General features: G+C 39.7%; 323 protein-coding genes, 2 tRNA genes, 1 rRNA gene and 2 pseudogenes. 176 read left to right on the top strand and 152 right to left on the bottom strand.

The window, feature by feature from the left end; genetic code table 11:
- The first annotated feature begins 279 nt into the window (after positions 1–279).
- A 5S ribosomal RNA gene (rrf, locus tag Q4600_RS03970) occupies positions 280–395 on the top strand.
- Positions 396–1,384: 989 nt separating this feature from the next.
- Positions 1,385–3,844 carry an EAL domain-containing protein gene (locus tag Q4600_RS03965; protein WP_303513981.1) on the top strand — a complete coding sequence of 820 codons (2,460 nt, stop codon included), beginning with the start codon at positions 1,385–1,387 and terminating at the stop codon, positions 3,842–3,844.
- 97 nt (positions 3,845–3,941) lie between these two features.
- Here the strand turns inward: Q4600_RS03965 and Q4600_RS03960 are convergent, their stop codons facing one another.
- On the bottom strand, positions 3,942–4,292 hold the full coding sequence (locus Q4600_RS03960; RefSeq protein ID WP_303513982.1) for a hypothetical protein: 351 nt from the start codon (positions 4,290–4,292) through the stop codon (positions 3,942–3,944).
- A gap of 11 nt (positions 4,293–4,303) precedes the next feature.
- Positions 4,304–4,564, bottom strand: coding sequence for a hypothetical protein (locus Q4600_RS03955; protein WP_102529451.1), 261 nt, complete (start codon positions 4,562–4,564; stop codon positions 4,304–4,306).
- Between the two features lie 261 nt (positions 4,565–4,825).
- On the opposite strand from Q4600_RS03955, the gene Q4600_RS03950 reads away from it, so the two are divergent.
- From Q4600_RS03950 to Q4600_RS03935, 4 genes are all read left to right on the top strand, one after another.
- Positions 4,826–6,307, top strand: coding sequence for an ATP-binding protein (locus Q4600_RS03950; RefSeq protein ID WP_303513983.1), 1,482 nt, complete (start codon positions 4,826–4,828; stop codon positions 6,305–6,307).
- Positions 6,308–6,321: 14 nt separating this feature from the next.
- A complete protein-coding gene (locus Q4600_RS03945) occupies positions 6,322–7,017 on the top strand; it encodes a response regulator (protein ID WP_102529464.1) in 696 nt (231 codons plus the stop codon).
- 197 nt (positions 7,018–7,214) lie between these two features.
- Positions 7,215–8,084, top strand: a complete 870-nt coding sequence (locus Q4600_RS03940) for a 6-carboxytetrahydropterin synthase (RefSeq protein WP_303513985.1) — start codon at positions 7,215–7,217, stop codon at positions 8,082–8,084.
- A 325-nt stretch (positions 8,085–8,409) separates the two neighbouring features.
- Positions 8,410–9,225 (top strand): M23 family metallopeptidase, encoded by an 816-nt coding sequence (locus Q4600_RS03935; RefSeq protein WP_303514475.1) that lies wholly within the window; start codon positions 8,410–8,412, stop codon positions 9,223–9,225.
- A 156-nt stretch (positions 9,226–9,381) separates the two neighbouring features.
- Here Q4600_RS03935 and Q4600_RS03930 read toward each other — a convergent pair whose 3' ends face one another.
- Together Q4600_RS03930 and Q4600_RS03925 are read right to left on the bottom strand one after the other, a co-directional pair.
- On the bottom strand, positions 9,382–9,942 hold the full coding sequence (locus Q4600_RS03930; protein WP_303513988.1) for a VOC family protein: 561 nt from the start codon (positions 9,940–9,942) through the stop codon (positions 9,382–9,384).
- Between the two features lie 134 nt (positions 9,943–10,076).
- Positions 10,077–10,583: a murein L,D-transpeptidase family protein gene (locus Q4600_RS03925; RefSeq protein WP_102529456.1), complete on the bottom strand. Its 507-nt coding sequence runs from the start codon at positions 10,581–10,583 to the stop codon at positions 10,077–10,079.
- Positions 10,584–10,777: 194 nt separating this feature from the next.
- On the opposite strand from Q4600_RS03925, the gene Q4600_RS03920 reads away from it, so the two are divergent.
- A complete protein-coding gene (locus Q4600_RS03920) occupies positions 10,778–11,626 on the top strand; it encodes an ion transporter (protein ID WP_229369097.1) in 849 nt (282 codons plus the stop codon).
- Entirely contained in the window at positions 11,623–13,131 is a 1,509-nt protein-coding gene (locus Q4600_RS03915) for an MATE family efflux transporter (RefSeq protein WP_102529458.1), read from the top strand. The genes Q4600_RS03920 and Q4600_RS03915 overlap by 4 nt, the downstream gene beginning before the upstream one ends.
- Before the next feature lie 131 nt (positions 13,132–13,262).
- On the opposite strand, the gene Q4600_RS03910 is transcribed toward Q4600_RS03915, so the two are convergent.
- The 4 genes from Q4600_RS03910 to Q4600_RS03895 all read right to left on the bottom strand — a co-directional run bounded on the left by Q4600_RS03910 (position 13,263) and on the right by Q4600_RS03895 (position 18,219).
- A complete protein-coding gene (locus Q4600_RS03910) occupies positions 13,263–13,484 on the bottom strand; it encodes a DUF2986 domain-containing protein (RefSeq protein ID WP_303513993.1) in 222 nt (73 codons plus the stop codon).
- Between the two features lie 199 nt (positions 13,485–13,683).
- Positions 13,684–14,139 (bottom strand): hypothetical protein, encoded by a 456-nt coding sequence (locus tag Q4600_RS03905; RefSeq protein WP_303513996.1) that lies wholly within the window; start codon positions 14,137–14,139, stop codon positions 13,684–13,686.
- Positions 14,140–14,310: 171 nt separating this feature from the next.
- Positions 14,311–14,667: a glutathione S-transferase N-terminal domain-containing protein gene (locus Q4600_RS03900; protein ID WP_102529460.1), complete on the bottom strand. Its 357-nt coding sequence runs from the start codon at positions 14,665–14,667 to the stop codon at positions 14,311–14,313.
- 234 nt (positions 14,668–14,901) lie between these two features.
- Entirely contained in the window at positions 14,902–18,219 is a 3,318-nt protein-coding gene (locus Q4600_RS03895; protein ID WP_303513999.1) for a DUF748 domain-containing protein, read from the bottom strand.
- 355 nt (positions 18,220–18,574) lie between these two features.
- Here Q4600_RS03895 and Q4600_RS03890 point away from each other — a divergent pair, with 355 nt between their 5' ends.
- The 4 genes from Q4600_RS03890 (at position 18,575) to Q4600_RS03875 (ending at position 20,999) form a co-directional block, all read left to right on the top strand.
- Positions 18,575–19,006, top strand: coding sequence for a GNAT family N-acetyltransferase (locus tag Q4600_RS03890; RefSeq protein ID WP_229369093.1), 432 nt, complete (start codon positions 18,575–18,577; stop codon positions 19,004–19,006).
- 363 nt (positions 19,007–19,369) lie between these two features.
- Complete coding sequence (locus Q4600_RS03885) at positions 19,370–20,071, top strand: DUF445 domain-containing protein (RefSeq protein WP_303514477.1); 702 nt, start codon at positions 19,370–19,372, stop codon at positions 20,069–20,071.
- Positions 20,072–20,455: 384 nt separating this feature from the next.
- Positions 20,456–20,806, top strand: coding sequence for a VOC family protein (locus Q4600_RS03880; RefSeq protein ID WP_303514003.1), 351 nt, complete (start codon positions 20,456–20,458; stop codon positions 20,804–20,806).
- Positions 20,781–20,999: a DUF1289 domain-containing protein gene (locus Q4600_RS03875; protein WP_102528556.1), complete on the top strand. Its 219-nt coding sequence runs from the start codon at positions 20,781–20,783 to the stop codon at positions 20,997–20,999. The genes Q4600_RS03880 and Q4600_RS03875 overlap by 26 nt, the downstream gene beginning before the upstream one ends.
- A gap of 30 nt (positions 21,000–21,029) precedes the next feature.
- Here the strand turns inward: Q4600_RS03875 and Q4600_RS03870 are convergent, their stop codons facing one another.
- The 10 genes from Q4600_RS03870 to Q4600_RS03825 all read right to left on the bottom strand — a co-directional run bounded on the left by Q4600_RS03870 (position 21,030) and on the right by Q4600_RS03825 (position 31,646).
- Positions 21,030–21,524 (bottom strand): GNAT family N-acetyltransferase, encoded by a 495-nt coding sequence (locus Q4600_RS03870; protein WP_303514005.1) that lies wholly within the window; start codon positions 21,522–21,524, stop codon positions 21,030–21,032.
- A 242-nt stretch (positions 21,525–21,766) separates the two neighbouring features.
- Complete coding sequence (locus tag Q4600_RS03865; protein ID WP_303514007.1) at positions 21,767–22,939, bottom strand: hypothetical protein; 1,173 nt, start codon at positions 22,937–22,939, stop codon at positions 21,767–21,769.
- Between the two features lie 244 nt (positions 22,940–23,183).
- Positions 23,184–24,848 carry an asparagine synthase B gene (asnB, locus tag Q4600_RS03860; protein ID WP_229369089.1) on the bottom strand — a complete coding sequence of 555 codons (1,665 nt, stop codon included), beginning with the start codon at positions 24,846–24,848 and terminating at the stop codon, positions 23,184–23,186.
- A 361-nt stretch (positions 24,849–25,209) separates the two neighbouring features.
- A complete protein-coding gene (locus Q4600_RS03855; protein ID WP_303514009.1) occupies positions 25,210–26,883 on the bottom strand; it encodes a M28 family metallopeptidase in 1,674 nt (557 codons plus the stop codon).
- A 373-nt stretch (positions 26,884–27,256) separates the two neighbouring features.
- Entirely contained in the window at positions 27,257–28,003 is a 747-nt protein-coding gene (locus Q4600_RS03850; RefSeq protein ID WP_102528550.1) for an HAD-IIA family hydrolase, read from the bottom strand.
- Between the two features lie 144 nt (positions 28,004–28,147).
- Positions 28,148–28,624 (bottom strand): bifunctional diaminohydroxyphosphoribosylaminopyrimidine deaminase/5-amino-6-(5-phosphoribosylamino)uracil reductase RibD, encoded by a 477-nt coding sequence (locus tag Q4600_RS03845; RefSeq protein WP_241906434.1) that lies wholly within the window; start codon positions 28,622–28,624, stop codon positions 28,148–28,150.
- Positions 28,625–28,679: 55 nt separating this feature from the next.
- Entirely contained in the window at positions 28,680–29,183 is a 504-nt protein-coding gene (locus Q4600_RS03840) for a hypothetical protein (protein WP_303514048.1), read from the bottom strand.
- Positions 29,184–29,311: 128 nt separating this feature from the next.
- On the bottom strand, positions 29,312–29,755 hold the full coding sequence (locus Q4600_RS03835) for a hypothetical protein (protein WP_303514051.1): 444 nt from the start codon (positions 29,753–29,755) through the stop codon (positions 29,312–29,314).
- A gap of 61 nt (positions 29,756–29,816) precedes the next feature.
- Entirely contained in the window at positions 29,817–29,996 is a 180-nt protein-coding gene (locus Q4600_RS03830; protein WP_102528548.1) for a hypothetical protein, read from the bottom strand.
- 273 nt (positions 29,997–30,269) lie between these two features.
- Positions 30,270–31,646 (bottom strand): L-serine ammonia-lyase, encoded by a 1,377-nt coding sequence (locus Q4600_RS03825; protein ID WP_303514053.1) that lies wholly within the window; start codon positions 31,644–31,646, stop codon positions 30,270–30,272.
- A gap of 357 nt (positions 31,647–32,003) precedes the next feature.
- On the opposite strand from Q4600_RS03825, the gene nagZ reads away from it, so the two are divergent.
- On the top strand, positions 32,004–33,014 hold the full coding sequence (gene nagZ, locus Q4600_RS03820; RefSeq protein WP_248955680.1) for a beta-N-acetylhexosaminidase: 1,011 nt from the start codon (positions 32,004–32,006) through the stop codon (positions 33,012–33,014).
- A gap of 316 nt (positions 33,015–33,330) precedes the next feature.
- Here the strand turns inward: nagZ and Q4600_RS03815 are convergent, their stop codons facing one another.
- From Q4600_RS03815 to Q4600_RS03805, 3 genes are all read right to left on the bottom strand, one after another.
- A complete protein-coding gene (locus Q4600_RS03815; protein ID WP_102528545.1) occupies positions 33,331–34,365 on the bottom strand; it encodes a peptidoglycan binding protein CsiV in 1,035 nt (344 codons plus the stop codon).
- Entirely contained in the window at positions 34,365–37,856 is a 3,492-nt protein-coding gene (mfd, locus tag Q4600_RS03810; RefSeq protein WP_303514059.1) for a transcription-repair coupling factor, read from the bottom strand. Before mfd ends, Q4600_RS03815 begins: the two co-directional genes overlap by 1 nt.
- Positions 37,857–38,022: 166 nt before the next feature.
- Positions 38,023–38,616, bottom strand: a complete 594-nt coding sequence (locus Q4600_RS03805; protein WP_303514063.1) for a hypothetical protein — start codon at positions 38,614–38,616, stop codon at positions 38,023–38,025.
- A gap of 164 nt (positions 38,617–38,780) precedes the next feature.
- Between Q4600_RS03805 and Q4600_RS03800 the strand changes: the two genes are divergently transcribed.
- The 4 genes from Q4600_RS03800 to Q4600_RS03785 all read left to right on the top strand — a co-directional run bounded on the left by Q4600_RS03800 (position 38,781) and on the right by Q4600_RS03785 (position 42,525).
- Positions 38,781–40,013, top strand: a complete 1,233-nt coding sequence (locus Q4600_RS03800; protein ID WP_229369078.1) for a lipoprotein-releasing ABC transporter permease subunit — start codon at positions 38,781–38,783, stop codon at positions 40,011–40,013.
- Entirely contained in the window at positions 40,013–40,759 is a 747-nt protein-coding gene (lolD, locus tag Q4600_RS03795) for a lipoprotein-releasing ABC transporter ATP-binding protein LolD (RefSeq protein WP_303514066.1), read from the top strand. Before Q4600_RS03800 ends, lolD begins: the two co-directional genes overlap by 1 nt.
- A complete protein-coding gene (gene lolE, locus Q4600_RS03790) occupies positions 40,759–42,006 on the top strand; it encodes a lipoprotein-releasing ABC transporter permease subunit LolE (protein WP_102528540.1) in 1,248 nt (415 codons plus the stop codon). The genes lolD and lolE overlap by 1 nt, the downstream gene beginning before the upstream one ends.
- Before the next feature lie 183 nt (positions 42,007–42,189).
- The gene (locus Q4600_RS03785; protein WP_102528539.1) at positions 42,190–42,525 is read left to right on the top strand and encodes a hypothetical protein; all 336 of its coding nucleotides are present in this window, start codon (positions 42,190–42,192) and stop codon (positions 42,523–42,525) included.
- A 330-nt stretch (positions 42,526–42,855) separates the two neighbouring features.
- Here the strand turns inward: Q4600_RS03785 and Q4600_RS03780 are convergent, their stop codons facing one another.
- Positions 42,856–43,287, bottom strand: coding sequence for a hypothetical protein (locus tag Q4600_RS03780; RefSeq protein ID WP_303514071.1), 432 nt, complete (start codon positions 43,285–43,287; stop codon positions 42,856–42,858).
- A 97-nt stretch (positions 43,288–43,384) separates the two neighbouring features.
- Between Q4600_RS03780 and Q4600_RS03775 the strand changes: the two genes are divergently transcribed.
- Entirely contained in the window at positions 43,385–43,930 is a 546-nt protein-coding gene (locus Q4600_RS03775; protein WP_303514073.1) for a DUF924 family protein, read from the top strand.
- Positions 43,931–44,040: 110 nt separating this feature from the next.
- Here Q4600_RS03775 and Q4600_RS03770 read toward each other — a convergent pair whose 3' ends face one another.
- Positions 44,041–44,850, bottom strand: a complete 810-nt coding sequence (locus Q4600_RS03770) for a helix-turn-helix transcriptional regulator (RefSeq protein WP_102528536.1) — start codon at positions 44,848–44,850, stop codon at positions 44,041–44,043.
- 141 nt (positions 44,851–44,991) lie between these two features.
- On the opposite strand from Q4600_RS03770, the gene Q4600_RS03765 reads away from it, so the two are divergent.
- Positions 44,992–45,951, top strand: a complete 960-nt coding sequence (locus tag Q4600_RS03765; RefSeq protein WP_102528535.1) for a LysR family transcriptional regulator — start codon at positions 44,992–44,994, stop codon at positions 45,949–45,951.
- Positions 45,952–46,103: 152 nt separating this feature from the next.
- Here the strand turns inward: Q4600_RS03765 and Q4600_RS03760 are convergent, their stop codons facing one another.
- The gene (locus tag Q4600_RS03760; protein ID WP_303514078.1) at positions 46,104–47,102 is read right to left on the bottom strand and encodes an NADP-dependent oxidoreductase; all 999 of its coding nucleotides are present in this window, start codon (positions 47,100–47,102) and stop codon (positions 46,104–46,106) included.
- 127 nt (positions 47,103–47,229) lie between these two features.
- Between Q4600_RS03760 and Q4600_RS03755 the strand changes: the two genes are divergently transcribed.
- From Q4600_RS03755 to Q4600_RS03745, 3 genes are all read left to right on the top strand, one after another.
- The gene (locus Q4600_RS03755) at positions 47,230–48,141 is read left to right on the top strand and encodes a LysR family transcriptional regulator (RefSeq protein ID WP_102528533.1); all 912 of its coding nucleotides are present in this window, start codon (positions 47,230–47,232) and stop codon (positions 48,139–48,141) included.
- A gap of 187 nt (positions 48,142–48,328) precedes the next feature.
- Positions 48,329–48,880 carry a GNAT family N-acetyltransferase gene (locus Q4600_RS03750; RefSeq protein WP_303514081.1) on the top strand — a complete coding sequence of 184 codons (552 nt, stop codon included), beginning with the start codon at positions 48,329–48,331 and terminating at the stop codon, positions 48,878–48,880.
- A complete protein-coding gene (locus tag Q4600_RS03745; protein ID WP_303514084.1) occupies positions 48,881–49,120 on the top strand; it encodes a DUF3624 domain-containing protein in 240 nt (79 codons plus the stop codon).
- A 96-nt stretch (positions 49,121–49,216) separates the two neighbouring features.
- On the opposite strand, the gene Q4600_RS03740 is transcribed toward Q4600_RS03745, so the two are convergent.
- Positions 49,217–49,720: a DUF2062 domain-containing protein gene (locus Q4600_RS03740; protein ID WP_102528530.1), complete on the bottom strand. Its 504-nt coding sequence runs from the start codon at positions 49,718–49,720 to the stop codon at positions 49,217–49,219.
- A 64-nt stretch (positions 49,721–49,784) separates the two neighbouring features.
- Here Q4600_RS03740 and Q4600_RS03735 point away from each other — a divergent pair, with 64 nt between their 5' ends.
- The 5 genes from Q4600_RS03735 to Q4600_RS03715 all read left to right on the top strand — a co-directional run bounded on the left by Q4600_RS03735 (position 49,785) and on the right by Q4600_RS03715 (position 56,512).
- Positions 49,785–52,451 carry a DNA internalization-related competence protein ComEC/Rec2 gene (locus Q4600_RS03735; RefSeq protein WP_303514086.1) on the top strand — a complete coding sequence of 889 codons (2,667 nt, stop codon included), beginning with the start codon at positions 49,785–49,787 and terminating at the stop codon, positions 52,449–52,451.
- Positions 52,452–52,491: 40 nt separating this feature from the next.
- Positions 52,492–54,297: a lipid A export permease/ATP-binding protein MsbA gene (gene msbA / locus Q4600_RS03730; protein ID WP_102528528.1), complete on the top strand. Its 1,806-nt coding sequence runs from the start codon at positions 52,492–52,494 to the stop codon at positions 54,295–54,297.
- Positions 54,298–55,308: a tetraacyldisaccharide 4'-kinase gene (lpxK, locus tag Q4600_RS03725; protein WP_102528527.1), complete on the top strand. Its 1,011-nt coding sequence runs from the start codon at positions 54,298–54,300 to the stop codon at positions 55,306–55,308.
- Positions 55,295–55,468, top strand: coding sequence for a Trm112 family protein (locus Q4600_RS03720; RefSeq protein WP_303514092.1), 174 nt, complete (start codon positions 55,295–55,297; stop codon positions 55,466–55,468). Before lpxK ends, Q4600_RS03720 begins: the two co-directional genes overlap by 14 nt.
- Before the next feature lie 321 nt (positions 55,469–55,789).
- Positions 55,790–56,512: a phosphotransferase gene (locus Q4600_RS03715; RefSeq protein WP_102528525.1), complete on the top strand. Its 723-nt coding sequence runs from the start codon at positions 55,790–55,792 to the stop codon at positions 56,510–56,512.
- 75 nt (positions 56,513–56,587) lie between these two features.
- On the opposite strand, the gene Q4600_RS03710 is transcribed toward Q4600_RS03715, so the two are convergent.
- The 4 genes from Q4600_RS03710 to Q4600_RS03695 all read right to left on the bottom strand — a co-directional run bounded on the left by Q4600_RS03710 (position 56,588) and on the right by Q4600_RS03695 (position 64,995).
- Complete coding sequence (locus tag Q4600_RS03710) at positions 56,588–57,451, bottom strand: MBL fold metallo-hydrolase (protein WP_303514094.1); 864 nt, start codon at positions 57,449–57,451, stop codon at positions 56,588–56,590.
- 68 nt (positions 57,452–57,519) lie between these two features.
- Positions 57,520–60,630 (bottom strand): efflux RND transporter permease subunit, encoded by a 3,111-nt coding sequence (locus Q4600_RS03705; RefSeq protein WP_303514098.1) that lies wholly within the window; start codon positions 60,628–60,630, stop codon positions 57,520–57,522.
- Positions 60,627–63,902, bottom strand: a complete 3,276-nt coding sequence (locus Q4600_RS03700) for an efflux RND transporter permease subunit (RefSeq protein WP_303514101.1) — start codon at positions 63,900–63,902, stop codon at positions 60,627–60,629. Before Q4600_RS03700 ends, Q4600_RS03705 begins: the two co-directional genes overlap by 4 nt.
- Before the next feature lie 10 nt (positions 63,903–63,912).
- Positions 63,913–64,995: an efflux RND transporter periplasmic adaptor subunit gene (locus tag Q4600_RS03695; protein WP_241906435.1), complete on the bottom strand. Its 1,083-nt coding sequence runs from the start codon at positions 64,993–64,995 to the stop codon at positions 63,913–63,915.
- 469 nt (positions 64,996–65,464) lie between these two features.
- Between Q4600_RS03695 and Q4600_RS03690 the strand changes: the two genes are divergently transcribed.
- The gene (locus Q4600_RS03690; protein ID WP_303514102.1) at positions 65,465–65,908 is read left to right on the top strand and encodes an N-acetyltransferase; all 444 of its coding nucleotides are present in this window, start codon (positions 65,465–65,467) and stop codon (positions 65,906–65,908) included.
- Between the two features lie 1,815 nt (positions 65,909–67,723).
- Here Q4600_RS03690 and Q4600_RS03685 read toward each other — a convergent pair.
- Complete coding sequence (locus tag Q4600_RS03685; protein ID WP_102528519.1) at positions 67,724–69,010, bottom strand: citrate synthase; 1,287 nt, start codon at positions 69,008–69,010, stop codon at positions 67,724–67,726.
- Positions 69,011–69,426: 416 nt separating this feature from the next.
- On the opposite strand from Q4600_RS03685, the gene sdhC reads away from it, so the two are divergent.
- The 10 genes from sdhC to Q4600_RS03635 all read left to right on the top strand — a co-directional run bounded on the left by sdhC (position 69,427) and on the right by Q4600_RS03635 (position 80,801).
- A complete protein-coding gene (gene sdhC, locus Q4600_RS03680; RefSeq protein ID WP_102528518.1) occupies positions 69,427–69,822 on the top strand; it encodes a succinate dehydrogenase, cytochrome b556 subunit in 396 nt (131 codons plus the stop codon).
- Positions 69,816–70,163 (top strand): succinate dehydrogenase, hydrophobic membrane anchor protein, encoded by a 348-nt coding sequence (gene sdhD / locus Q4600_RS03675; RefSeq protein WP_303514106.1) that lies wholly within the window; start codon positions 69,816–69,818, stop codon positions 70,161–70,163. The genes sdhC and sdhD overlap by 7 nt, the downstream gene beginning before the upstream one ends.
- The gene (gene sdhA / locus Q4600_RS03670) at positions 70,164–71,930 is read left to right on the top strand and encodes a succinate dehydrogenase flavoprotein subunit (protein ID WP_102528516.1); all 1,767 of its coding nucleotides are present in this window, start codon (positions 70,164–70,166) and stop codon (positions 71,928–71,930) included.
- Positions 71,931–71,941: 11 nt separating this feature from the next.
- Positions 71,942–72,649, top strand: a complete 708-nt coding sequence (locus tag Q4600_RS03665; RefSeq protein ID WP_102528515.1) for a succinate dehydrogenase iron-sulfur subunit — start codon at positions 71,942–71,944, stop codon at positions 72,647–72,649.
- 208 nt (positions 72,650–72,857) lie between these two features.
- Positions 72,858–75,680, top strand: a complete 2,823-nt coding sequence (gene sucA, locus Q4600_RS03660) for a 2-oxoglutarate dehydrogenase E1 component (RefSeq protein ID WP_102528514.1) — start codon at positions 72,858–72,860, stop codon at positions 75,678–75,680.
- Between the two features lie 27 nt (positions 75,681–75,707).
- The gene (odhB, locus tag Q4600_RS03655) at positions 75,708–76,895 is read left to right on the top strand and encodes a 2-oxoglutarate dehydrogenase complex dihydrolipoyllysine-residue succinyltransferase (RefSeq protein ID WP_303514114.1); all 1,188 of its coding nucleotides are present in this window, start codon (positions 75,708–75,710) and stop codon (positions 76,893–76,895) included.
- Positions 76,896–76,973: 78 nt separating this feature from the next.
- Positions 76,974–78,140: an ADP-forming succinate--CoA ligase subunit beta gene (gene sucC / locus Q4600_RS03650; protein WP_102528512.1), complete on the top strand. Its 1,167-nt coding sequence runs from the start codon at positions 76,974–76,976 to the stop codon at positions 78,138–78,140.
- The gene (gene sucD / locus Q4600_RS03645) at positions 78,140–79,012 is read left to right on the top strand and encodes a succinate--CoA ligase subunit alpha (RefSeq protein ID WP_303514118.1); all 873 of its coding nucleotides are present in this window, start codon (positions 78,140–78,142) and stop codon (positions 79,010–79,012) included. Before sucC ends, sucD begins: the two co-directional genes overlap by 1 nt.
- A gap of 258 nt (positions 79,013–79,270) precedes the next feature.
- Positions 79,271–79,771, top strand: a complete 501-nt coding sequence (locus tag Q4600_RS03640; protein ID WP_303514480.1) for a GNAT family N-acetyltransferase — start codon at positions 79,271–79,273, stop codon at positions 79,769–79,771.
- Between the two features lie 163 nt (positions 79,772–79,934).
- Complete coding sequence (locus Q4600_RS03635) at positions 79,935–80,801, top strand: putative porin (RefSeq protein WP_303514121.1); 867 nt, start codon at positions 79,935–79,937, stop codon at positions 80,799–80,801.
- 78 nt (positions 80,802–80,879) lie between these two features.
- Here the strand turns inward: Q4600_RS03635 and fur are convergent, their stop codons facing one another.
- A complete protein-coding gene (fur, locus tag Q4600_RS03630) occupies positions 80,880–81,311 on the bottom strand; it encodes a ferric iron uptake transcriptional regulator (RefSeq protein WP_102528510.1) in 432 nt (143 codons plus the stop codon).
- A 330-nt stretch (positions 81,312–81,641) separates the two neighbouring features.
- On the opposite strand from fur, the gene cobB reads away from it, so the two are divergent.
- Together cobB and Q4600_RS03620 are read left to right on the top strand one after the other, a co-directional pair.
- Positions 81,642–82,400: a Sir2 family NAD+-dependent deacetylase gene (gene cobB / locus Q4600_RS03625; RefSeq protein WP_303514126.1), complete on the top strand. Its 759-nt coding sequence runs from the start codon at positions 81,642–81,644 to the stop codon at positions 82,398–82,400.
- A 74-nt stretch (positions 82,401–82,474) separates the two neighbouring features.
- On the top strand, positions 82,475–82,936 hold the full coding sequence (locus Q4600_RS03620; RefSeq protein WP_303514129.1) for an AAA family ATPase: 462 nt from the start codon (positions 82,475–82,477) through the stop codon (positions 82,934–82,936).
- 124 nt (positions 82,937–83,060) lie between these two features.
- On the opposite strand, the gene Q4600_RS03615 is transcribed toward Q4600_RS03620, so the two are convergent.
- The 6 genes from Q4600_RS03615 to ggt all read right to left on the bottom strand — a co-directional run bounded on the left by Q4600_RS03615 (position 83,061) and on the right by ggt (position 93,700).
- Positions 83,061–85,121: a bifunctional 2',3'-cyclic-nucleotide 2'-phosphodiesterase/3'-nucleotidase gene (locus Q4600_RS03615; RefSeq protein ID WP_303514131.1), complete on the bottom strand. Its 2,061-nt coding sequence runs from the start codon at positions 85,119–85,121 to the stop codon at positions 83,061–83,063.
- Between the two features lie 345 nt (positions 85,122–85,466).
- Positions 85,467–87,650: a M3 family metallopeptidase gene (locus Q4600_RS03610; RefSeq protein WP_229369057.1), complete on the bottom strand. Its 2,184-nt coding sequence runs from the start codon at positions 87,648–87,650 to the stop codon at positions 85,467–85,469.
- Positions 87,651–87,913: 263 nt separating this feature from the next.
- Positions 87,914–88,309 carry a phosphate ABC transporter substrate-binding protein gene (locus Q4600_RS03605; protein ID WP_303514134.1) on the bottom strand — a complete coding sequence of 132 codons (396 nt, stop codon included), beginning with the start codon at positions 88,307–88,309 and terminating at the stop codon, positions 87,914–87,916.
- Positions 88,310–88,320: 11 nt separating this feature from the next.
- Positions 88,321–89,520 carry a hypothetical protein gene (locus Q4600_RS03600; protein WP_303514136.1) on the bottom strand — a complete coding sequence of 400 codons (1,200 nt, stop codon included), beginning with the start codon at positions 89,518–89,520 and terminating at the stop codon, positions 88,321–88,323.
- Between the two features lie 69 nt (positions 89,521–89,589).
- Positions 89,590–91,206, bottom strand: a complete 1,617-nt coding sequence (locus Q4600_RS03595) for a methyl-accepting chemotaxis protein (protein ID WP_303514139.1) — start codon at positions 91,204–91,206, stop codon at positions 89,590–89,592.
- A gap of 739 nt (positions 91,207–91,945) precedes the next feature.
- Positions 91,946–93,700 (bottom strand): gamma-glutamyltransferase, encoded by a 1,755-nt coding sequence (gene ggt, locus Q4600_RS03590; protein ID WP_303514142.1) that lies wholly within the window; start codon positions 93,698–93,700, stop codon positions 91,946–91,948.
- A gap of 89 nt (positions 93,701–93,789) precedes the next feature.
- Between ggt and Q4600_RS03585 the strand changes: the two genes are divergently transcribed.
- A complete protein-coding gene (locus Q4600_RS03585; RefSeq protein ID WP_303514145.1) occupies positions 93,790–94,965 on the top strand; it encodes a GNAT family N-acetyltransferase in 1,176 nt (391 codons plus the stop codon).
- Between the two features lie 332 nt (positions 94,966–95,297).
- Positions 95,298–96,386: a GGDEF domain-containing protein gene (locus tag Q4600_RS03580; RefSeq protein WP_368501600.1), complete on the top strand. Its 1,089-nt coding sequence runs from the start codon at positions 95,298–95,300 to the stop codon at positions 96,384–96,386.
- A gap of 4 nt (positions 96,387–96,390) precedes the next feature.
- Here the strand turns inward: Q4600_RS03580 and Q4600_RS03575 are convergent, their stop codons facing one another.
- From Q4600_RS03575 to sbcB, 4 genes are all read right to left on the bottom strand, one after another.
- Complete coding sequence (locus Q4600_RS03575) at positions 96,391–96,681, bottom strand: putative quinol monooxygenase (protein ID WP_303514151.1); 291 nt, start codon at positions 96,679–96,681, stop codon at positions 96,391–96,393.
- 75 nt (positions 96,682–96,756) lie between these two features.
- Positions 96,757–97,380 (bottom strand): LysE family translocator, encoded by a 624-nt coding sequence (locus tag Q4600_RS03570; protein WP_303514152.1) that lies wholly within the window; start codon positions 97,378–97,380, stop codon positions 96,757–96,759.
- Positions 97,381–97,596: 216 nt separating this feature from the next.
- On the bottom strand, positions 97,597–98,487 hold the full coding sequence (gene cdd, locus Q4600_RS03565) for a cytidine deaminase (protein WP_229369048.1): 891 nt from the start codon (positions 98,485–98,487) through the stop codon (positions 97,597–97,599).
- Between the two features lie 54 nt (positions 98,488–98,541).
- Positions 98,542–99,954, bottom strand: a complete 1,413-nt coding sequence (gene sbcB / locus Q4600_RS03560) for an exodeoxyribonuclease I (RefSeq protein WP_303514159.1) — start codon at positions 99,952–99,954, stop codon at positions 98,542–98,544.
- A gap of 150 nt (positions 99,955–100,104) precedes the next feature.
- On the opposite strand from sbcB, the gene Q4600_RS03555 reads away from it, so the two are divergent.
- From Q4600_RS03555 to Q4600_RS03545, 3 genes are all read left to right on the top strand, one after another.
- Complete coding sequence (locus Q4600_RS03555) at positions 100,105–100,938, top strand: hypothetical protein (RefSeq protein WP_303514162.1); 834 nt, start codon at positions 100,105–100,107, stop codon at positions 100,936–100,938.
- A gap of 100 nt (positions 100,939–101,038) precedes the next feature.
- Positions 101,039–101,881, top strand: a complete 843-nt coding sequence (rlmA, locus tag Q4600_RS03550) for a 23S rRNA (guanine(745)-N(1))-methyltransferase (RefSeq protein ID WP_303514164.1) — start codon at positions 101,039–101,041, stop codon at positions 101,879–101,881.
- Positions 101,882–102,159: 278 nt separating this feature from the next.
- On the top strand, positions 102,160–102,366 hold the full coding sequence (locus Q4600_RS03545; protein ID WP_012155714.1) for a cold-shock protein: 207 nt from the start codon (positions 102,160–102,162) through the stop codon (positions 102,364–102,366).
- A gap of 700 nt (positions 102,367–103,066) precedes the next feature.
- On the opposite strand, the gene Q4600_RS03540 is transcribed toward Q4600_RS03545, so the two are convergent.
- From Q4600_RS03540 to Q4600_RS03525, 4 genes are all read right to left on the bottom strand, one after another.
- Positions 103,067–103,969, bottom strand: a complete 903-nt coding sequence (locus Q4600_RS03540; protein ID WP_102527970.1) for an ABC transporter ATP-binding protein — start codon at positions 103,967–103,969, stop codon at positions 103,067–103,069.
- Positions 103,966–104,799: an ABC transporter permease gene (locus Q4600_RS03535; protein WP_102527969.1), complete on the bottom strand. Its 834-nt coding sequence runs from the start codon at positions 104,797–104,799 to the stop codon at positions 103,966–103,968. Before Q4600_RS03535 ends, Q4600_RS03540 begins: the two co-directional genes overlap by 4 nt.
- A gap of 109 nt (positions 104,800–104,908) precedes the next feature.
- Complete coding sequence (locus tag Q4600_RS03530) at positions 104,909–105,577, bottom strand: YceH family protein (protein ID WP_303514168.1); 669 nt, start codon at positions 105,575–105,577, stop codon at positions 104,909–104,911.
- 78 nt (positions 105,578–105,655) lie between these two features.
- On the bottom strand, positions 105,656–106,489 hold the full coding sequence (locus Q4600_RS03525) for a S1 RNA-binding domain-containing protein (protein ID WP_248955721.1): 834 nt from the start codon (positions 106,487–106,489) through the stop codon (positions 105,656–105,658).
- Positions 106,490–107,041: 552 nt separating this feature from the next.
- Here Q4600_RS03525 and speE point away from each other — a divergent pair.
- The 11 genes from speE to Q4600_RS03470 all read left to right on the top strand — a co-directional run bounded on the left by speE (position 107,042) and on the right by Q4600_RS03470 (position 119,231).
- Positions 107,042–107,920, top strand: coding sequence for a polyamine aminopropyltransferase (gene speE / locus Q4600_RS03520; RefSeq protein WP_229369040.1), 879 nt, complete (start codon positions 107,042–107,044; stop codon positions 107,918–107,920).
- 26 nt (positions 107,921–107,946) lie between these two features.
- Complete coding sequence (gene speA, locus Q4600_RS03515; protein WP_102527965.1) at positions 107,947–109,860, top strand: biosynthetic arginine decarboxylase; 1,914 nt, start codon at positions 107,947–107,949, stop codon at positions 109,858–109,860.
- A 52-nt stretch (positions 109,861–109,912) separates the two neighbouring features.
- A complete protein-coding gene (locus tag Q4600_RS03510) occupies positions 109,913–110,842 on the top strand; it encodes an adenosylmethionine decarboxylase (protein ID WP_303514175.1) in 930 nt (309 codons plus the stop codon).
- Positions 110,843–110,873: 31 nt separating this feature from the next.
- Positions 110,874–111,806, top strand: coding sequence for an agmatinase (gene speB, locus Q4600_RS03505; RefSeq protein WP_102527963.1), 933 nt, complete (start codon positions 110,874–110,876; stop codon positions 111,804–111,806).
- Positions 111,807–111,961: 155 nt separating this feature from the next.
- Complete coding sequence (gene pdxH / locus Q4600_RS03500; protein WP_102527962.1) at positions 111,962–112,600, top strand: pyridoxamine 5'-phosphate oxidase; 639 nt, start codon at positions 111,962–111,964, stop codon at positions 112,598–112,600.
- A gap of 44 nt (positions 112,601–112,644) precedes the next feature.
- Positions 112,645–113,094 carry a YaiI/YqxD family protein gene (locus Q4600_RS03495; RefSeq protein ID WP_102527961.1) on the top strand — a complete coding sequence of 150 codons (450 nt, stop codon included), beginning with the start codon at positions 112,645–112,647 and terminating at the stop codon, positions 113,092–113,094.
- Between the two features lie 135 nt (positions 113,095–113,229).
- The gene (locus Q4600_RS03490) at positions 113,230–113,820 is read left to right on the top strand and encodes a YceI family protein (RefSeq protein ID WP_198589560.1); all 591 of its coding nucleotides are present in this window, start codon (positions 113,230–113,232) and stop codon (positions 113,818–113,820) included.
- A gap of 73 nt (positions 113,821–113,893) precedes the next feature.
- Positions 113,894–114,244, top strand: a complete 351-nt coding sequence (locus tag Q4600_RS03485) for a DUF3802 family protein (RefSeq protein WP_229369038.1) — start codon at positions 113,894–113,896, stop codon at positions 114,242–114,244.
- A 44-nt stretch (positions 114,245–114,288) separates the two neighbouring features.
- Positions 114,289–115,167, top strand: coding sequence for a RimK/LysX family protein (locus Q4600_RS03480; RefSeq protein ID WP_102527958.1), 879 nt, complete (start codon positions 114,289–114,291; stop codon positions 115,165–115,167).
- Between the two features lie 232 nt (positions 115,168–115,399).
- Positions 115,400–118,315: an ExeM/NucH family extracellular endonuclease gene (locus Q4600_RS03475; protein WP_303514182.1), complete on the top strand. Its 2,916-nt coding sequence runs from the start codon at positions 115,400–115,402 to the stop codon at positions 118,313–118,315.
- A 139-nt stretch (positions 118,316–118,454) separates the two neighbouring features.
- Positions 118,455–119,231, top strand: a complete 777-nt coding sequence (locus Q4600_RS03470; protein WP_303514184.1) for an RluA family pseudouridine synthase — start codon at positions 118,455–118,457, stop codon at positions 119,229–119,231.
- Between the two features lie 171 nt (positions 119,232–119,402).
- Here Q4600_RS03470 and hppD read toward each other — a convergent pair whose 3' ends face one another.
- On the bottom strand, positions 119,403–120,443 hold the full coding sequence (gene hppD, locus Q4600_RS03465; RefSeq protein ID WP_102527955.1) for a 4-hydroxyphenylpyruvate dioxygenase: 1,041 nt from the start codon (positions 120,441–120,443) through the stop codon (positions 119,403–119,405).
- Positions 120,444–120,525: 82 nt separating this feature from the next.
- On the bottom strand, positions 120,526–121,686 hold the full coding sequence (locus Q4600_RS03460) for a homogentisate 1,2-dioxygenase (protein ID WP_102527954.1): 1,161 nt from the start codon (positions 121,684–121,686) through the stop codon (positions 120,526–120,528).
- Positions 121,687–121,925: 239 nt separating this feature from the next.
- On the opposite strand from Q4600_RS03460, the gene Q4600_RS03455 reads away from it, so the two are divergent.
- Together Q4600_RS03455 and Q4600_RS03450 are read left to right on the top strand one after the other, a co-directional pair.
- Entirely contained in the window at positions 121,926–122,819 is an 894-nt protein-coding gene (locus Q4600_RS03455; RefSeq protein WP_248955726.1) for a LysR family transcriptional regulator, read from the top strand.
- A gap of 17 nt (positions 122,820–122,836) precedes the next feature.
- The gene (locus Q4600_RS03450; RefSeq protein WP_303514189.1) at positions 122,837–123,295 is read left to right on the top strand and encodes an EVE domain-containing protein; all 459 of its coding nucleotides are present in this window, start codon (positions 122,837–122,839) and stop codon (positions 123,293–123,295) included.
- Between the two features lie 317 nt (positions 123,296–123,612).
- On the opposite strand, the gene Q4600_RS03445 is transcribed toward Q4600_RS03450, so the two are convergent.
- Positions 123,613–124,026, bottom strand: a complete 414-nt coding sequence (locus Q4600_RS03445) for a YccF domain-containing protein (RefSeq protein ID WP_229369031.1) — start codon at positions 124,024–124,026, stop codon at positions 123,613–123,615.
- A 301-nt stretch (positions 124,027–124,327) separates the two neighbouring features.
- On the opposite strand from Q4600_RS03445, the gene Q4600_RS03440 reads away from it, so the two are divergent.
- Positions 124,328–125,275, top strand: a complete 948-nt coding sequence (locus tag Q4600_RS03440; protein WP_303514192.1) for a 1-aminocyclopropane-1-carboxylate deaminase/D-cysteine desulfhydrase — start codon at positions 124,328–124,330, stop codon at positions 125,273–125,275.
- 301 nt (positions 125,276–125,576) lie between these two features.
- Here Q4600_RS03440 and Q4600_RS03435 read toward each other — a convergent pair whose 3' ends face one another.
- From Q4600_RS03435 to Q4600_RS03415, 5 genes are all read right to left on the bottom strand, one after another.
- Positions 125,577–125,750 carry a hypothetical protein gene (locus Q4600_RS03435; protein ID WP_102527949.1) on the bottom strand — a complete coding sequence of 58 codons (174 nt, stop codon included), beginning with the start codon at positions 125,748–125,750 and terminating at the stop codon, positions 125,577–125,579.
- A gap of 586 nt (positions 125,751–126,336) precedes the next feature.
- Positions 126,337–127,047, bottom strand: a complete 711-nt coding sequence (locus Q4600_RS03430) for a ChrR family anti-sigma-E factor (protein WP_102527948.1) — start codon at positions 127,045–127,047, stop codon at positions 126,337–126,339.
- Positions 127,040–127,690, bottom strand: a complete 651-nt coding sequence (locus Q4600_RS03425) for a sigma-70 family RNA polymerase sigma factor (protein ID WP_102527947.1) — start codon at positions 127,688–127,690, stop codon at positions 127,040–127,042. Before Q4600_RS03425 ends, Q4600_RS03430 begins: the two co-directional genes overlap by 8 nt.
- Before the next feature lie 264 nt (positions 127,691–127,954).
- Positions 127,955–128,503 (bottom strand): LON peptidase substrate-binding domain-containing protein, encoded by a 549-nt coding sequence (locus Q4600_RS03420; protein WP_303514201.1) that lies wholly within the window; start codon positions 128,501–128,503, stop codon positions 127,955–127,957.
- 95 nt (positions 128,504–128,598) lie between these two features.
- Positions 128,599–129,141, bottom strand: a complete 543-nt coding sequence (locus tag Q4600_RS03415; protein WP_102527945.1) for a lipocalin family protein — start codon at positions 129,139–129,141, stop codon at positions 128,599–128,601.
- 245 nt (positions 129,142–129,386) lie between these two features.
- On the opposite strand from Q4600_RS03415, the gene Q4600_RS03410 reads away from it, so the two are divergent.
- The 7 genes from Q4600_RS03410 (at position 129,387) to Q4600_RS03380 (ending at position 137,366) form a co-directional block, all read left to right on the top strand.
- On the top strand, positions 129,387–130,331 hold the full coding sequence (locus tag Q4600_RS03410) for a chemotaxis protein CheV (protein WP_303514205.1): 945 nt from the start codon (positions 129,387–129,389) through the stop codon (positions 130,329–130,331).
- A 659-nt stretch (positions 130,332–130,990) separates the two neighbouring features.
- Complete coding sequence (locus Q4600_RS03405; RefSeq protein ID WP_303514206.1) at positions 130,991–133,165, top strand: diguanylate cyclase; 2,175 nt, start codon at positions 130,991–130,993, stop codon at positions 133,163–133,165.
- 398 nt (positions 133,166–133,563) lie between these two features.
- The gene (locus tag Q4600_RS03400) at positions 133,564–134,001 is read left to right on the top strand and encodes a GFA family protein (protein ID WP_303514208.1); all 438 of its coding nucleotides are present in this window, start codon (positions 133,564–133,566) and stop codon (positions 133,999–134,001) included.
- Between the two features lie 117 nt (positions 134,002–134,118).
- Positions 134,119–134,589 (top strand): HAD family hydrolase, encoded by a 471-nt coding sequence (locus tag Q4600_RS03395; RefSeq protein WP_303514210.1) that lies wholly within the window; start codon positions 134,119–134,121, stop codon positions 134,587–134,589.
- Between the two features lie 95 nt (positions 134,590–134,684).
- Entirely contained in the window at positions 134,685–135,551 is an 867-nt protein-coding gene (locus Q4600_RS03390) for a PhzF family phenazine biosynthesis protein (protein WP_303514212.1), read from the top strand.
- 109 nt (positions 135,552–135,660) lie between these two features.
- Positions 135,661–136,029, top strand: a complete 369-nt coding sequence (locus Q4600_RS03385; RefSeq protein WP_303514215.1) for an MmcQ/YjbR family DNA-binding protein — start codon at positions 135,661–135,663, stop codon at positions 136,027–136,029.
- A 341-nt stretch (positions 136,030–136,370) separates the two neighbouring features.
- Complete coding sequence (locus tag Q4600_RS03380; protein WP_303514222.1) at positions 136,371–137,366, top strand: threonine/serine dehydratase; 996 nt, start codon at positions 136,371–136,373, stop codon at positions 137,364–137,366.
- A gap of 133 nt (positions 137,367–137,499) precedes the next feature.
- Here the strand turns inward: Q4600_RS03380 and Q4600_RS03375 are convergent, their stop codons facing one another.
- Together Q4600_RS03375 and Q4600_RS03370 are read right to left on the bottom strand one after the other, a co-directional pair.
- Positions 137,500–138,141, bottom strand: a complete 642-nt coding sequence (locus Q4600_RS03375; protein WP_303514224.1) for a hypothetical protein — start codon at positions 138,139–138,141, stop codon at positions 137,500–137,502.
- 151 nt (positions 138,142–138,292) lie between these two features.
- A complete protein-coding gene (locus Q4600_RS03370; protein WP_102527938.1) occupies positions 138,293–138,652 on the bottom strand; it encodes a DUF2750 domain-containing protein in 360 nt (119 codons plus the stop codon).
- Positions 138,653–138,870: 218 nt separating this feature from the next.
- Between Q4600_RS03370 and Q4600_RS03365 the strand changes: the two genes are divergently transcribed.
- The 3 genes from Q4600_RS03365 (at position 138,871) to Q4600_RS03355 (ending at position 141,083) form a co-directional block, all read left to right on the top strand.
- Entirely contained in the window at positions 138,871–140,085 is a 1,215-nt protein-coding gene (locus Q4600_RS03365) for a lytic murein transglycosylase (protein WP_303514227.1), read from the top strand.
- Positions 140,086–140,255: 170 nt separating this feature from the next.
- Complete coding sequence (locus Q4600_RS03360) at positions 140,256–140,738, top strand: peptidylprolyl isomerase (RefSeq protein WP_248955737.1); 483 nt, start codon at positions 140,256–140,258, stop codon at positions 140,736–140,738.
- A gap of 117 nt (positions 140,739–140,855) precedes the next feature.
- Positions 140,856–141,083, top strand: a complete 228-nt coding sequence (locus Q4600_RS03355) for a DUF3389 family protein (protein ID WP_102527935.1) — start codon at positions 140,856–140,858, stop codon at positions 141,081–141,083.
- Positions 141,084–141,213: 130 nt separating this feature from the next.
- On the opposite strand, the gene Q4600_RS03350 is transcribed toward Q4600_RS03355, so the two are convergent.
- Positions 141,214–142,218: a glutathione S-transferase family protein gene (locus tag Q4600_RS03350; protein ID WP_303514233.1), complete on the bottom strand. Its 1,005-nt coding sequence runs from the start codon at positions 142,216–142,218 to the stop codon at positions 141,214–141,216.
- A gap of 478 nt (positions 142,219–142,696) precedes the next feature.
- Here Q4600_RS03350 and ushA (Q4600_RS03345) point away from each other — a divergent pair, with 478 nt between their 5' ends.
- The 4 genes from ushA (Q4600_RS03345) to Q4600_RS03330 all read left to right on the top strand — a co-directional run bounded on the left by ushA (Q4600_RS03345) (position 142,697) and on the right by Q4600_RS03330 (position 148,045).
- Positions 142,697–144,409, top strand: a complete 1,713-nt coding sequence (ushA, locus tag Q4600_RS03345; RefSeq protein WP_102527933.1) for a bifunctional UDP-sugar hydrolase/5'-nucleotidase UshA — start codon at positions 142,697–142,699, stop codon at positions 144,407–144,409.
- Between the two features lie 143 nt (positions 144,410–144,552).
- Positions 144,553–145,233 carry an alpha/beta hydrolase gene (locus tag Q4600_RS03340; RefSeq protein ID WP_303514236.1) on the top strand — a complete coding sequence of 227 codons (681 nt, stop codon included), beginning with the start codon at positions 144,553–144,555 and terminating at the stop codon, positions 145,231–145,233.
- Positions 145,234–145,566: 333 nt separating this feature from the next.
- Entirely contained in the window at positions 145,567–147,270 is a 1,704-nt protein-coding gene (gene ushA / locus Q4600_RS03335) for a bifunctional UDP-sugar hydrolase/5'-nucleotidase UshA (RefSeq protein WP_102527931.1), read from the top strand.
- 313 nt (positions 147,271–147,583) lie between these two features.
- Positions 147,584–148,045: an Hsp20 family protein gene (locus Q4600_RS03330; RefSeq protein WP_102527971.1), complete on the top strand. Its 462-nt coding sequence runs from the start codon at positions 147,584–147,586 to the stop codon at positions 148,043–148,045.
- Between the two features lie 220 nt (positions 148,046–148,265).
- Here the strand turns inward: Q4600_RS03330 and soxR are convergent, their stop codons facing one another.
- A complete protein-coding gene (gene soxR / locus Q4600_RS03325; RefSeq protein ID WP_283108322.1) occupies positions 148,266–148,721 on the bottom strand; it encodes a redox-sensitive transcriptional activator SoxR in 456 nt (151 codons plus the stop codon).
- A 210-nt stretch (positions 148,722–148,931) separates the two neighbouring features.
- Here soxR and Q4600_RS03320 point away from each other — a divergent pair, with 210 nt between their 5' ends.
- From Q4600_RS03320 to Q4600_RS03310, 3 genes are all read left to right on the top strand, one after another.
- A complete protein-coding gene (locus Q4600_RS03320; RefSeq protein WP_303514242.1) occupies positions 148,932–149,117 on the top strand; it encodes a hypothetical protein in 186 nt (61 codons plus the stop codon).
- A 74-nt stretch (positions 149,118–149,191) separates the two neighbouring features.
- Entirely contained in the window at positions 149,192–149,611 is a 420-nt protein-coding gene (locus Q4600_RS03315) for a VOC family protein (RefSeq protein WP_303514481.1), read from the top strand.
- Positions 149,612–149,637: 26 nt separating this feature from the next.
- Positions 149,638–150,060 (top strand): VOC family protein, encoded by a 423-nt coding sequence (locus tag Q4600_RS03310; protein ID WP_303514244.1) that lies wholly within the window; start codon positions 149,638–149,640, stop codon positions 150,058–150,060.
- A 117-nt stretch (positions 150,061–150,177) separates the two neighbouring features.
- On the opposite strand, the gene Q4600_RS03305 is transcribed toward Q4600_RS03310, so the two are convergent.
- The 4 genes from Q4600_RS03305 to Q4600_RS03290 form a co-directional block, all read right to left on the bottom strand.
- The gene (locus Q4600_RS03305) at positions 150,178–151,602 is read right to left on the bottom strand and encodes a DEAD/DEAH box helicase (RefSeq protein ID WP_303514247.1); all 1,425 of its coding nucleotides are present in this window, start codon (positions 151,600–151,602) and stop codon (positions 150,178–150,180) included.
- Positions 151,603–151,810: 208 nt separating this feature from the next.
- On the bottom strand, positions 151,811–152,305 hold the full coding sequence (gene ilvN / locus Q4600_RS03300; protein ID WP_102528176.1) for an acetolactate synthase small subunit: 495 nt from the start codon (positions 152,303–152,305) through the stop codon (positions 151,811–151,813).
- On the bottom strand, positions 152,305–154,023 hold the full coding sequence (locus tag Q4600_RS03295) for an acetolactate synthase 3 large subunit (RefSeq protein WP_303514250.1): 1,719 nt from the start codon (positions 154,021–154,023) through the stop codon (positions 152,305–152,307). Before Q4600_RS03295 ends, ilvN begins: the two co-directional genes overlap by 1 nt.
- A gap of 480 nt (positions 154,024–154,503) precedes the next feature.
- Complete coding sequence (locus tag Q4600_RS03290) at positions 154,504–155,661, bottom strand: multidrug effflux MFS transporter (protein ID WP_248955863.1); 1,158 nt, start codon at positions 155,659–155,661, stop codon at positions 154,504–154,506.
- A 405-nt stretch (positions 155,662–156,066) separates the two neighbouring features.
- On the opposite strand from Q4600_RS03290, the gene Q4600_RS03285 reads away from it, so the two are divergent.
- The 3 genes from Q4600_RS03285 to Q4600_RS03275 all read left to right on the top strand — a co-directional run bounded on the left by Q4600_RS03285 (position 156,067) and on the right by Q4600_RS03275 (position 159,216).
- Entirely contained in the window at positions 156,067–157,845 is a 1,779-nt protein-coding gene (locus tag Q4600_RS03285; RefSeq protein ID WP_303514487.1) for a choice-of-anchor I family protein, read from the top strand.
- Positions 157,846–158,092: 247 nt separating this feature from the next.
- Positions 158,093–158,731, top strand: a complete 639-nt coding sequence (locus Q4600_RS03280; protein ID WP_303514253.1) for a GNAT family N-acetyltransferase — start codon at positions 158,093–158,095, stop codon at positions 158,729–158,731.
- Between the two features lie 77 nt (positions 158,732–158,808).
- Complete coding sequence (locus tag Q4600_RS03275; RefSeq protein WP_303514255.1) at positions 158,809–159,216, top strand: hypothetical protein; 408 nt, start codon at positions 158,809–158,811, stop codon at positions 159,214–159,216.
- Positions 159,217–159,324: 108 nt separating this feature from the next.
- On the opposite strand, the gene Q4600_RS03270 is transcribed toward Q4600_RS03275, so the two are convergent.
- From Q4600_RS03270 to Q4600_RS03210, 13 genes are all read right to left on the bottom strand, one after another.
- Entirely contained in the window at positions 159,325–160,083 is a 759-nt protein-coding gene (locus Q4600_RS03270) for an ABC transporter substrate-binding protein (protein WP_102528171.1), read from the bottom strand.
- A 385-nt stretch (positions 160,084–160,468) separates the two neighbouring features.
- Positions 160,469–160,789, bottom strand: a complete 321-nt coding sequence (locus Q4600_RS03265) for a YdbL family protein (protein ID WP_102528170.1) — start codon at positions 160,787–160,789, stop codon at positions 160,469–160,471.
- A gap of 19 nt (positions 160,790–160,808) precedes the next feature.
- Positions 160,809–160,952, bottom strand: coding sequence for a YnbE family lipoprotein (locus tag Q4600_RS03260; protein ID WP_303514490.1), 144 nt, complete (start codon positions 160,950–160,952; stop codon positions 160,809–160,811).
- A 66-nt stretch (positions 160,953–161,018) separates the two neighbouring features.
- Entirely contained in the window at positions 161,019–164,270 is a 3,252-nt protein-coding gene (locus Q4600_RS03255) for a YdbH domain-containing protein (protein ID WP_303514259.1), read from the bottom strand.
- Between the two features lie 298 nt (positions 164,271–164,568).
- A complete protein-coding gene (locus Q4600_RS03250; RefSeq protein WP_303514262.1) occupies positions 164,569–165,414 on the bottom strand; it encodes a D-hexose-6-phosphate mutarotase in 846 nt (281 codons plus the stop codon).
- Positions 165,415–165,545: 131 nt separating this feature from the next.
- Positions 165,546–166,166: a DUF938 domain-containing protein gene (locus tag Q4600_RS03245; RefSeq protein ID WP_303514492.1), complete on the bottom strand. Its 621-nt coding sequence runs from the start codon at positions 166,164–166,166 to the stop codon at positions 165,546–165,548.
- Positions 166,160–166,822, bottom strand: coding sequence for a response regulator transcription factor (locus Q4600_RS03240; RefSeq protein ID WP_102528166.1), 663 nt, complete (start codon positions 166,820–166,822; stop codon positions 166,160–166,162). Before Q4600_RS03240 ends, Q4600_RS03245 begins: the two co-directional genes overlap by 7 nt.
- 320 nt (positions 166,823–167,142) lie before the next feature.
- Positions 167,143–167,919: a hypothetical protein gene (locus tag Q4600_RS03235; RefSeq protein WP_303514267.1), complete on the bottom strand. Its 777-nt coding sequence runs from the start codon at positions 167,917–167,919 to the stop codon at positions 167,143–167,145.
- Between the two features lie 140 nt (positions 167,920–168,059).
- Entirely contained in the window at positions 168,060–168,521 is a 462-nt protein-coding gene (locus Q4600_RS03230) for an acyl-CoA thioesterase (protein WP_102528165.1), read from the bottom strand.
- Positions 168,522–168,611: 90 nt separating this feature from the next.
- Positions 168,612–168,899, bottom strand: a complete 288-nt coding sequence (locus Q4600_RS03225; protein WP_303514270.1) for a Rho-binding antiterminator — start codon at positions 168,897–168,899, stop codon at positions 168,612–168,614.
- A 149-nt stretch (positions 168,900–169,048) separates the two neighbouring features.
- A complete protein-coding gene (locus Q4600_RS03220) occupies positions 169,049–169,642 on the bottom strand; it encodes a histidine phosphatase family protein (protein ID WP_102528163.1) in 594 nt (197 codons plus the stop codon).
- Positions 169,643–169,668: 26 nt separating this feature from the next.
- Positions 169,669–170,388, bottom strand: a complete 720-nt coding sequence (locus Q4600_RS03215) for an SIMPL domain-containing protein (RefSeq protein WP_229369005.1) — start codon at positions 170,386–170,388, stop codon at positions 169,669–169,671.
- 284 nt (positions 170,389–170,672) lie between these two features.
- The gene (locus tag Q4600_RS03210; protein WP_303514273.1) at positions 170,673–171,752 is read right to left on the bottom strand and encodes a TonB family protein; all 1,080 of its coding nucleotides are present in this window, start codon (positions 171,750–171,752) and stop codon (positions 170,673–170,675) included.
- A 207-nt stretch (positions 171,753–171,959) separates the two neighbouring features.
- On the opposite strand from Q4600_RS03210, the gene Q4600_RS03205 reads away from it, so the two are divergent.
- Positions 171,960–173,201: an HD-GYP domain-containing protein gene (locus Q4600_RS03205; RefSeq protein ID WP_368501602.1), complete on the top strand. Its 1,242-nt coding sequence runs from the start codon at positions 171,960–171,962 to the stop codon at positions 173,199–173,201.
- A gap of 88 nt (positions 173,202–173,289) precedes the next feature.
- Here Q4600_RS03205 and Q4600_RS03200 read toward each other — a convergent pair whose 3' ends face one another.
- Both Q4600_RS03200 and Q4600_RS03195 read right to left on the bottom strand, forming a co-directional pair.
- On the bottom strand, positions 173,290–174,354 hold the full coding sequence (locus Q4600_RS03200; protein WP_303514277.1) for a 3-deoxy-7-phosphoheptulonate synthase: 1,065 nt from the start codon (positions 174,352–174,354) through the stop codon (positions 173,290–173,292).
- Positions 174,355–174,560: 206 nt separating this feature from the next.
- Positions 174,561–175,379 (bottom strand): pyruvate, water dikinase regulatory protein, encoded by an 819-nt coding sequence (locus tag Q4600_RS03195; protein ID WP_102528158.1) that lies wholly within the window; start codon positions 175,377–175,379, stop codon positions 174,561–174,563.
- Positions 175,380–175,503: 124 nt separating this feature from the next.
- Here Q4600_RS03195 and ppsA point away from each other — a divergent pair, with 124 nt between their 5' ends.
- The 4 genes from ppsA to Q4600_RS03175 all read left to right on the top strand — a co-directional run bounded on the left by ppsA (position 175,504) and on the right by Q4600_RS03175 (position 179,547).
- Positions 175,504–177,873, top strand: a complete 2,370-nt coding sequence (gene ppsA / locus Q4600_RS03190; protein ID WP_229369003.1) for a phosphoenolpyruvate synthase — start codon at positions 175,504–175,506, stop codon at positions 177,871–177,873.
- Between the two features lie 133 nt (positions 177,874–178,006).
- Positions 178,007–178,201: a hypothetical protein gene (locus Q4600_RS03185; RefSeq protein ID WP_248955754.1), complete on the top strand. Its 195-nt coding sequence runs from the start codon at positions 178,007–178,009 to the stop codon at positions 178,199–178,201.
- Positions 178,202–178,435: 234 nt separating this feature from the next.
- Positions 178,436–178,732 (top strand): GNAT family N-acetyltransferase, encoded by a 297-nt coding sequence (locus tag Q4600_RS03180; protein WP_303514284.1) that lies wholly within the window; start codon positions 178,436–178,438, stop codon positions 178,730–178,732.
- 119 nt (positions 178,733–178,851) lie between these two features.
- Positions 178,852–179,547: a DUF4937 domain-containing protein gene (locus tag Q4600_RS03175; RefSeq protein WP_303514287.1), complete on the top strand. Its 696-nt coding sequence runs from the start codon at positions 178,852–178,854 to the stop codon at positions 179,545–179,547.
- A 5-nt stretch (positions 179,548–179,552) separates the two neighbouring features.
- Here Q4600_RS03175 and Q4600_RS03170 read toward each other — a convergent pair whose 3' ends face one another.
- A complete protein-coding gene (locus tag Q4600_RS03170) occupies positions 179,553–180,290 on the bottom strand; it encodes a tRNA (adenine(22)-N(1))-methyltransferase TrmK (protein ID WP_303514289.1) in 738 nt (245 codons plus the stop codon).
- A gap of 444 nt (positions 180,291–180,734) precedes the next feature.
- Here Q4600_RS03170 and Q4600_RS03165 point away from each other — a divergent pair, with 444 nt between their 5' ends.
- The 3 genes from Q4600_RS03165 to Q4600_RS03155 all read left to right on the top strand — a co-directional run bounded on the left by Q4600_RS03165 (position 180,735) and on the right by Q4600_RS03155 (position 185,005).
- Positions 180,735–183,791, top strand: coding sequence for an FAD-binding and (Fe-S)-binding domain-containing protein (locus Q4600_RS03165; protein WP_303514291.1), 3,057 nt, complete (start codon positions 180,735–180,737; stop codon positions 183,789–183,791).
- 150 nt (positions 183,792–183,941) lie between these two features.
- On the top strand, positions 183,942–184,442 hold the full coding sequence (locus tag Q4600_RS03160; RefSeq protein WP_303514294.1) for a DUF1285 domain-containing protein: 501 nt from the start codon (positions 183,942–183,944) through the stop codon (positions 184,440–184,442).
- Between the two features lie 152 nt (positions 184,443–184,594).
- Positions 184,595–185,005: a MarR family winged helix-turn-helix transcriptional regulator gene (locus tag Q4600_RS03155; protein ID WP_229369644.1), complete on the top strand. Its 411-nt coding sequence runs from the start codon at positions 184,595–184,597 to the stop codon at positions 185,003–185,005.
- 173 nt (positions 185,006–185,178) lie between these two features.
- Here Q4600_RS03155 and Q4600_RS03150 read toward each other — a convergent pair whose 3' ends face one another.
- The 5 genes from Q4600_RS03150 to Q4600_RS03130 all read right to left on the bottom strand — a co-directional run bounded on the left by Q4600_RS03150 (position 185,179) and on the right by Q4600_RS03130 (position 192,465).
- Positions 185,179–188,286 carry an efflux RND transporter permease subunit gene (locus tag Q4600_RS03150; RefSeq protein WP_303514295.1) on the bottom strand — a complete coding sequence of 1,036 codons (3,108 nt, stop codon included), beginning with the start codon at positions 188,284–188,286 and terminating at the stop codon, positions 185,179–185,181.
- Positions 188,283–189,647: an efflux RND transporter periplasmic adaptor subunit gene (locus Q4600_RS03145; RefSeq protein WP_303514297.1), complete on the bottom strand. Its 1,365-nt coding sequence runs from the start codon at positions 189,645–189,647 to the stop codon at positions 188,283–188,285. The genes Q4600_RS03150 and Q4600_RS03145 overlap by 4 nt, the downstream gene beginning before the upstream one ends.
- Before the next feature lie 2 nt (positions 189,648–189,649).
- Positions 189,650–190,306: a TetR/AcrR family transcriptional regulator gene (locus Q4600_RS03140; protein WP_102528149.1), complete on the bottom strand. Its 657-nt coding sequence runs from the start codon at positions 190,304–190,306 to the stop codon at positions 189,650–189,652.
- A 274-nt stretch (positions 190,307–190,580) separates the two neighbouring features.
- Positions 190,581–191,738 carry an iron-containing alcohol dehydrogenase gene (locus Q4600_RS03135; RefSeq protein ID WP_102528148.1) on the bottom strand — a complete coding sequence of 386 codons (1,158 nt, stop codon included), beginning with the start codon at positions 191,736–191,738 and terminating at the stop codon, positions 190,581–190,583.
- Positions 191,739–191,769: 31 nt separating this feature from the next.
- Positions 191,770–192,465, bottom strand: a complete 696-nt coding sequence (locus tag Q4600_RS03130) for a type 1 glutamine amidotransferase domain-containing protein (RefSeq protein WP_198589564.1) — start codon at positions 192,463–192,465, stop codon at positions 191,770–191,772.
- Between the two features lie 197 nt (positions 192,466–192,662).
- Here Q4600_RS03130 and Q4600_RS03125 point away from each other — a divergent pair, with 197 nt between their 5' ends.
- The 4 genes from Q4600_RS03125 to Q4600_RS03110 all read left to right on the top strand — a co-directional run bounded on the left by Q4600_RS03125 (position 192,663) and on the right by Q4600_RS03110 (position 197,028).
- A complete protein-coding gene (locus Q4600_RS03125; RefSeq protein ID WP_303514307.1) occupies positions 192,663–193,580 on the top strand; it encodes a LysR family transcriptional regulator in 918 nt (305 codons plus the stop codon).
- A gap of 738 nt (positions 193,581–194,318) precedes the next feature.
- The gene (locus Q4600_RS03120; protein ID WP_102526180.1) at positions 194,319–194,747 is read left to right on the top strand and encodes a DUF2057 family protein; all 429 of its coding nucleotides are present in this window, start codon (positions 194,319–194,321) and stop codon (positions 194,745–194,747) included.
- A 478-nt stretch (positions 194,748–195,225) separates the two neighbouring features.
- Positions 195,226–196,416 carry a class I SAM-dependent rRNA methyltransferase gene (locus Q4600_RS03115; RefSeq protein ID WP_303514310.1) on the top strand — a complete coding sequence of 397 codons (1,191 nt, stop codon included), beginning with the start codon at positions 195,226–195,228 and terminating at the stop codon, positions 196,414–196,416.
- A gap of 210 nt (positions 196,417–196,626) precedes the next feature.
- On the top strand, positions 196,627–197,028 hold the full coding sequence (locus Q4600_RS03110; protein WP_303514312.1) for a PliI family lysozyme inhibitor of I-type lysozyme: 402 nt from the start codon (positions 196,627–196,629) through the stop codon (positions 197,026–197,028).
- 55 nt (positions 197,029–197,083) lie between these two features.
- Here Q4600_RS03110 and Q4600_RS03105 read toward each other — a convergent pair whose 3' ends face one another.
- From Q4600_RS03105 to Q4600_RS03085, 5 genes are all read right to left on the bottom strand, one after another.
- Complete coding sequence (locus tag Q4600_RS03105) at positions 197,084–197,428, bottom strand: hypothetical protein (protein WP_102526268.1); 345 nt, start codon at positions 197,426–197,428, stop codon at positions 197,084–197,086.
- A gap of 227 nt (positions 197,429–197,655) precedes the next feature.
- Positions 197,656–198,093, bottom strand: a complete 438-nt coding sequence (locus Q4600_RS03100; protein ID WP_229369629.1) for a CBS domain-containing protein — start codon at positions 198,091–198,093, stop codon at positions 197,656–197,658.
- A 104-nt stretch (positions 198,094–198,197) separates the two neighbouring features.
- A complete protein-coding gene (locus Q4600_RS03095) occupies positions 198,198–199,934 on the bottom strand; it encodes a GNAT family N-acyltransferase (RefSeq protein WP_303514315.1) in 1,737 nt (578 codons plus the stop codon).
- Between the two features lie 75 nt (positions 199,935–200,009).
- A complete protein-coding gene (locus Q4600_RS03090) occupies positions 200,010–200,912 on the bottom strand; it encodes a UDP-2,3-diacylglucosamine diphosphatase (protein ID WP_303514317.1) in 903 nt (300 codons plus the stop codon).
- A gap of 245 nt (positions 200,913–201,157) precedes the next feature.
- Positions 201,158–202,189, bottom strand: coding sequence for a Glu/Leu/Phe/Val dehydrogenase dimerization domain-containing protein (locus tag Q4600_RS03085; protein ID WP_303514320.1), 1,032 nt, complete (start codon positions 202,187–202,189; stop codon positions 201,158–201,160).
- A 263-nt stretch (positions 202,190–202,452) separates the two neighbouring features.
- Here Q4600_RS03085 and Q4600_RS03080 point away from each other — a divergent pair, with 263 nt between their 5' ends.
- Positions 202,453–202,899, top strand: a complete 447-nt coding sequence (locus Q4600_RS03080) for a DUF4826 family protein (protein ID WP_102526263.1) — start codon at positions 202,453–202,455, stop codon at positions 202,897–202,899.
- A 128-nt stretch (positions 202,900–203,027) separates the two neighbouring features.
- Here Q4600_RS03080 and hisIE read toward each other — a convergent pair whose 3' ends face one another.
- The 8 genes from hisIE to hisG form a co-directional block, all read right to left on the bottom strand.
- Positions 203,028–203,657, bottom strand: coding sequence for a bifunctional phosphoribosyl-AMP cyclohydrolase/phosphoribosyl-ATP diphosphatase HisIE (gene hisIE / locus Q4600_RS03075; RefSeq protein WP_303514324.1), 630 nt, complete (start codon positions 203,655–203,657; stop codon positions 203,028–203,030).
- 65 nt (positions 203,658–203,722) lie between these two features.
- A complete protein-coding gene (hisF, locus tag Q4600_RS03070) occupies positions 203,723–204,496 on the bottom strand; it encodes an imidazole glycerol phosphate synthase subunit HisF (protein WP_248955772.1) in 774 nt (257 codons plus the stop codon).
- Positions 204,478–205,215, bottom strand: coding sequence for a 1-(5-phosphoribosyl)-5-[(5-phosphoribosylamino)methylideneamino]imidazole-4-carboxamide isomerase (gene hisA, locus Q4600_RS03065; RefSeq protein WP_303514327.1), 738 nt, complete (start codon positions 205,213–205,215; stop codon positions 204,478–204,480). Before hisA ends, hisF begins: the two co-directional genes overlap by 19 nt.
- Positions 205,212–205,838, bottom strand: coding sequence for an imidazole glycerol phosphate synthase subunit HisH (gene hisH, locus Q4600_RS03060; protein ID WP_303514495.1), 627 nt, complete (start codon positions 205,836–205,838; stop codon positions 205,212–205,214). Before hisH ends, hisA begins: the two co-directional genes overlap by 4 nt.
- Positions 205,839–205,905: 67 nt before the next feature.
- Entirely contained in the window at positions 205,906–206,973 is a 1,068-nt protein-coding gene (gene hisB, locus Q4600_RS03055) for a bifunctional histidinol-phosphatase/imidazoleglycerol-phosphate dehydratase HisB (RefSeq protein ID WP_303514329.1), read from the bottom strand.
- 147 nt (positions 206,974–207,120) lie between these two features.
- Positions 207,121–208,188, bottom strand: a complete 1,068-nt coding sequence (hisC, locus tag Q4600_RS03050; RefSeq protein ID WP_303514331.1) for a histidinol-phosphate transaminase — start codon at positions 208,186–208,188, stop codon at positions 207,121–207,123.
- A gap of 38 nt (positions 208,189–208,226) precedes the next feature.
- Positions 208,227–209,513: a histidinol dehydrogenase gene (gene hisD / locus Q4600_RS03045; RefSeq protein WP_303514497.1), complete on the bottom strand. Its 1,287-nt coding sequence runs from the start codon at positions 209,511–209,513 to the stop codon at positions 208,227–208,229.
- 82 nt (positions 209,514–209,595) lie between these two features.
- Positions 209,596–210,495 carry an ATP phosphoribosyltransferase gene (gene hisG, locus Q4600_RS03040; protein ID WP_102526256.1) on the bottom strand — a complete coding sequence of 300 codons (900 nt, stop codon included), beginning with the start codon at positions 210,493–210,495 and terminating at the stop codon, positions 209,596–209,598.
- A 600-nt stretch (positions 210,496–211,095) separates the two neighbouring features.
- Between hisG and Q4600_RS03035 the strand changes: the two genes are divergently transcribed.
- From Q4600_RS03035 to rnd, 8 genes are all read left to right on the top strand, one after another.
- Complete coding sequence (locus Q4600_RS03035; protein ID WP_303514335.1) at positions 211,096–213,021, top strand: ATP-dependent DNA helicase; 1,926 nt, start codon at positions 211,096–211,098, stop codon at positions 213,019–213,021.
- A 332-nt stretch (positions 213,022–213,353) separates the two neighbouring features.
- The gene (gene tsaB, locus Q4600_RS03025; RefSeq protein ID WP_102526254.1) at positions 213,354–214,061 is read left to right on the top strand and encodes a tRNA (adenosine(37)-N6)-threonylcarbamoyltransferase complex dimerization subunit type 1 TsaB; all 708 of its coding nucleotides are present in this window, start codon (positions 213,354–213,356) and stop codon (positions 214,059–214,061) included.
- Positions 214,062–214,124: 63 nt separating this feature from the next.
- Positions 214,125–214,571: a hypothetical protein gene (locus Q4600_RS03020; RefSeq protein WP_102526253.1), complete on the top strand. Its 447-nt coding sequence runs from the start codon at positions 214,125–214,127 to the stop codon at positions 214,569–214,571.
- Positions 214,564–215,250 (top strand): M50 family metallopeptidase, encoded by a 687-nt coding sequence (locus Q4600_RS03015; protein ID WP_303514340.1) that lies wholly within the window; start codon positions 214,564–214,566, stop codon positions 215,248–215,250. The genes Q4600_RS03020 and Q4600_RS03015 overlap by 8 nt, the downstream gene beginning before the upstream one ends.
- Before the next feature lie 71 nt (positions 215,251–215,321).
- Entirely contained in the window at positions 215,322–216,191 is an 870-nt protein-coding gene (locus Q4600_RS03010; RefSeq protein ID WP_102526251.1) for a class I SAM-dependent methyltransferase, read from the top strand.
- Between the two features lie 66 nt (positions 216,192–216,257).
- Positions 216,258–217,190, top strand: a complete 933-nt coding sequence (locus tag Q4600_RS03005) for an alpha/beta fold hydrolase (RefSeq protein ID WP_102526250.1) — start codon at positions 216,258–216,260, stop codon at positions 217,188–217,190.
- Positions 217,191–217,424: 234 nt separating this feature from the next.
- Positions 217,425–219,098 (top strand): long-chain-fatty-acid--CoA ligase FadD, encoded by a 1,674-nt coding sequence (gene fadD, locus Q4600_RS03000; RefSeq protein ID WP_102526249.1) that lies wholly within the window; start codon positions 217,425–217,427, stop codon positions 219,096–219,098.
- 79 nt (positions 219,099–219,177) lie between these two features.
- Entirely contained in the window at positions 219,178–220,290 is a 1,113-nt protein-coding gene (gene rnd, locus Q4600_RS02995) for a ribonuclease D (RefSeq protein WP_102526248.1), read from the top strand.
- Between the two features lie 168 nt (positions 220,291–220,458).
- Here rnd and minE read toward each other — a convergent pair whose 3' ends face one another.
- The 3 genes from minE to minC are packed head-to-tail and all read right to left on the bottom strand — an operon-like array spanning position 220,459 to position 222,225.
- Positions 220,459–220,719: a cell division topological specificity factor MinE gene (minE, locus tag Q4600_RS02990; RefSeq protein WP_102526247.1), complete on the bottom strand. Its 261-nt coding sequence runs from the start codon at positions 220,717–220,719 to the stop codon at positions 220,459–220,461.
- A 2-nt stretch (positions 220,720–220,721) separates the two neighbouring features.
- Positions 220,722–221,531, bottom strand: a complete 810-nt coding sequence (minD, locus tag Q4600_RS02985; RefSeq protein ID WP_102526246.1) for a septum site-determining protein MinD — start codon at positions 221,529–221,531, stop codon at positions 220,722–220,724.
- Between the two features lie 28 nt (positions 221,532–221,559).
- Positions 221,560–222,225 carry a septum site-determining protein MinC gene (minC, locus tag Q4600_RS02980; protein ID WP_102526245.1) on the bottom strand — a complete coding sequence of 222 codons (666 nt, stop codon included), beginning with the start codon at positions 222,223–222,225 and terminating at the stop codon, positions 221,560–221,562.
- Positions 222,226–222,345: 120 nt separating this feature from the next.
- Here minC and Q4600_RS02975 point away from each other — a divergent pair, with 120 nt between their 5' ends.
- The 3 genes from Q4600_RS02975 (at position 222,346) to Q4600_RS02965 (ending at position 224,266) form a co-directional block, all read left to right on the top strand.
- Entirely contained in the window at positions 222,346–222,624 is a 279-nt protein-coding gene (locus Q4600_RS02975) for a YcgL domain-containing protein (RefSeq protein ID WP_102526244.1), read from the top strand.
- Between the two features lie 184 nt (positions 222,625–222,808).
- Entirely contained in the window at positions 222,809–223,783 is a 975-nt protein-coding gene (locus Q4600_RS02970; protein ID WP_303514348.1) for a lytic transglycosylase domain-containing protein, read from the top strand.
- A gap of 42 nt (positions 223,784–223,825) precedes the next feature.
- Positions 223,826–224,266: a YcgN family cysteine cluster protein gene (locus Q4600_RS02965; RefSeq protein WP_102526242.1), complete on the top strand. Its 441-nt coding sequence runs from the start codon at positions 223,826–223,828 to the stop codon at positions 224,264–224,266.
- Between the two features lie 111 nt (positions 224,267–224,377).
- Here the strand turns inward: Q4600_RS02965 and dsbB are convergent, their stop codons facing one another.
- Positions 224,378–224,893, bottom strand: coding sequence for a disulfide bond formation protein DsbB (gene dsbB, locus Q4600_RS02960; RefSeq protein ID WP_102526241.1), 516 nt, complete (start codon positions 224,891–224,893; stop codon positions 224,378–224,380).
- 83 nt (positions 224,894–224,976) lie between these two features.
- Positions 224,977–226,563 (bottom strand): sodium/proton antiporter NhaB, encoded by a 1,587-nt coding sequence (gene nhaB / locus Q4600_RS02955; RefSeq protein WP_303514354.1) that lies wholly within the window; start codon positions 226,561–226,563, stop codon positions 224,977–224,979.
- Between the two features lie 446 nt (positions 226,564–227,009).
- Between nhaB and fadR the strand changes: the two genes are divergently transcribed.
- Complete coding sequence (gene fadR / locus Q4600_RS02950; protein ID WP_102526276.1) at positions 227,010–227,741, top strand: fatty acid metabolism transcriptional regulator FadR; 732 nt, start codon at positions 227,010–227,012, stop codon at positions 227,739–227,741.
- Positions 227,742–227,837: 96 nt separating this feature from the next.
- Here fadR and Q4600_RS02945 read toward each other — a convergent pair whose 3' ends face one another.
- The 4 genes from Q4600_RS02945 to sodB all read right to left on the bottom strand — a co-directional run bounded on the left by Q4600_RS02945 (position 227,838) and on the right by sodB (position 233,599).
- Positions 227,838–229,400 carry a SpoVR family protein gene (locus tag Q4600_RS02945; RefSeq protein ID WP_303514357.1) on the bottom strand — a complete coding sequence of 521 codons (1,563 nt, stop codon included), beginning with the start codon at positions 229,398–229,400 and terminating at the stop codon, positions 227,838–227,840.
- Positions 229,401–229,410: 10 nt separating this feature from the next.
- Entirely contained in the window at positions 229,411–230,682 is a 1,272-nt protein-coding gene (locus Q4600_RS02940; RefSeq protein ID WP_102526238.1) for a YeaH/YhbH family protein, read from the bottom strand.
- Between the two features lie 65 nt (positions 230,683–230,747).
- Positions 230,748–232,682, bottom strand: coding sequence for a PrkA family serine protein kinase (locus Q4600_RS02935; RefSeq protein ID WP_102526237.1), 1,935 nt, complete (start codon positions 232,680–232,682; stop codon positions 230,748–230,750).
- 332 nt (positions 232,683–233,014) lie between these two features.
- Positions 233,015–233,599, bottom strand: a complete 585-nt coding sequence (sodB, locus tag Q4600_RS02930; RefSeq protein WP_102526236.1) for a superoxide dismutase [Fe] — start codon at positions 233,597–233,599, stop codon at positions 233,015–233,017.
- A gap of 235 nt (positions 233,600–233,834) precedes the next feature.
- On the opposite strand from sodB, the gene Q4600_RS02925 reads away from it, so the two are divergent.
- Positions 233,835–234,176: a Grx4 family monothiol glutaredoxin gene (locus tag Q4600_RS02925; RefSeq protein WP_102526235.1), complete on the top strand. Its 342-nt coding sequence runs from the start codon at positions 233,835–233,837 to the stop codon at positions 234,174–234,176.
- A 128-nt stretch (positions 234,177–234,304) separates the two neighbouring features.
- Here the strand turns inward: Q4600_RS02925 and Q4600_RS02920 are convergent, their stop codons facing one another.
- Positions 234,305–235,540 (bottom strand): uracil-xanthine permease family protein, encoded by a 1,236-nt coding sequence (locus Q4600_RS02920; RefSeq protein ID WP_303514364.1) that lies wholly within the window; start codon positions 235,538–235,540, stop codon positions 234,305–234,307.
- Between the two features lie 207 nt (positions 235,541–235,747).
- On the opposite strand from Q4600_RS02920, the gene Q4600_RS02915 reads away from it, so the two are divergent.
- Both Q4600_RS02915 and hda read left to right on the top strand, forming a co-directional pair.
- Positions 235,748–236,842, top strand: a complete 1,095-nt coding sequence (locus Q4600_RS02915) for a DUF2066 domain-containing protein (RefSeq protein WP_303514367.1) — start codon at positions 235,748–235,750, stop codon at positions 236,840–236,842.
- A gap of 143 nt (positions 236,843–236,985) precedes the next feature.
- On the top strand, positions 236,986–237,696 hold the full coding sequence (gene hda, locus Q4600_RS02910) for a DnaA inactivator Hda (RefSeq protein WP_102526232.1): 711 nt from the start codon (positions 236,986–236,988) through the stop codon (positions 237,694–237,696).
- Between the two features lie 86 nt (positions 237,697–237,782).
- On the opposite strand, the gene Q4600_RS02905 is transcribed toward hda, so the two are convergent.
- From Q4600_RS02905 to Q4600_RS02890, 4 genes are all read right to left on the bottom strand, one after another.
- Positions 237,783–239,783 (bottom strand): hypothetical protein, encoded by a 2,001-nt coding sequence (locus tag Q4600_RS02905; RefSeq protein WP_303514370.1) that lies wholly within the window; start codon positions 239,781–239,783, stop codon positions 237,783–237,785.
- 180 nt (positions 239,784–239,963) lie between these two features.
- A complete protein-coding gene (locus tag Q4600_RS02900) occupies positions 239,964–240,341 on the bottom strand; it encodes a DUF2069 domain-containing protein (RefSeq protein WP_102526274.1) in 378 nt (125 codons plus the stop codon).
- 8 nt (positions 240,342–240,349) lie between these two features.
- Entirely contained in the window at positions 240,350–240,700 is a 351-nt protein-coding gene (gene arsC, locus Q4600_RS02895; RefSeq protein WP_102526231.1) for an arsenate reductase (glutaredoxin), read from the bottom strand.
- A gap of 107 nt (positions 240,701–240,807) precedes the next feature.
- Entirely contained in the window at positions 240,808–242,277 is a 1,470-nt protein-coding gene (locus tag Q4600_RS02890; protein ID WP_102526230.1) for a M48 family metalloprotease, read from the bottom strand.
- Between the two features lie 128 nt (positions 242,278–242,405).
- Between Q4600_RS02890 and Q4600_RS02885 the strand changes: the two genes are divergently transcribed.
- Positions 242,406–242,633 (top strand): sulfurtransferase TusA family protein, encoded by a 228-nt coding sequence (locus tag Q4600_RS02885; protein WP_102526229.1) that lies wholly within the window; start codon positions 242,406–242,408, stop codon positions 242,631–242,633.
- A gap of 75 nt (positions 242,634–242,708) precedes the next feature.
- Complete coding sequence (locus tag Q4600_RS02880) at positions 242,709–243,803, top strand: AI-2E family transporter (RefSeq protein WP_229369583.1); 1,095 nt, start codon at positions 242,709–242,711, stop codon at positions 243,801–243,803.
- 118 nt (positions 243,804–243,921) lie between these two features.
- Here Q4600_RS02880 and Q4600_RS02875 read toward each other — a convergent pair whose 3' ends face one another.
- From Q4600_RS02875 to Q4600_RS02815, 13 genes are all read right to left on the bottom strand, one after another.
- Positions 243,922–244,128: a DUF2897 family protein gene (locus tag Q4600_RS02875; RefSeq protein WP_229369580.1), complete on the bottom strand. Its 207-nt coding sequence runs from the start codon at positions 244,126–244,128 to the stop codon at positions 243,922–243,924.
- Between the two features lie 27 nt (positions 244,129–244,155).
- Positions 244,156–244,893, bottom strand: a complete 738-nt coding sequence (kdsB, locus tag Q4600_RS02870; protein WP_229369577.1) for an 8-amino-3,8-dideoxy-manno-octulosonate cytidylyltransferase KdsB — start codon at positions 244,891–244,893, stop codon at positions 244,156–244,158.
- Positions 244,894–244,968: 75 nt separating this feature from the next.
- Positions 244,969–246,039, bottom strand: coding sequence for a 3-deoxy-alpha-D-manno-octulosonate 8-oxidase KdnB (gene kdnB / locus Q4600_RS02865; RefSeq protein ID WP_303514375.1), 1,071 nt, complete (start codon positions 246,037–246,039; stop codon positions 244,969–244,971).
- An 84-nt stretch (positions 246,040–246,123) separates the two neighbouring features.
- A complete protein-coding gene (kdnA, locus tag Q4600_RS02860) occupies positions 246,124–247,308 on the bottom strand; it encodes an 8-amino-3,8-dideoxy-alpha-D-manno-octulosonate transaminase KdnA (RefSeq protein ID WP_102526223.1) in 1,185 nt (394 codons plus the stop codon).
- Between the two features lie 289 nt (positions 247,309–247,597).
- Positions 247,598–248,227: a carbonate dehydratase gene (gene can, locus Q4600_RS02855; protein WP_229369572.1), complete on the bottom strand. Its 630-nt coding sequence runs from the start codon at positions 248,225–248,227 to the stop codon at positions 247,598–247,600.
- Between the two features lie 149 nt (positions 248,228–248,376).
- Complete coding sequence (locus Q4600_RS02850) at positions 248,377–249,186, bottom strand: alpha/beta fold hydrolase (protein WP_303514379.1); 810 nt, start codon at positions 249,184–249,186, stop codon at positions 248,377–248,379.
- A 102-nt stretch (positions 249,187–249,288) separates the two neighbouring features.
- Positions 249,289–250,056, bottom strand: coding sequence for a M15 family metallopeptidase (locus tag Q4600_RS02845; RefSeq protein ID WP_303514381.1), 768 nt, complete (start codon positions 250,054–250,056; stop codon positions 249,289–249,291).
- Positions 250,047–251,180, bottom strand: coding sequence for a succinyl-diaminopimelate desuccinylase (dapE, locus tag Q4600_RS02840; RefSeq protein ID WP_102526220.1), 1,134 nt, complete (start codon positions 251,178–251,180; stop codon positions 250,047–250,049). Before dapE ends, Q4600_RS02845 begins: the two co-directional genes overlap by 10 nt.
- Complete coding sequence (locus Q4600_RS02835; protein WP_102526219.1) at positions 251,180–251,530, bottom strand: arsenate reductase; 351 nt, start codon at positions 251,528–251,530, stop codon at positions 251,180–251,182. The genes dapE and Q4600_RS02835 overlap by 1 nt, the downstream gene beginning before the upstream one ends.
- Before the next feature lie 170 nt (positions 251,531–251,700).
- Positions 251,701–252,210: a PTS glucose transporter subunit IIA gene (gene crr, locus Q4600_RS02830; RefSeq protein WP_102526218.1), complete on the bottom strand. Its 510-nt coding sequence runs from the start codon at positions 252,208–252,210 to the stop codon at positions 251,701–251,703.
- 100 nt (positions 252,211–252,310) lie between these two features.
- Positions 252,311–254,005 carry a phosphoenolpyruvate--protein phosphotransferase gene (gene ptsP, locus Q4600_RS02825; protein ID WP_229369563.1) on the bottom strand — a complete coding sequence of 565 codons (1,695 nt, stop codon included), beginning with the start codon at positions 254,003–254,005 and terminating at the stop codon, positions 252,311–252,313.
- Positions 254,006–254,016: 11 nt separating this feature from the next.
- Positions 254,017–254,274 carry an HPr family phosphocarrier protein gene (locus Q4600_RS02820; protein WP_102526216.1) on the bottom strand — a complete coding sequence of 86 codons (258 nt, stop codon included), beginning with the start codon at positions 254,272–254,274 and terminating at the stop codon, positions 254,017–254,019.
- A gap of 175 nt (positions 254,275–254,449) precedes the next feature.
- Positions 254,450–256,087: a methyl-accepting chemotaxis protein gene (locus Q4600_RS02815; protein ID WP_303514385.1), complete on the bottom strand. Its 1,638-nt coding sequence runs from the start codon at positions 256,085–256,087 to the stop codon at positions 254,450–254,452.
- Between the two features lie 293 nt (positions 256,088–256,380).
- Here Q4600_RS02815 and Q4600_RS02810 point away from each other — a divergent pair, with 293 nt between their 5' ends.
- From Q4600_RS02810 to Q4600_RS02795, 4 genes are all read left to right on the top strand, one after another.
- Positions 256,381–257,073 carry a DUF3334 family protein gene (locus Q4600_RS02810; protein WP_102526214.1) on the top strand — a complete coding sequence of 231 codons (693 nt, stop codon included), beginning with the start codon at positions 256,381–256,383 and terminating at the stop codon, positions 257,071–257,073.
- An 84-nt stretch (positions 257,074–257,157) separates the two neighbouring features.
- The gene (locus Q4600_RS02805; protein ID WP_102526213.1) at positions 257,158–258,198 is read left to right on the top strand and encodes a LacI family DNA-binding transcriptional regulator; all 1,041 of its coding nucleotides are present in this window, start codon (positions 257,158–257,160) and stop codon (positions 258,196–258,198) included.
- A gap of 190 nt (positions 258,199–258,388) precedes the next feature.
- Positions 258,389–259,369, top strand: coding sequence for a transporter (locus Q4600_RS02800; RefSeq protein ID WP_303514391.1), 981 nt, complete (start codon positions 258,389–258,391; stop codon positions 259,367–259,369).
- A 58-nt stretch (positions 259,370–259,427) separates the two neighbouring features.
- The gene (locus tag Q4600_RS02795; protein ID WP_303514394.1) at positions 259,428–260,360 is read left to right on the top strand and encodes a DUF808 domain-containing protein; all 933 of its coding nucleotides are present in this window, start codon (positions 259,428–259,430) and stop codon (positions 260,358–260,360) included.
- Between the two features lie 27 nt (positions 260,361–260,387).
- On the opposite strand, the gene Q4600_RS02790 is transcribed toward Q4600_RS02795, so the two are convergent.
- From Q4600_RS02790 to Q4600_RS02770, 5 genes are all read right to left on the bottom strand, one after another.
- On the bottom strand, positions 260,388–261,722 hold the full coding sequence (locus Q4600_RS02790) for a diguanylate cyclase (RefSeq protein ID WP_303514397.1): 1,335 nt from the start codon (positions 261,720–261,722) through the stop codon (positions 260,388–260,390).
- Positions 261,716–262,801, bottom strand: a complete 1,086-nt coding sequence (locus Q4600_RS02785) for an ABC transporter substrate-binding protein (protein ID WP_303514400.1) — start codon at positions 262,799–262,801, stop codon at positions 261,716–261,718. Before Q4600_RS02785 ends, Q4600_RS02790 begins: the two co-directional genes overlap by 7 nt.
- Positions 262,802–263,035: 234 nt before the next feature.
- Positions 263,036–265,528, bottom strand: coding sequence for a glucan 1,4-alpha-glucosidase (locus Q4600_RS02780; RefSeq protein ID WP_303514403.1), 2,493 nt, complete (start codon positions 265,526–265,528; stop codon positions 263,036–263,038).
- Between the two features lie 131 nt (positions 265,529–265,659).
- On the bottom strand, positions 265,660–267,243 hold the full coding sequence (locus tag Q4600_RS02775; RefSeq protein WP_303514406.1) for an MFS transporter: 1,584 nt from the start codon (positions 267,241–267,243) through the stop codon (positions 265,660–265,662).
- A gap of 628 nt (positions 267,244–267,871) precedes the next feature.
- On the bottom strand, positions 267,872–269,965 hold the full coding sequence (locus Q4600_RS02770) for a glycoside hydrolase family 97 protein (protein WP_303514409.1): 2,094 nt from the start codon (positions 269,963–269,965) through the stop codon (positions 267,872–267,874).
- Positions 269,966–270,416: 451 nt separating this feature from the next.
- On the opposite strand from Q4600_RS02770, the gene Q4600_RS02765 reads away from it, so the two are divergent.
- A complete protein-coding gene (locus Q4600_RS02765; protein ID WP_229369534.1) occupies positions 270,417–272,672 on the top strand; it encodes a molybdopterin-dependent oxidoreductase in 2,256 nt (751 codons plus the stop codon).
- Between the two features lie 24 nt (positions 272,673–272,696).
- Entirely contained in the window at positions 272,697–273,239 is a 543-nt protein-coding gene (locus tag Q4600_RS02760) for a 4Fe-4S dicluster domain-containing protein (protein WP_102526205.1), read from the top strand.
- A gap of 194 nt (positions 273,240–273,433) precedes the next feature.
- On the opposite strand, the gene Q4600_RS02755 is transcribed toward Q4600_RS02760, so the two are convergent.
- Positions 273,434–273,877, bottom strand: coding sequence for a hypothetical protein (locus Q4600_RS02755; protein WP_303514419.1), 444 nt, complete (start codon positions 273,875–273,877; stop codon positions 273,434–273,436).
- Positions 273,878–274,059: 182 nt separating this feature from the next.
- Between Q4600_RS02755 and Q4600_RS02750 the strand changes: the two genes are divergently transcribed.
- The gene (locus tag Q4600_RS02750) at positions 274,060–274,740 is read left to right on the top strand and encodes a molecular chaperone (RefSeq protein WP_303514422.1); all 681 of its coding nucleotides are present in this window, start codon (positions 274,060–274,062) and stop codon (positions 274,738–274,740) included.
- A 124-nt stretch (positions 274,741–274,864) separates the two neighbouring features.
- Here the strand turns inward: Q4600_RS02750 and Q4600_RS02745 are convergent, their stop codons facing one another.
- The 4 genes from Q4600_RS02745 to Q4600_RS02730 all read right to left on the bottom strand — a co-directional run bounded on the left by Q4600_RS02745 (position 274,865) and on the right by Q4600_RS02730 (position 283,286).
- Positions 274,865–276,946, bottom strand: a complete 2,082-nt coding sequence (locus Q4600_RS02745; protein ID WP_303514425.1) for an alpha-amylase family protein — start codon at positions 276,944–276,946, stop codon at positions 274,865–274,867.
- A 62-nt stretch (positions 276,947–277,008) separates the two neighbouring features.
- Entirely contained in the window at positions 277,009–278,859 is a 1,851-nt protein-coding gene (locus Q4600_RS02740) for a glycoside hydrolase family 13 protein (RefSeq protein ID WP_368502416.1), read from the bottom strand.
- Positions 278,860–278,974: 115 nt separating this feature from the next.
- Positions 278,975–280,450, bottom strand: a complete 1,476-nt coding sequence (locus tag Q4600_RS02735; protein ID WP_303514428.1) for a tryptophan halogenase family protein — start codon at positions 280,448–280,450, stop codon at positions 278,975–278,977.
- A 97-nt stretch (positions 280,451–280,547) separates the two neighbouring features.
- On the bottom strand, positions 280,548–283,286 hold the full coding sequence (locus tag Q4600_RS02730; protein WP_303514431.1) for a TonB-dependent receptor: 2,739 nt from the start codon (positions 283,284–283,286) through the stop codon (positions 280,548–280,550).
- A gap of 500 nt (positions 283,287–283,786) precedes the next feature.
- On the opposite strand from Q4600_RS02730, the gene Q4600_RS02725 reads away from it, so the two are divergent.
- From Q4600_RS02725 to Q4600_RS02710, 4 genes are all read left to right on the top strand, one after another.
- A complete protein-coding gene (locus Q4600_RS02725; protein ID WP_303514434.1) occupies positions 283,787–285,415 on the top strand; it encodes an alpha-glucosidase family protein in 1,629 nt (542 codons plus the stop codon).
- Positions 285,416–285,527: 112 nt separating this feature from the next.
- A complete protein-coding gene (locus Q4600_RS02720) occupies positions 285,528–286,793 on the top strand; it encodes a sugar MFS transporter (protein WP_102526197.1) in 1,266 nt (421 codons plus the stop codon).
- A gap of 183 nt (positions 286,794–286,976) precedes the next feature.
- Entirely contained in the window at positions 286,977–288,194 is a 1,218-nt protein-coding gene (locus tag Q4600_RS02715) for an RsmB/NOP family class I SAM-dependent RNA methyltransferase (RefSeq protein WP_303514438.1), read from the top strand.
- A gap of 345 nt (positions 288,195–288,539) precedes the next feature.
- Positions 288,540–290,792: an EAL domain-containing protein gene (locus tag Q4600_RS02710; protein WP_303514441.1), complete on the top strand. Its 2,253-nt coding sequence runs from the start codon at positions 288,540–288,542 to the stop codon at positions 290,790–290,792.
- An 8-nt stretch (positions 290,793–290,800) separates the two neighbouring features.
- Here the strand turns inward: Q4600_RS02710 and Q4600_RS02705 are convergent, their stop codons facing one another.
- Together Q4600_RS02705 and ald are read right to left on the bottom strand one after the other, a co-directional pair.
- Positions 290,801–291,220 carry a secondary thiamine-phosphate synthase enzyme YjbQ gene (locus Q4600_RS02705; RefSeq protein ID WP_248955819.1) on the bottom strand — a complete coding sequence of 140 codons (420 nt, stop codon included), beginning with the start codon at positions 291,218–291,220 and terminating at the stop codon, positions 290,801–290,803.
- 451 nt (positions 291,221–291,671) lie between these two features.
- On the bottom strand, positions 291,672–292,787 hold the full coding sequence (ald, locus tag Q4600_RS02700; protein WP_102526193.1) for an alanine dehydrogenase: 1,116 nt from the start codon (positions 292,785–292,787) through the stop codon (positions 291,672–291,674).
- Between the two features lie 179 nt (positions 292,788–292,966).
- Here ald and lrp point away from each other — a divergent pair, with 179 nt between their 5' ends.
- From lrp to Q4600_RS02665, 7 genes are all read left to right on the top strand, one after another.
- Positions 292,967–293,473, top strand: a complete 507-nt coding sequence (gene lrp, locus Q4600_RS02695; protein ID WP_055026025.1) for a leucine-responsive transcriptional regulator Lrp — start codon at positions 292,967–292,969, stop codon at positions 293,471–293,473.
- Positions 293,474–293,726: 253 nt separating this feature from the next.
- On the top strand, positions 293,727–296,597 hold the full coding sequence (locus Q4600_RS02690) for a DNA translocase FtsK (protein ID WP_303514449.1): 2,871 nt from the start codon (positions 293,727–293,729) through the stop codon (positions 296,595–296,597).
- Positions 296,598–296,701: 104 nt separating this feature from the next.
- The gene (lolA, locus tag Q4600_RS02685; RefSeq protein ID WP_229369512.1) at positions 296,702–297,340 is read left to right on the top strand and encodes an outer membrane lipoprotein chaperone LolA; all 639 of its coding nucleotides are present in this window, start codon (positions 296,702–296,704) and stop codon (positions 297,338–297,340) included.
- Positions 297,341–297,348: 8 nt separating this feature from the next.
- Positions 297,349–298,680 carry a replication-associated recombination protein A gene (locus Q4600_RS02680; protein ID WP_248955823.1) on the top strand — a complete coding sequence of 444 codons (1,332 nt, stop codon included), beginning with the start codon at positions 297,349–297,351 and terminating at the stop codon, positions 298,678–298,680.
- Between the two features lies 1 nt (position 298,681).
- Positions 298,682–299,059 carry a fluoride efflux transporter CrcB gene (gene crcB, locus Q4600_RS02675; protein WP_102526271.1) on the top strand — a complete coding sequence of 126 codons (378 nt, stop codon included), beginning with the start codon at positions 298,682–298,684 and terminating at the stop codon, positions 299,057–299,059.
- A gap of 18 nt (positions 299,060–299,077) precedes the next feature.
- Positions 299,078–300,364: a serine--tRNA ligase gene (gene serS, locus Q4600_RS02670; protein WP_102526189.1), complete on the top strand. Its 1,287-nt coding sequence runs from the start codon at positions 299,078–299,080 to the stop codon at positions 300,362–300,364.
- Between the two features lie 147 nt (positions 300,365–300,511).
- Entirely contained in the window at positions 300,512–301,192 is a 681-nt protein-coding gene (locus tag Q4600_RS02665) for a hypothetical protein (protein WP_303514459.1), read from the top strand.
- Positions 301,193–301,384: 192 nt separating this feature from the next.
- Here the strand turns inward: Q4600_RS02665 and Q4600_RS02660 are convergent, their stop codons facing one another.
- The 6 genes from Q4600_RS02660 to punR form a co-directional block, all read right to left on the bottom strand.
- Positions 301,385–301,723 (bottom strand): TusE/DsrC/DsvC family sulfur relay protein, encoded by a 339-nt coding sequence (locus Q4600_RS02660; protein ID WP_102526187.1) that lies wholly within the window; start codon positions 301,721–301,723, stop codon positions 301,385–301,387.
- Positions 301,717–302,007 carry a sulfurtransferase complex subunit TusB gene (gene tusB, locus Q4600_RS02655; protein WP_102526186.1) on the bottom strand — a complete coding sequence of 97 codons (291 nt, stop codon included), beginning with the start codon at positions 302,005–302,007 and terminating at the stop codon, positions 301,717–301,719. Before tusB ends, Q4600_RS02660 begins: the two co-directional genes overlap by 7 nt.
- Positions 302,008–302,009: 2 nt before the next feature.
- A complete protein-coding gene (tusC, locus tag Q4600_RS02650) occupies positions 302,010–302,366 on the bottom strand; it encodes a sulfurtransferase complex subunit TusC (RefSeq protein ID WP_102526185.1) in 357 nt (118 codons plus the stop codon).
- Between the two features lie 37 nt (positions 302,367–302,403).
- Entirely contained in the window at positions 302,404–302,793 is a 390-nt protein-coding gene (tusD, locus tag Q4600_RS02645) for a sulfurtransferase complex subunit TusD (protein WP_102526184.1), read from the bottom strand.
- Between the two features lie 97 nt (positions 302,794–302,890).
- Positions 302,891–303,553 (bottom strand): Bax inhibitor-1 family protein, encoded by a 663-nt coding sequence (locus tag Q4600_RS02640; RefSeq protein ID WP_102526183.1) that lies wholly within the window; start codon positions 303,551–303,553, stop codon positions 302,891–302,893.
- Between the two features lie 355 nt (positions 303,554–303,908).
- Positions 303,909–304,811, bottom strand: a complete 903-nt coding sequence (gene punR / locus Q4600_RS02635) for a DNA-binding transcriptional activator PunR (protein ID WP_102526182.1) — start codon at positions 304,809–304,811, stop codon at positions 303,909–303,911.
- Positions 304,812–304,937: 126 nt separating this feature from the next.
- On the opposite strand from punR, the gene punC reads away from it, so the two are divergent.
- From punC to Q4600_RS02615, 4 genes are all read left to right on the top strand, one after another.
- Entirely contained in the window at positions 304,938–306,215 is a 1,278-nt protein-coding gene (gene punC / locus Q4600_RS02630) for a purine nucleoside transporter PunC (protein ID WP_102526181.1), read from the top strand.
- An 81-nt stretch (positions 306,216–306,296) separates the two neighbouring features.
- A tRNA-Ser gene (locus tag Q4600_RS02625) sits at positions 306,297–306,387 on the top strand.
- A gap of 903 nt (positions 306,388–307,290) precedes the next feature.
- On the top strand, positions 307,291–308,901 hold the full coding sequence (locus Q4600_RS02620; protein ID WP_303514470.1) for a BCCT family transporter: 1,611 nt from the start codon (positions 307,291–307,293) through the stop codon (positions 308,899–308,901).
- Between the two features lie 276 nt (positions 308,902–309,177).
- Positions 309,178–309,268: transfer RNA gene (locus tag Q4600_RS02615), tRNA-Ser, on the top strand.
- 523 nt (positions 309,269–309,791) lie between these two features.
- Here Q4600_RS02615 and Q4600_RS02610 read toward each other — a convergent pair.
- Entirely contained in the window at positions 309,792–310,760 is a 969-nt protein-coding gene (locus Q4600_RS02610) for an integron integrase (RefSeq protein ID WP_303514472.1), read from the bottom strand.
- A 659-nt stretch (positions 310,761–311,419) separates the two neighbouring features.
- Here Q4600_RS02610 and Q4600_RS02605 point away from each other — a divergent pair.
- From Q4600_RS02605 to Q4600_RS02585, 5 genes are all read left to right on the top strand, one after another.
- Entirely contained in the window at positions 311,420–311,929 is a 510-nt protein-coding gene (locus tag Q4600_RS02605; RefSeq protein WP_303518486.1) for a type VI secretion system amidase effector protein Tae4, read from the top strand.
- Between the two features lie 276 nt (positions 311,930–312,205).
- On the top strand, positions 312,206–312,676 hold the full coding sequence (locus Q4600_RS02600; protein ID WP_303518489.1) for a hypothetical protein: 471 nt from the start codon (positions 312,206–312,208) through the stop codon (positions 312,674–312,676).
- Between the two features lie 142 nt (positions 312,677–312,818).
- Positions 312,819–313,817 (top strand): hypothetical protein, encoded by a 999-nt coding sequence (locus Q4600_RS02595; RefSeq protein ID WP_303518491.1) that lies wholly within the window; start codon positions 312,819–312,821, stop codon positions 313,815–313,817.
- Between the two features lie 447 nt (positions 313,818–314,264).
- Positions 314,265–315,119: a diguanylate cyclase gene (locus Q4600_RS02590; RefSeq protein WP_102527186.1), complete on the top strand. Its 855-nt coding sequence runs from the start codon at positions 314,265–314,267 to the stop codon at positions 315,117–315,119.
- Positions 315,120–315,226: 107 nt separating this feature from the next.
- Positions 315,227–315,478 carry a hypothetical protein gene (locus Q4600_RS02585; protein WP_303517706.1) on the top strand — a complete coding sequence of 84 codons (252 nt, stop codon included), beginning with the start codon at positions 315,227–315,229 and terminating at the stop codon, positions 315,476–315,478.
- Positions 315,479–316,050: 572 nt separating this feature from the next.
- On the opposite strand, the pseudogene Q4600_RS02580 reads toward Q4600_RS02585, so the two are convergent.
- Together Q4600_RS02580 and Q4600_RS02575 are read right to left on the bottom strand one after the other, a co-directional pair.
- A pseudogene (locus tag Q4600_RS02580) lies at positions 316,051–317,188 on the bottom strand (IS91 family transposase).
- Positions 317,185–318,075 (bottom strand): annotated as a pseudogene (locus Q4600_RS02575) (tyrosine-type recombinase/integrase). Before Q4600_RS02575 ends, Q4600_RS02580 begins: the two co-directional pseudogenes overlap by 4 nt.
- 555 nt (positions 318,076–318,630) lie before the next feature.
- On the opposite strand from Q4600_RS02575, the gene Q4600_RS02570 reads away from it, so the two are divergent.
- Positions 318,631–318,813: a hypothetical protein gene (locus tag Q4600_RS02570; RefSeq protein WP_303517704.1), complete on the top strand. Its 183-nt coding sequence runs from the start codon at positions 318,631–318,633 to the stop codon at positions 318,811–318,813.
- 213 nt (positions 318,814–319,026) lie between these two features.
- Here Q4600_RS02570 and Q4600_RS02565 read toward each other — a convergent pair whose 3' ends face one another.
- Positions 319,027–321,045, bottom strand: a complete 2,019-nt coding sequence (locus Q4600_RS02565; protein ID WP_303517710.1) for a S9 family peptidase — start codon at positions 321,043–321,045, stop codon at positions 319,027–319,029.
- Positions 321,046–321,467: 422 nt separating this feature from the next.
- Between Q4600_RS02565 and Q4600_RS02560 the strand changes: the two genes are divergently transcribed.
- The 11 genes from Q4600_RS02560 (at position 321,468) to Q4600_RS02510 (ending at position 335,338) form a co-directional block, all read left to right on the top strand.
- Positions 321,468–322,715 (top strand): amidohydrolase family protein, encoded by a 1,248-nt coding sequence (locus Q4600_RS02560; RefSeq protein WP_102527191.1) that lies wholly within the window; start codon positions 321,468–321,470, stop codon positions 322,713–322,715.
- A gap of 177 nt (positions 322,716–322,892) precedes the next feature.
- Positions 322,893–323,294, top strand: coding sequence for a GFA family protein (locus tag Q4600_RS02555; RefSeq protein ID WP_102527192.1), 402 nt, complete (start codon positions 322,893–322,895; stop codon positions 323,292–323,294).
- Positions 323,295–323,337: 43 nt separating this feature from the next.
- Positions 323,338–324,033 (top strand): aspartate/glutamate racemase family protein, encoded by a 696-nt coding sequence (locus tag Q4600_RS02550; protein ID WP_303517701.1) that lies wholly within the window; start codon positions 323,338–323,340, stop codon positions 324,031–324,033.
- Positions 324,034–324,537: 504 nt separating this feature from the next.
- Positions 324,538–326,916: a beta-galactosidase gene (locus Q4600_RS02545; protein ID WP_303517699.1), complete on the top strand. Its 2,379-nt coding sequence runs from the start codon at positions 324,538–324,540 to the stop codon at positions 326,914–326,916.
- A complete protein-coding gene (locus Q4600_RS02540) occupies positions 326,897–328,252 on the top strand; it encodes an SMP-30/gluconolactonase/LRE family protein (RefSeq protein WP_303517696.1) in 1,356 nt (451 codons plus the stop codon). The genes Q4600_RS02545 and Q4600_RS02540 overlap by 20 nt, the downstream gene beginning before the upstream one ends.
- 129 nt (positions 328,253–328,381) lie before the next feature.
- Positions 328,382–330,772, top strand: coding sequence for an agarase (locus Q4600_RS02535; RefSeq protein ID WP_303517694.1), 2,391 nt, complete (start codon positions 328,382–328,384; stop codon positions 330,770–330,772).
- 112 nt (positions 330,773–330,884) lie between these two features.
- A complete protein-coding gene (locus Q4600_RS02530) occupies positions 330,885–331,271 on the top strand; it encodes a VanZ family protein (RefSeq protein ID WP_303517691.1) in 387 nt (128 codons plus the stop codon).
- Between the two features lie 214 nt (positions 331,272–331,485).
- Positions 331,486–331,893, top strand: coding sequence for a hypothetical protein (locus tag Q4600_RS02525; RefSeq protein ID WP_303517687.1), 408 nt, complete (start codon positions 331,486–331,488; stop codon positions 331,891–331,893).
- Entirely contained in the window at positions 331,883–332,662 is a 780-nt protein-coding gene (locus Q4600_RS02520) for a hypothetical protein (protein WP_303517684.1), read from the top strand. The genes Q4600_RS02525 and Q4600_RS02520 overlap by 11 nt, the downstream gene beginning before the upstream one ends.
- A 197-nt stretch (positions 332,663–332,859) precedes the next feature.
- Positions 332,860–334,773, top strand: coding sequence for a prolyl oligopeptidase family serine peptidase (locus Q4600_RS02515; RefSeq protein WP_303517681.1), 1,914 nt, complete (start codon positions 332,860–332,862; stop codon positions 334,771–334,773).
- 148 nt (positions 334,774–334,921) lie between these two features.
- Positions 334,922–335,338 carry a GNAT family N-acetyltransferase gene (locus tag Q4600_RS02510; RefSeq protein WP_102527197.1) on the top strand — a complete coding sequence of 139 codons (417 nt, stop codon included), beginning with the start codon at positions 334,922–334,924 and terminating at the stop codon, positions 335,336–335,338.
- A 109-nt stretch (positions 335,339–335,447) separates the two neighbouring features.
- On the opposite strand, the gene rsgA is transcribed toward Q4600_RS02510, so the two are convergent.
- On the bottom strand, positions 335,448–336,533 hold the full coding sequence (rsgA, locus tag Q4600_RS02505) for a ribosome small subunit-dependent GTPase A (protein ID WP_303517676.1): 1,086 nt from the start codon (positions 336,531–336,533) through the stop codon (positions 335,448–335,450).
- 588 nt (positions 336,534–337,121) lie between these two features.
- Here rsgA and Q4600_RS02500 point away from each other — a divergent pair.
- The 8 genes from Q4600_RS02500 (at position 337,122) to lepB (ending at position 349,699) form a co-directional block, all read left to right on the top strand.
- The gene (locus Q4600_RS02500) at positions 337,122–338,660 is read left to right on the top strand and encodes a family 16 glycosylhydrolase (protein ID WP_198589536.1); all 1,539 of its coding nucleotides are present in this window, start codon (positions 337,122–337,124) and stop codon (positions 338,658–338,660) included.
- Positions 338,661–338,942: 282 nt separating this feature from the next.
- On the top strand, positions 338,943–340,484 hold the full coding sequence (locus Q4600_RS02495) for a sulfatase-like hydrolase/transferase (protein WP_303517674.1): 1,542 nt from the start codon (positions 338,943–338,945) through the stop codon (positions 340,482–340,484).
- 324 nt (positions 340,485–340,808) lie between these two features.
- Complete coding sequence (locus Q4600_RS02490; protein ID WP_102435620.1) at positions 340,809–342,176, top strand: hypothetical protein; 1,368 nt, start codon at positions 340,809–340,811, stop codon at positions 342,174–342,176.
- Between the two features lie 126 nt (positions 342,177–342,302).
- Positions 342,303–343,307, top strand: coding sequence for a HEAT repeat domain-containing protein (locus Q4600_RS02485; protein ID WP_303517671.1), 1,005 nt, complete (start codon positions 342,303–342,305; stop codon positions 343,305–343,307).
- A 537-nt stretch (positions 343,308–343,844) separates the two neighbouring features.
- Positions 343,845–345,296, top strand: a complete 1,452-nt coding sequence (locus tag Q4600_RS02480) for a sulfatase (RefSeq protein WP_241906367.1) — start codon at positions 343,845–343,847, stop codon at positions 345,294–345,296.
- Positions 345,297–345,421: 125 nt separating this feature from the next.
- The gene (locus tag Q4600_RS02475) at positions 345,422–347,326 is read left to right on the top strand and encodes a CRTAC1 family protein (protein ID WP_303517667.1); all 1,905 of its coding nucleotides are present in this window, start codon (positions 345,422–345,424) and stop codon (positions 347,324–347,326) included.
- A gap of 319 nt (positions 347,327–347,645) precedes the next feature.
- Positions 347,646–348,839 (top strand): sodium:proton antiporter, encoded by a 1,194-nt coding sequence (locus Q4600_RS02470; RefSeq protein ID WP_102435612.1) that lies wholly within the window; start codon positions 347,646–347,648, stop codon positions 348,837–348,839.
- A gap of 188 nt (positions 348,840–349,027) precedes the next feature.
- The gene (gene lepB / locus Q4600_RS02465) at positions 349,028–349,699 is read left to right on the top strand and encodes a signal peptidase I (protein WP_303517662.1); all 672 of its coding nucleotides are present in this window, start codon (positions 349,028–349,030) and stop codon (positions 349,697–349,699) included.
- On the opposite strand, the gene Q4600_RS02460 is transcribed toward lepB, so the two are convergent.
- The 4 genes from Q4600_RS02460 to Q4600_RS02445 all read right to left on the bottom strand — a co-directional run bounded on the left by Q4600_RS02460 (position 349,685) and on the right by Q4600_RS02445 (position 355,408).
- Entirely contained in the window at positions 349,685–350,095 is a 411-nt protein-coding gene (locus Q4600_RS02460; protein ID WP_303517708.1) for a DUF3010 family protein, read from the bottom strand. The genes lepB and Q4600_RS02460 overlap by 15 nt on opposite strands.
- Before the next feature lie 326 nt (positions 350,096–350,421).
- Positions 350,422–351,780: a sodium-dependent transporter gene (locus Q4600_RS02455; RefSeq protein ID WP_303517660.1), complete on the bottom strand. Its 1,359-nt coding sequence runs from the start codon at positions 351,778–351,780 to the stop codon at positions 350,422–350,424.
- A 251-nt stretch (positions 351,781–352,031) separates the two neighbouring features.
- Positions 352,032–352,505 carry an Lrp/AsnC family transcriptional regulator gene (locus tag Q4600_RS02450; RefSeq protein ID WP_102527205.1) on the bottom strand — a complete coding sequence of 158 codons (474 nt, stop codon included), beginning with the start codon at positions 352,503–352,505 and terminating at the stop codon, positions 352,032–352,034.
- Positions 352,506–352,858: 353 nt separating this feature from the next.
- On the bottom strand, positions 352,859–355,408 hold the full coding sequence (locus Q4600_RS02445) for a TonB-dependent receptor (RefSeq protein ID WP_102527206.1): 2,550 nt from the start codon (positions 355,406–355,408) through the stop codon (positions 352,859–352,861).
- A gap of 808 nt (positions 355,409–356,216) precedes the next feature.
- On the opposite strand from Q4600_RS02445, the gene Q4600_RS02440 reads away from it, so the two are divergent.
- The 19 genes from Q4600_RS02440 (at position 356,217) to Q4600_RS02350 (ending at position 376,588) form a co-directional block, all read left to right on the top strand.
- Positions 356,217–357,683: a sulfatase gene (locus Q4600_RS02440; protein WP_102527207.1), complete on the top strand. Its 1,467-nt coding sequence runs from the start codon at positions 356,217–356,219 to the stop codon at positions 357,681–357,683.
- A 160-nt stretch (positions 357,684–357,843) separates the two neighbouring features.
- Entirely contained in the window at positions 357,844–359,007 is a 1,164-nt protein-coding gene (locus Q4600_RS02435; protein ID WP_102527208.1) for a mandelate racemase/muconate lactonizing enzyme family protein, read from the top strand.
- Positions 359,008–359,061: 54 nt separating this feature from the next.
- Positions 359,062–359,958, top strand: coding sequence for an SMP-30/gluconolactonase/LRE family protein (locus Q4600_RS02430; protein WP_303517653.1), 897 nt, complete (start codon positions 359,062–359,064; stop codon positions 359,956–359,958).
- A gap of 407 nt (positions 359,959–360,365) precedes the next feature.
- Entirely contained in the window at positions 360,366–360,662 is a 297-nt protein-coding gene (locus Q4600_RS02425) for a hypothetical protein (protein WP_303517651.1), read from the top strand.
- A 609-nt stretch (positions 360,663–361,271) separates the two neighbouring features.
- The gene (locus Q4600_RS02420; protein WP_241903427.1) at positions 361,272–362,891 is read left to right on the top strand and encodes an MFS transporter; all 1,620 of its coding nucleotides are present in this window, start codon (positions 361,272–361,274) and stop codon (positions 362,889–362,891) included.
- A gap of 100 nt (positions 362,892–362,991) precedes the next feature.
- Positions 362,992–363,771 carry a glucose 1-dehydrogenase gene (locus Q4600_RS02415; protein ID WP_102527211.1) on the top strand — a complete coding sequence of 260 codons (780 nt, stop codon included), beginning with the start codon at positions 362,992–362,994 and terminating at the stop codon, positions 363,769–363,771.
- Positions 363,772–363,849: 78 nt separating this feature from the next.
- A complete protein-coding gene (locus tag Q4600_RS02410; RefSeq protein ID WP_303517645.1) occupies positions 363,850–364,857 on the top strand; it encodes a hypothetical protein in 1,008 nt (335 codons plus the stop codon).
- 235 nt (positions 364,858–365,092) lie between these two features.
- Entirely contained in the window at positions 365,093–365,356 is a 264-nt protein-coding gene (locus Q4600_RS02405; RefSeq protein ID WP_102527213.1) for a hypothetical protein, read from the top strand.
- A gap of 443 nt (positions 365,357–365,799) precedes the next feature.
- Entirely contained in the window at positions 365,800–367,224 is a 1,425-nt protein-coding gene (locus Q4600_RS02400; protein WP_102527214.1) for an aldehyde dehydrogenase family protein, read from the top strand.
- A 78-nt stretch (positions 367,225–367,302) separates the two neighbouring features.
- Complete coding sequence (locus tag Q4600_RS02395) at positions 367,303–368,466, top strand: mandelate racemase/muconate lactonizing enzyme family protein (protein ID WP_102527215.1); 1,164 nt, start codon at positions 367,303–367,305, stop codon at positions 368,464–368,466.
- Positions 368,467–368,486: 20 nt separating this feature from the next.
- Positions 368,487–369,509, top strand: coding sequence for a 2-dehydro-3-deoxygalactonokinase (locus Q4600_RS02390; protein WP_102527216.1), 1,023 nt, complete (start codon positions 368,487–368,489; stop codon positions 369,507–369,509).
- Complete coding sequence (locus Q4600_RS02385) at positions 369,509–370,144, top strand: 2-dehydro-3-deoxy-6-phosphogalactonate aldolase (RefSeq protein WP_102435578.1); 636 nt, start codon at positions 369,509–369,511, stop codon at positions 370,142–370,144. Before Q4600_RS02390 ends, Q4600_RS02385 begins: the two co-directional genes overlap by 1 nt.
- A 310-nt stretch (positions 370,145–370,454) precedes the next feature.
- Positions 370,455–371,195, top strand: coding sequence for a FadR/GntR family transcriptional regulator (locus tag Q4600_RS02380; RefSeq protein WP_102527217.1), 741 nt, complete (start codon positions 370,455–370,457; stop codon positions 371,193–371,195).
- Positions 371,196–371,265: 70 nt separating this feature from the next.
- On the top strand, positions 371,266–371,997 hold the full coding sequence (locus Q4600_RS02375) for a FadR/GntR family transcriptional regulator (protein WP_303517641.1): 732 nt from the start codon (positions 371,266–371,268) through the stop codon (positions 371,995–371,997).
- 407 nt (positions 371,998–372,404) lie between these two features.
- Positions 372,405–373,205 (top strand): 2-keto-4-pentenoate hydratase, encoded by an 801-nt coding sequence (locus Q4600_RS02370; protein WP_303517638.1) that lies wholly within the window; start codon positions 372,405–372,407, stop codon positions 373,203–373,205.
- A gap of 226 nt (positions 373,206–373,431) precedes the next feature.
- Positions 373,432–374,811: a Na+/H+ antiporter NhaC family protein gene (locus Q4600_RS02365; protein ID WP_303517635.1), complete on the top strand. Its 1,380-nt coding sequence runs from the start codon at positions 373,432–373,434 to the stop codon at positions 374,809–374,811.
- Between the two features lie 97 nt (positions 374,812–374,908).
- Positions 374,909–375,340, top strand: coding sequence for an NUDIX hydrolase (locus Q4600_RS02360; RefSeq protein ID WP_303517632.1), 432 nt, complete (start codon positions 374,909–374,911; stop codon positions 375,338–375,340).
- Between the two features lie 127 nt (positions 375,341–375,467).
- Positions 375,468–376,088, top strand: coding sequence for an FMN-binding negative transcriptional regulator (locus Q4600_RS02355; protein ID WP_303517630.1), 621 nt, complete (start codon positions 375,468–375,470; stop codon positions 376,086–376,088).
- Positions 376,089–376,114: 26 nt separating this feature from the next.
- The gene (locus Q4600_RS02350) at positions 376,115–376,588 is read left to right on the top strand and encodes a GNAT family N-acetyltransferase (RefSeq protein WP_303517628.1); all 474 of its coding nucleotides are present in this window, start codon (positions 376,115–376,117) and stop codon (positions 376,586–376,588) included.
- A 77-nt stretch (positions 376,589–376,665) separates the two neighbouring features.
- Here Q4600_RS02350 and rrtA read toward each other — a convergent pair whose 3' ends face one another.
- Entirely contained in the window at positions 376,666–377,301 is a 636-nt protein-coding gene (gene rrtA, locus Q4600_RS02345; RefSeq protein ID WP_303517625.1) for a rhombosortase, read from the bottom strand.
- Between the two features lie 101 nt (positions 377,302–377,402).
- On the bottom strand, positions 377,403–378,086 hold the full coding sequence (gene queC / locus Q4600_RS02340; protein WP_303517622.1) for a 7-cyano-7-deazaguanine synthase QueC: 684 nt from the start codon (positions 378,084–378,086) through the stop codon (positions 377,403–377,405).
- Between the two features lie 238 nt (positions 378,087–378,324).
- On the opposite strand from queC, the gene queE reads away from it, so the two are divergent.
- Positions 378,325–378,993 carry a 7-carboxy-7-deazaguanine synthase QueE gene (gene queE / locus Q4600_RS02335; protein WP_248956341.1) on the top strand — a complete coding sequence of 223 codons (669 nt, stop codon included), beginning with the start codon at positions 378,325–378,327 and terminating at the stop codon, positions 378,991–378,993.
- A 160-nt stretch (positions 378,994–379,153) separates the two neighbouring features.
- Here queE and Q4600_RS02330 read toward each other — a convergent pair whose 3' ends face one another.
- Entirely contained in the window at positions 379,154–380,215 is a 1,062-nt protein-coding gene (locus Q4600_RS02330; protein ID WP_303517618.1) for a PLP-dependent cysteine synthase family protein, read from the bottom strand.
- Positions 380,216–380,518: the final 303 nt, after the last annotated feature.

The following is a 380,518-nucleotide window of genomic DNA, read 5'->3' as shown; positions in this document are numbered from 1 at the left end:
GCAGGGTGTGTAAGCGTTGTGAGGCGTTGAGCTAACCTGTACTAATGACTCGTGAGGCTTAACCATACAACCCAGATAAGTTTTACGCTGAGTTGATGGTAACTAGATTTATTACTTACTGTGAAAGGTAAGACTTAGTGAAGAATATAAAGCACTTAATAAAGTATCGTCATAAAATGCTCCTGCATTTATGACATCAAGTACATCCATGTACTTGAAACTCAAAGAAACAGCTTTCCGAATTTAGTTAATCGCTTTTGCGGTTAACAACCCAATTTGCTTGGTGACAATAGCATTGTGGTACCACCTGATCCCATCCCGAACTCAGTAGTGAAACGCAATCGCGCCGATGATAGTGTGGGGTCTCCCCATGTGAAAGTAGGTCATCGCCAAGCGCCTAATACTGAAAAAGCCCTAACACAATGTGTTAGGGCTTTTCTTTGCCTAAAAAAAAGTTCAACCGCGGGTTTAGACACATCAACAGTTGATACTGTGAGCGATATGCCCATATGCCCTTACAAGGGTAGTAAAAAATAGGTCATCGCCAAGTGCCCCATAACTTTAAAATTAGTGCCTCTTAATTGAGAGCAGATAGCCCGTTACTCACGTAGCGGGCTTTTTTGTGTCTGGAATTTGAGTGAATGAGTTAGTTAGTCGCTATAGCTAACAGACAGTGTGGTCTATATGCCCATGTACCCTTACAAAGATAGTCAAATAGGTCATCGCCAAGCACCCCATATCTTTAAAATTAGTGCCTCTTAATTGAGAGCTGTTAGCCCGTTACTCAGGTAACGGGCTTTTTTGTGTTTGGAATTTGAGTCAATGAGTTAGTAGCTAAAGCTAACTGATAGTGTGGTCGATATGCCCATGTGCCCTTACAAGGGTAGTAAAAATAGGTCATTGCCAAACGCTTAATTGAGAGCTGACAGCCAATTAATGATGTAACGGTTTTTTGTCTTCAATTTTGAGTGATTCAGAGCGTGTGTTGACAAAATAATGCTTCAATTAAAATCGATTCACTACCTTGATTTGAATAAGGTTTCGTTTAATCTGTGAATTTTAAGATCTGCAAAATTAAATAGTTAATTGAATTTGATGTTTTTATTTCAATAAATAAGTGTATTGAGTCGCTTTATTCATTTACTAAAACAACAAGAAAAGATTCAAGTTTTATACTGAACGCAGATTTATAGCAAGCCCGTGATGTTACCCTTTGGTTAAGCTTGGTCGGTTGTTGTTAGGTGTTGTTTTGAAAATGTAGCATGTTATTTAATTGTAAATTGATCTAGTCGGCATATACAGTATTTGATTATTCAATTTATCTATTTTGGTTATATAATCTTACATCTGGTTACTGCCTATGCGGTAGGGATAAGCTTTTACAATGCAAAATATGATGAATTTGATATCACAACGTTGGCAATACAACATCGATTTAACTGCTGAAGCGTTAAATACGAATATCTATATCTACTCATTGAATGAAGCTGGTGAGCTTGGATTATCATTAAGTTCTAAAAATCAACAATCGACTCCAGATCCTAATCTTCAAGCGCTTATATTCGATCATGTTAACCAAGCTTATACTTCCCATAAGCAGCTGCTAGTTGTCCAGTTTGTTTATGGGCAGCACGCATATTACTTCCGATTAAAAGTCATTACAGGCTCTCACCATCGTCCTATCGGTTATTTAGTTACTGAGCTTAACTCTGAAACACCAAAAGCTTCTGATGATGCATTTCTATCCTTGTGTGTCGAAAACATATCCCTTGTTTACGCTGAAGAAACAAGTCGAGTTCTCCATGCTCCTGAGTCAATCAACTTACAAAACTTTATCAATTCTTTTCAAGAGCATATTTGGGTTAAGAACTTACAAGGGCAATATGTTATATGTAATGAAAGTGTAGGCCTAGGGTGGAATAAATCACGTTCAGAGATCATTGGCAAAAACGATGAACAATTATTTGATTCTGCAACGGCCAAAAGTTTTAAACAAGGTGACAGCCAAGCTATATCAGCGAAGGAACCCATTGTTGTAGCAGAATGCGAACGTATCGATCAGCATAATAACCGTCATTGGTTAGAAACGATTAAAGCACCGTTAATGGATGGTTGTGATGACTTAGTCGGCGTTATTGGCATTACACGTAATATTGGTCGGCATAAAGAAGCGCAGACACAATTGATGCTAGCTGAAAGCGTATTTGAAAATACTGTTGAAGGTGTACTGGTTACTGATAGAGACGGTAATATCACTGAAGTTAATGCCGCTTTCAGTAAAATAACCGGCTTTAGTCGAGAAGAGGCCATTGGTCAAAATCCACGAATTTTGAACTCAGGCAAACATGATGATTTATTCTTTTCACAAATGTGGAATACCTTATTAGTTAAAGGTAAATGGCATGGCGAGATTTTCAATAAACGCAAGTCAGGAGAAGTGTTCCCTCAGTCAGTGACTATTAACGCTGTATATAGTCAGAAAGATCAAATTAACTTTTTTGTTGCGGTTTTTACTGATATATCTGCGCAAAAACGAAATGAAGAAATGTTGGTCAATTTATCTTATTACGACAGCTTAACTCAACTCCCCAATAGAGTATTATTTCGTTCTAACTTGCAACAACAAGTAGAAAGGGCCTTTAAGCAACAGACGCAACTGGCGGTCGTATTTTTCGATATTGATTTCTTTAAGCATATAAACGACAGCCTTGGTCATGATGTGGGTGATCAATTATTGGTTGAAGTAGGTAAAAGGTTATCTGAGCTTAGCTGTGAACAATGCATTGTTGGTCGATTAAGCAGTGATGAGTTTGTTCTCTTGCTGACAGATATTACCCAAAATGAAATGGTAACGAACCATATCAATAAGATTAAGACCTTGATAGAGCAGCCCTTCAAGTTTGATGATAATCCTTCTATACGAGTAACACTAAGTATGGGGGTTTCGGTCTTTCCTCATGACTCTTTAAACAGTGAACATTTACTGCAAAACACTGATACAGCCTTGCATATGGCTAAGCAAAGTGGCCGTAATAACATCACTTTTTATGACTCAACAATGACGATGAACTCTGCTGAGCATTTCAAAATCCAAAGTGCATTACATGAAGCAATTCAAGACAACCAATTTCATTTGGTCTATCAGCCGAAAATATCATTAGTCACAGGAAAATTAGTGGGGTTAGAGTCTCTTATTCGTTGGCAGCACCCTGAGTATGGTTTAATTTCACCTGCTGAGTTTATTCCAATTGCTGAGAAAACTGGGCTAATTCATGAAATTGGATTACAAGTATTAACTATGGCTTGTAAACAAGGCGTTAATTGGCTTAACGCTGGCTATCGTTTTGGCCATTTAGCGGTGAATGTCGCGAGTTTACAGTTTCAGCGCACAAGTTTTATCGATAATGTTGAACGAATATTATCTGAAACCGGCTTTCCGGCTGATTTACTAGAATTAGAGATGACCGAAAGCTGCATGATGTATGAACCTGATAGAGTCATATCAGATTTAAAACGCTTAGGTAACCTTGGGATTCAATTATCTGTAGATGATTTTGGTACGGGATACTCATCATTAAATTATCTTAAGAAGTTACCGATCAATGTACTTAAAATTGATCAGTCCTTTGTGTCAGATATTCCATTTGACAGTAATAATACTGCCATTGCTAAAGCAATAATTGTACTTGGACATGCGCTAAAGTTAACTGTCATAGCTGAAGGGGTAGAAACAAAAGAACAGGCGGCCTTTTTACTGGAAAATGGCTGTGACCAAGCTCAAGGGTATTATTTTAGCAAACCACAGTCTGCGAAAGCTCTCACTTCGCAATTACCTTTATTATAACGTTGTACTTAACCCTATCTTTTTAAAAGCGGTAATTTATATATTACCGCTTTTTCATGGGTAAAATTTTATTGAACTAACCTACAACAATCCAGCATTAAGCGTAGGTGTCGATTCCTACGCTTTCTTGTTGATCAGATTGAGAACTAATTTGGGCAAGTGTTTCCAAAAATACACTGCCAATATCTTTGGCAGATAAATCCTCAGTCAATGGTTTTAGTTCATCTAATGCATTTTTTAATTCAACTTGTTGCTCTTTCGTCAGAGAACTTAGCATGTCTGAAACTTGCGTTTGTTCATCTTCTGATAATGTTGCTACAGCAGGTTCAAGACCTGGTGGAGTTGAGCCAGGTGGTGGTGGAGGCGGGCCTTTCGGTTTGTCTGCTGCGCTTATATCGAACTGATTCGTAGAGCTTGAGATATTGAGTGAACTCGTATTAATTTGCATGTTAGCCTCTATTATCTTTTTTGACGTTGAGGTGGCTTATGATCCTCTGGGACTGCCACAAGTTGGTCATCCATCATTTGGCATGTCGCTGAAATTTCATCTCCTTTAGGAGTGGTGATGTTTACCACGTCATTTTCTGTTTTATCTTCACAGAGGGTATAAGCTTCTTGAGGCGGTTTTCTCTTTTGCCTTTGTTGTTCTTGAGCCAATAAAGCGCTAGAAAAACCAATGCTGGTAATGAGAACTGAGCTGATAACAAGTAATTTTTTCATGTAAGTTCCTATTTATTGATGAATCTAGGTATTTCTTATTGATGAATCTAGTTTTTGGGTGAGTTTTACCATACCAAGTAAATATGCAGGAAATGTGCAGAAACGAAGGAGATTGTAATTAGCTTGTTTAACGAACTAGTGAGAACAAGAACAGATAGATATACTCAGTTAACATGTAAATTGCGATCCAATATTATCACCATGAGAATAATGGCTTGTTCATAAATTTTATTTTTATATCTAAACCTTGGTAAAACCTGAATGAAAATTTCTCAGAAGTTATTTTTAGCCTTTGTCGGCCTGACGAGTGTGGTGCTTATTGCAACCTTATCTCTTGCTCGATGGGGTTTTGATCAAGGTTTTATAAGCTATACAAACTCCTTACAACAAGAAAGGTTAGAAGAGCTCGCTGTTTCATATTCTGAGCTTTATCAACAATCAGCTTATGATTGGAACAATGTTTCGAAAAAAAAGTTTGCGCAAATTATTCGTCAGTTTACGCCATTACATGGACCGTTTGAGGGGGCTGAACGAAAAGGTCCCCCGCCAAGACCTAAACATAAGCCTCCTCGGTTTGATGGACCTCCACCGCATTTGACTGGTGAAGCTAGAGGTGATCTGCCGCCTCATTTAAGAGACTCAAATCAAACAGTGCCGCCTAAACGACGCAGGCCTGTTACTGCATTGTATTCAATTTCAGGACAGTTATTGGCCGGCGATAAGTTTGATATTCTCGGTTCAACCATTTCTGTTGACGTCACATATAATGACCAAATCATAGCCACGCTATATACAAAGGCGGTTGTCAAAGTAAACAGTATTTCGGCAGAAGCATTTTCTAAGCAACAGCTCTGGACAAGTATTTGGATAGGTTTGTTGTGCTTGATTCTGGCCAGTTTAATTTCTTGGGTGCTAGCACGTTTGCTACTTATTCCCGTTCGTGAAGTCGTTAACGGGATTTCTCATTTATCGAAAGGAAATTATAATGAGCGCTTCAAAGCAGCTAGAGAGGATGAATTAGGGTTGTTAATGAATGATATTGATCATTTAGCCATGACCTTAGATAAAAACCGTACGGCAAAAAATAGATGGTTTGCTGATATCTCCCATGAACTTCGCACCCCACTGAGTATTCTATGTGGTGAAATTGATGCGATAAAAGCCGGCATAAGACCTTTTAATCAGCAACAACTGACTTCACTTGAGCAAGAGGTGATGCGGATTAAGCATTTAGTGGATGATTTATATCAATTATCACTATCCGATGTTGGCGGGCTTAAATATCATTTTGAACCCACCGATATTACACTATGTATTGCAGAAACCTTGAACTCATTAGCTGATAAAGTGTCAGATAAAGGGTTATCGCTTAACTTTATTCATACAAAAACTATCACAATCAATGGCGATAAAATGCGCCTCCAACAACTTTTATACAATGTTATATTAAATTCAGTGGCTTACACCGATAGCCCTGGCTGTATAAATATTGATTTGATTGAAGAGTTAGGTTCACTATCAATATTAATCAATGACACTAAGCCCGGTGTGCCACTCGACGAGTGTGAATTGTTATTTGATGCATTACATCGACAAGACAGTTCAAGAGTCAGACGAAGTAATGGTGCAGGGTTAGGGTTAACCATTTGCCGTAATATTGTAGAAGCCCATAATGGCCACATCACTGCAAGGCCTTCGAACCTAGGCGGTCTTTGTATTGAAATTTCCTTACCCACTTTATAAGAGTCATATTAATGATGAATGTAAGTCATCCAAAGATGAAAGTGTTGATTGTTGAAGATGAACCTAAAATTGCACAGATATTAGTTGATTTCCTGACACTGGAAGGCTTTGATACCCAGGTTTTACACGATGGACTCAACGCAGTTGAAACAATCAAGCAAGGTAACATTGATTTCGTCATACTGGATCTCATGCTGCCATATAAAAATGGACTGACGATTTGTAAAGAAGTGCGACAATTTTCAAGTATTCCACTGCTGATGCTGACTGCAAGAGTTGAAGAAATCGATCGTCTTATTGGTTTAGAAGTAGGGGCAGACGATTACGTATGTAAACCGTTTTCTGCAAGAGAGGTGGTCGCTAGAGTTAAAACCATTTTGCGACGAGTCGATGCAGCGCCTCAAACAAACGAAGATGAAATTGCTTATAAGCATCTGCTAATTAATATTCAACGCTTTAAGTGCAGCGTGTCTAGTATTGAGGTTGATTTAACCCCTGTTGAGTTTAGATTATTGCATACAATGCTTAAACGCCCCGGTGTTGTTCACTCAAGAGATAGCCTGATGCAAGTCTGCTACATTGACGATCGCGTTGTCAGCTCACGCACTATAGACAGCCATATTAAAAATTTACGCTCTAAATTAACGCTAAATAATACCCAAGTAAATTTACTTCAATCTATTTACGGAGTGGGTTATAAATTTGAATAACTTTACTTTATAGGCTTTATTAGGCAGTTATTAAGCCTAACAATATTCAATATTTAGGCTTTTTTTGTAAACTCAGTTTGTTTTCTCGCACCTAGGCTAGCTTTTGTTTAGAATAGCCATGAATTATTACTCCCCTTAGCCATCGCTATTTGGGAAAAGTTAACTGAGGCGGACTGTTTTTCTGCCTAGGAGCCTTAATGCAACTGTTTGTAAAAGATTTAACCGTTATCGATTTTTCTTACTTATGTCCAATTCGTGGCATGGTAGGTGAAAGCTGGATTGTAGATGTACTACTTGATGGCGGCTTAGATGAGCAAAACATGGTTCTTGATTTTTCCAAGGTCAAAAAAACCATCAAAAATACCATTGATGATGTTGCCGATCACCGTTTACTCATTCCTACCGCTTGCGGCGAAGTTCGCTGGCAGCAAAAAGGCGATCGTGTTTGGATGGACTTTTCAAGCAAACTTGGTGATATCCATTTAGCTTGCCCATCCGAAGCATTTGCACTTATCCCAACTGAAGTAATTGACTTTGAAAGTGTTAATTCATTTTTGATTAAAGCATTACGTGAAGCTTTACCTGATAATGTTGAAGGGATTAGCTTAACATTACGTAATGAAGTATTAGACACGCCTTACTATCACTACACTCATGGTTTACGTAAACATGATGGCAATTGTCAACGGATTGCACATGGACATAGAAGCCCGATCACCGTATTTGAAAATGGCATTGCTGCGCCTAAATGGGACCAGTACTGGGCTGATAGATGGCAAGATATTTATTTAGGTAGCGAAGAAGATGTAGTTGATGTCGCGACGCTTGAGTTATCTAAACAAGCGGATGTTAATGACAATAGTCATTATGGATTTCATTACCAAGCCCCACAAGGGGATTTTCAATTAGCGATGCCAAGAGACTGTTGTGACATTATTCCTCATGACACTACGGTAGAACTATTAGCGCAGTTCATTGCTGAAACAATGGCGAACAAAACCCCAAGTTCTGAATTCAAAGTTATTGCATTCGAAGGCATAGGTAAAGGTGCGATAGCGGTAAAATGAATGTGTGAGCAATGAGTGTCATATAGAGACTCATTGCCTTTTCTTTTAAGCTGTTAATCTTCTGAGCAGTAACTCCTTTTTTTTCCTTCTAATTATCCATCATTTGTCTATTAGCATTCTCAACTGTCATTTTTCTTTTGGCATTTATCTTTAGTTATTTATTTTTCGTTATTTACCTGTACTCATTTATCTGTGTTGATACAAATTTGAATAAATTACCACAACCCCTTAGTATTAAAAGATAATTTGAGTGTCTCTAAATTCATGGTTCTTAAGGTACATAATGGCTGCTAAATTTTTAATCCGTGTCGGGGTAACATCGTTGATGGGACTGATATCGTTCGCTTTTACTGCACAAGCTGAAATCAATTTACAAGGTAAATTCGAGCAAGGTGCGTTGGTAAGGGGTCATGTTCCAGCAGGAAGCACGGTCAAACTTAATGGTGAAGATGTTGCTATTACGGCAAAAGGCGAATTTGCCATTGGTTTCGAGCGTGAAGCTAAAGCAGAGCAAATGCTTGAAGTCGTTTACCCAAGCGGGTTAACCGAGCTAAAACCGCTTAATATAGCGACCAAAGAATATAAAATTGATCGGGTTACTGGGATCAGTAAAAAGATAATGAAACCCAATCCCGCTGCACAAGAAAGAGCCGCAAAAGATGCTAAACAAACTCGTGCAGCAAGAAATACCTTTAGTGAGCAAACTGCATTTATGCAAGACTTCATTTGGCCAGTGACCGGTCGGATATCTGGCGTCTACGGCAGCCAGCGTGTGTACAACGGCAAACCTGGTAACCCGCATTATGGCGTCGATGTTGCCCGCCCAACGGGTACAGTAGTGGTTTCACCAGCCGATGGTGTTATCACACTAGCTGAACCTGATATGTTTTATTCTGGCGGCACTGTGATTATTGACCATGGTTATGGGATAAATTCAACTTTTCTTCACTTAAGTAAAATCTATGCAAAAGTTGGTGATGTGGTTAAGCAAGGACAAGAACTCGCTGAAATTGGTGCGACAGGGCGCGTAACTGGACCACATTTAGACTGGCGCTTGAATTGGTATCAAATGCGCTTAGATCCTGTAACCGTCGTTCCACCGATGAAAGAAGTACTTACAGCAGAGAAAGCAGCTCAATAAATTTGATTCGAGATACTGACAAGTAATGTATAAAGACGTTGCTTGGTGTCTGGTTACTACTTATTAAAAAGAATGGGTTCAATTTATTATTGAACCCATTTTTATGTCTAATAGATTATTTCCATGAGCATTGCCATAAGCATTGCCATGAGATGATTAATCTTGCTCACTGGCAATAATGGCTTCAATCGTATGAGTATGGACTTTGACGCAAATCCCATTTGATTTAAAAGCAATAGTTGGATTGGCAAGGCGCTCATTGTCACCTTTGGGAGAGCTTAATTTAACCTTGATATCGGTATTACCAGCGAGGATTTCTGCAAGGTTTGGTGCTTTTTCTAAGAGTTGTTGTTGTAAGTCTTCACAATTTTCCGCATTCGACGGAAATACCAGTTCAACATGTTCCCAGCCTTCTTGTGGATACACTTTATCAGAAGGATATGGCAGCTCGACGCAATAAATTTCTAAGCCATTGAGCATCAGGGGTTTAGTCAAGTTGATGATTAAAATAGGGCGGCCATTAATCATATTATTGGAAATGACTTGACCATATTTTTCAAATTCTTGGCTGAGTTTATTCGCAGCATCATTGCTATTCACACGAAGTGCGCAATGATCGCACTCTAGATTTAAACTATCTAAACCTAAGCGTTGAATAAAGGCGCTGATACGCTGACCAAAATCAGGCCAGCTTTGGGTTAACTGGTCATAGTGCATAATATCCTCTGACACCTAAGGCGTGTTTAAAAATGACTGGCGTTATAGATTTAGAGTTAACTAACATAGGTTAGATCTAAAACAGATTAGAGTTGCAATGGATAATAAATAATACCGAATACAAATGCGATGGGTTAAGGCCAAATCTCAATTGGCGTGCCTTCTTCGATGACTCGCCAAAGTTCATCCATTTCTTTATTTGTTACCGCAATACATCCGTTAGTCCAATTATATTGCTGCGCTTGTTCTGGTGTGAGTGATGAATTCGGGTTTTGACCATGGATCATAATCATTCCACCAGGGCTAACCCCTAAGGCATTGGCACGTAAACGGTCTTCTTCATTCGGGTATGAGATATGAATTGATTTATAAAATGCACTATCAGACTTTTTGTAATCAAGAATATAACGCCCTTGCGGGGTGCGTTGATCGCCTTCTTTCAATTTATGACCTTGTGGCGCATCTCCCATGGCAATTTGGTAGGTTTTAATTTTTTGGCCTTCATGATAAATCGACATGCTGGATTCAGATTTATTCACCACGACTAAATCGACTTTTGAGTTGGCTAATTGGCTGATAGAGGCCTGAGCAAGGGTTGAGCTAAAAATGGCTAGTAAAATAAAGCATTTAACCAAGTACATGAAGTCTCCAAAAAGCTTTTTTATGAATTTGTGGTGTGAGTTTGTATTGTTAATAGTGTTAACATGAGTATCGTTGAATAGGCAATTTATCAGAACAACATATAATTACGATAACAATTTGAAATTGTTTACAGATAATACCGTACTTTTAACATGTATGCGGGATTAAATTTTCAGTCATCTTTGAGTGAACTATGACGTTAGAAGAAAAACAAGATACGCCATTTAAAAAACAAATTAGAACGGTGATATTTGGTACTGAAACCCGTATGGGTCGGTGGTTTGATATTGGCTTAATAATTTGTATATTGCTTAGCGTTTTACTGATTATATTAGACACCATTGACAGCTATCATCAGCAATATGGTCAAGTTATCTATTATGCCGAGTGGGCGTTCACTTGGTTATTTACTATTGAATACTTATTGAGATTGTATGGTTCGGTAAGCCGTTTAGCGTATATGCGAAGTTTTTACGGCATTGTTGATTTACTGTCCATACTTCCGAGCTTTTTAGCGTTAATTTTTCCTGGTGCAAACGTGTCTCTCGCATTCAGAATTTTGCGCTTGTTTAGAGTCTTTAGGGTGCTGAAGTTACTGCGCTATTTAAGCGAAGGTAATTTGTTATTAAAGGCCATGATCCAAGCAAGAAGAAAGGTGTTCATATTTTTCTTCTCTGTAAGCCTGATCATTATGGCGTTAAGTGTCGTAATGTATGTGGTTGAAGGCCCTGCAAATGGTTTTACTTCTATCCCTAAATCAATGTATTGGACTATTGTTACTATCACTACGGTTGGCTACGGTGATATCACGCCTCAAACAAATTTAGGCCAAGCGATTGCGTCGTTAACCATGCTAATTGGTTATTCTATTATTGCGATTCCAACAGGCATTTTAACCGCTGAAATATCTCATGAGATGGTTGTTGAACGTGATTTACGTAAATGTATGAACTGTGGAACCCGCGGTCATAACTTACAAGCATTATATTGTCACCATTGTGGTAGCGAGTTAGAGCAACAAGATTCTGAAGGGAACTCATGACCGAAGCTAAGTTTGTCCAAGGCTCCATTTTACGTCACATATTAGTGATGAGCTCTACAGCGGCTGTAGGTATTTCTGCGTTATTTGTGGTTGATTTACTTGATATCTTTTTCTTAAGTTTATTAGGTGAGCAAGAGCTGGCAGCAGCAGTTGGTTATGCAGGTGCTATTTCATTCTTTACAACCTCTATTGGTATTGGTTTATCGATTGCCCTTGGTGCGCTTGTATCTAGAGCTATAGGCGCTAAAAATATGGTGCTGGCAAAGCGCATGTTACTCAACAGTGCGGTTGTATCTTTGCTTACCAGTGTGGTGGTTGCGGTAACAGTATTTATTTTTATCCCAGAACTTTTGGCGCTAATTGGTGCTAATGGCGAAACAGCAATTCTGGCAGAAAGTTACCTCAGAATATTAGTCCCTTCATTACCATTTATTTGTCTCGCTATGGCATTAGGCGGTGCACTAAGAGCCATTGGTGATGCCAAGTTATCTATGATGTCAACACTGGCAGGTGGCGGAGTCAATTTAGTACTTGATCCGATATTTATCTTCGCTTTAGGTATGGGTATAGAAGGTGCAGCAATTGCATCTGTGTTTGCTCGTATTGCGGTATTTATCATTTCTGCTCGTGGGATTGTGGTTAAGCACAATATGCTGGGGCAGTTTAATCGCCAGCACTTTGTTGAAGACATTCGAACTATTTTCGCGATTGCATTGCCCGCTATGCTAACGAATGTTGCTACGCCAATCGGTAATGCTGTTGTGACAAAAGCCATTGCAGATTTTGGTGATAGTTATGTAGCGGGTTGGGCGGTATTAGGTCGCTTAATCCCTGTGTGTTTCGGGATGATTTTTGCTTTAAGCGGTGCAGTTGGCCCCATTATTGGTCAAAACTATGGTGCACTCGAATTTGAGCGTGTTAAAGAAAGCCTGACTAAAGCGATTCAGTTTTGTGTTGTGTTTGTACTTGGCGTATCGATTTTATTATTTTCATTGAAACATCAAATTGTCTCAGCATTTGATATGCAAGGTGAAGCGGCGGAGTTGATTTTATTCTTCTGCAAATATATCGCAATTTTCTTTATTTTTAACGGCATTTTATTTGTTGCCAATGCATCATTTAATAATTTAGGTAAAGCTAAGTACTCCACTTTCTTTAATGTGGGTAAAGCCACTATTGGTACCATACCTTTTGTGTATTTTGGTGCTCAAATAGGCGGAGTGTATGGCGTGCTCATCGGCCAAGCTCTAGGATCGATTTTATTTGGTTTAGGTGGTGTTTGGGTTGGTTATCGATTGATAGATAAAATTACCGCAACAGAACATTTTAAAGCGGATGAAAAGCCCGTATCTGAGGATGATGAGATTGAACTGGAAATGAGCCCGACATCTTCACCGCAATCATCTTCATACATTCAGTTAGCTCAGCTCAATGAAGAACCTTTATGTGAAGAGATAGTTCGTGATGGCGATTTAGACAATCCGCTGTCTTCAAAGGATAAATGATTGAAGCCTTAGAGTTTACGACTAAGACGAAAAAGCCCTCGTAGTGCTAGCAGCATTATGAGGGCTTTTTTTAAAGCTAATTCGATGACTAAACGGGTATTTTTATTTAGTTCTAGAATTTAGTTTTAGTATTACTTTGCCTCTGAAGTTGGACTTGCTTCTGCTGAAGTGTCAGTGGCTTCACCAGCTTCTGCAGCCAGTTTTTGTTGCTCTTCAAGTTCCATTTGCGCACGTACGGCTTTGGAGATGTAGCCCACTTTAGGATTCTTTTGCGGGTTATCTTTTACAATTTTGTTTTGCTTAGCTTTAGTCCGCTTTGCGGTTTTTTTGATCATCAGCTGTTTTCTGTTCATGGGTCTATCTAACTCGCTTAATTATGCCGTAGGCACTTTAGAACTGTATAAAACATGTAGCCAGTGATTGCCTACATGCTCTTAAAATTGGATTTGGTTAAGTTTAGCTCAAACTGACGGGAGGTTATAGTTAAACCCTTTATTTATCTTGTTGGATGGTCACTTTTAATGGTTTACATGTGATGTTGTGAACCATTGGTTAAAAATTACGACTAAACTTTTTAATATCTTCTTCTGTTGCGCCATCATTACATTCGCCGCGAACTTCGCCTCGGCCTTCACTCACACTGCGGTTAAGCACTATGTATCCATCCTTGCAATAGCCTGTCATATCAATGGTTTTTTGTAGGCCTAAATCCACTTGTTGGCTCCATAGCTCCAATTGTTCTTGGCGGCGTTCTTGCTCAATGGCATAACTGCGGGCATCTTGGCGACGTCGGTTGACTCTTTGCTGGTGGGGCAGAGGATCTTCAATGCCGCGATCTGTCGCTGTAGCGACTTTAGCTTGGTAAGTAAAAAGCTTTATGCCTTCACCTTTAATGGAAGTACTAAATCTATCTTTAAATTGTCCAGCAAAAGCTTCAGGTTCGATGGGTGCAGATGAGCAAGCTGATAACAGCAGAAAACCAACAAATAATACAGAGTACTTTGGCACCAGTAATAATCCTTTATAAAAACTTGGAAGGGAACAATTCATATTAAAACGAAACAGCTTCTAATTGATAGTATTTGAAAGTGATTTAGCAGGATATACAAGATATCAGCATTTGTGTATCGGCTTTACTGTGATAAAGCCAATACACTCAGTGATGTGCCAGTGATTAAATTAAGCGTATTGCTTAGATAAATAAGCAATGATGTCACTGGATTCGTACATCCATTGAGTTTGGCCATCTTTTTCAATTTTTAAACAAGGCACTTTAAGTTGACCACCTTGTTGTACAAGCTCTTGTTTATTGTTTTCTTGTTTTGCATCAACCGTGACGATGTTTAATCCTTGGCTGCGAATTGCACGGCGCACTTTTACGCAAAAAGGGCAGGCAGCATATTGGTATAAAGCTAACGCTTTGGTTTGCTCATCTATCTTTGCTTGCTCTGTAACAGGGCGTTGATATTTTTTACCTGGGAACAAAAAATTTGCTAATAAGATAATACGGCCAAGAATCCAGCGAATGACAAACATACTACTTCCTTTAAATATCGAATTGAACGATTTAGCCATTAGGGCAATCGGTACTGCAACATTCTACTTAATTTGCAGCGACAGTTTACGTGATGTTGTTCACAGATAATAGTCATCTGTGAACGGAATCGGAGTCGACGTCTTTTTAGTGTTTAACAGTCCCTAATAAGCTGTATAAAAAACAACATAAACATAATTGTTGTGTTCTTAAGTTATGCTCCCTTTAAGTGCCCGTTAATTAGCATCTAAGGTCAGTATCGCTTGTGCATCGGTTTGTTCAAAATGCACTCGACTTTCTAAGATAAATACACGACTAGGGTCAATGTTGGCTTGTTCAACTAAATAGGTTTTAATGGTTTTAGCCCTTTGCTGAGCCAGTATACCAAGCTGAGCTTCAGAAACAGCTTGCTGGTTTAAGCTGAAATTATACAGTGCAATATGCCAGCGAGTTTGTAATTCGAGGGCCTCGATTTGCGGGTTTTCCTCAGTAATCTTTTGCTTAATTAATAATGGGTCTAATTGGGTTTCAGTTTGATATAACGCGATTAATGCATCGACTAAAGGACCTTGCTGTGGATACTGGCTTGCAGATAAGTCAGTTGGTAGCGCTGTGACCTCAATGCCTGCTTGATTTGCCAGTTTTTGATGAAGCTGTTCTTGTTGTAATGCTAATTGGTCATTGGCTAAATCAACGCTACCTTTGATATTAAGTATCAATAGTGGTCGATCGTCTAACGCCTTAGCAAGTGAGGTTAATGTTGTTTGTTGCTCTTGGGTAATAGTTGATTGGCCATACTCAAAGCTTACTTTGTCCATGCTGTCTTCATCACCCCCCACTAAACCTGCTAATAAAGAAAATGGCGCTGTAATGGCTTTGGTAATGACATTAGTGATAGCGCTCATAACGATACTGCCAAAACTGAAGCTAGGAGAATCTAAATCGCCATCTACATCGACACCCAAATCGATGACGCCGTGTCTGTCCTGTAATAAGGCAATTGCTAAGGTGATCGGCAGGGAAGTGGCCAGTGAGCTATTGCTTGGTTTACCTAACTCTAACTGATCAATGACTAAATGGTTACTGCCAACTAATTGATTATTCTCTAATTGATAATTGAGCGCTAAAGATAGTTGGCCTTTATCGATGTAATAGCCCGCATAGGTTCCTGAGTATGGATTAATAGAGGTGAGCTCGACTTTATTAAAGGCGAGGTTTAAATCAAGATATGGGTTTGCCAATAAAGGATTAATATCACCTTTTAATGTCACTGGCGCATACTTATCGATTTTCCCTTCTAGATTAACCGATGCGCGTGTTTGCGGGTTGGTAGATATTTGAGTGATTTCACCATTGAGTTGTTCAATACCTGATGCAAAATTAGGTGTTAAAGAATTATCGGCAAAAAAAGCAGAGCTGTCTTTAAAGCCTATTCGCTTTATATCGATAGCAAAGTCTGACTGCTGTGATGTTTGCTGATTTTCAGGTAAACGAGACGAACCTTGATTATCTGAGTCAGCGACTACCGGAGCAGTCGTAGCATTAGTTGCAGTAGTAGGTGTAGTTGATTCGTTATTGTCTTTACCTGCAGGAGTGACTATCAAGTCAGCAATGTTAGTGCTTCTGTCTTCGGCAATAATCAATCGGCTAAATAAGCTGTCAAATAACACCTCATCGATAGTTAGGGACTGACCTAAATTATCAAAGGCCAAATCAGTAATAATCATTGACTCCCAATTAAGCAGGGGCTGTTTTAATAGATTATCTTTGATTTGTAATTGATTAACTGATGCTTGTCCTTGATAAACAAACTTCTGATTTGCATCTGCACTAATGTGACCTTTAGTATTGAACAAACCTGATTCGAGGGTGATATTCATAAAAGGTGCAATATAAGGCTGTAACTTGGTTAAATTAACCTTCTGGTAGTCAATATCCGCTTCTAGACTGATTAACTTCGCGTCAAATACTCCAGTTGAGCTAAATTGGCTTTGATCGTTTATTGAAAGGTCTAGTTGATACTCAATCGGTAATGATAAGTCTGATTTTATGGTTTGGGTGGCGAAATTGATGTTGGATAATTTCCAAAAGTTAGCGGTTTTATTCGCGACGCTTTCAGTCAGTTCAAATTGATAATTTTCAACATTTAATTGGTGTAATGTCACTAACCACTCTGGTTTTGACTCTGTTGTACTGCCGTCTAAATCAGAAGGTTCTTGTACGCTAGCTTGCAAGCTGGCTTGGTCTTCAACACTGTCGTTGTCAGTTGTTTGATTAGTTGATTGATTATTTGATTGATTATTTGATTGATTAGTTGATTGTGTAGCTTTTGTATTAGCTTCTGTATTAGTTTCTAGATTAGCCGCTTTATGGCTAGAGTCTTGTTGTGTGTTAACAAAAATTGGAGTGAATAATTCGACTAAATTAACTTTCTCAGGGGCAACCGTTAGCCAAAAATTAGCATCACTGGTGCGAAATTGTTTTATGTCGATGTTTTGTTCTTGGCTAGATACTGTAATACCCTCTAAGGCCAGCAAATCCACCGTGGTAACTTGTCGCTGATCATCATTGGCAACAATATTGCTCAATGTAATGTCAGTATCAGTAATATTAAAATCAACTATCGGAGAGTCTGTAACTGCTTCAATCGACGTTTCTGTGGCGGCAAAGGAAGATATTAGGTTCAGGTTTGCAGACTGTAATGAGACTTTAAATAGATCCTCAACGAGCGACCAGTATTGAGTTAACTCCATCTGAGTGATAACAAGTTTACCTTTAGCATCTAGCGGAAATAACTGTGCTTGGGTGTCTAGTTTAATCTGACCATTTTTATCATCGCTTATAGTAAGGTTTATTTTATTCGCGTCAGGGCTTTGTGAAAGTAATGCATCAGTTTTCACCATGGTCGCTGAAACATTTATTCTTGGGTAAAGTAATTGGGTCTCAGTTAGCTTATCGTTTATCTGTAAAGCGGCATTATTAAAGTTAAAGCGATTTAGATGAATGGCAATGGGCTGAGTGTCTTGTTCTTTCTCTAAATCAGTCTCTATTTCAGTTTGTTTATTGTCATCTTCTGAAGGATTAGTTTTAGCTAGAGCTTTGGCTCTTTGAGCAAATGTGTTGATGATGTCAGTAAAATTGAATTGATATCCCGATGGCATACTGGTGTCAGTTTGATTAGCCAAAATAGCTAATCGCTCAAGTGACAATGTCGTTCCATCGACAGTTAAATAATCTAAGCTGATATTCAGGTTAAACAGAGACTGCCAGAACATGAAATCTACTTCGGCATTATCAAGATGGAAAAAGGCTTTTTGACTATCTTGTTCATTAACCGTCAGTTGACTCAAGCTCAATTCAAATGTGAATGGGTTAACTTTAATGTTCTCAATTGTGACTTGTCTGCCTAGCATTTCTGATAATGATTTAGGCGCTTGTTTAGTCGCAATGAAAGGGATGAGTAACCCTAACGATAGTACAAAGAGTAAATAAATAAACGAACAGATAATTGCAATTTTCTGGTAACGGGGGCGATGATTAAATCTTTGTTTCATTGTGCTCAACGACGACATCATAGGGACGACTGCTTATAGTAATAGTTAGACAGTATTTGTTAGACATTTTAACGAATTTAAGGTTCAGTTACTCGCTTGTTTAAGATTTTTTTACAATTTTTCTTCATTAGGTGTTTTCAATGGACAAAAGTGGTATTTATCTTTAAGCTAATGTATTAATAAGATTTTTAAGTTTAAATTAGATTGTGTTTACCAAGCTGGCTAAGGTCCCATAAAAGCCTTGTTGATTTATTGTTGTGTAATTCATTTAAAGCTCTCATTGGTTTTAATTTGTATTCAACACTCAGATGATAATTTTGCCGCTGTGTAAATTAATAATTTCAAGGATGAAAGCATGAATATTCGACTAACTTCAGAGTTAGATACCGATGTTTTAGTGAGTTTATTTGACGACTATAGACAAAGTATGGGGTTTAAATCTGAACCTAAAAAATGCCGTCAATTTATTAAAACTCGTTTAATAGAAAATGATTCGATGATCCTAGCGGCTTTTGAAGAGCAAAAGTGCTTAGGTTTTGTTCAGCTTTATCCTTCTTATTCTTCGTTGTTACTTAAACCTGTTTGGTATTTTGACGATGTATTTGTTGATGCGAGTCGTCGAGGCGAAGGCATCGCGACTCTGCTTATCGAAAAAGCAAAAATGTTAGCCCAAGGTACCGATGTCATGTTAGTCAAACGCACAAAGGTGCTTGATAACGGACTAGAAACTAATTTGTCTAATCAAACCGAAGCTGAAGGGATGTATTTGTATCATTCTGGATTGTAGTAAAAGGTTTTAATAGTAAGTTAGGGCGGGTTGAATTGTGGTCGAGATAAAATCCAATCAAGCGCGGCGAGTGAATTGCCGCCAAGTAATCTAAGCACTCTTTGTAAGCAAAAATTCGCTCAACAATGTTGAATCCGTTTTTAGCCCAACCCTTTGGGCAGCGTTTGTTGTCCATTTTTTACCAGCTTATCGGTTTCTTTATCTAGAATGACTACACGATTCAGCCTCTGTCTTGCGCCCTTGATGCATAGAATGGCCAACAACTCGCTGCCAAAACAACTTTAAAAGATCAACACACCCTAGTATCTAACCTTTGGAAATTGATAGAATGCCAAAGGTTTTTTTATGTCTGAGGGTTTTAGATTGAACAAGAGTTTAGTGACTAATGTCATTGCCGCTGCATTAGTGTTGATTGGCTATTTTGCAGAACTAACCATGGTATTTACCATAGGGTTATTTGCGCTATCTGGCGCGGTAACCAACTGGTTAGCAGTCCATATGTTATTTGAAAAAGTCCCAGGCTTGTATGGCTCAGGTGTTATTCCATCACGCTTTGAAGAGTTTAAAGCCGGTATTAAACATCTGATGATGGAGCAGTTTTTTACTCAAGAAAACATTGATCGTTTACTGACTGAAAACAGCGCGAGTGCTATCGATTTAACGCCTGTAATTGATAAAGTGGATCTTGAACCGTCATTTGACGCTTTGGTGACTACGGTTGAAAACTCATCTTTTGGCGGCATGCTATCTATGTTTGGTGGAACAGAAGCATTGATCCCATTAAAAGAGCCTTTTATTGATAAAATGAAACAGTCATTGACTGAGCTAACTCAAAGCGAAGAGTTTAATCAAATTTTGATTAATGAGCTGGAACAGCCTAATGTCATGGCCGATTTACAACAGAAAGTATCGAACATTGTTGATCAACGCCTTGATGAGTTAACCCCAGTGATGGTGAAGGATATTATTCAAGAAATGATCCGCAAGCATCTAGGCTGGTTAGTGGTTTGGGGTGGTGTATTCGGTGGGTTAATTGGCGCTTTAGCAGCTATTATTCAATCTTAATTAGGTGACTAATTAAGTGACTAGTTGCGTGGGTTATATAGGCTATAACACTCGCTATAAAACGTTTTTATGTCAGTTTTTAATAACTGTTTTCTATACTGATTTTGTATTGCAGCAGGTCATTAGTCGAATTTAATCTGCACTCGAAAAAGTGATAAGGGCTTAAATAAGATCTTGTTTAAGATTTGTTTAAGTCCTTGTCTAAACTCTTACCTAAGACCTTGTTTTATTTTCTTATATTAAAGTTTTGTCACTTATTTAATTGTTATCTGAGTTAGGGACTTTTACTGCCAAAGTTCGACATCCCCTAATTATTCCTCTATTTTGAATATAGATACGTGTCATTATAGGCTAACCTATTCAACCTAATTTAAGAGGTTACTTATGTCCCAACATCATAAAATTAATTACTTAGAAATACCTGTTAAAGATTTAGTAAAAACCAAAACGTTTTTTACTGAAGTGTTTGGTTGGCATTTTAAGGATTATGGCCCTGAATACAGCTGCTTTTTGGATGTAGGTATTGATGGCGGATTTTACCAAGCGGAGCAGGGCTTCAATTTGAAAAGTGGCTGCCCGTTGATAGTGTTATACAGCCAATGTCTTGAAACCAGTGAGCGGAAAATATTGGCTGCTGGTGGCGTAATCCTTAAACCTGTGTTCAGTTTCCCTGGTGGTAAACGATTTCATTTTGCAGATATTAATGGGAATGAATATGCAGTCTGGTCCGAATGAACCTCGATCACCCTGTGTGGGGAATTGCTGCCTTGATCAACAAGATATCTGTTTGGGCTGTCATAGAACTCATCAAGAAATTTTAGCTTGGCACAAAATGAGTGTTGATGATAAAAATGCCCACTTAACGGTTCTCGCAATGAGGGCCGCTCAAGCAAAAAAGCGTCGACAATGTCAGGGCGTTACACAGTAGGCCATTTATTTCATTAACTGTCTGTAACAGTTACGCTTCAATTTCTGTCTTGAATAATGAAAACCCTCGAGCTTGGTAATTTTTCAACGCACTAGGGTGATCCAGCGAGCAAGTGTGCACAGAAACACGCTCGGTGTTATCGAGTAACCAAGCTTGTTCTATCGCTTGGCTAAGCAAATATCCACCCATGCCTTTACCAATAAAGCGCACACCAAGTCCAAAATACATAATCTCGACGTTATTATTTTCTTGCTGTTGCAGCTCAAAGTAACCCGCTGGAGAACCGTCAAAATAGGCGACATATAAGTGAAGTTGGCTATCTTCACTGTATTGCTGCCATTGCTTATCAGTCCATCCTAACTTATCTGTCCATTCCCACGCCGAGCCAACAAATTGATATAGAAAACGATTAAATTCGTATTGTGGTACCAGTGCTTTAGTCACTGTTAACCCTTTAGCATCCGTTTTGGCTTGTAGCTGCGTTGGTTGTAACATCTCTAAATGGAATATGGTGACATCTGTCATGGCAAGCCTTTCAATGTAATCAGTATTATGTGGGGTAGACTAAATCAATTAGCGGCAATAAAAAAGCCACCCTGCGGGTGGCTTCAAATTTATTGTTGAGTTAGTTGAAATCTACAACTTAATAAGCACTGTCATGGACGTTTTTAACGGCACGTCCTGATGGGTCGTTAATGCCCTGTAAGCTTCTCTTACAGTAGCATTCAGAGAGGGGAGGAATAAGCAAGTTTCATTTCAGAATATTTTTAAACCTTTATGTTGAGCTTTGGGGAAAATAGAACTCTGCAGGGATAATATTTTTCAGTATTCACTAATTGTTTTAAATCTACTATGAGTTTTTTTTGAGCTTCACTTTCACCTAAAACTTCTTGGTTATTTAGCCAATTTCTGGCGAATTCTTCATCAACTAGCATAATTAAATTTGCATAAGGGGGTAAACTAATAAATTGATCTGATCTGAATTTGTTGATTTGCCTTTGTATTTCTTCTGCTGCTTTTTCGTTGTTTTCATTTTGATATGTGTTTTTGAGTATTGAGTACCCGAAAGCCTGATTCGATAAAGTCGTTGGTCTTTCAACTATGTTTCTTCCAACGGTTAGACAGGCATTTGACGTTTTAACATCATTATTTTCATTGTTACACCAAGTTGCTATAAGTAACAATAAATCAGTGATGGTAGCTGCTTCCACTCCTATAGCTGTAATTAAATTTGAGCCAAAGTGGCCGAATTGGTTATTCTCCATTATTTGTGTAAATAGCTTGATTCGCTTGGCATAGTTGTTAGAAAAAAAAGTACTTTCGTCTAAATTGGTGATAGCTTCATATATTTGAGCATCATTTTTTTGGGATATAAAGTAAGCTGTAGCTGCTAACCAAAAAGCGCCATCTTTTTTAACCGTTTCCGATGTACTGTCGATCAAGTTTTCATTGCATATTGAGTTATTTGAATTAGTTGCACACTCACCGATAAGGCTTATACGAGATACTGGTTCCTCAGGATTATTTAAACTAAATTGATAAAGGTTGTCTAACCTAGAACCTTCCTTAGGGCTTGAAAATAGCGCAAAACCCAATTTATCCTCAGCTAAAGTTGATTTTTCTAGCCCATCTATAACTGATTTCGAGTTACCAAAAGGAGCATTTAATTTTTCTGTATCAACACCGCATTGTGACAATAAATCAATAACCTCTGATTCTGATAGTATTATTTCAGGTTCAGCATTTTTTATGACGTTAGCCTTATCATCCTGCATTGTCACTTTGGTTTCGATCTGTTCGGAGAAGTTTTTCGGAGTGGTAAAGGTTTTTTCTTTTTTGTCATTTACTAGGGGCTCACTTTGTTTGCTAAAGTGATTAAACATTACAATAGTCCCAATAGATATAATGATTACTATCGATACGATACCTTTGTTTTTCATTTTGTAGCGAACTCCCTGTCGACTATATAAATATAATTTTAAATCCTTTATTTTTATTACTTTGTATTAATTCAAAATCAAAATCAAGGTCAAGGCATAGTGACTTTAAGATGATGTAATTGATTAATCTAAGGGAAATGAATTTTAGCTAATGCAGGGTAACGTATTCTTCTTTGGATAATTAAAATATTTAACTAACCACCAAGTCAGGTGGTTAGCTATTTTGGTTTTTTATGTGTAAAACTTAATAAGCACTGTCATGGACGTTTTTAACGGCACGTCCTGATGGGTCGTTAATGCCTTGTAAGCTTTCATCCCAAAGTAGTGCTTCTGGAGTCGAACAAGCCACCGTTTTACCACCAGGTACTGTTTCAGCTGCAGATTCAAGTGGGAAGAATTCTTCAAAGAAACTACGGTAATAATAGGCTTCTTTAGATTCCGGTGTGTTATATGGGAATCTAAATTTAGCATTGGCCAGTTGTAAATCATCTACTTGTTCAGCAGCAATGTCTTTCAAGCCATCAATCCATGAGTAACCAACACCATCACTAAACTGTTCTTTTTGACGCCATACCACTTCATGCGGGAGGGCGTGTTCAAAGGCTTCACGTAAGATGTTTTTCTCAATACGGCCATCTTTAGACATTTTCGCTTCAGGGTTGATGCGCATCGCTACATCCATGAACTCTTTATCTAAGAATGGAACACGGGCTTCAAGTCCCCATGCTGCCATGGCTTTGTTAGCTCGTAGGCAATCAAATAAATGTAATTTATCTAACTTACGGACTAATTCTTCATGGAATGCTTGAGCATTTGGCGCTTTATGGAAATACAAATAACCACCAAATAGTTCGTCAGCGCCTTCGCCTGACAATACCATTTTGATCCCCATAGCTTTAATTTTACGGGCCATTAAATACATCGGTGTGGCAGCACGAATGGTCGTAACATCATAAGTTTCTAAGTGATAAATCACTTCTTTAATCGCATCTAAACCTTCTTGGAAAGTGAAGTGGATTTCATGGTGAATCGTACCAATATCGTCAGCAACTTTTTTCGCTGCAATTAAGTCTGGTGCGCCTTCTAAACCTACGGCAAATGAATGCAGTTGTGGCCACCATGCATCTGTTTCACTGTCATTTTCAATACGACGTTTAGCAAAGGTTTGCGTAATCGCTGAAATAACGGATGAATCTAAACCGCCTGATAATAATACCCCGTACGGCACATCAGACATCAACTGACGTTTTACTGCAGCTTCTAGGGCATCACGTAACTCTTCTTTGCTAGCAGGGTTATCTTTAACTGCATCGTAGTCACGCCAATCACGCTGATAGTATTGAGTTAAATCAGCATCTTTAGAGTAGTGATAATGACCAGGTTTAAATTCTTCAACTGTTTTACATACTGGCATCAGTGCTTTCATTTCAGAGGCAATGTAGTAGTTTCCTAAGCTGTCACGACCAGAGTAAAGGGGAATAATCCCCATGTGATCACGACCAATTAAAAAGGCATCTTTTGTTTTATCGTATAGAACGAAAGCAAAAATACCGTTTAGCTTGTCGAGAAAGTCTACACCGTATTCTTGGTATAAAGCTAAGATGACTTCACAGTCTGAGTTGGTTTTGTATCGGTACTTTTCACCTAACTCTTCTTTAAGTTGTTTATGGTTATAAATTTCACCATTCACTGCTAAAACGATACTGTCATCTTCGCTGATTAATGGTTGAGCTCCGTGATCAACGTCAACAATGGCAAGGCGCTCATGAGCCAGAATCGCTTTATCATCTGCATAAACACCAGACCAATCTGGTCCACGGTGACGTAATAGCTTCGACATTTCTAAAGCCACTTGACGCAATTCTTTAGCGTCTGATTGAATATCTAAAATTGAAAAAATTGAACACATAATGTGGCTCCAGAAATCGTATTTCGAATCGTAATAATCTTTATCTGGGATTCACTTTGACAGCATTTTTCACAATGTTCAACGCTGATTTTTAAATTATTCTCAACAAAAGGCGGTTTTAGGTGTGGTTAATCTTTGTCTTTGTGTTGTCGTTTTGAGGATCGGTTAAACTTGTAACGATATTATTGAGGAATATTGATTTTACTCTCTGAAATCGCCATTTCGATTTGAGAATATTGAATCAGAGAGAGATAAATTCTAAAGATTAAAATATGTATTTATTTGACGTAAATTTAAACAAAAATCCCTTGTGAACATTATCACAAGGGATTTTAGGCTTTAGGGATGAAACTTTCGCAGTTTAATCTTTAGCAGGGCGCAAACTGTTAAATTCGGAGCCTTTGTAATAACCTGGCCAATCCCCATTATTGGCTAATGTTTCAGCAGCTTGATAGTAAACGGCTAAATCTTGTAATGCGCCAGATAAATCCCAGTCAGCTCGGTAATGATCACAAACGTTGTGATAACACCCTTTCATTTGTGCTTGCATCGCTTGTTTATACTGCGCAGTTGCATCATCTAGAGGCACACTACCACCGCCTGCAAACACTGCCGGCACGCCAAGTTTTGCAAAACTGAAATGATCAGAGCGGAAAAAACCACCTGATGCAGGGTTACGCTCACGGGTTGCTGTTCTATTTTGGCCTTTAGCGACATCAATTAAATAGGCTTCAAGCTCCGACTGGCCTTTACCTACAATAGTGTAATCTTGGGTTTTACCATACACATTGGTGCTATCAAGATTAAATACGGCAACTGTTTTATCTATTGGATAAATTGGGTTGGCAGCGTAATAGCGTGAACCTAATAGACCTTGTTCTTCGCCTGTAGTCGCAACAAAGGTCACTGAACGGTTTAACCTATTACCTTGCTGTGCTTGCTTAGCAAACTGGCGAGCGATTTCTAGTATCCCAGCGGTGCCTGATGCATTATCTAATGCACCGTTATAAATATTATCGCCATCTTTGGTCAAATCGATGCCAATATGGTCCCAATGAGCGGTAAATAATATATGTTCAGCAGCGGCGTTTTTACCGGGTAGAGTAGCGACGACATTGTAACTATCGGCGTACTCAGCTTCGCTAGTGAAAGCGATGTCAGCTGTTTGTTTTAAGTCTAGGTTTATAGCACTGTCTGATGCGCGAGCCATGAGGTTTGTTAGTTCAAAACCCGCTGTTTTGAATATGGCGGTCGCACTATCTAACGTCATCCAGCCTTCTACCGCGATACGTTGATCTTGTACTTCTTTACTGAAAACTAAATCTTGTTGAGCGCCAGTCCAGCTATTTTCTACCACCGACCAAGGGTAAGATGCTGGCGCGGTGTCATGAATGATGATTGCGCCTAACGCGCCTTGTCGGCTAGCTTCTTCAAATTTATAGCTCCAGCGACCATAGTAAGTCATCGCTTTGCCATTAAATTTATCTGACTCAGGGTGAGCAAACCCAGGGTCATTGACCATGATCACCGCGATTTTCCCTTTCATGTCTATGTCTTGGTAGTCATTCCATTGATATTCAGGTGCGTTTATGCCGTACCCTACAAAGACTAATGGTGCATTTTTGATGTCTACGCCACCTTTATCATGGCGTGTACCTAGGACAATATCCTTACGGTTTTCCATGGTCATGCCAGCTAAGCTAATTTGTTGTGACTCACTAGCGGTGTAACTCACCATAGGCACAGGTTGTAAGTAACTGTCTTGATAAGTCGTATCTAAGCCCATTTCTTTAAAGGCTGCAGATAAATAATCTAATGTGAGTTTTTCGCCTTTAGTGGTCGGGGCGCGGCCTTCAAACTCATCTGAAGAAAGGGTTTTAATATCTTTTCTAAAACGTGCTTCATCAAAAGTGACTTGGCTTGGGGCAGCTGAAGCACTGTTGATTGTTGAAGGTGCAGAGGTTTGCTCATCAGCACTTTGAGGGCTGCAGGCGCTTAATAACGCTAATGCGCAAAAAGGGAGCAAGTGTTTCATAGGTCATCCTATTGTTATTTTTAAGTATTATTGGAACATTATGGTATTAGAATCACAATGCACTGACTGCATGTTCGTTTCTATAAGCTTATTACTAGAGGTCTATAAACGATAAAATGATTAGTTATGTACACTAAGTATTTTCGGGCAACTAGCCTAATGCTATCAACGCATGATGTATCAAGCTTATGCAGCAAACAAGAGCATAAGCTTGAAATTATGTTACCTAATGTTAACCGAATGAAGATGTAGCAGATTCTACTGATTTAGATGGTTTTTAAAGAGCATCACAACATAAAACCTTACTGACATACTCTTAAAACTCGTTATATTAAATTAGATTTAGTTGCCATGTTCCAGCAAAGTTAATACTTTAGACAACATCAATATCGCCAGCACATTTAAAAACGTGGTTGGGTCTGAAAGGTTCTTTATCAATATCGCCCATTTGGCTGACGCCGCTAGTGACCAGAATTGTTTCAAGTCCAGCTTGGAAACCTGCCAAAATATCAGTGCGCATATTGTCACCAATAATCACGGTATTTTCTGAATGGCCTTTAATATGGTTTAACGCTGAACGTATGATCCACGAGCTTGGTTTGCCAACATAAAATGGCTTTTTACCTGTTATCCGCTCAATCGGAGAACACAATGCGCCGCAAGCTGGGCTGTATGCTGGGCCGTGAGTATCAGGGTTTGTTGCAATAAAACGCGCGCCATTGGCAATAAATCCAGAGGCTTTATGGATCATGTCCCAGTTAAATGAACGAGTTTCACCCACAATAACAAAGTCAGGGTTGATGTCTGTAATGGTAAAGCCCGCATTATAGAGCTCATGGGTTAGGGCACCTTCACCGATAACATAGGCTTTATTACCTTGTTGGTGCTTTAAGAAATCCGCAGTTGCCATTGCAGAGGTATAAAAACAGCTTTCAGGTACATTAATTCCAGCTGCGCCAAGTCGATTTTGCAGATCTTTCCCCGTCTGTACAGGGTAGTTGGTAAGAATAACGAGCGGATTACCTTGTTCTAGTACTCTATGGATAAAAGTATCACTTCCAGGAATGAGTTTGTTGTCATGCAGTAAAACGCCATCAATATCGCAGATAATATTTTTCATTACTAACCCTTTGGCTAAATTATTAACTTAATTAAAAAATCGATTTGCTGTTAATTCATACAAACATACTTTGGCTTAAAAATCATCTTGAGAAGGGCTAAATTGTGAGCGTAAAAAAGCTGGGCGGGTAATGAATATTGGCCTTTATGAAAGCGGGTATGATTTATTTAAATAAGGCGATAAAAAACGGCTTACTTGCTGATGACATAATCCGACTTCAACAGTAATGCCGGCTTTTTCGAGGATACTGATCCCTTTACCGCTATTTCTAGCATCAGGATCTAACATTGCGACTATGACGTGCTTTATTCCTGACTCAATAATGGCATTAGCGCATGCAGGAGTGCGACCAATAAACGCGCAAGGCTCAAGGGTGACATAAGCAATGACATCTGACATAGCGTCTACAATAGAATCAGACATATCGCTAGAGTATGCTTTCAGAGCTTCTATTTCTGCGTGATTATGACCAATCTCCTGCGTGAAACCTTCGGCGACAATCTCATTATTTGTTACTAGTACACAACCAACAGGCGGGTTTGGCTGACATTTTGGCAAAGCCTTATGTGATATTGCTAATGCTCGCAGCATGAACTGTTGTTGCATTGTTGAACTGAACATTATCGAGCTGTGAATGGTTGAGTTGTTATTATTTGGGCTCATTGAATGTATGTACTTATCGGTTATGGTTTATTTCTTTAGACCATGATTTCCACTCTACACTTCTCCCAGGAAATACTATTTTGGTAAACGGCCAGCTATTTTTGAGCCAATGATTAATCGTGTCATAAAGATGGTCTTCTAAATAAACATTATCATCCCTAATCCAGAAATAAACTTCGCAGTGATAATTTGGTGATTGACTTGGATCAATGTACACAGACCCAAGACAGCGAGTATTTGACTTATCAAACACCGAATAGGCAAATGCTGTTCTTGAGTTAAATTCTTGCTGATGGACTTTCAAGCTAGCGGTGTTTTCTTCGAGTGTCATGGTGTTTTGTGGCCAAACGGAACTTGAGCCAAAAAGATACCTTAAACGTTTAATGCTTGACATTACAGCGTCGTAATCTTGTTTAGCCACACTTGGTTCGAGCATTCTAAAGTAGAAATTTCGGGTGATGAATGTTGTTGGTACGTCGAAATCTAAAGCAATAAATTCAGTTGTTTGTATTGGCACTTAACACCTCTTTTAACCATGAGCATTTTATTTAATGGCTAGTATAGAACATAATGATTAAGCAAGATTTACGATAAAGTTAAACACTTCTTTCATATTTAGAGTGTTACTCAGCAGTTGGTATTAACTTAATCAGACACCAAGTTAGCAGAATTAGATAGGCCTTGGTTTATCGTATGTTGCATATAAATAACATGAAAAAATGAGGTAAATATTGGGTCTAACCAAAGTCGGTCGCCTTTGTTCGAAGCTGATAGGCTGTTAATTCTATTACGAACCATAAATATCCATACCATATCAAAAATTGTTGAGATGACATGAATACCAATGGAGCCTTTCAGTATCAGAGGATCATGTAAATTGATAATGGCGTAAATCAGGCTGCTCAATGACATGGTAAATAAAGCTATTGTAATAGCCATAAATGTAGATGATATTTCTAGCTGGGTATTGTTGTTTATCTGAGTTGAGAATTGATAAAGCTTATAAATAAAATATCCCCCAATGGTTAATACACAAAGTAGGAGTGTTTTAACGACTGAGTCAGCTTTGAAAACGTTTTTAAAATCCATTTCAATCAATTCCTGTTAGTAACAACTGAATTTTTTAATTTGTTTTTATTTATAGAATTGATTATTTGGGACTTTTAGCATTAATGACTTTTTTGATAACTGCAGTTGAAGCGATGGCGATAACCAGCACTAAAAAAATGGTAGAACCAATAATATCCTTATCGATGATGTTATAAACTAATCCAAGAAGGGTAATTGCGGTAATCACTAAGTAACTACTTTTGTCTGATAATTTATCCATAAATATTTCCTGAAACTCCTGTTTCAATCATTCAATAAAGTTGACTATTTAGCGTAAAGTATCACTAGTTAGTTGAGAAGCAAAGGTGAAGTAAAAAATATAGGGAATAGAGCTGGAAATGATTCAAGGGCAAATCTGTAAGGCTTGGATTAGAGTTTCTTTCGCTGGGGAAAAAGTGGAAGGAAGATTTAAGCTTTAAAAAAGAGGCTGTTAAGCCTCTTTTATTCATCAAATATTATTCATCAACTATATCAGTGAGAAAATATTATCTCATTAACACTCGACAATATTCACCGCTAAACCGCCTTTGGCAGTTTCTTTGTATTTGCTGCGCATATCTTTGCCGGTATCCATCATGGTTTTAATCACTTTATCTAAACTGACTTTATGATTACCGTCACCACGAAGCGCCATACGTGAAGCATTAATCGCTTTAACCGCACCCATGGCATTACGTTCAATACAAGGCACTTGCACTAGCCCGCCTACAGGATCGCAGGTTAAGCCTAAGTTATGCTCCATGCCTATTTCAGCGGCATTTTCTACATGTTCGACAGTGCCGCCCATAATTTCAGTGAGCGCTGCTGCGGCCATTGAGCATGCCACGCCAACTTCGCCCTGACAGCCAACTTCAGCGCCAGAAATAGATGCGTTTTTCTTATACAAAATACCAATTGCTGCTGCAGTTAATAAGTAACGACAACAAACATCCATATCGACTTCTTGAACAAAGGTATGGTAATAGCAAAGTACGGCAGGAATAATTCCCGCTGCGCCATTGGTTGGTGCGGTAACCACTCTATCACCAGCAGCATTTTGCTCATTGACTGATAAAGCGAATAAATCGACCCAATCCATCGCGGTTAATGGGTCCATATTATTGCGGCCTTCAGCTTGTAAGCGACGATATAACGCTGGAGCACGCCGGCGAAGCTTTAATCCGCCAGGTAGCATGCCTTCTTTTTGATAACCGCGTTCAATACAGTCTTTCATGGTTTGCCAAATTTCCCACAAACCCTGTTTAACATCATCTTCTGAGGCGATACTTAACTCATTTGCCATCATCAGCGATGAAATACTTAACCCATTATCACAGCAAAGATCCAACAATTGACTGGCTGAGTCAAAATCATAAGGCGCAGATTTTATTGGCGTGGCAGGGGATGCATTGGTTTGGGTTATTTCATCTTCATCAAGAATGAAACCACCGCCAACGGAGTAGTAAGTACGTTCATAAATGCATTCGCCTTGGCTATAGGCATATAACGTCATGGCGTTAGCATGTGCAGGAAGACTTTTACGGCGATGATAGGTAATACCATTGTCGCGAGTAAATTTAACTGAGCGACCATCTGTGAGTATCAGTGTTTGATTAGCGGATACTTGTTCAAGAATGTTATCAATAGCATCAGTATCGACGGTATCAGGGTCTTCACCCATAAGACCAAGGATGACCGCTTTACCAGTACCATGACCTTTACCTGTTTGGCCTAATGAGCCAAACAGTTCTGAACGTAATTCATCGGTATTATGTAACAAACCTTGGTTTGCTAAATGCTGCATAAACAGCTTACCCGCTTTCATTGGTCCGACAGTATGGGAACTTGAGGGCCCAATACCGATTTTGAACATATCAAATACGCTAATCATTGTTATCAACCTTAATACTCAGTCGTTTTTATTATAGTCGTTTATTATTTTACCGCGGCGAATATCACAGCTATAAACCAGATTAACAATTCTTGGTAAACTGTATCTCTAGCCACTATTTCTCTGCATAATAGTCAATATTACATACAGATTTTAAAGCAGTATTTGCCTGACGGTTTTCAAATTTCGTCTGTTATTTAATTGAGTATCCCATACTTTTTATTAGATCGTTCATTAGATTTTTTTATGCGATGCACTTCAGATTAGTTGAAGTAATTGTAACCCAGATCACAGTGGCGACTTTTTTGTAATATGGACAATCAAGCCCGTGACGTTAAGGCAATAATAGGAGTTAGCGTGAGTTATTTAATGATGGATTTAGCTGGCCTGAGTGTCAGCGAGGAAGAAGCCGCTTTATTACAGCATCAACAGGTGGGAGGAATTATATTATTTTCCCGCAATTTTTCTAATAAAGCGCAGTTAATTGAGTTAGTAAAATCAGTTCGTGAAATTCGTGCAGATTTATTGATAGCAGTGGATCATGAAGGCGGGCGTGTGCAGCGCTTTAGAGAAGAGTTTACTCTGATACCTGCGATGGGAGATATCTTACCTGCAGCTAAAGGGGATATGGCATTAGCACAGCGCTGGAGTCGAGAGCTTGGCTTTTTAATGGCGATTGAATTGGTCGCTTGCGATATTGATTTAAGTTTTGCGCCAGTTCTGGATGTTAATGGTGTCAGCGATGTTATTGGTAAGCGCAGCTTTAGCGCTAAACCTAAAGAAGTGGGTTTATTGGCTGAATCTTTTATTGAAGGTATGAATCAAGCCGGTATGGCTGCGGTGGGTAAACACTTTCCCGGCCATGGCAGCGTGAAAGCGGATACGCATGTGGCAATGGCTGAAGATAATCGCAGTAAAGATGAAATCTTTAACTTTGATATGCAACCTTTCAAGCAGCTGATGGCGAAAAAACAATTGAATGGTGTGATGCCTGCTCATGTGGTTTATAAACAGGTTGATCCTAATCCTGCTGGCTTTTCGTCTTATTGGCTGCAAGACATATTACGTCAGGAACTCGCCTTTGACGGGGTTATTTTTTCAGATGATTTAGGCATGAAAGGTGCCTCGTTTGCAGGGGATTATTTGGGACGTGCCCAAGCCGCTTTATCGGCTGGCTGCGATATGATTTTGGTATGTAACGATCCTGAAGGTGTTAAAACCTTGCTGTCAGAGTTTTCATGGCCTGAAAAGGGGCCAACGTCGAATGCTCAAGGCTTAAAAGCAGATATGGCGCAAGTGATGATTGGTCTTGGTTCAACTGAACGTTGGGAAAAAGCGCAAATGCTAGCCAAGCAAATCTTAAGCTAGTTTTTTGGAGTAAGCGTGAACTGTGAGAGGACTAATAGGTGATTCTACATCGCTAGTTGGTTAATTGCTAAGCAGTTAACTCCTGATAGTTAGCAAATATGATACGAGTATGTTACAAAATGATACAAGTGAATTTAACATGCGACTTAAATTCACTTATATCAATGTCATATTATGCAAATTTTTGCTTTATACAGCTAATCGAATGATTAGCTGTTTTTTTATGTAAAAAACCGAATGAGATGTATTGTCAATACTACCCATTCGGTTTTAATTTTTGCTAAAGCGGCTTACTAACGTTTAATCAAGACCACTATTAATTAAGCTGGCGTTGAGTTGAATTGATACCAGAAGCCATCGATTCAGTTACAGCTTCAGCATTTAATTCAGTCAGTGAATCATCTTCAAGTACTAACTCTGCTGGCTTTGTCGTAGTAGGTTGTTCCATCTTTCTGATTTGCATAATAATCCCCATATTTGGGTGATCAAAATAATGCACTTCTCCAGATCTTACTCGGCGGTTTTGCACCATAGGTATTGATTGTAAAAATGGACTCATGACTTTTTCATCATTGGCATCAACACTGTATTGATAATAGTCACTTTGATTGGTTTGCTTTTGAATCGGTTTGCGTAAAGCCAACTTAGTTTCAATAAACAAATAATGACTTAAGTAAATATTGATATTACCGTCAAGCTCCCACACCGGCTTTGTTTGAGGTTCATCAACAAAGCTGCCAAATGACGATGTGAAATCAAACGTTGAAAATTCATCATCAACTTCTTCAGCGACTGGGTTACCGGCGTAATCAAATTGCTCTGAAAAATCCTTACCGGCAAAAATACGAATTGGCTTAGCGCGATTACGTGACTGCATATCTTGTTGCCAAGTGATGTGCAGTAAGCTACGAACGTCTTTTTCTCGACGGACTGTGCTGATTATTTCTGCAAATTCACTTTGAGACTCGGCTAACAATAACGGCCCTTCACCTAAATACGCCACTTGCGGCGATTCAGCAGCAATCGAAAACGGCACTTGGCTTGGGAATGTGGTTTTGTTGGCGCTAACTAAAGGGTCTTGGCAATCGACTTCGCTGCTTGTCCAGTCGGTTGAGGTACAACCGGTTAGCCCAAGTGCAACGCCAGTAATATCATTACTGATCATGGGCGTGATTAAATCGATATTTTTGCGATTAGCAGGGGTTGCAGTGTTTTCTTGCCACTGTTCGAGACTGTTTGACTGTCTTTCAAATACGAAGACTTCAACCTCAAACCAAGATTTAGCTTGAGCATTAATCGACGCAGTCATCGCTGTTAAAGCGGCAATGGAAATAGCAAAGTTACGCAGCACTATTTAGTTTCTCCAATACGGTGTTTAGCTAATTGCTCTAGCAGAGTCTTGATTAAGTCTAGACGTTGTTTACTGGTTTCTGCAGGCATAGTGAACTTTAACTTATTTGAGCCTTCCATTCGATAAATTTGTGGCTGACTTTGTAATAAACCAATGATAAACATAGGATCGATTTTATGATCGTCAGTAAATTCAATGCTGCCACCTTTTGCATGCATCTCAATTTTACTGGCGCCTAACGCCGTCGCTTGATGTTTGTATAAGGTTAGCTCCATCAAGTTACGGGTTGGATCTGGCAGTAATCCAAAGCGGTCGATAAACTCAACTTTAAGTTCATCAAGCATTTTTTCGGTTTCACAATTGGCAATGCGTTTATATAAAGATAAACGCATATTAACGTCAGAGACATAGTCATCAGGTAACAATGCTGGGATACGCAAATCAACTTCACACTGTGAATTAAGCATGTAAGCGAGTGAAGGCTCTTTACCTTCTTTTAACGCTTTCACTGCTGATTCAAGCATTTCCATGTATAAGCTAAAACCAATTTTAGAAATATGACCGCTTTGCTCATCACCGAGCAGTTCACCTGCACCGCGAATTTCTAAATCTTGTGTCGCTAACATGAAACCTGCACCTAAATCTTCTAGGGCATCAATTGCAGCAAGGCGTTTACGGGCATCAGCACTCATTAGTTTCGGGTGCGGGGTCATTAAATACGCATAAGCCTGATGGTGTGAGCGGCCCACGCGACCACGTAATTGATGCAGTTGTGCTAAGCCGAACTTATCGGCACGGTCGATGATAATTGTGTTTGCGCTCGGTACATCAATACCGGTTTCAATGATGGTGGTACACACCAATACGTTAAAGCGTTGGTGATAAAACTCTGACATCACTTTTTCAAGCTCACGCTCGCGCATTTGACCATGAGCAGTAACAACACGGGCCTCAGGCAATAAATCACGAATGTCTTGGGCACACTTTTCAATGGTCTCAACATTGTTATGCAGGAAGTAAACCTGACCACCACGCAATATCTCACGCAAGATAGCTTCTCTGACGGTAGCAATATCATACTCACGCACAAAGGTTTTGACTGCGAGACGTTTTGCTGGTGGCGTAGCAATGATTGATAAATCACGCATGCCAGACATGGCCATGTTTAAGGTACGCGGGATTGGGGTCGCGGTTAATGTGAGAATATCGACATTGGCACGTAAGGCTTTAATTTTCTCTTTTTGACGTACACCAAAGCGATGTTCTTCATCAATAACCAATAAGCCTAAATTATCAAAATTAGCTTCAGCTTGAAGTAATTTGTGAGTACCGATGACAATATCGACTTTGCCTTCAGATAGCTGTTGTAATACTTGGTTCTGTTCTTTGGCTGAGCGAAAACGTGACATCACTTCAATGACTACAGGCCAATCGGCAAAGCGGTCTTTGAAGTTTTCGTAATGCTGCTGGGCAAGTAGGGTAGTTGGCACCAGCACAACCACTTGCTTGCCTGCGTTAACGGCAACAAATGCGGCGCGCATGGCGACTTCAGTTTTACCAAAGCCCACATCACCACAGACTAATCTGTCCATTGCCATTGGGGTTTGCATGTCAGTTAACACGGCTTCAATAGCGGTTTCTTGATCGACGGTTTCTTCAAATGGGAAACCTTGGGCAAACTGGGCATATTCCTCAGCTTCGATTTTCATCGCATCGCCAGGTCGAGCTTGTCTGCGGGCATAGACATCTAACAGCTCAGCTGCGACATCTCGAATTTTTTCAATGGCTTTTTTCTTGGCTTTAGCCCAAGTTTCGTTTCCTAGCTTGTTTAAGCTAGGCGTTTCATCAGCGCCAACACTGTAGCGGCTAATGAGATGCAGTGATGAAACAGGTACATAGAGCTTATCGCCGCCAGTATATTCAAGCTGTAAATATTCAGCGACTAAGCCGCCGGTATCAAGGGTTACTAAGCCTTTGTAAAGGGCTACGCCGTGCTCCAAGTGCACAATAGGTTCACCGACTTTGAGTTCAGCGAGGTTTTTAACTAGAACATCAGAGCTGACTTGTTTTTGTTTTTCACGGCGGCGTTGCTGCGAAATACGTTGACCAAATAATTCAGTTTCACAGATGACACTGACTTCGCCTTTAGGCGTGTCATGAATAATACAGCCTCGTGAGAGTGGCGATACAACAAGACCAATCGTGTCTTTAGCGGTTTTAGCGTTAAGGTAATCATCAAGGTGGTCAAACAGTTTCGGTTTAATACCTATCTTGGCTAATAGCTCGATAAGTGCTTCGCGTCGACCTTCTGATTCGGCGCAAAATACCAATTGTTTATGAGTTTCACTGTATTGTTGCAGGTTGATCAGTGGCTGCTTTAATTTATGATTCGCATTGATGTCAGGTAGAGCTGAGACATTGGCAGATTGTGCTTTAGCATTGTCTTCAGTACCTAATGCCAACTGTGAACGTTGGTAGTTTTTAAAATTCGCGAACAGTTCATCAATCAGTAAATACAGCTCTTGGGGGGCAAGTAGCGGTCTTAATGGATCAACGCGTCTGTCTTCATAACGCGCATTGATTTCATTTAAGTGATGTTGGCTTGCCTGCTCAATATCACCCAACGTCATTAGCTGAGTGTCAGCAGGTAAATAGTCAAACAAGTTGGCTGAGTCATCAAAAAACAGTGGCAGATAGTTTTCTATCCCTGCTGGCATCAAGTTGCGGCTGACTAACTGATAAACTGACTCGGCTTCTTTTGAAATGACTTCGAAGCGGCGACGGTAGCGTTGTCTAAAGCCTTCGATACCGGCAGCATCCGTTGGAAACTCTTTAGCGGGTAACATGCGTACTGCATCAACTTCCTGTTTCGAACGTTGGGTATCAACATCGAAATAGCGAATCGACTCGACTTCATCGTCAAACAATTCAATACGCAGTGGCTCATCAGATCCTGTCAGGAAAATGTCCATAATCGAGCCGCGAATGGCAAACTCGCCGTGCTCGTAGACTTGGTCAACTGAGTAGTAGCCAGTATCGGTAAGATGTTGCCTAACTTGCTGCAAGCTATAAGTGTCGCCTTTTTTGAGCAACATCACATTGGCGGTTAAAAACGATTTTGGCGGCAGTTTCACCATTAATGTATTCACCGGCACAATAATGACATTGTGTTGGCTTTGGCTCATTTGCGCTAAGGTTTCTAATCGCTGGGAAATCAAATCCTGATGGGGTGAAAAACTGTCATAAGGCAGGGTTTCTCTATCGGGAAATAAACACACATTCACATCAGACTGAGATAACAAGTAGGCTAGCTCAACTTCAAGTTGTAATGCACTCGGGGTATCACTGGTGACAATTAAACTGGTACCAGGATGTTGAGCAATTAAACTTGCGAGAGTGACGGCTTGAGAGACGCCCCCCAGGGTTGATAATGTCTGAAATTGCTGGCCTTTTTTGACACTAGGCGGTGTTAAAACGTTAAAATTCTTCATTGAATTATTAAGTTGGCTTCTTTAAATGTGTGATTCACCCAGTTTGATGATGTTTGAGTATATTAAAAACCTTCAAACTGGTGTTAATTAAGGTAAGCTTTCCCCGTTACCTTAAATGTCTGGCAGCTATTATATGCGAGCAAAAACGAAGTTGCAGGAAAATTCGTTATTCAACGCTTTGTTGGCGGCTTTGCTTGCGCATCTTTAACATCTTTTGTTGAACATTTAGGCTGGCTTTAACCAGTTGCTCGACATCTGCATCCAGTATTTGACTGAATTCTAGACTGATGTTGTATGTGGCAGTTTGTGACTCGTTTTCAATACGCTGGCATTGGGTTACTTGGCATAAACATAAAATGGCAACTAACTCGCTACTGATATAGATTGAGGTTTTAAAGTAATCACCGACATTTAACGCAGTTTTTGAAGTTAAGCTAATACCACTGCCGCCAAAGTGAGAACCCTGGAACTTGTCACCCGTTTGCACTTCTTTTTCTAACACATGATGTAACACTAAATCGACTTTGCGAGACTGAAGTTTGAGAAAGTCGACAACCGCCTTAGCATCATTGTCTAAGCCTCTCAATTGTAAAAGGCAACTGGCTTCAAGCTCTTTAACTTCAGACAGTAGTTTCAACCCTACAGATTGCATTGAGCGCAAGTCAGCTTCAGTCGGAATACCTTTGGATTCTGGCCAAGATTCTAGGTAGACATTGAATTGATGAGGCACAGTAAAGTATGCATTAGATTCAGTGAACAAGGTTTGCCTCTTTATTTATCAAACTAATACCCCTATTATCATGCCCATCTTTATCATTTAGCAAGTTTTAACCCGCTTGCGTAAATAAACTGCTGTTTTATATTAAACAATATACAAATAATGCCGTTTTATTCGCCTTACAAACTTGGGATGTGCTTTCCTTTATGAATTTTCGGTTTTCACTGTTTATAGGTTACCGCTATTGGCGCACAAGAAAAGCCAATGCTTTTGCATCTTTCATTACTTTTTTTGCTGTTTCGGGTATTTTTTTAGGTGTCGCTGCGCTGATTATTGTTAGCTCAGTGATGAACGGTCTAGAAGGGCAACTCAAAGAGCGAATTTTAGGTGCTGTGCCGCAGTTAACCCTAGTTAATGACGCAGGTTTTAGTGATTGGCAGCAACAGACGCAATCATTAACTGCCCAATCTCAAGTGCATGGGTTAGCACCTACTGTAACCACTCAAGCCATGGTGCAATCCAGTCAGAATATCAGTGCTGTGCAAGTTTATGGCGTATTTCCTGAATATGAACAAAACTTGTCGGCCATAATCGCTAATACCTATTCCAGTGCGTTTGAGCAGCTGACACCGGGTAGTTACAATATTGTACTTGGCAGTGAATTAGCGAGAAAGTTATCCATCAATATCGGTGACAGAGTCAGACTACTTAGTGGTGATGGTGTGGTGTATTCGCCACTCGGTCCAGTGCCAAGCCAGCGAAAATTTACTGTAGCGGGTGTATTTGAGATGGGCTCGCAAGTCGATTCAGCATTAGCTTATATTCATTACACAGACGCAAGACGATTAATGCGCTTAAAGCCAAATGAAATCAATGAGCTTAGAGTGTATTTGGCCGATCCGTTCGCTGCGCCGCAAATGGGTGAAAGTATTGCCGCAGAACTTAAACAGCAGAACATTGATATCACAACCCGAGATTGGCGTGAAAGTTTTGGCCATTTATTCGCTGCGGTCAAAATGGAAAAAAACATGATGTCATTGATGTTATCGCTGATTGTCGCTGTTGCAGCGTTTAACATTGTGTCAGCGTTAGTAATGATGGTTATAGATAAAACCACTGATGTGGCGGTATTAAAAACCCAAGGGTTAACTACTCAGGCAGTGATGAATATCTTTATTGTGCAGGGCTCGCTTAATGCGATTATTGGTCTGGCATTAGGGGCGCTGGCTGGTGTTACCATCACCTTAAATTTAAATATTATTTTGGGCGTATTAGGCATTTCAGTATTGGGAGCAGGGCAAATGTTACCGGTCGAGATCTCGGTTACCCAAATCGCTATTATTGTTGTTGGCACCTTGGCGATGACGCTTATTGCCACGATTTACCCAGCATTAACCGCTGCACGCGTTCAGCCAGCAACCGCATTGAGATATGAATAATGAAAAAAGAAGCTTCAGTGATATTGCAAGTCAGTAACGTAAGCAAACAGTTTCATGATGGTGAAACCACCACCAAAGTGCTGACGAATGTTGATTTGAATGTGTATAAAGGCGAACAACTTGCCATTGTTGGTAGCTCTGGTTCGGGTAAAAGTACCTTATTGCATATCATGGGAACCTTAGATATTCCTACTGCTGGCGAAGTCTTGCTTGATGGTGAAAATCTCTATCAATTAAGCGCCACTCGTCAGGCCGAAATACGTAATCAAGATTTAGGGTTTATTTACCAATTTCATCATTTGTTACCTGAGTTCTCAGCACTTGAAAATGTGGCAATGCCTGCATTTATTCAAGGCCGAGATAAAAAGCAAACCTTGAAAGAAGCGACTGAATTACTCGAAAGAGTCGGCCTTGGGCATAGATTACAGCATATCCCTGCGCAGCTTTCAGGCGGAGAGCGTCAGCGCGTCGCGATTGCTAGAGCGCTTATTAATAAGCCTAAGCTAGTGCTTGCAGATGAGCCAACGGGTAATTTGGATGCTAACAGTGGCGACAGTGTGTATTTGCTTATTCGCGAACTCGCTCAGCAATTAGGGACTGCATTTGTTGTGGTCACTCATGATTATAAGCTGGCTGAAAAGATGGATAGACAGCTAACGATGAAAGACGGTGTATTGCAGTCTTTAACGGGGGTTAATAACCCTCTTGCTGCAAAAGCTGAGTCAACTGCGATGGATAATAGTTAATGAAATCATTACTGCCGCTCACAATAGGTTGGCGTTTTTATCGGGCTAGACAATCTAATGGTTTCATTGGGTTTATTTCATTTGCCTCCACAGCGGGTATCGCACTGGGTGTTGCGGTACTTATTTTGGTGTTATCCGCCATGAACGGTTTTGAGCGAGAGCTTGAACAACGTTTGTTAGGTGTAGTGTCTCATGGCGAGTTGCTCAGTGTGAATGAGCCTTTACATGATTGGCAGTCAATTGCAGAAACAGCTAAAGATATGCCCGAAATCGTCGCCACAGCGCCTTTTATTCGGATGCAAGGACTCGTGCAAAAGCCGGGTGGTTTTCAAGGTATTGAGCTTAACGGTATTGAACCTGAATTTGAGCAAAAAGTATCAACACTCGCAGAGTTTATGCCGGCCGCTGCCTGGAATGCGTTGGCTGAGCCAGTAAACAATATTGTCTTAGGTCGCAGTCTATTAGACAAGCTTGGCTTAAGTGTTGGCGATACATTATCTATGTATACCCCAGACATGAGCCAATCTAATAAATTGTCAGCAGCTAAAAGTCACCGTTTTATCGTGGCAGGAGTTTATGATTTAGGAGGCGAGATTGAATCTACGCAGGCATATGTTTCGATGTCATACCTAGCTAGCGTATTAAAAATCCCCCAAGGTTCAGCAACCGGCCTTAGAATTACCGTTAACAATGTATTCAGTGCGCCAAGAATTACTCGCGATCTTGGCTATGCGCAAAGTCAGTATTTACACTTAAATAACTGGACTCGCTCACAAGGGCATTTATATCAAGATATTCAACTAGTCCGCATGGTGATGTACTTAGTGCTGGCGTTAGTTATTGCAGTGGCTTGTTTTAATATCGTGTCTACCTTAGTGATGGCTGTGAGAGATAAAAGTGCTGAAATTGCAATTTTAATGACCATGGGCTTAAAACGTGGCGCTGTTATGGCGATTTTTATCATGCAAGGCGGCTTGAACGGTTTATTAGGTTGTACCATTGGCGCTGGTATTGGGGTGCTGCTTGCAACCAACTTAAGCGCAACAGCCAGTTTTGTTGAACGAACCTTTGGGATCCAGCTATTAGCTTCTGATATTTATTTTATCGACTTTTTACCGTCTGAATTACAACAACAAGATGTGATATTAGTGGTCACAATGGGACTCGTCATGAGCTTGTTTGCGACCATTTATCCAGCTTATAAAGCCACTAAAATTGCTCCAGCATCAGCACTAGCGGGTCGTTAAGGGCTTATTTCTACGCTGCAAGTTTTCAGAGCAAGCAAGGTTTGTTTGATTCTGTAAGTTGAGTTTGTTGTCTTTATCAATAAGATAGCTAATGTAAGATGACATAAATCAATAACTTAAACGGTCGACTTTGTCAGGCGAGCCGTATAATAAGCTGTTATGTTTCTTTGGGTCGGAGTCGATATGGAGGTTAACTTGGAATTTTCAGATTACATGGCAATTAGTGCCTTTCTGGTTGCTTTACTCTCAGCACTATATGCTAGGTGGACTTGGTCAGAAGCTAAAAAAGCAAATGGTATCTCACGTGTAAATTCACTCCTGACCTTAAAACAGCATTACTCGGATCTATTGCAAAAAGAGCATGATAAATCTAAAGCGTGGCTTGAGGGTAAAGAAAATAAGGTTAGTGATGGTTACACCGAAGCTTGTTTAAATGCAGCAGATTATCAGCAGAAATATAGGCAAGTTAGCTCGCAACTTGAAAAGCTAAAACCTGAAGTGTTAACCAACGAAACATAACAAGAATTTAAAGTGGGACTGCTAACAGTTTGCTCGGTTCCGCTTCGCTGCACATTTAAGCAAACAATTATCTGCCCCTTAAATGGGCGCTGAGGATGTAGAATTAATCTATAGTGGTAAAATATAGATGATTTCAGTGTTTACACCGTCCGTACAATTCACTTTCTAGTGGGATATTCCCTTTGATTTAACGTAGCAACGTCATTAGAGGCTTAATTTTAACGATTCTGAAGCTGGTTTACTGAAATAGAAATTCTACTAGCTCGTTAAATGCCCCCTCAATGTCAGCTCATGGAGTCCAATTCTCCTGTAGAAATCTAACCACCTACCTTAGTCAAAGTAACTTTTAACACTGTCCCAAATCCCTAAAGACGTATCAGGAAATAAGTCGATACCCAGTGCCGATTTTAATAGGTACAACATTAGTAGTCCAAACAGCATACTAATAATGATAAAGCCACTGACACTAGCAAACATCATCAGCATAGATAGGTTCTTTTCTCGACGAGTATAGGCGCGTTTGTTTTTACCTAGTAAAAACACGTAATAAAAACGCCACTTAATGAAAGGAAATTTGAATGTTCCCCGTTTATCTACGAAGTGTCCGCCCCAAGTATTAGGGCCCAATGACATCTTTATGGCATGGAGTTGTTCATCAGTGAAACTTGATGCGACATCGGTTGGTGAGCGTTTGAGCACTTTTTCAATAAGTGGATCTTGCCTTATGGTATCGCTGGTTGTTTTTTGAGTAGGGCTTGTCATCGATACCCCTTGTTTATCATTATTAACGATTAAGTTAAATCTAGCATACAATTATAAAGTTACTGAAATTGAACACAATAGACTATTAAAGGCGCTAATGATGACAGATTTTCAGCAAGTGATTTCATTTTGGTTTGATGACATAGACAAGTCTATGTGGTTTAAAAAAGACAACGAGTTCGATCGGATTATCATGTCTAAATTTGCCACGCTGCACAGTCAAGCCATGGCTGGAGAACTATATGAGTGGCGAAAGCAGCCTCAAGGTCGGTTGGCGGAAATTATTGTATTGGATCAATTCTCCAGAAATATGTACCGAGACACTGCAAAAGCGTTCGCATCAGACACACTTGCGTTGGTATTAGCCCAAGAAGCCGTGGCGCAGGGGCAAGATAGGCTGTTAACTGCAACTGAACGTAGTTTTTTGTACATGCCTTACATGCATAGCGAGTCTGAAGTCATTCATCAGCAGGCACTCGTCTTATTTAATCAAGATGGCTTGGAGTCAAACTATCAGTTTGAAAAAAAGCACTTTGACATCATAAAGCAATATGGCCGCTATCCTCATCGAAACAATATTTTAGGAAGAGAGTCTACTGCCGCAGAAATCGCCTTTCTCACTCAACCTGGGTCATCGTTTTAAGGCCGAATTAATATAATAAGCAGCTCAGTTAAAAACAAAAACGCCTATCAATAACTTGATAGGCGTTAATCTTACGTCACGAATATGCGTTGTTTACACAATAAGCGCGATTAGTCGTAATGTTGCTCGTAACGAAGTAATGCCAAGTCATCGTTACCGTTGAGTACATGTTTAATAAATGGATTATTAAACAAACTCTCACTCTTAGCGCTATGCAAGGTGATTGGGCCGCTTGTTGGCACTTGTTCAAGGTAAATATCATTAAACAAATGGCTATAATAGTTAATGAAGCTTGGTAAAAGCAGTACAAGTTCTGACGATAATGTTTGTATGAATTTGAAAATATTCATACGAATAGTTTTATCAATTGCCACGACACTTGCCAGTTTCAGGTAGCCGTTTTGTGCAACACAAAAGGCAAGGTGCCCGATAAGTGAATTGTTATAGTAAAAACATACAACCTTTAAACGCTTACATCCAATGTGTTCAAGGGTTTCATTAAAGTCGTAACCGCTTTGCACTTTATGCGCTTGGTATATCGACTCTTTGTCATCTTCAGCCATTTCATCAAACCAAAATTCTTTAATTTGATTAATGCTGTAATTGTAAATGTTTGGCATTTGACCATCATGAATACGATTTTTACGAGCTTTTCTGATAACTTTTAATTCATGTTCGTCGTATTGATAACACTGGTTAAAAAAGTTCGCTAAACCTACTCTTCGATTTAAAGATGGCAGAATAGTGCCTTTTTCCCAAAGACTCACCATTGACTGGTTTATGTTTTTGAACAGGCTGTGATTATTCGCTAAATCATCAGCTAAAGTTTGTTGAGATAGACGATACGATTTACGGTATTGTCTTAACACACTCGAAAAACTTTCTTTGTTAAATTCGGTTTCAGTAAACTGATTTGCCACGTGCTTCCCCTGGATACATATGTGAACTAAATGTCGTTGTCATTTAAACGACGCAAATCTTAGTTAACACTTGTGACGTGAGCTACTTATAATAACTATAAGCTATGCTAATATTAGGGCGTATTTATCAAGGATTAACGCATGTACGTAAAGTATTCAGATCAAATAAACCTTAACTATTTACGTGTATTTAATGAATTGTATATAACGCGTAGTACAACTGGTGCAGCGGCAAAATTAGGTATCTCTCAATCAGCTGTAAGCCAGATATTATCTAAGTTACGTGAGGCAACTGGCGATCCATTATTCATCAAGGGTCAAGGTCATTTAGTGCCTACTGTTAGAGCAACAACGATTGGTGAAGGTTTAGCTGCTGAGCTGATGTTATTAGAAAAAAAGTTATATCCTGATGAGTTTTTTAATCAGGCCGATTTTGACGGCGAGATCACATTTGCGATTTCCAGCCCACTGATTGATATCATTTCAAAACCACTCGTAGAGATCAGCTCAAAGATTTTGCCAAAGGCGAGAATTTCGTTTGTTCATTGGAACGATCATACTCTTGATCAAATTATCAATGGCGATGTTCATATTGGTTTTAACCTGTTTCCATTAAATGCACCAAAAGAAATTAGACAAATACCTATTAGAGAATCAAAGCCCATTTTTGTTAGCAGAACGGAAAATAAATGGATTGAAGAGGGAATGGAAAATAGTGGTTTCAAAGACCATGTTTTTGCGGGTGTCATACTCAGTGGGATTAATCGTATTAAGGGGATCCTAGAAAACACTGATTTAATGGAAGGGTTTAGGTTTAAATATCGCTCTGAGTCACAATCGATATTGGCGAATCATTTACTGACCGACAATAGCGTTATTCTGGTCGATGAGTTGTCTAGCCATCATTATGAAGAATATTATTGTTACCAGGCGCCTCAGCGACTTAATAAGTTATTACCGACTTCCTTGAGTTACGCTATTTATTACTTGCAAGCAAATCATCAACATCCAATTTACTCTGATGCAGAAAGGGTTGTTCGTAACATACTGGATGAGCTTCTTGCCAACATTAAGATTATTCCCAACCAAAACCGCTATTAAGTCATCAGACTGCTGTGACATTGATAACGTCGTTGAGTTAACTGAGCATAAAAAAGCGCTACATTTTGGGAATGTAGCGCTAATAAGCGGTTTTTAAAACTCACTGAAATCGATTAGTGCAAAAGTCGACGGAGAGAAACGACTTAACCGACTTACAGTTTCACCATCAACTTACCTTTGTTGCCACCGCTAAAGAATAAATTTAACCCATCAATTGATGATTCAAGGCCTTCTAATACGTGTGCACGATGTTTGATTTTACCCTGCAGCACATAAGGGGTTAACTTCTCTAATAGGCTTGGTACTTCGCCGTAATGATCTGGCATAGTAAAACCTTGCACCGTAATGCGTCGTTTAAGGATATTCATCCAACTCGGTCCTGGGGCAGGTGTCTGTTTACTGTAATCTGCAATCAGTCCACATACCATGACGCGTCCATGTGGATTCATTCTATCGACAATTAGGTTTTGAATCGGGCCTGCGGTATTTTCAAAAAATAAATCAATCCCTTGTGGAGCTAACTTATCCAATTCTGCAGCTAAGTCTGCTTTTTTATAATTTATTGCAGAATCAAAACCAAGCTCGTTCACTATCCAGTCAGCTTTTTCATCACTGCCTACAACGCCAATGACATGTAAGCCATCAGCTTTAGCTAATTGCCCTACAATCGAGCCTACAGAGCCCGCTGCGCCCGTGACAATGATTGTTTCGCCAGCTTTAGGTTTGCCGACATTAAATAAACCTTGAGTTGCGGTTAAACCTGGTAGGGCAAAGACCGATAAAATTGCTTCGTCAGGGAGTGGTGCATCGATTTTGTTTAAGCCTTTACCTTCACTGACAAAGTACTCTTGCCAACCCATCATCCCCATCACGCGATCGCCCGCTTTAAAATCTGGATGATTACTTTCAACGACCTCGCCAACACCACTACTGCGCATTACATCGCCTAAATTAACCGGTGGAATATAGCTATCAGTATCTGGTTGCATCCAACCAAACATAGCCGGATCCAATGACATGTAGTTTTGCTTAACCAGTAATTCACCTGGTTTAACAATAGGCATTGGCTTTTGAACCACTTCAAAAATATCTGAAGTGATTGGGCCACCTTGTGGGCGTTTGACAAGGTTAATGGCGGTATAGGTGCTCATTGAAATATCCTTTTACTCATTGGGTTCGATATATTGTTTGTTGAAGTTATTATTCCTTTTCTTTTTTATAAGATATAGTGGCTAAAAAGCGATTCTTTATTGCTTTTATGACAACAATGGATGATTTATGGATCAATTAAGAGCCCTTAAGTATTTTGTCAAAGTCGTAGAATTAGGCAGCTTTACTCAAGCGGCTAAGACTTTTTCAGTGCCTGCTTCATCATTGTCACGTCGTGTGGCTGATTTAGAGAAAAGTTTAGGGGCAACCTTATTAAAGCGATCTACACGTGCGGTTAGCTTAACTGAGATTGGTACTGAGTATTATCAACAAGTATCTTCGCTGCTCAACCAATTAGAGCAAAGTAATGAAGCCGTTAGAAGTTATCAAACAGAACCAATGGGGACGTTGCGGATCAGTGCGATGGTAGGGATTGGCCGTGAAGTACTTATTCCCTTAATGGATGAGTTTTCTCGTTTATACCCCAAAGTTATTCTTGATATTGAACTCAGCGATGAGCTGTCTTCAGTTGGTCGGGATGATGTTGATATCGCGATCAGGGGCGGATACGCCCCAAATGACAGAGTGGTAGCGATTCGGTTAATGGACAATCAATTTATTCCTGCAGCGACCGAGCAATACTTGCAGCAAATGGGCACTCCTCATCATCCATCTGAATTGTCACAGCATAAAGGGTTATATTATCGCTCGCCTAATGGCAGAGTACCTTGGTTAAGTTTTATCGATGGTCAATGGCAAGATGTGTCAGCTCCTGCAGCTGCCATTAGCAATGCCGGGGAGTGGTTGATTGAAAAAGCCAAACAGGGTGATGGCATTGTCATGATGCCAAGATGGGTGTTATCGCCTTTTTTACACCGAGGCGAACTACAAGAACTTGATTTTGAGCCACCGCTATCAGCCAGCCAAAGCGCTGACTTTGGAGTTTACTTGATATATCAAAAGCAGCGCTATCACGTGCCCAAAGTAAAAGCTGCGGTAGATTTTTTAGTGGCGAGAATTAAACATGCGACATGGGGCTAACTATTATTAGTTTTAAGTATTAGCTTTAAGGAAATATTCATTAGTATGGCTTGGGTGAAGATCGTTTAAAGTTTAGCAAGTAGCAAGTAGCAAGTAGCAAGTAGCAAGTAGCAAGTAGCAAGTAAAAAAGTGACACATAGAAAAGTAACTGCTGGTCAATGATTACAGGGTATATAAGGTTACCAATATGGACTTTAAAATAGTAACTCAGCATTTGAGCATACGTGCCTTTAGGGAAGAGGATTTGACCTTCTTTGCCGAATATAGAGCCGACCCGAAAATCGCCCAATACCAGAGCTGGACTGACTACAATATTGAACAAGCACGTGCGTTTTATGCAGCAATGGATTATCAAACCTTCGGTCAACCAGGTCAGTGGTTCCAATTGGCTATTGCAGATAAACAAACCCAGCAGCTTATGGGCGATGTTGCACTGCATTTTGTTGATGAGCAGCAAATGGAAATCGGCTTTACATTGGCGCAGCAATATCAACAACAAGGCTTTGCCTATGAAGCCGTTACTGCTGTAATTGAGTACTTATTTTTAAAATTGAATAAACACCGTATTGTGGCGACAACTGACGCCAACAATAAAGCTTCAATGGCTTTATTAATCAAGTTAGGTTTTAGAAAAGAAGGTCATTACCATCAAAATATCTTTTTTAAAGGTCATTGGGGTGATGAATGTTTTTTTGCTCTGCTAAAGGATGAGTATATGACCAAGCTTGAGGAAAACTAGATGGCTTGTGATGATTGCCAAGAGTCCATTTTTAAGCAAAAGATTGGACGGTGTAAAGCCTGTATGTGGCAATTAACGGGTTTGTCGCTGGTTGGCTGGCCACTATGGTGGTGGCTTTATGCTGAAGATATGACCTCTGTTGAGTCAATCGCTACGGTATTTTTCTGCAGTGCTTTTAGTGGATTACTGTGTGTGCATTTAATTGTATTGAGTTATCGAAAACTTAATCATCTTGAATGAGCTTGAACTAATAACGCAGGGATAATACCAAATTAGTCGGTAAAATTATAAAAAAAGTCAGCAAACATGCTGACTTTTTATGGTGTTTTTTACAGACTAATTCCTGCTTTTCCATTTGAATAATACTGAGTATTTCCAAAGACTTTTAATCACAAAAAAGCTGATAAAAGCAAAAATAAAGGCGTAAACAATACACCCTAATAGGAAAGGTGGGCCTATGGTGCCAATAGAGCTTTCAACCCATTGCCAACTGGCTTCAAAGTTAAAGTGAGTAGTTTCCATGCCTAATATTTTCGAGCCCAGTAAATAAGCCGCATAAAACATGAATGGCATAGTGATTGGATTTGTTAACCAAACGAGTGCAACTGCCAGTGGAATATTGACGTTAAAAAATATCGCCATGCCAGCAGCAATGACCATTTGAAATGGAAGCGGAAGCCAAGCAACAAATAATCCAATCGCAAATGAGCCAGGAGCTGACTTACGATTTAAGCTCCAAAGGTTAGGTTTATCTAATAATTTGCCGAAAACACGTAAATATTTGTGATTACGTAATGTTTCAGGATTCGGCATAAATTTTTGTAATAATTTTTTTGGCATATACGCGATTACTGTCTTTAATTAATCAATGATAAATCGATTCATTTATGGTTTTTGCGCCAGTATGCTTTTTAGCAATATGTTGCCAAGCTTACTTCCTATATGGATGGCGTCTATCATTCTGATTGTCGCTTTATCTTGCCTCATAAAATGGCCGTTCATCAGCGGAGCATTTAGTGGGCTTTTATTAGTTTCTTTTTGTTTTTATTCATTATTTTATTCACACGAATCTGAAATTCCTGTTCAAAAACAATTCAAGGCAGAGATAGTATCACTAGTTAGCACAAACAGCGACTGGATAAGTTTCGACATTCGTTTGATTTCTGAGCAAAATAGTTTTTATGACACTAACTATAGACTCTCATGGCAACAACCGCCTGAAGTAAAAGTGGGCCAAGTATGGCTGTTTACGGCGCGAATGAAGCCGATAACCAGTCCGATTAATCAAGGCGGATTTAATCAACAAAAGAATTTATTGAGTCGTCATATTGTTGCTAAAGGTCGCGTTAAGCAGGCTGAACTTGTTCATTATGACGTGCCATTAAGACAATCGATCATCAATAAGATGACGCCAATATTACATTCACTATCCCATGGGGCGGTGTTGAATGCGTTATTGTTTGGCGACAAATCTGAACTTACTCAAATGCAATGGCAGCAACTAAGGCAAACAGGTACAGGGCACTTAGTGGCGATATCTGGTTTACATCTGTCAGTCGTGTTTGGCTTGTTTTGGTTTATCTTCCGTCATAGCCTGCAACGCTTCACACCTGTGTTTAGTCGCAGAAACCTGCTACTTGCGATGATGTTTTCATCGTTAACCGTATTGGGATATGGCTATTTAGCTGGTTTTGCTATTGCAACCCAGCGTGCACTCGTCATGTTATTAATGTTGGTGATGCTGTCCATCGTAAATCATCATTCATCCCCATGGCAGCGGCTTACTTGGGCACTGTTTGCTGTATTAGCTATTGATCCTTTTGCGAGTTTAAGTGCTGGTTTTTGGCTGTCTTTCAGTGCGCTGGGGATCATATTGTTTACCCTTGAATACACCGCAACTAAAACAAACACTGAGAATAATGCAGTTGATGAAGCTAATAATTATGGCACTAATAATAACAGTAATTATGAGCATGAGGATCTTGAGGACGAGCTCGATGAAAAGGAAAATGACGAGATTGATGAAGGGCTAAAGACCAAGGAAGTATCAGCAGATAAGCGGTTATTTTATCAAAATTTCAAATCGACTTACCGTCATTATCAACAACAAACCCTGTTATATCTGCAAATATTTTGGGCCATACAGTGGCGATTGGCTGTTGGGTTAGGTTTATTGCAAGCGATACTGTTTGGCACCATTTCCATTAACAGTATTTGGGTCAATTTATTGATGGTGCCTTGGTTTAGTATCGTGGTCATTCCGCTCAGTATTATTGGCTTGGTGGGGAATATAATCCTAATGATATTGCCGCTAACTGAAGGCTTCAGGCAGCTAGTTGGTGCTAAATTGATGGCTTTAGGGGATATTTCTCTTGCGCCTTTTGAGTCTCTTATTAGTCAAAGCGATCAGTGGCCAATGGCGTTAGTGTATTTACCCGATACGATGGTTGTCTGTTTAATGATGTTTGCTTTAGGGTTATTTTTATTAAAGTGGGCAGTGGATGCCCCTTGGCGATGTGTGGTTGGTTTGTTGTGTGTGCCATTTTTTCTACAATTAACAGTGAGTATATTTGAGTCGAAAGCACCGTTACAGCAAGAGCCATTTGGTCAACAACAGACCTGGCACGTACATGTGCTAGATGTCGGTCAAGGTATGGCCGTGCTGGTACAACGAGGTAATAGGGCGATACTTTATGATACTGGCGCAGCTTACGGTCAAAGCTTTAGCTATGCTGATCGCGTCATAGTGCCAACTCTGAGAGCAAAAGGAATTAATCGTCTGGATTATATTATTGTGAGTCATGACGATAATGATCATTCAGGTGGGTTAAAGGTGTTAGCTCAGCATTATCCCAAAGCAGTGATTATCAGTGATACAACAGCGCATCATGATGCAATGACTGCAAATAATGTTAATGACCTTCACCTAAGCTCAGGCTCAGATACCCAAAAAGGCACAAAAAAAGGCACAAAAATTGGCACCCCAAAAGGCATCCAAAAAGACACAGGAATAACAACAGACACAACCACAGAAACAGTCACAGAAATAACAACAGCCACAGACAATGCACTTAACCACTGTGTAAATCGTCGATTCCAATGGGCTGGCTTAACATTGAGTCTTGCTGCAAACCCCACTGCCACCAATGACAATAACCGCTCATGTATTGCATATGTTGATGATGATAAGCACCGGGTACTACTGACTGGCGATATTGAAAAAAGCACTGAACAATATTTAGTAGAACACAAACTGTTATCACCCACTGATATTTTGTTAGCACCACATCATGGTAGTCGCACTTCATCATCTGAGGCGTTTATTGATGCTGTATCGCCAAAGCAGGTTATTTTTACTGCGGGATTTGCAAATCAATATGGATTTCCTAAAAAAGATGTTGTTGAGCGATATAAAACAAGAGGAGTTGAAACACTGATTAGCGGGAACTCTGGTCAAATAACTATCGATTTCAACTCGTCAAGTTATGCGATTCGTCAATATCGTTCAGATATTGCGCCATTTTGGTACAACAAGCTGTTTAGATTTGGTGAGAAAGTTAAAGCAGAGTAGAATATGGCCTTTGTTTGCTATTCAAGTGTTAATGTAATCAATGACAACAACTAATAACGAAATGTCGAGCGTATTTAAACGCCTTCTTACTTATCTCATTCCGATGAAAGGAATGTTCCTATTAGCCATTGCAGGCCTACTTACATATGGCCTTGTTGATGCAGCTTTTATTGCATTCATTAAACCTTTTATTGATGAAGGTTTTGGTCAAGCCCCTGCAGTTGTAGGCGGTGTTGAAGTTGATGTACCTACCCATGGCGGCTTTAACGCCAATAAAGATATTATGCTAATGGCGCCGCTGGTGGTCATTGGTATGTTTACTTTGCGTGGGATTGCCAACTTTGTGTCGACCTACTGCGTCTCTTATATGAGTGCGAAACTGATTATGGATATGCGCCAGCAAGTGTTTGAACACTACTTGCGTTTACCTGTCAGCTACATTGACCGTGAAAATAGCGGTAACTTAATTTCCCGGGTGACCTTTGATACTGAGCAAATCGCTCGAGCATCAGGCAGTGCGTTAATTTCTATTGTCCGTGACTCCATTACTGTCATTGCAATGTTAGCTATCATGTTTTTCTATTCGTGGAAATTATCCCTGTGTATTTTGGTGATAGGCCCATTAATGGGGATTGTGATAAGCGTGGTGAGTAAGCGTTTTCGTAAAGTCTCTAAGCAAATTCAATCAGCAATGGGTGGCGTTACTGCAACTACTGAGCAAATGATTAAAGGCCATAAAAATGTATTGGCTTTTGGCGGTCAGAAAACGGAAGTTAATCGATTCTTTAAAGTGAATGACTCTAACCGTCATCAGAATATGAAACTGGCTGTAGCTCAAGCCATTAGCCAACCTGTTATTATGATTATTGGATCGTTTGCGCTTGCATTTGTGTTGTATGCAGCAACGTTCCCAGGTCTTAAAGAAGAATTAACTGCAGGTACTTTCGCTGCAATTCTTGGCGCAATGATGGCCATGCTTCAACCAATTAAAAACTTAACTCGGGTTAATGCTGAATTCCAGCGCGGTATTGCAGCTTGTACTACGGTGTTTGAATTACTTGATACCGCACCTGAATCAGATGCTGGTGAGTTTGAAACGAAGCGCGTTAAAGGTAACTTGAAGTTCAATAACGTGACGTTTAGTTACCCTGACACTGAAAAACCTGCCTTAACCAATATTGATTTTGAAGTTAAACAAGGTAAAACCATTGCCTTAGTGGGGCGCAGTGGCTCAGGAAAATCAACGATTGCAAGTTTGATGACGCGTTTTTACACTGGTGTATCAGAAGGGGATATCACCCTTGATGACGTTAGTATTTATGACTACAAGCTTAAGTCATTGCGTAATCAAGTGGCGCTTGTTTCGCAGCAAGTGACACTATTCAATGACACTATTGCTAATAACATTGCTTACGCTTACCCAGGTGAAGTAACTCGTGAACAAATTGTCAAAGCGGCTGAACTTGCTTACGCAATGGAGTTTATTGAAACGCTACCGGAAGGGTTAGACACTGAGGTAGGCGAGAATGGCGTGTTGTTATCTGGTGGACAACGTCAACGTATTGCCATTGCACGCGCCATGTTACGTGATGCACCAGTGCTGATTTTAGATGAAGCGACCTCAGCATTAGACACTGAGTCAGAAAAAGCGATTCAACATGGTTTAGACAATTTACGCCATAACCGTACATCTATCGTGATTGCCCATCGCCTTTCAACGATTGAATCAGCAGATGAAATCCTAGTGATTGATCAAGGCTCGGTAGTTGAGCGTGGTACACACACGGATCTTGTTGCCAAAGAAGGTATTTACGCTAACTTGTATCAAATGCAGTTTGGTAACTAAATGCAAGGGTTAGTGAACAAGATTTGGTATCAAGGGCATCCAGCTAAGTGGTTGTTATTGCCACTTAGTGGGCTGTTTGCCCTAGTGTCATACATAAGACGCCTCGGCTTTAAACTGGGAATTAGCCAAGCTGAGACCTTACCTGTTCCTGTCATCATCGTCGGTAATATCACCGCAGGTGGCAGCGGTAAAACCCCCACTGTTATCTATTTGATTAACTTATTGCGCCAACATGGTTATAAGCCTGGGGTGATAAGTCGTGGCTACGGCGTCAATATAGATGGTGTAAAAGCCGTTAATGTTGCAGATAAAGCCACCGAAGTGGGTGACGAGCCAGCAATGATAGTTGCTCGAACGCAGGTTCCTATGGTTGTTGGTGCTAAACGCATTGATGCCGCTAAAGCACTGTTAGCTCAATTTGATGTTGATGTGATCATTAGTGATGATGGCTTGCAGCATTATGCTTTAGCCCGAGATATAGAACTGGCTATTGTCGATGGTCAGCGCCGATATGGTAATCAGTGTTTGATACCCGCAGGGCCTTTACGTGAAGGTTTATGGCGCTTAAAAACGATTGATTGGGCCATTAATAATGGTGGCAACCCGCAAGCAAATGAAATTGCTATGACTCTTGAACCTTCTGATCTTAAAGCGGTAAAACCGTCATCGAATGATGAAAAATGGCAACAGCAAGAAGCGATAGCAATGGCTGGCATCGGAAATCCGCAGCGATTTTTCGATAGCTTAGTGACATTGGGTTATAAAATTAAACAAACAAAAGCATTTGAAGACCATCAAGCCTTTGATGAGAATGAGCTTACGCAGTTGTCTTTGCAGATGCCATTGATTATGACCGAGAAAGATGCGGTTAAATGTCGCGATTTTGCACAACAAAACTGGTGGTATTTGCCAGTTAATGCGAAGCTTAATGAAAGTTTTGATACAGCATTTTTGAATCGACTAAAAGAAGTCGTCAAAGTTAAACAAGGAAACCTCCATGGCGTTCGATAAAAAATTACTTGAGATTGTGGCTTGCCCAGTATGTAAAGGTAAGCTGGAATTTGATAAAGAAGCAGATCAATTGATTTGTAAAGCTGACAAGTTAGCTTACCCAATTACTGAAGGTATTCCTGTTTTACTTGAAAACAGAGCAATACCACTGGAGTGTTAATTGACGACGGAATAAGTTCTCGATTAATTCGTAGCTAATTTAAGAGTTCTGATACAACTCCTTATGACTGGAAAAAGCGCTATTGTTGGCGCTTTTTTTGTGGGGGTCATTCGGGCTGATATTGGTTTTTGTTAAACGGTACATAGATATTCGTTGGTTAAATTTTATGCATATCATGTTATTTGAATGTAAGAGGTGTTTATAGAGTAATTGCACTAATTATTAATTAAGTAAAACTTACTCTGATACTGTTTGCTAAATTTGCTTCGATTGACGATTTGTCCAGATACTGAATATACAAATCAGTTGTGGATACTTGTTATGACTCAAATGCAATCTTTTAAAGACAAAGTCGCCCTAATGTTGGTATTAAACCAAGGGGAGCGGATCAGTCAGTTTGAACATCATGGTAAGCGTTACTGGTTAAAACAAGTTGAGCAGCTAACAGGTGCAATGCGTTTTTTAAAAGCAGATTCTGCTAAAGCCCTAATTAAAGAAACCCAAGTATTAAAGCAGCTAGACGCAGAGGGAGCGCCTGTGCCCAAAGTGGTGGCTAATGGTGAAGGATATTTGGTGATTGAAGATGCTGGGCGCACAGTACGTGATTGGTTAGATAACAATGATATTGCAGCTACAGAGCAGCAAAACATTTTGAATGATTCAAGCCAAGCGTTAGCCGACTTACATCAAATGCAACTAGCTCACGGCCGTCCAGCACTTAGAGATATTAGCTGGCGCAGTGGTGAAGTTAAATTTATTGATTTTGAAGCTAATCAACAAAAGGGACCTGTGGTAGAGCAACAAATCCGTGATTTGTTGGTTTATATTCACAGCTTGTATCGCTATTTAGGCGCAGATAGCGAACGCATTTCGAAAACCATCACAGCTTACCGACAAGCAGGCGGTGAAGCTATTTGGCAAAAATCCAAAGACTTTTTGGCCTCATGGCAATGGTTGTATTACTTCGCGAGTCCGATTAAAAACGTTGGCGGTAAGGATTTAAAGCCGGTTTATTGGGTGTTATGGCATTTTAGAAACAACTAGTGAATCAATCGAAATTAAAAAAGCTTGTGATATTCACAAGCTTTATAGTCATCTAAGCTTTGGTGATTTAATACGTTACTTTTTCAAATCCTGATATAGCGTATTAATCCATTTTTCTTCAGTGATGAAGTTCCAGCTCCAATCTTTCCACTTTGCCGGTACACCTTCAGCTTGGATTTGTTCAAGTGTTTTACCTTGAGTGAGTTTCTTTTTCATCCAGTTAATCGAGTCATCAAGCATGTGCTTAAATTTCATTAAGTCATTTTTGTTGGCGAGTTCACCATGGCCTGGTATCACTTGAGTCTGTTTATCCATCATGGTTAATGCTTTGGCAACATTGTCTCGATAACCAATAACTGAGCCGCCACCGTTTAAATCCACATATGGGAAACGGTCTTTAAAGAATAAATCACCCATATGAACTAAGTTATCGTTTTCCCAGAACACCACACTGTCACCGTCAGTATGGCCAGGTCCCATGTGTTTTAAGGTTAATGTGTCATTGTTAAAACGGATGGAAACATCTTTAGAATAAGTCACAACAGGGAGGGCAGCTTTGGGTGTGCCTTCTTTGGCACTTAGGCGTTTTAATACATTATGGTGGGCAAAGATAATCCCTTGTTCGCCAAAGTGCGCATTTCCGCCAGTATGATCGCCGTGATAATGGGTGTTGATAACGTATTTAGGTTTACCCGCTTGGATTTCATTTAACGTAGCACTTATTTTATCGGCTAAAGGCGCAAATTGGTCATCGATGATTAAGATGCCATCAGTGCCTGCTGATACGCCGATATTGCCACCTGAACCTGTGAACATATAAGCATTTTCGGTGAGTTTCTGGGAGGTGATAGTGACATCTTTAAATCGGTCATCGTCAGCGAGAGTTGAAAAGCTGGTGATGGAGAGTGCAAGTAAGCAACTGAGTGATGTACGGGTCATGATGGGTTCCTGTGCTATGTGGCCAAACTGTCCATTTAATGGAGCAGTTTGGCCTATTTATCCTTTTATTAAGTCCAAGGTAGCAGTTTTTTAGCCCGTTTGTCAGCTAAACCTAATTTAACAGATGATTGATAACGGATTCGGTATAAGGCTTGGTAACACAAAGGCACCAAATACAAACTGGTGACAGTTGAGAAACTTAAACCACCAATAATCGCTATTGCCATTGGTGAGTATGGTGGCCCACCGCCACCAATTTGGGTGTCGCCCATAGCTAATGGAACTAGCCCTAATACCGTAGTTGCTACCGTCATTAACACTGGACGTAAGCGGGTAATACATATTGATTTAATCGTAGCTGACAGGTCAGTTAATTTTGGTGTCATTTGGTTTATTTGATCGACCAACACAATGCCGTTGTTAACTACAATTCCCATCAAGATTAGGATACCAATCATGGCCATCACTGACATTGGTGTGCCTGAAATCCATAATGCCCAAAACACCCCAGTAATCGAAAACAAAATCGAACTGATAATCGCAGTTGGAAGCAACAGTGATTCAAATAGCGCTGCCATTACGATGTAAATCATGGCTAATGCCAAAATCATGTTAACCGCCATAATCGATTGGTCTTCATCTTGACGTTGAAAACCGCCTCGCAGGCTGTAGTCATATCCATAAGGAAAATTAACATTCTGCATGACTTTTTCGATTTGTTCTTGGGCTTCTTCGGTAGTGATTTCGTTAACGTTTGCCCCAATAGATAATGCGGTTTGACGGTTATAATGCCTAATAGTGTCAAAGCGTGGCTGAATGGTTATTTCAGCTAAGTTATCTAAACTGTAGACGCGCTCTCCTTGACGAATAATAGGCAGCTGTTTTAGTTGTTCTAAAGAACGTTGCCAGCTTTTATCGTAAGCTAACTCTATACGTAACTCGCCGTTTGGATCATGTCTAAATGAGCGCAGCGGGGTTCCACGCAATGCCATTGAAATGTGAGAGGCAACTTCGTTGAGTTTTAAATCTAAACGAGCGGCCATTTCTCGATTAATAGTCACAATCACTTCTTGCTGGGCAGCATTCACTTCTGAGCGGACATCCTCTAGACCTTCAATAGCACTTAGTAACGGGACTACTTGCTGGCTTAAGGTAATTAACTCAGAGGTAGAGCGGCCCGTTAAAGTGATCCTTAAACCAGAGTTTTCATTTCCCCAGCCAAACTGTGGCGTAGCTGCGGCGTACTTAGGAAAACCTTCTCGAATGGTTTTCTTTAGTTCTGACATTGGAGTTTCAATGTCTTTTTGCAGCAAAATAGTGGTTTGAATACTGTCAGCTGAATAGTAGCTATACACAGAATCAATCATGAAAGCTTCTTTATTGCCATAAAGGTAGTCTTCCATTTGGTTAATCATCGCTTCAGTGACTTTTAGGTTATGTCGACCTTCTAATTGATAATTGATATATAAACGGTCATTTCCTTCGCCATCAGATTGATCTTGTTTAACTAAATTCAAAGGCAGGGCAGTTGAAACCAGTATCAATACTGCTAATCCCCCTGAGATTTTTGAATGGGCCAATACCCAGGTCAAACTGCGCTGATAATAACGCTGCAGTCTGGATTCTTTTTCTTCGGTTTCAATTTCAAAGTGCAATTTGGTCAGCATTAGTGGTATTAGGGTTTTCGCCACCAATAATGAAGCCGCAAGTGAAATACAAATGGCGATAGCTACGTGCTCAAGGAAGATAGTCAGTTCAACTTTAACGCCAACAATATTCGGTAAAAATACAATAGCTGTAGTTAAAGTGCCGGCAAGTACGGCCAAAGCAACTTTTTCAACGCCTGTGAGAACAGCAGATTCGTTTGCTTTTTGACATTGAGGCTTAGTATCTTCTTGGCCTGTTAAGCCATTGCGTTGTTTTTCCTGCAATACGCTTTCGGTAACCACAACCGCATTATCAATCAGCATACCCACCGCTAATAACAGTCCCATCATTGATAGAATATTTAAGCTGTAACCCAGTAAATACATACCAGCTAGAGTCATACAAATTGAAATGGGTACTGACGATACCACGACCAAGGTCATTTTTAAGTTACGTAAAAACAGGTATAACACGCCAAAAGATAAGAAGGCACCGATTAAGCCCGAGATTAATAAGTCTTGCAGTGAAGACTTAACGCCATAAGCTTGGTCCTCCATCACAAATAGCTTAATGCCTTGGAATTGTTGATCTTGCTTAGTTTGCTCAATTACCTTTAATACACGTTCAGAAACATGGACTAAATTAGCGCCAGATTCTTTAAATACATCTAAACCCACAGCGTATTTTTGATCTAGATGACGACCTTCAAAAGGTTCTGGCAAAGTAAATTTAACCGAAGCAATATCGCCAAGGGTTGTGTTGGTATTGAGTTTAACCGCTTTGATATCTTCTAAAGATAAAAACTCACCTTTAGGCGACACCTGAAATACCTGGTTATTGTTACGAACCGTTCCCGCACTAATAACAAAGTTTTCAAGTTGCAGACGTTGTCTCAGTTCTGATGGGTTAATCCCAGATGCGGCTAACTTATCAGCATCAAGACGAATTTCAATCTGCTTTTGGTCAACGCCATATAAGGTGACCTTCGACACGCCTTCGATTCGCTCAAGGGGTTTACGTAATTGTTTATCCAGCAAATCAAATGCATTGGATAATTCACGCTCACTTGAAATACGAATGGTAAGCACTGGCATATCAGCAGTTGAAAACTGCTGAATAAAGACGCGCTCGACATCTTTAGGCAGTAAATGCCTTACTGAATCAATTTTCTCACGGGCTTCAAGGCTTTTTGTCGCGACATCTTCACCCCATTTCATATTCAGCTGAATGTTGGCGCCATCTTGAGAAGAGTTTGAGCGGACTTCTTCAATTCCGCTCATGGTGGCTAAAGACTCTTCGAGGACGCGAGTGATATCACGCTCCACTTCAGCAGGTGTTGAGCCTTTATATGGCACATTGACCTGTATTTGTGGAATGTCGATACCAGGGAACATTTCCAGTGGCAGCAAGCGACTTGATGCCATTCCAAATAATAAAATAGCAAGAAAGAACATGCTGGTGGTCACAGGTCTTTTAATCGCGAGCCTTGTGATACTGAAACCTTGTTGCTCTGTGTTAGTCTCTTGACTCATGACTGACCCTCCGTAGTAAGTGTAGAGGTCGCATCAGAGTTCGACTGTTCCGAAGCCTTTTGTTGATAATCTTTTTTATCAAAAATGCCATACAGGGCAGGGATAACAAGTAAGGTCAGCATGGTTGACATACTTAAGCCAAATATCACAGTAATTGCCATTGGCGCTCGAATTTCACTACCATCACCGACACCAATTGCCATCGGTAATAAACCGAGTGTGGTGGTTAAGGTCGTCATCATGATTGGACGAAGACGTGATTTGGCAGCTGTGCTAATGGCTTGATCTTTCTCGATGCCTTCTTTACGTAACTGGTTAATTCTATCGACTAATACAATGGCGTTATTGACCACAATACCGGCTAACATAATTAATCCGATAAACACCACCACGCTAATATGGGTGCCAGTGATAAACAAACCAATCACACTTCCGCCAACTGCCATAGGCACTGCCACTAGGATTAATAGTGGATGCAACAAGGATTCAAATTGACTCGCCATCACCAAGTACACGAGGAACACCGCTAAAATAAGGGCGATTTTTAATGACTCAAAAGAGTGTTCCATTTCTTCGTTTTGGCCACCAAAGCGCGCTTGGATAGAAGAGGGGAACTGCTGTTGATTAAGGATTTGCTGCGCTTCCTTTACCGCTTCACTTAAATCACCATAACTTAAGTTTGCCGACACAATAGCCACACGTTGTTGGCTGACACGGTTAATCGCCGATGGACCAACTTGTAGCGATACGTCAGCAACGGCGCTCAGTGGTATAGCATGTTCACTATTGGGGTTGATAATTAATGCATTAACATCCTCAATGTTGTTACGTTCTGCTAATTCGCTGCGCACTAAAATATCCACTTTGCGATCGCGCACAGTATATTGACTGGCAATCGTGCCGCCAACGCGGTGGGCGATACGGCTCGCAACTGTTGGCGCATCTAAATCAAGTGCAGCTAGCCGTGCGTGATCAAAACGGATACTGATCTCAGGTTGACCATCACGAAGTGAAGTATTGATATCGCTAAATCGGTTTGATTGCGACAACGCTGAGACGAGTTGATCGCCACTGTGTTTTAGCTGAGCTAAATCATAACCAGACAGCTCGATTTCTAATGGTGTTTTAAAGCTAAATAACTCAGGGTGCTCAATTTTTGCATCCAATGCCGGAATACGTCTTGCTGTTTCACGTAAAGTGCCAGCGACGCTGTCAAAAGCGTGCGTGTTTTCTAGTACCACTTGAAGACGTCCCCAGTTTTCACCACCGCGGGCAGTATCTGAAGTCATCAAGCCACCACTCCCCGCTTGGCTAAAGGTGTGCTTAACATCTTCGTTGTCACTGATTGAATAGGCGAGTTGCTCTAGTACTGCATCAGTTTTTTGTACTGCTGTGCCTGGTGGTAAAAGGATTTCGACGTAAAACTCACCTTGGTTCATCGGTGGGATAAGCTCAACGCCTAATCTCGGGAATAAACTTCCTGCGCCAAGAGTTAACATAACTGCGATGACGACTGTGACGACTTTATGAGACATGGCATGCTTTAAAACACCATGATAAATTCTTTCAATAAAGCGATAGAAAAAATTAAACCCTGCACTTAATGGACGCATTACCAGACTGAATAACCACGAGAAGAATCGCGTGAAGATAATGACAAAGTTCAGTAGGGCATTAGGTAAATAGCTCAGTAGTACTTTAAAAGGAAAGCCAAGTATCATCGCTGCGTAATAGCCAATCTTACCTTTTGTTGTCGTGGGTTTTGCTTTTGGCGCTTCAGTGACTTCTTCAGGTAATTGAGTAAAGCCTTGGCGTGATGCCAGCATTGGAATGGCGGTTAACGCTACAAACAGTGAAGCTAAAAGAGCAAAAGTTACAGTTAAGGCTTGGTCAGAGAAAAGTGCCCCTGCAATACCGTCTACAAAAACAAGGGGAACAAATACGGCCAGCGTGGTTAACGTTGAGGCAAAAATCGCCCCTGCCACTTCTTTACTGCCTTTTACAGCAGCATCTAGCCTTGCTAAGCCTTGGGCTTTGTAACGGTCAATGTTTTCTAATACCACAATCGCATTATCGACTAATAAGCCAATAGCTAAGGCAATACCACCCAGTGACATAATGTTTAAACTGATTTCAGCAAAATACATCATGTTAAATGTGGCGATGACAGAGAAGGGGATCGAGATTGAAATAATTAAGGTGGCAATAATGTCACGCAAAAATAAATAAATTACCAACATGGCAAGCAAACTACCAAATAATGCTGCTGCGGTAACTTCACTCACCGCGCTTTGAATGAACTCAGATTGGTCATAAATGACTTTTAACTGGTTTTCTTCAGATTCAGCATTGATGTTATTCAGCTCTGCTTGTATTTTCTGCGCCACAGAAACCGTATTGGCATCGCCTTCTTTATAGATAGCCAATTCGATAGATTCTACATCACCAATACGAGTGACATCACTGCGCTCTTTATAGCCATCGACAATGTCTGCCACTTCTCGTAAACGGATCAAGGTTTGGCCGTTACGATAAACTATGACATCTCGTAGTTCTTCAAGAGAGTTAAACTGGTTTAAGGTTCTAACTAGGTATTCTTTATCACCTTGAATCACTTTACCCGCTGATAAATTGATGTTTTCTTCATTAATACGACGTTTGATGTCATCGGCATTAAGATTTAATTGCTGCAGTTTTTGTTGGTTTAACAAAATATGCACTTCTTGTTCTAACCCCCCCGATAACCTGACCGCAGCGACGCCAGAAAGCGCTTCAAGACGACGTTTAAGTTCCTCTTCTGCGAAGGTTCTCATGCTTTTTAACTGGGTTTCGCTTGCATCAGGTACAGACAAAGCTAAACGCATTATCGGATCTAAATTAGGGTTAAAGCGAAGTAGTAATGGTTTATTGATGTCTAATGGCAACTCAATAGTGTCGATTTTTTCGCGCACTTCAAGGCTTGCCATATCCATATTGGTGCCCCATTCAAACTCAAGCACAACATCTGACATGCCTGAGCGTGAAATAGAACTGATTTTACGTAAGCCTTTAACTACACCGACTGCTTCTTCAATCGGTTTCGAGATGAGTTGCTCCACTTCTACAGGCGCTGCGCCATCATAAGCGGTGCGCACTGTGACGCTTGGATAGCTTAAATCAGGTAATAATTTGACTGCTAAGCGTGTAAACCCGACCATGCCAAATAGCATTATGGCGAGCATAAACATCCACACGGTAACTGGACGTTTAACCGAGGTATTAATCAATGACATAATGTCTTCCTTACTTAGCGTTTAGACTGTTTTTGGCATAAGAAAGCGGGGTAATAATTTCAACTAATGATTGATCTTTGAGGTTCTGTTGGCCACGGATAACGATCTGCTCTCCTTGGTTAACCCCTGATATTATTTCGACCTTATCTTTTTCACGATACCCTAGGCGTACTTCGCGGCGGGTTGCTGTGTTATCTTCAATAACATACAAGGCTTGGGTATCATCTTGATTAATAATGGCATTGAAAGGCACTGTTACCACATCTTCATGAGTGTCGTATTTTAGCTCTACGCGAGTGAACATGCCTGCTTTAAGGTTTGCTTTAGTATTATCAATGGCGATAGTGACTTTAAATGTGCCACTTTGTGCATCGACAATCGGGCTAATACGCAGCACATTTGCAATAATTTCATTGGCTGTTGATTGCTTGCCACTGTTTGAATACTGATTGCTGATTTTAGCTTGTTGACCTAAACGCAGGCTGGTTAATTGCTGCTCTGGTAAGTGAACAATGCCGTGAAGTTCGTCTTGATTGACGATATAAAATAGTTCTTCAAACTCTTTAGCCATATTGCCTTTCTTCACATGTCGCATGGCTACGATGCCATCAATGGGTGACACGATTTGGCTTTCTATGACATGTAGCTCTGCTAAATCACGCTGCGCGATAGCCGCTTGTAGGTTGAACTCTAATTTGGCCATTACATCTTGGCTGACAAATTCTTTGTTTTTCATTTGCTTTAAACGATTCAATTCTTGTTCAATGATCTGAACTTCTGCTTGCGAACGTTTGTAATCGTAGTGCTGACGTTTAGCATCTATGGTTGCTAAAGCCTGTCCTTTAGTGACGCGATCACCTTCTTCAACGTTAATTTCTTCAATTAAGCCCGCAATTCGAGTAACGACATGGGCTTCTTCTGGCGCTTCCAGTGTTGCAGTCGTGCTATAAAATGAAGACACATTACCCTGGGTGACTTGTGAAACTTCTACCGGGACGGCGTATTTTTCTTCTTCTTTAGTTTCTTCTTCTTGACCAGTGCAACCACTTAAACCTGAAGTCAGTGCTGCAATACAAAGTAGTGGGATTGTCATTTTTTTCATGCTGATTAACCTATCCATGGGGTACCTGCCAGTTCAATATTTTTGAATTAATGACGCTTGAGAAAGTTAAGTCTGAAAGGTTAACTTGTAAACGTCACGTTATCATTTGTAACTAATGTTTAATTTCAACTAACAAAGCACTAACTGTGCCAGTTTTTATTGTTGTTAAATATCAAGCGCTTAGGTTGTTGCGGTTACTTGTTTAGGCATAGTTAATATTATTATGTAGTGAAAATGTTTAATTTTTGGTGTGAATGACAAATGTAACTCTGATCGAAATTTATTCAGTTTGGGCTGACGTTGTGTAACTTTTCAGGTAAGTTAACTATCTAAAGGAAATCAAACAGATGTTAAGACTTACTGTCATTTGTTTGGCAAAGCTTGAGTCATAGCTTGTGTTAAATCATTAGTGACAATATAAAGCCAACATTAATATGGCTGCAGATATAAGGAGACTGTTTTGAAGATCATTCAAGCAACGATTGAGCAATTAAATTTGGTTACAACCTTATTCGATGAGTATCGTCAATTTTATGGGCAAGCTGCAAACATAGAGCAATGTAAAAAGTTTATTAAAGAACGTTTAATCGAGAGTGACTCAGTGATTTTTATTGCAACTAATGAAGAAGGTGAGGGTTTAGGGTTTGTTCAGCTTTACCCAACGTTTTCATCTGTTGCGATGAAGAGAATGTGGATTTTAAACGACATGTTTGTTGCGACAGCCGCAAGACAACAAGGTGTGGCTAATAAATTACTCAAGCAAGTGGATTTGTTTGCGCAATATACTGATGCTAGTACCGTTAAATTGGCTACTGCTGTAGATAATGATGTGGCTAAGGCTTTATATGAGTCTCTTGGCTACATCAAAACCACCGCTTTTGATCACTATACAAAAGCATTTTAATTGGCGTTATCAGGCTAACGTATATAAATTAGAACTTACGTGCTGAAAATCGTTATTCCGGTTAAGGCAGGCATTAGCTTTGCAATGTTTGGCTTAACGTAATGCTTTATGGGAAGTTAGTTAAATAATCAATGCGATAATAGTAGCGCCAAGCCTGTAAAATCTGCTGTTTACATCAAAGCGAATTAGTAAACTTGAGTTTCGATTAAAAAGTAATCCACTTTTAATCTAATTGTACTTACCAATACTTAATCAGTAATAGTGAATATAACCTGGTCTGCTGATTAATCATTTAAACTAAAACTAATCCGATTTTAAGTAGAAGCCAAGCTGAGTTAAAGACACTCTAATGAGACTTCCGTATTTGGGAGTCTTTGCTTTTTTTGAGCTGGGTTTATAGATAAAATCGCGTTCACGGCTTATTCGGTGAGTTATTTAGTCAGTTTGTTGGTGATTAAATTCACCATCTTACTGGTTAGCTATGGAACTAGTGCTATAACGTATAGAGTTTATTGCTCATTTTTAAAGCAAAATACCAATTTAAAGGCCGTTACAGAAACTATTTTCACTTTTTAAAAAAATAATTGAATTTTTAATCATTTATTTTTGTGCGCTAATACTGAGCGTTCTGCACTTAAATTGCGCAAAAGCCGTTAAAATCTCAACTTAAATTTTTAATCGCTTATTTCAATGACGACATTTTTCTATTTCTAATTAGGTATAAAAAAATGCAGACTTTTAATTTACTGCCATGACTAAGAGCATTTTTATAATTATGATTACATTCTTATAACCAAATAGAATAAACATTACGTTTATAACGTCGTTTTTAAGGCCGAAATTACCAAGATGGTGCAGTTTATGGCTATGATTTTTTATCTTTTTGGTGAATATTCATTCATTATTTAATTTGTTGTTTGTTATAAAGGTTGTGAATTGGTCAGTTAGGTTTTTTGGTTTGGTATGTCCTTTATTAGTATTGGTAATATGGATGTTGGCGTTTGGTGATACATGATTTTGCTATTGGTAATGTGAGTTTTGCTGTCTTTACTTAGCGTATTCATACCGCTCTTAACTAGAGACTCATGATGTGTAGTTATGGGAGTGACCTTAAGAGCAAACCAAGTATTTATCACTTTAGCTATTCGTTAACTCTATTTTTCTAGCTCTTGCTCTAGCTCTTGTTCTAGCTCTTGTTCTAGCTCTTTTAATGGCTTTTTAATAGATAGGGCTCACGCACTTAACGTTTTGTATTGAGGCGATATGCGGCGTTATAACTACATCGGAAAAGGTTAACGGGTTGTTTTAAGCTTTTAAACTGCAATTGAAAACTAATTAATCCAAGGCTAAGCACTATTAATCTCATAGATATATTTGGATGTAAGTAGTTAATAAGTAGGGGGTTAGGTTTTGTTGGTTTTGTTGGTTTTGTTGGTTTTGTTGCAGTGGAGCTGTATTAGCTGTGCTGAAATAGATCTACAAAAATAGAGCTGTTGAAATAGATAAACTAATTTAGTGGTGTGATTCTTATAAGTGTGATTGCTAAAGTGTGATTGCTAAAGTGTGATTGCTAAAGTGTGATGGTTGTAAGTGAGATGGTTATAAGTGAGAGCAAGTCAAAGACGAATAACCTTTATTGAGAATATAGAGGCTTGCCTTTGATCAATTCATTGTACGCCCTAGTTTTACTATAAATGATGTTGGTTCAAACTGCTGTATGCAACAGCTTCATGCAGATGTTTATAATAAATGTTCGCAAAAGTTATGCATAAAAAAAGCGCCCATTAAGGCGCTTTTTTATTAAACGATAAAGATTTATCGTTTATCTAAGCTGACAAAATCACGGTCTTCAGAACCAGTGTATAACTGGCGTGGACGGCTAATTTTGTGACCTGGTTGGTCTAACATTTCTTTCCAATGTGCAATCCAACCAACAGTACGTGAAAGTGCGAATAACACTGTAAACATACTCGTAGGAATACCGATTGCTTTCATGATGATCCCTGAGTAGAAATCAACATTTGGATAGAGTTTCTTAGATACGAAATATTCGTCTTCTAATGCAATACGTTCAAGTTCCATTGCTACGTCTAGTAGAGGATCTTGAACATTAAGTTCAGCTAAAACTTCATGACAAGTTTCACGCATTACTTTTGCACGAGGGTCGAAATTCTTGTAAACACGATGTCCGAAGCCCATTAGGCGGAACGGATCAGCTTTGTCTTTCGCACGAGCAATAAACTCAGGAATGCGGTCAACACTGCCAATTTCTTCAAGCATGTTCAAACAAGCTTCGTTAGCACCACCATGAGCTGGACCCCATAGTGAAGCGATACCCGCTGCAATACATGCAAATGGGTTAGCACCTGATGAACCGGCTAAACGAACTGTTGAAGTTGATGCATTTTGTTCATGATCTGCGTGTAATACAAAGATTCTATCCATTGCTTTTTCAACAACTGGATTAACTTTGTACTCTTCACAAGGAACAGCAAACATCATCGACAAGAAGTTACCTGCGTAACTTAGTTCGTTGCGTGGATAGACGAAAGGTTGGCCAATTGAATACTTGTAGCACATTGCTGCAATCGTTGGCATTTTAGAAACGAGGCGGAAAGCCGCAATTTCACGATGTTTTTCATCATTTACATCAAGAGAATCTTGGTAGAACGCAGATAATGCACCAGTAACGCCACAAAGCATTGCCATTGGGTGTGCATCACGACGGAAGCCTCTAAAGAAAGAAGCTAATTGTTCATTAACCATTGTGTGGTTTTTTACCATTGATACAAACTCTTCGTACTGAGTTTTGCTTGGTAATTCACCGTATAGCAACAAGTAACAAACGTCTAAATAGTTAGATTCAGTAGCTAACTCATAAATTGGATAGCCACGGTGTGTAAGCACACCTTTTTCACCATCAATGAAAGTAATCGCAGACTCGCAAGAGGCTGTCGCAAGAAAACCAGGATCAAAAGTGAAATGACCTGTCTTTCCTAATTTACTGATATCGATTACGTCAAAACCAGCAGTTCCCTGCTTGATTGGCAATTCGATTGAATCGTTCCCCGGTAACTCTAATTTGGCTATATTGTCAGCCATACCCCGTTCTCCTTACTTCATTCTTTTCTGTGAGTGCGGCATGTTAAGCGGACATTACTTTACAGTGAATCGTGATCACATTTCAATTTAAATAAGCGTTTAAATTTATTAGACCATGGTATAAACCTTGCTAGACGCCTTGCCAGCGTTGGCCTAGAAAGAAAAAAAATGCAAAAAAACAAATTTTGCATAGTGTGACGTTTGTATTTGACAATGGGCTTGAGTATACTTGGCCTCGCCCACAAAGGGCGACAAACATCACATTTTTGAAATCCTTTTGTACCTAGCTAAATTAGTGATTTCTCAAATAGTTAAGTGTTTGATAGTAGTCTGTTAACTTTCAACAATTTGTTTACATAAGTAGTTTCATGTATCAAATGGAAGCAAAGCAAGATGAATAATAAAAATAATGCTCAATGGAGCTGAGTGAGCAGAACGTGAAAAAGCAAAGACCTGTCCATATAGACCTACAGACCATTCGCTTTCCTGCAACAGCGATTGCGTCAATTCTTCACCGCGTATCCGGTGTCATCATGCTGTTTGCTGTCGGTATTCTTATTTGGATGCTAAATGAATCTTTAGCATCGCCTGAGAGTTTCGCTGGCCTACAATCTCTTTTTGATAACTTGCTGGTTAAGTTTGTTATCTGGGGAATTCTTACTGCGTTGGGTTATCACTTAATCGTTGGCTTACGTCATCTGATTATGGATACCGGCCGTTGGGAAGAATTAGCCTCAGGCTTAGCATCAGCAAAAATCGCCTTTGTGCTATCAGCGGCGTTTTCAATCATTGTGGGGATTTGGGTATGGTAACCAATGCAGCAAGCCTTGGACGCAGCGGTGTTCATGACTTTATTTTAATCCGTGCGAGTGCCGTGATTTTAACCTGTTATACCATTTTTATGGTTGGTTTTATTGCATGTAGCGCCCCTTTAACTTACGAAATTTGGTATGGTCTTTTTAGTACCTTACCAATGAAAGTATTCACTTTATTGGCACTTGTTGCTGTATTAATTCACTCGTGGATTGGTATTTGGCAAGTTCTGACTGATTACGTGAAAAACGTTTCAGTACGTGGACTACTTCAGTTCGTATTTGTCGTAGCAGCTTTTTGTTATCTTGCTGCAGGCATCATCATAGTGTGGGGTGTTTAAGTGGCTATTCCAGTACGCGAATTTGACGCAGTAGTGATCGGCGCTGGTGGCGCTGGCATGCGAGCGGCTTTACAAATTTCAAAAGAAGGTAAGAGCTGTGCGCTTTTATCTAAAGTGTTCCCAACACGTTCTCATACCGTATCTGCGCAGGGTGGTATCACCGTTGCACTAGGTAATGCGCATGAAGATCACTGGGAACAGCACATGTACGATACTGTTAAAGGTTCTGATTTTATCGGTGACCAAGAAGCTATCGAATTCATGTGTAAGACAGGTCCAGAAGCGGTTATCGAACTTGAGCAAATGGGTTTACCTTTCTCTCGTTTTGAAAACGGCACTATCTATCAACGTCCGTTTGGTGGCCAATCAAAGAACTTTGGTGGCGAACAAGCGGCACGTACTGCTGCTGCAGCTGACCGTACAGGTCATGCTTTGCTTCATTGCTTATACCAACAAAATGTAAAACACAAAACTGAAGTGTTTTCTGAGTGGTATGCATTAGATTTAGTTAAAAACGATGACGGCGCAATTGTGGGTTGTACTGCAATTGAAATCGAAACTGGCGAAATTGTTTACTTCAAATCGAAGGCAACAATTTTAGCAACAGGTGGTGCAGGGCGTATTTACGCTTCTACTACTAATGCTCACATTAACACTGGTGATGGTGTTGGTATGGCAATGCGCGCTGGTGTTCAGATGCAAGACATGGAAATGTGGCAGTTCCACCCTACGGGTATTGCTGGTGCTGGTGTACTTGTAACTGAAGGTTGTCGTGGTGAAGGTGGTTATCTTTTAAATAAAGATGGCGAACGTTTCATGGAACGTTATGCACCTAACGCCAAAGATTTAGCCTCTCGTGACGTTGTTGCGCGTTCAATGATGACAGAAATTCGTGAAGGTCGTGGATTAGATGGTCCACTAGGCCCGCACTGTTTACTTAAGCTTGATCACTTAGGTAAAGAAACATTAGAAGCACGTCTCCCTGGTGTTTGTGAACTTTCTCGTACGTTTGCGCATATTGATCCAGCAGATGGCCCAATCCCTGTATTGCCAACATGTCATTACATGATGGGTGGTCTACCCGCTAAAGTTAGTGGTCAAGTTGTTCGTCAAAACAACGATGGCACTGAACAAGATATCGTGGGTTTATTCGCTGTAGGTGAAATTGCTTGTGTATCAGTACACGGTGCAAACCGCCTTGGTGGTAACTCGTTACTTGATTTAGTGGTATTTGGTCGTGCAGCAGGTCAACATTTAGGTAAAGCCCTAGATGAGACAGCTGACCCTAAAGCGCCTTCTGACGCGCAAATTTCTGCATCTCTTGATCGTCTTAATCGCTGGGAAAGCAATAAAGATGGTGAAGATCCTGCCGTTATTCGCAAAGACTTACAGTTATGTATGCAACTTAACTTCTCTGTATTTAGAAGTGGCGATGCAATGGCTGAAGGCCTTAAAGAGCTTAAGAAGATCCGTGAACGTTTAGCGAATGCTAAGTTGTCAGATAACTCTTCAGAATTTAATACTCAACGTATTGAATGTTTAGAGCTAGATAACTTAATGGCAACCGCAATTGCGACAGCTTACGCTGCTAACTTCCGTACAGAAAGCCGTGGTGCGCATTCACGTGAAGATTTCTTAGACCGTGATGATGAAAATTGGTTATGTCACAGTGTCTTTGACCCTGAAACTGAACAAATGACTAAGCGAGAAGTAAACATGGAGCCTAAGCTTCGTGCCGCATTCCCGCCTATCAAGCGTACCTACTAGGAGTCGTTGAGATGAAATTGGAATTTGCAGTTTATCGCTACAATCCTGATGTAGATGCTAAGCCTTATATGAAGGATTACAGCTTAGAAGTGGAAGAAGGTACCGATATGATGGTACTGGATGCACTGATGAAGCTGAAAGAGTTAGACACGTCGTTATCTTTTAGACGCTCATGCCGTGAAGGTGTTTGTGGTAGTGATGGCGTTAACATGAATGGTAAGAACGGTCTTGCGTGTATCACGCCTGTTTCTACCTTCAAAGGTAAGAAAATTGAAATTCGTCCTTTACCAGGCATGCCTGTGGTACGAGATTTAATCGTCGACCTAACTCAGTTCTATACTCAGTACGAAAAAATTAAGCCGTTTCTTATCAATGATGAGAAAACTCCGGCTCGTGAACATTTACAATCTCCTGAAGAGCGTGCTCATCTAGATGGTTTGTATGAATGTATCATGTGTGCTTGTTGTTCTACTGCTTGTCCATCATTCTGGTGGAACCCTGATAAATTTATCGGGCCAAGTGGTTTACTCCATGCATATCGCTTCTTAATCGATAGCCGCGACACTGCGACTGAAGAACGTTTATCTGGTCTAGACGATGCTTACAGTGTATTCCGTTGTCACGGTATTATGAACTGTGTTGATGTTTGTCCTAAAGGGCTAAACCCAACTAAAGCTATTGGCCATATTAAGTCAATGCTTCTGAAGCGAGCAGTATAAATGCACAGTGTAGAGCTTGGATTATCGCTTAAATAGCTCTTGATGAGAGCCATCTTCATCATTGAGGATGGCTTTTTGTGTGTATTAGGAAGACCTTTGTATTTAATTCTATAAAATTATATAGTTAGATACGATTCGATTGCGGTGCACTAGGTATCGTAATTATGATTATGGCGAAGCACGTGTATCAAGTTTGTAAGGAAAAGTAATGCACCAAGGCATCATGAAAGCTTGGCTCGAATCGTCACATTTGAGTGGCTCAAATTCGACTTACGTAGAAGAGATGTACGAAGCCTATCAAGAAGATCCAAGTTCAGTTTCTGCTGATTGGCAAGTCGTTTTTGATAATCTCCCTGCGGTAAACGGTACTTCTCAAGATATACCTGAAGCTGCACACTCTAAAGTACGTGATTATTTCCGCAGTTTAGCATTAGAAAGTCGTGCCAAAGGCGCCAGCCGTGTAACCGACCCTGAATTAGATGCTAAGCAAGTTAAAGTTCTCCAACTTATTAATGCTCACCGTTTCCGTGGACATCAAAATGCTAACCTAGATCCATTAGGTTTATGGCAGCGTGAAGCAGTACAGGAATTAAACCCTGCATTTCACGGTCTTGATGCTGAAGACATGCTACGTGAATTCAATACGGGTTCATTTGCATACGGCAGTGACACATTAAAATTAGCAGACATTGTTCATGCCCTTAAGAGCACATATTGTGGTTCTATCGGTGCTGAATACATGCACATTACCGATACGGATGAAAAGCGTTGGATTCAACAACGTCTTGAACCATCTTTAGGTAAAGCAAATTATGACAACTCGACTAAGAAACGTATCTTAGAAGGCCTAAACGCTGCTGAAGGTATGGAAAAATACCTTGGCGCGAAATTCCCAGGCGCAAAACGTTTCTCACTTGAAGGTGGTGATGCTTTAGTCCCAATGATGCGTGAGATTTTATATCGCGCAGGTGAAGCGGGCACCAAAGAAATCGTCGTAGGTATGGCTCACCGTGGTCGTCTAAACGTGTTAGTAAACGTTTTAGGTAAGCGTCCTGCTGAGTTATTTGACGAATTCGCAGGTAAGCATGATGAAATTCAAGGTTCAGGTGATGTTAAATATCACCAAGGTTTCTCATCAGATTTTGAAACGCCAGGTGGCAATGTTCATTTAGCGTTAGCGTTTAACCCTTCACATCTTGAAATCGTTAACCCAGTGGTTATTGGTTCAGTTCGTGCTCGACAAGATCGTCGCGGCTGTACAGACGGTTTACAAGTGATGCCAATCACCATTCATGGTGACTCGGCAATTACAGGTCAAGGTATCGTTCAAGAGACATTCAACATGTCTCAAGCTCGTGGCTTTAAAGTTGGCGGTAGTATTCGTATCGTTATCAACAACCAAGTTGGTTTCACAACTTCAAACCATGAAGATGTACGTTCAACTGAATACTGTACCGACATTGCGAAGATGGTTCAGGCACCTATTTTCCACGTTAATGCTGACGACCCAGAGGCTGTCGCCTTTATTTCGCAGTTAGCTGTTGATTACCGTAACGAATTCAAACGTGATGTGGTGATTGATTTAGTTTGTTATCGCCGTCATGGTCATAACGAAGCTGATGAGCCGAGTGCGACACAGCCGTTGATGTACGCAAAAATCAAAAAACATCCTACGCCACGTAAAATTTATGCGGATCGCTTAATCGAAGAAAGCAGTATTTCTGCTGATGACGTGACAGGCCTAGTCAACACTTACCGTGACTCGTTAGATGCGGGTGATTGTGTGGTTAAAGAATGGCGCCCAATGACACTGCATACAGTGGACTGGACGCCTTATTTAAACCGTGAGTGGGATGAAAGCTATCAAGCATCGATGAAACTTGAGCGTTTAAATAATTTAGCGCAGAAAATTGTCGATATCCCTGAAAGCCATAAGCTTCAGTCGCGTGTTGCCAAGATTTATAAAGACCGTGTCTCAATGGCGAATGGTGAAAAACCATTGGATTGGGGTTTTGCTGAAACCTTAGCTTATGCGTCTATCTTAGAAGATAACAAACGTGTTCGTATCACTGGTCAAGACTCAGGTCGCGGTACTTTCTTCCATCGTCATGCTGTATTGCATAATCAAAACGACGGTACGACTTATTTGCCATTACGTAATGTGGCTGATGAGCAAGGTGAGATTGATATTATTGACTCAGTATTATCAGAAGCATCAGTATTAGCATTCGAATACGGTTACGCAACTGCAGAACCTGGCGGATTGACCATCTGGGAAGCGCAGTTTGGTGACTTCGTTAACTGTGCTCAAGTGGTAATCGACCAATTCTTATCATCAGGTGAACAGAAGTGGGGCCGTTTATGTGGTCTAACTATGCTGCTACCTCATGGTTATGAAGGCCAAGGCCCAGAGCATTCATCTGCTCGTCTAGAACGTTTCCTACAACTATGTGCTAACCATAATATGCAGGTGTGTGTTCCTTCAACACCGGCTCAGGTTTATCACATGTTGCGTCGTCAAGTTGTACGTCCTATGCGTCGTCCTCTTGTGGTGATGTCACCTAAATCATTACTGCGTCATCCGTTAGCTGTGTCATCACTTGATGAACTTGCAAATGGTGGTTTCCAGAGTGTAATTGGTGAACTTGATGCATTAGACGCGAGCAAGGTTGATCGCGTTGTCTTCTGTAGCGGTAAAGTTTATTTCGAGTTGCTCGACAAACGTCGTAAACAAGAAATCGAAAATGTTGCTATTTTACGTGTGGAACAACTGTACCCGTTCCCACAAGAAGAAATGCAAGCAGCACTTGCTGAATATCAGCATGTTAAAGATTTTGTATGGTGTCAGGAAGAACCGCAAAACCAGGGTGCTTGGTATTGTAGCCAACATCATTTCTGGGCAGCGATTCCTGCAGGCGCACAATTAACTTACGCTGGTCGTGAAGCATCTGCTGCACCAGCTTGTGGTTATCCGGCTCTGCATGCTCGCCAGCAAGAAGAATTAATCAATAGCGCATTAAAACTGTCGTAATAAAATTTATAAAAAGGAAAGCTTTCCATGAGTATCGAAATTAAGGTACCCGTTTTGCCAGAATCAGTTGCTGATGCGACTATCGCGACATGGCATGTGCAACCTGGAGAACAGGTTTCTCGTGACCAGAATCTAGTTGATATTGAAACTGATAAAGTGGTTCTAGAAGTTGTTGCGCCAGAAGATGGTTCTCTAAGTGAAATACTATTCCCAGACGGTGAAACCGTTCTTGGTGAACAAGTTATTGCTAACTTTGTTGCTGGTGCAGTTTCAGGCCAAGAAGTAACGAAAGCTGAAGCAGAAGCTGCTGCTCCTGCTGCAGAATCTGACGAGTCAAATGATGCACTAAGCCCTTCAGTACGCCGTCTAATTGCAGAGCATAATATTGATGCAAGCAAGTTAAAAGGCAGCGGTGTTGGTGGACGTATCACTAAAGAAGATGTTGAAGCATTCGTTAAGTCAGCGCCTGCTGCTAAACCTGCAGCAGCGCCTGCGCCTGTTGCACCTTTAGAAGGTCGCAGCCAGAAACGTGTTCCTATGACGCGTTTACGTAAGACGATTGCTAATCGCTTACTTGAAGCTAAAAACTCAACGGCAATGTTAACGACGTTCAACGAAGTCAACATGCAACCAATCATGGACATCCGTAAGCAGTATCAAGAAATCTTTGAAAAGCGTCACGGTATCCGTTTAGGTTTCATGTCTTTCTACGTGAAAGCGGTAACTGAAGCGCTTAAGCGTTTCCCTGAAGTTAACGCGTCAATTGACGGTGATGAAATTGTTTATCACAACTACTTCGACGTCAGTATTGCGGTATCAACACCACGTGGTCTGGTTACCCCAGTATTACGTGATACAGATACAATGAGCCTTGCTGAAATCGAAAAGAATGTTCGCGAATTAGCCCTTAAAGGCCGTGATGGTAAATTATCAGTTGAAGATATGACTGGTGGTAATTTCACAGTGACTAACGGTGGCGTATTCGGTTCATTGATGTCTACTCCGATTTTAAACCTTCCACAAAGCGCAATCTTAGGCATGCATGCTATCAAAGATCGCCCAATGGCTGTGAATGGTGAGGTTGTTATTCAACCTATGATGTACCTAGCATTATCTTACGACCATCGTATTGTTGATGGCCGTGAGTCAGTTGGATTCTTGGTTGCTATTAAAGACTTCCTTGAAGACCCAACACGTCTATTGCTTGACCTGTAAGAGTCAACTAGACAGTACCCTCGTAGCTGGCTCATAAGAGCCAGTAGGATTTTTTAAGAAGTATATGGATAGATCATCATGAATTTGCATGAGTATCAGGCAAAATCCTTATTTGCCGAATATGGTTTACCAGTTTCAGAAGGCTTCGCTTGCGATACAGCCCAAGAAGCGGTAGAAGCTGCTGGTCACATTGGCGGTAATATGTGGGTTGTTAAGTGTCAAGTACACGCAGGCGGCCGTGGTAAAGCAGGTGGCGTTAAAGTTACCGGCGATAAAGAAGAAATCAGAGCATTTGCTGAAAACTGGTTAGGTAAGAACTTAGTGACTTACCAAACTGACGAAAAAGGCCAGCCGGTTGCTAAAATTTTAGTTGAAAGCTGTACTGATATCGCAAACGAATTATACCTTGGTGCAGTTGTTGACCGTGCAACACGTCGTGTTGTATTTATGGCATCAACTGAAGGTGGCGTTGAGATTGAAACTGTTGCTGAAGAAACTCCTGAGTTGATTCACAAAGCAATCATCGATCCATTAGCAGGTCCACAGCCTTACCAAGCACGTGATCTTGGCTTCAAGTTAGGTTTAAACCCAACTCAAATGAAGCAGTTCACTAAAGTGTTCATGGGTCTTGCTAAGATGTTCGAAGACCATGATTTCGCTTTACTTGAAATCAATCCACTTGTTATCACTGACGAAGGTAATATCCATTGTCTAGATGGCAAGATTGGTATCGATGGTAATGCTTTATTCCGTCAACCTAAAATCCGTGAATTCCACGATCCATCACAAGATGATGCTCGTGAAGCACATGCAGCTAAGTTTGAACTTAACTACGTTGCACTAGACGGAAATGTTGGTTGTATGGTTAACGGTGCAGGCCTAGCAATGGGTACTATGGACATCGTAAACTTACACGGTGGCAAGCCAGCTAACTTCCTAGACGTAGGCGGTGGAGCAACGAAAGAACGTGTTGCTGAAGCATTTAAAATCATTCTTTCTGATTCAAATGTTAAAGCCGTTCTTGTTAACATCTTTGGTGGTATCGTTCGTTGTGACATGATCGCAGAAGGTATTATCGGCGCTGTTAAAGAAGTTGGCGTTGAAGTACCAGTTGTTGTTCGTCTTGAAGGTACTAACGCTGAATTAGGTCGTGAAGTGCTTGCAGGTTCTGATCTTGATATCATCGCAGCTGTATCATTAACTGATGCTGCTGAGAAAGTTGTTGCTGCTGCGGAGGGCAAATAATGTCCGTATTAATTAACAAAGATACTAAAGTTATCTGTCAAGGTTTCACTGGCGGCCAAGGTACTTTCCACTCTGAGCAAGCAATTGCTTACGGTACTAAAATGGTTGGCGGTGTTTCTCCAGGTAAAGGCGGTCAAGTTCATTTAGGCCTTCCTGTCTTTAACACTGTTAAAGATGCGGTTGCTGAAACAGGCGCTACTGCTTCTGTTATCTATGTACCAGCTCCTTTCTGTAAAGATGCTATCTTTGAAGCAATCGACGGTGGCATTGAGCTAATCGTTTGTATTACTGAAGGCATCCCTACGTTAGATATGCTTCAAGTTAAAGTTAAGCTTGAAGAAACTGGCGTTCGCATGATCGGTCCTAACTGTCCAGGTGTTATCACTCCGGGTGAATGTAAGATTGGTATTATGCCTGGTCACATCCACAAGCCTGGTAAAGTGGGTATTGTTTCTCGTTCTGGTACATTAACGTACGAAGCGGTTAAGCAAACTACTGACGAAGGTTTCGGCCAATCTACTTGTGTAGGTATCGGTGGTGACCCAATTCCTGGTACTAACTTCATCGACGTATTGGAAATGTTCCAAAACGATCCACAAACTGAAGCAATCGTAATGATTGGTGAAATTGGTGGTACTGCTGAAGAAGAAGCTGCTGATTACATCAAAGCTAACGTAACTAAGCCTGTTGTATCTTACATTGCTGGTGTTACTGCACCAGAAGGTAAGCGTATGGGCCATGCCGGCGCAATTATCGCTGGCGGTAAAGGTACTGCTGAAGATAAGTTTGCTGCATTAGAAGCTGCTGGCGTAAGCACAGTTCGCTCTTTAGCTGACATTGGTAAAGCTTTACGTACTAAAACTGGCTGGTAATTCAAGCTAGAAATAACTGTTTACTAATAACAGTTAATTGATTAAAAGGCGCCTTGGGGCGCCTTTTTTGTTGCCTATAGATTAGCATTAAACAATATTCGTTTGATTCAATCTAGCCTAGGTATTCCCGATATGTTTTAATCAAAGTAATGTAAGCATTATCATTTGTAAGTCTCTATTTATATATCGATTTTTATAGATTAAGTTCATTGATTAAGGATTATCATGACACAAATTACACAGCCAAAATTAGCTGAGATTATTACTGAAACCGACCGATTAATATTACGACCATTCAATGAAGGCGATTTTGAATCAATTTATTTAATGAATAGTATTCCTGAAGTACTGACTTACATTCCACAAGATCCGTTAACTGATATCAGTCAAGCAGAAGAGGTATACCACAATATCATTATGTCGGCATATCAAGAACATGGCTTTGGGCGCTGGGCAGTACACCACAAACAAGATGATAAAGTGATTGGTTTTTGTGGGCCTAAATATATTCCAGAGTATGACAAGGTCGAGCTTGGCTATCGATATTTCCCTGAGTATTGGGGTAAAGGGATTGGCTTTGAAGCCGCAGAAGCGACGGTTAAGACTTTAAAGCCGCAATATAATATCGATCTTGTTATAGCGTTGATTTTACATGGCAATAATGGCTCTGAAGCGATTGCTAAAAAGTTAGGCATGCATATTCATGAAGAAAATGAATATCAAGGCGCCAAAGTGCATGTGTATCAAAAGTTATTATAAGTTAGTCACTTTAATGATTGAATTGATGATTAAATTTTGATTAAATTAGGTTTCTCTAAGGAAAGAGTCATTCGTAATTTTACGATGTCCAAATGGATTCATAGCTAAATGGATTTATAGCTAAACCAACGACTCTTTCTTGTTTTCAATACAAGGAATGAAAATGCAACGAAGAAACCTTCAATTAGCTGTTTTAGTCGGCTTAACTTCTATATCGTCTTCAGTTTTAGCAAATGACAGTTACCAGCATGATGCTAGTGTAACTTACTATGATAATACCGAAAGTGATGCTAGTGGCTCGTTTGGTGTTGATTATCGTTATTACTTTGATCCAGTTTCACAAACTAATAAACCTTATCTTTTAAGAGGTTTCTTAAGTCAAACGTCTAATATCGGTGCATTTTATAATGGTATAAATGATGATGTTGATATCTATCGCATCAATGGAGAGTATGTCTTTGACTCTAAATGGTTTGTGAAGGCTAGTTATCAAAAATTTAAATTAGATCCTAGTTACGATAGCGACAATTATTCAGTTGGAGTTGGTTATTACTTTAACCGTTCTAGCTCTGTCTTCTTTGACTATTCAAACACATCTGGAGGATATGACTTTAGTGATGGAACTAGCATTCAAAAATCTGATACTGATCAAGATAATTTCACTTTAGGAGCTAATAGTTACATTACCTTTGGCTGGACTAAAGGTATTTTGTTGGCTGGTCAATACACTTATTCAGATTATACAATTAAGTCTGAATTTTCTTTTCCTGATTATCAATCTAAAACAACTAATACAGATAGTAGTTCTCAACTTGAACTCGCAGCAGACTGGTATATTACCGACTCTTGGTCTGTTGGGACTTCTTATTCTTACGATTTCGATAACAGTGATAATGATAACTGGGATATTTCGTCGGAATATTACTTACCCATTTCAAATGGAATCGCAGCTGTTTTTGGTATTCAAACAAACTTAGACTCAGATATAGATGGTATGGGTTATCGTATTGGAGTGAATGGCCGTTTCTAAGGTGTTTTCATTCATGTAAAACAAAAAAACCAGCAAATTTGCTGGTTTTTTTATGACTATAATCAGTTCTACGAAAGGTTATTCGTCTGCGTGATCACATTCATCATTAGTGCAGTGACCATATAAATATAAGCTATGGTGAGTCAGCTTAATATTATGACGCATGGCTATTTCATCCTGACGGCGCTCGATAACATCGTCTGAAAATTCAATTACCTTATCACAGGTTAAACACACTAAGTGATCATGATGTTTTTGAGTCGACATTTCAAATACTGCTTTACCACTTTCAAAGTGGTGACGGTTTAGAATGCCAGCGTCGTCAAATTGGTTTAATACACGGTAGACAGTGGCTAAGCCAATTTCTTCGCCAATATCGAGTAACTTTTTGTATAAATCTTCAGCACTGATATGTTGGTTTTCAGGGGCTTGCATCAATTCTAGAATTTTGACTCGTGGCAGGGTAATTTTTAATCCTGCTTTTTTGAGTGCTTGATTTCCATCTGTCATTGCTAATCTCTTGATTGCAGAACCTTAGCGGTTCTTCCGTGGATAGTTGAGATCATTATATGTGGTGTAATACCAAACTGGAACCTTTCATCGAAGTTAATCGGTATATAACTATGAATTTTCTTCCATCTTTTGCTCAAAACGAACAGTTAAGTTAATAAATGGACAATAGTCTTACTTATACTAAGGGATTATTGAGTGTATTGCGTATTTATATCAGTATAAGCGTTAACGTCATTCAGATCGTATTTCAAAGCTAAAGACGAAACCTGTTGCTTGATGATATGGTATTCGCATCTGGCTTCGTATAATAAAAATAAGGAAATCAATATGTATCAGCAGATTGTGGTCTTAACTGGCGCAGGTATTTCAGCTGAGTCTGGTATTAAGACCTTTCGTGACCAAGATGGTCTGTGGGAACAACACCATATTGAAGATGTAGCAACACCAGAAGGGTATGCTCGTGATATTGACCTTGTCGAAAGGTTTTACAATAGCCGCTGGGAGAATCTTCACAGTGGTGAAGTTAAACCTAATCCTGCACACGATGCTTTAGCCAAATTAGAAGCGGAATTCCCAGGTAAGTTACTGGTGATAACTCAAAATGTCGATGACTTACATGAGCGTTCTGGCTCGAAACGTTTACTGCATATGCATGGGGAATTGTCTAAAGGACGCTGTCCTCAATCACTGCAGACTTTTGTGTTACGTGAACCTTTTAGTGAAGATAACTGCTGTACCTGTTGTATTCCGGCTAAACGCTTACGACCGCATATTGTCTGGTTTGGTGAAATGCCTTTTGGCATGGATAGGATCCACGATGCTTTAGATACCTGTGATTTGTTTATTGCTATTGGTACCTCTGGCACGGTTTATCCTGCTGCTGGGTTTGTTGATAGTGCTAATCACCATGGTGCGCAAACAGTTGAAGTCAATTTAGTCGAAGCAGACAGGCATAGCCAGTTTCAATATCATTTAACCGGTAAAGCGGGTGATATTGTGCCGCAGTTGGTTGATACTATTTTAGCGGGCGAGACAGTCGGTAATCAGTCTTTTAATCAGCAACTAGCCAGTGTTTTGTCTGCTTGATAACAGTACTAGCTGAGCCTTGTTTTTAACGAACTAGCCCTTAATTCTGCTAACAATTTACAACGAGAAACGATATGAGTGACCAACAAGGCAAACTGGCAATTATCATGCGTGGCTTGCCAGGAAGCGGTAAGTCTTATTGGGTGAATACTTACCTTAAAGGATTGGGTCTTGAGCAAGCTAGTCATATTAAGCAGTACGGTTATTTCTCAACCGATAGTTTTTTTGTAAAAGAGGGGCATTACAAATTTAACCCTAAGCTTCTAAGTCAGTATCATCAAGCAAATTTAACCGCATTTATAAATGCGATGGCGAATAATGAACCCACAGTGATCTGTGACAATACCAATGTGGCTAAATGGGAGTTCATGGCTTACGAAGCTGCTGCTAAGTCGTTAGGCTATCAGGTAAGGGTGATGTTGATTGGGAGCCCAAAGGATGCTCAACATCAACAATTATGTGCCCAAAGGAATAGTCACAAAGTGCCACTAAATCATATAAAAACCATGGCTAGATTGTTTGAGTTGGATGATTAACTGTTCTAACTGACTAGAATGTTAATTAAAAAAGGCGCCTAAGGCGCCTTTTTACTGTCTATTTACTGTTTTTCATCAACAACTCAATGAATTGCGTATTATTAGACCTGATGTGAATATTGAATTACTGCTGTAAGTCAATATTGTAAATTGCAAAGCCAAACTCATCGGTTAAGTCTGTTCGTTTTGTCATTGGTCGAACTTGATAATCTTCAACAAATTTGTCAGCCGTTTCACTGTCTTGGGTCTCAAAACGAATATCAAGTTTAGTAGGCGTATCAATGGTGACAAAGTCCCAATTGTTGTCGGCACTTGGGTCGACTTCACCATTAGCTTCAGACTCTTCCGAAATATATTGAGCTAAAGCCTCACGGTTTGTATCCGGTAATTCCATAACTACAAATTCAGCACCTGTACCTGCGAATTTACCACCAAATGCACGGTAGTTGTTCGATGCAATGATAAACTCTTTGCTTGCTAATTCATCACCTGTGAAAACAACCCCGTCAGCATCGGTATAACTTAAGTCTACAATACGGTTAGCATCAGCATTCACTACAACACAGTCACCATCAAACTTAGTTGGTTGGGTCACATCAATTTTATAGCTCACTCCGTCAATAACATCGTAGTTATACGTTCTATGAGTATCCCAGTTAATTAAGCTTTGAGCTTCGGTAGAGTTGGGATTAATTTGGTTGAATTGATTAGCACTACATTCAAGCCAATCTTTTACTTCTGCCCCAGTCACTTTCACTGCAACCATTGTATTTGGGTACAAATATAGATCCGCTGCATTTTTATAGGTCAAATCGCCAGCAGGAACTTGCACATAGCTATCAGCATCTGAAGTTGTGCTGTGACGACCACCAGCCTTAAATGGAGCAGAAGCTGAAAGTACTGGAATGTTTTTAAGTGCATCTATTTTTGAAGCAGCTTCTGCTACTGCGTCAATCTGCGCATTAGATACGATTTGAACTGTTGGATCATCTTGTACTAGAGATAAAAAGCTATACATATCTGTAGAAGACTTACCAATAGGTGCATTAACATATTCAAGCGTGGCTGTATGTTCAAGCTCAACCATCGCATGGATATTTGCGTCAGGCTCAACCGAGAACTCTTCAGTAGTATCAGTTGCTTTTATAAAGATAGGGCGTGCTTTAGACAAGCTATTCGTAACTGCCCATGCACCGTCTTCTTGTACTAAGGTCAAGTCCACAACGCCTAAGTTGTCACCCCAACGGCCTGGCATAACGGCTGCTACACCATTAATTGTACCTTTTTCAATGTCGACATTGGCGACATCGGCGAATTGAGAACTTGGAAATACCGAGTGACTGTGGCCGAACATGATAGCGTCGATGCCATCAACCGTTGTTAAAGCCCAAGTTGCATTTTCTGCACTCATATCACTTGGATTTTCAGATGAACCGATACCTGAATGAGGGATCGCTACAATAACATCAGCGCCTTCAGCTTTCATTTGAGGCACATAACGTTCAGCTGATTCAACAATGCCTCGTGCAACGACTTTGCCATCAAGGTTTTGTTTGTCCCAAATTTTAATTTGTGGAGGAACAAAACCGATATAACCGATTTTTATGGTGTGTTCATCGCCATTATTATCAACGACTAGTTGCTCTTTAATGATGTAAGGCTCAAATAATGGTTCACCGGCTTTAACTTCTCTGAAGCAATCGTCAACTTCACAATAGACATTGGCACTAATATAAGGAAAATTTGATTCAGCAGTAGCCTGATCTAAAAAGTCCAATCCATAGTTAAACTCATGATTACCTATGTTACCGACTTCATAATTAAGCGTATTCATTGCTTTGTAAGCTGGGTGAGTATCAGTTAGCTGGTTGGTTGATTTGAACTCATGAGCAATATAATCACCCATAGGGCTGCCTTGAAGTAAATCACCATTATCTACTAATACGCTATTGGTAACTTCTTCACGGGCTTCGTGAATTAATGCTGCGGTACGAGCTAAACCAATGGTTTTATCAGTTTGGCCACTATAGTAATTGTAATCCATGATATTCGCGTGAATATCACTGGTTTCCATAATACGTAAATCAACTTCTACAGTTTTGACACTGTTATCATCTGATGAGCTACAACCACTGATCCCAAGAGCACCCGCTATAACGACAGCTAAAACCTTTTTATTTAACATATGACTCTCTCTTTTTCCTGACCCCGGAGCTTGTTTTTTTGTGCTCCATTATTGTTGTGAATAAAGCAGAACTACCTTCACTGCATTAAACGTCATGAATTATATACAAAGTGAATTACAGTGTTGCGACAAAAGAACAATTAATTAAAAAAAAGTAATTCATTTGCTTTTAATGTTAATAATTGGTTTTTTATTCTGGAATTAGCTCCCGTTTGGTTATTCTAGCTTCAGGAGGGGCTAAATTAGTGACTGTTCGGAAAGGTGTTTTGTATTTGTTGGACTATAAAACGACTTTTGCGGCTTAAATAAAAAAGGCGCCGAAGCGCCTTTAAATTCAGCTCGTGTTTACTTGTCTTCTAAAAGACCACGGCTTCTTAACAGTGGCTCGATACCCGCATCTTTACCACGGAATTGGCGATAAAGATCCATAGGGTCGGCGCTACCACCTTGAGATAAAATATTGTCTCTAAATGCTTGCGCAGTGGCTGGGTCAAAGATGCCATTTTCTTTGAATGCTTCAAACGCATCAGCACCTAAGATATCAGACCACAAGTAGCTGTAATAACCCGCAGAATAACCACCCGCAAAAATATGCGAGAAATAAGTACTGCGATAACGAGGGGCGATTTCTTTAATTAAGCCCATGTTAGCAAGTGATTCAGCTTCAAATTTAGCGGCATCATGCACTGTGTTGTCATTAAGTGTATGCCAGTCTAAATCTAATTTGGTTGCCGCCATGTACTCAACCGTGGCAAAGCCTTGGTTAAATTTACTTGCTGCTTGAATTTTTTCTACCAACTCTTGTGGAATCACTTCGCCAGTTTTGTAGTGCTTAGCGAACTGAGCTAATACTTCAGGCTGCGTCATCCAGTTTTCCATCACTTGTGATGGGAACTCAACATAATCGCGTGGTACAGCCGTGCCCGCTTGCGATGCATATTCTACGTCAGACAAAATGCCGTGAAGGGCATGACCAAATTCATGGAATAGGGTACTAGCTTCGTCGAATGTAAGTAATGAAGGCTCATCACCAGTTGGTTGTGGGTAGTTTAAAACGTTAACAATAATAGGCTTAGAATCAATGCCATTCATATTGTATTGCTTACGGTATGAATTCATCCATGCTCCGCCACGTTTACTGTCACGAACGTAATAATCACCCATAAATACTGCTAAGAAAGAACCATCTTTGTCGTAGACTTCCCATGTTCTGACATCTGGGTGATATTTAGGTAGATCAGTACGTTCTTTTACTGTGATACCGAATAAACGGTTAGCAGTATAGAATACGCCATCTAAGGTCGCTTCTAATGAAAAGTAAGGTCGTGTTTGTTGTTCATTAAAGCTGTATTTAGCGACACGAATTTGGTCAGAGTAATACCACCAATCCCAAGCTTCAAGCTTAAAGTCACCACCTTGGCTATCAATTAATGCTTGCATGTCTTTCACTTCAGCATTGGCTTGCGCCAGTGCTGCTGGCCATACTTTATCAAGCAGACCATACACGTTTTCAGGTGTTTTTGCTGTGCGCTCTTCAAGCACAAAGTGAGCATGGGTTTTGTAACCCATTAATGCTGCTTTTTCAGCGCGAAGCGCTGCAATTTTAGCTAGGCCTTTTTTGTTATCATTAGCGTTATCATTATTAGCTCTTTCAATGTAACCCTTAAAAATAGCTTCACGTAAATCACGGTTTTCAGCGTAAGTTAAAAATGGCGTAATAGAAGGGCGCTGTGTGGTAAATACCCACTTGCCATCATGGCCACGTTTTGTCGCTGTGGCCGCTGCAGTATCAATCACATCTTGTGGCAAGCCAGCTAAACCAGCTTCATTGTCTATAACTAATTCAAAGGCATTAGTTTCAGCTAATAAATTATCGCCAAACTCAAGGTTTAGTTTTCCAATTTGTTCATTAAGCGCACGTAAGGTGTCTTTATCTTCTGCTGATAAGTTTGCACCGCCGCGAGTAAAGCGCTTGTAGGTATCTTCTAATAATTTAGCTTTAGCAGTGTTGAGGTTTAATGCATCTTTTTGTAGATAAACCGCCTTTACACGCTTGAACAAGTCGTCATTAAGTGAAATGTCATCTCTTGCAGATGACAACATCGGTGACACTTGTTTTGAAATTTCTTGAATCGCTGGATTAGTGTGCGCACCCGTTAGGTTGTAGAACACACTGGCAACTTTAGTTAGCAACGCTCCTGAAAATTCCATCGCTTCGATAGTGTTTTCAAAAGTTGGAGCTTCTGGGTTGGCAACAATTGCGGCTATTTCAGCTTGTTGGGCTGCAATACCCGCCTTGAATCCTGGTAAATAATGTTCATCTTTAATTTTATCGAAATCAGGGATTTCCATAAACGTGCCATAAGGCTTAAAGAAAGGGTTATTGGCATTCTGCTCAATAATATTGTTTGCAATAACGTTAGGTGCTTGAGTTGTTGTGGTCGTTTGAGCGTTATCGTTCGCACATGCACTTAACATTAACGTCAGTGCCATGGCTGAAACAAGCGGCTTGAGGGTTAATCCCTTCATATTTTATTCCCTGTTTGCATAAGAATGGTTTAAAAATGAGCTTTTGAGCGATTTTTTGGCTTTAAGCTTCTATATTTTCATTTTGAGCTTTTTATATATCATTTTTAGAGGGGTATTTGTGATTATTTTACTGATTTAAAGTCAAAAACTTGTTTTAGTTTGTAACAAAAAATAAAGGGACCTGATTTGTCATCAGATCCCTTTAAGCTATTTCAATGGAAGGGGGAAGAATTGAAATAGCTTATAAAGCTATAGCCTTAACATTAAGGCTTTAAAATCACTTTAACACTTGCATCTACATCAGCTTCATCGATGTAACCAATTGCATTTGGATTAGAGGCAACAGCTGATTTCATAGCCGCAGCGTTTGAAACAGTGGCTGGTGGATTACCTTTACCAGTAAATACCTGTTTTGACCAAAACGCTTTAAGTTGAGAGTCTGACTTACCGGTAACGCTGCTATGAAATTCAGAGCGAGTTGCGTTACCTTCATCAAGTTCGTAAACAACAGCAGATTTTGAACCTTTACCAAGGAACAATTTTTTAGCATCAGAAGCAGAAATATCAGCAGCACCAGGTGCACCGATAACAACAACAGCAGCTTGCGCAGACATCATTGAACAAACGCTAAGCGCTAAAATTGAGATTAACTTTTTCATTTTATCGCTCCTTAAAATACAACATCAAATTGAACAGTATAAACAGTGGTGTCATCAAACTCTTGAGCTATATTGCTATCTAGTCCACCCGATGTATCGCCAAAATCAGTAGAATATGTGACATCAAATTTTACTGCCAAATTGTCAAGTGCATCCCAACGCAGGCCCGCACTGTAAGAAGTACGTTCACCATTAAATATCGCTGCGTGAATAGCTGAAGTTTCATCAATCACTTTACGTGTATCATTATCTTTGGTTTCATAAAAAGCGGCTGTCACATAAGGTGTGAAAGCATTAATACGGTAGCCCAATGTTAAGTAACCAGAATCCGAATCTGGGTATATGCCATCAACTTCGATGCGAGTCCACTCAGCAATCGCTAGGAATGAACCATTGTCATAACTAGCACCAACACCAGCGAATGTCGCATCCTCGTTGTTCATTTCTAAAAGTGTCACTGTGACATCTACATCAGCACCTGGTGCTAATTCTTGTTTCACTTGTCGAGTAACATCGCCATCCAGTGTTGCTTGACCGTATACTGCACGTAATGTCCATGTTTCATCGGTCCAGTTGACGTTAGCACCTAGGATATTTTTAATATCAATACCCGAATCTTCAGATTGGCCACCAAATGCTTGGAAAGTTAGTGTTGAATCATCAAATTCGACATCGTAGCTTACATCACCACCAGTGTAAGAAGTGAAAGGAACTGCATCATATACTTCTGAAGGCGGACGTACGAAAGGTTGAGCGTAACCTACATCTAAATAATCAGAATACATAAATAATGGAACACGTAATTTACCAGCACGAGCTTGAAGGCCACTATCAAAACGATGAGATACGTATGCCCATTCAGCTTCTACATCCCAGTCATTCTCGCCTCTCATCATTAACTGCATGACTGCTTGAGTTTGATCTGTAATAGCAAACGTACCTTGTAAACCAAATTTACTGCCATCATCAAAATTAGCTGAAGTTGTTGCACCAGCATAGCCCGCATTGTTATCTGATGTAATGTAAGCACCTGTCATAAAGCCATTGAAACTAAAACGCTCAGTCAAACTCGCTGTTTGGCTAGCTTGTAATGATTGAACTTGCTGTTCAAGCTTGGCAATTTTTTCATCATTGGTTTCTTCTGCAACTACGTATGCAGGCAGCATAGCGACTGAAATAGCTAAAGGTAGCGCTTTCAAATTGAATTTCATGGTGTAACTCCTGTTCATCTCATCATTGTTTAAGTTGATATTCGTTGTATCGACTTAATATTTTATTTTTTAGACTTTAAATTGACCCGTTATGCCGTCAAGTTGCTTACTAACACCTTCAATGTCATAACTGATCCCGCCCATTTCATCCGTGGTCATTTTTACTTTAGCGGCATTGGTTTCAATATCGGCAATGTACTGCTGTATAAGCTCTGAAGTGTTGTGTTGTTCTTCAGTTGCAGCGGCAATTTGATCATTAACGACCGTAATTGCACTGACCTTACTGGTGATATTGATTAATGCATCCCCTGCTAATGAAGTGGTTTTAACACCTTCTTCAGCGGTTTCTATTCCACGTTGCATTGCATCAACCGCTTGGGTCGACGTAGAGCGAAGCTCTTGCAATACTTGCTGAATTTCTTGCGTTGAAGCTTGTGTACGAGAAGCAAGCGTTCTTACTTCGTCGGCCACAACTGCAAAGCCTCGTCCTTGTTCACCTGCACGAGCCGCCTCAATAGCTGCGTTCAATGCGAGTAAATTGGTTTGATCTGCAATACCACGAATGGTATCGAGTATGTCATTTACGTTACTGGTAAAGGCTTCAAGTTGATTGACAACTACGGCCGTTGTTTGCACTTCTTCTGCTAGCTTTTTGATGGTCGTAATGGCTTGAGCAACGGTTTCTTGGCCTTGCTGTGCTTCATTGTTAGCATTATCAGCTTCTGATGCAGCATTTGCGGCATATTCAGCAATGTGTGCCACACTGACAAACATTTCACGCATGGCGTGCGAAATTTGTTCAACGGACTCATTTTGCTGTTGAACAGTGACTTCACTGTTTTTACAGCTCTCGAGAAGGGTATGTGATACTGAACTTAAGCTCTCAGTGGTATTTTTTGTATCAGCAATCGAAACTTGGAGTTTTGATACGAATTGATTAAACCAATGTACTAAGGTGGCAATTTCGTCTTTACCTTGATAATCGATACGAGATCGTAAATCGCCTTCGCCTTCAGAAATGTTTTGTAAAGAGTCAGTGACATTCTGGATAGTGACAATGATTGAACGGTTAACCAGAAAGCCGACCACAATGAGAAATGCTGCGGCTGCAATGCCAATCGTGAGCATAAAGTTAGCTGCACTATCTGAGCTTTCAAGGGTTGTTTGGATACTGTCTTCAAATTCTTGTGAGTATTGCGCTTGTTTTTCATCAAAAATTTCAATGAGTTGCTCGTAACGTTTTGCGTTATCAGCCGCTTGACGCTTTATATTATTAAAGTCGACATCATCTTTTAAAAATTCAGCAACCAGTAATTTGGCATTGTCATAATAAACATTCAAATCACGCTGCATTTTATTTGCATCATTCACTTCAGATGCTAGTAAAGATTTAACAGAGTTTAAGTTGTTATTTATTTGGGTAACCATATTTTCAGCAGTGACCAAATTATCTTCTTCACCCGTTGTCACAGCTGACTGGATATTTTGATCAAGTTGTAAAAGTAAGCCTTTATTAATAGTGGCCAAATTTAACACTGGATATAGTTGAGATTGAAGTCCATTTAGTCTTTCAGCATTTTGTTGCACACTTTGATTGTTAATAACTAAAGATATAACAAACGAAGAAATAGCAACGACTGTTAATAAAGCGATCCGATGCTTTATTTTTAAGCTGTTTAACTTCATCAAAAATTGATCCTACTGGTTAAAAGTTTACGCGAATGTTGATTTTTTGTGTACTTGCTTGCATATAATAGTATGTTTTTTCGCTAAAAAAATAGCTACTTTTAGTATCTTATAAATTTTTTATACTGTTTTATAGTTAATAATTTTATTATCAATAGCTTACGCAGTTCGTTAACTCAAAGGGTTTTATTAATTAAATAAAAAATATAAATGTATTTTTACTTTAATTAATACTAGTTACCAATCGGTGTCAAATTAACGTCATCGTCAATTAATTGTCTGCGATTATTTGCTCTTCAAGAACAACCTAATTGCTAATGTTAATCGATGTTATTGGTGTGTATTTTAATTGATATTGATTTATAACGCGTGTTCCTTTAGGAACAATATCGGCAATTAGTTTGTAAACTTTAGATGGAATATACGATTTAATATTTATTGAATGTAGCGAAATGGTAAGAACTTACATTTGTAAATGAAAATGATTTCTATTTATTTGGATGGGTGGAGTTTATTTATTCAAAGGGGGGAAGTTTGAGTGATTGTGTTAAAAGATAGAGTTTAACATTGTCAAAGCAATTGAGGGAAACAAGAGTGTTTGAAATAGTGTGATGGTGGTAAAATTGAAGGGTAGATAAATTTAACGATTAATCAATTTAACGATTAACCATTACTCAATTTATCTACCGCAACATATCTAATCAGAAAGTGTGTTTAACTCCTTCAGATGAATAACACTTTAATGCCCAAGAGTCTCTGAACCAGCGCGCCTTGGATCTGAAGCGCCATAAATACCATGTTCATTAATTAATATTGACTGAGTGCTTCCCATGGCATTGGATCTTTTCACTTTGTGTCCTTTAGATTCCAGTAAGGTAATGGTGTCATCATTAAGGCTGGTTTCAACGCCTATATAATCTGGTAGCCATTGATGATGAATTCTCGGCGCTGCAGTCGCTTCTGCCACATTCAATTGGTGATCGATGACATTCATGATGACTTGCAGCGTGGTGGTGATAATTCTAGAACCACCAGGGCTGCCAGTGATAAGAAATGGTTTTCCATCCTTCATCACAATGGTAGGACTCATAGAGCTTAAAGGTCGTTTATTCCCTTGAACTGAATTTGCTTCACCGCCAATCAGCCCATAACCGTTAGGCGAGCCAGGCTTTGCTGAAAAGTCATCCATTTCGTTGTTAAGTAAGATACCTGTGCCAGCAGCTACTAGGCCTGAGCCATAGCTGAAGTTTAGGGTGTAAGTATTTGAAACCGCATTTCCCCATTGGTCGACAACAGAATAATGGGTGGTTTGATCGCTTTCATAAGGCGCAATATCGCCAGCTTTTATTTCAGCACTCGGAGTGGCTTTATTAAAAGCGATTTGTTTTGCAATGGTGTCTGCGTATTTTTGACTAGTTAATGCAGCAATTGGCACAGGATTAAAATCTGGATCACCCAAATATTCACTTCTGTCTGCATAGGCATGTTTCATCGTTTCTGTCATTAAATGCAAAGTTTGTGCAGTGTTATGACCAAGCTTTTGAATTGGGTAGTTTTCTAGCACATTGAGCATTTCAATGATGTGAATACCGCCTGATGAAGGAGGTGGCATAGAAACGACTTCATAACCTCGATAGCTGCCGCGAACGGGTTCTCGTTCAACGACGGTATAATTTTTTAGGTCATCTAGGCTCATAATCCCGCCCGCTAGATTAATCGCGCTCACAATTTTCTCAGCGGTTTCGCCCTGATAAAACCCTTTACTGCCGTGCTTTGCAATCAGTGATAAAGAATGCCCTAAGTCAGTTTGCACCAGCTTGTCGTTAACCGAAAAGCTATCACCATTCTTTTTGTAAAATATTTCAGCGGAACTTGGCCATTGAGAGATGCGGCGCTTTAAGCCATCTAATGAATCTGCCAAATCTGAATTAATGACAATACCGTCATTAGCTAACCCGATGGCGGGTTTAATAACATCTTTAAGACTCATAGTGCCATATTTTGTTAGCGCGAGCTCTAAGCCCATTACCGTACCAGGTACCCCCACAGCGAGGCCATGCTCGCGGCTTAATTTAGGGTTTGCATTGCCTTTTTCGTCTAGAAAAATATCTTTATGTGCCTTTGCTGGCGCCGTTTCACGATAATCGATAGCAATGGTTTTATTGGTTTCAGCTAAATGTACCATCATGAAACCACCACCACCGATATTACCGGCTCGAGGAAGGGTGACCGACAGTGCAAAACCTACAGCAACGGCAGCATCAACAGCATTACCACCTTGTTTGAGAATATCGACACCAATGCGGGTTGCAAGTGATTCTTGACTGGCAACCATGCCATTTTTAGCCCAAATGGGTTGAGCTGTGGCAGCGCGACTGAAAATAGATTGCTCGTTAGCAGCACTTACGCTGGTTGTAGATGCAGCAGTTAAACTGAGTGCAATGGCAATGCTGGTGGAAATAGCGATAGGTTTAAACTGAGAAAAAATACCCACTTTCAGTCCTTTGTAAATTCATTGATAGGTTGCAATGTGCCATAAGTATGATCTAATACACAATATCTAATGCCGCTTTTTGAGGAAATATGTCAGAGTTTTTGAGTGAAGATATCCAACTTAATTTTTATGATTCAGTTGCAAGTATCGGTAAATCAAAATGGAGTCGTGTGTTTACTGACGATAATCCGTTTACTCAATTCGAGTATTTATTGGCATTAGAACAAAGTTTGAGTGTGTGCAGTGACTCTGGTTGGCGGCCACAACATCTTGTGATTACCTCTAATAGTGAAGTTATTGCTATTTTACCTTGTTATGAAAAATCCCATTCATGGGGGGAGTATGTGTTTGATTGGGCATGGGCTGAAGCTTATGAGCGTAACGGGCTTGAGTACTATCCTAAGCTCGTAGCTGCAATTCCTTTTACGCCAGTTTCGGGTCAACGTATAGGTATGATTTCGTCGATATCAGAGGTGAGTCGTGAAGTCGTACTGAATAGAATCACTCATTTTTTAAATCAAACAATAAAAAGTGAGCAGTTCTCATCCTGGCATTGTTTATTTTTACCTCAAAATGATTTCAAGCATTTAAGCCATTCAACAATTTCGAGATTAGGTACGCAGTTTCATTGGCAAAACAAACAGTACCCGCACTTTGACGACTTTCTAGCGCAGTTAGTCTCTAGAAAAAGAAAAGCCATTAAAAAAGAACGTAAAGCTGTGGCGAATTTTAACTATGACTTTATTGATGGCGACAAGGCAAGCAAAGAACAATGGCAAGGTTTTGTGCATTGCTACCAGCAAACCTACCTAAAACGCTCAGGTCATACAGGCTATTTAAATGCTGACTTTTTTAGTCAAATCGCCAGTTCAATGGGCAGGCAAGTTAGGTTGTTATTAGTGACCAACGATCAAAATAACCTTATAGCATCAGCATTATACTTTGTCTCCAATACCCATCTTTATGGTAGATATTGGGGCTGTTTAGAGGAAGTCGATGGCTTGCACTTTGAAACCTGTTATTACCAAGGCATTGAGTATGCTATTCATCATGGATTAACCGTCTTCGATGCCGGCGCGCAAGGTGAACACAAAGTAGCACGGGGTTTTGAGCCTGTTGAAACCTATTCAAACCACGAAGTAGCACATGACGAGTTCAGAAAAGCGATTTATCATTACTGCCAACAAGAACAGCAACATATAAAGCAATATATGCAGGATTTAGCTTGCAAGCTGCCCTACAAAGAAAAGGACAATTTACAATAAAGTGCCTTATCCCTATGCACTAAATTAATTCTGCCCCCTAGACACTAAATTAATAAAGCGATGAATGAATAAAACCCTTATCTTCGCGATTAAGGTTAATGACTTGGCATCGCCACTTATTTTCAAAACTTTTAACTTTCAAGATTCCTAACTTTCAAGATTCCTAACTTTCAAGAGCTTTAACTTTCATAACTTCTAATTTTAAGAAGTGGCTAGCCAACAGTTCCACATAGACTTAATAATAAGCTGTTTATTTTCAGAACCGGCCTTTTTAGAATAGACAGAATAAACGTGCTAAAGTTTACAAGTCGTTAACTTACTTAGTTACCCATATGAATCTAAAAAAAATTATAAACCTGGGCACCAGTAAACAGTCTTTTTCATCTGCTAATCGCACGAGAACAATGAATATAATCGGTTTAATCACAGTCGTTATTTCTTTGCTTTATTCATTAAATTATATTTTATTACTTCAAAACACCCTTGTTGGCTTTATCAATCTTGGTTTTACCATCGCATATCTGTGCACAATTGCATTTACGGCTGCGCATCATTCAAGACTGTCTAAAATATGGTTTTTTAGTGTGCTAATGCTTCACCTGTTGGTGTGTACTAATGTCTACGTGACGAATGCTAGCGGATTTCATTTGTATTATTTCCTGGTTCCAACAGGGGCATTTCTTTTATTTGAGTTGCGTGAAAGAGTAGAGCAGGTGAGTTTGAGCCTGGCGGCGTTAGTCTTGTTTTTCTATTGTGAAAATACGCCAAATGATGCGCCTTTAATACAGCTATCAGATCAAGTGAATCACATGTTGTATCAATCAGTGGTATTTTTCACCATGTTAGAAGTCATTTTTGTGTTGTACATTTTTGCTAAACAAATCGATAAGAATGAAAAGTTATTGATATTACAAGCCTCCACAGATTCGTTAACCCAACTCGCTAACCGACACCACTTTTTTACAGAAGGCAAAAGTTTGTTTGATGATGCCGTAGAGAAAAAACTCCCTTTTACATTAGTCTTATTAGACTTGGATTTTTTCAAGAAAATTAATGATCAACATGGCCATTCAGTTGGAGATAAATGTTTAATTGAAGTGACCAGCACGATTAAAAAGTTGTGCCGTGAAAATGATCTATGTGCCCGAATTGGTGGTGAAGAGTTTATTGTGGCGATGCCAAATACGTCGATACAAGATGCTGAAAAAGTTGCTGAGCGGATGAGAGAACACATTGAAGCGTGTAAAATTAACCTATCTGAATCAAGCAAGTTAACCTGTACAGCCAGTTTTGGCCTTGCTGATAAGACTCAAAGCACCACCGAATTAAAAGACTTACTTATTCGAGCAGACAAAGCTTTATATGTTGCTAAAGAGAGCGGTAGAAACTGCGTCAAGCCGTATTATCAACAGGCCGCATAAAAGGTTAACTGTCGATAATCGTATAATGACGAGTCGCAGTTTGACTTACTGTAAACCAGTTTGATAGCTGGACTCGTTGTTGATGAAATTCAAATGCGGCTTTATCGGCAAACTCCTCATTAACATCAAATCTTAAGTCATTTACGGGACTTTGAGTGACACTAAAACTGATACAACCTTCTTCATTCAAGGTGAGTTGGGTGTGCTTTACTAACTCAAAACGGACATCTGCTAATTCGTTTGCAGTGGTGTTGTGCGGAAATTGTATATAGCCAGTAAGCTTCACTCTAGGCATTGATTTCCCTATTCCCTATTTATCACTTTAGTTGTCTAAATTTAAAACCAGTAATCGTCGTTGTTATTTACAACGTTATCCCAGCGCAAGCCAAAAGCCCACACCAATCATCAAGCTGCCTGCAATACGGTTCATTAACTTAATGTTGTCACCGCGTGATAAGAACATGCGCAGGCTTTTACCGCCACTTGCATAGGCCAGCATAGATACACTTTCAGTGAGCATTATGATCGACAGTAACCAAAATAATTGTGGTCCAACAGGCTTATCGACGCTGATAAAAGGTGGCAGTAATGAAATCATGAAAGCCCAGCCCTTAGGGTTGGCAATCGCGGTCACAAAGCCTTGTGAGATAAGTGCATAATTACTGATTGATGAGTCGGTTTGTTGGCCTTCAACAATGGCCATTTTACCTTTTGAATGCCACATGTTGATGCCGATGTAAGCGAGATATGCGCCACCAATCCATTTTAAAATAGCGAAAGCGTCTGGGTAATTTAACATGACACTGGCAACACCCATGACTGCAGCAATGGCCACTAATGCGACACCAACGAGTTCTCCTAACATCATCCATAGAGTGCGCCTAACACCAATACTCATCCCGAGTGTCATAGCTAAAGTCATGCACATACCAGGTGTAATTGAGACAAAAAAGAAGGTCGGTATAAATACCGCTAATATGGCTAAATCAGGCATGTATGGATTATCTTAAAAGGAAAACGAAGAGTGTAAGGAATTACAGCGTTTGTGCAATTAAATTCGTAATCAATATGGCCATATTGGCTAATTTAATTAATGTACAAATCAGTAGTTACGATTTTGAATGAAAAAAGCGCATTGCTATAAACCAATGCGCTTTTAGCTTTTAACCTTAAATTAGCTTTAGATTCATTTAAGTGTAAAAAGTGTTGCCTAACTTGGGTCTACGACGATGTGCTCAAGCTCTACTGCTGCAACAGCTTGTAAAGTGTCCATTGTCGCATTCACTAAGCTTACTTTCCCTGCCGATGACTCAATTAACACCACACGATTAATATCGCTGTAGTCACGATCGTGACGAATTAAATTCGACAGTGCCATTTGCATTGGCATCATTGAAGGGTTGAATGCCGCATTTTCTGCATAGCGTCCGCAATAGGTTCTACCGTCTTTGGTTTCAATAACCACAGCGGCAAAGTTTTTAGTGTAGGGCGCATAACTTAGCCCTGCTTGGTCAACCGCCTCAATGATCATTGGGTCGTCTGAATTCAAGCTAAATTCAATATTGCTTTTAGACAATAAAGGTTTAGTCACTTGTAAATCTTTTGGCCCAAAGGCATAAGGCAGATAATGAGCAAGCAATTGTGGCTGCTGGCCTGGTAAGTGAATCTTAATATCAATGCCGCTAACTAATTCATTAATAAATTGACGGCAATGGCCACAAGGGCTGAAGTTAACCACGATATCAACAATCTTTTGTTCGCCATTTAACCATGCATGGCTAATGGCACTTTGCTCTGCGTGAACGGTATGAAATAGCGCTTCAGAGGCTAGTTCAAAATTTGCCCCCATATAAATATCACCGCTTTCCCCTTTGGCGATCGCGCCCACATAGAATTCACTGATGCTAGGTTTAGCTAGCGCAGCAGCGATGGGTAACAAGCTTAATAGTAAAGCTTCTTCTGTCATGTCACTGGCTTTTACCAGTGTTGCCAGTTGACTGGCATCGATATGACCGCAAAAATCTTCATTGAGTAATGGGATTAAGGCTGTGGCTACCGGCTTAGGTAGTTGGGTGATGCTATCAATGAAACGGTTTTGCATGAGCAATTCCTTTTATTTAACGATAAGTGCAATGTAAGTTACTTACTTCAACACTTAAAGTGATTGCAAGTATAAACAAAGCGCTTTTAATAACTTCTGCTTGTGCTCATTCTCGCTGGTTTCTTCCAATAAGTTTTCGAGATTAATCACATAATCAGCATCAGACAAGCGTTGTTGACAGAATTCTCGCCAAATAAGTGATTCGTCATGATTCAAGGTTTCAGGGTAATTACGCGCACGATAGCGGAAAAACATTTGTCCTAAACGCTCATCTTCAAAATCAAGTTGCAGCGCGGCAAGGTTTTCTGGCTTGGTATTGCGGATCATTTCCATTTTGCCTTTATCGGCATGACTAAAGAAGCCGCCGCTATAAAGCATTAAATCAGGGTCTGTTGCTGCTGGGTGATCATTAACTTCAAACACCGCCTGTAATTTTTCACGTAACTCTGGGTGTTGCTTAAACAACTTATATTGTGAGCGTGCAAATTCCATATCGAACTGGTGACGCTCAGCGACTTGTTCGGTGAGTAGCTTAGGTGTACCAATAAATGGGCATTTGTTTAAATGGATTTGCTTAAGTGGAATAGGTAACTCATCCGGTGCGAGCTCACTGCGCGGGGTGTACATTCGCTGGACTATTTCCTCTACTGAAAGCGTGATTAATGGGGTTAAGTCCATTGCTAGGTTCACACATAACATCGAGTTTTTATTGGTTGGATGTGGCGCAATAGGGGCGATTAATGTGACACAGCCATTTGCCGCACTGATTTTCGAGCTAACGTGAACCAAGGGCTGCATAAAGTCACCTTGAATAAGCTCTGCGACCTTTTTCTTATTACGTAAACCAAAATAATACTCATATAATTTTGGCTGTTTTTCTTTAATTAACTTTGCCATCGAAATAGTGGCATACACGTCACTCATGGCATCATGAGCTTGTTCATGGCTTAAGCCATTAGCTTTGGTTAACTCTTCTAATCTGAAGCTTGGCGAGCCATCTTCTTTGAGAGGCCAGTTAATGCCTTTTGGTCTAAAGGCATAGCAAGCTCTGACTAAATCAATGATGTCCCAACGGCTATTACCGTTTTGCCATTCGCGGGCATAAGGGTCGATAAAATTACGATAAAAGCCATAACGACTTACTTCATCATCAAACCGTAAAGAGTTGTAGCCAACAACACAGGTGTTAGGTTGGGTAAAAATGCTATTGATACGGCCCATAAACTCAGTTTCAGCCATGCCTTTTTGATTGGCTAACTGAGGCGTAATACCTGTAACTAAAATAGCTTCAGGTGATGGCAAGTAATCTGTTGATTGTTTGCAATAAAAATTCTCAGGCTCGCCAATAATATTAAGATCTAAATCAGTACGAATACCTGCAAACTGTGAAGGGCGATCTTTTGCTGGGCTGACGCCAAAAGTTTCGTAATCGTGCCAGAAAAGAGTGGGTTGAAAAGCACTTGCCATAATATCGCGGTATCCTAATTTTGAATTATAAATATCTTAACACTGTTAATTAGTAATGTTTACAGGCTACAAAACTGATTGAATGCTTTTTAATAGGGTGACGTAATCGAATTAGCTGGTTACACTCTGAAAAGTATCACAGGAGTCAGTATGTATAATCATTTATTTAGTCAACCAGTTAAGTATCAAATTAATCAAGGACAAACCCTGTTAATTGCGCTTGCTGATGACGTTAGTGATTTTATTTTATTACCAGCATTAAGCCAGCCCTTAGCCGAGATTATCATTTGCGAGTCAGAAGATGAGCAGTGTTCTAGCTTTATTTTGACTTGTCAGCCATTTTTTAAAGTCGATGTCATTAATTCACAGGTTGACTCACAGATTGTTGAACAGCCCGAAAAAGCTGAATTTAAGCGTACATTTGGCCAAGGCTTTCGTTTATATGCCAGAGTGGGAGTTGCACCAAGAATATCAGCTGAGTTATTAAGAAAAGGCATTGGTTTATCTTTTACAGCTGAAGGCACACCTCAAAAGCAGATAAACATAGGCTATTTACAGTCGGTTTGTGAATCAATCAATCTAGAGAGCGATTTGCGCTTAAACCAAGAGCCGAAAGAGTTGATGATGGCAAAAGCCATTTTAGCGAGAAATTTCGACTATGAAGAGTCTCCTGAAAACTTAGCAATTAATATCAGTGAAATTGAGCAGGTGCGGGCAGATATTAATCTGTATCTTGCGGAAGAACGCAACAAAGTGCATGCGATTATTGCAGCTCAGCTACTTAAGCTAGATAATTTGTTAAATCATAAGCAGCAATGGTTATTAAGAACCTATAGCCAGTCTCAACAGAGAACCAATTATGCATCAGCAGCTAATGAGCTTTCAAAGGATGTGGAAGACTTACAACGAAAATTAGAATGTTTTAGCTTACTTGCACCAGCGGATGTCAGCTTAATGGTCGATAAGCTCACTGAAGATACCTGACATTTCCACGTTCATTGCGTAAAATCCTTTTATTTGGGTCTCATTAATCTTAAAACAATGAGACGCACACTTCTTTAATCATTCTTATTAGAGTTATTTGATGCAATATATTTGTCCAATATGCCGTTCTTGTTTAACACTTAACGCAAAGTCTTGGCAGTGTGAGAACCGCCACCAGTTTGATTGTGCCAAAGAGGGCTATGTCAACTTGCTACCTGTTCAAAAGAAAAACTCTAAAGATCCCGGTGATAATAAAACCATGATGTTTGCCCGTCGTGAGTTTTTGAATAAAGGTTATTACCAAAAGCTCAGTGACAGAGTTAATCAGCTGGCTGTTCAATTTAGCCCTGATGCTCAAAAAATCTTAGACATAGGTTGCGGAGAAGGCTATTACAGTCACCGTTTATTCAAAGCAATGCAGCAAAGCGCTAAAACAACTGAAAGTGAAGACGAAGGCGCTCAGTGTCACTTGCAAGGGTTAGACATTTCTAAATCAGCGATTAAATACGCTTCTAAACGATATTCTGAATTAGATTTTTGTGTCGCAAGTGCCTATGAAATGCCTTTTGCGGATGCAATATTCGATTTAGCGATGCGAATTTACGCGCCTTCAAAAATTGATGAACTGCAACGAGTGATAAAAAAAGACGGTGTATTAATCACGGTTTCTCCTGGTCCCATGCATCACTTTGCAATGAAAAAGATCATTTATAGTGAGCCAAAACCCCATGAAGAGGCTAAAGCTGAGCTTGATGGCTTTACTTGTCTTCATCAAGAAAGGTTGCAGTACCCACTAGTGTTATCAGACCCTATTGATATTGAACACTTTTTGAATATGACGCCTTATGCGTGGAAATTGACCCAAGAGCAAAAGGCTCAAATTGCAGAACAAGGACTTAGCTGCGAGTTAGACTTTAGTATTGAAATTCATCAACGTAATTGATTTGTCATCTAAATTTGCTATTTTACTTTTTGAATCTGATATTTAGTTTTAAACCGTTATCTTATTCGCGAATTTTAAGCGTGGTAATAACTAATTGAATTAAAATGTTGATGTTAGTTGACATCCCCGTAGAAAGGTTCATAATCTATCGGGCTTGAAGGTTGGGCTTAGTTTATGTGTTTCAATACGACCAGTTTCGTCCTGTGAACATAAGTAAAACCGGCATTTTCAGCTCTACCGCCGTTAAGGCTTTATTTTTTATATACAGGATTTATATCATGTCTCAAGTTACTGGTGTTGTTAAGTGGTTCAACTCTGACAAAGGTTTCGGATTTATCGAGCAAGAGTCTGGTCCAGACGTATTCGTTCACTTCCGTGCAATCAACTCAGACGGTTTCAAAACTCTTGACGAAGGTCAAAAAGTTCAGTTCACTGTTACTCAAGGTCAGAAAGGACCTCAAGCTGAGAACGTAACTGTAGTTTAATTATTCCTAGCTTCGGCTAGATAATTAAATAAAACTGTAGTCTTTGACTACAGTTTTTTTTTGCTTAAAATTAATTATTTATCTCCATTCTACCTCTATTCTTAACTTCTTCTTGCTAAAGCCTCAAAGCCTCAAAGCCTCAAAGCCTCAAAGCTTCTCAGTCTCAAAGCTATCCACTATCATTCTTCGTCGTTCACGTGTATCTATCTCAGATTATTTTTGCTGTGTCGAAGGTCATTTAAACTTTTCCTAAGTACTTACTTTGCTCAAAGTTAGTTTTATTTTACTGGTGAGCTATGAGCTATGAGCTATGAGCTATGAGCTATGAGCTATGAGCTATGAGCTATGAGCTATGAGCTATGAGCTATGAGCGGTGAACTGTGCGCTATGAGATGTGCCAATGGCTGTTCAGAAATGACTAAGACTTATGCCTATGACTTGAGCGTTTAGAATAGCGATGGCGTTTTGGCTGCAGTTTTGCCTAAGTAGGGAATGTATACGATATGAATAATGAGTAGGTGACTTTTTACTTTGTGGTTTAAGTTGGATGTTGTGTCAACAAATAGCCAGGTGATAGCTAGTCTGATCCAAACCAATCTGAAAATAACCAGCTTTAAAATAACTAGCCTGAAAATAACTAGCCTGTAAACAAAAAGCCCAGTACTTAATACTGGGCTTACTGACTTGATGCAGAGTTTATCTAGCTAGAAAAAAGAGTTTCTTCCAAGCTTCTCCCTTTCATGATGGCTTTATATTGCCAGCCATGTTCACTAAATAGTGTGAGTAATGCCGTTTCAAGGTTAAAGCTAGTATCAAAATGATGCTCGATAATGATTTGTTCGTCATCACTGACTTTGACATTGATGATGTTAGGCATGCTTCTTACTTTATCACTCAATAGTGCGATATCAGATTGCTGCATCGTCAGAGTCAAAAAGGCTGTTTCTGCATCAGCTTTCATTGAAACTGATTGCTGCAATTGCCCTTGTTCTAAATAAAGCACCTGATCACAGAGTTTTTCTAGTTCTTCTAAATTGTGTGAACTGATGACGAATGTGGTGGTTGCTGATAAATCCTTTACGATTTGACGGATTTTTTTGGCATTAGCAGGATCAAGTCCCGCTGTGGGTTCATCTAACAAGACTAATTTAGGCGATCCCATGAGCGCTTGAGCGATAGAAACACGTTTACTCATGCCATGGCTTAAGCTTTTAGGTAACATTAAAGCTGAGGCCGATAAATCCACTAATTCCAGCACTCGTAGGGCTTCTTGTTTTGCCTGTTTGCCGTTCATGCCCTGTAACTTTCCAAAAAATGTCAGTTGCGACACGATAGTAAAGTTAGGATCTAGCGCCGCATCTTGAGGTAAAGCAGAGACTACGTTTTGTAATTTCTGGCTGCCAGGTTTTTCACCTAAAATAGAGATCTCACCAGAACTCGGGTGAATAAAGCCACATAGCAAGCTAAATAACGTGGTTTTACCTGCGCCATTAGGGCCGACAAGGGCGATAGGCGCGCCGGTATCTAATGACAGATTGATATTAGAAAGGGCCGCTTTAGTACCGTATTGCTTAGATACACCTTCACATGTAATTAGCTTCATAGTGCACTCCGTTGCATGTAAATGCGACCTGCTATTAATACAGCAAGTGTTTGAATGAGAGGAATGGGTGCATACATCAATGAGCTTAACCCTTGCGTATTTATCATTAATGATAATTGCGAACCAGGTAGTACCCAACTTAAAAAAGACATAGCAGGTAATTGGCTATTAATGATCATGATTAAAATGCCACTCACCGCCCATAAGATCACGGCGTAAATACTCGCTTGTCGTGCGCTATTTGCATACCAAGATAAAACAGCCATAACTGCGGTATAAGGTAGCAGTGCGATAAAGACATTGATAAATACTGAAAAACCACTTAATAAGGCATCGGTAAATAATCCAGTATCTCTAGTGAGTACCATCAAGATGGTGGCAATAATAGTTAATAACAGCAAACACCCTTGTATGAGCATTTGACCTAAAAAGCGACCGAAGAAAATACTATCACGACTGACTCTTAAGGTAAGAAATCTAAATGAGCCACGTTGTTTATCAGAACTGAATTGATCTGCAGTGATAAAAATGCTGAACATTGGGAACACATACAGTGCAATACACCAAAAAACGGCAAACTCAGCGACCTTCCAGCTAAAGAGTTGGCTGAGTGCATCAGGGCCATAGATACTTTGTACAAGCTCTTTAAAGCCAGGTTCTAACATATAGACTGAGGCACTTTGCACTGGGTATAACAAAATAATTGCCCAGAGTAATGAGAAGGCGATTAACGCCGCAATACCTTTGGTATTAGTGAATCGCTTACTCAGTTCATAACTGGCAATAAGCCAAGTTTGACGAAGTGAGGAAGACCGAGGAGATGCGTCCATAAGTAAAAAATATCCTTGAGAAAACGGTGATGTGTTCGCCATCATACTTGATAGCGAACCAGATGAAGATTAATTTTTGTTAAGTCAGTGTTAACTCTGACTTTAATGATTAATCTAGCAGTTGTTCAAGTTCGGCTAAACGCTGGGTTAAATCACTCACTTGAGATTCTAATGCATCAACTCTTTCAAGTAGGGCATGTGTTGCTTCATTACTCGCAGGTTTAACTACTGGAGCAGCAGTTACGTCAAATGAAGTAATGCCTTGCTCAAGATACTGTTTATCAGAAAATAATTGAGCATAACGGCAATCTCGGCGATTGGCTTCACGCGGCAATTGTACGATTAGTGGCTCATCTCTTGATGCTAAAGATTGCAGTGCCGCTTCTACTTGCTGCGGCCCATCAAATTCATGTAATCGATTGCAGCGGGTTTTAAGCTCACCAGGAGTTTGAGGTCCGCGAAGCAGTAATACAATGATAATGGCAAGTTGTTCATTTGAAAATTGAAGGTCACTAAATTCGGTATTACAAAAGCGGTGCTTGTATTTAACCACGCGGCTGCCGAAGCCTGTTTGCTCGCTGATCAGTCTTTTCTTGGTGAGGTCATCTATGAGTGATTGTGTTTCTTGTTCAGATAAGCTCATCACAGGTTCACGGCTGCTTTTTTGATTACATGCCATGGTCAGGGAGTTAATGGAAAGGGGATACTGTTCGGGGGTAGTAATTTCTTTTTCTAATAAACAGCCGATGATGCGGGCTTCTTGATTGCTAAGTTCCATAAATTACTCCAAATAAAAAAGCATGGTTTGTTATAACAGAACCATGCTTTTTATCAAATAATTCAGTTTATCTGTAGCTTATTTAAGCAATCTAATGCCATCATCTTCGATACTGATTTGGCCACCTTTAAATAAACCACCAATACTGCGCTTAAACGCTTTTTTGCTCATGGCTAATTGGTCATAAATGATCGCTGAATCAGTCTTATCATTTAATGGTAAAAAACCACCCGCACGGTGTAATTTATTAATGATTGTTTCAGCATTTTTATCTAAGTTTTGTTGACCAGCTTTTTGTAAAATCAAATCAACTTTGCCGTCTTCACGCACTTGTTTAATATAGCCTTTAATTGATTGGCCAAAACTTAAACGCTGGAATACTTCATTTTGGAACAAAACACCCCAATGGGCATTGTTGATAATGGCTTTAAAGCCTAAGTCTGTACTGCCGCCGATAATTAAATCGACTTCTTGTCCAGCTTCATACTCAGCAGGTGTTTTATCTAAAAACTTATCGACTTTAGATGAAGCCATAATACGCTCATCAACATGGTTAGGATGAACATAAACCAAGTAAGATTTACCTTCTTCAATGCTTCTGTGCTGTTCGCCGAAAGGTAATAGCAAGTCTTTGTCTAAGCCCCAATCTAAAAAGGCACCAAATGGACCAGTTGCGATGGCTTTTAGGTAAGCAAACTCACCCACTTGTGCATAGGGCTTTTGAGTGGTGGCAATCACAATATCTTCAGAATCAAGATAAAGAAATACATCAACCATATCGCCAACTTGGCAGTTTTTAGGGACAAACTTATTAGGTAATAGTACTTGTCCTAACTCTTGCGCATTCACATAAACGCCAAAACTGACTTGTTTTACGACTTCTAGGGAGTGATTCTTTCCGATTTGTATCATTTGCGGCTCTATTTAACTAAAGATAAGGAGAAAACAGGATAATTATATACGTAATAGCTGTAGTTGTAACTTGCGTTCATAAACTAAACTCAATAAAACACAGATTAGAAATTTTAAGTTAATGATATGCGCAAAATAGGCATAATTTCTTTGAGGGAACTATTTGGTTTTTAACAAAAAAAACATAACTTTTCTGTTGCACTAAAATAATGAATTAAATTTATACTAAAATTGCTTTTTCACCCTTGCATTATCATTGTTTGCAGGGTTTAATTGCGCCGCTTTTTTAATTGAACCAAGTGCTTTTTATAAAGGTTTGTTGAGGTTGAAAAAACAGCAGATTACCTTGACGTGCGATAAGCTTGAGACTTATCTTCATTTATCAAGGTAGTGCGAACAATAAATGCGTTAATTATAATCCTTTTGAAATTGAATTTCACTCATTCATGAACCTAGGCTCATGATAAGGGATACCCATTATTTGTTCACCTTTTTAACTTATATCTACGCTGCGAAGGTCATCGAATTTTGTGGCAGTGTTGGACTTTTAACATGCTAAACAAATCAAATATTTATTACGAAACTTTACATGCTGGTTATGGCCAGTACTTTGAAGTTGAACAAGTTTTGTTTGAACAAAAAACAGAGCAATGGCATTTAAGTATTTTTGAAAATACTAATTTTGGCCGAGTAATGGCATTAAATGGTGCCATTCAAACAACAGAAAAAGATGAATTTGTTTATCATGAAATGATGACTCACGTTCCGATCCTTGCCCATGGCAGTGCTAAAAAGGTACTTATCATTGGAGGCGGTGATGGCGGAATGTTAAGACAGGTATTAAAACATCAATCTATAGAGCAGGTTACTATGGTTGAAATCGATGCTAATGTGGTCGAAATGTGTAAAACCTATTTCCCACAACATTCACAAGGCGCATTTGAAGATGCTCGTGTGAATTTAGTTATCGATGATGGAATGCACTTTATTGAACATTGCCAGCAGCAGTTTGATGTGATTATTTCTGACTGCACCGATCCGGTCGGACCTGGTGAAGTATTATTCAGTTCTGCATTTTATGAAAATTGCATTCGCTGCTTAACTGAAAAAGGCATTTTTGTTGCCCAAAATGGCGTGGCATTTATGCAGCCTGAAGAGTTACAAGATACAGTGCGTCGTATGACGCCATATGTGAAGGACTGTTGGTTTTATAATGCTGCAGTACCTACTTACATTGGTGGCACGATGGCGTTTGCATGGGCAACCAATGATGAAACCGCCCGTGAAATTGATATAACGACATTAAAGCAACGTTTTGAACAGGCTAATATCAGCACTCGTTACTATACGCCTGCTTTACACATGGCAAGCTTTGCATTGCCCGCATTTGTAGAAGTTGCAGTGAAAAACGCCCAAAGCGTGACTGCATAATCTGCTGAATAGACGGAATGAAGAATATGAAAGATTGGTCTATCGAAAACGCACGTTCAAGCTATAACGTAACCCATTGGAGTCAGCAATATTTTGGTATTGATGACACGGGTGAAGTCACAGTGACACCAGACCCAAGTAAACCTGACTGTACGATTGGTTTGAATGAACTTGCCAAAGATATGGTGAAAGCTGGTGTTGCATTACCAGTGCTTGTGCGTTTCCCGCAGATTTTACATCGCAGAGTCGAAAACTTATGTGATGCATTCAATGAAGCTATTCAAAAGTACGAATATCAGAATGATTATTTGTTGGTTTATCCTATTAAGGTTAACCAGCAGCAGACCGTTGTTGAAGAAATATTAGCCAGTCAAAAGTCTAAAGAAGTACCTCAGTTAGGTTTAGAAGCAGGCAGTAAACCTGAATTAATGGCAGTACTGGCTATGGCGCAAAAAGCCAGTTCAGTGATTGTATGTAACGGCTATAAAGATAAAGAATATGTTCGGTTAGCACTGATTGGTGAAAAACTGGGTCATAAAGTTTATATCGTTATCGAAAAGATTTCTGAACTTAAGCTAATTTTGCAAGAGTCTAAAGAGCTTGGCGTGACCCCAAGACTGGGTTTACGTACTCGTTTAGCTTTCCAGGGCAAAGGGAAATGGCAAGCCAGTGGCGGTGAGAAGTCGAAATTTGGCTTATCAGCTGCGCAAGTCTTGAAAGTACTGAATGAATTAAAAGAGCTCGATATGATGAGTTCTTTGCAATTGATTCACTTCCACTTAGGCTCGCAAATCGCCAACATTCGCGATATCCGCCAAGGCGTGAGCGAAGCAGGGCGTTTTTACTGTGAATTACGAAAGTTAGGCGCGTTAATCGATACCTTTGATGTCGGTGGTGGACTCGCAGTTGATTATGACGGTACTCGAAGCCAAAGTAACAACTCGATGAACTACGGCTTAACTGAATATGCTAATAACATCGTCAGTGTGCTTGGTGATATTTGTAATGAATACGAACAGCCTATGCCACGTATTATTTCAGAGTCTGGCCGTCATTTAACAGCGCATCATGCGGTATTAATTACCGATGTGATTGGTACTGAGTCCTACTACCCAGAAGATATTCAGCCGCCAGAAGAAGACGCGCCACAGCTATTACACAATATGTGGATGTCGTGGACGGATATGAGTGAGCGCCCAGATAATCGCGCTATCATTGAAATCTATCATGATACTCAAAGCGATATTGCTGAAGCGCATTCATTGTTTTCTGTAGGCCAGCTGACTCTAATGCAACGCGCATGGGCTGAGCAAACAAACTTGCGAGTTTGTCATGCATTAAAAAGCTTATTAAGTAATAACAATCGATTCCATCGACCGATTATTGATGAATTAAATGAGAAACTTGCAGATAAGTTTTTCGTTAACTTCTCATTGTTCCAATCAATTCCTGATGCATGGGGTATTGATCAAGTGTTCCCTGTATTGCCGTTAAGCGGCCTTGATAAGCCACCAGAAAGACGTGCGGTAATGTTAGATATCACCTGTGATTCAGATGGTATCGTCGATCAGTACGTTGATGGACAAGGCATCGAAACGACCTTGCCAGTACCTGCATGGACGCCAGAAAGCCCTTATTTAATTGGCTTTTTCATGGTTGGTGCTTATCAAGAAATCTTAGGCGATATGCACAACTTATTTGGTGATACTAATTCGGCAGTGGTTCGTGTTGAAGAGAATGGTTTACCGAATATTGAATCAGTATTAGCGGGTGACACCGTTGCTGATGTGCTGCGATACGTTAACTTAGATGCCGTTGCGTTTATGCGCACCTACGAAGAGTTAGTCAACCAGCATATTGCAGAAGAAGAAAGAACCTCAATATTGGAAGAGTTACAGTTAGGTCTAAAGGGTTACACCTATTTAGAAGATTTTTCGTAAAAAGAGTGTCAGCAGAGTAATGCACATTACTCTGCGTTTTTAGGTTTAAAATATGTTTTTTGAAGGTTCTGAAAAAAAGATTGAAGTCATATTAGCTGACTCATCTCAAAAATTGCGCAGCTTTGGACAGCCATTTTGGGCTGACATTGTCGCCTGCGCTAATGCTGAAATATTATCCTCAGTCAGTAATGAGTTTTGTGATGCCTACTTATTAAGTGAGTCCAGCTTGTTCGTGTGGGATGACCGCTTTGTGATGCTGACTTGTGGCACAACGACACTTGCTGACGCTGTGATGTCATTTATTGAGAGTGTGGGTGAAGAGGCGATTGCTTTTGCCAGTTATCAACGTAAAAATGAATATTTGTCGCACTTGCAATCAAGTTCATTTCAAGATGATTTGAAAAAAATCCGTCAAACGATAGCTGGTAATGCATACCGAATTGGCCACTTAGATTCACATCATCATTATATGTTTAGTACCAAGAAGCCGTTTATTGCGCCAGCTGCTGATACGACAAATGAATTGTTGATGTACCATATTAACGGCGATGCAGCTGATTATTTGCGTGGCATGAATCAATCAGCACAAGGCATTCGTGAATTATTGCAATTGGCGGAACTGTTTCCTGATTTCATCGTGGATGACTTTTTGTTTGAACCTTTTGGTTATTCAATTAATGGCATTAAAGGCCAAGAGTATTTCACGATTCATATTACACCTCAGGAAAAAAGCTCCTATGTGAGTTTAGAAACCAATGTAAACCTATCGGAGCATCCGGTTGATATTTACGCAAGGCTATTGAGCAGTCTTAATCCTGGTAGCTGGGATGTGATTGGTTTTAATTCGGCTAAAAATACTGACGGGTTCCCTGCACATTTGTGTTTGGGGAGTTGCTCGCTTGCGACTGAGCAAGGGTACGAGGTTAATTTTAGTCACTATCAGCAACTTTGTCATGAAGTGCTGATACCAGAATATTTGTAGTTATTGGCGTTTCGCCTTTACGGAGAGTTGTATGAGCACTTTTGCTGAAAAAGCAGATTATTCATTGTATTCCAATGCGTTTGGTTACTTACGTCAGCCGCTTAACTTTAAGCCGACTGAAACGGATGCAGATGTCGTTGTTATTGGACTACCGTTTGATATGGCAACAACGGGACGCTCAGGCGGTCGTATGGGGCCTGATGCTATTCGTCGTGCATCAGTAAACCTTGCATGGGAAGAAACACGCTGGCCGTGGGATTTTTCAATCAGCGAGACTATCAATATCGTTGATGCGGGTGATTTAGTGTTTGATTGTGGTGATCAAGAAGATTTCACTACACGGCTTGAAGGGTTTGCAACCCGTATACTTGATAGTGACAAAGCATTATTAAGCTTTGGTGGCGATCATTTTGTTACTTTACCTTTATTGCGCGCGCATTATAAAAAGTACGGCAAAATGGCTTTGTTGCACTTTGATGCGCACACAGATACTTATAGCCAAGGTAGCAAGTATGATCATGGTACGATGTTTTTTCATGCGCCGAATGAAGGCTTAATTGCACCTGAAAATTCAATTCAAGTTGGTATTCGAACTGAATACAATACCGCTGACCATGCTTTTAAAGTGATTGATGCAGCCACAGCCAACGATCTTACTGCGGCGCAAATTGTAGAACAAATTAAGCAACGTGTTGGTGATATGCCACTATACGTTACGTTTGATATTGATTGTCTCGATCCAGCCTATGCACCAGGTACTGGTACGCCAGTTTGTGGTGGCTTAACCAGTGACAAAGCAATGAAAATCATCCGTGGTCTTCGTGGCATGAATATCGTGGGTATGGATGTTGTCGAAGTCGCCCCAGCTTATGATTCAGCAGATATTACGGCGCTTGCTGGTGCGACCTTAGGTCTTGAGTTGCTTCATGTGTGGGCAGAAGGCAAAGGTTTAGTTAAAAAGTAAGTTTACTTACTGACCTTATTTGAAAACCAACGGTTATCGTTGGTTTTTTTATGCCTACTTTTTGCAATTAATGCTTATAAGCATAATTATCAGCAATGTCATGATCATATATCAGCAACTGTGAGTATAATGACAGTAATTAAAGAGGTATCTAAATGAATGATTTAACTGATATCCGCCGAGAATATACTCAAGGTGGATTACGCCGTAACGATTTGCCTGAAAACCCAATGGATTTGTTTACCCAATGGATTGAGCAAGCGAAACAAGCAGAGTTGACCGACCCTACCGCAATGTGTGTTGCAACAGTAGATGAACATGGGCAACCTTTTCAGCGTATCGTGTTACTCAAAAAGTTTGATGATGATGGCTTTGTTTTCTTCACTAATTTAGAAAGCCGCAAAGCGATACACCTAGCGCAAAATGCCAAGACCAGCCTACTGTTTCCATGGCATCCGCTAGAAAGACAAGTGGCGGTAACGGGTGAAGCAGAACCATTATCCATGATGGAAGTGACTAAGTACTTTATGAGTCGCCCCAAAGATAGCCAAATCGCTGCTTGGGTGTCAAAACAGTCGAGTAAAATCAGTGCTCGCCAAGCACTAGAAGGCAAATTTAATGAGATGAAAAATAAATTTGCCAAGGGCGAAGTACCACTGCCTAAATTCTGGGGTGGCTACCGCATCAAACCTGAAAGTATTGAGTTTTGGCAAGGCGGAGAGCGAAGGTTACATGACCGCTTTGTTTATCAAAAGAATCCCTCGGGCTGGAATATTGATCGATTAGCGCCGTAAGTGGCGTTAATGACGTAACAAATTTAATTTGCTGAGATAATGTAATGAGTAAAACAATCTGGGTCGATGCCGATGCATGTCCCAACCCAGTTAAAGAAATGCTTTTTCGTGCTGCCGATAGAAAATCGGTGCCGTTAATTTTGGTGGCTAATCAGCTTATTAGAGTGCCTGCTTCACCTAATATTTCTGTCGTCAGAGTAAGCTCAGGTTTTGATGAAGCTGACAATTATATTGTTGAACAATTAAAAGACGGTGACTTAGTGATTACTGGGGATATTCCGCTGGCTTCAGATGCGATTGAAAAAGGTGCGATGGTGTTTAACCCTCGTGGCGATATCTATACCGTTGATAATATAAAGCAGCGCTTAACCATGCGTGATTTTATGGAAGAGCTAAGAAGTAGTGGTGTGCATACTGCTGGGCCTAATAGCTTTTCGCAAGCAGACAAACATGCTTTTGCACAGGCACTTGATAAATGGCTAAGTCGTTTATAGTCAGTGTTATCTATGTATTTATGACTTTTAGCTGCTAATGTAGCAAGATTGAATTAACTCAACGTTTGGATAGCCTACGAGTTAATTAATTTTAATCTATAATTTAACTGTTTTTATTCACAAAAGGGATTAATGATGAAAAAATGGCTCAAAGTGTTACCCATTGCGTTACTGTCTACTTCTTTGATGTCTGCGGCGAGCTTTGCAGCCGACTGGCAAGTTAAACAGGGACACTCAAAAGTCAGTTTTATCTCAATTAAGAAAGGCGATATTGCTGAAGTTCATGACTTTAAAAAAGTAAGTGGTAGTCTAACGCCAGAGGGTGCGTTTAATTTATCGATTGATTTGGTCAGCGTTGACACGGGTGTTGAAATTCGTGATGAACGAATGCAAACCATGTTATTTGAAGTGGCTAAATTTCCAGAACTTGGGTTATCAGCAGTCGTTAATCCTAAATTATTGGCTGATTTGAGCGTAGGTTCAACATTAGTTACACAAATTGATGGCACAATAGAGCTACACGGTAAAAGTCGTCAAATAACATTTGATGTTTTAGTCGCTAAGTTATCGGATAAAAAAATGGTGGTGAGCAGTATGGCTCCTGTCATAATTCAAGCAAATGATTTTGATCTTGTTGAAGGGGTCAATAAGCTCCGCGAAGTAGCAGGATTAAGCAGCATTAGTTTAGCTGTTCCAGTCTCTTTTGTTTTGACTCTATCCCAATAACTGACGATGTTGCTTATTTAGAAAATTAACGAGTGGCTTTTGCAGTTCAAAAGCCACGTATACAGGGGACATAATGGTCACTGATAAAGATGGTTACATTCATTTAATTCAATATTTAACTGAGCATTTAGGGCTGTTTGAAGCGTCAGAAGATAACAGTATAAATAGCCAAACAATAATGGAATTATTCGAAGACCAACTATCAGCCCAAATCATTATGGTTTGTGGCCAGAATCCAAACCTATCATTTGCTCAGCGCAATAAAGTCATTCGTGAAATTGATGCTATTGTCTATGATCTTGAAGAGATTTTAGCTAGTGTTGCAAGCCATAATGCAACGCCAGATCAAAGTGTGTTTATCACAGAGTTTTCTGGTTTGATCAAAAACTTGTTTGATAAAGAAATCGAACAAATCCTTAGATAATTTCATTATAAAACTTTAACTCATCTTACTTGTAGGACTTTTGCATGTTCAAAACAATCATTAATGCTACCTTCATTTGTTGTATTTCATTTTCAAGTATGGCGGCTGAGAAAGAAGTACTAGGCCAAACTGAAATGATGTCAGTTAGTCAAAATGGAGTTGTATTTGAAGCAAGAATGGATACAGGCGCAGTTAACTCGTCATTGCATGCTCTAGATATTAACGTCGAAGGTGGCAGTGCGAAAAAAATGAAAGACAACATAGGTAAAAATGTGTCTTTCACGACTTTCAATGAGAAAGGCGAGCAAGAAAAAATTACTGCTGAAATTGTCGGCGTGTCTACGGTGAGTAACTCTCAAGGCACTGAAACCCGTTACGCGGTTAAATTACCTATTACCTTTGGCGAAAGCACCCGTAAGGTCAAAGTAAATTTAAAAAATAGAACCACAATGGACTATAAATTACTGATTGGCCGCAATTGGTTAAAGAGCCGCTATGTGGTTGACGTATCAGAAAAGAAATTTATCGGCCCAACTGCTGGGATCAGTATTGTCGAGTCTGGTTTGATATTTGATACTCGTATCGATACTGGTGCAGTAGAAAACTCCTTGCATGCCGTAAATTTAAGAATTAAAGATGAAGATAAAACCAACATGGATAATAATGTTGGTAAAGATGTGACATTTACAACCATGAATGAGAAAAATGAAACGGTAGACGTTACTGCACGTATTCATAGCACCTCATTAATTCGTAATGCACAGGGGAGTGAGATCCGCTACATGGTGACATTAACAATCGGCGAACCCGGTGAAGAATTCAAAGTTGATGTTAACCTACGTGATCGCAGTAAGATGACGTACAAGCTACTGATTGGCCGTAACTGGCTGCAAGGCCACTATATTGTTGATGTTAATATGTAAGGCACTCCAACATTAAAAGCCGCTCATTTGAGCGGTTTTTTTGTGCCTTAATTTGACTTGTTTTCTTCATTAATACGAAAGACTTATTCGAGAGCACTGTATCGATATGTAATTGAATCTTAACAAATCTGCAACCCTTGCTGTTTATAGTCTTGGGTAGTTTTGGATTAAACCAAAATGATAAAAATACTATAAACACATAAAGATAGATTAATAAATCTAGGGGTTACACATGTTTTGCAAACTGAATAAGTTCAATTTTTCGTTATTAGCTTTATCCATATCTACTGTATCTATGGCGACTTTAGCAGCCAAAAGCTATGCGGATGATTTAATCATCTCTGAATACATTGAAGGAAGCAGCAACAATAAGGCGATTGAACTATACAATCCCACTAATGAAGCAGTCGATCTTTCTGGTTATCAACTTCAGTTCTTCTTCAATGGTAATAGTAACAGTGGCGGCACTATCAGTTTAACTGGTGAGGTTGATGCGGGTGCGACTTTTGTCGTCGCGGATGATGATGCTTCTTCTGAGATACTAGCTAAAGCTCAACAGTTATCAACAACGAGCTTTTTTAATGGTGATGATGCCATTGTACTCTTTAATCAAACAACGATTGTCGACTCACTGGGTCAAGTAGGAGTAGATCCTGGCTCTGAGTGGGGCTCAGGTGATTTGTCGACGAAAGATAATACTTTAAGACGCAATCACGATGGCATCATTGCCGACACAAATCCTGATGATGCAGTTTCTTTAGATAATTGGTTTGGATTTGCAAAAGATGATTTCAGTGATCTTGGCAGTTTTAATGGTTACGTGACTGACCCAACTGACCCAACTGACCCAACTGACCCAACTGACCCAACTGACCCAACTGACCCAACTGAGCCAGTTGAGCTGATTTGTGGTGATTCATTTACTGCAATTCATACCATTCAAGGTAGCAGTGATATCAGTCCATTAGTAAGCGAGACGGTTGTTGTAGAAGGTATTGTCACCAGTGATATGCAAGCGGGTCTAAAAGGTTTTTACTTACAAATGGCTGATAGTGAGATTGATGCCGATCCGAACACTTCTGAAGCCATATTTGTTTATACAGATTCACAACCAATCGCTGTCAATATGGGCGATAGAGTCAGATTACAAGCGACAGTAAAAGAGTATAACAATCTCACAGAACTCGCAGATATTAGTGGCAGTATCGTGTGTGATACTCAGCAAGTATTACCTCAAGTATCTTTAATAAGTTTACCCGTTCAAAGCACACATTCACTTGAAGCTTACGAGGGAATGTTGATCGGTTTTGAGCAAGCTTTAGTGGTGAATACTGTCGCCAACTTAGGTCGATATGGTGAGGCACAATTAGGTAGCGAACGTCATTATACAGGGACACAAGTTGCCAATCCTGGTGCTGATGCGTTAGCACTAGAAGCAAGTTATGACTTAGACCGCATCATCCTAGATGATGGCGCAACCATTCAAAACCCAGATGTCGTGCCTTATCCTGCGCCGCAATTATCTGCTAATAACAGTCTTCGTGCAGGTGATTCTATCTCATCTATCACTGGGGTTTTGCATTACAGCTTTAATGAATATCGAGTGATGCCAACTCAAACTGTCAATGTTATTGCTAGCAACTCTCGTACAACGACACCAGAGCTTGTGGGAACCGGCGATGTCACTGTGGCAAGTTTTAACGTGCTAAATTACTTTAACGGCGACGGACAGGGTAATGGTTTTCCAACTTCACGAGGAGCTGATTCATTCAGTGAGTTTGAGCGTCAACAAGCTAAGATTGTAAATGCATTAGCTGCCATGAATGCTGATGTCGTTGGTTTAATGGAAATCGAAAATGATGGCTATTCAGACCTGTCTGCTATCGCAAACTTAGTCAGTGCTTTAAATGATGCAACGGTTGCCAACCGTTATGATTATATTGCTGCAAGTGACACCACTGTCGGCACAGATGAAATAGCCGTAGGGTTAATCTACCAAGTTGACCGCGTTTTACCTGTAGGTGAAGCCAAAGTGCTAAACACGAGTAACTCACATTTAGATGAACAAGGTTTACCATTATTTGATGACAGTAAAAACCGCCCAATGGTGACTCAATTATTTGCTGATGCTGCTACTGGGGATGAGTTTGTTGTTGCAGTAAACCACCTTAAATCTAAAGGCAGTAACTGTAATAGCGTAGGGGATCCTGATGTCGGTGATGGTCAAGGTAACTGTAACCTCACTCGTACTAGGGCAACTCAAGCTATGATGCCTTGGCTGGCAGCGCAATATGATGTTAATGGTGAACAAGCCAAAGTACTGATTATTGGTGATTTAAATGCTTACGCCAAAGAAGACCCTGTTACAGCGTTAACAGATAATGGTTTTACTGAGTTATTTAGCCACTTTGGTATTTCGGATGCTTATTCTTATGTTTACTCAGGTAAAGCTGGTCAGTTAGACCATGCATTAGTGAATGATGCATTACTTGATAATGTGTTGAATGTGATTGATTGGCATATTAATGCTGATGAACCATCCATTTTGGATTATAACCAAGAATATAAATCGGATACCCAGCTTGTTAATTACTATGCTGCGGATGCTTATCGCTCTTCAGATCATGACCCTATGGTTGTCGAGTTACAATTCACTCCTGCAAATCAAGTTCCTGTCGCAAGCTTTACATGGGCAATAAATGGTGCGCAGTTAGAAGTTGTTTCTACTTCCACTGATGACAAGCAAGATGGGTTAACACATCAATGGCAGTTCGGTGATGGAAGTGCTGCCACAGGGATGTCTGCAAGTCATGCGTTTGCAAATAATGGTGTTTACCAAGTCACCTTAACGGTAACAGATGCAGAAGGTGAGTCAGATAGTTTGACGCAAACAGTCGAGGTGACTGATATTCCTGAAAATGCCGCTCCAACAGCTGTGATTCAGTACATAAACTTGTGGTTTTTAGAGGTATTTGTTTCACGAAGTGTCGATGAGGATGGTCGAATTGCATCGCAATCATGGTTGTTTAATGATGGCCATCAGTCGAATCGCCGTATTGTACTTAAACGTGCAGGGCAAGCGAATGAGGTACAGTTAACCGTGACTGATAATGAAGATGCGACAGATACAGCGTCATTACAGTTTTAAGTATCTGAAATCTATCTCAGAGTTAAAGCAAAAGACTGCTTTGATTTAGAAAAAATTTATCATGAGTAAACACAACAAAGGTGGCTTAATTGCCACCTTTTTATTACCATTCTTGCCTTAATAAATACCTAAGGCTGTGATGACAGAATTTATTGCCCCACCATGCGCTGAACAGATTTCCATCCTATATCAAGATGAGCATTTACTGTTGATCAATAAACCCAGTGGTTTACTGAGTTTATCGGGTAAGAACCCACTTAATAAAGACTCTGTTCATTATCGTTTAGTGCAAGATTTTCCGACGGCAACACTGGTTCATCGTCTCGATTTTGGCACCTCTGGCATTATGCTGGTGGCATTAAATAAAACGATCAATGGCCAACTAACCAAGCAGTTTCAAGATAAAACCATTAATAAGCGTTATCACGCAGTGCTGCATGGTCATTTATCAGATGAGTTACAAAGCTTGGGTGCGATTAACGCTGCAATCACGAAGGATGTCGATAATTTTCCTTACATGAAAATCTGTAGCGATACAGGTAAACAAGCGCTAACAGAGTTTGAGGTGATTGAGGAGAGCTTTGTTAACGCCAATGCTAATGTTGGCGCCAGTATTAATACTAATACCAATACCAATACCAATACCAATACCAATACCAATACCAATACCAATACCAAAAAATCCGAGCAAAAAGTGCCAGTGACGCGGGTAAAATTCACGCCGATTACCGGTCGTACACACCAATTAAGGATCCACAGTCAACATATTGGTCACCCGATTCTGGGATGCGATTTATACCGCAATGCAATATCAGAAACCCTAGCATCAAGGCTATTACTGCATGCCAGTTATTTAAGCTTCACTCATCCAGTGACAGGGATTCGATTTGAAATAGACTGCGATATTCCGTTTTAATAAGCGCCTTTTTAAGAAACGCTATTTTAAGAAACCCTATTGTAAGAAGCACCTTTTTAAAGGGACGTGCATTTTTAAAAAAACGGAATAAGTTCAGAACGTAAAAAGCCCGCTGTTAAAAACAGCGGGCTTTTTTATTTACCAAGAATAAGGCTTCATTAGCCGTATTCGTTAAAGCACACCACGTTTCATTTGGTCACGTTCAATAGACTCAAATAACGCTTTGAAGTTACCTTCACCAAATCCTAAGTTATTCTTACGTTGAATAATTTCAATGAAAATAGGACCAAATAAGTTTTTAGTGAAAATTTGTAATAAGTAACCATCGTCATCACCATCGACTAAGATTTGGTGATGCTTAATACGGTCATGATCTTCAGTCACTTGTGGCAACTTATCGAAAATGGTGTCGTAATATTCAGGAATAATATCTAGCGTCTTAATTGCAGTGCCTTCCATTGCATCTAAAGAACCTACGATATCGCGGCTTCTAAATGCTAAATGTTGTACACCTGGGCCGTTATACTCGCCTAAGTATTCATCAATTTGGTTGTTATTGTTGCCTTTACCTTCATTGATTGGAATGCAGAAACTGCCATCTGGAGAGCGAAGCGCATAAGATACCAATGCGGTTTGTGCGCCGCTGATGTCAAAGTAGCGCACTTCAGTAAAGGCAAAAATGTCTTTATAAAAGTTAGCCCATTTTTCCATGGTGCCTTTGTAAACGTTGTTGGTTAAGTGATCGACTTCCATAAAGCCTTTCTCTTCAACAATCATTGGCTCTGCTAAGTCTTCAAAATCATTGATGTAGATATTTTGCGCTTCACCGAATACGTCGATGAAATAAATTAAGCTGTCACCGATGCCGTAAATTGCAGGGTATGCCATGTCTTTTGCTGCATCATCAGCAGGTTTTGCACCACGAGCAACGGCTTCGTTAAATGCAAACTCAGCATCTTCAACACGCCAGCCCATAGAACAAATTGCAGGTCCATGAGACTTAGCAAAATCAGCAGAGAAACCTTGCTTAGATTTGTTCAGTAAGAAATTAATATCGTTTTGTTTGTAATAAACAATATCGTTCGCTTTTGCTTTTTTAAGCATAGAAAAACCGAAGTCAATAAACACTTGATGCATAAAATCAGTGTCAGGGCTGGCAAATTCTGTAAATTCAATGCCTAAAAGACCAAGTGGGTTTGTTTCGCTCGCCATTGTGTTTTCCTTAATTTTATTTGCTTTGAGCGTCACTCTTTGGTGACGTTTAAACTGAGTACAGGTGAATCAAATTTTGTTGTTATGATTCAATCCATGAACGGTTGTAATCATCACTCATGCAGTTTTTTACATGAGCGGTTAATTTAAGTGGTGCAAAGGTATCTACCATTACCGCATATTCGTAGGTTTCTGTTTTGCCGATTGATGCTTCGGTTTTTCCTGGTTGCGGCCCATGAGGCACACCTTTTTGATGCAGGGTCATATAACCGGCTTCAATCCCTTTACGGCTCATGAAATCGCCATCAACGTAATATAGGACTTCGTCACTATCGATATTGTTGTGGTAATAAGGCGCTGGAATAGATTGAGGGTGGAAGTCATAAAGACGTGGCACAAAGTTGCATACTACAAAGTTGTTAGCTGTGAATACGATATGGTCAGAAGGCGGTAAATGAATTTTACCAACCTTAGGAGCATACTCGGTGATGTTAAATGCCCACGGGTAAACACAACCGTCCCAGCCAACAAGATCAAATGGGTGCCACTCTAGTGTTGTCACTTGATATTTATCACCAAACTTACTCACTAGCGGAAATTCACCTTGTTCAACAACGGCTTCAGCTAATACAGGTGTTCTAAAGTCGCGCTCGCAATAAGGGGCAGACTCAAGCATTTGTCCGTATTCATTTCTAAAATGCTTAGGCACTTCAACCATTGAGAATGACTCAATGACAAACAAGCGAACGTTGGCGTAATCATCAAACTTAAGCTGATAAGTCGTGCCGCGTGGGATAATTAAATAGTCCCATTGCTTAACTTCAAGTTCGCCATACTCACTGAGCAATTTACCCGAACCATTGTGAATAAAGATAATTTCGTCTGCATAAGCATTACGATAAAACTCAGCGGTATCTTCAGAGACTTTTGCGGTGTACATAGCGACATCGCTATTAAAGAATATTTTATTACGGGCACTAAAAAAGTTGCCTTCACAATCAGCTTGGCGTGAGTCCAGCTTGTAGTTTTGGATTAATGAATCCTGCCAAGTTTCACCATGATCAACTGAGTAAGGTGCAACAGCCAGTGCTTTAGTTGGCATGTTGTGATGATATTTGTTGGAGTAAATATTAGAAAAACCGTGAGTTGAAAATAATTCCTCACGATATAACTCGCCCGATTCTTTTTCGAAAGCGATATGACGTTTAGCAGGTATCTGACCTTGCTGAACATATACAGGCATACTGACTCCTTAATCTAATTTACTCTTTAAATGGTATTTAATTTGATACTGGCGCTGTTTTTGTTGGTGTTTTCTAGCGCAATAAAATCAAACACTTTGTGATCTAGTTATCAATTTAGTTGCTAGAATGGACAAAAAAAAGAATAATAAACCACGTAACTTAATCAAATTTTTAGATGGTATTGATTTGTTTACAATAGTGTCACAGCAATTGGACAGAGCTTGCGAGAGGGTAAAAAATGAAAATTGATGTAGAAGCCTTTAATGTTCTGCAAGTGCTTGTTGAAGAAGGAAGTTTTTCCAAAGCGTCAGAGCGATTACACAAAGCACAGTCAGCGGTAAGCTATCAAGTTAAAAAGCTTGAGCAGCATTTAGGGGTGCAATTATTTAATCGAGATCAATACCGTGCTGAGTTAACCCCTGAAGGCAAAGTCATTTTGGCTGAAGGACAGCGCTTACTGCAGCATTTATCGAATATTGAACATTTGGCCAGCCGATTTAGTGAAGGCTGGGAGCCAAAGCTTGAGTTGGTCATTGATGGCGCTTTACCGATGGAGCCCATCATGACCGCGCTTAAGCGTATGTCTGAGAATAATGTTCCTACTAAAGTGCAGCTGAATATGGAGTTCTTAGGCGGGGTACAGCATCGATTTGAGCGTGATAAAGCTGATTTAATGTTGGTCAAAGATTATGTTGCTGCGCCATATTTCTCTGCAAAACAATTACCCACAGTGACCAGTATTTTAGTGTGTTCAGCGCAGCATCCTTTAGCCACCATGTCATCGGTGAGTTTATCTGAATTGCAGCAACATGTTGAACTGACCATCGAAGATTCTGCACCGACAAAACAGCGTGATGAGTTACAATTTGGTGGTGATAAAGTGTTTTATTTATCAGGGTTTATCATGAAGAAGAATGCGTTACTGAAAGGATTAGGCTTCGGTTGGATGCCTGAATATTTGATAGCTGAAGAGCTCGACAGCACTCAGTTAGCGATTGTTGACTTTGTTGGTGGCCATCGTTTTCGTTTCACCCCGCAGTTAGTGTCGACACTTGAGCGACCATTAGGCCGAGCAGGGCAGTTATTCACGGATTTAATTTTAGAAGAATTCGCTTTGTTTGATGAAAGCTAGAAAAATAGGAACGAGATATGGCTTATTGGTTAATGAAATCTGAACCTGATGAGTTCAGTATTGATGATTTACAGCAATGCAAAAATAAAACAGAAACTTGGGATGGGATCAGAAACTATCAAGCTCGTAATTTTTTACGGGATAAAGTAAAGCTCGGCGATACAGTCTTTTTTTATCATTCAAGCTGTAAAGTGCCAGGCATAGTGGGTTTAGCAACAGTATCATCAGCGCCTTATATTGACCAAAGTGCTTTTGATCAAACTTCAACCTACTTTGATGCTAAATCTTCCATTGATAATCCACGCTGGGTAGCAGTAGATTTAACCTATAAATCAAAATTTAAACGCATCATTACGCTGGCTGAATTAAAAGCAGATCCTAATCTGGCTAAAATGCTATTAGTCAGCAAGGGAGCAAGACTTAGTGTACAACCTGTGACTCAGCAAGAGTTTGATTACATATTGTCCCTTGAGTAAAGGTCTTAATATTGCGATTCCTATTATTAATATCAGTTATAAAGCGGATACCAAAAAGGAACTCAATTGAGTTCCTTTTTGGTAAGTGTCTAGGGCCTGTTGGTCATTTTTACTGCGTTATCGACTTTTTATGTAGAATAAGCTTTTTATGAAGAACTACACCACAAAGTCTCTGCCTTGTACAAATGACCAACAATTCGCTGCAAAAACAACCTCGAAAGATCAATAGGCCCTATCTATACGCTTGATGCCATCCGCATTGTGTTGTTTCAGTTAGTCACTCTTTTTAGCTAGATTAGTCACTTGTTTTAGCTAGATTAGTAACTCTCTTTAGCTACAATTGTTTGGCCGATAGGCGTGAGGCTCAATAATGCCAATTTGACATGTTGTATCGCAAACGGAATACCGATAATAGTCACAAAACAAGCCAGAGCATGGGTAAGATGACCAATCGCTAACCAAATACCACAGAATAAGAACCAAATAACATTACCGACCATACCTAATGGGCCCGTACCAAAATCTTCAATTCCTGATAAATGTTTGCGATTGACATTTTCTTGTCCAAAAGGCCAAAAAGCCATTTCGCCAATCACAAAGCAAGCACGTCCAAAAGGAATACCAACAATACTGATAAAACATAATAGCCCTGCTAACCACCACGCAAGTCCCATTACAAACCCGCCCATGATGAACCACGCAATATTAAATATTAATCTCAACACTGACATTGATAATCCCTTAGTTTCGAATGAATAAAATTGTTAAGTCTTTTTTAAGTCTTATGCTTAGATAGCTAGAAATGTGCCAATAATTTTTCATTGCTTATATTTTAAAGTAGGACTCATCTTAGCTTCTGTTTTATATCGATTTTATTCATTTATGCAGCTTGACCTTATCAAACAAATATATCCAACAAGGCTCATGGAATGTTATTGAATACATTCTAGGATAAGTTCGAGATAGCGGTTCTCACTAATTTTTAGGTAAAATAGTCATTAAGGTTTTTAATCATTGAATAAGTGAATCATTATGTTTGCGCCCACGCCCGTCGAGACCATGACATTTGCGCAGCGAGAAATATTTGTTAAACGTGACGACCTGATCCATCCAGACTTTAGTGGCAACAAAGCCCGCAAGTTTCAGTATTTTCTTGAAAAAGAATGTCCTGAAATCACTAAGCTGGTGGGTTATGGTTCTGCGCAAGCCAACTCTTTGCATTCGCTTGCTGTGTTGGCAAAAATGCGCGGCTGGCAGTTGGATTATTATGTTGACCATATCGCCCATTACTTACAGCAAAACCCACAAGGTAATTATTTGGCGGCACTTGATAATGGTGCCAATATCATCGAAAAGCCTGAGCATGTCACTGAAAGCCTTGATAGCTATGTGACAGAGCTTGCCAGATCAGCGTTAGATAATGAATTGTATATTCCAGAGGGCGGTCGCTGTGAGTATGCCGCTATTGGCCTTGAACAACTAGGTCAACAAATTCTCGACTGGATGCATGAAAAACACTATTCAACCCTAAACCTATTTTTACCATCAGGCACTGGCACCACAGCATTATTCTTACAACGCTTCTTTAAGATAAAGCGATTTGAGCATGAAGATTTACCAGAAGTGAATGTACTGACTTGCAGCTGCGTTGGTGGTGATGATTACCTAAGGTTGCAGTTCAATCAGTTAAGCGAAAATGCGCTTCATCACCCACGTATTATCTCTAATGGCAATAAATATCACTTTGGAAAGTTAAAACGTGAGTGTTATGAGATGTGGCAGCGCGTGTGTGCAAGTGGCATTGAATTTGAGCTGCTATACGATCCAGTGGGTTTTATTATGCTTGAACATTTTTTAACGCAATCAAGTACCGTGGATAATATAGATAACACTGCGCCGCTAATGTATTTGCATCAAGGTGGCGTGTTAGGTAATCCAAGCATGTTAGCCAGGTATCAACGCAAGTATCAGGCAAAGTAACACTCAAATAAGGCTGATGAGGAAGTAAGTCAGTTTAGGTTTTGTATTTATCGTTATTTATATTTTGGTGGGGTATTGTGCGTAAAATGGAAATTGACAAACTTGACCAGTGATTTTGTGAATAGGTCAGTGAATCTGAGAATAAGTTAGTGATTTTGTAAGTAGTGAAGTGATTTAAGAGTAGGTTCTTTTCATATTGCTCAGTTCTAATAAACGTCCGGTAATGTGTGAGAGGAAATACCGAGAAGCGATGTTTATTGAGTAACTGAGCAAATGAATAACGCAAGCGTTATAGAAAGTGTTACTTGTTAGCCGTAATCAACCATTTCATAAATTTTAACGCTTCAGTGCGCTTTGAAAAAGTTGTTTTAGTTTTACCTTGGCTGTCAGTAAAAGCTATTGAGTTTTTGTTTGATGATATTGAGTTTACAGGGAAATTAACTGTAATTTCATGACCATTAATGTTGTATGACATGTGCCACACTCCTTGTTTAAAATTTCACCTAATGGTGAGTAAGTAATAACAATAAATATCCTTAAGCAGTTGTGTTGCGTAAGTTTCTTTGTGTATTGGTTTAGTTTTGTCTGCTTAAGTTAATTGTGTTCATTACACTTACAAGTAGGCTTAAATTGATTAATTTTTTTAATCGCCAACATACTTGCTTTGAATAGTTGAACATAGCCATATGACAAACTAATGACAATTATCGACAATGTTGAACTTTGCAAAATGACTTGTAGTGTGGGTTTACTGGTGCAGTTATATGACTAACAGAAGGGTAAACAAATAAATACAAGTTAACTTAATAACATAACGGATAATATGCGTATATTTTTTATATAGCAATACATTTTTTTCAAAATAGAACAGTTTCAGACTAAAAGGTGAACTAATCAGTGTTTTTTCGGGGATAAATTCACCGAAAAATGTAAAACAACAGCAATAGTTACCAAACACTATATGTGTCGATAACTATCGCTGTGCTTTTTACTGTAAATGATTTGGTGTAAATAACTCACAGTGCTTAATTCATTTAAGCAAATTACTGGATCTATCTCGTTTAGTAAATCAACTCACCGATAGGGTTGAGCAACTTGCTAATGCCTTTGGTGAAATACAAAGGTGCATCTACAACGGTATAACATAAACAACCTTCTACTGTTTTAGGGCTGTGTTCATGTTCGCCATTAAGTAAAATGAAATCGCCTGCAGTGTAAGTGTTGTATTCATCACTGAACTCGCCAGCTAACAACAAGGTTAACTCTTCACCTTTGTGGCTGTGTTGTGGTATCTCGCCATTTTCAGCAATGTGTAGCAAACTAGCACGAGCTTGATTTTCACCAGTGTCTAAGCGTAAACGACTGACTTTGCCAATTCCTTGCCAGTGATTAACCACTTGCTGCCTGAATGCGCGGGGTAAGGTGTAATCCTGCCCTTTAACATTGGTACTGATATTTGCCGAAGCGCTTATGTTTTCTGAAGCACCTATAGTCGCTGCTGGAGCGTTATCAAGTACGCTATCGTCTGACATCATATCAGCTAGCAATGCTTCAAGATCTGCATCTAATGCCGCGTTCATTTGAGTGTTATCAGTTGATACCTGTGACATCGCAAAATTTTCATCAGACGCCGCTAATGTTAGTGCAGTGACTTTTTCAGTACATTCAGCACAAAGTTCACAGTGGGCTGAAACAGCAATTGAAAGAGATAAAGGAAGCTCGCCTTTTGCATGGAGTGTTAACAAGTCCTGATTGGGGTGATACTTAATCATAATGTTTCTCCATGAAGCCTTTTAACTTTTCTAAACCGAGTCTTAATCTTGATTTTACCGTACCAATGGGCACTTTAAGTTTGTCTGCAAGCTCTTGTTGAGTCAGCTCTTGCATATAGATCCCTTGTACCACTTGTTTTTGAAGTGGTGGCAAGTCATCAACGTGTTTGAGTAATGTCGCAGAAAGTTTAAAGTCGTTATCTGTTTCATCGCTTTCATCTGATTCGAACAAAGGCCAAATGTCATCACCATAAGCATCTTCACGGTTATTTTGCACTTTACGCAGCATATCAAAGCACTGATTTCTCATTACAGTAAACACCCAGGTGCTTACGGCTGCTTTGTCTGCATTGTATAGATGTGCTTTGGTCCACACACGAGTCATGGTTTCTTGAACCAAGTCCATTGCTAGACCTTGTTGACTTAACCTCTGCATACCGAATGCACGGATCTTAGGAGAAAAGTGTGCAAACAATTTTGCAAACGCAGCTTTGCTGCGATCATTAGCGACTTGCATCATAAGTTCTGCAAGGTACTGCGCTTCGTTGTCACTAGAATCGTTTGTGGTCATGGCACTATTATTTTTAGATAACATACCTTTATCATAACGATTTTGTGGCGTTTGTGATTGAAAATTTTCCATTTATTTTCACTCGCGTCTACAAATGAAGTCTTATAAATAAACTTCGAGAAATACAGATGTTCACTTTTCTTTTGAGTTGATTAAAACGGTGAACATGCGACTTGAATATTGATACGCAAACCAGAATAGAAAAGATCATAAATTTATTAAACTTTGTTGAATTTGTTTTGATATGAGCTTAATCGGGTTTTGGAGGGTGAAAAAAGGGGAGTGAGGTAATGAGTCAATGTCGTATTCATGGCATGATGAATAAACCAAGCATCATTACTTAATGATGCTTGTAATCAACTCTTGGGTCATTTCATGGTTATGGCTATTGATGCATTGATACTTTTCTTCAGCCGTAATCGGCATAATCTCTAACCAACGCTGACAAACCCAAGAAATGTTTGCAAAGTCGTCTTTGTTATAATGAGACAAGTGAGTCGGGTATTGCTCAAGAATTTGCAGCAGTGACTCACTCAGGAATTGCTGATTAGGGATTAAATCACTGCTTGGCCAATCAGGGAGTAAAGTAACATCACCGCGCTTGAGGCCATCAGTTTCAACGTCAAACTGATTGACTTTAAAACGTTGTCGACCTTCAATGCTGATCCCTAGCAAGCCATCATCTAATGTTTCAAAGTCAATGATGTGTACCCAAGTGCCAATGGGCATCAGTTCGTTGCTACTGTTGAGCATACATAAGCCAAATCCTTCACCAGACTTTAAAGATTCGGTGACCAAACGCTTGTAGCGAGGCTCAAAAATTCTTAGTTGTGTAAAGCCTTGTGGCAGTAGACAAATTGACAGTGGAAACAAGGGTAAAATCATAACTGCACCTATATGATGATTGACTCAATGTGAGAAACAAGGTTTATTGTTAAATCAGGTATGTATACGACCTTGTCCCACGTGATGATCACTATTTATTGCTCGTTTTGTTTAACCCAAATTAATTCTTGTTCTTTAATACCTAAAGTATTCATTTTTTCAACAAAGCGTTGCTTTACTTCGGCAGAAATACTGGTGCTACGGGCTAAAATCCAGGCATATTCATTATTGGGCCCAATAACGAGTGAGGCTTGGTAATTTCCTTGCTCATCAGTCGTAATGTCATGCACTTGATAAGCGCCATAGAAAGGGCCAAAAAAGGACACTTTTAAACGGGCGATATCATTCGATTCCATAAAGTAAGCTTTACCTTCAGCTTCTTTCCAACGAGATTTTTGTTCAGAAAACCCTTTATTAATGACCACAACTTTGTCGCCTTCTAAAGAGTAGGTTGCGGTAACTTGGCTTAAGCCTCTTTCAAACGAATGGTCTAACCTTGCAATTTCATGCCAAGTACCAAGATAATTATCTAGATTAAAGTCATCAATAACAGCCACTTTGGTGTCAAGCATAGTGCAGGCGCTGGTAGATAAAAGTAATAAAGTAGAAGCGATTATTTTTACTGTTTTTTTGCGCATCTTATTTCCTTTATAGGGATGTTTTTCTGATGATTCAAAGCCTTGACTGCGGCTTGTTGATTTATAGCTAATGATACGGCGTTTCGTGCCGATAAGATCTTAATAAAATTATGATTGTTGTAAATTTACACTAAATAGAAATAATTTTGGAACGAGACTGTTTTATTACGATGAACTTTACAGTTTTTTTATCTAAATCAATTATAATTTAACCAAATCGATGTTGAGTTAACTGAGACACCATAATGAAGAAAGTTCTTGATACTGTAGATCAACGCACCCAATTAGTGGGCGAAAACCGGTTGGAATTACTACTGTTCAAAATAAATGCAACTCAATTATTTGCGATTAATGTTTTCAAAGTAAAAGAAGTGGTTAAGTTACCCGCGTTAAGTGCGATTCCCGGTAGCAAATCCAATATAAGTGGTGTGGCCAATATTCGCGGACTGTCGATTCCGGTGATCAATCTTAGAGGGGCGATTGGGTTTAGCCCAATGCCAGTGTCTGATGATTGTAATTTAATTATCACAGAATATAACCGCAGTGTGCAGGGTTTTTTAGTCGGTAAAGTAGAGCACATTGTTAATATGACTTGGAGCGACATTATGCCGCCACCAAAGTCAGCAGGCCCTAATAATTACCTAACAGCAATTACCAAGTTGCAGGATAATGATGTCGAACGTTTAGTATCTATTATTGATGTGGAAAAGGTACTTGCCGAAATTATTGACTATGACATTACCCTTTCAGAAGGTGTGTTAGATGAACAACTTGCATCCCAAATGCCAGGCAAGAAAATATTGATTGTGGATGACTCTTCAACCGCAAGAAAGCAGGTTAGAGATACCCTAAGTCAGCTGGGCATTGAGATTATTGAAGCCTCGGATGGATTACAAGCGCTACAATTACTGCAGCGCTGGGCAGATGAAGGTAAAGACGTATCAACTGAGCTATTAATGATGATAACGGATGCTGAAATGCCAGAGATGGATGGCTATAAGCTCACCTCTGAGATACGCGCCGATAAGCGGATGTCATCCTTATTTATCACACTAAACACATCACTTAGCGGCAGCTTTAACCATGCTATGGTCGAAAAGGTCGGTTGTGATGAGTTTATCTCTAAGTTTCAACCTGATTTATTAGTGGGTGTGGTGCAGAAACGATTAAAGACTGTATTGGAGTTGTAGACTAATTAAGTGACACGAATCTATACTCGCTGATTAAGACGCTTACATTAAGTAAGTTAATGGTAGCGTCTTTTTTACAGCGTTTAACTGAGTCAAATTATTATCTGTCTAAAACACTATCTTTTAAAAACACTATCTTTTTTAGAACACTAGCTGTCTGAATAATTACCTGTCTACAGGGCTTAAGGTATGTCTGAAATGACGGTCAATATCATGAGTTTAAAGCTCAGTGTTTTTTAAATCTCAATGCCTAGCAATTCCTGCACTAGTTGATTATCCGCTGCCTTTTGTCATTATTGCGTTGTAAAGGTATGCCGAAAAGTGTGATTTTACTTGTTTCGGTAGTTTACTGATTAGCAGCGCTTTCTTAATTGTTCCCTAAAAGATGTTTCATGAATAGGACACCGACAAAGATATCCATCATAGTGACAGATGCACCTAGTTGAGGGCGAGAACACATATTGCCACGATAAATCTTTAGTAGATTAACCATATATTTATAGAGATAAGCTTGTCACTGCACGCTTAGAAAATGATATTCAATCAGGCAACATATGATAAATGGGGGTTATGATATTTTCTTATTTTTCATAAAAATCTAAACGCTACAAAAAAACGATGAAGTGAATATTATATTTAAGTGAAAAGGACTACAATCAGTGCTACGTTCACTTTATTTTAGATACTCTTATATGTTTGATATCAATACCAATATCAATACCAACCGGATGATCTTAAGTATTCTGATTGTGGCGCTGGCACTCACTATGATTGCATCTAACATTCATGCGAAAAGCAACGAAACAGAATTGTCATCAGAAGCCACAATCCCCCTGAGTGAGCAAATTAACAATGGGCTAAGCAAGGCAAAATCACTGATATCCCAAAAAGATTACCATGCTGCTGAAGTTATTATTAATCAGTTGCTTACAGATGATTTTAGCTCGAAAAACACAAGCGTGTTAGTCGATATCTATACCACAGCGGGAAAGCTTAACTATAAACAGAAAAAGTTTAATAACGCCGTTGTGCAGTTCGAAAAAGTTATCCCGTTGATTACTGGCAACGACGATGACTCAAAAAAACAATTAGCAGCCATATATCATGAAATTGCGCAGTGTTATAAGCACCTAAAAGATATCCCCGAATCTATTGCTAATTATCAAAAATCACTAGTTATTCAGCAGGGTAGAGAGGATGCTCTAGCGGTAGCCATTGCCTTAAAAAATATTGCAATGGCTGAAAATAAGCAGAGAAACTATATCAGAGCACTTGATCATGCCCGCCGAAGTTTAAACATCCTGTCTTCGATCAGTCCATCAACATCGCGTTATGCACAAGTCGCACTGGCTTCAGGTATTATTTATCGCAACATAGGCCATTACGAGAAATCTTTAGATTATATTCAACAAGCAAAGCATATTTATGAGCAAGAAAATGATTTACGCCACTTAGCTGAAGTAGACAATCAAATCGGCCTAATCTATACCAAGTTAGATCAGTTAAATAATGCAAAATCTTTTTACTCTCAAACTATTGCTTTGCCAATAGATAAAGTGAAACCTGAAACGCGCGCAGCGGCATTTCGTGAATTAGGGGTTATTCATTATTATCAAAATGACTTAGCAAAATCGATTAATATGCTAACGACAGCATTGCAGCTCTATCAATCAATGAACAGTTATTCAAAAACAACCCGCATCCATTTTTTGCTAGGAACCAATTACCTAAAACAAGAAAAGGCCGCCATAGCGACAGGTTATTTTAAGCAATCTCTCGCATTAGCAATTGAATACAAACAAGCTGAATTTCAAGTCCAATCCCTTAATTACTTAGGCAAAGCTGTACTCGAAAAAGATGTCGAGAAAGCGATTTCATTTTTGGAACAAGCATTGCTACTGTCTTCTGAGGTTGATGATAAAGAAAATATATTGATGACCTACCATTGGTTAAAAGAAGCAGAAAAAATCAAAGGAAACTTAACAAAATCTCTGCTGTACTCAGAGGAAAAATATCAATTATCACAAATTATCCAAAAAGAACGAGAGGCATTTGATTTCACAAAAAACCAAGTTATTTTGGCATCTTACAAGCTAGAAACTGAATTAGATGCTTTGCGTGAAGATGCAGAGTTAAGTGCTCTTAAATTAGACCAACAACAAACTCAAATTGCGCTCATGCTTCAGTCGCAAAAAATTACTGAATTAGAGATAAAAAAGAAACGTTTTTCCATATTTATACTCATCACGACACTGTCGGTTTTTGTCATCCTGGTTTTTTATATCCTCTATCGATACAAGAATACCCGTGCAATAAACAGAGAACTCGATTACTTAGCGTCGAGAGACCCGTTAACCAACTGCTATAATCGTCGTATATTATACCAGCGCTTTAACGAAAGCTTCGAGCCGTCAAAGACGCCCATACAATACTCTGTGCTACTGGCGGATATAGACTCCTTTAAGACCATCAACGATACCTACGGTCATACCTCTGGCGACAAAGTGTTACAAGGCGTCGCAAAAGTGTTGATGAATAACGCCAGTGAAGCGGATACGGTGGCGAGGTTCGGGGGCGAAGAGTTCTGTATCTTATTACCCGACTCAAGCGAGAAAGAAGCAAAACAAATTGCAGAACAAATGCGACAAGGCATTGAAAGTAGTCAATTTGAATCAATTACAGTCACTTGTAGCTTCGGTGTAGCCTCATTTAGCGTTGATGTTGAATGCAACCTAACCTTAATTGAACGTGCAGACATGGCGTTATATCAATCAAAATACCAAGGCAGAAACAGAGTCACTCGATGGGAATCCAAAAGCATGAAACACGATTAACGCTTATGTAGAGTGATTTATTAAGTCTAACTGCAAAAAAAGGCCTTTCCGTTCTGATGTTATAACCTTTCATTCTCATCTGTTGCCGCATGTCAGTTATAAATGGACTTTTAGTCGCCATGAATAAACATCCTTGTCTTTACTACTAAACTGTATGCTTACGCAGTGTTGTTGGGGGCCTTTTTTCAAGTAAATTATTAAACTTTATTTGCGCACTTAATTTTTTGTCATACATTTCTAATTCATAAAATCATAAACTCAATCGTTAATGTCTGGATTATTGCGTAAGATAAATGCCCATGCGCATTTTGACAGCTGGAATATGGATGTTTTTTTGAGTAATGTAATTAAATTATTTAGTGTTGCGCACTTTCACAGGTCTGATGTGATAAATGTGCATGCTCACTATACAGTTGTTATATGCAAAGGAAGGTTTTGTGACACTCGAAGCTACTTGCTGTTGTAAGCAAATTTCTATATCCCTCTCAGGTGAGCCTGAAATGAACGCTGTTTGTAATTGTACAAACTGTAAACAACGTACTGGAAGCGCTTTTGGTATCTCTACTTATTTTAAAACTGATGCAGTATTAAAAAAATCAGGTGATACTAAAATTTATAAATTATGGCATAAAGAGCAAAATCACGAACAAAATCGTCACTTTTGCACTAAATGTGGCACAACGCTTTATTGGACTATATCAACATTGCCTCATTTAATTGGTGTTGCTGGTGGGTGTTTCGCCGAATCTGAAATTTTAGAGCCAACTCATACATTGAATAGCTCTAAAAAATGTAATTGGGTCAATTTGCCTGAGAATTGGCAAGTTCAGGGGTGAGATGCACATAACAAACTAATAAATAAGAACAAATTACGGTTGGTTTTTGCTCCTTCGTCGAGTATTTAGACCAACTACAATTTACCCATTATTAGGCGTTAAATACATGGAGGTTTGGTGATAAACGTATATCTTTTTGATTGGGGCGACACTTTGATGGTTGATTTCCCTGGTGTTACAGGAAAAATGTGTAACTGGGAAATTGTTGAGCCTGTCACTGGAGCTAAAGAAGCTTTAGAAGTGCTATCTAAAAATGCCCAAATCTATATTGCTACAGGTGCTGCCGATTCAACTGAGTTAGAAATTCAACAGGCTTTTGAACGTGTGGGTTTGAGCCAATTCATATCAGGTTATTTTTGCAGAGCTAACTTGGGGTTACCTAAAGGAAGCCCTGAATTTCTCAATTCTATTTTGGATAAATTAAAAGTCCATTCAGAAAATGTGGCTATGGTTGGTGATAACTTTGATAAAGATATTAAACCTGCAATAGCCACTGGCATTCAACCATTCTGGTTCACTTCAAAACATATAGAGTCAGCTACAGATAATGTTAAATTAATTAGAGGGTTAAGTGAGTTGTACTTATAGTAAGCTGTTTAAAACGGGACAAATAACAGTTAGTTTGTTTCGCTCTGCTTCACATTTTAGGCAACTACAATTGAGAGCTTTATGCGGGAGGCTGAGTGTTGGTTAATATCGAAGTTGTGTTGGTAAACTCATTTACAATAAATGAAAAAGGCGGAAACCCAGCAGGTGTTGTCTTGAATGCCGACCAACTATCGGATGCTAAAAAACTCAAAATTGCACAAGCAGTAGGATATTCAGAAACGGCTTTTGTTTCCAGTGATGACGAAGCTGATTGTGAAGTCTCTTTCTATACTACAACAGGCGAAGTTGACTTTTGCGGTCACGCTACATTAGCAACTTTTTATATTCTGTACCAAAAGGGTATTCTTTCAGCAGGCTCTTATGTTCAACGCACGAAAGTTGGAATGTTACCAGTGATCATCGAGCCAAATGGTAAAGTAGTGATGGAGCTGCAATTGCCGCAAAAGTTAGATACCTTCTCATACCAAGAAATTTCAAAAGTTATTGGCATTGAAAGCAATATTTTAGAAAGCACGAAGTTACCTATTGAAGTTATTTCAACGGGGCTACCTGATGTGATTATTCCTGTTCCTAACGGATATTTAGATGTAATAGAACCAGATGATGAACTAATCGCTAACTTTTGTGAAAATCATAAAGTTGTTGGTTTTCATGTTTTTGAGCTTTGTGACGCTGAAAGTAAACTTACAGCAAGCTGTCGTAATTTTGCTCCATTATTTGGTATCTCAGAAGAATCAGCTACGGGCAGTTCTAGTGGTGCTTTAGCATGTTATCTCACAGAGTATCTAGCTTTGGGATGTGACTATGTTTTTGAGCAAGGTAGATCTATGGGTTGTACTTCTATAATTACAGCATCTGTTAAATCTGATAACTCTAGTGTAATCAATGTGAAAGTGGGTGGCTTTGCGAGTATCGTCGGTAAGTTGGTAATTCCCGTATAACAGGGCATTCAAACGGACTAATAACAGTTGGCTTTCCGTTCGTGCCTCACTTATTGTAATCAAACTGTCATTAGCCCCTTTAATGGGCGTTGTATGTTTCGGAGAAACCGTGGAAGTACCTGATATAAAGAGTCTATGTTTGAGCCTTACTGATGCAACAGTAGCAGAAAGTGGTGAGCCTTCGAACGTACTTACATATAAAGTACGGGCTCGAAACTTTGCTTACTTTAAAACAAGCGAACCAGAACGTTGGCGTTTTAGTATCCGTGTATCCCCTGAAAGGTTTTTGGAACTAACGGATCAACCAGGTGTAAAACCTGCTCGCTACATGCATCGGTTTCATTGGATTACTATTGTCAACGTTAGCGAATTTGATCCAACGTATTTAACAGAGTTAGTTGGTTGGTCTTATCGTAAGGCTTGTTCAACATTAAGTAAAAAAGCACAACGTGAGTTAAACATAAAACAAGAAAATTAACAGGACTATGCTCTTCCCTCAGTTTAGTCATCAGTTGGATAGATTTCCTCTCGATTCATAATTTAACCAACTGTTTTTGTTCGATTAAGTTGGCGTTGTACTTCAATCAGGTTATTGGGGATATCGGAAATATTGGTAATATGGAAATAAACAAAGATTCTGATCTTATGGCCTTACATCGAGTAATCGTTGAAGCTAAATTTACTGCGAATAATATGGCTATATATTGCATGTTTAATTACAAGACTGACAAATTATAATTGGCTTTTCATTAGTGCCTTAATTATTGTAGCCAACGGCAATTTACTGCTTTAAACAGCGTTAAGTCACAAGGAGGTACAGTGGAAAGTTTAAAAAAATATCCCATCTCGCTTCATGAGATATATAAAGCTAAAAAGGTTGTTTCAGCTTATATAAATCGGTCACCTCTGATTAAGTATGATGGTTTATCCAAGCTGCTTGGTTGTGAGGTGTATGTGAAGCATGAGAATCAAAATATAACCGGAAGTTTTAAAATCAGAGGAGGCATAAACATTATGTCACACCTCAAAAAAGCTAACGTGAACGGGGTTGTTACTTTCTCTACAGGTAATCATGGTTTATCTGTTGCCACTTCAGCCAAGATGTTTGGCATTCCTGCAATTGTCGTTGTGCCTGTCGGATCTAATCCTGTGAAAATTAAATTAATTAAAGATGCAGGTGCTGACGTGATTGAGTCAGGTGAAAATTTTGACGAAGCGGCTAAAGTTGTAACTGAAATTAACCAAACTAGAGGTTATTACTACGTTCATCCAGCAAACGAGCCACTTGTAGTAAATGGTGTTGGTACAGAGTTTCTCGAAATAATCGAAGATATTCCAGATATTGATGCTGTGATTTTACCGTTAGGTGGTGGTAGCGAAGTGGCATCAGCGGTTACTGTACTAAAATCAATATCTCCTCGAATCAGTATCTATGCTGTCCAAGCAGAATTATCTTCGGCAGCTTATCAATCATGGTCTAGCAAGGAAATTGTCGCAAGCTCAAATCAAACTTTTGCAGGTGGTTTTGCCACAGGTACAGCCTACGAAACTACTTTTAATATTTATCGTGATAAATTAGATGACTTTGTTCTCTTATCAGAGCAAGAAATTTTGCAAGGTATAGCCTTAGCTGCTCACCATACCAAGAATTTAGTGGAAGGCGCGGGGAGTTCAACAATTATGGCAGCATGGAAGTTAAGAAAGCAGTTAGCGGGTAAGAAGATTGTTCTTCAGTTTAGCGGCTCAAATGCATCACCTGATGAGTTAGAAAAGGCTTGTGAATTATCTGGTTTTCGGGATGGAAAAGTAACTTAACATTTAAGAGTGAATCGTAACGCTTGTCGTTTTCGCTTCTCTCAAAGTCTAGACAAGCGCCACGTACATCTTAATGCTGCGTTAAACAACAGCTGCAGCTTAATACCTTTGCACGTGTTGAATATTGCCAAAGTTACTGTTCAAACTCTTCTTTCACTTGCTGTAGCAGGAGTTTTTGATGTTCTTTGGTGATGCCAATATTCATTCGGCATAACCTAATGGCATAGGCAAACTTGTCTTTGCCAACAATGGTTAATAATTCGCTTAATAGATGTTTGTTAAGCATTAACGTATCGCAATAATGATTTATTGCTTTAGTGAGGGAGTTAAAGGTTAAACCATCAAACTCAAACTGACCGCTGTAGCCTTGTTCGATATCCACTGCATTGAGTACTAATGGCCATCCTTTTGCGTTAATACGGCCTTTAGCTATGTTGTACATCATCCATGCACTTTCTTTAAAGCCTGAAAGAATACGACAATCAAAGCCTGACTCTTCTAGTTCTTCTTCAGTCCAGTTAATCCCGATGGCTAAATCTTTATGGTAAATCTTCATTAGCTCATCTTTTACGCCGTCGCGGCAATCCCAAATCGATGTTAGCGGATTTTTTTTCGCTAAGCGGGTGCATTCGCTGCAAGCGGGAACCGTCAGGGAAGGGTGCGGTGTACTCGGTTTAGCGTAAAAACTAAAAACGTCATTAGACGGTTCAGCACAAAACCAACATTGATGGCGTAAATCAAAAGGGATTTCAACTAAAGGCGGTAAATGGTTCACAGCAGACCTATTGGTAAAAGAGGTTCAATAAAAAAGCTGCTGAAATTCGTTATATTTCACGAATGTTCTAGCAGCTTTATGTAGTAGCAACTATATGCTGTCGCAACTATATGCTGTCGCAACTATATTGTAGCAACTTGATGAGCAGCGATTATTCGGCTTCTACGTCAACTAATTCTTTTGCTAGTACGATTGGGTCAACTTCAATACATTCTTGATCAGCAATCCAGTCTAATCCGACTAATACGCCGTCTTCGTTTAAATCGCCAACCCAGTATTCTAAAAATTCATTTAGGCTAATTTTAACTGCTTTGTACTCAGCCCACTCTTCAGTGCAATGGCTTGATGCTGCAGATTCTGTTGACCATAAAGGCATAACATCAGTTTCTTCGAATTCAGAAGAGTCACATACAACCCAACCTTCGCCCGTTTCATCCGCTAAGCCCCATAGGACTTGATGTTCTTTAACGTTCTCAATAAAGCTTGCAACAGCAGGGGTTTGTTCAATCATGATTAGTCTCTTTGATGAATTCAATTAACGGGACGATTATACGGTAACTCTAAACAATACAAAACACTATTACGCGAATGTGACAATATCAATTTCAAGATGAACTGAAATTAACCAGATAAACACAAAATTTCAATATTTAAGACTTAAAGGCTCTTGTTTCCTGAATCGCTATCAGTCACGATGTGAACAGTCATTATTTGTAGAAGTATTCATTTATGGTGCGTTTTAAATTTTCTCCTGTTTTTAAGTCAGTGATTTTACTTTCGAGTTGCTTTGTTAGTCTTCAATCTATCGCAGCGCCTGACAATTTTGCTCAATGTGTTGATAACCTTAAAGTCAAAGCACGCAGTGAAGGTTTGTCTGAACAAACCATTAATACCAGCGTCGCAAACCTTAAATTTATTCCTCGGGTTATAGAACTTGATAATCAGCAACCTGAATTTAGTCAAACTTTTGGTAATTATTTTAATAAACGCGTGACAGATTGGCGCGTTAAAGAAGGCCGACGCTTACTTGCTGAACATCGCGAGTTGCTTAACGAGTTAACTAAAAAGTACGGCGTACCTGGTCAATATATTATGTCGTTCTGGGGATTAGAAACCAACTTTGGTGGCTATAAAGGCAAAATGTCGGTGCTCAACTCTTTAGCGACATTGGCGTGCGACCCAAGACGCAGTGATTATTTCACCAATGAGTTAATGCAAGCATTAAAGCTGAAAGAAAAGTATAACTTTGATGATGCCACTATGGTGGGGTCATGGGCTGGCGCAATGGGGCACACCCAGTTTATGCCTACCAATTACGCTAAGTATGCGGTTGATGGCGACGGCGATGGCAAAGTCGATTTATGGAATAGCACTGCTGATGCGCTAACTTCAGCGGCTAATTTTTTACAACAACTTGGCTGGAAAGCCAATGAACGTTGGGGACGTGAAGTTAGCTTACCTGAAAACTACGACTATCAATATTTAGGCCGTAAACACCCTCAACCGTTAACTCAGTGGGCTGAGCTTAATATTACTCAAACTAGCGGTAAAGCGTTATCAACACCTGATATGACAGCATCTTTGTATGTGCCATCTGGTCACACTGGGCCTGCATTTTTAGGTTACGACAATTTTGATGTCATTATGCGCTGGAATCGTTCAGAGTTTTACGCCATTGCTGTCGGCCATTTAGCTGACCGAATTAATGGCGCTGCGCCGCTTGCAATCAGTGCGCCTGAGCATGGCATGTTTAATCGCAGTGACATTAAAGTCATGCAAGCAAAGCTTAATGAATTAGGCTTTGATGTTGGTAAACCTGACGGCGTGTTAGGGCGTAACTCCATTGCAGGTGTACAAGCATTTCAGCGCAGTAAAAACTTGATCGCCGACGGTTTCCCTGATGAAAAAACCTTTGAAGCACTCGGTATGACGTTGAGTCAATAAGCTTTAAAGTGAGTGATGACATCATAGTAGGGATAAGAGAGTGTCATTTCCTTTTGCTCATCACTCAGTATTAGCAGAAAGTAATTAGGTTCTGCTTTTTGCTGGCAGCTTGGTAATCGATTTGTTAAGCTGCGGCAATGATAGAAATCGAAGTAAATTAAGGACATTCGATGACAGCTCAAGATAATATGGTTGTACGTTTCAACTACACACTTCGCGACGAGAAAGGCGAAGTGATTGAAACTAACGAAGGCGGATCGCCAATTGCTTACTTACATGGCCATGACAACATGATGCCAGGTATTGAAGATGCAATAACGGGTAAAGAAGCTGGGGCTAAATTCAGTGTAACGCCTCCTGCTGCAGACACTTATGGCGAACGTATGGAAGCGGCAGAGCAGCGCGTTTCAGTAAAACATTTGCAAGGTGCTAAAGTCTGGAAAGCAGGCATGCCAGCTATTGTTAATACCGAACAAGGTCAACGCCAAGTGACAGTGGTTAAAGTTGGTAAGTTCATGGCAACTATCGATACTAACCATCCTTTATCAGGGCGTGAACTGACTTTTGATATTGAAGTGGTTGATGTTCGTGAAGCAACTGATGAAGAAATCGCACACGGCCATTCACATGGTGAAGGCGGTCATCAGCACTAATATTGATTAACATCAATTGTTAAGTGTGAATAGTTTAGTGCTATAAGCTTTGTTTAATCCCAAGTGAACCTCACTTGGGATTTTTGTTTTCAGTTTGGCTAAATCGGAAATGTATTAATGATTATTGAATTTTCACAAGGCAAGTTAGTCGTGACACCATTTGAAGTGCAATGCCGCCTTAACGTGAATAGTATTGTCTTAACTGCAATGGTAGATGATATGAAGTGTATTGCAGATAGATTATTACTGATTGCAGATGCTGGTGCGGTTCGCTGGAGTTTGCAGTTGGATAACAATCAACAGTTTTATGAAGTGATTGAAATTCTGGGTATCGCACCAGAGTAAAGTCTCTGTTGGTGCGATATCCATGCTCAATCATTTATTGCTCACAAGCCACAAGCCACAAGCCACAAGCCACAAGCCATAACCGATAACTCATACTAATGAGTAAAAGAATTCCCCTAGACTCGAGTTTCTAAAGTTCTGAGCGATTGTGTGGACGCATGTAATCGATAATCGGCCCTTCTGGTACTACTTGAGTTGGATTAATGTGATGATGGCTAAAGTAATAATGCTGTTTTATGTGCTCAAAATTCACGGTGTCGGCAATCCCTGGTTGTTGATATAAGTCTCGTAAATATCCCGACAGGTTTGGATAAGATTCAATCGTACGTAAGTTGGTTTTAAAATGTCCCACATACACGCAGTCAAAACGGATAAGCGTTGTAAATAATCGCCAATCAGCTTCAGTGATTTGATTACCAAGTAAATACCTCTTGTTAGCCAATATAGCCTCTAAGGTATCAAGTGTGTCAAATAATGGCATTACAGCTTCTTCATAGGCTTTTTGAGTGGTAGTAAAGCCTGAGCGGTAAACCCCGTTATTGATGTTGGGGTAAATAAGCTCGTTTAAAGAATCTATTTCTGATTGAAGTTCTAACGGATAGTAGTCTTCTGTATTACCAGTTACTTTATTAAACACTGAGTTAAACATTCTAATGATTTCTGAAGACTCATTACTCACAATGGTATTTTGCTGCTTATCCCATAAAACTGGCACAGTCACTCGGCCGCTATAATCGGGCTTTGCTTGCAGATATACCTGATACATAAAGTCTTTATTAAACAGTTCATCAACTTGAGCATCATCAATAGCATAAGCATCTGTTGATTGATTAGGGCCTTTAAATTCCCAACCGTTTGCAAGCATATGTGGCTCAACCACAGTGACACCAATATGCGCGGTTAATTGTTTTAGCTGCCTAAATATCAAGGTTCGATGAGCCCAGGGGCAGGCTAATGATACATATAAATGATAGCGGCCAGACTCTGCTTTAAAGCCAGCACTTCCAGATAATCCGGCGCTGCCATCAGGCGTGATCCAGTTGCGAAGCTGCGCATCTTCTCGTTGAAATTTACCGCCATTTTCTTTGGTGGCATACCATTGGTCGACCCATTGTCCGTTTTGTAACAATCCCATTCCCACACCTATGACTTCAGAATAAAAATTAAGTGTAGATTACTAATTTATCGAAAATAAGCGGATTAAATTGTCATTAATTTTCTATTTTTTCGATGTTTTATGGCTTGTAAAACTGGGTCTATATCAAATCGGCTGAAAGTCAAACTGTGATCTCGGCCTTGTTGATCAGTAATTTAAAGGGGTGTTTTACTAAAAAGATAATCAGGCAAAGCACTGTTTTGCACAAAGTCATTTTAAATTAACAGATTATCACCCTTATCTTTTTATTGATTCCATTTTCGATATAACGAAGAAGTAGCGTAAAAAACATTGTTTATAAATGGTTTGTAATCAGTAGTGTAACTTATTGTTGTTATTGGGTTAAATATCACAAACTGTAATTAAAGTGACATAAAAACAGTCCAGTGTTTGCTACGATTCGGCGCAGAGCTGGGTAGCTCGTAAATATAAAAATATATTGATTAGGGGTTAGATCATGAAAAACACGTTATACAAAGGACTCGTTGCAACAGCTGTACTTGCAGCCTTATCAGGTTGTAGCAGTGACGATGATAAAGACCAAACAGCATGTGAAGCTGCGGGTGATGCTTGTACTAGCTTTACCGTTATTCATACCAATGATAACCATGGTCGCTTTTGGGAAAATAGCGACGGTGAGTATGGCATGGCTGCACGTAAAACGGTTATTGACCAAATTCGCGCAGAAGTTGAAGGTCGTGGCGACGAAACAATTCTTTTATCAGGCGGTGATATCAACACGGGTGTACCAGAATCTGATATGCAAGAAGCGATTCCTGACTTTGTTGGCATGAACTTACTTGGCTATGACGCAATGGCTGTCGGTAACCATGAGTTTGATAACCCATTAAGCACGCTAGATATGCAATCTACATTGGCTAACTTCCCAATGCTTGCTGCAAACATCTACGACAAAAATGCTGAAGAACGTTATTTTGAGCCATACCGTGTATTCGAAATTAACGGTCTTAAAGTGGCGATCATTGGTTTCACTACAGTAGATACTCCTAAAATCGTTAACCCTGAAAACGTTGAAAACTTAGAGTTTACAGATCCTCAAGTTGAGCTACCAAAAGTATTAGCTGAAATCGAAGCTAACGAAGAAGTGGATATGGTATTTGCAGTGACGCATATGGGTCACTATGCTGATGGCAACCACGGCACTGAAGCACCTGGCGATGTGATGTTGGCTCGCTCAGTTGAAGAAGGTCAATTACACGCGATTATTGGTGGTCATTCACAAAACCCGGTGTGCATGGAAGGCGATGATTACGCAGATTTTGCCCCAGGTGAAGAATGTAAACCAGATCAACAAAACGGCACTTATATCATGCAAGCCCACGAATGGGGCAAGTATGTTGGCCGTGCTGACTTTGAATATATGGATGGTGAGTTGACACTTGCGAACTACTCGCTAATTCCTATCAATTTAAAAGAAAAAGATGACAACGGTGATTTAGTTTTCATTACTGAAGAAATTGAAAAGAATCAAACCGTGTATGACATGCTTAAGCCTTACCAAGAACGTGGCCAAGAGCTACTTGATGTGGTTATCTCGTACACAGATGGCAAGTTAGAAGGTGACCGTGAGGTTGTTCGTGTTGAGCAAACTAACCTAGGTAATTTATTAACAACGGCATATTCTGAGTTTGTTACTAATAACTTCAACGTGACGGCTGATTTCGGTGTGATGAACTCAGGTGGTGTGCGTGCATCTATTGCTGAAGGTGATATCTCTTACCGTGACGTGTTAACTGTACAACCTTTCGGAAACTTCGTTGCTTACGTCACAATGACAGGGGCTGAAGTTGAAGACTATCTTGCTAATATTGCAGTTAAAACTGGTGGTGGTTACCCACAACTAAATGATGTTGCAATGGATGTTAATTGTGATGCAGGCACTGTTGATATTGCTAGCTTAGGTGGCCGTTCGTTTGATGTTGCTGAAAACTACACTTTCTCAGTGATCCACTTTAGCGCTGCTGGTGGCGATGATTACCCAGTCATCAATACACATGAAAACTACATTGATACTCAGTTAACTGATGCTGCTGTATTCCGTGAGTATTTCGTAGCGAATCCAGAAATCTCAGCTGAAGATTACGCGCCTGTAGAAGGGCAATTAAACTTCTACCGTAATGGTTCAGAAGTTAAGAGTTGTGCTCAATAATTCAATTTGAGTAACACTGTTAATCAAAAAAGGTAGCTTAGGCTACCTTTTTTATTATCTGAAAGGACAGAATTCTATTGATAGGTTAACGAGTTAAACTCTTTCAGTTAAGATAGCGGCAATAAATAATAAAGGATTAGATTATGCCGTCTGCAAGCACAGCACTTGAACGTATTACTATTGAACCGACCACAGCTGCAACCGCATGTGTTATCTGGCTTCATGGCCTTGGTGACTCTGGCGCAGGCTTTGCTCCTGTTGTGCCATTATTAGGCTTGCCACAAAATCACAGTATTCGTTTTGTATTTCCTCACGCGCCAGAACAAGCGGTGACCATTAATGGTGGCTATATCATGCGTTCTTGGTATGACATTAAAAGCATGGACTTACATGATCGTGCTGACATTAATGGCGTACTCGCATCAGAAACAGCCGTAAAAGCGCTGATTAATGAGCAAATAGAAGCAGGTATTGCCGCTGAAAATATTATTCTGGCAGGGTTTAGTCAAGGCGGTGTCATGAGCTTATTTAGTGGCTTACGTTTTGAGCACAAACTTGCTGGTATTATGGCGTTATCGTGTTATTTACCTGCCGGCGAAAGCTTACCTGATGATTTACACTCAGCAAATGCACAAACAGAATTATTGCAACATCATGGTGAGCAAGATGAAGTCGTGCCACTATTTGCCGGAAAAATGGCTTTTGATGCACTCACTAAAGCGGGCTATACATCGACTTGGAAAACCTATCCAATGCCTCATAGTGTTATTCCTGAACAGTTAACTGAAATTGGTGCGTGGATTTCGTCTAAATTGATGCGCTAATTGTTTTGTAAATAGCATAATAACTCGAGCTTAGACGATATATGCTCGGTTAAATAACCATCATAAAATAAAAGGCTTAGGGTGAAAGTTTAATAAACTTACACCCTAAGCCTTTTTTGTTTATACATTATCACTATCATTAAAAAACTCTTGTTTTTTAATGAGGACAATTGCTGCAAAATTATTGAATAAACTCTTGTTCTATAAGGTTTTGAATTCAAAAAAATGACATATAATGCTGGTATTTTGTTAAGATGGTCACTCATTTTTGTGACACAGTTTTATTGCGTATTGATTGAATTTGTCTACGCCCTGTTAAAAACGGATAGAATAATGATAAGAAAAATTCCGCACACAAAACGATTAACACAGAGCCTTAGTTTAGTTGTCGCTTGTGTCAGTTTGTTCAGTTTAAGTGGCTGCGAGCAACGCCCAACCTGTGAAGATAACAATTGCACAAAGTTTACCGTATTACATACCAATGATAACCACGGCCGTTTTTGGCAAAATAAAGCGGGTGAAGCTGGTATGGCTGCTCGCTTTACTGTGATTGATAATATCCGTAAACAGGTGACTGCAGAAGGGGGCCATACATTGGTACTTTCTGGCGGTGACATCAATACAGGCGTACCAGAGTCAGATTTACAAAAAGCAGTACCAGACTTTATTGGTATGAATATGATTGGTTATGATGCGATGGCAGTCGGTAACCACGAATTTGATAACCCATTGTCTGTTTTGGATGAGCAAGCTGAACTAGCAAACTTCCCAATGCTTGCCGCGAATATTTATCGTAAAGACACCAATGAGCGTTATTTTGAGCCTTATAAAGTGTTTAACCTCGGTAACATCAATATTGCTGTTGTGGGGTTAACCACCGACGATACGCCAAAGTTAACGAATCCGCTTCATACCGAATCTTTAATCTTTACTAACCCGATTGAAGAAATGCAAAAGTTATTACCGCAAATTAATGCTGATGACAGCATTGATTTAGTGTTTGCGGCAACACATATGGGCCATTATCAAAATGGTGAGTTTGGCAGTAATGCCCCTGGTGATGTCACTATGGCAAGAGCCCTAAACGAGGGTGATCTTGATGCTATTATTGGCGGCCATTCACAAAACCCCGTGTGTATGAGTGGGCGTAAAAGTGAGTATGATACGCGTTTTATGCCTGGCGATTCGTGTCGTCCTGACAAGCAAAATGGAACTTACATTATGCAAGCTCATGAGTGGGGGCGATATGTAGGTCGTGCAGACTTTGAGTACGTGAATGACAAGTTGTATTTAGTCGATTATCAATTAATCCCAATTAACTTAAAGCGTATGGCATTTGGTAAAAAACTAGCGTGGCCAGTTGCTGAGCCTATTGAGCGTAATGCAGATGTTGAAGCGGCGCTTAAGCCTTATCAAGATAAAGGCAGCGCAGAGCTTGATGTCATCATTGGTAAAGTGGATGGCTTACTGCAAGGCGATCGTAAAGTGGTTCGCGCGCAGCAAACCAATTTAGGGCGCTTAATTGCGAAAGTACACAGTGAAAAAGTGCGTGCTGATTTTGGCATTATGAACTCAGGTGGCGTGAGAGCATCAATTCAAGCCGGAGATGTGGCATACCGTGATGTATTAACCGTTCAGCCATTTTCAAATACGATTGGTTTTGCTGAAATGTCTGGTGAGAAGTTAGTTAAGTATTTATCTAAAGTGGCGACTAATACTCGGACCAGTGGTGCTTACGCGCAGTTTTATGGCATTGATATGACGGTGATGTGCCGCGATCAGCAGGTTGAAATACACACAATTAATAATCAGCCTTTTGACATTAATGAAAACTATACTTTCTCAATACCAAGCTTTAGCGCAGCAGGTGGTGATAACTATCCCAAGATTAATATTCTAGAAGCGGGCTATGTTGATGCGATTGAACTGTATGACTACATTAAACAGCATGAGCAGATAAATATTGCTGATTATGCGCCAAATGGAGAGCTTAAATTCAAGCAATCTAAGAGTAGTTTAGGCTGTAGTATCTATTAATTTTCAAGCTTAGTTTGAATAAATTAGTGTAGAAAACTGAAAGGCAATCGCAAGGTTGCCTTTTTTGTTGCCATTTTTATAAAATTTATTTTTAACATAAACCACTGTATTTGTTGTGTTATAAAAAATAAATTCAAAATAAATAAAAATAATATCCGATATTTACTTGAAAACAAAAATATCGTTCTCATATCTAGTTATAAGTTAGGCACGCTCAATAGAGGTACTAACTTCCATTACGCCGTAAGGGTAATGACAAACGCCAATAATGGCATATTTATTTTCACATATTGCTTTAGACAAGGGTATGAACATGCGCAAATTTAACTTAACTCCAGATTTAACTCCTCTTTACCGCAGTGCAATCGGTTTCGATCGTTTAGCTAAAATGGCTGAGCACGCTGCAGTGCAAAATGGTAACACTGGTTACCCTCCATACAACATCGAATTACTGGGTGAGAATCGTTACAGCATTACTATGGCAGTTGCAGGTTTCACCATGGACGAACTTGATATCACCAGCGAAGGCGACAAGTTATTAGTCAAAGGCAGCAAAGTTGCAGCCGTAAACGATGAGCGTAAATACTTACACCAAGGTATTGCTGAACGCGGATTTGAACGTACTTTCCAATTAGCTGATCACGTAAATGTCGTGGGAGCAGGCTTAGAAAATGGCCTATTAAATATTGAATTAGTGCGTGAAATTCCTGAAGCATTGAAAGCGCGTAAGATTAAAATTAATGGCGCTAACGTAAACAATACCATCGAAAGCTAACCTTTCGACGCTATCTCTTACTCATTGCAATGAGAGGTTGTTGATGATGAGAGATAGCAAACCTTGTAAAACATTGTTTCATCCGTGCTATTTAATTCCCCTATGCACTCATCATGCATTTTAAGTAGCACAAGTTTCACATCTTCCCTGATTATTTTGCCCAACGAGACTCTATTTCCTTGTTGGGCTTTTTAGTTTTCAAATCAACATAATTACAGTTTTAATCTTGAATGAGTGCTTTATCTAAGATGACAGAGCCTACGCCATCAATGCCTAGCGCATCTTCTGGGTTGTAAATTGGACAACTCGTCATAGATAAACAACCGCAACCAATACATCCGTTTAGTGAGTCTCTGAGCTCAGTTAAATAATGAATGCGCTGAGTGAGTTTATCGTGCCATGCTTGTGATAACTTAGCCCAATCTTCTTTGTTTGGCGTGCGATTATTGGGTAAGTGACTAAGGGCATGCTTGATTTCCTGTAAACTGATCCCCATTTTTTGTGCTGCTTTAATCACAGATATTCGCCGAATGACATCCCTGCGATATCGCCGTTGATTCCCTTGATTACGTAAACTGCTAATTAATCCTTTAGTTTCGTAAAAGTGCAAACTAGACACCTTAATGCCGCAACGTTTGGCGACTTGACCTACGGTTAGATCCGCTTCGTTTAACATGCTTCTCCTTAGCAGTTACTACTCATCTCGTTTAAGCCTCATACATGTGAATCTTAAATATCAAAAATAAATGACAAAAAATGACTATTTAGGGCTTTACCTCAACTTAGGTTGAGGTTTTATAGTGGCTTCATCTTATATAACCCATCACTAAATTGAAACCAAAGAGTGGTTGGCGCCTCAAGGATAAAAGGGATAAGGAGATTGTGTATGAGCAAACCAATATCAGTGAATCGGCCTTTAATGGATCAGAGAAGCGCTGTTTTGAACCAAGCGAACACAGCTGGCTTGGGCATTGAGTTATTTAACAAAAAAGAGGTTCAAACCCAAATAGCTATTAGAAATGTCATTGAAAAAACGCAGCAACTATTTAGTCAAACAATGGAAAACAAATAACTCTGAACTCTTCTCATTTTTAAAAGTGCCAGATAAAAAGTAATCAATTAAAAGTAATCAATTAACAGGAAGTCATTATGCGCTTAGAACATTTGAATTTAGTCGTAAACGATTTAGAAACAACACTTAAATTTTATCAAGCGGCATTTCCTCATTGGAAAGTCAGAGGTGGTGGAGAGGGGGAATGGCATGGGGTGCAGCGAAAATGGATTCATTTTGGCGATGACTATAACTACCTTTCTTTCAATGATAATGGCAAAGGAAAAATCCGCCCAGTTGAAGGCTATGATTTAGGACTTGCTCATTTCGCCTATGTGGTGACAGATTTAACAAGCTTAAATCAAAGGCTGATTGCAGCAGGTTTTGAAATCGCGATTATTGGCGGCAAAGACGCGAACTACAACAGCGTGTATTACATCGATCCTAATGGCCACGAAGTAGAATTTGTTGAGTATTTAACGGATATCCCGAGTGAGCGTAATTTCTATTTATAGATTACTGTCTAATTGGAATGAATACTATGAGATTAAATCAAGTCACACTCCCTGTTAATGATATGGCTAAAGCCTGTGAGTTTTACCTAACCTTGGGGTTTACACAAATTGTAAGCACAGCAGCCGATGGTAATCATTATGCACGATTTGCTTGTCCTGAAGGTGAGGCGACATTCTCTTTGTCTTTTTTGGGTGGAGAGTCTTTGCAAGGATCTGATTCTATACAGAAGAGAGACAATACCAGCGTGATCTACTTTGAGCACCAAGATTTAGATGTGTGGGTTGAAGCGTTAATACAACAAGGAATTATATTTGAACAGTTACCTGTTGATGAGCCTTATCTTTGGCGTGAAGCGGTGTTATTTGATCCGTCAGGGAATAAAATCAAACTGTATTGGGCGGGAGAAAACCGTTTAAATCCGCCATGGCGAGTGAATATAAAGCAGTGAACTTATGCTAAGCGAAATAAAATATAATAGAAAATTAAATCTAACTCAAAAACTAAATCCAAATCTAAAACAAAAAGCCTGCATCTTCATCTTGAAATGCAGACTTTAGAATTTAGATTACTGTTTCCATGGGTTCACACTGCCGCTACCATTTGGGACTGATGCAGGTTTTGACTCAGATGAACCTTGTGAACGGCGATCATCAGAAGTGCGCTGTGTACTTTTAGCACCATAAGGTGAACTCGCGGCTTCTTCTTGGTTGAATTTTTTAGCTTTATTTTTGTTGTAGTGGTTATTCTTTGGTTTGTCAGATTTACCACGTGACATCTTAGGCTTATCTTGATCTGTTTTAGGCTTTGGCGCTTTTGGATTTTTAGGCACAAAATCTAAAATGGAAATAGGCACTTCTTTTCTTGGCGCAAAACCTTCAACCTCTTTGCGTTCAATAATATGGCCTAAACGACGCTCAATTGCGCACAGGTTTTTAAAGTCATCTTTTGACACCAATGAGACAGCAGTACCTTGTGCGCCAGCGCGGCCCGTACGACCAATACGATGAACATAATCGTCAGCAGGAAATGGTAAATCATAGTTAATGACTAATGGTAAGTCATCAATATCAATACCACGGGCAGCGACACCAGTAGCAATTAAGTAAGTAATTTTACCTGCTTTAAAGTCCGCTAAAATCTGCTCGCGTATCGGCTGACTTCGACCACTATGGAAAGACTCTGCTATGATGCCTCGTTTCTCTAATTGGGTAACAAGTTTCGCTGCACCATGCTTGGTTTCAATAAAGATTAGCGCTTGTTTCCAATCATTTTCTTGGATTAAATGACTTAATAAAGCGGATTTTTTATCTTTATCAACGGTGACTAACCATTGATCAATTTTAGGCTTAGCGTCAGCATCCGTTTCAACAGAAATCTGCACCGGCGTTTTCATTGCTGTTTTAGCTAATGCGCGAACTTGATTTGATAAAGTGGCCGAAAACAACATGTTCTGACGTTCGTCAGGTAACAACTCAATAATGCGATTAATGTCTTCAATAAAGCCCATATCGAGCATGCGATCGGCTTCATCGAGCACTAACACTTCTAGCTCGTCAAAGTGGACTGCACGTTGGGTGTACAAATCGAGCAAACGGCCTGGTGTGGCAACGAGTATATCAATGCCTTCAATGAGACGCTGTTTCTGTTGTTTACTGTCAACGCCGCCGTACATCACCATTGAATTGATGGACAAATGCTTACTGTATTGCTGAATATTTTGCTCTACTTGTACTACTAGTTCGCGAGTTGGAGCAAGTACCAGCGCTTTAACTCGTTTACCACGTACTTTACGAGGCTCTTTGAAACGTTCAAGTATTGGCAAGACAAAGCTGGCTGTTTTACCGGTACCGGTTTGCGCTGCAGCAATGATATTTTTACCCGACAAGGCCACTGGAATTGCTTTTTGTTGAATTGGAGTCGGCGCGCTGTAGCCTAACTCATTAAGAGCAAGTGTGATGGGTTCGCTTAATCCAAGCTTGGAAAATGGCATGTGTTATCTCAGGTAAAATGTCAGTAGTGTCTGCAATGTTAGTTGATAACATTGCGACTTTGAAAAGCAGAGTATTATAGCAGAGTGGATAAAGTATAGGATAGCTGAGTTTGTGGCTAAGGATTAAAAAGGGAGCAAATGCTCCCTTTACGGTTCATGATTTAACACTATTAAAGCGATACACTGTAAATGTTAATTTTTACAAGGTTTATGCTTTCATGGCCTTATCACCACGCGCAAGACCTACAACACCCGAACGTGATACCTCAATCACTTTAGTGACCTCAGCTAATGCACTGATAAATGCATCGATTTTATCGCTAGTGCCCGCCATTTGAATGGTATAAAGGCTTGAAGTGACATCGACAATTTGGCCACGGAAAATATCAGCAGTGCGCTTTACTTCTTCCCGTAGTTCGCCTTGAGCTTTAACTTTAACTAATGCCAACTCACGTTCAATGTGTGCATTCTCAGTGATATTGGACACTTTTAATATATCTATGAGCTTGTGCAGTTGTTTTTCGATTTGCTCATGAACATTGGCTTCAGCATTAACGGTAATATTTAGACGCGATAATGTGGTGTCCTCTGTTGGTGCTACGGTTAAACTTTCGATGTTATAACCGCGTTGAGAGAATAAACCTACAACACGAGATAATGCGCCCGGTTGGTTTTCAAGTAATACAGAAATAATACGACGCATTAGCTTCTCTCCGTTTTGCTTAACCACATATCTTTCATTGACTCACCACGAATAAGCATTGGGTAAACGTGCTCAGTTTCATCAACACTGATATCAACAAAGACTAATTTGTCTTTCATTGCTAATGCTTCTGCAAGCTTAGACTCAAGTTCATTAGGATCGCTAATCGTCATGCCAACATGGCCATAGGCTTCTGCAATCTTGGCAAAGTTCGGTACTGAGTCCATATAAGAATGAGAGTGACGACCTGAATAAATCATGTCTTGCCACTGCTTTACCATACCTAAGAATCGGTTATTCAAGTTGATGATTTTCACTGGGGTATCATATTGCAGTGCCGTTGATAGCTCTTGAATGTTCATTTGAATTGAACCATCACCTGTTACACAAACAACGGTTTCATCTGGCATTGCCATTTTAACCCCCATGGCTGCAGGTAAACCAAAGCCCATGGTGCCTAAGCCTCCAGAGTTTATCCAGCGACGTGGTTTATCAAATGGATAATACAGTGCAGCAAACATTTGGTGCTGGCCAACATCAGATGTGACGTAAGCATCACCGTCGGTCAATTTATGCAGTACTTCGATCACTTGTTGCGGCTTAATACGATCGGTGGTTTTATCGTATGCCAAGCTATCACGTTCACGCCATTGATTGATATCAGTCCACCATGCATTGAGTGCTTCGCTGTCATTGGTTTTTTGAGTCTCATCAAGTAGCTTGAGCATGCTGTCTAAAATGTTTTCAGCAGAGCCAACAATTGGGATATCTACTCTGACTGTTTTTGATATCGAAGATGGATCAATATCAATATGTAAGATGGTTGCATTAGGGCAGTACTTCTCGACATTATTCGTTGTCCGGTCATCAAAACGCACACCGATACCAAAAATAAGGTCACTGTTATGCATTGCCATGTTGGCTTCATAACGGCCGTGCATGCCAAGCATACCTAAGAATTGCGGATGACTGCCTGGGAAAGCACCTAAACCCATTAATGTGTTAATCACAGGAATATTTAAACGTTCTGCCAGTTGCAGGATTTGCTGGTCGCACTCAGAGATAATCGCGCCACCACCTACATATAAGATAGGTTTTTTAGCCGCTAATAATGCATGTAAACCACGACGGATTTGGCCCTTATGGCCTGATGTCGTTGGATTGTAAGAACGCATGTTGACTGATTCTGGGTAAACGTAGTCGTGAAGAAGCTCAGGATTTAAGCAGTCTTTTGGTAAATCGACAACCACAGGTCCAGGGCGGCCAGTTGCAGCAATAAAGAAGGCTTTTTTGATAATTTCAGGGATTTCACGGGGATCTTTCACTAAAAAGCTGTGTTTTACAATCGGTCGAGAAATACCAATCATGTCACATTCTTGGAATGCATCATTACCAATTAGGTTGCTGGGTACTTGGCCTGACAAGACCACCATTGGGATAGAGTCCATGTATGCAGTAGCAATACCTGTAATCGCATTGGTTGCTCCAGGACCTGAAGTGACTAGTACTACGCCAACATCACCAGTTGCGCGCGCATAGCCATCAGCCATGTGGACAGCAGCTTGTTCATGTCTTACAAGGATATGTTCTACACCTGCAATTTTATGAAGAGCATCGTAGATATCAAGAACTGAGCCACCAGGGTAGCCGAATATGTGTTTTACGCCTTCGTCTATTAACGAGCGCACTATCATGCTTGCGCCGGATAATTTTTCCATTGCTAAATCCTCTTAAGTTACCGTTGTGGGTAAACAGTATCTTGTTACAACGACGGTAATCGTTCTAAAAGTAGGTTCGAATGGTAATTCGAACTCGTTTATCTTTGCAGTCGATAACCGCCTTAGATAATTGTCTTGTTTTCATATGATATTGAGATAACACCAAGTGAAACAAGATGATTTCATCATAATTAATTTTGAAATTGATACAAGAGTGATTTTGAAATTAACTAAGAAACTTGAGTGTATTTCATGAATATTGATTAATAATGACTAATAAGTCAGAAAAACACATTAAATTAAGTGTTATTTGCAGTTTATTGAATATAACTTTTGTTATAGAGCGTACAAATAGCACATTTTAGGACGCACATATTGGCTAAAAGAACTGGAATAGGAATTGATCAATTTAATAATGAAAATGGGGTCGTGGCATTATTGAATAGAGTGATACATAGCATCACTCTTATTCATAAAATTCTAATGTGCTGGTTGAGTTCGCTGAAATAGCAAACAGACCATGACTAACATAACTGAAATCAGCATCATTGCAGAAAAAGGCACTGCAGTACCTGTGTAAAATACTGCTAGTAAAGGCCCTGCAAGAGAGCCAAACCCAAAGCGCAATGTACCAATCACGGCAGTCGCAGTTCCAGTTTCCTTTTTAAATTTCATCAATACAATCGCATCAGCATTGACTGACATAATCCCTAAACAGCCCATTAATGGAATGAGCATTGCCACTGTGTAATGGTAACTTAGGTCAATAATATTAACGATCAACAATCCAGTGGCTGAAAGCGTTGCAAACACCGTGGCCACAAACAACATTCGGCTAGAACCATAGCGACCGACAATCCTTGAATTAACAATATTAGCGAGCATCAACGCGCCAACATTAGTGCTAAACAAAATCGCGAATAGTGATTTATCTAACCCGAACACTTCCATATATATGAAAGGAGAGGCTGTTAAGTAACAGAAAAAAGCAAACGATGTGAGCACGCCACAAGTGATATTAACCTTAACGCCCTGACGAGTTAACACGGTTTTATAGGACTTAAGAAAAGACTGAGTACTGCGACTGTCTTTTGCCTTATCGCTTGGCATTTTAAGTTTAAACAACACCAGCATTAACAATACAATCGCGTAGCAGCTTTGGCTTATAAAGATCAGCGGCCATTCACCAAACTCTAAAATTAAACTGCCAAGTGTTGGTGCTAATAAAGGGGCAAGCATCATGATTAAACTGACATAAGACATGCCTTTAGCCGTATTATCACCATAAACCTCTTTGATATAACCAGGAACAACCACAGTTGCAGCGGCGCCAATAAACGCTTGAATAAACCTCAAGGCTAAAAATGTTTCAATGCTGCTACTAAAAGAGATAAATAAACTAATTAGCGTAAAACCACTGAGACCGAAAATGACCAAAGGCCTACGACCAAAACGATCCGCAAGTGGGCCGAATGTCAGCATGCCAAGCGCATACCCAGCTAAATAAATACTTAAAGACTGTTGTACGGTGGTGACGTGGGCATCATAGCTTATTGCAATAGCTGACATCGCTGGTAAATACATATCAATAGCTAATGGCGTGATAGCAACAATGGCCGCAAGCATTGGAATTAACATGGCAAGATGCGGAGAATTTTGTGCAGTATTATTTGAATGAGTGTTTGAAGACGGGCTCACACATACCTCAGTAATAAAAAAGAGTGAAGGCAAAAGAAGAGGAACGAAGAAAATTCCATAGAGGATTTTAACATGATTAGTGTTTACTAATGGGAATTATTTAATAAGAACTTGTATCAAAATCTTTACTGGATCAACCAAATAGGATGTAACAATAGCTTAACAAGAGTGTCGCGTGATTGTCATTGAACTTGGGTAGCTTACCTGAAATTTTAATAACAAGTACGTAACAGGAAAGTGATGATGAAAACCAATATTTTACCCATAGCCGCTATTGTTTCTATGATGCTATTAACTGGCTGCGATGGTGACGACGGCTCTGATGGCAGCTAAGGTAGTGATGGTATTAATGGACTAACTTCGTTACTCACGACAAGTTCGTTAGCTTCTGGTCATGCTATTTGTCCTTTTGGTGGAAAGCAAATCGATACCGGCATTGATACCAATGGAAATGGCATTTTAGACAGTGACGAAATCATTTCTGCCCAAACTCAGATTATCTGTGATGCTCAGCAAGGCGTTTTATCTTTAGGACTTATAGGTCGTTACGAGTCTGGCGTGTTTGGGAAAAGTGCTGCTGAAATTGTTGATTATCACGTAGCAAGTCATCTAGCGTTTGTGGTCAATGCTCAAAGTGGCATGGTCGATGCAATTAGCCTTGAGAGTGTTGAGACTCAAGCTGTTGATGCAGCAGAGGCTTCTACATTAAGTAACTTAGAAAAAGTATACAGTTTAGATGTTGCTACAGATGCAGAATTAACTGGTCTAGGTAGCGTTAATAGCATCAGTATTTATGGCGACCTTTTAGCTGCTGCCGTTGAAAGAGCTGATGATGTAGGCAATGCGACGCAAGGTAACGGCGTTATCGCCTTTTATCAATTATCTGATGTTGATGCGCCAAGTTTTATTAAAACTGTCAACGTAGGTGCATTACCCGATAACGTGGTGTTTACCCATGACGGTACCAAAGTGATTATAGCCAATGAAGGTGAGCCTAACGATGCTTACACGGTAGATCCCGAAGGCAGCATTTCAATTATCGAAGTGGTTGATAATATTCCTGCCGATATTGCTACATTGATTACCTTTAACGAGTTTGATGCAGGCAATGCACGCCATGATGAATTAAGCGACTTGATTAAACTCAATGGCCCTGGTGCTTCAGTTTCTGAAGATCTAGAGCCTGAATATATTGCAGTCTCTAAAGATAACCAATATGCCTATGTCAGCCTACAAGAAAACAATGCTATTGCAGTGATTAACTTGGCTGATAATACGGTTGAAGCGATTAATGCACTTGGTCTTAAAGATTATGGAAAAGCGGGGAACGAAATCGATGCCAGTGATAAAGATGATGCTATCAACATCACGGCATACGAAGGTGTTTACGGCATGTATCAGCCAGATACGATAGCAAGTTACCAATGGCGTGATCAGGACTTTATTGTTACAGCCAATGAAGGTGACGCACGTGATTATGACGGTTTTTCAGAAGAAGAGCGGGCTGAAGACTTACTGCTAGAGCCAAACCATCCACAAATTTTAACAGCACAAGATAAGACTCAGCTAGGACGTTTAAAAATTACCACTAGCATGGGCGATGATGATGGCGACGGTGATATGGATAAAATCGTCTCATATGGCGCACGTTCATTTTCGATATGGACCCATGATGGCCAACAAGTTTTTGACAGTGCTAGCCAGTTCGAGCGCATTACAGCTGCGATCTTAGGTGATAACTTCAATAACCATAACGAAGAAAGCAAAGGCGATAGCCGTAGTGATGATAAAGGGCCAGAACCTGAAGCGTTAGCTATTGGAGAAATTGGTGATAAAAAATATGCTTTTATCGGATTAGAGCGCACGGGTGGTTTTATGGTTTACGATATTACTAACCCATTTGATGTTAGCTTTATTGATTATGTGATAAATCGAGATTTTGATATTGATTTTGAAATCGATGGTGATGATATTTCAGGTCAACCTGAGCTTGCTGGTGACTTAGGGCCTGAAGGCATGAAGTTTATCGGTGCTGATATGAATCTGACAGGCAAACCATTGTTAGTTATTGGCAATGAAGTGAGTGGCACGACAAGTGTTTATCAGCTGGATTTTAATCAATAAAAGCACACTGTTGTATTAATACTCAACGGCAGCTCTCGCTGTGCAAAGCCAATACTGAAAAGTATTGGCTTTTTATTTGGTTAGCGAAAGCACCTGATGAATATTCCTGATATGGCTAACTAATACTCAGTGAACAACAGTGGCTAATACAGTTATCGTTTTATTGTATAAAAAGGAGATTTTATTCTGCTTAAGATCATGTATTCTGTATTTATGTGAGCAAGTTAACGACTGGGCGGGAGAGATAATGGCAGAAGTAAACAGTGACGCTTGCTTAATTGGTGAGCATGTCATTTTAGAACCGTTGACACCTGAGCATGTGACTGCGTTAAGTCTAGCTGCAACTGATGGGAGTTTGTGGGAATTGTGGTTTACCACTGTGCCTCACCCAGATGATATGAAGGCTTATGTGGAAAAGGCTTTAGTGCAAGAGAGTCATGGTGAAGCTTTAGCATTTGTGGTCAGAGAAAAGACTTCAGGTGAAGTCATTGGTTGTACTCGTATCTGTAATTGGGATCAACCCAATCGTCGCTTAGAAATTGGTTACACTTGGTATGCCAAAAGAGCACAGCGTACAGCGGTGAATACAGAGACCAAATTACTGATACTCACTTATGCATTTCAAACCTTGGATGTGATGGCCGTAGAGTTTAGAACCCATTGGCATAACCAAGCATCTAGACAAGCCATTATGCGCTTGGGTGCGAAGCAAGATGGTGTACTGAGAAACCATAAATTATTGAAAGACGGCACAGTACGAGACACTGTGGTGTATTCGATCATCGATAGTGAATGGGCCACGGTAAAAAAACATTTAAAACATCGCCTAGATTATTATCAACAGCAAAATGCCAATGCCATTTTGCATACAGAGATAAATTACTAACCATAAAGCTGAGTCAATTTAACGGTTATTGTGGTTTAAGTCGTAATCAGTTAAGTATCAGGAATAAAGGATATTTCATGTTAAACAAAGGATTTCAATTAGCTGCAGCAGTGGTTTTACTTACTGCAGCAAGCAGTAGCTATGCACAAGATAAAGCTGAAGAAGCTTTCAGTAACGAGTTAGTGCAATGCGCTGCGTATTACGAAATCGCATCTGGTGTGATCATGGGGATGGATGCACCACAGATGCAAGCCGTTGGCGGCAGACTTAAAGATTCAGGTCTTGAAGCTGAAAAGATTGCTGGACAATATATGCCTGCCGAGAAAGTAGAAGCGGCAGTTGCGACTGCAAAAGAGCAACAAATTGCCAGCCTTGGCGGCTCAAGTGGTTTAGGACCATTAATGGGTAAGTACAAAGATTTATGTAAGAAAGTGGTACTGGATCCAAAGTCTCGCCTTGAATATTGGGCGATGGTAACCATGTAATTTAGCTGTAGAGTTAATAGATGATGCGCTCAGCATCATCTATTGTTTAACAGATTTCTTAGTCAGTATCTTCAAGATGCTTACTTGTGTTTTAAAGCCTAAATCATATTAAATTTCTACATTGTACTTTTCTGCAATACGTTTCAATCTTCCTGAATCGCGAATTTCATTAAACCACTTTTGCACATGACTTGCCGAAACCACAGAATTCGGTTTGAGCAAGATGCTATGAGAGTAAGCTTGATCCAATCTCTCTGAGATCAGCAATTGCGACCGTGCATCAGGGTGAGTTTGCAAATAGTGCATAAGGTATGAATGGGTGACAGGGGCAATATCGGCGCGACCTTTGAGAACACTTTCTATTGATGCTTTATTGGTATTAACAAACTGAATATCAAAATTGAGTGCTAACTCTTGGCTGTCGGTATTCCAGTCTGCAAATTGATAATGATAGCCACTCACAAGACTTAATGATTTATCTTTAAAAGATGAAAAATATTCTTGGTTTTTGTCATTATCTCTAAGGGTGATAAACACTTCACCGTCGACAATATCAAGTGGGATAAAGGTGGTGTCAAAGTTTTGCCAACCCCAAATAGGGCTTTCAAAAATCATCATATCGAAACGACCAATGTCATATGCTTGGTAGCGATTTTCAATGCTGGTATTAACAAATTGGAAGTCGACTTCTGATTGAAGTTCATTGAACGCTGCGATTAAATCAATGGTAAACCCTTGAAACATGCCGGCCTCAGAGATATTCACATAAGGGGCAAACAAGTAACCACCCACGTTAACGACAGGTTTAGCCTGAACAGGGTTTATTAGTATTATAAGTGCAGCAATGGCAGATAAAATCTTGTTCATATTCTCAAGGTATATACGTCTGATGTAAAAATGACACCAGACAAAAAAATGACTTATTACATAAATGTAACACTTTTGTTTTACGAATAAAATACCCACAAGCTCTATAAGGACACCAAAATTTTGTACAAATTAATGCCAAATTTATCAATATTAAAAAGAAAAAATTAACTTAAGAATGAGTATTGCGAATGAAAGCAAAAAGCGAGGTGATAAAGGTTAATAACAACAAGCGCTTATATGCCACATATCGTAAAGGGTGGGTGTTATGGCATAAAGTGAAATATATAATGCCATCAATTTTTATCCTAGTTTAAGTAAACTAAATTGATGATAAAAAATGATGACATTTACATTTTAAGGTGGAAGAGCACTCAAAAGTCGCTTATTTCTGCAGCCATTTCCCGGATGAATTTTGAATGAAATGATTTTTATCCGCCGCCGCAATCGCTTTTTTAGCCGCTCTATTGGCAACATCAGTGGTTGAGAGTTTATTTTTTTTAGCTATTTTTTGATAATGTTGTTTACGTTTTGCGTTAACGTCTAACATTAACTGTTTTGCAGCTTTATCATTGACGACTAGGCCTAAATAGCCATTGGTTTGCTCACCAACTAAGCCTTGGCTTTTTGCTTGCTGTAGGGTTAACGCATAAGCATTTGCTGACAATAAAAGCCCTGTTAATAAGGCTATGATGGGTAACTTCATAATGTGATTTCCTTATTAATTAAAATAACTCGTCATTTTCTAAAAGTATGTCGAGCTCTTTATCAATTCTAATAATGATTTCATGCTCGATTTTGACATTGAGGTTTATCTCAATGGGCTTGTCGGGAGGGGCTATTTTGACTGTTGGCGAGCAAGCGCTCATTAACAGACTGCTCGCGCATAAAAGCCAAAGTGTATTAATCGAATGCGTTTTCACTGAGTTGTCCTTTTACTTCACGGATCGTTCGATATCATTTTGCAGTTGGTTGCCAATCTGCGTACTTTTATATAATTGAAATAAGTTCTCTTCATGAGAGTAGTTTAAATGTATTGGCCTTTCAATATCTTGGCTTTGACCTTTCACTTGCACTTTGAGTGAAGCATCCCCATTTTCTGCCATGTCAAAACTACTACTTAGCTGGCTGTACTCTAAATGTTCTAGTGTTTGTACAACAAAATCTAAGTGTGGTTGAGTTGTTCTAATTTGCTCAAGGGCCGGGTTATTTGACACTTGAATTAAGCCTCCTGGTTTCCTTGCTGCCAAGTGTCCACCTGCAATAGTGACTTTACCATCGACTAAGCTTGCTGGTAAAACACCGTCAAAAATACCATTGGCGTAGACACCAACCTGGGGCTGTGCAGCGAGTAACGCTTCTAAGCTAATGCCATTTAAGACAAAGTAACCTTCAGATTTATCGTGTAATTTTAGATAAAACTCAGGCACTAAAAACTCTCCATCTAATAAGTCGCCACTGGCTGTTAAATTAACATCCGTATCGCTAAGCCCGCTAATTTCCTGTAACCAATTATTGGCGGGTATTTCATCATTTTTCCCTAGTGAAACATTGGTTTTTAGTTGAATATTTTCAAGATTAATACCGACGTATGCATCAGCAATATTGAGTTCTGCTTGTTGGCACAACAGACGGCTTTGGCTGTAGGTCGTAGGTTGAATTGGTGTGCTATGTACCTGCTGCCAATTGAATTGACAATTAGCCGTTAAATTCGCGTTGTTAAAATAGTTTTCGTTATATTGTGCATCAAGCTGCGAGACTTGCTGTTCAAATTTCATTTCAAACAAAGACACGCCTTGGCTTTCATTAAGTGCAAAACCAGCCTTAAGCTTGTTATTGCCAGAAATGGATAAGTTTTCGGGGAGCATTTGAGTTTGCTCTAAGGTATTAACAACCGATGCTAACTCGGTATCGACCAGCCATTGACCTGCTAAAGACACTGGCATGTTTTGCTGTGGTAACCGCAGCAAATGATAGCTGGATAAAATTAGTTCATCGAGCTGCCATTGTTCTGAACCTGTTAATAGCTGATGCTGCAGGTTTAAGTGTTGGCTAAGCGATATATCATCAAGTCGCAGTACTTTGTAACGGCGTAATTTTGTTTTGCTTGGAATGAGCTTATCAATTTGAACATCTTGTAACGACCAATTAAGTTGGGTTTGATTTGATTGGGCGAGTAATGTTTCCAGGGTAGACATTTTTGAAGTAGCGCTACCATGGCGATGGTCAGTTTCGTTGATGTTCGAAGAACCCAATAACAAAGCGATATTTTGCGTTGCGTTGATCTCAAATTGGCCTAACTCAACTTCAAAAGTCTCGTTTAGCACTTGTTTGATGTCATTTGTTTTAAATGAAAAACGGTCAAAGCCCAATGCAAAATTGCCAATATTGAGTGTAGATTTTCTAGTAGCTTGGTTTATATCAGTGCTTTGGTTTATATCAGTACTGGTCTCAATAGGCGCTTGAATGTGTTCAATACTTGAAGGTTGCGTAAGCTGCCAATGCAGGCTTTCAAAAGACAATGTCTTTTGTGGCATATAAACATTGAGCTTTTCTGTGTGAATTCCTGACTGAGGCAATAGGGTGACTTTTATTGATTGATTATCAGCTCTGGCGTTTGCAGTAAATTTTATTCTGCTTCCATCAAGTGTAATACGTTTGTCAGAACCGCTAGATTCAGTAGACGTTAATGCTAAGCCCTCACTCAATTCGATTAGTTCAATAGGGTGATGCTGATTCAGGCTGAAATCTAATCTTGAGTTCAGTGTCATTCTATTAAGGGGGGATGAGTTATCGTTTGATGCTGCAGAATTCGCAATTGAGAGGCTGTCCACAGTGAAATCATTGATATCTAATGCTGTTGTGACAGTATCATGCTTCACAAGTAAGCTGGCACTTGTTGGCAAAACGTTGATTACAGATGTGTCATCCAGTGGCATTTCAATGGTTAACGGTTTCTTTAAAGATATAGACCAATCAACAGGTTTGGCCATTTTACTTAGCAATTGGTTAGCGTGAGCTGTGAACGAGGTATCAACGAATTCTGTGCGACTCAACAATGCATTGATATCGGCTAATTGCAGTTGAGTCGTGCGTTGCTGCCAAGTTAAAGGTTGCAGTTCAAAGGTCGTCATAGCGGGCGCTGTATCTGACATTGGCAGATAGTTTATCGAAAAATCGATAGGCGAATCTGAGCTGAATTTAATCCCTGAAAGTAATCGACTGCTAATGAGGGGAAGTGCGTCGCCACTTGATGCTGTTACAGGAATAATCTGATGCTGACTGTTGATTGAACCGTGAATCAAATCAAGTTGTGTATCACTTTGCCAAAGGCCGTTAACATCAATTGCTAATGCATCAATACTAGTGACGAAGTCATCTAATCCAGTTACAAAATCTGATTGCGAAACGGCTGAGTTATTGCCTAAAGCCTCATCAGATGCCATGAGTGTTAACGCACGATTAAACTCAGTCATACTACTAAGTAAGGTATTAAAGTCAGTTTGATGGCTAAGCGTCCACTGTGTTTGAGCGAGTGCCAGTTCAAACGCCAATACCTGCTGTTCCATCAAATTGACTGTTCCAGACAGTACTTGATGTGTATCCGTTTTCTGCAGTGCATCGGTAGTTTTTTTGGCAGATTCCACATGGGTTAACTGCAATTTACTCGTTCGTAGAACTGGGGAAGGAACCTTTTTTTGTAACGACTTAGGTAAATATACACTGATATTGTCGAGTGTTATTTGTGGAATTTGGTTAATGCTCAGACCTATATTATCTGAGTTTTCACCTTGTTCTTGTCGTTTAAAAAAACTGTCCCCTAATGTGACTTGAATATCACGAATGTGCAGCGCATTGATATCTTCAACAGCTAAGGACATATTTTTTAGGGTATGGTAACCATCTTTTAGATCTAACTTGATATCACGAAACTCAATAAAGCTATCTTGATAACGTAATTGCAGCCATGGGAAATATAAGTGATTAAGATCGGTGAGCTTAAATTGGGTTAATTCAGTCAGTTTAACGTCAACATCAATCACTTCGATATTATAGGGCTCAGTTAATGAGTTGATTAAATTTAGTGCAATGGGCCTGAAGTTTTGTTGAAGCAGGACTAAACCTAATGCGATTATAAAAAAGCACAATAAAAATAATCGCTTAACAGTAAAAATTCGAACTGCCATTAGGGTAATGAGTCTTTTAAGGTTTTGATATATTTGAATCAGGAAAGGATAGCATAGCTTAGGTGTAATGGCTCAGTTGTCATTTAGTTAACAATCATTCAATCATTCAATCAACTAATCAACCAATCAACCAATCAACCAATCAACTAATCAACTAATCAATCATTCAATAATGCCTAAACTAACGAACGTAGATTGAGTTTATTAATTCAATCTACGCTCAGTTTACTAACTGAGCTTACAGATTTAGTTTCGTTAAGCTTAGGCAATAATCTTAGAATGTTATTGTAAGCCTGCTTTATACCCAGCGGATGTGTGTCGTGAGTGTGTGGCTTTCACCTGGTGCTAATGACACTTCGTCTTCAAGCACATTGGCTGTTTCATGACATACCATTGTGAGGTAGTCGTTATCGTTAAAGCGGGAGAGTCGCTCGGATTTATCTATCCAAGGGTTCCAAAGCACAGCTGATTGACTGTTTTCACGACTGACTTCAATAGTGCCATTTGGAGTATGGAGCAACTGAGTACTCGCTAAATCGGTATAGACTCTATCCGTTTCACGAGTAAAGCTAACTTCATCTGAATCTTGGCTATATGGTCCTTTACCAAATTCGATATATTTCGCGCCGCTAAAACCTGTAGCAGTTAATTGATGGATATCTTCAATGGGGAAGTAAGTGTGTAAAGCTTGAGTTAGGTTTACAGGGTAATCGGTATTATTTTTATTAACGATACTCACTGACAGTGTTTCACCTAGAGTGAATAACACACTGACTTCAGTATCATGGGGCCAGAACTGTTTGTTGGCTTTGGTAATTTTAAGGGTGAACGTCAAATCAACCAGTTGATCACGCATTTTGACCGATGCTAAAGACCAAATGCTGGTTCTAGCAAAACCATGCTGTGGAAACCCTTCGGTTGGACTGGCTCCGAACCAAGGCCAACATACTGGAATGCCTCCGCGGATCCCATTACCCGGTTGATAGTCATCAGCATTTGATACCCAGAGTAATGGTGCTTTATCTTTTGGTTGGAAATAATCTATTTGTGCGCCTTGAAGAAAAATACTTGCTTGGCACAAGTCAGTATTAACTTCGACATAATCTAAACCGTTTGGGTGTTTTTTAGTGGTAACCGAACCCATAATGCGTTTTCCTTATGTGTGATAACAGAAAAATTTATTCGCTATTAGCTTACAAATTTTTCATCAATATTTTAAGAGGTTAACTCTTTGTTATTACGGTTTTAGTGTTTGAAAAACGACATAAACAAGGGTTATTTATGTCGACCAAAGTGCAGTAAGCGGTTATTGGCTGGCATTTCAACGTCATTGATTAAAGTAAAGGATTGTTGTGCAGCCAAAGCGGTTATCCATTCAATGTCTCTGATCCCGCTCTGAGGGTTATTTTGTTTTAACCATTCATCAAATGACGCATTACTTTCACTACTATATTGGCCTTGATAATTAAAAGGTCCATAAATCACTAGCTGTGCTTTAGGTAAAAGAGCGTTGCCGACACCTTGGAAGAAGGCTTCAACCATAGATTTACTCATGATGTGTAATGTATTGGCACTAAATACACCATCGAGTTGGGCAGAGATCATTTTTACAGGCCAATCAAGCATGACATCTAAACCAAAGGCGGGTAATAAATTTTGAGTTCCGACTAATTCGATGCGGGCATTTAAATGAGTTAAGTAGCTGTTTTGATCACTCGCTTGCCAAGTTAATTGTGGCAGGTTGGCTGCAAAGTGCACACTATGTTGGCCTGTACCACTGCCAATTTCTAATACTTGTTGGTTGTATTGAAAAATGCGTTGTAGCTCAACAAGTATCGGCCCTTTGTTATTTTCACAGGCTTGTGAAAAGGGTAACTGAGAAACATGGTTTAAGATAAGTCTACCTTTTCCATTTCAAGTTGCTGTAGTGCGATAACGGCTTGGGTGCGGTTTCTTACGCCTAGTTTACGAAATATTGCTGTCGCATGGGCTTTAATTGTCGCTTCGGACACACCAAAGTCATAGGCGATTTGCTTGTTAAGTAAACCTTCAGCAAACATCTGTAATACGCGATACTGTTGTGGCGTTAAGTCTGATAATTTGTTGGCCATCTGACTTGTAGGATCATCATCGACTTCAAGGATTTCTGTCCCTTCTGGTAACCAGATGTCACCATAAAGCACAGCATCGAGCGCTTGTTTTAAGGTGTCCATAGAGGCTGATTTAGGAATGAAACCAGAACTACCGTAATGAATCGCACGGCTAATAGTCTGAATATCTTCATGGGCAGAAATAACCACCACTGGAATATCTGGGTAATGGCCTCGTAGGTGAATCAAAGTCGAGTAACCGTGAGAACCCGGCATTTGAAGATCGAGAAGAATCAAATCAAGGTCTGTGGCTTTATCATCAAGAATAGTTTGCAGCGCTTCAGCACTGTCAGCTTCAAACCAATTCGTACCTTGAAAAGCATTATTCAATGCTTGTCTTAGTGCATTACGAAATAAGGGATGGTCATCAGCAATAATTATATTTAAATTTTGTAGCTTCATGGCTTTTTAGTTGTCTTGGTTGCACGTGAAGGTAATTTTAATGTAACAGATAACTTGGTTATCGATCCACGCTAAAGTGCAAGAGTATAACGAAAACAGTTAAATAATATTATGGCTTAGACTTTTGTCTAATAATAAACTTTGAGGTGAAAGTATTGTTCGCTAGAGCAGAAAATACAGGAGTCATGATATGACTCCTGTTGTTTAACGATAAATCTAATTAATGGCAAGTGTAGAAGTATGTTTATAGACTTAAGATTTAATTTCAATATTGTCGTTCAACAGCTCGATGATATCGATGTTGATTCAGTTCAAAGCGATTAAAGTTGTTTGTTGTATTCGACTCTGAATTCACCTTTAGCAAAACGGGTATTTTCATCCCAGTTGGCAAATAGACGTAGGTTTTGTGTCGGAGTAAATTGATAGCTTACCGCAAACTCATGGGTTAATACGCTATCATCGCCTGAAAAACCACTCGATTTAAAGGCTTCAGAACCTGAAATTGCACCCAAGAACATTGGGTTATAGTTCAGCCATATTTTGTCGTTAATTTCAATTTTAGAATACATACCAACAACATAAAAACTGCCATGCATGTCGTAACGGTCGGTAACTCCAGAACCAGTACTACCATCAAATGGCTCACCAACAGCAATACCAGCACCTGCTAATGGATAGAGGTTAACTGGCCCCATTTTTGGTAAAGCTTGAATAAAGCTATAAGATGCGCTGCCTTGGTTAGAAGCGAAATCCCATTGAGCATCAAATTGAGAACCACGGCCATTAGTCAGATCAACACCAAAGTTTCTAAAACGCATAGAGTCAATGGAGTTAGTATCTGATGAACCATTCCAACCGGTTAATTCGCCAGCAAACCCTTTCACTTCAATGATATTCATTCCCATAGTTTCCGGGTTGTTTGTATCATAGGTTTGACCAAGTTTTAAATTAAGTCCAGCATCAGTAATGCCACCGCCAACTTGGGTGTATACCGCTAATGGATCTGACATATCTTGTACTTCTTTCTCGATGACTTCTTCGGCATAAGCACTTGAAGTCATAATACTAATGCTGAGTCCAATGAGTAACTTGTTCATTAATGGCGCCTATTCTAGTAAATAATTTAATTATTACTATGATATAGGCCGCCATAGTTGAACTGAATTGAGCAAAGGTTATTTCGTGTATAACCCTTGGTTCATTATGCTTATTTGCTAATGTAAATTGATATGGTCAGTTAGAGGAGTTCTTTAGCCATGTCTGCTGACTGCCAAACTGGAATAGGGTTTCTGTCTTCATCGACGGCGACAAAAGTAAATACGCCTCGAATCGCATGCTCTCGTAAATCTTGGTACATATCCTCAACGAATATATTCACTTCAACTTTTAATGAAGTATTACCCACATGAATCACTCGCGCGACCAATTCAGCTAAACTGCCAGCGGGAATGGCTTTTTTAAAATCTATTCGATCTGAACTGACCGTCACTAACGCTTTTCGGCAAAAGCGTGTCGCGGCAATAAATGCGGTCTCATCCATCCATGCTAATGCATCACCACCAAATAACGTGTTGTGGTGATTGGTATTTGATGGAAATATCGCTTTGATGACCTTTGCTTCAGATTGCTCAATTCGAGCAGTGATATCTTCAGGAAATGATGGGTTATCTTGTGGTGATACGTTACTTGTAAAGGGCATTCAACTACCTAATTTTATTTTTAGTACTTCTAGTTGGATGGCGGATTATACGTATAACGTCATAAAATAGGTAGTGAAACTCAACACGCCCTAGTCATCACTTAAGGTTAAGTGGGTAAACTTTGAATTATCAGTAAGCACTTTGATGTGTTTTACATTGTGGATTTTGACTGTGACAGGCTGTTGATTCTTGCTTAATTGGCCTTTAATGACCTCTACTTTTTCAATTGATTTACAGGCCGAATCGGACTTTTCCCCGCTAAATCCAGTATCAAAAAACACCCCTTCGATAATAGCGTTATCTTTCATGGTCAACTCTACGCGATATCGGTAAAGGCAGATTATTTCGATGTAATCGTGTAAGTCACATTTAAGCATAAATACTCCGAAAGAATTGTCTGGTCGTTGAATTTCAGTAAAGCTAAATTTAGATGAATATTTAGATTAATATCAGGGGGAGGGAGTGATGAAAATCAATAGTATTAAAATCAACTACAATAAAACAAAGTGCTGCCTAATTTTTTAAGCTAGTACCTTAATAAAACTGAGCTGGTTTGTTGTTCCTGGTGATCAATGGTCAGAATGTATAATCGATTAAACTCAGTTGCTTCCACAATTTCATCTCCTGCAATGCCACCTAATAAACTGACCAGTTCAGGAGTGGTATTACTATGGCCAACAATGAGTATCCGCTGGTGGTGATTGGCTTTTATTGCTGTTGCAAAGTCAGACAATTTGCGTGGGTTATAGCTAGTAATCGTTAATGACTGAACTGATGCTGTTGGCTTTGCGGTATCTTGGGTACGATTATAATCTGTGCTGTAAATGGCATCTAAAGGCACTGATTGAAGCAAATTTGATAAGTTTTGCGCGCGTATTTTGCCTTCAGCTGTGAGGAAAGGGTCATTGCCCGATTCTTTTTCAGCATGTCGAACAAGAAATATCGTTTTGGTTTTAACGTCTGTTAGCTGTTCTGAATTAGTTTTTTTTGTATTGGATATCTCGGCTGCAATTAAACCACTGCTAAACATCAAAATAGCTAAAATAGTGATCAGGCCAAATGTCATCAATAGCCCTGTAAAGTATCTTCGGTTTAATTGTTTTCTATAGTGACTGTCCATCTTGTCCTCCTATGGTTAGGGTTAACTTAATCAGCAAGGTAGTATTCAATCGTTGATACCACTCTAACGCGTTTGATATGTGGATTATTCTTATCGCGATTGCTGATGCTAAATTGACCCTGACTTGCGCGTTTAATTTTTCCTAGTTGGCTATCAGAGTCTTTGGCAAATTTGTCGGCCACTAAACGTGCATTGCGGGTCGACTGTTCTATCATTTGCGGTTTAACTTCATTTAAACGTGTGAAAATATATTCAATTTGTGCGTCGTAATTGTTTTGTGAAAAAACGATACCTTTTTTACCTAGTTGGGTTAACTCCGGCATTGCACTTCGTACTTTTTCAATGTCAGTAGAATACACCGTTATGGTCTGCAATGCGGTGTAGCGGTATTCTACTGTTTGGTTACCACCATATTGCTGCGCTAATTTATCCGTAATAGTAGGCGCGGATTGAGTGACTTCATCAGTTGTGATTTCATTACTGACTAGAAATTGATTAATCAATGCTGTCTGACTATCAATTTGCTCATAAAGCGCCTCTAGACCATTGCTAGCAGCAGTAAATTGAATTGGCCAGATAACGACATCAGCTGGGTATTCGTTTTGAGCAAGCCCTTTAACAGTGACACTTCTATCCAATAACTTGTATTCAATAATCGCTTGTTTCAGTAATAATCCCATCACTGATAAACCAACAAGTAATAACACACCTAAAATAGCGGCACTGGATTTGTTAGTATTGTTCAAGAGGCGCTCCTTTAATTGAATACTATTTTGAATATTATTTTGAATATTATTGCCGAATTGACGATCAAATCATTTAAAAATGAATTCAAAATTAACTGGTTTGTAACAAACATTAGCTAAAGACCATAACGGTAAGTTGACGTGCTCGTCAACTTTTGAGTTAAATTGATTGTTTTGCAGACAAGTTGCAAGGAGGAATTGGTTACAAGCGCTAAGGGAGTAGTCAGTATTAAACACTTAAATAAAAAAGGAGGCTTATAGCCTCCTTTAATCGGTAGTTCAAATTAACCAAAGGTATAATCTAATTGGACCGTTGATTCTGCTTTAACAGGTTTACCATCAACAAACTTTGGGGCATAACGCCATTCTTTCAGCACTTTGATACTTTCAGTTTCAAAAGCTTTACCACCTTTAGATGTTAATATTTCTGGATTGATGACAAAACCTTGTTCATCAACGGTAAAGCTAAGCTGTACCATGCCCTCAGTGCGACGTTTAGCTTTAGATTGCGGAAATTTAGGATTTACGCGGTAAATAGGGGTTTGCTGCTGATCAGGGCTCCAAGGCTTCATGCTGCCAATGGCAATGCAATGTTCAGTGGCTTGTTCTGTCTCATCTCGTTGGCTATATAGGGAGACTAGTTTAGCGTGTGAGGCTAACTCATAAGGATGAGAATATTCGAGGCGTTCATATTGATTGATGACTTCTAATAATTCAGCTTCGGCTTTGTCATATTTTTTATCTGCAAAATATACTGCTGCACTGTCGTATCTCGCGTTTACTAATACGGCAGCATCGTTGGGAAGGTTCTCACTGTAAATTTGTTTCGCTTTTAAAATATACCGGCGCACAGAGGGCTTGTCGTATTTAGAATTAATCAATTTGGCAAAACTGGCTGACAAGGTATGTGCATAAAGAATTGGCTTGTCGCTGTCTTGCGCTATGTCACGAGCCTCAGATAACAGAGATTTAGCCAGTTTTATATCTTTAGTTTTGTCTGCATAGGTGAGTAAAGGGTCAATAATTTCAATACTTTCATCGCCATAGTGAGATTTGTACAAATCAAGTGTCAAATCAAAATAGGGTTGCGACTCACTATCTTGCTTATTTTCTGCTAGTGCAATGGCAAGGTTAAAGCTTAAGTTTGCCGTATCTATACTGTCTTTGCCGTATAGTTTTTTACCCAGGTCAAATGCTTGTTGTGCTGATAATACCGTTTGTTGTTTATCGCCAGCAGTCACTGCTTGATTATAGGCTTGGTAAGCTTGGGTGAAATCCTGAGAAGAGGCAAAGGTGTATGTCGAGAAACATAAGCATCCTGCTAATAGGCTGATACAGGCTAATTGAGAGCCAGACTTAATCATAACAAATCCTTTTGATATTTCATTTTGTAGTTTAATTTTCAAAGCTTAATCACATCAGCTTTAGATAACAACATAATTTACTTAGTCATTTATGTGACCATTTATTTTGGCATTCTGTAATTTATTGCAATTTCGAAGAAGTTAACAATAATTATTGATACTGGAACAAGCGTGACAGTTAAACGCGTTGTACTTCAAGGAAGAATTATGTCAGTGGTGGGAAACCTATTCTCTGAGTCAATAACCCTCAATGATTCGTTATCTTATTGGCGAAGAATTATATTCAATCGAATATTTGGTTTATTAGCTATTATTTGCATCCCCGTATACTTCACAAGTGTGTACTTGTGTATTCAATCTGATCTTTTATTAATGGCGGTTTTTGACACCATAGTGTATGCCATTTTACTGTTTATTATTTGGGATAATAAACTCAGTGACAGAAGACGATTTTTAATTGGTTGCGGTTTATCTTACTGTATAGGTGTAGGTTTTTTAATCGCTATTGGCCCAAGCGGAGCAGGCTTCTTTTGGCTGTTTATGTTCCCGCCGTTGACCTGTATTTTACTTGGTAGTCAGGCCAGTAAGTTTGCCCAAATATTTAATTTTATTTCTCTGATACTTTTGGGTGCGGCATTTTATCTTGATTGGCATATATGGCCAGATATTGAAGGTTACAGCGTGGTTATTTGGTTGGTAGTGGTGATTAATTTTGTTGCTACCAATGCGATTGTGACAATGTCTACGGCGTTTTTACTGGATAAATTATCTAACTCTTTAGAAAGTACATTAACGTCAAGAAGAGCGACAGTGATTGGCTTAGCTAAGTTGGCAGAATACCGAGACAATGAAACAGGTGCGCATTTATTGAGAATGCAGCAATATGCTTCTATGTTGGCGAAACAAAGATACAGTGAGCGTGATGCCCCTGACGAGTTAACGCTCTCATTTATTGAGGAAATAACCCTATCATCGGTACTTCATGATATTGGTAAAGTCGGCATTGCGGATGCTATTTTACTTAAACCTGGAAGATTAACACCTGAAGAGTTCGAACAAATTAAAGCGCACCCAGTAATAGGCTCGTCTGTTCTTGAAAGTATTACTCGCTACGCGCCAGATTGTAATTTTATCAAGATGGGCAGTGATATAGCTGGAGGACATCATGAAAAATGGGATGGTAGTGGTTACCCGAAAGGGCTTGCAGGCGATGATATTCCGCTGTCTGCTCGTATTGTGGCGCTAGTTGACGTGTATGATGCGTTAACGTCCCCAAGATGCTATAAAAAACCGTTTAGTCATCAAGATGCTGTTGGGTTAATTCTTGAAGGAAAAGGGAAGCATTTTGATCCGAAGTTGGTTGAGAGCTTTATGACAATTAATCATTTATTTAAAAAATTATCACTCATCTCAATTGAAGAAGAACAGTCATCTGCTCTTTTGGTTTGAATGAATGGTAGGTCATGGTTAACGAGTGATACAAAAAGAAAAGCCAATCATCACTGATTGGCTTTTTTGACATTACGTAATAGTAAAATTACTTGTTAAGTAGTGCTTTACGGTCTTTTGACGCTTGCGCTAAGTCACGTAATAATTTTTCAGAATCTTCCCAATGCAAACATGCATCAGTAATGCTTTGGCCGTAAGTTAAAGGCTGATCTTCAACAACTTTTTGATTGCCTTCAATCATAAAGCTTTCTGCCATGATACCAGCAACTGCAGTACTACCACTGCGCATTTGTTCCATGATGCTATCAGCAACATTTAACTGATTCTTATGTTTCTTCTCGCTATTACCATGGCTAAAATCAACGACGATACGTTGAGTGACACCAACAGTTTCGAGCTGTGAACGGACGATTTCTACATCTTCCGCTGAGTAGTTTGGTTTTTTACCGCCACGTAAAATGATATGACCATAAGGGTTACCATGAGTGCGGTAAACAGCCATTGCACCATCTTTATCTGGTGAGTAGAAAATATGTGGAACTTGCGCTGCACGAACTGCATCAACAGCAATGTTGATGTTGCCATCTGTGCCGTTTTTAAAGCCAACAGGGCACGATAATGCTGAGGCCATTTCACGGTGAATTTGGCTTTCAGTGGTACGTGCACCGATTGCGCCCCAAGTGATGAGATCGGCAATGTACTGACCATTGACCATATCTAAAAACTCTGTGGCAATTGGTAATTTAAGTTCAGTGATTTGCTGTAATAAATGACGCGCCATTCTTAAGCCTTTATTTGGGCTAAAGCTACCGTCTAAGTCAGGATCTGAAATTAAGCCTTTCCAGCCTACGATAGTGCGTGGTTTTTCAAAGTAAACACGCATAACGATACACAAATCGTCTTTAAGTTCGTGATGAAGTGCTGCTAAACGTTGAGCATAATCTAAAGCCGCTTCAGTATCGTGAATTGAACAAGGGCCGATGATAACCAGTAATCGTTGATCTTCGCCTGCAATAATGGCTTCAACTTCACGACGTTGCTCAACTAAGTAGTCAGCAGCATTTTGGGTTAGTGGATATTCAGATGCGAGTTGCGCAGGTGAAATTACCTTACATAAAAGGGAGGTACGTAGTTCGTCAGTTTTAATTGTCATTCATTTTACCGAGCATGTTTGCGATGAATTAACATCATATTGCTCGGGATTATAACTAATTAGTTAGCGTTAGACACGTTGAAATCGACTTAGATAGAGAACAAAAGCGGTCAAATAGGAATAAGTTAGCCGAAAATGTTGTGTGTTTAACATTCTCGGCATATATAGGCAGACTTTTTATCAATGACTGCCTAGTTGTAGCAGAGTTAAAACATATGTCGTTTCAAGCCTGTAATATCAAGAATTCTTGCCGATATCTCTTCTACTGAATGGTAGGTTGTATTGACGAACGGAATGCGCTCTTTCTTATATAGCATTTCTACTTCTTTCACTTCGATACGACATTGTCTTAACGATGAGTATCGGCTGTTCTCCATACGTCCTTGGCGGATCTCATGTAAGCGATTGGGATCAATCGTTAAGCCAAATAATTTAGACTTATTTCGTTTTAATGCTTCTGGCAACTTTAAGTTATCCATATCGTCTTCTACAAAAGGGTAGTTCGCCGCTTTGATGCCAAACTGCATAGAAAGATACAAACTCGATGGTGTTTTTCCGCAACGGGAAACACCGAGTAAAATAATGTCGGCTTTATCCATGTGTTTCATGGTTTGACCATCATCATTATCTAAAGTGAAATTAATCGCATCAATACGGTTGTCATAAGCTTCGTTAGCGGTGCTCTTGCCGTGAGTTCGGTTAATAACTGGCGCTGCTTTTATACCTAGTTGTTGTTCTAGTGGCGAAACAAAGGTGTTCAAAAAATCATAATCTAGCCCTTCGCTTGAGAAAATAATATCGCGAATGTCGGAATTTACTATCGAATGGAACACAACGGGTCTTAAGCTTGTTGTAATAAAACTATCATTGATTTGTTGTTTCACCTTTTCAGCTTTGGCTACACTGTCAATAAATGGAATGGTAAGTGCTTCAAATTCAACTGGAAATTGCGACAGTACTGCGTGGCCAAATACTTCTGCTGTGATCGCGGTCCCATCTGATATGTAGAATACTTTTGGTGTCATTTCAGCCTCTTGTAGTAATAAAATTACAAATAAAATTATACATTTACGGTTGTTGTGGTGGAGTGTAGAATGCCTCTGCCCTCGTGTGAAGGGGCCATTGAAATAAACTTGTGGAGAGATAACTGTGCAGCAATACATACTCTGGTATCAAGAACTAGGAATGGGTGATGTAAACAAAGTTGGCGGTAAGAATGCGTCACTTGGTGAGATGATCAGTAACCTAGCAAACGCAGGTGTTCAAGTCCCAGGTGGATTTGCTACAACTTCTTATGCGTTTAATGAGTTTCTAGAGCAAAGTGGTGTTAACCAGAAAATTTTCGATATTCTAGCAACATTGGATGTTGATGACGTTAATGAATTAGCGAAAGTTGGTGCACAGATTAGACAGTGGGTTATCGATACCCCATTTCAACCGGAACTAGAAGATGCGATTCGTGAAGCTTACGAGCAACTTTCTAGTGAGACGCAAGAAGCCTCATTTGCAGTGCGTTCATCAGCAACTGCTGAAGATATGCCAGATGCATCTTTTGCAGGTCAACAAGAAACATTCCTAAACGTTAAAGGCTTTGATGCTGTATTACTTGCTATTAAGCATGTTTACGCTTCGCTCTTTAACGATCGTGCCATTTCATACCGTGTTCACCAAGGTTATGAGCACCAAGGTGTGGCATTATCTGCTGGCGTTCAACGCATGGTTCGTTCAGATAAAGCATCTTCTGGTGTTATGTTCACTATGGACACTGAGTCAGGTAACAACGACGTTGTTTTCATCACTTCATCATTTGGTCTAGGTGAAATGGTAGTACAAGGTGCGGTTAACCCTGATGAATTTTATGTTCACAAACCAATTTTAGCGCAAGGGCATCAAGCCGTTGTGCGCCGTAATATCGGCAGCAAGTTGATTCAAATGGTTTACTCTGACGATGCTTCACATGGTAAGCAAGTGAAGATCGAAGATATCCCTGCAGAACAACGCAGCATTTTCTCAATCAATGACGAAGAAGTCATGGAATTGGCTAAACAAGCCGTCATTATTGAGCAACATTATGGTCGTCCAATGGACATCGAATGGGCAAAAGATGGCAATGACGGTAAGTTATATATCGTTCAAGCCCGTCCAGAAACGGTTCGTAGCCGTGAAGATGTACAATTAATCGAACGTTACCACTTAAAAACTCAAGGTGATGTCGTTTGTGAAGGTCGTGCCATTGGTCATAAAATCGGTACCGGTGTTGCTAAAGTACTAGCCTCTATCGAAGATATGGATCAAATTGAACCTGGTGATGTACTCGTTACTGACATGACGGATCCTGATTGGGAACCTATCATGAAGCGCGCAAGCGCTATTGTTACAAACCGTGGCGGCCGTACTTGTCACGCAGCAATTATTGCTCGCGAGCTTGGTGTTCCAGCCGTTGTTGGTTGTGGTGACGTAACTGACCGCATTCAAAATGGTCAAGTTGTGACGGTTTCATGTGCTGAAGGTGATACAGGTTTCATTTACGATGGTAAGCAAGACTTTGAAGTCATCACTAACCGTGTTGATTCTTTACCTGAACTACCAATGAAAATCATGATGAACGTGGGTAACCCTGATCGTGCATTTGATTTTGCTCGTCTTCCTAACGAAGGTGTTGGTCTTGCGCGTCTTGAGTTCATTATCAACCGCATGATTGGTATTCATCCTAAAGCATTGCTTGATTTCAACTCTCAACCTGCTGAGCTACAACAAGAAATCAACGAGATGATTGCAGGTTATGAATCTCCAGTTGAATACTATGTTGCTCGTCTGGTTGAAGGTATCGCAACGATTGGTAGTGCGTTCTATCCTAAGAAAGTTATCGTACGTATGTCAGACTTTAAGTCTAACGAATACGCTAACCTTGTTGGTGGTGACCGTTACGAGCCTGAAGAAGAAAACCCAATGTTGGGCTTCCGTGGTGCAAGTCGTTATATCTCTGAATCATTCCGTGATTGTTTCGCGCTAGAATGTGAAGCGATTAAACGTGTCCGTAACGATATGGGTCTGAAAAACGTTGAAATCATGATCCCATTCGTGCGTACGGTTGATGAAGCTGCACAAGTGATTGAATTGCTAAAAGAGCAAGGTCTTGAGCGTGGTAAAGATGGCTTACGCGTTATCATGATGTGTGAATTACCTTCGAACGCTTTATTGGCTGACCAGTTCTTGGAGCACTTTGATGGTTTCTCTATCGGCTCTAACGATTTAACTCAGTTAACGTTAGGTCTAGATCGCGACTCTGGCATCATCAGTCACTTGTTCGATGAGCGTAATGATGCAGTTAAAGCATTACTTTCATTAGCAATCAAAGCGGCTAAAGCAAAGGGCGCTTACGTAGGGATTTGTGGCCAAGGCCCATCAGACCATGCAGACTTCGCTCAATGGTTAGTTGAGCAAGGCATCGATACCGTATCACTTAACCCTGATACAGTTATCGACACTTGGTTATACCTTGCTGAAGAACATGCGTAATTGCTAAGTATATTTATGCGTTAGTAGGTTAAAACCTAAGAAAAGCCGCTATTTAGCGGCTTTTTTCATTTTTATTGTGGCATGATTGAACGCTTTGCAACATAACTGACTGAGTTCATGGAAGGTAAGGTCAATGAATAAAGAACTGATCCCATATGATCAGCAATACCGTCATCAATGTATTGAAGCTTTTGAGAGTAATATTGGTCTTTATTTTGCGAAAGATGAACTCAGAGAATTTATTAAGTTTCTTGATCATGACGTATTTGAAATCGAATACTATACCCATGTCACCTCAAGATGCTTTGTCAGGCATAAGCTCGAATAACAATGCAAGGCGTAAGCTGAGGTAATTGTTATTCACTTTTCAAAGGTTACAACGTAGCAATGGTTTTCGAAGCAACGGTTTTCGAGCTTGCGCCCCGTTGGGCAAGTCAAATAGCACCAATCTGCGTTGTTATAAAATATCGATGTAGAATAACTATACCTCAATTTTATGCCTAGCATCTTGGCACTATTTGCCTTGCTGACTTTGCATCTTGAAGTATCATGGGTATATATCGTGATACACAATAATGAAGTGATCGGCTGCGGTGGATTTTGTATTAAAGATAATATGGTGAGATTAGTTGATGGAATGATCACTAAAACACATCATGAAACGGGTGCAGGAGCGTTTCTTTTAGCCTCACGTCTTGAAAAGATTAAATTCAAATATCCAATGCTGAAAGTCGGTATTAACACTTCTCAGCATACAGCAGACTTTTTTGAAAGGTATGGCTTTGTTATGACTAAAAAGGTGAAAAATTTTTACGCATTGGGAATAGATAAAGTTTCGATGGAATATGTGCATAGTTAGTTACCTCACTATTACTAACACTAACACTATCACTTATCACTTATCTCAGATAAAACACGCTGAAAAGTAATCTTGAAAATTTAACAGCCTCTAATAAGTTCGTTTAAAAGGAATTAACGATGACATTAGCTAAAATTATTAGCTGTAAGGTAACACCATCGCAAATCAATCAGTTCAGTCACTCTCAAAGCCAATGGGGGCTAACCGCAACTTGTAACGGTTTTTTAGGACAATTTGGTGGATGGGTTAATCCTAATGAAACCTCAGAATATCAGCGGGCAATCATTATTGCACTATGGCAGTCTCAGGCACATTTAACCGCTTTTATGCAATCAGTTCACGATGACATTATTGAACATAATCTTCAGGGAGATACATACCTTCACTGTCAGGTTAAGCGCCAGCAACATGTAATGTCTATTAGTAGTAATCAGCTAATTATTCCTAAAGTTAACTTGATCCGCGTTGCCTACTGCAATGGAGTCATAGACAAGCAAAAGTTTATTCGAGATCAACAGCAAATTTGGAATCCTGGTATGCATGAGCAGGCCGGCTTTTTAGGTGGTGATGTGTGGCAAGAAGAGGCGCGTCATAAGAATACTGATTCTGGTAAAAATGAAGGCATTAATGCATCTACAGAAACAAACTATGTGGTCGTCACTTATTGGGCTTCTGAACAGGCACATTTAGCATACTTGAATAATACCTTTCCACGCTTAAAGTCACAGGTAAACCCACTTGATTATATAAAGCACATTAGCGGTGACACTATTTTAGTTGAGCACAAATGGGATGTACTCAGCAGCATAATCTGAGCTGATTAATGAGTAGCAATGTCGACAGATTGATAAGCATCAATGATGTGCTGCACATTGGCGTTAGGATCTAACTGAATACGTTGATAATGACTGAGTATTTTTTGTAAATATTGCTGACTAACATTAATGTTTTCAGTGGTGTTAGCTTGCCAAATTTGTGTTCCTACAGCAGATACTGGCTGTAGCTGTCCGCTTTGTTGGACTTTATCTTCTCGGTCTACACCTTGTTGCTGGTTTGAGGCGTGAATGATTTCATAGAAACGTTGGTTTTCTTGTATAAGAGCTTCATTTTTCAAACTACAATTTATTGAAATAAGTGCCTGTCTTAATTTAAATTGGTGATGAACAGGACACAATAGAAAATCAATATTTAGCTTAGGGTAGTTGTGATGAATCGATTGGATAAATTCACTGATTAAATCACCGCCAACACCCGCAATAATGATTAAATGATTACCACAATATTTATCTAAAGGAAGCTTTGCTACATCTATACAGTGAGTAAACCAGTTGGATTGGACAGTGGGCTTAAGCTTTGAGCTTGAATTAAGTCGGACTAATTTTTGCTCGAGTTCATTCATTAACTCAACAACGATATCAACAAAGTGTATATTTGGCGCAGCTTGGCGCATTAATAAGGCCCCACCTAGAAATCCATGATCGCAACAACAATCCCAAATATGATCGTACCCAGATAAGACCATATCATCTAATTGCTGCAATCTTTTACTGAGTTTCATGGGGTGTATATCCGAGTGTAAGTGGGAGTGTTTATTAAAAAGCGCCGCATTGTAATGGTTTTCAATCTGTGGGTATATGAATTAGTCGTAATAGTGTGAATAATCTGCACCATATAACCGGTACTATTTAACCTGTAATGGATGCTTTTGAGTTCAAGTTTCAAATCCGCAGATTAAATTGAGATTTACCTGTATTAGATTTGAATAATAGGGTTAATCATCATATTCAAGAAATATGAATCTTACATAATCAACTAATGGCAATTTTTTTAAGTTTTTAACTATTCATTTAGCATATGAAGCAATGGCTTACGTGTATTGTTTTTATTAATGATTAAGTCGTTACTGTATTGAATGTTTCTAATGAAAATTTTTAACTCAACTACTTAGCGGCTCTATTTTTGTTTATAATGATCACAAAATTACTATAAACAGAAGTCGAATATGCTGCCGTTGCTATCTCACCATCAAACTTTAGAGCCTATTTATTTACGTTTTCTAGATGACCTTGAAGCATCGTCTTTTGCCGGTGAAATAGATAAGCGTTACAGCGCCAGACTGATTCAAGCCACAGATAATTCTGTTTACCAGTTTTTACCACAAGCAGTCATTTATCCCCTTAATCAGACAGATGTCGAATTAGTACTCACTTTGGCGTCAGACCCTCAATATAAGCAAGTGACTTTTAGTGCTCGTGGCGGCGGAACGGGCACTAACGGCCAGTCGTTAACTCATGGGTTGATCCTTGATGTTTCAAGACACATGAATCAAGTGATTGAAGTCAATGCAGAAGAAGGCTGGGTTAAAGTGCAAGCGGGTGTCGTAAAAGATGCGCTTAATGATGCCCTAAGACCACATGGTTTCTTTTTTAGTCCCGATTTATCAACCTCAAATCGCGCCACCGTTGGCGGTATGATTAATACTGACGCATCTGGTGCGGGTTCTTTAGTTTATGGTAAAACCTCAGATCATGTATTAGGGCTCACCAGTGTGTTAGTTGATGGTAGCATATTAACTACAGCTCCAATTGAGGCAGATGCTGCCTTAACTCAAGAAGTTGAACCTAATCCATTTGCTCAAAATATCATTCGCCATATCGCTAAGCGTTGTCATGAAAAGCGTGAATTAATCATTAAGCAATTTCCTGCCTTAAACCGCTTTTTAACCGGTTACGATTTGCGTCATGTGTGGAATGATGATTTAACCCAATTTGATTTATCACGCATATTAGCAGGCTCAGAAGGTACCTTAGCCGTACTAACTGAAGCTAAATTGAATATCACGCCGCTACCTAATACGCGGATGATGTTGAATATTAAATATGACTCGTTTGAATCAGCGCTGCGTCATGCACCATCGTTAGTTGCCGCCAGTGCGACAGTGGTAGAAACCATCGATTCTAAAGTGTTAAACCTTGCCCGAGAAGACATCATTTGGCATTCAGTGTCACACCTGATTGAAGCTGTGCCTAATAAAGTGATTGAAGGACTCAACATGGTTGAGTTTGCTGGTGATGAAGATGATGTTAAGCAACGTATTGGTAAGCTAGAGGTCGTTTTAGCACGGCAATTAGCCAATGAAGAGGCTGGTGTTGTTGGCTATCAAATCACTTCAGATAAACCGAGTATCAATAAAATTTACGCTATGCGTAAAAAAGCGGTAGGTCTATTGGGTGCAACAAAGGGACGCCGTAAACCATTAGCGTTTGCTGAAGATACCGCTGTTCCGCCTGAAAACCTCGCAGATTTTATTATGGAGTTTCGCGACTTATTAGATGGGCATGATCTCAAATATGGCATGTTTGGCCATGTGGACGCGGGGGTTTTACATGTGCGTCCAGCGCTGGATATGTGCGATGAGGCTGACGAAAAATTATTAAAAACCATATCTGATCAAGTGGCCGAGCTGACGCTTAAATATGGTGGTTTGATGTGGGGCGAGCACGGTAAAGGCGTGCGCGGCGAATATGGTCCTGCGGTATTTGGCGACGAGCTTTATGGTGAGCTTGAAGACATCAAAGGTTTATTCGACCCTGAAAATAGATTAAACCCAGGCAAGTTGGTGGCACCTAAAAACAGTGGCCCAATGATGTTTAACGTAGATAGTGTTAAACGCGGTAAATTTGATCGTCAAATCCCTATTGAAACCAGAGATGCATTTCCTGATGTGATGAACTGTAATGGTAACGGTCTGTGTTTTAACTACAGCAGTTATTCATTTATGTGTCCGTCTTTTAAAGCGACTGGCGATCGTATTCACTCACCAAAAGGCCGTAGTGGCTTAATGCGTGAATGGCTACGATTATTAGAAGCTGAAGGCGTTGATCTTGATGCTCTTGCAAAATCAAAACCATTAAGCATCATGCAACGGGCGCAAAATAGCCTTAACAGCACCCGAGATTATGATTATTCCCATGAAGTGATGGAATCTTTAAAAGGTTGTTTAGCCTGCAAAGCCTGTTCTGGTCAGTGCCCTGTTAAGGTCGATGTCCCCAAGTTTAGAGCGCAGTTTTTCAATATTTATTACAAGCGCTATATGCGACCAGCGAAAGATTACCTTGTCGCGGGTATCGAAGATATGTTGCCAATGATGGCAGCGATGCCAAAGGTCACCAATTTAGCTTCGCAGAATAAACTGAGCCAATGGGTTATCAAAAAGTCGATTGGTTATGTTGATGCACCCGCTTTGTCAGTGCCAACATTAAAACAACGTTTAGATGGCCATGAAAGCCGTGGTTATGATTTAGAAGCGCTACAAGGGATCCCAGAATCTGAACGGGAAAAGTATGTCTTAGTGGTGCAAGATCCTTTCAATAGTTTCTATGATGCAGAGTTAGTATTCCGCTTTATTCAATTGATTAAAGAAATGGGCCTTAAACCCGTATTATTGCCGTTTAAGCCTAATGGTAAACCGACTCATATTAAGGGGTTTTTAGATAAATTTGCTAAAACTGCGCAGTCTAACGCAGACTTTTTAAATCAAGTTCATGGCTTAAATATGCCGATGGTGGGGTTAGATCCCGCGTTAGTCTTGTGTTACCGCGACGAATACAAAGAAGTATTAGGTGACAAGCGTGGTAACTTTGAAGTCCTATTGGCCAATGAATGGCTAACAGATGCCATTAAAGGCTTACCGCAACTTGCACAAACAGAGCAGAAATACAGTTGGTTCAGTCATTGCACAGAATCAACTGCTAAACCAGCCACGCCATCAGAATGGAAAAAGGTGTTTAGTCACTTTGGCGCCGATTTTGATGTGATTAACGTCGGTTGTTGCGGTATGGCGGGCACTTATGGTCACGAACAAGATAACCTTGGCCGCTCTAGCAAGCTCTTTGCTATGTCATGGCAGCCGACATTAGATGGCATTGACGATAAAACACAAGTATTAGTGTCTGGTTATTCTTGTCGCAGCCAAGTCAAACGTTTTGCAGGCTTTAAACCTAAGCACCCAATTGAAGCTTTACTACAATTACTAAAGGCAGCTAACGAAGCTCAATAACGAAGCTAATAATGAAGCTAATAATGAAGCTAATAATGAAAGTCGAATAAGCTTTAGACATGACTGGTGCGAGTTACTTTTTAATTCTTCGCGCCAGTTATTGTTGCCGCTAAATAACGACATAGAGTGGTATCAAAAGGGAGTTGATAGATGACAAAAACCGCCTCGAAAAATGCTATCAGTGTTTCGGCACAGCTAAAACAACTCAGCTTAACCCAATCAAAAACTCAAACGCATTTACACTCTAAATCAAATACTGATGAATCTGCACCGCTATGCAGTGAAACGCCCATGTTTGATATTAATAGTGAAGGTGAGTGGTTTTACCTTGATAGCCCATTACCAGCCAAATTTGCTAAGTTATTTGCTAGTGTGCTTAATTGTATTAATGGCGAATACTTTCTGATAACGCCAGTAGAAAAAGTCAAAGTCACGGTTAAACGACACGCAATTGTGTTAGTTGATTACCAGCTAGACGATAAAGATGGATTAACATTCATTAGTAGTATTGGTACTGAGCATGCTATAGCTAATATATCTGAAGTGGCGTTATTAGAAGATGCCATTGAAATAAATATAGAAAGGGGCGTTAAAGCGGGATTAGGCCGTGCTTGTTACTACCGATATATTAATCAATTTGTAACAGACTGACTAAAATTACGGTCTTATACGTACTAGATCCTGTATTGAATGATAACCTGTTTATATGATAGTAATCTAAAGTACAACTCAACAGTCGTATTCTTAGCTTGATTCGTTATCAGACCAGTAGCTAAGGGTTGATGAGCATGTAGGAGCGGTTTATGAAACGTTATGAAAGTCTTTATTATCAAGTATCTCATCTTAATATCATGCTGCAAAATGAGCTTGATCAGCGCCTTAAGCGTTATGATCTGGACATTAAACTCTGGCCAGTTCTATTTTCTTTATGGCAAGAAGAGGGTATCAGTCAAACAGAGTTATCTAAGCTTTGTGATGTCGCCAACTACACTATGACTCGTCTGTTAGATCAGCTTCAGGTCCAAGGCTACATTACCCGTCATCAGGAGTCTGATAATCGCCGTGCTTTTCAAATATTTTTAACCGATGCAGGAAAGGCGTTAGAGCAAGACCTCATTCACGAAGCTGAGTGGGTTAATCAAAAGTGCCTTGCACGGTTAGATGAGCAAGAACAACAAACCTTGTTACAGCTTCTAAACAAGATTAATCAATAGTAATTAGTGTTTAACTCTTAACTAGTCGTGAAATACATTTTTATCTTAGAAAGACAGTAAATGCATAAAAATAAAGGCCGATAATGATTTCATTAACGGCCTTTATTCGTTTTACAGAAAGCTAACTCTGCCTTGAGTTACAGTGACCAATATAATTGATACTAGCTGATACCTTATGCTTCTAAGTCTTCATGTTTATGTACGAGATTAAAATCTGCCAGTACTGCATAAGCACTCGGGATGATAAACAGCACTAATAATGTTGAAGTGAAAATACCAAACACAATTGAGATGACAATGGGCTTAACTACTTGCGCCTGTAATGAGGTTTCCATTAACAATGGTAATAAGCCTGCTGCGGTGGTTAAAGACGTCAGGAATACCGCTCTGAAACGATCGCGACTGGCTTTAACGACTGCTTCTTGAATGTTATCGCCTATGTCCACGTGATGGCGAATGTATTGCACCAACAAAATAGAATCGTTAACCACAATCCCCGCAAGAGAGACAAAGCCTAATATTGATGGCATCGACAGGCTATGGCCTGTGAGCAAATGGCCCCAGTATACGCCGATTAATGCTAAAGGAATGGCTAGCATGACAACGAATGGCTCTAAATAACTTCTAAACTGAAAGCTTAAAATCGCAAATAAGCCAAATAGACCAATGATGAAGCCTTGCATAAACGAAGCGCCAGTTTTAGCCGTTTCTTTTGCAGCGCCTTCATAATCTACTTTGATCCCTGGGTATTTTTCACGAAGCTCATTAGCAAATTCAGTTCTCACTTTACCTACAATTTCACTGCCATTGGCTTTAGTATTGTCGATATCTGCCATCACAGTCACTGTGCGCTGACTTTCAATACGTTGAATACGCACGTATGAACGCTCGTAATCAAGGGTTGCTACCGCGCTGAGCGGCAGTTGGTTGCCATCGCCCAACATAATTGGGAAATTAGCCAATGCTTGCAAATCACCCGCTTGTTGTTTATTGAGGCGTACCTGAATTTCAATATTTTCTGGGCCAGCTTGTACATCGTCGGCGGTTTGACCAAAGTAGGCGGCGCGCAATTGCGATGCAATCATTTCACCATCTACGCCGTAGTTTTCTGCGCCATCTCTAAGCTTAACTAAGACTTCTTCTTTACCCGGCCTCATGTCATCTAAAATGCCATTAACACCCGAGAACTGACTTAAATAGGACTGTAAATCAACCGAGGCCATCTTTAAGGTTTCAAGGTCATCATGTTGTAAACGTACTTCCACATCGCGCCCAGCAGGCCCCATTGAAGGTTGTTTAAACACTAACGAAATCGGCGCGGCAATATCACCACTTTCAATACGCCAATCTTCGATGAAATTGTCAATTAAGGTTTCACGGGTTTCGGCTGATAATAAATCTAATCTCACGGTTGCAACATGCGGCCCTGATTCTCCGGCATCAGCATTCATATTGTATTGCTCGGTGATATAGCGAATGAGATCTGCGTCTTCTTGATTTTTCTCTGTGTATTTTGCTCCGACTTTATTCGCACTGGCGACGAGTTTTTCAACCACTAGCTTGGTTTGATCTAGTGTTGAGCCCGGCGGCAAAATAATCCGCGCTTCAGCGATATCTCCGTCAAGCTCTGGAAACCCAACAAACTTAACTGCGCCACCTGCGACTAATGCCACAGAGATAAACAGTAAGCCTAAAGTCGCGCCAAGACTGGCGTAGCGCCATTTCACCACAAAGGTTACGGCATCCACTAGGGTGTTATTACGAAAGTATTCGAATTTTTCTAAGAATACTTTTTTAAACTTTAGTGGCGGTTTCTCTTTTTTTTGTGATTTAAGAGAATGACTTAAGTGATTTGGAAGAATTAAAAATGCTTCGATAAGGCTGACACTCAGCACCATAATCAATACAAGTGGCACCACGGATAATACATCGCCCATTTGCCCATCGAGCCACAATAAACTGCCGAAAATAAATACCGTGGTTAAAAAGGATGAAAATACACCTGGAGCGACTTTTTTGACTCCTTGGGTGACCGCTTCATTAACGGGCAAACCTTTTTCGACATGGGCTGCAACAGACTCTGCAATCACAATGGCGTCATCCATCATGATACCAATGGCCATCAATAAACCAACAAGGCTCATGATGTTAATGGATACCCCAAATACCCACATTAAGAATAGGCCACCCATAAAGGCGACGGGTAAACCTGCAGAGACCCAGAATGAATAGCGCAACGAAAAAAATAGCCACATTGAGAAGAACACCAAAATGATCCCCTGCCAGCCATTTTTAAGCAGCATAGACAGCCTGTCTTGCAACAGTGATGACATATCATTGGTTAAGGTCAATGTGACGCCATCTGGGGCGACGAGTTGCTCTTGGGCGACAAACTCAGTGACTCTGGCTTTAATTCTAAGGGCATCATCAGCTTTGTTCTTTTGTATTTTAAGTACCGCAGCGGCTTTACCATTAAAAATGGTGTGTTCTTCTTCAAGTTCAAATAAGTCTTCTATTTTGGCTATGTCACGTAATCTGACGACGCCGCCTTCAGGGTTTGAAGAGACAATGATTTTGCCTAAATTTTCAGGCGTGATGCGGCGTTCATCAAAACGAATCAATAGGTTTTTATCTGATAACTCCACGCTACCGGCAGGCATTTGTACATTTTGGCGTCCGACTTTGTCTGCTACTTCAGCGACCGTGAGCCCCAAACGTCTAATATCTGCTTCATTAAGCTCAACCCGTATTTGGTGGTCAGAAAAGCCAGATACTGTGACTAAATTAACTCCCGCATCAATTTTCAGCCGTCGTTTTAAATCTTCTGCATATGATTTTAAATGCGGCAAACTGGCATCTGCAGCAATGGCGATATCGACCACAGGTTCAGCCCAATCAAGCTCTTTAACTGTAGGTGGATCGATTTGCGATGGAAAATCTTTAATGGCGTTAATTTCGGTTTGAATATCCACTAAACTGCGCCCCATATCAGCAGAGCCTGTTAACTTAACCGTTAACGAAGCAAAACCTTCTTGGGCATCACATTTCGTTTCTTCAATATCGCTTAAACCATCAATGGCATCTTCCATGCGTAAACACAGGCTTTCTTCCACTTCAGCTGGCGATGCGCCGGGGTAAACTACACTGGCGATAATGTAGGGCGGGCTAAATTCAGGGAAGGTCTCGCGTTTAATTTTACCGATGCTGCTTAAGCCAACAACAAAAAATGCCAACATCATCAAGTTAGCGATGGTGGGGTGGCGAGTGAAAAAGTTAATCACTGATTGTTCTCCCCATTATCTTTTTCGTCACTCATTTGTGTGTCACTTGTCTTGGAACCTGCAATTTTAAGACTCATACCTGCAATGGCAGGAATTAAGTCGTTGGTCACGACTTGGTCGCTATTTTTTAACGCAGGCTCACCAGCTTGACTGGCTATGGCAACGCCATTTTTAGTGCGATACACCACATCAACCGATTTTATTTGCAGTTTACCTTCGTTATCCATCAGATAAATTTTATCGCCGTGCAGTGCTTTTTCAGGGATCACAAACTGATTTGATGAGTAACCATTGATGTAGGCTGTTACAAACATGCCATTAGTTAACGGTGGACGCTTAACTAAGTTCATGTCGTTAAAGTCTTGTTCAACCTCAAGATAAAAACCGATAGTAGCCTGGTCTGGGTTAATCGTGTCTGCTATACGGGTTAACTTGGCTTGCCATTGATGATGTTTTTTGCCCATGTTGATTTCAACATGGCTGTTAAAGTTTACTCGCTCAATTGACGGTAATGATGCGCTGTCTCTTGGAATATCAGAGATGCTGGTAATTAAGGTTTCAGCATCTTGCAATGATAATTCAGCTTTGATTTCAACCGCGCCTAACTGATGCGCTTCAAATAGCACTGCACCACTTGATACTGCTTGAGCTCGTTCGATATTCACTTCAGCGATACGAGCATCAAATGGCAAGGTAAACTGGGTATTATCTAATTGTCGCTGGGCATCATTTAATAAGGCCTGATTGACTTTAACTTGAGCCTGCGTGACTTTGCGATCATCTGGCAGCAAACTTAAGCTGCTGTTCAAATCTTGCACCAGATTTCGCTGGGCTAATAATGCTTGTTTCTGGGTTTCTAATTCAGATTTTGAAATCAAGTTTTTGGTGTTAAGGGCTTTTTTACGTTGGTATTCTTGATCCACTAAGGTCAATTTTTGCTGTTCAATTTCTAGACTGGTTTTTAAATTGATTTCTTGTTGATTAAGCTGAACTAATTGCGCCTGAGCGCCGTTATAGTTTGCTTCTGCCTGGGCGAGCTTTAATTCATATTCGAGTGGGTCGATGACCAGCACTAAGGTGTCCGCTTTAATTAATCGACCAGTTTCTAATTCAGGGTGACGATAAATGATTTTGCCACCGACTTCAGCGATGCCTTGCCAGCTGTGTTTAGGGGCGACTCGGCCGTAGGCTTTGATCACAGGCATACTTAGCTGTTTATCTAGGCTTATCACTTCCACTAACCGTGACTTATCGTGACCTGCTTCTAATTCAGGCGATGAACGCAGCGCAATGGCGGCAAATAAAATCATAAAACCGGCTGCTATTCCGGGAAATACGTAACGTCTTTTTAAGCTAGTCATGTTTAGCGGTCCTGGCTTGGTTGAAATTCATCGGCAATGAGCCCATGACGTAAAAGCCTTGCATTGTGTTTAGCAAGCTTTTGTAAGAATTCGGGGCTGCTTTCAATACCTATTGCTTGTTTAAACAACTCAGGCATTAAAAAAGGAAAAACCAACAAACTGACAAAGCTCATTTTGGCGCACATAATGTCAACTTCGGGTCTGAGAATATCCGCCTGTTTGAGTTGATCAAATACTGTCATTCGCGTTGCTGGAAACAGATCCAATAAATTGGCCTGCAACTCTCGATTACTGTCTGTAGGCGATAGGTTCGCGGTGCGATAAATAAGTTTCGGGAAATCCGGATTTTGACTCATTATTGAATAATATGTCGTGAGAATTTCTTCAGGGGAGCTTGCGGCATTTTGCTTGTTTGTTTGCACAATTTTGTCGAACATTGGTGCAAGGGTCTCTTTAACCATTTCACTGAATAACCCCATTTTAGACTGAAAGTAGTAGCGAATAAGGCTTGCATCAACACCTGCTTGTTGAGCAATGGCGCGAACTGACACTTTTTCATAATCGCTTTCTACAAATAGCACTCTTGCGGCATCAATTAAGGCGCTGCGTTTGTCCATTTGGGTTAATGGTCTTCCTGCTGACTTTTTAATCGTGGCCATGGTATTGCTGAGGTAATGTGTAATTCTTCAAGTGTAGAATATAGTAAGCTAATGTGGTTATATCACTAAGCTAATTAATTCTTCAATATTCAACAATTGATGAATAAATTACGATTTTAGGCACTGGATCACAATTTAATCGGGCAGGTTAAGCGTGGTTTAGCGAGAATAGAAAAGGCTAGCACGATGCTAGCCTTGCATTCGCTTATACTTATTCAAACCAAAAACCTAGGTTGATAAAGTATAAGCTGGTGGACTCAGTGATTAACTTGAATTACAAAGCGGTGGTTAAAATTTCACGGCTGACTGCTAAATCGATATCACCATGTTCACCTAACTTTGTCATGCCATGCTTTTCAAGAGCAGACACTAAAATATCAACTTGCTCCTCACCCACATCAATATCACTTAAACGTGTTGGTACCTGCATCAACTTAAAGAAGTTTTCAGTGGCGACAATCGCTTGATCAATTTTCTGCTCATCGCTACCGGTTGTGATACCAAATACACGCTCAGCATATTGAACTAATTTGGCATGTTTTTGCTCGCGACGAACTTTCATAACCGCTGGCAGTACAATTGATAAAGTACGTGCATGATCAATACCGTGGCTGGCTGTTAATTCATGTCCAATCATATGGGTTGACCAATCTTGTGGGACACCCGCACCAATTAAACCGTTCAATGCCATGGTTGCTGACCACATGATGTTGGCTCTAACTGCTAAATCTTCTTTAGTCTCAGTTGCTAGTGCTTTTGGACCTTCTTCAATTAATGTCTGCAGTAAACCTTCGCTGAAGCGGTCTTGAACTTTACCATTAACGTCGAAGGTTAAATATTGCTCCATAATATGGATATAAGCATCTACAACACCATTACCAATTTGACGATCCGATAAAGATAAAGTCACAGAAGGGTCTAATACTGCAAATAATGGACGCACTAATGGGCTACCAAATGGTAACTTGTTACCGTCACGAGTAATCACAGAGCCACCATTGGACTCAGAACCTGTTGCAGGAAGGGTTAAAACTGCTCCTATAGGTAATGCCTGTTCAACTTTGGCGCCTTTTGCGACAATATCCCAAGGATCTTGACCATCAAATTTAGCTGCCGCAGCAATAAATTTAACCCCATCAACAACTGAACCACCACCTACAGCAAGAATGTAGTCGATATTTTCAGCTTCAATGACAGCTTGCGCTTTCATTAACGTATCGTATTGAGGATTTGGTTCTACACCAGAAAATTCAAACCAAGTGTGGTCTTTTAGTGCCAGTTTAACCTGATCATAAACACCATTTGATTTAATTGAACCACCGCCATAAACCATAAGTACTTTTGCATCAGCTGGGATTTCTTGGCTAATAGCACTGATTTGATTTTCACCAAATAAGATTTTTGTATTGTTTTGAAATGAAAAATTAAGCATGAGAATGTCCTAGTATCAATAATAATCTTTATTAAGCGTTTATGTGTGATGCTAACTTTTGTGCAGTTATTGATGAACTTGCAGGGTTCTGACCAGTAATGACTAAACCATCTTGAACTGAAAACGCATGCCAGTCAGCGACTTTTTGGTAATCTGCGTCACGTTTTTGTAATTCATCTTCAAGCAAGAAAGGCACCACGCTTGTTAATTGCACGGCATCTTCTTCTGTGTTGCTGAATCCTGTGACAGCTTTACCTGCAACTAACATAGTGCCATCGCTGTTTTTAGCATTTAACAGTGCTGCAGTTGCGTGACATACCGCTGCTACCGGTTTGTTTTGGCTAATGAACTGCTCAATTAACTCAATTGATGTTGTGTTGTCGGTTAAATCCCATAATGGGCCGTGACCACCAGGGTAAAATACACCATCGAAATCATCAACGTTAACTGTCTCTAACATATGCGTGTTAGCTAATAGAGCTTGTGCTTCTTTGTCATTATCAAAACGGCGAGTGTCATCAGTTTGAAAATCTTCTAGCTCACTACTTGGGTCAATGGGTGGTTGGCCACCTGCTGGTGAAGCTAGAGTAATATTAAAACCAGCATCTTTAAAAACAAAGTAAGGCGCTGCAAACTCCTCAATCCAAAAACCAGTCTTTTTACCTGTGTCGCCTAAAGCATCATGAGAAGTTAATACCATTAATACGTTTTTAGTTACTTGAGTCATGGGAAATCCTTGTTTAACTGTTCTGGCAAAGCATTGGGTTTTGCACGTGCCGTAATATTGAAGCCATTATAGAAACGAGATTAATATCTGACAATGCAGAGTAATTCGACTTCATTGTTTAAATTATTGATACAATGAGCTGATTAAGTTAACGTTAAGCTCATAATAGGGTTATTTGCGATAGGAGGGATTTGACGGTGAATGTTTCTTTTGAACAGCTCAAAAGTATGGTGGTGTTTTCACAAGTAGTGGAACAAGGGAGTTTAAGTGGCGCCGCTAAACATATCGGACTGTCTCGTGCTGTAGTGAGTTACCATCTGAAAAAACTAGAAGCGCACCTGCAAGTTAAGTTACTCAATCGTTCAACAAGAAGTATTAGTTTGACCGAAGAAGGGCAGGCCTATTATCAATCCTGTAAGGTTATTGCAGAACAAGCTTATTCGGCGAATAAGCAAATTGAAAATATGAAAAGCGAACCAATGGGTTTGATAAGAATGACTTGTCCGGTTAATGCTGGGCTTGAGAACATTGTGCCTGCACTGAATGAATTTAAACGTATGTACCCAAAGATTGAACTGGATGTCATGTTAACAGATGATATCGTGAATATTATTAATCAAGGTATCGATATCGCAATTCGTGGTGCACCTCTGGTGGATTCGACATTACAGGCAACTAAATTGTCTGTACTACAAACGTGTTTATGTGGCTCGCCTGAATATTTTAATAAACACGGTAGGCCTAAATCACCCAGTGACTTAAGTGTTCACGATTGGGTTATTTATAAACCGTTAAAAAAAGTGCTTGAGCTTAAAAAAGGTAGCCGCTCTTTTAGCATCGAAATGAAGGGCAGTATTAGCACCAATAATGCATCAGCACGAACTGCGTTTGTTGAAGGGGGCCATGGTATTGGCCGGATCCCAAGTTATGATGCTTTACCCAAAATCAAACAGGGAACCTTAGAGTCAGTATTAGATGATTATCAATTCAGTGATATTAATATTTATGCGGTGTTTCCGCCTGGCGCTGCAGATTCTAAAAAGATAAGACTTTTATTAGACTTTTTAAAAGTATATTTTGACAAGAAAAGTGTGCGTATGGAATTGAACCATTAATTGTTCCTGATTATTCAGGCGTTTAATCAAACATGTAAATCGACTAAAATTTATACTTACTAGATAGTAGGTTTGCACCCTGCCTGATGTCTTGAAACTGTGGTATTTATGCTTTTTTTATTTGAAACATTATTTTAGGTAGGGTAATCAACAGACCATACCATCCGGTAAAGAAAACCCAACCAGCAAACAAGTTTATAACCTTGCCATGTGTTGTTTCGTAATGAAAAGAATAGACATCTAGGTTAATCATTATTGATAACCAAAAAGTCGATGAAAGCACAATCATTAAGACACTCAACGCAAATAATGAAATGGCAGTAACAGCGTTCACATTCCTTTTCTGTTTTGTTTTTATACTGTTTTGGCAGTGACAAACTTTCAATAGTTCGACTCGTTCCATTTCGCAATGTATGCACAAAATTTTTCTTTTGCCAACTTGACTCATCGATGAAGCTTCCAATTTTATCATTAATGTTATTATTAGTTTATTAACTATAAAGAATAAAACGTTAAGGTTCTGTGTATTAAATCAAAGAAAGTAAGTTGATTTTAAATATTGTCACAGTTAATTATTCTATTTAGAAATAAAGTGGCTGATTTTAAATGATTATTTATTTTTAAATAAAAATATTTCAATTGTTTTTGAAATTTTTATTGTTAATCGAAGGTCTAATTATTCGTGTGGTATGAAATGAAGTGTTTTACGGAATACATGAAATTAAATTGGAGCTTAACATGAATACTAAACTTACATTATCGGCAGCACTCGGATTATTATTGACAAGTTTTGCTGCGCAATCTTCTAGCATAACCTTCCATGACGACCTTGATGTTGATAGTGTCAATGGTGTTGTGATTGAGTTTGAACGTGAAGTCGACTTAGGCACTGGCGAACAGTTAATCGAAGTTAGCTACAGCGACTTGTTCCAAGATAACGCTGATGATTCTGGGCATTGGGTTAAGTCACAGCCCTTGTACTTAAAGTTAGATGTGTCAGGGAATGAAAAATATCACCTAGAATTACCAGAATTATATTCAGCTGATGATGCTAAAGATTTTTTACAGAACCCAGTTTTATCATTAACGATAGATGGTCAACAGCATCAAGATATTACTTTATTAAGTCAGTCTCAATTATTTACACTGTTACTTTTAAACAAATAGCTTATGATTTTAGTTGCTATTCAATGTAGATGATTTAAATACTGATGTAGACTTATATTTATTATGCTGGCCTTGACCGTTTATTAGTGATTTTTTTTGCAGCTTATTTATATTTTATTATTACTCCATGTTATTTTATATGAAATGGCACTTATTGTGATTAATATCATTGGGCAAACAATGTTCAAAGGTGTCGTTATAAAGATGTCGTTATGAAAGTGACTTTTGAAAAGTGACATTTGAAAGGTGACATTTGAAAAGTGAGATAGAAATAAGTAGTTCATCCTAAAATAAACGCCATTTAATATAAATTAAATGGCGTTTTTGTTTACCGATAGACAAGATGTGCTCAACATGCGCTGTGGTTTCACTAAGTTCATTTGCTAATGAGGGAAAACCTCTATAATTGAGTGTTGTAACTTGCGTTCCCCTGTTAGGATCCTTATCATCGCGATCCCAAATTTAAAAAGGCAGCATCATGGCAATCAGAATCAAGCTTAGACCCAAGCGTGAAAAATCACTCGAACGTAAACATCCTTGGGTATTTGCTAGTGGTATACATAACATTAAAGGTAAGCTGCAAGCAGGTGAAACGGTTGATGTTGTTGCGCATGATGGTCATTGGTTAGGCCGTGGTGCATGGTCGCCAGAATCGCAAATTCAAGTACGAGTTTGGACATTTGATAAAGAAGAGCAAATCGATAAAGACTTCTTTACTCGACGCATTCAGCGTGCACAAGCGGGTCGAGAAGCGCTTATTGCCGAACAAGGGCTAACGGGTTATCGACTGATTGCTGCAGAATCTGATGGACTGCCAGGCATCACCATCGATAAGTATGCCAATGTATTAGTGTGTCAATTATTAAGCACTGGTGCTGACTTCTGGCGTGATACCTTAGTTGAGGTCTTAGCTGAGTTATACCCTGATTGTGCTATTTATGAGCGCTCAGATGTGGACTCTCGTAAGAAAGAAGGGCTGAAGCCTGTCACTGGTTTGCTTCATGGCGAGTTGCCTGAAATGCCTGTAGTGATAGAAGAAAATGGTATCAAGATTTCAGTGGATGTGACTAAAGGCCATAAAACAGGTTTTTATTTAGATCAACGTGACAATCGTGCAATTGCAGCGCGTTTTGTTAAAGGCAAGTCGGTATTAAACTGTTTTTGTTATACAGGCACATTTGGCTTATACGCAGCTAAAGGCGGCGCGGCCAGCATCGAAAATGTCGATGTATCAAAATTAGCGTTAGAAACTGCCCGTTTAAACATGGAAATTAATGGGTTTAGTGATGAGCATGTTAATTACCATGAAGCTGATGTGTTCAAGCTATTACGACAGTATCGTGATGAAGGTAAAACATTTGATGTTATCGTTCTAGACCCACCTAAGTTTGCCGATAACAAGGCGCAGTTAAATGGCGCGTGCCGTGGTTATAAAGATATTAATATGATTGCAATGCAACTGCTTAACCCAGGTGGAACCTTACTGACATTCTCATGTTCAGGGTTAATGGCTGCCGATTTATTCCAAAAGGTTGTTGCTGATGCTGCGCTGGATGCTAAACGTGATGTACAGTTTATTGATCGTTTAAGCCAAGCTAGCGATCATCCCATTGGTAGTGCATTTCCAGAAGGGTTTTACCTTAAGGGCCTTGTTGCTCGGGTGTTCTAAGGTTTAAGCGGTTTCTTAATGAGTTGTGTTTTACTCATTAACGCGTTAAGGCTACCAATTGGTAGCCTTTTTTTGTTACGAGAGTTTCTAGAGTTTCGCCATTATATAAAATGTAAAATGATGTTGTTTTGGATAAAAATTCGCAAATTAACGCAGTTTGCATAATGATTATATTATTGGAATTAACAGCTGAGCGAGTAGGTAATGAAAATGAAGGCTTTAATGATAAAACTAGTGGTAGTAGCCAGTTTTTCAATGTTGATGACTAGCGTGCAAGCACACGAAACGTTTGAACTAACCACATCAAATGATGGTACGTATATTCAGTCGTTTAAGTTTAGTAATGGCCAAAGTTTAGTGATTGCAGAGGGACGAATTGAACCTCGCTCAATTGGCTCGATTACCATTAAATTGTTTAAAGATTTATATGTAGGTGACTTTACCCAAGGGATTGTTATACCAAGAGATGGCACCATTCTTAACGTTGAAGTCATGGAGGATACTGATCAAGTACAAAAAGTGAAAATAACGACTGTGACTGCAGGCAGTGGTAATTATCAGTCTTCGCAATTGATTTGTGTCGAGAATAATAAGCTATTTGAATGTGAATAAAAACAGGCTGCAAGAGCAGCCTGTTATTTAAAACATATTAATTGAAGTCACTAAGTTAACTGATCCAATAAAGCCCTAGACTACTCATACATGCGAGCATCATTGTGGCTTCAAAAAACGTTTTGCTACTCAATAAGCTCTGCTTTCCTTGCTTCAAGCTTGCGATCAACTGATTTTGCTTATAAAGCCGACAGGTAAGTTGTTCTGTTTGAGGGTCAATAAGTAATTGTAATCGACAGGGTTTACCGCTTTTAAGCTCAATTTTATGGGTACTACGTTGTCCAAAATTAACCTTAGTCGACACGATTTTGTCATTAACTAAAACACGTTCTAATCCGATCCAGTCACTAGCCAGCAATTCAATCTTTTCCTGATTTAATTGATATTTGAAACTCGTCATAAACATCTCCTTGGCTTGTGAACCTACCTTAAGGTAAGCAGACAAATGTGACGTTTTCCAGCGAGAAAAATGAAGTTTTTTTGAATCGATCGGTATGTGTTTGTTGAGATTAAAGATTTTATTTTAATTATTTTTAATTGACAAAATTTACTTTTGAACTAGTAGATAAAGTATCTGGCTTTTGATAGTGATATTATATTTAACGTCTTAAAATCATAGGCTTAATTTTAATTCTCAGCCTTATTGTTATCCACTTTTACCAAGCCGCAATAGTGTCCAAGCAAGTCTCGCCAGCTGACGATCCCAACTAACTCATCATCTTGTAGAACAGGGAAACAGGTAATGCCTTTACTAAGCATTAATTGCGATGCACTTTGGATATCTAATGACGGGGTAATAGTAATTGGCCCGTGAGCCATCACCTGATGAACGCGTTTATTGAGGGTCTCAATGTCTCTGGTGAGCTCTGCTGCTGTGCCTAAATTAGGGCTGAGAGCATTGAGCAAATCAGTACGGGCTAAAATGCCTGAAATGGTTTTGTTTTCATCAAGCACCACTAAATGATGAAAAGGCACATTATCAAATATTTCTTTTGCTGTGCTAATGCGGTCATCCATTTCAATGGTGACCACTCTCGGGCTCATTATTTGCTCAATTGTGACCATGATGATCCTCCTTTTCAATTAATCTATTTATATCAGACAATTGTAAAGTGAACAAATCATCACAGCCTTTATTTGCGGTATTCAAACCATATAAAAAGTCGCTGCTAGTCGATATTTTTAGTCTTTGAGTGATAATCGATGTAGCGCTGACGTTTTTTAGGCTTAAGAGCATGAACATCCACCAAAACCAGTCCGTCAATACAATTGCCGAAGTCAGTATCAATACCAAAATCGAGAAACTTAACACCATCATCTTGGCAAAGTTCACCATATTGCTTATAAAGCGGAGGCACTGCAGCGCCCATGTTCGCCAAGGTGTGCTTTAACACCTTAAAACAGCTTGAGTAATCATTATCCTGATATAAACCGTTCAGTTGGTGTAGACGTTCATCTGTGAACTGATAGGGGCTATTAGATTGTGCCAGTTCGTTTGGCATTGAAAAGTGTTGCTGGTAAAAATGCACCATCATTTCTTTGGCTTGCTCAGGTAATTGGTCGCTAATCGACACAGGGCCAAATAAATATCTAAATTGCGGGTTTTTAGCTAAATAAGCGCCAATCCCTAACCATAAATAATCAAGACTCCGTTTACCCCAATATTTAGGTTGTACAAAACTTCTACCTAGCTCAAGTCCGCTTTCAAAATATGGCGCAAACTCATCTGAATACTTAAATAATGACTGGCTATATAGCTTTTCTGGGCCTTGTTCTTCATGGACTTTCTTAGCACTGGCGAATCGGTATGAGCCGACAATTTCCAATGCATCTTTATCCCACAACACTAAGTGCTGATAGTAAGGATCGTATTGATCGTTATCGCGGCGATTACCGCTGCCTTCGCCGACCGCGCGAAAAGCGATTTCACGTAATCTGCCAATTTCACGCATGATTGGGCTGCAATGATGGTGCTGATATAAAAATATCTGTTTGTTGTCGTTAGTCTCACCCAGTAACTCACACTGCTGCAGCGCTTGTTGCAACTCACTTCGCGACTCAGGATGAGCTATTGCGTTTTGTGTAGCAAAAAGCGGGCTGCGGTTTTTACCAATCCGATAAAGATGATTCTTAAGCAACTGTACTTTGGTTTTACGGGAAAAGTCATTGCTGGTTATGGCTTCTTTGGGGATCAATTGCCCAATACGAACAGGCATAGTTCGCTTGGCTTGTTTAAACATCTCTTTGACCAGCATTAAGCTCGCAAGGGGTTTGTAAATCATCGATGCGCCGTAAAACGCTGCTGAGTTTTTAGCATCAACGAATATGGGTAACAAAGGTGCATTGCAAGTGTTAGCCATTTTTAAGAAGCCTGAATGCCACTTTAAGTCAGTCACGCCAGAAGGTCGTAACCGTGATACTTCTCCAGATGGAAAAATCAGAACTGCACCTTCACTTTTGAGATGAAGGTGTATATTTTCAAGATGTTGCCTTGGGGTTCCACCAGACATGTTATTAACAGGCAACAATAAGGAATGCATGGGTTCTAATGCCATTAATAACTCGTTTGCTACCACTTTAATATCGGGTCTGACTTTACTAATGAGTTTTATTAATGCCAGTGCGTCGAGTGAACCGATAGGGTGGTTGGCGTAGATCACCACTCGACCTTCAATGGGAATGTTTTCGATTTCATTACTTGGCACTGAATAATTAAAGTCAAAACACTCCAGAACGTGCTCAACAAAATCAACGCCTTTTAAATATGCAAATTCAGCGGCTATATCATTGCACTGCTTTTCATTAAGTAAGTAACGTAGCATGGCCTTAGTGGGCATCGCAAGCCATGGGGTTTGGTTCAGTTTGGGTAAGTTCTGCTGAACTACGTTCTCTACGGAAAAAATCATTTTGATGACCTTTGTTGTTATCAATGCCTAAAAGCGGTTTTACTTAACTCACATTTAGTTCGCTAACAGTATTGGTTAAGCGACTTTCTGCTTAAATTCACTGCTTGGCTGCACGTTAAGTTGGAATTGTTTAATGACTTTGGTGGTGGATGCTTCGTCACTCCAACGTAATAGTTGTAATTGACCGCTGAAGGTTTCTGCTATTAAGGTGCAGTTTTCAACCCAGTCACCGTCGTTGGCGTAAACAATGTCATCGTGAAGTGACAATTCAGGTTGATGAATATGACCGCAAACAACCGCTTGTACCTGATGAGTTTTGGCATAACGTAAAACGGCATCTCGGTACATTTCTATCGCATGTTGTGCTTTGTTGACCCGCAGTTTGACGTAACTTGCTAGTGACCAGTATGGAAAGCCATAAGCGTGTCTGATTTGATGTAATTTACGGTTAAGGAACAGTAATACGTCGTATAAATGGTCCCCTAATTTGGCATACGCACGGCTAACACAAACTTCAGAGTCAAACTGGTCGCCATGAAGCATTAAGATTTTTTCGCCTGTGATGCATTCATGGATATATTCATTTGCCATGGTTATTCCCCACAAATGAAAGTCGGTATAAGACTTAAAGGCTTCATCGTGGTTACCAGGGATATATTTTATCTGAGTGCCATCTTTGGCCAGCTGGAGTAATTTTTGTAAGACGAGGTTATGGGTTTCTGGCCAGTAAACTTTCCGCTTCAGTGCCCAAATATCAATAACGTCGCCGACTAAGTAAATTTGCGCTGCTTTTGTTTGAGTCAGTAAATTCAGCAGAAATTCAGCCTTACAATCAACACTGCCTAAATGAATATCTGATAACCAAAGGGCATTGAACAGTTGTTTTATGTTTTCAGGAGGAAGCGATCGACCATTGGCAGTTATCGCTTCAGAGAATGGATTAAAGTTTGCTTTGTTATCAACATGACTTTGAGACATTGACGCTTCCCTGAATATGGATTTCAAGGCTAGCTTATGGGACGTTTTTGAATAACAGATGACGATAGTATGTCAAATCGGTGACAAACTTTATAAAACAACAGGTTGGCAATAGGTGATGAATTAAGCGTTTTAAATGATTTGCAGTGAATAGAAATCTGCTAACGCTATTATTAATAGACATAAAAAAGGGAGTCACTGTTTAGTGACTCCCTTTCATTTTTAACTCGTTTCGAATAACCAGATTATTTTGCTGCGTTAATGATGGCGCGAGCCATGTCATCTGCAACATCACCTGTTGTACGGTTATCTTTTTCAGCTTCATCAAAAATTTTGATTAAGGTGGTGTAGATTTCTTCTACTTTTGCGCTTGATTTAGCCGCATCATAATCACTTTCGAAAGAGACATTAATAATACCGCCAGCATTAATCACGTAATCTGGAGCGTATAAAATGCCTTTATCTTTCAGGATTTCACCATGACGAACTTCGGCTAGTTGGTTGTTCGCGCAACCAGCAACAATCGTTGCTTTCAACTGTGGGATAGTCGTGTCATTAATCGTAGCGCCAAGTGCACAAGGTGCATATACATCAACATCTTGGCTATAGATATCTTGTGGAGCAACGACTGTCGCACCAAATTCTGTCGCCACTTTATCTAAAGATGCTTGGTGAATATCGGTAACGATAAGTTCAGCGCCTTCTTCATGCAAATGCTTACATAAGTAGTAACCTACGTGACCCACGCCTTGAATTGAAATCTTAAGACCTTTAAGACTATCAATACCGCGTTGATGCTTAACGGCTGCTTTGATGCCTAAGTAAGTTCCTAAAGCTGTGAAAGGAGAAGGATCGCCACTTTTACCTTCAAGACCTGCCATGTAAGGCGTTTCTTGATGTGCAATCATGATATCTGCAGTTGAAACACCCACATCTTCAGCTGAAAAGTACTTGCCGCCAAGTGTATGAATGCAACGGCCAAATGCACGGAATAGCGCTTCACGATCTGTTGTTTTAGGATCGGCAATAATCACTGACTTACCGCCACCCATAGTTAAACCTGCAAGGGCATTTTTGTATGTCATGCCGCGCGAGAGGCGTAATACATCGTTTACTGCTTCATCATCTGAATCGTAGTTCCACATACGACAACCACCTACGGCAGGGCCGAGGTTAGTGTTATGAATTGCAATGATTGCTTTTAAGCCACTTTCTTCATCGTGACAAAAAACGACTTGTTCGTGGTTATCAAACGATACATGATTAAATAAAGCCACTGGTGATCTCCGCTGTGCGATAAAATAGTCGTTAGAGTTATACGGGATAACGACTGCTTGTTATTATTTATTGCAGAACGATAGCATTTAGCGATACTCTCAACAAAGATAGATTCATATAATTTTGTGATCTACGTGGCAATTTAGCTTGCCACTTTACGTAAACGTAAACTTTTTATGCGTTTCGTTACATTTGTCACCTTTTTATAGGTGTTGATGTTATTTTTATGATGGCAAATATAACAATAAAATAGGAAGAAAGAATGACCGAATCAGTGGCTGAGCCTAAAGTAGAACAACCCGATCCAGAAGTGCAAAGACAACAATGGGTCCAAGCGCAATTTCAAAAAGCCAATCGTTTCCTTGCTGAGAAAGGGGTCATCCCGTCTAAAGTACTTGCTGATGAAAGCCGTTACCTTGTGCCTTACCTCGCTATTTGGAAAATGGAATCTAAGCAACCGACTAAACAAACGTTCTGGGTTATGTCTGGTGACTTACCTTCAGATTATGTCGACGTGAAAGTAGCGGGTACTGCACGTGAAGCAATTCGTCATTTTTCAATGATGTGGCAGTTAAAAGCTGAGAACCTGCATAAGTCAGGCGCGACACGTGATGAAACCCAACTAAAATTTGCTAATTTATTGGTATCTCGTGCAGAGAGCCTTTACAAAATGCAAAATGATGAAAAGTTGTGGGAAGGTCAAGCCTAGCTTTGACAACAAACTTTTAAGTTAACAAATGAATGTTAGCGAACAATAAAGGCACCTTAAGGTGCCTTTTTTATGTCTAACGGATTTATCTTCATATAGATGTATGCACCTATGAATGAATTAAAGCGTTATTTACTGTTCAAATGACGCTGCATTAAATTCTGGTTAACTTCAGCCATAGAAAGTTGCTGATCTTCTAACAAAACAATCAAGTGATACATCAAATCAGAGGCTTCATTAATCAACTCTTCTTTATCATGAGTTGCTGCAGCTAAGGCTGTTTCTAAGCCTTCTTCACCGACTTTTTGCGCAATTCGTTTAGTACCTCGTTCAAATAAAGAAGCGGTGTAACTTGAATCTGCACTTTGTCCTTTGCGAGAAATGATCACATTGGTTAAGTTATCGATAAACGAATGTGCGTTGCCGTCAGGCCAGCAACTTTCAGTGCCAGTGTGACAAGTTGGACCATTTGGAATGACTTGTACCAGCAAGCTGTCATTATCACAGTCTTTATCAATAGCCACTAGATCTAACGTGTTCCCAGAGGTTTCACCTTTAGTCCATAAACGTTGTTTTGAACGACTATAAAAGGTGACTTTTCCTGTGGCTAAGGTATGTTCTAAAGCGGCCCTATCCATATAACCCAACATGAGCACCTTGCCAGTCAGGTGATTCTGAACAACGGCAGGGAGCATGTTGTCTTGTTTATCCCAAGCCAGTTCTGAAGTGTCAAATTTTACTGTTGAAGATTGTGTCATTATTCTTTTCTCTTGTTAATTAGCACATCTGTCTTATTTAGTTGCGTTTAAATGACTATATTTAATTATAGACGTATCGCAATATTCTCATTGGCTAAGTATTTCTTTAACTCATTGATATCAATTATGCCTTTGTGAAATACGCTAGCGGCAAGTGCTGCATCAACATTGGCTTGTTCAAACACTTCTTTAAAGTGCGCCATGGTTCCTGCGCCGCCAGAAGCAATTAATGGCACATCACATATCGCTCTGACAATGCTGAGCTGTTTAATATCATAACCACCACGAACGCCATCTTGGTTCATCACATTGAGTACGATTTCACCGCAACCTCGCTTTTGCACTTCTTCAACCCAATCTTGGGTAAACCATTGCGTATCTTTGGTCGCAGCCTCGTCACCGGTAAATTGTTTGACCTTATAACTGTCTGACTCGGCGTCATAAAATGAATCAATGCCTATCACGATACATTGACGGCCGAACTCATCTTGTAAGCGCGAAATCAAGCTAGGGTCGCTAAGTGCAGGGGAGTTAATTGAAATTTTATCCGCCCCATAAGCCAGCATTTGTCTGGCTTGTTCGATAGTTTTAATCCCGCCAGCAACACAAAATGGAATATCAATTTGTGCTGCAACACGACTCACCCAAGATTTATCAATGACTCTGTCGTGGGCACTGGCAGTGATATCGTAAAATACTAATTCATCGGCGCCTTCGAGCGCGTATCTTGCGGCTAATGGCTCAATGTCACCAATGATTTCATGGTTACGAAACTGCACACCTTTAACAACTTGACCGTCACGGACATCAAGACAAGGGACTAAACGTTTGGCCAACATGCAATTGCCTCCGCAACAGTAAAGTTCTCAATTAATAAGGCTTTGCCAATAATGATACCGTTAGCTTTGCTGTTTCTTACCGCTGCAACATCATCAAGTGTGGCAATGCCACCAGATGCCTGCCAATTAATTCCTGGATATGTGCTTGCAAGCTCTTGATATAAAACAGTGTTTGCCCCTTGAAGGGTACCATCACGGCTAATATCGGTGACTAAAGCATGTTTCAGTCCAACTGTACCAAATTCGCTCACAAGGGTTTCAAGTGACTTGCCGCCTCCAGTTTGCCAACCAGAAACTGCGACAATTTTTTCACCTTGCTCATTAATGTTCACATCTAATGCTAAACAAATCGCATCGCTACCGTATTTCACAAACCAGCTTTTAACCAGTTCAGGTTCTTTAACCGCAAGCGATCCGATAACGACACGCTTAACGCCAATATCGAGTAATTCTTTAACTTGCTGCTCACTGCGGATCCCACCACCGACTTGAATGTCAGTGTTAAGTCCTGCTGCTAATTCTGAAATCAGTTTGATTTGACGTTTTTCAGGATTTTTAGCACCGGTTAAGTCCACAATATGAAGTAACTTAGCACCTTGAGCTTCATATGATTGCAGCTGTGCTAAAGGGCTTAAATCAAAGGTCGTTTTTTGTTGATAATCACCTTGATATAAACGTACAACTTGGCCATCGATCAAATCAATTGCTGGAATAATCATGCTTGGCTCCCCATGTTCAGAAAATTCTGTAATATTTTTGAGCCGATAGCGGCACTTTTCTCTGGATGAAATTGCACCCCGAAGAAGTTATCTTTACCGATGGCAGCACTAAATGATTCACCGTATTGTGATGTGGCAATCGTGTATTCACTGATTGGCGCTTTAAAACTATGGACAAAGTACACATAGCTACCATCTTCAATACCATCAAAAAGAGGGTGGTCTGAGACTGAGATTTGATTCCAGCCCATATGAGGTAATGGCAAGCCTTGACTGTCTAAGTCATTTATTTGCGTAGGAATCAAGCCTAAGCACTCGATATCACTATCCGTACGCCCGCCATGTTCATTGGATTTCTCTGCTAGCATCTGCATGCCTAAACATACGCCCATCACAGGCTGAGTTAGGCTATTAATAATTGTGACTAAGTCACGGTTCACTAACGCATCCATAGCAGCACCTGCTGTACCAACACCTGGTAAAACTACACGTGCGGCAGATTTAATCACTTGATGATCGGCAGATACAATGACATTGGCTTGTAAACGCTCGAAAGCGAATCTTACAGAGCTTAAATTTGCACAGCCTGTATCAAGAATCACAGTCGTGTTTGCTTGATTCACAGCACTCACATTATTCACCCTACTTAAACCATTGTCTGTTGTCGTTGAGTTTGTCATTTGTACAACCTTAAAGAACACCTTTACTTGAAGGTAAAATATCACCCTCGACTTTAACCGCTTGACGCAGTGTTCTACCTAACACTTTAAACAAGGCTTCAACCTTGTGGTGATCGTTATCACCTTCAGTACTGATGTGCAGGGTACAACGAAGACCATCTGCGAATGAACGGAAAAAGTGTGGCACCATTTCAGTGGCCATTTCACCTACCATTTCTCGGTCAAATTGTGCATTGAACTTGATGAGTGGGCGACCAGAGATATCCATTAGACATTCACCGTTTGCTTCATCCATCGGCAAGCTAAAACCAAAGCGCGCAATGCCTCGTTTATCGCCTAATGCTTGACGTAGTGCATCACCAATAGCGAGTGCGGTATCTTCAACACTGTGGTGATCATCAATTTCTAAATCACCATCAACACTCACGTCCATTTTGAAATTACCGTGGGTTTGGATTTGATCAAGCATATGGTCAAAAAAGCCAATGCCAGTATCAATTTTGCCTTTGCTGGTGTCGTCTAGGTTAATGTTAACTTTGATATCAGTTTCTTTGGTCGTACGTACCACTTCACTGGTGCGTCCTTTATTTAGCAGGGCATCGGTAATGGCTAACCAATCTAAGCTTTCACGTTGATATTGAAAGCTGGCAATGCCCATTGCATTAGCCAGTTCAACATCGGTATGGCGATCGCCAATGACTGCTGAAGTGGTAAAATCGACTTTACCTTGGGTTAAGTAATCTTTAACTAAGCCAAGTTTAGGTTTACGGCAGCTGCAATTTTCATGGTCAAAATGTGGACAAATGACCACGTCATCAAATTTAACCCCTTGGCTTTCAAATATTTGCATCATCATATTATGTGGTGCATCAAAGTCAGCTTGTGGGAAAGAGTCTGTGCCTAAACCATCTTGGTTTGAGACCATGACTAGACGAAAGCCCGCATTTTGTAATTTTAACAATGACGGAATTACTTGCGGTTCAAAGACAAGTTTTTCTAATTTATCTAATTGCTTATCAATTGCCGGTTCTTCGACTAATGTGCCATCTCTATCAATAAACAATATTTTCTGCTTCATGGGACTTCCTTAAATTTTTTGTCATTCTGTATGGTTATCAGTGACGTTCTCACGAGGTTAAACATTAAGGTTTACTGCTGTTTACTGCTGTATACAGCACTATCTTATGCCTTAATTTATGCCCTAACTCGAGCCCTGATAACGCTATTATTTGTTTTTACTAAAGATGGCAATGAGCCTATCGGTATCTGATTCTTGACTGAAACTAAAACGAATTCGATTTTTTAAACGTACATCTTTATATGCTCTTGCGACTATCCCAGCCTGCTGCAGCGATTGGCTGACTGCATCTGTGCTAGTAAATTCTGCTAACACAAAGTTGCCATTAGCGGGTAGCACTTTGGCACCGTAAGCTTCAAGCGCTTGGCTTAAGCGTTTACCTTGCTCAGCTAATAGACTCACTTGCTGACGCATTAATTCAACCCCCTGGGTTGATAACGCTTTTTCTGCCACTTCAGATACAGGTAGTGGCACAGGGTAAGGGGCGATGACGCGCATGATTAAATCGATAATGTCAGTGTTTGCCATTAAAAATCCACAACGCGCACCTGCAAGTGCAAAGGCTTTAGATAGGGTTCTTAGCACCACAAGGTTTGGGTATTTCTCGATTAAATCCGCGACTGAATACTCAGCTGAAAATTCAATGTACGCTTCATCGATAACCACAATAGCATTAGGCATAGCGGCAATAGCCTGTTCAATGTCTTGTTTGCTAATGATGGTACCCGTAGGGTTATTCGGATTACAAATAAAGACAACTTTGGCACCCGCAGTTTGCTCTGAAAAACCATTAGGTAGTTGATATTCATCAGTTAACGATAAATTAATAACATCAACATTCACGGTTTTGGCACTGATGGCATACATACCATAAGTGGGCCCGAAACAGGCAATACTGTCTTTTGCTGGGGTGCAAAAAGCTCGAATAAGAAGTTCAATGCCTTCATCTGCGCCACGAGTTGAAACAATTGACTTTGCTGCCACGCCCGAATATTCACTGTATGCTTTTATCAAACTTTCAGGCTGGCATTCAGGGTAACGATTAAGTTTATTGAGTTCACTATTATTAAAAGGTGATTCATTAGCATTAATCCATACATCACCACGACCACCAATACGTCTTGCGCTTTCATAAGGCGTAAGATCAAGTAACTCAGGTCTAGCGAGCCTTTGTGCGAGTGTTAATTCGCTGTTTTGCTTTATGGAATTAGCCATTATCTTCTTCTTTATTTAACCAGTGGTGATGTATGTGTTTATAACGAAGCCAGTCTAATGGCTACGGCATTTTTATGTGCATCAAGTAGTTCGTTTTCAGCTAATACCATGACTGTTTCCCCTAAGCTTTGTAAACCTTGTGGGGTGAGCTCTTGTACCGTGAAGCGGCGCGAGAAATCAGCGAGCGATAAACTTGAAACACTGCGGCTGTAGCCATATGTCGGTAATACATGGTTTGTGCCACTGGCATAATCACCAACAGACTCAGGTGTATATGCCCCTAAAAACACACTACCGGCAGCACGTATATTGGCTAAAATGGCTCTTGGGTTTTCAGTCTGAATAATTAAATGTTCAGGGCCGTATAGGTTTGAAACCATCGCAGCTTCAGTCATGTCTTTCACTAAAATAGTGCGGCTACAACTTAAGGCTTCTGCTGCAATATCTTGGCGAGAAAGTTCAGCAAGCTGTTTTTCTAGTTCAACATTGACCGCATCGGCGATATTGGCTGATTCAGTTACTAACATCACTTGCGAGTCTGGGCCGTGCTCTGCCTGAGACAATAAATCGGCTGCGATAAATGCAGGGTTTGATTTCTCATCTGCAATGACGAGTACTTCTGATGGCCCTGCTGGCATATCAATGGCGACACTACAGCGACCATCTTGCGATACTAAACGTTTAGCTTCGGTAACAAAACGGTTTCCTGGTCCGAATATTTTATCGACTGCAGGAACTGATTCCGTACCAAAAGCCAGCGCGGCAATCGCTTGAGCACCGCCCACTTGATAGATCTCAGTAATACCACACACTTTGGCTGCGTAAACAATCGCATCATTGATGGGTGGTGGGCTTACTAGCACTCTTTGCTCACAACCTGCAATTCTTGCGGGTAGTGCTAGCATCATGACGGTAGAAATCAACGGAGCACTGCCACCAGGAATATACAAACCCACTTTTTCAATCGCTTCAGAGCGAAGTTCGCAGCGAATACCCGGCTGAGTTTCCACATCAATAGCTTTGAAAGCCTGTGCCTGGTGAAATGTCTCGATATTGCTAACCGCATTTGCAACTGCTTGTTTAACGTCATTACTGACTCTTTCACAAGCTTGTTCTATCTCAAGTGCCGATAAACCCAAAGATGAAACATTAATACCATCAAAACGTTGGCTATACTGCTTAAGTGCTTCATCTCCATCTGCAACGACGGTATTGATGATGTCACGTACAGACTGTTCAACACTGTTGTCACCAATCAAAGGCGAGCGAAGTAACGCTTGCTGCTGTGCTTGTTGGCTTAATTGATCCCAATTAAGTATTTGCATTGATTGTTTGATTTGCATTTACCGCTCCGCTACTGCTATTTCGTTAACGCTAGTATTTTTATCTGCTGATGATTTATTAAAACTAGCCAGCCATTTTTTCAATTGGCATCACTAGAATTGAGCTGGCACCGAGCGCCGTTAACTCTTCCATTGTGTCCCAGAATAAATCTTCTGTGCTAACTGCGTGAATTGCGACGCGATCAGTATCATCGTTAAGTGGTAAAACCGTTGGGTTTTCAGCACCTGGCAGTAGGGCTACAATTTGATCTAATGTTTCTCTAGGTGCGTGCAATAAGATGTACTTACTTTCGCGGGCACGAACTACGCCGTTCATGCGAGATAAGATTTTATCGATTAATGCTTGTTTACCGGGCTCTTGCTCTTCAGCTGACTGGATAATACAAGCCATTGATTGGTAGATAACGTCAGTTTCGTACAATCCATTGGCTTCAAGGGTTGCACCTGTTGAAACTAAATCGCAAATCCCATCAGACAGACCCGCACGCGGTGCGACTTCAACAGAGCCTTTTAACATACAGTCACTGTAGTTAATGCCTTTTTCCTGCATATAGCGGCGAAGCAGGTTAGGGTATGAAGTGGCAATGCGAAGTCCTTCAAGTGAGCTGGCATTTTCATAGCTAAACTCATTTGGTACGGCTAATGATAAGCGACAAGCACCAAAGTCTAATTCACGCAGTTTTACACACTCAGCTGGCTTGCCTAAAGTTTGGCGTTCAATTTGTTCTTCTTCGAGAACATTCTCGCCAATAATACCTAAATCAACGACACCATCCATGACTAAACCTGGAATGTCATCATCACGTACACGTAGTAAATCGATTGGCATATTGTCAGCGTGAACGATGAGTCGTTGCTCATTCACATTGAATTTAACGCCACAACTTTTCAGTAATTTTTGTGACTCTTTTGATAGTCGACCAGATTTTTGAATCGCAATACGCAGTCTGTTATTTTCGCTCATGGTGTAACCCCTAATAAATTTAATATAAAAACAATAATTTAAGCCTAAAAACTAAAAAACCCCTGAAATTTCTTTCAGGGGTTTGTGTATTTTTTTACAACCGCCTGAAGGAAATAGTCCTCCGGCAGTGAGCATCCGAAGGCTACCGCAAATGGTGATGATGATGGTTTGTATCGATTCGGATGAACATAATAAATTCTCTTTAAATTAGCTTGTGTAATTTCATTACAAACAATCTAACCCCTTTTAAATTTGTTTGCAATACAGAATAAAGACTTATTGTGATTTTTTTTAAAATAAAAAATATAACTTATATCAGTATGATTTTTAGACTTATTTTTGTTCTGTTTGTATATACAAGTAAGCGAAACACTGCTGATATATCGACAGCTTTTATTGTGAAAATTTTATAAAGAAAATGAAAGTAAGAAAGTTAATTTCAAACTTAGTCTTACTCGTTAATTCAACTTAATATTTAATGTTACCTAGTATTTGAATTGTTAAGCGTGCTAATTACATAGATAATATGATAGATAAAAGCCGTTAGTCTGATAATCCGATAAAAAGTGGTACCAATGAGTTCATCTTTAAGAGTTAATTGTGAGCAGTAGATTGCAAAAAGAAGTCGAATTAGCTTTTTCATCTGAAGGCGCTTTAGCGAAAAGTATTCATCAATACCGACCAAGACAGAGCCAGTTTGATATGGCAATGGCGGTGAGTGATGCCGTCGCTAATAAGCACAATCTCATTTTAGAAGCGGGTACTGGTGTTGGTAAAACTTATGCTTATCTGATCCCTGCATTATTGAGTGGCAAACAAGTTATCATCAGTACCGGCAGTAAAAACCTTCAAGAGCAATTATTTTTTAAAGATTTACCCTTATTGCTGAAAATGTTTTCTGTCGCGCCAAAAACTGCTTTATTAAAGGGTCGCAGTAACTATTTATGTCAGCTAAGGCTTGAGAAAAACCTGCAGAACATCAGCCAAATGTCTCCTCAAGTGGTAGATGAACTCATTAAGATCAACCAGTGGGCCAGTATGACCAAAGACGGTGATATTGGAAACCTGACTGCCGTTGCTGAAAACTCGGCCACTATTGGCACAGTGACTAGCACTAAAGAAAGCTGTACGGGTAAAAAGTGCGCTTATTACGATGCTTGCTTTAGTCGTAAAGCAAAAATTAAAGCCCAGGATGCAAAAGTGGTGGTGGTCAATCATCATTTGTTTTTTGCTGATCGCTTATTAAAAGACACAGGCTTTGCTGAATTATTACCTGAAGCGGACGTGGTGGTGTTCGATGAAGCGCATTTAGTGCCAGATGTTTGCATTAATTATTTTGGCCAACAAATTGCCACGCGAGATATAGACCGTCTATTAAATCAGGTGATTGATGTTTATCGCACCGAGCTGCGTGACACCATCCAATTAGAGCAATTAAGTCAGCGAAGCTTAGTGAAATTATCCCATTGGCAAAACGAGTTACTGGAAGCTGAAGTGACCGATTGGCGCCAAGTCATATCGAACAAAGCACTTGCGACTCAATCATGGGACTTATTAACCGAGCTGATGACAATTTTGAAGGTCACCACTGAGCATGTCGGGCGTAGCGAGACATTAGATTCAATCGTCACACAACTTGCTACTTTGATTGGTAATTTGCAGAGCTATTTTGAATGCCATGATCAAAACGCCGCGTACAGTGTTGAACCTAGTGGCCGCTTTACCATGTTGAGAGTTGCGCCAATTAATATTGCCAAACAATGTCAGCAGTTATTTGATAAAAACACCCAATGGATTTTTACCTCAGCGACATTGCAAGTAAATCGTCAGCTTAAACATTTCGCAGACGAATTAGGTTTAGGAAAAGCAAAACAAATTATTCTAGATAGCCCATTTGATTACCCAAATCAGGCGTTATTTTGTGTGCCAAGGCATCTGGCTAAATCAGGCCAATCTGCGGCTAATGTCAATCAACTCGTTGATGTTTGCACTCAAGCGATTAATGCAGCGCAAGGCCGTACCTTTATTTTATTTACTAGCCATCACATGCTACAGCAAGTGGCAATAGCACTGCAGCGTAAGGTCAATTACCCTTTATTAGTCCAAGGCCAAGCCAGTAAGCAAAGCTTATTGAATAAATTCCGTCAGCTCGGCAATGGGGTTTTACTGGGTACTAGCAGTTTTTGGGAAGGCATTGATGTTAGGGGACGTTTATTAAGTTGCGTGATCATTGATAAACTGCCATTTGTATCACCTGACGATACCTTATACCGTGCAAGGGCCGCCAATGCAGAGCGCAGTAATAAAGATCCATTTCAGACTATTTCATTACCTCAAGCAGTGATCAGTTTGAAGCAAGGAGTAGGGCGTTTGATAAGGGATGAAAAAGATCGCGGCGTATTAATTTTGTGTGATAACCGTATAGTGAACCGTCCATATGGTGAGGCTTTTATTAACTCTTTGCCGCCAATGAGCCGTACCCGAGATTTAGATACCGCGTTAAGCTTTTTAAAACGTATCCCATAAGTTATTATATCGTCCATTATTTAAAGATATATTCTAGGGCCTGTTGTTCTTTGCTGGTTAAGTTTAGTTCGAAATAAAAGCGTTGTAATCGAGGCGGATGAGTTGATGCCTAGTCATCTAAGCATCTTTTATTGACAAAGATGCATTCAACAAAGAGTAAAACGCTTTTAATCGAACCCCTTGGGCAGCGTTTGTTGGCCATTTTTACTACGTTATCGACTTTTTATGTAGAATAACTACACTACAAAGTCTCTGCCTTGTATAAATGGCCAACAACTCGCTGCAAAAACAACCTTGAAAGATCAACAGGCCCTAGGGTTAACAAGGCTTACATGACTCAAATTGATTCAGATTTAACAATACTTGCATTAGATACTTGTACAGAATCTTGTTCTGCGGCTTTAATTAAACAGCAGCAACGATTTAGCCGCTCAGCGAATGCACCAAGAGAGCATAGTCAGCGTTTATTGCCAATGGTTGATGAAGTATTAAAAGAAGCCGAGATCAAAATTGCTGATGTAAACTTGATTGCATATGGCCGTGGACCTGGGAGCTTTACTGGTATCCGTATCTGCACAAGCATGACGCAAGGTTTAGCCCTAGGACATGATATTCCTGTTATTGGCATATCGACGTTAGCGACAATGGCACAAATGGCCATTGACTCAGCTGATGCAAAACAAGTTTTTGTCGCTATTGACGCTAGAATGAATGAAATCTACTGGGGTCAGTTTATTGCAGTCGACGGCATTGCAACTTTGGTTGACGAAGAGTATGTGACCAACCCAGATAAAGTCACGCTTACGTTAGATCCTAAGCAACAAATTATGCTTTGCGGCACAGGCTTTGATGCTTACCCAGATTTGTTAGCTGAAGTTGATTCAATCATCATGACAGATATTAAACTTCCTGATGCTGAAGCTATGCTTAAGTTAGCTAAGGTTGGTTTTGAGCAAGGTTTATCTACGACAGTTGATGATTTAGCACCAGTTTACCTTCGGGATACTGTGACTTGGAAAAAGCTTCCTGGCAGAGAATAACCTAGGTTATCATCACATTTTGAATCTGTGCACGTGAGTTAATTAACCAAAGGAGGACAATTTATGCAACCAGCTATGCAATCAACTATGCACTCATCAATGCAATCATCAATGTATTCGGCCGTTCAGCCATTGTCTTCCTATAACCCTTTCTCAATCAGTAATGGTTCGGCGCCTCAGGCTATTAAGCCAAACGCTTCAGCTCAAGTAGATGCTGTTAGTGATATATCAGCCATTAAAGCGCAATCAAAAACCAACGCTGCAGTTAATAACGTTAATCAAAATGATGGCCAACTTGTTCCGGATAATGAGCAAGTGCTTTATTTTGATGAGTCAGCGATAAAATCTGCTGTTGATGCCAAAGTACAATATGATCAACAAACATCAAGTCATGCTCATCAGCATCATTCTCAAGGCAGTGAAGGTGCAATAAAAGAATACTTGCTCAATCAGCACGCTGCTCAACGGGATCAAATTCAACAAATGGTGGGCATTGATTTATATGCATGAACCTAAGCCGAAAAGCTTATCTGCTATTCCGTCCAAAGGGTTATTTTTTCTAGAACTTTTTGTGGCATTCCTTATTACCAAATTGCCTTTTATTAGCATCCCATTTAAATGGTTTGAAAGTTACTTTCATGAAATTTCTCATGGAATAGCCGCTATTATTACCGGTGGTATGGTTAATCAAATCCAGTTATTTCCAAACGGTGCGGGCTTGTGTTTCACCCAAGGTGGCTTTGCGCCATTAATCACCTTCAGTGGCTATTTTGGCGCTGCGCTTTGGGGATATCTTATATTTTTATTAGCCACATGGCGCGCCGGAATCCGCTTTACTTTAGGTTTACTAGGCTTAACAGTCGTGGCATCTATTGTGTTTTGGGCGCGAGATATACTCACCATTGGTATTCTCATTTCTCTGGCAATGTTTTTATTACTGCCGCTGAAATTCGAGCATAGTGCCTGGTTGAATAGTTTATTGCGTATGCTCGGTCTTATGATTGTGCTCAATGCCATGACAAGCCCTACGGTATTATTTGGGCTATCTACTCAAGGTGATGCAGCTAAGCTTTCTCAGCTTACTTGGTTGCCTTCTTGGCTCTGGGTCATCATGTGGTTGGTGTTTAGTTGTTTTATGTTATGGATGTGCTGGCGAAGAGTTGACGACAAAAAACCAGAAACAGTTTAGAGTGATCAACTTAGCAACATTTGCCGTATCAGTTGCTGATTTTAAAAGACAATTTCTTCAGGGAGAAGACAATGAAACGTACGTTACTATTAACCACTGCGCTGGGATTAAGTACACTAGGTTTAGCCACAGTCAGTAGCAGTGTCATTGCACATGACCATGCAAGCAGCGAAAAAGTCCAAGCAGTCAAAATTAACCCACAACTTGCAGCAGCCGTTGCGAGTGAATTTCGTAGCGAAAAAAATGCTGCACGTGATGAGCATCGTAATCCAGCTGAAACACTCGCGTTTTTAGGTATTCAAGCAGATGATACCGTTATTGAACTATGGCCAGGCGGTGGTTGGTACACTGAAATTTTAGCGCCTTACTTAGCTGAAAAGGGCAAGTACATTGGTGGTATTTTTGAGACTAACCCGAAAGAAGATACTAAACGTACGCAGTACTATGCTAAATCGGGCAAAAAATTTGAAACTTGGTTAAGTGACAATAAAGAAGCGGTAGGTAATGCTTCTACCGTGACTTTCCAGCCTCCTGCATCAGTTGATTTAGGTATCGATAATAGTGCTGATTATGTACTGACTTTCAGAAATCTTCATAATTGGGCTGGTCAAAAACAGCTAGAAAACGCGTTCACTGCATCTTATAAAGTACTTAAAGATGGCGGAATATTTGGCGTTGTTGAACATCGCGCAAACCCAGGAATGTCGTTTGATAGTGGCTACATGGATCAAGCTGAAATGATTGCATTAGCTGAAAAAGTGGGCTTCACTTTGGTTGCTGCATCTGAAATCAATGCGAATCCAAAAGACACTAAGGACTATGCGAAAGGCGTATGGACATTGCCTCCACGTTTAGCCCTAGAAGATCAAGATAAGCAAAAGTATCTTGATATCGGCGAAAGCGATCGTATGACACTTAAATTTGTCAAAAAAGCTAAGTAATCTTTTAAGTTAAGTAATCGTTTAACTAAAATACGTATTTGTATTTAGCAAGATAAGAAGTCTGAAATGAATGAGTCAATTGTAAAATCGCAGCAGTATGAGGATGTCGATTTTCAATTGGCTCATATTCGTTTAGCCGCCAAACGTTATGGCGATAAAAATAAACCGATATTACTCGCGCTACATGGTTGGCTAGATAATGCTGACAGTTTTGTGCCATTGGTCAACGCATTTCAGCAGCTTAACCTATTCAATGACTTTCAATTGATTGCGATAGATTGGCCGGGTCATGGCTTTTCACAACATCGTCCTGGGCATTATCCACTGCATTGGATAGATTACCTTTATGATTTAGATGAGTTGATGACAAAGCTAACTAAAGAGCAACCAGTCACAATCATTGGTCATTCACTCGGCGGTATTGTTGCTGCAGCTTATAATGCTGCTTTTCCAAACAAAGTCACTCAACTAGTGTTAATTGAAGCTCTGGCGCCTTTATTTGAGTCTGTTAAACATTCAAAAGAGCGACTCACTCGCAGTTTTAAACAGCACCATCGATATAATCAAGCAGTGCTGCAACAATCTAAGCAACAACAATCGAAGCAAGCCCAAGAACCCAATAGGCAATTATCCATTGAACGTGCAGTCAATGCCCGTCATCAATTAACTGGCATGGACAAACAGTGGTGCGAGTTAATTATTAAGCGTAATCTTGAAATTAAAAATCAGTGTTATTGTTGGAAAAGTGATCCGCGTTTAAAGCTTGATTCACCTTATAGATTAACCTTTGAACAGGTTGACGCTTTAATGAGCGTCAGTGACACACCATGCCTATTAATATTAGCCGAACAGGGCTTTAAACAGTTAAAATTAGCTTTGCCTCAAGCAACATTGTGGTTTAACGATTTAACTGATGTGCAAATAGAAGGGGATCATCATTTGCATATGGGCAGCGCGGACCAAGTTGCTAACACGATTAGAACATTTATTCTAAATTAAGCCTTTAGCACTGCAAAATCACTAGGCTTTTTTTTTCATTTATGTGATTATGGTCTAAATTTAAACGGTCGTATGATTTTTTGTATGGCTGAGAATAATAATTAACAATAACGTTTTTACTGTCGCTAGTATCAATAAAAATAATTTACGCTAGCTTAAGATGCAGTGTTTTTGACACCGTGATTATTGAAGCCATTGCTTCATAGCATGTGTCAGGATAAATAGGAGAAACTTGTGGACCAGCCTTGGATAAATAATCTACCAGAAAACGTACCGGCGGAAATTGATACTAACCAATTTACTTCTTTAGTCGATATGTTTGAATCTGCAGTATCAAAGTATGCTGACCAACCTGCATTTATTAATATGGGGGCGACATTAACTTACCGTAAGTTAGAAGAAAGAAGTCGTGCATTTGCAGCCTATTTACAAAATGAATTAAAGCTTGAAAAAGGTGACAGAGTCGCCTTAATGATGCCTAACTTATTGCAATATCCGATTGCATTATTTGGCGTATTACGTGCTGGTATGGTTGTAGTTAACGTCAATCCGCTTTATACCCCACGTGAACTAAAACACCAATTAGTCGACTCTGGTGCCAAAGCCATTGTTGTCGTCTCTAATTTTGCACGTACGTTAGAAGAAGTGGTTGCTGAAACGCCTGTAGAGTCAGTGATCATTACTGGTCTTGGAGATCAACTAAGCGCACCCAAACGTACATTAGTTAATTTCATTGTTAAATACATCAAGAAGATGGTGCCAAAGTATGATTTGCCTCATGCACTTTCTTTTAGGCAGTCATTAACTAAAGGTCGCCGCCTGCAGTATATTAAACCTGAAATTAACGCTGAAGATTTGTCATTCTTGCAATACACAGGTGGTACAACTGGTGTATCCAAAGGGGCAATGCTTACCCATGGCAATGTGTTAAGTAACGTTTTACAAGCTAATGGCGCATATTCACCAGCGCTTAAAGACGGCACAGAATTTGTTGTTACTGCATTACCGCTTTATCATATTTTCGCATTAACGGTTAACTGCTTATTGTTCCTTCATAAAGGCAGTAAAAACTTATTAATCACTAACCCTCGTGATTTACCCGCTTTTGTGGGCGAACTTAAAAAGTATCCTTTTACTGCGTTAACTGGGGTAAACACCTTGTTTAATGCCTTAGTCAATGATGAAGATTTTAAGAGTCTAGATTTTAGTCGTCTAAAATTGTCAATTGGCGGTGGTATGGCGGTGCAAAAAGCGGTTGCTGATAAATGGCAGAACATTACTCAAACCCGCTTACTTGAAGGTTATGGCTTAACTGAAGCTTCACCATTGGTTACGTGTTGCCCATATAACCTTGATGGTTACAATGGATCTATTGGTTTCCCTGCACCTTCAACGGACATTCAAATCCGTGATGATGAAGGCAAGGTGTTAGCACAAGGTGAGACCGGTGAATTGTTTGCTAAAGGTCCTCAGGTGATGAAAGGCTATTGGCAGCGCCCTGAAGAAACAGCTAAAGTCATTGATAAGAATGGCTGGTTAGCGACAGGGGATATCGGTTACATGGATGAAAAGGGCTTTTTCTTCATTGTTGACCGTAAAAAAGACATGATCCTCGTTTCAGGGTTCAATGTATTCCCTAATGAAGTTGAAGATGTCGTTGCATTGCACCCAAAAGTGATTGAAGTTGCTGCTGTTGGCGTACCAAATGATGCTAGTGGTGAACTAGTTAAAATATTTGTTGTTGCTAAAGATAGCAGTTTAACTGATGCCGATATTATTAAGCATTGTCGTCATCATTTAACAGGATATAAGGTACCAAAGCTGGTAGAATTCAGAGACGAGTTACCAAAATCCAATGTAGGTAAGATTTTACGACGAGAACTTCGAGACGAAGTTAAATCAGCGTAAAGTAGAGCCGGCAATAGCCGGCTTTTTATTGCATATCATTTATGCTTACATTGGCGCTAAGTTAATACTGGAGAGAATTTTGTTATCGTTTGAATACATTAGCGACCAAGCAAGCCTTGAGCAATTAGTCGCTCAATACCAGCAAAGTGAGTTACTGGTATTAGATACCGAGTTTGTCAGAACAAGAACCTATTACGCTAAGTTAGGTTTAATTCAAGCATATGACGGTAAAACGTTGGCTTTAATTGATCCAGTTGCTTTACCTGATTTAAGTTGTTTTTGGCAGTTATTATCCGATCCGAAAATCACCAAACTAGTCCATTCGTGCAGTGAAGATTTAGAAGTGTTTGCCCGTTATGGTCAATGCCAGCCATCTCCATTATTTGACAGCCAAATTGCAGCCAGTTTATGCGGTTTAGGTCATGGTGTTGGTTACGCAAAATTAGTGCAGCTGTTTTTAGACATTGAAATTGACAAAGGCGAGTCGCGAACTGACTGGATGAAACGTCCGCTCACAGATGCACAGCTTCAATATGCAGCCAATGATGTTTATTACTTATATAAACTTTACCCAGAACTGTTAGCTAAAGTCACTGAAGCTAAAAGAATGGATTGGTTACTTGAAGAAGGTGAGCGCATGACTGAAGGGCGCTTAACGCCGCCTAATGAAGAGCTTGCTTATTTAAAAATTAAAAACGCATTTCAGTTATTCCCAAAGCAGTTGGCATACTTGAAAGTGTTAGCGACATGGCGATTACAAAAAGCGTTAAAGAAAGACTCAGCGCTTGGCTTTATCATTAAAGATCATGCGTTGATAGCGCTCGCTAAAAAACAGCCTAAAACGGTAACTGAGCTGAATCAGTTAAATGATTTAACGGATCATGAGAAACGTTTTCATGGCAAAGAGTTAATCAAAATACTGCAAACAGCAGACTTAGAAAACTTACCTGAAGCCGTTGACGTTATTGCACTTAAGAATGGTTACAAAGCATCATTTAAAGAAGTTAAGGTGATTTTAGCGGCCATTGCTGAAGAAAAAGAAGTAGCAATTGAGTTTATTGGATCAAAACGTTTGATACATGAATTCTTGCTATGGCTTCATCATAAGAAACAAACGCCAACGCCTTTGTTATTGTCGGGCTGGCGCGGCAAGCTTGTTAATGAAGCGCTTGATAATATCAAATTTGGATAAATTTCCTGTAATTGACTGTGTCAATTGCTATAAATCGAGTCAATAAAAAAGCCTAGATAATCCATTGTTATCTAGGCTTTGTTTATGCATATAAATCAGATACTGACTTACTCATACGACTAGCTCATTCGAGCGTTACATCATATGACCATCAAAATATGCCTAAGGTTACTTACCGTCAGGTAAGGTAACATTGAGCTCTAATACAGAGAGTTTGTCATCATTTTGGTCAAGTTGCACTGACACTTGATCTTCAGATATTTGTACATACTTACGAATGACTTCAATGATTTCTTGCTTCATTTTAGGGAAGTAATCAGGCGCATCACGCTCGCCGCGTTGATGGGCGACAATTATCTGCAAACGCTCTTTTGCTGTAACAGCAGTATTCGGTTTTTTATTGCTTCTGAAATAATCGAGTATTGACATAATTAGCTACCAAAAATCCTTTTCAAGAATCCCTTTTTCTCTTCAGTAAGGAACCTAAACGGCACTTCCTCACCAAGTAAACGTTGTACTGTGTCAGCGTAAGCTAAACCTGCGTCGCTTTCGTCATCATTAATGACAGGAATGCCTGAGTTAGAGGCTTTGAGTACAGCTTGCGACTCAGGAATAACCCCCAATAATTTGATGGCTAAAATTTCAGACACATCCTCAACACTGAGCATCTCACCTGTTTTAACTCTAGCAGGAGAATAACGAGTTAGTAATAAAAACTCTTGAATTGGTTCAAGATTTTGTTCAGCGCGGCGAGAACGACTCTGCAACATACCTAAGATACGATCTGAATCTCGTACAGAACTCACTTCTGGGTTTGTGGTTACGATAGCGATATCTGCAAAATAAAGTGCCATCATTGCACCTTGTTCAATACCCGCTGGTGAGTCACAAACAATGTAATCGAAATCTTTGCTTAATTCGTCAAGTACACCGCCAACGCCTTCTTTGGTTAACGCATCTTTGTCACGGGTCTGGGAAGCAGGAAGAATAAACAGTTTGTCGCAACGTTTATCTTTGATGAGTGCTTGATTTAGATTCGCTTCACCATTAATGACATTGACAAAATCATAAACAACACGGCGTTCACAACCCATAATTAAATCAAGGTTACGTAAACCGATATCAAAATCGATTACGACGGTTTTTTTGCCTTTTAATGCTAAGCCGGTTGCAATCGCAGCGCTTGACGTTGTTTTACCAACGCCGCCTTTACCTGATGTGACAACAATTATTTGTGCCATTTGTTATTATATCCTTTTAAGTTGCCAACTATTGAGGCAATGATTCAACCATGAGTGTATCGCTAGTTAAGCGGATGCAACCTCGCTGATCGCTACAATGCTGCTGCAAATGTTCTGCTAGCCAATATTGCCCAGCAATTGAAACTAATTCTGCATCGAGTGAGTTTGCAATGATAATACTGTTTCTATCACCAGCAGCTCCAGCCATAGCTTTACCGCGTAAAGCGCCATATATATGAATGCTACCATCTGCAATGACTTCAGCACCATTACCGACCGCACCAAAAATGATTAAATCGGCATTTTTTGCATATATTTGCTGCCCAGAACGCACATTTTGTTTAATGATTTTGGTTTCTTTTGTCGGAGCTGGCATGTTTTTGGCTTGTTTGCCTGATTTTACGATGGCTAAGCCTAATGTTTTAGCCTGCTGACTAATGCTTTCATTAGCAGATGTTACACCAACTATGATCAGTTGGTTATCAGTAAGAAGTTGTTTTAATGCAGCGAGATCAACATCATGACTTTCAATTGCGCTTAAATTTAAGATTAAAGGCGCACCAATGAAAAACTGGGGTGCTTGAGATAACTTAGTATCTAAATCAGCAGCAATGGCGTTAAAATCATGTGTATTAATATGAAGTACTGAAAGAGTAAAAGATGTGGCTTTCAACTCAAGACTTTGTGTGGCCATCCAGGCGTTAATCTCCAAAAATGTCAGTATGAGAACTGAATTGCAATAATTTATTAATTGTCCATGTTATAGTGTGTGTAGTTGACTATCAAGCAAGAAACAGAGGAATTTAACCCCAAAATGATATGTGCCGTATATAAAAGTAGCCGAAAACTTGATACCTACTTATTTGTTGAGAAACGTGATGTTTTTGATGCTGTTCCAGAACCTTTAATGAAAATGTTTGGCACGCCTAAGTTGGTCATGTTGGTTCCATTGTCTAAAAGAGAAGAACTTGCGATGGCTGATATCGAAAAAGTCAGATCTGAATTAGCTGACAAAGGTTTTTATCTTCAGTTACCACCACCGGTGACAAATTTATTGGATGAGCACCGTAAAAGTTTAGGGCTCAGTGATTAAAGTGGCTTATATTATAAGTGATGATTTATTTTGGAATATTGGTTTGTTTTGAATTCCAGTTTGTATAAGATAATATCTTGATTTTATGTGGTTATGTATTGGGTATTTCGACGTTAACACAAATGTGTTAACGTTAAGTTAATAAGAACAAAAACAGCAATAATGAGTTAATTTAGGACAATTTATGATTGGGAAGATCATTTCATCTGTAATAGTAACTTTTTTTACTATTAATTTGGCATATGCTCAACAGAGCGTCAGTTTTGATGATTACTTAGCTACATTAAAAGATAAAGCCTTGCTTGCTGGTGTATCACAGACCACCATTAATGAACATTTTTCAAAAATTAAAGTGTTTAAGCGTGCTACTGCAAATGGTTCTAACAGAACAATAAACCTTGAAAGTTACATTCCTCAAAATGCACCAGAAATTACTGTCAGCACAGCCCGAGCAATGTTTAAAGAGCAACATGAATCGCTAATTGCTTTAGGTGACCGTTACGGCATTCAGCCGCGTTTTTTAGTTGCCTTATGGGGGATGACCTCGGAATTTGGTGAGCAAAAAGGCAATTTCCCAATTCTATCTGTAACAGCATCTAATGCATATTCAGGCAACAAAGAGCAATTTTTTGTTGATGAGTTTATTGCAGCGTTAAAAATTCTGGATAATACCCAAATACAATATGAACAACTTATCGGTTCATCAACAGGTGCCATGGGGCATATGCAATTGATGCCTTCGCAGTATTTACAATACGCTCAAGATGGTAATGGCGATGGATTAAAAGATATTTGGAATAACCAGTTTGATGCTTTTGCAACTGCAGCTGCGATGTTAAAAGATGCTGGCTGGAAAAATGATGAGACTTGGGGTCGACAGGTGAGCTCAATAAATCCAATAGACAGTTATATGGTTGGCACTGAATATAATGAGACATTCACTGAATGGCAAAAATTAGGTGTTAGACGTTATAACGGTAATGACTTACCTAAACGTGATGATATGCAAGTATCATTATTAATGCCTGATGGTGACAAAGGTCGTCAATATTTGGTTTATAATAATTTCCGCTTATTACAAGCATGGTCAGTTAAAGAACATTTTTTACTCACTGTGACTTACCTTTCAGAACGAATTAAAAATCCTCCAATCAATTAATGGTACAATGTCGGCAATGTAACGCTAATGCTGTATTGAACTATGTCATTTTGGATTGAAAAAAAACTGCACGAATTAACCACCGTGCAATGGGAATCATTGTGCGATGGTTGCGGCAAGTGCTGCTTAAACAAATTAATTGATGATGAAACTGAAGAGTTGTATTACACCGATGCCGCTTGTCATTTATTAGATGATGAATCATGTAATTGTCGTCGTTATCCTGAACGTTTTAAATACGTACCAGCATGTACAGCCATTACGGTTGATAATGTCGCTGAATTGACTTGGTTACCTGATTCTTGTGCTTATAAACGCCTCAATGAAGGCCGAACGTTACCAAGTTGGCATCCGCTTATTACGGGCTCTAAAGACGCTATGCATGCGGCGGGGATATCAGTAAAAGGCAAAACCATTAATGAAAAACGTGTCCGTGATGTTTTTGACCATATTGTACTTTGGCCTTTAAAAGACATCGATTAGTTTGCATCGAAAATCGTTATAATACCCAACAAAAAAGCACTCAATGATGAGTGCTTTTTTGTTGGGTATATAGTGTGCGAGCTCAGTAAGTACATTAACAAATACTATTCACTATTTAGTCTTAAGCGGTTTGATTGCAGGGATAAGCATCACTGCTAGTACAATGAGATAAATAACAAACGTCACCACCATCCACTGCGCCATACTGACTGACAAAAATGTCCACGGATCATCACTACACATCCCCGTAGGTGAGAAAACCGAAGGAAGCCATTCATCAAGAGGCATCCAAGCTGGAAATTCAGGAAAGAATGAGCAGGTAGAAAAAGGCGAAGGATCAACTTGTAACTCATTTAATTCAAGGGATAACTTAAGTCCCCATGCAGCGCTTACGCCCCAGCCAATTAATCCTATAAAACGCGTTAACCATAACTTAGGTGCTAATGCGCCAAACACGCCAGCAATAATTAACCCAAGTACAGCGACTCGAACATAAATACACATCACACAAGGATCGAGTTCCATGATGTATTGAAAGAATAGGGCAGCAGCTTCAAGCCCAATGGCTGAAAGCAATAAAATAATCCATGCAGCGCGCGAACGCGTAAAATGTTGTAAACCAGTCAAATCAATCTCCTGTCGATTTATGACGATAAAAAAACACCCTCGAATGAGGGTGTTTTCTAAAGCAACGTTAAATCATATCAGTATTAATGTCCAACAGAGCTGCCAAGAACTTCTTTTGCAGAGTGATGGATAATAATTTGATTATCGTAGAAATACTGGGTTGATTCCGTTAAGAGCCCAGATTCAATCATAACAATACCAACGATAGACAATACGATTGTGTATGGTAACGCCATCCATACCATACGACCGTATGACAGTCTCACTAACGGTGCTAGAGCAGATGTTAATAAGAACAAGAATGCAGCCTGGCCGTTTGGCGTTGCAACAGATGGTAGGTTAGTACCTGTGTTAATGGCAACCGCAAGTAAATCAAACTGATCACGAGTAATTTGGCCATTAATCAGCGCAGCTTTTACTTCGTTAATATAGACCGTGCCAACGAATACGTTATCACTCACCATAGACAGTAAGCCGTTTGCGATATAGAAGATCACTAACTGTGCATTACCTTCAAAGCTCAGTGCCCACTGAATCACAGGCGCAAACAAATGTTGGTCAATAATGACGCCGACAACAGCAAAGAATACAGCTAGTAAGGCGGTAAACGGTAGAGCTTCTTCGAAGGCTTTACCTAGCTGATGTTCATCAGTAACCCCATTAAAAGCAGTGGTTAGAATGATGACAGATAAACCAATTAAACCAACTGATGCTAAATGGAATGCAAGACCGATAACTAACCAAACGCCGACAAGTGCTTGAACCAGCAGTTTCATCTTGTCTGCTTTGGTACGGTTTTTATCTTCGTAATCGGAGTAATCGCTTAAAATTTTATGCACGGCATCAGGTAGCTGGGCACCGTAACTGAACCATTTAAACTTTTCGACGATAAAACATGTGGTGATACCGGCAAAAAACACAGGGATTGTCACAGGCGACATACGAATAAAGAATTCACTAAACTGCCAGTGCGCTTGCGCTGCAATGATCAAGTTTTGTGGCTCACCGACCATCGTACACACACCGCCTAATGCAGTACCAACACCGGCATGCATTAATAGGTTACGTAAGAAACCACGAAAAGCTTCTAGCTCTTCGTCATTCAATTGTTCGCGAGTTTCAGAGGTATGGTCATGATCGCTGCTAAAATCTTTACCTGAAGCGACTTTGTGGTATATCGAGTAAAAGCCAATAGCGACAGCGATAATAACTGCAATAACCGTTAGTGCATCTAAGAAAGCGGATAAAAATGCAGACGAGATACAAAACATCAACGAAACAACAATTTTAGAGCGCACCTTTGTGATCATTTTAGTGAACACAAACAGGAGCAATTGCTTCATGAAGTAAATACCGGCGACCATAAAGATCAGTAGTAGTAATACTTCTAGATTTGCTTCAATTTCATGTAAGACTTGTGCAGGCGAAGTCATGCCGATAATGACAGCTTGTATCGCTAACAGGCCACCAGGTTGAAGTGGGTAACACTTTAACGCCATTGCGAGCGTAAAAATAAATTCAATGACAAGTACCCATCCTGCGATGAATGGACTGACAAAGAAAAATAAAAGTGGATTGATTACAAGAAACGATAATATTGCATATTTGTACCATCTTGGCGAATTGCCCAAGAAGTTACTAAATAATGCAGCACCAGGGGTTGACGGCATAATAGCCTCTCCAGTTGTGAATTTGATAAGTGAACTTTTGAGGAAGGAATCTGACAGACAAATCGTAGCCGAAATAAGAGTTTGTAAGATAAAACCGGTTAGATAGTGCTTAAACTATGTTGTTTATTAGCTACTTATCATCAGTTTAATCAAGTTGATACAATTATTTCTTAGCGCTTATTATTTGTATTTTCAAAATTCGTTAGTTGTGCCACTAACTTACATCCATTTTGTTTGGCGCGTAGTTTAGCGCAAACTTTTTATATTGTAATGCGATAAAACTTATCCTTCGACAAAAAGGTAACCAATATAACTATTGGCTCACAAAGTTTTTGCGACTTGTATAATTAATCGCCGTTGGCGCATCTAAATCGATTGTTTAACGACTCACAATGGTGTGAAATGACATGACCTCTGGTATGATCAGTTCATTGGGTAACCACGGGATGTTCAAGTTGACAATTATCAATGCAAAAGGTCCTGCAAGTTTTGCAGAGAAGTATATCGTTCGTTCGATATGGGAAAATAAGTTTCCACCAGGTTCAATTTTGCCTGCAGAACGCGAACTTTCAGAATTAATTGGTGTAACAAGAACCACGTTACGCGAAGTACTACAGCGTTTAGCTCGTGACGGTTGGTTAAAAATACAACACGGCAAACCAACTCAAGTTAATAACTTTTGGGAAACCTCAGGACTTAATATTCTTGAGACAATAGCGGATTTGAATCCAGATGGATTTCCGTTGCTTGTCGATCAGCTATTATCAGCAAGAGCAAATGTTAGCGCGATATATTTTCGCGGTGCGGTGCGCAATAACCCTGAAAAAGCACAAGAAGTATTAGCAAAAATACACCAACTAGAAGACAGTGCTGAAGCTTATGCTGAATATGATTATGAGCTGCATCATGCTTTGGCATTTTCGTCGGGAAATCCACTGTACGTCTTAATTCTTAATGGATTTAAAGGTTTATACAGCCGAGTAGGACGTTATTACTTCTCGAGTCAAGAAGCCCGTTCTATCGCATTAGATTTTTATAAAGCATTAGAGAAATTGGCGATTGATGGTAAGTACACTGATGTTCCTGCGTTAATGAAGACGAATGGTATTAATAGCGGTATTATGTGGCAAAAACTGCGTGATGATATGCCTGCTGAAATCGCACAAAATGATAAATAAATGCGATTAATATAGCCATTTCATCTTTGATATTGATACAAAAAACCAACCTAACGGTTGGTTTTTTTATGCTACAAACTTACGTAAGTAAAACAACTACAGAGTGGTCATTTTTCCTTCTTCGTTAGGAGCAGGGCATTGGGCTAGTTTTACGATTTTTCCATTCGCATCAAGCTGCTCAAGGCTAACATCAAATCCCCATAGACGATGTAGATGCTTCAAAACTTGCTCATTACTTTCCCCTAAAGGGATCCGTTTATTAGGCACATAGCGTAATGTTAATGAACGGTCACCATTAATATCTACCCGTTGAACTTGGATGTTGGGCTCAAGATTAGAGAGATTATACTGTTGTGATAGTTTCTCACGGATCAAATGATAACCGCGGTCGTCATGAATAGCAGATACCGACAATCTGTTACAGCTGTCGTCATCGAGAATACTGAATAATTTAAAGTCCCGAATAACTTTTGGTGACAGGTATTGGCTAATGAAACTTTCGTCTTTAAAGTTTTCCATGGCAAAGGTCACCGTGGTAAGCCAATCACTGCCTGCAATATCAGGAAACCACTTTTTATCCTCATCAGTTGGGTTTTCACAAATGCGTCTAATATCGATAAACATATTAAAACCTAATGCATAGGGATTAATGCCACTGTAATAGGGACTGTTATAGGCAGGCTGCGCGACAACGCCGGTGTGGCTTTGTAAAAACTCTAACATAAACCTATCTGTCACCGTTCCTTCATCGAACATATGATTGAGTATGGTGTAATGCCAGAATGTGGCCCACCCCTCATTCATCACTTGGGTTTGTTTCTGAGGGTAAAAATATTGCGCCATTTTTCTCACTATGCGGACGATTTCTCGCTGCCATGGCTCTAATAATGGCGCGTTTTTTTCGATGAAATATAAAATATTTTCTTGTGGCTCATCGGGGAAATTAATGCCTTCGTCTTGCTTGTGTTCATCAGGATTCTTAGGAACCGTACGCCATAAATCATTCACTTGACTTTGTAAGTAACTTTCACGATCTTTTTGGCGCATCTTTTCTTCTTTAAATGACACTTCAGCAGGGCGCTTGTATCTATCAACGCCGTAGTTCATTAATGCATGACAAGAATCGAGTGTTAGTTCAACTTGCTCAACACCAAACCTTAACTCACATTCATGAATATAATTCTTGGCGAAAACTAAATAGTCGATGATTGAACTGGCGTCAGTCCAAGTTTTAAAGAGGTAATTATTTTTAAAGAAGCTATTATGCCCAAAACTTGCGTGGGCCATCACTAACGCTTGCATCGTGATGGTGTTTTCTTCCATTAAATAGGCGATACATGGATCGGAGTTAATTACGATTTCATAGGCTAAACCCATTTGACCGCGACGATATCCTTGCTCGGTTTCAATAAAACGTTTACCAAAAGACCAATGTGTATAGCCGATAGGCATTCCGATCCCCGCATAAGCATCCATCATCTGCTCAGCTGTAATCACTTCGATTTGATTGGGGTAACTGTCTAGCTTATAAAAAGCTGCGACTTTTTCAATTTCTTCCATGTAGGTTTCAAGTAATGGAAAATTCCAATCAGGACCGTCATCTAGTGGCATTTTTTTATTATCGTCAGCTTCGGTTGAATCAATATTTTCTGCTGTCATTGTGTTCTCCTTAGCTTGGCTGCTTTTTGAATAATTCACGGAACACGGGGTAGATATCATTAACCTCTTTAATATGTTGTACAGCGATATTGCCAAACTGCTCTTGTAAGGCTTCGTATTCTCGCCAAAGCGTTTGATGCGCGCGTCGGGTGATTTCGATATAACTGAAATAACGCGATACCGGTAAGATTTTGTCCGCTAATAACTGTCTACACGCTGGGGAGTCATCAGCCCAATTATCGCCATCAGATGCCTGTGCAGCATAGATATTCCACTCTTCGGCAGGGTAGCGTTCCTGTTGAATTTCATGCATTAAATTTAGTGCACTTGAAACAATGGTACCGCCTGTTTCTTGGGAGTAGAAAAACTCATGTTCATCAACTTCTTTAGCTTGAGTATGATGACGAATATAAACCACTTCTAAATTCTTATAGGTTTGAGTTAAAAACAAATACAACAGAATGTAGAAACGTTTTGCCATATCTTTAGTGGCTTGATCCATTGAACCTGACACATCCATTAAACAAAACATCACGGCTTGGCTTGATGGCTTTTCACGTTTGGCAAAATTATTAAAGCGTAAATCGAAACTGTCTATAAAAGGCACACTGTCAATTTTTTTCTGTAAATCTTCTATTTGTTGTTTCAAATCCATGATGATTTCAGCTTGCGTACCTGGGGTATTTTCAAGCTCATTTAATGTGGATTTAAGCGCTTTCAGTTGCTTCTTTTTTCCGGCCGTCATGGCGATACGGCGGGCGTGAGACGAGCGAAGCGACCGAACAATATTAATGTTGGCGGGTACACCGACATTAGTAAAACCAGCACGATAGGTTTCAAATTCAACCATTTGCTTCGCATTGGTTTGCTGAAGATCTGGTAGGGCTAAGTCTTCAAATAATAATTCTAAGTATTCATCATTTGAAATTTCAAATAGAAATTCATCTTTGCCTTCACCAGAATTTGAAGCTTCACCTTCACCACTGCCATCACCAGCGCCGCCACCTTTAGGACGTTCAATTTGATCGCCTTGATTAAATTGGTCGTTGCCTGGGTGAACACGCTCACGGATCCCACCTTGTCCTTGGTGAAAAATAGGCTCGCTGATATCCCGAGTGGGGATACTAATTTTTTCGCCTTTGTCGATGTCAGTAACACTTCGGCGGGTAACAGCGTCGCTTACTGACTTTTTAATTTGTTTTTTATAACGTTCAATAAAACGTTGTCTGTTAACCGTGCTTTTGCCCTTTGCATTGAGGCGTCTATCTATAAAATTTGCCATACACAACTCCTAATGGACTTTGACCTATACCGATTTATCGTAATACAGGTCAAAGTGAGCAAGATTTATGACGATTTACGCACTCTCAAGTACCATTCAGACAGTAACCTAACTTGCTTTTGGGTATAGCCTTTTTCCATCATTCGATTGATAAAGTCATCGTGTTTTCGCTGATCATCAGCAGATGTTTTAGCGTTAAATGAAATTACGGGTAGCAAGTCTTCGGTGTTGGAGAACATCTTCTTCTCGATCACAACGCGTAGTTTTTCGTAACTGGTCCATAATGGGTTGTTACCTTCATTATTGGCCCTAGCACGTAATACGAAGTTAACGATTTCATTACGGAAATCCTTGGGATTACTGATCCCCGCAGGTTTTTCAATTTTTTCAAGTTCTGCATTAAGTGCTGATCTATCAAATAATTGTCCTGTTTCAGGGTCACGGAATTCTTGATCTTGGATCCAGAAGTCTGCGTAGGTGACATATCTATCAAAGATATTTTGTCCGTATTCAGAGTAGGACTCTAAGTAAGCTGTTTGAATTTCTTTCCCGATAAATTCAACATATTTAGGGATGAGGTATCCTTTCAGGAATTCTAAATAGCGTTCACTCATTTCACTTGGAAATTGTTCTTGTTCAATTTGTTTTTCTAAGACATAGAATAAATGGACGGGGTTAGCAGCAATCTCTGTGTCATCAAAATTAAATACCCGCGATAAAATCTTAAATGCAAAACGAGTGGATAACCCTTGCATGCCTTCATCTACCCCAGCGTAATCACGGTACTCTTGGAATGACTTAGCTTTGGGATCAGTATCTTTGAGTGTTTCACCGTTATAAACACGCATTTTTGAATATATTGATGAATTTTCAGGTGCTTTTAAACGTGACAAGATACTAAACTGAGCAAGGGTTTCAAGGGTACCTGGTGCACAAGGCGCCGAAGACAGTTCAGAATTACTTAATAGCTTTTGATATATTTCAATTTCTTCTGATACACGTAAACAATAAGGCACTTTGACGATATACACTCGGTCTAAGAAAGCTTCATTGTTCTTATTATTTCTAAAGGTCGTCCACTCAGACTCATTCGAGTGAGCGAGGATCATGCCATTGTAAGGCAGTGCAGATAACCCTTCTGTGCCGTTGTAGTTACCTTCTTGAGTTGCAGTTAATAGTGGATGAAGCACTTTAATCGGCGCTTTAAACATTTCCACAAACTCCATCACGCCCTGGTTTGCACGACATAACGCGCCAGAGTATGCATAAGCATCTGCGTCATCTTGTGAAAAATGCTCAAGTTGTCGTATATCGACTTTACCTACTAAAGCAGAAATATCTTGGTTATTTTCATCACCAGGCTCAGTTTTCGCAATAGCTGTTTGATCTAAAATTGAGGGGTAGACTTTAACCACTTTGAATTTGCTTATATCACCACCAAATTCATGCAAACGCTTCACGGCCCATGGAGACATGATAGTTTTAATGTAACGAGTTGGAATATTATATTCATTTGTTAATAGCTCACCGTCTTCATCTGCATCGAATAGGCACAGAGGACTATCATTTACAGGGCTACGGACGCCATTAGCAGTTAAGATGAAGATCGGTACTTTTTGCATCAGTGATTTGAGTTTTTCAGCAAGCGAAGACTTACCACCACCTACAGGCCCAAGTAGATACAAGATCTGTTTCGATTCCTCTAAGCCTTGTGCTGAATGTTTGAGATAAGACACAATTTGCTCAATTGATTCTTCCATACCGTAAAAGTCTTTAAAGCTAGGGTAGTGGGTAATAAGACGATTTGAGAAAATACGACTCAACACCGGATCTTTCGAAGTGTCGATGGTTTCAGATTCACCGATGGCCAGTAGCATTCTTTCTGCTGCAGACACATATGCACTTCTATCTTCTTTACAGATTTCGAGAAATTGCTGTAATGAATATTCTTCATCTAGCTTTTGTTCATAACGTTGTTGGTAATGTTCGAATATGCCCATAAGAAACCCCTTGAAACTTAGCTGAAAGAAAGTGATTGATAGCGCATTTTTAATGACTAAAACTGAAAATAATTTCCATCATTTCTTGTGTGTAAAAACCATTTGCTAGGTTAAGTCTAGGTCAGAGGTTTGATATTTGCGAGGTGGGATAAATAAAAACTTCAATAAAAACAAAGATAAACAGTTGCATTTGCAACTGTTGCAAAAGTGGAGTTATAAATAAACGAATATTGCGAACAATTTGGAAAGTCAGAAACTATCCCAATTTGAGTAATAAAAAAGGAGCCATAAGGCTCCTTTTGTCTCATCTCTTTTGTACCTAAATAGGTAGATTAACCAGCGAAGTTCGCGTTAACGAAATCCCAGTTAACTAATTCCCAGAACGCTGCCATGTAGTTAGGACGAACGTTACGGTAATCAATGTAATAAGCGTGTTCCCAAACATCAACAGTTAACAATGAAGTCACTGATTCGTCAGTTAAAGGAGTTGCTGCATTGCTTGTGTTCACGATTGAAACTGAACCGTCAGCATTTTTTACTAACCAAGTCCAAGCGCTACCAAAGTTGTTAACTGCAGAATCAGTGAACTTAGCTTTGAATTCTTCAAAAGAGCCGAATGCTGCATTAATTGCATCAGCAATGGCACCAGTAGGCGCGCCGCCAGCATTTGGTGCTAGACAGTTCCAGTAAAAAGTGTGGTTCCAGATTTGAGCTGCGTTGTTGAACATGCCGCCAGTTGAAGTTTTAACAACCTCTTCTAATGTTTTGTTCGCAAATTCAGTACCTTCAACAAGACCATTAAGCTTAACAACGTAAGTGTTGTGATGCTTACCGTAGTGATATTCGATAGTCTCTTCAGAAATGTGTGGTGCTAGTGCGTTCTTAGCATATGGTAATGCTGGTAATTCGAAAGCCATTATTATCTCTCCATGGACATAGGTTATCGTTTTTATGAGTACCACTTAGGCATCATTGCTCTGCCGACATTGTACTTAAAATTTTTGTGATGTGAATCATTGTTTGATGAATAATGTCGATAGACGCAATCTAAAAAAGCTATTTTTATTATAACCCTACAAACTGTGGGATTTTGTTATTGCCCTAGCTCTTGTACAATGGGTGTAGATTATTAAGTTGCACTTAGGAATTACAATGGAAACAGTAGACAAGATCAAACAGCAAATCAGTGAAAACCCTATCATCGTATACATGAAAGGGTCACCAAAGTTACCAAGCTGTGGTTTTTCATCGCAAGTTGCACAAGTCATGATTAACTGTGGTGAGCAGTTTGCATTTGTTGATATTTTACAGCATCCAGATATTCGTGCTGAATTACCAAAATTTGCTAATTGGCCAACTTTCCCACAATTGTGGGTTGAAGGTGAGCTAATTGGCGGTTGTGACATCATCACTGAAATGTACCAAAAAGGTGAGTTACAACCAATTATCAAAGAAACTGCTGATAAGTTTCGTACAGAAGAAGACGCTGAATAAGCTCTTTTTTATCGCCAATGATGATTAGCAACAGAGCCTGATGCTAATACGATTAAAGCGTATTAAAAAGCCCTAACAATTCGTTAGGGCTTTTTTATTGTGTAGAATATTTTTAATTGGATAAATAATTAATGAGCACTTTCCTCAGTGTCTTTAATTGTCTTTGGCAGAATAAGATTCATTAAAATAGCCACTAAACCACATAAACTGATACCAGTTAAACTAAACTCACCAATACCGAACGCCATCCCGCCAATACCAAAGACTAATGTAACCCCAACAATACTTAAATTTCTTGGTTCATTTAAATCGACTTGATTACGGATAAGAGCATTAAGACCTACAGCTGCTATAGAGCCAAACAGTAAGCACATAATGCCACCCATTACAGGTAGGGGAATGGTTTGCATTAACGCGCCTAACTTGCCAATGAAGGCTAGCGTAATGGCTGTTATTGCAGTCCATGTCATTATCCGAGGATCGAAGCTTTTAGTGAGCGTGACAGCGCCAGTAACTTCAGAATATGTCGTATTAGGTGGGCCGCCAAAAGCTGATGCGGCCATCGTTGCTATGCCATCGCCGGTTAAGGTGCGATGTAATCCTGGCTTTTTAAGATAATCTTTACCGGTAACATTGGAAATGGCGAGAAGGTCGCCGATGTGCTCAACTGCTGGCGCAATCGCGACAGGGATCATAAATAATATGGCTTGCCAATGAAATTCAGGTGCAACAAAGTTTGGCACTGCTAACCATGGTGCTTGGTTAACTGCTGTAAAATCAACAATACCGAAAGCCATACTGAGGCCATAGCCAACGAGTATCCCAGCCAGAATCGGCATGACTTTTAAAATACCTTTTGCAAAAACAGCAATTGCTACAGTGGTCGATAAAGACATAATTGCAATAAAGAGCGCGATATTTTGATCGACTAAAACGGCGCTGCCGTCCCCAGTTTTACCCAGTGCCATATTAACTGCCATGGGAGCGAGTCCTAGACCAATAATGATGATGACAGGGCCAACGACTACTGGCGGCAGTAATTTATGGATAAAGCCACTGCCGTTAATTTTAACTAACGCACCCAAAATGACATAAACAAAGCCTGCGACCATTAATCCGCCCATCGTGGCGGGTATTCCCCAAGTTTGAACCCCGTACATAATGGGGGCAATGAAAGCAAAGGATGAAGCCAAAAAAATGGGCACTTGTCTTTTAGTGATAACTTGAAATAACAGTGTGCCAATACCTGCGGTAAACAATGCCACGCTGGTATCTAAACCACTCAGTAAAGGCATCAATACTAATGCACCAAATGCGACAAATAACATTTGCGCACCTTGCAATGGGATGAATAAACGTTTCATGTGTAGATAATTTTCCATTCAGGTATAAATTAAGCTGTAAGATAGGCCAATAATCGTTAAATGTCTGTAATGTAAATCAAGTTTAAGTCTAGATTTAGCATTATTAGTGGCAAATCTTGCTTGAAAATTGGTTAGGCAATGTAATTTTAGAAGCAAAATTAATATGCTACACTTCGATCACTTTCATCTATTGCTGCTTATTTTCTTATGCTAAAAATATTTTTACAAATCATTGTTATGAGTGCGCTATTCAATTTTTATAGCCCTAAAGCGATTTCTGCAGAAATCGGCCTTTTAGATGAGGCTGATATTGTTGTCACGTCAAGAGCACGCTCTGAGCGACAAGCTGCGTTGAAGACTGCTTTGTCTGCGGTATTTGTAAAAAACTCGGGTCTGCCATCTGTATTAGAACACCCGTTGGTTAAAGCTCAAATCAATAAGCCTGAAGTACTGCTTACTCAATACGGTTACAGTGAAGTTGATAATGAACTGATATTGAAAGCTAACTTCGATCATAAACGAATTATTTCTACGCTACGTCAAGCTGAACTCCCAGTTTGGGGGCGTCAACGTCCTCTAACTTTATTGTGGCTATCAATTGAAGATGAAGGTGAGCGCAATATTTTATCTGATGCCTCAGAGCTCGATACGCGTTCACAGATTCATTTAGATTCAAGCAACAAAGGTATTCCTGTTATTTTGCCAATAATGGATTTAGATGATGTGATGAAAATAAGCGTATCAGATGTACGAGGCATGTTTACTGACGTGGTTGCAGAAGCATCTACTCGTTACCGCGCCGATTACTTTGCTGTTGCTGACATGGATAAAGTGGGCGGTTTTGTACGTTTTCAAGTGTCACTATTTGATAAAAGTAATAAAGGTGGATTAATGCAGCCTTTGATTCATCAACAAGCTGAAGTGTTGGATTACCAACAAGCTACCGATCAGATTTTAAGCACCTTAGCTGAATACTTTGTGAGCCAATATGCTTTTGCGGACAGTGGCAATAGCGCAGAAACCTTGCTGTCTCTATCAGGAGTACAGAGCATGGCTCAATTAGTTGAAATTGAAGCTTACTTAAATCAGTTGAGTGCGATTAAAACAGTCAGTTTAAGTCAGTTTAAAGCTAATACGGTAACCTATAAACTTGAGTTATTTGGTGATGCTGACGATTTACAAAAACTTTTGAACATCAACAAGCGTTTAACTGAAAATACTTTTGTCGAACCAGTTATTGAACAAGAATCAACGGAAGTTTCACCAGAACAGGTCACCACGCTCTACTACCAGTGGCATTAGTCGCTAGTTTTCTAGCCAATAGAGACGTGATCACGATCTAACTGATCACAGTTGAATGAGTTAGGCTAGTTAAACAACAGCAGACACTAAAACGATTGTGTTATACTAACTGTCGCTTGTTTACATTATTAGAGAATTTTTGAGTGACCCAAAACTCACCAAAACAATTATCATTACCCGTATACTTACCTGACGATGAGACTTTTCAAAGTTATTACCCAGCCATGGGTAACGATGAGTTGATTCAAAAGCTTCAAGCTGCTGCAGAAGGTAGCTTAGCGTCAAGTTTATACTTATTTGGCCCTGAAAAATCAGGCCGAACGCATTTAATGCATGCTGCTTGTGCTCATGCCAATGATCTCGATCGTCGTACCTTATATATTCCCCTAGGGATCCATGCCAGCATTTCTCCTGCTCTTTTTGAAGGTGTTGAGTCACTACAATTAATTTGTATTGATGATATTGATGCTATTGCTGGTCATCCTATTTGGGAAGAAGCATTGTTTCATCTATATAACAGAGTGACTGAACAAGAAGATTGTCGTCTTATTGTCAGTGGTAGTTCGTCGCCAACGGAAGCGGGTTTTGCCTTACCTGATTTAATCTCTCGTATGCAGTGGGGGTTAATTTATCAGCTACAACCTATGGCGGATGAAGAAAAGTTAGTGGCTCTGCAGCGAAGAGCTGCAATGCGTGGCTTACAATTATCTGATGAAGTAGGGCGCTTTTTATTAACTAGAATGGCACGTGATTTACGCACATTGTTTGATGTGCTTGATAAACTGGATAAAGCATCAATGGTGCACCAAAGAAAGTTAACGATTCCTTTTATTAAAGAGATGTTGAGATTGTAAATCGTTCTTTTTGAATTTTGTCAGTTAAATAAAAAGCCACCTTATCGGTGGCTTTTATGATCTCATGTACCTGACGAGTATCTCGCTTATCGTTTAGGGATTGGCATATCTCTGTGTTCACGACCTATTAGAACAGGGCGTCTTTCAACGCTTGTCTCTGAGCTACTTAAACTACTGACTTTAGACAGTGATTGAGCAATGCTAGGACTAATGTCAATATTTTCAAACCAATCTCGTCCAGGCGTCATATTAATAGGTTCAGGTAAACCATTTAATAAAGTCTTACCGTCTATTTCTGGCATGATTTCATCAATTGCGAATGCAGCTCTATCGAGTAACTCAGCAGAGCCCACACGACCTCGCTGCCCCCAGTCAACTATAAGATTAGTTGGATCGGTAACAGCTACGTCGCGTTGTATTTGATAACGATGACTCATAAATGACTCTTCAAATAACATGGCAGCATCTTCACGAGTAGAAGAGTAGGCATAAAAATCATTCGCATGATCAGATAAGAAAAAGCTGGTGACATCATCCGGCATATAGGCTTTTTGTGTCTCATTCGCTGTTTCACCTAAAAAGCTAACACCAGCTAAACCAAACATTTCACTACTGGTTAGCGGATCTACATTTTGAAGTTGATCAGAAATAAGGCCATTGCTGTCTGTACGACGGTAAAAGTCGTCTATTAATGTTGGCCCAGTTAACGTGCTATGAATCGAGCGCGGGAAAAAGTCATTTGCATGGGCTAATTCATGATAAAGCAAGCTGGCTAAACTAGGAGTGATATCTGCCAAGGTTCTTGTTGTTCTTTCTGTTTTTGCAATACGGCCATAGGCATAATCATTATCTTTTACATAGCGCCATGGCATGATGAACTGTAAATCATTACCGAAGTCACTGCGATAATCTGGCGCTTCATTGATACTGTCTCGCTGCTCTGGCGTGAACCACAAGTATTCAGGATCGAGATAAATAGCACCCGTCGCGACCCAGTAAAAAGAAGGTCTCACATCGTAGCTGATGACAACTGCCGTGACAGATTGCAGTAGCTTAATAAAGTCGCTATTGGGATCAGATTGCTTTAGGAAGGTTTCAAAATTCTCTCCCATCCAGTCATGAGATACCACAACACGCTCCATCACAGATTCAATATTCTCTGAATTGGAGACTTGGCCAATTAATGGTAAATCAGCAATATCACAAGTTTGGTTAAGTTGGTTTGAATATACGCAATCTGAAGCATTAGCAGAATAAATAGAAGCAGAATTATAGGAATAGGTTCGTGCGACGGGTTGATCAAAGTAAGGTGATGTGATTGCAGATTCATTGGTGACTAACACAAACACTTCATCGGAAAGTGTTTCACCAGCAAACTGGCCAGTGGCCTTTAAACCGATGACACTGTCTGAACTCACTGACGGGGCGGTAAATAAGGGGCGTTCAGGATCGGTTAAATCTAATTCAACGGCTTGGTTAGAAAAGTAACACCACTCTATCTCATCAACAATTTGCTCATTGATACGAGCTACCCTGAGGCTGACCCCATTACCTTGGACAACTTGGTGGTCACTGTTGATATTTAATTGGTTAATTGCACTGCCTGCTGTAATTGAGACAGTTTCGCTGAGGTCTATTTGTGGGCCTGACACATTAGCAGTAAAACTGTAGTTGCCAGAACTCGGAATAATAAATGATAAAACAGGACTATTTTCTGAACTCAGCGAGACGTCAGGGCCTGATGTTTGTTGCCATTGATAGGTAAGACCAGCTGAATCGCGATTGTTAATATTTGCAATTACTGTGGCAGATTGCCCCGCAGAATAACTTTGCTCAATATTGAAGTTTAAATCAGACGTTGTGTCGACTATTGTCAGGCCAGAACTAGTGTCACAAGTATTAATTGGTAAAGCATTATCTGGTGTAGTTTGACCATCACTGGACGAGTCACTTGAGCTGCCGCCACAGGCACTTAACATTACAGTTGCAATCACTAAACTGCTCATTGCAAATTTTTTTGTGGCCCCTTGATAAGGTTTTTGAATCGCGGCCTCAGCTGAAATACGCTTGTTAAACAAAGTCTTCATACACAATCTCCGTTGCTTAGCACTATACTCAATCAAATGACTGACATTTCACTATAACATGTGAATACTTGTACAAAAAGAATGAATTAACGACCCGTTAACAGCAATGTGGTAATGATTTTACACCAGATAAAATGAAAAAAGCGCCATCAGGCGCTTTTTAGTGCTGTATTAATGAGACTAATCTGTTTTAGATTTCTTTTTTAAACCTAAGCCCAGTTCTCTACCGCGCATACGTGCGTAATATGGAAATCCTATTAACAAGGCACTGATTAACACTGATTCTATTAATGCAAAATAAAGGGCGTCTTCAGTGATATACACTAAGGTTAAGCCATGTAATAAATATAAACACAGAATAAAACTGGCCCAAGCATAGGTGTAAGGATTACCCGTTAATATGCCTTTGATAGGTAATAATAATGGGACGATCCACAGTAGACTAAATGCCATTGAGTATTCGCCGGTAAAGCCTTGTTGGATAAACCATCCAGAAAGCAACATGAGTAATGCAACATAACCTACTCGGCATAACTGAAACAAAGTGTGTGTTGTCATTTTAGGGCTCATAAAATCGCTAAGACGTTTTCTGGAGGACGACCGATAGCCGCTTTGTTGTTCGCTAGCGCAATGGGTCTTTCAATTAGCTTTGGCGTAGTAATCATCGCTTGGACTAACTGAGCATCTGTTAATGACTCGTCTGCTAAGTTCTGTTCTTTGTATTCTGTTTCTTTAGTGCGCATTAGCTCTCGTGGCGAGATAGCTAATAAGCTTAAAATCTGGTTAATGTCTTCAGCAGTAGGCACCGTCTTCAAGTATTCAACAATGGTAACCTTGGCATGGTTTTCTTCGAGTAATGCCAGTGTTTGACGGCTTTTTGAGCAGCGAGGGTTATGGTAAAGCGTTACGTTTGTCATAGGATCACTTCTTGTCTTTATTTTGGCGACAGTTTATCAAACTTTGAATCAGATGGTTAGCCACATCAGGGGGATGTGGCTAATTTGAGATTGAATAAGCTGAGCTGTTATTTTAATGCGTCTAAAGAGCGCTTAGCTTGTCTAAATTGACGTATACGCGCTTCAATTCGGGCAATTTGTAACGTTTGGCCTTCAGAGTGGCGGTAAGCATAATTGAGTTGATCAATTGCACCATCATAATTTGCTGCAAGTGCCATAGCTTCTGCATTACTGTAATGCTCAAGCGCTTTATTACCCAGTTTACGGTAAGCTTGAGTCATAATTTGATAAGGTAATACGTTCTGTTTATCTAAGAAAATTAAATCTTCTAATAACGGAATGGCATTGCGCGGCTGGTCTGCTTCAACATAGATATTGGCTAAGTTAGCCGCAATGACTAATGACGTTGGTTTTAATCGATGATGATGCTTTAACAGCTCGATAGCCGCATCGTAATCGTCTTTTTGCGCCAGTAAATCTGTTTTAGTATCGATAAAAAACAGATTGTTTGGGTCGCCTGCTAATAACTCATCAATAATCTTTTCAGATTCTTCAAACTTCTTGGTTCTGAATAAAGCTAAAGCTTTGCCGTACAATGCAGCACTTTTAAAGGTATAGCTTTTTTTGTTTAGTTGTTTGTCAAACAAAGAAATCGCAGCCTGATCGCTATAACTTGAAAATCTAACCTGGATACGGGCTTTAGCTAACTGGTAATTAAGTTGATCAGGTATATAACGATTAGGATATTGTGTGGCGCGGTTTCTCGCATCAGTAATACGCGACTCAGGTAATGGGTGAGTCAGTAGCATTTGTGGCGGTGTAGTAGTAAAACGGTATCGAATGGCTAATTTTTGGAAAAAGTCAGATGCACCATTTGGATCAAACCCTGCATCAGCTAGGATTTGCATACCAATTCTATCTGCTTCACGTTCATGTAAACGGGTGAAGTTGATTCTCGCTTGGGTTGATAAAGCTTGAGTCGTTGCAAGTGCAGCCATACCGGCTTGTGGCGCTGCAATGGTCAACAAAATAGCACCTAGCATACCAACGATAGTTGCTGTTGAACTCTTATCTTGCGCTTCTAGTGAGCGCGCTAAATGTCGTTGAGTAACGTGAGTAATTTCGTGGGCAAGCACTGATGCGAGTTCACTTTCAGTGTCAGCGTGCAGAAATAACCCTGTATGAACGCCGACATGGCCACCGAAGAAGGCAAATGCGTTAATTTCATCATTTCTTAATAGAAAGAAATAGAAGGGGGTTTTTACCCCTGTGGCATGAGCTACCAATTTGTTACCTAATTCAGATAAGTATTGATTCAATACAGGGTCGCTTATAACCGGCGCAGATGAACGAATGACCCGCATGTAAGCATCGCCGTACACCATTTCTTTTTCAAGACTAAAAGTGTTAACAGCAGCCGTACCGAGGTCTGGAAGGTCATTATTCGCGAAGCTTTTAGCAACACCAGCCGTGAGTAATAAACTAACCGCTGTGGTTACGACGCCTTTAGAAAACTGAGAAAACGATAATTTGCGCAAATGAAACCTTTATTATAATTATTTCAATAGGGTGGCGAGCAAAGTTAAAGCAACACTATAACGGTATCGCTTGTGGTTTATTGTCCTTGCTAGGATAATAGCCATAGAATGTGTAAAGCAAGTTCATAATGAAATTTATTGATTTAACTGCTCATCAATGCCCCTATCCCTTGGTGCAAACTAAATTAGCATTAAAAAAGATGCAACCAGGTGAAACGTTGGCAATTAGTATCTCTGACTCCGGTTCACGTCGAGATGTTCCGCTATTTTTAAAAAAATTTGGTTATCAAGTTCAAATAACTGAGGATAATGACAATTCAATGTCATTGGCCATCACAAAGCTTAACAATATATAAGTATAATTTTATCTATCTACTGAGGTAGAATCCGATAATAACAACCACAACTGTGATTTCTTTTTAGGTAACACAATGCTCTCATTTTTAAGCGATTGGTATAAAGCCAGATTCAGTGATCCCCACGCGATTACATTATTGTTTATTTTACTTGGGATTGGATTATTACTGTATTTTGCTGGCGGTTTGTTAGCGCCTTTATTAGTGGCGTTAGTTTTAGCGTTTTTACTAGAATGGCCTGTAGCTCAAATCGCGCGTTTTGGTATTAACCGAACTTTAGGTGCATCGTTAATATTAGTCTTGTTTATTGGTCTGATGGTCTTAGTTGCTTTTGGACTCGTTCCCAGTCTTTGGCGACAGGGGATTGCTTTAGCGACAGATTTACCGCAAATGATTGATACAGGTATGCAATCGCTAGTATCTTTTAGTGAAAACTATCCGCAATACATTAGTATCGAACAAATTGATGCCATGGTTGTTGAACTTAAAAAACTGGTCGACACTCAGCATCTTTTAGATATCGGTAAGCAATTATTAGGCTTTTCTGCATCATTACTCGTGTTAATGGTATACGTGATTTTAGTGCCTTTATTGGTGTTCTTTTTCTTAAAGGATAAAGAGCAATTGATTAAGAGCAGTAAACGTTTCTTTCCTAACAACCGCGACTTAGCAAGAAAAGTTTGGTTTGAAATGGACCAGCAAATCTTCAATTATATTCGTGGTAAAGTCATTGAAATTGTCATTGTAGGTACTGTCAGCTACATCTTTTTTGCGTTAATGGGATTAAGGTACTCTGCGCTACTTGGCGTGCTAACAGGGCTTTCAGTACTTATTCCTTATGTAGGTGCAACATTGGCGACTTTACCTATTGCGCTGGTGGCCTTTGTACAATGGGGAGTCAGCCCTGAGTTTGGCTATGTGATGATTGGTTATGGTGTCATTCAGGCATTAGATGGCAATGTGTTGGTGCCAATTCTATTTTCTGATGCTGTAGATTTACATCCAGTGTTAATCATTGCCGCAGTACTTGTATTTGGTGGCCTGTGGGGCGTATGGGGAGTCTTTTTTGCAATCCCACTGGCGTCATTAGTCAAAGCTGTGATTAACGCTTGGCCTGATAGTCACTCCCCCTTTGTAGCTAAGTCAGATGAGTCTGCAGAATCTAAATAATAATATTGAATAATCTTATTAAATAAATGTAGAGGTTTGATTTACTGCAAAAACCATACGAGATAAAACTAAAAAAAGAGACTCAATTGAGTCTCTTTTTTATTGCAAATATTATGCTTTACTTGTCTTTTAAATCACTGTTACCTGGTGATTTCTCTGTGGTATGTTTATCGCTGGTAGCGTTATTTTTATCGTCAGGTTTTTTAGGATCGCCAAATTGAGGCATTTTAAATTTAGCGCTGTATTTTAATACCGCTAAATTACTGGCAATGATGCCAACAACTAAGATAATAATAATCCATACTTCTATACCTGATAAATCCATGTCTACCTCAATAAATTACCAACAAGTTTAATCAACAGCTAAACGTTGCTCACATTTGCGAATATCTTCAGGTGTATCAACTTCTGGTGAATCAAAAGCACTGATAGCAACTTTAATTTTATGACCGTATTCTAATGCACGCAGCTGTTCTAACTTTTCTAAATCTTCTAAACGGCCCAAAGGTAACTTAGCAAAAGCATTAACGAAACGACGAGTATAAGCATAAACACCAAGGTGTTTATAAACTGGGAAGTCATCCGTATCACGACCGAATGGAATACACGAGCGTGAAAAATATAATGCATTAAACTCATTATCGAAAACCATCTTAACGTGCAGAGGATCGTCACGTTCTTGCTTATCAATGATTTCAAAGCCTAAAGTTGCCATTTCAAACTCACCTGGGTGACGCTCAAAAAGACTGATAATTTGTTCAATTGAAATAGGGTCAATAAGTGGCTGATCACCTTGAAGGTTTATCACCAAATCATCATCTGCTAAACCAAGTTGGCTAATCGCATCGTTTATTCGATCGGTACCAGAAGCCGCGTCAGGGCTCGTCATGACAACTTGACCACCAAATGACTCTACCGCTTCTTTAATTCGGTCATCATCTGTAGCAACATAAATATTATCTAATCCTTTAGCTAATGAAGCACGTTCGAAAACGTGTTGGATCATTGGCTTACCATTAATAGGTGCTAGGGGTTTGCCAGGAAAGCGGCTAGAACCATATCTAGCAGGGATTAAAAGAGTAACTTTCATCAATAAACCTACTTATCTTAAAACGATAAACAAAAGGGCTCTAAAGAGCCCTTAAAGATAGCTTTTAGGGCTAAACTATATGCGACGGAATAACTTAGTTAGCATTTCATCGGTAACTTTTTCTTCCCAGCCCGCGCCGTAAACATTATCCCATAATGGGCCCATGCTCTTGGTGACAGCAACCATCTTAGCAATAGTTTCATCTGGTAAATCTTTACAGATGTTTTTTGGCAACGTGATGTTATGAACTTCCATCATTTTACGGAATTCTTTAACGCCTTCAGGGTAAAACTCTTCAAGTACGTCAAATGCCAAACAGTTGCCGATACCGTGATGGTAACCCAACACGTAACCTAAACCATATGATACAGCGTGACAGGCACCCACTTGGCTGTAAGCGATACTCATGCCGCCCATGTATGATGCCATCATTAGCTTGTCATCTTTTTCTTCGTGATTATCAACGAAGACTTCACGACATAAATCCATAGACTTTTCAGCGAATGCTTTAGCAAATTCGTTTAGGTATGTACCTTCTAATGATTCAACACAGTGGATGTAACAATCCATACCTGTATAGAACCACTGGTCAGTTGGCACGCCGGCAATGAGTTCTGAATCCATGATAATTTGGTCAAATACAGTGTAATCTGAATTCAAACCAAGCTTACGAACAGGACCACAAAGTACTGCAGTACGAGACGCTTCAGCACCTGTACCTGAAACTGTAGGGATACCAATATGGTGTACCGCTGGGTTCTTAATCAGATCCCAACCTTGATATTCAGCACTGCTACCTTCATTAGTCAGCATTAGCGATACCGCTTTAGCTAAATCAAGGGTAGAACCACCACCAAGACCGATTACACTTACAGGAAGTTTAGTATTAAATGCTTGAACTTGTTCAGTTAGGGCATCAACTTGCTTCGTTGTAGGTTCATCATCAACGTTGACGTAGATTAATAAATCATGTGCTTTAGCAGGTACACGACCAGCTAAAGGCTTATCTTGGTGTACGTCATCAACTAGAAATACGACGAAGTCATTTTCAACTTGGCGTTCTTCAGCTAGTACGTCATCTAATTGTGCAAATGATCCGCGACCAAAAATCATTTTTGGTACACATTTGAAATTTTTGAAACTCATTACAACTTCTCCGTTGAGATTAGTACTGTAAAAAGTACTATCGCGCCAATGTGATAAATGGCGCGATAGAAATAATCGGGTTAATTAAGCAAAAGCACGTTTGATGTTTTCAATACGCTGCGCTATTTCTTCTTCTGTCCAAGACAGTTTGATTAACATTGAAATAGTGCGGCTCATAATGGCATCAGACTTAGGTGTTTCAACCTTAGTGTAATCTGGACGATCTTGAATTAATGTGATCGGCAATGCAGCAGGAGACTTAAGCTCTTGGATATGCTTCCAGTTATTCAGGTAATGCCAGTTGTTAACATACCAGTAAAAACAACCATCTACGCCGTTTTCAGCTAATTTTTTGTTTATTTCTACTGTGCGTTCTTCAGTCGGCATTAAGAACGTTAAGAAACCAGCTGAATCACCCTCTGGATCAGGGATTTCACGGAAAGTTACTTCTGGGATATCTGCCATAGCATCTTTGATCAGCTTTTTATTGGTACGCTGAATATCAATGATTTTGTCTAGCTTACGTAATTGAGCAAGACCCATTGCTGAGTTCATTTCAGAAATACGGAAGTTTAGCCCCATAATAGGGTGGCCTTCAGCGCCGCGGTCATTACCTACATGGTCATGGCCGTGATCTGAGAACATATGCGCGTGGTTATAAATGGTTTCGTTGTTAGTCATGATCGCGCCGCCTTCACCACAAGTGATGGTTTTAACAGAATCAAATGAGTAACAACCAACGTCACCAATAGTACCTAGTGCTTGACCTTTATAGCTGCCACCAATTGCTTGGCAAGCATCTTCTAAGATCACTAAGTTGTGCTTTTTACATACCGCTAAAATTTCATCCATTTTAGCCATAGAACCACACATGTGAACAAGATTAATTGCTTTCGTGCGTGGAGTAATTGCAGCTTCAATACCTTCTGGAGATAAACAAAGTGTTTCATCAATCTCAGCAAAAATTGGCACAGCGCCGGCCATAAATACGGCTTCTACAGACGCAACAAAGGTAAACGGAGGAACGATAACTTCATCACCAGCGCCGATACCAGCTGCAGCCATAGCTGTTTGTAATGCAGCGGTGCCACTAGAAACAAGATGTGCATGCTTAGCATTCATCTTTTCGCAAAGAAGGGCTTCCATCTCACGAGTCTTCCAACGATCATTACGCATGTGATCGAAGTTATAACGAAAGGTAAAACCATTTTCCATCACATCAGCGACTTCTTGCTTTTCCTCTGGACCAAATAATTCAAAACCTGGCATGGAAATTATCTCCTAAAAAATGCAGTGCGCGAGGTCGCGCTAAATAAACCCGAAGATTATAACTGGGTTAGGGCGTTAATTGCATTAACTATATGACCTTTCGCTGTGATTGTATGGTCGTTACAGTGCTTTATATTCATTAATCGCTAATTTTTATGTAAAGCAGACTAAACAAAGCGCTATAACTGTTTCTATATATGAGATAAAAACAACAAAACCCACATATAAGGTGGGCTTTGTTATTTGTTTATTTCAGCATGAACGGCTTATTAATTTTAGTTAATAAGCATTATTCTTCTGTATTATTGGCATTATTATTTGCATGTTCGCTGAAGACTGTTACGTCTAGATCGGTTAATAAGCCGTTGTTAATACCGTAAATCCAACCGTGAATTGCAACCTCTTGGCCTCTGTCCCATGCATCTTGCACGATAGAGGTGCTAGTAACATTAGCCACTTGCTCCATGACATTCAGCTCACATAAGCGATCAAACCGCTGTTGTTCATCAAGTTGCTCTAAATCTGAACGGTGGATGCGGTAAATATCTTTTAAATGGCCAAGCCAGTTATCAATAAGACCGAATCGCTCTTTCGTCATCGACGCTTTGACACCACCGCAACCATAGTGGCCAACTACCATAATGTGTTTTACTTTTAATACTTCAACAGCATATTGGATGACCGACAAACAATTTAAATCAGTATGGATAACCATATTGGCAATATTGCGATGAACAAACACTTCACCTGGCATTAAATCAATTATCTGATTAGATGGTACGCGGCTGTCAGAGCAACCAATCCACAAATATTCAGGATTCTGTTGTTCTGCCAGTTGCTTGAAGAAATCAGGGTCTTCTTCGTTTATACGCTCAGCCCAGCGGCGATTGTTATCAAAAAGAGGCTTAAGTAATTTCATTTATTGTTATAGACCCAAATAAAAGTGAAAGATGTAGAGTGTATTTTGAACAGTTATTTAGCTGATGTTCATCATTTTCAAGAGTATATCAGCAAATTTGATTATGCTGGTCTATCCATTTAATTTATAAAATTGAAATCATTTCACCCTTAACGGAGAAATAATTCCAAGGTTTGATTCACTTTTTCTGCTTGTTCAATATTTGAAAAGTGACCGCTATTAGCAATTTGAAGTAAGCGACTTCCTGTAATGCAGTCTTGCATTAAATAAGCTTCTAGCATTGTGCGTAATTGGTTTTGCTCTCCAATCATAATCAAACAAGGCAGTGAGAATTGTTCTACTAATTCAAGGGTGTCACGCTTATAGAAAGCCAGCGGACTGAATAAGGCGAGTTGCTCTATTTGTGTGGGCGACAAATGAATTAACTTGTTAATGAAAGCTGATTTAGCCGTTGATGTTTGTGAATTAACAAAGAACATATCAGCAATGGTGTTTGCTAGTTGCTCATGACATTGCTTCTGTTCACTGATTTGATCGACCCATGCTTGGTATTTTGCGCAATTCACTTGCGGTTCAAAGCCAATAAAACTATTCGCCATGACTAGTTTTGATATCTGAGCAGGCTTTGCAAGTACCATTTCAGCAGCAATCGCGCTACCCGTTCCATTACCAATCACACAACATTGATGCACATTTAAATAATCAAGTAATGATAAACAATGGTCAGCGATTGTAATAAGAGAGGTTGTACCCGTTGGCATTGAATCTGACTGTCCATGGCTCCACAAATCAACACTAATACAGCGATAGTTTTCAGAAAGTTGAGCGATCTGTGGTTGCCACATCGTGTTGTCAGCTAAAAAACCATGTACAAAAAATAGAACAGGTCCTTGTCCTACATCAGTGAAATGAAGACGTTGAGTGTCGATGCTAAAGCTGTGTGATTTTGGTTGAGTCATGGAGGTCTCTAAAACATTAAAATTAAAAAATCGTAAAACTGATTGAGTCAAAGTGCTTATGATAAATAACCGTTATTACTTTGAATGCGAGTCTACTATCTATTACAGATTAGGTTTCTCTAGAAGGTTATTTGAGTACTTGTTACTTGATTTGGGCGCGCTTGCGACATAAAAAACATAATGCTCGACTAATTTGTCGAGTTGTTTAAGTAGAGCTGATTGTAAAGTGATTTCAGCCTGTGACAAGAGAAGTCTTAATGATTCGGCTCGATATTGTGATAAAAACAACGAAGACTCAGGATAGTAACTGATATGCCAAGCCTCAGGGCTAACACCACTTTGGTCAGGCTGATAAGGTAAGTAGAAACCGAAGCGGGCAGCGTTATCGACTAACCACTGGGCTAATAAGGCGCATGGGCCATTGTCTATGTACTCTGCAGTGACTAATTGTAGCTCTGTTTTACTGATGTTATTGGCATCAAATACATCGATATCAGTTCCCCAATGATGCCGTGATGCACCTGGAAGAGCAGACCAACATAATATTGCATCCACTAATTGCTCATCGGTTAAATTGGCAAAATGTACAGGGTTATTATTGATATCAAGTAACGGGCGTTTCCCTTGTGCCTTGCCATTCCAAATGGCCATTTGACGTTCAAAGTTACGATAAGCAGAACAAATTTGAATATTAATACCGTCACTTTGCGCTTGTTGCTGCATTTTTTTAAACGCAGTAGCAGTCGCTGAGGTCAGTAAAAACTGTTCAAATTGAACAAGGTGTGTCTCATCCAACCCATAAAGGGCTGGATGAGCTATTTCGGTCAGTTGAGCCTTAGATAATTGCTCTATTTGACGAGCTACTCGCAAAGCAGCTTTTCCAATATAGATTCATAGCATAAGGCTAGAATTTCTAAATCAGAGATTTTCACACATTCATTTATTTTATGAATAGTGGCATTGACTGGGCCAAGCTCAATCACTTGTGCACCGGTTGGCGCGATAAAACGTCCATCAGATGTGCCACCTGAGGTTTGCGGGTCAGTTTCATATCCGGTGACATCTAAAATAGCGGCTTTAGTCGCCTCTAATAAAGGCCCATCTCCAGTTAGAAACGGCAAGCCATTAAACACCCAATCAATATCATAATCTAAACCATGGGCATCAAGAATATTAAGGACGCGTTTTATTAGCTCATCTGCAGTCACTTCAGTTGAATATCTGAAGTTAAACATCACCTGCAAATCACCAGGGATTACATTTGATGCGCCAGTACCGCCATTGATGTTAGCGATTTGAAAGCTGGTTGGTGGAAAAAACTCGTTACCATTATCCCAATGCATTTGAGCAAGCTCTGCTAAAGCAGGAGAGGCTTTGTGGATAGGGTTATCAGCTAGGTGTGGATAGGCAACATGGCCTTGGATCCCTTTAACCGTTAAATTCCCCGTTAAACTACCACGTCGGCCATTTTTAACCACATCACCCAGTTTATGAGTTGATGAAGGCTCACCGACTAATGACCAAGTGATTTTTTCATTACGGGCCTCGAGCGTGTCAATGACTCGCGTTGTACCATTAATAAATGGTCCTTCTTCATCACTGGTGATAAGAAATGCAATTGAGCCTTTATGGTCTGGATGCTTAGCTACAAAGCGTTCAGTGGCAACGACCATCGCCGCTAAAGAACCTTTCATATCAGCGGCACCGCGACCATGAATATAATCATCAATGACGGTAGGTTCAAATGGCGGAGTATGCCACTTGCTTAAATCGCCCGTTGGTACAACATCGGTGTGGCCAGCAAAACAAAATACTGGGCTTTCAGTGCCGCGTCTTGCCCACATATTAGTGGTGTCATCAAACACCATAGATTCAATGTTAAACCCTGCGGTTGCCAGTCTGTCAGCCATCAGTTTTTGACAGCCCTCATCAAGTGGAGTGACTGATGGACGAGAGAGTAAATCTTTTGTGAGCGCTAATACTTCTTGTGTCATTACTTAAACCACGCTTGGTAATCGGCAGCTTTAAAGCCAATAAGAATTTGATTGTCTTGAACAAGCACAGGACGTTTGATTAATGTTGGAAACTCCACCATTAATTGCAATGCTTTTTCTTTGGTAATATCAGCTTTTTGATCATCGGTTAAATTTCTAAAACTGGTGCTGCGTTTGTTAAATAGCAATTCCCAGTCTGCAAGTTCAAACCATTGATTAATTATGTCAGCGTTGATCCCTTGTTCACGAAAATCATGAAATGTGAAAGCTTGCTCATCAGCTTCTAACCATTTACGTGCTTTTCGAACGGTATCGCAGTTTTTAATGCCATAAATAACGCTATTACTCATTTTGGTCTTATTTCCTTGGATCTTGTTATTGTGATTTAACCAACTCTGTTTTAATCATTACTTGTTTACAGTTGACTTAAATTCCATTGAAAATTGTAAGGTTTTGCTAAATTTTTTACGCTTATTTTATAAAGCTTTTTACTTATATTGGTTACATAACTCTTTGTTAGTTAAAGCTCTACAGTAAAGATGACATCTTTACCTGCAGTGACTTGTCCTTGTGCTTTTACTAGGTATTGCACATCTTCCATATTGGCCAGTACTACAGGGGTCAACAAACTCTCAACTTGATCGGTTAAGTAGTCTAAGTCAAATTGCAAAATTGGATCGCCCACTTTCACTTGCTGTCCTTCTTCGGCCAAACGTTTAAAACCGTTACCACGAAGTTCAACCGTACCCACACCAAAATGAACAAACAGCTCTAGCCCTTGATGAGACTCAATACTGAATGCGTGATTGGTTTCAAATATTTTTCCTATGGTGCCATCAATTGGCGCTAAAATCAGCTTGCCTGTTGGGTTGATAGCTAATCCATCACCGACAATCTTTTCTGCGAAAACAACGTCGGGGACTTGTTCAATTTCTACTAGGTCGCCAGAAACAGGAGCATAAATTTCGATACCGCCAGTTAAAGCGGGTTGTCCTGAAATAAGTCGGCGTATACGGCTTAAAAATCCCATGAGATATAGCCTCTTTTTATAATGTTTTTATGGTTTTATTCTAGTGTTGTCTGATTTTTTTATAAACAATAAATATTGAAAAATACTAAATAAAGTCAAATTAACTGAATAACTGGTTTAATTGTTCTATGTGACTAAAGCCTAAAGCTTGCTGTGCTTGTCGGTAAAATTGCTGATATTGGCCATTACAGATAGTGGCCTTAACGTCTAATAAGCTTGCGGTGTTAACACTTAGCTCATCAATTCCTAGACCGACCAATAAGCTAATTAGTTTCGTATCACTGGCTAATTCCCCACACAAACACACTTTGATTTGATGAATTTTACAGGTATCAACGGCCATCTTTATCAAGCGGATCATTGCAGGAGAGACGGGAGGGTAATCTTTTACAAGTTCAGGATTCCCCCTGTCAGCGGCTAAGGTATATTGAGTTAAGTCATTGCTACCAATACTAATAAAGTCTAACTTAGGTAAAAGGTGAGGTAAGTTAAGTACCGCTGCAGGTGTTTCAACCATGATACCAACATTGAGCTCTCCAAAGCCTTTTTCTTCTTCTACAAGTTGTTGCTTACACCAATCAATGAGTTCAAAAGCTTGTTCTAGCTCTTCTATTTGGTTCACCATTGGAAATAATAAACGGATTCGACCATGGTTTGCGGCGCGCAGTACAGCTTTAATTTGTGTAGTAAATAACGTTTGATGTTGAAGGCTGTAGCGGATCCCACGAACGCCCAATGCTGGGTTATCTTCGTATTGTTGACTCAAGCAAGGAATTTCTTTATCTGCGCCGATATCAAACGTACGAATAGTGAGGACTTTTCCATTGAGGCTATGTAATGCATCACAATATTGTTGATATTGTTGTTTTTCATTGGGAACAGAATCAACTTGCATCAATAGAAACTCAGTTCTGAACAATCCAATACCCGCAGCGCCGCTGTGCTCAATTTGGGTAATGTCATTCATGCTACTGACATTGGCAAGTAAACAAACAGGGTGTCCATCACGGGTAACACTGGGCTTATCGACGTATTGTAATAATGCATCACGTCGTTTTGATTCCTGCTCTGATTTCTGCTGTAGAAGCTGCTGAGTATCAGGCGCAGGATTGATATGAAGCTCACCACTAATCGCATCGAGAATTAACGGGCTACCATCTAGAATATCATGAGTATTAAACTGGCAACTGAGTAAAGCAGGTATGCCTGCCGCTTTGGCTAAAATGGCAGTGTGACTGGTTAACCCACCCGTTTGAAGCACGATACCTTTAATTTTATTTAACGGAATGGTAGCAAATTCAGCAGGTGTAATGTCTTCAGCCAGTAAAATACTGTTGTCGGTAAGCTTTGATACATCCCATTGCAAGGTGCCGTTAACGGCTGACATTAGTCGCTTGCCTAAACAAAGCACGTCATTGCTTCGATTAGCCATGTAAGGATCGTCGAGTTGGGCTAACTCTTCTGCATGCTGTGCAAAAATTCGTTCAACTGAAACGACCGCAGAAAATCTAAAACGGGTAATATAATTTTTGAGCTGCTCAGCTAAATCATCATCTTCGAGCAGCATGATATCAGCATCAATTAAATGAAAATGCTCACTATCGGGTTCTATCTGTGTTTGGCAATGGCTCAAATGACTGGTTAGAAAGCGAATGGCTTTCGTGGCTTTTTCACACTCTTTAGCAATGTCGGCAACAGGAAGTAAACGGTAATCTACCGTTTGGTTATGCAGGTTAATATGAACTGCTTGACCGAATGCAATTCCGGGGGAGACAACAATACCTGTTACTGCCATAAGCCTTCCTGTTAGCTAAGTGTGATAAGTAATTCAGAGACAGTTTCTACTGCTTTTTCAGCCTGTTCTCCGTCAGCAAATACCTTAACAGATTGACCTTGATATAACCCTAATGTTTGTAATTTAAACAAACTTTTGGCACTTGCTTGTTTACCATTACATTCGACAATGACGTCGCAGTCAAAGTTTTTTGCGGCTTTGACTAATAAAGCTGCTGGGCGGGTGTGGATTCCGTGGGGTGCAATAATGGTAACGGTTTTTTCGTACATCTAAGCTAACTCGTTCATAAATAATAGTCAGAATAATACCGTAAACCATGGATTGCTAACAGTGAGTTTATGTTATTACTGAGCTTTGGAAGTTAAATATGATTCATCTAGCGAAGCAGTATGCGTGAGCAAAATCACTCACGCATAAAAGCTGAACAAAATTAGAGAGATAAGATTAGTTAGTTTTGAATTGGCTTAAATTTTCAGTAACGCTCTGGCTAATGGTTTGTAGTGATTGCGCTGCTTCAGAGTTCGTTTCGTTAGTTCTGACTGCAATTTCAGTTAATTCAGAAATAGTGGTGATATTGCGGTTGATTTCTTCGGTAACTTGAGACTGTTCTTCTGTTGCACTCGCCAGCTGGGTATTCATGTCACTGATATTAGCAATGACGGCTAAAATTTCAGTCATCGCTTCTTGTGACCGAATCGCTTTAGTTTGTAACTGAATAGATTGTTCTTGGGTTTCAGTGTTGCTCTTAATCACGAGTTCAACGCCATCGTGAATATTAGTAATGATTTTATTGATCTCATTGGTTGAAGCCTGTGTGCGAGTGGCAAGGGCCCTAACTTCATCAGCAACAACTGCGAACCCGCGGCCATATTCTCCAGCACGTGCCGCTTCAATTGCTGCGTTCAACGCCAGTAAGTTGGTTTGATCAGCAATTCCGCCAATGGTGTCTAAGATTGAACTGATTTCAACTGATGATTTGCCTAAGTCATGGGTGACATTTTCTGCATTTTTTAGCTCAGTGACTAATAAATCCGTTTCGTGTACGGTTTCTTGCATAAAGGCATGTGACTGCTGAGCTTGCTGTTTCACATTGTTGGCGCCATCAGCTGCTTGATAAGTGTTTTGCGCCATATCATGGGTTGTTGCAAGCATTTGATTTACTGCTGTGGCAACACTTTGGGTTTCACTGTGGATTAATTCTGCGCTTTGATTTGACTCTTCAACGGCGACTAAAAGCTGCTGCGCATCGGTATCAAGTTCTTTGCCTAATGGTTTTAGTTCTGATACTACAGCGGAAATTTTAATCACAAAATCATTAAAGGCATCAGCCATTTTGGCCACTTCATCTTTTCCACTATTATCTAAACGTTTAGATAAATCGCCTTCGCCTTTTGCGATGTCTTCCATTGCTTCAATAGCAGCGTTAATTGGCGATGTGATAGAAATATTCAGTAGTACAAAAAAGCCAAAGATAGGAATAGAAATCAGCATCATGATGATCAGATAATTAATCACTACACTGCCCATGCTGTCTATGACATCACTGGAACTGCCATGCGCAATAATAGTCCAACCCCATTCAGGGTAGTATTCCGAACCCGCTAAAATCGTTTCTACACTATTCGTTGATGATAAATTGCCTTGGTATTCAGATTGGCCTTTGGTCATTCTTCTAGCATTACTGACAAGCTCTATCAAAGGCTTCGTTCCGTCAGCAGCAATATAACTGTCAGATGAACGTCCTTCTAACATGGTATTTTCAGGAAAACTGATAATGACGTTATTTTGGTCAACAACAATGTAAGATTCATTCGTGCCATAACGTAAATCTGCTATTACTGATAAGGCTTGTTGTTTTATTTCTTCTGCATCAGTTTGTTGATTACTTTGGCGGGTTAATGCATTGAGAAGGGAAGTCGCGGTGGACACTTGCGCTTCAATTTGAACCTTCTTTTGATTGATGAGGTTGTTGTACTGTTCATTAATAGAAAAACTGGCAAAACATACGGTTCCTATTGCCGCGAGAGCTAACATTATGATGAGACGTTTCAAGATAGTTAATTGTCTGAGGAAGGCGATCATAGGTACTCTTTAAAATTTTTCAGCAATGTATTTTGCAAATATAGACAGTTTTAGTTCTAGAAAGAACATCTTATTAGTAGAAGTGTGATCAGCTGATATAAATTTACAAAATGATACATATAGTGAGTGTTTTCAAGCACTATGACCAACTTTAGAAAAGCTTAACTATCAAACTGTTAATGCGAAGTATGTTATGTGTGTTTTTTATTTTTGCTAATGAGTTGTTTTGGCTTTGATTTATTATTCGATAAGCCTCAGAATGAAGGAAAAGTAAAACTAGGTAATATATTGTTATGAATTCAGTCCAAATTGTTACAACAGATGACATCCTACTCAAATTATGTCATTCCGTTTCCCACGTTCTTTCAAGCACCAGTGACAGCCAAGTGACCCATGCTGGTATGGTGCAGAATATTACTCGTACTTGTTTAAAACCTGACTTAGGTTGCTTTTCGATATTTGACGGTGGTTTTTCTGGCTTAGTGGTTATCAATTTTTCAAAAGAAGCTGCCATAGAGATTTATCGCAGATACATGATTAACATGGGAATGCCTGAATCTGAGCTCGCTTTTTCACACACATCAGATGATGTTGGAAACGTAATGGGTGAGTTGATGAATCAAATACTGGGTGATTTCATCAAAACAATTTCAAAAGAATTACAAACATCAATCAGCCAAAGTCAGCCAAAAATGTTAACTATCAATAAAGAGTTAACGATATCGATTGATACTAATTTAGATGAAGCAGTATCAAGAAGAGTGTCATTTAAAACAGCTGATAATCATATATTTTATCTAGAGTTTGCCATGGATAAAACAGAATTCATTATGCTGAAAGAGTTTGAATTAGATGAAGAATTTGATCCTGATTCATTGATTGAAGCACATGGCAGTAACAATCAATCTAAAACGGCGACTAAAAAAGATGCGCCAGTCATAGTTGCAGACGATGCTGATGATTTATTGAATGAGTTAGGTTTATAAATTAAAACGGTGAAAACTGTCGTTATTTTAGGTATAAACAAGGTGTGAGTACCTAAAATAACTATAAAAAGGCCTGATGCTAATATGACATCTAAAGCTACTTCCATCGACATCGCTTACCGAGCCGGTGTTTCGCAATCGACGGTTTCTCGCGCATTGAGAAATAGTCCCTTAGTTAACCTCGAAACAAGGCAACGAATTCAAGCCATTGCCAAAGAGCTTAATTACAAAGTCGATAAAAACGCCAGCAATTTACGGACTCAAAATAGCCACACTTTGGCGTTGTTGATCTGTGAAGATCCCACTAATGATGAATCATTAATTAACCCATTTTTCCTGTCTATGCTTGGCTCGATAACCAGAGCAACCGCTCAGCAGGGTTATGACTTATTGGTTTCTTTTCAGCAACTATCCAGTGATTGGCATGCTGACTATGAGGATAGTAATAAGGCCGATGGCATCATATTACTGGGCTACGGTGACTATGTAGATTATGAACATAAGTTACAAAAATTATTAGAGCAAAATACCCATTTCATCATTTGGGGCGCTGAGCATAACAATAAAGAAGTGCTCTCCATTGGTTGTGACAACCATCAAGGCGGCGTGATAGCCACTGAACATATTATATCGCTTGGATTGAATAAAATTGCTTTTTTAGGCGATGCATCTGAACACAGCCCTGAATTTCGAGACCGCTATTTAGGTCATGCAGAGGTTTTGAAAAAAGTGGGTATTAAACTGAATAAAAAATGTCAGTTTGATGCTATCAGTACCGAAAGTTCAGGCTTTGATGCTGCAATGAAATTATTGGATAGTGGCCATGAGTTTGACTCTATTTTCGCTGCCAGTGACTTGATTGCTATTGGAGCAATTCGTGCACTTAAAAAACGCGGTGTTAGAGTGCCAGAAGATATTGCTGTCGTAGGTTATGATGACATCCCAGTCGCAAGCTTTGCTAATCCATCTCTCACCACGGTTAAGCAAAATACTAAACTTGCTGGTGAAATTTTAGTTGAAAGTTTATTAAAGCTCATACGCGGAAAAGAAGTGGGGCCACAGCTGATACCTACCAATATGGTTGTAAGACATTCTTGCGGCAGTAACCCAGAGGCAGACAATTAGATTTTCTGTTGTAATAAATTGATATCTATTAATTGGATTTACATGGTCATGCCAATATATAAAGCCGATTACCTTTAAAAGTGACGGCTTTGTTTGCATCGATATGAAGAGATGGTTTATCCAGTTAAATAACCTTAACTTCATGACTACTTTGTAATGAGAGTTAACCTTAGTCATTATGGATAATGCTTTGAATCAAGATACTATACGCCCAAATAGAGTTAACACTTTACACCTTCATTTATCGATATATCTTGGTTTAAACCGTCTCGTATACAAAACTAAATTATTGATAGCGTTTATCCTATTAAGCCTCATTGCCTTTCAAGTTAAATCGCAAGATTTAGAGCCTCGCAGTTATACCAATATCCCGATCGACATGCATTTTATGGCAGCAGGCTATCTGCACTCTGAAGGCGCATTGTCTCCATCTCCATCTGTTCCTTTAAAAGATGCTCATCTAACATTGGATGCAGCAGTGTTAGGTTATGCCCATTCATTTGGCTTAGCAGGCAATTCTTCAAAATTTGATATGTCATTATCGCGTATCTGCATGAAAGGGTCTGCTGATTATCAAAATGAAATTGTGACAGCTGATCGTTGTGGCTATGGCGATCCTAAAGTGAGGTTAACATGGAACTTTTACGGTGCTCCAGCGGTTGAAGCAAAAGATTTTGCAAAGTATCAGCAAGGCTTAGTCATCGGTAGCAGTTTACAGGTTAGCCTTCCCATTGGTACTTATGACGAAACTAAGTTAATCAATGCTGGAGCCAACCAATGGGTCTTTAGACCAGGCATAGGAATGTCCTATCGCATTGGTGATTGGTATTACAGTGCAATGACATCGATTCGTTTATACAGTGATAATGATGAATTTTATAATCAAGTGCAGCTAAGCAAGCAAGCCCAATATACTTTTCAGGGGCATATTATTTACAGTATTGCACGTGGACAATGGCTGTCGTTAAGTGGCAATTACTTCATCGGTGGTGAAACCAGTAAAAATGGTATTGATGCCGATGATGACCAAGAAAATTCACGATTCGGATTAACATATTCATTAGCATTTAATCGTCATCACAGTATGAAATTGTATGCGAGCACAGGTGTAATAACCCGCATCGGCAATGATTTTGATACCTTAGGCTTAGTATGGCAGTACGCCTTTTAACACGCGTACAAAGCAATGAAGCAAAATGATAATAATTAACCGTTAACAAGGAAAGCATATGGCTGGTGCAAGTTTACTAATGTTGTTGGATGATATCGCTGCAATATTAGATGATGTTGCTGCTATGAGTAAAATTGCTGCAAGAAAGACTGCAGGGGTGTTAGGTGATGATTTAGCCCTCAATGCTCAGCAAGTCTCAGGTGTTGCATCAGAACGTGAATTACCGGTTGTTTGGGCTGTAGCGAAAGGCTCATTCATGAATAAGTTAATCCTTGTACCTGCAGCCTTATTAATTAGTGCATTTATGCCGTGGGCGATTACGCCTTTGTTGATGTTTGGCGGGCTTTTTTTATGTTTTGAAGGATTCGAGAAAATTTATCACTCCTATGTTCACCGAAAAGATAAAAAGTCCGAAATATCAGAAAAAGAAATTATCCAGAAGTCTGAGCAAGACATTAAGGCGTTTGAGAAGAAAAAGGTCAAAGGCGCAATCAGAACGGATTTTGTTTTATCTGCTGAGATTATTGCGATTAGTTTAGGTGTAGTCGCACAAAGCAGTTTGTTAAGCCAGTTTCTTACCTTAAGCGTGATTGCGATCATTATGACTGTTGGGGTATATGGTTTGGTGGCGGGTATCGTCAAAATTGATGACTTGGGACTTTATCTAACTCAACGAAAAGGTGAAGGGCCGCTGGTTGCCGTTTGGCATAAAATAGGTTTTGGTTTGCTAACTTCAGCGCCTTATTTAATGAAAGGGTTAACGATTGTGGGCACGATTGCCATGTTTATGGTGGGGGGCGGTATTCTCACTCATGGCATTCATGCCATAAGTGCTCAGATAACCAATATTGCCCTCATGGTGAGTGACATAGCTTATTTAGGTGGATTACTAGCAGCGCTAACGCCGAGTCTGTTAAATGCGATATTTGGCGTAATAGCAGGGGCAATTGCAGTCATGACGATGACTGCAATAACAAAACTCAGAAGTTAATAAAAAGCTTGGCTTGAGTTTACAGTCTCAGCCGTGAGCCTTTATATTGGATTGAGCAAGGACTTCTTGGCCGTCATAACAACAGCTTCCTTTGAACTGCTTTGCTTTGTACATGTATTGGTCTGCTCGCTTAATTAAACTGTCTCTTGATCTGGCTTGAAAAGGAAAATAACTGACTCCCATACTTGTCGTAATTGACAATTTATTACCATTAAACTCAATCGGTTGGCTTACTGAGTCAAGAATTGATTGCGCTTTGTGACCGATTTGATCAAAATCTTCAATAGTCCCTAAACAGACTAAAAATTCATCGCCGCCAAGGCGGCCAACAATATCAGCTTTACGGGTACATTCTTGTAAGCGATGAGCCACTTGCTGTAATACCGTATCACCCGCATCGTGACCTATTGAATCGTTAATAATTTTAAAGTTATCGATATCGAGAAAAAATAAAGCCACTTTACTACCTGATATATGGGCATCATTAATCACGTTATCTAAGGCTCTTTCTAGTGCTCTGCGATTCATTAAGCCCGTTAAATGATCTTTTTCAGATAACACTAACAGTTGTTGTTTTTGCTTTTCCAGTTCACTGGTTTGTCTGTTCACTTCTTGTTCTAATTCTTGTTTTGAAACCATAGTGGTTTCAAACTTTTTGGTCATCTGATTAAAAAATGAAGCGAGCAAGCGAAACTCTTCATCTAAGTTTTTAGCATCTATTTTATGATTTATTTCTCCTTTTGAGAGTGCATGAATCCCTAATTTCATTCTATTGAAACCAATTTTAAAGCGTTGGTATATCGAGAAGTTCATCGCCAACACTATAATTGCAGCTAAGATCAACCCAAGGGAGGAGTACAACATGACAGATGTAATTGCGATTTGATTACTGTCTAAAGTTGTTTGATTTAAATAAGCGACTTCTTCTGACATGTTCTCAATCAATATATTATATCGGTAGCGTAATAATTGCTGAGCTTGAGTGACATGGCTATTTCCTGAGGTGCTAGATTGTGATGAAAGGGCTTGCTCTTGTGTTAGCAAAGATCCCATATCGTCAGTTAACTTTTGAAGGTTAAACACACTCTGTGTATAGATGTTTTGTGTTATTAACAACTGAGATAAAGATTCATGAGATAAAACGACTTGTTGTAAACTGGCTTGATCTTGCCGATGCGAAAACAACCACAACTGGCTACGTAAGGCATCAATATTCTCCTGTAAATCTGAAAAATAGCGCAGCGTCTCAGTGGTTTTATGTTGAGCAGAGTGGATTTTTAAAAATGAAAAACTGAGCAACAAGGTAAAAATAAAACTAATGCAGAGCAGAATAATCAGTTTTCCATTAATGGACTTTACCATGATACTTCCTTGGAACTTTTTGCTTGTTCAAATGGCTGTTTGTAAATGACATCACGAAATTCTGGCTCTTTACCTTTGACTAAGCCCTGTTGCTTAGCCCAGTGGGATTGGGTTTGTAAACTCGACAAAAGTGAGTTGCCAATAGACAACCTAAAAATATAATCATTCCATGACCATTTTATCTGATTTAGCGGAACATCTAAGTGTTTGGCCACTATCACCATAGCAGTCTCAGGGTGTTGATTAATCCATTGAATTGCTTGTTCCAGTACATCAATGATGACAGCAGTTTGAGCTGTTTTCGTTGATGACGATGGGCTAAAATACGATTTTTTGGATATTAGGTTAAAACTGAGCTGATAAATCCCCTGAATGCCTAGATTGGTTATCGTATTATTGGTCAGCATTTTTACTTGATATCCGTATGGCTCCCATATTGAAATAGCATCGACTTGACGGGTGATTAAAGCATCGACCAACGCTTTTGGTGAAAGGTAGACTTTTTCGATATCGCGCTTATTACCTCCTTGAGCAACCAATAAAGTATCGAAATAATATTCACTGGCACTGCCTTTGACGATGCCGACTTTTCTAAGGTTATTGTTGCTATTGCTATTGCTATTGCTATTGCTCTCTGCACTGATTGATGAGCTTTCTTTAATCGTTAAATTTTCATTAAGAGTTAATAACTTTAAATCGTTTGAAGACTGCACAAAACTGGTTAGTAAGGCGATGTCATGGGTTTGATAGCTTTTAAACATCACTACAGATTCTGAAGCCGTTGCAAAATCAACCTGATCGTTAATTAACGCTTCACTGCACTCAACGCCGCCAAAACACGCTATAAGTTCAACATCAAGGTTTGCTTTTTCGAATAATGATAAGTGTTCAGCAATAATAAATGGCGCACTGAGTGGGGTTTGTGAAACGCCAATTTTGAAGGGGTTTTCTTCAGTTTGAGTTGCCACTTTTGTGGGTGATAGCAGGAGTATTAGTGAAAGGGTGACACAGCTAATGAAAAGGATGGCCAACTTGATAGAACCTTTATTTTTTCTAACGTTATTGAGCAGGCTGTTCAAAGTCCGATCCTTAGACAAATTATTCACTTAAGGTTAATTCTAGATTAAGTATTAATTTTTGTAGGGTTATTTAGTTAATATTTTTAGTATTGATATCAATAGCGTTAAAAACAACTGTGTAAGTGCTTAATACAATGTCATTTGAAAAGCATAAAAAAGGCCACTTAAAGTGGCCTTTACTGACGTCTTAACAAGACTAGTTACATCGTATTACAGCAAGAGTAATACTCAAGATTACTGGTTTAGTTTTTCTGCAACTACAGGGTAGAAGTCCCAAACTGCTTTATCAGTCATAGAACGTACGAGTTTAACGTACTCAGCATGCGTCCAAGCAAGTGGTGTCGCCGAGTTAGTGCCTTGGCCCATTTCATAGTTGTATCGTGTTGAGTTACCCACACCATCCCAAGCTTGTTCTGGTAGCATTAATCCTTCATTAGCAAAGGTTTCCATACCTTGAACGTATGTATTGATCAACTGCTGATGCACTTCAGGTGTCAAGGTGTCGGTAGATTTTGCTAATGCGAGTTCATAATGTCCGCGTTCACCAGTAAAGAAAGGCCATACACGACCACGTTGATCTTCGGTATTGCCTTTCTCTGCATAACTCAGACCCGTGGTGATATCTTCACCGTAACCATCATTACCATAGCGTCTATAACCAGGTATTTTGCTGCCATCTTTAGCGGTAAACTCATACTTAACTCGCAAGTTATGCTCAAGTTCAGTGTCATCAATTAGCATCACACTATTTTGAATGACGCTGTCGTTAGCATTCTTAACGCCATATCGGACTAACTCTAAGAAACCACCATCCAAAATAGTACGCTGATCTAACCCTGGCTTACCATTGTTATCCAGTAGCTTGTCATCATTATTCGGATTACCATTTGGACTAATACGCACATAATAAGGCTTATTGTCTTTCGCTAATTCACCGTTATTAGTGACCATGGTGCTTTCAAGACTGGCTTCAAGTTTCTTAGCAATAGCTAAGTATTCTTCGGCTTCGCCATCTTTAGCAAGTTTGCCTAAATCACTCGCAGCAACGAGCCCGGCAATGACTGCCGCTGTGGTTGAAGGTGAGAATCCAGCTTGTTCTTCCCAGCGTTCTTGTTGAGTACTTGGCGGGATAATTTCGGTGTTATTCCAGTCGAGTTTCACTTTGCCGCCTGTGACTAAAAACTCTGCCGCAGGTTTTAACATTTCTTGATACCACTGAGTAATTTCGGTATCGGTTAACACGCCAGCTTGCCATAATTTCCAACCCAACATGATTGGCATGGCGGTTTGGTCTAGTTGTACTCCGACCCATTCAATCTCGCCATCCACATGGGTTTTTTGTAAGAACCAACCAGGGGTACCGACGTATTCAGGTGTTTGTTGACTGACCTGAACCTTTTTTAAGTATTCAAAGGCTACTTTTGGTGTTTCAGTATCGCCCATCGCAAGAAATGCCATTGCGCATTGATAGAAATCACGCGGCCATACAGCTTTATAACCAGTACTACCGACTTTTGCCGAAACTGAGTCGCCCCAAGGGTTTGATAGCGAAGCGATTAAAGCTCCTGCATGGGTTTTATCTTCCTGAGCTTTTAGTACAAGTGCGCTGGTATAGAGAAGTTGTCCATCATCTGTTGTGTTTGCGCTCATTGCATTAATTGCAGGTAGTGAGGCTAAATAATCTTTCCAACCTGTGTGTTTGTCGTTGCCCAAATAGGCACTTAAGACTTTGTCATAACCCGTCGCTAATGTTGCATCTGTATTGGCTAAACTGCTTTGCTTATCAGCGCCAAAACCGATGGCTACATTCATCTCAAGGGTATTACTGACTTGAGCTTTATTGAGGGTTGGATATTGCGCTGTAAGGGCAACGTTACCCGCTGAAGCTTTATCGGCGCTAGTACTGCTATACAGACTATCTAACTTTCCATTGTCTTTTAAATCACTTAAACCATCAGATGTGCCAACAAAACCAGCGCTCGCCTGGGTGAAAGCAACATCAGATTTAATCGTCATCACTGATGATTCAGCCTTATCGGTGAATGCAACCAATGCTTGTTCTTCAATGACTGCAATGTCATTTGCGCCGCTGTTATCAATATGGGGGTTAGCGTAAAGGTGGGGGGTGATGCCATCTGCATAGGCAGTAAAAATAACTTTCATCATCATACTGTCGCGGTTTGGATCAGTAAAAAAGTGCTTTTCTATTTGATATTGGCCATTTTTGGCTTTGTTAGTCACTTTGTAAGCTAACGAAAGTGGACGTCCTTGCTCATCTTGATGAAGGTATTCAATGGTACTGATGGTGTCTTCTTTTTCTGTATCAACAAAACCTTCACCCGTTACGATGAATTGCATTTCTTTAAGCTGTGCATTATGGATCATGCCATACATGGTTTCAGTTAAAATACCTTGTGCTAACGAGAACCATACTTTACTGACTGGGTTTTCTGCACTGCTTTGGTATTGGCCATCGACATAAGGCTCATAAGAAGTACCAATACCCGTTTTACCTGAGAATGCCCAAGTAGGATCGATACCAGGTGCACCAGGTGCACTGCTGTTTATTGTCGTGGTTGTTTCCTTAGCCTTGCTAGTACCTGTGTCGGTAGTACTGGTATCAGAGCATGCGGTTAACGCAAAGATTGAAGCACCGATAACCGCAGCATTGACTGCATGAGCGATGACTGATTTTTTATGTGTAGTCTTGTGTAATACGGTTTTCATTTATGACTATCCCCAAATTAAATTTTTATTTTTATCAAACTGTTATTAACTTATTTGTAATTAGCGAACGTTATTACTAGCAAGTTCAGCTATTTAACTTCTGATTTTTTGAATTTGTATCGTGAGTTTAATTAAACATCGCTGCTAGGTTGGTCAACAAATAGCACTGCAACACCGGCAATAATCATAAATACACCACCCGTTATTAATGCGAAAATTGGCTGACCGTCAAACAAGGTTTTTAAAATCACGCCTAATACACTGGCAGCAAGTAGCTGGGGAATAACGATAAAGAAGTTAAAAATCCCCATGAATACGCCCATTTTTTTCGGTGGTAAAATCCCCGATAACATTGCATAAGGAACTGAAAGAATTGATGCCCACGCGATACCAACCCCAATCATTGGGATCCATAACAAAGCCGGATCTGTAATAAAGAAGAAGCTGATTAAACCAAGCCCACCTAAGGTAAGGTTAATGGTGTGAGCAAAACGAATACCGACGGCTTTAGCTAAGAAGGGAATCGCAATCGCGGCTAATGCAGCAAAGCCATTATAAGAGGCAAATAACATCCCAACCCAATCAGCACCATCATTGTATGCTTTGGTTAATACATCTGATGTGCCGTAATGATATGAGGTCACGGCTGAGGTGGTATAAATCCACATTGCGAATAGGGCAAACCAAGAGAAAAATTGCACAATCGCCAGTTGATGCATGGCTTTGGGCATATGAAATAAATCATCTACCACATTAAAAACCATTCCGAGTGACTCTCGTTCTGCAATGTTGGTGCTCGTCACTTTTTTGAGTGCCATTGAGCAGTAAAGCTGAAGTGGACCAAAAGTGAAAATACCTATGGTGAGAATATACAGTTGTTTGTCCAAGTCAAAACCCATGACCAGGCCGGTTGCGATAGCGCCAACAGCCATCCATAAAAGCGCCGCAAATTGATACTGGCCAGCAGTGCGCGAGCGTTGTTCGTCTGAGGTTTCTTTTCCGCTTTGGGCTTCATCTTGAGCTTGAAAAGCACTGATTTCTTCTGGTGAGTATTCTTTTGAAGAGATTACAGTCCAGCCAACAGCAAGAAATAGCACCGCACCACCAAAGTAAAATGCATAGCGAACTGAGTCGGCTATTTGTCCTTCCGGTGCAGTATTCGCGACGTCAAAAAAGTTGGTTAAAATATAAGGTAGGGCAGAAGCAACAACGGCACCAATACCGATAAAGAAACTCTGCATTGCATAGCCTTGTGTGCGTTGGCTTTTTGGCAGGTTATCGCCTACAAATGCTCGAAAGGGCTCCATAGCAATATTAATTGATGCATCCATAATCCATAGCATGCCAGCAGCAACCCAAAGTACGGGTGAGTGCGGCATGATGAATAAGGCTAGTGTGGTACAGATTGCACCGATGAGAAAGTAAGGACGGCGTCGCCCAAGACTATTCCATGTATTATCACTTAAGTACCCAATAATAGGTTGTACAATAAGGCCCGTAAGGGGAGCTGCAATCCATAGAATTGGTATTTCGTCTATTTCTGCGCCTAAGGTTTGAAATATGCGACTGACGTTGGCGTTTTGTAACGCAAAACCAAATTGGATCCCCAAAAATCCGAAGCACATGTTAAAAATTTGCCAGAAGCTTAATTCCGGTTGTTGACGACGCTGGATCTGTGTAGAAGCCTGAGGCTGGTTATTATTATCGACAGACATGATTATTCCTTTATCTTCCATTTTAAATGGCTCGTTCAGCATCAAGGCTGAATTCTTATTTTACTAGTGGCTATCGCTAGGTGCTTAATACGTCTGATAAAACGATAGTTAAAAAAATGGCGAATACTCATCTCCCTTAGACGGGTATTCGCCAAAGACCTCGTATTGATATCTTCGGTTGATAATGAAGTTATCAAAGGTACTCAAAACCTGACACAATCCGATGAAGGTGATGTGTCAGTAACGACCTAGCCCAATCCATCCCCACAAGCAGAGGAAGAAATTTAGCAGGTTTTATATTAGCCTTGAGGCGGAATTTGGCACAACTCATTACATACGTATTCATCATTTATGCACAACGAAAAGTGATCATACTTGTAACAGGTAGGCAGCAGTATTGGTGCTAGCATTGTATTTAAGAATGAAATATAAGGCACTGTAAATGAAGAAAAACCTGAAGGCAATGAAGACATTGCACAACAGGCTTTTGGGGGAGATTGTTAAATTAATTGGTTCGTTAGACAATATAACGAGTAAAGCATTGATAACGGGTTTAACTAACGGTGTAACCTAGCCAGCGATGCAAACTAGCCAGCGATGTAAACGTAAGTCATGAGCCTAATCCAAATCACAAAGCTTTGAAGCGAATCGCTGTGCCGCCACTGCTAGCAAGTGATAAGCTCAATTCACCTTTTGCGGTGACAGTCTTGGTTTCAATCACATAATCATAGGGATTGGTTTCCCAATTCGCTTTATCACCATCACGATAAATTTGCGCTTGATATTGTTTATCTGCTCCTAAGAAATCGAGTTTAATGACGACTTTACGTGGACTTTCGTCTGTCAGTGCACCGAGATACCAATCTTCTGATGCACGGTCTTTGCGGGCAAAGGCGACATAATCACCGATTTCACCCGCTACAGCGATACTCTCACTCCAATCCGTGGGTACATCCTGAATAAACTGAAATGCATCTAATCTTTCTACATAATTTCTTGGTAAATCAGCGGCCATTTGAATCGGGCTGTATAACACCACATACAAGGCTAATTGTTTTGTAAGGGTGGTTTGTACGCGGTTCACTGCATCTAAGCCTTTAGGAGCTAAGTCGAAAATACCAGGAGTGAAATCCATTGGGCCTGACAACATACGGGTATATGGCAAAATAGCGGTATGTTCTGGATTGTTAGGCGGTGTGCCCCAAGCATTAAACTCTTGTCCACGGGCACCTTCTCTGGCAATCCAGTTTGGATAAGTACGACGAAGACCAGTATCTTTTACTGGTTCATGAGTATTGATACTGATCCCGCGTTTAGCGGCCTCAGTGACGCTATGGAGGTATTCGTTCACCATAAACTGACCATCGTGCCATTCGTGGCGAGTTATACCATTTTCGTCGATACGCTTAATATCGCCGCCATCAGCAACGTAACCTGTTTTAATTTGAGTCACATCGTGCTTTTTATACAGGTCGTAAGCGTCGCTCATCTGGTTACGGTAGTTGGTAACTGAACCAGAGGTTTCATGGTGACCAATTAATCGCACATTTTTGCTCGCACCATATTCACTTACTGCGTCGATATCAAAATCATCATAGGGCTTAGTAAAGCTGAAAACATCGCCATTATGAAACCAGCTACCATCCCAACCGATATTCCAGCCCTCGACCAACACGCCATCAAAGCCATATTTGGCGGCAAAGTCCATATAGCGTTTAGTCTCGCTGGTGGTAGCGCCATGTTTGTCACCCGATCCCCAAGTGTTCTCATTTAAATGCATGCCCCACCAAATACCAACATATTTTCCTGGTTGTACCCAAGAGACATCACCGAGTTTATTGGGCTCGTTAAGGTTGAGGATTAAATCTGAATTGAGCAAGCCTGTCGCTTTATCGGCTATTTGAATCGTACGCCATGGGGTGGTAAATCCGGGTGCTGTTTTAACTAATATACCGTCAGACCATGGGGTTAAATCAGCTTTTAATGTGCCGTCTCTGCGTTGATCTAGCACCATAGCTGCGTAATCGGTTAAGGCGGCTTCATGAATACTTAAATGGGTGCCACTCTTCAGTTTGTATGTGAACGGTGTATGTGCGCGGTCGACCTTATTAACACTTGTGGTGTTATATAAATATTCGTAACGGTTCCAACCACGCCCAGGGATCCACCAAGCTGTTGCATTATGGGCATCAGGTACTGAAAATTCAGTGAGCTCGTTAATTATATTAAGCGATGTAACATCGGCGAGAGAGGCTTGTTTAGGGACGGTATATCTAAAGCCAATACCGTCATCAAAGGTTTTAAATTCAAGCATAAACTCATAGGTGCCATTTGAAAATGTTGTGGTGAGTTTATTGTGCTGATCAAGTACCCATTCTCGTTCGCCCCAGGGCTGCTGCCAACGGGTAGAGGATGACTCAATATCAGATGACTTAATTTCAAAACCGCTGCCGAATTCCCCCAAAGACTGAAATACCAAACCTAAACGTGAATTTAATACTGCATCTTGGCCATTAAAGCTGACTTTATACTCTGGTCTATCACCATCATCAGTAAGGCTGACAAGAATTTTTTTATCAGGGGAGCTGACTGTTACAGTTTGGGCATGTACATGAGTATGGGTTGCAAAGAGTGTTAGGGCGCTCAATGTCGTTAGTAGAGCTCGCTTACAGTTGATGTTTGATGTAATTGAATGCTGCTTGTTATTTGAAGCGAATAACATTGTGACTCCATTTTATTATTTGTATTTCCTTAACCCATAGTAGAGCTGTTAATTATTCAGCTGCAATTTGTTACATACGTATTCAATTCAATTGTCATAAATTGGTTGAATTTATTTTTCGTTTATAAAATATATTTGAAATGAGAAGTATTTGTAATTAGGTGTTTAATTGAAAATTGAGAAATAAATTACTAGTTGTATCGTTGTTTATTTGGTACTGAAAACGCCTCTTAGATACAGGTGTTAATGTGTTTGATTGCGCTCGCTGTAATTGTTTCAAAAAGTGGCTGTTAAATTTAGATTTTGCAAGTGCGCCTTGCAGTAATAGCAATTGTGATAGTGTTAAAAGTGCAGCTAAATCTATGACTTACCTATGTTTTATAATTTAAACTTCTATTTGCTGAAAGTATGATTTGGTATTGTTCCTTTACATAAAAAAAAAGGAAATACCATGGTGATGAACAGACGTAGCTTTTTAAAAGGCAGTAGCGCATTTGCATTTTCCGCAAGTATTATGGGGTGTTCTAGTAGTGATGATGACACGACTGAACCGCCAGTAATTGAGCCTCCAACACCTGAACCAGATGGTGTATTTCATACAACTTGCCCGCGAAACTGTGGTGATAGATGTAGCTTAATGATATCGACAAAAGATGGCGTTGCTGTTGCAGTAAATGGCGATCCAACTCACCCAGTTACAGCAGGTACTCCTTGCGTTAAAGGCCATGCTTATCTGCAATCAATTTATAGTCCTGATAGAATTCAACAGCCAATGAAGCGAGTAGGTCCAAGAGGACCAGGTGCAACATTTGAACCGATTACTTGGGAAGAAGCGAATACGCAAATTGCCGCCAAGTTAAATGAAATTATTGCAGCTCATACTGGTAATGCGATCCTACCTTATACCTATTCTGGATATAGCGGGATCGGCGCGACATCAGGTGCTAACCGATTTTTTAACCGTATCGCTAGCCGAAAATTAGAAAGAAACATTTGTGCTAGTGCCGGTTATTCTGGCATGAGTTCCATCTTAGGTGAGTTTTCTGGTCCAAGCCCTGAAGATTACGTCAACACTAAGTGTTTTGTCTCTTGGGGTACCAATGAGCAAGCAACCAATATCCATCATCTTAAATTCATTAACCAAGCGCGTGATAATGGCGCTAAAATTTTAGTGGTTAACCCTGCAAGAACACCTCTTGCATCTCAAGCAGATGTTTGGTTACAACCTACCGCCGGTACTGATGCAACCTTAGTTATTGGCATTTCGAAAGTATTGGTTGAAGAAGGCCTGCACGATACTGGCTTTATCGAATCTTACACTCAAGATTACGAAGCATTATTAGCTCGTCTTGATGAGTTTACGCATGAAGAAATTGAGTTAGAAACCGGTGTAAGTAAAGCTGAATACCAAGAGTTTGCACGCGCTTATGCTGGTGCATCATGTGCGATGATCCGCATTGGTTATGGCTTACAGCGTACTTTAAACGGTGGTCGTATGGTGAAAGCGATCCCTACTATTGCAGCATTAACCGGTAATATTGGTAAAGTGGGTGCGGGCGTTGTTTACTTAAATACCCAAGCTGGTGGCATGTATGATTGGGGCTATGCTGGTGGCGGTTCATTAACACCTGAAGGCGCAGTAAGAGATACGGTCAGTATCAATGAAATCGGTAAATCATTATTACCAGAAGATTATCAACATGAAGACGGACAATATGGCCCATTAGCTTTTGATGAGCCTTGTGACCCAATTAAAGCCATGATTGTTTATTCAAGTAATCCAATGGCAATTGCGCCCGATGTTGATTTAATTGAAACTGGCTTAATGCGAGATGACTTGTTTTTAGTTGGTATCGATTTATTCCAAACGGACACCATGGATTATGTTGATTATCTTCTGCCAACATCAAGCTACATTGAGCAAGTGAACATGATCGATAGCTATCAATGTTACTACGCTAAGCACAGTACCAAAGCGATTATGCCTCTGTATGAGTCAAAACCCGATACCATCATTTTCCAAGAACTTGCTAAGGCAATGGGTTACAGCGACCCTGAGTTTAGTGAAAGCATGGATGACATTATGCGTGGGACTTGGAAAGGCAATATTAGCTACGATGAGCTATGCGAACAAAATTGGGATAGCCCAATTGTGCCATATCCATTCAGAAAAGATTACGACTTCCCAACACCAAGTGGCAAAATTGAATTTAAAGATACCAGTGGTACTTATTTTGACCCAGAAAAATTCAATCCTGTCATTGATACTGGCACCCCTGAATCGAATGATTTTGCTACAAAAGGGATGACAGATGAAGAAAAAGCGCGTGAATTCCGCTTATTAACCCCAGCTCACCCTAAAATGAGTAACTCTCAATGGGCTAACATCAAATTCATTGCGGGTACATTCCCTCAGCACACTGTGTATATCAATCCGAGTGACGCAGCAGCAAAAGGCATTAATGATGGCGATCAAGTCATATTGACGGCAACGCGTTATGAAAACCGTACAGCATCAATTCAGTTTGTAGCCAGAGTAGAGCCAATGACGGCAGTGGGTACTGTGTTTGCTTGGAAAAACAGTTGGAAAAAACTGAATGAGAATGGAAGCGGGAGTGCAGTTAACCAACTAACAAACAGTGAGTTAACTGACATGAATAATGGTTCATCTTTCCATGCTACTCGTGTTGATATTGCACCAGCGTAATCCAATTCATTAAGGAATAAATCAATGACTGAACAAAAATGTTTTGTATTTCGTCAAGAAAACTGTGTAGGTTGTGACGCATGTACAGTTGCCTGCCAAGCAGGTAAAGATATGAATGAATTCATTACGCTACGTGATGTAAGCCAAGGTGAGAAACCGAATAATCAAGGACGAGATGTCGCTGTGTTCTTAAGCCAATCTTGTCACCATTGCGAAGAGCCAGTATGTGTCGCAAAATGTCCTGCTGGCGCTATGTTTAAACGTGATGATGGGATTGTTTATATCGATGATGCAACATGTATTGGTTGTGGCATGTGTAAAATGTCATGTCCATATGATGCCCCTAAAGTAGACCCTGGGCGGGGGATTCTATCTAAGTGTGATATGTGTAAAGACAAACTTGATGCTGGTGAAAAGCCTTTTTGTGTATCGGGTTGTCCAGTACAAGTACTTGATGTTATGGATCTCAGTGAGGCGATGGCGTTACCAGGTGCAAGTTTATCAGGTGATGGACATTCAGACTTAGGGACTGGGCCAACCACAGTATTTATTAAATTAAGAGAATAAGAACATCAAATTTATATAAGCCTAAAGTATAATTTCTTTAGGCCTATATTTAATAAGTGATAATAAAAAGCCAGCTGATGCTGGCTTTTTATTTAGGCAAGTGTAATTAAGATAACTCTTATAAAGTCGTAGTTATATGATTAATATTTTTATAAAATTTAATGCATTATAACAAGTCATTAATTAGTATTACGCTATACAGTGAAGCGAGTATTACGACGTTGATTGACATTTCTTATATGTTTATCCCAGTTATTAGCTACTTGAATAACAGAACTTGCATGGTCTAATAACGCTTGGTTGTGTGATAAATCAATATTTAAAGCATACCCTCTTGCTAAGGCAATGATAGAGTAATCTGTTTTAGTCATGGTTTGCTGGTTAACGCTATTATTGATTAGCATACTGAAACCAGAAAAAAATGCGCCTAATAACTCTGCTTCAGTTAACGTTTTAGGTAAGGGCTCGATTCGTCTAAAGTCAGTGATAACAAGGCTTGCTAGTTTTCTGCTAATGTCATCGATAGACTTTCGTGAGTTAGATGATGCTTTCCAAACAGGGTCATTCACCAAGCTTTTTTCTATTGCGCTAGCTAACTCTGCTGCGCGCCATCTTTCTTTAAAACTCATCACTAACATAAATCTACCTAACATGTTTAATAGCAATCATATAATCATACGAGTTATTGATAAATAGAATGATGATCTAAGTCACTGTATTAAATAAATCGTACTAATTGTTTTATATAAATTGGAACGTATCACAGATATAAATAATAACCTGAAATACTATGAAGGTAAGTAAATAATAAGGAAATAACATGACTAATGCTGATAACGTTAAATCTAAGGCGTTAATGTTTAATCTTTTAGCTGAAATATTTTATAGAAACCCTGATGAAGATTTAAAGGAAACGATATCCGAACTGGATACCTCATTATTCATAACAAATAGAACTAGCTCGCAAGGTCCGGTTTTAATTTTATTGAATGAGATTAAAAGGCTGGCAACTGAGCAGCCTTTAGTAGAATTAAAACAAGATTTTAATGGGTTATTTATTCGACCCAAAGGCAAGTTTGCATACCCGTGGGGCTCTGTGTATCTCAATAAGCAAAATCGTTTATTTGACTTAACGACATTGGCATTTATGGAGTTTTGTAAGAAGTACCAGTTGAATTTCACTTTAGAACAAAATGAACCAGTGGATCATTTTAGTCTGATGCTGGTGGCTTTGATCCATTGTATGGAACTTGATGACGCTGAGGAGCATACCAGCTTAAATGACTTTAATGAGTCGTTATGTGAGCACCCAGAAGCTAATCGAACGGCAACACTGTTAAAAATGCACTTATTACCTTGGAGTGGACGTTTTCTTGAGTTAGTTAATGAACACAGTACGTCTGGCTTGTATCGCGCAGCAGCAACCTTGAGCCAGCTTTTGCTTGACGATTTGAAACAAGATTACAAGATAACCGTAGAACCTGTTCAGCTATATAAATAAGTTTGTTTGTTGATGGGGTGATAAAAAGCCAGAAGGTCATTTAGGATGACGTTCTGGCTTTTTAGTTTAATTTTTACCCCGTCTTTAAAACCAAGCATCTACTATAAAAGCTTGAGGTTAAGGCTTATAAATCAACGGCTAAAACTTGCGATTCAAGTGGATTCAGTTTGATGCTGATTGTGCCAGCCGCTGCTTGATTGATACTAAGTTGTTGTGATTGCTTTTTATCGTCAAGTAAATCGACTAATTGATATTGAGCAGCAGTTAATTTGGCAGCGCTGATTAATTCAGTCGGTAGCGATAAAGTAAACGATGCCTTATCTGAAGAGCTAAAGTTTGTAACCACAATGATGAATTGTTCATCGTTATAACGACTAAAAGCGAATGTGCTGTCATTGTATTGATTATTGGCATTGATATTGATATTGGCATTGAGACTATCAGTTGAGCTATTAACTTCATTTTCAGCTTGTTCACTCAAACGGTTTATACTATCTAGCTCATAATACTCGCCTGTAAGTGCAGGGGCGGTATGGCTGAGGTTTAATAGGGTTTGGTAATACAGACGAAGAGATTTTTCACTTGCTGACGATTGACCGCCATCAAAGGCGCCATTGTTCATCCAGCGCTGGTGTGCTGGAACGCCCACATAATCAAAAATACTGGTTCTTGTAGCTTGTCCAAAGCCTGCATTTTCAGCGCCTTGTTCACCAACATCTTGACCAAAATATATAAGGGTTGGAGAGCGACTTATGGTTGTAGACACAACCATAGCTGGCAACGCTGCCTCTGATGTACCAGCAAAGTCATCAGTATGAATACGTTGCTCGTCATGGTTTTCTAAAAAGTGCAGCATATGTTGTTCAATATCCATCACTTTTTCTTGATCAACCGCGATTTGTGCGGTTGATGTTTTGCGATGAATAATGTCTTTTAATGTGTCGTATAAATCGACTTTATCGTACAGATAATCCATTTTTCCTAAATGAATAAAATCGCGATATAGACTTGGGTTATACACTTCAGCTAATAGAAATGCATTAGGATTGATATGTTTAATATTACTGTTTAAGTAACTCCAAAACTCGACGGGCACCATTTCGGCCATATCATAACGAAATCCATCAACGCCTTTAGCTAACCAATATTGTGTGATGTCTTTAAATTTGATCCAAGAATCTGGTATCTCAGCGGCATTTTGTGATTGCCAAAATGCATAGTGCTCAGTAACACTTTTGTCTGCAAAATGTTCTGGTAGAGCAGGGAAGTCGTAACTGCCGTCTGGTTTAACACCGTAATTTACCTTAACAGTTTCATACCAATCATTTGCATGAGGTTTAGCCAAACGGGAACCGTTACCTGTCCATTTAGCTGGTTTTTCTTCAAACATGCCATCGGCCAGAGGGTGCTGTTCACCTCCTAGCGGCTGATAGCCATTAATGGCGTCGGGTACGGCAAACTCTGAATCAACCACATAATAGAAGTTATTGTTTTTGTCGTATTCAACTTGAGTATTATCATTTTGGCCAAACTGACGATTTTTAGGTAACAGGGCTGCTTGAGTCGGATCATTTGCGTCTAATGATTGGTAATCTCTTGCTACATGATTCGGCACAATATCAATAATAACTTGCATGCCATTATCATGAGTTCGTTTGATTAATGCTTCAAATTCGGCTAAACGTTGCTGTGGGTTATCTGCTAAGTCGGGATTAACATTGTAGTAATCCTTTACTGCATAAGGTGACCCTGCACGACCTTTTACGACATCAGGGTCGTCATTACTAATACCAAATTCAGTGTAGTCATTGATTAATGCATGGTGCGGAATACCCGTATACCAAAGGTGAGTAGTGCCTAAAGATTTGATGTCTTGTAGGGCTATGTCGGTAAAGTCGCTGAATTTACCCACACCATTTTCTGCGATGGTTCCCCAAGGCTTATTTGTGGTGTTGGTATTACCGTATAAACGGGTGAAGACTTGGTACACCACGGGTTTTCCTGTCAAAGGCTCAGACATCAATTCCTTTTCAGTTTTAGCTGACGATGAAGATTCCATTAATGAATTTTCTACTGGAGTCTGCTTAGTGCAGCCGACCATGAATAATGCGGCAGCGCACATGCTTAATCTTATAATAGAAGATTTCTTGTTTGTTAATGCATTCGTGTTTTGTAATAAACTTATGCTTGGTAATAAAGTCGACATAGTTATCTCTTATGACAGCGTTATAATTTTAGTTGATTCTGCGTTATCTCAAAGGAAAGAGATTATTTTGATAGCGTTAAGATAATGACACCTTTCTCTTTTAATGTTAGCGACTTATCTAATGAATACGAATGTTGTGAGAAGATATTTTCGCCGTTTTTATTGTCACCAATAACATCTTTAAAACGAGATAGATCCAGTTGCTGTGGCTGGTCGTTTTTATTGTAAATTATCAGTACGGTTTCATCTCTATTAGCAGCTTTGTAACGTCTTGCTTGTATATAAACCCCGTCTTTAGGCACGTAGTGAGATAACGCACCTTGCTGCAGCGCTAATGAACTTTTTCGAAAATTAAGTAAGGTTTTATTAAATGCTAATGCATCTGCTTGGAGTTCAGATAAGTTTTGCTGTGTTAATACATTAACTTCATCATCTGCCCAACCGCCTGGGAAATCACCACGCACGAGACCGTCATTACGATCTTTTGTCGGGCTAGTCATCAATACTTCAGAGCCATAAAACATTTGCGGGATTCGGTTGCTGGTCATTACATATGTCATCGCCATTTTATACAATGCAATATCATCATTCATTAAACTGAAAAGGCGATTAGTGTCATGATTACCTTCAAATAACACTAGGTCGGTTGGCTTTGCATAAACCACATCATTAGCGAGCATTTCATATAAGTTTATAAAGCCGCTGCCCCAGTCTTCATTTTCTGTCAGGCTTGAAATAAGAACTTCATACAATGGAAAGTCCATCATGCTAGGTGTGTGTGATACATAGCCGTCGGCGTTTTGTTTTCCTGCTTGCCAGTAGCTGACTGTAATTGGGTTATCAGTCCATTCCTCACCGACAATATTGAAGTTTGGGTATTCATCCATGATAGCTTTGGACCAACGAGTCAAAAATGCCTTGTCTGCATATGAGTAGGTGTCTTCGCGAATGCCACTTAAGCCAGCATATTCCACCCACCAAATACTGTTCTGGATAAGGTAAGTTGCCATAAATGGATCAGTTTGATTCATGTCAGGCATAGTGTCAGTGAACCAGCCATTTTCAAACTCAGCTCTATCATCGGCCATGGCGTATGGGCCTTGAACTGTGGTTCTGCGATGGCTGGTGTAGATGATGTCTTGTGGATTTTGTTGCCATTGCTTTTGGCCATTAATCCAGGTTGACGTTGGGAAGTCAGCCATCCACCGATGCCCTGAACCCATATGGTTTACAATGACATCCTTGATGATCCCAATACCAAACTGCTGTGCTTCTTCCACTAATGATTTGTATTCTTCATTACTGCCAAAGCGAGGATCTATGTTGTAAAAATCAGTGGTTGAATAACCATGGTAGGAATATTGAGCTTGGTTATTTTCTAGTAGCGGGTTTATCCATAATTGGGTGACACCTAAGCCTTGTAAATAAGGTAGCGATTTACGTATTCCCATGATATCGCCGCCATGACGACCATCTTTATCGCTGCGATTGACGCTTTCAAGCATGCTAGGGTGATTATCGTTATCAGGATTGCCATTAACGAAACGATCGGGGGTGATGAGATAAATGACATCTTTGTTGCTAAAGCCTTGTCTATCACGTGAGCCAACTTCACGAGCTTGTATTGAGTAATCAAAGCTTTGAATAAATTTGTCGTTATCATAAAGACCGAACTGTAAGGTTTGAGGTTGAGCATTTTTCAAATCAAGGTCGATGAAAAGGTGATTTGGGCTGGTTGATTGATGAGTTTGCTTTAGTTTTACACCCTGAGATTGATCTAACTTAACCTGCATTTGACTAATGCTCTCGCCATATACCAGTATTTGTAAGCTGCTATTTTCCATATCAGCCCACCATGATTCTGGTTTAACCTTTAAATTTATTGCATGTGTTTGTGGAATAAATACTAACAAAAATAATAGTGAGATAAGTCGGCTAAACCGTGACAAACCCTTTGTTGAATAATGCAAATCATGCTTAGTTGCCTGGAAAGTTAGTTTATTATGCTTAATCATCTTACTTCCTTGATTATCTCTGTAAGAATTGTTCATGAGTTGATAGATCGGCTAAATAGTGTTGATAAACAGCTTTTAGGTTTGTTAAAAAGTCCTTTCTGTCTTCTTGATTTATAAGTTCAGCGAGAGGGTTATAATCTTTTGGTAAAATACCTTGACCGACCATGACTTGAAGCCAAGCTTCTTCGGTGAATAGCTCATTATCACGACGAAATAAATTACCCGTTTCTTCAAATAGCTCAATTTTCTCCTTTAAAGTATCTGGTATATCCATAGCACTTGATACTTTCCATAAATCGCCATTTTCACGTTGATTTAACTTGTAATGCAAAATGATAAAGTCTCGTATTTGCTCAAACTCTAATTTTGATTGGCGATTATATTCACTGATCAAAGTAGGGGAGATATGCCCGTTTGGCATTAACTTAGTCAGTCTAATTATTGCTGTTTGAATTAAATGTAAACTTGTAGATTCGAGAGGTTCTAAAAAACCTGAAGATAAACCAATAGAAATACAGTTTTTGTGCCATTGCTCAACTCTTCTACCAGGTGTGAAACGAATGAGCTTGGGTTTAGCGAGGGGGCGAGTGTCTAAATTATCTAATAACGTTTTTTTAGCTGTTTCGTCATCGATAAACTTAGAAGAAAAGACAATACCATTACCTGTTCTATGTTGCAGTGGGATGCGCCATTGCCATCCAAACTCATGTGCTATAGAACGAGTAAATGGAATAATTGGCGAGGATTTTTCGCTAGGTACAGCCCAAGCACTATCGCATTTTAACCAATGTTGGTAACTTTCGTAGCCCACACCGAGCGCTTTATCAATCAATAGACCAGCAAAACCAGAACAATCTATAAATAAATCACCACTAATCTTTTTATCTGAACTTAGTCTTAAGTTAGCGATAAAACCATTTTCTGCGAGTTCAACTTTTTCTATATCACCTACTATGTGGTTGATGCCTGATTCGCGACAGTATTGTTGTAATAACTGAGCATATAAACCTGCATCAAAATGATAGGCATGAGTTAACCCAGATAATTGGTCGTTATGAATCCGAGGCTTAACAGCAAACTTGTTGTTTATTGCGGCTTGGTAGTTAAAAGAGTAATCCCATAACGAAGAAGGTTTAGGCTTACTAGCTAACCAATAATGATGAAAAGCGGTATACCCAATATTTTTACCTATATCTCCAAACGCGTGCATGTAAGCGTCATTTTCTTTTCCCCAGTTTTCAAATTGAATACCGAGCTTTATACTTGCTTGAGTCTTTTCAATGAAGTCTTTCTCATTAATGCCTAAAACATCATTGAAAATTTTTAAAGGTGGGATTGTTGCTTCACCAACACCTATGCTGCCAATAGTGCTCGATTCAACCAGAGTAATTTTTATTGTTTGTTTGTACATCTTGCAAAGCAAAGCTGCAGTCATCCATCCAGAAGAACCACCACCTACAATAACAATTTCGTTAATTTTACTCGTCATTATCAAACCTCAAAGACTGTTGGTAATATTAAATTAGTATTATAAATTGCTATAAAAAAGCCCCTGTAAATACAGAGGCTTTTTATTATCTACTTCATTAGAACTTGTAGTTCGCACCTAACATATAGTTACGACCATAGTTTTGGTAATCACGAATTTCTCGAGCATCATCACCAAAGTAGGTTGTGAATGGTTCATTTGTTAAGTTATTAACTTGAAATTGAACAGAAAGACCTTCAAGAGTGGTAAATCCACCTTCACCAAAGTCATAACCAATTTGCGCATCTACAACCGTTTCAGCTGCAACATTTTGGTTTTCTCTGCTTAAACTAATCGCAGTAACTTCACCTAGGAAATCACTACGGTAACGAGAGCTCACTCGTGCTTCAAAGCCTGAGTTTTCATAGTAAACAGTTGCATTGAATGTTTTTTCTGAAAGACCTGGTAAAGCCGTTGGTTCACTATCTGCAGTTTCTTTAACTTCTGATTCATTGTAAGAACCATTTAGAATAGTACCGAAACCTTCTAAAACATCAGCGAACATACCAAAATCAAGAGATATTGATGCTTCAATACCCTGAACGTAACCACCTTCACCATTTTGAGGGGTAGTAAATTTACCTGCTTCTTGACCCGGTTCTACACCAGGCAGAATTTCGCTGAAATCAACAAATGCATCTTGATCATATACGAAGTTTTCTAAGTCTTTGTAATACACCGCTACCGAAAAATAGCCTTGATCACTGAAGTAGTTTTCATAGCTTAAATCGTATTGACGAGCCATCCAAGGACGAAGCTGAGGGTTACCTGCAGAACCAGTCCAGTATACGCCATCAGTCGGGTTTTCATTGTAAGAATAGTTTAAATTCGCATTCATTTTATCCATACGAGCACGACTTAATGTACGAGCTGCTGCAAAAACCAAACGTTGATCTTCAGCAACTTGAAGCGCGAGGTTGAAGCTTGGTAACCATTCTAGGTATGAGTCTTCACCATAACTTGGAGTTAAGGTAATTGAGTCATCATCCTGAACTGAAGCTGCGGTACCATTAGAGCTTTGCTCACTATCAACGGCTTGAACACCAAAATTACCTGTTAAAGGTAGTTCGCCTATTTCAGTTTCAAAGTCAGCTTTTACATAGAATGTATTGACTTTCTCTTCTATCTGCCATGAATTTACAGCACGGTCGACTTGTACTGTTGCAGCATCAAGCTCGTTGTAGTTGCCATCGTTATAAAATGCTAGTGCATCGTAAGACAACACATCTCCCATACCGAAAAACGCTAATGATGTTGGATCAAGTAAGTATTTTTCAGGTACTGTCATCATATAATCAGGAGCAGTATCTTTGTCATAACCTTTTAGAGTTAGGTAATAACCTTGATCATCTTTTGTCTTTTCACGTTGAGTTAAATTGACACCAAATTCAATGCTTCGCATGAAACCGTCATCAAAAGTATAAGTAGAACCTAAACGGAGTGATTTAAGCTCATCTTCAATTTCAGGTTTGTTGATAAAGCCATCTTGCATATTGCTATCTATACTACCAGGGCCCCAGCTGAATGCACCACCAAGTCTAACTAAGTTTGGATCTGAATAATCTAATGCCGGATTAAATGTGTAGCCACCTTCACCATTAAATTTAAAGCCCAAATCTTCAGTTGCACCATTTCCATTACCACGACCCGTTCCTGCATAAGTCTCGATACCGATATCAGTACGTTCAACTTTTGACATTGCAATGTCAGCTTCTACGGTCCAGTTAGTATTGATGATGTATTCTGTATTCCAACCGATTGATAATGAATCAGCATCACGAGTGTTGGCATCGTTACGAATCAAAACGCCAGCATCACGGATAACACCTTCAGTAACAAGGCCATTTTCAGCCGTAATTGAGTCAGTACCTGAGTTAGCCCATCCGCCACCCCAAGCACCAGGGATTTCAATACCACGTAGGATTTGCTCATCGTAGAATTTTGTATAAAAAACATCTACAACAGATCGTAAATTATCATTCGGGACAAATTCAAAAACTGCCATGACGCCATCACGTTCAAGTTCACTTGAGCGAACGTATGGTTTTGCACCACCTAAAACTTTGTCTCCATTTGCGTCTTCAGGATAACCCCATGAGTTCCAGCGTTCTTCTTGGTTAGGCGACTGCATTCTAGAATAACCTAATGCAATACCAATGGTGTCATCAGCAAACTGATCAATATATGAAATACTGCCACGGTAACCTTTATCTTCAGAACCTGAATTCAAAGCTCCTAGATCATTGCTTTCTGCACGTAAGTTCATAGCGACTGTTCGCTCACCATGACGAAGAGGGCTAATTGTCTGCATATCTACAGTACCGCCAATGGCTTGTGACATTAGTGAAGCATCAGGCGTTTTATAAACAACTACTGTATCGAGTAATTCAGAAGGGTATTGGTCAAACTCAACACCACGGTTATCATTAATAGAAGCTTGTTCACGTCCATTTAATGTAGCCATCGTGAAATCAGGGCCTAAGCCACGGATTGAAACAACATTGGCACGACCATCAAGGCGTTGAGCTGCAATACCAGGAAGGCGAGCTAATGACTCTGCAATAGAAACATCGGGAAGTTTACCGATGTCTTCTGAAGATATTGCTTCAACTATTGATGAATTAGACATCTTTAGTGATTGTGACTTTTGCAAGCTACGGCGAATACCGGTGACTTTTAGTACTTCAATTGATTCATCTGCAGTAACAGTATCTTCTGCTTCAGCTGCGTAGCCGTACATGCTTGTACTGGCAGCAACCATTGCTAACGTCAGTAAGCTTGGTTTAAATAGCGACATCCATCTTTCCCCTTCTGAATGGCCAACAGCTCTTATAAGTAAGGTAGAGCTGTTAGATTTCTATTATTTATAATTACAGTCTTTATAGTATTTTTCTTCAGCTTGCTTAATTGACTGCATAAGCGCTGAGGTATATTTCCGTTTTGTTGCGGAACAGTGAAGATACTACTCCTAGCATTCTTTGCTCGACAACGTTATGCATACGTATTCAAAGATTGGATAGGCAAAAAAAGACCTTTTTTTTACTTTTAATTAACATTCGAAAGTCATGTTGTCGACTATTTAAGTGACTGAATTATAGCACTAAACCCTCTAGTGTGTATTTTTGAAAAATGTATTAATTCTTTGCATACGTATGCAGCTCTATTGAACCTCATTTCCATATTCACGTATCCTCGAGTCAATTAAATAATAACGACGGCCTGTTACTGGGTCGCAACAAAGAGTTAACTGTAGCAAGGTTGTTTTGTAGTTAATTCGCTTATTACAGAGGGTGTGCGATGAGTCAGTTATCATGGTGGCGTGGCGGAGTGATATATCAGGTATATCCACGAAGCTTAATGGATTCCAATGGAGATGGAGTAGGGGATCTACAAGGGATCATTACTAAACTTGATTACATTGCTAGTTTGAACGTCGATGCTATTTGGATTTCGCCATTCTTTAAATCACCAATGAAAGACTTTGGCTATGACATCAGTGATTACCTCGACGTTGATCCTATGTTTGGCACAATGCAAGACTTTGACGATCTTATTGCTAAAGCACATAAGCTAAACATTAAAGTTGTTATCGATCAGGTGTTAAGCCATACCTCTGACGAGCACGCTTGGTTTAAGCAAAGCAAATTAAGCCGCGATAACGATAAAGCAGATTGGTATGTATGGGCTGATCCGCAAGAAGATGGGACTGCACCAAATAATTGGTTAGCCATATTTGGTGGTTGCGCTTGGGAGTGGGAGCCACGTCGTCAACAATACTATTTACACAACTTCTTAAAAAGCCAACCAGATTTAAATTTTCACAATCCTGAAGTAAGGGCTGCGGTATTAGATAACGTTGAGTTCTGGCTGAAAAAGGGCGTCGATGGTTTTAGGTTAGATGCGATTACGTTCTGTTACCACGACGAACAGTTACGTGATAACCCAGCGAAACCAAAAGATCAGCGTCAAGGTCGTGGTTTTAGTGAAGATAATCCGTACGCTTACCAATATCACTATTTCAATAATACTCGACCACAAACCGTAGGTTTTATTGAAGATTTACGTGCCTTAATCAATAAATATCCTGGTGCAGTGACGTTAGGTGAAGTGTCATCTGAAGATTCTTTGGCGACGATGGCTGAATATACTCAAGGTGACGAACGCTTACATATGGCTTATAGCTTTGAATTATTAACTAACGATTTTAGCGCTGCTTATATACGTCAAACCGTAGAAGAGCTAGAAGCCAGCATTGGCGACGGCTGGCCATGTTGGGCTATTGGGAACCACGATGTACAGCGGGTTGCAACTCGTTGGGGCAAAGGTGAAACCAATTCAGATCTTGTTAAGATGCTAAATGGCTTACTGTGTTCATTACGTGGCAGTGTTTGCAGCTATCAAGGGGAAGAGCTGGGATTAACAGAAGCCCCGATTGAGTTTGAACAACTACAAGATCCATTCGGTATCGCCTTTTGGCCGATGTTCAAAGGACGTGATGGCTGTAGAACGCCTATTCCTTGGGTAAAAGATCATCTTCAAGCAGGCTTTAGCGAAGCTAACAAACCTTGGCTACCGATACCTGACGAACATAAAGCTTTATCGGTTGATGCTCAGGAAAATGATACTGATTCTACATTGAATGCCTATCGTCACTTTTTGGCATGGCGCAAACAATACCCAGCATTAGTGGCAGGCGACATTAAATTTATCGATACTGATGAGCCTGTTTTAGCTTTTACACGTCATTTTGAAACTCAAACTTTGTTAGTGGTGTTTAACCTGGCAAATACCACTAACCAGTTTGATGTTTCAAACCTTAATATTAAACAAGTTATTGATAATCATGGCTTAGCAAGCGCTGAACTCGTTAATGACAGTGTGCTAAATTTTGATGGGTTTAATAGCTTTTTTGCCATCATCGACTAAGTTGATATTACAGCAACCTTCGGGTTGCTGTTTTAGTTTATAAGCTTGACTCATTATTCAAGCCGATAACTCAGTATAAGTTTCTTAATACAATAACAAGAGTACCTAAATTATGGCCTCAACAATTTCAAGCGGAACCGCAACCGTCAGCCATTCAGGCGATGGGAAATATCGTTTTGCACTCGTATCGCTCACATCATTATTTTTTATGTGGGGTTTTATTACTTGCTTAAATGACATCCTTATTCCGCATTTAAAAGCAGTATTTTCATTAAGTTATACCGAAGCAATGTTGATTCAATTTTGTTTCTTTGGTGCTTACTTTTTAGTGTCTCTCCCTGCTGGAAAACTCGTTAAAAAATTGGGTTATCAGCGCGGGATTGTCACAGGGCTTGTTATTGCTAGTTTTGGTTGCGCGTTGTTTTATCCTGCTGCTGATTTTGCTGTTTACGGATTGTTTTTAGGGGCACTATTTGTGCTGGCGTCGGGTATTACTATTTTACAAGTCGCTGCCAATCCATACGTTAATGCGCTGGGTAGTGAAGAAACGGCATCAAGCCGCCTTAATTTAACCCAGGCTTTTAATGCTTTAGGTACAACAGTTGCGCCATACTTTGGCGCAATCTTAATTCTGTCAGTTGCCACTGGCGCAGTGGGTGAATTAAGCCATGCACAAGCAGAAGCCGAAGTCGTTAAAATGCCGTACTTGTTTCTTGCTGCTACTTTAGCGGTGTTAGCCGTGATATTCGCGAAACTTAAACTGCCGGTGATTGAAGCACATGTTGAACCAGATTCAACAGGTGAAGTGACTTATAAAGGCAAAAGCAGTGCACTACAAAGCACTCATTTAGTCTTGGGAGCTATCGGTATTTTTGTTTATGTTGGCGCAGAAGTATCAATTGGTAGTTTTTTAGTTAACTTTTTAGGCGAAGAGCATATTGTAGGACTTAAAGAAGCCGATGCTGCTAAATACATTACTTATTACTGGGGCGGAGCTATGGTTGGACGCTTTATTGGCTCCGCTGTGATGCAAAAGATTTCTGCTGGTAAAGTGCTGGCTTTTAATGGCCTGATGGCGGCTGCATTAGTGTTAGTTGCAATGTACACCAGTGGTCAAGTAGCGATGTATGCGATTTTGGCAGTAGGTTTATTTAACTCGATTATGTTCCCAACGATTTTCAGTTTAGCATTAAGAGATCTTGGGCCTCATACTTCACAGGGCAGCGGTGTGCTTTGCCTTGCTATTGTTGGTGGTGCAATCATTCCTTTATTGCAAGGTGTGATGGCCGACAGTATGGGAATACAACCTGCATTTATTTTGCCAGTGGTTTGTTATGCATTCATTATATTTTATGGTGCTAAAGGCTCAAGAATCTAATCTTTAGGGCCTGTAATCATCTGTGCTTATACGAAAGCAGTCAGTTGGCTGCTTTTTGTTTTTAGTTTATTGGATTTTAGCGCTGATTTATAAGAATCTACACTTGCGCTAGCGTCCGTTAGCTCCTATGATCCAATCGCTTTTCTGTATTAACTTCTTTTTCTTTACTCTGTGAGATCCCCAATGCTGACTTTCCCACTTTCTGGCAGTTCATCTGAACTGGTAATTGATGTGCTAACCATGGTGTTAACTGATGGTAAACCATTAGACAGAGCATATTCTCACAACTTTTCTGGTATGCAATTTCCGCCTGCAGAACTTGCCCGTATCACTACAGTAACGGGTGATATTCTTCGTCGTTTTAATTTATATTGCTACTTAGTTGATATGAAAGCAGATGATATCGAAAGAATGGGGTCAAAGTTACTCAATGGATGGCATTTATTCCATGAACTTGAATTACCTAAGATGGAATATGCATTACAAGTTGATGCAGATGATTTTGCCGCGCGTATCGCAGAAGCTAAAACGCAGCCAGCATTATGGGACGGTTGTCCTGAGTGGTTAGATACTTTAGGTGCTGAGCAATTAGGTGATAAATGGCCAGCAGAAAGAGCAGCGTTAGCAGCAGTACCTAAACGTTATATCCGAGCTAATTCTTTAAAAGGGACTAGAGAAGAATTAAAGCAACGTTTAACCAAAGAATTAGTCGCAACAGCAGAAGTTGAAGGGGTAGAAAGTGCCCTTGAAGTTCGCTCTGACTCTGCTTTATTTAAAACCAAAGCATTTAAAGAAGGTTACTTTGAGCAGCAAGACGCTGGCTCACAACTTGTCGCAGCCGCTGTTGATGCAAAACCGGGTATGCGAGTTGTAGATGCATGTGCAGGGGCAGGTGGTAAGACATTACATATTGCAGCGCAAATGAAAGGTAAAGGCCGTTTGTTAGCGATGGATGTTGAGCAGTGGAAACTCGACAATTTAAAGACTCGTGCTCGTAGAGCCGGTGCGCATAATGTTGAGACACGCATTATTGCCAGCAGTAAAACCATTAAACGCTTAAAACTTACCGCAGATCGAGTGCTACTTGATGTGCCTTGTTCTGGTCTTGGAGTGCTTAAACGTAATCCAGATTCAAAATGGCGTGACACGCCAGAACGCCTGCCGGTATTAATTGAGCTACAAAAAGATATTTTACAAAGCTACAGCCGTATGGTGAAAGTCGGTGGGATGCTTGTGTACGCAACTTGCTCGATTATGCCGGATGAAAACCGTAACCAAGTTGATGCATTTATTGCTGCAAATCCTCATTTTAAATTAATCGATGATGAAGAAATTTTGGTTTCAGAACATGGTTTTGATGGTTTTTATTTAGCCCGTATGGAACGTGTAAGCGAAGCCTAACTTTTGAGTTAGTTGTTGTTTGAATATTTTCAGTTATCTTGGAGTAAGTACTCAGTAAAATTCTAAAGAATTGTTTCAAATAAAATCTAACGATAAACACATCATTAAAAGCAGTATTATCAGCAGACAATACTGCTTTTGTTATTTTTAGAGCATAAAAATAGCTAATTCTCATTCAAACCAGATTAATCAAATGTTTGTCCTTTTTGCAAAGAGTACACTTGTTGGTCACTTGTAATGCTTTTGTTGATTTTATCTTTAAATATGCATAATCTTCATAATATATATGATGCAGTCAAACTGTCATAAACAGTTCGCACTAGTTTTTTAAATCGTAGGAGCTCTATGGATAGCGCGCAGTATAAAGTGAATGATTTTGTGAGTAGCGATGTTTTAACACATCGCTCTTCAAGCATTGAGCGTTATAGCACGATTTTATCTATGGTACTGGAAGGCTCACCACTTCGCGAAATACTCCATTCTTTAGTTTTATCCATTGAAGCACAAAAAATAGGTACCAAAGCCTCGGTTTTATTAATCAGTAATGATAAAAAGCGTTTACTTAATGGCGCAGCACCTAGTTTGCCAGAAGAGTACAACCAAGCTATTCATGGGGTTGAAATTGGCCCTGAGATTGGTTCATGTGGCGCAGCAGCTGCCACTGGTAAGAGGGTTATTGTTGAGGATATTGAAACCTCTCCTAATTGGGCAGCCTTTAAAGAATTACCCCTCAAAGCGGGACTAAAGGCCTGTTGGTCAGAGCCTATTATTGATTCAAATGGTGACGTTTTAGGAACGTTTGCCATGTATTATGATACCAAGAAATCTCCCTCAGCATTAGATCTCGAATTAATTCAAGAAGCGGCAAAGTTAGCCAGTTTATCAATAGAGCGTAGCCAGGCTTTACACTTACAACAACTAACCAGTCGAATATTTAGTAAGTTACCTATGGGCTTAGTGATCACAACAGATTCCCATTCCTTATTACTTGTAAATCCAATGTTCAAAACCATTACTCGAGATTTTACTGCGGACAAATCTGTTTTTGAGCCAGAAGTCTTTTTTGAAAGATCTGATGAAAAAGCATTAAGCTCGATGCTTAAAAATTTAACAAGAGGCAACACGTGGCAAGGGGAGTTGGTTGGTTATAAAAGAAATGGCCAAACATTTGATGCTGAAGTCACGGTGACGACGTTCAGAGATTATCATGGTGAGCAAAATTGTTTTTCTTGGTTAATAACAGATATTAGCGAACATAAAAGTGCGAATAAACTGATTCACTTTCAAGCTAATAATGATGCATTAACCAGCCTTGCTAACCGAAGATGTTTTTTAGATAAAATATATGATTATGTTTGGCAGCATGAACGCACAAAACAAAATAATATTGCTTGTAGTGTGCTGCTAATGGACATAGATAACTTTAAGTTAATTAACGACAGCTTAGGTCATGAAAATGGTGACTTTTTGCTTAAAGAAGTGTCAGACCGTTTAAGTTTAATTTCGCCATCCAATAGTATGCTAGCAAGAATCGCCGGTGATGAATTTGGTTTATTTATCCCAGGTCTAATCACCGATAATGAACTTATCGCACTCGCGAAACAGATTAACCAATCAGTTACGGAAGTTGTGATTATTGAGCAGCAGCAAATACATCCGTCGATGAGTATTGGTATTGCGCGTTACCCTGAAGACTCAACCATTGTTGAGTCACTGATCAATTTTGCTAGCCAAGCAATGTATGACGTTAAATTGAAAGGTCGTAACAGCTATCAATTCTTTAATAAAGAAATGCAAAAAAATGCTGAACGTACCGCTTACCTGCAAATGGAACTCAATAAAGCGTTAAACGAAGAAGCATTTGAACTGTATTTTCAGCCTATTGTTTCAGCCAAAACCTCGAAAATAGAAAAGGCTGAAATTCTATTACGCTGGCAATTAAATGGTGAATTTATATCTCCTGAAGAGTTTATCCCAATCGCAGAGCAGTCAGGGCTGATTGTTCCTATTGGTAAATGGGTAAGACAACAGGCATTAAAGATCATTGCAGAGTGCTGGCGACAGGGTGAACCGATTGCATTATCAGTAAATGTCTCTACTTGTGAATTTTTAACTGACGATTTGCAAAAACAGTTTCTCCAGTGTTTTGAAGAGTTCATGGACCAACAAACAGAGTCTGACTTCCCATTATCATTGCTGACGCTTGAAATTACCGAATCATTGATGATGGATCAGCACCAGAATATTGAGAGTCTATTGAATCAACTAAGAAGTTGCGGGATAAAAATTTCGGTAGATGATTTTGGTACTGGTTACTCATCGTTATCCTACCTTGCCAATTTTCCTGTGGATCAAATTAAGATTGATAAGGCTTTTATCCAAAAAATTGAACAAGGACCCCGTCATAGGGCACTTGTTGAAGCGATTGCAAGCATGAGTAATGCATTAGAACTTGCGGTAACGGCGGAAGGGGTAGAGACCCAGGAACAATTGGATTTCGTAAAAAATAATAAAGTTGATGCTATACAAGGTTACTTTTTTTACAAACCTATGCCGCAGCAAGCATTCTTCGACTTGATTAGCCAGAATAATTCATGACTTAAGCACTACTCACCTTGAATTGTAATCACCATATGTCGCTGACCGCCATGATTACGATGCTCGCCAAGATAGATCCCTTGCCACATTCCTACCGCTAATTGACCATCACTAATTGGAATCGACAGCTCACAACCTAATAGGCTCGATTTTAAATGTGCAGGCATGTCATCACTACCTTCATAGGTGTGCACATAGTAAGGCTCATTTTCAGCCGCAGTTATATTAAAGTAAGACTCAAAATCTTGCCTAACACTGGGATCGGCATTTTCATTAATTGTGATAGACGCTGAGGTGTGTTGTAAGAACACGTGCATTAGCCCGATTGAAAAATTCGATAATTCAGGGATCTGCTTTAATATTTCATCAGTCACTAAATGAAATCCACGTGGTTTAGCCGTTAAGGTTATTTGTTTTTGAAACCACATTGTCTTCTCTTTATTTCGTTAATTTAGGCTCAAATTGTAGAGATTTTTGGTGAAAACGCCAACAGTCAAAAACACTGCTATAAAAAATTTCAGCAGGATAAAACGCTATTGGCTGTTAAAATCTATTTTCCAGTCCCTTTTATTGACTTGCATTAGCTGAAAGCCTTGTTATATGTGGGTTGTGAGTGGTGTTTGGGAATTCGTGTCATTTTACGATGATTTTTTTCGAGGTATTAAAAAAGTCCAAATTGACTGTCTGATTGTAGTAAAAAATTCAGCACACAGGTGTAAGCTGTGTGTAAAACGAACGATTGATACAAAGTGTTGCAATTGTTTGTGGTTGATTAATCTCAACTTTAGTTTAAAAGAAAAGAGGGTAGGCACAAAAAAACCGCTCTAAGAGCGGTTCTTAAACTAAAAATAGCGACGTTAATTAACGGCCTATTTAATATTAACCAAGCATAATTTTTGGTTCAGTAAACTCAAGCTCTAATGCTTCAGCCACTTCTTTACAGACTAGTTTACCGTGAATAACGTTAAGGCCATTCAGTAAGTGCTGGTCAGCAAGTAGTGCTTTTTTATAGCCTAAATTAGCAAGTTTAAGAATGTATGGCAGGGTTGCATTGTTCAGTGCAAACGTTGATGTACGGGCTACAGCGCCCGGCATGTTAGCCACACAATAGTGAACAACATCATCAACAATGTACGTCGGCTCTTGGTGTGTTGTAGCGTAAGATGTTTCAACACAACCACCTTGGTCGATAGCCACATCAACAATAGCACTGCCAGGTTTCATGCGTGAAATCATGTCACGCGTCACCAATTTAGGCGCAGCTGCGCCAGGGACTAATACACCGCCAATGACTAAGTCAGCATCAATGACATGACGTTCAATCGCATCTGCAGTTGAGTAAATTGCTTTAACTGACGAGCCAAATTGAACGTTTAAACGACGTAATGCATCAATGCTACGGTCAAGTACAACTACGTCTGCGCCCATGCCCACAGCCATTTGTGCAGCATTTGTACCTACCATGCCGCCGCCAATAATAACCACTTTGGCAGGTTCAACACCTGGCACACCGCCAAGCAACATACCACGGCCGCCTAATGACTTTTCAAGGGCGCGAGCACCAGCTTGAATTGACATACGACCAGCCACTTCTGACATTGGTGCAAGTAGTGGTAAACCACCACGATCATCAGTCACTGTTTCATAAGCGATACATACTGATTTACTTTTTATTAAGTCTTCAGTTTGTGGCATATCAGGTGCTAAATGCAGATATGTAAATAGGATCTGATCTTCACGCAGCATAGCGCGTTCAATGGCTTGAGGCTCTTTAACTTTTACAATCATGTCTGACTGAGCAAACACTTCTGCGGCAGTTTCTAGAATAGAAGCACCAGCGTCAATAAAATCTTGATTGGTAAAACCAATGCCAATACCAGCATCGGATTGTACGAATACATCATGACCTTTAATCGTTAGTTCTCTAACGCTTGAAGGAACCATACCTACGCGGTATTCGTGGTTTTTGATTTCAGTAGGGATACCAATAATCATTTTGTGCCTCTATTTAATCAGTTGTCGTTGTTGACAGTTCAATTGTTATTATAATCGTTCGCCTGAACGTGCTTATTTCAGGGAAGTCTAGTATAGTGCCCAAGACGCAGTTTATGCTGCTAAACTTTACACATTAAAAGATGAATATGTTGTTTTTGTGCTAAAGCAAGGTTAATAATATGGCAAATAATAAAAAAAATTCTGTAAAAGATTTAGATCGGATTGACCGTAATATCCTCAATGAACTTCAAGTTGATGGTCGCATATCAAACGTGGAGTTATCGAAACGAGTAGGGCTTAGTCCTACTCCTTGTTTAGAGCGAGTTAAGCGTCTTGAGAAACAAGGTTACATTAATGGCTACACTGCATTAGTTAACCCTCATTATCTTGGTGCATCTTTACTTGTATTTGTGGAAATCACGTTAACACGCGATACGCCTGATATTTTTGAGCGCTTCAACAAAGCGGTTCAATTACTCGATGATATTCAAGAATGTCATTTAGTATCTGGAGACTTTGATTATTTATTGAAGACTCGAGTATCTGATATGTCAGCATATCGTCGTTTATTAGGTGAGACACTACTTAAGTTGCCATCAGTTTCTGATACTCGTACTTATGTGGTCATGGAAGAAGTCAAACAAACTAATAAAGTCGCATTAAATTTATTAGCGGATAGCTACTAAACTTTCTGACCAATAAAAATAAAGGGCATTGCCCTTTATTTTTTTGTCCAAAATTTGTTCACACTTAAAAAATGTCACTTATCGGTGTAAAAGTAACCAAATGATTCATGGATAATTAAATTTTGGTTAAGCATCCATCTATCTGAAAACATTAGGTTGAGCTTGGCTTATTGCCATTGCATAATCACTGCAACATCAATGATATTCTGTTATTGTTATCATTCTTCTTAAATTCTTATTCGGGTGTTTTCGTTTGTCTCAGGGAAAAAGTCTTCAAACACTTAGTGGCCTTCAACGCCTTCTCGAAGGTGGATTGATTATATGTTGCATGACAGCAACCTACATTCTTCTTGCGCTCAGCAGTTTTGATCCTAGTGATCCTGGCTGGAGTCAGTCTCATTTCCAAGGTGAAATCAATAATCTTACAGGCGCAGTAGGGGCTTGGACTGCCGATGTGCTGTTTTATTTCTTTGGTTTTATTGCCTATTTAATTCCGGTCATCATAGCGGCCACTGGTTGGTTTATTTTTAATCGCACTCACAAATTATTTGAAATAGATTACTTTTCTGTGGGATTAAGGATCATTGGTTTTATGTTGATGGTGTTGGCATTAGCAGCGCTTGCCAGTATGAATGCCGATGATATGTACGTTTTTTCTGCCGGTGGTGTTGCTGGTGACGTTATTGGCCAAGCCATGTTGCCGTACTTTAACAACCTGGGTACCACATTACTGTTACTGTGCTTTATTGGTGCTGGTTTTACATTAACCACAGGGATCAGTTGGTTAACTGTGATTGAAGCGACAGGCTATGGCACCATATGGTGCGTGAAGAAACTGATCAGTCTTCCAAGTTATTTCAATGGTTCAAATGAAACTGAAGACACGCGTGGCTTTATGTCTGTGGTTGATAAGTTTAAGCAAGGCCGTGACAAAAATAGTGAAGAAGAGGATGTGATTGATGGTGAAGTGCAATCCTCAAATGAACAGCCTTCAATTAAACAGCCTTCAAATAATGAAAAAGCACCGGAACGTCATTATGGCGGTAAGTTAGAACCGCAGTTTGATGTTGTATCTGACAACACTGACAATCACATAGCAGACGATGAGTACGAAGAAGAGCCTGCCAAACAATCTGTTTTTGCACGAATGAAGTCTAAAATCATTCCACGCCGTGAAGAATCACAAGATGATGCTCAAGATGCTGAAATTGATAGCGAAACTCAAACTCAAACTCAAACTCAAACTCAAACTAGGGTAGAGCCTCAGGTTAGCATTAACAACACCGCAGATGAATCAAGCCAACCATGGGTTGCATCAGGTGATGCGCCAGCAGTTGATTTAACAAATACTAATCAATTAGATCCGCAGCAAACTAATGACGAAAGTATCGAGTTTGGCGATGAGTTTGAACGCACGACATCTATTGGTGCAACCGTGATGGCTGCGGCAGTTAAAAATCAGCAAAGTGATGACCAAGAAAGTGAAAAGCAATTAACTGAGCATCAGCAAACGAATGCGGCGCAATCTACAACGCCAGTAGCCTCAGACAAACCGTATATAGCGGAAGGTATCGTGGTAATTCCAGGACAAGAGCCACAGGTTGTTATGAGTCAGCCACGTGTTGCCATGCCGCCTTTACCGAGTATTACCTTACTTGATGTCCCTGATCGAAAAGAAAACCCAATCACAAAAGATGAGTTAGATATCGTTGCTCGCTTAGTGGAAACCAAGTTAGCTGACTTTAACATCGTAGCCAATGTTGTTGGCGTATTCCCAGGCCCTGTTGTGACCCGGTTTGAGTTAGAGCTTGCTCCAGGTGTTAAAGCGTCTAAAATTTCTAATTTGTCTAAAGATTTAGCGCGTTCTTTGCTAGCTGAAAGTGTCCGTGTCGTAGAGGTCATTCCAGGTAAAGCTTATGTGGGTCTTGAGTTACCTAATAAGTTCCGCGAAACCGTGTTTATGCGCGATGTACTTGACAGCAAAACCTTTGAAGAAAGCCAGTCAAATCTATCAATGGTGTTAGGTGAAGATATTGCAGGCGACCCAGTGGTCGTTGATTTAGGCAAAATGCCGCATTTACTGGTTGCGGGTACGACAGGCTCTGGTAAGTCAGTTGGTGTGAATGTGATGATCACCAGTATTTTGTATAAGTCGGGACCAGAAGACGTACGCTTCATCATGATTGACCCGAAAATGCTTGAGCTATCAGTTTACGAAGGCATTCCACATTTATTATGTGAAGTTGTGACCGACATGAAAGAAGCGGCCAATGCACTACGTTGGTGTGTCGGTGAGATGGAACGCCGATATAAGTTAATGTCGGCATTAGGTGTGCGTAATCTTAAGGGCTACAACACCAAGATTAAACTTGCAAAAGAAGCGGGAACACCGATTGTAGACCCGTTATGGAAATCATCTGAAAGCATGGATGAACAAGCACCTGAGTTAGATAAATTACCTTCGATAGTTGTAGTGGTCGATGAATTTGCTGACATGATTATGATTGTCGGCAAAAAAGTAGAAGAATTGATTGCCCGTATTGCCCAAAAAGCACGTGCAGCTGGTATCCATTTAATCTTAGCGACTCAGCGTCCTTCGGTCGATGTGATTACAGGTTTGATTAAAGCGAACGTACCGACTCGTATAGCATTCCAGGTATCTTCACGTATCGATTCACGTACCATTTTAGATCAACAAGGCGCTGAAACCTTGCTAGGCATGGGTGATATGCTTTACTTGCCACCAGGTACCAGTGTGCCTATTCGTGTGCATGGTGCATTTATTGATGATCATGAAGTACATAAAGTGGTTGCCGATTGGCATGCCCGTGGTAAACCGCAATATGTCGAAGAAATTCTTAATGGCGTTAGTGATGGTGAGCAAGTGCTGTTACCTGGTGAAACCGCAGAAACCGATGATGATACTGATCAGTTATATGATGAGGCTGTCGCTTTTGTTACTGAAACCCGCAGAGGCTCTATTTCCAGTGTTCAGCGTAAATTTAAAATCGGTTACAACCGCGCAGCCAGAATTATCGAAATGATGGAGACACAAGGTATTGTCAGCACGCAAGGTCATAATGGTAACCGTGAAGTGTTAGCACCGCCACCACCACGTGGTTAATCAGACAATGTCAGCAAACGTTAAACGAAGTTTAATCTTAGTTTGTTAGGCCTAAATGCTACATTGAAATAACGATTACGCTCTTAGAAGTAGTAGGAAAGAATATGAAAAAATGTGTTGGTTTATTATCAATTATCACGGCGCTGTTTATTACGCCGGTTCACGCTGATGATTCAGCAGAACTACGTGAAAAACTGAAAACATTGGCATCTTTAAAAGCTGACTTTAGCCAAGTCGTTACCGACATTAATGATAAAGTCATTCAGTCAGGCCAGGGCGTTTTTGCCCTTGCTTATCCTAATAAATTCTACTGGCATTTAACTCAGCCGGATGAATCTTTAATTGTCGCTGATGGTCAAGACTTGTGGATATTTAACCCATTTGCTGAAGAAGTCACCGTGATGGACTTTGCTGATGCTGTCGAGGCTTCGCCGATTGCTTTACTTGTTCATAGAGATGAAGAAACTTGGGCGCAATACCATGTTGGTCAAGTAGAGCCTGAGTCAGGAAAAGCCTGTTATATGATTAAACCTAAATCACTCGAAAGCAGTGTAGTTACGGTAAAAGTCTGTTTTGATCACACTCAACTAACCGATTTTAATCTATTGGATGAGCAAGGTAATCACAGTCAGTTCATGTTAACCAATCAAGCCAGTGTGACAGAAGATGAGCAATCATTGTTTGAATTTGTCGTACCGGCAAACGTTGATATAGACGATCAACGTAATAGCCCTGCGCAATAAGGTTTACCGTGTCTAACTTAGGCTTTGATTTCTCACCCGACTTTCGTCCTTTAGCTGCCAGAATGCGCCCGAGGGAAATCAGTGAATACGTTGGTCAAAGCCATTTGCTTGGTGAAGGCCAACCGTTAAGACAAGCCCTTGAAGCCAATCGTGCTCATTCAATGCTCTTATGGGGGCCGCCTGGCACAGGCAAAACCACTCTAGCTGAACTCGTTGCTCATTATGCCAATGCTCACGTTGAGCGGATTTCTGCGGTGACCTCAGGGGTTAAAGAAATTCGCGCTGCGATTGAGCAAGCAAAAGCAGTTGCGCAAAGTCGTGGTCAACGCACATTATTATTTGTTGATGAAGTACATCGATTTAACAAAAGTCAACAAGATGCATTTTTGCCGTTTATTGAAGATGGCACGGTCATTTTTGTTGGTGCAACGACTGAAAACCCATCGTTTGAGCTCAATAACGCATTATTGTCACGAGCAAGGGTGTATCTCATTAATCGCCTAGATGGTGATGATATTGCTCAAATTATAAATCAAGCATTAACTGACACTGAACGTGGTTTTGGCAAGCGACATTTCAACATGCCAGATGATGTTATGCAGCAATTAGCTGCCACATCAGATGGAGATGCCCGCAAAGCACTTAACTTATTAGAGTTAATGAGCGACCTAGTCAGTGACAATGACAGCTTTACCCAAGAGATGCTTACTCAAGTTGCTGGCCATCAGATGGCCGCATACGATAAAAATGGCGATCAATTTTACGATTTAATTTCAGCAGTGCACAAGTCAGTGCGTGGTTCATCGCCAGATGCTGCGCTGTATTGGTATTGCCGCATTTTAGAAGGCGGCGGTGATCCTTTGTATGTTGCAAGGCGACTGCTTGCGATCGCTTCTGAAGACATTGGTAATGCCGATCCAACGGCAATGAATATTGCCCTCAATGCTTGGGATTGTTTCCACCGAGTTGGGCCCGCAGAAGGTGAACGAGCCATTGCGCAAGCGATTGTTTATTTAGCCAGCGCGCCCAAAAGTAATGCTGTCTATACCGCATTTAAAGCGGCTCGAACACTTGCTAGAGAAACTGGCCATGAGTCAGTACCTGATCATTTACGAAACGCACCGACTCAGCTTATGAAAAACATGGGGCTTGGCGCGGAATACCGCTATGCTCATGATGAACCTGGTGCATTTGCACCCGGTGAAAATTATTTTCCTGAGTCACTGCAGCAAAGCCAGTTTTATTATCCAACTGAACGTGGTTTTGAAAAAAGAATTAAGGATAAGTTGGCCCATTTAGCTGAACTTGACAGAACAAGTGAGGTAAAACGCTATGATTAGCTTGACCAATATCATGTTTGTGGCACTTGGCGGCTCAATTGGTGCAGTTTTTCGCTATGTTATTTCAATTTTAATGCTTCAGCTATTTGGAAGCAGTTTCCCTTTTGGTACACTGTTAGTCAATATATTGGGATCATTCTTGATGGGCATCGTTTATGCCATCGGTCTTGAAACAAGTCACCTAAGCCCAGAAATGAAAGCCATGGTTGGTGTTGGGCTATTAGGCGCGTTAACGACTTTTTCAACGTTTTCCAATGAAACATTATTGCTCATGCAAGAAGGACTCTTCTTAAAAGCAATTCTCAACGTGTTGTTGAATGTCACGCTATGTATTTTCATGGTATATGTCGGCCAGCAGCTAGTAATTTCTCGCATTTAACTATTAAGAATATAAAACATGTTAGATCCAAAATTTTTGCGTAACGAACTTGAAGTCACAGCTGAGCTTTTAGCTAAACGTGGCTTTATCCTTGATGTTAGCCGTCTTACTGCCTTAGAAGAAAAACGTAAGTCGCTACAAGTGGAAACAGAAGAATTACAAGCGTCCCGTAATGCAATCTCTAAATCCATCGGTCAAGCTAAGTCTCGTGGCGAAGATGTTAGTGAAATCATGGCAAAAGTAGGGGATTTAGGTTCTCAACTGGATGCGAAGAAAACTGAACTAGCTGAGTTATTAGCTGAGTTAAATGGTATTGCGATGAGCATGCCTAACTTGCCTGATGATGCAGTACCTGCTGGCGCTGATGAAAATGACAATGTTGAAGTGCGCACATGGGGCGAGCCAACTAAATTTGATTTTGAAGTTAAAGATCATTTAGACCTTGGTGAAGGTTTAGATGGCTTAGATTTTAAAAGCGCAGTTAAAATTACCGGCTCACGCTTTATCGTAATGAAAGGTCAAATTGCGCGTTTAACCCGTGCAGTTGGTCAGTATATGTTAGATCTTCATACTGAAAATCACGGCTATACAGAAATGTATGTGCCGTTATTAGTGAACGAAGAAAGCTTACTGGGTACGGGTCAATTACCAAAATTTGGTGAAGACTTATTCCACACCAAACCAGCGACTGAAGAAGGACAAGGCTTAAGCCTTATCCCTACTGCTGAAGTGCCATTAACCAATATGGTTCGTGACACGATTGTTGAAGAAGCGAATTTGCCTCTTAAAATGACTGCATTAACATCTTGTTTCCGAAGTGAAGCTGGCTCTTACGGTCGTGATACTCGTGGTTTAATTCGCCAGCATCAGTTTGATAAAGTAGAACTTGTTCAAATCGTTAAGCCAGAAGATTCAATGGCAGCACTTGAAGAATTGACTGGTCATGCTGAAAAAGTACTACAAGGTTTAGGTCTTCCATACCGTACTATGATCTTATGTACTGGCGACATGGGCTTTGGCGCAGCTAAAACTTATGATTTAGAAGTATGGTTACCTGCGCAAAACACTTACCGTGAAATTTCTTCTTGTTCAAACATGAAAGATTTCCAAGCACGTCGTATGCAAGCGCGCTACCGCGGTGTTAATGATAAAAAGCCAACGCTTTTACATACACTGAATGGTTCTGGTTTGGCAGTAGGGCGCACAGTGGTAGCGATTCTTGAAAACTACCAAAATGCTGATGGCTCAATTACTATTCCTGAAGCGTTACGTCCGTATATGCGTGGACTTGAAAAGATTGCTTAGTAGATAACGCTAATAGCCATCTGCATTGCCAAAGGTTAACAGTCCCTTTGGTAATGGGATAAACAATAAAAACCAAACATCATGTTTGGTTTTTTTATGGCAACATATCATTTGCTGTTGTCCACAACTTAAAAAGTAAAGATGAAGATGTTAGAAATCGAATATGTCATAGATGAGATGTCGACAAAGATGTATGTCGACAAAACGCATTACTTTAAGTTATCTGATAACCAATGGGTTTTAGCTGGTGACTTGGCGGTTAGTGCAAGTATCATTGCTAGAAGTGGCACTGCTGCATCTATAGTGACAGTGATTGAAATTGACCCTAGGTACCATTATTGTGATGTTAAATTGAGTCATAATCATCATTTCTTTGTCACCAAAAATCCAAGTTCTGCACTAGATAAAAACTGTGAAATAGTGCCAACCGACCCCCTTGAATTAATCCCCTATGAGTTAGCCAATAAACCTTCTTACCACCCCAATGGTGAACCAACAGGGTACCATAGCGGCCCGTGGGTTGCGGCGAGACATATTAATCATAAGGGTGAACATATCTTTGGTTGGGGCAGAGCAGATGACGTGATGTGTGCTGAAGATGCAGCGGTCAATGATTTAAAAGCTAAAGTTAGCAGCGATACATTATTGAACCGTAAAAATGTCACCATATCCCATGCATATATTCGTAAATACACTAAAAAAGGTCGGTTAATCAATAAAATGAGCCCTTGTACATATTGCCGTGAAAACTATGGCTTGGCTTTAAATGATAAAACGGTGGGAGAAAGTGACTTAATTAAACCTGGGCGAGATCACCTGCCAGAGTAAAAGATAACTTAAAGGTAATTGTTTAACTTTAAAGCTAATTGTTATTAATTTAACTTGCTCTTATCTCAATTTATTCAAACCTAATGTCTCTAGGTCGTATTCAACTAAAGTGACCTTAATTGAGTAAAGTGACTAAAGTTACCCAAATTGAGTAAAGTAAGATAAGAGCAGTGTTTCTTTTCTACTGTAAAATTAGATACATTTAGCAGGTTTTGGTAACCCAGCTATCTTAGTTGCCTGTTTAGCAGGTCCGACAGGAAAAAGGGTATACAAGTATTTAGAGTTACCTTTATCAGCCCCTAATGACTGACCTATAGCCTTAACCAATACACGTATTGCAGGACTGGTTTTAAACTCTAAGTAAAAATTTCGAACAAAATTAATCACTTCCCAATGTTGCTCGGTGAGTTCAATCTCTTCTGTTGCTGCCAATGTTGGCGCCATTTCTGGCGACCAGTCTGTGTAATTTTTTAAATAACCTTTAGCGTCAACTTCAATGTGTTGACCGTTAAATTCAAATGATTCTACCAAGTGATCACCTTAGTGTGTTGCAATGTAGCCAGTACAAACTGGTCATAATCAATGATTGAGATATTGGCTGATTGAGGTAAACGCTCGCTTAAGCCTCTGGCTTCAATGTCTTCAATTAACACATACAGTTTGAAATCAGCCAAACGTTGTTGCCATTGAGTATTGAGTAAACAATTTAGCGCATCGTCAGCGAGTAAAATGCTGTCTTGAGCATCAATGTAACGTAAACAAGTGTTAAGGGCGTTATCAGCCGTTACTGAGCTTTGAATATGGTGCAATATCATAGTTAGTAGACCACCACTTCATTTGCCTGCTGAATTAATAGCTGTATCTGTTTGACACTCGCCATTTCAGCTTCAAAATTAAATTCACTTTCTTTTAAACCAAATTGTTTCGCAGATTCTTGGCAAACCAAAACAGTGTCAATATCATATAAACTAAGCGCTTTAAAAGTGGCTAAATAGTCCTTACTGCCGACGAGTTCAGGCTGCTGTTCAGGCAATAAGTGTAAAACCGCTTCATCAGTAAATACCACACTGACTTCTTGCTCAAAGCTTGCACTTAACATGGCAAAATCGAGTCCTTCGCGACTTGAAGTATTGCCAATTGGGCTATGTCTAAAGATGACACATACTTTTTTCATTAACTGAGTACCTTTGTCTTACCGCTATATTTGATCATTAGAAACAAATCAATCTATCTGATTGTTCAATACCGGTAACGAGTTCACCGAGTCCGCCCATTGTGAATTTGTCACTGGCGTTGAAAGCATCTTTACGGTTTTCGTTTGCATCCTGTGCCGACAAAACCCCACGCCTTAAGGCAGCAGAAACACAATTAACAAGATGTAGATTATGTTCAGTAGCGAGTTTAGTCCAAGCTCGATGTAAATCATGCTCGTCAGAGGCGGGACAAATTAAAGCGCTACTGTTCATCACACCATCTTGATAAAAGAAAACATGACTGACTTGATGACCCAAAGACAAAACGCTTTCAGTAAAACGAAGGGCGCGGAAACTGGCGGTAGAGCCATAAACTGTGCCATTAACTTGGATAATAAATTTATTCATAACAATAAAAAATGGCTCCTGTAAGGGAGCCATTTTAGCGTAGTTAGCTGATTAATCACAAGGTCATAAATAAGTGATTAATACCGATACTCACTGATTAATCATCGTTACCCATGCCTAACAAGTGTAGTAGGGCCATGAATAAGTTAATGAAGTTTAAGAATAATGAGATTGTTGCGCGAATATAGTTTGTTTCGCCACCATTTACGATACGGCTTGTATCATAAAGGATTAAACCAACCATAATCATCGCTACAGCAGCTTGCAGTGCCATAAACATCGCGCCGCTGTTTACAAAGAACATGTTGATTAAAGAAAGACCAATAACCACAAGTAAACCAGCAAATAAGAAACCACCCATAAAGTTAAAGTCTTTCTTAGTGGTGATTGCGTATGCTGATAATGAGATAAAGATGACTGAGGTTAAACCAAAGGCTTGCATAATAAGCTCTGGGCCATTCGCCATACCAACATAATGGTTAAGAATGTAACCTAGTGATGCACCTTGCATACCTGTAAATGCGAAAACCCAAGCTAAACCCGAAGCATTATCGGCTTTTTTCAAGGTAACCATCATGACTACGATACTGCCTAGTGATAGACCGATAGACATGAAAGGACCGATGTTCATCGCCATTGCAACACCAGCCATTACAGCTGCAAATGCTAATGTCATGGACAATAACATGTAAGTGTTTTTAATGAGTTTGTTGGTTTCCATCGTCGTAGCTTGTTGGCCCGACAAAGTTTGTTGATTCATAACAGTCTCCAAGACGTTAAAAAAATGATGTTCCTATATTAGAAAGCTTTGGAACATACTGATAAATTACTAATGACTTAAGTTGATGATACCTGAGCTTTACTACAGCTTAAAGTAATCTTCGTAAACGAATTGCATCAGGAACAATAAATATTGTGTAAATCAGAGAGCTAACTCACCTGATTACCTAAAAAAGGCTTATTAAAAGGCAAATTGGATCACGCTAAATCCAATGATAATAATGCCATTGTTAAAAAATTAGCTTAACTGAACATTAAATCTGACATTTGGCTCATTACAATTGAATAACTGGCTTAATTAATTGATAAAAATGAGACATAAGCAATTTCGTCGTTTACGCTAACCACTCTCGATGCAGTTTATCTGTATCACCTAGATAATCTAATACCCATTCCAATGCCGGAGACATCTTTTCTTGGTTCCATGCTAAACAGCAAGGGCTGGCATTCTTTGGGTTCTCAAGTGTTTTAGAAATTAACGAACCTGATTGAATAAACGGTTTAGCAAGGTTCAGCGGCATATAGCCAATGCCTGAACCATCCCTGAAACAGTTAATTGCGCGGATCCAGTCTGGCACGACCAAACGTCGCTGATTATCTAATAACCATGTCGTGCGTTTTGGGATTTCTCGCGACGTATCTTCAAGACAAATAGAAGGGTACTGACGTAGTTCATCATCTGAAAGCGGTGTTTCAATATCGGCCAGAGGATGATTTTTACTGACCAAGAACGCCCATTCAATGTCGCGCATGTCTTTATATTGAAAAACGCCACCGACAGGAATAGCTGTGGTTGCGCCAATGGCAATGTCACTTCGACCTGTTGCCAATGCTTCCCAAACCCCATTGAAGACTTCAATGCGGATGATAAGTTCTACATCGCTAAAGTGGCGGTAGAAGTCGGCGATTAATACGCTGATCCTATCTGCACGGACAATATTATCTAGTGCAATGGACAAAGTAGGCTGCCAGCCATTTGCGACACGCTGAGTACTGCGCTTTAAGTCGTTCATTTCAGCTAGTAGTTCTCTTGCATGTTGCACGAAGTGTTTACCCGGTTCAGTTAAGCTTACACTTCGATGATGCCTTTCAAACAAAATGACACCAAGTTCGTCTTCTATTTGTTTAACGGCATAACTGACGGCTGATGGAACTTTGTGTAATTGATTGGCCGCAGCGGTGAAACTACCGACACGCGCGACTATATCTATCATTTCCAAGGCTTGTTCTGAAAGCATGAAGGGCTATCCTTTGCTATGAAAAATTATGAATGCAGTCATCAAAAGTAAACGTTTCACAAAGTTTTTGCAAGTCATTAGACTGCACGCAGTTTTTAATAGTCTCAACTTGGAATACCTTTTTACATGAACAATGCATCATCCATTACCACTAATTCAAAGTCTGCAAATTTGCAGTACTTTATTTTGTTAGGTTACCTCGCTTTACTGAGTATGCTGGGCTTTATTGCTACAGATATGTATTTACCTGCATTTCAGAATATTGCAGATTCATTTTCTACTAGCTTAAATAATGTGGCCTTTTCATTAACCACCTTTTTGGCAGGCTTAGCGCTAGGGCAATTATTATATGGCCCACTAGTTGAAAAAGTAGGTAAGCAAAAAGCATTAATCATCGGTCTTGCATTGTTTGCAGCGGCCAGCGGCGCGATCGTTGCTAGTGAATCAATTGTGATGCTTAATATTGCGCGATTTTTTCAAGCGTTGGGTGCATGTAGTGCTGGCGTGATTTGGCAAGCGATTGTGGTTGAAAAATATGATGCTGAAAAAGCACAGAAAATATTTTCAAACATTATGCCGCTTGTTGCACTTTCACCAGCAGTTGCACCACTGATAGGTGCATCAATTGTCAGTAATTTTGGCTGGCGTGCTGTCTTTATCACATTGGTGATTATTGCATTGTTATTAATTGTATTAACTAAGTGGTTAGTCGCGGCTGAGACCAAGCAAGCGGAAGTACAAGAGAGCATTAGCTACAAGTCGATTTTAAAAAATACGCATTATCTAGGTAATGTGGTCATTTTTGGCGCTTGTTCCGCTGCTTTCTTCAGTTATTTAACGGTTTGGCCAAGTGTAATGATCAAGTACGGTTATGAAGCGCAGGCCATTGGCTTAAGCTTTATTCCTCAAACCATTATGTTCATTGTAGGTGGCTACATGAGCAAGGTGTTGGTGAAAAAGCTTGGCGCACCGACAGCACTTAAGTATGTATTAGCGCTGTTCTTTGTGTGTGTTGCTGCAATTGCTATCGTGACATTAGTTATGAAAATTGAAAGCATTTACCCATTACTGATCGCTTTTTCAATTTTAGCTGCTGGTAACGGTGCAATTTATCCTATCGTAGTGAACAATGCGCTGCAGCAATTCAGTAAAAATGCGACTAAGGCGGCTGGTTTACAGAACTTTATTCAAATTGGTATGGCATTTGGTGCATCGAGTATTGTGGCTCTGTTAGCCCAATATGCTGAAATGACCATTGGTTTAGGGGTGTCATTAAGTGCTGTAGGCGTGTATTTGGGCTACTTATTATCAAAGCATGATAACTGGACTTCAGTTAAACAATGTTTTGTAAAGCCAGATCCTGCTCGAATTAGCGCCTATGCTGATAAAAATTCAGCAGAGTGATGCCATCTTAAGCAAACGGTAAGTTTTATGTAAAGTTATGCTTTACAGAAAACGTCGAGGACATTATTATTCTCGGCGTTCGGAGAGATGGCAGAGTGGTCGAATGCACCGGTCTTGAAAACCGGCATGGGTTTGTAGCCCATCTAGGGTTCAAATCCCTATCTCTCCGCCACATTTAGAAAAGCCCGCTAATTTATTAGCGGGCTTTTTGCTATCTAGAATTTAATATATAAAACAACATAGGTTTGTAGTTCATCAATGTAGGGTTCAACTCCTTATCTCTTCGCCATATTAAAGACGAAAGGCTCATCAGAAATGATGAGCCTTTTTTCGTTCTTGTGTATTTATAATTAAACATGGGTTTGTAGTTCATCAATGTAGGGTTCCTCTTTCAAAAATACGCTATCTCTCCGCCATATTTAGAAAATCCCGTTACTGCAAAGTAACGGGATTTTTGCTTTGTGGAATATTAAGTTTCACTGAAAAGGTTTGTAGCGCATTAACGTAGGGTTCCTCTTTCAAAAATACGCTATCTCTCTGCCATATTTAAGAAAAGCCCGATAATTTATTAGCGGGCTTTTTGCTATCTAGAATTTAATATATAAAACAACATAGGTTTGTAGTTCATCAATGTAGGGTTCCTCTTTCAAAAATACGCTATATCTCCGCCATATTTAGAAAAGCCCGCTACTTAAAGTAGCGGGCTTTTCTAAATATGGAAATTGAGTGAGTTCGGCAAGAGAATTAAAAGGTTTGTAGCGCATTAACGTGGGTTCCTCTTTCAAAAATACGATATATTTCCGCCATATTTAAGAAAAGTCCGCTATTTATAGTGTGCTTTTTACTCTCTGTATTTGGACTAATTATCTGTTCTTTGGCATTCGTGGGCATACATCAACGTTTAGGTGTGGCCTTTATGCTAGTATCACAAGCTTGGGATTCAGCTTATAGCCTTTACTCACCTTATATAGTGGGTAGCACATGAGTTTTACTGGTGCAGTTAGCTAATCAACTATTAAGCAAAATGGAGTTGTCTTTTGTATTCGTGAAACCGGATATGCGAACATCATAATTTATGAGTTTTAAATCAAACAAATACAGCATTGAATCTACAGATTATCAAATCGGACAGGATAATGTGACTAAATTGGGCATGGATGTTCACAACACAGTTTTTACCGCTTCAGTCGGGCTCTCTCTTCTCTTCATCATCACCTTATTAGCACTTTCCCCAGCGGATGCCAAAGCTGCCATCGATTCAGTAAAAGGCGCAGTACTATCTAATTTCGATTTCCTTTTCATGTGGGGCGCAAACATAATGCTGCTGCTTGCAGTTGTTATTGCGTTTTCACCTTTAGGGAAAATTCGTTTAGGTGGTGATAAAGCCAAGGCTGATTATTCCTTGGTATCCTGGATAGCCATGTTATTTGCTGCTGGTATGGGCATAGGCTTGATCTTTTGGGGGGTGGCTGAGCCAACTGCATTTTATACCAACTGGTTTGGCACCCCGTTAAATGTTGACCCATTTACCCCTGAAGGACGTGAAGTGTCATTAGGGGCGACTGTTTTTCACTGGGGTTTTCATGCGTGGGCCATTTATGGCATGACTGCGCTTTGTCTTGCTTATTTTGTTTATAACAAAGGTCTGCCTTTATCGATGCGCTCGGTGTTCTATCCGTTACTAGGCGATAAGGTTTGGGGCAAAACAGGGGATGTCATTGATGTATTAACTGTGCTGGTGACTCTGTTTGGTTTAGCTACTTCGCTCGGTTTAGGCGGAACTCAAGCTGCAAGTGGTATCAGCCATGTGTTTGGCCTTGAAAATAATCTCTTTCTTCAGCAATTCATTATTATGTTGATCATGGGATTAGCCATAGTCTCTGTGCTTAGAGGGATGAATGGAGGTATAAAATTTTTAAGTAACCTTAATATGGTTATTGCCTTTGTCTTTATAATCTTCATTGCCGTGCTGAATTTCACAACGGTACTAGATTCAGTCGCTACCGCACTTACAGGTTACGTTAAAAATATCATTCCTTTGAGTCAATCTTCTGGTCGAGAAGATACCACATGGTTACATGGTTGGACCGTTTTCTACTGGGCCTGGTGGGTCGCTTATGCTCCTTTCTTTGGTATGTTCGTGGCACGTATATCTAAGGGGCGCACTATTCGTCAGTTCCTTTTATGTGTATTGATAATACCAACAGCGGTGACATCAGCGTGGATGTCTATTTTTGGCGGTATCGCAATTCAACAAGTGATTGATAAAGTGGGGCAGTTAGGTATAGATCAAGGTATTGCTGACGTATCTTTGAGTTTGTTCTACATGTTAGAAGCTTACCCACTCGGAAATATATTATCGCTTATCGCAATCGCACTAATTATTGTTTTCTTTGTGACGACATTAGATTCAGGTTCAATTGTGATTGATGGCATGACTGCAGGTGGTAAGTTAGAAGTGCCTGATCGACAGAAAGTGGTTTGGGTCTTTATTTCTGGTGCCATTGCTATGGTAATGCTGTGGATTGGTGGTACTCAATCAATTCAAGCTCTACAGTCGATAACAATTATTGCAGCGTTGCCATTTACTATTATCTTACTTTTAGCTTGCTTCAGTTTGATCAAAGGATTATTGACTGAAACTGATCGAAACAAGCACATCGATAATGTCAAAGAAGCAGCCTAAAACTGTCAAGCCTTTTGGTTTAAGTCTATTGGTTTAAGTCAATTGGGTTTGAGTAGATTTGGCTTGAGCTGTTTTTACTTGAGTAGATAGGTTTAAGTATAAGAACCAAATTAAATGACTTAGCGTTAATAAAACACATTTACTGGTTTTAACGTACGCCATGTGGTGTAAACCGTTAAAAAAACAGCATGGTGATGTTATGTTGAGCAAACGAGTCATTTAATTGAATTTATCACTTTACAGTGAACCCCGAGGACATTATTATTCTCGGCGTTCGGAGAGATGGCAGAGTGGTCGAATGCACCGGTCTTGAAAACCGGCATGGGTTTGTAGCCCATCTAGGGTTCAAATCCCTATCTCTCCGCCATATTTAAAGAAGCCCGTTACTGCAAAGTAACGGGCTTTTTGCTATGTGGAAATTGAGTGAATTCGGCAAGAGAATTAAAAGGTTTGTAGCGCATCAGTGTAGGGTTCAACTCCTTATCTCTCCGCCATATTTAAAGAAGCCCGTTACTGCAAAGTAACGGGCTTTTTGCTATCTAGATATTAATAAATAAAACAACATAGGTTTGTAGCGCATCAATTTAGGGTTCAAATCCCTATCTCTCCGCCATATTTAAGACGAAAGGCTCATCAGAAATGATGAGCCTTTTTTCGTTCTTGTGTATTTATAATTAAACATGGGTTTGTAGTTCATCAATGTAGGCTTCCTCTTTCATAAATACGCTATCTCTCCGTCATATTTAGAAAGCCCGCTATTTTATAGTGGGCTTTTTGCTTTGTTGAATATGAAGTTTCAATGAAAAGGTTTCTAGCGCATTAACATAGGGTTCCTCTTTCATAAATACGCTATCTCTTGGCCATATGTATAAAAGCGCGAATTTTTATGCTTAACCACTCAACATATCCAGTGGGCTAATGGTTCCTGCATAATGCTGGCCTAACACATGTGTATAAATCTGAGTTGTGTTGACGTCATTATGCCCTAACAACTCCTGAACGCTGCGGATATCCCTGCCAGATTGTAATAAGTGGGTCGCAAAGCTGTGCCTAAAGGTATGGCATGTCACGCGCTTAGTGATATCCGTTTTATGTACCGCTTTAGCGAGTGACTTACGTATGACACTATGATGTAAATGATGTCGGCAAAGCGTTCCCGTATAGGGATTATTGACGATAGTCGTAGAAGGAAATATGAACATCCATCCAATTTGTTTAAATGCACTTGGGTATTTTCGTTCCAATGCGTTGGGTAGGGATGGCCCCACACCGATAAGGTTGTCTTTCTGTTGAACACTGATCGCACTTTCAATAAATTCACTAAGTTTGTCGATGCATCTTTGGCTGAGAATGGTCTGTCTGTCTTTTCTACCTTTACCGTTTCGAATGGTGAGAGATTGATGCTCAATATCGATATCTTGTATTCGCAGACTCAAGCACTCAGAAATACGTAAGCCACTTCCGTATAGCATTGCAATGATAAGGTTATCGCGGCCTTTAAGTTGACTCAATACCTTTGCCACTTCTGTTGTCGATAATACGGTTGGAAGCTGCCTTTGTTTACTTGCGTAACGAAAGCCTAAATCACCTAACGGTTGTTTTAAGTGTTTTTGATAAAGGTAAACTAATGCATTGAGCGCCACTTTTTGTGTATTCACAGCGACATGACGGGAGTTTGCAAGATAGCTAAGGAACTGCGCGACTTCAATTGATCCCATCGTTTCCGGGTGTCGTTTATGTTGAAAGTTAATAAACGCCTTCATCCAATATAAATAGGCTTTTTCGGTTCTTATGCTGTACCCACGCATTCGCATATTTTCTTGAACTTTACTGAGAAACGGGCTTGTCATTTTTTGCATGCTAAATAACTCGATGACTGTGTTTATATACAGTATTATTTAATTTTGCCATTTTTCAAGTGATAAAATGATTGTTTTATGCGCGTTTATCCTTGTGATTTTTTAAATACTTACATATTATCAATCGCTTAATGTAATATTTTTTTAAATAATAGGCTTGAAAAGTGCGCATGCGCATTTATCAAGAAGTTTATTAGCTATAATGTTAGCTTTTACAATATTTTCAGGTAATTAGGTGTGCACGTTTTTACTGGTCTGATGAGGTAAATGCGCATGCGCACTATACAAATGTTCTTGACCTGCGGTAGACGATTTTTTTGTAAAAAGAAGTGATATTTTAGTCTAGCCGAGGGAGTAGATAGAACCAAACGTGATGGAAGAAACGCCTATTTTATGGTAGCTTGAAGGCACTTGCTAAGGCTCGTAAAGCGTAGCTTTTAAAGAGACCTGCAATTGACTTCAAGTAAAGAAGCGATGCTTCCCTCACGCCGCAGGGGGGCTTCAATTAAGCCCCAAGGGCATGGAATATGAACTCACGGATTGAGTAGCGACAACCTCCTCTCTGCGAAGTAAAGAACAACCCGTTACATGAGACCTACGGCTCATGAACTATGATCGTTAGCAACCATAAATTTAAGCCTAAAGTATAAGGATATACAATGTCTCAATTTAATGAGTTATGGAAAAACTTTCCAGAGAAAAGCCTAATAAGAGCAAGGTGTCAGAATAAGCAGCCGACCAGCTCTAGTCCATTTGGGAATTATTGCGCAATTAACTTGAGCGATGCCTTAATTAAGTCTGGTGTATCAACCGTCGGGGCCAAAGTCAAAAAATGCTGGGGACATGGAGGAATGAAACATATTCTTCTTGCTGAAGAGATGGCCGTTTGGCTTAATAAATCTAGCTTTAACTGGTTAAGTAAAGTTGAAAAAATCAGCCCAAGTTCATTTCAAGATGATCTTGATGGTAAAACAGGAATTATTTTCTTTAAAGACTATTGGCAACGTGGAAATGAATCTTTCCCGAATCGAAGTGGAGACCATATTGATCTGTGGAACAAAGATGAAATAACTAGTTCATCAATGTTTACAAGGGGGATTCTTGAGTTTCTTGGGCGCGTAAGTGATCTAAATGAATCCCGAGAAGTTTGGTTTTGGGAGGTTAAATAGATGCGAATAAAATCACTCTTAATTTATATAACTTTAGCTGTTGTCAATTTTATCGTTAACTTCACTATCTATAACTATTCATTTAATTCACAAGCGACCCCTTTTCTGCATGAAGAGCAGAGGGTTGATAGTGGTTTATTGATGTTAAAAACAACGTTTCCTGCATATGTTGTCTCGGCGATAATTATAACAATATTATTTTATTGTGCTGCAAAAACATTAAAACGTAAATCTTGAGTTAGAGCTAACAAGAACATAAATTATGATTTCGTAAGTTTGGCAATTTTTATTGCAAAAGGCGCAATAAAACTGCCAAGCTTACGCCACATATTATGTTGGCGTTATGAGTCAAAAGGGTTTTATATGTTGCCTATATTTGAATTAGGGTCAAAATTTGATCCGCAAATATTGGAAAGTTATGAGTTTACGGAAGCGCCCCATGAAAAAGTAAAAGGGGCTGTCGTATATACTCTGGAAGTTGGCACAGGCGATACATTGCTAACTGTCTATGAAGGTTTGCTTCACGAAGTGATTTATCAAAATCCGAGTTGGTTCCCGTGGACAAGAAAAAGAAAGTTGCGACACCTTTTTAATTCTTATTCAAGTAATTTGTCATGGGTAGAGTTTATGGATAATGGCTTCGGTAAAGTTTTTGATCGAGAAGACAAAGAGCTTTACGCACTTACTAGTCGTGCAATGGACTACACAACTTTTGGTACTGCATTTTGGCATACAAAAAAGCATTAAAAACTCATAACCAGTGCATCTTGTCGGACTTGGGCAAACTGTCACCTTTTTCGCGCTGCGCGGCAAAAAAAGGTGACAGTTCACCCAAGCCGCAAATGCAGGCGTTAGCTTTCATTCTGTTTATCGTTCACCGTAGGAAATTATGACTGAAGAAGTATTAGGATATTTAGATCACAATATACTGGACTCAATTCGTAAAGGTGATCCTTTTGATATCAGAGGGCTACTTGATAAAAACCAAATAACCCCGATTTATTCTAAGGAAAATCTGAAAGAGATAAAAAGGTCAGTAGGATCCGAAAATGAATTTTTATCAATTCTGAAAGAGTTAGGGGCGAAGTACATCGAACCGATTTACGAAAATAATTTACCTACTGGTAAGGCCCAGATTAATGATAGTGACGCTTTTTTCGTTTGGAGCTGGTTTATTGAAAATGAAGAACCAATGCCTGAATATGGTTACGGATTAAGCTCAATGCTAGAAAAATTTTATGGTGGAAGGCGTGATGAAACCTACGCGGAAATTTTCTCAAAGGGAGATGCCGAGCTAAAGAAAATAATGGATGATGCAATAGAAGAACTGGATTCCAATGAATATTTTACCGATGAAATGAAAGAGGCTATTAATGCTCTACCTGAAATGTTAGCAGTACAACATCAATACATCAGTGAAAAAATGGATATACTCGAGCAATCACCTGTTAAAGAATTTGAAAATGCAACAGGCTTGGGCGCAAAGGTATTAAAAAACATCAATCCACCACAAGTTGTCCAAAAAGTATTTGAAGCCGTTCAAAACTCTATGATTGGCGTTGAATTAGACATAGATATTTTCTTTGCTGTGAAGTATCAGCCTTTTGAAGCAAATTCAGACAGAAAAAAAACCTTATCCGAAAAAGTTAATGGGCTTTATCATCAGCTGAATTTCTTGGGGTATTATCGAGATAGTGATATGAAGAATACAAGAGGCTTTGTGCGTTCTTCTAGTGATATGACACACGCAGGAATAGCTTCTTTTTGTCACTTGCTATTGTGTCGTGACGAGGGGTTAGTAAAAAAAGCAGCTGCTGCTTATGAGTATGCAGGTGTTAGAACTCAGATTCTACACTTTCAAGCTAACAAGGCACTTAAACGGAACTAAAACAGTGGGTTACGTTTCGCTTCGCTACACATTTTAACCCACAATTTTAGTCCGCTTAGTGCGGCGTTCTTGACCTGCGGTAGACGATTTTTTAGTAAAAAGAAGTGATATTTTAGTCTAGCCGAGGGAGTAGATAGAACCAAACGCGATGGAAGAAACGCCTATTTTATGGTAGCTTGAAGGCACTTGCTAAGGCTCGTAAAGCGTAGCTTTTAAAGAGACCTGCAATTGACTTCAAGTAAAGAAGCGATGCTTCCCTCACGCCGCAGGGGGGCTTCAATTAAGCCCCAAGGGCATGGAATATGAACTCACGGATTGAGTAGCGACAACCTCCTCTCTGCGAAGTAAAGAACAACCCGTTACATGAGACCTACGGCTCATGAACTATGATCGTTAGGCTCCAGCGAGAATTTTTATATTACTTCGATAGTAAGGATATATAAGGCAGTGAAAACTATCTTCAGTATTTTGGATAAACGTGCACCAAAATCCATATTATTACTAGCACTGCTTGTGATATTGGCTATAAGCATTGCACACATTGTAATAGGTGAAACTATAGATGTTGGGCTGTTCTATATATTTTCAGTTCTACTCGTCAGCTGGTATGGGTCAAAGAAAGCTGGTATTTCGCTGGCTCTTCTTTCTGTAATTGTTTTGGTCGTTACTGAAGATTATTTTTCTCAGTTTTCAGTACCAATGTCAGAATTACTACTATTTTCAGTTCCATATGCACTCGTATTTTCGGGAGTAGCAATTATGACTACGAATTTCAGGAATGTATATCGAGTCGAAACGGAGGCAGCGGATACAGACTCTTTGACAGGAGCTCACAGCGTCAGAAGTTTTTATGTAGAGCTTGCGAATGAGTTGCTTCGTTCTCAGAGGTATGACCATGTGTTTTCATTGGTCTATTTAGATATAGATAATTTTAAGGGGATAAATGATTCACTCGGTCATTCCGTAGGTGATAAACTACTGATAGAGGTTGCAAACTGTTTGGTATTGTCGCTAAGAGCTACGGATATCGTGGCGAGATTAGGTGGTGACGAATATGCTTGTTTGCTACCTGAAACAAAGCAAGAAGAAGCGAAGTCTGCATTTCTTAAAGCAAAAAAGTTACTGAAAGATAGAATGAGAAAAAACAAATGGCCCGTGAGCTTTAGTGTTGGCTTGGTTACATTTGAGAACATTCCAGGGGATATAAAAGAGGCGATGGAAATTGCAGATAAGTTGATGTACTCGGTAAAGAACGAAAAAAAAGACAATATTGCTTACAAAGTTTGGCATACAAAAGCCTAACCAAGCCATCAAAGACGACGCTCGTGCCTCGCGCGTTTTATGGCGACGTTAGCCGTTTATCGTATCATCGAGTTTAAAATTTAATTACATAAATATAAGGAAATAAAATGAGAAAAGTTTTACTAATTAGTACCGTAATATTATTAATTTCAGCATGTTCAGAGACTAAAGATCCGTTACTTGCCGGATGCCTAAGTATTGGAATGGAAGAGCAAATGAAAGGAATGGAGGATAGTGACAGATATTCTGTTCAAAAGGGTGTTGAAATGGGATGTGATATGGTTATAAAAGAATGTGATAAATCGCCTAATGGTGAAATGTGTATAGCTTTTAAAAAGAAGTTTGAAGGTGAAAATTAATAAGGAGAAGCTTACTTGCCATCTATTAATGATATTGGCTTTAGTTTTTCTGATTGTTACTCGCTACATAATATATGTATCTATGCAAACAGAGTTTGGGACTAAAGCAGCGGGGGCAAATATTTCATATCTTCTTATTTGGGTGGTGGCATATTGGTTTGCGTTAACCTCAAATAAGATAGTAACTAATTCTATAGTTGGTTTTTTCGCAGTTGTTTTGTCTCCATGTATAATGTCACTTGTTGGGTATATCCTTCTAATTGTAATGTATATTATTAGGAAAAATAAACCTAATGAAGCGTATACAAACGGCTAACAGATAAGGATAGGCCGCGCGTAGCCGCGTCCTTATCCCAAGTGTTGAACAAGCCCGAGTGATACCTTTATAGTGTAAATATCGGCGTAAGATCTTACGCTTTTTCGATGTGTGCTGAGCAGTTACATTTTTTACTAGCCGCATCGATCCCTTAGCATCGCCAGCTAATTTCTTTACCTCAACATATCAATACCTTAGCACCTCCTGATACTTTTATTGTTCTGCATCTTAAGTGTTCACTTTCTAATTCCTCGGCTTAAACAGTGGCGTTAGGTGTGGTTGGTTTTTGCCTAAGAAAGCTTGTCAGTCGTGCATGCTTATTCCTATGCACCCCCATAAATATCATCGGTTGTCGGCAACAAGGGCAAGGTCGTATGGCTTGAGTTTTAGTGGTGTTTTCGAGCGGCGCAAACACGGTGCCAGCAACGGCTAGCATCAAGCGTATTCGTTGCCGCAGCCTGGCTGAACCTCCTCTGAGTAATCCACTCTCATTGTTAAGAGTCTCTCACTCGCCGTAAGCCTTTCGGCAGCACATGTTGCAGTACCAACCATAGAAATTCGACAGTAGGTAATGTACGTATTTCAGTGGTGTTGGTTTGGCTATTTTGCCCATGGTTTTCAAGATAGGCAAAACTAATTTGTCCGTCGATATTACTGACGATATTTTTATCGGGCAACACGCCGCGATAAAGGTATCGCGACAGGTACTTTAACGCTGGCAGTCCTTTACCCACATGTTGGCAGTCTTCCACCCACTTTTGGGGTATTGAGCTAGGGAGTTTTAGACTCAGTTTTGCCAGTTGCGCCAGCAGTCTTGCTCGCCACACTTTGGCCAGGTTAAAGGCGTTGAACAGGTATTTACCCTTGTGTTTTTTCCACTGTTTTTTCGCTTTATCGAAGCTACCCGCAGGGATAATGAAATGGATGTGAGGATGAAAGTCACGCCTTCGGTTATGGGTATGCAGCACGCCCGTAAAACCAATCTCACCACCGATTTGCTTTGAGTTTTTAGCGAAGTCTTTGAGCACGCTGGCGGCCACTGAGAACATGGCTTGATACATCATTTCAGGTTGGTGTTTAGTGACGCTTCGTAGTTCATAAGGCAAGGTGAACGTCACCATGTAATACTCCACGGGCAGGAGTTTAGCTTGCTGTTTGTTGAGCCAGTCTGTCGTGGTGTTGTGCTGGCATTGCGGGCAACTGCGATGACCACATGACAACGGGAAATCAGCAGTATGCGTGCAGCTTCGGCATGCCCAATGGCTGGTTCGCTCAGTGTTACTGCGACAATTAAGCATGGCGAAAATCGCTTGGCGCATGGATGATGTAATGTGACCATTATAAGCCTGATTAAAGTCATCAAGGTGGTCGCGTAAAAGTTCAATGAACATCATAAATCGCACTCCCATTTGAGCACCAAATTATCAGTCAGCTGGTTAACGGATAGGGCGGTATTTTTGCGAGTGATAGTGGTGAGGCGGGTATAGCGGGCGGTGGTATTAAGGCTGTTGTGACCGAGCAGGCTTTGCACTGAGCGCAAATCTAGCCCTTGTTCTAACAAATGGGTGGCGTAGCTGTGGCGTAAATTATGTGGGCTAATGGATTTGTGAATATTGCACTCACGAATAACCCGCTTGAGTGCTTTTTGAATGCCGCCTTTATCTATCAATGAATCAGGCTGGCTATCTTTACCAGGAAAAATCAGTCGAGGATGGCGATGAGTTTACCAGTAATATCGCAGTGCTAATCAGGTCCGTTTGGGCAGCGGAACTAACCTGTCTTTACCGCCTTTAGCGTTACGAATGTGCACTTGCATCATCTGTGAATCGATATCACCAACCTGCAGTGAAATAGCCTCACCGAGGCGCAACCCCAAACTGTATAAGGCGAGAAAACACACTTGATATCGCAGCTTATGGGTAAGGCTAATGACGATAGAAACTTCAGCAGGGGTAAGAATATCAGGCAGTCTTTGGACTTGTGGTGGCTTAACAATATTAAGCCACTCCCAGTGTTGATTAAGCACATGTCGATAGAAAAACTGTAGCCCATTACGGTCGAGTTTCACGGTGCTCCATGAATGTGAATCAATCAAACTGGAAAAGTAGCGCTTTAGGTCATTAGTTGAAAGGTTATCAGGACAAGTGTCGAAATAAGCACTAATACGCCTAACGGCGCGGCTGTAGGCATCGATGGTCGCAGGCCGCTTGCCTTGCAGTGTTAAGTTGGTAAGATGTTGTTCATAAAGAAAATCAAAGCGTTGTTGCTCGTGAGTGTTCATAGTGATACTCCTAGATAACTGCCAAGGTAGGCAGGGTCTAGTAAGTATTTAAGATGGGAGAATAAAGGTGAGCTTTTATCTTTTCTGCCGCAGAGCGGCTTCGTTCAACAAGAAAATCAACAAGGACACGTAACAGTTGGCTACGCTTCTCTACACAATTTTAGCCAACCATTACTTAGCTTGTTATTTGGGCGTTATGTGTACAAGGAGTTTTCATGGGTAGCATACATAGTTACTATTTAGTTGGGTTCATGCTTTTATCAGCAATGTTAAATGCGTTCATAGAGCATGAGGAAGTCGGAATAAAGTTACTTTGCTTACTTTTATTATTCACGACTTTCGTCTTTGCTTCTCTATTTCATTCTTTAATGGTTAAAGTTGCAAAAGAGAAAACAGCAAATGTCGAGTAAGGTAGACATACAAGCTGTTTAACCAGAAAAAATATAGTTGGTTTTTTCGTTCCTCAACATTTTAGCCAACAATATTTTGCTCATAAAACAGTGGCGTTATGTGTTGAGGATGATTCGCAGTAAATTCAAGGATGAGGAGCCCGAAATGAGAGTTAATAAATTTAATCAAGCCAAACTAGGTGCTTTAACCATCTGCTTAGGTGTTTCACTTGGTATGTCTATTTTCGTTGGAAGTACATCACCTTACATTGGATCAATGCTCGGTATAATTACTGTCGGTGTTTTCGTAATGATTGTCTCAGGAAAGTGGGGCACAAAAAGCACATAACCAGTTAATATTTAAAGCTTATATATTGACGAATTTCTCAGGCTTTATACTTTATCTCTCCATCGTTTATCTCTCCAAGCTTTATCTCTCTGCCATTTATAAAAAGCTGGTCATTAAAAAAGAATAACGAGTGCGATAGACACTTATTGAATTCCAATAAAAAAAGCCAGCATATCGTTTAACGAAATATGCTGGCTGTTTGTATTGTACCTGTTAGTTGGTTTTCTCTGGTTGGTATTGTTCAAACCACCATAAGATATGGGCAACTTTTGACATTAAGTTACTTGGTCGTTTGTATATACCATGGGGCGCATCTGGGATCCTGACCATAGCGGTATCAATATTGCGTAATTTAAGGGCTTGATAAAATTGCTCAGTTTCAGCAATAGGGGTACGTTGATCCGCTTCTCCCGTTAATAGCATGGTAGGTGTTGTGACATTACCTACATAACTGATTGGTGATAACTTCATATAATGCTCGCTATCTTCCCAAGGCATTTTCTCAAACCAGTTCTTAATTACGAAGGGATAAATATCTGTCGTTAGCACAAAGCTATACCAATTGATCACAGGTTTGGCGACTACGGCTGCTGCAAATCTATCTGTATGGCCGACAATCCAAGCTGTCAGTACGCCGCCGCCTGATCCACCGGTGACAAATAATGCCTCTTCGTTAATTGCTTCTTTGGCAATAACACCATCGACTACCGACATTAAATCATCATAATCTTGGCTAGGGTAATTGTTATAAATGGTTTGTGCGAACTCTTTACCGTAACTGTCGCTTCCACGTGGGTTAGCATAGACAACGACATAACCACTGGCTGCCATTAATTGTACTTCTGCAGAGAAATGAGGGCCGTAGTTCGTTACTGGACCACCATGAATCTCTAAAATTAGCGGGAAGGTTTTGCCTGCTTTTTTATCCGCTTCATAACCTGGTGGATAGGCTACCCATGCTTGAATATCTCTATCATCAAAAGAGGATTTCACGTTCAACTCTTTTATTGAAGCTAAGGTTTTATAACTCAACGCATCATTATTTAAATCGGTAAGTTGGTTAGTTCTTCCTTTACGGGTAATGGCAATATCTGCGGGACGTTGAGGGTCTGAATAGGTAAATGCGATAGTGCCATCTTCAGCGACATCGAATTGGCTGCCCGTGTAAGGTCGACCAAATGAAAGGCCACCAAGGTTTTTAGCGGCAATTTCACGCTTACCTTTTAATGACTGATACGCCACATAAGTTTCACCTTTATCATGATAACTCATGTATATGGCTTTACTGTTATCAGCCCATTTTATGCTGTTAATCGAGCGATCTAAGTCGGCAGTGATAGAACGTTTATTACTACCATTAATATCCATGATAAACAGTTCAGTATTTTCATAGTTTTTGAAGTTTTGATCGTAGCCTAAGTACGCAATCATTTTGCCATTAGGTGACACGATAGGGGAGTTATCTGGTCCGACTCGATCAGTAAGTTGGGTGACTTGTTGATCATTAATATTAACGGCGTAGATATTGGTGTCTGTCCATTCTAAATCTTTCTCTGCGCGCTTATTGCTCGAGTAAATGAGCTGCTTACCATCTTTAGTCCAACTGATATTACTACGATGATCAAATTTCTCGTGGGTGACTTGTCTTGCTGCGCCGCCATTTGAGGACATCACAAAAATCTGACTATTACCTGCTTGGCTAAAACCTGCGCCATCAAAACGATAATACATGTCATCAATATAAACGGCAGGTTTTGCCCATTGGGCATTTTGTGGCTTACCAGGCAGTGAAACAACAGATTTAGGTTTACTGTTTACGAAGCGATTAAATGCGATGTACTTGCTGTCTGGTGACCAACTTAAATTAGATGGAGATTGGCTAAAGTGACTCATTTGGCTGCTTTCACCGGTTTCTAGCCATTTCATATGGATTTGAGCTGAGCCACTGGCTGTTGAGATATAAGCTAGTTTACTGTTGTCAGGTGATAGGCTTGGTGAGAAATCAACATGCAGGCCATTGGTAACAGGGGTAAGGCGCTTGTTTTTATCGACTTTCCAAATGTTACCTAGCTTTTTATCCGTCTGAATATCCATGTAATTACGTACAAAATACACTTCATCGCCTTCAGCGGTAATGGCTAAACCAGATGCATATTCTAAAGAAAACACATCTTCGAGCTGCAGCGTATTATGGACTTGGCTGTTATCGACATCATTTTGAGCATATGCCATTGTCGATGTTATAGCCGCAACGAGTGGCGATATCATGCATACCAGATAAATACCTTTGTTCATGAGTAATCCTTGACCTTAAATTGAACGATGAATATTTGTTATTAGTAACCCTAACTGAGTTATTGGAGATGAGTCAGCTAGAGAATTATTGATATTTATTGAATAAATTACCATAAGCTTAATAAAACACAAAGTTATGTGAATTGATATTTACATTAATCAAAGCTTAGGTATATTAATGAACAAGATTAATAACAATAAGCTGTAATGCCATGACTTTATTTCCATTTTCAACAAAACATAGAATAACTGAGTTCAAATCGTTCATCTCTACTACAGATTCAAACTCTAACAATATCCAAATCCTTAAGAATGATAAAAAAGCCTTTTCGCTTAGCGCGTTGGTTTTTGGTTGTTTAATGTCTCACTCGGTAATGGCTGATACAAAAGTCATTCATGCAGGTGAGTTGCTTGCTGTACCAGGTAAGGCCCCTTTAACAAAGCAAACTGTGGTCATTAAAGATGGTGACATCATTGCGGTTAAAAAAGGTTTCGTTGAGGTAAATAAAATTTCAGCTGATGCCACCTTGATAGATTTATCAGATAAGTTTGTTATGCCGGGCTTGATGGACATGCATGTTCATTTACAAATGGAGTTAGGACCGAATAATGTGTCAGATACTGTAAAACTATCTGATGCCGATGTCGCAATGAAAAGCGTTCACTATGCCAAAACCACCTTATTGTCTGGGTTTACTACAGTACGTGATTTATTAAGTGAGCCAGAGCAAATGTATGCACTGCGCGATGGTGTAGAAAAGGGCTGGATTGAAGGCCCACGTATTATTGCCGCGGCGGGTGTCACTATAACAGGTGGCCATTTAGATGCTGATGGCATGGCACCTGATATTTTAGCGATGAAATCCCCTAAAACGATTTGTGATGGCCCATATGAATGTCGAAAGGCGACGCGTGAAGCCATAAAATATGGTGCGGATGCCATTAAAGTGGCCTCAACTGGTGGGGTATTATCAGATACCGATACTGGTACTGGTCAGCAAATGACTGATTTAGAATTAAAAGAAATTGTAGAAACGGCTCACGGTTTAGGGCGTAAAGTGGCAAGCCATGCTCATGCAACAGCAGGCATTAATGCAGCGCTTCGTGCTGGCGTAGATAGTGTTGAGCACGGCAGCTATGCCGATAAAGAAACCATTAAACTGTTTAAACAAACGGGTGCTTATTTGGTTCCTACTTTGCTAGCTGGTGCAACGGTTGTTGAGATGGCTGAAACGTCAGATTTTATGTCTACACCTATTAAAGCCAAAGCCATTAGGGTTGGACCTGACATGCTAGCTAACTTTGAAAAATCATATAAAGCGGGAGTCAAAATCGCTTTTGGTACAGACAGTGGCGTTTCTAAGCACGGAATAAACGCTCAAGAAGCAGTATTGATGCATCAAGCGGGAATGCCAACCAGTGACATTTTAAAATCAGCGACTGTAAATGCTGCAGACCTTATTGATATGTCAGATAAGCTTGGCACTATTGAAGTAGGTAAGTATGCCGACATTATCGCAATTGATACCAGTCCACTTGATAATATTGAAGCCTTATTAGATATTGGTTTTGTGATGAAAGATGGTGTGGTGTATAAGCAGCAGTAATCATTATCTTTGGTTCAATTGATAGCAAAAGTGATTGAATAAACAATTCATACATCATTTAATAAAAAAGGAGCTTAGGCTCCTTTCTTATTAGCATATTTTATTAATCTTAATTTAAATCATTCTTCTAACTAAGCGTGGTAACGTAAAGCTAGTTCGAACTCACAAGGAAGGGACATGGTAAATTTAACTGAGGTCAATGGTGTTGAGGTTATGCCTAAGCATAGAGCCAGTTGTCATTGTGGTTTAGTGGTCATGGAGCTTTCTTTACCAAAAGGAATACAGGATGTTAGGCGCTGTGATTGTAGTATGTGTCGCCGCCGAGGTGCTATTGTTGCATCAATCAATTTAGATGATATTCAGTTTATTCAAGGTGAACACGAGTTAAGCGTCTATCAATTTAATACCAAAACAGCTAAACATTATTTTTGCCGTCATTGCGGTATTTATACCCATCATCAACGACGCTCAAACCCGAATCAATTCGGCTTTAATGTGGCTTGCTTAGCAGGTATTAATCCGCTGAAAATTGATCAAGTAAAACTATATGATGGCGTGAACCATCCAGCTGACCGTTAGGTCCAGTACAGGACGTGTTAATTCGGTTTATTAGGGAAAAAATATGAAGACCATCGGTTTGTTAGGCGGGATGAGCTGGGAGTCCACTTCTAGCTATTATAAAGCGATCAATGAAGGCGTTAATCAGCAATTGGGTGGTCTGCATTCCGCTAAAATTAGCTTGTTTAGTGTTGATTTCGATGAAATTGAAAAGCTGCAACATCAAGGTAACTGGCAGCAAACAGCAAATACCTTGTCTGAAGCTGCTAAAAAAGTAGAACTGGCTGGCGCAGATTTTATGTTGATATGTACTAACACCATGCATAAAGTCTATGACGATATCGACGCCGCCATTAATGTCCCCATTTTACATATCGCAGATGCAACCGCAGACCGACTTAAGCTTGATAATATTGACACCGTTGGCTTACTTGGAACAGGCTTTACTATGAAGCAAGATTTTTACAAAGGACGCTTAAAGTCCTTGCATGGTATTGATGTTATCGTCCCTCATGATGCACAGCAAAAAGTTGTTCATGACATAATTTATCAGGAACTATGTCTAGGGGAGTTTAAGCCATCTTCTAAAGACAGTTATCTGCAAATTGTCGAGGATTTATTCTCTCGAGGGGCTCAAGCAGTCATCTTAGGTTGTACTGAAATTGCTTTACTGATTAATCAATCTGATACAGAAATACCACTCTATGATACAACAAGCATTCATGCAGCTGCTGCAGTGAGTCGATGTTTGAGTAAATAAGTTAGTAAATAGTCCTTGACGCTAAGCGAATCACAAACTTAAAACGGACATGATAACAATAATCAAGCAACACTAACTTAGGTTGATGTTCATGGGTAAAGAATTGGCTAAGTAAATTGTTAATCTAGTTCACTTGCGTTGATTTAATATAAACGATCTTCACTGGTTACAATCACTCCAAGCATCTTGGATGCTTCATATGCTGTTAATTAATAAAGCAAATACCTTTCATTACTGGCTGCAAATAATCTCACATCATGTTTTTTACTAAATACATTTCAATGTTAATTGTTGACAATAAGTTGCAGTTGTTACAGTTTATACCTACGAATTTTTAAATTATCCATTGATTACTCAATTTTAGAATAATGAGCATCAGACCTTATTGGTGATATTTAGATGCTTATTTTTGATGTTTGTCCTTATCGCTTGTTATGGCAAGTGAATGAGGAATGGGGTTATCAGTGAAAGTGAAATGCTAAAGTAGGATAAGGAGATTGTGAAATGAGTGGAGTGACCCAATTGCTACCTAAATCGATGATAGCGTTACTGGTTAGTGCTGTTATTGGTGGCTGTTCAGTGGATAAGGAACCCGATTCACATATCACAAGTTCTGATACTGCTATTATTAAAGAGTCTAGCACTAAAGAAACTAACTCAATAGCACAGCAAAATAGTAAGGCGAGCTCTGTAAAGAATTCGTTTTCGGATAGTGTACTAGCATCGATAAAGCTTAAGAATGCCGTTGCTTCTACCAAAATAATTGATGGTAAATCACAGTTAGATATCAAACTAAAATCAAAAAATAATCATAATGCTGGTTTTTCATTTAAACCAAATACCCCTTGGGATTGGAGTGAGCAAGAACAATTTGCTTTTGCACTAAATTTAACTAATCCATTACCTCGCTCGACTCATATATATGTAAGCGTAACCGACAGTGAAGGAAAAGGTCATCACCGTAGTTTCGTGTTACCAGCCAATAGTCACGATACCTATTATATGGAGTTACGAGGTCCAGACCTTAATGTTGAAACTGGATTACGTGCTAATCCTACTCAATGGGATTCAACGTATACCCCAATCATTTGGCGTCATGGTGTGAAAAATATTGATCTAAGTTCAGTTGCCCAAATTGAATTTAGTGTTCATGGTGTTCCTGAAGATAAACAAATTCTTGTTGATGATATTCGGTTAATAGATCCAAATAAGGTCAATCAAAATTATCTCGCTAACCTCGTTGATAAGTTTGGCCAAAATACCTCTCTAGATTTTGTCAATAAAGTCAGCTCCCCTGAAGAGTTAGTGTCTATATCGAATCAAGAACAAGCGAAATTATCTCATGTGCCACCAGCAGGGCGTTCAAAGTTTAATGGTTGGAAAGACGGCCCTAAACTTAAAGCGACTGGCTATTTTAGAGTTGAGAAATATCAAGATAAATGGAGCCTTGTTGATCCTGAGGGGTATTTGTTTTTTTCTACGGGTATAGCCAATATCAGAATGGCTAATACCTCTACTATTACTGGTTATGATTTTGACAGTCAGTATATTACACCCCGCTCAAAAGGTGACTTTACGCCAGAAGATTCAATAGGGCTTAACAGAGCACCTAAAGCGGCTTGGTCGTCTCGTTACGTCAGCTCAGAATTACGCGCAAAAATGTTCACATGGTTACCTGAATATGGTGAGCCCATGTCTTCTCATTTTGGTTATCGACGCGAAGTACATACTGGCGCAGTTGATAAAGGCGAAACTTTTAGTTTTTACCAAGCGAATTTGGCTAGAAAATATCAGACAGATGATACTAATGAAATAATGGAAAAGTGGCGAAATACCACAATCGACCGGATGTTAACGTGGGGATTCACCTCATTTGGGAACTGGGTTGATGCCAGCTTTTATCAAGCGGATAGAATTCCATATTTTGCCAATGGTTGGATTATCGGCGATTTTAAAACGGTGAGTAGTGGTAATGACTACTGGAGCCCATTACCCGATCCTTTCGACCCTGTATTTAAACAAAGAGCATTGTTCACTGCTAAGCAAATTGCTGCAGAAGTACAAAACAACCCTTGGTGTGTAGGGGTGTTTATTGATAATGAAAAAAGTTGGGGTGTAGAAGGTGATGTACAAAGTCACTACGGCATTGCGATCAATACCTTGAATCGTGATGCGAGTGAAAGCCCTACAAAAGCCGAGTTCGTTAAAATACTAAAAAATCAATATGCCAATATAGATGAGCTAAATAGCCAATGGGGCACAGCAATAGACTCATGGGACAGCTTATCAAAAGGTGTTGTTATATCAGACTTTAATGATGCCGTAGTGAAAGATTTAAGCACGCTTTTAGAACATTATGCCAGTGAATATTTTGCCGTCGTTAGCGGCGCTGTAAAACAATATCTTCCTAATCATATGTATCTTGGTGCCAGGTTTGCGAACTGGGGGATGACACCCGAAGTGAGAAGTGCGGCGGCCAAGTACGCAGATGTCATGAGTTATAACTATTACAAAGAGTCGATTAATGATTCATTTTGGGCATTTCTTGAAGACATCGACAAGCCAAGCATTATTGGTGAGTTTCATAACGGGGCTTTAGATTCTGGCTTAATTAACCCTGGACTAATTCATGCTGAATCGCAACAGGATCGCGGCCTTAAATACCAAGATTACATGTTAAGTGTGATTGATAATCCTTACTTTGTTGGAGCTCATTGGTTTCAATATATTGACTCTCCGTTAACAGGACGAGCTTATGATGGCGAAAATTATAATGTTGGCTTTGTCAGTGTGACAGATATTCCATACCAACCGCTGGTGGATGCCGCAGCAGAAGTGAATAAGCAAATTTACACGAGACGTTATGATGCTAAATCACAGTAATGTAAAGCTTTATCGACTAATCGTACGCTGGGTTGAGAGTCCAATGGCTCAAGTGGGTAAACATCAAGCTATTCAAAAGGCTGAATGTATAGTTAGAGCTGTTATCAAGCGTCAGCATCAGTCTGACGTTCAATCTAGTAACAGCAAAAAAACTGTTGATAGCTATAAGAAACTTGCTGCTTTTCTGATATTTAGTGTTTCATTATTATCGGTTAATGCTTATGCGTTAATTGATGATGTTCCTGTACTCCAATCAGAAAAATTTGATTTAGGTCTTAGTCAAGATGATGAATCCGTCAGTCATGCAAGAGTTGATGCAGGTGTTAAGGGAAATGTTGATACAAGAGTGGAGATAAAAGAAGATGTCACTCGCTATGGGGTTTATGAAATATTCGATCAAAGTGCTTTGGCTATATTGGATGTTAATAAACCCATTGAGCAACTTGCTACAGGCTTTGAATGGGCGGAAGGGCCGGTTTGGGTTAAGCAAGGTGAATACCTGTTGTTTTCAGATATACCTGCTAACAAAGTGTTTAAATACGACCCCAAGCATGGTTTGAGTATTTATCTGTCTAATAGCGGTTATTCCAATGGGCTCGTTCTTGGGGCAAATTCAAGTTTTCGCTCAAATTCTGATCCTATTAACTCAACTGCTGTCAACTCTACTGCTGTAAAATCAAAGCTCGATAGGTTGGTATTACTGCAATCTCGCTCACGTCAGATTGCTGTGATGAATACGCAATTGAATGACCCTCAAAGTGATTATCGTATTCTGGTGTCGCAATATGAGGGGAAACGCCTTAATAGTCCCAATGATGGCGTGCTCACAAGTTTTGGAGATATATTTTTTACCGATCCACCTTATGGTTTACCTCAACAGCTAGATGATCCTAACAAGGAATTAGCATTTCAAGGTGTATATCAGTTAACTGTTGGCAATGAACTGAGGTTGATTGACGATGCAATTAAATTGCCAAATGGCATTGCGCTGTCTCCTGACGAAAATACCTTGTATGTAGCGGCATCTGATCCTGATAGGCCAGCGTGGTATCAATATTCGTTAAATGTCGAAAAGCCTGTAAATCATAAAAGGGTCTTATATGAAGTTGCTGATTTAGACCCCGAACATAAAGGCTTACCTGATGGATTAAAAGTTCATCCTTCAGGGGTGATATTTGCCACTGGACCACAAGGCATTTGGCTATTTAATCCACAGGGAAAACTTTTAGCCAAAATCCATTTAGACAGCATTGCCGCGAACTTAGCCTTTAATACAGATTTTTCCACAGTTTACGTTACGGCTCATCATCAGTTATTAGCTTTTGATATCCAATAGCGTAACAAATAAAGCAATCACTTTGGCGTTAACAATAGCAATGACTATGCATTTGATTATGCATTTTTTTAGCACTGACCATGGGCTAAATGTTAAGTAATGCCTTGATAATTATAAAGGGAGTTTTAAATGAGACAGTATTCAATTCTATTTTGGGGTCTGATTTATTTGCTGCAAGGTTGTAGTCAGTCAAACACAGAGAATGAAATTAGCAGTAGTAAACAAAACAGTTTTCAACAAATTAATCCTCAAGAAAAAAGCACTTCAAAAGTGGAGAACGATCCGTTTAAAAATGAAGTTAAGTTAGCTAACTTAATTGATTTTGAGGATGACAAAAATCAACAATGGTTAACTCAAGACGGAAGTGAATATAAGGTTATTCAATCAAAAGATTCTGGCAATTTGAATCATCATTTGAGCATCGATTTCTCTAACAAAGCGAATATTTCTTCGCTTACTATCACCCCTGAACAGCCTTGGGATTTTTCAACTGAATCTGATTTTAATTTAGCGTTTGATGTACAAAATAAAGATGGAGTATCTATCCAGTTATACCTCAATGTTATTAACACTCAGGGACAATATCAGAGCCGTTCAATTAGTTTAGCATCAGGTTATAACGGCACGGTATATATCCCACTTGATGGCATCGAGGCTGAAACAGATATGGGGCTTTGGGGGGATGTTAGGCCTTGGAAAACCCAAGATGATTTAATGATTTGGCGCTCTTGGCGTCAATCGGGTGAAAAATTTGATCAAATTGCGAGCCTTAAGTTCTTTACTATCGGTATTTTAGAACCTAAATCTGTTGAAATCGATAATATTAGACTGCGAAAAAACCCACCTTCTGATAAAGAATGGATGGTTAATGTTGTCGATAAGTTTGGCCAAAATGCCAAAGTCAAAACACCTCTAACAGTAGAAACAGAGCAAGCACTGGTAGATATTGCAGCAAAGGAGCTCGCAACACTTAATGCTTCTACTGGAATGGCATCGCGTTCTAAATATGGTGGTTATACTGAAGGATCAAAGTTAACCGCCACAGGCTATTTTAGAACAGAGAAGGTTAATGGTAAGTGGTGGATGGTAGATCCTGAAGGCAATATCTTCTTTTCCCATGGGCCGGCGAATGTCCGTATGGCCAATATGACGACTTTAACGGGTGTCGATTATGATGATCCCACTATTCGGGTTAGACACAATGACGAAATCACGCCTGAAGATTCAATGGGAATCGTTAAGGTGAGTGATGAAGTTAAAGCAAAGCGTTATGTTATTTCGCCCACTCGTCACCAAATGTTTGAGTGGTTACCTGAATATTCAGACCCATTAGCTAAACATTACAGTTATCGTCGAACGACCCATAAAGGTCCCATTCCTCATGGAGAAACTTATAGCTTTTATCGCGCTAACCTTGAGCGTCGTTATGGCGAGTTAACTCCTGAGACTGACTACATTAAGCAATGGCACAAAGTGACTGCACAGCGCATGCAAGATTGGGGTTTTACATCTTTTGGTAATTGGGTAGATCCTGCTTTTTATCAATCAGAACAAGTACCGTATTTTGCCAATGGTTGGATCATTGGTGACTTTAAAACCCTATCTGGTGAAACAAACCATTGGGGGTTAATGCCAGATCCATTTGATCCTGTCTTTGCACAGCGAGCAAAAATTACGATAGATGCGATAGCCAATAATATTCAGTCATCACCTTGGTGTGTAGGGATATTTATTGATAATGAAAAAAGCTGGGGTGAAAGAACCGGCTCAGTTGCTGCAAGGTACGGTGTGATCTTAGATGCAATATCAAAAAACAGTCAAGATAGCCCGGCGAAAAATGCATTTATGCAACGTATCCAAACGCAGTACAAAACCGTTGAGGCACTAAATACGGCTTGGGAAATTAAACTTAGCAGTTGGCAAGAGTTTGCTGATGGCTTGGTGTTTGAAAGCTATAACGATCAAGTTATAAGTGATTTATCGATGTTATTAAAATTGTTAGGCGAGCAATATTTCACTGTGGTGCACGATACATTAGCTCAAGCTCTGCCAAATCACTTGTATATGGGCGCGCGGATGGCAAATTGGGGGATGCCTGATGAAATTATTAAGGCATCACTTAAGTATTCAGATGTGTTGAGCTTTAATATCTATGAAGAGGGAATGCAAACCGATTACTGGCAATTCTTAGAAGAAGTTGATTTACCCGTAGTAGTGGGTGAGTTCCATATCGGTACAGCAACTGATTCGGGCTTATATAACCCAGGTATCGTTCATGCGGCGAACCAAGAAGATAGAGCCAGAATGTATACCGATTATATGCAAAGCGTGCTTGAGAAACCTTACATGGTTGGAGCACATTGGTTTCAATATATTGATGAACCAATTTCAGGGCGTGCATTTGATGGTGAAAATGCCAACATAGGCTTTGTAACTATTACAGACGTTCCTTATCCTGAAATGATAAAAGCAGTAAAACAAGTGACTTCTACTATGTATCAGCAGCGTTATGAACAGTAACTCCGAACATAACGTTAACCTTATTTAATATAATTACTGTTACTTTGATGTTGTTTCGTACCTCTTATTCATTCATCTTTATACACATAATGGATAAGGGGTTAACGGAATAATGTATAAAGCGCTCATTTTTTTAGCTGTGTCGTTTAGCAGTTTTATAGGCTGGATTATTTACCAAGCCAATACGGGTGGAAGTAATGTCTTTTTCGATTTAGTTCGCACTATTCCCTATGGTGATAAAATTGGCCATTTTTGCTTATTTGGTTTGTTGACAACAATGGGATTACTGGCCAGTCGTTTAGCACACTTTAGCTTCAGAAATATTCGCATTTACTATGCTGTTCTAGTCGTCAGTATCTTTGTGTTAGTCGAAGAAATAAGCCAAGCGTTTATTAGTACGAGGACATTTGATTTAAGCGATCTCCTAGCCGATGCTTTGGGTATTACACTATGCTCATTTATCACGATTAAGTTGTTTACACGTTATTCCTATTCTTAATCTTCTAAGGATGAATAAAAAGCGTTGTAAATGGTGTTTTGTAGTTTGTTTTAGCAATTAAATATATAATTCAATATTTTAATGAGTGATTTTATTTCATCTCAATTAGCTAGTTGTGATTTGGCTGAAGACGTATTATTAATAATGCTGAAAACCTAAACCTAAACGGATGTTTAAAAACAGTTGTAAATTAGAAGTAACATTGGAACTATTTATGAGCGGCTTGTTTGTTATTATCATATTAATTTCGTCTTTCACTGTCCATGCTGAGCAAATCAAACCGTTCACTTCAGATGGATGTAGTGTATTTCCTGATGGAACCTTTAGCCAAAATGAATTGTGGTTATCATGCTGTACTGCTCATGATTACGACTATTGGCAAGGCGGCACTTTTAAGCAACGTCTTGAATCGGACAGACGATTAAAACAGTGTGTAGCAAAAGTGGGTGAGCCTCATATTGCCAATATAATGTTGGCAGGAGTTCGAGTCGGTGGCAGTCCATATTTTCCCACAACTTATCGATGGGGGTATGGCTGGCCTTATCCGAGAGGGTATAAAGCGTTAACCGATAGTGAAATAAGCAAAATAGAGATAATTATTAAGGAAGATAATGACAATTGATTATTCAAAATACTCATTGGAAGAGTTATTAGACGTTAAAGAAAATATTAATGCAGCTAAGTACCCACAACGATATCAAGATCTATTAGCAGAAATAGACAATCGGGCTAATAGCCCTGAAGAACAGTTATTAGAACAAAAGCAAGTTCAATCTGAAAATGAATTAGAGGACGCATATAATTCAAACTATGGATATAGACTTGAATACTTTGAGTTTGAAGCTAGAGGTGATGAATATAAAAGAGCTTTATTCTTACTGGCTTTTCTTCTGATTAATATCGTTTTTCTGTGCTGGGCTGTACCTAAATATCATGTGGCTCCATTATCTGAAGTCCACGAGTTTCGAACCTTAGTAGACAAAGTGAAGTGTAAAACAGAAACAGTTTACGACGAGGAGTTAGATAAAACTACTCGTTATTATGATCTTTATCTTCAGTCATACCCTGAAACATTTGCTGCGCTTGGTATTAGTCGAGCATTATGTCAAAAAATAGCAAAGACAATATCTGTTTCAATAAATGAGGCTGAAGCTCAAGAGCAAACAGAAATATCCCTATGGCATGAGCAAGGCCTGGTATACCAAATTGCGCACAAAAATCGTATTGTTTTACCTTATACCTATATGAAATCAAAAATTTATAATTTTCAAACGACTAGTTTCAAAATGAATTGGTTTTTATTAATTGGAATTTGGATTATATGCTTTCCTTCATTCATTAATGCTATTTTTCCAGGTACTTTTGTGAAAAATAAAAGCATCAATGTGTAAACCATGTTCTTAAGATAGTGTAAAAGGAATTTCTGTGCCTGACACGTTTGTGTTGAGATGATTAGCCGCAGTTCAAGGTAAACTAATTGGCCAAAAATACAGGTTAGTGTTAGTTTAATTTGTGTTCAATTTCTTAGTAAGCTGTTGAGTTGTCGATTTATTGAGAAAACCAATTTCAAGCTAAATAAGGATATATTATGCTTAAGACATTGATGAGTACTGCTGTCATCGCGTTAGTATTGACAGGTTGCTCTACCGCAAATAAACAAGCTGCGCCGGCTCCACAGATATCCCCTCAAGCTCAAATCAACTTTGAAACCTACACAGCTGAAGAGTTTTATAAAACGACCAGTGTGTTTGGCTCATCTATTAATCATTCCGGAAGTGCGGTTTTGGTAAGTAATGATGATTCAGGCATCTTCAACGCATACAAAGTGCCAGTAGATGGCTCCAAAACAACTCAATTAACGTTTTCTACAGAAGAATCAATTTTTGTTGAATCTTGGTTCCCTAAAGATGATCGCTTTCTTTATAGTGCTGACAAAGGGGGAGATGAATTAAACCATCTATTTGTTAAAGACCTCGAAGGCAATGAAGTAGATTTAACTCCAGGTGAAGGCTTGAAGGCCATGATGTTGTCATGGCATGAAGATGATGATTCGTTTTTTGTTATGACCAATGAGCGTGATGCTAAATATTTTGACGTTTATCAATACAGTACTGCAGACTATAGTCGTAATTTAATTTATAAAAATGAGTCAGGATTTACAGTTGAAAGCATGAGTCCCAATGGTCGTTTTATTGCCTTAAGTAAGAACCACTCTAATAGTAATACTGATTTATATTTGGTTGATTTACGACTAAAAATGAACAAACCTCGCTTAATTACAGAGCATGAAGGTGATGTGTCTTATTATGCTTACACCTTCACCAAAGACAACAAGCAGCTGTTATATGCGACAAATGAGTTTGGGGAATTTAACCAAGCATGGACCTATGATATTGCTACCAGTGAAAGTGAGTTAAATTATAAAGCCGATTGGGATGTAAGTTTCAGTTACTTCTCTAAAGATGGTCGTTATCAAATCACAGGTATCAATGCTGATGCTCAAACTCAATTAACGATAACCGATCACAACAATAATCGTGAACTCTCTTTGCCTACATTACCAAGTGGCGATCTCCGTGGCGTTAACTTTTCACAAGATTCTAAATCAATGGTGTTCTATATCAATTCAGATACATCGCCATCAAATTTATACAGCCATAAAGTTGGTACTGATAAGGTATTGCGTCTGACGAACTCAGGCAATCCAGCCATTAAAGAGCAAAACTTAGTCGCTGGCGAAGTTATTAGATTCAAAAGCTTCGATGGCGTCGAAATTCCGGCTATTTTGTATAAGCCAAAACAAGCTGAATTTTCCAAGGTTCCTGCATTAATTTATATACACGGTGGTCCTGGAGGGCAATCGCGTAAAGGCTACTCAGCTACAGTTCAGCACTTAGTGAATAATGGCTATGCTATTGTAAAAATAAATAATCGTGGTTCAAGTGGCTATGGCAAAACCTTCTTCCATTTAGATGATAAACGTCACGGTGAAGACGATTTACAGGATGTGGTTTACAACAAAAAGTACCTACAAACCCTAGATTGGGTTGATGCTGAAAAAATTGGCGTGATGGGTGGCAGTTATGGCGGTTATTTAACTATGGCTGCAATGGCATTTACCGATGAATTTAAAGTCGGCATTAATATTTTTGGTGTCACCAATTGGGTAAGAACCCTAGAAAGTATTCCGCCTTATTGGGAAGCATTTAGAAAAAGTCTTTATGACGAGCTTGGAGACCCTGCTACTGATAAAGAGCGCTTACATAACATTTCACCAGTATTTTTTGGTCATCAAGTTAAAAGTCCAGTACTTGTTGTGCAAGGTGCTAATGATCCAAGAGTGCTAAAAATCGAAAGTGATGAAATGGTCGAGTCTATTCGCTCCGGTGGTACTCATGTTGATTACTTAGTTTTTGATGACGAAGGTCATGGCTTTAGTAAAAAAGAAAATCGCGTCAGTGCTTCGAACAAATACTTGGTCTTTTTGAAAGCATATCTATAACGTTTATCTCTTAAATGACTGAAATGTTAATTAAGCCATTTGTGTAAACAAATGGCTTTTGCATTTATAGCAGTTATAGATTGGTATTAATGATAAAATTAATATAATCATAAGTTTGAATGTGACGAAACATGTAAGAGGAAAGGATGTGAATATAGAAGTTTTACACTCAGAAGAGTCGAAAATTGTTGATCAACTTGTTGATGGTGTTAGGGAGTTTAATTTTAGCCACATGGGTAATGAAACGTCCAAACCCTTGACTGTAATTATGCGAGATAGCAATAACACAATCGTTGCTGGCATATCTGGGCGAACGATATACCATAAATTTTTAATCAACGTGGTGTGGGTCAGTGATGAATACCGTGGTCAAAGACTCGGATATCAGTTGATGAAGTTAGCTGAACAGGAAGCCAAACAGCAAGGTTGCAAAGCTGCGCAAGTCGATACGTTGGCATTTCAAGCCCCAAACTTTTACCAGAAATGTGGTTTCGAGGTTATTGGAACAGCGCCTGGTTTTGACGGCTGCCCCGAACAGTATTTCCTATTTAAACGTTATGAATAGTAAAGGGAAACTCGCTGGTTAAATGAATTAAAATACTATTTGGCCAGCAATGGTTTTTAACAGAACTGATAGATTAATTTATTGAGCTAAAAACTTAATTACCACAGCGTTAATAAGTGCCTTTTTTAAAAGAACGCGAGGCTGTTTGCACTGAATTAATCATTTTTCCGAGCGCTTTATCTTTTGCTCTTTTTTGCGCTAACGTCGCGCTATTCATGGCTTGTTCTCGCATTAGTTTCTGGTAGCTAATCAATCGTCTTTGATCAATATCCCCTTTATCTAATGCATTTTGAATCGCGCAACCAGGTTCTGAGTTGTGCTGACAATCTGCAAAACGGCATTGTGTTGCCAGTTCAGTGATTTCACTAAAGGTTTCACTTACCCCTTGCTCACAAGCACTGAGTTGTAATTCTCGCATACCGGGAGTATCTAGAATTAATCCACCTTGTGGTAATAATCTTAATGCTCTAGAAGTTGTCGTATGGCGACCTTTACTGTCATCTTCACGGATATCACTCGTTAGCTGCGTATCTACACCCATTAAGCCGTTAACTAAGGTAGACTTGCCCACACCAGATGACCCAAGCAATGCGATAGTTTTACCTTGTTTGCAATAACCGCTGAGTTCAATTAAATGGTCTTTATCTAGAGCGTTTAATGCATGAACCATCACAAATGGATCAAGTGACTGTACTTGCTGACGCTTATCATCAGCATCTTCACATTGATCGGCTTTCGTCAGGATTATAATGGGTTCTACTTGCGCTTCTTTTGCTAACGCAAGGTAACGTTCAATTCGGCTTAAATTAAAGTCTTGGTTCAGCGAACAAACAATAAATAAGCTATCCACGTTAGAGGAAATTAGCTGAGTATCGATTTTACTGCCCGGTGCTTTTCGCTGAAACAATGATTGTCTTTCTAGTAAGCGTTCAAACTGAAGTTGAGTATTGAATAACAGCCAATCTCCGACACACAGTCTGTCAGTCTGTGTTGCTTGAAGGACTGTTTGGGTTAATGAAAATTGGCCTGAGTCATTCATTACCACAACCCCATTTCGATGGTGTTCAATGACACGTCCTGCATATAGCTTTTCATCAAGGTTTTCTACAGACAATAACTCAAGTTCATTGAGCGACAATTGTTGTTGAAAAAATGGTCGCCAGCCAAGTTGTGCTAATGATGTTTGTGGGTTCATATTGAAGACCTTGCAAATCTTTATGGTTATTTAGCTCGAAGACGGGCTGTAAATTATCAACGTGTTTTAAGCGATGACGAAATTGATGGAGAGATTTTAGCAAGAACTAACAAAAGGGGATTGTACAAATACGACAATTTTTAATATTGGTTTAAAGCTCCAGTAATCTTAATTGTTAACAGAAAAGCCTGCCTGCATGGTGAACAATGTCATTATTAAAACCTTATTGTAGTGATTTGTTTTGTGTGACGTAGAGGGAGTAGAACAAGTGTTGTTATTTATGGATATATTTTTAAAGGCAATTATATTAACTGGTTAGGTCTGCTAGTGTTGCGTGTGCTCGCTTGAATGATAGTGATGTTAAATATATCGAATATGGCTAATGTAAAGTAATGCAAAGCAACAAATAGATATTGCAAATGCAAACATCATATGTTTATATTGAGTTTCAATTTAACAAATTTCACAAATCTGTAAAGCGTGTTTTGAACGTTTTAACTGGACAATGTGGGGTTGATTTCAGTAAGTACAAATCTTGTTGGATGTGATTGTCATCATGGGATTTGATTATTAAAAGGACGTCCGTAAATGAAGCCTATCGTTGCCAAGTCAAATTTCGCTAAGACGATATTTGCACAAAGTGCTTTGGTGTTACTTATTTCTCAAAGCTTAATGGCTTGTCAAAATAATGAAAAAGCGCCTGAAACTGAGTTGGTAAGTCAACAAAGCAGTCAATCTTCAGTGGCACTTGATCAAGTTATGCCGTACTCAGATCCGAACAATGAAGGTGGCTGGGTATTAAATACTGAAATCAGTGATGAGTTTAACGCAGATGTTATTGATCAAGAAAAATGGTTTGTTCAAGGTGCAAATGATGAATACTACATTTGGAAAGGGCGCGCACCATCGCAGTTTGCGCCTCATAACGTTATTTTAGAAGATGGTTTACTCAAACTTCGCAGTCAGTGGGAACCCGACTTTGATTTTGCTGACGAAGCTTACGCAGATGGAAAAATTAAAGCCAAATATGGCACTGCAGAAAGTGGCGAGTTTATGCCTATTACTACTGCTGCTATTGTGAGTAATAAACGTTTTCTTAACGGTTATATGGAAATACGCTCTAAAGCGGTTAACGCATCCATGACTAGCGCCTTTTGGGCTATTGGTTACCAGTCTGAGCTTGATATTTATGAGCAAATTGGTAATCCAAAAATCATTGGTGATATTAAACCTGATCAATCTAAATCAACCGTTCATGATTGGAGCCCACCAGCAAAACGTCCCACACGTGTTTTTCATCATAAAGAAAACTTGCCATATCGCGTAGCTGATGAATTTCATATTTATGCAGCTGAGTGGGGTGAAGATTACTTAAACCTGTATTTAGACGGCAAATTACTGGAACGTTTTACTCAAAAAGAATTAGGCGATCGTTGGGTATTGAATAATCCACTAGAAATTTGGTTAGATTCAGAAATCTTTGCATGGCTTGGCATGCCAAATAAAGATGAACTACCAGCAGATTTCGAAGTTGATTATATGCGTGTGTGGCAAAAGCCTAACCCGCAGTTATTAGATAGAGCATTCTTTGGTTTTGAAGGGCCTATTTTATTCCAAGAAAATAAGCGTCCACTTAAGTTGGTACCTGAAAACTCAGCAAATAATGATTACCAAAAGTTCTGGGATATCAGTACTGAGTCAGCTAAATATGCCGAGATAACTAAAGAGCAACGCATTACAGGTTTGCGTAGCTTAAAAGTGTCAGCATTGGCTGCAGATGCTACGCAACCAATTATTATCAGCTCTCCTGAAGCTGCAGTTAAATTAGATGCTGGTAAGTATGTTTTTTCTATGCGCCTATGGGTTGATACCAGTAATTCGCTCAAAGAGTTTGATGTCACAGTCACTAACGATGCGAATACTGATGTTGGTTTTAATTTAAAGCCGATTAATTTAAGTCATATTGATCATGCACATAAAGCGCAATGGATAACCGTCAGTCAAGAAATTTACTTAACCCAAGCAGTTCCAGCGGATGCCAAACTGACAATCGCAATTGACCCTTCTCTTATAGCTAAAGAGTCAGCTTTGTTTTATATCGATGATATTTCGGTGGTTAAACAGTAAAGGGTACGACTTAGAGATATCAACATAGCTAAAAGCTAGTAAGACTGTTGTGCGGGCAATTTGGGGAAGAGTGTCAATGATCCATTTACATTCTTAAGAGCTCGCGCAGTCTTTACTCGTAGAACAATTTACTTATAAACACTTACTCATAATCACTTACTGATAAAGAAGAGCACAATCTAGCATCATTGTTCTAAGAGGTTTTGTAAGTAACTGTTGTAAAACATGATTTTAAGTAATTGTTTTAAATGAGTAGAGAAAGACCAAACAAGAGACAAAATAATGATAAACAATAATCTGAAAACATTGCTGACATTAACCTGTGTTGGAATAAGCACATTAGTAAGTCAAGTTGTGCATGCTAATGAAGCAAACGACACCAATTTAAAATCAGCACAACAAGTTCAGCCTAATGTATTGATCTTGATGTTTGATGACATGCGTTTCGATACTTTTTCTTACCGTGATGGCCCAGTTAATACGCCTAACATTGATGCGTTAGCTCATGAAGGTGTTCGATTTGATAATGCAATGACCAGTACCGGTTTATGTTCTCCATCTCGAGCTGCAATGTTTACTGGACGCTGGGGTCATAAAACAGGCTTAGATGACAATGTCGGCTTATATCATTCACGGGTTGATGAATTAAACCCAGAAGAAGGAGGCGTTATTCGCCGCGCCGTTGATGTGGGTTACAAGGTTGGCTACGTCGGTAAGTGGCATATTGGCGCTCAAGGCCCAGCATTACGAGGAGCTGAGTTTATATATGGTCACGATAAAGACGTAGAGCGTCATGGCCGTCAATGGACACCTTATGAAACACAGGCCAATATCGAAAAATTTAATCGTGGTGAGCGTGATGCTAATGGTGAAAAGCACGAATATTACCGTACTATGCCAGGCACTTTTGAAGACACTAAAGCGGGTAAAGAGGTTCGTGAAGGTCAGAAAATGTTGCGCGCAGCCGCTAAAAAAGACGAGCCTTTCTTTGGTATCGTAAGTTTTGAGCAACCGCATCCGCCTTATCGCGTTCCTGAGCCATACGCGAGTATGTTTGATCCGAAAACTGTTGAGCTACCTAAGAATCATGGGATTGAACGTATTCATAAGCCGATGGCTCAAGATGATATTTGGTGGCCTTGGCACGATGTAAGCCATATGACAGATGAAGATTGGCGTAAGTCTCGGACCTTTTATTATGGAGCGATCGCCATGATCGATCATGCTGTCGGTGAACTGATTGCAACGGCTAAAGAAGTCGGGATGTATGATGATTTACGCATCATTATCATTGGCGATCAGGGCAGTATGCTAGGGGAACATAACCTTTATGATAAAGGGCCATATGCTTACGATGAATTAATGAGAATGCCATTAATTATTCGTGACCCAAGTGTTGAACCGAAGATTATCCAACGTCAAGTTTCTATGTTGGACATTGCTCCCACATTAGCAGATTGGATGACGCTTGCTGACGATGGTGATGTGGATGGCCGTTCATTGGTACCACTGATGGAACAAGGTGATGTGGCTGATAAAGGTAAAGATGATATCGCGCTATATGCCTACGAATGGTACAACGGTGGCTGGTTTGGAATAAGAGCTATCCGTACCCCAGAAATGAAATTTGTATGGAACCCAGGTGATAGTCGTGATGAGTTATATGACTTGAACAACGATCCTTACGAAATGACCAATTCAATCAAAGATCCCAAGTACAAAAAACAACTAAAACAGATGGTTAAATATATGCATGACGAACTGGTGCGCTTAGAAGATCCTTCTATCGTTAAGTTTCGTCAACATATGAAAGGCCTTTTGTAGACTTATATTTACCTTGCGAATATTACTCAAGGCGTAATGGTAAAAATAGGTAACAGTAACTTGTCACAACAATCATGAACTAAACAAAAATTGTTGTGATGACATATCGGCGCTGTGATTACAGCATCAGTATTAATGAAAGCTCATGTTAACTAAAGCATATGTTAACTAAAGCTTTTGTTAACAACTGAATGTGTCAATAACACAAGCGCCAACAATCCCTGTTTTAGATTGGAAACCACTTTTGGCTGTATAGCCAAGAGCGGGGTTTTTGCGGCTCCAATGTTGGCAAAGCAGTAAAAATAATGTGAATTAGGAGAAATTATGAACAACGTTTTTAACACCAGCATCGGGAAAACTGCCCAGACATGTTTACTCGGAAGTATGCTAACGCTTTCAATGGCATCAATGACTTATGTCGCGCCAACAGCAGCTGCAAGTATTGGTAATCAAGGCCGTTATTTTACTAACAAAGTGACCGGAGCAACTGAAACCGTCACATTATCGGGTAGTGCAGCAGTGCAAACGCGAGCACTTCAAGCCGCTATCGATCGCGCTACTAATAAGCCAAATGGCGGCGTGGTAAAAGTGATGGGTAATGATTTGAAATTGGCGCAAGTTGATTTAAAAGCAAATGTTCGATTAGAAATTCAGTCAGGTAAAACCATTAAAATGGCTGATAAAGTTTTATTTAACCTCAACCGTAATGGTCAAGGTCCTCGTGCGCCTTTAATGCAAAATGTGGAGATTACCTCAACCGGTAATGCTCGTTTTAAAATTGACGTCAATAAAAATGCCATTTTTTTAAATGCAATTCCGGTACGTGTGGGTTATGTGAAGAACTTTGCGTTATCAAATTTTGATATCAAGGATAACTATTCTATTTTCCCATCACTATTTATGGTTGCTGATAGTGACGCTAGAACAGTGGCTAACAATGCGACTTATGGTCGGATTCCGCAAAAGGGTGTTGTCGAAAATATCTCTGCTACAAAGGTGGCAGCAGGTTACGCATTGATCCAACTATTCAGCGGTAAGCAGATGCGTCTAAAGAACTTAGATGCTGAAGGGGGTTTAACCATTCGTTTAGAGCCTGGTAGTGGCAGACCATCAGATTACTTAAACCAAGCAGGTCCCCGCGTCGGTAATATTGCAGATATCAAAATGATTGATATTGAAAACACTGAAGGTATGGCTGCTTTGTTTCTAAAACCGCATCAAAAGATTTGTTCTGATATCACCGGCACCAATATCCGTGGTGTAAACAGTGCATTTACCATAATGAGCAACTCAAGTGACTCTAGCACCTTTAGCCGTGGTTATTTTGAGCGCACTAAGTTCACTGGCCGCATATCTCTGACTAAAACTAAAAACACGCCGTTAGCTGATATTGGCGCGTCGTCACAATACTTTGTCGAACCAAGTGAAAGTGCGGGCAGAACTAAGATTGCTGATTTCCCGAACGATCCTTCTGGTCGTCGCTGGCATACCAAGCCAATTGCACCAGTATTGTTGGCTTCTGCGCTTAACAAAAACAATGTTGGCACAGCTGTAAAAGGGCGTTTTGGTATTGATATTTCAAATGCCAATATTACAAAAACGGGCAATTACGAACGTGCAACGAAAGTCTTTTACCGTGAAGATGCCGTCAAACTAAATGGCAAAGCCGCGACAGTGTGGATTAACAAATAAGTTTAGATTAAGCCTTAGCTTGGTCATTACGTTAATAAAAGTGTTTGAGCAGTGAGTGATTCGCCGCTCAAACACTATAAACATTAATAGTCATATTGTTGAGTGGGTCATGAAAAGGGGAATGCAGTGTTAAATCATCAAACAAATTTAGTGTTTAATATTAGAACTAATAAACAAATCGCAGCAGCCTTGTTATTTTCAGTATGCATGATGTTTATTGGTTTTCTGTTTGGGTTCTTCTTTAATGATTTAACTAATAGCGCTTCATCTAGATATGCAAGTGAATATCAAGAACGTGACCAAAACCAAGGCCAATTACAAAACTCAAACCCAAACCAAGAGAACCCAGCTCAGTTTACTGATGACTCAAACTTGATTAGGGTAACAAATAACAAACCGCAGCCAATGATTATCGATAATCTAGATGCTGTATCCAGTGAGGCAATGACATTTGAGCAATGCCAGCTGATTTCATCATTGTATGATCAACAATGGGATTTATCTTCTAATACTGAATTTTACCAGTTGATGAGTGATATTAATTCACTGCAAGATTCAGCGATTAAACAAATGGCGATAACAGCCATGTTGTCGATAACGTCTGTTGAGGATGAAGGTTTAGAAGAGGGGATATTTGAGTTTTTAATTGAAAATCCAAATGATGTTATTGCGAATCAACTATACCAACAAAATTATTCACATAAGTTATTGCCAGAACAGCGACAACAATTAAGACAGAATTTAGTCAATATAACAGATCCTAATATATTAACTGACAGCATAAAGCTGACTAGCCAAGTCAGTTACATGGCTGAAGAGAAAAAGCAGCAATTCAATCAAGCGTATCAGCAATTTTATTATTCCCCTTATGACAATGTTCGTGCTGCAGCCATTGGAGTGATTGGTGTGGTTTCAAGGGACGATGAAGTGATGTTATTAACGGATGCGCTATCAGATCCCTCAGATGCAGTCATTGATATGGCTTTAGATGTCATAGGAAAAAGACAATTAACCGATCCGCAATTACTCAGTGCATTAGAAGAATTGCATTACCAAAGAACCGATCAATTAAATACTGCGCAGCAGCGTGACATGGTAGAGCACATTCTTTTTGAATCAGGCGCTATTTGAATCAGGCGCTATTTGACTCAGGTGCTATTTGACTCAGGTGCTATTCGAATCAGGGGCTATTCGAATCAGGGGTATATGCATAAGGCTAATTCGATACATGTTTAGTCGGCAAGTATATGGTTGCAGCCGGTATAAAACTTTGAGCATGTGTATGAGATTTTGCAGGAGTTTTAATGTGAGAGTTTTCACATCTCAGTAGCTAGATTTGCTACATAAAATTGTACAGGAAAACGGCATTTATAATGCCGTTTGTATCGCGTTAAGCAAAATAAATTATCATATTTTATTAAATGAATTAAGTAACTTAGTTCTAGTAGTGATAATTTACTTTAGTGACGGTAAAGGCTTTGAGCGTTTAATGCGTAATAAGTTAATACACGCTAAATTAATACTCGCTCAGTTAATAAAGCATGATTAATGATAATTGCAGTAATTAGAGAAATGGATGTTATGAATAGATTACTTACTACAAGTTCAACATTAAGCCCGTATCAGCACTTGAATTTAAAAAGGACAGCTAAGGTCAAGGCTAATGTTTTGGGCGTTTTATCATCATTAGCCATGCTAGTGTCAACCTCGGTCACAGCTGTACCAGCTATCGCTGCAGAAACTGCGCATACCAGTCAGCAACAGCCGAATATACTGCTTATTTTGACTGACGATCTTGGCTATAACGACGTTGGATTTAATGGCTCGACTGATATTACAACACCAAACTTAGACGAGTTAGCTGCAAATGGGACTTCATTCTCACAAGCTTATGTGGCGCATCCATTTTGTGGTCCCAGCCGAGCGGCGTTAATGACAGGGCGTTACCCACATAAAATTGGTTCTCAGTTTAATTTACCTACCAAAGGTTCATTTGTTGGCGTTCCAACCAATGAGCAATTTATCAGTAAGCTACTGCAAAATAACGGCTACAACACTGGAGCAATCGGTAAGTGGCACTTAGGTGAAGCGCCTGAGTTCCATCCCAATGCGCGTGGCTTTGATGATTTTTATGGTTTTACTGGCGGTGGGCATAATTACTTCCCTGAACAGTTTAAAGCGCAATATGCTAACCAAGTAAAACTGGGCAATACCAATATCAATCATTACATTTTGCCTTTGGAACATAATGGTAAAGAAGTTGATGAAAACGAATACATCACTGATGCGCTTTCTCGCGAAGCCAGTCGTTTCGTTGAAGATGCAGCGACCGATGACAAACCATTCTTTTTATATTTAGCCTACAACGCACCTCATGTTCCTTTAGAGGCGAAACAATCTGACATGGATATGTTTCCTAACATTACCGATGAAAAACGTAAAACCTACGCAGGAATGGTCTATGCGGTAGATCGCGGTATTGGGCGCGTTGTTGACTCGTTAGAAAAGACTAATCAATTAGATAACACCTTGATTGTTTTTTTAAGTGATAACGGAGGCAAGCTAAGCAAAGGTGCCAGTAATTACCCGTTAAAGGAAGGCAAAGGAAGCGTATATGAAGGCGGATTTAGATCGCCAATGTTGTTTCACTGGCCTAAACAAGTTGCTGCTGGTCAGCGCTTCGAACACCCCGTGTTAGCGTTAGATTTATATCCGACATTTGCAGCGTTAGCTGGCATAACAATTCCGAGTCAAAAAAGGTTAGACGGTAAAGATATTTGGCCTGCATTTAGTGCCGGAGAAGATCCGCATAAAGATGAGCTCTTTTATGTTTTACGTCACCGTAAAGGCTATAGCGATGCATCTGTTCGCCGCAATCAATGGAAAGCGGTAAAGCAGGGTGACAAGCCTTGGCAATTGTTTAATGTTGAAGTGGACTTAAATGAAACCAATGATTTAAGTAAAAAGCATAAAACAATGTTGATTGACATGGTAAGAGAGATGGAAAAGTGGAGTTGGGATAATAAACAACCGCTTTGGTTCCATGAAGCCTATGAAGGCGCTGATTGGCGTTTAAAAGGCATGCCGCGTTTCGATCAAACCTTTTCTACCAGCAAGTAGATTTGACTCTCACTCATCTTAATTGATTGTGTTTATATCATTAGTTATGCACTTTTAAAGCTCATCGGTATTAACTCATCAATCTAATTGAGTTAATACCATGGCCCTTCATGCAGGAAGCACTCATGTTACAGTTTAAAAAATTATCGACGGCGCTCGCTGTCAGTTTAGCTATTGCCAGTTTGTTAGGTTGTGAAACTACAACTGAAGACTCTGGTTCAGCAGACACAGTGACCAATCAACGCATATTATTCTCAGACCAGCACCAAGATATCAAACTGGAAAGTGTTAATCGCCGTAAATGGGATAATCCGGTGATAGCCGATTTTGACCAGGATGGTTATCCAGACCTTTTGCTGACCGATCACGGATATTCAGTAAAGCTTTATTGGAACAATGAAGGCACATATTCGAAAGGTCATGATTTGATTGTGGGTGACATGCATGGCATTGGTGTTGCAGATTTTAATCAAGACGGAAAAGTTGATATTTTAATTTCTCGTGGAGGCGGTTCAGGCTCCAATGCACGTAATGCCAAGCTATATCATTTTGATGGCCGAACGATCATTGAAGGTAATGAATTTAACCCGCCATTACAAAACTTACGTGGCAGAACCAGTAAGTTTTTTGATGCAAATAACAATGGTGAATTAGATTTAATATTAATGGGTTTTCCTTCGCGGGCTAAGGGGCCAAAACCCAAAAGTACGACTGAAAACTTTATTTATCAAAATGACGGCAAAGGCAATCTCAGTTATGCGACAGATTTACCGCAAACTTATCAGGATGGGCAAAAAGTACTAATTACTGACTTTAACAATGACAAAATTGATGACTTACTTATATACGGTCATGGCCGGCTAATCGCTTTAAAGGGAAATGGTGATTTAACTTACACAGAAGTGACTAATGGTGTGTTTGCTCAAGATATAAAACATGTCACTGGTATAGCTGAAATTGATTATGATAATGATGGTGACTTTGACCTCTATCTTACCAGAGCAAGACCATTTGAAGCGGGTGACACCTTCTTTGATAAAGCCAGTAATACTTTTGCCTTTTATACTAAACGTGGCAAGTTCCGCTTTGAGGACTTAATCATTGGTGACACTTTTGAATTAGAAAATTACCAGTCACCTTATCCAAATCAAGATGTGTTTATAGGAGAGGGAGCATATAAGTACCAATTTGAAGGTGAGCGTCATAGTGGACAAAACATCAAGTTGGTTAGCAGTAATGCATTAGGCTGGCCTGACAAACTACCTAATAAAGGGCTATATGTTGGTTACGTAGGTAATGATACCTGGCGGATCGCAGGAAATACCTTCTCGCCAACGACTGGGGTAGTTAAAGGTGTTGAGCAATATGACGCAACAGAGCAATTGCCTGCGCCTAAAGACATGTTACTTGAGAATCGACATGGAAAATTTGTCAATGTCACGGCTAAGGCTAATCTAGTGATGAATGAGCATACTTCAAGTGTCGCGGTGGCAGACTTTAACAATTCAGGGTATCAAGATGTGTTTGTGGTTAAGCAAGGAGATTTGTCTCAGGCAACAGAACAGCTACTTTGGCTTAATAATGGTGATGGTACATTTACAGTTCAAGCGCACCATGGCATTAAATCACTGGAGCTCGGCGCAGCAGGCTCTGGCAGTGATGTGGTTGATTACAACAGAGATGGATTTAATGATCTTGTTTACGCAAATGAGCGCGGTCAATGGCATGTTTACAAAAACCAAGCGGTCAATCGCGATACGGGGAATGCGAACTTCACTGTAGTAACAGTTAATAACTCACCAAAGGATAAAGCAACTGCACAAGGGGCTTTGGTAAAACTTAGTGCTTGTGGCAGTAGTCAAATTAGGCGAGTCGGCGCATCTGGTGCGCCTTACACGCAATCTTATAATCAACAAATCCATTTTGGGTTGGGCGAATGTCAGCAAATTGATTCAGTTGAGGTCATTTGGACTAATGGCGAAACGTCGACATTTAAAGACATTAACCCTAATCAGATTAATTTATTATGATGACTTTTGTCACGACGCTAACACTATCTGTAATCGTTAATGTGAAATTGTATTCTTTAACTGTTTAAGATAAATTTAGCTATTGATTTTAAGGGATATATATATCAATTAATTCTAGCATTAAGTAGATTAACTAACTGGCCTCGATATATCTCGAGGCTTTTTTATGGTGGATATTTGGGCTTGCCTACTAAAACTTGTCGTGCAGGATAATAAATAGGTCATAATCATTGGGTGATGTAATCTAGGTGTTTTTAATAATGCTTAAATTTAGATGATGCAATGAATTGCGTTAGCGCCTCGATAGGGAGATTGAGTCATGTATTTAGAATTAGCGATATTAGCTGTTTTCGCTTTTAGCTACAGTTTAATTGCAGGCCGAGTCGAGCGATCGATGATATCTGGCCCTATGGTGTTTGTTGTCGTGGGTTTCATACTGGGACCGTCAGCTTTTGGCTGGTTGGGCAATGAACTCGGTAATTCAGCTATGCGGGTGTTTGCCGATTTAACCTTGGCTGTGGTGTTATTTTGTGATGCCTCAAACAGTAATTTATCGATATTAAAACAGCATATTAATATTCCGACGCGGATGCTGCTATATGGGCTTCCAGGTGCCATTGGGTTAGGTTTTATTGCTGGTTATCTACTGTTTCCTAATTTATCTCTATTTGAACTCGCTGCGTTGGCAACCATGTTAGCTGCAACCGATGCCGCCTTAGGTAAAGCTGTGGTTTCCAGTCCTGTAGTGCCTGCAAAAATTCGTGAAGGTCTCAATATTGAAAGTGGCTTAAATGATGGGATTTGTGTACCTATTTTATTTGTATTTCTTGCGCTTGCTGGTGGCAGTATTGCAGAAGGGCAAGTATCCCATTTAGCAATGACCTATTTAGCTGAAGAATTAGGCATTGGTTTAGCGGTGGGGTTATCAGCAAGCTTTATCGCATCAAAGTTAATCAGATACAGTTATAAGAAAAATTGGATCACTGAGGCTTGGAGCCAAAACATTGTCTTAAGTCTAGCGCTATGTTGTTTTGCTATTTCTCAACAATTGGAGGGGAGTGGTTATATTGCGGCGTTTTCTGGTGGGTTGTTGTTTGGATACTTGATGAAAGACGTCAAACATAAATTGATATTACCCACAGAAGGTATTGGCGAAATTCTCGCATTACTGACTTGGATGTTATTTGGTGCCATTGTCATTGGCAATGCTATTGAAACGTTTACTTGGACGATGCTTCTGTATGCTCTACTAAGTTTAACTGTTGTTAGAATGATACCTATCTTCATATCTTTGGGGCGAAGAGGTGAGAATGTCCCTTCAAGATTATTTTTAGGCTGGTTTGGACCCCGCGGTTTAGCATCCATTGTGTTTGTTATCATTATGCTTGATCGTGATTTGCCGGGGGGTGACTTTATTGCGATGACAGTTATTTGTACTGTTTTTATCAGTCTTATTGCCCATGGCGCGTCAGCAAATATATTAGCTAAATGGATCAGCACGCGGGTCAAATAAATGCATAGAAAGGGAAGTACTTAGCTTCCCTTTAAGCATTTCTATATCAGGCATAATAATGCCACACTTCTGCTTAATTAAATTCGCACATCATATTGAAGATTAAACATCATTTAAACTCACTGTTGTATTGCATTCCATTTTGCTAATCTACAAGTGAATTTGTTATTTAATAAAATGGAGTTTATATGACGAACAGGATTATAAAAGCGATTAAAGCTAATAAATCGATATTGTTATTTATTATCTTAATGAGTGTTTTTAGAAGTGCCGTTGCAGATTGGTATACAGTGCCGTCAGGTTCAATGAAACCGACAATCATCGAAGGTGATAGGTTATATGCTGATAAAATGGCTTATGATTTACGAGTACCGTTTACGCACATTTCGCTTTATAAGATTGCAGATCCTCAGCGCGGCGATATTATTATTTTCGAATCTACAGCTGCTGATAATAGACTGGTTAAACGTGTCATTGGCGTCCCAGGTGATGTCATTGCATTAACGGATAATGTGCTCAGCATTAATGGAAATACATTAGCCTATCAACCAATAAGTTCAACTGATTCATCCGAGGACAAAATTGAGCAATTATTTTCTGAAACTAGCACGGTTAACCATTTCGTTCGCACCAGTAACAGTGGCTCTAGGCTTTCAAATTTTTCTGAGGTTACCGTACCAGAAGGTCATTACCTAGCACTAGGCGATAACCGTGATCATAGTTCTGATTCTCGAGTGATTGGTTTTGTACCTAGAGATGAAATCATAGCCAAAACATCCAGTGTAGTAATGTCATTTGACTATGATAATTACTACATTCCACGTTCAGAGCGCTTTTTACATAGCTTAATTGAGGGCTAGTGCTTCATAAGCCAGATCATAAGCTTTGCCCAAGTCGACTGTTTTAGGTTTGGTTGACTTATGATCTGCTTCACGCTTATCGGTAGCTCTTAACGTTGCTGGATGCACAAAATCTATTTCACAATTTAATGTAGCTAATATGGCGCCTTCTAATAAAAAAGTTCCCGCACCACCAGCTCCTTGACCTGTGGTAGAGCGTCGATTAATCACCGCTTTATTGATGTTGTTGGCGTTACAATAGTCCATAATTTGTTGTACTAGTTCTTTCACATCTTTTTGCTCAGGGTGCTTATTCAAAGCGAGCTTATTGAATTTAGCATTAACCATTTCATGACAGGTTCTGCTGCCCGTTAAAGTTACTATTCGCATTTCATTAGCTTTAAGCATGATGCCCATCACATTCATTAGATGATTCTCTTTTGTTTTTATTAATAATTCAATGCCTTATGTAAACTAATGACATTATTACTATACTGGGATAGTTTAATTTATCATAATACTGTTTATTTATACAGTATTGTTTGTAACCTGATTTGTAGATGTAACCTGATTTGTAGATGTGAAATGGGAAGTGTAAATCGCTTATATTTTACAGTGATAAAAAAGGCCATGTCGTCATGGCCTTTGTGTGATTGATTATTGTTTTAAAAAGATCCCTTTAGAGACTCAATGTTTAATAACGACTTTGCAGATGAACCCTTCGCTTACAGATAAGCTTCTAGCTAACCAATAAATAATTGTAGAATTATCACTGTTATTAATAGCGGACAAATATACTTAACGTAGACAGGCCATAAGCGCCAAAAAAAGCTATCTGGGTTAACAGAATCCTGCTGCGCAATATCTTCCATTAACTTATTTCTATGCCAAACCCAACCCATGAATATCGCAATACCTAAAGCAATTAAAGGCTGTGCTCGCTCTGTTGTTAAGGTAATGATAAGTCCGAATAATGCACTAAAGTTAAACACAATGATGCTGGCCATGATGGCGATAAAGACGCCGACAACTAACGTAGCTTTGTTGCGGTTTAATGATGTCTTTTCGACGATATAGCTGGTGGGCACTTCAACAATCGACATAGCAGAAGTTAATCCGGCAATGGTCATTAACGTAAAAAACACGATAGCGATAATATATTGACTGATGCCACCAATAGAGTCGAATAATGCAGGTAGAACACTAAACACAAGCGTATCTGAGTTGAGTAAACTGCCATCGTCTGCAAATATTTGAACGCCATTATGTTGCGCCACGTACATTGCTGGAATAATCATTAGCGCAGCAAGAAAAGCTACCATAGTGTCAGTTAACGTGACGTAAGCAGTTAATTGGCCGATGTTCTCTTGTTTATTTAGATAGGCGCCATAAACCATCATCGCTCCTGTTCCCACAGTTAATGAGAAGAAGGTTTGTCCTAAGGCACCAATTAACACATCAGCATTAAATATCATTGAAAAGTCAGGAACTAATAATACCTTTAAACCTTGCATTGCCCCTGGCTGAGTTAAGATATAAACCGCCCCTAACACCAGCATTATCAGCAACAATGGCATTAAACGCTTAGACCAACGCTCGATACCTTTTTGGATCCCTTGTCGGATCACTAGAACAACTAACGCGATAAACACTAAAGAAAAGACTAAGTTCCTTGAAACTGAAAACTCGGTAAACCAGTTTGCAATATCAGGTTGGTCTGCCATTTGTGCAATGGGTGCTAGCGCAAAACTGACAAACCAGCCAGAAAGAATACTGTAAAAGGTACAAATCAGTGTTGCTGTGATAATCGAAATCATACCGATCGTTTTACCGATCTGCTTTGATATTGCAGAGTTGCCCAGTTTTGCCATGGCATCTGCAGGGTTAGTTTGCCCATGACGACCCACCATTAGCTCAGCCATCAGCATTGGGTATCCCAGTAGGATAATGAGCAACACATATACGAGTAAAAATGCACCACCACCGTGGGTTGCTGCTTGTGTTGGGAATCCCCAAATATTACCCACACCGACAGCAGAACCTGCTGCGGCCATAATAAAACCGATTCTTGAACTAAAATGTCCGTTTGCTTGTGCACTCATGATGACTCTCTGATGAGGATGAAAATATAAAGAGCGCGCATGATAGTGTTTTATTGACGTGGTGCAATGGTTTTATATTGCTAGATTAATACCTGTGGCGATATTTAATTGCTGTATATAGAGGGTGTGCAGAAAATTAATGTGATATTTTTACATTGTTTGAAATATGTTTTCGCCATAGCAACCAAGAAGGTTTGCTGGCGCAATTTAATATATTTATACAGATTGGCACAAAGTTGATATAGCGCACATTAACTGATGGGAATGGCTGTGCTACTTTTCACTTTTTTAAGTACAAAGCTTGAATGGATCCCCGCTATATTTGGGTTTGTCGTGAGTTTATCCAGTAAGAATACTTTGTAATGCTGCATGTCTTTGACTAACACTTTAAGGTGATAGTCAGCTTCATTGCCGGTGATTAAACTGCATTCTTGAACTTCTTCATAATTAATAATATCGGCTTCAAATGCCTCTAATATGTCACTGGCGTGTTTTTCTAAGCGGATTTGAATGTACACCGTTAAGGCTAGGTTGAATTGTTCTGCATTTAATAGTGTTGCGTAACCTGCAATAAAACCAGCATCCTCTAAAGCTTTAACTCTACGAGAACACGGAGAAGGCGATAACCCCACATTGATTGCTAATTCTTGATTGGATAAGCGCCCATGGCGTTGTAGCGCTGAGAGAATCGCGAAATCAATTTTGTCTAAGGTGAGTTGTGTCATGGTGCTCCTAGTAAGGTTCTCGATAATTGGCAATCCGACAATTACAGATAACTTAGCAAGCAAGATAAAAAATTACATAGAATTATAATCCTCATGACGTGTGAAGTAACGACTTCTTATGCTGTAGACATAAAAAAACACCCGAAGGTGTTTTTGATACTTTCATCATGTTTAGCAATCACTGTGCTAAAAATCGCAAATTCAATGTAGGGCGAATGAGACAGGAAAGGGGATATCTCATTCGCCCTTATTGAACTGGTTAGCAACGTACTTGTTAGCTACGTGCTGTATTGCTTTAAGCCTTACTATCACTGTTGGGGCAATGACAGTAAGGCAACATGGATTAAACGAGCTTAGAAAGCATATTGCACGCTGCCGCCAAAGAAACGGTTCCAATCACGAGGGTAGAAGGCTTGTCCATAACCTTCTTGGTTGGTGTTTTGACGTGTGGTATATGGCTTGTCGAATAAGTTCTTCACATATAGGCTGAAACGTAAATTGTCTTGCCCAAAGTTAAAGTATAAATCCCAAATACTTGAAGAAGGATTAGCATTTTGATCAAGCGCTAGCTCATTAATAGTTTGTGTATGCGCACCGTTATAACGCCAAGCTGCTTGTACGTTACCATTCCAGCCCGTGTTACCGAATTCAGTTGAGTATTTCAATGTACTAAATACTTGCTGCTCAGCATTATTCGGGAAAGAAAGGCCTGTTTGATCAAATGTTTGACGACCGGTTACAGGATCAGTGTTACAACGATCTGCTAATTCGCCACCATCACCTGCAGGACAGTTAATTGGTGTATCTGAGAAATCTTCGTAACGCGCATCAAAAATGGCGTAACTTGCGGTCCAACGTAAATCTTCTGTGATATCAACTATCGCATCAGCTTCGAAACCCGTTGAGCGTGCTTCTTTTGCATTCACGTAGCCTGCGAAAACGATATTCTCTTCTTCATCAATCACACGTGTTGCGCGTACTTGATAATCTTCAACTGTCATATCAAAGTAAGTGATGTTGAATAGTACGTCATTATCAAAAAAGCCAGTACGTAAACCAACTTCAAAGTTACTTGATTGCTCAGGTTTTGTTGGGAATTGATCAGCATCTAATGGGTTAGTATTTGTAGTAACAAAATACGAAGAACCTTTATAACCCGTTGAGTAATTGACGTAAGCACGAATTGAATTGGTAAAGTCGTAACCCACAACAGCCTTGTAAATAAATGCATCATCAGAATCTGAGAACTTGGTTTTTTCAGTTTGACGCTTAATCAATGAAGGATCTGTTTGAGACATTGCTAACACATCAGCGTATGTATCCATACCGATCCCATCTGATGGTGCAAACAAATCAGTACGCTCGAACGTTGCTTCACCTTCTTCATGCAGAGCACGGAATCCGAAAGTGGCATCTAGTTGATCTGTAATTTGGTATTCAAATTGACCGAAGATGGCAAAGTTTTCGAAGTTAGTGGTGAAGTTACCACCAGAGAGCAAACGACCTGGATTTAGGTCGGCCATCATGCTTTCGTCAAACTGTTGACCTTCGTACATGCTTAAGAAGTTTCTTGTAGACTGGCGATCGTAACAACCAGATAACTCGCCGCCATTGATAAAGCCGAAGTTACCAGCGATACAACCATCTCGGTTTTCTGAACGTTGACCTTCAGTGTTGTGATAAAACAAACCTACAATCCAATCAAATTTTTCATTATCGAATGAGCTTAAACGAATTTCTTGTTGGTTCACGATAACAGATTCATTACCGCCAAATGCTGAGCGCTCTAGTGGGAAGTTTAAAGTGAAAAAACCTGAACTGTTATATAGGTCGAAGTCTCGGTAGCTACCATTATATGAAAGGGTTAAGTCATCATTAAGGTAATAGTCAGCAGCAATAGAAAAACCGAGGTTTTCAGTTGAACCATAGTTTGCTTCGGGGTTACGAGCAGTAACAGGTTTACCTGTATCATCAAAAGATTTTGAAGAATTGATACGGTTATAAGTTGTGCCTTCAATGATGCCATCATCTTTAATGTTGATGATAGGTTTAGGGCCGTAATCTGGATTAACCGGACCAATCTGTGTCATTGAACAACAGTTACTGTCAGTTTCTGCATATTCAGCACGGAATAAGATATTAAATTGCTCGCCATCATCATAAAGAAGTTGACCACGTAAACCTGATTGATCTTTTTCACCAATTTTATAATCTTCATGACCAGGCATTGTATTGTCAATCCAACCGTCAACTTCGCTCCACTGTGCGTTCATTCGAAACGCCCAATTGTCAGAGAAGGGCACATTCACTACGCCACTAACATTTATACCATTGTCTTGGGTGAGTTCGGTTCTAACTTTACCGCTAACGCCATTTAAATTAGGCTTTTTGGTCACATAATGCAGCATACCGGTTGAGGTGTTTTGACCAAATAAGGTGCCTTGAGGACCACGTAACGCTTCAACACGTTCAACATCGGCAACCGCAAGGTTTAGCATAGATTGACGGGGTAATACTTCACCATCAATAACCACAAGGTTTGAAGATTGCAAACCGATAGAGTTAGTAAAAGTACCAATACCACGGGTTTTTAATGTTGTTGTTCTAATTTCAGTACTGTCATCGATACCAAAGCCCGGTAGGTATTTAACGAGGTCGAAACCGTCTTGGACACCCATTTTTTCGACTAAATCACCATCCAAAACTTCAATAGAGACGGGAACATCTTTTAGTGCCTGCTCACGTTTTTGAGCGCTTACCATGATGACTTCAATGTCTTTAGTTGAAACCGCTTCTTCATTAGGCGCATCTACAACTTCCGCAGCATATAGGTTGCTTGAGAAGGCTGCAAAAGAACAACCAGCCAGCAATATTGCTTTATGCAATTTACTATATTTAGGCATTTTCTTACTCCGTGTATTTATTATTTATGTCTTATTGCGGGAAATAAATTCCCCCCCCATACAAATCAGAACTTGGTAAACCACGACTTAATGTTTACAGCGTATTTAAATAAGCTTGTTAGTATATGTATAAAAAACAGGCAATACAGTTCATATGAAGTATTTAAACATATGATGTTTAAATGTGCAACATGTTAAATATTTGTTGTTATTACGGTGCTATAGCATTGATTTATTATCATTTATCAGAGAAATTGTCGGGTTTTGTGGTGGTTTTGTAAATGAAATTTGTTAAAAATACTTCTTCAATCGAATAGGAATTCGTTAAAATTTTGGCGATTTTTGTATGAAATGTTTGCTGTATCAACAAAGGTAATAGGCTTTTAGTTAATATTTTTGTTTGATATATATTCCGAGAAAATAAATTTAAGTTTCTATAATTACAGGGTAAAAAGTATTGATCGCACCAAATGTATGCTCTTTAGTCTCCATTTGTTGTGCCATAAATGATTGGTTGGTACAACATACTGTTTACAAGTGTAAACATCATATGTTTAAATATTTGTAACGTTTTACTGTTTGTTAATTGTTAAGTTAATGTGAGGCAAACTTGGTCTAATACTTTAGACGAGGTTTAGCTGCTTACCTGGCGTGATTTGTCACTGATTTTGATAGTTGAAGTTTGGCACCGTTTGTAGAAGTGCCAAACATGGCTAGTCATTATGAGCCAACGCTTCATTAGACAGCTTTGCGCGAACAAACAATATTAACGATGACAGTCGTTGTGAATACATGGAGCAGTTTCTAAATGAAAGTAAGAATAATCAAAAGCGTAGTGATATTGTCTAGCCTGTTAACCCTTAACGTCTATGCGCAAGGTGAGACGAGACAACAAACACAGAAACAGTCTGAAGCGAAGCTCACTACTGCGACTGACAAACCAAATATCATTCTCATTTTTGCCGATGATGCCGGCTATGGCGACTTTGGCTTTCAAGGCAGTCAAATCATGCAAACCCCGCATTTAGACAATATTGCAGAGCAAGGGGTTATTTTTAGTCAAGGCTATGTGAGTGATGCAACCTGTGGTCCATCGAGAGCTGGATTAATGACAGGTAAATATCAGCAAAGATTTGGCTACGAAGAAATCAACGTACCGGGTTTTATGAGTGATAACTCAGCGTTATTAGGGCCTGAAATGGGCTTGCCAGTTGATCAAACAACCATGGCAGACTACTTAAAAGAACAAGGTTATAAAACTGCCGTATTGGGTAAGTGGCATTTAGGCAGCGCCGAACGGTTCCATCCATTAAACCGCGGTTTTGACGAGTTTTTAGGTTTTAGAGGTGGCGATCGCAGTTACTTTAAATACCCAAAACAAATTGAAAATGACCCTAACAGCACTATGTATGACAAACAACTAGAACGCGGAATAGGCCATTTTGAAGAAAGAGAAGGCTACTTAACGGACATTCTTGGCCAAGCCGCTGCAGACTTTATTGAGCAAAATAAACACGATCCATTTTTCATCTATCTTGCCTTTAATGCTGTGCACACTCCGATGGAGTCAAAGCCTGATGATCTACTTAAATTCCCAAAATTATCGGGAAAACAACAAGAGTTAGCCGCCATGACCTTAGCCATGGATAGAGCAACCGGCATAGTGATGAACAAACTTGAAGCACTCGATTTAGCTGATAATACTATCGTGGTATTTACCAATGATAATGGTGGTCCAACCGATAAAAACGCATCGAACAATGCACCATTAGCAGGCACGAAATCTAATCATTTAGAAGGTGGGATCCGTGTGCCATTTATCATGAGCTGGCCAGCAAAAATTAAATCTAATCAACGTTATGACTATCCAGTTAGTACCTTAGATTTATTACCTACTTTTGTTGCAGCCGCAGGTGGTGCTGATAAAGTAACAGATACTGACGGCGTTGATTTGCTGCCTTATATAAACGGCGACAATGTAAGTCGACCGCATCAACAGATGTTCTGGAAAAAAGAAACGCGCGCTGTGATTCGCGATCAAGATTGGAAGCTTATTCGTTTTCCTGATAGACCTGCAGAGTTATATAACTTAGCTGATGATATTGGCGAGCAACACAATCTTGCAGCAGCAGAGCCTGAGCGCGTTAAAAAGATGTTCAAAGATTTGTTTACTTGGGAGCTCACTTTAGAGCGTCCGCGCTGGTTATTAAAGCGTAAGTTTGAAAAATACGATATGGACAGAATGGATAAATATCGTTTGCCAGCGACGCAGTAAGCTAAGTTACTTTAACTAAGTTCTTTTACTTTAGCCAAGAGCCTGTTAACTAGCGTAAAAAGTTAAATTATTGGCAAGTAGATTAACTGGCTTCGGTGTAGTCATCGGCAAGAACAGAATAACCGCAAAAATAATGATAATAATTAGATGGTGCATTTAAATGAAAATTGAATCTGTAGAAGCGCTGCTAGGCTGTGTTGGTAGTCGTAATCAGTTACTTGTAAAAGTAGTAACAGAATGCGGAATTATCGGCTGGGGAGAGTCTGGTTTATCTAACCGTGAATATGCAGTGATGGGCGCTGTTAAACACTTTGCCCAGTTTTTAAAAGGCAAAGATGCAAGACAAATAGGTCGTATTTGGCAAGAGCTTTATCGAAGCCACTACTTTGAAGGTGGCAGGGTAATAACAGCTGCCATATCAGCAATTGATATTGCGCTTTACGATATTTTGGGTAAAAAGCTAAATGTACCTGTTTATCAACTGTTAGGGGGTAAACAGCGAGACAATATTCCTTGTTTTGCTTGTTGCTATACTGAGGCAGATCCTGACCGTTTAGATGAACTCGTGAACGAAGCTAAAGCGCTAATAGAACTAGGCTGGACCACAATTCGTGTGATCCCAAGTCGCTTTGACGATCCTAAATTATTTGAACCACAAGAGTCTATTACTCGCACAGCACGTTGTTTAAATGAGCTACGCAAAATTCTTGGACCAGATATTACCTTGGGGATTGATTATCACCATAGACTAAGTGTGGCGGAAACGGCTTCATTTTGTCAGCGATTAGCACCAGATACGCTGGACTTTATCGAAGAACCTATTCGCAATGAATCACCTGATGCTTATAAAACACTGCGCACCATGACAAATATTCCGTTTGCTATTGGTGAAGAGTTTAGTTCGAAATGGGCGGCCAAACCTTATATTGAACAAGGGTTAACTCAATATCTACGTGTCGATGTTTGTAATATTGGTGGCCTAACTGAAGCGATGAAAGTCGCAGGGTGGGCTGAAGCGCATTATATAGATGTGATGCCTCACAACCCATTAGGGCCGGTCTGTACAGCTGCAACAAATCACTTTGCCGCAGCTTTAGCTAATTTTAGTTTAATGGAAACCCATCAAGGACCATTCAGTCCATTCGGAGCCCATGACACTAATTTATTCCCATTACAGCACGAACTTGAAGGTAACGTTTTTATGTTGCCAGATGTTCCAGGTTTGGGTGTAGAAGTAAATGAAGCGGCATTTAGACAAGCAACCCCCATAGAGACAGAAGCCCCACATTTAAGTAAACGTGATGGTTCACATACTAATTGGTAATCAGAATTATTCTGAAAGTGGCGCAAAATACCACAGGCGAATCAAAGGAATAACATGAGCAGTCAGGTTTTTGATAGTAGAGTTAATTATGTTGGCGAGAGCCCACTGTGGCACCCTTTAACTGACACTTTATATTGGGTCGACTTCCCTAATAAGCAGTTGATGAGTAGAAAAGGTGAACAGACTAGCCAGCATACGTTTGATCAAATGGTGACGGCAATAGGTTGGGTCGATCAAAACCACTTAGTCATAGCCACTGAAACGGGCTTGTATAGATTCAATCTCGATACGAAACAAACGCAGTTAATAGTGCATGTTGAGCATCAAGTTAGCTCGAATCGCAGTAATGACGGCAGAGCCGATCCTTGGGGCGGTTTTTGGATTGGCACTATGGATAATGACGCAACGCCAAACAAAGGCTGTTTTTATCGCTATTACCAAGGTCAACTTAAGACCATAATTACCGATTTAACCATTCCCAATGGCATGTGCTTTGATAAATCACGTCAGCGCGCATATTACGCCGATTCGGCCGCGCAAAAAATGTATTGGATTAGCTTAGATGCCGTTACAGGTTGGCCTGTTGATGAATTTTCTGATTCAGAGCTTAGACGTCGAGATGCAAGGCTATTCTTTGACTTTTCAGACTCAGCAGTGTCGCCAGATGGTGCGATTGTAGATGCAGAGGGTAATGTTTGGGTGTCATTATGGGATGGTGGTTGTATAGTTTGCCTTTCGCCAGAAGGTAAAGAGCTCGAAAGGGTAGATACCGGTACATCAAGACCAACTTGTCCGGCATTTGGCGGAGAACTCGCGGATAAATTATTTACTACCTCAGCACAATGTGGACTCGAGGAAGCGCCAGTTACCGCAAATATCCATGGCACGACAATCCTGTTAGATACTAAAGTCAAAGGGCTATTTGAGCCTGCTGTGAACCTAACGGAATAAGACTGTCAGTTAATAAAGGGGTAAATTACTGACAGTGTTATCTTCACACTCGTGTGGGTCACTCTACTTCTTCAAATTAGCGATTTGAGCTAAGCATGCTACTCAACGTAATCAAGCAGCTAGCTATAGCTTGGTTTTGCTTCGCTACACATTTTGGACTAGCATTATCAGCCCTGTGTTGAAGCTTTTGCACTTTACACTTTACACTTTACACTTTACACAAGGAGAGCGTTATCGAATACGCAGAAGAGTTCTCAAAACCTGAAAAGTTTAAGAGGATATTTTTATTTCTTCTATTGGCTGTGCTGATACTCATAATTAATGAAAAGTGGTACCTCCCTTTTATTAATGAGTATGTTGATACTGTACATTGCCGAACTCTGTTCGGTTACTCTGGGATCACAGTCATGTGGCATGCTTTATTTGTAGGTTTACCGCTATTCAGTGCCGTCAGAATCGGTTTGGTTACTGTACCTCTTGGATATAAAGGCATTATTCATAAACAGTTTCCGCCTAAAGGGGTAAAAGTATATAAACCCACTCCAATTCTGCGAGGCTGGAAAGCAAGTGCTAAGTCAATATTTCACCTTTTAATACTTAGCTTATTTATATTATTTTCTGTTTGGGGTTATTTCCAAGTAGAGCAAATGCCACACGAAATACCAGATGATTTTGATTTAAGTGTTTGTGAAACGAATAAGTAATTTTGAATGAAGTCAGACAGATATAGGCTAGGCGTAACGTTATGCAGAGTTAACACTTTTATCTGACTACAAACTTGTTGTTTCAGCACAAAAATCGTCTCCAGCCTGTTCATAACAATCAATTGAAAGACACGGCTAAACAGTATTGCGCTTATGCTTATACACTCGATAGATATTTGCAGAGTAATTTATCCTTCCTAACTTCGTTTTTCTTTACTGATTTCTTCACCGCTATTTATACGTTTAAAATGTGTATTTTGTAAAAAATAAATGTAGTAACAACCTGAAAAGTAAAGTAAGTTACAATCAATTATCGTTGTACTCTGCCATCACCATTAGTCAGATTATTTGATAGTCGATTCAACTATTTTGAATTCCTTATTGCTCTCAGTTGTATCCACTCCACTTAATATCCCAATGTTAATATCCCAATGTTAATATAGTCAACAAACATGTTGCCTATTGAAACATCATATGTTTAAATCTTGTTAATGGAATGATTCATTCTTTATTTTGTATTTGAAAATATCAGCTTTTAATTTGCGTTATTGCATATATAAAGATGTTTTCTGACAGGGTAATTAAGAAACAAGATGTGGGGATATCACTTTGCTAGAAACAACAATGTCAGAAACGGCGTCTACTGGTAATAAGCGGGCCGATAACAAACTGACTGATAAAAATAAGCACTTTCAAGCGATTAAATTTTCAATGATTGCCGCATTTGGTGGCTTTGTATTTGGTTTAGATGCTGCGAATATTTCTGGAGCACTAAGATTTGTTAGCTCTCAATTTGAGTTAACCAGTTTACAAACAGGTAACGTCGTAGGTTGTGCCATTGTTGGTGTTATTCTAGCTTTGTTCTTCACTGGTAGCTTATGTCAGCGTTTTGGTCGTAAAAAGGTGTTGCTTGGCATTGCACTCACGTACTCGTTATCTACTGTTATTTCTTCATTCGCCAACAGTTATGAAATGCTAGTAGTAGGGCGGTTTATTGGTGGTGTGGCATTTGCTTCAATCACTGTTTCGGCCATGTATATTGGTGAAATAGCCCCTGCAAAACAGCGCGGTCAATTTGTCTCTGTTAATCAGCTGCTTATTACTTTAGGCAGTTTGATTGCATTTGTTATTAACTATTTTCTTGTTAGCTCTATGGGCAGCATTGAATCATTAACGGATGAGAATATTTGGCGTTTAATGCTCGGCTTCGAGATTGTGCCAAATATTATTTGGTTTTCGTTATTGCTTACCATCCCGGAATCACCACGTTGGTTACTGAGCAAGCAGCGAGATGATGAGGCTAAAGCTGTATTTGAGCAAATCACTGCACAAGGTGAAGTCAGTGAGTTAATGACTGATATTAAGCAAACCATTAAACAAGACAGTACAAATACTGTCGTACAGCAGCTTAAATTACTGTTTAGCAAACCAATGCGGTTTTTAGTTATTATTGCTGTTGTGTATGCCGTTGTTCAAGGCGCGACAGGGATGAATGCGGTGCTGTTTTATGCGCCAACTGTATTTGAGCAAATTGGTATGAGTGTAGAAGATACTTTTTTACAAACTATTGTATTAGGTGGAGTTTCAGTACTGTTTACTTTAGTCGCAATTTTTACCGTAGAAAAATTAGGTAGGAAAGTACTTACGGTATCAGGCCTTTTATTGATTGTGTTAGCGCATGGATCAATTTGGTACGGTTTTGATAACGCGAGTTATCAAATTAGCCAGCCTGTTATTCAAAAAGTGGCACTGCAACAGGTCGATGCTGACAAATTATTACCATTTTTGGGTAAAACCTATGACACAGATGTAGCATTAAAAGCAGATTTGGCCAGTGTGTATACTAAAAAAGAATTGCCTTTGATCAGTGGTGTGGTGATTAACGAATCAATAACCATCAACCCAGCATTTGTTTTATTTGGCTTATTCGCATTTTTAGCGGCATTTAATATGTCAATTGGCCCAATTATGTGGGTCATATTCTCTGAAATATTTTCTAGCCGAGTGAGAAGTGTGGCGCTGCCTTTTGCTGCACTAGTGCAAAGTATTTCAAGTTGGAGTATTCAACAGTTTTTCCCGTGGCAATTAGAAAACATGGGCGCTGCGAATACCTTTTTATACTATGGCGGCGTTGCGTTTATCGGTTGTATTGTCATGGCGTTGATTTTGCCTGAAACAAAAGGCAAGACCATTGAAGCGATTGAGCGTGAATTGGTACACGAGCGTTAACACTAACTTTAACAGGGTGTTTACTGTCTCGTTAACTGGTTTGCTTACAGTTCTTAATCATAGTGTGAAAACCTAACTAATTAAAAAAAAAGAGAATAATATGTCTGATCGTTTAATGGGTGAAGTAGCCATTATTACCGGTGGTGCTGACGGTATTGGCTGCACCATTGCTGAAGAATTTTGTCAGCAGGGGGCTAAAGTTTGCGTAGCAGATATGAACCAAACATTAGGTCAACAAGTGGTCGATAAACTGGTTGCTCAAGGTCATCAGGCTATTTTCGCATTTGTAGATATTGCAGATGAAGATTTGGTCAATGCAATGGTAGCAAAAACAGTTAAGGAGTTAGGTGAGCCTACAGTGTTAATTAATAATGCCGCCTTAATTAGTCCTGGTAACCAAATTGATGATGTGTCGGTCGATGCTTGGAAGAAAAGTTTTTCAGTTAATGTCGATGGAATGTGGTATTGCAGCAAAGCTGTGTATCCATACATGAAACAAAATGGCCGCGGCAGTATTGTTAATATTGGTTCAGTGCACTCGTTTAAAATTGTACCCGGTTATTTCCCGTATGCGGTTACCAAGCATGCAGTCATAGGCCTGACACGTAATTTAGCTGTCGAATTTGCTGACAGTAACATTCGCGTGAATGCACTTTGCCCTGGGATGATTGAAACGCCAATGGCATTTAAATCTTGGGACGCAACTGACGATCCGCAGAGCTCTCGTCAAGCTATGGCTGAGGTGCATCCTTTAAAGCGTAACGGCACTACCAGTGAAATAGCAAAACCGGCTTTATTTCTAGCCAGTCAAGATTCAAGTTTTATGACAGGTCAAAGCCTTGTCGTCGATGGTGGTCGCTCAGTTATTTATCATGATTAAAAGCGCATTGTTTTGGGCGATTGTCGATGAGCGCTTTTTGATAGGCACATGCTGTACAGTGTTTAGCGTTAATCTGCAGTGTTAAAGTTAATTTATTCTAAAATTGATGGCTTTGAAGCAATCACAATAGCTAATAACCAAGTGTCTATGACTGTCATGCCTCAACTTGGGGGCAAAATCATTTCCCTTAAGTCCGTTACCATGCAGCATGAATGGCTACAACAAACGCCATACGGCCAGCTTAGCAAAGCTCAATATGGTGATTCGTTTGTTGATGGTAATGACATAGGTGGCTGGGATGAGTGTTTCCCAAGTATTAGCCAGGAAATCTATTCCCACCCTAACTACAGTCACGTCAAAATTCCCGATCATGGTGAGTTATGGTGTATGCCATGGCAAGTTAGCAAAGTCGCTGAAATTAATGGGTATGTAGCTGTGACTCTGCTTTGCACAAGTAAACAATTACCGTATACATTTGAGAGAACCATCAGTTTAAGTACTGAAAGTGATTATTTTACAATTGAGTATTGTGTAACTAATCACGGAGCAGATGATTTACCATTTGTCTGGTCTATGCACCCTATATTCGCAGCTAAAGAGGGGATGACTATTCAATTATCTGAATCTATCCACCAATTCCGGGCTGACAGTGGTTTTAAAGACTTTTTTAATTCCTCACAACGACACATAAACTGGCTTTATTTTGGTGAATCAACCGATAAAGTGGTTAGCCTTGCTGACGTAATGCCTGAATCTAGCCAATTTGCTAGTAAACTATTCAGTAATGAGTTAGTTCGGCAAATACCTGAAGATAGTAATCAACTGGTTGAAGTCGCGCTCTTTGAACCAGAGCGCAAGCAGATGTGTGGTTTTCGCTTTAATCGAGGTGAGATTTCACATTTTGGCTTATGGCTTAATTATTGTGGTTGGTCAGGCAGTGATTTAGCGCCCGCTTATGTCATTGGCTTAGAGCCTTGTTTAGGAAGTGCGGATTCATTAAAAGAGGCTGTTGAACGAGATTCTGTAGCAGTTCTTCTTGCAAACAGTTGTCGTAAATGGTCCATCGAGTGCTTTATTAAAGGGTAATTGTTCAGACCTATCTCTTTCGCTTTGTGTCGCAAGTTAAACATGAAAAGCAATCACTATTACGGAGACATTCATTAAGGTCATTTCTTTTTTACTATTTAACAGCACCTATATGCTAACGTTAACAATTTATCCTGCTATGGACCTTTCTTTCATAGTCTCATGCTTATTCTATTCTTAATTGATTGAATTTATGATAGTTTAAATCTTGTATTTAATTTGAAAAGGAACTTCAATGCTTATAATAGAACTGTTTGTAAAATCATTATTGTGGCTTTCAATCGCACTGTCTCCAACGTTATTATGTGCAGGTATTGGCGCAGTATTAAGCCTATATCTAACTGGAGAGTTAACAGGTGTGATATTACCTGTTTGCACAGCTATTGGTTTTATCTTAGGTAGTCACTGGGCCGAAACCGTTCGCAAAGGTGTTGGTTTGTCGGAGTATTTAGGTCGCTTAGTGAGCAGTCAAAATGATGCCAAAGGTAAGTCCAAATAAATACTAATAGCATTACTATCTTTTCAAACATATCATTATATAGCCTAATTCAGCACCTTAATATAAAACGATAGCAAGACCTTATAGAAGCTTGTTATCGGCTAGCTAAAATATTGCCGCTTTTTAAATATTCCTTCCTAAGTTCTGCCAGTTATTTATCTTCGCCAGCAAAGTCGCAATCCTTAACATCCTACTTGTATCCTCAAAGGTAAATGTTTTGTTAACATTTTTGTAAACATTTAGGCTTTGTATATTGCACTCTTAAACATCATATGTTTAAATACTTATCATGTTATGCGATTTATTCTTTTATTGGTTAACTGCCTAGTCATTAGATGTGTTATCTGTGAGTAAAGAGGGTTTTACTCACCATGACTTTATGATGTTTATGTAACAGGTTTTAACGAATAGCGTATTAGAAATATACAAATGGAGCTGTGCTAATGCTTATAAAACAACTATATATCGGTGGTGAGTTGGTTTCTAGTGGATTGACAACTGAAGTTATCAACCCTGCAACTCTAACCCCTGTTGGCAGTATTGCAGCAGCAGATATTGCCCAGGCTGAACAAGCATTAGCGGCTGCAAATAAAGCATTTCCAATTTGGTCTAAAACCTCGATTAAGCAAAGAACCGATTGGATGTACAAATTGCGTGATGCTGTGATTGAAAACGAACAACATCTTAGAGAGTGCATCCATCTTGAAATGGCAAAACCTTGGTCATCAACAAAAGATGATTACCAAATGTTGGTGGATAGCTTAAATTTTTACGCCGACGCTATGTTGAACCTTGAGCAAGAAACACTTGAAGATAAAGAGGGCACTCATACTCATGAACTTAGACGTGAGCCTGTGGGTGTGGCAGCAGCATTTTTAGCTTGGAATTTTCCACTACTAAACCTTGCCTACAAGATTGGCCCCGCAATGGCTGCGGGCTGTCCGATTGTCATTAAACCTTCAGTTAAAACTCCTTTATCTGCTTACGCCGTTGGTGAATTATGCGCAAAAATAGGCTTACCAGCTGGTGTGGTGAACATTATTTCTGGTCCGGATCATAAAGTGGGCGATGCAATTTCAGCATCAACTATCCCTTCAGTGTTAACTTTAATTGGTTCTACCAATGTCGGTAAACATGTTATCGCAACGGGCGCCACATCCATTAAACGCTACTCAATGGAATTAGGCGGTAATGCCCCTGCAATAGTCTTTGCTGATGCTGATTTAAACAATGCTGCAGACGTGATTTGTGGCGTGAAATTCGCGAACGCAGGTCAGATTTGTGTCACACCAAATCGGGTGCTTGTTGAACAATCCATTGCAGATGAGTTTATTGAAATGATTTTGACCCGTGCTCATTCTGTCAAAGTAGGTTTTGATAAAACAGCTGATATTGATATGGGACCTGTTATGGATGCTTCATCATGGCACCGAATCGATGCACTGGTACAAGATGCGATTGTTAAAGGTGCCACGTTACTAACGGGTGGCGGTAAGCCCGAAGGACATGAAACAGGCTATTTTTATAGCCCAACTGTCTTGTGTGGTGTCACTCCTGAGATGGATATTGCTAAAGAGGAAGTGTTTGGACCTGTTATCAGTATCATGACTTTCAGTAAAGATGATGAGGTTTTAGCTGAAGCTAATAACACTGAGGCAGGCCTGTCATCATTTATTTTCACGACTAATGAAGCCAGAGTTACGCGGTTTGCTGATGAGCTACGATTTGCAGAAGTACAAGTGAATGGCATTAAATATGCGATTAATTTGCCTCATTTTGGTATTAAGCAATCTGGAGTTGGAGTCGATTGTTCCTTGCTAGCGCTGGACGATTACCTTGCTTACAAACGAGTCTCTCGTGCCGTTTAGTTTTTAGCAATAGTTCTTTATTAGTTACTTAGCAAAAGTCTCAGTATCGCTGATTCGGTATTACCAGGAAGTTATTCGATGAAAATTATTGAAATAAAAAGCCACGTATTGCAATACGATCTTGAAGAAGAATTAGGTTATTCGCAGCAATACTACGCCCAAAGAACGACCCATTTAGTTGAAGTCATTACTGATGTAGGTATTACAGGTTGGGGGGAATGTTTTGGCGGTGGCGGTATTGCTTTTGCCAATAAAACTATTGTTGAAAAAGTAATACAGCCGATGATTCTAGGCATGGATCCACTGGATAGGGAAGTAATTTGGCACAAGGTCTACAACCTGATGCGTGATCATGGCCAAAAGGGAATGCCTATCCAATCATTGTCGGGTGTAGATATCGCTTTGTGGGATATTGCAGGCAAGTTTCATGGGCAGCCGGTGTATAAACTACTTGGCGGGGCATTTAGAGAGCGTATTCCAGCCTACGGTTACGGCATGATGCTACAACGTTTTGATGACTTAGAAGCTCGATTTACCGATGAAAGTGCTCGTATTAAAGAAATGGGTTTTACTGCGACTAAGATGAAAATCGGTCTAAGTCCTGATAGGGACATTAAACTCGTAGAAGCTGTACGAAAAGGCATCGGTAACGATATGCGTCTAATGGTTGATGCGAATCATGCTTATACTGCTAGAGAAGCGATTCCATTGGGGCGTGAGCTACAAAATTTAGGTGTTCACTGGTTTGAAGAACCTGTCGCTCCTGAAGATAAGCAAGGTTATCGTGATTTATGTGAAGCGTTGGATATGACCATCGCAGGTGGCGAAGCTGAGTTTACCCGTTGGGGCTTTAGAGACTTAATTGAAAACCGTTGTGTAGACTTACTGCAACCTGAGGTGTGCGCACTTGGCGGCATTACTGAATACCAAAAAGTTTTAGCGATGGCTCATGCTCATTTTATCCCAGTGATTAATCATGTTTGGGGCTCAGCAATTGCCGTCGGTACAAATCTTCATTTACTAGCTGCATTACCTGATTTACCGGGGGCAGCGCATCCAGTACAACCCATGCTTGAATATGACACTACACCGAATCGTTTTCGTGAAGACTTACTTAAAGAGCCGCTTAATATCTTAAAGCAAGTAAAAGACAGTGGCGGCAGTGTTGCCTTACCTCAAGGTCCAGGGATTGGTGTTGAACCTGATCCTGACTTTATTAAACATTACGAAGTCATTAATTAACCTTTCTAGAGAATTCTCCCATGATAGATGCATCATCGCCTCAACCTGCACTTATAGCGGTTGATTGGGGTAGTAGTAACTTTAGATCCTTCTTATTGGATAAAAGTGGCCATATTTTGTCCGAAGTGACGTCACCACAAGGTATGTTGTGCCTTGAAAAAGCGCAATTTGAACCTGCTTTACTTGAACAAATTCAACCTTGGTTGAATGACATTAGTGCGCAGAAAAATGTTGTACCTGTATTAATGGCTGGCATGGTCGGCAGTGCACAAGGTTGGTGTGATGCAGGCTATGTCGAGTGTCCTGCTGATGCTAAACAAGCAGCAACTCAATTACAGGCAGTGAACAATCAAGCAGGGTTACAGTTACATATTGTTCCAGGTTTCAAATGCCAAACATCTAATTTACAACCAGATGTTATGCGCGGTGAAGAAGTGCAAGTGTTTGGCGCGGTGTCATTGATTGAACATGAGTTAGGCCTTTTAAATAACGCCCAGCTTGAAAAATTAGTGTTTTGCTTACCCGGCACTCACTCCAAATGGATAAGAATGGCGAAAAGCGACCATGGCCATACCTTGATAGATGATTTATCAACGCATATGACGGGTGAGATGTTCAACATCGTGCTTGAGCATAGCATTTTGGGTAAAGGTTTAGATAAAAGTGCTGAATCGCATATTGAAGAAATAGATATGGACGGTTTTTTACAAGGGGTGCATACAAGCCAGCGTGAAGGTGGCTTACTGCATCACCTTTTTAGTGCCAGAACACTGAGGCTAGAGCAGCGTTTAGCCGATGATGATGTGACTAGCTATCTTTCAGGTTTACTTATTGGATCAGAACTTTGTTCGGTTTTAGCCTCATCGCCAAACCTAGAACATATTTATCTCATTGGCAGCTCTCAACTAAACAACCTATATAGCGAAGCGTTAAAAGAGTTGGGGTATTTGTCGACTACAGTGAGCAGTGCTAAAGCATCAGCCCTTGGCATGTTGTCGATTGCTAAACAGGCGAATTTAATTATATCTAAGGAAGCAAGTTAATGGCTATTTCGTTAAAAGATGCATTAAATGAATTACCTTTAGTTGCCATCTTACGTGGTGTGACACCTGAAGAAGTTATCGCTATTGCAGATGTGCTAGTAGAACAAGGCTATAAAGTGATTGAGGTACCGCTCAACTCGCCACGACCTTACGAAAGCATTAAGTTATTAAGTGATAAGTACGGTGAAAATCTTGTGATCGGTGCCGGTACGGTGGTGTCCAAAGAGCAAGTTGATCAAGTCGAACTTGCTGGCGGTCGGATAATTATATCGCCTCATGCTGACGTTGAAATTATTAAGTACAGTAAAGCTAAGAATCTTTATTGTGTTCCAGGTTTTTTTAATCCTACTGAAGCTTATGCAGCCATTCATGCAGGTGCGGATTCTTTAAAGTTATTTCCTGCTGATACTCTTGGCCCCAAAGGGTTAAAAGCGATGTCAGTTGTATTGCCTGACATCCAAATTTTACCCGTAGGTGGCGTTTCACCTGACACTATGCAAGCATTTATTGATGCAGGTGCCAGTGGGTTTGGTTTAGGAAGCGGCTTATATAAAGCTGGGATGAGTGTTGAGCAAGTTAAGCATAACGCTATGGCATATGTCCAAGGTTATAAAAGTACCTTAACAGTTCACTAAGCCAAATCTTTAGAGTTCAATAATGCCGTAAACTGAGTTCAGTGAGTTGTATTAGTTCAGTCATTTCAGAGATGATTTCGAACTTGTCTGTTGTCGCTATATACAAATAGTGTTGTTTTGCTTTCCTTTATACTTATTCCTAGTAAGTATCTGTTGTAGCTTTAGCAGCCGAAAGGCTGCTATTTTTTTAGTTACTTCTGCTTATCACCCAAAGCATCAATTTATCTAATGTGAAGTCAATATATTATTAAGTCTCAATCATAGATTGTTTCAATTGACACCTTAAACATACTATGTTTATATTTAACCTATGAGTGAATTAATATATTACGATTTAAAATGCACCCAAGGAATGTCGCCTAGTCTTTCAGTACAAGTTGCTAAAGAACTCGGTCGTCGCATTGTTTCTGGTGCATTCGAAGCCCACAGTCTTATTGATGATGAAAATGCCTTGGCATCTCGTTATCAAGTCAGTCGTGTTGTCGTCCGTGATGCCGTTAAAATTCTAGTAAGCAAAGGTTTACTAGAAGTCAGACGCGGTATTGGTACACGTGTTCAGTCACGCGATAAATGGAACATGCTAGATGATGATATTTTAGCTTGGCATTTATCTGCACCGCCAAACCTTGTGTTTTTAAAACAGTTGATGGACGTTAGGTTAGCATTTGAGCCAAAAGCAGCAAGATGGGCTGCAGAACGTGCAACTGAAGAAAACCTCGCTGAAATCGAATCAGCGGTAGAACGTATGGCAAAAGCTGACGGTACAGCGGAAGACTTTATTATTGCCGACTCTTTGTTTCATAAATCGGTGATGAAAGCAGCTAACAATAGTTTTCTCGCTTCTATGGAAGGAGTGATATATTCAGCTTTATTGGTCAGTATTAAAGTCACCAATAAAGACCCTCGTGATAATGGCGCTTCTGTTCCTTTTCATCGTGAAGTCTTTGAAGCGATTGCAGCTAAAGATGGTGATAAAGCTGAAAAATTAACCGAGAAACTGTTAAATGATGCCAGTATTCGCCTTTCTTTAACTCAAAGTAACAATAATTAACAATTCACGGTTGTCTATTGTCCAAAAATCAGATAAATAGTATGTAGTTATCTTTTTGGAAAAATATTTAATGAGTGAATTAACATACTACGATTTAAGAAGAACGAACTCGATGTCACCGAGTTTGCCTGTTCAAGTAGCAAAAGAGTTAGGTCGTAGGATTGTTGCTGGCACGTTTGTGCCTGGTACGCTTATTGATGATGAAAATAAACTGGCTGAACGCTATCAAGTCAGTCGAGTTGTCGTTCGTGATGCGGTAAAAATTCTCGTTGGTAAAGGCTTATTAGATGTACGCCGAGGAATAGGTACTCGTGTTAAACCTAGAAATAACTGGGCTTTACTTGACGATGATGTTTTAGCTTGGCACCTTTCTGCACCACTTAATCCTGACTTTTTAACTCAATTGATGGAGTTTAGACTCGCATTTGAGCCTAAAGCTGCCAGTCTCGCAGCATTAAATGCCACGGATGAAGATATTCAAGCAATTACTGAAGCGCTCGCTGAAATGGAAGCGTCTACAAGCGATGTGGGTCGTTTTGTGATTGCAGATGCGCACTTTCACAGTGCTATTTTAAAAGCGTCTCATAATGAGTTATTCATTTCGATGGAGTGCGTGATTTTTTCAGCCTTGTTAGTCAGTATTCGGGTTACTAACCAAAATGATGCTGAAAACAAAACATCGATTCCATTTCACCAAGAAGTATTTGATGCAATTAAAGCTAAAGATGGTGCATTAGCACAATCATTAACAGAAACCTTATTAAGCGATGCTAAAGCTCGTTTGGTTGCATTAATGGCATAAACAGCAGTGTTGTAAAATGAGTCTTTAAAGCTTGAGTATTCAAAGAAACGGTTCAATCATTGATTGAGCCGTTTTTTATTTTGATGTTATTTATGATGAATAATGATCTTTGATACAGCTATTTGATTAGGTTATTTCGCTCCGCTAAGTCTATTCCTTATGTTTAGCCTCTATATCCATGCTATTTGTGTTTCTGTTTCAGTAACATTCTGAGTATCTAAATTAAGTCAGCTGATTTGCGATTTTAATAACTGTCCTTGAAAAAATTCACATTGCACAGTTAAACATCATATGTTTAACTTTATAGAACAGATTCCAACTATTAATCGCTATTTCATAGTTAAATAGTCAACGCACTATTTAAAATCAAAAGATGATTCAAGTTAACTATTACACAAGGATCCAGTGTGGCTCATTCTGACTCAAACAATCTTACAAACAAACTAACGGTTTCAGACAAACTAGTTGGGTATGCCAAACATTTATTATTGCAACGAGGTGCTGCTAAGCCTGTTGCTGAAACGTCACAGACTACTGCACCTGATTCGTTATCTGAAGCGCTAACAGTGCAGCAGATTATGGCTGAAATGCATCAACATCCTGTGGTTGGCTGGAAGTGCTTAACCCCACGTGACGATGGCAGTCTTATTGTGGCGCCGTTACTTGGTGAAAGTGTTGTTGAACAAACAATATGCCCAATAGCGCCAGTGAACAATCAGGCTCTTATTGAGCCTGAAATTGCTTTTGTTTTAACTGAAGATTTACCCAGCGGTAAAGTATACTCAGAAGCGGAAATCGATAAGGCTGTTGGTGAAACTAGAATGGCTTTAGAGCTTATACAACCAAGGTTTACAAAGGACTATCCAGCTAATCACTTTGAACGCTTGGCAGATGGCTTAAGCAATCAGGGGCTATATTTGGGGCCTGAAATTGAAAAATCTTTAGCTTATAGTGCGTCTAATATTGCTTTGTCACTTCAACAAGGTGAACAACAACAAAATGTAGTGGGAGGGCACCCATGTGATTTGCCACAAAACCCTTTGTATTGGTTAGTAAATCATTTAAGTGAAAGAGGGATTAGTTTGCAAGCTGGCCAAGCAATCATTACTGGTTCGTATTATGGTGTGGTTAAAATGGCATTAGATGTACCTCTTAAACTCGAATACGGCGGTTTAGGGCGCTTTGATGTGACGTTTATTGCTCGTTAAATTCCACTTTTTAATTAGAATAAACCTATAACCTTGACTGTTTATTCAGTTACCTGCGATATGGTGACTGCTTATTCAGTCATGATGAATTATTCATAGTTGATTTCTTTGTCAAAAATTCTTATTTTATTTGCTGTTTATGTTTTATTTTTGTTGACTCCAAGACATAACGACATTATTTTGCATCTCCATTTTTCAAAATCAAATTTAAACAAGGAAAGACGTCATGACAGAGCCATCTGCGATCAGCTTGATCCCGCCTGTGGTTGTTTTGATATTAGCAATTTTATTAAGAAGGCCTATTCTCGCTTTGGTGATAGGTGCTGTTGTGGGTTTATTGATGCTTGAGCCAACAGAAGCATTAAATAACTTTTCAGAAATATCACTTAAAGTCATGGCAGATGAAACCATCGGCTGGCTTATTTTAGTGTGTGGTACTTTTGGTGCTTTGATTGCTTTATTGGTTAGAACAGGCGGTGCATTTGCCTTTGGTAAAAATGCACTGAAAGTCGCCAAAGGCCCTAAATCGTCTTTGATGATGACGTTTGTATTGGGTGTTGCCATATTCATTGATGATTATTTGAATGCGCTTACAGTGGGTGAAACCATGAAGCGAGTGACTGACAAGTTTCGAATTTCTCGTGAAATGCTAGCGTATGTTGTTGATTCAACTGCTGCGCCGATCTGTGTATTAGTGCCATTGTCAACTTGGGCGGTATTTTTTGGCGGCTTGTTGGTAGACAATGGCATTGCAGAAACGGGGCAAGCAATCAGTGTATATATGTCAGCGATACCTTATATGTTGTATGCCTGGGTTGCTGTCATTATGGTGCCGCTGGTTATTTTAGGTATTATTCCTTTAATTGGGCCGATGAAAAAAGCTGAGTTAAAAGCACGCCAAGGTATTGGGATCCCTGTCGATGAATCTGCGGATATCCAAACCAGTAATGATTACGCTGTTAAAGCGATGGAAGATGAATTTAAAACTGCTGATCACCAAGGGAAACTACATAATTTTCTAGTGCCGATAATCATGTTGGTAGGCTTCACTGTGTATTTTGACATTGATGTCTGGTTAGGTTTATTAGCAACAATGTTGATAACTATACCTTATTACGCAGTACAAAAGCTGATGCCATTTGCAGAGATGATGGAGCAAATGATTGATGGCTTTAAAAGTATGCTGCCTGCAATCGGCACCGTTATCGCAGCTTTTATTTTCAAAGATGTATGCGATCAATTATTGCTACCGCAATTTGTCATTGAAAGCTTAAGCCCATATATGACAGCGCAGCTGTTACCGGCTGTGGTATTTATTGCAATGGCAATACTCGCGTTTGCTACAGGTTCTAGTTGGGGAATATTTGCGGTATCTATACCGATTGTTATGCCATTAGCACAAGCTGTTAATGCTGATATTCCTTTGGTGATTGGCGCATTATTATCAGCTTCATCTTTTGGTAGCCAGGCTTGTTTTTATAGTGATTCGACTGTACTTGCAGCGCAAGGTGCAGGGTGTAACTTGGTGAGTCATGCTGTTACTCAGCTACCTTATACACTAATCGCAGCAACAATTACCTTTATAGGTTTTATCATCATTGCATAATGTATTAGCAACGAATGTAAAAACAGAGACTAAAACCAGTGCTTGCACTGGTTTTTTTATATCGGCAAAGATTATAACGTCTCAAATGGAGTATTAAATGAACAAGATAGATTCAGCTAATCACGCTTTTACAGGGTGTAAATTAGCATTGATATTTGATGCTCAACTACTCGTATATCGAAGAGATAATATAGACAGCATCCCTTTTCCTAACTTATGGGATTTCCCTGGCGGCGGTAGAGAAGGAAATGAAACGCCTGAACAATGTGTGTTACGTGAATTGCATGAAGAATTTTCTATTGCATTACCTACTGAGAGGTTGATATACAAACAACAAGCCATTAATCAAACATCTGATGGTATTTCATTCTTCTTTGTTGCACAGGCGACACAGCTAGAGATTGAGTCGATTCACTTTGGAGATGAAGGTCAATATTGGCAATTAATGTCGATTGAAGAATATATGAATGACAAAGATGCCATTTTGCCATTACAACAGCGTTTAGCTTATTACTTAGAGACTAAATAACTTGAACTTAGTTAGGTAAGATTATTTATCCAAAGGATAAGTATTAAGATAAAGAGTTAACCTAAACAAGTAGCATAGGGAGTTTATATAAGCTTTTATATAAGCTTTTTATATAGCAGGGAGCAATATGTATATACCTAAGAACTTACAAATGGAATCACTTGAACAGATCCATGACTTTATAGATGAATTCAGCTTTGCCATTTTAACCACTCAAGACTTAACGGCTTCACATCTCCCTTTATTATTAAAACGTGATGAAGGAGAACTAGGCACTTTATATGGTCATCTTGCTAAAGCGAATAGTCATTGGAAAGCTTTTGATACCCAAGCTATTTTAGCGGTGTTTTCTGGCCCTCATGGCTATATTTCTCCCACATGGTATGACAGTTATCCAGCGGTGCCGACCTGGAATTATGCTGCTGTGCATGTAAAAGGGCATATAAGTCTTACGAGCAGCGAAGATACCTTACAAATACTTTCAGACACGATTCAATATTATGAGCCGTCATTAACTGAAAGTGGCGGTTTTATTCCTGAGGAATATAAGCAAAAACTCGCTAAAGCCATCGTGGGTTTTAAAATTGAAATTACCCATGCTGAGGGAAAACTGAAACTAGGCCAGCATCGCTCAGAGGCTGATCAACAAGGTGTATTAAATGGCTTAGCAAAGTCGTCAAGGATGGATGATAAAGCCTTACTTGCTTATACAAAGAGCCTGATTGAACATTCTGTAAATAAAACCTAATGACTAATTGTGTAAGGCGTGATGGCATGGATAAAAGCGGCAGTGATAGAAAAGACCTCCAAGTGAAAGGGTTTAAAATTAGCACAGATAAAAATGATATTGATATCAATATCGTTCATCAATTTATCACTCACTCTTATTGGGCTAAAGATATTCCGATGGCCGTGTTGCAAAAAGCGATAGAGCATTCAAGTTGTTTTAGTGTGTTAACTGAATCAAATCAACAAGTCGGTTTTGCAAGATTAATTACGGACCATGCAACTTTTGGTTATTTAGCAGATGTGTTTGTTGTTGATGAACACAGGGGCAAGGGATTAAGTAAATGGCTTATCGATACCATTATGAATCATGAACAGATTAAAGATTTTCGTAGAATGATGTTAGCCACACGAGATGCACATGGCCTTTATGCCCAGTTTGGTTATTTACCTATAGATAATCCAGAAATTCTAATGCAAGTGTGGCGGCCTAATGTATATCAAACATCACTCAACCGATGATCTTTTGCATCTACTTAATTTGTGGTTAAAGTATCAAACAAAAATGGGCTCAATTGCACCCATTTAATTTATTCGCTCTAACCTGAAACCAATTTCTGATGTTTGAAAAATCTAATAAGAGGCAACCAAACAAGACCACAAAGTAATCCGCTAAGTACACCAATGAAGTGTGACTCAGTGGCGACTCTTGCGTTAATCAGTGAGCTAACACTTTCACTCGCGCCAAAGTACATTTCATAAGCCACTTTAAGACAGACTCCGACGAGTAATAAGTAGCCTGAAATATACCCTTTTCGGATGTCTAATAACGCGCCAAAGGTAAATAAGCCGTGCAGTAGACCACTTAAACCGACGTATCCTTTAAGTTCTGGATAAAAGAAGTACAAACCTAGGCCTTCAAGAATACATAAACTGAAAAACAATCCCATAAACTTGCTAGCATGACCTTTGTAGTGCATCTCATGTAAAAACAAAATGACCCAAAAACCAGCTAAGTTCATTAGCAAATGCCATAGGTTAGTATGGAGTAAGTTGCCAGTCGCAATCCGCCATAGTTCACCAGCAGCGATATTGTCGTAACGATAACTGAGTAAAGCATCCATGTTTATGTTTGCCATTGGTGTCATCGTTGAGACAAATAACACAGTGCAAATGACACTGATTACTAGTGCGAAATAGTAGGTTCCTGCACTGCTGTTGCGGCTTCTTGGCATAGTAAAATCCATTTAAATCGAGTCATAGTGTTAATTGTAGCTAAGAATAAATTTTAATCTTTGATAACGATTCTGATTAGAATCAAATAATTCGAATAACGTTATTGCTTAGACTCTAAAGACGCCATCACAGTAGATTTATTACTAAGATAATCATCCAACCCACGTTGACGTAATAAACACGCAGGGCAGTCTCCGCAGCCACTGCCTTTAATGCCGTTGTAACAAGTGAGCGTTTCTTCAGTTACTAATGATAACGAGTGGTACTTATCTGCCAGTGCCCAAGTCTCAGCTTTGTTTAGCCACATTAATGGCGTCACAATTTTAAGTGGCTTATCCATACCTAATGCTAGTGATTGTTGCATGGACTTAATAAATTCATCGCGACAATCTGGGTAACCCGAGAAATCGGTTTCACAAACGCCCGTGATAATAGCGTCGCAACCTAGCTGATACGCATAAATACCAGTAAGAGTTAAGAACAAAATATTTCTACCTGGGACAAACGTACTTGGTAGACCGTTTTCCATCAGTTCATGTGAGACAGGAATTGCATCTCGAGTTAACGCTGAAATAGCGAGCTCGTTCAATAAGCTGACATCCATGACCTTGTGACTGGCGATATTAAGCTGTTTAGCTAATGATTGAGCTATTTCAATCTCTTGACTATGACGTTGACCATAGTCAAAGGTTATTGCATGAACTTCATCATATTCTGTCATTGCCTGTATTAGGCACGTTGTGGAATCTTGACCACCACTAAAAACAACGATTGCTTTTGACATAAAATCTCACTGTAAAACTCATATCGGCTTGTTATTAAACAAACTGAACCTCAGTTGTTTAAGAATGACTCGGTATGAGTTTGAAAAATACATTATCCAGCTATTTTATCTTATTGCAGCAAGCGATAGCAAAAACTTGCAGCTACATTGAAAATCATCTATAAATGCGCCCTCGAAACAAAACATACTCTTTATATAGCAGATGATTATCTGCACTTTTTAAAAGTAAGGCATTTACATGAATTATCCAGTAAACGAAGTGTTTGAAACAATCCAAGGCGAGGGAACGTTTACTGGCGTACCAGCGATTTTTGTTCGTCTACAAGGCTGTCCTGTAGGGTGTTCTTGGTGTGATACTAAGCAAACCTGGGAAGTGCTAGCTGAAAACAACGTCTCACAAGAACAAGTTATTCAAGTTGATGGCACTATCGGCCGCTGGTCAGAACATAATGCATCAAGCCTTATTAATGCCTTTAAAGCGAAAGGTTTTACCGCAAAGCATATTGTTCTAACGGGCGGTGAACCATGTTTATATGATTTATCAGCATTAACCAATGAATTGATTGACGCAGGTTACGATATACAAATTGAAACCAGTGGCACATTTGATGTGGTTTGTCATAAAGACGTTTGGGTTACCGTATCGCCAAAAGTGAACATGAAGGGTGGGTATGCCGTACTTGATCAAGCATTAATGCGTGCAAATGAAATAAAACATCCTATAGCAACTCAAAAACATATCGATGAATTGGATGAATTGTTAAACCCAATAGATACCACAGGTAAAACCATTTGTTTACAACCAATCAGTCAAAAGCCAAGAGCGACTGAACTTGCGATGAAAACCTGTATTGCACGTAACTGGCGATTATCAATCCAAACACATAAGTATTTAGATATTGATTAATAAGTTGTACAAGAGAACTTCACGTTAAGTTACTCAGCATTCTGATTATAAAAAAAACCGCTATTAAGCGGTTTTTTTTATGCAAACTAGTTAGTCATTAAATAGGCTATTTGAGTAAGCTAGACTATTTGAGTAAGCTAGACTATTTGAGTAAGCGAGACTATTTAAGTGAACCAGACGTATTAAACTTTTCTAACAATGCATCATACTGCGCTGTTGAGCCGATATTGTTATCAATCCATTGTGCATTGTAATAAGTATCAAGATAACGTTCACCTGAATCACATAATAGCGTCACTAGCGAACCCGTTTGGCCTGCCTGTTTCATTGCGCAGGCAAGTTCCAGCACACCGTATAAATTAGTTCCTGTAGAGGGACCGACTTTTCTTCCAATCAACTTGGCAAGCCAATTCATGGTTGCAAGAGAAGCAGCGTCTGGGATTTTTTTCATGTCATCTACAACACCTGCAATAAATGAAGGCTCAACTCTTGGTCGACCAATACCCTCAATTTTACTGCCATTTTCACAGGTGATTAATTGATCGCCTTGATGATAGTAGTCGTAAAAGACCGAGTTTTCTGGGTCAACAACACATAACTTGGTCGATAATTGCTGATAGTTCAAATAACGGCCTATGGTAGCGGATGTGCCACCAGTGCCTGGACTCATCACAATCCATTCAGGTATTGGATAGGGCTCTTTTTGCATTTGATTAAATATAGAATCAGCGATGTTGTTATTACCACGCCAATCGGTCGCACGTTCAGCATAAGTAAATTGATCCATATAGTGACCATTTAATTCCTCTGCTAAACGTTGCGATTCTGCATATATCTTACTGCTATGATCAACAAAGTGGCATTGGCCGCCATAAAATTCGATTTGCTCAATTTTGGTTTTTGCGGTCGATGAAGGCATGACGGCAATAAAAGGTAGACCTAATAAACGTGAAAAATATGCTTCTGATACGGCAGTGCTGCCTGATGATGACTCTATGATACTGGTGTGTTCGTTTACCCAACCGTTGGATATGGCATATAAGAACAATGAGCGAGCTAATCGGTGTTTGAGACTGCCTGTTGGATGAGTGCTTTCATCTTTAAGGTAAATATCGATGCCATCAAGTTGCGGAAGGTCTAATTTGATTAAGTGCGTGTCAGCGCTTCTCTGAAAGTCCGCTTCGATTTTGGCGATTGCCTGTTTAACCCATTGTTTAGACATAATGGAACCTTTAAATGAAAAGAGATCAATATCATAGTCTTATTTATATTTTGCTTAAAGGATGTTTTAGCTGATGAAAGGTAAAAATCATTAATTTACAGTTAGGTAATAGAAGGCGTTCTGATTAATGTGAACAAGATCAAACAAAAAATATCAGTTTAAAAACGGAGCAGACTTAATCAAGAAATAAAGAATAAAATGAGATTTCATTTTAAAGCATAAGAAGTGGTGGAGGGAGAAGGATTCGAACCTTCGAAGGCTGAGCCGTCAGATTTACAGTCTGATCCCTTTGGCCACTCGGGA

Source organism: Shewanella sp. 2_MG-2023 (assembly GCF_030548905.1).
In the GTDB taxonomy this organism is placed as follows: domain Bacteria; phylum Pseudomonadota; class Gammaproteobacteria; order Enterobacterales; family Shewanellaceae; genus Shewanella; species Shewanella electrodiphila.
This window is presented reverse-complemented; position numbering and strand designations above follow the sequence as displayed.

What these genes read in the sequence shown, in the direction of transcription:
- Q4600_RS03965 (WP_303513981.1), top strand. Translation starts at nt 1,385, where the DNA reads ATGCAAAATATGATGAATTTGATATCACAACGTTGGCAATACAACATC.
- Q4600_RS03960 (WP_303513982.1), bottom strand. Translation starts at nt 4,292, where the DNA reads ATGCAAATTAATACGAGTTCACTCAATATCTCAAGCTCTACGAATCAG.
- Q4600_RS03955 (WP_102529451.1), bottom strand. Translation starts at nt 4,564, where the DNA reads ATGAAAAAATTACTTGTTATCAGCTCAGTTCTCATTACCAGCATTGGT.
- Q4600_RS03950 (WP_303513983.1), top strand. Translation starts at nt 4,826, where the DNA reads ATGAAAATTTCTCAGAAGTTATTTTTAGCCTTTGTCGGCCTGACGAGT.
- Q4600_RS03945 (WP_102529464.1), top strand. Translation starts at nt 6,322, where the DNA reads ATGAATGTAAGTCATCCAAAGATGAAAGTGTTGATTGTTGAAGATGAA.
- Q4600_RS03940 (WP_303513985.1), top strand. Translation starts at nt 7,215, where the DNA reads ATGCAACTGTTTGTAAAAGATTTAACCGTTATCGATTTTTCTTACTTA.
- Q4600_RS03935 (WP_303514475.1), top strand. Translation starts at nt 8,410, where the DNA reads ATGGGACTGATATCGTTCGCTTTTACTGCACAAGCTGAAATCAATTTA.
- Q4600_RS03930 (WP_303513988.1), bottom strand. Translation starts at nt 9,942, where the DNA reads ATGCACTATGACCAGTTAACCCAAAGCTGGCCTGATTTTGGTCAGCGT.
- Q4600_RS03925 (WP_102529456.1), bottom strand. Translation starts at nt 10,583, where the DNA reads ATGTACTTGGTTAAATGCTTTATTTTACTAGCCATTTTTAGCTCAACC.
- Q4600_RS03920 (WP_229369097.1), top strand. Translation starts at nt 10,778, where the DNA reads ATGACGTTAGAAGAAAAACAAGATACGCCATTTAAAAAACAAATTAGA.
- Q4600_RS03915 (WP_102529458.1), top strand. Translation starts at nt 11,623, where the DNA reads ATGACCGAAGCTAAGTTTGTCCAAGGCTCCATTTTACGTCACATATTA.
- Q4600_RS03910 (WP_303513993.1), bottom strand. Translation starts at nt 13,484, where the DNA reads ATGAACAGAAAACAGCTGATGATCAAAAAAACCGCAAAGCGGACTAAA.
- Q4600_RS03900 (WP_102529460.1), bottom strand. Translation starts at nt 14,667, where the DNA reads ATGTTTGTCATTCGCTGGATTCTTGGCCGTATTATCTTATTAGCAAAT.
- Q4600_RS03895 (WP_303513999.1), bottom strand. Translation starts at nt 18,219, where the DNA reads ATGAAACAAAGATTTAATCATCGCCCCCGTTACCAGAAAATTGCAATT.
- Q4600_RS03890 (WP_229369093.1), top strand. Translation starts at nt 18,575, where the DNA reads ATGAATATTCGACTAACTTCAGAGTTAGATACCGATGTTTTAGTGAGT.
- Q4600_RS03880 (WP_303514003.1), top strand. Translation starts at nt 20,456, where the DNA reads ATGTCCCAACATCATAAAATTAATTACTTAGAAATACCTGTTAAAGAT.
- Q4600_RS03875 (WP_102528556.1), top strand. Translation starts at nt 20,781, where the DNA reads ATGAATATGCAGTCTGGTCCGAATGAACCTCGATCACCCTGTGTGGGG.
- Q4600_RS03870 (WP_303514005.1), bottom strand. Translation starts at nt 21,524, where the DNA reads ATGACAGATGTCACCATATTCCATTTAGAGATGTTACAACCAACGCAG.
- Q4600_RS03865 (WP_303514007.1), bottom strand. Translation starts at nt 22,939, where the DNA reads ATGAAAAACAAAGGTATCGTATCGATAGTAATCATTATATCTATTGGG.
- asnB (WP_229369089.1), bottom strand. Translation starts at nt 24,848, where the DNA reads ATGTGTTCAATTTTTTCAATTTTAGATATTCAATCAGACGCTAAAGAA.
- Q4600_RS03855 (WP_303514009.1), bottom strand. Translation starts at nt 26,883, where the DNA reads ATGAAACACTTGCTCCCTTTTTGCGCATTAGCGTTATTAAGCGCCTGC.
- Q4600_RS03850 (WP_102528550.1), bottom strand. Translation starts at nt 28,003, where the DNA reads ATGAAAAATATTATCTGCGATATTGATGGCGTTTTACTGCATGACAAC.
- Q4600_RS03845 (WP_241906434.1), bottom strand. Translation starts at nt 28,624, where the DNA reads ATGTTCAGTTCAACAATGCAACAACAGTTCATGCTGCGAGCATTAGCA.
- Q4600_RS03835 (WP_303514051.1), bottom strand. Translation starts at nt 29,755, where the DNA reads ATGGATTTTAAAAACGTTTTCAAAGCTGACTCAGTCGTTAAAACACTC.
- Q4600_RS03830 (WP_102528548.1), bottom strand. Translation starts at nt 29,996, where the DNA reads ATGGATAAATTATCAGACAAAAGTAGTTACTTAGTGATTACCGCAATT.
- Q4600_RS03825 (WP_303514053.1), bottom strand. Translation starts at nt 31,646, where the DNA reads ATGATTAGCGTATTTGATATGTTCAAAATCGGTATTGGGCCCTCAAGT.
- mfd (WP_303514059.1), bottom strand. Translation starts at nt 37,856, where the DNA reads ATGAAGAATTTTAACGTTTTAACACCGCCTAGTGTCAAAAAAGGCCAG.
- Q4600_RS03800 (WP_229369078.1), top strand. Translation starts at nt 38,781, where the DNA reads ATGAATTTTCGGTTTTCACTGTTTATAGGTTACCGCTATTGGCGCACA.
- lolD (WP_303514066.1), top strand. Translation starts at nt 40,013, where the DNA reads ATGAAAAAAGAAGCTTCAGTGATATTGCAAGTCAGTAACGTAAGCAAA.
- lolE (WP_102528540.1), top strand. Translation starts at nt 40,759, where the DNA reads ATGAAATCATTACTGCCGCTCACAATAGGTTGGCGTTTTTATCGGGCT.
- Q4600_RS03785 (WP_102528539.1), top strand. Translation starts at nt 42,190, where the DNA reads ATGGAGGTTAACTTGGAATTTTCAGATTACATGGCAATTAGTGCCTTT.
- Q4600_RS03780 (WP_303514071.1), bottom strand. Translation starts at nt 43,287, where the DNA reads ATGACAAGCCCTACTCAAAAAACAACCAGCGATACCATAAGGCAAGAT.
- Q4600_RS03775 (WP_303514073.1), top strand. Translation starts at nt 43,385, where the DNA reads ATGATGACAGATTTTCAGCAAGTGATTTCATTTTGGTTTGATGACATA.
- Q4600_RS03765 (WP_102528535.1), top strand. Translation starts at nt 44,992, where the DNA reads ATGTACGTAAAGTATTCAGATCAAATAAACCTTAACTATTTACGTGTA.
- Q4600_RS03760 (WP_303514078.1), bottom strand. Translation starts at nt 47,102, where the DNA reads ATGAGCACCTATACCGCCATTAACCTTGTCAAACGCCCACAAGGTGGC.
- Q4600_RS03755 (WP_102528533.1), top strand. Translation starts at nt 47,230, where the DNA reads ATGGATCAATTAAGAGCCCTTAAGTATTTTGTCAAAGTCGTAGAATTA.
- Q4600_RS03750 (WP_303514081.1), top strand. Translation starts at nt 48,329, where the DNA reads ATGGACTTTAAAATAGTAACTCAGCATTTGAGCATACGTGCCTTTAGG.
- Q4600_RS03745 (WP_303514084.1), top strand. Translation starts at nt 48,881, where the DNA reads ATGGCTTGTGATGATTGCCAAGAGTCCATTTTTAAGCAAAAGATTGGA.
- Q4600_RS03740 (WP_102528530.1), bottom strand. Translation starts at nt 49,720, where the DNA reads ATGCCAAAAAAATTATTACAAAAATTTATGCCGAATCCTGAAACATTA.
- Q4600_RS03735 (WP_303514086.1), top strand. Translation starts at nt 49,785, where the DNA reads ATGCTTTTTAGCAATATGTTGCCAAGCTTACTTCCTATATGGATGGCG.
- msbA (WP_102528528.1), top strand. Translation starts at nt 52,492, where the DNA reads ATGACAACAACTAATAACGAAATGTCGAGCGTATTTAAACGCCTTCTT.
- lpxK (WP_102528527.1), top strand. Translation starts at nt 54,298, where the DNA reads ATGCAAGGGTTAGTGAACAAGATTTGGTATCAAGGGCATCCAGCTAAG.
- Q4600_RS03720 (WP_303514092.1), top strand. Translation starts at nt 55,295, where the DNA reads ATGGCGTTCGATAAAAAATTACTTGAGATTGTGGCTTGCCCAGTATGT.
- Q4600_RS03715 (WP_102528525.1), top strand. Translation starts at nt 55,790, where the DNA reads ATGACTCAAATGCAATCTTTTAAAGACAAAGTCGCCCTAATGTTGGTA.
- Q4600_RS03710 (WP_303514094.1), bottom strand. Translation starts at nt 57,451, where the DNA reads ATGACCCGTACATCACTCAGTTGCTTACTTGCACTCTCCATCACCAGC.
- Q4600_RS03705 (WP_303514098.1), bottom strand. Translation starts at nt 60,630, where the DNA reads ATGAGTCAAGAGACTAACACAGAGCAACAAGGTTTCAGTATCACAAGG.
- Q4600_RS03700 (WP_303514101.1), bottom strand. Translation starts at nt 63,902, where the DNA reads ATGTCATTGATTAATACCTCGGTTAAACGTCCAGTTACCGTGTGGATG.
- Q4600_RS03695 (WP_241906435.1), bottom strand. Translation starts at nt 64,995, where the DNA reads ATGACAATCCCACTACTTTGTATTGCAGCACTGACTTCAGGTTTAAGT.
- Q4600_RS03685 (WP_102528519.1), bottom strand. Translation starts at nt 69,010, where the DNA reads ATGGCTGACAATATAGCCAAATTAGAGTTACCGGGGAACGATTCAATC.
- sdhC (WP_102528518.1), top strand. Translation starts at nt 69,427, where the DNA reads ATGGAGCTGAGTGAGCAGAACGTGAAAAAGCAAAGACCTGTCCATATA.
- sdhD (WP_303514106.1), top strand. Translation starts at nt 69,816, where the DNA reads ATGGTAACCAATGCAGCAAGCCTTGGACGCAGCGGTGTTCATGACTTT.
- Q4600_RS03665 (WP_102528515.1), top strand. Translation starts at nt 71,942, where the DNA reads ATGAAATTGGAATTTGCAGTTTATCGCTACAATCCTGATGTAGATGCT.
- sucA (WP_102528514.1), top strand. Translation starts at nt 72,858, where the DNA reads ATGCACCAAGGCATCATGAAAGCTTGGCTCGAATCGTCACATTTGAGT.
- odhB (WP_303514114.1), top strand. Translation starts at nt 75,708, where the DNA reads ATGAGTATCGAAATTAAGGTACCCGTTTTGCCAGAATCAGTTGCTGAT.
- sucC (WP_102528512.1), top strand. Translation starts at nt 76,974, where the DNA reads ATGAATTTGCATGAGTATCAGGCAAAATCCTTATTTGCCGAATATGGT.
- sucD (WP_303514118.1), top strand. Translation starts at nt 78,140, where the DNA reads ATGTCCGTATTAATTAACAAAGATACTAAAGTTATCTGTCAAGGTTTC.
- Q4600_RS03635 (WP_303514121.1), top strand. Translation starts at nt 79,935, where the DNA reads ATGCAACGAAGAAACCTTCAATTAGCTGTTTTAGTCGGCTTAACTTCT.
- fur (WP_102528510.1), bottom strand. Translation starts at nt 81,311, where the DNA reads ATGACAGATGGAAATCAAGCACTCAAAAAAGCAGGATTAAAAATTACC.
- cobB (WP_303514126.1), top strand. Translation starts at nt 81,642, where the DNA reads ATGTATCAGCAGATTGTGGTCTTAACTGGCGCAGGTATTTCAGCTGAG.
- Q4600_RS03620 (WP_303514129.1), top strand. Translation starts at nt 82,475, where the DNA reads ATGAGTGACCAACAAGGCAAACTGGCAATTATCATGCGTGGCTTGCCA.
- Q4600_RS03615 (WP_303514131.1), bottom strand. Translation starts at nt 85,121, where the DNA reads ATGTTAAATAAAAAGGTTTTAGCTGTCGTTATAGCGGGTGCTCTTGGG.
- Q4600_RS03610 (WP_229369057.1), bottom strand. Translation starts at nt 87,650, where the DNA reads ATGAAGGGATTAACCCTCAAGCCGCTTGTTTCAGCCATGGCACTGACG.
- Q4600_RS03605 (WP_303514134.1), bottom strand. Translation starts at nt 88,309, where the DNA reads ATGAAAAAGTTAATCTCAATTTTAGCGCTTAGCGTTTGTTCAATGATG.
- Q4600_RS03600 (WP_303514136.1), bottom strand. Translation starts at nt 89,520, where the DNA reads ATGAAATTCAATTTGAAAGCGCTACCTTTAGCTATTTCAGTCGCTATG.
- Q4600_RS03595 (WP_303514139.1), bottom strand. Translation starts at nt 91,206, where the DNA reads ATGAAGTTAAACAGCTTAAAAATAAAGCATCGGATCGCTTTATTAACA.
- Q4600_RS03585 (WP_303514145.1), top strand. Translation starts at nt 93,790, where the DNA reads ATGTCAGAGTTTTTGAGTGAAGATATCCAACTTAATTTTTATGATTCA.
- Q4600_RS03580 (WP_368501600.1), top strand. Translation starts at nt 95,298, where the DNA reads ATGAATCTAAAAAAAATTATAAACCTGGGCACCAGTAAACAGTCTTTT.
- Q4600_RS03575 (WP_303514151.1), bottom strand. Translation starts at nt 96,681, where the DNA reads ATGCCTAGAGTGAAGCTTACTGGCTATATACAATTTCCGCACAACACC.
- Q4600_RS03570 (WP_303514152.1), bottom strand. Translation starts at nt 97,380, where the DNA reads ATGCCTGATTTAGCCATATTAGCGGTATTTATACCGACCTTCTTTTTT.
- cdd (WP_229369048.1), bottom strand. Translation starts at nt 98,487, where the DNA reads ATGCAAAACCGTTTCATTGATAGCATCACCCAACTACCTAAGCCGGTA.
- sbcB (WP_303514159.1), bottom strand. Translation starts at nt 99,954, where the DNA reads ATGGCAAGTGCTTTTCAACCCACTCTTTTCTGGCACGATTACGAAACT.
- Q4600_RS03555 (WP_303514162.1), top strand. Translation starts at nt 100,105, where the DNA reads ATGTATAATCATTTATTTAGTCAACCAGTTAAGTATCAAATTAATCAA.
- rlmA (WP_303514164.1), top strand. Translation starts at nt 101,039, where the DNA reads ATGCAATATATTTGTCCAATATGCCGTTCTTGTTTAACACTTAACGCA.
- Q4600_RS03545 (WP_012155714.1), top strand. Translation starts at nt 102,160, where the DNA reads ATGTCTCAAGTTACTGGTGTTGTTAAGTGGTTCAACTCTGACAAAGGT.
- Q4600_RS03540 (WP_102527970.1), bottom strand. Translation starts at nt 103,969, where the DNA reads ATGAAGCTAATTACATGTGAAGGTGTATCTAAGCAATACGGTACTAAA.
- Q4600_RS03535 (WP_102527969.1), bottom strand. Translation starts at nt 104,799, where the DNA reads ATGGACGCATCTCCTCGGTCTTCCTCACTTCGTCAAACTTGGCTTATT.
- Q4600_RS03530 (WP_303514168.1), bottom strand. Translation starts at nt 105,577, where the DNA reads ATGGAACTTAGCAATCAAGAAGCCCGCATCATCGGCTGTTTATTAGAA.
- Q4600_RS03525 (WP_248955721.1), bottom strand. Translation starts at nt 106,489, where the DNA reads ATGATACAAATCGGAAAGAATCACTCCCTAGAAGTCGTAAAACAAGTC.
- speE (WP_229369040.1), top strand. Translation starts at nt 107,042, where the DNA reads ATGCTAAACAAATCAAATATTTATTACGAAACTTTACATGCTGGTTAT.
- speA (WP_102527965.1), top strand. Translation starts at nt 107,947, where the DNA reads ATGAAAGATTGGTCTATCGAAAACGCACGTTCAAGCTATAACGTAACC.
- Q4600_RS03510 (WP_303514175.1), top strand. Translation starts at nt 109,913, where the DNA reads ATGTTTTTTGAAGGTTCTGAAAAAAAGATTGAAGTCATATTAGCTGAC.
- speB (WP_102527963.1), top strand. Translation starts at nt 110,874, where the DNA reads ATGAGCACTTTTGCTGAAAAAGCAGATTATTCATTGTATTCCAATGCG.
- pdxH (WP_102527962.1), top strand. Translation starts at nt 111,962, where the DNA reads ATGAATGATTTAACTGATATCCGCCGAGAATATACTCAAGGTGGATTA.
- Q4600_RS03495 (WP_102527961.1), top strand. Translation starts at nt 112,645, where the DNA reads ATGAGTAAAACAATCTGGGTCGATGCCGATGCATGTCCCAACCCAGTT.
- Q4600_RS03490 (WP_198589560.1), top strand. Translation starts at nt 113,230, where the DNA reads ATGAAAAAATGGCTCAAAGTGTTACCCATTGCGTTACTGTCTACTTCT.
- Q4600_RS03485 (WP_229369038.1), top strand. Translation starts at nt 113,894, where the DNA reads ATGGTCACTGATAAAGATGGTTACATTCATTTAATTCAATATTTAACT.
- Q4600_RS03480 (WP_102527958.1), top strand. Translation starts at nt 114,289, where the DNA reads ATGTTCAAAACAATCATTAATGCTACCTTCATTTGTTGTATTTCATTT.
- Q4600_RS03475 (WP_303514182.1), top strand. Translation starts at nt 115,400, where the DNA reads ATGTTTTGCAAACTGAATAAGTTCAATTTTTCGTTATTAGCTTTATCC.
- Q4600_RS03470 (WP_303514184.1), top strand. Translation starts at nt 118,455, where the DNA reads ATGACAGAATTTATTGCCCCACCATGCGCTGAACAGATTTCCATCCTA.
- hppD (WP_102527955.1), bottom strand. Translation starts at nt 120,443, where the DNA reads ATGGCGAGCGAAACAAACCCACTTGGTCTTTTAGGCATTGAATTTACA.
- Q4600_RS03460 (WP_102527954.1), bottom strand. Translation starts at nt 121,686, where the DNA reads ATGCCTGTATATGTTCAGCAAGGTCAGATACCTGCTAAACGTCATATC.
- Q4600_RS03455 (WP_248955726.1), top strand. Translation starts at nt 121,926, where the DNA reads ATGAAAATTGATGTAGAAGCCTTTAATGTTCTGCAAGTGCTTGTTGAA.
- Q4600_RS03450 (WP_303514189.1), top strand. Translation starts at nt 122,837, where the DNA reads ATGGCTTATTGGTTAATGAAATCTGAACCTGATGAGTTCAGTATTGAT.
- Q4600_RS03445 (WP_229369031.1), bottom strand. Translation starts at nt 124,026, where the DNA reads ATGTCAGTGTTGAGATTAATATTTAATATTGCGTGGTTCATCATGGGC.
- Q4600_RS03440 (WP_303514192.1), top strand. Translation starts at nt 124,328, where the DNA reads ATGTTTGCGCCCACGCCCGTCGAGACCATGACATTTGCGCAGCGAGAA.
- Q4600_RS03435 (WP_102527949.1), bottom strand. Translation starts at nt 125,750, where the DNA reads ATGTCATACAACATTAATGGTCATGAAATTACAGTTAATTTCCCTGTA.
- Q4600_RS03430 (WP_102527948.1), bottom strand. Translation starts at nt 127,047, where the DNA reads ATGATTAAGTATCACCCCAATCAGGACTTGTTAACACTCCATGCAAAA.
- Q4600_RS03425 (WP_102527947.1), bottom strand. Translation starts at nt 127,690, where the DNA reads ATGGAAAATTTTCAATCACAAACGCCACAAAATCGTTATGATAAAGGT.
- Q4600_RS03420 (WP_303514201.1), bottom strand. Translation starts at nt 128,503, where the DNA reads ATGATTTTACCCTTGTTTCCACTGTCAATTTGTCTACTGCCACAAGGC.
- Q4600_RS03415 (WP_102527945.1), bottom strand. Translation starts at nt 129,141, where the DNA reads ATGCGCAAAAAAACAGTAAAAATAATCGCTTCTACTTTATTACTTTTA.
- Q4600_RS03410 (WP_303514205.1), top strand. Translation starts at nt 129,387, where the DNA reads ATGAAGAAAGTTCTTGATACTGTAGATCAACGCACCCAATTAGTGGGC.
- Q4600_RS03400 (WP_303514208.1), top strand. Translation starts at nt 133,564, where the DNA reads ATGCTCACTATACAGTTGTTATATGCAAAGGAAGGTTTTGTGACACTC.
- Q4600_RS03370 (WP_102527938.1), bottom strand. Translation starts at nt 138,652, where the DNA reads ATGATTGAACAAACCCCTGCTGTTGCAAGCTTTATTGAGAACGTTAAA.
- Q4600_RS03365 (WP_303514227.1), top strand. Translation starts at nt 138,871, where the DNA reads ATGGTGCGTTTTAAATTTTCTCCTGTTTTTAAGTCAGTGATTTTACTT.
- Q4600_RS03360 (WP_248955737.1), top strand. Translation starts at nt 140,256, where the DNA reads ATGACAGCTCAAGATAATATGGTTGTACGTTTCAACTACACACTTCGC.
- Q4600_RS03355 (WP_102527935.1), top strand. Translation starts at nt 140,856, where the DNA reads ATGATTATTGAATTTTCACAAGGCAAGTTAGTCGTGACACCATTTGAA.
- Q4600_RS03350 (WP_303514233.1), bottom strand. Translation starts at nt 142,218, where the DNA reads ATGGGATTGTTACAAAACGGACAATGGGTCGACCAATGGTATGCCACC.
- ushA (WP_102527933.1), top strand. Translation starts at nt 142,697, where the DNA reads ATGAAAAACACGTTATACAAAGGACTCGTTGCAACAGCTGTACTTGCA.
- Q4600_RS03340 (WP_303514236.1), top strand. Translation starts at nt 144,553, where the DNA reads ATGCCGTCTGCAAGCACAGCACTTGAACGTATTACTATTGAACCGACC.
- ushA (WP_102527931.1), top strand. Translation starts at nt 145,567, where the DNA reads ATGATAAGAAAAATTCCGCACACAAAACGATTAACACAGAGCCTTAGT.
- Q4600_RS03330 (WP_102527971.1), top strand. Translation starts at nt 147,584, where the DNA reads ATGCGCAAATTTAACTTAACTCCAGATTTAACTCCTCTTTACCGCAGT.
- soxR (WP_283108322.1), bottom strand. Translation starts at nt 148,721, where the DNA reads ATGTTAAACGAAGCGGATCTAACCGTAGGTCAAGTCGCCAAACGTTGC.
- Q4600_RS03320 (WP_303514242.1), top strand. Translation starts at nt 148,932, where the DNA reads ATGAGCAAACCAATATCAGTGAATCGGCCTTTAATGGATCAGAGAAGC.
- Q4600_RS03310 (WP_303514244.1), top strand. Translation starts at nt 149,638, where the DNA reads ATGAGATTAAATCAAGTCACACTCCCTGTTAATGATATGGCTAAAGCC.
- Q4600_RS03305 (WP_303514247.1), bottom strand. Translation starts at nt 151,602, where the DNA reads ATGCCATTTTCCAAGCTTGGATTAAGCGAACCCATCACACTTGCTCTT.
- ilvN (WP_102528176.1), bottom strand. Translation starts at nt 152,305, where the DNA reads ATGCGTCGTATTATTTCTGTATTACTTGAAAACCAACCGGGCGCATTA.
- Q4600_RS03295 (WP_303514250.1), bottom strand. Translation starts at nt 154,023, where the DNA reads ATGGAAAAATTATCCGGCGCAAGCATGATAGTGCGCTCGTTAATAGAC.
- Q4600_RS03290 (WP_248955863.1), bottom strand. Translation starts at nt 155,661, where the DNA reads ATGTTAATTCCAATGCTTGCGGCCATTGTTGCTATCACGCCATTAGCT.
- Q4600_RS03280 (WP_303514253.1), top strand. Translation starts at nt 158,093, where the DNA reads ATGGCAGAAGTAAACAGTGACGCTTGCTTAATTGGTGAGCATGTCATT.
- Q4600_RS03275 (WP_303514255.1), top strand. Translation starts at nt 158,809, where the DNA reads ATGTTAAACAAAGGATTTCAATTAGCTGCAGCAGTGGTTTTACTTACT.
- Q4600_RS03270 (WP_102528171.1), bottom strand. Translation starts at nt 160,083, where the DNA reads ATGAACAAGATTTTATCTGCCATTGCTGCACTTATAATACTAATAAAC.
- Q4600_RS03265 (WP_102528170.1), bottom strand. Translation starts at nt 160,789, where the DNA reads ATGAAGTTACCCATCATAGCCTTATTAACAGGGCTTTTATTGTCAGCA.
- Q4600_RS03260 (WP_303514490.1), bottom strand. Translation starts at nt 160,952, where the DNA reads ATGAGCGCTTGCTCGCCAACAGTCAAAATAGCCCCTCCCGACAAGCCC.
- Q4600_RS03255 (WP_303514259.1), bottom strand. Translation starts at nt 164,270, where the DNA reads ATGGCAGTTCGAATTTTTACTGTTAAGCGATTATTTTTATTGTGCTTT.
- Q4600_RS03250 (WP_303514262.1), bottom strand. Translation starts at nt 165,414, where the DNA reads ATGGGTTCGGTTACCACTAAAAAACACCCAAACGGTTTAGATTATGTC.
- Q4600_RS03240 (WP_102528166.1), bottom strand. Translation starts at nt 166,822, where the DNA reads ATGAAGCTACAAAATTTAAATATAATTATTGCTGATGACCATCCCTTA.
- Q4600_RS03235 (WP_303514267.1), bottom strand. Translation starts at nt 167,919, where the DNA reads ATGAACAAGTTACTCATTGGACTCAGCATTAGTATTATGACTTCAAGT.
- Q4600_RS03230 (WP_102528165.1), bottom strand. Translation starts at nt 168,521, where the DNA reads ATGCCCTTTACAAGTAACGTATCACCACAAGATAACCCATCATTTCCT.
- Q4600_RS03225 (WP_303514270.1), bottom strand. Translation starts at nt 168,899, where the DNA reads ATGCTTAAATGTGACTTACACGATTACATCGAAATAATCTGCCTTTAC.
- Q4600_RS03220 (WP_102528163.1), bottom strand. Translation starts at nt 169,642, where the DNA reads ATGGACAGTCACTATAGAAAACAATTAAACCGAAGATACTTTACAGGG.
- Q4600_RS03210 (WP_303514273.1), bottom strand. Translation starts at nt 171,752, where the DNA reads ATGATTAAGTCTGGCTCTCAATTAGCCTGTATCAGCCTATTAGCAGGA.
- Q4600_RS03205 (WP_368501602.1), top strand. Translation starts at nt 171,960, where the DNA reads ATGTCAGTGGTGGGAAACCTATTCTCTGAGTCAATAACCCTCAATGAT.
- Q4600_RS03200 (WP_303514277.1), bottom strand. Translation starts at nt 174,354, where the DNA reads ATGACAATTAAAACTGACGAACTACGTACCTCCCTTTTATGTAAGGTA.
- Q4600_RS03195 (WP_102528158.1), bottom strand. Translation starts at nt 175,379, where the DNA reads ATGACACCAAAAGTATTCTACATATCAGATGGGACCGCGATCACAGCA.
- Q4600_RS03185 (WP_248955754.1), top strand. Translation starts at nt 178,007, where the DNA reads ATGAATAAAGAACTGATCCCATATGATCAGCAATACCGTCATCAATGT.
- Q4600_RS03175 (WP_303514287.1), top strand. Translation starts at nt 178,852, where the DNA reads ATGACATTAGCTAAAATTATTAGCTGTAAGGTAACACCATCGCAAATC.
- Q4600_RS03170 (WP_303514289.1), bottom strand. Translation starts at nt 180,290, where the DNA reads ATGAAACTCAGTAAAAGATTGCAGCAATTAGATGATATGGTCTTATCT.
- Q4600_RS03165 (WP_303514291.1), top strand. Translation starts at nt 180,735, where the DNA reads ATGCTGCCGTTGCTATCTCACCATCAAACTTTAGAGCCTATTTATTTA.
- Q4600_RS03160 (WP_303514294.1), top strand. Translation starts at nt 183,942, where the DNA reads ATGACAAAAACCGCCTCGAAAAATGCTATCAGTGTTTCGGCACAGCTA.
- Q4600_RS03155 (WP_229369644.1), top strand. Translation starts at nt 184,595, where the DNA reads ATGAAACGTTATGAAAGTCTTTATTATCAAGTATCTCATCTTAATATC.
- Q4600_RS03145 (WP_303514297.1), bottom strand. Translation starts at nt 189,647, where the DNA reads ATGACTAGCTTAAAAAGACGTTACGTATTTCCCGGAATAGCAGCCGGT.
- Q4600_RS03140 (WP_102528149.1), bottom strand. Translation starts at nt 190,306, where the DNA reads ATGGCCACGATTAAAAAGTCAGCAGGAAGACCATTAACCCAAATGGAC.
- Q4600_RS03135 (WP_102528148.1), bottom strand. Translation starts at nt 191,738, where the DNA reads ATGCTTAATTTTTCATTTCAAAACAATACAAAAATCTTATTTGGTGAA.
- Q4600_RS03130 (WP_198589564.1), bottom strand. Translation starts at nt 192,465, where the DNA reads ATGACTCAAGTAACTAAAAACGTATTAATGGTATTAACTTCTCATGAT.
- Q4600_RS03120 (WP_102526180.1), top strand. Translation starts at nt 194,319, where the DNA reads ATGAATACTAAACTTACATTATCGGCAGCACTCGGATTATTATTGACA.
- Q4600_RS03115 (WP_303514310.1), top strand. Translation starts at nt 195,226, where the DNA reads ATGGCAATCAGAATCAAGCTTAGACCCAAGCGTGAAAAATCACTCGAA.
- Q4600_RS03110 (WP_303514312.1), top strand. Translation starts at nt 196,627, where the DNA reads ATGAAGGCTTTAATGATAAAACTAGTGGTAGTAGCCAGTTTTTCAATG.
- Q4600_RS03105 (WP_102526268.1), bottom strand. Translation starts at nt 197,428, where the DNA reads ATGACGAGTTTCAAATATCAATTAAATCAGGAAAAGATTGAATTGCTG.
- Q4600_RS03100 (WP_229369629.1), bottom strand. Translation starts at nt 198,093, where the DNA reads ATGGTCACAATTGAGCAAATAATGAGCCCGAGAGTGGTCACCATTGAA.
- Q4600_RS03095 (WP_303514315.1), bottom strand. Translation starts at nt 199,934, where the DNA reads ATGATTTTTTCCGTAGAGAACGTAGTTCAGCAGAACTTACCCAAACTG.
- Q4600_RS03090 (WP_303514317.1), bottom strand. Translation starts at nt 200,912, where the DNA reads ATGTCTCAAAGTCATGTTGATAACAAAGCAAACTTTAATCCATTCTCT.
- Q4600_RS03080 (WP_102526263.1), top strand. Translation starts at nt 202,453, where the DNA reads ATGACCGAATCAGTGGCTGAGCCTAAAGTAGAACAACCCGATCCAGAA.
- hisIE (WP_303514324.1), bottom strand. Translation starts at nt 203,657, where the DNA reads ATGACACAATCTTCAACAGTAAAATTTGACACTTCAGAACTGGCTTGG.
- hisF (WP_248955772.1), bottom strand. Translation starts at nt 204,496, where the DNA reads ATGTTGGCCAAACGTTTAGTCCCTTGTCTTGATGTCCGTGACGGTCAA.
- hisA (WP_303514327.1), bottom strand. Translation starts at nt 205,215, where the DNA reads ATGATTATTCCAGCAATTGATTTGATCGATGGCCAAGTTGTACGTTTA.
- hisB (WP_303514329.1), bottom strand. Translation starts at nt 206,973, where the DNA reads ATGAAGCAGAAAATATTGTTTATTGATAGAGATGGCACATTAGTCGAA.
- hisC (WP_303514331.1), bottom strand. Translation starts at nt 208,188, where the DNA reads ATGGCTAATTCCATAAAGCAAAACAGCGAATTAACACTCGCACAAAGG.
- hisD (WP_303514497.1), bottom strand. Translation starts at nt 209,513, where the DNA reads ATGCAAATACTTAATTGGGATCAATTAAGCCAACAAGCACAGCAGCAA.
- hisG (WP_102526256.1), bottom strand. Translation starts at nt 210,495, where the DNA reads ATGAGCGAAAATAACAGACTGCGTATTGCGATTCAAAAATCTGGTCGA.
- tsaB (WP_102526254.1), top strand. Translation starts at nt 213,354, where the DNA reads ATGACTCAAATTGATTCAGATTTAACAATACTTGCATTAGATACTTGT.
- Q4600_RS03020 (WP_102526253.1), top strand. Translation starts at nt 214,125, where the DNA reads ATGCAACCAGCTATGCAATCAACTATGCACTCATCAATGCAATCATCA.
- Q4600_RS03015 (WP_303514340.1), top strand. Translation starts at nt 214,564, where the DNA reads ATGCATGAACCTAAGCCGAAAAGCTTATCTGCTATTCCGTCCAAAGGG.
- Q4600_RS03010 (WP_102526251.1), top strand. Translation starts at nt 215,322, where the DNA reads ATGAAACGTACGTTACTATTAACCACTGCGCTGGGATTAAGTACACTA.
- Q4600_RS03005 (WP_102526250.1), top strand. Translation starts at nt 216,258, where the DNA reads ATGAATGAGTCAATTGTAAAATCGCAGCAGTATGAGGATGTCGATTTT.
- minE (WP_102526247.1), bottom strand. Translation starts at nt 220,719, where the DNA reads ATGTCAATACTCGATTATTTCAGAAGCAATAAAAAACCGAATACTGCT.
- minD (WP_102526246.1), bottom strand. Translation starts at nt 221,531, where the DNA reads ATGGCACAAATAATTGTTGTCACATCAGGTAAAGGCGGCGTTGGTAAA.
- minC (WP_102526245.1), bottom strand. Translation starts at nt 222,225, where the DNA reads ATGGCCACACAAAGTCTTGAGTTGAAAGCCACATCTTTTACTCTTTCA.
- Q4600_RS02975 (WP_102526244.1), top strand. Translation starts at nt 222,346, where the DNA reads ATGATATGTGCCGTATATAAAAGTAGCCGAAAACTTGATACCTACTTA.
- Q4600_RS02970 (WP_303514348.1), top strand. Translation starts at nt 222,809, where the DNA reads ATGATTGGGAAGATCATTTCATCTGTAATAGTAACTTTTTTTACTATT.
- Q4600_RS02965 (WP_102526242.1), top strand. Translation starts at nt 223,826, where the DNA reads ATGTCATTTTGGATTGAAAAAAAACTGCACGAATTAACCACCGTGCAA.
- nhaB (WP_303514354.1), bottom strand. Translation starts at nt 226,563, where the DNA reads ATGCCGTCAACCCCTGGTGCTGCATTATTTAGTAACTTCTTGGGCAAT.
- fadR (WP_102526276.1), top strand. Translation starts at nt 227,010, where the DNA reads ATGTTCAAGTTGACAATTATCAATGCAAAAGGTCCTGCAAGTTTTGCA.
- Q4600_RS02945 (WP_303514357.1), bottom strand. Translation starts at nt 229,400, where the DNA reads ATGACAGCAGAAAATATTGATTCAACCGAAGCTGACGATAATAAAAAA.
- Q4600_RS02940 (WP_102526238.1), bottom strand. Translation starts at nt 230,682, where the DNA reads ATGGCAAATTTTATAGATAGACGCCTCAATGCAAAGGGCAAAAGCACG.
- Q4600_RS02935 (WP_102526237.1), bottom strand. Translation starts at nt 232,682, where the DNA reads ATGGGCATATTCGAACATTACCAACAACGTTATGAACAAAAGCTAGAT.
- sodB (WP_102526236.1), bottom strand. Translation starts at nt 233,599, where the DNA reads ATGGCTTTCGAATTACCAGCATTACCATATGCTAAGAACGCACTAGCA.
- Q4600_RS02925 (WP_102526235.1), top strand. Translation starts at nt 233,835, where the DNA reads ATGGAAACAGTAGACAAGATCAAACAGCAAATCAGTGAAAACCCTATC.
- Q4600_RS02920 (WP_303514364.1), bottom strand. Translation starts at nt 235,540, where the DNA reads ATGAAACGTTTATTCATCCCATTGCAAGGTGCGCAAATGTTATTTGTC.
- Q4600_RS02915 (WP_303514367.1), top strand. Translation starts at nt 235,748, where the DNA reads ATGCTAAAAATATTTTTACAAATCATTGTTATGAGTGCGCTATTCAAT.
- Q4600_RS02905 (WP_303514370.1), bottom strand. Translation starts at nt 239,783, where the DNA reads ATGAAGACTTTGTTTAACAAGCGTATTTCAGCTGAGGCCGCGATTCAA.
- Q4600_RS02900 (WP_102526274.1), bottom strand. Translation starts at nt 240,341, where the DNA reads ATGACAACACACACTTTGTTTCAGTTATGCCGAGTAGGTTATGTTGCA.
- arsC (WP_102526231.1), bottom strand. Translation starts at nt 240,700, where the DNA reads ATGACAAACGTAACGCTTTACCATAACCCTCGCTGCTCAAAAAGCCGT.
- Q4600_RS02885 (WP_102526229.1), top strand. Translation starts at nt 242,406, where the DNA reads ATGAAATTTATTGATTTAACTGCTCATCAATGCCCCTATCCCTTGGTG.
- Q4600_RS02880 (WP_229369583.1), top strand. Translation starts at nt 242,709, where the DNA reads ATGCTCTCATTTTTAAGCGATTGGTATAAAGCCAGATTCAGTGATCCC.
- Q4600_RS02875 (WP_229369580.1), bottom strand. Translation starts at nt 244,128, where the DNA reads ATGGATTTATCAGGTATAGAAGTATGGATTATTATTATCTTAGTTGTT.
- kdsB (WP_229369577.1), bottom strand. Translation starts at nt 244,893, where the DNA reads ATGAAAGTTACTCTTTTAATCCCTGCTAGATATGGTTCTAGCCGCTTT.
- kdnB (WP_303514375.1), bottom strand. Translation starts at nt 246,039, where the DNA reads ATGAGTTTCAAAAATTTCAAATGTGTACCAAAAATGATTTTTGGTCGC.
- kdnA (WP_102526223.1), bottom strand. Translation starts at nt 247,308, where the DNA reads ATGCCAGGTTTTGAATTATTTGGTCCAGAGGAAAAGCAAGAAGTCGCT.
- can (WP_229369572.1), bottom strand. Translation starts at nt 248,227, where the DNA reads ATGAAATTACTTAAGCCTCTTTTTGATAACAATCGCCGCTGGGCTGAG.
- Q4600_RS02850 (WP_303514379.1), bottom strand. Translation starts at nt 249,186, where the DNA reads ATGACTCAACCAAAATCACACAGCTTTAGCATCGACACTCAACGTCTT.
- dapE (WP_102526220.1), bottom strand. Translation starts at nt 251,180, where the DNA reads ATGACACAAGAAGTATTAGCGCTCACAAAAGATTTACTCTCTCGTCCA.
- Q4600_RS02835 (WP_102526219.1), bottom strand. Translation starts at nt 251,530, where the DNA reads ATGAGTAATAGCGTTATTTATGGCATTAAAAACTGCGATACCGTTCGA.
- crr (WP_102526218.1), bottom strand. Translation starts at nt 252,210, where the DNA reads ATGGGATTTTTAAGCCGTATACGCCGACTTATTTCAGGACAACCCGCT.
- ptsP (WP_229369563.1), bottom strand. Translation starts at nt 254,005, where the DNA reads ATGGCAGTAACAGGTATTGTTGTCTCCCCCGGAATTGCATTCGGTCAA.
- Q4600_RS02820 (WP_102526216.1), bottom strand. Translation starts at nt 254,274, where the DNA reads ATGTACGAAAAAACCGTTACCATTATTGCACCCCACGGAATCCACACC.
- Q4600_RS02815 (WP_303514385.1), bottom strand. Translation starts at nt 256,087, where the DNA reads ATGATCGCCTTCCTCAGACAATTAACTATCTTGAAACGTCTCATCATA.
- Q4600_RS02810 (WP_102526214.1), top strand. Translation starts at nt 256,381, where the DNA reads ATGAATTCAGTCCAAATTGTTACAACAGATGACATCCTACTCAAATTA.
- Q4600_RS02805 (WP_102526213.1), top strand. Translation starts at nt 257,158, where the DNA reads ATGACATCTAAAGCTACTTCCATCGACATCGCTTACCGAGCCGGTGTT.
- Q4600_RS02795 (WP_303514394.1), top strand. Translation starts at nt 259,428, where the DNA reads ATGGCTGGTGCAAGTTTACTAATGTTGTTGGATGATATCGCTGCAATA.
- Q4600_RS02790 (WP_303514397.1), bottom strand. Translation starts at nt 261,722, where the DNA reads ATGGTAAAGTCCATTAATGGAAAACTGATTATTCTGCTCTGCATTAGT.
- Q4600_RS02780 (WP_303514403.1), bottom strand. Translation starts at nt 265,528, where the DNA reads ATGAAAACCGTATTACACAAGACTACACATAAAAAATCAGTCATCGCT.
- Q4600_RS02775 (WP_303514406.1), bottom strand. Translation starts at nt 267,243, where the DNA reads ATGTCTGTCGATAATAATAACCAGCCTCAGGCTTCTACACAGATCCAG.
- Q4600_RS02770 (WP_303514409.1), bottom strand. Translation starts at nt 269,965, where the DNA reads ATGTTATTCGCTTCAAATAACAAGCAGCATTCAATTACATCAAACATC.
- Q4600_RS02765 (WP_229369534.1), top strand. Translation starts at nt 270,417, where the DNA reads ATGGTGATGAACAGACGTAGCTTTTTAAAAGGCAGTAGCGCATTTGCA.
- Q4600_RS02760 (WP_102526205.1), top strand. Translation starts at nt 272,697, where the DNA reads ATGACTGAACAAAAATGTTTTGTATTTCGTCAAGAAAACTGTGTAGGT.
- Q4600_RS02755 (WP_303514419.1), bottom strand. Translation starts at nt 273,877, where the DNA reads ATGTTAGTGATGAGTTTTAAAGAAAGATGGCGCGCAGCAGAGTTAGCT.
- Q4600_RS02750 (WP_303514422.1), top strand. Translation starts at nt 274,060, where the DNA reads ATGACTAATGCTGATAACGTTAAATCTAAGGCGTTAATGTTTAATCTT.
- Q4600_RS02745 (WP_303514425.1), bottom strand. Translation starts at nt 276,946, where the DNA reads ATGTCGACTTTATTACCAAGCATAAGTTTATTACAAAACACGAATGCA.
- Q4600_RS02735 (WP_303514428.1), bottom strand. Translation starts at nt 280,450, where the DNA reads ATGACGAGTAAAATTAACGAAATTGTTATTGTAGGTGGTGGTTCTTCT.
- Q4600_RS02730 (WP_303514431.1), bottom strand. Translation starts at nt 283,286, where the DNA reads ATGTCGCTATTTAAACCAAGCTTACTGACGTTAGCAATGGTTGCTGCC.
- Q4600_RS02725 (WP_303514434.1), top strand. Translation starts at nt 283,787, where the DNA reads ATGAGTCAGTTATCATGGTGGCGTGGCGGAGTGATATATCAGGTATAT.
- Q4600_RS02720 (WP_102526197.1), top strand. Translation starts at nt 285,528, where the DNA reads ATGGCCTCAACAATTTCAAGCGGAACCGCAACCGTCAGCCATTCAGGC.
- Q4600_RS02715 (WP_303514438.1), top strand. Translation starts at nt 286,977, where the DNA reads ATGCTGACTTTCCCACTTTCTGGCAGTTCATCTGAACTGGTAATTGAT.
- Q4600_RS02710 (WP_303514441.1), top strand. Translation starts at nt 288,540, where the DNA reads ATGGATAGCGCGCAGTATAAAGTGAATGATTTTGTGAGTAGCGATGTT.
- Q4600_RS02705 (WP_248955819.1), bottom strand. Translation starts at nt 291,220, where the DNA reads ATGTGGTTTCAAAAACAAATAACCTTAACGGCTAAACCACGTGGATTT.
- ald (WP_102526193.1), bottom strand. Translation starts at nt 292,787, where the DNA reads ATGATTATTGGTATCCCTACTGAAATCAAAAACCACGAATACCGCGTA.
- lrp (WP_055026025.1), top strand. Translation starts at nt 292,967, where the DNA reads ATGGCAAATAATAAAAAAAATTCTGTAAAAGATTTAGATCGGATTGAC.
- lolA (WP_229369512.1), top strand. Translation starts at nt 296,702, where the DNA reads ATGAAAAAATGTGTTGGTTTATTATCAATTATCACGGCGCTGTTTATT.
- serS (WP_102526189.1), top strand. Translation starts at nt 299,078, where the DNA reads ATGTTAGATCCAAAATTTTTGCGTAACGAACTTGAAGTCACAGCTGAG.
- Q4600_RS02665 (WP_303514459.1), top strand. Translation starts at nt 300,512, where the DNA reads ATGTTAGAAATCGAATATGTCATAGATGAGATGTCGACAAAGATGTAT.
- tusB (WP_102526186.1), bottom strand. Translation starts at nt 302,007, where the DNA reads ATGATATTGCACCATATTCAAAGCTCAGTAACGGCTGATAACGCCCTT.
- tusC (WP_102526185.1), bottom strand. Translation starts at nt 302,366, where the DNA reads ATGAAAAAAGTATGTGTCATCTTTAGACATAGCCCAATTGGCAATACT.
- tusD (WP_102526184.1), bottom strand. Translation starts at nt 302,793, where the DNA reads ATGAATAAATTTATTATCCAAGTTAATGGCACAGTTTATGGCTCTACC.
- Q4600_RS02640 (WP_102526183.1), bottom strand. Translation starts at nt 303,553, where the DNA reads ATGAATCAACAAACTTTGTCGGGCCAACAAGCTACGACGATGGAAACC.
- punR (WP_102526182.1), bottom strand. Translation starts at nt 304,811, where the DNA reads ATGCTTTCAGAACAAGCCTTGGAAATGATAGATATAGTCGCGCGTGTC.
- punC (WP_102526181.1), top strand. Translation starts at nt 304,938, where the DNA reads ATGAACAATGCATCATCCATTACCACTAATTCAAAGTCTGCAAATTTG.
- Q4600_RS02620 (WP_303514470.1), top strand. Translation starts at nt 307,291, where the DNA reads ATGAGTTTTAAATCAAACAAATACAGCATTGAATCTACAGATTATCAA.
- Q4600_RS02610 (WP_303514472.1), bottom strand. Translation starts at nt 310,760, where the DNA reads ATGCAAAAAATGACAAGCCCGTTTCTCAGTAAAGTTCAAGAAAATATG.
- Q4600_RS02605 (WP_303518486.1), top strand. Translation starts at nt 311,420, where the DNA reads ATGTCTCAATTTAATGAGTTATGGAAAAACTTTCCAGAGAAAAGCCTA.
- Q4600_RS02595 (WP_303518491.1), top strand. Translation starts at nt 312,819, where the DNA reads ATGACTGAAGAAGTATTAGGATATTTAGATCACAATATACTGGACTCA.
- Q4600_RS02585 (WP_303517706.1), top strand. Translation starts at nt 315,227, where the DNA reads ATGAGAAAAGTTTTACTAATTAGTACCGTAATATTATTAATTTCAGCA.
- Q4600_RS02570 (WP_303517704.1), top strand. Translation starts at nt 318,631, where the DNA reads ATGAGAGTTAATAAATTTAATCAAGCCAAACTAGGTGCTTTAACCATC.
- Q4600_RS02565 (WP_303517710.1), bottom strand. Translation starts at nt 321,045, where the DNA reads ATGGCATATGCTCAAAATGATGTCGATAACAGCCAAGTCCATAATACG.
- Q4600_RS02560 (WP_102527191.1), top strand. Translation starts at nt 321,468, where the DNA reads ATGTCTCACTCGGTAATGGCTGATACAAAAGTCATTCATGCAGGTGAG.
- Q4600_RS02555 (WP_102527192.1), top strand. Translation starts at nt 322,893, where the DNA reads ATGGTAAATTTAACTGAGGTCAATGGTGTTGAGGTTATGCCTAAGCAT.
- Q4600_RS02550 (WP_303517701.1), top strand. Translation starts at nt 323,338, where the DNA reads ATGAAGACCATCGGTTTGTTAGGCGGGATGAGCTGGGAGTCCACTTCT.
- Q4600_RS02545 (WP_303517699.1), top strand. Translation starts at nt 324,538, where the DNA reads ATGAGTGGAGTGACCCAATTGCTACCTAAATCGATGATAGCGTTACTG.
- Q4600_RS02540 (WP_303517696.1), top strand. Translation starts at nt 326,897, where the DNA reads ATGATGCTAAATCACAGTAATGTAAAGCTTTATCGACTAATCGTACGC.
- Q4600_RS02535 (WP_303517694.1), top strand. Translation starts at nt 328,382, where the DNA reads ATGAGACAGTATTCAATTCTATTTTGGGGTCTGATTTATTTGCTGCAA.
- Q4600_RS02530 (WP_303517691.1), top strand. Translation starts at nt 330,885, where the DNA reads ATGTATAAAGCGCTCATTTTTTTAGCTGTGTCGTTTAGCAGTTTTATA.
- Q4600_RS02525 (WP_303517687.1), top strand. Translation starts at nt 331,486, where the DNA reads ATGAGCGGCTTGTTTGTTATTATCATATTAATTTCGTCTTTCACTGTC.
- Q4600_RS02520 (WP_303517684.1), top strand. Translation starts at nt 331,883, where the DNA reads ATGACAATTGATTATTCAAAATACTCATTGGAAGAGTTATTAGACGTT.
- Q4600_RS02515 (WP_303517681.1), top strand. Translation starts at nt 332,860, where the DNA reads ATGCTTAAGACATTGATGAGTACTGCTGTCATCGCGTTAGTATTGACA.
- rsgA (WP_303517676.1), bottom strand. Translation starts at nt 336,533, where the DNA reads ATGAACCCACAAACATCATTAGCACAACTTGGCTGGCGACCATTTTTT.
- Q4600_RS02500 (WP_198589536.1), top strand. Translation starts at nt 337,122, where the DNA reads ATGAAGCCTATCGTTGCCAAGTCAAATTTCGCTAAGACGATATTTGCA.
- Q4600_RS02495 (WP_303517674.1), top strand. Translation starts at nt 338,943, where the DNA reads ATGATAAACAATAATCTGAAAACATTGCTGACATTAACCTGTGTTGGA.
- Q4600_RS02490 (WP_102435620.1), top strand. Translation starts at nt 340,809, where the DNA reads ATGAACAACGTTTTTAACACCAGCATCGGGAAAACTGCCCAGACATGT.
- Q4600_RS02475 (WP_303517667.1), top strand. Translation starts at nt 345,422, where the DNA reads ATGTTACAGTTTAAAAAATTATCGACGGCGCTCGCTGTCAGTTTAGCT.
- Q4600_RS02470 (WP_102435612.1), top strand. Translation starts at nt 347,646, where the DNA reads ATGTATTTAGAATTAGCGATATTAGCTGTTTTCGCTTTTAGCTACAGT.
- lepB (WP_303517662.1), top strand. Translation starts at nt 349,028, where the DNA reads ATGACGAACAGGATTATAAAAGCGATTAAAGCTAATAAATCGATATTG.
- Q4600_RS02460 (WP_303517708.1), bottom strand. Translation starts at nt 350,095, where the DNA reads ATGGGCATCATGCTTAAAGCTAATGAAATGCGAATAGTAACTTTAACG.
- Q4600_RS02455 (WP_303517660.1), bottom strand. Translation starts at nt 351,780, where the DNA reads ATGAGTGCACAAGCAAACGGACATTTTAGTTCAAGAATCGGTTTTATT.
- Q4600_RS02450 (WP_102527205.1), bottom strand. Translation starts at nt 352,505, where the DNA reads ATGACACAACTCACCTTAGACAAAATTGATTTCGCGATTCTCTCAGCG.
- Q4600_RS02445 (WP_102527206.1), bottom strand. Translation starts at nt 355,408, where the DNA reads ATGCCTAAATATAGTAAATTGCATAAAGCAATATTGCTGGCTGGTTGT.
- Q4600_RS02440 (WP_102527207.1), top strand. Translation starts at nt 356,217, where the DNA reads ATGAAAGTAAGAATAATCAAAAGCGTAGTGATATTGTCTAGCCTGTTA.
- Q4600_RS02435 (WP_102527208.1), top strand. Translation starts at nt 357,844, where the DNA reads ATGAAAATTGAATCTGTAGAAGCGCTGCTAGGCTGTGTTGGTAGTCGT.
- Q4600_RS02430 (WP_303517653.1), top strand. Translation starts at nt 359,062, where the DNA reads ATGAGCAGTCAGGTTTTTGATAGTAGAGTTAATTATGTTGGCGAGAGC.
- Q4600_RS02425 (WP_303517651.1), top strand. Translation starts at nt 360,366, where the DNA reads ATGTGGCATGCTTTATTTGTAGGTTTACCGCTATTCAGTGCCGTCAGA.
- Q4600_RS02415 (WP_102527211.1), top strand. Translation starts at nt 362,992, where the DNA reads ATGTCTGATCGTTTAATGGGTGAAGTAGCCATTATTACCGGTGGTGCT.
- Q4600_RS02405 (WP_102527213.1), top strand. Translation starts at nt 365,093, where the DNA reads ATGCTTATAATAGAACTGTTTGTAAAATCATTATTGTGGCTTTCAATC.
- Q4600_RS02400 (WP_102527214.1), top strand. Translation starts at nt 365,800, where the DNA reads ATGCTTATAAAACAACTATATATCGGTGGTGAGTTGGTTTCTAGTGGA.
- Q4600_RS02395 (WP_102527215.1), top strand. Translation starts at nt 367,303, where the DNA reads ATGAAAATTATTGAAATAAAAAGCCACGTATTGCAATACGATCTTGAA.
- Q4600_RS02390 (WP_102527216.1), top strand. Translation starts at nt 368,487, where the DNA reads ATGATAGATGCATCATCGCCTCAACCTGCACTTATAGCGGTTGATTGG.
- Q4600_RS02385 (WP_102435578.1), top strand. Translation starts at nt 369,509, where the DNA reads ATGGCTATTTCGTTAAAAGATGCATTAAATGAATTACCTTTAGTTGCC.
- Q4600_RS02380 (WP_102527217.1), top strand. Translation starts at nt 370,455, where the DNA reads ATGAGTGAATTAATATATTACGATTTAAAATGCACCCAAGGAATGTCG.
- Q4600_RS02375 (WP_303517641.1), top strand. Translation starts at nt 371,266, where the DNA reads ATGAGTGAATTAACATACTACGATTTAAGAAGAACGAACTCGATGTCA.
- Q4600_RS02365 (WP_303517635.1), top strand. Translation starts at nt 373,432, where the DNA reads ATGACAGAGCCATCTGCGATCAGCTTGATCCCGCCTGTGGTTGTTTTG.
- Q4600_RS02360 (WP_303517632.1), top strand. Translation starts at nt 374,909, where the DNA reads ATGAACAAGATAGATTCAGCTAATCACGCTTTTACAGGGTGTAAATTA.
- Q4600_RS02355 (WP_303517630.1), top strand. Translation starts at nt 375,468, where the DNA reads ATGTATATACCTAAGAACTTACAAATGGAATCACTTGAACAGATCCAT.
- Q4600_RS02350 (WP_303517628.1), top strand. Translation starts at nt 376,115, where the DNA reads ATGGATAAAAGCGGCAGTGATAGAAAAGACCTCCAAGTGAAAGGGTTT.
- rrtA (WP_303517625.1), bottom strand. Translation starts at nt 377,301, where the DNA reads ATGCCAAGAAGCCGCAACAGCAGTGCAGGAACCTACTATTTCGCACTA.
- queC (WP_303517622.1), bottom strand. Translation starts at nt 378,086, where the DNA reads ATGTCAAAAGCAATCGTTGTTTTTAGTGGTGGTCAAGATTCCACAACG.
- queE (WP_248956341.1), top strand. Translation starts at nt 378,325, where the DNA reads ATGAATTATCCAGTAAACGAAGTGTTTGAAACAATCCAAGGCGAGGGA.
- Q4600_RS02330 (WP_303517618.1), bottom strand. Translation starts at nt 380,215, where the DNA reads ATGTCTAAACAATGGGTTAAACAGGCAATCGCCAAAATCGAAGCGGAC.